This window comes from Klebsiella sp. C360, from assembly GCF_048822415.1.
Classification (GTDB): Bacteria; Pseudomonadota; Gammaproteobacteria; order Enterobacterales; family Enterobacteriaceae; genus Klebsiella; species Klebsiella quasipneumoniae.
In genome coordinates this window covers 281,877-615,909 of the sequence record NZ_JBMEZZ010000003.1, presented here as the reverse complement: position 1 = coordinate 615,909, position 334,033 = coordinate 281,877, and the positions used below count along the sequence as shown (strand labels likewise).

General features: G+C 58.6%; 322 protein-coding genes, 3 tRNA genes, 6 pseudogenes and 3 riboswitches (1 of these 334 running past the window's edge). Of the genes and pseudogenes, 162 read left to right on the top strand and 169 right to left on the bottom strand.

Features of this window, described 5'->3' with window-relative positions; translation table 11 throughout:
- Window positions 1-164: 164 nt before the first annotated feature.
- The 4 genes from ACOI7D_RS11895 to pgtC form a co-directional block, all read right to left on the bottom strand.
- Window positions 165-503: a hypothetical protein gene (locus ACOI7D_RS11895; protein ID WP_060590640.1), complete on the bottom strand. Its 339-nt coding sequence runs from the start codon at window positions 501-503 to the stop codon at window positions 165-167.
- 218 nt (window positions 504-721) lie between these two features.
- The gene (pgtA, locus tag ACOI7D_RS11890; protein ID WP_109547603.1) at window positions 722-1,972 is read right to left on the bottom strand and encodes a two-component system response regulator PgtA; all 1,251 of its coding nucleotides are present in this window, start codon (window positions 1,970-1,972) and stop codon (window positions 722-724) included.
- A complete protein-coding gene (gene pgtB, locus ACOI7D_RS11885; protein ID WP_109547341.1) occupies window positions 1,962-3,971 on the bottom strand; it encodes a two-component system sensor histidine kinase PgtB in 2,010 nt (669 codons plus the stop codon). Before pgtB ends, pgtA begins: the two co-directional genes overlap by 11 nt.
- Window positions 3,968-5,188 (bottom strand): phosphoglycerate transport regulator PgtC, encoded by a 1,221-nt coding sequence (gene pgtC / locus ACOI7D_RS11880; protein ID WP_087824279.1) that lies wholly within the window; start codon window positions 5,186-5,188, stop codon window positions 3,968-3,970. The genes pgtB and pgtC overlap by 4 nt, the downstream gene beginning before the upstream one ends.
- 406 nt (window positions 5,189-5,594) lie before the next feature.
- Between pgtC and pgtP the strand changes: the two genes are divergently transcribed.
- Complete coding sequence (pgtP, locus tag ACOI7D_RS11875) at window positions 5,595-6,986, top strand: phosphoglycerate transporter PgtP (protein WP_023289702.1); 1,392 nt, start codon at window positions 5,595-5,597, stop codon at window positions 6,984-6,986.
- A 143-nt stretch (window positions 6,987-7,129) separates the two neighbouring features.
- Here pgtP and lysM read toward each other — a convergent pair whose 3' ends face one another.
- The 3 genes from lysM to ACOI7D_RS11860 all read right to left on the bottom strand — a co-directional run bounded on the left by lysM (window position 7,130) and on the right by ACOI7D_RS11860 (window position 9,426).
- Complete coding sequence (gene lysM, locus ACOI7D_RS11870) at window positions 7,130-7,579, bottom strand: peptidoglycan-binding protein LysM (protein WP_023289703.1); 450 nt, start codon at window positions 7,577-7,579, stop codon at window positions 7,130-7,132.
- A 357-nt stretch (window positions 7,580-7,936) separates the two neighbouring features.
- Window positions 7,937-8,581, bottom strand: coding sequence for a TenA family protein (locus tag ACOI7D_RS11865; protein WP_064154604.1), 645 nt, complete (start codon window positions 8,579-8,581; stop codon window positions 7,937-7,939).
- Window positions 8,581-9,426: a BtpA/SgcQ family protein gene (locus ACOI7D_RS11860; protein WP_023289705.1), complete on the bottom strand. Its 846-nt coding sequence runs from the start codon at window positions 9,424-9,426 to the stop codon at window positions 8,581-8,583. The genes ACOI7D_RS11865 and ACOI7D_RS11860 overlap by 1 nt, the downstream gene beginning before the upstream one ends.
- Before the next feature lie 26 nt (window positions 9,427-9,452).
- On the opposite strand from ACOI7D_RS11860, the gene ACOI7D_RS11855 reads away from it, so the two are divergent.
- Window positions 9,453-10,325, top strand: coding sequence for a PfkB family carbohydrate kinase (locus ACOI7D_RS11855; protein WP_109547339.1), 873 nt, complete (start codon window positions 9,453-9,455; stop codon window positions 10,323-10,325).
- Between the two features lies 1 nt (window position 10,326).
- Here the strand turns inward: ACOI7D_RS11855 and ACOI7D_RS11850 are convergent, their stop codons facing one another.
- Window positions 10,327-11,280 carry a substrate-binding domain-containing protein gene (locus ACOI7D_RS11850; protein ID WP_023289707.1) on the bottom strand — a complete coding sequence of 318 codons (954 nt, stop codon included), beginning with the start codon at window positions 11,278-11,280 and terminating at the stop codon, window positions 10,327-10,329.
- A 345-nt stretch (window positions 11,281-11,625) separates the two neighbouring features.
- On the opposite strand from ACOI7D_RS11850, the gene ACOI7D_RS11845 reads away from it, so the two are divergent.
- The 7 genes from ACOI7D_RS11845 to ACOI7D_RS11815 all read left to right on the top strand — a co-directional run bounded on the left by ACOI7D_RS11845 (window position 11,626) and on the right by ACOI7D_RS11815 (window position 18,331).
- Window positions 11,626-12,648, top strand: a complete 1,023-nt coding sequence (locus ACOI7D_RS11845; protein ID WP_032428845.1) for a LacI family DNA-binding transcriptional regulator — start codon at window positions 11,626-11,628, stop codon at window positions 12,646-12,648.
- 380 nt (window positions 12,649-13,028) lie between these two features.
- A complete protein-coding gene (locus tag ACOI7D_RS11840) occupies window positions 13,029-13,775 on the top strand; it encodes an ATP-binding cassette domain-containing protein (RefSeq protein WP_072199055.1) in 747 nt (248 codons plus the stop codon).
- A gap of 18 nt (window positions 13,776-13,793) precedes the next feature.
- Window positions 13,794-14,795, top strand: coding sequence for an ABC transporter permease (locus ACOI7D_RS11835; RefSeq protein WP_162543122.1), 1,002 nt, complete (start codon window positions 13,794-13,796; stop codon window positions 14,793-14,795).
- A 3-nt stretch (window positions 14,796-14,798) separates the two neighbouring features.
- Entirely contained in the window at window positions 14,799-15,878 is a 1,080-nt protein-coding gene (locus tag ACOI7D_RS11830; RefSeq protein ID WP_109547337.1) for a phosphotriesterase family protein, read from the top strand.
- Window positions 15,879-15,892: 14 nt separating this feature from the next.
- The gene (locus ACOI7D_RS11825; protein WP_109547336.1) at window positions 15,893-16,648 is read left to right on the top strand and encodes a glutamine amidotransferase; all 756 of its coding nucleotides are present in this window, start codon (window positions 15,893-15,895) and stop codon (window positions 16,646-16,648) included.
- Complete coding sequence (locus tag ACOI7D_RS11820; protein ID WP_105490604.1) at window positions 16,648-17,760, top strand: M20 family metallopeptidase; 1,113 nt, start codon at window positions 16,648-16,650, stop codon at window positions 17,758-17,760. Before ACOI7D_RS11825 ends, ACOI7D_RS11820 begins: the two co-directional genes overlap by 1 nt.
- 142 nt (window positions 17,761-17,902) lie before the next feature.
- Window positions 17,903-18,331, top strand: coding sequence for a cell envelope integrity TolA C-terminal domain-containing protein (locus ACOI7D_RS11815; RefSeq protein ID WP_109547335.1), 429 nt, complete (start codon window positions 17,903-17,905; stop codon window positions 18,329-18,331).
- 187 nt (window positions 18,332-18,518) lie between these two features.
- On the opposite strand, the gene ACOI7D_RS11810 is transcribed toward ACOI7D_RS11815, so the two are convergent.
- On the bottom strand, window positions 18,519-19,424 hold the full coding sequence (locus ACOI7D_RS11810) for a LysR family transcriptional regulator (protein WP_109547334.1): 906 nt from the start codon (window positions 19,422-19,424) through the stop codon (window positions 18,519-18,521).
- A gap of 103 nt (window positions 19,425-19,527) precedes the next feature.
- On the opposite strand from ACOI7D_RS11810, the gene ACOI7D_RS11805 reads away from it, so the two are divergent.
- Window positions 19,528-20,736, top strand: a complete 1,209-nt coding sequence (locus ACOI7D_RS11805) for an MFS transporter (RefSeq protein WP_109547333.1) — start codon at window positions 19,528-19,530, stop codon at window positions 20,734-20,736.
- 101 nt (window positions 20,737-20,837) lie between these two features.
- Here ACOI7D_RS11805 and ACOI7D_RS11800 read toward each other — a convergent pair whose 3' ends face one another.
- Window positions 20,838-21,467 carry a helix-turn-helix domain-containing protein gene (locus ACOI7D_RS11800; protein ID WP_109547332.1) on the bottom strand — a complete coding sequence of 210 codons (630 nt, stop codon included), beginning with the start codon at window positions 21,465-21,467 and terminating at the stop codon, window positions 20,838-20,840.
- 66 nt (window positions 21,468-21,533) lie between these two features.
- Window positions 21,534-22,193 (bottom strand): winged helix-turn-helix transcriptional regulator, encoded by a 660-nt coding sequence (locus tag ACOI7D_RS11795; protein ID WP_109547331.1) that lies wholly within the window; start codon window positions 22,191-22,193, stop codon window positions 21,534-21,536.
- A gap of 439 nt (window positions 22,194-22,632) precedes the next feature.
- Between ACOI7D_RS11795 and ACOI7D_RS11790 the strand changes: the two genes are divergently transcribed.
- The 6 genes from ACOI7D_RS11790 (at window position 22,633) to ACOI7D_RS11765 (ending at window position 28,781) form a co-directional block, all read left to right on the top strand.
- On the top strand, window positions 22,633-23,163 hold the full coding sequence (locus ACOI7D_RS11790) for a fimbrial protein (RefSeq protein ID WP_023289719.1): 531 nt from the start codon (window positions 22,633-22,635) through the stop codon (window positions 23,161-23,163).
- A 57-nt stretch (window positions 23,164-23,220) separates the two neighbouring features.
- On the top strand, window positions 23,221-23,898 hold the full coding sequence (locus tag ACOI7D_RS11785; RefSeq protein ID WP_050534134.1) for a molecular chaperone: 678 nt from the start codon (window positions 23,221-23,223) through the stop codon (window positions 23,896-23,898).
- A gap of 28 nt (window positions 23,899-23,926) precedes the next feature.
- Window positions 23,927-26,461 carry a fimbria/pilus outer membrane usher protein gene (locus tag ACOI7D_RS11780; protein WP_109547330.1) on the top strand — a complete coding sequence of 845 codons (2,535 nt, stop codon included), beginning with the start codon at window positions 23,927-23,929 and terminating at the stop codon, window positions 26,459-26,461.
- 34 nt (window positions 26,462-26,495) lie between these two features.
- On the top strand, window positions 26,496-27,503 hold the full coding sequence (locus ACOI7D_RS11775; protein ID WP_060590615.1) for a fimbrial protein: 1,008 nt from the start codon (window positions 26,496-26,498) through the stop codon (window positions 27,501-27,503).
- 10 nt (window positions 27,504-27,513) lie between these two features.
- On the top strand, window positions 27,514-28,026 hold the full coding sequence (locus tag ACOI7D_RS11770) for a fimbrial protein (RefSeq protein ID WP_049014090.1): 513 nt from the start codon (window positions 27,514-27,516) through the stop codon (window positions 28,024-28,026).
- A gap of 131 nt (window positions 28,027-28,157) precedes the next feature.
- The gene (locus tag ACOI7D_RS11765) at window positions 28,158-28,781 is read left to right on the top strand and encodes a helix-turn-helix transcriptional regulator (RefSeq protein ID WP_072420177.1); all 624 of its coding nucleotides are present in this window, start codon (window positions 28,158-28,160) and stop codon (window positions 28,779-28,781) included.
- Window positions 28,782-29,033: 252 nt separating this feature from the next.
- On the opposite strand, the gene ACOI7D_RS11760 is transcribed toward ACOI7D_RS11765, so the two are convergent.
- Together ACOI7D_RS11760 and ACOI7D_RS11755 are read right to left on the bottom strand one after the other, a co-directional pair.
- Window positions 29,034-30,224: an OmpP1/FadL family transporter gene (locus ACOI7D_RS11760; protein WP_109547329.1), complete on the bottom strand. Its 1,191-nt coding sequence runs from the start codon at window positions 30,222-30,224 to the stop codon at window positions 29,034-29,036.
- Between the two features lie 60 nt (window positions 30,225-30,284).
- Complete coding sequence (locus ACOI7D_RS11755) at window positions 30,285-31,910, bottom strand: mechanosensitive ion channel family protein (protein ID WP_109547602.1); 1,626 nt, start codon at window positions 31,908-31,910, stop codon at window positions 30,285-30,287.
- A gap of 580 nt (window positions 31,911-32,490) precedes the next feature.
- On the opposite strand from ACOI7D_RS11755, the pseudogene ACOI7D_RS11750 reads away from it, so the two are divergent.
- Window positions 32,491-32,661: pseudogene (locus ACOI7D_RS11750) on the top strand (haloacid dehalogenase-like hydrolase); the annotation flags it as partial.
- 60 nt (window positions 32,662-32,721) lie between these two features.
- Here ACOI7D_RS11750 and ACOI7D_RS11745 read toward each other — a convergent pair.
- From ACOI7D_RS11745 to ACOI7D_RS11710, 8 genes are all read right to left on the bottom strand, one after another.
- Complete coding sequence (locus ACOI7D_RS11745) at window positions 32,722-33,342, bottom strand: LysE family translocator (RefSeq protein ID WP_060590609.1); 621 nt, start codon at window positions 33,340-33,342, stop codon at window positions 32,722-32,724.
- 187 nt (window positions 33,343-33,529) lie between these two features.
- Complete coding sequence (locus ACOI7D_RS11740; protein ID WP_044523279.1) at window positions 33,530-34,636, bottom strand: PTS fructose transporter subunit IIC; 1,107 nt, start codon at window positions 34,634-34,636, stop codon at window positions 33,530-33,532.
- A gap of 42 nt (window positions 34,637-34,678) precedes the next feature.
- Entirely contained in the window at window positions 34,679-34,990 is a 312-nt protein-coding gene (locus ACOI7D_RS11735) for a PTS fructose transporter subunit IIB (RefSeq protein ID WP_004179922.1), read from the bottom strand.
- 55 nt (window positions 34,991-35,045) lie between these two features.
- Window positions 35,046-35,516 (bottom strand): PTS sugar transporter subunit IIA, encoded by a 471-nt coding sequence (locus tag ACOI7D_RS11730; protein ID WP_109547328.1) that lies wholly within the window; start codon window positions 35,514-35,516, stop codon window positions 35,046-35,048.
- Window positions 35,517-35,642: 126 nt separating this feature from the next.
- Window positions 35,643-36,323 (bottom strand): D-allulose 6-phosphate 3-epimerase, encoded by a 681-nt coding sequence (gene alsE / locus ACOI7D_RS11725; protein ID WP_050534116.1) that lies wholly within the window; start codon window positions 36,321-36,323, stop codon window positions 35,643-35,645.
- Between the two features lie 23 nt (window positions 36,324-36,346).
- Complete coding sequence (locus ACOI7D_RS11720) at window positions 36,347-37,609, bottom strand: PTS ascorbate transporter subunit IIC (RefSeq protein WP_044523287.1); 1,263 nt, start codon at window positions 37,607-37,609, stop codon at window positions 36,347-36,349.
- A gap of 30 nt (window positions 37,610-37,639) precedes the next feature.
- Entirely contained in the window at window positions 37,640-37,906 is a 267-nt protein-coding gene (locus ACOI7D_RS11715) for a PTS sugar transporter subunit IIB (protein WP_044523289.1), read from the bottom strand.
- Between the two features lie 11 nt (window positions 37,907-37,917).
- The gene (locus ACOI7D_RS11710) at window positions 37,918-38,355 is read right to left on the bottom strand and encodes a PTS sugar transporter subunit IIA (protein WP_044523291.1); all 438 of its coding nucleotides are present in this window, start codon (window positions 38,353-38,355) and stop codon (window positions 37,918-37,920) included.
- Between the two features lie 217 nt (window positions 38,356-38,572).
- Here ACOI7D_RS11710 and ACOI7D_RS11705 point away from each other — a divergent pair, with 217 nt between their 5' ends.
- A complete protein-coding gene (locus tag ACOI7D_RS11705) occupies window positions 38,573-39,625 on the top strand; it encodes a LacI family DNA-binding transcriptional regulator (protein ID WP_109547601.1) in 1,053 nt (350 codons plus the stop codon).
- 36 nt (window positions 39,626-39,661) lie between these two features.
- Here ACOI7D_RS11705 and ACOI7D_RS11700 read toward each other — a convergent pair whose 3' ends face one another.
- Complete coding sequence (locus ACOI7D_RS11700) at window positions 39,662-39,874, bottom strand: LysR substrate-binding domain-containing protein (protein ID WP_244341778.1); 213 nt, start codon at window positions 39,872-39,874, stop codon at window positions 39,662-39,664.
- Between ACOI7D_RS11700 and ACOI7D_RS11695 the strand changes: the two genes are divergently transcribed.
- Both ACOI7D_RS11695 and ACOI7D_RS11690 read left to right on the top strand, forming a co-directional pair.
- Window positions 39,773-40,522 (top strand): SDR family NAD(P)-dependent oxidoreductase, encoded by a 750-nt coding sequence (locus ACOI7D_RS11695; RefSeq protein WP_244341777.1) that lies wholly within the window; start codon window positions 39,773-39,775, stop codon window positions 40,520-40,522. The genes ACOI7D_RS11700 and ACOI7D_RS11695 overlap by 102 nt on opposite strands.
- A 124-nt stretch (window positions 40,523-40,646) precedes the next feature.
- Window positions 40,647-41,285, top strand: coding sequence for a hypothetical protein (locus ACOI7D_RS11690; RefSeq protein WP_023289730.1), 639 nt, complete (start codon window positions 40,647-40,649; stop codon window positions 41,283-41,285).
- Between the two features lie 42 nt (window positions 41,286-41,327).
- On the opposite strand, the gene atzF is transcribed toward ACOI7D_RS11690, so the two are convergent.
- The 7 genes from atzF to ACOI7D_RS11655 all read right to left on the bottom strand — a co-directional run bounded on the left by atzF (window position 41,328) and on the right by ACOI7D_RS11655 (window position 50,943).
- Window positions 41,328-43,124, bottom strand: a complete 1,797-nt coding sequence (gene atzF / locus ACOI7D_RS11685; RefSeq protein ID WP_109547327.1) for an allophanate hydrolase — start codon at window positions 43,122-43,124, stop codon at window positions 41,328-41,330.
- Window positions 43,121-46,726, bottom strand: coding sequence for an urea carboxylase (gene uca / locus ACOI7D_RS11680; RefSeq protein ID WP_109547326.1), 3,606 nt, complete (start codon window positions 46,724-46,726; stop codon window positions 43,121-43,123). The genes atzF and uca overlap by 4 nt, the downstream gene beginning before the upstream one ends.
- A gap of 166 nt (window positions 46,727-46,892) precedes the next feature.
- A complete protein-coding gene (locus ACOI7D_RS11675) occupies window positions 46,893-47,528 on the bottom strand; it encodes an urea amidolyase associated protein UAAP2 (RefSeq protein WP_023289733.1) in 636 nt (211 codons plus the stop codon).
- Window positions 47,529-47,538: 10 nt separating this feature from the next.
- On the bottom strand, window positions 47,539-48,267 hold the full coding sequence (locus ACOI7D_RS11670) for an urea amidolyase associated protein UAAP1 (protein ID WP_032454968.1): 729 nt from the start codon (window positions 48,265-48,267) through the stop codon (window positions 47,539-47,541).
- Window positions 48,268-48,271: 4 nt separating this feature from the next.
- On the bottom strand, window positions 48,272-49,048 hold the full coding sequence (locus tag ACOI7D_RS11665) for an ABC transporter ATP-binding protein (protein ID WP_044523302.1): 777 nt from the start codon (window positions 49,046-49,048) through the stop codon (window positions 48,272-48,274).
- Entirely contained in the window at window positions 49,045-49,860 is an 816-nt protein-coding gene (locus ACOI7D_RS11660; protein ID WP_023289736.1) for an ABC transporter permease, read from the bottom strand. The genes ACOI7D_RS11665 and ACOI7D_RS11660 overlap by 4 nt, the downstream gene beginning before the upstream one ends.
- A gap of 24 nt (window positions 49,861-49,884) precedes the next feature.
- Window positions 49,885-50,943 carry a putative urea ABC transporter substrate-binding protein gene (locus tag ACOI7D_RS11655; protein WP_032452903.1) on the bottom strand — a complete coding sequence of 353 codons (1,059 nt, stop codon included), beginning with the start codon at window positions 50,941-50,943 and terminating at the stop codon, window positions 49,885-49,887.
- A 56-nt stretch (window positions 50,944-50,999) separates the two neighbouring features.
- A riboswitch (guanidine-I (ykkC/yxkD leader) is annotated at window positions 51,000-51,098 on the bottom strand.
- 541 nt (window positions 51,099-51,639) lie between these two features.
- Between ACOI7D_RS11655 and ACOI7D_RS11650 the strand changes: the two genes are divergently transcribed.
- Together ACOI7D_RS11650 and ACOI7D_RS11645 are read left to right on the top strand one after the other, a co-directional pair.
- Window positions 51,640-51,990: a hypothetical protein gene (locus ACOI7D_RS11650; RefSeq protein ID WP_109547325.1), complete on the top strand. Its 351-nt coding sequence runs from the start codon at window positions 51,640-51,642 to the stop codon at window positions 51,988-51,990.
- A gap of 45 nt (window positions 51,991-52,035) precedes the next feature.
- On the top strand, window positions 52,036-52,260 hold the full coding sequence (locus tag ACOI7D_RS11645) for a hypothetical protein (RefSeq protein WP_032428852.1): 225 nt from the start codon (window positions 52,036-52,038) through the stop codon (window positions 52,258-52,260).
- A gap of 228 nt (window positions 52,261-52,488) precedes the next feature.
- On the opposite strand, the gene ACOI7D_RS11640 is transcribed toward ACOI7D_RS11645, so the two are convergent.
- Window positions 52,489-52,920: a DUF4354 family protein gene (locus ACOI7D_RS11640; RefSeq protein WP_044523310.1), complete on the bottom strand. Its 432-nt coding sequence runs from the start codon at window positions 52,918-52,920 to the stop codon at window positions 52,489-52,491.
- A 710-nt stretch (window positions 52,921-53,630) separates the two neighbouring features.
- Between ACOI7D_RS11640 and oxlT the strand changes: the two genes are divergently transcribed.
- A complete protein-coding gene (gene oxlT, locus ACOI7D_RS11635) occupies window positions 53,631-54,887 on the top strand; it encodes an oxalate/formate MFS antiporter (RefSeq protein ID WP_023289740.1) in 1,257 nt (418 codons plus the stop codon).
- Window positions 54,888-54,924: 37 nt separating this feature from the next.
- Here oxlT and ACOI7D_RS11630 read toward each other — a convergent pair whose 3' ends face one another.
- On the bottom strand, window positions 54,925-55,497 hold the full coding sequence (locus tag ACOI7D_RS11630) for a GNAT family N-acetyltransferase (protein WP_162543120.1): 573 nt from the start codon (window positions 55,495-55,497) through the stop codon (window positions 54,925-54,927).
- Between the two features lie 24 nt (window positions 55,498-55,521).
- Window positions 55,522-56,130, bottom strand: coding sequence for an HAD-IB family hydrolase (locus ACOI7D_RS11625; protein WP_109547323.1), 609 nt, complete (start codon window positions 56,128-56,130; stop codon window positions 55,522-55,524).
- A gap of 154 nt (window positions 56,131-56,284) precedes the next feature.
- On the opposite strand from ACOI7D_RS11625, the gene ACOI7D_RS11620 reads away from it, so the two are divergent.
- Window positions 56,285-56,863 (top strand): TetR/AcrR family transcriptional regulator, encoded by a 579-nt coding sequence (locus ACOI7D_RS11620; protein ID WP_023289743.1) that lies wholly within the window; start codon window positions 56,285-56,287, stop codon window positions 56,861-56,863.
- On the opposite strand, the pseudogene ACOI7D_RS11615 reads toward ACOI7D_RS11620, so the two are convergent.
- Window positions 56,839-57,937: pseudogene (locus tag ACOI7D_RS11615) on the bottom strand (iron-containing redox enzyme family protein). The gene ACOI7D_RS11620 and the pseudogene ACOI7D_RS11615 overlap by 25 nt on opposite strands.
- Window positions 57,938-58,139: 202 nt before the next feature.
- On the opposite strand from ACOI7D_RS11615, the gene ACOI7D_RS11610 reads away from it, so the two are divergent.
- Window positions 58,140-59,054, top strand: a complete 915-nt coding sequence (locus ACOI7D_RS11610) for a DMT family transporter (protein ID WP_023289745.1) — start codon at window positions 58,140-58,142, stop codon at window positions 59,052-59,054.
- Between the two features lie 39 nt (window positions 59,055-59,093).
- Here ACOI7D_RS11610 and ACOI7D_RS11605 read toward each other — a convergent pair whose 3' ends face one another.
- Window positions 59,094-60,326 carry an MFS transporter gene (locus ACOI7D_RS11605; protein ID WP_050534105.1) on the bottom strand — a complete coding sequence of 411 codons (1,233 nt, stop codon included), beginning with the start codon at window positions 60,324-60,326 and terminating at the stop codon, window positions 59,094-59,096.
- 275 nt (window positions 60,327-60,601) lie between these two features.
- On the opposite strand from ACOI7D_RS11605, the gene ACOI7D_RS11600 reads away from it, so the two are divergent.
- Both ACOI7D_RS11600 and ACOI7D_RS11595 read left to right on the top strand, forming a co-directional pair.
- A complete protein-coding gene (locus tag ACOI7D_RS11600) occupies window positions 60,602-62,209 on the top strand; it encodes an FAD-NAD(P)-binding protein (RefSeq protein WP_109547321.1) in 1,608 nt (535 codons plus the stop codon).
- A 107-nt stretch (window positions 62,210-62,316) separates the two neighbouring features.
- On the top strand, window positions 62,317-63,417 hold the full coding sequence (locus ACOI7D_RS11595; protein WP_087824261.1) for an NADH:flavin oxidoreductase/NADH oxidase: 1,101 nt from the start codon (window positions 62,317-62,319) through the stop codon (window positions 63,415-63,417).
- Between the two features lie 228 nt (window positions 63,418-63,645).
- On the opposite strand, the gene ACOI7D_RS11590 is transcribed toward ACOI7D_RS11595, so the two are convergent.
- Window positions 63,646-64,134: a hypothetical protein gene (locus ACOI7D_RS11590; RefSeq protein ID WP_032452914.1), complete on the bottom strand. Its 489-nt coding sequence runs from the start codon at window positions 64,132-64,134 to the stop codon at window positions 63,646-63,648.
- Window positions 64,135-64,222: 88 nt separating this feature from the next.
- Window positions 64,223-65,128 carry a LysR family transcriptional regulator gene (locus tag ACOI7D_RS11585; protein ID WP_162543119.1) on the bottom strand — a complete coding sequence of 302 codons (906 nt, stop codon included), beginning with the start codon at window positions 65,126-65,128 and terminating at the stop codon, window positions 64,223-64,225.
- A 173-nt stretch (window positions 65,129-65,301) separates the two neighbouring features.
- Here ACOI7D_RS11585 and ACOI7D_RS11580 point away from each other — a divergent pair, with 173 nt between their 5' ends.
- Window positions 65,302-66,279, top strand: coding sequence for an NAD(P)H-dependent flavin oxidoreductase (locus ACOI7D_RS11580; protein WP_109547319.1), 978 nt, complete (start codon window positions 65,302-65,304; stop codon window positions 66,277-66,279).
- 32 nt (window positions 66,280-66,311) lie between these two features.
- On the opposite strand, the gene hpxK is transcribed toward ACOI7D_RS11580, so the two are convergent.
- The 7 genes from hpxK to hpxU form a co-directional block, all read right to left on the bottom strand.
- Window positions 66,312-67,571 carry an allantoate amidohydrolase gene (hpxK, locus tag ACOI7D_RS11575; RefSeq protein WP_060590578.1) on the bottom strand — a complete coding sequence of 420 codons (1,260 nt, stop codon included), beginning with the start codon at window positions 67,569-67,571 and terminating at the stop codon, window positions 66,312-66,314.
- Entirely contained in the window at window positions 67,568-68,809 is a 1,242-nt protein-coding gene (locus tag ACOI7D_RS11570; protein ID WP_023289753.1) for a pyridoxal-phosphate-dependent aminotransferase family protein, read from the bottom strand. Before ACOI7D_RS11570 ends, hpxK begins: the two co-directional genes overlap by 4 nt.
- 15 nt (window positions 68,810-68,824) lie before the next feature.
- A complete protein-coding gene (locus tag ACOI7D_RS11565) occupies window positions 68,825-69,562 on the bottom strand; it encodes an amino acid ABC transporter ATP-binding protein (RefSeq protein WP_002905293.1) in 738 nt (245 codons plus the stop codon).
- On the bottom strand, window positions 69,543-70,199 hold the full coding sequence (locus ACOI7D_RS11560; protein ID WP_002905295.1) for an amino acid ABC transporter permease: 657 nt from the start codon (window positions 70,197-70,199) through the stop codon (window positions 69,543-69,545). Before ACOI7D_RS11560 ends, ACOI7D_RS11565 begins: the two co-directional genes overlap by 20 nt.
- Window positions 70,199-70,864: an amino acid ABC transporter permease gene (locus tag ACOI7D_RS11555; protein WP_023289754.1), complete on the bottom strand. Its 666-nt coding sequence runs from the start codon at window positions 70,862-70,864 to the stop codon at window positions 70,199-70,201. Before ACOI7D_RS11555 ends, ACOI7D_RS11560 begins: the two co-directional genes overlap by 1 nt.
- Before the next feature lie 9 nt (window positions 70,865-70,873).
- The gene (locus ACOI7D_RS11550) at window positions 70,874-71,659 is read right to left on the bottom strand and encodes a transporter substrate-binding domain-containing protein (RefSeq protein ID WP_023289755.1); all 786 of its coding nucleotides are present in this window, start codon (window positions 71,657-71,659) and stop codon (window positions 70,874-70,876) included.
- Window positions 71,660-71,873: 214 nt separating this feature from the next.
- Window positions 71,874-72,713, bottom strand: coding sequence for a MurR/RpiR family transcriptional regulator HpxU (gene hpxU, locus ACOI7D_RS11545; protein WP_023289756.1), 840 nt, complete (start codon window positions 72,711-72,713; stop codon window positions 71,874-71,876).
- Window positions 72,714-72,892: 179 nt separating this feature from the next.
- Here hpxU and hpxW point away from each other — a divergent pair, with 179 nt between their 5' ends.
- The 4 genes from hpxW to hpxZ are packed head-to-tail and all read left to right on the top strand — an operon-like array spanning window position 72,893 to window position 76,452.
- Window positions 72,893-74,479 carry an oxamate amidohydrolase gene (gene hpxW, locus ACOI7D_RS11540; protein WP_109547318.1) on the top strand — a complete coding sequence of 529 codons (1,587 nt, stop codon included), beginning with the start codon at window positions 72,893-72,895 and terminating at the stop codon, window positions 74,477-74,479.
- A gap of 10 nt (window positions 74,480-74,489) precedes the next feature.
- Window positions 74,490-74,675 carry an oxalurate catabolism protein HpxX gene (gene hpxX, locus ACOI7D_RS11535; protein ID WP_023289758.1) on the top strand — a complete coding sequence of 62 codons (186 nt, stop codon included), beginning with the start codon at window positions 74,490-74,492 and terminating at the stop codon, window positions 74,673-74,675.
- Window positions 74,672-76,069, top strand: coding sequence for an AtzE family amidohydrolase (locus tag ACOI7D_RS11530; protein ID WP_109547317.1), 1,398 nt, complete (start codon window positions 74,672-74,674; stop codon window positions 76,067-76,069). The genes hpxX and ACOI7D_RS11530 overlap by 4 nt, the downstream gene beginning before the upstream one ends.
- Window positions 76,066-76,452 carry an oxalurate catabolism protein HpxZ gene (hpxZ, locus tag ACOI7D_RS11525; RefSeq protein WP_032452923.1) on the top strand — a complete coding sequence of 129 codons (387 nt, stop codon included), beginning with the start codon at window positions 76,066-76,068 and terminating at the stop codon, window positions 76,450-76,452. The genes ACOI7D_RS11530 and hpxZ overlap by 4 nt, the downstream gene beginning before the upstream one ends.
- Before the next feature lie 172 nt (window positions 76,453-76,624).
- Here hpxZ and asd read toward each other — a convergent pair whose 3' ends face one another.
- On the bottom strand, window positions 76,625-77,743 hold the full coding sequence (gene asd / locus ACOI7D_RS11520) for an aspartate-semialdehyde dehydrogenase (protein ID WP_087824257.1): 1,119 nt from the start codon (window positions 77,741-77,743) through the stop codon (window positions 76,625-76,627).
- A gap of 321 nt (window positions 77,744-78,064) precedes the next feature.
- Here asd and ACOI7D_RS11515 point away from each other — a divergent pair, with 321 nt between their 5' ends.
- The 3 genes and pseudogenes from ACOI7D_RS11515 to fabF all read left to right on the top strand — a co-directional run bounded on the left by ACOI7D_RS11515 (window position 78,065) and on the right by fabF (window position 80,164).
- Window positions 78,065-78,622, top strand: a complete 558-nt coding sequence (locus ACOI7D_RS11515; protein WP_014907566.1) for a winged helix-turn-helix transcriptional regulator — start codon at window positions 78,065-78,067, stop codon at window positions 78,620-78,622.
- Between the two features lie 41 nt (window positions 78,623-78,663).
- A pseudogene (locus tag ACOI7D_RS11510) lies at window positions 78,664-78,870 on the top strand (EmrB/QacA family drug resistance transporter); the annotation flags it as partial.
- Between the two features lie 19 nt (window positions 78,871-78,889).
- Window positions 78,890-80,164, top strand: coding sequence for a beta-ketoacyl-ACP synthase II (fabF, locus tag ACOI7D_RS11505; protein WP_101861618.1), 1,275 nt, complete (start codon window positions 78,890-78,892; stop codon window positions 80,162-80,164).
- A 261-nt stretch (window positions 80,165-80,425) separates the two neighbouring features.
- Here fabF and ACOI7D_RS11500 read toward each other — a convergent pair whose 3' ends face one another.
- A complete protein-coding gene (locus tag ACOI7D_RS11500) occupies window positions 80,426-80,917 on the bottom strand; it encodes a DMT family transporter (protein WP_072413231.1) in 492 nt (163 codons plus the stop codon).
- Between the two features lie 9 nt (window positions 80,918-80,926).
- Window positions 80,927-81,361 (bottom strand): DMT family transporter, encoded by a 435-nt coding sequence (locus tag ACOI7D_RS11495; protein WP_023289765.1) that lies wholly within the window; start codon window positions 81,359-81,361, stop codon window positions 80,927-80,929.
- Window positions 81,362-81,460: 99 nt separating this feature from the next.
- Here ACOI7D_RS11495 and ACOI7D_RS11490 point away from each other — a divergent pair, with 99 nt between their 5' ends.
- Window positions 81,461-82,396, top strand: a complete 936-nt coding sequence (locus ACOI7D_RS11490; RefSeq protein WP_032456087.1) for a LysR family transcriptional regulator — start codon at window positions 81,461-81,463, stop codon at window positions 82,394-82,396.
- A gap of 239 nt (window positions 82,397-82,635) precedes the next feature.
- Window positions 82,636-82,992, top strand: coding sequence for an ASCH domain-containing protein (locus ACOI7D_RS11485; protein ID WP_072199053.1), 357 nt, complete (start codon window positions 82,636-82,638; stop codon window positions 82,990-82,992).
- 168 nt (window positions 82,993-83,160) lie between these two features.
- On the opposite strand, the gene ACOI7D_RS11480 is transcribed toward ACOI7D_RS11485, so the two are convergent.
- Both ACOI7D_RS11480 and ACOI7D_RS11475 read right to left on the bottom strand, forming a co-directional pair.
- Window positions 83,161-84,624, bottom strand: coding sequence for a DUF1254 domain-containing protein (locus ACOI7D_RS11480; protein ID WP_050534127.1), 1,464 nt, complete (start codon window positions 84,622-84,624; stop codon window positions 83,161-83,163).
- Window positions 84,625-84,644: 20 nt separating this feature from the next.
- Window positions 84,645-86,123: a DUF1254 domain-containing protein gene (locus tag ACOI7D_RS11475; RefSeq protein ID WP_109547316.1), complete on the bottom strand. Its 1,479-nt coding sequence runs from the start codon at window positions 86,121-86,123 to the stop codon at window positions 84,645-84,647.
- Window positions 86,124-86,494: 371 nt separating this feature from the next.
- Between ACOI7D_RS11475 and ACOI7D_RS11470 the strand changes: the two genes are divergently transcribed.
- Window positions 86,495-88,114, top strand: a complete 1,620-nt coding sequence (locus ACOI7D_RS11470; RefSeq protein WP_050534126.1) for a mechanosensitive ion channel family protein — start codon at window positions 86,495-86,497, stop codon at window positions 88,112-88,114.
- Window positions 88,115-88,403: 289 nt separating this feature from the next.
- Here the strand turns inward: ACOI7D_RS11470 and ACOI7D_RS11465 are convergent, their stop codons facing one another.
- A complete protein-coding gene (locus ACOI7D_RS11465) occupies window positions 88,404-89,204 on the bottom strand; it encodes an AraC family transcriptional regulator (RefSeq protein WP_181945463.1) in 801 nt (266 codons plus the stop codon).
- A gap of 92 nt (window positions 89,205-89,296) precedes the next feature.
- On the opposite strand from ACOI7D_RS11465, the gene ACOI7D_RS11460 reads away from it, so the two are divergent.
- Entirely contained in the window at window positions 89,297-90,022 is a 726-nt protein-coding gene (locus tag ACOI7D_RS11460) for a type 1 glutamine amidotransferase (protein WP_109547315.1), read from the top strand.
- Window positions 90,023-90,319: 297 nt separating this feature from the next.
- Window positions 90,320-91,252, top strand: coding sequence for a hypothetical protein (locus ACOI7D_RS11455; RefSeq protein ID WP_109547314.1), 933 nt, complete (start codon window positions 90,320-90,322; stop codon window positions 91,250-91,252).
- 220 nt (window positions 91,253-91,472) lie between these two features.
- Here the strand turns inward: ACOI7D_RS11455 and ACOI7D_RS11450 are convergent, their stop codons facing one another.
- The 5 genes from ACOI7D_RS11450 to ACOI7D_RS11430 form a co-directional block, all read right to left on the bottom strand.
- A complete protein-coding gene (locus tag ACOI7D_RS11450; protein WP_109547312.1) occupies window positions 91,473-92,750 on the bottom strand; it encodes a DUF2254 domain-containing protein in 1,278 nt (425 codons plus the stop codon).
- Window positions 92,751-92,812: 62 nt separating this feature from the next.
- Window positions 92,813-94,810: a BCCT family transporter gene (locus ACOI7D_RS11445; protein WP_143117281.1), complete on the bottom strand. Its 1,998-nt coding sequence runs from the start codon at window positions 94,808-94,810 to the stop codon at window positions 92,813-92,815.
- 234 nt (window positions 94,811-95,044) lie between these two features.
- Complete coding sequence (locus tag ACOI7D_RS11440; protein ID WP_109547310.1) at window positions 95,045-95,674, bottom strand: histidine phosphatase family protein; 630 nt, start codon at window positions 95,672-95,674, stop codon at window positions 95,045-95,047.
- Window positions 95,675-95,817: 143 nt separating this feature from the next.
- Window positions 95,818-96,042 carry a hypothetical protein gene (locus tag ACOI7D_RS11435; RefSeq protein WP_109547599.1) on the bottom strand — a complete coding sequence of 75 codons (225 nt, stop codon included), beginning with the start codon at window positions 96,040-96,042 and terminating at the stop codon, window positions 95,818-95,820.
- A gap of 203 nt (window positions 96,043-96,245) precedes the next feature.
- Window positions 96,246-97,013, bottom strand: coding sequence for an AraC family transcriptional regulator (locus ACOI7D_RS11430; RefSeq protein ID WP_060589545.1), 768 nt, complete (start codon window positions 97,011-97,013; stop codon window positions 96,246-96,248).
- A gap of 109 nt (window positions 97,014-97,122) precedes the next feature.
- Between ACOI7D_RS11430 and ACOI7D_RS11425 the strand changes: the two genes are divergently transcribed.
- Complete coding sequence (locus ACOI7D_RS11425; protein ID WP_032452938.1) at window positions 97,123-97,914, top strand: sulfite exporter TauE/SafE family protein; 792 nt, start codon at window positions 97,123-97,125, stop codon at window positions 97,912-97,914.
- An 87-nt stretch (window positions 97,915-98,001) separates the two neighbouring features.
- On the opposite strand, the gene puuE is transcribed toward ACOI7D_RS11425, so the two are convergent.
- From puuE to ACOI7D_RS11410, 3 genes and pseudogenes are all read right to left on the bottom strand, one after another.
- Window positions 98,002-98,901: an allantoinase PuuE gene (gene puuE, locus ACOI7D_RS11420; protein WP_223171644.1), complete on the bottom strand. Its 900-nt coding sequence runs from the start codon at window positions 98,899-98,901 to the stop codon at window positions 98,002-98,004.
- Window positions 98,825-99,690 (bottom strand): annotated as a pseudogene (gene hpxA / locus ACOI7D_RS11415) (allantoin racemase). Before hpxA ends, puuE begins: the two are co-directional and overlap by 77 nt.
- The gene (locus tag ACOI7D_RS11410; RefSeq protein WP_002905523.1) at window positions 99,690-100,406 is read right to left on the bottom strand and encodes a GntR family transcriptional regulator; all 717 of its coding nucleotides are present in this window, start codon (window positions 100,404-100,406) and stop codon (window positions 99,690-99,692) included. Before ACOI7D_RS11410 ends, hpxA begins: the two are co-directional and overlap by 1 nt.
- Window positions 100,407-100,550: 144 nt before the next feature.
- Between ACOI7D_RS11410 and ACOI7D_RS11405 the strand changes: the two genes are divergently transcribed.
- Together ACOI7D_RS11405 and guaD are read left to right on the top strand one after the other, a co-directional pair.
- On the top strand, window positions 100,551-102,047 hold the full coding sequence (locus ACOI7D_RS11405; RefSeq protein WP_050534083.1) for an NCS1 family nucleobase:cation symporter-1: 1,497 nt from the start codon (window positions 100,551-100,553) through the stop codon (window positions 102,045-102,047).
- Between the two features lie 101 nt (window positions 102,048-102,148).
- The gene (gene guaD / locus ACOI7D_RS11400) at window positions 102,149-103,459 is read left to right on the top strand and encodes a guanine deaminase (RefSeq protein ID WP_050534082.1); all 1,311 of its coding nucleotides are present in this window, start codon (window positions 102,149-102,151) and stop codon (window positions 103,457-103,459) included.
- Between the two features lie 64 nt (window positions 103,460-103,523).
- Here guaD and ACOI7D_RS11395 read toward each other — a convergent pair whose 3' ends face one another.
- Entirely contained in the window at window positions 103,524-104,465 is a 942-nt protein-coding gene (locus tag ACOI7D_RS11395) for a hypothetical protein (protein WP_109547309.1), read from the bottom strand.
- An 89-nt stretch (window positions 104,466-104,554) separates the two neighbouring features.
- Window positions 104,555-105,811 carry a sensor domain-containing diguanylate cyclase gene (locus ACOI7D_RS11390; protein ID WP_032428856.1) on the bottom strand — a complete coding sequence of 419 codons (1,257 nt, stop codon included), beginning with the start codon at window positions 105,809-105,811 and terminating at the stop codon, window positions 104,555-104,557.
- A gap of 396 nt (window positions 105,812-106,207) precedes the next feature.
- Here ACOI7D_RS11390 and ACOI7D_RS11385 point away from each other — a divergent pair, with 396 nt between their 5' ends.
- The 3 genes from ACOI7D_RS11385 (at window position 106,208) to ACOI7D_RS11375 (ending at window position 109,548) form a co-directional block, all read left to right on the top strand.
- Window positions 106,208-107,248 carry a LacI family DNA-binding transcriptional regulator gene (locus tag ACOI7D_RS11385; RefSeq protein WP_032429163.1) on the top strand — a complete coding sequence of 347 codons (1,041 nt, stop codon included), beginning with the start codon at window positions 106,208-106,210 and terminating at the stop codon, window positions 107,246-107,248.
- Window positions 107,249-107,438: 190 nt separating this feature from the next.
- Window positions 107,439-108,362: a TIM barrel protein gene (locus ACOI7D_RS11380; RefSeq protein ID WP_109547308.1), complete on the top strand. Its 924-nt coding sequence runs from the start codon at window positions 107,439-107,441 to the stop codon at window positions 108,360-108,362.
- Between the two features lie 13 nt (window positions 108,363-108,375).
- Window positions 108,376-109,548, top strand: a complete 1,173-nt coding sequence (locus ACOI7D_RS11375; RefSeq protein ID WP_109547307.1) for a Gfo/Idh/MocA family protein — start codon at window positions 108,376-108,378, stop codon at window positions 109,546-109,548.
- 36 nt (window positions 109,549-109,584) lie between these two features.
- Here the strand turns inward: ACOI7D_RS11375 and ACOI7D_RS11370 are convergent, their stop codons facing one another.
- From ACOI7D_RS11370 to ACOI7D_RS11360, 3 genes are all read right to left on the bottom strand, one after another.
- Window positions 109,585-110,691, bottom strand: a complete 1,107-nt coding sequence (locus ACOI7D_RS11370; protein ID WP_023289781.1) for a DUF4056 domain-containing protein — start codon at window positions 110,689-110,691, stop codon at window positions 109,585-109,587.
- A 65-nt stretch (window positions 110,692-110,756) separates the two neighbouring features.
- Window positions 110,757-111,701, bottom strand: coding sequence for a hypothetical protein (locus ACOI7D_RS11365; RefSeq protein ID WP_109547306.1), 945 nt, complete (start codon window positions 111,699-111,701; stop codon window positions 110,757-110,759).
- Window positions 111,702-111,719: 18 nt separating this feature from the next.
- Window positions 111,720-112,841 carry a BamA/TamA family outer membrane protein gene (locus tag ACOI7D_RS11360; protein WP_109547305.1) on the bottom strand — a complete coding sequence of 374 codons (1,122 nt, stop codon included), beginning with the start codon at window positions 112,839-112,841 and terminating at the stop codon, window positions 111,720-111,722.
- Between the two features lie 220 nt (window positions 112,842-113,061).
- Window positions 113,062-113,163, top strand: a riboswitch (TPP riboswitch).
- Between the two features lie 68 nt (window positions 113,164-113,231).
- Between ACOI7D_RS11360 and tenA the strand changes: the two genes are divergently transcribed.
- The 7 genes from tenA to ACOI7D_RS11325 all read left to right on the top strand — a co-directional run bounded on the left by tenA (window position 113,232) and on the right by ACOI7D_RS11325 (window position 120,629).
- Window positions 113,232-113,927, top strand: a complete 696-nt coding sequence (tenA, locus tag ACOI7D_RS11355; protein WP_109547304.1) for a thiaminase II — start codon at window positions 113,232-113,234, stop codon at window positions 113,925-113,927.
- Entirely contained in the window at window positions 113,924-114,652 is a 729-nt protein-coding gene (locus ACOI7D_RS11350) for an ABC transporter ATP-binding protein (protein WP_048335802.1), read from the top strand. Before tenA ends, ACOI7D_RS11350 begins: the two co-directional genes overlap by 4 nt.
- Window positions 114,649-115,389 carry an ABC transporter permease gene (locus ACOI7D_RS11345; RefSeq protein WP_032452953.1) on the top strand — a complete coding sequence of 247 codons (741 nt, stop codon included), beginning with the start codon at window positions 114,649-114,651 and terminating at the stop codon, window positions 115,387-115,389. Before ACOI7D_RS11350 ends, ACOI7D_RS11345 begins: the two co-directional genes overlap by 4 nt.
- 24 nt (window positions 115,390-115,413) lie before the next feature.
- The gene (locus ACOI7D_RS11340) at window positions 115,414-116,349 is read left to right on the top strand and encodes an ABC transporter substrate-binding protein (RefSeq protein WP_109547303.1); all 936 of its coding nucleotides are present in this window, start codon (window positions 115,414-115,416) and stop codon (window positions 116,347-116,349) included.
- A 306-nt stretch (window positions 116,350-116,655) separates the two neighbouring features.
- Complete coding sequence (locus tag ACOI7D_RS11335; RefSeq protein ID WP_072096675.1) at window positions 116,656-118,041, top strand: diaminobutyrate--2-oxoglutarate transaminase; 1,386 nt, start codon at window positions 116,656-116,658, stop codon at window positions 118,039-118,041.
- 9 nt (window positions 118,042-118,050) lie between these two features.
- The gene (locus ACOI7D_RS11330; RefSeq protein WP_072198974.1) at window positions 118,051-119,532 is read left to right on the top strand and encodes a pyridoxal phosphate-dependent decarboxylase family protein; all 1,482 of its coding nucleotides are present in this window, start codon (window positions 118,051-118,053) and stop codon (window positions 119,530-119,532) included.
- 203 nt (window positions 119,533-119,735) lie between these two features.
- Window positions 119,736-120,629 carry a LysR substrate-binding domain-containing protein gene (locus tag ACOI7D_RS11325; RefSeq protein WP_060589531.1) on the top strand — a complete coding sequence of 298 codons (894 nt, stop codon included), beginning with the start codon at window positions 119,736-119,738 and terminating at the stop codon, window positions 120,627-120,629.
- 594 nt (window positions 120,630-121,223) lie between these two features.
- Here the strand turns inward: ACOI7D_RS11325 and ACOI7D_RS11320 are convergent.
- The 4 genes from ACOI7D_RS11320 to ACOI7D_RS11305 form a co-directional block, all read right to left on the bottom strand.
- Window positions 121,224-122,414 carry a cytochrome c biogenesis protein/redoxin gene (locus ACOI7D_RS11320; protein ID WP_109547302.1) on the bottom strand — a complete coding sequence of 397 codons (1,191 nt, stop codon included), beginning with the start codon at window positions 122,412-122,414 and terminating at the stop codon, window positions 121,224-121,226.
- 102 nt (window positions 122,415-122,516) lie between these two features.
- Window positions 122,517-123,860, bottom strand: a complete 1,344-nt coding sequence (locus tag ACOI7D_RS11315; RefSeq protein WP_109547301.1) for a sensor histidine kinase — start codon at window positions 123,858-123,860, stop codon at window positions 122,517-122,519.
- Window positions 123,857-124,597, bottom strand: coding sequence for a response regulator (locus ACOI7D_RS11310; protein ID WP_017900551.1), 741 nt, complete (start codon window positions 124,595-124,597; stop codon window positions 123,857-123,859). The genes ACOI7D_RS11315 and ACOI7D_RS11310 overlap by 4 nt, the downstream gene beginning before the upstream one ends.
- Before the next feature lie 86 nt (window positions 124,598-124,683).
- Window positions 124,684-125,676 carry an alpha/beta fold hydrolase gene (locus ACOI7D_RS11305; RefSeq protein WP_023289793.1) on the bottom strand — a complete coding sequence of 331 codons (993 nt, stop codon included), beginning with the start codon at window positions 125,674-125,676 and terminating at the stop codon, window positions 124,684-124,686.
- Between the two features lie 242 nt (window positions 125,677-125,918).
- On the opposite strand from ACOI7D_RS11305, the gene ACOI7D_RS11300 reads away from it, so the two are divergent.
- The 7 genes from ACOI7D_RS11300 (at window position 125,919) to pqqF (ending at window position 132,571) form a co-directional block, all read left to right on the top strand.
- Entirely contained in the window at window positions 125,919-126,938 is a 1,020-nt protein-coding gene (locus ACOI7D_RS11300) for a dipeptidase (protein WP_109547300.1), read from the top strand.
- A 136-nt stretch (window positions 126,939-127,074) separates the two neighbouring features.
- Complete coding sequence (pqqA, locus tag ACOI7D_RS11295; protein WP_002905689.1) at window positions 127,075-127,146, top strand: pyrroloquinoline quinone precursor peptide PqqA; 72 nt, start codon at window positions 127,075-127,077, stop codon at window positions 127,144-127,146.
- 54 nt (window positions 127,147-127,200) lie between these two features.
- Entirely contained in the window at window positions 127,201-128,127 is a 927-nt protein-coding gene (pqqB, locus tag ACOI7D_RS11290; protein ID WP_032452960.1) for a pyrroloquinoline quinone biosynthesis protein PqqB, read from the top strand.
- The gene (gene pqqC, locus ACOI7D_RS11285; RefSeq protein WP_048297570.1) at window positions 128,121-128,876 is read left to right on the top strand and encodes a pyrroloquinoline-quinone synthase PqqC; all 756 of its coding nucleotides are present in this window, start codon (window positions 128,121-128,123) and stop codon (window positions 128,874-128,876) included. Before pqqB ends, pqqC begins: the two co-directional genes overlap by 7 nt.
- A 2-nt stretch (window positions 128,877-128,878) precedes the next feature.
- Window positions 128,879-129,157, top strand: coding sequence for a pyrroloquinoline quinone biosynthesis peptide chaperone PqqD (gene pqqD, locus ACOI7D_RS11280; RefSeq protein WP_109547299.1), 279 nt, complete (start codon window positions 128,879-128,881; stop codon window positions 129,155-129,157).
- Window positions 129,144-130,286 (top strand): pyrroloquinoline quinone biosynthesis protein PqqE, encoded by a 1,143-nt coding sequence (gene pqqE, locus ACOI7D_RS11275; protein WP_032452962.1) that lies wholly within the window; start codon window positions 129,144-129,146, stop codon window positions 130,284-130,286. The genes pqqD and pqqE overlap by 14 nt, the downstream gene beginning before the upstream one ends.
- Window positions 130,286-132,571: a pyrroloquinoline quinone biosynthesis protein PqqF gene (gene pqqF / locus ACOI7D_RS11270; RefSeq protein ID WP_109547298.1), complete on the top strand. Its 2,286-nt coding sequence runs from the start codon at window positions 130,286-130,288 to the stop codon at window positions 132,569-132,571. Before pqqE ends, pqqF begins: the two co-directional genes overlap by 1 nt.
- Here the strand turns inward: pqqF and ACOI7D_RS11265 are convergent.
- The 3 genes from ACOI7D_RS11265 to ACOI7D_RS11255 all read right to left on the bottom strand — a co-directional run bounded on the left by ACOI7D_RS11265 (window position 132,568) and on the right by ACOI7D_RS11255 (window position 136,179).
- Complete coding sequence (locus ACOI7D_RS11265) at window positions 132,568-133,305, bottom strand: glutamine amidotransferase (RefSeq protein ID WP_109547297.1); 738 nt, start codon at window positions 133,303-133,305, stop codon at window positions 132,568-132,570. The genes pqqF and ACOI7D_RS11265 overlap by 4 nt on opposite strands.
- 109 nt (window positions 133,306-133,414) lie before the next feature.
- The gene (gene mrdA, locus ACOI7D_RS11260) at window positions 133,415-135,325 is read right to left on the bottom strand and encodes a penicillin-binding protein 2 (protein WP_032452966.1); all 1,911 of its coding nucleotides are present in this window, start codon (window positions 135,323-135,325) and stop codon (window positions 133,415-133,417) included.
- A gap of 221 nt (window positions 135,326-135,546) precedes the next feature.
- On the bottom strand, window positions 135,547-136,179 hold the full coding sequence (locus ACOI7D_RS11255) for a LysE family translocator (RefSeq protein WP_109547296.1): 633 nt from the start codon (window positions 136,177-136,179) through the stop codon (window positions 135,547-135,549).
- A 17-nt stretch (window positions 136,180-136,196) separates the two neighbouring features.
- Window positions 136,197-136,276: riboswitch (ZMP/ZTP riboswitch) on the bottom strand.
- 344 nt (window positions 136,277-136,620) lie between these two features.
- On the opposite strand from ACOI7D_RS11255, the gene katG reads away from it, so the two are divergent.
- A complete protein-coding gene (gene katG / locus ACOI7D_RS11250; RefSeq protein ID WP_044523422.1) occupies window positions 136,621-138,798 on the top strand; it encodes a catalase/peroxidase HPI in 2,178 nt (725 codons plus the stop codon).
- A gap of 33 nt (window positions 138,799-138,831) precedes the next feature.
- On the opposite strand, the gene zapE is transcribed toward katG, so the two are convergent.
- Together zapE and ACOI7D_RS11240 are read right to left on the bottom strand one after the other, a co-directional pair.
- Window positions 138,832-139,878 carry a cell division protein ZapE gene (zapE, locus tag ACOI7D_RS11245; RefSeq protein ID WP_109547295.1) on the bottom strand — a complete coding sequence of 349 codons (1,047 nt, stop codon included), beginning with the start codon at window positions 139,876-139,878 and terminating at the stop codon, window positions 138,832-138,834.
- A 96-nt stretch (window positions 139,879-139,974) separates the two neighbouring features.
- Complete coding sequence (locus ACOI7D_RS11240; protein ID WP_109547294.1) at window positions 139,975-140,655, bottom strand: MgtC family protein; 681 nt, start codon at window positions 140,653-140,655, stop codon at window positions 139,975-139,977.
- Between the two features lie 590 nt (window positions 140,656-141,245).
- Between ACOI7D_RS11240 and ACOI7D_RS11235 the strand changes: the two genes are divergently transcribed.
- A complete protein-coding gene (locus ACOI7D_RS11235; RefSeq protein ID WP_023289806.1) occupies window positions 141,246-142,652 on the top strand; it encodes an MFS transporter in 1,407 nt (468 codons plus the stop codon).
- Window positions 142,653-142,660: 8 nt separating this feature from the next.
- Here the strand turns inward: ACOI7D_RS11235 and ACOI7D_RS11230 are convergent, their stop codons facing one another.
- The 4 genes from ACOI7D_RS11230 to ACOI7D_RS11215 all read right to left on the bottom strand — a co-directional run bounded on the left by ACOI7D_RS11230 (window position 142,661) and on the right by ACOI7D_RS11215 (window position 148,410).
- A complete protein-coding gene (locus ACOI7D_RS11230; RefSeq protein WP_109547293.1) occupies window positions 142,661-143,542 on the bottom strand; it encodes a LysR family transcriptional regulator in 882 nt (293 codons plus the stop codon).
- A 146-nt stretch (window positions 143,543-143,688) separates the two neighbouring features.
- Window positions 143,689-145,989, bottom strand: a complete 2,301-nt coding sequence (locus ACOI7D_RS11225; protein ID WP_109547292.1) for an FdhF/YdeP family oxidoreductase — start codon at window positions 145,987-145,989, stop codon at window positions 143,689-143,691.
- Between the two features lie 319 nt (window positions 145,990-146,308).
- Complete coding sequence (locus ACOI7D_RS11220; protein ID WP_060589518.1) at window positions 146,309-147,226, bottom strand: bestrophin family protein; 918 nt, start codon at window positions 147,224-147,226, stop codon at window positions 146,309-146,311.
- Between the two features lie 242 nt (window positions 147,227-147,468).
- Entirely contained in the window at window positions 147,469-148,410 is a 942-nt protein-coding gene (locus ACOI7D_RS11215) for a cation diffusion facilitator family transporter (protein ID WP_109547291.1), read from the bottom strand.
- Between the two features lie 221 nt (window positions 148,411-148,631).
- Here ACOI7D_RS11215 and ACOI7D_RS11210 point away from each other — a divergent pair, with 221 nt between their 5' ends.
- Window positions 148,632-149,318 (top strand): ABC transporter substrate-binding protein, encoded by a 687-nt coding sequence (locus ACOI7D_RS11210; protein ID WP_109547290.1) that lies wholly within the window; start codon window positions 148,632-148,634, stop codon window positions 149,316-149,318.
- Between the two features lies 1 nt (window position 149,319).
- Here the strand turns inward: ACOI7D_RS11210 and ACOI7D_RS11205 are convergent, their stop codons facing one another.
- The 4 genes from ACOI7D_RS11205 to ACOI7D_RS11190 all read right to left on the bottom strand — a co-directional run bounded on the left by ACOI7D_RS11205 (window position 149,320) and on the right by ACOI7D_RS11190 (window position 151,415).
- Window positions 149,320-150,189 (bottom strand): oxygenase MpaB family protein, encoded by an 870-nt coding sequence (locus tag ACOI7D_RS11205; protein ID WP_023289819.1) that lies wholly within the window; start codon window positions 150,187-150,189, stop codon window positions 149,320-149,322.
- A 113-nt stretch (window positions 150,190-150,302) separates the two neighbouring features.
- Complete coding sequence (locus tag ACOI7D_RS11200) at window positions 150,303-150,734, bottom strand: OsmC family protein (protein ID WP_004202630.1); 432 nt, start codon at window positions 150,732-150,734, stop codon at window positions 150,303-150,305.
- A gap of 114 nt (window positions 150,735-150,848) precedes the next feature.
- A complete protein-coding gene (locus tag ACOI7D_RS11195; RefSeq protein WP_032452980.1) occupies window positions 150,849-150,995 on the bottom strand; it encodes a hypothetical protein in 147 nt (48 codons plus the stop codon).
- A 15-nt stretch (window positions 150,996-151,010) separates the two neighbouring features.
- Window positions 151,011-151,415, bottom strand: a complete 405-nt coding sequence (locus ACOI7D_RS11190; protein ID WP_032452981.1) for a YdeI family stress tolerance OB fold protein — start codon at window positions 151,413-151,415, stop codon at window positions 151,011-151,013.
- Between the two features lie 145 nt (window positions 151,416-151,560).
- Here ACOI7D_RS11190 and ACOI7D_RS11185 point away from each other — a divergent pair, with 145 nt between their 5' ends.
- The 3 genes from ACOI7D_RS11185 (at window position 151,561) to ACOI7D_RS11175 (ending at window position 153,835) form a co-directional block, all read left to right on the top strand.
- Window positions 151,561-152,064 carry a hypothetical protein gene (locus ACOI7D_RS11185; RefSeq protein ID WP_109547289.1) on the top strand — a complete coding sequence of 168 codons (504 nt, stop codon included), beginning with the start codon at window positions 151,561-151,563 and terminating at the stop codon, window positions 152,062-152,064.
- A gap of 8 nt (window positions 152,065-152,072) precedes the next feature.
- Complete coding sequence (locus tag ACOI7D_RS11180; protein ID WP_109547288.1) at window positions 152,073-152,519, top strand: DUF421 domain-containing protein; 447 nt, start codon at window positions 152,073-152,075, stop codon at window positions 152,517-152,519.
- Window positions 152,520-152,839: 320 nt separating this feature from the next.
- A complete protein-coding gene (locus ACOI7D_RS11175; protein ID WP_085551086.1) occupies window positions 152,840-153,835 on the top strand; it encodes an SDR family oxidoreductase in 996 nt (331 codons plus the stop codon).
- Here the strand turns inward: ACOI7D_RS11175 and ACOI7D_RS11170 are convergent.
- The 5 genes from ACOI7D_RS11170 to ACOI7D_RS11150 form a co-directional block, all read right to left on the bottom strand.
- Complete coding sequence (locus tag ACOI7D_RS11170; RefSeq protein WP_109547287.1) at window positions 153,832-155,457, bottom strand: alpha-amylase family protein; 1,626 nt, start codon at window positions 155,455-155,457, stop codon at window positions 153,832-153,834. The genes ACOI7D_RS11175 and ACOI7D_RS11170 overlap by 4 nt on opposite strands.
- Before the next feature lie 39 nt (window positions 155,458-155,496).
- On the bottom strand, window positions 155,497-155,670 hold the full coding sequence (locus ACOI7D_RS11165) for a hypothetical protein (protein WP_048297585.1): 174 nt from the start codon (window positions 155,668-155,670) through the stop codon (window positions 155,497-155,499).
- 16 nt (window positions 155,671-155,686) lie between these two features.
- On the bottom strand, window positions 155,687-156,193 hold the full coding sequence (locus tag ACOI7D_RS11160; RefSeq protein ID WP_023289827.1) for a ferritin-like domain-containing protein: 507 nt from the start codon (window positions 156,191-156,193) through the stop codon (window positions 155,687-155,689).
- Between the two features lie 23 nt (window positions 156,194-156,216).
- Window positions 156,217-156,432 (bottom strand): hypothetical protein, encoded by a 216-nt coding sequence (locus tag ACOI7D_RS11155; protein ID WP_004202641.1) that lies wholly within the window; start codon window positions 156,430-156,432, stop codon window positions 156,217-156,219.
- A 346-nt stretch (window positions 156,433-156,778) separates the two neighbouring features.
- The gene (locus ACOI7D_RS11150) at window positions 156,779-156,964 is read right to left on the bottom strand and encodes a general stress protein (protein ID WP_008804757.1); all 186 of its coding nucleotides are present in this window, start codon (window positions 156,962-156,964) and stop codon (window positions 156,779-156,781) included.
- A gap of 655 nt (window positions 156,965-157,619) precedes the next feature.
- On the opposite strand from ACOI7D_RS11150, the gene ACOI7D_RS11145 reads away from it, so the two are divergent.
- Window positions 157,620-158,534 (top strand): SDR family oxidoreductase, encoded by a 915-nt coding sequence (locus ACOI7D_RS11145; protein WP_023289828.1) that lies wholly within the window; start codon window positions 157,620-157,622, stop codon window positions 158,532-158,534.
- A 189-nt stretch (window positions 158,535-158,723) separates the two neighbouring features.
- Complete coding sequence (locus tag ACOI7D_RS11140) at window positions 158,724-158,969, top strand: YmjA family protein (RefSeq protein ID WP_004202643.1); 246 nt, start codon at window positions 158,724-158,726, stop codon at window positions 158,967-158,969.
- Window positions 158,970-159,036: 67 nt separating this feature from the next.
- Here the strand turns inward: ACOI7D_RS11140 and ACOI7D_RS11135 are convergent, their stop codons facing one another.
- Window positions 159,037-159,930, bottom strand: coding sequence for a LysR family transcriptional regulator (locus ACOI7D_RS11135; protein WP_023289829.1), 894 nt, complete (start codon window positions 159,928-159,930; stop codon window positions 159,037-159,039).
- A 115-nt stretch (window positions 159,931-160,045) separates the two neighbouring features.
- Between ACOI7D_RS11135 and ACOI7D_RS11130 the strand changes: the two genes are divergently transcribed.
- Window positions 160,046-160,897 carry a Vmh family MBL fold metallo-hydrolase gene (locus tag ACOI7D_RS11130; protein ID WP_044523543.1) on the top strand — a complete coding sequence of 284 codons (852 nt, stop codon included), beginning with the start codon at window positions 160,046-160,048 and terminating at the stop codon, window positions 160,895-160,897.
- A 177-nt stretch (window positions 160,898-161,074) separates the two neighbouring features.
- Complete coding sequence (gene sra / locus ACOI7D_RS11125; RefSeq protein ID WP_012541615.1) at window positions 161,075-161,215, top strand: stationary-phase-induced ribosome-associated protein; 141 nt, start codon at window positions 161,075-161,077, stop codon at window positions 161,213-161,215.
- Here the strand turns inward: sra and ACOI7D_RS11120 are convergent.
- Entirely contained in the window at window positions 161,212-161,319 is a 108-nt protein-coding gene (locus ACOI7D_RS11120) for a hypothetical protein (RefSeq protein ID WP_032425875.1), read from the bottom strand. The genes sra and ACOI7D_RS11120 overlap by 4 nt on opposite strands.
- 78 nt (window positions 161,320-161,397) lie before the next feature.
- Here ACOI7D_RS11120 and ACOI7D_RS11115 point away from each other — a divergent pair, with 78 nt between their 5' ends.
- On the top strand, window positions 161,398-163,095 hold the full coding sequence (locus tag ACOI7D_RS11115; protein WP_004202648.1) for an NAD-dependent malic enzyme: 1,698 nt from the start codon (window positions 161,398-161,400) through the stop codon (window positions 163,093-163,095).
- 522 nt (window positions 163,096-163,617) lie between these two features.
- Window positions 163,618-165,330 carry an ABC-F family ATP-binding cassette domain-containing protein gene (locus ACOI7D_RS11110; protein WP_109547286.1) on the top strand — a complete coding sequence of 571 codons (1,713 nt, stop codon included), beginning with the start codon at window positions 163,618-163,620 and terminating at the stop codon, window positions 165,328-165,330.
- A 35-nt stretch (window positions 165,331-165,365) separates the two neighbouring features.
- Here the strand turns inward: ACOI7D_RS11110 and ACOI7D_RS11105 are convergent, their stop codons facing one another.
- Window positions 165,366-166,319, bottom strand: a complete 954-nt coding sequence (locus ACOI7D_RS11105; RefSeq protein ID WP_109547285.1) for a bifunctional helix-turn-helix transcriptional regulator/GNAT family N-acetyltransferase — start codon at window positions 166,317-166,319, stop codon at window positions 165,366-165,368.
- Between the two features lie 556 nt (window positions 166,320-166,875).
- Between ACOI7D_RS11105 and ACOI7D_RS11100 the strand changes: the two genes are divergently transcribed.
- Window positions 166,876-167,706: a hypothetical protein gene (locus ACOI7D_RS11100; protein WP_044523450.1), complete on the top strand. Its 831-nt coding sequence runs from the start codon at window positions 166,876-166,878 to the stop codon at window positions 167,704-167,706.
- A 402-nt stretch (window positions 167,707-168,108) separates the two neighbouring features.
- Here the strand turns inward: ACOI7D_RS11100 and ACOI7D_RS11095 are convergent, their stop codons facing one another.
- Window positions 168,109-168,708 carry an inorganic diphosphatase gene (locus ACOI7D_RS11095; RefSeq protein ID WP_023289834.1) on the bottom strand — a complete coding sequence of 200 codons (600 nt, stop codon included), beginning with the start codon at window positions 168,706-168,708 and terminating at the stop codon, window positions 168,109-168,111.
- A 253-nt stretch (window positions 168,709-168,961) separates the two neighbouring features.
- Here ACOI7D_RS11095 and adhP point away from each other — a divergent pair, with 253 nt between their 5' ends.
- The 7 genes from adhP to ACOI7D_RS11060 all read left to right on the top strand — a co-directional run bounded on the left by adhP (window position 168,962) and on the right by ACOI7D_RS11060 (window position 177,266).
- Window positions 168,962-169,972: an alcohol dehydrogenase AdhP gene (gene adhP / locus ACOI7D_RS11090; RefSeq protein ID WP_002906221.1), complete on the top strand. Its 1,011-nt coding sequence runs from the start codon at window positions 168,962-168,964 to the stop codon at window positions 169,970-169,972.
- A 171-nt stretch (window positions 169,973-170,143) separates the two neighbouring features.
- Window positions 170,144-171,766, top strand: a complete 1,623-nt coding sequence (locus ACOI7D_RS11085; protein WP_109547284.1) for a TIGR04028 family ABC transporter substrate-binding protein — start codon at window positions 170,144-170,146, stop codon at window positions 171,764-171,766.
- A gap of 10 nt (window positions 171,767-171,776) precedes the next feature.
- Complete coding sequence (locus tag ACOI7D_RS11080; RefSeq protein ID WP_109547283.1) at window positions 171,777-172,721, top strand: ABC transporter permease; 945 nt, start codon at window positions 171,777-171,779, stop codon at window positions 172,719-172,721.
- Window positions 172,718-173,566 (top strand): ABC transporter permease, encoded by an 849-nt coding sequence (locus ACOI7D_RS11075; protein WP_023289837.1) that lies wholly within the window; start codon window positions 172,718-172,720, stop codon window positions 173,564-173,566. Before ACOI7D_RS11080 ends, ACOI7D_RS11075 begins: the two co-directional genes overlap by 4 nt.
- The gene (locus tag ACOI7D_RS11070; RefSeq protein ID WP_044523453.1) at window positions 173,563-175,179 is read left to right on the top strand and encodes a dipeptide ABC transporter ATP-binding protein; all 1,617 of its coding nucleotides are present in this window, start codon (window positions 173,563-173,565) and stop codon (window positions 175,177-175,179) included. Before ACOI7D_RS11075 ends, ACOI7D_RS11070 begins: the two co-directional genes overlap by 4 nt.
- The gene (locus ACOI7D_RS11065; RefSeq protein WP_162543117.1) at window positions 175,179-176,165 is read left to right on the top strand and encodes a putative FMN-dependent luciferase-like monooxygenase; all 987 of its coding nucleotides are present in this window, start codon (window positions 175,179-175,181) and stop codon (window positions 176,163-176,165) included. Before ACOI7D_RS11070 ends, ACOI7D_RS11065 begins: the two co-directional genes overlap by 1 nt.
- Window positions 176,166-176,174: 9 nt before the next feature.
- A complete protein-coding gene (locus ACOI7D_RS11060) occupies window positions 176,175-177,266 on the top strand; it encodes an alkylhydroperoxidase domain protein (RefSeq protein ID WP_109547281.1) in 1,092 nt (363 codons plus the stop codon).
- Window positions 177,267-177,272: 6 nt separating this feature from the next.
- On the opposite strand, the gene araJ is transcribed toward ACOI7D_RS11060, so the two are convergent.
- Entirely contained in the window at window positions 177,273-178,427 is a 1,155-nt protein-coding gene (gene araJ, locus ACOI7D_RS11055) for an MFS transporter AraJ (RefSeq protein WP_023289841.1), read from the bottom strand.
- Window positions 178,428-178,702: 275 nt separating this feature from the next.
- On the opposite strand from araJ, the gene ACOI7D_RS11050 reads away from it, so the two are divergent.
- The 4 genes from ACOI7D_RS11050 (at window position 178,703) to ACOI7D_RS11035 (ending at window position 180,735) form a co-directional block, all read left to right on the top strand.
- The gene (locus tag ACOI7D_RS11050) at window positions 178,703-179,140 is read left to right on the top strand and encodes a VOC family protein (protein WP_023289842.1); all 438 of its coding nucleotides are present in this window, start codon (window positions 178,703-178,705) and stop codon (window positions 179,138-179,140) included.
- Window positions 179,141-179,226: 86 nt separating this feature from the next.
- Window positions 179,227-180,045 carry a polyphosphate kinase 2 gene (gene ppk2, locus ACOI7D_RS11045; protein WP_023289843.1) on the top strand — a complete coding sequence of 273 codons (819 nt, stop codon included), beginning with the start codon at window positions 179,227-179,229 and terminating at the stop codon, window positions 180,043-180,045.
- A gap of 178 nt (window positions 180,046-180,223) precedes the next feature.
- The gene (locus ACOI7D_RS11040; RefSeq protein ID WP_060589505.1) at window positions 180,224-180,412 is read left to right on the top strand and encodes a hypothetical protein; all 189 of its coding nucleotides are present in this window, start codon (window positions 180,224-180,226) and stop codon (window positions 180,410-180,412) included.
- Window positions 180,412-180,735 (top strand): CcdB family protein, encoded by a 324-nt coding sequence (locus ACOI7D_RS11035; protein ID WP_023289845.1) that lies wholly within the window; start codon window positions 180,412-180,414, stop codon window positions 180,733-180,735. The genes ACOI7D_RS11040 and ACOI7D_RS11035 overlap by 1 nt, the downstream gene beginning before the upstream one ends.
- Before the next feature lie 43 nt (window positions 180,736-180,778).
- Here the strand turns inward: ACOI7D_RS11035 and fdnI are convergent, their stop codons facing one another.
- From fdnI to fdnG, 3 genes are read right to left on the bottom strand one after another with little or no spacing between them, the layout of a single operon-like run.
- Entirely contained in the window at window positions 180,779-181,435 is a 657-nt protein-coding gene (gene fdnI / locus ACOI7D_RS11030) for a formate dehydrogenase-N subunit gamma (RefSeq protein ID WP_023289846.1), read from the bottom strand.
- The gene (fdxH, locus tag ACOI7D_RS11025) at window positions 181,428-182,312 is read right to left on the bottom strand and encodes a formate dehydrogenase subunit beta (RefSeq protein ID WP_032453008.1); all 885 of its coding nucleotides are present in this window, start codon (window positions 182,310-182,312) and stop codon (window positions 181,428-181,430) included. Before fdxH ends, fdnI begins: the two co-directional genes overlap by 8 nt.
- 11 nt (window positions 182,313-182,323) lie before the next feature.
- Window positions 182,324-185,371: a formate dehydrogenase-N subunit alpha gene (gene fdnG / locus ACOI7D_RS11020; protein WP_109548389.1), complete on the bottom strand. Its 3,048-nt coding sequence runs from the start codon at window positions 185,369-185,371 to the stop codon at window positions 182,324-182,326.
- 225 nt (window positions 185,372-185,596) lie between these two features.
- On the opposite strand from fdnG, the gene yddG reads away from it, so the two are divergent.
- A complete protein-coding gene (gene yddG / locus ACOI7D_RS11015; protein WP_032453011.1) occupies window positions 185,597-186,475 on the top strand; it encodes an aromatic amino acid DMT transporter YddG in 879 nt (292 codons plus the stop codon).
- Here the strand turns inward: yddG and benD are convergent.
- The 7 genes from benD to ACOI7D_RS10980 form a co-directional block, all read right to left on the bottom strand.
- Window positions 186,472-187,245, bottom strand: coding sequence for a benzoate diol dehydrogenase BenD (gene benD, locus ACOI7D_RS11010; protein WP_023289850.1), 774 nt, complete (start codon window positions 187,243-187,245; stop codon window positions 186,472-186,474). The two genes, yddG and benD, sit on opposite strands and share 4 nt — an antisense overlap.
- A 9-nt stretch (window positions 187,246-187,254) precedes the next feature.
- On the bottom strand, window positions 187,255-188,271 hold the full coding sequence (benC, locus tag ACOI7D_RS11005) for a benzoate 1,2-dioxygenase electron transfer component BenC (RefSeq protein ID WP_032453013.1): 1,017 nt from the start codon (window positions 188,269-188,271) through the stop codon (window positions 187,255-187,257).
- Window positions 188,272-188,280: 9 nt separating this feature from the next.
- Window positions 188,281-188,766 (bottom strand): benzoate 1,2-dioxygenase small subunit, encoded by a 486-nt coding sequence (gene benB, locus ACOI7D_RS11000; RefSeq protein WP_060589503.1) that lies wholly within the window; start codon window positions 188,764-188,766, stop codon window positions 188,281-188,283.
- On the bottom strand, window positions 188,766-190,148 hold the full coding sequence (locus ACOI7D_RS10995; RefSeq protein WP_044523467.1) for a Rieske 2Fe-2S domain-containing protein: 1,383 nt from the start codon (window positions 190,146-190,148) through the stop codon (window positions 188,766-188,768). Before ACOI7D_RS10995 ends, benB begins: the two co-directional genes overlap by 1 nt.
- Window positions 190,149-190,257: 109 nt before the next feature.
- Window positions 190,258-191,184: a catechol 1,2-dioxygenase gene (catA, locus tag ACOI7D_RS10990; protein ID WP_060589552.1), complete on the bottom strand. Its 927-nt coding sequence runs from the start codon at window positions 191,182-191,184 to the stop codon at window positions 190,258-190,260.
- 69 nt (window positions 191,185-191,253) lie between these two features.
- On the bottom strand, window positions 191,254-191,544 hold the full coding sequence (catC, locus tag ACOI7D_RS10985; RefSeq protein ID WP_023289855.1) for a muconolactone Delta-isomerase: 291 nt from the start codon (window positions 191,542-191,544) through the stop codon (window positions 191,254-191,256).
- Window positions 191,545-191,563: 19 nt separating this feature from the next.
- Complete coding sequence (locus tag ACOI7D_RS10980; protein WP_072198971.1) at window positions 191,564-192,727, bottom strand: muconate cycloisomerase family protein; 1,164 nt, start codon at window positions 192,725-192,727, stop codon at window positions 191,564-191,566.
- Window positions 192,728-192,898: 171 nt separating this feature from the next.
- Between ACOI7D_RS10980 and ACOI7D_RS10975 the strand changes: the two genes are divergently transcribed.
- The gene (locus ACOI7D_RS10975) at window positions 192,899-193,735 is read left to right on the top strand and encodes an IclR family transcriptional regulator domain-containing protein (protein ID WP_072198970.1); all 837 of its coding nucleotides are present in this window, start codon (window positions 192,899-192,901) and stop codon (window positions 193,733-193,735) included.
- Here the strand turns inward: ACOI7D_RS10975 and kmrA are convergent.
- Window positions 193,730-195,229: an efflux MFS transporter KmrA gene (kmrA, locus tag ACOI7D_RS10970; protein ID WP_060589501.1), complete on the bottom strand. Its 1,500-nt coding sequence runs from the start codon at window positions 195,227-195,229 to the stop codon at window positions 193,730-193,732. The two genes, ACOI7D_RS10975 and kmrA, sit on opposite strands and share 6 nt — an antisense overlap.
- Window positions 195,230-195,348: 119 nt before the next feature.
- On the opposite strand from kmrA, the gene ACOI7D_RS10965 reads away from it, so the two are divergent.
- The 6 genes from ACOI7D_RS10965 to narI all read left to right on the top strand — a co-directional run bounded on the left by ACOI7D_RS10965 (window position 195,349) and on the right by narI (window position 204,249).
- The gene (locus tag ACOI7D_RS10965) at window positions 195,349-195,924 is read left to right on the top strand and encodes a TetR family transcriptional regulator (RefSeq protein WP_048336097.1); all 576 of its coding nucleotides are present in this window, start codon (window positions 195,349-195,351) and stop codon (window positions 195,922-195,924) included.
- 175 nt (window positions 195,925-196,099) lie between these two features.
- Window positions 196,100-197,482 carry a NarK family nitrate/nitrite MFS transporter gene (locus tag ACOI7D_RS10960; RefSeq protein ID WP_023289860.1) on the top strand — a complete coding sequence of 461 codons (1,383 nt, stop codon included), beginning with the start codon at window positions 196,100-196,102 and terminating at the stop codon, window positions 197,480-197,482.
- Between the two features lie 113 nt (window positions 197,483-197,595).
- Window positions 197,596-201,336: a nitrate reductase subunit alpha gene (locus ACOI7D_RS10955; protein WP_060589500.1), complete on the top strand. Its 3,741-nt coding sequence runs from the start codon at window positions 197,596-197,598 to the stop codon at window positions 201,334-201,336.
- Window positions 201,333-202,877, top strand: coding sequence for a nitrate reductase subunit beta (gene narH, locus ACOI7D_RS10950; RefSeq protein WP_004202708.1), 1,545 nt, complete (start codon window positions 201,333-201,335; stop codon window positions 202,875-202,877). Before ACOI7D_RS10955 ends, narH begins: the two co-directional genes overlap by 4 nt.
- A complete protein-coding gene (gene narW / locus ACOI7D_RS10945; protein ID WP_060589499.1) occupies window positions 202,877-203,572 on the top strand; it encodes a nitrate reductase molybdenum cofactor assembly chaperone in 696 nt (231 codons plus the stop codon). The genes narH and narW overlap by 1 nt, the downstream gene beginning before the upstream one ends.
- Window positions 203,569-204,249 carry a respiratory nitrate reductase subunit gamma gene (narI, locus tag ACOI7D_RS10940; protein WP_023289864.1) on the top strand — a complete coding sequence of 227 codons (681 nt, stop codon included), beginning with the start codon at window positions 203,569-203,571 and terminating at the stop codon, window positions 204,247-204,249. Before narW ends, narI begins: the two co-directional genes overlap by 4 nt.
- Before the next feature lie 1,144 nt (window positions 204,250-205,393).
- On the opposite strand, the gene nhoA is transcribed toward narI, so the two are convergent.
- From nhoA to ACOI7D_RS10920, 4 genes are all read right to left on the bottom strand, one after another.
- Entirely contained in the window at window positions 205,394-206,239 is an 846-nt protein-coding gene (gene nhoA, locus ACOI7D_RS10935; protein ID WP_050533425.1) for an N-hydroxyarylamine O-acetyltransferase, read from the bottom strand.
- Between the two features lie 76 nt (window positions 206,240-206,315).
- On the bottom strand, window positions 206,316-207,971 hold the full coding sequence (locus tag ACOI7D_RS10930; RefSeq protein WP_109547280.1) for an ABC transporter permease: 1,656 nt from the start codon (window positions 207,969-207,971) through the stop codon (window positions 206,316-206,318).
- Window positions 207,972-208,026: 55 nt separating this feature from the next.
- On the bottom strand, window positions 208,027-208,995 hold the full coding sequence (locus ACOI7D_RS10925; RefSeq protein WP_109547279.1) for an ABC transporter substrate-binding protein: 969 nt from the start codon (window positions 208,993-208,995) through the stop codon (window positions 208,027-208,029).
- Window positions 208,992-209,693 (bottom strand): ABC transporter ATP-binding protein, encoded by a 702-nt coding sequence (locus tag ACOI7D_RS10920; protein ID WP_109547278.1) that lies wholly within the window; start codon window positions 209,691-209,693, stop codon window positions 208,992-208,994. The genes ACOI7D_RS10925 and ACOI7D_RS10920 overlap by 4 nt, the downstream gene beginning before the upstream one ends.
- 214 nt (window positions 209,694-209,907) lie before the next feature.
- Between ACOI7D_RS10920 and ACOI7D_RS10915 the strand changes: the two genes are divergently transcribed.
- Window positions 209,908-210,489: a flavin reductase family protein gene (locus ACOI7D_RS10915; protein ID WP_072413267.1), complete on the top strand. Its 582-nt coding sequence runs from the start codon at window positions 209,908-209,910 to the stop codon at window positions 210,487-210,489.
- 145 nt (window positions 210,490-210,634) lie between these two features.
- On the opposite strand, the gene ACOI7D_RS10910 is transcribed toward ACOI7D_RS10915, so the two are convergent.
- Window positions 210,635-211,459 carry a helix-turn-helix domain-containing protein gene (locus tag ACOI7D_RS10910; protein ID WP_044523479.1) on the bottom strand — a complete coding sequence of 275 codons (825 nt, stop codon included), beginning with the start codon at window positions 211,457-211,459 and terminating at the stop codon, window positions 210,635-210,637.
- Window positions 211,460-211,662: 203 nt separating this feature from the next.
- Here ACOI7D_RS10910 and ACOI7D_RS10905 point away from each other — a divergent pair, with 203 nt between their 5' ends.
- Genes ACOI7D_RS10905 through ACOI7D_RS10895 form a run of 3 tightly spaced genes read left to right on the top strand, consistent with a single transcriptional unit; the run spans window position 211,663 to window position 216,292 of the window.
- The gene (locus ACOI7D_RS10905) at window positions 211,663-213,234 is read left to right on the top strand and encodes a family 78 glycoside hydrolase catalytic domain (protein ID WP_109547277.1); all 1,572 of its coding nucleotides are present in this window, start codon (window positions 211,663-211,665) and stop codon (window positions 213,232-213,234) included.
- A gap of 26 nt (window positions 213,235-213,260) precedes the next feature.
- Window positions 213,261-214,643, top strand: coding sequence for a glycoside-pentoside-hexuronide (GPH):cation symporter (locus ACOI7D_RS10900; RefSeq protein WP_109547276.1), 1,383 nt, complete (start codon window positions 213,261-213,263; stop codon window positions 214,641-214,643).
- Between the two features lie 44 nt (window positions 214,644-214,687).
- Window positions 214,688-216,292, top strand: a complete 1,605-nt coding sequence (locus tag ACOI7D_RS10895) for a carbohydrate porin (protein WP_109547275.1) — start codon at window positions 214,688-214,690, stop codon at window positions 216,290-216,292.
- A gap of 60 nt (window positions 216,293-216,352) precedes the next feature.
- Here the strand turns inward: ACOI7D_RS10895 and ACOI7D_RS10890 are convergent.
- The 12 genes and pseudogenes from ACOI7D_RS10890 to dapF form a co-directional block, all read right to left on the bottom strand.
- Window positions 216,353-216,529: pseudogene (locus ACOI7D_RS10890) on the bottom strand (transcriptional regulator); the annotation flags it as partial.
- Between the two features lie 179 nt (window positions 216,530-216,708).
- Window positions 216,709-216,936, bottom strand: a complete 228-nt coding sequence (gene pptA / locus ACOI7D_RS10885; protein ID WP_004891592.1) for a tautomerase PptA — start codon at window positions 216,934-216,936, stop codon at window positions 216,709-216,711.
- A gap of 70 nt (window positions 216,937-217,006) precedes the next feature.
- On the bottom strand, window positions 217,007-217,624 hold the full coding sequence (locus ACOI7D_RS10880) for a glutathione S-transferase family protein (protein WP_109547274.1): 618 nt from the start codon (window positions 217,622-217,624) through the stop codon (window positions 217,007-217,009).
- A 77-nt stretch (window positions 217,625-217,701) separates the two neighbouring features.
- Window positions 217,702-218,553, bottom strand: a complete 852-nt coding sequence (locus ACOI7D_RS10875; protein ID WP_162543154.1) for a transporter substrate-binding domain-containing protein — start codon at window positions 218,551-218,553, stop codon at window positions 217,702-217,704.
- Between the two features lie 38 nt (window positions 218,554-218,591).
- Window positions 218,592-219,371 carry an amino acid ABC transporter ATP-binding protein gene (locus ACOI7D_RS10870; RefSeq protein WP_109547272.1) on the bottom strand — a complete coding sequence of 260 codons (780 nt, stop codon included), beginning with the start codon at window positions 219,369-219,371 and terminating at the stop codon, window positions 218,592-218,594.
- A complete protein-coding gene (locus tag ACOI7D_RS10865) occupies window positions 219,355-220,281 on the bottom strand; it encodes an amino acid ABC transporter permease (protein WP_050533419.1) in 927 nt (308 codons plus the stop codon). The genes ACOI7D_RS10870 and ACOI7D_RS10865 overlap by 17 nt, the downstream gene beginning before the upstream one ends.
- Before the next feature lie 9 nt (window positions 220,282-220,290).
- A complete protein-coding gene (locus ACOI7D_RS10860) occupies window positions 220,291-220,800 on the bottom strand; it encodes a GNAT family N-acetyltransferase (RefSeq protein WP_004202731.1) in 510 nt (169 codons plus the stop codon).
- An 11-nt stretch (window positions 220,801-220,811) separates the two neighbouring features.
- Window positions 220,812-223,075, bottom strand: a pseudogene (locus tag ACOI7D_RS10855) (NtaA/DmoA family FMN-dependent monooxygenase).
- Window positions 223,076-223,099: 24 nt separating this feature from the next.
- Complete coding sequence (locus ACOI7D_RS10850; protein ID WP_087827039.1) at window positions 223,100-224,221, bottom strand: M20 peptidase aminoacylase family protein; 1,122 nt, start codon at window positions 224,219-224,221, stop codon at window positions 223,100-223,102.
- Window positions 224,211-225,218, bottom strand: a complete 1,008-nt coding sequence (locus tag ACOI7D_RS10845; RefSeq protein ID WP_023289878.1) for an MsnO8 family LLM class oxidoreductase — start codon at window positions 225,216-225,218, stop codon at window positions 224,211-224,213. The genes ACOI7D_RS10850 and ACOI7D_RS10845 overlap by 11 nt, the downstream gene beginning before the upstream one ends.
- Window positions 225,219-225,309: 91 nt before the next feature.
- The gene (locus ACOI7D_RS10840) at window positions 225,310-225,861 is read right to left on the bottom strand and encodes a (d)CMP kinase (protein ID WP_044523492.1); all 552 of its coding nucleotides are present in this window, start codon (window positions 225,859-225,861) and stop codon (window positions 225,310-225,312) included.
- 126 nt (window positions 225,862-225,987) lie between these two features.
- Complete coding sequence (gene dapF / locus ACOI7D_RS10835) at window positions 225,988-226,854, bottom strand: diaminopimelate epimerase (RefSeq protein WP_044523493.1); 867 nt, start codon at window positions 226,852-226,854, stop codon at window positions 225,988-225,990.
- A 592-nt stretch (window positions 226,855-227,446) separates the two neighbouring features.
- Here dapF and ansP point away from each other — a divergent pair.
- Complete coding sequence (gene ansP, locus ACOI7D_RS10830; protein ID WP_023289881.1) at window positions 227,447-228,901, top strand: L-asparagine permease; 1,455 nt, start codon at window positions 227,447-227,449, stop codon at window positions 228,899-228,901.
- Window positions 228,902-228,951: 50 nt separating this feature from the next.
- On the opposite strand, the gene ACOI7D_RS10825 is transcribed toward ansP, so the two are convergent.
- Window positions 228,952-229,173: a YgdI/YgdR family lipoprotein gene (locus tag ACOI7D_RS10825; RefSeq protein WP_002906779.1), complete on the bottom strand. Its 222-nt coding sequence runs from the start codon at window positions 229,171-229,173 to the stop codon at window positions 228,952-228,954.
- Between the two features lie 147 nt (window positions 229,174-229,320).
- Complete coding sequence (locus tag ACOI7D_RS10820; protein WP_032453078.1) at window positions 229,321-230,382, bottom strand: YncE family protein; 1,062 nt, start codon at window positions 230,380-230,382, stop codon at window positions 229,321-229,323.
- Between the two features lie 257 nt (window positions 230,383-230,639).
- Between ACOI7D_RS10820 and pqqU the strand changes: the two genes are divergently transcribed.
- Window positions 230,640-232,745: a TonB-dependent receptor PqqU gene (pqqU, locus tag ACOI7D_RS10815; RefSeq protein ID WP_162543116.1), complete on the top strand. Its 2,106-nt coding sequence runs from the start codon at window positions 230,640-230,642 to the stop codon at window positions 232,743-232,745.
- Window positions 232,746-232,813: 68 nt separating this feature from the next.
- On the opposite strand, the gene ACOI7D_RS10810 is transcribed toward pqqU, so the two are convergent.
- Window positions 232,814-233,113, bottom strand: a complete 300-nt coding sequence (locus tag ACOI7D_RS10810) for a DUF406 domain-containing protein (protein WP_020481014.1) — start codon at window positions 233,111-233,113, stop codon at window positions 232,814-232,816.
- 277 nt (window positions 233,114-233,390) lie between these two features.
- Between ACOI7D_RS10810 and rihA the strand changes: the two genes are divergently transcribed.
- Window positions 233,391-234,326 (top strand): pyrimidine-specific ribonucleoside hydrolase RihA, encoded by a 936-nt coding sequence (rihA, locus tag ACOI7D_RS10805; protein WP_023289884.1) that lies wholly within the window; start codon window positions 233,391-233,393, stop codon window positions 234,324-234,326.
- Between the two features lie 62 nt (window positions 234,327-234,388).
- Here the strand turns inward: rihA and ACOI7D_RS10800 are convergent, their stop codons facing one another.
- Together ACOI7D_RS10800 and ACOI7D_RS10795 are read right to left on the bottom strand one after the other, a co-directional pair.
- Window positions 234,389-235,426 (bottom strand): NADP-dependent oxidoreductase, encoded by a 1,038-nt coding sequence (locus tag ACOI7D_RS10800; protein WP_109547270.1) that lies wholly within the window; start codon window positions 235,424-235,426, stop codon window positions 234,389-234,391.
- 65 nt (window positions 235,427-235,491) lie between these two features.
- On the bottom strand, window positions 235,492-236,073 hold the full coding sequence (locus ACOI7D_RS10795; protein WP_109547269.1) for a helix-turn-helix domain-containing protein: 582 nt from the start codon (window positions 236,071-236,073) through the stop codon (window positions 235,492-235,494).
- 162 nt (window positions 236,074-236,235) lie between these two features.
- On the opposite strand from ACOI7D_RS10795, the gene ACOI7D_RS10790 reads away from it, so the two are divergent.
- Together ACOI7D_RS10790 and ACOI7D_RS10785 are read left to right on the top strand one after the other, a co-directional pair.
- The gene (locus ACOI7D_RS10790; protein ID WP_023289887.1) at window positions 236,236-236,754 is read left to right on the top strand and encodes a GNAT family N-acetyltransferase; all 519 of its coding nucleotides are present in this window, start codon (window positions 236,236-236,238) and stop codon (window positions 236,752-236,754) included.
- Window positions 236,751-237,200 carry a DMT family transporter gene (locus ACOI7D_RS10785; RefSeq protein WP_023289888.1) on the top strand — a complete coding sequence of 150 codons (450 nt, stop codon included), beginning with the start codon at window positions 236,751-236,753 and terminating at the stop codon, window positions 237,198-237,200. The genes ACOI7D_RS10790 and ACOI7D_RS10785 overlap by 4 nt, the downstream gene beginning before the upstream one ends.
- A gap of 8 nt (window positions 237,201-237,208) precedes the next feature.
- Here the strand turns inward: ACOI7D_RS10785 and ACOI7D_RS10780 are convergent, their stop codons facing one another.
- Both ACOI7D_RS10780 and ACOI7D_RS10775 read right to left on the bottom strand, forming a co-directional pair.
- Window positions 237,209-237,442 carry a YdcY family protein gene (locus tag ACOI7D_RS10780; RefSeq protein WP_023289889.1) on the bottom strand — a complete coding sequence of 78 codons (234 nt, stop codon included), beginning with the start codon at window positions 237,440-237,442 and terminating at the stop codon, window positions 237,209-237,211.
- Between the two features lie 16 nt (window positions 237,443-237,458).
- Window positions 237,459-239,057 carry an ABC transporter substrate-binding protein gene (locus tag ACOI7D_RS10775; RefSeq protein ID WP_023289890.1) on the bottom strand — a complete coding sequence of 533 codons (1,599 nt, stop codon included), beginning with the start codon at window positions 239,055-239,057 and terminating at the stop codon, window positions 237,459-237,461.
- A gap of 269 nt (window positions 239,058-239,326) precedes the next feature.
- On the opposite strand from ACOI7D_RS10775, the gene ACOI7D_RS10770 reads away from it, so the two are divergent.
- Complete coding sequence (locus ACOI7D_RS10770; protein WP_109547268.1) at window positions 239,327-240,760, top strand: aldehyde dehydrogenase; 1,434 nt, start codon at window positions 239,327-239,329, stop codon at window positions 240,758-240,760.
- Window positions 240,761-240,773: 13 nt separating this feature from the next.
- Here the strand turns inward: ACOI7D_RS10770 and ACOI7D_RS10765 are convergent, their stop codons facing one another.
- Window positions 240,774-241,523, bottom strand: coding sequence for an alpha/beta fold hydrolase (locus ACOI7D_RS10765; protein WP_109547267.1), 750 nt, complete (start codon window positions 241,521-241,523; stop codon window positions 240,774-240,776).
- 88 nt (window positions 241,524-241,611) lie between these two features.
- Window positions 241,612-241,785: a GhoT/OrtT family toxin gene (locus tag ACOI7D_RS10760; RefSeq protein WP_008804686.1), complete on the bottom strand. Its 174-nt coding sequence runs from the start codon at window positions 241,783-241,785 to the stop codon at window positions 241,612-241,614.
- Window positions 241,786-241,980: 195 nt separating this feature from the next.
- Here ACOI7D_RS10760 and yncL point away from each other — a divergent pair, with 195 nt between their 5' ends.
- Complete coding sequence (gene yncL, locus ACOI7D_RS10755) at window positions 241,981-242,073, top strand: stress response membrane protein YncL (RefSeq protein WP_002906891.1); 93 nt, start codon at window positions 241,981-241,983, stop codon at window positions 242,071-242,073.
- A gap of 51 nt (window positions 242,074-242,124) precedes the next feature.
- On the opposite strand, the gene ACOI7D_RS10750 is transcribed toward yncL, so the two are convergent.
- Window positions 242,125-242,376, bottom strand: a complete 252-nt coding sequence (locus tag ACOI7D_RS10750) for a hypothetical protein (RefSeq protein WP_060589487.1) — start codon at window positions 242,374-242,376, stop codon at window positions 242,125-242,127.
- A 486-nt stretch (window positions 242,377-242,862) separates the two neighbouring features.
- Between ACOI7D_RS10750 and ACOI7D_RS10745 the strand changes: the two genes are divergently transcribed.
- Window positions 242,863-242,985, top strand: a complete 123-nt coding sequence (locus ACOI7D_RS10745; protein WP_004175940.1) for a small membrane protein — start codon at window positions 242,863-242,865, stop codon at window positions 242,983-242,985.
- Between the two features lie 341 nt (window positions 242,986-243,326).
- Here the strand turns inward: ACOI7D_RS10745 and patD are convergent, their stop codons facing one another.
- From patD to ACOI7D_RS10715, 6 genes are all read right to left on the bottom strand, one after another.
- On the bottom strand, window positions 243,327-244,754 hold the full coding sequence (gene patD, locus ACOI7D_RS10740; RefSeq protein WP_109547266.1) for an aminobutyraldehyde dehydrogenase: 1,428 nt from the start codon (window positions 244,752-244,754) through the stop codon (window positions 243,327-243,329).
- Window positions 244,755-244,776: 22 nt separating this feature from the next.
- Window positions 244,777-245,583 carry an ABC transporter permease gene (locus tag ACOI7D_RS10735; RefSeq protein WP_050533408.1) on the bottom strand — a complete coding sequence of 269 codons (807 nt, stop codon included), beginning with the start codon at window positions 245,581-245,583 and terminating at the stop codon, window positions 244,777-244,779.
- Complete coding sequence (locus ACOI7D_RS10730) at window positions 245,573-246,502, bottom strand: ABC transporter permease (RefSeq protein ID WP_004202776.1); 930 nt, start codon at window positions 246,500-246,502, stop codon at window positions 245,573-245,575. The genes ACOI7D_RS10735 and ACOI7D_RS10730 overlap by 11 nt, the downstream gene beginning before the upstream one ends.
- A 1-nt stretch (window position 246,503) precedes the next feature.
- Window positions 246,504-247,517 carry an ABC transporter ATP-binding protein gene (locus ACOI7D_RS10725; RefSeq protein ID WP_004202778.1) on the bottom strand — a complete coding sequence of 338 codons (1,014 nt, stop codon included), beginning with the start codon at window positions 247,515-247,517 and terminating at the stop codon, window positions 246,504-246,506.
- A gap of 16 nt (window positions 247,518-247,533) precedes the next feature.
- Entirely contained in the window at window positions 247,534-248,679 is a 1,146-nt protein-coding gene (ydcS, locus tag ACOI7D_RS10720; RefSeq protein ID WP_050533406.1) for a putative ABC transporter substrate-binding protein YdcS, read from the bottom strand.
- Between the two features lie 305 nt (window positions 248,680-248,984).
- A complete protein-coding gene (locus ACOI7D_RS10715) occupies window positions 248,985-250,397 on the bottom strand; it encodes a PLP-dependent aminotransferase family protein (protein ID WP_087824041.1) in 1,413 nt (470 codons plus the stop codon).
- A 721-nt stretch (window positions 250,398-251,118) separates the two neighbouring features.
- Between ACOI7D_RS10715 and ACOI7D_RS10710 the strand changes: the two genes are divergently transcribed.
- The 5 genes from ACOI7D_RS10710 (at window position 251,119) to ACOI7D_RS10690 (ending at window position 254,415) form a co-directional block, all read left to right on the top strand.
- Complete coding sequence (locus ACOI7D_RS10710; RefSeq protein ID WP_004202782.1) at window positions 251,119-252,516, top strand: cytochrome ubiquinol oxidase subunit I; 1,398 nt, start codon at window positions 251,119-251,121, stop codon at window positions 252,514-252,516.
- On the top strand, window positions 252,516-253,526 hold the full coding sequence (gene cydB, locus ACOI7D_RS10705) for a cytochrome d ubiquinol oxidase subunit II (RefSeq protein WP_044523513.1): 1,011 nt from the start codon (window positions 252,516-252,518) through the stop codon (window positions 253,524-253,526). The genes ACOI7D_RS10710 and cydB overlap by 1 nt, the downstream gene beginning before the upstream one ends.
- Window positions 253,526-253,651: a DUF2474 domain-containing protein gene (locus tag ACOI7D_RS10700; protein WP_048297630.1), complete on the top strand. Its 126-nt coding sequence runs from the start codon at window positions 253,526-253,528 to the stop codon at window positions 253,649-253,651. The genes cydB and ACOI7D_RS10700 overlap by 1 nt, the downstream gene beginning before the upstream one ends.
- A 96-nt stretch (window positions 253,652-253,747) precedes the next feature.
- The gene (locus ACOI7D_RS10695) at window positions 253,748-254,032 is read left to right on the top strand and encodes a hypothetical protein (RefSeq protein ID WP_109547265.1); all 285 of its coding nucleotides are present in this window, start codon (window positions 253,748-253,750) and stop codon (window positions 254,030-254,032) included.
- Window positions 254,033-254,181: 149 nt separating this feature from the next.
- Window positions 254,182-254,415: a DUF2554 family protein gene (locus ACOI7D_RS10690; RefSeq protein ID WP_032428865.1), complete on the top strand. Its 234-nt coding sequence runs from the start codon at window positions 254,182-254,184 to the stop codon at window positions 254,413-254,415.
- A gap of 12 nt (window positions 254,416-254,427) precedes the next feature.
- On the opposite strand, the gene ACOI7D_RS10685 is transcribed toward ACOI7D_RS10690, so the two are convergent.
- Entirely contained in the window at window positions 254,428-256,389 is a 1,962-nt protein-coding gene (locus ACOI7D_RS10685; protein WP_109547264.1) for a peptidase U32 family protein, read from the bottom strand.
- A gap of 33 nt (window positions 256,390-256,422) precedes the next feature.
- On the opposite strand from ACOI7D_RS10685, the gene ACOI7D_RS10680 reads away from it, so the two are divergent.
- A complete protein-coding gene (locus ACOI7D_RS10680; protein ID WP_032429169.1) occupies window positions 256,423-256,590 on the top strand; it encodes a hypothetical protein in 168 nt (55 codons plus the stop codon).
- Window positions 256,591-256,600: 10 nt separating this feature from the next.
- On the opposite strand, the gene ACOI7D_RS10675 is transcribed toward ACOI7D_RS10680, so the two are convergent.
- Window positions 256,601-257,170: a helix-turn-helix domain-containing protein gene (locus ACOI7D_RS10675; RefSeq protein WP_023289901.1), complete on the bottom strand. Its 570-nt coding sequence runs from the start codon at window positions 257,168-257,170 to the stop codon at window positions 256,601-256,603.
- A 183-nt stretch (window positions 257,171-257,353) separates the two neighbouring features.
- Here ACOI7D_RS10675 and ACOI7D_RS10670 point away from each other — a divergent pair, with 183 nt between their 5' ends.
- Window positions 257,354-258,520, top strand: a complete 1,167-nt coding sequence (locus ACOI7D_RS10670; RefSeq protein ID WP_109547263.1) for a benzoate/H(+) symporter BenE family transporter — start codon at window positions 257,354-257,356, stop codon at window positions 258,518-258,520.
- On the opposite strand, the gene ACOI7D_RS10665 is transcribed toward ACOI7D_RS10670, so the two are convergent.
- Window positions 258,497-259,366, bottom strand: coding sequence for an AraC family transcriptional regulator (locus ACOI7D_RS10665; RefSeq protein WP_109547597.1), 870 nt, complete (start codon window positions 259,364-259,366; stop codon window positions 258,497-258,499). The two genes, ACOI7D_RS10670 and ACOI7D_RS10665, sit on opposite strands and share 24 nt — an antisense overlap.
- A 186-nt stretch (window positions 259,367-259,552) precedes the next feature.
- Between ACOI7D_RS10665 and ACOI7D_RS10660 the strand changes: the two genes are divergently transcribed.
- Window positions 259,553-260,449: a DMT family transporter gene (locus tag ACOI7D_RS10660; RefSeq protein WP_023289904.1), complete on the top strand. Its 897-nt coding sequence runs from the start codon at window positions 259,553-259,555 to the stop codon at window positions 260,447-260,449.
- A gap of 47 nt (window positions 260,450-260,496) precedes the next feature.
- Here the strand turns inward: ACOI7D_RS10660 and ACOI7D_RS10655 are convergent, their stop codons facing one another.
- From ACOI7D_RS10655 to tehA, 3 genes are all read right to left on the bottom strand, one after another.
- Entirely contained in the window at window positions 260,497-261,165 is a 669-nt protein-coding gene (locus tag ACOI7D_RS10655; protein ID WP_004202796.1) for a DUF3313 domain-containing protein, read from the bottom strand.
- Between the two features lie 262 nt (window positions 261,166-261,427).
- Entirely contained in the window at window positions 261,428-262,024 is a 597-nt protein-coding gene (tehB, locus tag ACOI7D_RS10650) for a tellurite resistance methyltransferase TehB (RefSeq protein WP_044523527.1), read from the bottom strand.
- A complete protein-coding gene (tehA, locus tag ACOI7D_RS10645) occupies window positions 262,021-263,025 on the bottom strand; it encodes a dicarboxylate transporter/tellurite-resistance protein TehA (RefSeq protein WP_109547262.1) in 1,005 nt (334 codons plus the stop codon). The genes tehB and tehA overlap by 4 nt, the downstream gene beginning before the upstream one ends.
- Window positions 263,026-263,136: 111 nt before the next feature.
- Between tehA and ydcK the strand changes: the two genes are divergently transcribed.
- Window positions 263,137-264,117, top strand: coding sequence for a YdcK family protein (gene ydcK / locus ACOI7D_RS10640; protein ID WP_023289907.1), 981 nt, complete (start codon window positions 263,137-263,139; stop codon window positions 264,115-264,117).
- On the opposite strand, the gene rimL is transcribed toward ydcK, so the two are convergent.
- The 4 genes from rimL to ACOI7D_RS10620 all read right to left on the bottom strand — a co-directional run bounded on the left by rimL (window position 264,103) and on the right by ACOI7D_RS10620 (window position 269,592).
- The gene (gene rimL, locus ACOI7D_RS10635) at window positions 264,103-264,681 is read right to left on the bottom strand and encodes a 50S ribosomal protein L7/L12-serine acetyltransferase (RefSeq protein ID WP_032453097.1); all 579 of its coding nucleotides are present in this window, start codon (window positions 264,679-264,681) and stop codon (window positions 264,103-264,105) included. The two genes, ydcK and rimL, sit on opposite strands and share 15 nt — an antisense overlap.
- A 53-nt stretch (window positions 264,682-264,734) precedes the next feature.
- Entirely contained in the window at window positions 264,735-266,390 is a 1,656-nt protein-coding gene (locus ACOI7D_RS10630; protein ID WP_101881122.1) for a glucan biosynthesis protein D, read from the bottom strand.
- A 311-nt stretch (window positions 266,391-266,701) separates the two neighbouring features.
- A complete protein-coding gene (locus ACOI7D_RS10625; protein WP_072421592.1) occupies window positions 266,702-268,207 on the bottom strand; it encodes a carboxylesterase/lipase family protein in 1,506 nt (501 codons plus the stop codon).
- 41 nt (window positions 268,208-268,248) lie between these two features.
- Window positions 268,249-269,592 (bottom strand): VOC family protein, encoded by a 1,344-nt coding sequence (locus ACOI7D_RS10620; RefSeq protein ID WP_032453101.1) that lies wholly within the window; start codon window positions 269,590-269,592, stop codon window positions 268,249-268,251.
- Window positions 269,593-269,831: 239 nt separating this feature from the next.
- Between ACOI7D_RS10620 and pcaH the strand changes: the two genes are divergently transcribed.
- The 4 genes from pcaH to ACOI7D_RS10600 all read left to right on the top strand — a co-directional run bounded on the left by pcaH (window position 269,832) and on the right by ACOI7D_RS10600 (window position 274,940).
- On the top strand, window positions 269,832-270,572 hold the full coding sequence (pcaH, locus tag ACOI7D_RS10615) for a protocatechuate 3,4-dioxygenase subunit beta (RefSeq protein ID WP_004202816.1): 741 nt from the start codon (window positions 269,832-269,834) through the stop codon (window positions 270,570-270,572).
- Window positions 270,569-271,189: a protocatechuate 3,4-dioxygenase subunit alpha gene (gene pcaG, locus ACOI7D_RS10610; RefSeq protein WP_023289913.1), complete on the top strand. Its 621-nt coding sequence runs from the start codon at window positions 270,569-270,571 to the stop codon at window positions 271,187-271,189. Before pcaH ends, pcaG begins: the two co-directional genes overlap by 4 nt.
- A 177-nt stretch (window positions 271,190-271,366) precedes the next feature.
- Window positions 271,367-272,290 carry a LysR substrate-binding domain-containing protein gene (locus ACOI7D_RS10605; RefSeq protein WP_023289914.1) on the top strand — a complete coding sequence of 308 codons (924 nt, stop codon included), beginning with the start codon at window positions 271,367-271,369 and terminating at the stop codon, window positions 272,288-272,290.
- Window positions 272,291-272,567: 277 nt separating this feature from the next.
- Window positions 272,568-274,940, top strand: a complete 2,373-nt coding sequence (locus ACOI7D_RS10600) for a membrane-bound PQQ-dependent dehydrogenase, glucose/quinate/shikimate family (RefSeq protein WP_023289915.1) — start codon at window positions 272,568-272,570, stop codon at window positions 274,938-274,940.
- A gap of 68 nt (window positions 274,941-275,008) precedes the next feature.
- Here the strand turns inward: ACOI7D_RS10600 and ACOI7D_RS10595 are convergent, their stop codons facing one another.
- The 3 genes from ACOI7D_RS10595 to cybB all read right to left on the bottom strand — a co-directional run bounded on the left by ACOI7D_RS10595 (window position 275,009) and on the right by cybB (window position 277,059).
- Window positions 275,009-276,127 carry an S-(hydroxymethyl)glutathione dehydrogenase/class III alcohol dehydrogenase gene (locus tag ACOI7D_RS10595; protein WP_023289916.1) on the bottom strand — a complete coding sequence of 373 codons (1,119 nt, stop codon included), beginning with the start codon at window positions 276,125-276,127 and terminating at the stop codon, window positions 275,009-275,011.
- A gap of 24 nt (window positions 276,128-276,151) precedes the next feature.
- A complete protein-coding gene (locus ACOI7D_RS10590) occupies window positions 276,152-276,427 on the bottom strand; it encodes a metal/formaldehyde-sensitive transcriptional repressor (protein ID WP_004202822.1) in 276 nt (91 codons plus the stop codon).
- A 104-nt stretch (window positions 276,428-276,531) separates the two neighbouring features.
- Window positions 276,532-277,059 carry a cytochrome b561 gene (gene cybB, locus ACOI7D_RS10585; RefSeq protein ID WP_023289917.1) on the bottom strand — a complete coding sequence of 176 codons (528 nt, stop codon included), beginning with the start codon at window positions 277,057-277,059 and terminating at the stop codon, window positions 276,532-276,534.
- A gap of 244 nt (window positions 277,060-277,303) precedes the next feature.
- Between cybB and ACOI7D_RS10580 the strand changes: the two genes are divergently transcribed.
- The gene (locus ACOI7D_RS10580; protein WP_004202826.1) at window positions 277,304-277,672 is read left to right on the top strand and encodes a hypothetical protein; all 369 of its coding nucleotides are present in this window, start codon (window positions 277,304-277,306) and stop codon (window positions 277,670-277,672) included.
- Between the two features lie 9 nt (window positions 277,673-277,681).
- On the opposite strand, the gene ACOI7D_RS10575 is transcribed toward ACOI7D_RS10580, so the two are convergent.
- Window positions 277,682-277,867, bottom strand: coding sequence for a hypothetical protein (locus tag ACOI7D_RS10575; protein ID WP_004202827.1), 186 nt, complete (start codon window positions 277,865-277,867; stop codon window positions 277,682-277,684).
- Between the two features lie 221 nt (window positions 277,868-278,088).
- Here ACOI7D_RS10575 and add point away from each other — a divergent pair, with 221 nt between their 5' ends.
- Entirely contained in the window at window positions 278,089-279,090 is a 1,002-nt protein-coding gene (add, locus tag ACOI7D_RS10570) for an adenosine deaminase (RefSeq protein WP_004202835.1), read from the top strand.
- Between the two features lie 35 nt (window positions 279,091-279,125).
- Here add and ACOI7D_RS10565 read toward each other — a convergent pair whose 3' ends face one another.
- Entirely contained in the window at window positions 279,126-280,166 is a 1,041-nt protein-coding gene (locus ACOI7D_RS10565) for an oxidoreductase (protein ID WP_060589475.1), read from the bottom strand.
- Window positions 280,167-280,356: 190 nt separating this feature from the next.
- On the opposite strand from ACOI7D_RS10565, the gene blr reads away from it, so the two are divergent.
- The 13 genes from blr to gstA all read left to right on the top strand — a co-directional run bounded on the left by blr (window position 280,357) and on the right by gstA (window position 292,469).
- Window positions 280,357-280,494, top strand: coding sequence for a division septum protein Blr (blr, locus tag ACOI7D_RS10560; protein ID WP_012541534.1), 138 nt, complete (start codon window positions 280,357-280,359; stop codon window positions 280,492-280,494).
- Between the two features lie 115 nt (window positions 280,495-280,609).
- Window positions 280,610-281,980 (top strand): GH1 family beta-glucosidase, encoded by a 1,371-nt coding sequence (locus ACOI7D_RS10555; RefSeq protein WP_109547261.1) that lies wholly within the window; start codon window positions 280,610-280,612, stop codon window positions 281,978-281,980.
- 215 nt (window positions 281,981-282,195) lie between these two features.
- The gene (gene ydgT / locus ACOI7D_RS10550; protein WP_004202843.1) at window positions 282,196-282,411 is read left to right on the top strand and encodes a transcription modulator YdgT; all 216 of its coding nucleotides are present in this window, start codon (window positions 282,196-282,198) and stop codon (window positions 282,409-282,411) included.
- Between the two features lie 75 nt (window positions 282,412-282,486).
- Window positions 282,487-282,927 carry a DUF2569 domain-containing protein gene (locus ACOI7D_RS10545; protein ID WP_109547260.1) on the top strand — a complete coding sequence of 147 codons (441 nt, stop codon included), beginning with the start codon at window positions 282,487-282,489 and terminating at the stop codon, window positions 282,925-282,927.
- Window positions 282,928-283,005: 78 nt separating this feature from the next.
- Window positions 283,006-283,587 carry an electron transport complex subunit RsxA gene (gene rsxA, locus ACOI7D_RS10540; protein WP_002907658.1) on the top strand — a complete coding sequence of 194 codons (582 nt, stop codon included), beginning with the start codon at window positions 283,006-283,008 and terminating at the stop codon, window positions 283,585-283,587.
- The gene (rsxB, locus tag ACOI7D_RS10535; RefSeq protein ID WP_004202846.1) at window positions 283,587-284,165 is read left to right on the top strand and encodes an electron transport complex subunit RsxB; all 579 of its coding nucleotides are present in this window, start codon (window positions 283,587-283,589) and stop codon (window positions 284,163-284,165) included. Before rsxA ends, rsxB begins: the two co-directional genes overlap by 1 nt.
- Window positions 284,158-286,623: an electron transport complex subunit RsxC gene (gene rsxC / locus ACOI7D_RS10530; protein ID WP_109547259.1), complete on the top strand. Its 2,466-nt coding sequence runs from the start codon at window positions 284,158-284,160 to the stop codon at window positions 286,621-286,623. The genes rsxB and rsxC overlap by 8 nt, the downstream gene beginning before the upstream one ends.
- Window positions 286,624-287,676 (top strand): electron transport complex subunit RsxD, encoded by a 1,053-nt coding sequence (rsxD, locus tag ACOI7D_RS10525; RefSeq protein WP_032453109.1) that lies wholly within the window; start codon window positions 286,624-286,626, stop codon window positions 287,674-287,676. It abuts the gene before it with no gap.
- A 10-nt stretch (window positions 287,677-287,686) separates the two neighbouring features.
- Window positions 287,687-288,307 (top strand): electron transport complex subunit RsxG, encoded by a 621-nt coding sequence (rsxG, locus tag ACOI7D_RS10520; RefSeq protein ID WP_032453110.1) that lies wholly within the window; start codon window positions 287,687-287,689, stop codon window positions 288,305-288,307.
- A gap of 2 nt (window positions 288,308-288,309) precedes the next feature.
- A complete protein-coding gene (locus ACOI7D_RS10515) occupies window positions 288,310-289,008 on the top strand; it encodes an electron transport complex subunit E (protein WP_023289925.1) in 699 nt (232 codons plus the stop codon).
- A 1-nt stretch (window position 289,009) separates the two neighbouring features.
- Window positions 289,010-289,645, top strand: a complete 636-nt coding sequence (nth, locus tag ACOI7D_RS10510; protein ID WP_023289926.1) for an endonuclease III — start codon at window positions 289,010-289,012, stop codon at window positions 289,643-289,645.
- Between the two features lie 602 nt (window positions 289,646-290,247).
- Window positions 290,248-291,753 (top strand): dipeptide/tripeptide permease DtpA, encoded by a 1,506-nt coding sequence (gene dtpA / locus ACOI7D_RS10505; protein ID WP_023289927.1) that lies wholly within the window; start codon window positions 290,248-290,250, stop codon window positions 291,751-291,753.
- Between the two features lie 110 nt (window positions 291,754-291,863).
- The gene (gene gstA / locus ACOI7D_RS10500) at window positions 291,864-292,469 is read left to right on the top strand and encodes a glutathione transferase GstA (RefSeq protein WP_109547258.1); all 606 of its coding nucleotides are present in this window, start codon (window positions 291,864-291,866) and stop codon (window positions 292,467-292,469) included.
- Between the two features lie 42 nt (window positions 292,470-292,511).
- Here gstA and pdxY read toward each other — a convergent pair whose 3' ends face one another.
- The 5 genes from pdxY to anmK all read right to left on the bottom strand — a co-directional run bounded on the left by pdxY (window position 292,512) and on the right by anmK (window position 297,087).
- The gene (gene pdxY, locus ACOI7D_RS10495; RefSeq protein WP_023289928.1) at window positions 292,512-293,372 is read right to left on the bottom strand and encodes a pyridoxal kinase PdxY; all 861 of its coding nucleotides are present in this window, start codon (window positions 293,370-293,372) and stop codon (window positions 292,512-292,514) included.
- A gap of 61 nt (window positions 293,373-293,433) precedes the next feature.
- On the bottom strand, window positions 293,434-294,708 hold the full coding sequence (gene tyrS / locus ACOI7D_RS10490) for a tyrosine--tRNA ligase (RefSeq protein ID WP_004175868.1): 1,275 nt from the start codon (window positions 294,706-294,708) through the stop codon (window positions 293,434-293,436).
- A 124-nt stretch (window positions 294,709-294,832) separates the two neighbouring features.
- Window positions 294,833-295,489, bottom strand: a complete 657-nt coding sequence (pdxH, locus tag ACOI7D_RS10485) for a pyridoxamine 5'-phosphate oxidase (protein ID WP_032428866.1) — start codon at window positions 295,487-295,489, stop codon at window positions 294,833-294,835.
- A gap of 57 nt (window positions 295,490-295,546) precedes the next feature.
- On the bottom strand, window positions 295,547-295,870 hold the full coding sequence (mliC, locus tag ACOI7D_RS10480) for a C-type lysozyme inhibitor (protein WP_032428867.1): 324 nt from the start codon (window positions 295,868-295,870) through the stop codon (window positions 295,547-295,549).
- Between the two features lie 92 nt (window positions 295,871-295,962).
- The gene (gene anmK / locus ACOI7D_RS10475; RefSeq protein ID WP_101995875.1) at window positions 295,963-297,087 is read right to left on the bottom strand and encodes an anhydro-N-acetylmuramic acid kinase; all 1,125 of its coding nucleotides are present in this window, start codon (window positions 297,085-297,087) and stop codon (window positions 295,963-295,965) included.
- 268 nt (window positions 297,088-297,355) lie between these two features.
- Here anmK and slyB point away from each other — a divergent pair, with 268 nt between their 5' ends.
- Both slyB and ACOI7D_RS10465 read left to right on the top strand, forming a co-directional pair.
- Window positions 297,356-297,823 carry an outer membrane lipoprotein SlyB gene (gene slyB, locus ACOI7D_RS10470; RefSeq protein WP_002907749.1) on the top strand — a complete coding sequence of 156 codons (468 nt, stop codon included), beginning with the start codon at window positions 297,356-297,358 and terminating at the stop codon, window positions 297,821-297,823.
- 224 nt (window positions 297,824-298,047) lie between these two features.
- Window positions 298,048-299,409 carry a GGDEF domain-containing protein gene (locus ACOI7D_RS10465; protein ID WP_072413287.1) on the top strand — a complete coding sequence of 454 codons (1,362 nt, stop codon included), beginning with the start codon at window positions 298,048-298,050 and terminating at the stop codon, window positions 299,407-299,409.
- A gap of 34 nt (window positions 299,410-299,443) precedes the next feature.
- On the opposite strand, the gene slyA is transcribed toward ACOI7D_RS10465, so the two are convergent.
- Window positions 299,444-299,884 (bottom strand): transcriptional regulator SlyA, encoded by a 441-nt coding sequence (slyA, locus tag ACOI7D_RS10460; protein ID WP_004143833.1) that lies wholly within the window; start codon window positions 299,882-299,884, stop codon window positions 299,444-299,446.
- Between the two features lie 172 nt (window positions 299,885-300,056).
- Between slyA and ACOI7D_RS10455 the strand changes: the two genes are divergently transcribed.
- Genes ACOI7D_RS10455 through ACOI7D_RS10445 form a run of 3 tightly spaced genes read left to right on the top strand, consistent with a single transcriptional unit; the run spans window position 300,057 to window position 303,224 of the window.
- The gene (locus ACOI7D_RS10455; protein WP_032453115.1) at window positions 300,057-300,293 is read left to right on the top strand and encodes a DUF1656 domain-containing protein; all 237 of its coding nucleotides are present in this window, start codon (window positions 300,057-300,059) and stop codon (window positions 300,291-300,293) included.
- 10 nt (window positions 300,294-300,303) lie between these two features.
- Entirely contained in the window at window positions 300,304-301,200 is an 897-nt protein-coding gene (locus ACOI7D_RS10450; protein ID WP_023289935.1) for an HlyD family secretion protein, read from the top strand.
- On the top strand, window positions 301,200-303,224 hold the full coding sequence (locus tag ACOI7D_RS10445; RefSeq protein ID WP_101989248.1) for an FUSC family protein: 2,025 nt from the start codon (window positions 301,200-301,202) through the stop codon (window positions 303,222-303,224). Before ACOI7D_RS10450 ends, ACOI7D_RS10445 begins: the two co-directional genes overlap by 1 nt.
- Here ACOI7D_RS10445 and sodC read toward each other — a convergent pair.
- From sodC to ACOI7D_RS10430, 3 genes are all read right to left on the bottom strand, one after another.
- Complete coding sequence (gene sodC / locus ACOI7D_RS10440; RefSeq protein ID WP_023289937.1) at window positions 303,217-303,738, bottom strand: superoxide dismutase [Cu-Zn] SodC; 522 nt, start codon at window positions 303,736-303,738, stop codon at window positions 303,217-303,219. The genes ACOI7D_RS10445 and sodC overlap by 8 nt on opposite strands.
- A gap of 69 nt (window positions 303,739-303,807) precedes the next feature.
- Complete coding sequence (locus ACOI7D_RS10435) at window positions 303,808-304,704, bottom strand: aldo/keto reductase (protein ID WP_109547257.1); 897 nt, start codon at window positions 304,702-304,704, stop codon at window positions 303,808-303,810.
- Between the two features lie 48 nt (window positions 304,705-304,752).
- On the bottom strand, window positions 304,753-304,995 hold the full coding sequence (locus tag ACOI7D_RS10430; RefSeq protein ID WP_017901094.1) for a DUF1289 domain-containing protein: 243 nt from the start codon (window positions 304,993-304,995) through the stop codon (window positions 304,753-304,755).
- A 139-nt stretch (window positions 304,996-305,134) separates the two neighbouring features.
- Between ACOI7D_RS10430 and ACOI7D_RS10425 the strand changes: the two genes are divergently transcribed.
- From ACOI7D_RS10425 to rnt, 4 genes are all read left to right on the top strand, one after another.
- Window positions 305,135-305,734 carry a TetR/AcrR family transcriptional regulator gene (locus tag ACOI7D_RS10425; RefSeq protein WP_032428869.1) on the top strand — a complete coding sequence of 200 codons (600 nt, stop codon included), beginning with the start codon at window positions 305,135-305,137 and terminating at the stop codon, window positions 305,732-305,734.
- Between the two features lie 53 nt (window positions 305,735-305,787).
- Complete coding sequence (locus ACOI7D_RS10420; RefSeq protein ID WP_109547256.1) at window positions 305,788-306,885, top strand: alkene reductase; 1,098 nt, start codon at window positions 305,788-305,790, stop codon at window positions 306,883-306,885.
- Between the two features lie 78 nt (window positions 306,886-306,963).
- The gene (gloA, locus tag ACOI7D_RS10415) at window positions 306,964-307,371 is read left to right on the top strand and encodes a lactoylglutathione lyase (protein WP_032453119.1); all 408 of its coding nucleotides are present in this window, start codon (window positions 306,964-306,966) and stop codon (window positions 307,369-307,371) included.
- 136 nt (window positions 307,372-307,507) lie between these two features.
- Window positions 307,508-308,155, top strand: coding sequence for a ribonuclease T (gene rnt, locus ACOI7D_RS10410; RefSeq protein WP_004202881.1), 648 nt, complete (start codon window positions 307,508-307,510; stop codon window positions 308,153-308,155).
- 47 nt (window positions 308,156-308,202) lie between these two features.
- Here rnt and ACOI7D_RS10405 read toward each other — a convergent pair whose 3' ends face one another.
- Complete coding sequence (locus tag ACOI7D_RS10405; protein ID WP_002907768.1) at window positions 308,203-308,550, bottom strand: Grx4 family monothiol glutaredoxin; 348 nt, start codon at window positions 308,548-308,550, stop codon at window positions 308,203-308,205.
- Between the two features lie 340 nt (window positions 308,551-308,890).
- Between ACOI7D_RS10405 and ACOI7D_RS10400 the strand changes: the two genes are divergently transcribed.
- A complete protein-coding gene (locus ACOI7D_RS10400) occupies window positions 308,891-309,763 on the top strand; it encodes a C40 family peptidase (protein WP_109547254.1) in 873 nt (290 codons plus the stop codon).
- Here the strand turns inward: ACOI7D_RS10400 and ACOI7D_RS10395 are convergent.
- Window positions 309,718-310,203, bottom strand: a complete 486-nt coding sequence (locus ACOI7D_RS10395; RefSeq protein ID WP_050533385.1) for a helix-turn-helix domain-containing protein — start codon at window positions 310,201-310,203, stop codon at window positions 309,718-309,720. The two genes, ACOI7D_RS10400 and ACOI7D_RS10395, sit on opposite strands and share 46 nt — an antisense overlap.
- Before the next feature lie 481 nt (window positions 310,204-310,684).
- Here ACOI7D_RS10395 and sodB point away from each other — a divergent pair, with 481 nt between their 5' ends.
- Window positions 310,685-311,266 (top strand): superoxide dismutase [Fe], encoded by a 582-nt coding sequence (gene sodB, locus ACOI7D_RS10390; protein WP_023289943.1) that lies wholly within the window; start codon window positions 310,685-310,687, stop codon window positions 311,264-311,266.
- Window positions 311,267-311,325: 59 nt separating this feature from the next.
- On the opposite strand, the gene ACOI7D_RS10385 is transcribed toward sodB, so the two are convergent.
- Window positions 311,326-312,495 carry an MFS transporter gene (locus tag ACOI7D_RS10385; protein ID WP_023289944.1) on the bottom strand — a complete coding sequence of 390 codons (1,170 nt, stop codon included), beginning with the start codon at window positions 312,493-312,495 and terminating at the stop codon, window positions 311,326-311,328.
- 167 nt (window positions 312,496-312,662) lie between these two features.
- On the bottom strand, window positions 312,663-312,752 hold the full coding sequence (locus tag ACOI7D_RS10380) for a YnhF family membrane protein (RefSeq protein ID WP_004152976.1): 90 nt from the start codon (window positions 312,750-312,752) through the stop codon (window positions 312,663-312,665).
- Between the two features lie 295 nt (window positions 312,753-313,047).
- Between ACOI7D_RS10380 and purR the strand changes: the two genes are divergently transcribed.
- Entirely contained in the window at window positions 313,048-314,073 is a 1,026-nt protein-coding gene (gene purR, locus ACOI7D_RS10375; RefSeq protein WP_004202888.1) for an HTH-type transcriptional repressor PurR, read from the top strand.
- 18 nt (window positions 314,074-314,091) lie between these two features.
- Here purR and punR read toward each other — a convergent pair whose 3' ends face one another.
- Window positions 314,092-315,003: a DNA-binding transcriptional activator PunR gene (gene punR, locus ACOI7D_RS10370; RefSeq protein WP_050533384.1), complete on the bottom strand. Its 912-nt coding sequence runs from the start codon at window positions 315,001-315,003 to the stop codon at window positions 314,092-314,094.
- Between the two features lie 112 nt (window positions 315,004-315,115).
- Here punR and punC point away from each other — a divergent pair, with 112 nt between their 5' ends.
- Together punC and cfa are read left to right on the top strand one after the other, a co-directional pair.
- Window positions 315,116-316,297, top strand: coding sequence for a purine nucleoside transporter PunC (gene punC, locus ACOI7D_RS10365; protein ID WP_087824050.1), 1,182 nt, complete (start codon window positions 315,116-315,118; stop codon window positions 316,295-316,297).
- Window positions 316,298-316,591: 294 nt separating this feature from the next.
- Complete coding sequence (gene cfa / locus ACOI7D_RS10360; RefSeq protein WP_023289946.1) at window positions 316,592-317,740, top strand: cyclopropane fatty acyl phospholipid synthase; 1,149 nt, start codon at window positions 316,592-316,594, stop codon at window positions 317,738-317,740.
- 36 nt (window positions 317,741-317,776) lie between these two features.
- On the opposite strand, the gene ACOI7D_RS10355 is transcribed toward cfa, so the two are convergent.
- Window positions 317,777-318,412, bottom strand: a complete 636-nt coding sequence (locus ACOI7D_RS10355) for a riboflavin synthase (RefSeq protein ID WP_023289947.1) — start codon at window positions 318,410-318,412, stop codon at window positions 317,777-317,779.
- A 229-nt stretch (window positions 318,413-318,641) separates the two neighbouring features.
- Here ACOI7D_RS10355 and mdtK point away from each other — a divergent pair, with 229 nt between their 5' ends.
- Complete coding sequence (gene mdtK, locus ACOI7D_RS10350) at window positions 318,642-320,015, top strand: MdtK family multidrug efflux MATE transporter (protein ID WP_023289948.1); 1,374 nt, start codon at window positions 318,642-318,644, stop codon at window positions 320,013-320,015.
- A gap of 177 nt (window positions 320,016-320,192) precedes the next feature.
- Complete coding sequence (gene asr / locus ACOI7D_RS10345) at window positions 320,193-320,600, top strand: acid resistance repetitive basic protein Asr (protein ID WP_087824051.1); 408 nt, start codon at window positions 320,193-320,195, stop codon at window positions 320,598-320,600.
- A gap of 140 nt (window positions 320,601-320,740) precedes the next feature.
- Here asr and ACOI7D_RS10340 read toward each other — a convergent pair whose 3' ends face one another.
- On the bottom strand, window positions 320,741-321,319 hold the full coding sequence (locus ACOI7D_RS10340; RefSeq protein ID WP_049013570.1) for a TIGR00730 family Rossman fold protein: 579 nt from the start codon (window positions 321,317-321,319) through the stop codon (window positions 320,741-320,743).
- Between the two features lie 253 nt (window positions 321,320-321,572).
- Between ACOI7D_RS10340 and ACOI7D_RS10335 the strand changes: the two genes are divergently transcribed.
- The 3 genes from ACOI7D_RS10335 (at window position 321,573) to ACOI7D_RS10325 (ending at window position 321,811) form a co-directional block, all read left to right on the top strand.
- Window positions 321,573-321,649, top strand: a tRNA-Val gene (locus ACOI7D_RS10335).
- 4 nt (window positions 321,650-321,653) lie between these two features.
- Window positions 321,654-321,730: transfer RNA gene (locus ACOI7D_RS10330), tRNA-Val, on the top strand.
- A gap of 4 nt (window positions 321,731-321,734) precedes the next feature.
- Window positions 321,735-321,811, top strand: a tRNA-Val gene (locus ACOI7D_RS10325).
- A gap of 121 nt (window positions 321,812-321,932) precedes the next feature.
- Here the strand turns inward: ACOI7D_RS10325 and ACOI7D_RS10320 are convergent.
- Window positions 321,933-322,685, bottom strand: coding sequence for an SDR family oxidoreductase (locus ACOI7D_RS10320; RefSeq protein WP_048297651.1), 753 nt, complete (start codon window positions 322,683-322,685; stop codon window positions 321,933-321,935).
- A gap of 98 nt (window positions 322,686-322,783) precedes the next feature.
- Between ACOI7D_RS10320 and ACOI7D_RS10315 the strand changes: the two genes are divergently transcribed.
- Window positions 322,784-323,710 carry an AraC family transcriptional regulator gene (locus tag ACOI7D_RS10315; protein ID WP_109547253.1) on the top strand — a complete coding sequence of 309 codons (927 nt, stop codon included), beginning with the start codon at window positions 322,784-322,786 and terminating at the stop codon, window positions 323,708-323,710.
- Here the strand turns inward: ACOI7D_RS10315 and ACOI7D_RS10310 are convergent.
- A complete protein-coding gene (locus ACOI7D_RS10310) occupies window positions 323,707-324,591 on the bottom strand; it encodes a LysR substrate-binding domain-containing protein (protein WP_023289958.1) in 885 nt (294 codons plus the stop codon). The two genes, ACOI7D_RS10315 and ACOI7D_RS10310, sit on opposite strands and share 4 nt — an antisense overlap.
- Before the next feature lie 156 nt (window positions 324,592-324,747).
- Between ACOI7D_RS10310 and ACOI7D_RS10305 the strand changes: the two genes are divergently transcribed.
- Window positions 324,748-325,263 carry a hypothetical protein gene (locus ACOI7D_RS10305; RefSeq protein WP_060589463.1) on the top strand — a complete coding sequence of 172 codons (516 nt, stop codon included), beginning with the start codon at window positions 324,748-324,750 and terminating at the stop codon, window positions 325,261-325,263.
- Window positions 325,264-325,270: 7 nt separating this feature from the next.
- Entirely contained in the window at window positions 325,271-326,107 is an 837-nt protein-coding gene (locus ACOI7D_RS10300; protein WP_060589462.1) for an MBL fold metallo-hydrolase, read from the top strand.
- Between the two features lie 87 nt (window positions 326,108-326,194).
- Here the strand turns inward: ACOI7D_RS10300 and ACOI7D_RS10295 are convergent, their stop codons facing one another.
- Complete coding sequence (locus ACOI7D_RS10295) at window positions 326,195-326,344, bottom strand: hypothetical protein (protein WP_023289961.1); 150 nt, start codon at window positions 326,342-326,344, stop codon at window positions 326,195-326,197.
- Window positions 326,345-326,745: 401 nt separating this feature from the next.
- Between ACOI7D_RS10295 and ACOI7D_RS10290 the strand changes: the two genes are divergently transcribed.
- The 4 genes from ACOI7D_RS10290 to ACOI7D_RS10275 all read left to right on the top strand — a co-directional run bounded on the left by ACOI7D_RS10290 (window position 326,746) and on the right by ACOI7D_RS10275 (window position 329,405).
- Window positions 326,746-327,180 (top strand): winged helix-turn-helix domain-containing protein, encoded by a 435-nt coding sequence (locus ACOI7D_RS10290; protein WP_023289962.1) that lies wholly within the window; start codon window positions 326,746-326,748, stop codon window positions 327,178-327,180.
- A gap of 45 nt (window positions 327,181-327,225) precedes the next feature.
- Window positions 327,226-327,942 (top strand): hypothetical protein, encoded by a 717-nt coding sequence (locus ACOI7D_RS10285; RefSeq protein WP_087824059.1) that lies wholly within the window; start codon window positions 327,226-327,228, stop codon window positions 327,940-327,942.
- A gap of 84 nt (window positions 327,943-328,026) precedes the next feature.
- Window positions 328,027-328,236, top strand: coding sequence for a YdgH/BhsA/McbA-like domain containing protein (locus ACOI7D_RS10280; RefSeq protein WP_004202908.1), 210 nt, complete (start codon window positions 328,027-328,029; stop codon window positions 328,234-328,236).
- Between the two features lie 152 nt (window positions 328,237-328,388).
- A complete protein-coding gene (locus ACOI7D_RS10275; RefSeq protein WP_203283518.1) occupies window positions 328,389-329,405 on the top strand; it encodes a zinc-dependent alcohol dehydrogenase family protein in 1,017 nt (338 codons plus the stop codon).
- Between the two features lie 47 nt (window positions 329,406-329,452).
- Here ACOI7D_RS10275 and ACOI7D_RS10270 read toward each other — a convergent pair whose 3' ends face one another.
- Window positions 329,453-330,088: a carbonic anhydrase gene (locus ACOI7D_RS10270; RefSeq protein WP_023289965.1), complete on the bottom strand. Its 636-nt coding sequence runs from the start codon at window positions 330,086-330,088 to the stop codon at window positions 329,453-329,455.
- 249 nt (window positions 330,089-330,337) lie between these two features.
- Here ACOI7D_RS10270 and ACOI7D_RS10265 point away from each other — a divergent pair, with 249 nt between their 5' ends.
- Window positions 330,338-330,967, top strand: a complete 630-nt coding sequence (locus tag ACOI7D_RS10265) for a LysE family translocator (protein WP_032453132.1) — start codon at window positions 330,338-330,340, stop codon at window positions 330,965-330,967.
- A 3-nt stretch (window positions 330,968-330,970) separates the two neighbouring features.
- On the opposite strand, the gene ACOI7D_RS10260 is transcribed toward ACOI7D_RS10265, so the two are convergent.
- Window positions 330,971-331,741, bottom strand: a complete 771-nt coding sequence (locus ACOI7D_RS10260) for a DeoR/GlpR family DNA-binding transcription regulator (RefSeq protein WP_032453133.1) — start codon at window positions 331,739-331,741, stop codon at window positions 330,971-330,973.
- 90 nt (window positions 331,742-331,831) lie between these two features.
- Between ACOI7D_RS10260 and ACOI7D_RS10255 the strand changes: the two genes are divergently transcribed.
- From ACOI7D_RS10255 to ACOI7D_RS10245, 3 genes are all read left to right on the top strand, one after another.
- Window positions 331,832-332,215 (top strand): VOC family protein, encoded by a 384-nt coding sequence (locus tag ACOI7D_RS10255; RefSeq protein ID WP_032453134.1) that lies wholly within the window; start codon window positions 331,832-331,834, stop codon window positions 332,213-332,215.
- Window positions 332,216-332,246: 31 nt separating this feature from the next.
- Window positions 332,247-332,930, top strand: coding sequence for a CatA-like O-acetyltransferase, family 1 (locus ACOI7D_RS10250; RefSeq protein ID WP_044523595.1), 684 nt, complete (start codon window positions 332,247-332,249; stop codon window positions 332,928-332,930).
- Window positions 332,931-333,274: 344 nt separating this feature from the next.
- A protein-coding gene (locus ACOI7D_RS10245; protein ID WP_109547252.1) for an ABC transporter substrate-binding protein crosses the window boundary here: on the top strand, window positions 333,275-334,033 show its beginning. It continues 945 nt past the right edge of the window; the window shows 759 of its 1,704 coding nt (coding positions 1-759); it begins with the start codon at window positions 333,275-333,277; the stop codon falls past the right edge of the window.

The following is a 334,033-nucleotide window of genomic DNA, read 5'->3' as shown; positions in this document are numbered from 1 at the left end:
GGAGAACCGTGCACCCGCCTGTACCTCACTGGTCTATGTCGACGATGCGACGAGCCCCCTGATGCAGCTTCGTTTCGTTAAATCGGAATCCACCTTCACCTATTCATGCCACTTTCAAATGATGGCGTGGAGATCGCTCTGTGGTCCTTACGCCTGATGTCACCTTATATTGATTGAAGCGTCGCAAGCGCCGAAAGCAGGATACCGATAACGACCGGATAAAAAGCGCAGGAAATCAGGAATTCAGCTACCTTATGACCTTCACTTTGTATATGAATAGTTCTTCCTATACTTATCAGAGAGGCAAAAAAACCGATCGTCGCCACAACGGCGATGAAAGTCAGAATGCAATACAGCGTTAACCCGCCAGCCTCTCTTTTCTCAAGGCAACCAAACATCGCCAGCGCCTGCAACAGGCTTAATGCGATCGCCCCGGAGCAGTTTTCACAAACCCTTCCATAGATACCAAACACTTCCCAGGCACGTTCGTTAATGCGCTTCACTCAGAACTCCTTCTATAAAATAAAAAAATAACAGGCGCTTAAGTTTTTACCTCTTCACCTTTGCAAATCTATATAAAAAATCCATTTAAAAAATGGTGTCCTCTTTTTTCAGGTATTCATAAGGGTTCACCCTTCCCTGCCCCTTTAGCGTAAAAACATCGTTATTTTCCTGCGCAGGAACCATTCAGGATATTATTAACCATCGTCTGGCGCCATGCCTAAACCCCTTTGTAGTGCTCTTTACTCAGGCCATACTTCTTCATTCTGAGATAGAGTTTTTTACGCGGTATCAGCAGATACTCCGCCACCTCATTAATACGTCCCTGGTGGATATTCAGCGCTTCGGTGATGATCTGCCGCTCGACCTCCTCAACCCGCCGATCCAGCGGCGTCGGTTCGCCGACGAGCATCTGCGGATTCACCGTTTCCGCGAGCGGTAATACCCCCACCGCAAACAGCTCGGCGGCGTTCGCCAGTTCGCGAACGTTATTTGGCCACACCCGCCGCATCATCCCCTTCAACAGACAGGCATCCACCTCGGGGACGGGATGATTCAGCCGTTGACAGGTTTTTTGCAAATAGTGATGAAACAGCGGCTCGATATCATCAGGTCGCTTTGACAGAGGCTGGCAGCCAATTTGCGTCATCGCGAAGCAGTAATAGAGTTCCGCCACTATCTGGCTGCTGGCTGCCAGCTCCACCAGCGAAGCATTACCGATACCAATCAGGCGAAAAGGCCGTTTCTCATGACTCTGCAGCTGTACCAGATGATGCTGTTGCCCGTGAGACAGATGCTCCAGGTGGCTTAAGACCAGCGTCCCGCCCTGGGCTTGCGCGATCAGTTCATTCAGCGTGTGGGCGTTAGCCGTGTTGAGTTCGCAGGAGATAAACGGACCTTCGGCGTGACGCCCTAACTGGTGCAGGTAACGCGCGCCGGTCATCCGGCCGGTTCCCGGCTCGCCGTAAAGCCATACCGCAATATCCGTCTCTGCCAGCTGCTGAAGGCGCTGGCGATACCGATCCGTCCACTGGCTGCGGCCAATAAGCTCAACCTGTAATTTTTGCTGACAATACTGGCGACGGGCGATCACCGATTGCCTCTGACGCAGCGCGGCATCCACCAGCGTGAGCAGCTTGCCTGGATCGATCGGCTTTTGCAGGAAATCCCAGGCCCCTTTTTTCACCGCCTCCACCGCCATCGGCACATCGCCGTGACCGGTGATAAGCAGAATCGGCAGCAGATCGTCATCCTGATGAAACAACGTCATTAAATCGATTCCGGAGCAGCCGGGCATGCAGACATCGCTTAAAACAATGCCGGGCCAGTCCTTTGGCACCTGTTCCCGCGCATCAAAAGGATTATTACAGGCACTGACCTGATACCCCGCTTGCTCAAGCAGCTGCGTATAGGCATCCAGCACATCGGCATCATCATCAATCAGCAGAATCGAACAGTGATTACTCAACATCTTTTACATCCGTCGAATTGAATTCCAGCACCACGCAGGCACTGCGCGTAAACGTCGACGCCAGGCGCAACGCCCCTTCCATTTGCGTCATCAGCGAAACACATATCGAAAGCCCTATTCCCAGTCCCACGGCTTTGCTGGTAGTGAACGGCTTTAACAGCGAAGGGAGTAAGGCCGCAGGCCAGCCGGGGCCGTTATCGGCAATCAACACGCACAGCCTTTCGCCCTGGATGTGCCAGCTCACGGTGATTTGCGCTGCGTGCGGGCAAGCATCAAGGGCATTTGACAGCACGTTCACCAGCACCTGATGAACACGCACTTCGTCTCCCAGGATCCAGACGGCGTCATCCGGTATCAGCAGCGTCCCCTGCTGAGGTTTATGGCGCATCGCCAGCAGTTCCCACGCCACGGTAAAGGTCTGGCGCAAATCGACCGGGTGCAGCGGCGTTTCCAGTTCTGCGCGGCGGGTAAACTGGCGCAGGGAACGGATAATCGCGTCAATGCGGTTGATCAGCCCTTCCGCTTTGCTTAACGTCGTCCGCGCCTGCTCCGCCTGCCCCTGCTCGATTGCCCTTTCTGCGGTAAAAAGATACATCGACAGCGCATTCAACGGCTGATTGATCTCATGCGCCAGGGTGGTCATCGTCTGCCCCACCACCGCCAGTTTAGCGGTCTGGATCAGCTCGTCCTGAGTGGCACGCAGATCGGCCTCAATCGCTTTCCGCTCGCCTATCTCCTGTTCAAGCTGCTGTTTTTGCGCATTAAGCTGACCCAGGGTATGGCGAAGCAAACCGGCAATACGTCCCAGCTCGTCGCGCCCGTAAACCGGAATGGTCGCTTCGGTCTGGCCCAGACCAATCTGCACCACCGCCTGATTCAGCGCGGTAAAGCGTTTCACCAGCCGCGAGCGAATAAAATAATGGTTCAGCCCCCACGCCAGCAGCAGCGCCAGCAGCGTCGCCACCAGGATTAACCCGCCGCTGACCCGGACAATCTGCCCCATACGCTGATTAAACATCTGCATCTGCTGGTGACTGCTGCCAAGCTGGGCTTCCAGCAGCGTTCTGAAGCGTCCCAGCGTCGCTTCTCTGGCCCGGCTGGCTTCCACGAGCGCTTTTTGCGCGGTAACGTAGTCGCGCATGGTGTCCGGCATCTTATTTTTCACCATGCCAATTTCCAGCAGCTCATCGATCGTTTGTCGCAGGGTAATGGTGCTCGGCCAGTCATCCAGCGCACGAATATTTTCATCCGACGTTTTCTTCAGGTTTTCCAGATAGCGGATATGCGTCTCCACCAGCATGCCGTCATCATTCCCGGATTTCAGTTCATTAAGCCTGTCGCGCAGGTCGTCAACGATCTGATTTTCAATACGCGCCAGCGTATAGACCTGCTGTTGTTCATTCTGCACTTCCCGGGAGCGTTTCAGGTACTGCGCCGCATCCCCCTGTCGGGCTTCAATCTGATCGAGCAGCGTTCCCTGTTGCCAGGTAAAATCCTGCACCAGTGAATTCAGCTCGGTGGTGAAATCATCGTGCAGCCAGTCGATCCGCGCCGAAAGCTCTCCCACCTTTTCGCGAACCAGAAACATGTTGTAGAGCACGCGATCCAGTTCCGCCAGCAGCGCGCGGCTGTCCTGCAAGATCACCGCCAGCTGCTGCCGTTCTGCCGGCGACAACCCCTGGCTCAGCCGCTCTATTTTATCCAGATGCTGGATAATCTGGTTGCGCAGCTGCAGGCGTACCGTGGTATTCGGCGCCAGCAGAAATTCATTGAGTTGATCGACCACCAGGTTGAGATTCCCTTCAATCAGAAAAGCCGAATGGATGCGCGGAAAATACTCATCCAGCGAATAGCGGATCTGCGAACTTTGCTCATGCCATGAATAGAGGCTGACGCTGCTGACAATCAGCGTCAGCAGCGCCCCCATCAGAAAAGCCCCGCGCAGGCTGCTACTGATACTGATTTGTCGCAGACGTTGCAGTATGGACCTGCCCATCATTTCAGTTCTTCCAGTTTATTAATCGCCTGCCGCTGATTGTTGAGAAACCAGAGCTGCCACTCCATCATCTGCTGTTCCGCGAAGCTCTTATTGTCGAACTGAGCCAGCCAGGCTTCATCCTCGCTGCTCGCCGGATCGACCGGCACACGGGTCAGCAACGCGCGAATCTCGGGCAGCGGACGCTTGAGACGGGCCTCCGCGCTATGCAGCGCTCGCCAGGCATCTTTTAGCTGAGCAAGACGAAAGCTGATCGCCGTATCGAACATCCGTTGCACCAGGCGCTGGCGTTTGAGGATCAGCCGATAGTTCAATGGCGGTTGATTCATCAGCACCGCCTGCTGCGCCGCCCGCGGATTGCCCGTCGCCAGGGGCGTTACAGGGTATTTCCCGGTATTGGCATCGGCGAGGATCGTCTGGCCCTCCGGGCTTAACAGATAGCGAATAAACCGCCGCGCCTCGCTGGCGTGCTGGCTGTTTTTAAGCACCGCGACATAGGTCGGCGAAACCGCCGACTGCGGGAAATAGGTAAAAGCCAGGTGCGGATCGTTCATCAGCAGATTGGCGTAGTTATCAATCACCGGACCGGCCACGCCCAGGCCGCTTTTAATCTTATCCGCCACCCCAAAACTGCGGGATGAAATGGTCACGAGATTTCCCGCACTCATCAACAGCGTTGCCCATCCCTTAATCCAGCCTTTTTGTTGCAGCAGCGACTCCACCATCAGATGGTTGGTATCCGAACGCGACGGACTGCTCATCAGCAGCGCCCCCTGATAGCGGGGATCGGTCAGATCATCCCAGTCCGCTGGCGCAGGCAGGTGCCGTGTCATCAGCGCCGGGCGATTAATCAGCAAACCGAACCCGGAAATCGCTACGGCCACGGAGGTGGAGCGAATGGATTCCGGCACCAGTTGTTGGCTGACTGCCGGCGCACCGCTGAACGGTGCCAGCTTTTTATGCTCCTGAAGATGCTGCAGCAGCATCGGCGACGAGGTCAGGATCAGATCGACATTTTCGGCATTTGCCGTGTCTAGCAGCTGTTCCAGCGAGGCGCTGGTGCGGTTGAGCGTCCTGATCGTCACTGACCCCGGCTCTTTCTGCCAGCGATCGATAATCCACACGGTGGCGCTGGGAGAAAATGTCGTCGCCATCACCAGCTCATTGCTTTGCGCCGCACAGGGTCTCAGCCAGGCGGTCAGCAGCAGCATCGCGAGCATTTTGCTCACTATCCCGCCCCGACGAAGAGACATGTTTGTGATCCCGTTCATAAATATTGAAATACCAAAAAAATTACGTTGAGACAAAACTTACCCGTTTATGACAGCTGGCGAATTAATCACCGCGAGCGGAAAAATAGCCAAACGGGCGCCCGGGAATATCGCTAAAGATTACCAGATAATGATTGGGTAATTTGTTAGAGTCCGCACAAGCCGGACATAAAATCAGCGCAACATTAATTCCGCAGGTTCTCGCTCATTCAATATGAGTCAAAATCAACCCATCAATTCATTAGTTTGAGTCAGTTTTGACTCATTTCGACGATTTGTTTTTTACGGCCGCTTATTTCACCCTTCAGGCCGAATGCTCCTGATGTTCACATCAATATAAAATACAGGTGACGACATGTTATCATTATTAAAAAAAGGGCCGTCGGCGAATACAGTTCCTGCTGAGAAAATTCAGGCAACGTATGGTCGATACCGTATGCAGGCGCTGCTAAGCGTATTTCTGGGATATCTGGCGTACTATATCGTGCGCAATAACTTCACCTTATCCACGCCCTATCTGAAAGAACAGTTAGATCTTAGCGCCACGCAGATCGGTTTGCTCAGCAGCTGTATGCTCATCGCGTACGGGATCAGTAAAGGCGTGATGAGCAGCCTCGCGGATAAAGCCAGCCCGAAAGTGTTTATGGCCTGCGGTCTCGTACTGTGCGCCATCGTCAACGTCGGGTTAGGATTCAGCACCGCATTCTGGGTTTTTGCTGCGCTGGTTGTCCTGAACGGCCTGTTTCAGGGGATGGGGGTCGGCCCCTCTTTCATTACCATCGCGAACTGGTTTCCGCGCCGGGAGCGTGGCCGCGTAGGAGCTTTCTGGAATATTTCCCATAACGTCGGCGGCGGCATTGTCGCCCCGATCGTCGGCGCCGCGTTTGCGATTCTCGGTACCGAGCACTGGCAGAGCGCCAGCTACATTGTGCCGGCCTGCGTGGCGGTGGTATTCGCCATCAGCGTACTGGTGCTGGGTAAAGGTTCGCCGCGCGAGGAGGGCCTGCCTTCGCTGGAAGAGATGATGCCGGAAGAGAAAGTGGTGCTGAAGACCAAACACGCCCGGAAAGCGCCGGAGAACATGAGCGCATTCCAGATCTTCTGCACCTACGTCCTGCGTAACAAAAACGCCTGGTATGTCTCCCTTGTGGATGTGTTTGTCTATATGGTGCGTTTCGGCATGATCAGCTGGCTGCCAATCTACCTGCTGACGGTGAAACATTTTTCTAAAGAGCAGATGAGCGTCGCCTTCCTGTTTTTTGAATGGGCGGCGATTCCGTCAACCCTGCTGGCCGGCTGGCTTTCCGATAAGCTGTTCAAAGGCCGCCGGATGCCGTTAGCCATGATCTGCATGGCGCTGATCTTCATCTGTCTGATCGGCTACTGGAAAAGCGAATCACTGCTGATGGTCACGGTATTTGCGGCGATTGTGGGCTGCCTGATTTACGTCCCGCAGTTTCTGGCCTCGGTCCAGACCATGGAGATCGTCCCCAGCTTTGCCGTTGGCTCCGCCGTGGGCCTGCGCGGATTTATGAGCTATATCTTTGGCGCCTCGTTAGGCACCAGCCTGTTCGGCGTGATGGTCGATAAAATGGGCTGGCACGGCGGGTTCTATCTGCTGATGGGCGGGATCGTCTGCTGCATCCTGTTCTGCTATCTTTCTCATCGCGGCGCGCTGGAGCTTGAGCAACAGCGTAAAAACAGCGAGCAGGAAGAGGCCCGGCTGGCGCTGGCTGACGCACAGTAAGCACCTGAACCGGGAAAACAAGAGCCAGCTTGCTGGCTCTTTTGCCGTTGAGAGAGGAATTGATGTCCGCAGCTGCTCCCGACGACGGTATAAAGCAAGTACCCCTGCCATCACTGATGCTACTGCTGAGTGGAATGAACGGCCTACTTCGCCGGGATAATCAGCACTTGACCCGGATAGATTTTATCGGGATGCGTCAGCATCGGTTTATTGGCTTCAAAAATACGTTGATAATCATTGGCAGAGCCATACATCGCTTTGGAGATAGCGCTCAGGGTGTCACCGGATTTGACCGTGTAAAAACGACTTTCCGCCCCGCTTTGCGTCACCTTAACGCCGTCACTGACCTGACCTACGCCAGTGACATTCCCGACCGCTACCAGAATTTTTTCCTTATCCTCCTGCGAAGCAACATCGCCAGTGACCGTGGCGGTGCCATCGTCCGCAACATCAATATTGACCTTTTCGGCGCCAGGCAGATTAAGACCATCGATATGTTTTTTCAGTTTATCGGCCCGCTCTTCTTTACTGTCGCCGGAGACGGCGTCCCATATTTTCTCGCCCGCTTCTTTCACAAAACTTAATAATCCCATCTTTCCATACCTCCTCGACTGTTACATGATCACATCATCATCGGACCTGTTGACCCAATGTCAGGGGGCTGGTTTGCTACCCGCCCTCGCGTCAACTGCCTGAAGCAGCACAAGCCACCATCAAAGTATAATCAATAAGCGTCAAAGTGCAGGATATTTGCCCCACTACGGCAGGAAAGTCTGTCTTCCGGCAAGGTGACACGAAATGGAAGCGGACATAGCCCCCCTGCCATGCAGAGAAATGATGGCCCCTCGTCGTACAATGGCTGGAGAGGCAATGCCCGGATAAGACGCGGACTACCTGAGCAAGATTTCAGGAGACGCCGCTTCCAGCGCCTCCTGTGAGTCACCTCGCGGCTATTCCTCGTATGCAGCGTGATGGAAATCAATTTCCCACTGCAGTACTTCACCGTAAAGCGCCGACAGCGCCTGCTTTTCCTTTTCACTCAGCGCCATGGCGCAACGGTCGAGTTCGTTCTTTAGCCAGAGCGCCTGCTGGTAGAATTCGTCCTCCGCGTGCATTTCCACCCAGCGTCGTAAATCAGCATCGCTCTGTCGATGTTCGCTCGCCCGTCGGCACCAGCGATAGTACATCCATTCCGCACCGAACATCAGGGTCACGATCTGCTCATAGCTGCCCTCGCGGGCGGTCCGCAGCATACCGTCGCGAAAACGCCGTACCCCGGGCAAATCATCCGGGTACTCAGCGGGATCGATCTGCCGCGCTGACAACACCTGCTCAAACCACGCGATCTGCGTATCAACCAGGGCATTCAGAACGCCAATCAGCCAGCGCTGCTGATGAATACCCGGCGCTTTGCTGACCCCGAGGGCAACAATCGCGATGGCCGTCGCGACAAAATTGCCCTCAAACACCAGATAGCGGTTGAAGACCGCTGTCGGCAGTCGATCCTGTTCAATATCAGTGACAAACGGGTGCTGCTGCATCGCCTGCCACGCCGGTTGATGTTCGCGCAGCAGGCGTTCGCTAAACGCTTCCATTAGGCTTCCTCCAGCGCGGCCTGAGCGACCGACATAAAATGCTTCACCCGGGCCAGCTCAACATCGTTCCACCAGACGCCATCGACCTTCATCGTACTGGCCACAATGACCCCCTGGGTCCGCCCGAGGATCTGCCTCACGTTAGCCGGCGTTACCCCGGAGCCCACCAGGAGCGGTAGCGCCGTCGCCGCGCGGATCTCGTCAATTTCCGCCATTGTGGCGCTATCGCCCGTGCGCTGGCCGGTGGCGATCACCGCGTCGGCCTCGAAGAAATCGACATCGCGCGTCAGCTCCTGAATCGAACGATCGGCGACGATGGCATGGCTACCGTGCTTGACATGGCTATCGGCAAAAACGCGAATATGCTCAGCGCGCAGCATACTGCGGTAGCGCAGCGCCTTTGCGGCCGCCCCTTCGATAAATCCTTCGTTGGCGATATAGGCGTTGGCCCACTGGTTGACGCGGACGAAATCGGCGCCGCCCGCCAGCGCGATGGCCATCGCCGGGATCGCCGCGTTAGCCAGGACGTTAATACCCAGCGGGACCGCAAACCGCTCACGAACTTTCTCGGTAATGACCGCCATCAGCGCGGAGGTTTCATGGCCGATGTCCTCAGGTTTGGAAAACGGAATATCGCCGTGGTTTTCAATAATCAGACCATGAACACCGCCTGAAATATAATTTTCAGCATCGCGAAGCGCACGCTCAACAATATCGGAGACTGATTTTCCTCGATATTTAGGCGCGCCAGGAAAAGGATCGCAATGAATAACGCCAATAACGGCTTTGTTTCGTGAAAAAATAGCTTGTATTGCATTGGTTTTTTCTGCTGAGATAGCAACCATCTTATCCATCCTGTTAAGGGAACACTATGCGTGTTTACGTTACCGGTAATATTGCCGTCGATGAAACCTGGTCCATTCCGGATATACCAAAAAAAGGCACTTCCATTCACGGCGTTAAAGTTTCGCAAGATATCGGCGGTAAAGGCGCGAATCAGGCGATTATATTATCCCGCTGTGGAATAGAGACGCGTTTAATTGCCGCCACGGGAAATGACAGCAACGGCGTCTGGATCCGCCAGCAGATAAAAAATGAACCACTGACCTTACTTCCCGACGACCCTTTCAATCAACATAGCGACACCTCGATTATTTTAAATAGCGCTGATGGCGACAATGCCATCATTACCACGACGGCGGCTGCCGACGCCTTCAGCCTTGAGGATATTATTCCGCATATGGCGGATGCCGCCGCCGGCGATATTCTGCTGCAGCAGGGCAATTTCTCCCTCGATAAAACGCGGGCGCTGTTCCGGTACGCCAAAACTCTCGGCATGACAACGGTGTTCAACCCCTCGCCCGTCAATCCTGACTTTTGCCATCTGTGGCCGCTCATCGACATCGCGGTAGTCAATGAATCCGAGGCCGAGCTGCTTCAGCCCTATGGGGTGAAAACCTTAGTGATAACCCAGGGCGCCGCTGGCGCCTGGCTGGTTCAGGCGGGACAGCGCCAGTTTTGTCCCGCCGTGCCCGCCGAGGCGCTCGATACGACCGGCGCAGGCGATACGTTCCTCGCCGTCATGCTGGCCTCCGCCCTGCTGCGCGGCGTCGCGCCGGATGACCTGGCGCTGGCGCACGCCAGCCGCGCTGCCGCCATAACCGTTAGCCGCCGGGGAACGCTCAGCGCGTTTCCCGGTAGCCATGAGCTCGCCGCCCTGTTAACCCAGGACGGCGCGCGTTGACCTACTTAAACAGCGGACGGTAAGCATCGACGTTCGCTTTGGTCACCACCGTCGCCGGAACCAGAATGGTTTTCGGCACGGTTTTTCCCGACGTGATGCTGTTCAGCGCATTCAGGGCTTCGGCGCCCATCTTTTCCGGATCCTGCTGCAGGACGGCGGTTACGTAGCCGCCGTCAATACCGGAAATCGCCTTCGCCGTCAGATCCCAGCCAAACACTTTAATATCCTTCTGCCGCCCCTGGTTTTCTACGGCGGCGATAGCGCCGAGCAGCGCGGGTTCGCCGGTGGCATAGATTGCTGTCAGATCCGGGTTGCCGGTGATCAGGTTTTCCGCCGCGGTCATCGCTTTATCCTGCACGTTCTGCCCGTCGACCACGTTAGCGATGGTAATGTTCGGATTGCTTTTTAGCGTCTCTTCGAACCCTTTCTGCCGCTGGTTCTGGATGGCCGAATTCAGCGCGCCGACAATCCCCACCCTCGCCTTGCCACCCATCTCTTTCTGCACGTAGTCCACAAAATATTTACCAATAATTCTGCCGCCTTCAATATTGTCCACGCCGACCTGGGCCGCCTGTGGTCCGGCCGGTAATACGGCATCAATCGCAATCACCGGAATGTTAGCGGCGGCGGCTTCTTTTACCGCTGGCATAATTCCGTTAACGTCGATAGCGGCGACCAGAATGCCTTTAACGCCTTGCTGAATATAGTTTTCTATCGCGTCGTTTTGCGCCACGGGATTATCGTTAGAATTGAAAATAACTAAATCCTTGCCGCTGGCCTTAGCCGCATCCTGCGCGCCTTTATTCATCAAATTAAAGAACAGCGCCTGCTGATTGATTTGCACCAGCGCATAAGTCGGACCGGCAGCGCTGGCGGCAGAAATAAAACTCATCGATGCCAGCATGGTCGTGGCGACAGCAAGTAAACGCAGTTTTCCGGTGTGAAATAACATCATCAGTATCCTCGTCGGGAATAGTTGATAGCCAGCAGAGTTCCGCGCCGCATGCGAACGCAGAAGGATTATTTTTTTGGCGGGCAAATATCGTCTATATGGCCAGAACAATCATCGATCGTTCGGCGGATACCTGCTTAATGTCATCCCGGCAACCGGTCCGTGTCGGTGCGCGACTGGAATGACTTAAACGGGTTTGGGAATGACTTCCCGGATGATGCGGTAAACTGCCTATACAATTCTCTGCTGATTAAAATTTGTCAAGCATTTATTTTCGGTTATTACGCACAGAGAAATTGCTGTATCCACCGCGCTTAACTATGTTACAGATAGCCGATTCTGGCAGAGATGGCGCAGGAAATGAGTATAAAACGCGTATTGTTATCTGATGTGGCAAAGCTGGCGGGGCTGTCGAAAGCGACCCTGTCGCGCTATATGAACAACAGTATTGTGCTGCCGCAGGACACCATCGACCGTATCGAAACCGCCATTCGCGAACTGGACTATCGCGGCAATAGCCTGGCGCGCCGTCTGAGTAAAGGCGGCAGCGAGACGCTCGGCCTGGTGCTCCCCGACATTACCAACCCCTTCTTTGCCGAGCTGGCCGACGCTGCCGAAGAGGCCGCTTCTGCCAGCGGCTACAGCCTGGTGTTGTGTATCACCCGCAACAACCCGGAAAAAGAGTGCCAGTTCATCCGCTGGCTGGATACCTGCCAGGTAGACGGTCTGCTGTTCACCACCAACCGCCCCGATAACGGCCTGCTGCGCAAGGAGATCCAGCGTCACGAACGCATTGTCCTGCTGGATGAAGATATTCCCGGGAGTCAGGTTCCAAAAGTATTTGCCGATAACGTCCAGGGCGGGCGCATCGCCACCGAAAAACTGATCGCCGCCGGGCATCGTCATATCGCTTTCGTCGGCGGCCCGGACAAACTGATGAGCGTCCGTGAGCGCTATCAGGGTTTTTGCACCGCGATGGAGCAAGCCGGCCTGAGCTGGCCGCCCGAATGGGTGATGTACGGCGACTATCAGCGCGAGTTTGGCCAGCAGGCGCTGCGGCACCTCTTCAGCCAACCGGTTCGCCCTACCGCCGTCTTCGCGGCCAGCGACTATCTGGTGCTCGGTCTGCTTGACGGTCTACGCGCCAGCGGGCTCCAGGCGCCGGAGGCGCTTTCGCTAGTCGGCTTCGATGACGCCAATTATGCCGATTTTACCCAGCCGCGGATCTCCACTATCCGCCAGCCCGCCCGGGAACTGGGGCGCACCGCGGTGCACATCATGATGCGCCTGCTAAACGACGATCCGGATATCCCTGCGGAAACCCGCCTGCCGGTTGAATGGATTGGTCGCGACTCGATCAAGATCTGTTAAGCATGTCCCATAATGACGCAAAAGCGCCCGGTTTTGGCGCAAAAAACGATCAATTAACAATTTATTCACTATAATCAGTAAACCGGTTTACCGGATCGTAATCAATAAAACCTATTGAATACATAAGGTTAAGTTACAGGGCTGCTGTGTTGTTCCTGCCCTGGCACGGATGCTGCAATGTTCTTACTGGCGAACAAATATCTTACATAGCGTTTGTCCTGACTGTACTGGCGAGGGCTCTGTTCCGCAGGTAAACCGGTTTACTAGATTGTAAACCGTGTCGGATAGAGTCTCTCCCGCAGGATGGCGAACATTTTCCCGGCAATAGCGATGGGAGTTATCAGATGCAGCAGCCACAAACTACCCCGCCAAGGGTGGAGATGATCAATATCACCAAGACCTACGGGTCGATACGTTCATTGCGCGGCGTTAACCTCGAATTGGCCCCGGGCGAAGTGCTGGGTTTAGTGGGCGATAACGGCGCGGGGAAATCCACCCTCACCAAAGTGCTCTCTGGCGCGGTGATCCCCTCCAGCGGCACGATTCGTATCGACGGTGAACAGCAGCAGTTTACCAATCCGGCCGATTCGCGCCGCTGCCATATCGAGATGGTCTATCAGGATCTGTCGCTCTGCGACACGGTCGACGTCGCGGGCAATCTGTTTATGGGCCGTGAGCCGATGAAATCGGTCCTCGGTATTCCCTTTCTCGACGAGGCCAAAATGCACGCCGATGCCAGAGAGATGCTTAAAGGGCTGGGGATCTCTATTCCGGATACCCGCCTGCTGGTGCGAAATCTCTCCGGCGGCCAGCGCCAGGCTATTGCCATCGCCCGCGCGGCGGCCTTTGACCCGAAAGTGCTGATTATGGATGAACCCACCGCCGCGCTGGCCGTCGCGGAGGTCGAAGCGGTGCTGGAACTCATTCGCCGCGTTTCCGCTCGCGGGGTGAGCGTGATTCTGATTACCCACCGCCTGCAGGACCTGTTCCTGGTGTGTGACCGGATCATGGTGATGTATGAAGGTACCAATGTCGCTGACAGGCGGGTGTCCGACACCAGCCTGAACGATATCGTTAACCTGATTGTGGGCGAAAAATTCACCGCCCGCTCTGCGGCTGCACATTGAGGTAACAGGATGAGTATCATGAACTTAAGCAGCTCCCGCATGATCCAGCATTCGCTGCCGCGCCGCCTGCTGCATAACCACTCGGGCGTGGTCAGCATCGCGCTCTTTTTCGTCTTCTGCTGCGTGGTGTTTTCGCTGATCACCAGCAACTTTCTCACCGGCACCAACTGGCTGAATATCATCCGTCAGAGCGCCCCGCTGCTGATCGTCGCGACGGCGATGACCCTGGTGATTACCACCGGCGGTATCGATCTGTCGGTGGGCTCTACCCTGGCGCTGGTCGGCGCACTCTCCGCTATCGCCCTGAATAGCTGGGGGCTGCCGTGGCCGGTGGTACTGCTCGGCGGCCTGCTGCTCGGCGGCGTCGTTGGCGCCATCAACGGCTTCTTTATTGCCTATGAAGGGATTCCGGCGTTTATCGTCACCCTCGCCACTCTGGCAGTGGTTCGCGGCATCGCGCTGCTGATCACTCAGGGTTATTCGATTCCGGTTCCGGCTGACAGCCTGTTTACCTTTATCGGACGCGCGTGGGTAATCGGTATCCCCATGCCCGCGCTGCTCGGCATTCTGATTCTGGTGATCGGGCATATCGTTCTTAATCACATGCGTTTTGGTCGCTACGTGACCGCTATCGGCGCCAACGCCGAAGGCGCGCGACGCAGCGGGATTAACACCAAAGCCGTCACGATGAAGGTCTATATCCTCAGCGGCATGGCCGCCGCGCTGGCGGGAATGATCATTACCGCTCGCCTCGGCAGCGGCTCCTCCAACCAGGGTGAAGGCTTTGAACTGCAGGTTATTGCCGCCGTGGTGCTCGGCAGTACCAGCCTGTTTGGCGGCTTCGGTACCATTATCGGCACGCTGCTGGGCGCGCTGTCGATTGCGGTCATTCAGAACGGGCTGATCTTGTCGCATATTTCGCCGTTTTACACCCAGATAGCTACCGGCACCATTATCCTGCTGGCTATCTGGCTGAACACCCGCATTCTCAACCCCACGCGCTCCGCGGCAAAAGGATAGCTGATGAACGGATCAATTTTTCGTCATCCCTCACCGCTGCCGGTTGGCGTCAGCAGCGGTTACGTGATGACAGTGCTTGGCCCGCTGCCGATTAACGAAATGGGCGTCACCCTGATGCATGAGCATATTCTGCTGGATGCCTCCGGCAAATGGGTGCCGCCCTGCTGCTGTAGCGATCGCCATCTTGCCGAAATGCCGGTGAAAATGGAAAACCTTGGCGAACTGTCGCTGAATCCGTTGATGAGCCGCGATAACTGTCAGCTGTTTGATGTCGACGTTGCGATTGAGGAACTCACTAAATATCGCGCCCTTGGCGGCGAAACCGTGGTCGACCCGACCAATATCGGTATTGGCCGCGATCCGAAAGCGCTGGCGCGCATCGCGCGTCTGACCGGTCTGAACATTATTATGGGCACCGGGCTCTATCTGGAGCCTTCGCACCCCGAGTGGGTAAGGACCAGCAGCGTTGAACAGCTGACCGAACGGCTGATTTACGATCTTGGCGGCGCGGAGGAGAAACCGGAGATACTCGCCGGGCTTATCGGCGAAATCGGTATCTCCAGCCGTTTTACGCCGGATGAGGAGAAATCCCTGCGCGCTGCGGGTCGGGCCAGCGCCGCGACCGGCGTACCGATCGAGGTCCATCTGCCGGGCTGGGAGCGGCTGGGTCATCGGGTGCTGGATATTCTCGAGCAGGAAGGCGCCGATTTACGCCATACCGTGCTGTGCCATATGAACCCCAGCTTTGCCGATAAGCGCTACCAGCGCGAACTGGCGCAGCGCGGAGCATTTCTCGAATACGACATGATTGGCATGAGCTATTACTACGCCGACGAGTCAGCGCAGTCGCCCTCCGACGAGGAAAACGCCCGCGCGATCCGCGAGTTAATTGACGACGGCTATATCCAGCACATTCTGTTGTCGCAGGATGTCTTCCTGAAAACCATGCTCACCCGCTACGGCGGCCACGGTTACGGCTACATACTCAAGCATTTTGTTCCGCGTCTGCGGCGCCACGGCGTCAGCGGCGAACAGCTTGAAACCTTAATGATTGGAAACCCCCAGCGGGTCTTTGGCGGATAAAAGGAAACGTCATCATGCAGAAAAAAATCTTACTGGTCGGTGAGTCCTGGACCAGCACCTCAACGCACGTTAAAGGCTTCGACCAGTTTGCCACCGCCACCTGGCACACCGGCGCAACGGATTTTCTGGCCGCGCTCGCCGACAGTCCCTATGCCATTACCTATATGCCCGCCCACGCGGCGGCGACAGACTTTCCGCTGACGCTGGAAGCGCTGGAACACTGGGATGCGATCATCCTTTCGGATATCGGCGCCAATACGCTGCTGCTGCATCCGGACACCTGGCTGAAGAGCCGCCGCACCGCCAACCGTCTAACGCTCCTGCATGATTACGTGGCCGGCGGGGGGGCGCTGATGATGATCGGCGGCTATTACAGCTTCCAGGGGATCAACGGCGGCGCACGCTACCGTAATACCGCGGTGGAGAAAGTGCTGCCGGTTTGCTGCCTGGCCTGGGACGATCGCATTGAAACCCCGGAAGGCTGCTTTGCTGAAGTGGCGGGATCTCACCCCCTGTTTAACGATATTCCGGGCGAATGGCCGTGGTTGCTGGGCTATAACGAGGTTGAAATGCATCCGGAAGGTAAACTGCTGGCGACCGTGGCCGGTACCGATCATCCTCTGCTGGCCATTCGCGAATATCAGCGGGGGCGCTCGCTGGTGTGGACCAGCGACATGTCGGCGCACTGGCTGCCGGAAGAGTTTGCCAAATGGCCCGGCTATCGCCAGCTGTGGATTAACTGCCTCGACTGGCTGACGGAACGCCGCTGATGACCGCTACCCTTGAGCTCGCCCGGCAGCTGCTGGGCTTTAACACCATCAACCCGCCCGGCAGCGAAGCCGACTGCATGCGGTTCTTCGCCGACTGGCTTGCCGATAGCGGTTTTGAGGTGTCGCTGTCGTCATTCGGCGAGGGACGCTGCAATCTTATCGCCAGGCTGCCCGGGTCGAAGAGCGGTAAACCGCTGGCTTTTACCGGACATCTGGATACCGTCCCGCTGGGAAATGCCCGCTGGCAGTACGATCCTTTCGGTGCGCAGATGGAAGACGGGCGTCTTTATGGACGCGGGTCGAGCGACATGAAAGCGGCGATAGCGGCATTTGCCGTCGCCTGCGTTCATCAGCAGCAAACGATTCGCGCCGGGCGCGGCGCACTATTGCTGATCACCGGCGGAGAAGAGACCGGCTGCGACGGCGCGCGGGCGCTGATCGCCTCCGAGACGTTGCCAGAGGTGGGCGCGCTGATCGTCGGTGAGCCCACCGCCAACTACCCGGTTATCGGCCATAAAGGCGCCCTCTGGCTACGCTGCGAAACGCGGGGAAAAACCGCCCACGGCGCGATGCCGGAGCTGGGGATCAATGCTATCTATCTTGCGGCGGATGCGCTGGGTAAGATCCAGCATTTTTCGCCGGGCGCGCCGCATCCGCTGATGAAGCAACCCACCCTCAACGTCGGACGCATAGAGGGCGGACTCAATATTAATTCCGTACCGGACCGCACGCGTTTTGATGTCGATATCCGCAGCGCGCCCAATTTACAGCACGCCGCTATCCGGGAGCGCTTGACGACGCTGCTGGGCGAAAGCGTTACGGTCACCACGCTGGTCGACCTGCCTGCGGTCCTGAGCCGGGAGGATCATGCATGGATTAAGCAGGTTTACCAACGCTGTCAGCCGCTGCACGCTGAGCCGGTTACGCCGCGCGTGGTGCCCTACTTTACCGACGCCTCGCTGCTGCTGCCTGCCCTGGGCGACCCGCCCTGTATTATTCTCGGCCCCGGGGAGCCGTCGATGGCTCATCAAACCGACGAGTACTGCCTGCTCAGCCGGCTGGCGGAGGCAGAACGGCTATACGGTGACCTGATTCGCGACTGGATGGCCTAACCGTCCGCGACGAAAGCCCAAAATGTGTGACAGTGTCACTTAAAGCGAACACCATGCATTCAGCGTTTGAATAATCTCGCGGAATAACAGAGGATAACCGCCTCGTACACGAAATGTTTCATCACCAGCAAGGAGGCTTACTATGTCCGTGAAAATTAACGCCGTGCTCGTTTGCACCCTCTCTTTCCTCCTTTCCGCCTGTTCGGGTCATGCTTCTGCGCCGGACAGCGCCGAAGACGCTCAAATATCGGCAGAAGTGGATAAGATACTTCGCGATTATCAAACGGGTGCAGACACGTCACCGCAGGCCAATGCCTCACGCTATCTGGCGCGGATCCAGGCGGCTATCTTCGCTAACATAGACCAGCCGGACTCCTGGAAAGGGCAAAAATGCTCGGTGCGCTTTACCCTGCAGCGTGACGGGACGGTGCAGGATCCGGCGGTCGAGAACGGCGATCGGCCATTCTGCGCGCAGGTGATGTCCGCGCTGAAAGTCGCCAAAATTCCGCCTGCGCCAGATGAAAAAACCTATCAAACATTCAGCCATGTCGTTCTGGACTTGAAGGCCTGAGCTTGTTCGTAGAAAGCGCCCCGGCCATCGCCAAGGCAATGGCTAAAAAGATAAGCTGACAGCATGCCTAACAGACGCTTTTTGGCGATCAGCGAGGAATGATTCAATGGTGCTTGAGTCGAGGTGATGAGCGGCAAGAGCGCCGGCTGAACGGGACAGCGCATCCAGGTGCGCTGATGATGGCCTCTTATTCATGACTCAATCTCTGATGCATGAAATCAATAAGCGCTCTTGTTTTTGCCGGCAAATAACGCCGATCGGAATACAGGGCGAACAATTGCAAGGGGGCCGCCGATTGTTCAAATTCAATTTCGATTAACCGGCCATCGTCAATATAGGGCTGGCAGGCTTGTTTCGACAGGATGGCATAACCGACGCCTGAGAGGGCCGCTCGCCCTGCCATCTCCCCGCTGTTGACCCGATAACGACCGTTCACTTTAATCGTCTCGAATCCGCCCTTTTTATTCACAAACTGCCAGGGAGCGCCTTTAAGCGCATTTACCGTTGTAATACAGGGCAATTCTTCAAATTGCTGTATACGAGAAGGCGTGCCATAACGCTGGATAACGGAGGGGGCCGCAACGATGGTGCAAGGGATGGTCACCAGATGACGGGCTATGTAGTCACTGTCATCCATCTGACCACGACTCACAATGACAGCGAGATCCAGATCATCGCGCAGGGATTCATAACCAGACAAATTGGTGACGCAACTTATCTCCAGGTCCGGATGCTGACAGGCGAAATCGGCAACAATAGCGCCCAGCAGTGCAGGACCGATTTCATTGGGAATACAGATACGTAATGGCCCTTTGAATTGCATTTGCCGCAACGTTAATTCGGTTTCAGTTTGCTCAAGCGCTTCCAGTAATGGCTTCGCCCGGGTATAGAGTAGATGCCCCGCCTGAGTGAGTTTCATATGTCGGGTACTGCGTTCAATAAGCTGAAGATTCAGTTTGTCTTCTAGCTGAGCAATGCAACGGCTCACATTTGATGCCGGCATTTCAAGGGCTTTCGAAGCCCCCACAAAACTGTCTCTTTCAACTACAGCGATGAAGACTTTCAGCGCATTAAAATCAAGAACTGGCCGCATCAACTATCCCACATATGATAATAATGAGTGCCATTTTTACCATCTAATCGATAAGTTTGATAGCAGTTAAGCTAGGTTATCTTTCATCAACAGGTCGCTTGCTATGCCACGGGTCACCACAACATTTAATCAAAAGGCGCTGATACGGATAGCGCTGGTCATCGCTTTTGTGCAGTTTACTAATGCGCTGGAATATATGATGTTCAGTCCTGTTTTTACATTTATGGCTGCGGATTTCGCTGTTCCCGTCTCCTTCTCAGGCTATGTATCCGGTATGTACACCTCTGGAGCCGTCCTGTCGGGAATTATCGCCTTTTACTGGGTTGACCATTGCAATAAGAAGCGTTTTCTTATCGCTAATATGGTGCTGCTAGCCATGGCGACACTGTTGACAACATTCATAACCAGTTTTCCTCTTCTTCTTACCTTGCGATTCTTCGCAGGGCTGGTTGGAGGGACGACAATGGGTGTGGGGATCGGTATGTTGATAAACCACACGCCGGCTGACTTGCGCGGAAAAATGTTGGCGACGGTGATTGCGTCATTTTCGCTGGTAAGCGTTGTGGGGATGCCCGCTATATTATTTTTGTGTACTCATTACGGTTGGCATGTCGCGTTGTGGTTAATCAGCACGCTCTGTTTGTTGGCATTGCCATTGATCGTCACTGTCATCCCTCAGGACCCCGTCACTTTCGACACGTCTTACGCGCTGCCCCTCGATGTTGATACTTTACTGTTTGCTTCCGGTAATGCGCTGGTACAGTTTAGTCCAATGCTGATCATTCCTGTTCTGGCGCCGTTAATGACGCAGCTGTTGGGGGCTTCTGAAGGCCTGCTGCCCTGGCTGTTCTTCGGCGGGGGACTGGCGGGGTATCTGTCTACAAGAATGACAGGGGCATTAACCTCTCGTTTTTCTGCATTGAGTTTGGCGACCGGGTCAACCCTCGTTTTTATTCTGAGCTTGCTGATACCCTTCCTGGGCTATCCGCATCCGGCGCTGTTTATGACGTTATTTCTCGGGGCAGCTTACAGTCGTCTGGTTTCATCTTCGGCGGTTACGATTCAGTTTCCTGATAACAACCAACGAGCGGGATTCTCTTCATTACAGACGTCCATGATGTATCTGATGACGACTGCCGCATTTTTCCTGTCCGCTTTTCTGTTACCTGACCATCGCATGGCGCTCCAGAATATGGACAGGTTGCTGGCGCTATGTGCAATTTCCGCATCAGGATCCCCAATCATTATCATCATTTTGCAAAAGAAACTGGCTAAGCGGACGATCCCGCCCGATCGGTGCACCACTTGGTAGAACATGGCGCGCCCTGCCCTGGGCATTAAAAATTATCATTGACCCTGGTGTGGTCGCTAAATGGAGATAAGGGGCGTTTTTTTGTCTGACGGTGTCTGAATTTAGTACCTGGCGGGAAGCTTATGGATTTTAATGAGTCTTCCCTCTTCCATTTCGATAAAACCACCCGTTTTTAAATCTGCAAGTATGCGCATGACGCCGCTGCGAGAAAGATGGGTTTTCTCGCGGATGTAGAGTTCCGCTGTGACTGCGGCGCGATAACTCTCATCTTCTTCGATTAAATTGAGCAACTGCTGGCGGATCATCTCGTACGCCGTCGGTGCGCCCTGCGGCATCACATTGTTGTAAAGTCGGCCATACACAAACATCAGTTGCTTTGAGAGCAGCCCCCATAACGACTTTTCTTTAATAATGTCATGAACACGAGCGGTGGAGATCTCGCCAATCACGCAGCAGTTGATAGTTTTAATGTAATCATCGAAGTAAATATCCGTCAGATTGGCAAGACCAAACACGGCGGGACTGCGCGCAGTGGACAGCATCATATTATCGTTTCGGCGATAAACCGCTACGGTTCCCTCAAGGATGAGGTAACACATCCCCTGGCCATTTACCTTGAAATCCAGTTGCTCCCCCCTTTCAGTTTTACGTGGCGTGCAATACGGCTGTAAATGCGTTATCAACTCTTGCGCGTAGGGTGAACCTCTGTGAGGTTTTGCTGAAGAGGACATAACCGATAACCTTTAGATTGACCTGTCTGATTATAGCCTGGCTTCCTGATGCGGGTATCCTTATCGTCAGTATTTTCGAGGTAAATGGTTGATATCAAGAAGTATACCCCGTTCCATGGTGATGTAGTTCCCGGTTCGCAGCTCTGCCAGAATTCGCATAATCCCGCTCCGTGAAAGATAGGTTCGGCTCTTAATATAGGTTGCAGCCGTAATTTGTTGCCGTATCGCATCCGGCTCTTGCATCAGTTCAACAAGCTGAAAGCGGATGATGTCATAAGCCGACATCTGCGAGATTTGTGCGCAATGCTCATACACCCGGGAGGCCGTGTAAATCAGGAGTTTCGAAAAATGCTCCCATAGATCCAGTTGCGCCACGATGTGATTAAAACAATCCAGTGACACCCGGGCGATCTCTGACGTCTCCAGCGCTCTCACATAGAGATGCTCTGAGGAAAACTGACTACTGACGCCCAGAATAAAGGGTGATGATTCAGAATTTAAAACAATGCCATCGCCGCGACGGTGCAGCGCGACGCTACCTTGCAATAGTAAAAAACATTGCCGGATATCATCTTTATAATAATGCACGACCTCACCTCTGCCGATCACTACTCTTTCTGCTGCTGGCAACACATGATTTATCAGAGTCTCGATGTGCCGAAATGGTTTTAATTCCAGGGCAATTGATTTGACCTGGTTTTCCGGGGTGGTTAAGCGCGTGTTCATATGCTGCCTCAATTCCTCTACGGTGATCGCTTTATTGATCGACCCGACGAATTATCTTAAAAATGAAGAAACCGCGAAATATTGGTTTAGGGTCCAAAAGTAGACCGTGCTAAAGATGTACTCTAAGTAATTGATTTTGTGCCTCATGACCTTTGAGTCTAAAAATAGACCGGACCTTAATAAATACAATAAAAAAAGGAATGTTACTTATTCGTTAAGTGAGAGTCTACTTATAGACCCACAAATCATTTGAGTTTAAGAAAGTGATTAGATAAATTTTAGCCAGCCAGCAGAACAGTTCATGATCTTACCGTAATTAATTATGGCTGCCATGCTGCACAGTAAAAAATAAGGCGCTGGTACAAAAAGAGTGTAACGCTCATCGGCACCCTATTGCCTGAATATAAGTGGCAAACCAAGTTAATAAGGAAACAACGTAATGAAAAAAAGTCTTGTTTTAGTTGCCTTGACCGCAACTGCAGCGCTGTCTATGTCTCACGCTTTTGCTGCCGCTGGCACCGTGAATTTCGTCGGCAATATTCTTGATACTGCCTGTGAAGTCGATGTGGCATCGCAAAACCAGCAGGTCAATCTCGGTAACTTTTATAAAACTGAATTTCCGAACAGTGGCGCAAAAGCGGCTGCAAAGGATTTTAATATCGTGCTTAAAAACTGCCCAACCACAGTGACTTCGACAAAAGTACGCTTTGATGGCACCCCCGATCTGACCAACCCTAACCTGCTGGCTATTGATACCTCAACCTCCAGTGCGGCGTCAGGGGTGGCGATTAACCTGATGACCGCCGATAAAGTCGACCTGCCTTTACACGGTGAGAACAGCTATAACTACACCCTTAGCAGCACCCAGGACAATACGCTGAAATTCTACGCGCAATATATCTCCACCACGGCATCAGTAACGCCGGGTACGGCCAACTCTGTTGCTAACTTCTCCATTGTATATAACTGATTTTCTGTCCAGAAAAGCTGATGGGGTCGATACGGCCCCATGTTTCAGAGGTCTAAAATGAATGTTCTTCGCAGTATCTTGCTTACCACCACGATATTGAGTATTGGCTTATCCGCTGCTCAGGCCGGTGTCGTTATTGGTGGTACGCGGGTCATTTTTGATGGTAATAAAAAAGAAGCCTCAATTGGCATAAATAATCCTGATAAAACCCCCTACCTGATCCAGTCCTGGATCGAAACGCCGGATGGCGGTGCCGAAAAGACGCCTTTCATCATTACGCCGCCGTTATATCGACTGAATAATGGCCAACAAAACGTCGAGCGCATTGTTGCCACCGGAGCATTACCTCAGGATAAAGAGAGCTTATTTTGGCTTAATATAAAAGCCATACCCTCTGCAGCTAAAGTTGACAATACGTTGCAAATTGCCATTAAAACCAGAATCAAGCTCATCTATCGTCCGGCGGCGATGAAAGGCACATCCCCTGAAGAGCAGGTCGATAAATTACGCTGGCAACGCGTCGGTAATAAGATACAGGTAAACAATCCGACTCGGCATGTCATGAATTTTAACGAAATTTCACTATCAGGTAAAAAATTACCCGATGTCAGTTATGTATTACCCGGTAGTACAGCGACGTTCGATTTACCCTCCGGCGTAACGGGCGGGGCAGTGACATTCAAAATTATCAATGATTATGGCAGTCCCGGGGCAGAACACAAAGCCAGTCTGTAGACCGGCGAAAAGACACTGAGTGGGATTTATGATGATGGCAATGGATTATATAAAAGCACGTTCTCCACGGTTGGCATTATTGATAACCATCGCGCTCTTCGGTAATACGCAAAATAGCTATAGTCGCGATTTTTTTAATCCAGAACTGGTTGAACTGGATAATCCGGGGACAGAAAAAGTCGATCTTTCTGGTTTTGAATCGGGCGCGCAAGCTCCCGGGGATTATCATGTTGATATCGTCCTGGACGATCGGTTAGTTGATACCCGCGATATCAGGTTTGTGTTGCTGAAAGAGCCTGGCGGTGATGACAAATTAGTCCCCTGTTTATCCATTGAGCAATTAGAAAGCTGGGGAGTGAAGACTGGACTTTTTCCCGCGTTAAAAGGCGAAACATCCTGTGCGAACCTGTCCGCGATCCCTCAGGCCAGTACGGATTTCCAGTTTGCCATGCAGCGTCTGGTATTGAGCATTCCGCAAGCGGCACTATCAGCGCAAGCGCGCGGAGCGGTGTCGCCGGATCGCTGGGATCAAGGGATTAACGCCGCCCTGCTCAACTACAGTCTGAGTGGGGCCAATAACTGGGCCAAAAATAGCAACAGCAGCACCAGCGATAATCAGTATGCCAACCTGCGTCCTGGCGTGAATATTGGCCCCTGGCGGTTAAGAAATTACACCACCTGGTCGCGCGATTCACAAGGTCACGATGCCTGGAAGACGGTTTATACCTATGCTCAGCGTACGATAATCCCGTTACAGTCGCAGCTCACGCTGGGTGATAGCTCTGCCCCGGCAGATGTCTTCGACAGCATGCCTTTTCGGGGAGGACAACTTGCCTCCGATGATGACATGCTGCCCGACTCCCTCAAGGGCTATGCCCCAGTGGTGCGTGGTATCGCCCGGACCAATGCCCAGGTGATAATTCGCCAGAATGGCTATCAGATATACCAGAGCTTTGTGGCGCCGGGGGCTTTTGAAATCACGGATATGTATCCTACCGGCGGCGCCGGCGATCTTGATGTCACTATTAAAGAGGCTGATGGCAGTGAGCAGCACTTTAGCGTGCCATTTGCCTCCCTTCCCGTATTACAGCGTGAAGGCCGAATTAAATATGCGTTAACGGGCGGGCAATATCGTTCTTACAACGGCAGCGTGGACAAAACGCCCTTTGCTCAGATGAGCGTTATTCTCGGCTTGCCCTATGGCTTTACGTTTTACGGCGGATTACAGGAGTCGAGTAAGTACCAGTCCCTCGCCGCGGGCGTCGGTAAAAACATGGGTAACTTTGGCGCAATCTCCAGCGATATCACCCAGGGCTGGTCCACGCCGCAAAATATGCCGAAATCCAGGGGGCAATCATGGCGGGCTCGATACAGTAAAAATTTTGCCGCAACGGGCACCAACTTCGCGATTGCCGGCTACCGCTATTCGACCAGCGGCTACTATGGCATGCAAGAGGTCCTGGATTCTTACGGTGACAGTCAGGCGCTTCAGGACCGACGCCGCAACCGTGCTGAGCTGACGTTGAGCCAGGGGTTGGGAGACCATCTGGGATCGTTGATGCTGAACGCCGCGCGTGAAGATTACTGGAATTCGGGTAAGGCGATGGAATCATGGAGCGTTGGGTATAACAACTACTGGCACAGTATCAGTTATGGCCTGACCTGGACGCTGAGTAAGAATGGGAGCGCGGGATCGTACAGCTCACCCCAGAGCGACGATAAAAACCAGATGCTGGCGCTGAATATCAGCATTCCCCTGGAAAAACTGTTGCCGCAGACATGGGCAAACTATGGCATGAATACCAGCAAGAATAACGGTACGACACACAGCGCTGGGTTAAATGGCGTTGCTTTACCGAATAATGCGCTCAACTGGAATATTCAACAGGGTTTCGGCACTCACGATGCGGCCTACACCGGCAATATGAATGGTGATTATCGCGGCACCTATGGCGAAATCACAGCCGGGTACAGCTATGACAAAAATACCGATCGTCTGAATTATGGGATTCAGGGAGGTGTGGTTGCGCATGCCAATGGCCTGACGTTTTCTCAGCCCTTGGGTGAAACCAACGTGCTGATTGCCGCCCCCGGGGCTGCCGGCGTAGGCATCCAGAATATGACCGGAGCGACAACCGATTATCGCGGATATACGGTTGCCTCTAACTTAATGCCTTATCGCAAAAATGATGTGTCATTAATCACCGATACATTACCGGCTAACGTTGAGTTAGAGCAAACGGTTAAAACCGTGGTTCCTACGCGTGGCGCGATTGTCAGGGCGAACTATCGAGCAAGCGTAGGCGTTCGCATGTTGATGACCTTGAGCCAGCGAAACGGCCAGGTAGTGCCGTTTGGCGCAATGGCCAGCGTTGAAGGAACAGATCATAACAGTTTTATCGTGGGTGATAGCGGACAGGTCTATTTGACGGGTCTCGATCCCGAGGTAAACCTGACCGTGAAATGGGGAAATCAATCCGCAAACACCTGCAGGGTTCATTACTCGATAAACATGACGAAGCTGAATAACGATGTGATTATCGATAATGCTGTTTGCCGATAACGTTGAAATGAATTTTTATATCAGGTGCATAGGTATGCGACTTTTCCGATCTGCATTATTAATGCTGGCTGTGTTGTTTCCATTGAGTGGCTTCTGTTGTGATTATACTTACATCGGCTCTCCCTATACCGTGGATTATGGCAATATTATCGTTCAGCGCGATGTTCCCGTTGGCCAGGCGATAAGCAATGAGATATATGGCTCTTTAGCACATGCTTATACCTGCGTCACAACCGGCAATGAAGGGTCTAGCTCAGGAATGAAAAGCGCTATTTTACCCTATGTCGCGACGTACGGCGCGCGGCGCGTTTATCAAACCAATGTGCCTGGGGTGGGTATTTCTTTTGGCTTTTACATGAACTCCAAAGCAGGCGCGTCGACGTATAGCGGCACCGATTATATTGACCGCGGTAACGCTTCAATGTCCAGTTGGTCTTCAAACCCAGGCGAGCTGGTTATTCATGATTATCAGCCGGTTATACAATTCTGGAAGATTGGTGATATTACATCTGGCTCAGTAACGGGGCAACTGGCATCGTTTGTCGCCTTTACGATGCAATATCTCGGCGGAGAACAAGCTCCTGAGATCCCCGTCAATGCGGGGGCCGGATCTATTACCCAGGTGGCATGCGCGGTGACAACGTCGAATATGGTATTTGAACTGGGGGACGTTTTGGTCAGCGAGTTTGGTACTGCGGTGGGATCAACCCCCGCTAATGCGCAGAAAACGCAGAATCTCATTCTGGACTGTGATGCCGGAGCCAATATTAACGTCATGCTCTCCGGGGCACAAAATCCAGACGTCAGCGATAATACCGTGCTGGCGTTAACCGGTCAGGGAAGCGCAGGCGTCGCACAGGGGGTTGGCGTGCAGCTGGTTTATAACAATACCCCTCTCATCCTTGGCAATAATCTTGTTCTGAAGAGAACCAATGGCGGCCAGGAGATGTTTCCGTTAACCGCACGCTACTATCAGACCAATACAACGGTAACCACCGGCATCGCCAATGCGTCCGCAACGCTGAGTCTTACCTATCAATAAGGGCTGTTAAATGAAAATCAATAAACTCGTGTTGCTGATGGCATGCGCAATAGTATTGCCTGCGTTGTCGGCAGACAATGTCGATATCAAAGTCACAGGTCGGATTATCGCAGCACCCTGCGTCTTTAACGGGGGGAGTGAAAATATGACTGTTGATCTTGGTAATATCCAGGCCACAAACATGTTCACCCCCGGGTCATCTTCCGATCCGGTTACCTTTAATCTCCTGTTTACCCGCTGTCCGCCGGGTACGCTAAGCGTGACAACCCGTTTTAGCGGAACGCCTGACCCGGAAGCGGGCATGAATTATTACCAAAACAGTGGCACGGCAACCCGTGTAGCCATTGCGATGTCTGATGCTACTACAGGTTTGTTGATGGGCAGCGGATCCAGCATCACGCAAAATATTGCCGCAGACAGAACGGCGACGATTCCGATGAGCGCCATGGTGACCTCAGTGGCGGGAAGGCCGACACCAGGTTCCATTCATGCCGTTGTCGTTTTGACAATGCAATACAACTGACGGGTCGCTGGCTATAGCGGGTCATAGGCACGTGAGTCGTCATCCCCTTCTGGAAGCTAACAGGGTAAAAAAGCTGCGTCTATTACTTCCCCAATGCAGCTGCGCTTAATAATTATGTTTCGGTATAGTAAATGGTTAACATTGTAATAAAAGAGTGGGATACCCTCTTCAGGCGTGGGCTGACCTTTTTTTTTAATGATTTCTTTTCTCAGCACAACACTAAAGTTAATTTCAGCTTTAACTTTACCTCAGAAAGCGTGAAGGTAGCGGACGTTATTGTGCTGGCATTATGCCCAGGAGAATGTTTTATTTGCCGCCCTGAGCTGCGGAGTCGAAAAAAAAGCATTGTGATTGGTATTGTTGATGATGACATGCGTGTCTCAGCGCTACCCTCTTGCTTTCAGGATATTATCTTTCTCTCTCGCCGACATTCCGTGACGCAGTTACGTACAGCAATGCATACCGCCTGGCACCGGCTGCATCAGACAAATTATCGGCACTCAACCGGGTCATGTTGTGATTGCCAGCTTACCAAACTGTCGCCACAGCAAATCCGCATCATGAGCTATTTAAATGAGGGGATGTCAGTCATGCAAATTGCCGAAGAACTGATGGTGAGTGAGAAAACGGTCTATACGCATAAATATATGGTGATGAGGAAATTTAACTTACATAGCGATTATGAGTTAATGCTCCTGCTCAATAAACTGACAATAAATAGCGACTGGCCCAAGGGCTTTATAAATGTAAATTAGTGATAGCTGGCAAGTCACAGAAACAGACCGCCGGGCGTCTTCCCAGCGCCACATACCATCGCCCCCGGGTCTCAAAAAAAGACCCGAGGGATCGTGGATAACCAGCGCTCAGGATATACAGGCGAATTAATCAAAGTGATTCAGGATAAACGCCACACCCACAGTACAAAGGCGGTGATGCCCCTTTACGAGGGCACAAAAAATCATTTGTGCATCCCTCCCCGCGCATTGCACGGCAAAGACATCAGCCCATTAGAATTGATAACTATAGTTTACATTAGCAAACCATAAATATGGGTGGTTGTAGCTACCGCTATAGATAGCAGGCGACTGAACGTGAGACGATTGCATATGCAAGTAGGAGACGGCGACGCCAATATTACTCTGCGGTGTAATCTGGTACTGGGCGCCTGTGGCAAAACGCCATTCATCACCCGTCGGTAAGGTGAGCGCTACGTCACTCTGCGAATTGTATACCGTGCTGTCAAAGGCAACACCAGCGTTGAAACGCCATTGTTCGGTAGGACGGTACTGCACGCCTAATGCCGTATGCCAGGAATCCTTCAGACGGCTATTTTTATCCAGTTCCTGCCCCACCACGGCAATTTGTGGGGCGCCAAACTGGCTCCAGTCCTGCCAACCGAGATCGCCCATCACCGACCATCGTTTATTGATATCATGCACCAGGCTCAGCATAATTTGCTGAGGCGCGCGTACCTGCGCAGAGACAGGAAGCTCGTACTCAACGTTGGCTAAATTCGGCAAGCGCGCCTTACCATCAATATCAAAATCGTATTCTGTCTTACTCGTCCATGCTATACCAAGCCGGGTCTGTTCCGTCAGCTGCATCAGCAAGCCAAGACGATACCCTAACGCCCAGTCGTGATCCTTCTGCGTTTCATCAGTATTATCGACGTTACGTGTTAATGACAGGAAGCCATAGTTGATGTTTACAGAGCCGCCCACAGACACTCTATCGCTTAATTTGTAAGCTATGGAAGGGCTGAGTGTCATCGCCACCATGGTGCTTTTCTTGATTAATCTGTCCCCAGCCCACTGACCAAAGTCAATCCCCAGGCCGTAGTTGCCGTAAATGCCGAGGCCAGCATAGAGATCATCATTGATTTTTTGCGCATAGAATGCGCTGGCATTAGGGAAGAAGCGCATAATATCCCCAGGGCTCTTACGTCCGGCGTCATCGTTAAGTGAATAAGATACATCACCGTCCATCGCCTGAACTCCCCCGGTAAACATATGGTCAGGCAAACGAGTCATCCCGGCCGGGTTGGTGACAATCGTTGATGCATCCTGAGCGCGAGCAGCCTGCCCTGCGCCTGCCAGTGCCGTATCTTCTGTGCCAATTTCGTAGAAGTAGAGTGCGCTCGCCTGCGTGGTCTGCGAAATAAGGAGCCCAAAACATACCAGTATCAATTTTTTTTTCATGCGCTATCTGCCAATTTATATTACAAAATGTCCCTCTCTGTCAGGAAGGACGGAAATAAGTTACGCACTCACATTTTTATTGCCATCAGGAGGAACCGCCGGGGCTGAATACCAGTTTTCTTTGGCAACAGTGACTGAACCCTCGGGTTGCATAACATAATTCGGGGACATAATCTGTACGTTGAATTCGTTAAATACATCCTGAATATGGCCATAAAGTTCATTGCGTGCTGCGGCTAATGATTGCCCTGCTTTCAGTTGTACCTGTAATTCATAGGCGATATACCAGTCCATCAAACTGAGCTGGCGTACCAGCGGTGGTTGAGCCGGATCGACTGAGCTTGCCCGCTTGGCGGCGAGCTCTAGCATGGCGTGAACCTGTCGCCAGGGTGTGTCATAACCAATCGTCACGCTGATTGTCAGGTTGATGCCGCCACCGTGAGCATGTGCGCTCAAATTGGTGATTTTTCCACTCACAACCACCGCATTAGGCACCGTGACCACGTAATTTTCTCGGGTAATGATCTTGGTGGCCAACATACCAATTTCACTCACCAGCCCTTCGTTATCGGCCACGCGTATCACATCGCCTTTGCGCAGCGCACGGGAATAAATCAGTACAAGACCGCTCATGGCGTGGTTCATCACCCCGGCGGAACCTAACGTCAACATCAGACCAAAGAAGACGCTGATCCCTTTAAACGCGAGCGAGTTAGCGCCAGGCAAAAAGGGGTACGCTGCTGACAGCGCAAACAGCCATACCACCACAGCGATCAGTTTACGAGTCGCCCCGACCGTTTCCGGATGAATGCCAGGAAGTTGCAAACGCCCTGCTGCCACCTGATTGAGAACCACTTTAAGCAGTTTCAAAATCACAGCGGTTAGCATAAAAATAATCAGCACAATCATCAGGCCCGGCAAGGCAGATACCACAGCAAGCGCTATGCCCTGAAAAGCGCGCACAGACCAATCGCCCAGTGAGGCGCCCCATACGCGTGTCCATGGGAACAGGCTTAATACCCAGCTCAGCCAGACATACAGTGCTATGACGCCCAGCAAGATCATGAATGTGGCATAAAGTCGCGCTTCGATAGCACCGATAAAGCGTCGCCAGCTTTGGGGGATCCAGCTACGATTCTCGATGATACGTCGCCGAAATAGCTGTTTTACCCTGCGCCATGAGCGGTATGCACCGTACCAAAGCGCGACTAGCCCAAGCAGACCTCCAACGGCTTTTATGGCGGAAAGCACCAGCCAGCTGCGGTTATACTGGTCGCGCAGAGCGGTTCTCTGTGCCTCCATACGCGCCATAACCCGCTGCGCAGCCTGATCGAGCGTGAGATCATCCCCTTCGTCAAGATCACCTTCGGTAAGCAGCATAACTGGCTTACCGTTCATCACGATGAGTTTTCCAGGCTGGTTATAACGGGTAACAGATACCAGTTTGAGAGGTTGGCGAACATCCTCCTCAGTGAAATTCCGCAGCGTATTTCTAATTCGCAATACCCGCTCTTCCGGCGTGGTAAGTCCAAATTTAGCCTGCAGCATGACTATCGGCTGATGAAAGATATATACCGTACGGGCACGCTCTTGCGGCGTCGCCTCCTGTCGTGGCTCTGCGGCATGCGAAATGAAACTTGTTATCGTGAACAAGCTCGCCAGCCAAATGAACAGAATTTGCTTCATTTCCACCCTCAACCCACGAAACATTGTTGTTATTGTTCTGAAAAGTTTTGAACTATTTCTCTTTAATAATTGAGCATAGACTAGTCGTTCGCTTCTGCAATACGCACCAGAAGATATTGTTCGCCTGTCTTATATCTCTCCCCCCGCCGACTAACGGATACAACCGACTATTTCGAAGTTAAAAGTGAGTTCACATCAATATTGCCCAAAGGATAACATTTTTCACCAGTAATGCATAATACGTAGCCTATAAAATAATACGATTATTTAATCGATTCAGCATGAATACACTAAACTTTTACATGAGAATAAGTTAAAGGGATATTCGGATTTTCCTTCCATTTATTTGACGCAACGATGGAAGTGATGCTTCGTAACTGACACGGGATGCCGTAGCGCCGCTAATTTATTAATAAACAACATTTCCTTTTATATAGTCTCGTTTTTGAATTAATCTGGTATTCCGATGTGTGACAGAGAATTCACTATAACCGCTAGTAATATTTCATTGACGATACGTGATTTTTCGTCAAGCCTATTAATTTTATTACTAAAGTTAATATAAGCTTTTTTACCCGTCTCCTTTCGCCTTCTGGTTCATCATACGGCTCCCGTGTGTGAATATGCCTATGACAAGCTGGTTGATGGATTAACGCAGGCAAAAGCGCATGGCTGGATCGTCGTTGATATGAAGCGAGACTGGAAAACGGTGTTTGATCCGGCACAGTGTGTGACCTGGCCGGGATCGTAGAGCCTGTACCTCAAGATAGCTGAGCAAAGCGCAAAAACAGGGGCAAAGGCCCCTGTTTTATTACCGGCGGCTCATCGCCAGCTTCGCCGCAAAAAGCAGAAACAGGCAGCCGGTCGTTCGATCCATCCATTTCACTACCGCCGTTTTTTTCAGAATACCGGCGGCATAACGAGTGGCGGTAATCAGCGTTAACGACCACAGCGTACCAATCAGTACATGGATAGTAACCAGGAGAAAGGTCCATGTGATGGGGGAATGCCCCGCCGGGATAAACTGAGGTAAAAACGAAACGTAGAAGACGCCCATTTTGGGATTAAGCACATTTCCCAGCATCCCACGCAGAAACCAGTTGCTCGTGGCGGTTGCCGCTGCCGGATTGCTGTCAAATTGCTGGCGCGGACGCAGAAGCAGCTGGATGCCCAGCCAACAAAGGTAGCCCGCGCCGCACCATTTCAACAAGGTATATGCCAGCTCAGAAACCGCCAGCAGCGCGCCCAAACCAAAGGCCACCAGCGCGCCCCAGATAAAGCACCCGAGATCGATACCTAACGCGGCATGCAAGGCTTTGCGCCCGCCTTCAGCGGTCGCCGTGCGCAGTATAAGCGCGGTATCCAGACCTGGCGTCAGGGTAAGTAGAGTGGCAGCGAGGGTGTAAGCCAAAAGTGAATCAGTGACGAGCATTTCCTGTCTCCGAAAGAGACAAGGCTACTGAAGCGTTCACATTTTTGCAACAAGAATGATCACCCTGCTCCACCTTCACCTGGGCTTCTGCCAGACGCAAAACACAGCCCATAACCAGGAAACAGTCGGCTATGGGCGGGTGTGCAGGAATAGCACAATGCGATTGATAAAATAATATAGAGGTAAGTTAGCTCACTTTAATATCATCGAGGTCGATATCCTCTTCTTCGTGATCGTTATTAACAATGACATCGCGCGGTATATCTTTTTTGATGACAGCGTAGACTGTAGCGGTGACCACGATATTCACCAGCAGCGCCATAATGCCGGCCATGGGGTGTGACATGGTGGGGATCATCAATACCCCACCAAAAGGCACCGTGGCGTCCGCACCATATACCATGGTCACTGCCCCGCCGCACGCGCCGCCGATGGCCGCGGCGGCGATACCGCGGACGATATCGTTCATGACGATCGGGATAGAGCCTTCAACGATATTAACAATCCCCATCGGAACCGCCGATTTTAAGGTTTCCACTTCTTCACTGTTATAGATGTTCTTACGCAGAAGCTTGGCAATGAAAAAAGCCAGGCCGAAACCAATAGGCGTTGCGGTGTTAACTAACTGAAGCGCGGTAATCGGCTCATTTATTCCCTGCGCCTGCAGCGTCAGAACGAAGGCAAAGCATGTCTTATTGAGCGGGCCGCCAAAATCAACGATACACAGCGCGCCTATCACTGCGCCCAACACTAAATTCGATGACGTACCCATACTTCTCAGGAAAGACGTAAGCGCTTCCGTAAAGATACCAATAGGCGTACCGATGATATAGACCATAATCAGGCAGCTGATTATGGAAGCAAAAAAGGGCACGATCAACGTCGGCATCAACCCGCGGGCCCAGTCCGGGACCTTCACCTTTTTAATGATCGCCAGCGCGATATAGCCGGCAATGTAGCCTCCGATCATCCCGCCGATAAAGCCAGCGCTGATGGTGTTTGCCGCCAGCCCGACGACAAATCCCGGTGCGATGCCCGGCTTGCCAGCAATCGAGCCGGAAATCCCCACTGCAATGACCACCGGCAACAGCCCAAGCGCCTTAGCGCCCAGAGTGGCCATCGCCTGCCATAAATCAAATTGCCCCGGAGTTAACGTGTCCTGCACTGTTCCACCAAGCCCCATGCCGATAGCAATAATAAACCCTGCGCCACAGACAATGGGGATCAGAAACGAGATAGCGGTCAGCAGATGTCCTTTAGGATTTGCTGCTTGCCATATTTGTTTTAGAGACATAAGTTACGCCCTTAAGTATAGAGTCAGCAGGCCGAAATAAAATTATGAATTGACTATTTCGCTGAGTTTTTCAATCAGCTTATTGGGAGATTTCACTGCCGTTTCTGTGGCGACTTTGACCACTTTCTTACCCGCAAATCGCTCTTCTCCCGTCACTTTAACATCAGCGGCAAGCAGCACAATATCTGCCATGGCAATCTCATCAGCGGTTAATTGATTCTCAATGCCTATGGTCCCTTGTGTTTCTATTTTAACGTTATGACCGGCTTTTTTGGCGGCTGTTTCAATTTTCTTTTGAGCAATATAGGTGTGTGCAATTCCCACCGTACAGGCGGTAACTCCGACGATATTCATCTCGATTCTCCGTGATTTATTTAATAAGGTACAAAAGGATGTTAACAACTATGTATTAAGCATCGGCGCTTTCAGTTTCAGAATTGAAAAGCGCAATGATTTTATGTGGTTCAGATTCAACCAGTAACTTAGCAATAATGTCTTCGTCTGCCAGCGATCCGGATACTTGCGCTAACAGGCGAATATGAGTGGCATTTTGATCCACCAGGCAGACCGCAAATAAAATAATACAGCGGACATCGCTACCATCCATTGTCTCCCAGGGGATTTCATGTTGGGTACGACCGATAGCTAATGCGGTTCGGGCCACACCGGAAGATTTGCCATGCGGGATCGCAATATGATTTTCAAAACCGGTTGAGCCTTGCTCTTCACGTAACCAAACATCGCGAATAAAGTCCTCCTTATTGGTCACCGCACCATCCTGTACCAGTAACTCGGTGAGTTCTTCTATCACCTCTTCTTTCGTTCTGGCAGTCATTTTTAGCTTGATGTTCTTTACATTAAGTACTGTTGCAATATCCATAATTCACCCGCATTCATATAGAGTGGTCGTTGAATAACAGAACAGGCATCGCTGGCGTGATGCAGTTTTTTTTAAATTCACTTGAATATACACTGTGGTTCGAAATAAATAATACGCAAAAATGAATCAGGCAGCGACGGTTTCACGCTGGAAAATATCGATCATTCTGTCCCACGCCAGGCTGACATCTTCATGAAGAGAAAACAGACCAGATGTACCAACGATAAATACATCCACCCCAGATTCAGCAATCAGACCAAAGGTTTTTTCATTGCAAGAACCATCAATTTCCGTGAGATAATGATAGCCATTATTTTTGCGCATACTGATGAGCTTTCTTATTTTGTTCAGCGACTCAGGAATAAATTTTTGCCCGGCATAGCCAGGGTCAACTGACATGACCGTCACTTTATCCAGCAGGTGCGCATATTCAGCAATGCTTTCAGCCGGTGTCGCCGGGTTAAGCACCACACCGCATTGTTTTCCCGCATCCTTGATCTGATTCAGCAGGCGGAATATTTTGTTATTCGCAGTCTCGGGATGGAAGCTAATGATATCGGCTCCTGCGTCGAGACACATTGGGATAATATCTTCCGGGTGGTTCACCATCAGATGGACATCGATGGGGACGGTAGTGATTTTTTTCAGATTCTCAATAAAAAAGGGAGACAGAGTGATATTGCGGACGTAATTACCATCCATTATATCTACGTGATAAAAATCCGCTTTGTTATTCATGGCTGTGATCTGTTCTTTGAACTGTGTCAAATCCATACACATCAGTGAGGGTGAAAATTTTGCGCCCATAAACCAGCTCCGATAATAAATAGTTAGTTAAACATTGCGATGATATGACCTAAAACGATGCCGACAACGCCAAAGTCTGCATCGCCAAAGGTTGTAGAACCCAGGCCCATATCTCCCATCATTGGCAAAAGGATTGCCGGCAGGAACGAAATGAGCAGACCATGGGCAAATGCCCCCACCACTGCCCCACGACGTCCGCCGGTGATGTTGCCGTAAACGCCAGCCGTTGCACCGCAGAAGAAATGAGGCACCAGTCCCGGGACGATGACGCTCAAACCGAACAGCGGGCAGAGGAACATGCTGAGCAGGCCTGCAACAAAGCTTGCGAGAAACCCGACGATAACGGCATTGGGAGCAAAGGGAAACACCGTCGGGCAGTCCAGCGCGGGTTTCGCGTCTTTCACGAGTTTGTCTGCAATACCTTTAAACGCTGGCACAATCTCAGCAATCACCATCCGCACACCGGCGAGGATGATATAAACCCCCGCAGCAAAAGTGAGGGACTGAATAATGGCGAAGATAATAAAATTTTGACCGGCACTCAGGGTCTCCTCGACAAAGGTTTTGCCCGCGACGACCACCAGCACCAGGAACAGAATCATCATGGTGAGAGAGATGGCCACCGACGAGTCACGAAGGAAATTGAGTGACTTAGGCACTTTAATTTCTTCAATCGAGGGGCTACCTTTCCCTACGACTTTTCCCACCAGCGCGGAGAGAAGATAACCAATAGAGCCAAAATGGCCGAGAGCCAGATCGTCGGTATTGGTAATTTTTCGGGTAAACGGCTGCAAGATCGCCGGAGAGATCACCATCATCGCGCCGAGAATCACCGCCCCGATGGCCACCACCCAACCACCCGACAAGCCACCTACTGACAAGATCACCGCCAGCATCGCGGCCATATAGAGCGTATGGTGGCCCGTTAAAAAGATGTACTTTAATGGCGTCAGACGCGCCAGGGCGATATTGATCAACATGCCCAGCACCATGATTGTGGCGGTTTCCGTGCCATAATTCTTCTGCGCCAGCGCGGCCATCGCGTCGGTGTTAGGCACCACCCCCTGAATATGAAATGAATGTTCAAATAGTTGGCTAAAAATGGTTAATGTATAGGCAATGATACCGGCGCCAGCCGTTAAAATAACAAAACCCATGATGGTTTTCAGAGTGCCTGAGATAACGTCTGAAATTCCTTTTTTTTGCAACAGCAGACCGATTAGAGAAAACAATCCAACCAGAATCGCCGGTGTCCCTAACACATCGTAAATAAGGAAATGAAGCATATTAAACTCCACGGTTCAGAAAGCCGTTGCTTAAATGTGTTCTGCTAAAATCTCTTTGATTTTATTGTTGTCGAGTAAATTACTTAATCCAACAACCTTCGCGGAATGACCAGTTAAATGTTCGGCAATATCGTTGGCGCTCAGAATAAGGTCCGCAGTTTCGCTTTTCGCTGACGTCAGGTCGGTATGTGCGACTTCAGCCTCTTTATTCATTTCAGCAAGGATTTTTTTGACATTCATTTCAACGATAAAGCTGCTGCCTAAACCATTGCCACAGACGATGAGTACTTTTTTCATTCTCTTTTCCTTCAGTCAATAACGGCCTGAATTGCCTTAATATCATCGGCTTTTAACAATCGTTCTAGCTTTTGCCGATCGCTAAAAAGTTCTGCCAGTTCACCGATCATCGTGATATGTTCATTCCCGGAACAAGCGCATAGCATAATAACCACGTATACCGGGTCGTTCTCAGTCGAGCCAAATGAGATGCCCTCTTTAATATGAAGGAGTGATAATCCATTCCTCAATGCACCTTGCTCGGGGCGGGCATGAGGCATCGCTAATCCTGGGGCTAATAGATAATAAGGCCCAAATTCTTCATGGCTTTTAAAAATCGCCTCAATATAGTGCTCTGCCATATACCCCTGCGCCAGCAAAGGTTCTGCTGAGAGTCGAATGGCATTTTTCCAGTTATCTATTGCGTTAATGACATTAATTTTATCCGGGGTTAACCAGTCTCTAATCATATGCACTCCCGAGGGATTCCATGTGCTGAACTATAAACAGCTAAATAAAATGCAACTGTGATACATCTCTCAAAGTTAGCGCTAACAAGCAAAAATGTTAACAACAGAGTTACCGCTAACATGTGTTATAATGTGCTTTCCCCTACGCTGTGGTAAGTTATAATGCGTATCAACGATTTACTTTTGTTACTTATTATTTTTCAAACGGTTGGTGATCCTGGTGAAGAGTCTAGACGCAGACAATAGCCCGAAAGAAAAACGTCGTAAGGGAACTGGGAAGATAACCCTGACCGAAGTGGCTGAGTTTGTCGGCGTGAGCGCCATGACCGTCTCCCGTGCGCTGAGAATGCCTGAAAAAGTCAACCCTGACCTTCGCGATCGTATTGATGCGGCAGTCAGTCAACTCGGCTATGTCCCCAATCTCCAGGCGCGTAATCTGGCGTCGGTCCATTCCGATCTCATTTTGGCCGTCGTCCCCACCTTCTCTTCGCCAGGTTTTTTGCCGGTGTCGGAAGCATTACAAAAAATCCTGACTGAACGCGGCTATACCATGATGTTTATGGAATCTGGTCATGACGGTCAAAACGAACAAAAAACGTTTGAAAAAATGCTCGCCTATAACCCGGCAGCGATTATTCAGTTCAATATCGACACCATTGAGAGCTGCACCCAGCTGCTGGCCAATGTAGATGTGCCTATCCTGGAGATTGGCGCGTTAAATACCCAGCCTGTTGGCATGTGCATCGGCGTGGATTACGGTAAGGCAGTGAAACAGATCGTAACCCACCTCGCGGATGCCTCATTAAAAAACATCGCGTTGTTGTGTACCCCAGCCAACAATACGATGTTTCGCCAGCTTCTGAGCGGCTGGAATACGGCGATGTTGGCCCTGAACCGTTCACCACATCGGGTGGTGACCACGCATTTGCCTTCAACCATCGCCACAGGCGTGAATATTTTCAAGGATATGATGATTACCTGGGGCGATCTGGATGCGCTAATTTGCACATCGGATGAAATGGCGTGCGGATGCATGATGGCCTGCCACAGCGCCGGGATCAAAGTGCCCAATACCGTAGCCATTGCGAGTTTAGGCGGCGGGGTATTATCGACAGTCTGTTCCCCTGCCCTGACAACCGTTGAATTTCCCTGGCATGGCATTGGGGTGAAGGCGGGTAAAGCGCTTCTCGAGTTGCTTAACGATAAGCCTTGTGAAAAGTTCATAGAAATTCCTTCAGTACTCAAAGTCCGGGCCAGTACCGCGGTATAACAGCCATCCATGGCTTACTCTAGCGGTCCCCCCTGCTTATCGCTTCAATTCGTCCTGCCACAGCGGGGATGACGCCAGCTGATGGCATACCGTGTCGATAAATACCCGGGTCTTGGCGGGAACCAGCTTGCCGGGCGGCATCAGGGCATAAACGCTAACCTTCGCCGCGCTACGCCAGTCGGGCAGCACGCGGACCAGTTCCCCGCGCTGCACCGCCTGGCAAACCATCCACCCCGGCAGCAGTGCGATCCCGGTTGCCCGAATGACCGCCGTCAGCAGCGCTTCACTGATATTGGTGGTGAGGGATTCCGGATTGTCCTGTCCTCACGCAATAAAAACTATGTGGCGGCGCAGGCCGACCAACTGAGAGCGGCTGGATTAGCCGCGGAAGGTCGCGTGGCGGACGCCAGCGATATCACCAGTATCGTGGAACTCATTCGCGAGGTAGAGGTGGAGACCGGCGGCGTGGATGTGCTGCACTTCAACGCCGCGGCCATGCATGACGGTAATCTGGAGACCCAGTCGGTGGCAGGCTTCATCCAGGATCTCACCACCAATGTTGGCGCGGTATATGCCGCCATCAAAGCGGTCACTCCGCTGATGGCCGCGCGTGGAGAAGGCGCGATCCTGCTGACTGGCGGGATGTTTGCCACTCAGCCTCATCCGGAGTATCTGACGCTGAGCGTCGGCAAAGCCGGGCTGCTTAACCTGACGCATGCCCTTTTTCCGGTATTAAAAGCGCAGAATATTCATCTTTCCATCGTGACGGTGGGGGCGTACGTCACGCCGGGTTCCGCCGAAGCCCGGGAGATTGCCGAACTGTTCTGGCAGCAATACCGCCAGCCATCAGCGCAATGGACAGCGGAAGCGTTTTATCCCGCCCCACACCATCAGTAACCTTCCCCGGCCGTCGCTCGGCGTCCGGGAGGCATCGCCCGGACATGTGGAAAAGACATCATCCATCGCTTGCTTTCCCTGTCACCTCGGATCAGGATACGTCGATATTCATGGAGGCTATGTGATGAAATATTTTATCGGTATGGCTGTGACGTTATTGTTGAGCACGCCGGTGCTGGCGGCGGGCGAGCTTGAGATAAACCAGTCTCCTCTGACGCTGGTGCTGAGTGACCAGAATCAGGCACGGGTCTCTTCCTGTGCCGATTTCATTGCGCTGCGTAAAGCGGGAGAGACCGTCGATGCGCTGCCCGGACTTTCCGACCCGGATGGCCGTGCGGCGGAAGCGGCGTTATTCTCCTGCTGGCTACAGGCCTACACTATCGATCACACGTTATTCCCCTCTGCCGCGCCGAAACCGACCCTGGCTGACGTGGTTCAGCACTTTCCTGCCAGCGCGGCGTTTATCGTCAGCGTTGACGAAAAGCAGGACGTCGCCAAAAACTTTGTGGGGAAAACCATCGCGGACTATACCCCGGACCTGAAAGCCAGGGACGATCGTCTGGAATCAGCGGCTAGCGCCAGCGGCTATGTGCTGGATGAATATTATGCGTTTACCGATAAGCAGGGGCATCAGCTCAACATTGTGGCTCTGGTGGGCTACGCCATCGGCGGTACGGCAAGCGTGAAAAGCTACTATCGCATTGATGACACGCACGCCCGCGTCTGGAGCGTCACCCGGCTCGATGAGAACAGCCCGCTATAAGCGAGGGTTCCCTCTGCGGCGCTACCGCAGAGAGTGTTCCGTTTACCTGGCCAGCCACTGGCGCCAGCCGCCCCAGGCGGTGATCTCGGTGGCCGCGCCCAGCCCACCGGCTTCGCAGATAAAGCCCGTCACCCAGCGGCCGTCCGCCAGCTCAATCTGTCCCAGCCCCAGCGGCGCGGGGATGGCGGCCAGCAGCGACCCCACCTCAGCGCTGGGGATCGCCCAGACTTCCACCGCTATCGCAGCCCCCTCTGGCTCGTCACGCACCATCGCCGGGCGCTTGCCATCCGGGAGGGCATACAACCGATAGCGCGGCGCGCTGTGGGTCGCCTGCAGCAGCCGGCCGCCCCGCGCCAGCAATTGGCCGTTCAGCGGCTGGCCGGTCAGGTGGGCGCCGCATACCGCCAGGGCCATCCGATCATGGCCCGCGGGGTGCGCAGGCGGCGGGCTCTCCAGCCGTGCGCCGCCTGCCAGCGGCAGCCGCTCCGCGCGCTGGAAGGCGTCGGCCAGGCTCAGCAAATACTGATCGGTAAAGGCCCGGCCGAACAGCGTGACGCCGGAGGGCAGTCCGTCGGGCATAAACCCGCACGGCACGCTCACCGCCGCATAGTCCAGCAGGTTCATAAAGTTGGTGTAGTAGCCCAGGTCGGCGTTGCGGGCGATGGGCTCCGCCGCCAGCTCGTCCAGCGTTACCGGCCGCGGAAAGGTTGGCGTGAGCGCGCAGTCCAGCGTCTCGAGGATAGCATCGCACTGCGCTTTATACTCCTGCAGCTGATACATCGCCTTAAAGGTCGCCGTCGCGTCGATATCAGGCGCTTTCGCCAGCACGTCGCGAATGACCGGCAGCACGGCGTCCGGCTGCTGCTCAATCAACGGGCCAGCCACCGCATAGCGTTCAGCGACCCACGGCCCGTTATACAGCAGGCGGGCGGCGGCGAGAAAAGGCGCGAAATCGATCGCCACGGCTTCCCCGCCGAGCGCCGTCAGCCGCTGCACGGCCTGGGCGAACAGCGCTTCGCTGGCGCGGCAGCCGAGGAAGTTAAGCTCCCGCGGGACGCCAAAGCGAAACCCGGCGGGCGGCCTGCCGAAGGCCTGACGAGTGTTCCACTGGGGATTGCGGCGGCTGAAGCTATCCTGCGGGTCGGCCCGGGCAACCAGCGCCAGCAGCTGGCTGGCCTCGTCGGCGGTGGCGCTGAAAAAGGTCACGCAGTCCAGCGTGCGGCAGGCCGGCACCACCCCGGCGGTGGAGAACACCCCTTTCGTCGCTTTCAGGCCCACCAGGTTATTCAGCCCGGCCGGGACGCGACCGCTACCGGCGGTGTCGGTCCCCAGCGCGAAGCTGGCGACGCCCAGGGCTACCGCCAGCGCCGAGCCGGCGCTGGAGCCGCCGGAGGGATAAGCGGGATGGTACGCGTTGCGGCAGCGACCATACGGCGAACGGGTCCCGTTCAGGCCGGTGGCAAACTGATCGAGATTGGTTTTACCCACCGGCACCGCCCCCAGGGCAATCAGCTGTGCGACAATGGTCGCGCTTTGCGTCGGCCGGTAAGCAAACGCCGGACAGGCGGCAGTGGTGACGATCTCCGCGAGATCGATATTATCTTTGATGGCGAACGGCACCCCGTACAGCGGGAGCGTGTCTGGCGAATGGCCTTCCAGCGCCGCCAGAAACGGCGCCTGCTCCGCTTCGCTCAGGAGATGGATAAACAGATTAAACTCGGGATCCAGCGTTTGCGCCCGCTGACGGATCCCCGCCAGCAGCGCGCGCGGGGTGGTGTGGCCGTTACGATAGTTCGCCGCCAGAGTCGCCAGGCGTAAATCAAACGTCTGCTGCATCATGCCTTCTCCTCAATAATCACTGCCACCCGCTGCCCGGCACGCACCGCGCTGCCTGGCTGCACATTGACCTGCTGAACCCTGCCATCGCACGGCGCCAGCAGCGGGATCTCCATTTTCATCGACTCAAGCACCACCAGCACATCGCCGGCGCGTACCTGGCTGCCGGCCGCGGTCTGTACCTGCCACAGATTACCGGATACCGGGCTTTCCACGCCCTGCTCCCCCGGCTGCAGCGGCGCATCGCCCGCCTCTTCTGTCGCGCTCTCCTGACTGTCGAAATGGGCCTGGCCGCTGGCGATCCAGCGCTCGCGCTCGTCGTTAAACGCCCGCTGCTGATGGTCGCGAAATGCGCTAATGCTCTGCGCCTCGCGAGAGAGAAACTGCTGGTACTCCGCCAGCCGCAGCGTGCTGTGCTCGATGCGCAGCGGGTAGCGTCCGAGCGGGAAATCGCGGCGAATAGCCAGCAGTTCTTCCGCCGAGACCGGATAGAAACGCAGCTGGTCGAAAAAGCGCAGCAGCCAGGGCTTGCCGGCAAAATCGGCCACCTCGTGATAGCGATTCCACATCTGCAGGGTGCGGCCGACAAACTGATAGCCGCCCGGGCCTTCCATGCCGTAAACGCACAGATACGCTCCGCCGATGCCCACCGAGTTTTCCGCCGTCCAGGTTCGCGCCGGGTTGTATTTGGTGGTGACCAGCCGATGGCGCGGATCAAGGGGCGTGGCCACCGGCGCGCCGAGATAGACATCGCCGAGACCCATCACCAGATAGCTGGCGTCAAACACCGTTTGCCACACCGCCTGCTCATCCGGGAGATCGTTTATCCGGCGAATAAACTCGAGGTTGCTTGGGCACCAGGGGGCGTCCGGGCGGACGGTGGTCATATATTTGTCGATCGCCTTGCGGCAGGCCGGATCGTCCCAGGAGAGCGGGAGATGCACCACCCGTGTCGGAACCTGCAGATCGTCGCTCATGCAGACCGTGGCCCACTCCTCGCGGACCCACGCCAGCAGTGTCTCCAGCGCCAGCGTTTCCGGCTGGAAATGGAGCTGCAGAGAGCGGATCCCCGGCGTGATATCGATGATCCCGTCCCGGGATTGCCCCTCAAGGGCCTGCATCAGGGCATGGATGCGAAAGCGCAGCACCAGATCCAGCTCCGCCTCACCGGCCTCCAGCAGCAGATGGGTATCGCCGGAGAGGCGCGCCACCAGGCGTTTGTCAGCGTCGCCGCAGGTCATCACCACCGGCGAGGTGAGCGGCACAGGCTGCCAGGCAACGTCCTGCGCCTGCAGGGTCGCCAGCTCTGCGCGACGGCCTGCCGCCAGCCGCCGGGCGGTGGGGACGTCAACCGCCACAAAGCGCACCTTATCCCCCGCCTTAAGCTGGCCCAGCTGCCAGAGATCGGCTTCGATCACCGTGACCGGGCAGACAAAGCCCCCGAGGCTTGGGCCGTCCGGCCCGAGGATCACCGGCATATCGCCGGTAAAATCCACCGCCCCCACCGCGTAGGGGTTGTCGTGAATATTCGACGGATGGAGCCCGGCTTCGCCGCCGCTGTCGCGGGCCCAGACCGGCTTGGGCCCGATCAGGCGCACGCCGGTGCGGCTGGAGTTAAAATGCACTTCCCAGTCGGTGGCAAAAAAGGTCGCCATATACGCCGGGGTAAAGAACTCCGGCGCGCCGTGGGGGCCATAAATCACCCGCAGCGTTCGTACTTCCAAAAGCTCAGGGCGCAACCCTGCGGGAAGCGCCGCGCCTTCCATGGTCTCAGCCGGAGGCGCAAGATGCAGCACGTCGCCGGCGCGCAGCGCCCGTCCGCCGTGGCCGCCAAACTGACCGAGGGTAAAGGTGCTTTTACTGCCCAGGTAGTCCGGCACCTGAATGCCGCCGCGCAGGCAGAGATAGCTTCTGACGCCTGGCCCGCTTATCGCCCCCAGCCTGAGGGTCGCCCCCGCCGGAACAGAGAAGACGCCGTCCATCTCCTGGTCAATGCCGTCGAGCGTTACGGGCAGCGGCGCGCCGCAGACCACCGCCTGCACCGCGGTATTAAATTTCAGCGTGGGTCCGCTAAGGGTGATCTCCAGCGCGGCGTCGCCCTCGGCATTGCCCAGCAGACGATTGCCCAGGCGCAGCGCCCGGTCATCCATCGGGCCTGAGGGCGGTACGCCCACCGCCCAGAACCCCAGACGTCCCGGGTAGTCCTGGACGCTGGTCTGGGTGCCGGCGCTGAGTACCTCCACGGTATCGGCCCGGTAGCGCAGTTGCTCCAGACAGCGGGTCCAGGGTTCCCCGGCGGTGAACGGCGCAAAGCCAAGGATCTGCTGCAGGTACTGGCGGTTGGTTTCGACGCCGTACAGGCGGGTCTCCGCCAGTACCTGCGCCAGGCCGTCGATCGCCTCATCGCGGCTGGGGCGCCAGACGATAGCTTTCGCCAGCAGCGGGTCAAAAAACGGCGGTACTTCACAGCCGGCCTCCACCCAGCGGTCGATGCGCAGGGTAGCGCCGTCCGCCGGCGGAAACCAGACGTCGGTTAACAGTCCTGGCGAAGGCTGAAACTGGCGGCCAGGATCTTCGGCGTAAATTCGCGCCTGAATGGCATGCCCCCGGGGCTGTAGCCCGGCGGACAGCTCGCTCAGCGGCGGTAAATCCCCTGCCGCCAGGGCGATCATCCAGCGCACCAGGTCTACGCCCCACACCTGCTCCGTGACGCCGTGCTCCACCTGCAGCCGGGTATTGACCTCGAGGAAATAGAAGCGCTGCGCCGCGCTGTCGTAGACAAACTCCACCGTCCCGGCGCTGCGGTAGTTCACCGCTTTCCCGAGGGCAATGGCCGCGCTACACAGCGCCTGCGCCATCCCGTCCGGCAGATTTGGCGCCGGCGTCTCCTCAATCACTTTCTGGTTACGCCGCTGCAGCGAGCAGTCGCGCACGCCGAGGGCGATAACCGCCCCCTTCCCGTCGCCGAAGATCTGCACCTCGAGATGGCGGGCGCGTTCAATATATTTTTCGAGAAACACCCCGGCGTCGCTGAAGTTGTTTTGCCCCAGCCGCTGCACCGTGGCAAACGCCTCGCTCAGTTCGCGGGCGTCGCGGCAGACGCGCATGCCAATCCCCCCGCCGCCCGCCGTGCTCTTGAGCATCACCGGGTAGCCCACCGCCTCTGCCGCCCGGCAGGCTTCTTCGCTGTCGGCCAGCAGGTCACTGCCTTCCAGCAGCGGAACGCCCTCCGCTTTGGCCAGCGCGCGGGCGGTATGCTTCAGGCCGAAGGTTCGCAGCTGTTGCGGGGTCGGGCCAACAAACGCCAGTCCCGCCGCCTCACAGGCCTCGGCGAAGGCGGCGTTTTCCGACAGAAAGCCGTAGCCGGGGTGGATGGCGCGGGCGCCGCTCTGCCGCGCGGCGGCAATGATCTTCTCTACGACTAAATAGGTTTGCGCTGCCGGCCCCTCGCCAAGGCTCAGCGCCTCATCCGCTTCGCGGACGTGCAGACTGCTCAGGTCGGCTTCGGCGTAAACGGTGACGCCCTTCACCTGCATGGCGCGCAGAGTGCGCAGAATGCGGCAGGCAATCGCCCCGCGGTTGGCAATCAGTAAGGTATCAAACATAAGCGGAACTCACAGCGAAGCGGGTCGTCCCGCAACAATTCGTCTTCCCCTGAGGTCGTCCCCGGGAGAACCGGCGCTTAAAGGTGGCGCGTCGGCGTGTGGTTCAGGCGGTCGGCGCGAACGGCGAACAGCCGAAAGGCCAGCAAACGCCAGCGCTGCCAGCGGGTCAGTTCCATACCAGCACCTCGGCGGGGGTCGGGTTCCAGCCATTGCAGGGATTGTTGAGCTGCGGGCAGTTGGAGATCAACACCATGGCGTTACACTCCGCGCGCAGTTCCACGTATTTTCCCGCCGCCGAGATGCCATCCGCAAACGTCAGACCGCCCTCCGGCGTCACCGGCACGTTCATAAAGAAGTTAATGTTGGCGCCAATATCGCGCTTATGCAGACGACCATCATGCAGACAGGCGCAGAGGAAATTATCCCGGCAGCTGTGCATGTAGCGCTTGTCGAGGGCGTAGCGGACGGTGTTACTCTCCTGGGCGCAGGCGCCGCCGAGGGTATCGTGCCGCCCGCAGGTATCGGCCACGATGGTCATCAGCGGACGGCCAAGGTTGGAATAGAGCACGCTGCCGGCGGTGAGGTAGGCGTTACCCTGGCGGCGCAGCGTGCGCTGCGCATCGTAGCGCTCGCGCGGGTTGTCGGCGTTGTAAAACAGGGTATCAATCGCCTGGTTGCCTTCGAGATCGAGCAGACGCAGGGTTTGCCCTTGTTTAACCTCGAACAGCCACGGCTCCCCGGCGGGGATCACATGGCGATAGACGGCCTCTTCCGGACGTCGGTGACTGGTGATAAGGGTCATAAACGCCTCCTTACAGGGCAAAAAGTTGGGTATTGCGGAACGCGCGCAGGTTCTCATCGCGGGTCAGGAGCGCCTGAGTGGCCGCGTCTTCATCGTCGGCCTGATACCAGCTCAGCTGTACCGGACGGGGGGCATACTCTGTGGCCGGATCCTGAGGATGCGGTAGCGCGGTGAGGACCAGCAGGACGTCCATCGGGGCATACAGTTCCACATAGTCCCCGGCGCGGCTGTTGCCGGAGACAAAGTGAAAGCGCCCCTCGTCATCGACGGTCACTTTGCTGAAGAAGTTGACCACCATCAGCAGATCTTCCAGACCGAGATCCCATTTCCCCATCTCCACCAGCAGGTTATCGACGCCGTTGCGGTAGAAGCCATTGCGTAATTCCTGGTAGCGTCCGGCGCCATATTTGTCGTGCGTCTCTCCGGCGTTGAGGACCCCGCCGAACGGATCGTGCCAGCCGCAGCTGTCGGCGACGATCCCGGCCAGCACCCGGCCCATATCGGAGTAGAAACAGTGCCCGGCGGTCAGGCGCGCGGTATGCTGTCCTTTGAGGGTATCCGGCAGGTTGAGCCGCTCACTTTTCTCATGGGGATTGAGCATCATCATGCTGACGTTTGCCCCGCCGTCGAGATCGGTCAGGCGCAGGATCTGCCCTTTGCGCAAAATCAGCGAGGTGTGCGCCCCGCCGGGAAGCCGCTCTTCGCGCAGGCTGGGGGTGGAGTGAAACAGTTCAGTCATCAATTTATCTCCTTAATGCGTAAACGTTGGTGTCGCTACCGGCGGCCAGTTGCGCCATCCGCGCTTCATTGAGCGGGATGTCGTAGGTAATACGCGCGCCCCAGGCGTTGGGCGCCTGCGGGTCGATGCGCACTTTGTCGAACACCAGCAGCCTCGTGCCCAGGTTGAAGCCTTCGGCCAGGTCGTGGGTGACCATAAACACCGTCATGCGCGTTTCGCTCCACAGCTGGAGCAGCAGCGCATGCATATCCTTGCGAATGCCGGGATCCAGCGCGCCGAAGGGCTCGTCCAGCAGCAGCACCCGCGGCTGCATCACGAACGCCTGGGCAATGGCCAGCCGCTGCTGCATCCCGCCCGAGAGCTGCGCCGGGTATTTATCCAGGGCGTGTCCCAGGCCCACTTTCTCCAGCATTCGCTGGGCCTGTTGCCGGGCCTCGCGCTTTCTGCCGCCAAACAGGCGCCCCAGCAGCGGGGACGCCGGCAGCTCCAGGCCGATGGCGACGTTATCCAGCACGTTGAGATGCGGAAACACCGAATAGCGCTGGAAAACCACGCCGCGACTGCGGTCCGGCTCCGCCGCCAGCGGCTGGCCGTCGAGCAGGATGGCGCCGCGGGTCGGTTGCTCCTGACCGAGCAGCAGACGCAGAAAGGTCGATTTACCGCAGCCGGACGCGCCGACCATTGAGCAAAACTCGCCCTCTTTCACCTGCAGATTAATGCGCTCCAGCACCACGTGGTCGCCGTACTCCTGCCAGATGTTTTTGATGTCGATAAAACTCATCCCCGGCCTCCTTCCGCCCACGGGAAACAGGCTTTGTGCAGCTGACGCAGCGCCAGATCCATCAGCCATGCCAGCAGCGTGATCCAGATGACATACGGAATAATCACGTCCATCGCCATATAGCGCCGCACCAGGAAGATGCGATACCCCAGCCCGGCGGTGGCGGAGATGGCCTCGGCGGAGATCAGGAACAGCCATGCCGATCCCAACAGCAGGCGCAGAGAAGCGATCAGCCGCGACAGCAGCTGAGGAAGCACCACCCGCAGCACCACCGTCCAGCTATTGGCCCCCAGGGTCTGCGCCTTTATAAACAGCTCCGCCGGGATCTCCCGCGCCCGCTGCTCCAGGTCGCGCGCCAGCATCGGCGTAATGCCGATGACGATCAGCATCACTTTCGACAGCTCATCCAGGCCAAAGACGATAAACAGCACCGGCAGGATTGCCAGCGGCGGGATCATTGACACCACCGTCATCAGCGGCGACAGCGCCGCGCGGTACATCGGGAAGACGCCGGCGGCGATACCGATGCCGAGGCCGATCAGCGACGAGACGGCCAGGCCCGTCAGCAGACGGCTCAGGCTGATCAGCGTGTCGGCCCACAGCAGATACTCGCCGCTGCGTTTGTCCGGGGTGAACGCCATCCGGTCAATGGCCGCCGCCATCTGCGACAGGCCTGGCAGCAACTTGTCCTGCGGATTGGCTTCCAGCCGCACCGCCGATCCCATAAACCAGGCGGCGATCAGCAGCACAAACGGCAGCAGCATCAGCGTCAGGCGCATCCCCTTTTGGGGATATCGGTTAATGTGGCGCATGGCGTGGTCTCCCGGCGGCAATCATTACAGCTGGCCCGCGGCGGCCAGCTTCAGGTAGCTGTCGTCAAAGCGCAGTTTGCGGTTGGCGGCATCGCCGAGCGTGACATTGCCCGGGAAGGTCATTCCGATAAAGTCCGCGCTCTGCGCCCCCTCGCCCAGCAGACCTTTATCGAAGGAGAACTGCGCCACACGCTGCATGGTTTTCGCCAGATCCGGCGAGGCGATAAACGCCAGGGTGTCGGCAGGCGTCCAGAAAAGATGAGTGGTTTTGAGCTGCGCCTGGTAGCCGGCGAGATCGGTACCGGAGTCGGCGGCCATAGCGCTCAGCGCCTGGGTATCGCCGGCCTTCATTTTGGCCATCATTTCAAACCACGCGCCGGTCAGCGCTTTGCCCAGCGCCGGGTTATCTTTCAGGGTCTGGGTATTGACCACCATCATGTCGATAAGCTCGCCCGGCACCTGCGAGGAGCTAAACACTTCGCTGGTTTGCGGGGTCTTTTTGATAACCGACAGCTGTGGATTCCAGGCCACCGCCGCCCGCACGCCGCTGGTGCCAAAGGCCGAGACGATATCGGCATCGGAGGTATTCACCACCTTGACGTCTTTTTCCTGCAGCCCGGCTTTTTCCAGGCCGCGCACCAGCAGATAGTGGGAGACCGACAGCTCCGGGAGATACACCGACATCCCTTTCAGGTCGCTGAGCTTTTTATCCGCCCCTTTCAGAACCACCCCGTCGTTACCATCGGAGTAGCTGCCGGTGATCAGCGCCGTGCTGTCGACACCGCCGGCCGCCGGAATGGTCAGGGCGTCCATATTCGTCATCGTGCAGCCGTCAAACTGCCCGGCGGTGTACTGATTGATGGATTCGATGTAATCGTTGAGCTGAACAATATTGATTTTGATGCCGTACTTGCTGGCCCATTTATCGATGATCTTTTCATTGCTGATGGCGCCCCAGGGCATCCAGCCGGCGTAGATGGTCCAGCAGACGTTGAACTCTTTCTTGACGGCGGCAAAGGACGGGACGCTGGTCAATAGCGTCAGTGACAGGACAAGTGAGCGGAGGAGCGGCGATGTTTTCATGGTGGACCTCTGGTTAGCACGAGAAACGGAGCAGCGCGACACCCAACGGTGCTGCTGTCTCCCGGGCTTTTATCCCGCCGTGTAACCTCGCCGAGGTCGCCAGCTCTCGGACCAGACGTTCACCGCGGTGAACCGGAACCCTAGCCAGCTATTGTGTGATCTAAATTGTCTGTTGCGCTGCTTTCTGCTGATGGTCTTGCAAGCGCCATGCCAGGAGCCAGACAGCCGTGCTTTCAGTGATTTACCGCCAACCGGCGCATCGCCTCCCAAAAATGGGGAGTAAAAGTGGGGCATTGCATGGCTTTGGTGCAAAGGGAAAGCACACCGCGTTCTGGCCAACAACCGGCCGGGGGTCATGGGGGATGAATCCTGTAGCTGATTATCATGGCGCGGGGTAAATGTTTGCCATTACGCCGCTTCGACATGAGGGGATGACGCAGGCGCTTCTCCCCTGTCCCGTCGCCAGGGGGGGATCATATTTTTACCGCCTGTTTTACCCGCCTGACGGTAAAGCATTTAAATGTTGAATACATACTAACGCTAAATCGCAAGCTTGTGCGTTTTAACGCACAGTGATAATATTGCGCCACGTTAAGTAGAGGGGTGGAATAAATTCACCATTCGTTAACTCAGAATGCTTGGCCTGTTAAATACAAGTTAAAATCACGCCGATGTTATTTAACACAGAGAGGTTCCATGAAAATATTGCTGATGTTGCCCACCCTTTTTCTGTTAAGTGGTTGTGTGGATCTGGGGGATGTGGGCATACACCCGGAAGAAGAAACCTATTACGTTAATCAGGAAAAACATCAGGTGATCGATTGCCTTCATTATGCCGCTTCTAAAGCGAATTTATCGCTGGAATATGATGACACTCTTCCTGAAAACATCGATAAATACAACCTGATGAATACTGAAAACACGACTGTCGCGTGGGTGGAAATCAGTAACTTCAACGGCAGGCAGACTTCGGTAGAATTTTATTATGCGCCGCATGCCCAGGATATACATCGGTCGGTCACTACCATTGCTGAACGGTGTTCATAATGCCCGGATAACCAGAGACAGCGTTAAGCTGACAAGAAACGAATGATGAAAACCTCTCTCCTTTTGCTAATAGCAGTGCTGGTGATTTCTGGCGAGTTACACGCTGATACTGTTTTTTATCAGGATAGCCATTTTGTCGGGCACTCTCTTTTTACAGGCACCGTAAGCAAAGCGAAGCACCATAATAAATTAGCGATGAGTTTTGGCATTTGCCAACTGAGAAAAATCATCAGGAGCGTCACGGATAGCGACGCAAAAAAAGACGCGTAAAGATTGTCCAATAGCTGGCCAGTGTATCCCCCTCCAGGCAGACGCACCTCCCCCGAAAAATGAAATACGAGTGACCTACTTCAGATGAGCGTAGTGCTTGACACGGTTGATGTCTGCCGCGCACGCCTCCTCATCATCCAGATGTTATGTTCCTCTCGTAACACCTGACGAACGCCTGGTGTTACGCTAACGTCATATAAGGCAGATCATCCACGCTCGGGATGGTAGTTATTTTGTTAAGCAGTCTTTACCGAAAGCGAGACGGACAAAAGGTATATTCAGTATTTCAGGATCGGCGCTGCTGAAGAACACGTTACCTGTTCGGCTTTCAATGGGTTTGTATTTTTTCAGCATCTCCATTTCAATACCCGTGCTCATAAATGACTTGCCATTTTTATCATACAAAAAGAAGCACATTTTGTTATCTTTGCCAGGTTCAATGCTTTTATCAGAGAAGTTATCAAGCGTAACTTTATAGGTCACCAGATACTTCGCCTCGCCGGTCACGCTATCCCATTCACTTCCGGCGGCCTCCTTTAGGGCAAAAATCTTGACCCCTGAAAAATAAGGATCTGGATTCTTTTTTTCAATAGCCTGCACCGTTCCTGAGGCAGCGATGGCTACAGCCAGCGCAATACCTTTGGCAATATAATTATGCATTTCCTACCTCATTCAATTTACTATTAAGTGAACGCTACCATAGATCATGATATTGGTATTATCAATGATATTCGCCGTCATCACTATTTGATGAAAATCCAGTCTGTCATTATATTTAAACTTATAAATCAGTGCGTTGTAAAAATAACCATTAAAATAATTCTAATGTGAATTTAATAAATTGTTAACTGTAACTTATTTTTCACTTATTTCTGCGTCATGTTTAAGCAGGGTTTATCTTCAACTTCATCAGCATGCGATTTAAAGCCGTTCGCACCGACCAGGTTAGCGCCTCCTGTATCCATAGCGTGAATATAATCAGCGATCAGGAAGAGAATAAACAGGAGGGTGCCTGTCCCCCGCCTGAATGCCATGCCTTTTTTTCCATTAGACCTACCATCGGCCTTGAGCCAGTCAATAAGTGAAGCGCACAGCGATGACCCATTTGCACCGACTCAGTGCCGCCTGTTCACCATACTGAATCCCATCCCCTCCCACACTTCCATGTTAACTGTTTGTATATAAAGAACTATTTTAACTGGCACGTTTAATGCTCTGCGGTTGTATACAGCGATGTTGACAAGATCTCAGGCCAGGAGGCGACAACCCATAGCCACCTGCGGTCGCGACGCCAACGCCTTCTTCTCTCCGTGAAGCCTCCAGGGCGGATGCGTTTCACGGAAACCTGTTAACTGAAAACGGAGAACAACATGACGACACTCAGCGAACCGTTGGTTACCCCGAAATATGGCAAATGGCGCCAGCTGGTGCTGGGCCTGATCTGTATGGCCGCCATCTCCAGTCCGCAATATGTCTGGACGCTGCTGACGAAACCCCTGGCCGCAAAGCTGGGCGTCGGTCTGCCCGAGCTGCAGGTCACCTTCTCGCTGCTGATCATCCTCCAGACCTTCTTTTCGCCCTTTCAGGGGCGGTTAGTGGAGAAATTTGGCCCACGGCGGTTAATCGCTATCGGCACGGTGATGGCGGGAATGAGCTGGGTGCTTTCCGCACAGGTGAATGGCCTGGCGACGCTGTGGCTGGTTTATGGCTGCATGGGCGGCCTTGGAACCGGGATCGTCTACATCGGCGTTGTCGGCCTGATGGTCAAATGGTTTCCGCGGCAGCGGGGGTTCGCCGCCGGCGCGGTGGCGGCGGGCTACGGGATGGGGGCCATCCTAACCACCTTCCCCATCTCCCTGTCGCTGACCACCAACGGCCTTGAACACACGATGACGACCTTCGGGGTTCTCTTCGCGCTCGTCGGCTTCCTCGCCAGTCAGGGACTGAAGCTGCCGCCGCCTGCTGTCTCTTTGCCCGTCAGCCAGACGGTGGCGCAGAGCAGCAGATCGTTTACCTCCCGGGAAATGCTGCGTCAACCGCTGTTCTGGCTGATGTTTGCCATGATGGCGATGATGTCGACTTCCGGGCTGATGGTCACTTCGCAGATGGCGGTGTTCGCCGAGGACTTCGGCATTAGCCAGGCGGTGGTGTTTGGCATGGCGGCCCTGCCGCTGGCGTTAACGATAGACCGCTTCACCAACGGTTTAACCCGGCCGCTGTTTGGTTTTATTTCCGACCGCTTCGGCCGCGAGCAAACCATGTTTATCGCCTTTGCGCTGGAGGGGGTGGCGATGACGCTCTGGCTGGCGTGCCGGGAAGATCCGCTGCTGTTTGTCCTGCTTTCCGGGGTGGTGTTCTTTGGCTGGGGGGAAATCTTCTCCCTCTTCCCGTCGACGCTCACCGATACCTTCGGCAGCGAACATGCCGCCAGCAACTATGGCTGGCTGTATATTTCTCAGGGCATCGGATCAATCTTCGGCGGCCCGCTGGCGGCGTTGCTCTATCAGTACACCCACGGCTGGCATGTGGTTTTCAGCTGCGCCATTGGCCTGGATTTTGTCACCGCCGCCCTCGCGCTGTGGGTGCTAAAACCGTGGCGCGCGCGCTTTATCCGCCAGCATAGCTAACGACAACCCTGGCAGAAGTGACGGCCAGGCCGTCACTTCACTGATATTCGCTGCGCAGCAGCGCGTACAGATACTCATCGCCCCACTGGCCTTTAAAAAAGATATTCTGCCGGTAATGCGCCTCGCGACGAAAGCCCAGTCCTTCCAGGAGTTTGATCGCGGCGGTATTGCGGGTGTCTACCACCGCGATCAGCCGGTGATGGACCAACGGTTCAAAGAGTAAGGCTATCACCGCCTGTATGGCTTCCCGGGCATACCCCTGATGCTGATACGCCGGGGAAAAGGTCATCCCCAGCTCGGCCTGTCTGCCATGATCGAAAAAGTGGATCCCCACATCTCCCGCCAGTGCACCGTTGGCCTGGATCTCTACGGCAAGCTGGAACCAACTCTCATCCTCAGCAAAGGCCAGGGAACGCTGTTGTTCATAGAAGGCAGTCGCCTCTGCCATACCGTAATGGCTCCAGCTCTGAAAGCGGGCCACTTCCGGCAGGTTGCGATAGCGGCTGAAAGACGGCAGATCTTCCGTTCTGAACCGGCGCAGCAGCAGCCGGGGCGTGGTCAGGGGTAGCAACATCTCTTCTTCCTGGTGAGGGGGGCAATAGCGCGCCATCTTAACCTGCGCAGCCTGACGCCGCTAGCCGCATGGCGGTGCCTCCTCCCAGCGATAGATTTGAGTGGTGGCCAGCGCCAGCATGGCGAAATCTTCCGGCGTATCGCCGTAAGCGAAGATCGCTTCGTAATCGGTCAGGGCGTAGTTCGCCAGGATACGCGCCTTTTTGGCCAGGCCGCTGCAGTCTCCACCCTGATACTTTCCGGTCGCTGCCCCGTTTTGAAATTCCACTTCGCTGCACAGCAGCTCAAGATTATGCTGCTGGCACCACGGTCGAAGGTAGACATCCAGCGAGGCTGAGACCACCACCACGGTGTCCCCTCGCGCCTGATGCCAGGCTATACGCTGCATCGCGTTCTCCCGCAGCGTGCGGGGAATAAACGCCTGGCTATGATCGTTCCCACGCTGCAGGATCTCAGGTTGCGATTTCCCGGCAAAAGCATAATGAAACACTTTTTGCCGGATGGCAGAGGCTGAAAGCCAGCCCATTTTCCAGGCGAGAATATAGGGCAACAGCCGCAGTTTGCCCCGACGAATGGCTTTCACATCGAGGGACTGATAAATGAAAGGGGTAAACGTATCTTCGTGGGTTATCGTGCCATCGAAGTCAAAAAAGGCAATGTTCTTCTTCATCCTTGTCACCTTATACACCAATACCGGCGCCGCGCGTGGCGCGGCTGATTTACTTTTTGCCCGCCTGGCGGCAAGATCCGGCATAATGCACCGCTGTCGCAGGACGACCGGGTCACCGGCAGTCATGACAGCGAACCGTTCGACAGGAAAACGCATGAAGCCAAAACAAGCGGACATTCTCCGCCACGCCAGCGCGCTGTTTAATCGCGAAGGATATCAGTCGCCCAGCATCGAGCGGATTGCTGAGCATGCCGGCATCTCCAAAATGACCTTCTACCGCTACTATGCCGATAAAGAGGCGCTCATTCTGGCTATCCTCCGGCAGAAAGAGAGCGAGTTTATGCAGGATCTGACGCAGATCACCGCGGATAAAGCCACCGCGCGGGAGAAGCTGTTCGCCGTGTTCGACTACTATCAGTGCTGGTTGACCTGCGAAACCTTCCACGGCTGCATGTTTACCCGCGCGCTGTTTGAATATGGCGCGTCATCGCCGGCGATCCGGGAGCAGTGCTCCCGGTTCAAATCGCGCCTGTGGCAGTTCTTCCGCGATATTCTGACTCGGGTATTAAAACCAGAGCCTGCCGAACGGGTCGCCATGATGATGGTGATGCTCATCGATGGCGCCATCGCCGCCCAGCAGGCCGAGTCCGCCGAATGCCGGGAGATCCCGCCGGGGACGACCGCCTGGAGCGCGGCCAAAGCGCTGATCTACTCAGAAGGCGGTACGCTGTGAGCTCATGCTGCCGTCCAGCGACTGCAGCGCCGCCAGCAGACCATCATAGTAATCGTTGCAGGTTTGCAGGCGCAGCGCGGCGCCAAAGTAGACCTCCTCCATCGCCGCCGGATGTTTTTTGCCAATCGGCACAATCACATTGTTCAGCCAACCGTCCGCATGGCCGATATCGACCGTGATGTGTTCGGCATAGTAATGCACGTCGCGATCGCTAAGCCCAATCCGCCGACAGCCCGCCACCAGTTTTTCATACTGCGGCGGGTCGAGCAGTTCGGTCATCGCCATCACCCCCAGCGATTTGTAGTAATGCTGACGATTTACGCCGCCGAGCATAAAGGCGTTATACCCGGCCAGCCCCTGCCACTCATAAAGATGGGCAAAATGATTGTCCGGTAAGGCGATATTCCGCCGCTTCAGTAAATCCTTATACAGATTGACGTGGGTGATCTCAGTGCTGCCCTGGCCTATCTCATCCCACAGATTTTGCGCAATCTCGGCGCGGGTTTCCGGCAACGAGCCCACCAGCCCCATCGCCACCAGATCGAAGAAAAGCAGATTCAGCGCGCTGTCGCTTTTGAAGAAATAGTCGATTTGCGCCGCGGAGGCCTCGCTGGCAAGGAAATCGAACAGCGGATGATGAGACGCCGGGTGCTGCTGGCATAAGGCGCGCAGTTCGTCGACGATATTGCCGGCATTGAGCACCGGCCGCTGGCGGTGGAAACGTTTGCTTTCCGCCCGCAGCCACTCAGACTCAATGTAATTTCGGATCCCGGAGAGCAGCGGATGAAACTGATTGACAGACGCCGGCGAGAGCGGGTCGGCAAGCCAGGACTGATAAAGGATGAACAGCGCATGGTGCGCGCGCTTTTTGGCCTGCGGATCGTCAGCGGAGAAGGCGCGGATGCAGGTATTCTCCGTCAGATGCCAGGCTCTGTCGGCGACCAGCGGATTGGCCGTCAGCTTCAGCGTCAGCGCGTTGCTGTGCAGAAGCTGGTCAATTAACTCATCCAGCGCCAGCCTGGCTATCACCGCGGTTTGGTCACTACCAATGACCCCATTGTCGGTATTACGCATGAATTTATCCCTGTGAAATGCATGGCGACTATACGGTATAGTACCGCTCACAATGCGGCAACGTAAATTTCAACTACATTGTTAATACGCTGTTTATTAACGACTTTAAATAAACAGAACAAAAGCCACTAAAATAGTGTTGATATTATAAAAATAATAACGTTACCATTCAGTACAGTGACAAACGACACAAGGAATCACGATGCCCTATCTGTTACTGACGCTGGCCGCCCTCTTCTGGGGTGGGAATTACGTTGTCGGTCACGTGCTGGTTCAGGGCGTGGATCCGATCCTGATGACCGAAGCGCGGTGGGCGTTAACGGCGCTGCTGCTGGGCCTGCTCTACCGCCGACAGATTGCCGGCAGTCGTCATCTGCTGCGGGAAAACGCCCCGGCGGTGCTGGTGCTCACACTCTGCGGTCAGGTCAGTTTCCCGCTCACGCTCTATATCGGTCTGCAAACCACCTCCGCCCTCAACGCCGCCATCTATATGTCCGCCACGCCGAGCATGGTGCTGCTGATTAACCGGCTGATTTTTCGCGACCCGGTATCGGCCCGCAACTGGCTGGGGGTGGTCTTCAGCACCCTCGGCGTGATGATCCTCTTATTCCAGGGCAACCCGCTGCATGCCGCCTCGCTGCATACCTTTTCCGTCGGCGATCTGTGGGCGATGGGGTCGGCGCTGAGCTGGGCGCTCTATTGTTCGCTGTTACGTCTAAAGGACCGCCGGATCCCGGCGAATGGCTTTGTCGCCGTCAGCTCGCTGCTCGGCGCCCTGCTCCTGCTGCCGATCGTCGCCTTCTGGCTGATGCGCCACCCGGCGCAGGACTGGGATGCCTGGCGCGAGCCGTTTTTCCTCAGCGGGCTGGCTTATCTGGTGATTTTTCCGTCATGGCTGGCCTATCTGTTCTGGAATAAAGGGATCGCCACCATCGGCGCCACGCGGGGGGAGATTTACACCCACATCATCCCCCTCTCGGGTGGCGTGTTAAGCATCCTCTTCCTGCATACCCAGCCCCATGCCTGGCACCTGTTCAGCGCGCTGTTCATTATGCTGGGGATTGGCATCTGCTCGCTGGAAAAACGCCAGGCGGCGACGGTTCGCCTGCGCGGTTAGCGTGTCTGCCGGGCGCCTGATTACGCCCGGCGTCAGCCCTTAACGGCTGGTGGAGAGCGGCTGCTGACGCGCCGCTCCGGCAGGTTGCGCCACCCGGCCCTCGCGGCCAAAGAAGGTGAGAATGGTAATGACGATCGCCACCGTCCCGGCCACCAGGGCCATCGCCAGGCCGTAGTTATGCCCGTGGTGCTGGGCAATGGAGGCCTGCAGGGTGGCATTCACCGAGGCCAGCAGATTCCCCAGCTGATAGACGAAACCGGGCAGCACCGCCCGGGTATTGGCCGGGACCAGTTCGTTGAGCCAGGTCGGGATCACCCCCCAGGCGCCCTGCACCATAAACTGCATCAGAAACGCCCCGGCCCCCAGCGCCAGCGAGCCGCTGGCGAAAGCCCACAGTGGGATCACCGGCAGCGCCAGCAGAGCGGCGATCATAATCGCTTTGCGCCGGCCAATCTTCTCCGACAGCGAGCCGAAGAACACCCCGCCGATGATTGAGGCGATGTTGTAGCACACCGCGATAATGCTGACCGTTTCCGGCGCAAACCCGTGCTGGACTTTCAAAAATACCGGGTAGAGATCCTGCGTCCCATGGGAGAAGAAGTTAAAGGCCGCCATCAGCACCACCAGGTACAGGCACAGCTTCCAGTGGCTACGCAGCACCGGCAGCAGAGCCGTGCTCGCTTTACTCTGCCGGGCCGCCAGCCAGACCGGGGACTCCTCGACGCAGAAATAGATAAACGGCAACAGCAGCACCGGGGCGGCGCCAATGACAAACATCCCGCGCCAGCCGAGCTGTGCAAACAGCAGCCCGTAGGCCACGGCCGCCAGCAGATAGCCGAAGGGATACCCCGCCTGGAACAGACCGGACATCAGGCCGCGCGAGCGGTCGGGGATCGTCTCCATCGCCAGCGACGAAGCCACGCCCCAGATCCCGCCCATCGCCACGCCGTACAGCACCCGCAGCAGAAAAAACAGCATCAACGACGGCGCCGCGGCGGAGAGCAGCTCAAAGGCGGAGAAGAAAACGATATTGAGCATCAGAATCGGTTTGCGGCCAAACTTTTCCGCCGCCCTGCCGAAGATCAATGCGCCGACGGGCCGCACGGCCAGGGTCAGCAGAATCGCCAGGGTGACCTCTTCGAGGTCGACGTGAAAGGAGTGGGCGATATCGCTCAGTAAAAAAACCAACAGGAAAAAGTCGAAAGCATCGAGCGTCCAGCTTAAAAAACTGGCGATCGCCGCATTGCGCTGTCGTGAAGTCCAGCCGTGCATCTTGTCATCCCTATCCCGACGGCGTTGCCGGGAGCTTGCGCGGCGTCCGGCAGAGCAGGCTGGTGTCACCGCTTGTGTAAATTGTTTGTATAGAAAGTTGCTCTTTTGTTAATTACACCCCTTTTCCGGCCGTCGGCAAGTTTATTAGCACGCTAATTTGTTTCAAATTGCGTGCGACGACCCACCGGTTCGCTAATTTTCGACCAGAATTAAGGGCAGGCTGGCTTCAGTGCACTGCCCCGATGCCGTATCCACCCACAGGAAGGGAGAGAATCATGAAGAGAATCGCCATCGTCGGCGCCGGGCCGACGGGGATTTACACCTTGTATGAACTGGTGAAGCGCGGTGAGCCGCTATCGATCGCGCTGTTTGAAAAAGAGGCGCAGGCCGGAGTCGGTATGCCCTACAGCGACGATAATACCGCGGCGCAGATGCTGGCCAATATCGCCAGCATTGAGATCCCCCCTATCGACCTGACCTATCTGCAATGGCTGCAGCAGCAGAGCGATGACTGGCTGGCGGCGCGCGGTCTTGAACGGCACGCGCTGCATGAGCGCCAGTTTCTGCCGCGGGTGATCCTCGGCGAGTACTACCGCGACCGCTTTCTGTATCTTGTCCAACGGGCCAGAGACGCCGGCTTCGTGGTGAACGTTTGCGAGTCCTGTGAGGTCACGGATATTGCGGTGCAGCCCGTCGGGATCGCCATCCACACCGACAGCGCGGCGCAGCCGGATATCGTCGATCTGGTGGTGGTAGCCACCGGCCATTTGTGGCCTGAAGAAGAACGCGCCAGCCGGCAATACTTCCCCAGCCCGTGGACCGGCCTGATGGAGGCCCGCATCGCCCCCTGTCGGGTCGGGATCCTCGGGACCTCCTTAAGCGCGATTGATGCCGCCGTGGCGGTTGTAGCCCGCCACGGCGTTTTCCATACTGAACACGACAAAACGACCCATTTTTCCCTGCATCCCGGCAGCGAAGCGCTGGAGATCACGCTGATGTCACGCAACGGCGTGCTGCCGGAGGCCGATTTCTACTGCCCGATCCCGTGGGAGCCGCTGGAGTTCGCCACCCCTGCCGCCCTTGAGGCGGCCGTCGCTCAGGGTAGCGACGGCCTGCTGGAGCGGGTGTTCCAGCTGATCGTCCAGGAGCTGGAATATGCCGCCCCGGCCTGGTGCCAGGCGATGGGGCTGCGCCAGCTGACGCCTGACAGCATCGCCGACGCCTGGTTTGCCGACCGTCTTACCCATGACCCCTTCCAGTGGGCGCAGCGCAATCTGCAGGAGGTGGAGCGCAATAAGCGCGAGCGCCACACGGTGCCCTGGCGCTATGCCATTCTCCGCCTGCACGAGGCGATTGAAACCGTGGTGCCGCAGCTCAACGACGAGGACAGCCGTCGCTTCCGCCAGGGGCTCGCCCGCGTGTTTATCGATAACTACGCCGCGATCCCGCCGGAGTCCATTCGCCGCCTGCTGGCCCTGCACCGGGCGGGCATTCTGCGAATTGTGGCGCTGGGTGAGGATTACGATCTGCAGCGCGAGTCTGACCGGACGCTGATTGTCCATCATCAGCAGCGCTGTGAATTCGATGTCTTTATCGATGCCCGCGGACAGAAAGCGCTGAAAACCCGGGATCTGCCCTTTCCTTCACTGCGCCAGCAGCTGCTGGCCTGCGGCGATGCTATTCCGGACGTTGGTGATGACTACACGCTGCAGGCGCCGGAGGCAGTGCGCGGCCGGGTCGCCTTTGGCGCCCTTCCCTGGCTGATGCACGATCGCCCCTTTGTCCAGGGGCTGACGGCCAGCGCCGAGATTGGCAGCGCAATGGCCCGCGCGGTGTCACAGCAGGCAACCGGCCGGCGGCGCCGTCTCTGGTTTATCGACTAGCGGGACGTTTAAACGCAATATCCGAATAAAGGGGGGCTGGCAGGCGTGCTATAAACAGTGGCTGTTCGCCTCCGAGCAAGACCACGTCTAACATTTACGAGGTACTCATGAGTCATCTTTTTAGCGCGACGCGTATTGGTCAGTTGACGCTGGATAACCGTATCGTTATCGCCCCCATGTGTCAGTACTCTGCCGACGAGGGGAAGGCGACGTCCTGGCACCGGATCCATCTCGGGCAGCTGGCGTTCTCCGGCGCCGGCCTGTTAATTCTGGAAGCCACGGCGGTAGAGCCGGCGGGACGTATCTCGCCGGGGGATCTGGGGCTGTGGGATGATGAAACCGAAAACGCCCTGCGCGCCGTGGTGGAGGATATCCGGGCCTGGTCACCGATCCCTCTGGGGATCCAGCTGGGGCATGCCGGGCGCAAGGCCTCCTGCGCGGCCCCCTGGCAGGGTGGCCATCAGCTGGCGCTCAACCACGGCGGCTGGCAGACCGTCGCCCCCTCCGCGGTGGCGTTTCACGACGGCGATCGCGCCCCGGCCGAGCTGAGCCATGCCGATCTAGGGCGCATCAAAGCGGCCTTTGTCGCCAGCGCATTGCGCGCCCAACGTCTGGGCTTTGAGCTGATTGAGCTGCACGCCGCTCACGGCTATCTGCTGCACCAGTTTCTCTCGCCGCTCAGCAATCAGCGCCGTGACGAGTATGGCGGTTCGCTGGAAAACCGCATGCGCTATCCGCTGGAAGTGTTTAAGGCAATCCGCGAGGCGGTGGGCAACGCCATGGCGGTGGGCGTCAGGTTGTCGGCTACCGACTGGGTCGAAGGCGGCTGGGACGGCGAGCAGTCCATTCAGTTCAGTCAGCAGCTGGAAGCGCTGGGCAGCGACTATATCCATGTTTCCAGCGGCGGATTGTCGCCGCAGCAGGCAATCACCGTCGGGCCGGGGTATCAGTTGCCTTTCGCCCGCGACATTCGCGAGCAGGTAGCCATCCCGGTGATTGGCGTGGGACTGATCACCGACCCGCAGCAGGCGGAAGCGGCGCTGGAGAATGGCGATGCCGACCTTATCGCCCTCGCCCGCGCGGTGCTCTACGATCCGCACTGGCCATGGCACGCCGCAGCCAGCCTTGGCGCCCAGGTTCGCGTACCTTCGCAATATCTGCGCTCCGAGCCGCACGGCCTGAAAGGCACCCTGCTTCCAAACCGCTGAATCCGGAACGGGCATAAAAAAGGGGTATCGTAAGATACCCCTGAGCAGGATGTTATTGCCGTTCTATGTGCCGGGCGGCGGCAACGCCTTGCCCGGCCTACAATACCCGATCATTGCGCAGCCAACTCGCCCCCTTGCAGGCCCGCGCAAGCGCAGCGCAGCCGGGCGCTGTATCAGGCTCCACGCTCTGTTTTTACGGACGGCGGCTGGCCAGGCAAACACCGCGAGTTACTGCTGGGCGGCCGGTGGCGTAGCGTTCTGTTTATCCTTCGCGATACTGTCCTGAATGGCTTTGGTTTTGCTCGCCGCTTCCGCCGAAAGCTGATTGGCGTCGCCGATGGCGTTGTCTTTGATCTGACCCGCCTCTTTGACGATGCGGTCGCTTTCCTGCTTTGCGTTCTGCTTCACCGCATCGGCCTGGGCTTTCGCCTGCTCGGCGATGGCATCCGCTTTCTTGTCCGCCTCCGCCTTGATGGCGCTGGCCTGATCCTTCAGGCGATCGGCCTCGGCGTCGGCCTGGCTTTTCAGCGTATCAATTTGCTTATCCGCATCCTGCTTAATCGCCTGGGCTTTGTCCGCCGCGGCATCCTTCATCTGCTCCGCATTATCTTTGGCCTTATCCAGTTTGTTATCTACTTTCGACGCATCGTCGCAGCCAAACAGGGTCAGGCACAGTGCGGAAGCGAGCAGTGTTTTATTCCAGAGTTTCATCAGCATTCCCTTACAGGTTGAGTCATTATCCAGCCTTGTGATTTATTGCCTTAATAGCATTCACATTTTATATATAAACGCTCAGCCAGCAGAGTCAAGCCGGCGGCGTCCGCGCCAGGGTCGCCACCAGCCCCTGCAGCCAGTCGGCAAAGACCCGCACCTTGTGCGAAAGATGCCGGTGCGGATAGAGCAGCGACAGCGGGCTACGCGGCGCCGGAAAGTCCGGTAAAATTTCCACCAGCTGGCCGCTGTCGATATAGGGCTGTAAAAAGAAGCGCATCCCCTGCAGCATCCCCAGCCCCGCCAGCCCGGCGGCGGTAAAGACTTCCGAGTTGTCCAGCACCAGCTTGCCGGGAATGGCGACCTGCCGGACGCCCGCCGGGGTCTGGAATCGCCAGGGCATAATCTGCCGGCTGCTGCTGTTCACCCAGTTCACCGCCAGGTGCGACTGCAGGTCCTCCAGCGTGGCGGGCGCCCCATAGCGCGCCAGATATTCCGGACTGGCGCAGGTGGTTAACGCCACCTCCCCCAGCGAGCGCGCCACATAGTCGCCATTCTCCAGTTCACCCACCCGCAGCAGGCAATCCAGGCCATCGCGCAGCATATCCCGGCGCACATCGGAGCTGCTGAGGACAATTTCCACCTCCGGATGGGCCTGATAAAAATCCGCCAGATGCGGGATCACCAGCAGCCGTGCAAAAGCGATCGGCATATCGACGCGTAGCTGGCCGCGTATCGGCCGGTCCGGCGCGAACGACTCCAGCAGATCGTCGGCCTGGGAGAGCAGCGGTTTACTGCGGCGATAAAACTCTTCTCCCTCCGGCGTGAGATACAGGCGCCGGGTGGTACGCTGCAGCAGCCTGACCCCGCTCTCCCGCTCCAGCTGCTGCAGCGCTTTGGTCACCGCCGGCCGGTGGAGCTGCAAATTTTCCGCCGCCTGGGAAAAGCTGCCGGCGTCGACGATTTCAATAAAGATTTTAATATTTTCAAACAGATTCATCTGCATTACGTCCCGTCCCCTATCTCATCGTCTGCCGTAATTATTACTAAATTAATAATAGTGATGAAAGTTTTCGCTGATTTTTTAAAACAATAAAGGCGCCTACACTGCCCTCATTGCCGCATCGTTGGGGCGAAAAAAAGATAACTTGTTAACATAAAAGGAAAAATATCATGCAATCTAACCGCGTTGCCCACATTCTGGGTATTGAAAAACCGGTGGTCCAGGGGCCGCTTTCCTGGCTGACCGATGCGCGTCTGGTGGCGGCCGTCGGCAACGCCGGTGGTCTCGGGGTACTGGGCCCGAACGCCGGGCTGACGGCGGCAACCGCCGTCTCCACGCCGGAAGCGACGGCTGAGAAAATGCGCGAAGAGATCCGCAAAACCAAACAGCTGACCGAGAAACCCTTTGGCGTCAATCTGATCCCGACGGCGGAAAACGACATCTGGACGCCGGCGATCCTGCCGGTGATCAAAGCGGAAGGCGTTAAGGTGGTGGTCTACACCGGCTACGGCGACGGTTCGTTAAAACCGGCGCTCTTTGACGAACTGAAAGCCGCCGGGATCACCATTATCTATCGCGATATTAACCCGACGCCTGAGAACAGCCGCCGCGCGGAGCAGGCCGGAGCGGACATTATCGTCGCCACCGGCTTTGACGAAGGCGGCACGCTGCCGGGCACCGCGCTGGGGACCTTCACCATCGTCCCGCTGATTGTTGACGCGGTACAGCGGGTTCCGGTAATGGCCGCGGGGGGGATAACCGATGCCCGAGGGGCGCGTGCCGCTCACGCCCTCGGCGCGGAAGGCGTCTTCGCCGGTTCGGTATTCATCAGCACCGTCGAAAGCCGGGTTCCCGACTCGGTGAAAGCGAAAATTGTCGCCGCCAACGGCCTGGATCTGCGGCTGTTCCGCACCCTGCCGGACTATTACCGCGCTCTGCCCGGCAAACTGAGCGACAAACTGGTGGCCATGGACCGGGCCGGCGCCTCAAAGGCCGAGCTGGCTCAGGCGATGGGCGGTCTGCGCGGAATGCGGCTGGGCATGCTGGAGGGGAATACTGATGAGGGGTATATCTCGGTGGGGGCGGGGATCGGCAATATCCATGCCATCACCTCCGTCGCCGAGGTGGTCAACCGGCTGGCGGTGTAACACCGCCAGCCGGGGTACGGCAACCGGCGCGATCAGGCGTCGGCCACCTGCTCTACCGCCCGGGAGAACGCGTCGATGGCCAGCCCGACGTCAGCGGTGGTGACCGATTCCGCCGGGTGATGGCTGACGCCCCCCAGGCAGCGCACAAACAGCATGGCCGATGGCCAGCGCTCGGCGATGGCGATGGCGTCATGCCCTGCGCCGCTCGGCAGCGTCAGCGAACGCCCCTGCACCGCCACCACCGCCTCGCTCAGCACCGCCTGCAGCTGGCTGTCGCAGGCGGTGGCGGCGATGCGATAATACTCCTCGGCGCTGAAGCTCAGCTGGCGGCGCCCGGCAATGGCCTGCGCCTCCGCCAGCAACTCCTCCAGCAGCGCCGCCAGCGGTGCATCCTGCGGGCCGCGAATATCCAGCGTCAGCTGCACCTCGCCCGGTATCACGTTCACCGCGCCCGGCGCACAGCGCAGGGTGCCGACCGTCGCCACCAGATTGCCGCCACGCTGCCGGGTCAGGCTTTCCACCTGCACCATCCATTCCGCCGCCGCGGCGAGCGCGTCCTTACGATGGAGCATCGGCACCGTGCCGGCATGGCCGGCTTCGCCGGTAAAGCGGCAGTTCAGGCGGCGGGCGCCGTTAATCGCCTCCACTACGCCGAGCGCCAGACCCGCCTGCTCCAGGCACGGCCCCTGCTCGATATGCAGTTCCAGATAGGCGGCGATATCCTGCGGGCGGCGGGCGGCATGGGCGATCCGCGCCGGATCGAGTCCGGCATTCACCAGCGCCTGGGCGACGCTCACCCCGCCGGCATCGCACTGCGACAGCCAGCTTTCAGGCCAGGTGCCGGTGACGCCGCGGCTGCCAAGCAGGGTGATGCCGAAGCGGGTGCCCTCTTCATCGCCAAAACCGACGATCTCGATAGCCTTTGCCAGCCGTCGCCCCTGCTGGTGCAGACGCTGCACCACCTCAATCGCCGTCAGCACGCCGAGCATGCCGTCGTAGCGCCCGGCGTTGCGCACGGTGTCAAGATGAGAGCCCAGCAGCACCGCCGGCGCGCCCTCCTGCACGCCTTCATAGCGACCGCAGATATTGCCGACGCTGTCCTGCCACACCATCATACCGGCGGCCTGCATCCACTGACCCACCAGCTGGTTGGCCTGCAGATGCTCCGGCGACAGATAGACCCGGGTCAGGGCGTCGGCGGTTTCGCTGAGGGCGGCCAGCTGGTCGGCGCGCGCCATTACCCGACTGGCGGCCGCCTCTCTCTCCGCCTGCTGGCGGATGGTATCACTCATAGGTTGCCCTCGGTGCGGTAGTGATCCCAGGCCGCCTGCATCGCCGCGCCCTGGGTGGTGGTGAACTTGAGGTAGTTCAGCACCGCCTCCAGCGCACTGAGGGTCTGCATCACGCAGTCTTTACGCGCGTTATAGCCCATGGTGCCAATGCGCCAGACTTTACCGTGCAGCGGGCCGAACGAGGTGCCAATCTCAATGCCGAAATCTTCCAGCATCAGCTTACGCACCTGGTCGCCGTTGACCCCGTTGGGGATCACCACCCCCAGCACGTTATTCATTTTGTGCCGCAGGTCGCCAAAGGTCTCAAGACCCATCGCCTGGATCCCTTTCAGCAGCGCATCACCGTGCAGCTTGTGGCGGGCGATGCCGTTGTCGAGTCCCTCCTGAAGGATCAGGCGCGCGCACTCCCGGGCGGCGAACAGCGCCGAGGTCGCTTCGGTGTGGTGGTTAAGGCGCTCCGGCCCCCAGTAATCCATCACCATGCCGAGATCGAAATAGTTGGAGTAGATCATCTCGTCGACGCCATCATGGTGGGCGTCGGTGCGGATCCCTTGCTCAATGCAGCGGCGGCGGCGGATCGCCTCTTCCATCCGCGGGCTGAGGGTAATGGGCGAGGTGCCGGAGGGGCCGCCCAGGCACTTCTGCATCCCGGCGGACACTGCGTCCAGCTGCCAGGCGTCGGTTTCCAGCGGGTTGCCGCCGAGCGACGCGGTGGCGTCAGTATAGAAAAGCACGTCGTGGCGACGACAAATCTCCCCCAGCTCAGCCAGCGGCTGCAGCATGGTGGTCGAGGTATCGCCCTGCACGGTAAGCAGCAGGCGCGGGCGCACGCGCTTGATGGCGTCCTCAACCTGGTCCGGGGTAAAGACTTCCCCCCACGGCACCTCGATGGTGTGTACCTCTGCCCGGCAACGGCGCGCAATCTCGCACAGCAGGTGGCCAAACCGGCCGAACACTGGCACCAGCACCTTGTCGCCCGGACGGATCGCCGACACCAGGATCGCTTCGATACCGGCGCGGGAGGTACCGTCCACCAGCATCGTCCAGCGGTTTTCGGTGCGAAACACGCCGCGGTAGAGCGCCATCACTTCATTCATATAGTGGGTCATCGCCGGATCGTACTGCCCCACCAGCTGGCTCGCCATGGCGCGCAGCACGCGCGGGTCGGCGTTGATCGGCCCCGGGCCCATCAGCAGGCGCTGCGGCGGGTTAATTTGCGAAAACTGAGTGATATCCATCTGCCATTCCTTACGTTAGTTAAGACCGCGCACCGAGGAGATAAACTGTTTCAGTTCGGTTGTCTGTGGACTGGCGAACAGCGTTTTGCTGTCACCCTGCTCCCAGACGCGCCCCTGATGCATAAACACCACGCGGTCGCCCACTTCGCGGGCAAAATTCATTTCATGGGTGACGAGGATCAGCGTCATGCCTTCCGCCGCCAGCTGCTCCAGCACCTTCAGTACTTCGCCCACCAGTTCAGGGTCGAGCGCCGAGGTGATTTCGTCACAAAGTAAAACCTTTGGCGACATGGCCAGCGCCCGGGCGATGGCCACGCGCTGCTGCTGGCCGCCGGAGAGGTTGGCCGGGTAATAATCCAGACGGTCGCCGAGCCCGACCTTCTCCAGCATCCGCTGCGCCAGCTCGCGACATTCGGCCTGGGACTTCTTCAGCACCCGCCGCGGGGCCAGCATGACGTTCTCCAGCGCCGTCATGTGCGGAAAGAGATTGAAGTTCTGGAACACCATGCCGATGGAGCGGCTGATCTCCCGGGCCTGGGAATCGCGGTCGGTGATGGTCATGCCCCCGAGCTTGATGCTCCCCTCCTGGTACCCCTCCAGGCCATTGATGCAGCGCAGCAGAGTGCTTTTGCCCGAGCCGCTGCGGCCGATAATCGAGATCACTTCCCCCATGTCGATATCCAGATCGACGCCCTTCAGCACATGGTTGTCGCCGTAGTACTTCTGCATCTGATTAATGGTGATGAGAGGCATTGAATTTGTTCTCCAGATAACGGCTGTAGCGGGACAGCGGATAGCACAGAATGAAATAGCCCAGCGCCACCAGGGCAAACACTTTAAACGGCTGGTAAGTGACGTTGGTCAGCATGGTTCCCGCCTTGGTCAGCTCCACAAAGCCAATAATCGAGGCCAGCGCCGTACCTTTGATCACCTGCACGGCGAACCCCACCGTCGGCGCGATGGCGATGCGCAGCGCCTGCGGCGCCACCACCCGGTACAGGGTCTGGCCGAAGCTCAGCCCGAGACAGCGCGAGGCTTCCCACTGGCCTTTCGGCAGCGCGCGAATGCTGCCGAACCAGATATCCAGCAGAAAGGCGCTGGTGTAGAGCGTCAGGGCCACCGACGCCGCGGTCCATGCCGAGACGTCGATGCCGAACAGCGCCACGCCGAAAAATGCCAGAAACAGCTGCATCAGCAGCGGCGTCCCCTGAAACAGTTCGACGTAGCCGCGGATCAGTCGTTTTACCTGCCGTCCGCCGGTCAGGCGCAGCAGCAGCAACGGTAAGGTCACCAGCGCCCCGCCGGTAAACGCGACCAGAGACAGCAGCACCGTCCAGCGACCGGCCAGCAGCAGGTTGCGGATAATGTCCCAGTCGGTAAAGGTGGTCATCATGCCTGCACTCCCAGCCATTTACGCCCCGCCGCCATCAGCAGCTGACGCATCGCTATCGATAACGCTAAGTAGATCCCGGTGGTCACCAGATAGACCTCAAAGCTCAAAAATGTCCGCGACTGGATCAGGTTGGCGGCGAAGGTCAACTCCTCATAGGAGACCTGCGACACCACCGACGAGCCGAGCATCACGATGATGCACTGGCTGACCAGCGCCGGATAAATCCGCTGCAGCGCCGGGGGCAGCACGACGCGAACGAAGGTTTGCGTCCGGCTGAGTCCGAGCACGCGTCCGGCCTCCCACTGGCCTTTCGGCGTCACCTGAATGCCGGCGCGCACGATCTCGGTGCTGTAGGCCCCAAGGTTAACCACCATCGCCAGCAGCGCCGCTTCGCCGGCGGTCATCTTCAGTCCCAGGTTCGGTAAACCAAAGACGATAAAAAAGAGCTGCACCACGAACGGCGTGTTACGAATGATTTCCACATATCCGCCCCATACCCGGCTGAGGATGCCCGGGCGGCCGCTGCGGATCGCCGCCCCGAGGATGCCGATCGCCAGTCCGCCGATCGTCGCCAGCACCGTCAGCTGCACCGTCACCCACAGGCCGGCCAGCAGCTCCGGCCAGTGCGGCCAGAGCTCAGAAAAATGAAGTTGCTCCGTCATCCACAGACCTTACGCGCCGAGGCTGGCAGGCAGCGGCGCTTTCAGCCACTTCTCAGACAGACCGTTGAGGGTGCCGTCCTTAATGCCCTGCTCGATGAGGGTATCCACTTTCGCCTTCAGCGCCGGTTCGTTCTTTTTCAGCCCGATAAAGCACGGCGAGTCCTTCAGCATAAAGCTCGGCACCGGCGCTTTGTCGGCGTTCTGCCGGGCGATGGCCGCCACCACCAGGTTCCCGGTGGCGACATACTGCACCTGGCCTGACAGATAGGCCGACAGGGTGGTGTTATTGTCCTCGTAGCGCTTAATCTGCGCCGCCTGCGGCGCCACGCTGGTCAGCACCATGTCTTCCACCGCCCCGCGGGTCACGCCGACGCTTTTACCGCTCAGCGCGGCCGCGTCCTTCAGCTCCGCCCCTTTCGGGCCAAACACCCCGAGGAAGAACGGCGCGTAGGCGCGGCTGAAGTCGATCACTTTCTCACGCTCAGCGTTTTTGCCGAGGCTGGAGATCACCAGGTCCACCTTATCCGTCTGCAGATACGGCACGCGGTTGGCGCTGGTTACCGGGACCAGCTGCAGCTTGAGCTTCATCGACTTCGCCAGATAGCGCGCCATGTCGATGTCATACCCCTGCGGCTGCAGGTCGGTCCCCACCGAGCCGAATGGCGGAAAATCCTGGGGTACGGCAATGCGGATGACGCCGCGTTTTTCAATATCCTGGAGCTGGTCAGCCTGAGCGGCGGAAACAGATGAAAGGAGACAAGCGGCCCCGGCCAGTGCGATCAACAGTTTCTTCATGATGTTTACCCGTTACGTTAGCATGAAACAAAAGATTCTTTGAATCTGTTTTTGCAACTAATGTGCCAGATGCGGCCGATGCGAGGGTTGGCGAGGAATTAACGCAAAAAGTGAGAACGGACAGGGAGTAAGGAGCAGAAGAGTAAAAATCGACGGCGCCAGAACGCGGAACCAAATGCACCATATTGATGCACAGCACCACGCTGGCGCCCCATCAGCGTTGTTCCAGCTCGTCCAGCTGCTGATAAAGCGTAGCGATATCGTGGATCCGCGGACGACCGCTGTCGAGCGTTTCATGCAGAAAGGCATTGGCCAGCAGATTGATCAGACTGTTGACCGAGGCATAGCTGTCGTAAGCCGAGACGCTGTCCAGCGGCGCGCAGAGCTGCCAGCGGGAGAGCGGGAACAGGCTGTGGGCCTGCGGCTCGCACATTAACAGAACCGGCACCCCGTCGCGCTGCAGCTGCTGCAGCAGCGGGCGCACGATCCGCGGCCGCCGGCGAAACGCCATCATCACCACCAGGTCATCGGCGGTCAGGTCGACCAACTCTTCGCTGAGGCTCTGCCCCGGCTGGGGCAGCACCAGCACCTGACCGCGAGCCTGCAGCAGCTGCTGGCGCAGGTGTAGCGCCGCCGGATAGGCATTGCGCATGCCAATCACCACAATGCGGCGCGCGGCCACCATCGCCGTCAGCGCCTCGGCGAACTGGTGAGCGTCAAGAGCATTGACCCATTGGGTGAGGTTCGCCATCTCCTGCTTATAATGACGCGCCAGCAGCGTGTTACCCTGCACCGCGTCGCGCTGGTCGGTCAGCGGCATTCCGCTCTGGCGCAGGGTGCGCAGTTCATCGCGCATGTCCTTATATTTGTCATAGCCCAGGCGCTTGAACAGCCGGCTGACGGTGGCTTTCGACACGCCGCTCAGCTGCGCCAGCTCGGCGCTGTTGTAGCTTATCAGGTCATCAAAGTGGTCAAAGATGAAATCCGCCACCCGCTGCTCCTGCGGCGACAGCGAGGCGTATTGCCCTTTCAGTCGTTCATCGAGTTGTTGCATAGCGCCCCTGTAACTTTCGTTTCATCATCCATCCCTCATCATACTGTATCTGCTATGCCTTACACATAGCGTGCCAGCGGGAAAATTCCGGTCATTGTTTTTATCAATGAAACGAAACGTTCAGAGATGGAACAGCTTTTGCAGTGTTCTGCGGGTGATTCGTTCAGAAAGGATAATTTATGCACAGTAGCAACGTTTCGACCCACGGCATGGCGGTCGCTCCTCACCACCTCGCCAGCCAGAGCGCGCTGGCCATCCTGCGCGAGGGCGGCAGCGCCATTGAAGCGATGGTGGCTGCCGCCGCAGCCATCGCCGTCGTCTATCCGCACATGAACGGCCTGGGCGGGGATGGTTTCTGGCTGATCGTGCCTCCCGGGGGGGATCCCATCGCCATTGACGCCAGCGGTGCGGCCGGCTCGCTGGCCACCCTCGAGGCCTATGCCGGTCAGCGGCATATCCCCCACCGGGGGCCGCAGGCTGCGCTGACCGTCGCCGGTACCGTCAGCGGCTGGGACGAGGCGCTGCGAATTTCACGGGACTTAACCGGCCGCGCGCTGCCGGTGGCGAGCCTGCTGGCCGATGCTATCGGTTATGCCGAAGACGGCATTCCGGTCACCGCCTCCCAGGCCCATGCCACCGCCAGCAAACTGGAAGAGCTGCGCCACCAGCCGGGCTTCAGCGAAACCTGGCTGGCGGCGGGCGAGCCCCCCCGGGCCGGCAGCCGCTTTCGCCAGCCCGCCCTCGCCGGAACCCTGCGCATGCTGGCCAGCGACGGTCTCGACAGTTTCTATCGCGGCCCGCTGGCCGAACGTCTCGCCCAGGGGATGGCCGCGCTGGGGATGCCCGTCACCCTCGGCGACCTGCAGGCCCACCGCGCCCGGCGCCCGGCGCCGCTGACGCTCCAGCACCGACAGGGCACGCTGTGGAACCTCGCCCCGCCGACGCAGGGGCTGGTGTCGCTGGCGATCCTCGGCATCACTGACCGTCTGAACATGGCCGACGCCGACGAGGCGCAAACGGTGCATCGCATCGTCGAAGCCACCAAGCGGGCGTTTGCCCTGCGCGATGCGCATATCACCGATCCGCGCCATCTGGATGTCGACGTTCAGCAACTGCTGACTCCGGAGGCGCTGCAGCCGCTGGCCGACAGCATCGACGACGCCAGCGCTTCGCCCTGGGGCGGCGGCAAAGGCCCGGGCGATACCGTCTGGATGGGCGTCGTGGATAACAGCGGCCTGGCGGTGTCATTCATTCAGAGCATCTATCACGAGTTTGGCAGCGGCGTGGTGATCCCGGACACCGGGATCGTCTGGCAAAACCGCGGGGCGGCCTTCAGCCTCGATCCGCAGCATCTTCTGGCGCTGGCGCCAGGCAAACAGCCGTTCCATACCCTCAACCCCGCCGCGGCGCGCCTGAACGATGGCCGGGTGATGGTCTATGGCTCGATGGGCGGCGACGGTCAGCCGCAGACCCAGGCGGCGCTGTTTACCCGCTATATCCTGCAGGGGGCGCCGCTGCAGGAGAGCATCTCCCGGCCGCGCTGGCTGCTGGGCCGCACCTGGGGCCAGTCCTCGGATTCACTGAAGCTGGAGGGACGCTTTGCCCCCGCCTGCATCGCTCGCCTGCGCGAGCTGGGGCACGAGGTGGAAGTGCTGGCCGATTTCAGCGAGGCGATGGGCCACGCCGGGGCCATTGTCCGCCATCCCAACGGCCTGCTTGAAGGGGCTACCGATCCACGCAGCAACGGCGCCGCCGCCGGATACTAAGGAGCAGACCATGACCACACAGCCAGACTGGAGCGAGTATCTGACGCAGATGACCCACCTGTTGCGCCTGGAGCTGGATGCGCCGCGCCGTGAGGAGCTGGAGCGCCAGTTTGCCCGCATCGCCGCCATGGCGCAGCCGCTGATGGACTATCCCCTCGGGCCGCGCGACGACATTGCGGGGGTGTATAAAGCATGACACTTCACCATTTCACCATCGCCGAGATCCAGCGTGCGCTGCACGAGGGCGAACTGAGCGCCCGGGAGATCGCCTGTCAGACGCTGGACGATATCGCCCGCGTGAATCCGCAGATCAACGCCTGGACCGAGGTCACCGCCCAGCGCATGCTGGCGGAGGCCGACAGCATCGACGCCCTGCGCCGGGAAAAGCGCCCCCTGCCGCCGCTGGCGGGCATTCCCTACGCGGTGAAAAATCTGTTTGATGTCGCCGGGCACACCACCCTCGCCGGCGCGGAACTGCTGAGCGACCGGCCGCCGGCAGCCAGCGACAGCTGGGCGGTGCGCCAGCTGCATAGCGCCGGCGCCCTGCTCAGCGGGATGCTCAATATGGATGCCTACGCCTACGGCTTCACCACCGAAAACAGCCACTATGGCGCGACGCATAACCCGCACGATCTGTCGCGGATCGCCGGCGGATCTTCCGGCGGTTCGGCCGCGGCGGTGGCGGCCGGGCTGGTCCATTTCAGCCTCGGCAGCGATACCAACGGCTCGATCCGCGTCCCCGCGTCGCTGTGCGGGATCTTTGGCCTGAAACCCACTTTCGGCCGCCTCTCCCGCTCCGGCAGCCATCCGTTTGTCGCCAGTCTGGATCATATTGGTCCCTTTGCCCGCCGGGTGGCCGACCTCGCCGCGGTGTATGACGCCCTGCAGGGGCGCGACCCGGCCGATGACTTTCAGGCCGATAAAGCCAGCGAGCGCACCGGCAACCTGCTGGAGCGCGGGCTGGAGGGTCTGCGCTGCGCGCGGCTGGGGGGCTATTTCACCACCTGGTGCGATGACGACGCCCGGGCGGCCGTGGATCGGGTCGCCCACGCGCTGGGCGCCGACAGCGAGCTGCAGTTCGCGGATGCCGCCCTGGCCCGCTCGGCGGCCTTTATCATCAGCGCCAGCGAAGGCGGCAATCAGTATCTGCCGGATCTTCGCCACTCGCCCGAGCGCTTTGAGCCTCACTCCCGCGAGCGGCTGCTGGCCGGGGCGATGATCCCCTCCGCATGGTATCTGCAGGCCCAGCGCTTCCGCCGCCATGCCCGCCAGGCGATGAAATCCCTGTTCAGTCAGGCCGATGTGCTGATCGCCCCGGCCACCCCATGCAGCGCCACGCTGATTGGCGCCGAGGAGATGGTGATTAACGGCCAGCCGCTGCCGGTGCGCGCCAGCATGGGAATGCTGACGCAGCCGATCTCCTTCCTCGGGCTGCCGGTGGCGACCGTGCCCCTGCGTACCGCCAGCGGCAAGCCGATTGGCCTGCAGCTGATTGCCGCGCCGTTTAACGAACAAGCCTGTCTTCGCGCCGCGCGGGCGCTGGAAGCGATGGGCATTACCGATGCCCGAGTGGCGGAGAGTGCAGCATGATCAATCTGGATAATATAGACCGCCCGGCGATCCTCGCCGAGGTGACGGCGGCGTTTTATCAGTATGAAGAGGCGCTGGTAAGCAATAACATCGAGGCGCTGGATGCGCTGTTCTGGCACGACCCGCGCACCGTACGGCTGGGAGCCGGCGAAAACCTGTATGGCATCGAGGCGATCCGCGCCTTTCGCGCCGCCCGCCCCGCCGCCGGTCTGGCCCGCGATCTGCGCCATACCATCATCACCACCTTTGGCGCGGACATGGCGGTGTGCAGCACCGAGTTCACCCGCGAAGGCAGCGCCCGCCCTGGACGCCAGCAGCAGACGTGGGTGCGTTTTCCCTATGGCTGGCGGATTGTCGCCGCCCAGGTCAGTCTGATGGACTGAGGGGAACAATACCGATTATGGCCAGGTGGATACCGTCTCCCCTGGCCATTCCCGGACCGGTAAAAATGGAGTTATTGACGATGGTCAGGATGATTGAGGGCTGCTGAATCAGCAGATAGTCTTGCGCTGAAAAGGTCATTTCTGCCGCAGGCCTGTCAGGCAGCACCAGTCATTACACTTTGCCAAGCAGGATATTTAACATACGGCGCAAGGGTTCCGCCGCGCCCCATAACAGCTGATCGCCCACCGTCAACACCGAGTAGATCGGCTCATTATTTAGCGACATTTTCTTGTAGCGGCCAATACCCACCTGCAGCGAACCGCTAATAGCAGCCGGGGTCAGTTTACTGACACTCTCTGGCTTATTATTGGGGATATAGTTTACCCACGGATGGGAATGGGTCACTAACTCTGCGAATTCCGTTTCGCTGACCTCACGTTTAAGTTTAAGGGTAATGGCAGCGCTGTGGCAGCGGATCACGCCGACCCGAATACATAAACCATTAACCGGGATGGCGCCGGGCGCAAGGCCAAGTATTTTATTGGTTTCCGCCTCACCCTTCCATTCTTCGCGGCTATTTCCATCGCCTAAATCGCTGTCGATCCATGGAATAATGCTGCCCATCAGTGGGACGCCAAAATTCTCCACCGGCATGCCGGCGCTATTAATCAGCTCACTCACTTTATTGACTAAAGGCAGCACGGAACCTGATGCCGCCAGTTCATCAGCGGACAAATGCTGGCTGATATACGCGCTTTGCGCGATCAATTCCCGTACCTGTTTAGCGCCCGCCCCGGAGGCAGACTGATAGGTCATGACGCTCATCCATTCGATCAGATCAGCCTTGATCAGCCCGGCCAGCCCCATCAGGCTCAGCGTAATGGAGCAGTTGCCGCCGACAAACAGTTTCACTCCCGCTTTCACCGCACGATCGATATTATCGCGATTGACCGGGTCGAGAATAATGCAGGCGTTCTCATCCATTCGCAGCGCCGAAGCGGCGTCGATCCAGTACCCTTGCCAGCCCGAGTGAATTAACGCCGGATAGATGGCTTTGGTATAATCCCCGCCCTGACAGGTGATGATAATATCCATTTCGGCGAGGGCGCTCAGGGAATTCGCATCTTTCAGTCTGTCGCTTTTACCATTAATAACCGGGCCCGCGGCACCCGCACTTGAGGTACTAAAAAAATGCGCTGAAATATCGTCGAAATCATTCTCTTCGATCATTCGCTGCAACAATACTGAGCCAACCATGCCCCGCCAGCCAACAATACCCACCTGCTTCATTTATTTAACCTTAAAAAGTTGAGAATATTAATTTGCCTTCGCCATACCTTATATCGTATCCCCCAATAAAGGTCATTACCCATCACATCGATTTCTATGATTATTAAAATGTTTCATCTGCCATCAGCGGTTTTTATCTCTTATTACGGTAAATCAGAAATAAGCAGGCGGCGGAGACTGTCCCGCTTTCAGCATTCAAAGGAAGAAATGACGTAGCGGAACGCCAGCGGCTGCTCCCCTCACAGTTATCAAGAGTAACTTGCATTTTGATAGTGACTATGTCAATTTGCTGGCAACAGCCACCTGCTCCCTGGACCGCCCATGAAAAATGAACCGCTTTGCCACGCTCCCTGCCCCATCGCCCGTAGCCTGGGCCGCATCGGCGACAGCTGGAGCATCATGATCCTGCGCGACGCCTTTGCGGGCTTTACCCGCTTCGACGAATTTCAGAAAAGCAGCAACGTCGCGCCCAATATTCTGTCGCGCCGCCTGAAGGCGCTGGTCGACGACGGGCTGCTGGAGAAGGTCTGCTACAGCAGCACGCCGCCCCGCTACGAATACCACCTCACCCCGCGCGGCCGCGATTTCCGCATGGTGCTGCTGGCGCTGGCGGAATGGGGTAATCGCCACTTCGCCCCCGAAGGCCGTCAGATGCAGCTGGTGGAAACCGCCACCCAGCGACGGGTGGAGCCAGTCATGGTGGATAAAGCGACCGGGGAAGAGATTATTCCGGGTAAATACGCCATGGTGCCGGGCCCCGCCGCCTCGCCGCTGATGAAATATCGTCATGAATATCTGCTGCGCAAACGCGAAGGCGATAGCGGGCAAAAATTCCAGCCTGAACCTTACAGAGATGCCAGCAATGAATCCGGCCAGTAAGAAAAGCGTCCTCGTTCTGGCGGCCATCTGAATAACGCCAGGATTTTGTTCAGCGCAGCGCGGCAAACTTCACCGTCCAGGGGATCTCGCCGGATGCCGCGCAGACGGCGGCGCTGAAAAATCTTTCCGCGCTGGCGCTGCGGGAGGCGCGAACCCAGGCATTTTCCGATGCTTTCTACCTCATCATGATGGGTTTTTTACTTGCCGCGCTGCTGGTTCCCTTGATGAAAAAGCCGCCGGCACACTGATACTACAGGAGAGTTAACTATGGGCGTTTCCGTTAAACGCATTGTCGTCACCGGGATGGGGATTGTCAGCCCGCTGGGCTGCGGCGTACAGCACGTCTGGCAGTCGCTGCTGGCAGGAAAATCAGGGATTACCCGGCTCAGCGAGCAGCTGGTCGCGGATATTCCCTGCAAAGTGGCCGGCCAGGTGCCGTCCATTGACAGCGATCCGCTGCACGGCTTCGACCCGCTGGCGACCATCCCGGCGAAAGAGCGCAAAAAGATGGATCGTTTTATCGAGTTTGCGCTGGTCGCCGCGCGTGAAGCGCTGACTCAGGCCGGTTGGTCGCCGGCATCTGCGGCCGAACAGGAACGCACCGCCACGGTGATCGCCACCGGGATCGGCGGGTTCAGCGAGATCGCCAATGCGGTACATACCACCGATGAGCGCGGGCCGCGTCGCCTCTCCCCGTTCACCATTCCCTCTTTTCTGGCCAACCTGGCCGCCGGGCATGTGTCTATCGCTCACGGTTTCCGGGGCCCCATCGGCGCGCCGGTCACCGCCTGCGCGGCGGGCGCCCAGGCCATTGGCGATGCGGCGCGGATGATCCGCAGCGGCGAGGCGGATATCGCCCTCTGCGGCGGCGCGGAAGCGGCAATACATCGCGTTAGCCTTGCCGGGTTCGCCGCGGCAAGGGCGCTCTCCAGCGCCTCCAGCGACCAGCCGGAAGCCGCTTCCCGCCCCTTTGACCGCGACCGCGATGGATTTGTGATGGGAGAAGGCGCCGGGCTTATCGTGATCGAGTCGCTGGAGCACGCGCTGGCGCGCGGCGCCACGCCGCTGGCCGAGCTGGTGGGCTACGGCACCAGCGCAGATGCTTATCACCTGACCGCGGGCCCGGAAGACGGTAACGGCGCGCGTCGGGCCATGGAAACCGCCCTTCGCCAGGCCGGAGTGACCGCTGAAGAGATTGACCATATCAACGCCCACGCCACCTCGACCCAGGTCGGCGATAAAGGCGAGCTGGCGGCGATTAAAACGCTGTTTGGCGCACATCCCGTCGCCATTACCTCGACGAAATCCGCCACCGGCCATCTGTTAGGCGCGGCAGGCGGGATTGAGGCCATCTTCACCATTCAGGCGCTGCGTGACCAGGTGGTGCCGCCGACGCTGAACCTGCATCACCCCGATGAAGAGGCGGCAGGTCTTAACCTGGTGGCGCTGGAGGCCCGCCCGCAGAAGATGCGCTATGCGCTGTCGAACGGTTTTGGCTTTGGCGGGGTTAACGCCAGCCTGCTGCTGAAACGCTGGGAATAATCGTCAACTCCCCCGCCGGCGCGGGCTGGCGGGGGAGCTCCACCCGGACACCCTACGCTGTCGCGGGTATCACTTGTCCACCTTGCTCCTGTGTTCTCTGCTGACGCTGAAAAATTCGCTACCAACGCTGAAGCCGGGTGAGCGGCCCCTTTCTCTTAAGGTCAAAAAATGGGAGCCACTGACGCGTTGCTGCGAAAACGGGTGCGTTAGGGTTTTGGCGTCCTGCAGACCAAAACCGATGTTAATGACGAAGACCTGAGCTTATGTGTTAGCGTTTTCCTGCTGCCTGGGGGGTATCGCCGTTGCGGCTTTTGACCTGCTGCTGGCGTAAATAAAGAACAGCGCAATACCCAGGCAGACAATGGCGCCGATTCGGCTCAGCGAGAATGGAATCGCCGCATTGCCCAGCCAGCCGAAGTTATCGATCAGCATGCTCATGGTTAACTGGCCAAAAATGACGGCGACCGTAGCCACTGCTGCGCCAATACGCTGGACGGCCAGCACCATAATGACGATATACGGCACGCCAAACATTGCGCCCAGCAGTTGCCATTTAGGCACATCCATCAGCGTCAGGGTGTGTTTGGGTTCGAAGAAGAAGATCAGCAATCCCGTCACCAGCGCGCCGACAGAAAATGTCAGGAACGCGCTTTTGAATACGCCGACCTTGCTGCCCAGCTGGCCATTGATAGCCGCCTGGATACTCAGCATGGCACCACCGGCGACGGCGAGCAGAATCATGATAATAGTCATAATGTTACTTTACCCCTGTGCAACCATAACCAGCGCTGCAATGATGAAAATCAGCGCAATGATACGTTTACTGTCAATTTTCCTGCGCGACGTACCGAGCAGGCCGAAGTGATCAATCATCAGGCTCTTGAACACCTGACCTGCCAGAATGCCGATCATCGTCATGGCGATGCCGATTGCCGGCGTTACCACGGTCAGAATGATGACGTAGATCGGCCCAAGCACGCCGCCGAGCAGCTGCCACGCAGGTTGCGCAAAGAATGACGGGCTGTTGCGCGGGCTGAAAAAAAGCATCAGCAGAAAGGTCAGCGCCGCACCCACGCCGAATATGCTAAAGGTAGCCCAGAGGTCACCGACCTCCCCACCCAGTGGCCCGAGTAATCCTGCCTCTATGGACAGTCCCATGCCTCCGGCAATGACGATAAAAATCAATATGAGTTGCATAGCAATCAGTCTCCCGTAGTTCAGGCGGAGAAGATTACGACTTAATATGGATGAGAAAAATGCCATAATGAGATAAACACCTGTGCAGGATATGCATTAATGAATGAGCTCGGGAACATCAGTATTCGCGCCCTGCTGATTTTTATAGACGTTTATGAGACGCAGAATTTCTCTGTGGTGGCCCGGCGGGAAGGGATATCTGCCTCTCAGGTTTCGCGCGTCATCCATCAGATGGAGGATGTGCTCGGGCAGCAGCTTTTTTACCGCAATACCCGGGCGATAATTCCGACGGAAAGCGGCCATCTTTTTATCCGCTATGCGCGAGCCATGACTGGCAGCATGGAGGAGGCGCGGCGGGAACTCAACGAGAGAACCCTTGAGCCTTCCGGAATGGTGCGCATAAACGCACCGGTGTTCTTCGGACAGCGCCATGTCGCCCCCGCGTTACCCGGCCTGACGGCGCGATATCCGAAGCTCAGCATTGAGCTTACCCTGACTGATGATTACATCGATCCGCACCGCGAGCCGGCTGACGTAATTTTCCGCATTGGCGTGCTGACGGATTCCGCATTTCATGCGCGCGTGTTTGGCCAGCAGTTCTATCATCTTGCCGCGTCACCGGATTACATCCGCCGGCACGGCATGTTGGGATCACCCGAAGAGCTGGCGCGGCATAAATGCCTGGTCTATCGCGGTTCGTCAGGACCAAACCAATGGCTGCTGCGCAGGCACGGAGAAGAATGGGTGCACTACCCCGTCTCGCCCCTGATGTCATCGAATAATGCTGAAACTCTGCTGATTGCCGCGCTCGGGGGAATGGGGATTGTGCTGTTTCCTGACTGGCTGATTGGAGACCGGCTGAAGCGCGGCGAGCTTGTCGAACTGCTGCCGGAGCTGGATACGTCTATAAAAACGGAGCCACAGCATATCGCGGCAATCTATCCGAATGCCCGCCACCCTCCTCTGAACGTTCGGGCGATTATCGATTACTACCTGGACGCGTTTGGTTCACCGCTTTACTGGCAGTCTGAATAAGACAGGCGATGTTATTGCCCGTCCTGAAGTTAATTTCCGTTTCTGGCACAGAGCCAACGAGTTAAATGCCCTTGAGGTCCGTTTTGAGCACACTATCTAAAGAAAGATATCGCTGATAATGTCAGGACCGCTCAGGTTAAAAAAGGTATAACTTTCTTTTCATTGACGATAACGAAGGAATTTTCATGGTTGAGGTTGAGGAAATAAAAAGAAAATATCCAGGCGCAGGGGCCTGGCAAATGGGTGACAGCCCGGAACTGGCAAGCGAGCTTGCGGAGCTGATTAAAAAAGGGATCAAAACGGCTTCTTGCGGATCTTTTGCCTCTTATCAGCAGGAAGAGTCTGCTCCGAGGATTGGGGATTATAACATTATTCTTGATGGCCAGAATGTTCCAGTTTGCGTCATCAGGCTGGTTTCGATGCAGCTGGTGCGTTTTTGTGATGTGACTGAAGCGTTCGCCCGCAAAGAGGGTGAAGGCGATTTAAGCCTTGAATACTGGCAGAAAGAGCATCAGCGTTTTTTCATTCGTGAAGGTCATTTTTCTGAGGATATGGAGTTGATCGCAGAAGAGTTTGAAGTGGTTGAGGTGCTGTGAGACAAGGTGAGCAGGCTGACGTTTTATCAATCGCCTTTGATAACAACATTCGATGCTGGCGCGGAGCGGAAAAGCTATCGAGCAAAAGGTCTGCAGTACGCGAGGCGCAAACGGTCAAAAGGAGTTAGAAAAAGCCCCCTTTCATAAACAGAGGGCCACTTGGTTCGCTTATTTCACGGTTTCAATTTTCGGCGGCTGCCAGGTCCCGTCCAGAATCGACTGCTCACCCCAATAAGCGCGAATATACAGTGATAACTTACCGTCCGGTGCCGGCAGCCAGTTATTCACCTTATCTTCTGCTGGGCGCTTTTTGCTCACGTAGAGGGTTAGAGAACCGTCTTCGTTATACTTCAGGTTTTTATTTTTGGTCCCAAGAGAATAACGGTTCAGCTCATTTGGGCTAAACAGATGTTTGCTGTTATACAGCGTGAGTGACCAGAAACCTTTCACCGGCGGCAGCTCGCCTTTCGGGAAGGTTACCGTGTAATCATGGTCGCCTGAAAGCTGGTTACCGGCGGCATCATTGTCGGTATAGAAATACTGCGTTTCGTCAGGCTTGTTGTCGAACATATTGGATTTCGACGTGCCGGTACGGTTGTAGTAATCCACACCAAACTCGGCGTTATTTTTGGAACGGTTCCAGCCATTGCCGGCAGGCACGCCGTTGTTCTTCCATTTAAAGAAATCCGCAATGACGGTTTTGTCCGTCGCGACGGCGGTTTCGTCCATCCATTTACGGATTTCCGGGTTTTTCTTGCCCGCTTCTACCAGATGACGGAACTGGGCATACATGGCCTCTTCCCCCGGCAGCGGCGGCACTTTTTCCAGCACGTTAGCGAACTGGTCAAAGAATTTTTCCGGAACGACCCAGCGTGTCTCACCGGCGCTTGGATCTGGCTTATCGCCGATTGCCGGGATTTTGGAATATTCATAGGATTTCATCTTGCCATCAAATTGACTTAACGGGTAAGTCATCACTTCTTTGATAGGCGCCTGAATGGCCTTGCGATCTTCCGGGGTATCATCCATCTGGATACGAGGTATGACGTTCGCCATTTCGGTTGAAGATTGAATCACGCCGTTAAAGCCTTTGGGCGTTTCGCCTTTCCAGTTAGGGCCAACGAGCAAATAGAAACCGGGTTTGGTTCCATAGGGCTTACCCACATTGCCAATTTGATCGGTACGGGCATCATAGATGGCATAGACCCAGAATCGATCGCCAAAATCCGGCACCTGAATAACGATCGGCTCTTTGTCCAGCTCAAAGAAACCAAGGCCGTAGGCCACGTCCTGGTTCGGGCAGGTGACGAAGGTCTCTTCCGGTTTGATGTAGTCGGTGAGCATGCTCAGCTGGCCCATCGGCGCGACCGGTACCATCCCTCCGTTCAGCGCCGGGTATGGCGCTTTGGTAATAGTTTCACGGCGGTTGAACTGGTTAACCATCGGCCAGCCCCAGATGTAGGCCTGCTGCGCAATGGCCTTTACATAGCTCTCCGGCATGGTGACGTCCGGCGACGGTTGCGTCAGCTCAGCAAATTTAGTCGGATGCGGGATCGTCAGCGGCGCGCTCTGGGCAAAGGCACCGGCGCTTAACGTCAGAGCAGTCAACATCGCCAGGTGTTTCATTTTCAATTTCATTCTATATCTCGCTGTTATTTATTGGTCTGAACCAGATCGTCCGGAACCCAGGACTGGTCATAAAAACCATCTTCGGTACCGTAAAGTCGTAATGCCACGAGGAAGTTGCGGCCGGAAACGGTTTTAATAAACGCGCTGTCGGCTACACCATCCGGTTTATTCGGCCCAAACCACAGGTCGATAGAGCCGTCCTGGTTTTTGGGAATGTTGTAATAGCCGTTGGTCGACGGTAGCAATTGGTCGGTTTCCGGCATGGTCCCGTCAGTAATGTTATAGGCGGTGACCGCCCAGAACAGCGCCGCCGGCGGGTTCGGCGGCAGGTGCAGCTTGTAGGTATTGCCGCCGTCGAGGAACTTACCGGTATTGTCTTTGGTGGCGAACGGATATTTAGAACCGGCGCCGGTGGTATGCATCACCATCGCCGCCGCGCTGGAGTAAGCAATCTGGAAGAATGCCGCACGCTGGTTGGCATCGAGCGTGCCGTACTGCATCCACTCAGCGGTCGCGCCAGCCCAGGAGGTTTCCCACTGGCGGTCTTTGTAGTACAGCTGGCGCTGATCGTCACGGCCCACCTGGCGACGCGCAAGGATCATCCGTGGCGCGGTCTCGACGGCCTTTTTCAGCATCTCCTGCTGCTTCGCGGTCGGGTTAAACGGTTTGCCTTTCACCATCCCAATGCTCAGTAACGCGCTGCGCGTTTCCTCAGGGATGGCCGTCAACGGCTCATAGTCCACGAAGGCTTTCAGCTTCTGCCAGTAGCTGGCGTCGGTCGGGTACATCATATTCACGCGCTTGCCGCTGGCGTCCGGGAACTGCATCGGTTTGACTTCTTTTTCGACATCCCACAGCGGATACACGCGGGTGGTTTCCGCGTTTTTCACCGCAGGGACCGGGTCGGGCTTACCGTCGCCTTTGCCCATAATGGTTCTGAAGAACAGGAATACGTTGTAGGTCGAAGATTTAAACGCATAGTACCCCTGAGGCACCGGCCCTTCGTAATCCGGCGGTAACAGCAGATACAGCCCGCCGCGGGCGCGATCCGGGCCAATAGCGCCCACGTCAGTGATCGTTTTCTGGAAAAAGTCGGTAAACATGCCGATCACGTTCGGCGGCGCTTTGATGACCAACGGGCCGGTCTCTTTCAGATCCAGATAGCTCATCGAATAGATAACGTCGCCGTTCGGCGTTGGCACCACAGCGCGACTGTCCATGCGCTCTTTCCAGATAGGCAGGACGTTATAGCCTTTGCCGAATGCCGCTTCCGAACCGTCGCGCAGGCCAATGGTGTTGAGCAATGGCAATGTCTGAATATAGGCCTGGATTGCATCCTGATAGTAAAGTTCGTCGCTCAGCGACTGCGCCTCCTCCTGAGGAAGCCAGTTACCGTTATTCAGTTGTTTCATCAGGGGTGACAGAGGCGCGTCGGCGGATGATGCGGGCTGGGTTAACATGAGCGCCAGCAAAACCGCCGTGGTAATGACCTTAACTTTCATAAACCTTTCCTGAGTGAGTAGGACGGATAATCAGAGGTAAAAATGGCTTCCAGAGCAAATGATAGTGGATGCGCTCTGACATCAAAAAGGGAACCCATTTAAGAATAGCCAAATCTACAAAAATGTAATCTTTATAATTATTTATTTGTAAATTTCTGAAATTATTGCGTATGCATTAGTGGGCGTTATCGTGCGTTTTTTTTGGCGAGAACACCGGATAGCGCCAGACGGGGCTTTGCGCGATGGCGACCACACTCACCGGAAGACATTGCAGATGTGGATCGCTGGTCTATGCTCAGAAAATCAGGGGAACTGCCGCTCGGCGGGTTGCTTGAATAATAATGATAATTTCACATTACTCGGTGGTGGGTATGAATAAGCTTGTGCTCGCAATTGTCTCGACGATGTTATCGATTATCTCTTTTTCTTCTCTTGCTGCAGAACCCCGTCAGGAACCCACCGACGCAGAGCGAGCCCGTACGGTTTATATCTTCCATCAACCCATTGTGATGCTGCAGGCGAAATTTGGTCTCACCACGCCGGAAGAGCGGGTTTTGCGTATTCGAAATACCTTACGTGGCTTCACAAAGGCGGATGTCAGTGAACCGCTAAAAATCATTCCTGTGACGCGCTATAACCAGCAGGGCCGTCTTATCGTGATGAATGGCAAACCGATTATGTTGCTGACTCAGGCCGATCTGGACGAGGGGGACGATCTCACCCTGGATCAGGCCGCACAGCGCGTGCTGGCCCGCATGGAAACGCAGCGCACAGCGCTTCGCGATCAGTATGACACCGGCTGGCTGGTGCTTTCCGGTATTAAAACGCTGGCGGGATTGCTGGTTTTAGCGGGCTTTTTCTACGGTGCATGGCGCGCGTACCGCTGGGTTAGCCGCTATTTCCGTCGCCGCGTGGTGGAAAACCGAAGCAAAATTCCGCAAAGCTGGCGGCGATATATCGGCGTTGTGGAGGCTCGATTATTCGCTCTGCTGATGATTATTCTCGCTATTTTTGCCTTTTACGCATGGCTGAGCTGGGCTTTTGGCATGTTCCCCTGGACTCGCGTCTGGGCAACGTCGTTGGGTGACTGGTCGCTGCGCGTCATTCGTCAGATTGCCTTATCCATCGTTTCATCGTTACCCGGCTTGCTGATTGTGTTGATTATTTTCCTGATCACCGCCTTCATTCTTAAGCTGCTTAAGATGGTACTTAATCAGGTTGAAGCGGGGCGCATGCAGTTTCCGGGCCTGCACCCCGAAACAGTTGGCGCGACCCGCAAATTGATTTCAGTGATGGTGTGGTTATTTGCGTTGTCTGCCGCCTACCCGTTTTTACCGGGGGCAAATTCACTGGCTTTTAAGGGCATCAGCGTCTTCTTTGGCCTGATGTTAACGCTGGGGTCGGCGGGGGTGATGAACCATGCCATGAGTGGCCTGGTGCTTATCTATTCCCGCGCGCTGCGCAAAGGGGATGTCATTCGCGTGGCGGATAATGAAGGCAAAGTCAGCGAAATAGGCATGCTCGCCACCAAAATTATCACCCGCGAAAACTACGTGGTCACCGTGCCTAACGCGGTGGTGGTCAGCGGCAAGATCACCAATCTCAGCGCGCAAAATAACGATGGCAGCATCAATTTAACCGTCAGCGTTACTATCGGCTACGACACCCCCTGGCGGCAGGTGCATGCCATGCTTGAGCTGGCAGCCAAACGGGCAACATGTGTTGACCTGACGCGCCCGCCGGTGGTGCGTCAACTGGAGCTGATGGACTGGTATATCGCCTATGAACTTCAGGTCCGGCTATTACCGGAGCAGTCACTGGCCGTCGCGCGCAACGAACTGCACAGCAATATTCAGGATGTTTTCAATGAGTTTAACGTTCAGATAATGTCGCCGAACTTTGTTATGCAGCCTGAAGGCAGCGTAATGGTTGCAAAAGAGAACTGGTATGCCGCCCCCGCCGCTCCGTCAGACGGGAAAAATTCGCTTTAATGGCCGGGAACCGGCAGAGGACACATGAAACAATCGACATGGCTTTGTCTGGCGATGTGCCTTACCACAAAAACTCAGACAAGCGCCCTGTATTTCTACGAAATGGCGACCGAAGACACCGCGCTGGCAGGCCGCCCGTGCACAGGATTACAGGGGTAAATATCATTCTCTTCCCCAGGGATTTTACGGTGATTCTGTTTTTCGCTGATGGCTCCCCTGCCATCCCCTCTTTGTCGTGCAAAATATCCGAACGGCTGCGATGAGCAAAAAGCGGATATGGTTTCCCGGTTTAAGGCACAAAATCGCGCGGCGTTGAATCAAGAATGGAACGAAAAGCAGCGGTAAATGCCGCCGGGCATGAGAAACCAAGCTGGTAAGCGACCTGTTTGATTGGAACGCCGTTCGCGAGAAGATCCAACGAAGCGCAAATTCTGGCTCTCTGCTTCCATGTTCGAAAACTAAAGCCTGTATCCTTCATAAACAATCGGGAAAAGGTCCGTTCCGACATGGCCGACATAAAAGCCAGTTCGCTCAGCGATGCTTCCCAGCGCTGATTGACCAGTAGCGATCTGACCGCGCTAAATAATCGCTCATCATTCGGCATGGGTAGCGCCATCGTTAAAGGTGGCGCCTCGCTGAGAATTTCCAGAAGCAACAACGCTATCTTCCGTTGAATCGGTCTGGCGTAGTCCTCACTGAACAGCCCTGCGATAAGTTCTTTGACTAACGGCGTAGCCGTGATCACATGCACCTGTTGACTCTTTGTAAAGCTCGTACATTCTGCGATAAGGCTACTGCTGAAATAGATCGCCCTGAGATCGGTTTGTGAAAGCAGATGGTAACTATGGATATGCAGAGGCGGTAGCCATAATGCCCGCTGAGGAGGGATCACCCAACGGTCACTCTCGGTTTGCACCAGCATAACCCCTCTGGTGGCGAAGAGTAGCTGCCCCTCAACATGATGATGGGGAGGATCTACCTCACCACGTTGATAGCTTATCGCAGTACTGGACCAGCCTGTGGCTTCATCATGTCTTGGCGCTTTATCTATACTACCTGGCATTTCAGATTTAGCCCCTGCATTTATCATATCGAAACTGGAACCACCCGGAGCAGAGCCTTAGGCAATGGGTGCGTGACTTATCATTCTGATCATCAAAGATATTACAGGAGCTTAACCTCATGCGTGTACACTTTATCGTACATGAAAGTTTTGAAGCCCCGGGCGCATATGAAACCTGGGCAATAAACCAAGGTCATGATGTAACTTACTCACGAGTCTATGCAGGCGATCGGCTACCTGCTGACGCCGAAGGCATCGATTTTCTTATCGTGATGGGCGGTCCGCAAGATCCGGACACAACGCTTGAAGCGTGCCCGCACTTTAATGCTAAAGCGGAACAGGCGCTGATTGCTTCCGCGGTTAAAACCGGTAAGGCGGTGATCGGTATCTGCCTGGGTTCACAGCTCATTGGTGAAGCGCTGGGCGCGCCGTTCTCTCATAGCCCGGAAAAAGAGATTGGTAAATTCCCGATCACATTGACCGAAGACGGCAGAAAGGATGAGATGTTCTCTCACTTTGGGAAAACACTGGAAGTGGGTCACTGGCATAACGACATGCCAGGCTTGACGCCGGAGGCCAAAATTATCGCTTACAGCGAAGGCTGTCCCCGGCAGATCGTTGCCTATTCAGACCGCGTCTTTGGTTTCCAGTGCCATATGGAGCTCACATTGGATGTTGTAGAACGGCTGATTGCCCATTCTGAGCAAGACCTGAGCCGTGCAGCAGACTACCGTTTCGTTGACACGCCTGAAGCGCTCCGGGCCCACGATTTCAGTGAAATGAATCAAGTGCTTTTTGGCTTTCTGGACAAGCTGGAAGCGCGTTACAACGCCGCTCAAGCCTAATGTCATGCTCGGTGAGCTTGCCATCAGGTTGAGATTGTCATGTCCGCTCCTGGTACAGAGCGGACGAACTAACTGATTTGAAGGTCCGCTATGAGCGATAAGCGGACTTTGGAAGTGATCTTAATCACAGTAGTCAAAGAATGACTAGTTAAGTACTGCGGGGATTCCTTCTTTTATTCTACCGTTTGGTATAAATTGGTAGAGTCAACTATATAGAGTATTTAATCGAGACGCTAATAGGTTCACAATCTTTACAGAACAAGCTCCCGCTTGATGATTTTAAGGGGCACAGCCCACATGAATTTGACAAGCGCTAATACGAATCTGAATTTATTTAAAGAGAAAAGTATGGAAGGCAAGGAAATATACGAGCATGAGTTTTCAGATTTGTTAACTAAATTTGAAGAGGTTTGTACTTGGTTCGATAGTTTGGGCTTTAGGTTTGCAGTAACAAGATATGGGGTATACCACAAAAACCTTCAAAAATTGAAAGCACTATCAAATGGAGAAAAAATTTTCAAAGATACACCCGATGAAAATTTAGTTGCCTTTATGAAGGAGATGATGAATTCTCACGTGGAAGCTAATGAAATCATAAGGGTTTACAATGATCTTAAAGGGCTTGATATCCAGGAATATCTCGATCAAATAAAGAAGGTTATCACTGGTCAAGAATTTCGTGCTACTTCTGAGAATGATCCTGCAAGAGACTTTCTGTTTGAGTTGTCAATGGCTGCAAGATTCCTGCGTGGAGGGTATAAAATTTCTCTTAAAAGCATTTGTGATATCGAAGTGAAACTCTCTGACGGCAGAATTCTTTTTGTAGAATGCAAACGAGTTAAGTCGTTAAAAAAACTATCTAAAAACATAAAAGTTGCAAACCAGCAGATCGTGCGCAGGATAAAGGATAGCTCATCACTTAAAAATCTAGGCATGGTGGCCGTTAATGTTACTGATTTGCTTCCTAAAGTGTCTCTCATTAATTCTGAAGATGCGAGAATGGCAATAAATGAACATCGTGAGTTGTCACGAAATTTTATCTTGAGAAATTTAGATGATTTTATGGCAGGGGAAAACAAAAAATGTATAGGTGTTTTATGTGAAAGTTCTTTGTCCAAGCTTATTCCAGGAGGTTTTATTTATTCACGGCATATTAATAACATCCCCTATGAAAGTGATGATTTATTTGAGAGATTAATGCCTCAACTCAGCAATCAGGATATTGCTTAGGGGGGGCAGAGGCTTAGCGATATTCCTGTGAGTCAGAGTTGTCTCCGGAACTGTTTAACGGTAAAAATGATAATCGAGTTATTAGGAAGAGCATGTGCGTATTTAAAGCTACTTTCAGAACTTAACTCAGTAATGTCCGCTCTTGGCACAAAGCAGACGCCCATTCTCACGCGAATGCTTTGCCCTTTACTTGCCAACAACCGAATCGATTGCTCCACAACTATGGTTTTTTATTAGAATCTTCGCCACCAAATAAATTATAATAAATTGATTTTATTAGACATCTGTCAGAATCTATATGGTCAGCACGTGTTGCATGCTCTAATGTTTCAAATGCTAAATTATGCGCGGCCTCAGAAAATATTCCAGGCCAACCCTTACTCAGCATAGACAGTCCTTTAAGGACTCTTATCTGAATCTCCCTCATACTGGCACCATCGCGCGCGACAGGTGAGAAAAAGTCTTCCAGTAGATCGTTATTCTGAAGTGGTGCAACATGAACGGAAGGATATTTCACTTCTATTTCATGAGATTTATTCTGCGCGTAAGTGGAAAGTATACGAACACCTCTGCCAATGACATCAATGGCGGTTCCAGGATCGTTCACTGCGGGGGAAAGGGCCCGGCAGGCTATTTCGGCCATGACGCTAAGACAAAATCGGGGATCCTGAGCAAATGAACGTACATCCGAGACAATAATCGCCTCAAGTAAATCGGCGCTGATTGATGACTCCTGGCCTTGACTCAGGTACAAAACGGGCATGGATGGATGTATGAAACTGCCTGGCTGCGCCACGAGGTATACATGACGGGGATCATTGGTCAGCAGCTTGCTAAGTTGCACCATATCAATATATTCAACATAGCCAATCTTCTTCGGATAAACTGCAACCGTTCCTTTCGGCTGTTCATTGTTCTCAAGCCATGGATATCCGCCGAGAAAGGGATTTCTTGCTCTCGCAATAAATGATTCGATGGCCGCCTGTTCTACTTTTGCCGTTGTCTCACCTACCCTCCCCAGAGAGGTCAAATGCTGTATCCAGCGAAGCAATGTGATGAGGATTAAGGCAATGACAACCAGTGTGACAATGAATAAAATGACTCTCCCCCTTTCTCCATAAGCTCCCATATTGAGGGCAATAATCCCTACCAGACTGAAGAGAAAAGAACCGATGAAGGTGGCCAGTACATTTTGTGTGGTTACGTCTTCAACAACTAAACGCGTAGCTCTGGGAGTCACATTAGTAGTGGCTGAACCGTAGGCTGTGACCATGATACTCAACGAAAAAGTGGTCACTGCCAGCATACTCGATGCCAGTATGTTCAGAATGTTATCGACTGCTTCCGCACCAACCTTCACGGAAACCGACTCAGGTATCATTGATTTAAAAAGAATTGATAAAAGGGCCGTTATTATCGCGACAATGGCGAATAACGTTGCCCTGAACCATAGCTTTTTAAATGTCTGCTTCAGAATCCATTTCCAGCGTGAAATCATTCTGCATTCCTCATATTGCGGCCGGGATAAATAATTGCCGCCCCCAGGACGGCATGTTGCTATTAACGAACCAGGTGCAGGAAGTGCAGATGTTTTTCGTACTGGTCCAGTATGTCATTAATCAGCTGCTCCTGGTTCCAGCCCATCACATCATAATTTTGACCGCCTTCTTTGAGATAAACCTCAGCGCGATAATATCTATGTTGTTCAGTCTGCTGCTCATTATTATCCATCGCGGCGAGCGCGAAGGTCGGTGAGCTATACCCGCGAAGCCTCACTTCATATATAAAATTCAGCTCGTTACCCAAATCGACTTCAAGACGAATACGATCCTCGACTGCGTCACTGATGTGGCTTATCGTCCCCTGCTTGTTCAGCTCTTCCTGAACCAGCGTCATGGCGGGCTGGATGACGTCGTCCATAAAACGTTTCACAAGAGATCGCTTCGGCAGATACGCGATATTGCGCAACCTTCTCTGCCAGGGAATTGGGTTACGTGCAGCTGTAGGAGCAATTGTCGCCATACTCAGGCTTTCACGCTTGGTCAAATCCCGGCGCAAAGCTTTTAAAAGTCCGTATATAGATATCAGTAAGATCACTGAGAAAGGCAATGCACTCGCTATTGTCACTGTTTGCAGCGCACTGAGCCCTCCGGCAAGGAGAAGCGCAATTGCGACAATGCCCATGAGCGAGGCCCAAAATATTCGCTGCCAGACGGGTGTGTTTGCCACTCCACCTGATGCCAGAGTATCAACTACCATTGCCCCCGAATCAGCAGACGTGACAAAGAAGACGATGACCATCGCCATTGCGATGAATGACAGCACGGAAGAGAACGGGAAATGCTCGAGGAAATTAAACAGGGCCAGCGCCACATCCTGCTGAACAGTATTGGCGAGGTCTGTGGCCCCCTGGTTCATAATGAGATAGATCGCGCTGTTACCAAACACCGTCATCCACATTAGCGTAAAACCCGCGGGAACAAACAGCACGCCGGTGACAAACTCGCGAATGGTTCGCCCGCGGGAGACCCGGGCGATGAACATCCCCACAAACGGCGACCATGAAAGCCACCATCCCCAGTACAGTAATGTCCAGCCCCCCAGCCAGTTGCTCGACTTAGGCTCATACGCGTAAAGGTTGAACGTTTTACTCACCAGTTCCGAAAGATAACCGCCCGTATTTTCCACAAATGACTTCAGCAGAAGCACGGTTGGTCCCAGACACAGGACCAGCGCCAGGAGCAACAACGCCAGACCCAGATTGAGCTCAGACAGGATACGTATTCCCTTATCCAGGCCGGACACCACTGAAATCGTCGCTAACCCCGTGATGACTACGATCAGAATGACCTGCACCGTTTCATTGATGGGCACCCCGAAAAGATGGTTCAAACCGGCATTCACCTGCAAAACACCGTACCCCAGCGATGTCGCGACGCCAAAGACCGTGCCTATAACAGCGAAAATATCAACCGCATGGCCTACAGGCCCGTATATGCGATCGCCAATAATGGGATAGAGTGCGGAGCGCAGAGTCAAAGGCAGACCGTGACGGTAACTGAAGAACGCCAGAATCAGCGCCACAATGGCATAAATTGCCCATGCGTGCAGTCCCCAGTGGAAGAAGGTCAGACGCATTGCTTCCTTGGCTGCCGCAACGGTTTCTGGCGTGCCAACGGGAGGCGAAAGATAATGCATTACAGGTTCGGCAACGCCAAAGAACATCAGGCCGATCCCCATCCCTGCCGAAAAAAGCATCGCAAACCAGGAGTGGTAGCTGAAATCAGGCTGCGCATGGTCCGGGCCCAGCTTGATATCACCGTAGCGTGAGAGTCCAAGGAACGTGACACTTAGTAAAATCAGGGCCACAGCAAGGATGTAGAACCAGCTGGCATTCGTGAAGATTTGTTGCTGTAGTAGTTTAAAATTTTTGTCGGCGACATCCGGGAATACGGCGGCAAAGGCGACAAGAAGGAAAATTAGCAAAGCAGATGTAAAGAATACCGCTTTGTTAATCTGGCTTGTAGACTTCTTTGGGATTGTATCATTATTACTCATAATCATTTATTCCATTAATTAAATCCGCACTGGATAGACGGCACTACCTTTCACAGAGTAGCAAAGTTCAACTGGCTATGCGGCGTTAATCGGAACGCATGGTGTAATGAGTGCCGATACAAATCATCCGATATTCTAAGGGGTTCCTGGTTACTCAGCCTGCCGCTTCCTGGGGCATTTATCTGTATCAAAGCTGGGATATACGTTAAGTGAAGTATATTAATTTGGGGTAAGTCAGACTGTTCCATCCAGGTGGCGTAAATGTGTCGCGATCCCCCATCTAAGGGCGGTACACCTTCCATTAACCAACTCGAAAACGGAGTAACTCGCGTTGGGTTGCGCATACCTGTGAAAATCATCCACAGATCCGCTTTTTAGCATCGCAAGCACGCCCTGAATGACCATCCCGTGAGACACAAGACATATTGTTCGATGATGATGTTTTTTTTCCAGATTGGATAAAAAATGCATAATTCGCTGCGAAGCATGTGAGAGAGACTCCCCCCCTGGCGGACAATACTCTGCATCAAGGTTGAATAATGCTTCTGCGGCGTCTGGATTATTCTGCAGGAGCTCTACGCTTGTCATGCCCTCAAACTGACCAAAAGCCTGTTCTTTCAGAGCTGGTTCAGCTATCAGTGAACAATAAAAACTCTCCGCCAGGCGCTGTCCCATTTGCCAGGCCCGGCCAAGCGGAGAAGCGTAAACACATTCTGCCCGGTAATCACTCGCTGCAAACGCCGCCAGTAAGGCTGATGTTTGACGCTCCCCCCGAAGCGTCAATGCGCTATCATTGTGCCCCTGAATACGACCTTTTACATTCCATTCTGTTTCTGCGTGTCGAACCAGTATCACTTGCATCATTGAAAGGTCACCTATGCTGTTGTTTGAAATGTTACAAACTAAAAACACCCCGTTTATATGCAGGCAAGTTCTCAGCTCTCGGCGAAAAACAGGAACACGTGTCGCTGACAAGGGTTATATTCAGTCGCCCCTGCCCGGGACCGCTATCTCAGTAAAACCTTAATCAGCTGCACGACGATATACACTCCCGCTACCACCTGTATGATCCGAAACCCCCATCTCAGATAGCGCCATTGATGGCGTTCGCTGGCATCAGCGGCTTCAATCGCGGGATCATAACGTTTTCTTTTCCTGGTTCTGAATGTATCGAATCCCCACAGGATGAGAAGAAAGATGATGATGACTTTTTCAACGATAAGATGGTTCACAAAGAGAGACTCCGGTCTTCTCACGGTTACAGGCAGAATAGAGAAACCGCCTGGAGGCAGCCACCACTAAATGTAGGGGTATCTGAAGACGCAAGCCAGGCATACCAGGATTGTCTGTCTTATGACTGCGTTAACGCATAGCAACGCCATATAAAGTGACATTCATTTCCGACCCATGCTGCCGGAGTCCCCTTCCCGACGCATCAAGCTGGGTGATAAAACGATGGCGGCTGCCCGGTCACGCGGCGGAACATGGTGGCGAAAGAGGACGCATTGTCGTATCCAAGAGATAATGCCACTTCGTTCACCGGTTTCCCTGCTATCAACCATGCCATAGCGCTCACCACACAGGCTCGCTGTCGCCAGGCGGAAAATGACAGGCCCAGCTGCTTCAGGAAATGGCGGCGAAAGGTACTGGGACTCATAAACAGCGCCCTGGCCCAGCGCTCCGCAGGATCATGGATAGAGGGGTTAAGCAAAAAAGCCTGACAAAGCGCCAGCAGCGCCGGATGCTGCGGCAACGGAATGTCAAATTCGCGGACCGGCATGGCGGCCAGTTCCAGCAACATCAACTGTATCAGCATGCGATCGCGTGGGCTGTCGTACAACGGTGGCAAATCCACAGCCTCAAGCAGTAGCTGGCGCAACAGCGGCGAGACGCTGATCACTTCGCAACGACGGTGTTTAATGAAAGCGGTCACATAATCTGGCTCAATATATAAGCTACGCGTGGTCACCCCCACAAATCTGACGGCGTGCACAGTTTCAGGAGGGATCCAGACAGCATGTTGCGGAGGAACCACCCATTCTCCGTCCTGAGTGGTGACATACATCAGTCCGGTCGCGCCATACAGCAGCTGTGCGCGACGATGCTGGTGCGGTGGCAGGATAAACCCTTGCGCATAGTCATTACCTAACGCCACCACTTCGCGATCGAGCTGATCGACTTCGTCAACTTTTACGTTGCGCACACCTGCCTCCCTTTGACCGATTTACAAAGGTAATTGAGCGCTACGCAAATGGGAAGCCGTACGCGACCGGTATAAGCTGCTCGCTCATTTTCAGGTCGGGGATACTCTCTTGAATGAGATCGTTATTATTGCGCTGGCTGGCTTTACGACCGGCATTACCACAGTCCTGTTCGGCTTCGGGGGCGGCTTTGTGGTGGTGCCATTTGTCTATCAACTGATGCTTCGGCAGCCGGAACTCACGGGAAACGCCATGCATGTCGCGGTGGCTACCTCAACGGCGGTGATGATATTTAACGCCGGCTGGGTCAGCTATCGAAACTGGCGGGCTGGCAAGCTTGCCGCGCAGACGCTGTTCCCGTTGTTATGGTTTATTGCCATTGGGGCGGTGGTCGGCTCATGTCTGGCAGGGATATTGAGCGAGAAGATCGTTCGCGCGCTGTTTATTCTCTATATGCTGGCAACCATCAGCGATTGTTTGTTGCGCAAAGGTTTTTTCACGGGCAGCGCTCGGCGTCGCCTGTCCCTGCCAGTGGTCACTGGCGGCGGTATGGTTATCGGCATGATTGCCGCATTGCTGGGCGTGGGTGGCAGCGTCATGACGGTGCCCCTGCTACGGCGACACGGGTATGCGATGCAGGAGTGCGTTAGCGCATCCAACCCGCTTTCTTTGCCCGTGGCGCTATGCGGGGCTGTGACCTATGCCGTCATTGGCTGGCACAGCATTCCGCTGAACGGATTTCTTGGGTTTATCAGCCTGAAAATTTTGGTCCTGCTCGTCCTGACCGGCTGGGCCGGGATAATGTTTAGCCGCCGGGCTATCCCTGCAGTACCAGATGTATGGTATGCACGCATCTATGTGCTGCTGTTGTGCCTGGTACTCCTCGCCATGCTTATTCAATAATCAAAATACATCCTGGTGAACCGGTTCAACAGACGCGTTCGGGCGATGCCCTCTCCCCGGGGAGAGGGCCTGATGAGTGGCAGCAAGCTACCCGCGATACGGATGGACCTCGCGCCAGTGGTCGGCGATCTGCTGCCGGGTGCAGACCCATACCTTGTCGTGCTGCTGGATATAGTCAAGGAAACGCTGCAGCGCGCGGAAACGGCCCGGACGCCCCAGCAGCCGGCAGTGCATCCCCACGGACATCATCTTCGGCGCGGTTTCCCCCTCGGCGTACAGCACGTCAAAGCTGTCTTTCAGGTAGGTATAAAACTGCTCCGCGGTGTTGAACCCCTGGGCGGTGGCAAAGCGCATGTCGTTTGCGTCGAGGGTGTAAGGCACGATCAGGTGCGGTCGGCGGCTGCCGTCGCTGCAGGCCACTTCGCTCCAGAAAGGTAAATCATCGCCGTAATAATCGCTGTCGTAGTCAAAGCCGCCGTGCTCCACCACCAGCTGGCGGGTGTTGGGGCTATCGCGGCCGGTATACCAGCCGGTGGGCGGCTTGCCGAACAGATCGGTCAGCACCTGCACCGCTTTGTGCAGATGCTCGCGCTCCTCGGCGATATCCATGTGCTGATAGTGGATCCAGCGCCAGCCGTGGCTGACCACATCGTAATCCGCGGCCTTGATTGCCGCCACAATCTCCGGATGCCGCGCCAGCGCCATCGCCACGCCGAAGACCGTCAGCGGCAGCCCGCGCTGGCTAAATTCGCGATGGATGCGCCAGAACCCGGCCCGACTGCCGTATTCATAGAGCGAGTCCATCGACATATGGCGCGCCGGGTAGCTGGCGGCGCCGATAATATCGGACAGGAACTGTTCCGAACCCGCATCGCCATGCAGGACGTGGTTCTCAGCGCCTTCCTCATAGTTAAGGACGAACTGCACCGCGATCCGCGCCCCGCCCGGCCAGCGCGCGTGCGGCGGCTGCCCTGCATAACCTCGCAGATCGCGAGGATAGTGTTCCTGGTTCTCAACCATCACCTGCCCCTTTTAAAATGGATTTAACGACTGAAACTGTCCGCTTAACGCTTTTTTCTCCGGGAACGCTAAGTCCCCGTGCTTGCTGGTCGCCAGCCCCAGCGCGACCAGCGACTCGACCATCTTCACCGCCGCGCTGACGCCATCGATCACCGGCACCCGCAGCTCGCGGGTCAGCTCCTGCGCCAGCGTCGCCATCCCGCCGCAGCCAAGGACAATCGCCCCGCTGCCGTCCTCTTTCAGCGCGCGGATGCAGCGCTCACGCACTTTCTCCTGCGCCAGGCCGCTGCCGTCTTCCAGCGCCAGCACCGGTAAATCAATGGCGTGCAGCGCCGCGCAGTGTTGATGAAAGCCGTACTGGTGCAGCAAATGGCGGGCGATGATCAGCGTTCGCGGCAGCGTGGTCACAATGGAGAACCGGGTGGCGACCATCGTCGCCATATGCATCGCCGCTTCCGCAATGCCGATCACCGGCCCCTGAGCCAGCTCGCGCGCCGCCAGCAGCCCCGGGTCGCCGAAGCAGGCGATCACATGCCCATCCACTCCCTGCTCGCGTCCGGCCCTGATCTGCTCCAGCACGCCGACCGCCGCGATGGCTTCGTCAAAGTGGCCCTCTATTGACGGCACGCCGGCGCGGGGACAGACCGCAAGGATCTCGGTGCCCGGCGCGGCGACCGCACGCGCGGCGGCGCCTATCGTTTCGGTCATCGCCAGGCTGGTGTTGGGGTTGATCACTTGTATACAAACGGAAGACATCACGACTCCTTGTGGCCGGCGAACAGCCGGGAAAAATCGGGCAGACTGACGCCATCGCGCTCGAAGCACAGGCTGGCGACAATATGATCAAAATGGTGCATCAGCGCCTCGCTAAGCGGCTGCAGGGCTTTATCCCGCAGCAAACCGACCAGCTGCTGGTGATCGTCGCAGCGGCAGCCCTGGCGCCAGGGTGCGCCCCAGGCGGCAATCACTAACGAGGAGCGCTGGCTGAGGCGGGTCACCATCTCGGTGAGCACCGGGTTGCCGGAGATAGCCTGCAGCTGAATATGAAAGTCAGCGGAGTGGCGGATCGCCGCCGGGCCGTCGTGCGCCTCATGGGCCTGCTGTTCACGCTGGATAATGTTCTCCAGCGCCGCCAGATGCGGCGGCTGACAGCGCGCGATCACATCGGGCAGATTAGCGACCTCAAGCAGCGCCCGGGTACGAAAGATCGCCTGGGACTCTTCCACGCTCGGGCTGGTGACGTGTGCACCACGTTTGGGCGTTAACGTGACCAGTTGCACAGCGGCGAGTCGTTGCAGCACCTTTCTGATGCCGGTGCGGCTCACGGCAAACACTTCCGCCAGCGCCTCTTCCGGCAGTTTGCTGCCCGGCGGCAGCTGATGTTCGACGATAGCCGTCATCAGCGCCTGGTAAATGCTTTCGTCCTTATCCTGCAGCGCTGGCGCGGCCTGGAGACGATGTTCATTATTCATTAACCCACTCCGGTTTCACTTATCGATAGGAGATCGTATACATAAAACTTATTTTTTGTATACAAGATTCATCATTCTGGCCTGGATCCTGCAATAGCCTCAGCAATCCATATCAAAGGGTTTTCATTCAGAGGAGCAGGTTTCATGCCACATTCATCCCACACGCAGCAGACGAAGACTCACGAGGCGGCCGCCGGCTACAGTCCGCGGCTATGTAATGACGATCTGGCGCCCACCCGCGACCAGAACTGGAGCTGGTACAATATCTTTTCATTCTGGATGTCGGACGTGCACAGCATGGGCGGCTACGTGGTGGCGGCAAGCTTCTTTACGCTTGGGCTGGCCAGCTGGCAGGTTCTGCTCTGCCTGCTGGTGGGCATCTGTATTGTGCAGCTGTGCGCTAACCTGGTGGCGAAGCCCAGCCAGATGGCCGGGGTGCCTTACGCGGTGATCTGTCGCCAGGCGTTCGGTGTCTTCGGCGCCAATATCCCGGCGGTGATCCGCGGGCTGATCGCCTTCGCCTGGTACGGCATTCAGACCTATCTGGCGGCAAACGCCCTGATGCTGGTCCTGCTCAAGTTCTGGCCCTCCCTTGCCTCGCTGACCGGCAGCAGTTTCCTCGGGCTGTCGACGCTCGGCTGGCTGTGCTTCGCCACCATGTGGCTGCTGCAGGCGATGGTTTTCTGGCACGGCATGAACGCCATCAAGCGTTTTATCGACATCGCCGGTCCGGCGGTCTATGTGGTGATGCTGGCCCTGGCAGGCTGGATTGTATACAAGACCGGTCTCGACGGGATCTCCTTTACCCTCGCCAGTAAATCCCTGAGCGCCGGAGAGCAGACCTGGCAGATGATCACCGCCACAGCCCTGGTCGTCTCCTACTTCTCCGGGCCGCTGCTTAACTTCGGCGACTTTTCCCGCTACGGCAAAAGCATGGGCGAGATCCGCCGCGGCAACCGCTGGGGACTGCCGTTTAACTTCCTGCTGTTCTCGGTGGTCACCGTGGTGATTGTCTCCGGCACCCAGTCGTTGTTCGGCAAAATGATCACCGACCCGATTGAAACCGTCAGCCGCGTGGGCAACGATCTGGCGGTGGCCATCGGCCTGCTGACCATGATCACCGCCACCATCGGCATCAATATCGTGGCTAACTTCGTCTCGCCGGCCTTCGATTTTTCCAACTGCGCGCCGCAGAAAATCAGCTTCCGCGCCGGCGGGATGATCGCCGCGGTGGGGTCGATACTTCTGACGCCGTGGAACCTGTTTAACTCACCGGAACTGATCCACTATACCCTCGACGTGCTGGGCGCCTTTATTGGCCCGCTGTTTGGCATCCTGATCGCCGACTTCTATTTGATCAAACGCGGCCGGGTGTCGGTGGACGACCTGTTTGACGATACGCCGAAGGGTAAATACTGGTACCGCAACGGCTTTAACCCGAAAGCCATTGCCGCCCTGCTGCCGTCGGTGGGCCTGGGGCTGATTATCAGCTTTATTCCGGCCCTGCACGAAGTGGCGAACTTCAGCTGGTTTATCGGCGTCTTCCTCGGCGCGACCACCTACCGCTGGCTGGCTCGCGACGAGCGTGAAGTGGAGGCGAAAGCCGCCTTCCGCTCCGGCGCGGTGGCGCAAAAAGAGTAACCTTCCCCTTCTGCCGCGGCGACTGGCCGCGGCAGGCTGCAAACTGGCACCAATCTTGCTGTTTATCACTATTCCCTAAGCGTTAAGAGAAGGCAGGTTCGATGATGGATTACCAGACCGCGGTGCGCGGTGCATTTTTTGATATCGCCGGCGTGGCGGAGACGCCGGATGAGGTGGCCGCCCAGGCCCGCTATCTCAATGATGGCCTGTTGTTCTTGCAGGACGGGAAAATTGTTACGCTGCTGCCATGGCAGGAGGGTGAAGCCTTTCTGCATCCGCTGAAGGGCTATGTTGACCTGCGGGGTAAGCTGCTGTTGCCGGGGTTCGTCGATGCCCATGTCCACTATCCGCAGACTGAGATGATCGGCGCCTTTGGCGAACAGCTGCTGGAGTGGCTTACCACTTACACCTTCCCGGTGGAGAGCCAGTTTGCCGATGCGGAGTATGCCCAGGAGATAGCGCAGTTTTTTGTCAATCAGCTGATTAGCCATGGCACCACCACCGCGCTGGTGTTTTGTACCCTTCATCCGGCCTCGGTGGAGGCGTTGTTCAGCGAAGCGCTGCGCCTCAATATGCGCCTGATCGCCGGAAAGGTGATGATGGATCGCCATGTGCCCGACTATCTGTGCGAAACCGCCGGGGAAAGCTACGAGCAGACCCGGACGCTGATCCGCCGCTGGCATCAGCGCGGTAGGTTGGGGTATGCCATCACCCCGCGCTTTGCCCCCACCTCGACGCCGGCATTGCTGGAGGCGGTGCAGCGTCTGCGGGCCGAGTTTCCCGATACCTGGCTGCAGACGCATCTCAGTGAAAACCGGGAGGAGATCGCCTGGGTTAAACAGCTGTGGCCGGAGCATGCACGCTATCTGGATGTCTATCATCATTACCAGCTCACCGGCGAACGCAGCGTATTTGCTCACGGGATCCATCTTGATGATGCCGAGTGGCAGTGCCTGCATGACACCGGGTCCGCCGTTGCCTTCTGTCCGACCTCGAATCTGTTCCTCGGCAGCGGGCTGTTCCGCCTGCCCGCCTGCTGGCAGCACCGGGTGCGGATGGGCATCGGCAGCGACGTCGGGGCCGGGACCACCTTCAGCATGCTGCGAACGCTGGGTGAGGCCTACAAGGTAGGACAACTACAGAGCTATCGCCTGCGCGCCAGCGAGGCCTTCTATCACGCCACTCTCGGCGGGGCGCGCGCCCTGCGGCTGGAAGAGAAGATTGGCAATTTTCAGCCGGGCAAAGAGGCCGACTTTGTGGTCATTGACCCGGCGGTCACTCCGCTGCAGCGTCTGCGGATGGGCCGCTGCCATGATATTTATGAGCAGCTGTTCGTACTGATGACCCTGGGCGATGAGCGCAATATCAGCGAGACGTGGGTGAACGGCGAGCGGGTGTGGTGTCAGGATTGATCCTCGCCCTGGCCCTCTTCAAAAGGGAGAAGGCGCTGGCCGGCGGCGGCTGGGTTAATGGCATTCAAAAACTCATCGCCAGGCCGACGCCATAGCCCGTGGTGTTATTGCCGAACATATAGCGCGCCACCAGCCGGGTGCGGGTGATAAAGACCGGGTATTTACTGCTGTCCAGTTCGAGACCAATCCCCAGGGAGGTCAAACCGGTAAAACCCAGCGCCCCTCGCTGGTCGCCGATAAATTCAGTATGCGCGCCCTCCAGCACGTAGCGCAGCGGGTTGCCCAGCAGCGTCCAGTCAGCGATCGGCGCGCGGCGGCGCAGATACAGACCGAGATTCTCCGCGCTGGCTTCGCCCTGCACCACCTCGGCGCTGTTGCCGAAACTTTGCAGATGCATATAGGAGTAACGCAGTTCGGCATCAATATCCTGGGTGGCGGAGAAGCGTTCATAATCCAGCATCAGCGCCCCGCCCAGCCCCCAGGCGTTGAAGCGTCCGCCGTCAAGAAACTGCAGATCGGCGTTGGTTTTTCGCTCTATGACCCAGCGGCCAAGGCGTACATCGCTGGCCAGGGTGCCGAGCATCACATTGACGATCGGCCGCAACACCAGGTTACCTCCGAGGCTGTCCCGATGCAGCGAAAAATCCCAGCCGACGCCGCCGGTGGTGGTCAGACTGTTCCATTTGGTCGGCACATTCCGCGTCTGTTGGCCATTGCTGACGACGAATCGCGGGTCGTAACGGCTGTAGCCCATTGTGCCTTCGAGGTAAAGAGGAAACGACTCGCTCAGGGTCGCTCCGCCGCCAAACTGGGTGATGGTCAGGTTGTGTTTATCGTTGCTCCCGGAACCGATGTTGAGATCGCTGGCGGTCACGTCGGGAACCACGGTATAGCTCATCAAGGTCAATACCGCATCGGCACGTTGTTTAATCGCGTGCCCGTCCGCCGCCAGCGTCGTCGGCGCAGAAAGAGAGACTACCGACAGCAGAACGAGAAGACGCACCATACGTTGTTTGCCACCTCAAACACAGGCTAATCTTATTACCACCCGTTACAGCAGGCTGGCTCATCCTCAGTATAGTCGGCGAGCGCGAATCAGGCTGCGCCACCGCTATTGCGCAACAGTTCCGCACTGTCAAAAGGCATGCGCGTTACCCGGTTGCGCCCGTCATTTTTCGCCGCATACAGCGCTTTATCGACGCGGTAAAACAGCTGATCAATCGCTTCGCCATCATGATGCTCGGCGACGCCGATGCTGACGGTGACCGACAGCGTCTGATATTCGCTGACCGCCTGGCGGATCGCCTCCGCCACCATCAGCGCGCGGGCGATCGGCGAATGGGGCAAAAAGAGCAGAAACTCCTCGCCTCCCCAGCGATATATCTTATCTTCACGGTCCACCGAGGTTTCCAGAATGCGGGAGATCACCAGCAGAACTTCATCGCCTTTTTGATGACCGTGAATATCATTAATACTCTTGAAATGATCGATATCGATTAACAACAGACAAAAACCATGGGCGATAAACGACGGCGCGTCGACGAGCCGGTAAAATTCGCGGCGATTTAACAGTCCGGTTAAGGGATCGTGGGCGGCGGAAAATTCCAGCTCTTTTTTCAGATGCACTTCTTCGGTGATATCGTGAATGATGCATAACATCAGCCGGATATTATACAGCACCACCGGCCCGGCATAGGTTTGAACATGGCGCAGCGAACCGTCAGCCAGAATATGAGTAAAATTAAGCGGCTTATGCCCGCCGGGCATATTGGCAATGTTATTCATAATGGGGATCACATCCCGGCCCAGGGTATTAATTTGCCAGGTATGTTTATTGCGCATTTCCTCATCGGAATAATGATAAAAGCGCAGCGCGGCAATATTGGCATCGACAATCCGGCCCTCTTTTTGAGGATCGATCAACAGCATCGGCGCGGTATTGGTCATAAAAAAGCGGGCAAAAAAGCCATTGTTCCGCCGCTGGTAGCGGCGAGAGCCGGTATGAATCGACTGATTTTGCGCGAGCAGCTTCACCGCTTCGAATAACAGTAAGGTGCCGCTGTCCTCGGTCTCCACCAGGGTGGTTTTACAATATACCGACTGCAACCCTTTGGCGGTCTGCAGCGTCCAGACTTCAAATATCTCAGTCATGGCGTCGAGATAGCGCAAATAATGCTGCAGCTGCGTTTCCGGGCAGGTGGAATAGATACCGTTGCGCATCTCATTCAGCGACATATCGCCGCTCAGCGTCCGGGAAGCCTGATTGGCATAGACCACACACTCTGTAAAAGGATGGACTACCCAGATAGGGGTGCTTAATACATCAAAAACAGCCAGTTCTTTTAATAACATACAGGCCCCAAACCGACCCACTCCCGGCGCGGAACGGCACATCATTCAGTGCAGCCCTGACGCTGGCATAAAGTGATAGCAAAAATAATCGAGTAACCGTCATTACGCGCGTGCGCGGCAAGTATAGTCGGTTCCTGGCCCAGCGACGCCCACCCGGAGCGACTTTGCGCACGGTTTAACCGACAGAGGAGACACTGCCTTTATTATTAATTTTATTTCAATAGCATAGCAGCAATGCCAGAACGGGTAGTCGCTTTTGATCACAGACTGTGTATACCCGTCACACTTTACCATGCAGGGGCGCAGGCTTATGCCGTGGCACGCAGATGGCCGTTGTTCTGCTCAGCGTTACCATGATAGTTTCTATCATAACGCTCATTTTCAATGGTCATCACAGTGAAAAAATCCGCCAGCAAAATCACGCTTACCGACATTGCGCGCGAAGCCAACGTCGGCGTGGCCACCGTCGACCGGGTACTCAACAAACGCGCGGCGGTGAAAGAATCTACCGCGTACCGCGTGCTGGAGGCCGCCCGGCGGCTGGGGTTTACGCTCGAACAGCCGCACTATCGCCTGGCCGCCGGCAAAGCGCCGGTTACCGTCAGGATGGGCTTTATTCTGCTGCAGGAGACCCACTCCTTCTACCTGCCGCTGGCGAGGGCGCTCGCAAGAGAGGCCGCGCCGTGGCTGCCGGCGGGCGAGACGCCGACGATCCTGCATTTTGCCATTGATGCGGTGGAAGCGATGGCCCAGGCCATTCACCGGCTCAGCGATGAGGTGGAGGTGCTCGGCCTGGTGGCGCTGGATCACCCGCTGATTCGCCATGCGGTGGGCCGGGCCGCCGCCCGCGGCGTTCGCGTATTCACCCTGCTTTCGGATCTGTCGGTTCCCCAGCGCAGCGGCTATATCGGCCTTGATAACCAAAAAGCCGGGCGCACCGCCGCCTGGTTTATCGACCGTTTATGCCGTGGCGAAGGCGAAATAGCCATTATCATTGGCGATAATCGTTTTACCTGTCAGGAAAGCTGTGAGATCAGCTTCCGCTCCTGTCTGCGCGAGCAGGGTAAAGGGCAGCAGATCCTTGAGCCGGTTCGCAGCCATGAACGGGCGGATGTCGCCAGAAGCGTAACGGAACAGCTGCTCAGCCAGTACCCGGCCCTGCAGGCGATCTATGCTCCCTGCGGCGGCATTGAAGGGATTGTCGGGGCGCTGCGCGACAGCGGCCGCCAGCAGGCCGTCACCCTGGTCTGCCATGGCCCGCTAAGCGACAGTGAACTGGCGCTGATCGATGGCACCATCGATGTCATTCTCAACCACCGGCTGGATGACTTTGCCGCCGCCACCCTGCGCGCCATGACGGAAGCCGTTTCGCGGCCGCCCAGCGAAGTGATTTCGCACCCTCAGCCTTTCGATATCATCACCAAAGAAAATATGTAAACGCCCGCCCCGTCGCCGACGGGGCGGCCTCACGCCTGGACCACGTCTGGACTCATTTTGATAAATAACTATCAAAAACAACCTCAATACAAATCATGACGGCCATCATAAAATTATCATTCCAACATTGTTGGCTATGAAATTTTCATTCAATACTCAGCGGCATCCCCTGTGATAAAAGGAAGCCGACATGACCTATCCTATCGCCAACGCCCCCTGCAGCTGGGGCGTGGATGACCTGAAAAACCCTGACCTTCCCGCCTGGACTACCGTGCTGAAGGAGGCGGCGCAGGCCGGCTATCGCAGCATCGAGCTCGGCCCGTGGGGCTACCTGCCCACCGACCCGAGCAGCCTGCGCGCGGCGCTGGAAAAGCATCAGCTGTCGCTGGTCGCCGGGACGATCTTTGACGATCTGGTGAGCGAAGACCATTATCCCACTCTGGAGGCGCTGACCCATCAAATCTGCCGCAATCTGTCGCAGGTTCCGGCCGCCGCCCCCATCCCGGGGCACCCTTTCCAGCCGCCCTATCTGGTGATTATCGACTTCGGCAACCCCGAGCGGGCGCGCTTTGCCGGACGCAGCGCGCTGGCTCCGCGCCTCAATGACGCAGACTGGCAGCGGATGATGGCGCATATTACCGCCCTCAGCACCCTCGCCTGGCGGGAGTACGGCGTGCGGGCGGTTATCCATCCCCACGCCGGGGGCTGCATCGAATTTGCCGATGAAATCGAGCGGCTGGCCAACGCTATCCCGCACGACGTGGCAGGGTTGTGTCTGGATACCGGGCATCTCTACTACGCCGGAATGGATCCGCTCACCTGGCTGGATCGCTATTACGCGCGGCTCGACTACCTGCACTTCAAGGATGTGGATCCGCAGGTTTACCAGCGCGCCATCGCCGAAGGCATCGACTTTTTCACCGCCTGCGCCGAAGGGGTGATGTGCCCGCTCGGCAGCGGCGCCATTGACTACCCGGCCATTAACGATTTTCTTGCCCGCCGCGGCTATCAGGGCTGGATAACCATTGAACAAGAGCGTGATCCGCGCCATGCCGCAGGCAGCCTGCAGGCGGTCACGGAGAGCCTGCGCTATCTGCGCGGCGTTGGATTCTGACAGGAGACACCCCATGATTAACGGTTTAAAACCTCTCGACCGCACCCTGCGCTGGGGCATGGTCGGCGGCGGTGGCAGCAGCCAGATCGGCTATATTCACCGCTCTGCCGCCCTGCGCGATAACACCTTTGCGCTGCTGGCCGGCGCCTTTGATATTGATGCCGATCGCGGGCGCCAGTTCGGCCAACAGCTGGGGGTGGATCCCGCACGCTGTTACGCCGATTACCAGAGTCTGTTTCGCGGCGAGGCTGCCCGCCCGGACGGTATTCAGGCCGTATCGATTGCCACGCCGAATAACACCCACTATGCCATCTGTCGGGCGGCGCTGGAGGCCGGGCTGCACGTGGTGTGTGAAAAGCCGCTGTGCTTCAGCAGCGAAGAGGCGGACGAACTGGTGGCCCTCAGCCAGCGGCAGCATAAGATCATCGGCGTGACCTACGGCTATGCCGGCCATCAGATGATCCTGCAGGCCCGGCAGATGATCGCCGACGGACTGCTGGGCGACATCCGTATCGTCAATATGCAGTTTGCTCATGGCTTCCACGCCCAGCCGGTGGAGCAGGAAAACGCCAGTACCCGCTGGCGGGTCGATCCCCGCTTCGTCGGCCCCAGCTATGTGCTGGGGGATCTTGCCACTCACCCGCTGTTTCTGGTCGAAACCATGGCCCCGCAGTTGAAGATCGCCCGGCTGATGTGCGCCAGACAAAGCTTCGTCAAAAGCCGCGCCCCGCTGGAAGATAACGCGCATGTGCTGATGGAGTATGACAACGGCGCCGTCGGCTCGCTGTGGAGCTCCGCCGTTAACTGCGGCTCCATGCACGGGCAAAAGGTGCGCATCGTGGGGGAAAAAGCCAGTCTTGAATGGTGGGATGAACAGCCAAACCAGCTGCGCTACGAGGTGCAGGGCGAACCGGCGCGCGTTCTGGAGCGCGGCATGGGCTATCTTGATCCGCTGGCGCGCCAGGACGATCGCATCGGCGGTGGCCACCCGGAGGGGCTGTTCGACGCCTGGTCGAATCTCTATCGCCGCTTCGCCATCGCCATGGACGCCGCTGACCGGCGTGACGAGGCGCTGTTGGCGGACTTCTGGTATCCGGACGCTCGCGCCGGGGCGTTCGGCGTCCGCTGGGTGGAAAACTGCGTACGCTCTGCCGACAACGGCGCCTGTTGGGTCAACTTCCGCTAATTCGCCGGCTCAGAGCCACGCCCTGAGCCTTTCACGCTACTTCTCAATGCGCGCCAGCTGGGTTTTATCGGCCTCGCGGGCGCGATCGGCCAGCCCCTGAAACGCGGCAGCGCCATAGTATTGCTCAGGAACCGGCAGCGCCTGCATATCGTGCCCCGGGTAGATCTGCAGCTCGCCGAGGTCGCGCAAGCGGAATCCCCCCACCTGCGCCGGCATGGTCAGGCGATATGGCGGCATGGTTTCGAAAGGGACCGGCGTCGGCAGCCGGTTTTCCTGTAGATCGTAATTACGCTTCAGCACCAGAAACTTATCCGGCACCCGGCGGCGACTGTTCCACCAGTCGCCATCGATCCGCTGGAACATCGCTTCCGTCTCCCCTCGCGTGGCCACCATCAGCCGGGTCAGCGCCTTTTTCAGCGCCGCCTCCATGGCCCGGTTATACGCTTCCACTGACCCGCCGTGGCCGCTAAGGATGACGTTAATCGCCAGCCTGGCGCCCAGTAAGTTGGAGTAGAGATCCTCCGGCGAAAACGCGGAGATCTCCTCTGAAAACCCGGGCACTGACTGGAAGCCATACCACTGGGCGATCTCATGCCACTGGGCGATTTCGAAGGCCAGATGCCCGGCGAGCCAGGCCGCCAGCTGATAGCGCTGCCTGACCCCCGCCGGCGGCGTAAAGGCATTGAGCTGAACGCGGCGCACGCCAAGTTCTTCGCTGTAGAATATGCGCCCCGCCTGGCCCAGCGTCGGCGAAATGCGATTGAACAGATAAAAGGTGTAATCCGCCGTGTCGCGCACATGGGCAATATCGATAAACCCGCCGCGACGGGTATAGATAAGCCCGTTCTGCTCCTCGCTCAGCCCCAGCAGATTTTTCACCGCGCCGAGCGCGCTGTCGTTGTAATGGTGCTTGCCCAGGGTATCCAGGGTCAGCACGTTACCAATCTGATACACCGGGATCGGAATGCCCACCGCCCGCACGTGCAGGTCGTAGCCAAAGGCGCAGCATGGCCGCAGCGATTCCGGCGGCGACAGCTCGCCCAGGGTGGGCGCAGGATGGATCGCCGTCACGGCGGGCAACACCGGGTCCTGCGCCAGCGCCGGCAGCGCCAGCGCGAATAACAGCCATAAGGCTTTACGCATCAACAGCCTCTCCACAGCAACAAAAGAGCGCGCATCTTACCGGCAGACGGCGCCTGCAGTTTTAGTTAAAAACGGTATTCACCGGAGACAAAGAAGCTGTTGCGGTCGTTAAAACCGAATTCAGTCAGCACGTTAAAGTTTTTGGTGACCTCATACTGGGCGCCAATCAGCATATTCCACGGCGAGGTCAGCTTCTGCTTAACGTCGAATTTGCCCTCGCCGTCTTTATTGACCGCGGCAATAAGGGGCTGCAGCTCTGGCGGCATGTGCAGGTCGGCGAGATCGCCCTTAAACTCCTGCTGCACGTCCTGATACATGCTGCCGACCCACAGGCTGAGATGGGACGGCCCGTCGATCCCCTGAAAACTGAACCGATAGCCGACGCGCGGCGAAACGGTGACCGCCGAAATGCTGCCGTCGAGGATATCGAAGTCGGTGCGGGTATAGTTAGTATCCACTAACCCAAACCAGTTGCCGTAGCCGCCGGCGAGCGTAAAGCCGGCCCCCCAGGTGGTCCCTTTAAAATCAAGGGTAAAATCAATATCCTGCAACTTCCCGCTCTGATAAAGCTGGTGAACCGCGCCGGCGATGGCCCGATCCAGGCCGCGAAACTGCGACGGGTCTGAATCCACTGATACCTGGGAGACGGACGACCCGCGGGTATGCCCCACCAGTCCGTATACGTTGAGGAACGGAAAGACCCACATATCCAGGCGCAGGTTTTCGGTTTTGCTTTTCTCGCGGGTGTGTCCGGCATCGATGGCGAACATATCGCTGGGAATGGGATGATTGCCGAGCTTAAGCCCGGAAAAGGTAATACTTTCGACCATGATATCCTGGCGGATATTCATATAGCTCAGGTTGACGCCGTAGGGTAACGGAATGGAATATCCTCTGGCGCGAGCCTCATCGCCCCAGATCGGAAAATAGCTGTCGCTCTCGTCCGGCTCCGCAGCCGACGTGCCCCAGGCTGCTAACAGTAGCGTTAACACCGCGCCGGATGTTCTCATTTTTGTTCTCATGTGTAGTTATAAACCCGAACCGACATTGAAATAGACCGCCTGCTCATGCTCGCTGAACGCCACGTCAATCCCGGTACGCAAACCGTACTGTCGCGCGATCAGGTAACGAAAACCGGCCCCCCATGCTACCTCTGACTGTTCCCATAGCGTCTCCGCCGCGTCAGCGGCGCTCCCGGCGCCAACGAATCCCTGCAGGATCCAGCGCGGAGTGACGGCCCAGGCCAGCTGGGTTTGCGCCGTGGCCACGTAGTCGCCCTGATAGCGGTAGCGCGAAATCCCACGCAGCGCGATGTAAGGACGCGCCATCGGCATCAGGTGCTTATCATGGTGGGTTAAGGACTGATAATTGCCCGCGATCGCCAGGGTCAGCGTCTGGCTGAGCGGAATAAACACCTTCCCGTCCAGCGAAAACGTGTTGTAGTGATAATCGCCCCCGAGCAGCGAACGGAAAAACCGATATTCGCCCTTCAGCGCTAACCCACTCTGAGGATAGAAAATATTATCGGTAGTGTCATATTCCGCCACCACCCCCAGCGCCGAAGAGGTGCTGTTTTGCCCGAGCACCTGCTGCCAGACCCGGTTGACCCGCGGATTATCGAAAGCGACATCCGCCCGGGCATACACCTGGGAGGCCCCGAGGAACACCGGCGTATCGCCCACGCGAAACAGCAGCTTTTGCAGCGCGGCGACCCCTTTGGTCTGCGTCTGCACCGGTTTAGCATGGCTGAAACCGCCGGTATCGCCGGAATAGATATCCAGATTGACGTTAGCGTAGCCGGCTCCCGCCAGGTAACGAATGCGATCATGCCGCCAGGTGTGACGATGGCCGCCGCCAATAAACCAGGTGCCATTCTGCGTGACGGCCCCGCCGAAAGCGGTGAGCGGCGGAGGAATAAACTGCCCGCCCTCCCGGCTGCCTTTACCGTGTAAAAACAGGCCAAACAGTCCGCCGCCATAGCCGATCGCCGGCTCGGTTATCGCCAGCGGCACCGGCAGAAAACCGTAACGGTTTTCCGCCAGATATTGACTCATGTCGAGCATGCTATCTTCCGCATCGAAGAGATCGGCGGCATCGCCAGGCGGGCACAACAAGAACAGAAGCGCCAGCGCGGACAGCGGGAATTTCATGCTCACTCCAGGGCGTTGGGGCGCGCACGACACGCGTGGCGAACAGGATTATTACAACGGAATAATGAAAATATAACGTAACCGGAGAACCCTCACCAACGCGCAGCGGCCTGTTTTTCGGGTATTTTTGTACAAAAAAGAGCTGGCCGTCACAGAAAAACGCCTTCGCGCCGTCGGACGGCGCGATGATTGTATTCATAAGGTGAATGTCGTATAACATAGCGCTACCGAGGGGTGTCCCGTGAGGGCTGAGATGGCGCAAGCCGAACCCTTTGAACCTGATCTGGGTCATGCCAGCGAAGGGACGGGTCGGCAATTTTGCCAGCATTACCGCCATTGCCTGTTCACACCCCTGCACGCCCGGATCTCCCCTGCATAAATGGAGGTCCTGTGATTGTTCCCGCGTTTAGCCAAGGTCTTTATGGCCGTTTACGCCAGCTGGCCGCCGCTGACTGGCAGCACTATGTGGCGCACCCTTTCGTCCAGCAGCTTGCCGAAGGCACCCTGGCGAAAAGCGCGTTCCGTCGCTATCTGACCCAGGATTATCTGTTTCTGATCCATTTCGCCCGCAGCTACGCGCTGCTGGTGAGTAAACTGCGCACGCTGCCGGAGATGCGCGCCGCGGCCGCCTCCATGAACGCCATCCTTAACGAAGTGCCGCTGCATGTCGGCTACTGCGCCCAATGGGGCATTAGCGAATCGGAGATGGCCGACCAGCCCGAAGCGCCAGAAACCATCAATTATACCCGCTACGTGCTGGATATCGGTCATTCAGGCGACGCGCTGGATCTGCTGGTCGCCCTGATGCCCTGCGTGGCGGGTTACGCCGAAATCGGTCTGGGCCTGCTGCATCACCCCGCCACCCGCCTGGAGGATAATCCTTACGCCTCGTGGATCCGTAACTATGGCGATGAAGGCTATCTGCAGGGCGTCAGCGCCGCGCTGGCGCTGCTGGAGACCGTGTGGCAACAGCGCGGAAGCGAGGCCCGCCTCGCCGGGCTGAGCGACATCTTCACCACCGCCACCCGCCTGGAGGCGCAGTTCTGGCAGATGGGGCTCAACGCCGCGGCGGAGTCCCCGGCGTGACGGCGCCAGGTATCGAGGTCCGTAAGCTGAGCCTCCATTTCGGCGACCGCCGCCTGTTCGATAACCTGTCGCTGACGGTCCCCGGCGGCCAGTGGGTGTCGCTGCTCGGCGCCAGCGGGGCCGGTAAAACCAGCCTGCTGCGGGTCATGGCCGGCCTGGCCCCCGCCACCCGCGGGGAAGTGGTCGCCAGCGACGGAAAGCCGATACCCGGCCGCCTGGCGTGGATGGGGCAGAAAGACCTGCTTTACCCCTGGCTGAGCGTTCGGGAGAACGTCGCCCTCGGCGCGCGGCTGCGCGGTGAGAAAGTGGATCACGCCCGGGTCGCCACCCTGCTTGAACAGGTGGGGCTCGCCTCCAGCGCCGACGCCCGGCCGGCGACGCTCTCCGGCGGGATGCGTCAGCGCGCCGCGCTGGCCCGCACCCTGTATGAGGACCGGCCCATCGTGCTGATGGATGAGCCCTTCTCGGCGCTGGACACCCTCACCCGCACGCGCATTCAGACGCTCGCGGCCACTCTGCTGGCGGGGCGCACGGTGGTGCTGATCACCCACGATCCGCTGGAAGCCTGCCGGCTGAGCCACCGTCTGCTGGTCCTCTCGGCCGCCGACGGGGAGATCGACGACAGCCATCACCTCACCGGCGCGCCTCCGCGCGCGCCGGATGCGCCCGAGCTGTTGAACGCCCAGGCGGCGCTGCTGCAGCAGCTGATGAGGGCCCACTCATGACTGGACGTCTCTGGCGCGGCGGCATGGTGTTCTGCGGACTGATGCTTCTCTGGGGGCTGGCCAGCCGCAGCGGCATTCCGCACTTTCTTTTACCCTCCCCGGCGGCGGTCGCCGAGGCGCTGTGGGTCAATCGCGCCTATCTCGGCTGGCACACGCTGATTACCCTGAGCGAGATCCTCAGCGGCCTGGCGCTAGGGGTGGCGCTCGGCGTCACGCTGGCGCTGGGCATGATCCTCTCCCCGCGCCTGCAGCGCTGGCTGATGCCGCTGGTGCTCACCAGCCAGGCGATCCCGGTCTTTGCCCTCGCCCCGCTGCTGGTGCTGTGGCTGGGGTTTGGCATGAGCGCCAAAGTGGCGATGGCGGTGCTGGTGATTTTCTTTCCCGTCACGTCCGCCTTCTTTGACGGCTTGCGACGGGTCAACCACGAGTATCTCGATCTGGCGCGCAGCATGAACGCCTCCTTCGGCGCTCAGTTGCGGCATGTCCGCCTGATGGCCGCCCTGCCGGCGCTGGGCTCGGGCCTGCGCATGGCGGCGGCGGTGGCTCCCATCGGCGCCATTATCGGCGAATGGGTCGGCTCCGCCGAGGGGCTGGGCTACGTCATGCTCAATGCCAACGCGCGGCTGCAAACCGATATCTGCTTCGCCGCGCTGTTTATTTTAGTGCTGCTGACCCTCTTCCTGTGGCTGGCGGTAGACACCCTGCTGCACCGGCTGATCGACTGGTCGCCGGAATAATCATGAAGTAATAAAGGAAAACAGATGAAAACGTCGCTTTTCGCCGGAGCAACCCTGACGGCGCTGCTCAGCGGTCACGCGCTGGCCAATGAACCGCTCACCCTGGTGCTGGACTGGTATATTAACCCCGACCATGCGCCGATTATGGTGGCCGAGCAGATCGGCGCCTTTAAGGCCCAGGGTCTGGACGTCAAGATTGTCCCCCCGTCGGATCCGGCGCTGCCGCCCCGCATGGTGGCCGCCCGTCAGGCGGACCTGGGCATCACCTACCAGCCGCAGGTGCACTTCTTCGCTGACGAAGGGTTACCGCTGGTGCGCGTGGGCACCCTGATCGGCTCGCCGCTGAACACGGTGATCGCCCTGGATAAGCAGATCAAAACCCCGGCGGATCTGCAAGGCAAGAAGGTGGGGTACTCGCTCAGCGGCATTGAGCAGGCCACCCTGTCGACCATGGCGCAGCATGCGGGGATCGATCCGGCCAGTATCAAGCTGGTCAACGTCAATTTCCAGCTGACCAGCGCTCTGCTGGCGGGCCAGGTGGACGCGGTCATCGGCGGTTATCGTAATATAGAAGCGCAGGAGCTGAAGCTGCAGGGCAAAGCCCCGGTGGTGATGAACGTTGAGGATTATGGCGTACCGGCCTATGACGAGCTGGTGATTGTCGCCCACCGCGACGCGATTCATGAGGCGAAAATCCGTAAATTCCTCACCGCCCTGCAGGCCGGGGTCAGCTACCTGCGCGCGCATCCGCAGGAGAGCTGGGAGGCGTTCGCCGCCGCGCATCCGGAGCTGAAGACCGAGCTTAACCATCAGGCGTGGCTGCAAACCGTGCCCCTGTTCGCCGCCGATCCGGCGGCGCTGGATAAAGTGCGCTACGACACTTACGAACAGTTTTTATATAACAATAAGTTGGTGAAAAAAGTTACACCTTTAACAAATTATGCGGTTGAGCTGCATTGACTCTTGCTATCGCTGACGGAAGGCTTTCCGTCAGCGCTTTAACGCAGCGGCAATAAAAATATAGAGACTTTCTCACTAATAATTACACTTTAAAGGGTTATCGTTACCCTAGGTTGTTTTATTATAATTCAGCAGGTTACGTTAATTTTTACCCCAGTAAGAATAACGTCAAAATAACGCAATCAATAAAACGTTGAATGCGGATTTAAAAAGCCATATATTGTGCGCGCTTTATGAATGCCAATTCAATTCCTTACACCAATTATTCAACCAGCGTTCAACCGCAATGCTGGTTGTGGGAGTGATATGATGACGGATAAAGTCCGTATTGATACTTTACGTGCCGATTTATTAGACGCAAACAACGAAACCTTTTTGGCCCGTCAGGCCGAATTCGAATCGAATGTCAGGAGTTACCCGCGTAAGTTACCGCTGGCTATCACTAAAGCTGAAGGCGTGTGGCTGACGGATGCGGATAACAAACAGTACCTGGACTGCCTCGCCGGCGCCGGTACTCTCGCTCTGGGCCACAACCACCCTGATGTATTGCAGAGCATCCAAAGTGTCATTACCAGCGGCTTGCCGTTACATACTCTCGATCTGACTACCCCGTTAAAAGATCGTTTCTCCGAATACCTGCTCTCTTGCCTGCCGGGCGAAGGGAAAGAGTATTGCCTGCAGTTCACCGGTCCTTCCGGCGCTGACGCCGTGGAAGCGGCGCTGAAGCTGGCGAAAAAATACACCGGTCGTACGTCGGTGATCAGCTTCTCCGGCGGCTATCACGGGATGACCCACGGCGCGCTGTCGGTCACCGGCAACCTGTCGCCGAAAGCGGCGGTCAACGGCATGATGCCGGAAGTGCAGTTTATGCCTTACCCGCACCTGTACCGCTGCCCGCTGGGCATCGGCGGCGAAGCCGGCGTCAAAGCGCTGACCTACTACTTCGAAAACCTGATCAACGACGTGGAGAGCGGCGTCCGTAAACCGGCGGCCGTGATCCTCGAAGCCGTTCAGGGCGAAGGCGGCGTGAACCCGGCGCCGGTCGAGTGGCTGCAGCGCATCCGCAAAGTGACCGAAGAGCACGGCATTCTGCTGATCGTCGATGAAGTGCAGGCCGGCTTTGCCCGTACCGGTAAATTCTTCGCCTTCGAACACGCCGGTATTCAGCCGGACATCATCGTGATGTCGAAAGCGGTTGGCGGCGGTCTGCCGCTGGCGGTGCTGGGCATTAAAAAGCAGTTCGACGCCTGGGAACCGGGTCACCACACCGGCACCTTCCGCGGCAACCAGCTGGCGATGGCTACCGGCCTGACCACCCTGCGTCACCTGCGCGACAACAACATTGCCGACAAAGTCGCCGCCCAGGGCGAGTGGCTGAAAGGCAAACTGGCGGAGCTGCAGAAGCGCTACCCGGTCATTGGCCACGTTCGCGGTCTCGGTCTGATGATCGGTATCGAAATCGTCAAGCCGAACGACGCGCAGGATCACATGGGCTGCTACCCGGCTGACGGCGAACTCTCTGCCCTGCTGCAGAAGAAATGCTTCGAAGCGGGCCTGATTCTGGAGCGCGGTGGCCGTCACGGCTGCGTGCTGCGCCTGCTGCCGTCCCTGCTGATCAGCGACGCGGAACTGAATGTGTTCCTCGACAAATTTGAACAGGCCCTGCTGGCCGCCGGTGTGAAACCGGTCTGAGTGGAGTCAGTGACCACCATGTCCACATTGAATCCGATTCTTGCTGGTTCGCCGCAGAGCGTTGAGGCCTATCAGCAGGTTATCGAGCAGACCAGTCAGGCCGTTGTGCAGTGGCTGAAACAGCCTGAGATGTATCAGGGGAAAAGCGTTGACGAACTGCGTGAGCGTATCTCCCTTGAATTTAACGAACAGGGGTTGGGTAACCAGGCGGCGATTGATCGTGCGATCGAGTACTTCCTGAAAGACAGCCTGTCGGTGCATCACCCACAGTGCGTGGCGCACCTGCACTGCCCGAGCCTGGTGATTAGCCAGGCGGCGGAAGTGCTGATCAACGCCACCAACCAGAGCATGGACTCCTGGGATCAGAGCCCGTCGGCGACCATCATTGAGATGAAGCTGATCGAGTGGCTGCGCGCCCGGGTCGGCTATCCGGCAGGCGACGCCGGCGTCTTCACCAGCGGCGGCACCCAGAGCAACCTGATGGGCCTGATGTTGGCGCGCGACGCCTTCTTCGCCCGTCAGGGACACTCCATCCAGCAGGATGGGCTGCCGGGGGATATCCGCCAGTACAAAGTGCTGTGCTCGGAAAACGCCCATTTCTCGGTGCAGAAGAACATGGCGCTGATGGGCCTCGGCTACCGCTCGGTTACGCTGGTGAAAACCGACGAATTCGCGCGGATGGACGTGGCCGACCTGAAGGCGAAGATTGCGCAGGCGCAGGCTAACGGCGAACAGATCATGGCGATCGTCGCCACCGCCGGGACCACCGACGCGGGGGCTATCGACCCGCTGCGCGACATCGCCGGTATCGCCGCGGAGCATCAGATCTGGCTGCACGTTGACGCGGCCTGGGGCGGCGCGCTGCTGCTGTCTGAGCAGTATCGCGACTACCTTGACGGTCTGGAGCTGGTGGATTCCGTTACCCTGGACTTCCACAAGCAGTTCTTCCAGACCATCAGCTGCGGTGCCTTCCTGCTGAAGGATGCCCGCCATTACGAGCTGATGCGTTATCAGGCGGCCTATCTGAACTCCGAGTTCGATGAAGAACACGGCGTGCCGAACCTGGTCTCCAAATCGCTGCAGACCACCCGCCGCTTCGATGCCCTGAAGCTGTGGATGGGCCTCGAAGCGCTGGGGCAGAAACAGTATGCGGCGATCATCGATCACGGCGTCACCATGGCGAAAAACGTCGCGGAGTACGTGAAGTCGCAGCCGACGCTGGAGCTGGTGATGCAGCCGCAGCTGGCGAGCGTGCTGTTCCGTTCCCGTCCGGCGCAGATGGCGCAGAGCGACGCGGCGGCTATCGCCCTGCTCAACCAGCGCGTCGGCGACGCCCTGCTGGCTTCCGGCCGCGCCAACGTTGGCGTGACCGAGCACAACGGCGTTACCTGCCTGAAGCTGACCCTGCTGAATCCGGTGGTGACGCTGGATGATGTGAAGGTCCTGCTGAGCCTGGTGGAGCGCACCGCTCAGGAGCTGCTGGCGCAATAATCTGCCTGAGCGAGGCGGCGCCTGTCGCCCCGCTCAGCGGCCAGCCCTGCCTGCACTAAGCCGATAAGTTCCCTTATCGGCTTTTTTTATGCCTGCCTGCGCGACTTCTACGCTTCTCGCCGCAGGGTCCGTTGACGCCTGCCCGCCGCGATGCCACAGTAAGGTCCCGATAATGGCAATCGCCAGAATCCAACGTCCCGGTAATAAGGATGATAATGGAGAAACGCTTACCCGGCCTCGATCTCGACGCCCTGCGAAGCTTTGTGACCGGCATGGAGTGCGGCAGCTTCGCCCTGGCGGCGCAGCGTCTGGCGCGCTCCACCTCCGCCGTCAGCGCCCAGCTCAAAAAGCTGGAGAGTCAGTGCGGCGCCGCGCTGGTGGTTAAACAGGGGCGTCACCTGGCGCTGACCGCGGAGGGCGAAAAGCTAATGAGCTACGCCAGACGGCTGCTGGCGCTCAATGATGAAACCCTGCGCGCGCTGCAGGGCGAACGACTCACAGGCGAAATTCACCTTGGCATGCAGGAAGATTTTGGCGAATCTCTGATGCCGGGGATCCTTGGGCAGTTTACCCGCCACCATCCGCAGGTGCGGATCGTCGCCAGGGTGGATCGTAATGGCCCGCTGCGCCAGGCGCTGGCGGAGCAGACGCTGGATCTGGCGCTGCTGTGGCAAACCGAAGATCAGGGCCCTGGGCTGGGCCGCTGCCCGCTGGCGTGGATTGCGCATCCTGACTTTGACGTTCGCGCGCGGCTGGCGTCCGGCGAGCCGCTGCCGCTGGTGATGTTCGACAGCCCGTGCCTGATGCGTTCCCGCGCTATTGCCTGTCTCGATGCCGCAGGGATCCCCTGGCAGGTGGTGTTCGTCAGCCACAGCCTGAGCGGCATCTGGGCGGCGGTGCAGGCCGGCCTTGGGCTGACGGTACGCAGCCGCATCGGCATGCCAGGCCATCTGCGCCCCGCCGGCGGATCACTGCCATCCCCCGGCAACCTGGCCGTCAGTCTGCAACAAACCCCGCGTCAGGAACCCCATTCCGCCGCGGTCACGCTGCTCGGCGAACTGATGTCCGAGGCCCTGCAGGAGTGGGTTGTTCGGTGACAGTGTCACGCCAGTTTCCCTCACCCTAACCCTCTCCCGGAGGGAGAGGGAACCGTTCGGCAACGTCTGTTACCCCGGCCAAGATTCTGTCTCCACCCGCTACGTAACCCGCCTTACCGGGCCTACATTCTCCCTGCGCTCTCTTGTAGGCCGGGCAAGCGCAGCGCCGCCCGGCAATGGGCATCCAGCACCGTTCCCGCTTCAATGCCCGGTGGCGGCTGCGCCTTACCGGGCCTACACGCGGCTCCGTAACCCGCCTGGCCGGGCCTACACGCGGCTCCGTAACCCCGTAGGCCGGGCAAGCGCAGCGCCGCCCGGCAATGGGCATCCAGCACCCTTCCCGTTTCAACGCCCGGTGGCGGCTGCGCCTTACCGGGCCTACATTCTCCCTGCGCGCTCCTGTAGGCCGGGCAAGCGCAGCGCCGCCCGGCAACAGGCATTCAGCACCCTTCCCGTTTCAATGCCCGGTGGCGGCTGCGCCTTACCGGGCCTACACGCGGCTCCGTAACCCCGTAGGCCGGGCAAGCGCAGCGCCGCCCGGCAATGGGCATAAGGGATCAAGGGAACCGTCCGGCAGTCACCGACGTCCGCGGGTCAGGCTTTGCTCTCCTGCAGCAGCTGCTGGATCACCTGCTCCTGGCCGGCATAATCCCCTTCGCCGAAGGCGGTATAGCGCAGTTGCCCACGTGCGTCGAAAATGTAATGCGCCGGCCAGTACTGATTGCCGAAGGCGTTCCAGATGGCGTACTCATTATCCGCCACCACCGGGTAGGTTATCCGCCACGCCTTCACCGCCTGGCGCAGCAGCGGTAGCGAACGCTCCCAGGGATATTCCGGGGTATGAACGCCAATCACCACCAGCCCGGCGGCGCGGTATTTGTTCGCCCAGTCGCGCACGTAAGGCAGGGTATGCTGACAGTTGATGCACTCCCGGGTCCAGAAGTCCACCAGCACCACTTTGCCTTTCAGACGCTCCGGGGTTAACGCCGGGCTATTGAGCCATGCGCTGCCCCCCGCCAGCGAAGGCATCGCGCTGCTGGGCTCGGGCGTCGCGATCGGTTGCAGAACCGTTTTCTGCGTTGGCTGTGGCAGACGGGCGGCCAGCCGCTGCTCCAGCGCCTGACTCCATCCTCCCGCGCTTTGCAAATAGCGGTCGCCGCCGCTGGCGATCAGCGCCACCGAGGCCAGCATCGCCACCCCCGCCAGCCGGCGCAGCCGTTCGCCGAACGCCAGCCCGCGACGCAGACGGGCAATCAACGCCGCGCCGCACCACCCGAGCAGGAATAACATCAGCGCCCCGCCGCCGCCGTAGGCTAACAGCAACCCGCCGGTGGTCGCCTGGCCCGGATGCACAAAACCCAGGCTCAGTATCGTCCCCAGTACCGGCCCGGCGCATGGCGCCCACAGCAGACCCACCGCCAGCCCGGCCAGCAGCGAACCGATCCAGCCGCGCTGGCGTGAGCTGGCGTCGTTAAGCTGATTCCCCAGCGCCACCAGGGGTGACGTCAGCCGCTGCGCGACGCGCGGCGAAAGCAGGCTCAGCCCGACAAGGGCGAAGAACGCCAGCGCCAGGCCGCGCCCAGCCAGCGTCAGATTCACGACCCAACCGCTGGCGACCGTCACCAGCCACGACACAGCGCCGAACATCAGCGCCATGCCCGCCAGCATGATCGCCAGTTGCCCCCGTCGGCCCCGGACGCTGGCGAACAGCAGCGGGATCACCGGCAGCGTACAGGGGCTTAGCAGGGTTAACATCCCGCCCAAAAATGCAATGAATATCGACATCGCCTTCTCCTCATTATGCCATCGCTGCCGAAGGTGGCAGCCACGACATTACAGCAAGGGGATGTAGGGCGGATGTGTCGGGAAAGCGGGAGAATTGTCGGCTTAGTTTTCTATCTGCGCCGGTGATACAGCAGGATACAATCCCTGCGCGGCGAGACGCACGCTGGCATCCAGACCGCCCTGCGGGCGATTGGCCAGGCGCAGCGTGCCGTTCATCTGGCTGACCAGCTGCGCGGCGATCGCCAGCCCCAGGCCAGTGCCGCCGGTATCGCGATTGCGCGAGTCCTCCAGGCGATAAAACGGCTGCAGCACCGCCTGCAGCGACGCCTCAGGGATCCCCGCCCCCTCATCCAGCACATGAATGATGATATCCCCGGCGGCGTCGCGGTTGAGGGCGACCGTTACCGTGGCGCCGAATTTCAGCCCGTTATCGATAAGGTTGGTCATCACCCGGCGCAGGGCCTGCGGTGGGATCCACACCACTCCGGCGCGCGCCTCGGGGCAAAACCGCACCGGCCGGCCGACATCGGCATAATCGCAGGCGATGCTGTCGAGAAAGGCGTCAAGGTTCAGCCGCTGGCGCGCCTCCTCCAGCGGCTGCGAAGTGCGAGCGAAGGCGATACCTTCGCGCACCAGGCGGGTCATATTGTCGAGATCCTGCAGCAGTTTGTCGCGCAGTTCAGGCTGGTCGGCCATCTCCACCCGCAGCTTCATCCGGGTGATCGGGGTTTGCAGATCGTGGGAGATGGCGGCGAGGATCCGCGCCCGCTCCTGCAGATGATCGTGGATGCGGGTCTGCATCGCGTTAAACGCGCGGGCGGCACGGCGCACCTCCTCCGGCCCCTGCTCGGCCATGGTTCCCGCCGTGTCGCTGGCCGGCTCAAGCGCATTCACCGCATGGGTAAAGCGAGTAATGGGCTGCAGTACCTGGCGAACCGCGTACCAGGCGCAGGCCAGCAGGAGGACAAACTGAGCGATCAGCACCACCGGCAGCCAGCGGGCGATGGGCGGTAGTTTCGGCCACAGGTCGAGGGTTAAGGGGGCGCCATCGTGGAGGGTAATATGGGCCTGGATATGCTGCCGCGGACCGGGGATCGCCACAATACTCACCGGATACTGCGCGCTCAACGCCTCCTGCAGGGAGCGCGCCGCGTCCCGGGCGCGCCAGCTGTCCGGGTAGTCGCCGCGCTCGCCGGCGTCCAGCTGATAGCGGTAGTTGCCGCGCGCCAGCTTCGGCAGCCACTGCGGGCGTTCAGCGGGCGGCAGACGGTCGAGGATCGCCACGCTGGTGGCAACATCCGACGCCAGATTGCCCAGCATCACGCTGCGGGCGCTGCTCATACGCTCATAAAACAGCAGCGACAGGGTTAAGGTATTCGCCAGCAGCAGCGCCAGAAACAGCAGCGCCATCAGCCTCGACTGCAGCGAGGCGGGCCAGAACCTCATTCATGCCTCTCGCGGATGGAGACCGGGACCGACAGCACATAGCCTTCGCTGCGCACCGTCTTAATGTAGGCCGGCTCGCGGGCATCCTCCCGCAGGCGCTGACGCAGCCGGCTCACCAGCAGGTCGATTGACCGTTCAAACAGTTCGGCGTCGCGTCCCTGGGTCAGATTGAGCAGCTGATCGCGGTTCAGCACCCGCTGGGGGTGGTCGAGAAACACCCGCAGCAGTCGATACTCCGCCCCGCTGAGGGCGACAATCGCCCCGCTGTCGTCCAGCAGATGGCGGGCGGCGGTATCGAGCAGCCAGTCGCCAAATGCGATCAGCCTGCCCGCCTCGGTGATCTGCAGGTTGGGCGGCAGCGCCCGGGTGCGGCGTAAAATGGCTTTGATGCGCGCCAGCAGTTCGCGGGCCACAAAGGGCTTCACCAGATAGTCGTCAGCCCCCATCTCAAGGCCGAGGATCCGGTCGCTGTCGTCGGTGCGGGCGGTGAGCATCAGCACCGGGATATCCTGTTGCGGGTTTGCGCGCAGCTGGCGACAGAGCGTTAAGCCATCCTCCCCCGGCATCATGATATCCAGCACAATCAGGTCGATTTGATGGTTTTTGAGCACCGACCACATGGCTTTGCCGTTCGCCGCGCCGCTGGCGCGGTATCCCGATTTTTCCAGATAGTCGACAATCAGTTCCCGGATGTCGCGGTCGTCATCGACGACCAGGATGTGGTCAATACGCTCCAAAGGCTGCTCCTGCGGCAAAATAGACTCTTCACAAGCATAAGCTGTGTTGCCGGAAGCGCAACGTCGCGCCGCCGGCAAGGCGCGGGTTACAAACGATCGGCGTCCACCACCGCCTGCACAAACGCCGTCGGGTCCTCCTGCGGCGGGTTATGGCCCACCGGCCCCTGCAGATCCCGGTGCTCATATTTACCGGTAAATTTGGCCCGGTAGCTGGCGGGAGCCGGATGCGGCGCGCCGTTATTCGCCCCTTCCAGAGTGATGGTGGGCACCGTAATCGGCGGCAGCGCCGCCAGCCGTTGTTCATAGCTGGCATACTTCGCTTCTCCCTTCTCCAGCCCCAGGCGCCAGCGGTAGTTGCTGATGGTGATCGCCACGTGGTCCGGGTTATCCAGCGCCCGGGCGGTTTTGGCAAAGGTTGCGTCGCTGAATGGCCACTGCGGCGACGCCTGATGCCAGATAAATTTCGCAAAGTCATGGGTGTTCTGCCGGTAACCTGCTTCCCCGCGCGGAGTGGCAAAATAGAACTGATACCACCACGACAGCTCCGCCTGCGGCGGCAGCGGTTTTTCGCCAATCTGCTGACTGCTGATCAGATACCCGCTCACCGAGACCAGGGATTTCACCCGCTGCGGCCACAGCGCGGCGACGATATCCGCCGTGCGCGCCCCCCAGTCAAAGCCGGCCAGATCCGCCTGCCTGATGTTCAGGGCATCCATCAGATGGACAATATCGGCCGCCATCGCCGACGGCTGACCGTTACGCGGCGTGCTGGCGGAGAGGAAACGGGTGGTGCCGTAGCCGCGCAGATACGGCACAATCACCCGGTAGCCCTTCTGCGCTAAAGCTGGCGCCACCTGGGCATAGCTCTGAATATCGTAGGGCCAGCCGTGCAGCAGAATCACCGGCTGGCCGTCGCGCGGGCCGATATCCACGTAGCCAATATTCAGATCGCCGGCGTGGATCTGGTGGATCTTGTCGAACGCCCCCGCGTCTTCAGCGGCGCAAACGGCGGCGGACCACAGGGTGGATAACCCCAGCGCCGCGGCGCTGGTATACCGGATCAGGGATAATCTGTTCATCGCTATGTCACCTTTCATCGTCATCAAGAGAGTACGTAACCAGTTAAGCGGAAATTTGTATCCGCCGTGTGCCCGACCGGGGCCGTTTTTATCTCTTCATGTCAGCGATCCGCCGCGGGATACAGTGTGATACATAATCAATGTTGGCAATTGTTGCTGGCTTGTGAATTTCTGCTTGCCCCCGGGCATAAATCCGCTACCGTGACAGCCATTTTTACCACCTGATAACCCAGGAGCCCGCTGTGGCGATTTTTGATGGTCACAATGACCTGCTGCTGAATCTCTGGCTTCACCATCGCGAGGATCCGGTGAACGCTTTCTTTGCCGGGATAGAGAACGGCCACCTCGATTATCCGCGTATTCGCCAGGGCGGTCTGGCCGGCGGCCTGTTCGCCCTCTTTGTACCGCCGCAGGAGTATATCGCCCGCGTGGCGCCCCAGTACGCCAGTCAGGCGTGGGACCCATTAACGATCCTCTGGCAGCAGCTGGCTATCCTCAAAGCGATTTGCGCCCATGACGCCAGCCGCGCGCGGCTGTGCCTGAGCGCGGCGGATATCGAACGCTGCCGTCAGGATAAGGCGCTGGCGATGGTGGCGCACATCGAAGGCGCCGGCGGGTTTGACGCCCAGGGCGAAGATCTGCAGGACTTTTATCGCGCCGGGGTGCGCAGCATTGGTCCGTTCTGGAACATCGCCAATCGCTTTGGCTGCGGGGTCACCGGCGCCTTTCCCGGCAGTCCGGACAGCGGGCCGGGTCTTACCGGCGAGGGCATCGCGCTCATTGCCCAGGCCAACGCCCTGAAGATGCAGATCGATGTTTCGCACATGAATGAACAGGCCTTTTGGGATACCGCCCGTCACTCCACCGCCCCGCTGGTGGCCACCCACTCCAATGCCCACGCCCTGTGCCCGCAGCCGCGCAACCTGACCGATCGGCAACTGCGGGCGATCCGCGACAGCGGCGGCGTGGTGGGCGTTAATTTCGGCAACGCCTTCCTGCGCGCCGACGGACGGCGCGATAGCGACACGCCCTTCGCCACCATCATCCGGCATATCGACTATCTTATTAACATCATGGGTGAGGATCATGTGGCCCTTGGTTCGGATTTTGACGGCGTCACCCTGCCGGACGCGCTGGGGGATGTGGCCGGCTTACCGCGGCTTATCAATGCCTTGCGTGACAGCGACTATGATCAATTGGTGCTGGATAAGCTGCTGTGGCGTAACTGGCTGCTGGTATTAAAAAATGTTTGGCAACAATAGGTTATATTGTAAACATAAAGTTAAACCCTTACAGATTCCGGGTTGATCTCTCTCCCGGTGAAGCGCAATATGCGGCGGCCGTCACAGATCCTGCATTATCCGTGAGGCCTGTCGTCATTTTTAAGAGGAACAAAACATGTGGAAGAAACCTGCTTTTATCGATTTACGTCTCGGTCTGGAAGTGACGCTGTACATTTCTAACCGCTAATCGCCCCGCCCGCCGTTCGCGCGGGCCTCTTTTTTCAATACCCGGTCCGTCTTCATGTTCATTAAAGTCCTCGGTTCCGCCGCCGGCGGCGGTTTCCCGCAATGGAACTGCAACTGCGCCAACTGTCAGGGTCTGCGCGACGGCACGATCCAGGCCAGCGCCCGCACCCAGTCGTCGATCATCGTCAGCGATAACGGTCAAGAGTGGGTGCTGTGCAACGCCTCGCCGGATATCAGCCAGCAGATTGCCCACACGCCCGAGTTGAATAAAGCCGGCGTGCTGCGCGGAACGCATATCGGCGGCATTATTCTCACCGACAGCCAGATCGACCACACTACCGGGTTACTCAGCCTGCGCGAAGGCTGCCCGCACCAGGTGTGGTGCACCCCGGAGGTCCATGAGGATCTCTCCACCGGCTTCCCGGTGTTTACCATGCTGCGCCACTGGAACGGCGGCCTGGTGCATCACCCCATCGCGCCGCAGCAGCCTTTTACCGTTGACGCCTGTCCTGATTTGCGGTTTACCGCGGTGCCTATCGCCAGCAACGCGCCGCCCTATTCGCCGTATCGCGACCGGCCGCTGCCGGGCCATAACGTGGCGCTGTTTATCGAAAACCGCCGCAACGGGCAGACGCTGTTCTACGCTCCGGGGCTCGGTGAGCCGGATGAGACCATTCTGCCCTGGCTGCAAAAAGCGGACTGTCTGCTGATCGATGGCACCGTCTGGCAGGATGACGAACTGCAGGCCGCCGGCGTCGGGCGCAATACCGGCCGCGATATGGGCCACCTGGCGCTCGGCGATGAGCACGGGATGATGGCCCTGCTGGCCTCCCTGCCGGCAAAACGCAAAATTCTTATTCATATCAATAACACCAACCCGATCCTTAACGAGCGCTCTCCCCAGCGTCAGGCGCTGACGCAGCAGGGGATTGAAGTGAGCTGGGACGGGATGGCTATCACCCTTCAGGATATCGCATGCTGATCACCGACACGCTGTCGCCGCAGGCCTTTGAAGCGGCCCTGCGGGCCAAAGGCGCCTTCTACCATATTCACCACCCTTACCACATCGCCATGCATAACGGCGACGCGACCCGCGAGCAAATTCAGGGCTGGGTGGCGAACCGGTTTTATTACCAGACCACTATCCCGCTGAAAGACGCGGCGATCATGGCCAACTGCCCGGACGCGCAGACCCGGCGCAAATGGGTGCAGCGGATCCTCGACCACGATGGCAGCCACGGCGAGGACGGCGGGATTGAAGCCTGGCTGCGGCTGGGGGAAGCGGTCGGTCTGAGCCGCGACGATCTGCTCAGCGAGCGCCACGTGCTGCCCGGCGTGCGCTTCGCGGTGGATGCCTATCTTAACTTCGCCCGTCGCGCCTGCTGGCAGGAGGCGGCCTGCAGCTCCCTGACCGAGCTGTTCGCCCCGCAGATCCATCAGTCGCGCCTCGACAGCTGGCCGCAGCACTATCCGTGGATCAAAGAGGAAGGCTATTTTTACTTCCGCAGCCGTCTGAGCCAGGCCAACCGCGACGTGGAGCATGGCCTGGCGCTGGCGAAGGCCTACTGCGACAGCGCTGAAAAACAGAACCGGATGCTGGAGATCCTGCAGTTTAAGCTCGACATTTTATGGTCGATGCTCGACGCCATGACCATGGCCTATGCCCTGCAGCGCCCGCCCTATCATACGGTCACCGACAAGGCGGCCTGGCACTCGACCCGACTGGTGTAACCATGCAAAAAACCGCCATCGTTGCCTTTCGTCGCGGCTACCGCCTGCAGTGGGAAGCCGCCCAGGAGAGCCATGTGATCCTCTATCCGGAGGGAATGGCCAAACTCAATGAGACCGCCGCGGCGATCCTCGAGCTGGTGGATGGCCGGCGCGACGTCGCGGCGATTATCGCCATGCTCAACGACCGCTACCCGGAAGCCGGGGGGGTTGATGACGACGTCATCGAGTTCCTGCAGATAGCCTGTCAACAGAAGTGGATCACCTGCCGTGAGCCAGCGTAAACCCGCCGTCAATCCGCCGCTGTGGCTGCTGGCGGAGCTAACCTATCGCTGCCCGTTGCAGTGCCCCTACTGTTCGAATCCGCTGGACTTCGCCCAACAGGAAAAAGAGCTGACGACCGAACAATGGATCGAGGTCTTTCGCCAGGCGCGGGCGATGGGCAGCGTACAGCTGGGCTTTTCCGGCGGCGAGCCGCTGACCCGTAAAGATCTGCCGGAGCTGATCCGCGCCGCGCGCGACCTAGGGTTTTATACCAACCTGATCACCTCCGGGATAGGGCTGACGGAGAGCAAACTCGACGCCTTCAGCGAGGCCGGGCTGGACCATATCCAGATTAGCTTCCAGGCCAGCGATGAAGTGCTCAACGCCGCGCTGGCCGGCAACAAAAAAGCCTTCCAGCAGAAGCTGGCGATGGCCAGAGCGGTGAAAGCGCGCGACTATCCGATGGTGCTCAACTTCGTTCTGCACCGGCACAACATCGATCAGCTGGATAAAATTATCGCGCTGTGCATTGAGCTGGAAGCGGATGACGTTGAGCTGGCCACCTGCCAGTTTTACGGTTGGGCGTTCCTCAATCGCGAGGGGCTGCTGCCGACCCGGGAGCAGATCGCCCGCGCCGAACAGGTGGTCGCCGACTACCGGCAGAAAATGGCCGCCAGCGGCAACCTCACCAACCTGCTGTTTGTCACCCCGGACTATTACGAAGAGCGGCCGAAAGGCTGCATGGGCGGCTGGGGATCGATTTTCCTCAGCGTCACCCCGGAAGGCACCGCCCTGCCGTGCCACAGCGCGCGCCAGCTGCCGGTGGCGTTTCCGTCGGTGCTGGAGCAGAGTCTAGAGTCGATCTGGTATGACTCGTTCGGCTTCAATCGTTACCGCGGGTATGACTGGATGCCGGAACCGTGCCGCTCCTGTGATGAAAAAGAGAAAGACTTCGGCGGCTGCCGCTGCCAGGCCTTTATGCTGACCGGCAGCGCCGATAACGCCGACCCGGTGTGCAGCAAATCCCCGCATCATCACAAAATCCTCGACGCCCGGCGCGAAGCGGCCTGCAGCGAGATAAAAGTCAGCCAGCTGCAGTTCCGCAACCGGGCCAGCTCGCAGCTGATCTACAAAACCCGGGACCTGTAATGACGCTGGCGACCCGCACCGTCACGCTGCCGGGCGGCCTGCAGGCCACCCTGGTCCATCAGCCGCAGGCCGAACGCGCGGCGGCCCTGGCGCGGGTCGCCGCCGGCAGCCACCACGAACCCTCGCGCTTCCCCGGGCTGGCGCACCTGCTGGAACACCTGTTGTTTTACGGCGGTGAGCGCTACCGGGATGATGACCGGCTGATGGGCTGGGTGCAGCGCCAGGGCGGAAGCGTGAATGCCACCACCCTGGCCCGCCATAGCGCGTTCTTTTTCGAGGTCGCCGCCGATGGTCTGGCTGACGGTGTCGCGCGTCTACAGGAGATGCTGCAGGCGCCGCGGCTGCTCAGAGAAGATATTCAGCGCGAAGTGGCGGTGATTGACGCCGAGTACCGCCTTATCCAGCAGCATGAGCCGTCGCGCCGGGAAGCCGCCGTGCGTCACGCCGCCAGCGCGCCCGCGGCGTTTCGTCGCTTTCAGGTAGGCAGCGCCGACGCGCTGGCGGGCGATCTCCCTGCACTGCAGGCGGCCTTACGCGATTTTCACCACACCCATTACGTCGCCCGGCGGATGCAGCTCTGGCTGCAGGGGCCGCAGTCGCTGGAGGCGCTCGGCGAGCTGGCGGTCCGTTTCGCCGCCGGGCTTGCCGCAGGCGAGGCTCCGCCGCCGGCGCCGCCGCTGCGCCTGGGCGAGACCACTGAACTGCAGCTGGCGGTTGACGCCCGGCCCGCCCTGTGGCGCTGTCCGCTGATCGCCTTAAGTGACAACGTCACCTTATTGCGCGAGTTTTTGCTCGATGAAGCCCCCGGCAGCCTGATGGCCGGGCTGCGCCAGCATGGCCAGGCGCACGAGGTAGCGCTGAACTGGCTGTATCAGGATCGGCACCTCGGCTGGCTGGCGCTGGTCTTCGCCAGCGACCAGCCGGAACAGGTCGACCGGCAGATAACCCACTGGCTGCAGGCGCTACAGCGGACGACGCCAGACCAGCAGCAACACTACTATCAGCTCTCCCGGCGCCGTTTTCAGGCGCTGCCGCCCCTCGATCAGCTGCGCCAGCGGGCATTCGGCTTTGCCCCCGGCGCGCCGCCCGCCGGGTTCGCCGATTTTTGCGCCGCCCTGCAGGCCGCCCCTACGGTCAGCCTGGCCTGCCAGACCCTTTCCCCAGGGGAGCCTGTTGCCACCCAGGGCTTTAGCCTGCCGCTCAGCCGCTGGCGCCGCCGCCCGGTCACTGCCCCGGCGCTGAAATTCGCTTTTTATCCGCAAGCCGCTGGCGGCCTCGTGGCCGAAAGCCCGGCGCAAGCCACGCCGCTGCTCCACCTCCCGTTACCGGGAGAGCCGCCGAGGCTCCTGCTCCGACCGCCCTTCTCCTGCTCGCCCACTCAGGCCGAGGGGCTGGCGCGCGGGGAACAGCTGCGCCCGCTGCTCGCCGCGCTGCGCCACGCCGGGGGCAACGGCGAGTGGCATCGCTTCGACGGCAGCTGGCAGCTGCTCCTGCAGTTGCCAGCTGCCGGCCGGCGGCCGGAGGCTATTCTGCAGGCCATCGTGCGGCAGCTCGCGCTCCCGGCCGACCCGCTGACCCCGCCGCCGGAGAGTATTGCTATCCGTCATCTCATGGCCCAGCTCCCCGAACGGTTGGCCACATCAGAGCATCAGGCTGGTTGGCTGGCGGCCCTGGCCGGCGGCAGCGCGGAAGATGCGCGGTGGGTCGCGCGCCAGCTGAGCCTGCTTACCGTCCCGGTCAACCCGCCGGGCAGCCTCCCCGGCCCCTGCCGCCGCCGCGTCGAACGGCTGGCTTTCCCCGGGGGCGATACGGCGCTGCTGGTCTTTATTCCGCTGCCGGATGGCGCCTCGCTGGCGGCTCTTCGGGTGCTGGCGCAGCGCTGCGAACCGCTCTTCTTCCAGCGCCTGCGGGTAGAGCAGCAGATTGGCTATGTGGTGAGCTGCCGCTATCAGCGCGTCGCCGATCGCGACGGGCTGCTGATGGCGCTCCAGTCCCCGGATCGCCGCGCCGTGGAACTGCTGCGCTGTTGCAAAACCTTTCTGCGCCAGCTGCCGCCGCTGGATGAGGCGGCCTTCAGGCCGCTACAGCAGCGCCTGGCCGCACAGGTCCGCGCCCGGACGCCGCCCGAGGCGCAGGCGCTGGCCGCCCTGCGTCAGAAGTATGCTTTACCGGAGCTGACGGCGCAGGCGGCTGACGCGCTGCGCGTCGAAGCGGTCGTCGACCTGGCCCACGAGATGTCCCGCCGGCGTCGCCGCTGGCGGGTGCTGTTCACTGCAGGGGATTAATGGCCGGGTGCATCAGGGGGCAGAAAGGCGCTGACGAAGCGCGTGAGGATTGCCGCGGCCTGCGGGCTCTCCTGAACCTCATCGTATAACCGCTGCGGGTCGATGCCCTCTGCCTGCAGCACCGCCTCCCGGTAGCAGATCAGCGCGCGGGCAATCGGCGCGGTGAACTCCGGGTGAAACTGCGTGGAGACCGCGTGCGGCCCGTAGCGCACGATCTGGTGGGGGTCGTGAGCGGACGCGGCCAGCACCGTGGCCCCCTCCGGCAGGCGGGTAATGGTTTGCATATGGCTCAGATGCGCGGGAAAGGCGGCAGGCAGGTCCCGGAGCAGCGGGTCGTCGACACCCCACGGCGATAGCGAAACGGTTTGGCTGCCGCTTTCCCGTCCGGCTGGATGATACGCCACCTCGCCACCCAGGGCATGAGCCATCAGCTGATGGCCATAGCAAACGCCGAACAGCGGCATGCCGATAGCCACCGCCTGACGGATCCAGTCGGCGGTCCGTTCGCTCCATGCCAGGCGGTCGGAAACCATCGCCCAGGAGCCGGTCAGCACCGCCACCGTCTGGCGATCCGGCGCCGGCAGCGGCTCGTCCTCAAACACCCGTACCGCGGTGAGCTGCGCCTGCCATGGCGCCAGCAGCGTGCGGAACCAGCGCGGCAGATCGCCATGCTCCTCGCGGATGGCTGCCGGGGGCGTCCCGGTCTGAACCAGCAATAATCGCTTACGTGTCACCCTTCCTCCTCACTCGTCATGTTCCTTAAAAATACTATGCCGCCGGGAAGTTAAGGGGACAAATAACCAATTTCTATGAACGATGCGCCTGCGGAATAAGTCCTGCCGCTTACTGGGCGTCCGCGCTCTCCCGCTGCGGCACGTCGGCGGCCGCCGCCGGCGCCTGCTGCGGGACAAAAATATGGTCCAGGATGGCGCGCGCCGTCGGTCCGGCCACCACCCCGTCCCCGCCGCCGTTCTCCAGGATCAGCGCCATCGCCACCTTCGGATGCTGATAAGGGGCAAAGAGGGTATAGAAAATGTGGTCGCGCAGACGCACCGGGATCATTTTGGCGTTATAGGTCTGGTTTTGCTTCAGACTGAACACCTGCGAGGTCCCGGACTTTGCCGCAATCTGATACGGCGCGGTATGGAACAGTTTATAGCCGGTGCCGTTGGGCAGATTCGCCATCCCATACATGCCGTTGCGCACAATGCCCCAGTACGGGGATTTCGGATCGCCGACCTGCGGCAGGTTCGCCGGCTGCTGATAACGTTCCACATGATTACCCTGCTTCATCGAATAGAGCAGATGCGGATCCTGCACCTTGCCGTTGTTCAGCAGCGTGGTGAGCGCTTTCACCATCTGGATGGGGGTGGCGATCCAGTATCCCTGGCCGATGCCGACGGAGATGGTATCCCCCTGATACCAGGGCTTTTTATGCACCCGCTGCTTCCACGCCCGACTCGGCAGTACCCCGGCATACTCCTCATTGAGATCGATGCCGGTAGACTGGCCGTAGCCGAACTTGCTCAGCCACTCATGGATCCGGTCGATACCCATCTCGAAGGCCACCTGGTAGAAAAAGGTGTCTGCGGACTCTTCAATGGCTTTGGTGACGTTGAGCATGCCGTGGCCGGTTTTCAGCCAGTCGCGATAGCGGCGTTGCGTGCCCGGCAGCGTCCACGTCGGCGCCCCGAAGAAGGTGGTATTCGGCGTGATCACGCCCGCGGAGAGCGCCGAGAGCGCCATATAGGGCTTCACCGTCGAGGCCGGGGGATACAGCCCCTGGGTGACACGGTTGATTAACGGTCGGTCGGGGTTATCCAGCAGCGATTTATAGGCCTGATAGCCGATGCCTTTGACGAACGGGTTAGGATCGTAGCTGGGGCTGGAGACCATCGCCAGTACCCCGCCATCACGAGGATCGACCACCACCACCGCCGCGCGCTGCCCCTTCAGCACCGACTCAATATACTGCTGCAGGTGCAGGTCAAGGGTCAGGTAGAGGTTTTTCCCGGCCACCGGCGGTACCTCTTTCAGCAGACGTACCACCCGACCGTGGTTATCCACCTCCACCTCCTGGTAGCCGGTGGTGCCGTGGAGCGCTTTTTCGTAATAGCCTTCGATCCCCTGCTTGCCGATATTGTGGTCGGCAGCATAGTTCTCCTCTTCGCCGTCTTTCGCCAGCCGCTGCAGGTCGCTGTCGTTGATTTTCGACACATAGCCCACCACGTGCGCCAGCTCTGCGCCGTAGGGGTATTCACGCTGCTGGTAGCTCTCCACCGTCACCCCGGGGAAACGGAATTCGTTGACCGCGAAGCGGGCCACCTCCACGTCGCTGAGGTCGGACTTGAGGGTAACCGCTTTATAGCGGCTGCTGTGGTGCATATCGTCGCGGAAACTGGCGATGTCGTCCGGCGTCAGGTCGACAATCGGCGTCAGGCTTTGCAGCAGCGCGGCCATATCGGGAATTTTGCTCGGGATCACCTGCAGGCGATACAGGGTAATATTCTGTACCAGCGGAATGCCGTTGCGATCGAATATCAGCCCGCGGCTGGGGGCGATGGGCAGCATTTTGATATCGTTTTGGTTGGAGCGGGTCTGGTAGAAATCGTGCTGCTCCACCTGCAGATGGTAGAGGTTGAAAATCAGCACGCCAAAGCAGACCACCACCAGCAGAAAGGCGATTGCGGCCCGGCGGATAAACAGCATCTCTTCCGCGGAGTGGTCGCGAATTTCATCTCTCAAAAGGGGCATTAGCGGTACATCACCTGGATCACGGGAAAAACCAACGGCGTAACGGCCGGGAAGCATAGCCTTATCGCGGCGTTAGCCCTACTGAAAGGTTGCTAATGATCTGGCAGAAATGTTTCAGCATGTTAGAGCGTGGAGAGCCTTTCCCTGTGGGAGAAAGGCATCAGGGCGCGAGGTTGGCCAGCGACAGGTCTCGCTGGCTCCCCTTTCCCCGGTAAACCCGGTTATTTTCTGGCCTCAAAAGCGATCTTAACCGCCATCCCGGCCAGTACCGTCGCCATCAGCCAGCGTTGAAATTGTTGCCAGCCCGGTCGCCGACCAAGAAAAAGCGCCACCTGCCCGGCCAGCAAGATAATCAGGCCGTTCACCGCCACGCTGATTAATACCTGGGTACAGCCTAATATTAACGACTGGCTGAGCACGCTGCCGAGTCCGGGGGTGATAAATTGCGGCAGCAGGGACAAATACAGGATGGCAACTTTGGGGTTCGCCAGGCTGGTGATAAATCCCATCAGAAACAGCTTACGCCCACTGTCCGCGGGTAAGTCGCGCACCGCGAATATCGGCCGCCCTCCCGGTTTAATCGCCTGCCACGCCAGATAGAGCAAATAAGCGACCCCGCACAAACGCAATGCATTGTAGGCATAAGGGACCGCGAAAACCAACGCGGTAATGCCGAAAGCGGCACACAACATATAGAAGAAAAAACCCACGGCCACCCCGGCAAGGGAGATAAAGCCAGCGCGTTTTCCCTGGCAAATCGAACGCGAAGTGAGATACATCATATTGGGGCCAGGGGTTAACACTAACCCCAGCGCCACCGCGGCAAAGGCCATTAAAGAAGCTAATTCAGGCATAACTTATCTCCAGATAGCGGTAATGCCCAGGCGCGCGGCGACGTTGACCATGCTCCCTAACAGTATTCTGTCTTTAGCGCCAGTCACATGGTGTCTAAGTATTAGCTTATTCTGTGTCTGCCAACAACCCCTGCGTCGGGCATTCGTTACGCTCGCGCAGCGGAAAACCCTCATCCTTTTCTCATAGTAAAATTGTCATATCTCAAACAATTAGCATTCCTTCTGCCCGTTTGACACAGATCGTTTCCTTTGCCGTCTCGTTACGACTATGGTTAATGATGAGGTTTATTTTTTTACCCCTGGATCCGCCAGGGCATATAAGAGGGTGTTTCGCCCTTCGTTGAACGGAATTAGCTATTAAATCCGTAGACTCATTCAAATATCGCTTATTGGTAGCAGTGTATATCGTAACGGCATTCACAAAAGCAAACGGAGCCTGATATGAGCACGTCTAACGACCCATCCAACAACGCATCCGCCGGAAAGTGCCCTTTCCACGCCGAGACGCCCAAGCAGAGCGCCGGCAGCGGCACCGGCAACCGCGACTGGTGGCCTAACCAGCTGCGTGTCGATCTGTTGAACCAGCACTCCAGTCGTTCCAACCCGTTGGGTGAGGATTTTAACTACAGGGAAGAGTTTAAAAAGCTCGATTACTCCGCGCTGAAGGCTGACCTCAGAGCGCTGCTGACCGATTCGCAAGAGTGGTGGCCGGCAGACTGGGGCAGCTATATCGGTCTGTTTATTCGTATGGCCTGGCACGGCGCTGGCACCTACCGCACCGTTGACGGTCGCGGCGGCGCGGGTCGTGGGCAGCAGCGCTTTGCGCCGCTGAACTCCTGGCCTGATAACGTCAGCCTCGATAAGGCCCGCCGTCTGCTGTGGCCGGTGAAACAGAAATATGGCCAGAAAATCTCCTGGGCCGACCTTTACATGCTGGCGGGTAACGTGGCGCTGGAAAACGCCGGCTTCCGCACCTTTGGCTTCGGCGCCGGCCGTGAAGATGTCTGGGAACCAGATCTGGACGTCGACTGGGGCGATGAGAAAGAGTGGCTGGCCCACCGTCACCCGGAAAGCCTGGCGAAACAGGCCATCGGCGCCACTGAAATGGGGCTGATCTACGTTAACCCGGAAGGCCCTAACGCCAGCGGCGAGCCGCTGTCCGCCGCGGCGGCCATTCGCGCCACCTTCGGCAATATGGCGATGGACGATGAAGAGATTGTCGCGCTGATCGCCGGCGGCCACACCCTGGGTAAAACCCACGGCGCAGCCGAGACCAGCCACGTCGGCGCCGAGCCGGAAGCCGCCCCGCTGGAAGCTCAGGGTCTGGGCTGGCACTCCAGCTACGGCAGCGGCGCAGGCGCGGATGCCATCACCTCCGGTCTGGAAGTGGTCTGGACGCAGACGCCCACCCAGTGGAGCAACTACTTTTTCGAGAACCTGTTTAAATACGAATGGGTGCAGACCCGCAGCCCGGCGGGCGCTATCCAGTTCGAAGCCAAAGACGCGCCGGAAATTATCCCGGATCCGTTTAACCCGGGTAAAAAGCGCAAACCGACCATGCTGGTCACCGACCTGACCCTGCGCTTCGACCCGGAGTTTGAGAAGATCTCCCGTCGCTTCCTCAACGATCCGCAGGCCTTTAACGAGGCGTTCGCCCGGGCGTGGTTCAAGCTGACCCACCGCGATATGGGGCCGAAATCCCGTTACCTCGGGCCGGAAGTGCCGAAAGAAGATCTCATTTGGCAGGATCCGCTGCCGGCGGCGACCCATCAGCCGAGCGCGGACGACATCGCCAGCCTGAAAACCGCCATCGCCGGCGCCGGCCTGTCGGTGAGTGAGCTGGTGTCGGTCGCCTGGGCCTCCGCCTCCACCTTCCGCGGCGGTGATAAGCGCGGCGGCGCCAACGGCGCGCGTCTGGCGCTGGCCCCGCAGAAAGACTGGCCGGTCAATGCTATCGCCAGTCGGGTGCTGCCGACCCTGCAGGCGATCCAGCGCGCTTCCGGCAAAGCGTCGCTGGCCGATATCATCGTGCTGGCTGGCGTGGTCGGCGTGGAGCAGGCTGCGGCGGCGGCCGGCGTCAGCGTCAACGTGCCGTTTACTCCAGGCCGCGTCGACGCCCTGCCTGAGCAGACCGACGTCGAGTCGTTTGACCTGCTGCAGCCGCTGGCGGATGGCTTCCGCAACTACCGTCGCATTGAGGGCGGTGTGTCGACGGAAACGCTGCTGATCGATAAAGCGCAGCAGCTGACCTTAACCGCTCCGGAGATGACGGTTCTGGTGGGTGGACTGCGCGTGCTGGGCGCCAACTACGACGGCAGCAAACACGGGGTGTTTACCGACCGCGTCGGCGTACTCAGCAATGACTTCTTCGTCAACCTGCTGGATATGGCCACCGTCTGGAAAGCGGCCGATGATCGGGCGGAGCTGTTTACCGGCAGCGACCGTAAAACCGGCGAAGCGAAGTATAGCGCCACCCGCGTGGATCTGGTGTTTGGCTCCAACTCGGTCCTGCGCGCGCTGGCGGAAGTCTACGCCTGCGCCGACGGGCAGCAGAAGCTGGTGCATGACTTTGTCGCCGCCTGGACCAAGGTCATGAACCTCGACCGTTTCGACCTGTGATCCCCTCGCCCCGGCACCCGCCGGGGCGTTTTTTTATACCGCCCGCGGCAGCTGTTGCAGGCGGCTCCGCGTTCGCTGAATATCCTCCAGTTCCACCCCGGCCACCAGCGTCTCCAGGTCGCAGCGGGTCACCAGCAGCAGGCGGATCTGCTTTTCATACAGCACATCAATCACGTTGATAAAGCGCTGCTGGGCCGCCGGCCCTACCGTGGCCAGCGGCGGCACCTCGTCCAGCAACCAGACGGCATAACGTTCGCTGAGCGACAGATAGTCCATCACCGCCGTGGCGGCCTGGCAGAGCTGGGCAAAAGAGAAATGGAGCAAGTCGGGTGACGCCGCGGCCGCCTGCAGCGTGCGATAGCCTACCGCCAGCGGAACCGGTTCGGCAGGCAGCGAGGGCAGATCGTACAGCTGACGCTGTTGTTCGCTCGGGTTAACCCATAAGGCGTTATCCTGGCTCAGGTGCCGTTCGCGATAATCCTCCTCGCCGTTAAGCGCGACGACCGCCAGATGGGCGCGGATCAGCGCGATCGACGGTAAAAAGCGATCGTGATACAGCGGATTAGGCAGCAGCATCTCCGGCGGGTAGTTAGAGGTTGCCAGCAGCACGATGCCCCGTTGAAAAAGGTGTTCCAGCAGCGCCTTTATCAGCATGGCGTCGCCGGGGTCGTGAAGATGAAATTCGTCAAAGGACAGCAGGCGGCAGCCGGAGGTCATCTGCATCATCACCGCCTGCAGGCCGGGCGCGCCGGGGGCATTCAGCCGCTGATGCAGTTCGCGGAAGAAGTGATGAAAATGGACCCGACGCCTGGCGGCGAGCGGCAGGCTGGCAAAAAAGTGGTCGAGAATAAAGCTTTTCCCTCGCCCGGTGCGTCCCCAAACGTACAGTCCCTGCGGCGTGCCGGGCGCGGACAACAGCTGCTGGCCCAGGGCGTCGAGGCGGGCGATGAGCGACAGCTGATCGTCGTCCAGCGTCAGACGGGCACGCGCCGCCTGCTCGGCCATCACGCGGGTAAAGCGAAAATCAGCCGTCGTCATAGTCTGGCCAGATTCCGACGACACACATCCATTATTTAACATTCTTATAACCTCCGGCAGGAGGCCATTCTAGCCGCTTTCCCGCGGGTTGGCGAATCGCGCGGCGAGCGGCCATGTCTGCTGCCCCGCCGCCTGTCTCTACGCTTCTCCGACGCGCCAGTGTACCGAGGTGACGTTCTGCTGGCCGGCCACCTGCGCCATAATCTGCGCCAGCGTTTTGTGATGCTGCTTATGGCTAATCAGCTCCGCGCAAATCTCCAGCTGATCCGCCGTATCTGCCGCCGCCGACTGCAGCCCCTGCAGGGTGAACCTCTGCTGCTGAGCAATATTCAGCAGCAGCTGACGCACGGCTTTTTCATGCTCGCGTAAACAGGTGACGCGCAAGATATAGCGTTTCTCTTCGTCTCCGGCGCCGGGCAAGGCATGAATGCGCTGCGCCGCTTCGCGGAGCAGGATATTAGCGCACAGAATAATCAGCGTCGCCGCCGTCGCGTTCCAGAACTGTCCCAGGCCGCAGAGGACACCGATACCGGCCGAGCACCACAGGGTGGCGGCGGTATTGAGGCCGCGAACGTTCATGCCATCGCGCATGATCACTCCCGCCCCAAGGAAGCCGATACCGGAGACGATCTGCGCCGCAATGCGCCCGGGGCTGTCCGGCGACGCCGACATCGCGCTAAGAATAAACACCGCCGCGCCGGTGGCCACCAGCGCATTGGTCCGCAAGCCGGCCATACGTTGCCGCCACTGTCTTTCCGCGCCGATCAGCGCTCCCAGCAGCATCGCCGCGAGTAAATGTGTCATATAGGGAAATATCATCGCGCCTTCCTCCAGATAACAGAAAGCCAAAAATTATTGATGTCGCGCTCAGCCGCGCCGGGCAATTAGCGGGCGGGTGATGGTGGAGGAAATAAGCTGGTGGGAAACAGAAACATAACGGTGCCTCTCGCGTACGGTCGCGAATCACTACATTAAGGGAGGCAATCCGATAATCAAAGATTGCTGCCCGCCGGTTCGGCAAGCAGCGAAAACAGTCGCGTTAGCTTGCCGGAGAAAAACAATAAGGATGACTGTCCAACGCATGACTCCTGTATGAAAGTGGGCACATTATAGCCTGGCGTAATAGCGGGTAAAGCGGGAAAACGCCGCCGGTGAGGATTCGTTTACTCTGTCTGGCCCGGACCCTGGGCAGCGCGATAACGCCAGGCGGGGAACATTGCCGCCCACGGTGATTTACTTCAATTCTTCCCCTGGCGTGCGGCGAAAAGCAGCATGAATCTCAACTTTCCTCCTGTACGGCGCGATCTTGCGCTAAAGATTGCCGTTAACGCTGAAGATTAAAAATTTAAAACTATTAACAATCACTTAACATTAGCAGGCAAACCATTCTTCCTGAGGAACACAACACCATGTCTACCACCCAGGTTCTCGGCGAAACGCCCTATGCTTCGCCAGGACAACCGCACGCCAGCTTAACCGGACGCATTGACGCGCTGCCCGCCTCCTTCGGGTTATGGTCGTTTATCACCCTGCTCTCTCTCGGCGGCTTCTTCGAGCTCTATGACTTGTTCCAGACCGGGTACATTAGCGCGGGCCTGCTGGCGGAGGGTATTTTCCACACCGGCGCGGCGGGGATCTTTGGCATCGCCGATCAGGCGGCCTTTGCCTCCGCCACCTTTATGGGGCTGTTTATCGGCGCGAGCCTGCTGGCGCCGCTGGCGGACAAGCTGGGACGCCGCCTGACCTTTATGGTGGCGCTCGCCTGGTACGGCTTTTTCTCGCTGCTGATGGCGACCCAGAGCAGCGCGGAAGGGGTGATCTTCTTCCGCTTTATGGTGGGAATCGGCCTCGGCATTGAGCTGGTGACCATTGATACTTACCTCAGCGAATGGGTCCCTACCCACCTGCGCAATAAAGCCTTCGCCTTTGCCTTCTTTATCCAGTTTCTGTCGGTTCCGGCGGTGGCGCTGATGTCCTGGATATTGGTGCCAACCACCCTCTTCGGCCTCAGCGGCTGGCGCTGGGTGATCATCTTCGGCGCGCTGTTCTCGCTGGCGATCTGGTTTATCCGCAAAAAACTGCCGGAGTCAGCCCGCTGGCTGGAAACCAAAGGGCGGCATGATGAGGCGCATGCGGTGATGTGCGCGATGGAAGCCCGCTGCGGCCTGACGCCGTCGCCGAAGCATGCGCAGGCGGCGGAGAGCGTCGTCAAACGCGGCACCTTCCGCGAAATCTGGGCGCCGCAGTATCGGCAGCGCACCCTGATGCTGATGGTGATGAATTTCTTCCAGGCGATCGGTTTCTTCGGCTTTGGCAACTGGCTGCCGGCATTGCTCTCCGGTCAGGGCGCCAGCATTACCCACAGTCTGCTGTACGCCTTCTTTATCACCCTCGCCTATCCGCTGGGCTGCCTGTTCTGCACCCGCTTCGTGCATCGCTTTGAGAACAAGTGGCAGATCGTCCTCTCCGCGCTGATGACCGTCATCTTCGGCACCCTGTTTGCCCTGCAGAACAGTCCGGTTCTGCTGGTGATCTGCGGGTTTATGATCACCTGGTCCAACGCCTGGCTGACCATCAGCTACCACGCCTACCAGGCCGAGGTCTTCCCGACCCATATTCGCGCCCGCGCCGTCGGCTTCTGCTACTCGTTCAGCCGGCTCTCGACCGCGGTGACCAGCATCCTGATCGGCATTATTCTGCAATATGCCGGCACTCCGGGGGTGATTAGCTTTATCGTCGTCAGTATGCTGATGGTGATGCTGTCGGTGGGGATCTTCGGCCCGAGAACCCGGGGCATTCGACTGGAGAATATCTGAGGCTGGCCTTAGCCAAAAATCCCCTGCGCCTCGGCGAAGCATTTATCCGCCAGCGTCGAGACCGGCTCCTGCTGGCGCATAATCAGCGCCAGCTGCGAATCGACCTGGCTTTCGGCGATGGGCAGGATGTCAAGATTGTCGCTGAGGGCTTCCAGGCCGTTGTTGAGCGGCATGATGGCGCAGCAGATCCCCGCCTGCACCGCCTGGATTATCTGAAACGTCGAATCGCTTTCAAAGACAGACTTCGGCGTTAGCCCTTTGGCCTTAAAGCTGATTTCAATGGATTCCCGGTAGTACATTCCCTTGGTCAGAAAGCCAAGGGGCAGCGTCGCCAGCCTATCCCACCCCGGCGTCCCGTCGCTGAAGTCGAAATGGCGTTTATCGTGCAACAGTCCCATCCGGGTTTGCGGCAGCCGGGCGATCTTAAACAGACGTTCATCCAGATGCTGCAGGTAACAGATCCCCAGGTCCAGCTGGTTGCGGCTGACGCCATCGATAATCTGCTCCGAGGTCATTGACAGCAGGCTGAACTGCAGCGCCGGGTATTTCTCCGCGAGAGGTTTAATCAGCTGCATCGGATTGAGGCTCGCCAGCGGCACCATGCCAACCCGCAGCTGACCGACCATCTGTCCGCGACAAATGGCCGCCTCCGCCGCCAGACCGTCATGGGCGGCCAGCACCGCCCGCGCCCAGGCCAGGATCCGCTCCCCCTCCGGGGTAAAACCCTCGAAGCGCTGGCCGCGCTGGATAAGGGTCAGGTTCAGCTCCTCTTCCAGATTACGAATGCGCATGGAGAGGGTCGGCTGGGTAATATGGCAGGCTGCCGCCGCCTGGCCAAAATGGCGCGTCTGATCGAGCGCGATCAAATACTTGAGTTGCTTAATATCCATTCTCTTTCCCGTTTGAACCCCGCCGTTCACCCCCGGGGCCGCGCACAGGTTACCAGAATGTTAGTTTCATCACCGATAAATTCAAGCGAGGACAGGAGGGGCGACGGGGCGCAGGACGACGCAACGCCGCCCAACGCCCTCCTTCTTTAGCGCACGCCGGACAGCGGGCGGATCTCTTTCGAGCGCAGCGTCAGGCGGACGGGGACCGACTTATAGGAGGGCGTCCCGCTCTCTTCATCCAGATAGTTCAGCGGCACCAGCACGTTGGCTTCCGGATAATAGGCGCCGACGGTGCCGGGCGCGATGCCGTAGGCCACCACCGTGATATCTCTGAGCGTCAGCGAGCTGCCCGGCAGCGCAGTGTGGATATCGACCCGATCGCCATGCTCCAGACCCTGGGCGGCCATATCCTGCTCGTTCATAAACAGCACGTCGCGACGGCCGAAGACGCCGCGGTAGCGGTCATCCATGGCGTAGATGGTGGTGTTGTACTGGTCGTGGCTGCGCAGGGTCACTAAGCGCATCACCTCCTCGCCCTCCACCACCACGTTCTCATGCACGCCTTTGAAAACCGAGAACATGGCTTTGCCGGTGGCGGTAGGCCAGATGCGCTCGGTCGGCGGCAGCGGCATGCGAAAGCCCCCGGGGTGGCGAATGCGCTGGTTATAATTTTCGAACCCCGGAATGGTCTGTTCGATCAGCTCCCGAATACGGTCGTAATCTTCCACCAGATACAGCCAGTCCACTTTGCTGGCCGGCAGAGTGGCCTTCGCCAGACCGGCGACAATCGCCGGCTCCGAGCGCAGCGTCGGCGAGGCGGGCTTTAGCTTGCCTGACGAGGCATGCACCATCGACATCGAATCCTCGACGGTGATCGACTGTCGGCCGCTGGCCTGCAGGTCAAGCTCGGTGCGGCCAAGGCACGGCAGAATAAAGGTCTCTTTCGCCGTCAGCAGGTGCGAGCGGTTGAGCTTGGTGCCGACGTGCACGCTGAGCTCAAGGCCGCGCATCGCCGGGAAGGCGCTTTCGTGATCCGGCATCGCCACGGCGAAGTTGCCCCCGAGGCAGATCAGGGCTTTGGCGTCGCCGGCGATCATGGCCTCCAGCGCCTTCACCGCATCGTGACCATGATGCCGCGGCGGCGTGATCCCCATCACCCGCTGCAGGCTGTCGAGGAAGGCCGCGGAGGGTTTTTCGCTGATCCCAACGGTGCGGTTTCCCTGCACGTTAGAGTGGCCGCGCAGCGGACAGATGCCGGCCCCCGGCTTGCCGATATTGCCGCGCATCAGCAGCAGGTCGGCAATCAGCCGGACGTTGGAAGTGCCTTTATTATGCTGAGTGATCCCCATGCCGTAGGTGACGATGGTGGCCCTGGATTTGGCGTAGGCCACGGCGACCTGGGTCAGCGACTCGCGCGTCAGGCCGGACTCCTGCTCAATGTCCTGCCAGCGGGTGGCGTGCAGATCCTCGGCGAAGGCGGCGAACCCCTGGGTATGTTGCGCAATAAACGCGTGGTCGAGCACCTGGCCCTGCTCCTCCTCCAGCTGCAGCAGCGCTTTGGCGATCCCTTTCAGCGCCGCCGCGTCGCCGCCGGCCCGCACCTGGTAGTAGGTCGAGGCGATCGGTGTCGAGCGATATGTCGCCATCTCCATCACGTTCTGCGGGTCGGCAAAACGCTCCAGCGCCCGCTCACGCAGCGGATTAAAAACGATAATCGGCACGCCGCGGCGGGAAAGCTCATGCAGGGTGCCCATCATCCGCGGGTGGTTGGTGCCCGGATTATGGCCGATAGAGATCACCAGCTCGGTCTGGTCAAAGTCGTCGAGGGAAACGGTGCCTTTGCCAATGCCGATCGACTGCGGCAGGCCCACGCTGGTGGATTCATGGCACATGTTAGAGCAGTCGGGAAAGTTATTGGTGCCATACTCGCGGGCAAACAGCTGAAACAGCCACGCCGCTTCATTGGAGGCCCGTCCGGAGGTGTAGAATTCAACCTCATCCGGCTGCAGGCCGCGAAGGATCGCGCCGATACGGGCGAAAGCCTCTTCCCACGCCACCGGGCGCAGCGTGTCGCTGGCGCGGTCGTAAACCAAAGGATGGGTTAAGCGGCCATAGCCCTCCAGTTCAAAATCGCTTTTCGCCAGCAGGGAGGTCACGGTGTTAGCCGCGAGGAACGCTGGCGTCACCCGTTTGGTGGTTGCCTCCCAGGTCACCGCTTTGGCGCCGTTTTCGCAAAACTGAAAAGTGGATTTATGCTCTTTATCCGGCCAGGCGCAGCCCGGGCAATCGAAGCCGTCAGGCTGGTTGGTTCGCAGCAGCGTGGCGGGCGCTTCAAAGGCATCCATCTGGGTACGCACGGCGATGGCCGTCGCCTTCAACGCGCCCCACCCGCCTGCCGGACCGTCATAAGGGTGAACACCGGGAACCGCGCGTCTTTTATTGGTCATCTTTTTACTCCTGCTGCTCTGTTCTGGCCGCCGCCGGCGGAAAAAAGCGTGCGACGACCCCGGCGACGAGGCGTGGTGTGCGCGGCGTCACCTGATAAGAATGCTGTTTCTCAAGGATAGTACGATGGGAAAGCGTAGGTACTGCGTTTGTTAACCGAATAATAACATACACCACAAATCTGTATAATTGATGTTATCTATCGGGTGTTAAATTTAACTTATTTGCAAATTTTGCTTTTATCGCCCCCTCCGCGCGGCGGGTCGCATGGGCGCGGGAAAGTGATGACCGGGCAGCGGAAACTGCCCGGTGCGCAGGGGCTCAGGTCAGGTTGAAGTACCGGTCCGGACGCAGCGTCTCCGGCAGCGGATGTTGACCGGTCATGTCGAGCAGATTGCGCTCAATGGTATTGCACATCGCGTTCAGCGGCAGGTCGTTGGCGGCGGTGCCGAAGGGATCTTCCAGCTCTTCCGCCAGTGAATCCCACGACAAAAAGGTGTAGGAGATAAAGACCGAGACAAACGGCGTCATGTAGTGCAGATCCCCGACCAGGGCGAACGGCAGCAGCGTGCAGAACAGATACACGGTGCGCTGGAGGATCAGGGTATAGGCGAACGGCACCGGGGTGGTGGCCAGCCTTTCGCAGCCGCCCAGCACGTGCGCCAGCTCATCGAGTTTGTTGTCCATCAGCCCATAGGTGATGTCGCTAAGCTTGCCCGCCTCGCGCAGCTGGCCGATTTCGTTGCCGACCAGCAGCAGGATCCGGTTGGTGGGCATTGAGCTGGCGAGGATCTCCGCCACCTGGTCCGCCGGCAGCAACCGCCGCAGGTCAGCCGTCGGATCGGTTTTGCGCAGCTGGTGCTTCAGGCTCCAGCTAAAAGCCACCAGGTAGCTGACAATGCGGCGATGGGCATCGTGTTCGGCCGGCAGGATATTGCGCAACTGGCGCACCAGCGTACGTTCGGCGATAAGCACCGTCCCCCACAGATTGCGCGCCTCGACGAAGCGGCTGTAGCTGGCGCTGTTGCGAAAGCCGAGGAAAATCGCTATCGCGATCCCCAGCAGGCTGAACGGCGCCACCGTTAAGTGGATCCCCAGCTGCGCGTACCATTGATAGCTGATAATGGCGATGATGGACATCAGCACATTAAGCAGCAGACGAAAGATGATTTTCGACAGCACGGAGCCGTGCCAGTCAAATAGGCGAAGAAACCAGTGTTGTTCTGGCCGAATGATCATTGTCTGACTTCCTGAATTACCGCTCTGGTTATTATCTCTAAATAAAAAATAGAGAGTATCGATGAACCGATTGGTTTATTTTATCGTTAACTGCAACGGGCAGATCTGCGCCATTATTTAGCGATGGTCATGGCCGGCTCAGTATGAGCCTTATTTATCGTTCAGGCAATCAAAGTGCGAGCGGGTGGCCGAGGAATAATGGCTCAGGGATAAAATAGCCGCTGAGCCAGTCTGTTTTCCGCTTATGACGTCAGGCAGTTTGCCTCCTCCGGCGAACCGGCAACCGCCGCGCTGGGATCGAGATGCACCATCACATTGAGCACCGGATGGTGCGCTATGACCCGCGCCCGCGCCTGCCGGGCAATCTGATGCCCTTCGGCTACCGACAGCTCTCCGGCCACCTCGAGATGGACATCCACCAGCACCAGATCCCCCGCCTTACGGGTTTTCAAATCGTGCAGACCCGCTACGCCCGGCGTGGCCCGCAGCGTGCCGGCGATCGCCCGCTGCGTCTCTTCATCGACGGCGCGGTCCATTAAATCGTGCAGCGCGGTGGCGGCGAAACGATAGCCCATCCGCGTAATCACCAGCCCCACCGCCAGCGCGGCGAGCGGATCGAACCAGGCAAACCCGGCCAGATTACCGATGATCCCCAGCGCCACCACCAGGGATGACGCGGCGTCCGAGCGGGCATGCCAGGCGTTGGCGATGAGCAGCGAGGAGTTCAGCCGCCTGGCGGCCGCCAGCATATAGCGAAACAGTCCCTCTTTGACCACCAGCGCCGTCAGCGCCATCCACAGCGCCACGCTGTGCACCGGCGCAATCGTCTGCGGTTGCGCGAGATGACCCGCTGCAGACCACAGCATACCGACTCCGACCAGCGCCAGGATCGCGCCGAGGACCAGAGAGGCGCCGTTCTCATAGCGCCAGTGGCCATAATGGTGATCGTGGTCAGAGGGCCGGCGACTCTTTTTATTCGCCACCAGCACAACGCCATCGGCGAGCAGATCGGAAAAAGAGTGCATTCCATCGGCAATTAACCCCTGGGAACCCGAGAATATTCCCACCGCAATCTGCAACGTGGAGAGAAAAATATTGACCACCACGCTAACCAGGGTACTCTTTCGCGCCTGCTCCGAACGCTGATGATATTTATTATCATTGTCAAAATTATGTTGTGTCATTATTTCTCTCCCTCAGTGAGCGGGAAGAATAAACTGACAAGCTGAGTTTATGCTTAACAATATAAAAGCCATTGCCTTGCGGTTTAACGAATTCGCTGCGGTCGTTAATGAATAGATTCTGAAAGTGTGGCCGGAGAGGTACAACCGCGCGCGGATGGACTATCTTATCACTGGCGCCGACAGGTCGGGCCGCCTTCTCTTAGCCACCACAGGAGTCAGCGATGTCAGATATCACACCCTCCCGGCTGCGTTTTGCCATTAATCTGGGCAATGCGGTACTGGCCCATCCTGGCGAAAGGGGCGTGCCGACAGGCATTACCCCCGAGCTCAGCCATCGACTGGCGAAGCGCTGGGGCGTCGCCGCCGAGTTCGTCACCTATCCTGCCGCCGGTAAAGTGGTGGCCGACGCCGGCGGCGAACGCTGGGATATTGCCTTTCTGGCCATCGATCCGGCACGGGAGGCGACCCTGCGCTTTACCTCTCCCTATATCACCATCCAGGGAACCGCGCTGGTGAGAGCCGGTTCGCCCTGCCAGAGCGTGGCCGATATGGATCGCCCGGCAACCACGATTAACGTCGGGCAAAACGCCGCCTACGACCTGTGGCTAACCCGCCATCTGCATCACGCCAGCCTGAATCGTCTCCCCTCCTCTCAGGAGGCCATCGACGCCTTCCTCGCCGGTGAAGGGGATATGGTCGCCGGCATCCGTCAGCCGCTGGAGGCGACAGCGCGCCGCCATCCGGAGGTGCGGGTCCTGGCGGATAATTTTACCGAGATCCACCAGGCCATCTGCGTCGCCCGGGAAGACGTGGTCCGCTTTAGCGCGGTGAACGACGCGTTGAACGAATGGCGAGCGGACGGTAGCCTGGAGGCGCTGATTGCCCGGCACCTGGGCGAGGCGGGCTGAATCACGCCTCCGCCATCCGGCGCATGGCGCAATGCCAGGCGCCGTTGCGTACCGAGGCGCGCAGCACGCGGGCGATAGCCTGCACCATCAGACGCGTCGTGCGCCGCTGCAGCGGCGTCAGCGACAGTCCCAGCATCTCCTGCGCCCATGGCGGCAGAAGATCGATCCCGGCCCGCATCATCACCTGGCCAACCGGCTGACTCAGGCGACCCGGCAGACGGGTGGTGAGCAGCACCTCGGCCACCTCCCGGGTACGTTCGTCACAGCGCAGCTGCGGGCGCATCGCCTCAAGATAGTCCGCGACCTCATTCGGCGTCCGGGGAATATCCTCGGCCCCCAGCCGGCGAGCGATCTCCGCCGACTCGCGAAAATAGTCCTCCTGGCGCTGGACGCTAACCACCGTGCGCTTATAGCGCAGGTGGGAGGCCATAAAGCGGCTGCACTCGGCGACATGCACCCAGGTCAACAGCGCCGGGTCGCTTGCCTGATACGGCGTGCCGTCCTTATCCACCCCGGCGATCCGCTGATGGATCCCCTGCACTTTGGCGATCAGCCGCTCCGCGTCAGGGGTGGCGGCAAAGGTGGTGGCGGAGATAAACTGACTGGTGCGGCGCAGGCGGCCAAAGATATCCTCGCGAAAACGGGAGTGGTCCCAGACGCCGGCCAGCGCCAGGGGATGCAGCATCTGCAGCAGCAGCGCGCTAATGCCGCCGCACAACATAGAGGTAAAATCGCCATGCACCTGCCAGATAGCTGATTGCGGACCAAACAGCCCCGGCTCCCCTTTGGGCTGTTCAAAATCAATCTCTTTTAGCGCCATGCCGGTCAGGCCGAGCACCTGCGCCTCGATCATCCCGCGAATGCCGATCATGATGGAGTCCTTTACGTTTGCGAAAGGACCCAAGATACCACTATTGCGCAGCGGAGGCAGTGGCGGGGAGAGAGATCGCGGGAACGGTGCCCGCAGAGTGCGGGCACGACAGCTCACGGATTCAGCTGGTAGTCGAGGGTGATATTGGCTTTCAGCACCTGCGATACCGGGCAGCCGGCCTTCGCTTTCTGGATAATCTCATCGAACGCCGCCGGCGCGACGCCCGGCAGGACAATCTGGCTTTGCAGCGCGATGTCGGTTATCGCAAACCCGCCGTCGGTTTTATTGAGGGTGACCACCGCGGTGGTGTCGATGGACGTCGCGGTATAGCCCTCTTCGCTGAGCATCAGCGACAGGGCCATCGAGAAGCAGGCGGCATGCGCGGCGCCGATCAGCTCCTCGGGGTTGGTGCCTTTCACCCCTTCAAAACGGGTGTTAAAGCCGTAGGGCTGCTGGCTCAGCGCCCCGCTCTCCGTCGACACGGTGCCTTTGCCATGCTTGAGATCGCCTTCCCAGTGCGCCAGCCCTTTCTTATGAATCGCCATATGACTCCTCCTGTGATGATGTCGAACAAAAAGTATAGTGCCTGATGCCGAACCTGCGTCTATTCTGCGGCCCGCCACCCCGGCGTTCCCGAAAAGTACCCGTTGCGGGTGACGCTAACGGCCATCGTGAGGATGATAAGGATCGGTTTTGTCATCCTCGCTGTCGTCCCGTTTACGCGGCACTTCGCCCTGTTCGCCCGGCGCCTCGCGCGCAGGGTGCTTCCCGCGCTCCTCGCCGTGCGGGTGAGATGTTGTGCTCATACCGGCAAGCTCCCCTTATTTAGGCGACTGTTTGAGCAGGCGATCGATACGCACTACCGGCGGCGTCATTTTGCGATCAAGGCTACCGTTAATACTGACCAGATCGTCAGGCTCTACATGCTGTTCATTAAACGCGGCAACCGGAATAATGGCGGTGATGGTGCCGCTTTTATCGCGAAACTGATAACGGTCATCTCCCTGCCGGGTCAGCAGATTGCCGCGCAGCGAAATCGTGGCGCCGTCGTGCATGGTTTTCGCCTGCTCAACGGTCATGATCCGCCCCTCCTCGACGCCGCGATAGCCGTCATCCAGTTTGTGCGGCGGCGGCGGCGCGGCATCCTGGCTAAAACCGCCCTTATCGTCCGCTTGCGCGACAGCGGCGGCAAACAAACAGGCCATGGCCAAGGCTAATTTTTTCATCATGCCTCCTTGTTTTTGCTGATGAACAGAATAAAGCCTGGCTGAGGCTGGCCATTTTTACAAAGTCAATTGTTCTGATATCGTCTAATATAAGAATGTCCTTATCGTTGCGCTGATGCCGAAACGAAACGCGGGGAAAATAATAATGATTGAGAATCAACAGCCTTGTCCCATCGTCGACGAAAATGAACGAGCCCTCCGCTTTGAATATCGCTTCAGGCGCTATGGGATAATTGCACTCAGCCTCATTATCCTTACCGCGTTAAGCGGCCTGTGGTCCTCTGGTTATTTCAGTGAGGCGCACCGGGAAAGCGCCGGAGGTGAATTAATTGTCGATTACCAGCGTTATGCCAGACTGATGAGTGAAACCGAACTGAATATTCAGATCAAACCCACCCGGGAAAATGACACCACGATCAGCTTCGCCGCCACGTTATTAACTCGCTACCAGCTTGGCGATATCCGCCCGCAGCCGGATAAAATGTACAGTGCCGACGGGAAATTATATCTGGTGTATCAGCGGACGACCAGCCGCTCGCCGCTCTCGGTGTGGTTAGCGATTACCCCCAAAACCATAGGCACGCTCTCCCTGCAGGCGGCCGTCAACGATCGCCCTGCCGTCAGCTGGCAGCAGTTTGTCTATCCGTAGGAGTCGCGATGGAAATGGTCCTTAGAGCCGCAGCAATCTATCTGATATTGCTGATTATTTTCAAGATTGCCGGCAGACGAACCCTGATGCAGTTAACGAATTTTGACCTGATATTGCTGCTGATTATCAGCGAAGCCACCCAGCAGGCGATGCTCAGCACAGACTATTCCGTCACCGGTTCGATGCTGACTATCGTCACCCTGGTCAGTATTGATATTTTATTTGGTTATATTAAGAAAAAATTTGCCCAGGCGGAAAATTTCCTTGATGGCGCGCCGGTTATCGTGGTGGAAAATGGTGCTGTCATCGATGAGAAAATCAAGCTCGTCAATATTTCTGTCGATGATACCCTGCTGGCGGCCAGGCAGCACCATGGGATTTATGAACTGAAAGCGATCAAATTCGCTATTCTCGAACGTAACGGCCAGATATCCATTATTCCGCAACAGGAATAACAGCGGAATAGCTATTTATCGCGCTCCGGTTGTTTATCCCCCGATTCCGGGGCGCGGGTGGCGTCATCCTCTTCTTTTTCAACGCTACGCGTGTTTAATGTCAACATTTTTCCTCCTCGCGGGTTGTCAGGGACCTTACAGATTATAGAACCTCAACGCCTGCTTATGCAGAAACAGGCCAGAGTCATCAGGATATGTCGCCTGATTCACACTGCGCTTATTCCAGGATATTTCCCACCTCACCGTTGTTATTTGTGCTTAATAATTATTCGATCCGTGCAGCTTAAATTTACGATAGCGAAAAAATGAATGAGGTCACTATGTCCGTGATGGTTATTACCGGCGGAACCGCCGGGGCAGGAAAAGCCACCGCGCTGCGTTTCGCCCGCGCAGGGTATCACGTGGCGCTGATCGCCCGCGATGAAACGGGTCTGCAGGAGACGCAGCAGGCCTGCGAACGGTTTGGCGTCAAAACGCTGGCGATTAGCGCCGATGTTGCCGATGCCGGGGCTGTGCAGCGCGCCGCCGCCGAGGTGGAAGCCACCCTCGGTGCCATAGACGTCTGGATCAACAACGCCATGACCACCGTGCTGGCGCCCTTTCGTCAGATGAGCGACGACGAATTTCGCCGGGTAACGGAGGTGACCTATCTCGGCTATGTCAACGGCACCCGCGCGGCGCTGGAGGTGATGACGCCCCGGGATCGGGGGGTGATTATTCAGGCTGGATCGGCGCTGGCCTGGCGCTCGATCCCCCTGCAGTCGGCCTATTGCGGAGCCAAAGCGGCCATTCGCGGCTTCACCGATGCCGTGCGCACCGAGCTGATGCATGAGAAAAGCCACATCCAGTTGACCATGGTCCAGCTGCCGGGGATGAACACCGCTCAGTTTGGCTGGGCACGCAACAAAATGGATCAGGCCATGCAGCCGGTACCGCCGGTCTATCAGCCGGAGGTCGCCGCCGAGGCTATCTACAGCGTGATCCAGCGGCCGGTGAACGAGCTGTGGGTGGGGAAAAGCACCATCCAGTCGATCCTCGGCCAGGTCTTCTTCCCTCGTCTGCTCGATCGGCTGATGGTGAAGAAAGCGTGGGAGGGACAGTTTACCGGCCAGCCGAAGCCGGCAGAGCACCAGGACGACCTGTTCACGCCGGTGCGCGGCAATCATCCCGGACACGGCCCTTTTAACGAGGGCGCGCGGCGTAAAGCAGTGACCATCAGCGCCGATCTCCCGGGAAAAGTGGCTGCCGGCGTCGGCGTGGCGGTGGCGACGATGGCCCTGCGGGCGTTGTTCCGTCGACCGGGGAGACGGCGCTAAGGCAGGCTGCGGCTGAACCAGCGGTAGCCATACCCTGAGAGCGCCAGCCGCGCCTCTTCCCCGCCGCGCAGCCCGTCCTGGTAGAACTTATCTTCCAGAATCGGGCTCCAGTAGCCCTCGGCCAGCAGCGGGAGCTGGACCTCTACCGCCTGCTGGCCGCAGTTCGCCAGCATCAGCACCTCCCGCGATTCGCTGCGATAGCACAAGCCCAGCACCGCGGCAGGCTTCACCGTAAGGAGGGTAAAAGGGATGGATCCCGGTTCAGTATATTCCGTGCGCGCCAGCACCATATTGCGCACCCGATGCAGTAGCGAGCGGGGGTGGCGCAGCGCCGCTTCGACATTGATCCGCTGGTAGCGAAACCGTCCGCTGGCCACCGGTTTTACCGGCAAATCCTCACGCGCCGCCCGGGAGAAGCCGCCGTTGGGCGCCGCCGACCACTGCATCGGCGTTCGGACCGCGTAGCGCTCCGGTAAGCGCAGATCGTCGCCCATACCAATCTCGTCGCCATAGCGCATCACCGGCACGCCAGGCAGCGCCAGCAGGATAGCATGGGCCAGCGCGATGCGTCGGGTATCGCCACCCAGCATCGGCGCCAGCCGCCGGCGCACGCCGCGCTGGTAAACCGACATCGATTTATCCGGGGCAAAGGTACGGATAACCTGGCGCTTGTTGCGTTCGCCAATCCCCTCCAGGTCCAGTTCATCATGGTTACGCAGCCAGTTGACGAAGCAGCATCCGTCCGGCGGGGCCACCATCGCCTGCAGCGCCTTCACCACCGGGGCGGCGCGCTGCTGCGCCAGGCTGACATAGAGGTATTTATTAAGCCAGAAATTGAGCACCATCTGCAGCCGATCGCCGCGGCCGAAATAATGGCGATACGCTTCCACCTCCACGTCCACTTCACCCAGCAGTATCGCGTCGGGGTTGAGGCGCTGCACGACCTGGCGAAGATGCGTCAGCAGCGGGTAGCCCCGCGCCTCTTCACCCTTCCCGGCCTGCTTCACCAGATGTGACGCCGCATCGAGGCGAAATCCTGACACCCCGGCCTGCAGCCAGAAGGTGATGATGTTTTCTATTTCGGCGATCACCGGCGGATGAGCGAGATTCAGGTCGGGCTCATGCCGATAAAACATGTGACGATAGTATTGTCCGGCCTGGTCGTCCCAGCTCCAGACGCTCTCCTCGACGCCGGGAAACATGGGGGGATCGTCGTTCTCCGGCGGCCGATCGGCCCAAAGATAGTATGGCCGCCACGGCGAGCGGGGATCGCGTCGCGCCGCCTGAAACCACGGGTGCCGGGCGGAGGTGTGCTGGATAACCAGCTCAACGATCACCCGCAGTCCCAGCTCCCGGGCGCGGGCAATCAGCTCAATCACATCGGCGATGGTCCCGAAGCGGGGATCGGGCTGCAGATGGTCGCTGATATCATAGCCATCATCCTGCAGTGGGGTGAGATAGAAAGGGGTCAGCCAGAGCACCGTCGCCCCCAGACTACGAATGTAGTGCAGCTTTTGGCGGATACCGGCAAGATCGCCAAACCCATCGCCGTTGGCATCGTAAAACAGAGAACTGTCCACCTGATAGATGACCGCTCTGTGAAACCACTCTTCCTGTTGCATCACTATCACCTTGCGTTCTGCCCGCCACTGTCAGCTTCCTCAGCGCGCCCTCCTGTTCCTGACGTCTGCTTTGCCGACAGGCGATACGGGATCGGGCTCTGCAGGAGGGGCCCTGTTCGCCACCGCGTCCACCAGCGCCTGCTGCCTGGCGGTTAATTTCAGCGGAACCGCTTTCTCAGTGGCGAGGAGCGCGATGGTGTGGCGCTTAACCATAATTGACTCCGGCGGCTTATTGTCCGGCCTCAACGCCGGGCAGATTGTTATGCATCAGATATTGCCCGGTCAGCGCCGGCAGATGATGCAGCAGCCAGTCAGCCATCCCTCTCTCTTCGGCAAGGATCCCTTCCAGAGTAGGCATCGCGCTATGGTCCCCCACTCGCTTCGCCGCCGTTAATAAAGCGGTATAGCAGGCGACCTCAAAATGGGCAAAAACGTAGGCGGTGATAATCAGTTTAATGAGCTCATCGCCGGGCAGCATGATGCCAATAGTCTGGCCCAGGGCTGCGACCCGGCTCATCGCATCCTTCAGCGCCGAGCGGGAAATGTGGTTGCGGGCGATAAGGTCCTGCAGGGCCGACAGTTGCCGACGGGTTTCATAGAGATGTTGTTCAAGGCGGGTCCGTAATTGCGGTTCATTATCGAGGCGTCTGATGGTGGCCATAAGCAGTGACTCGGCCTGTTTTTCCATGGCATGGGCATCGCGAAGCCAGTTATGGTAATTTTCACTATCCGTCATATCCACCTCTGATCATTAATTTTTTATTTTGACGGGGAATCTTCATTCTCTTCCGCCGCCTGGTCAGCTCGCGCTGCGCTATATCCGGATAAATGCCCAACAATATTAGCATAAATACTGATGAGAATGACCCACAGGACGCTGTCTTTCCACCAGATTAACGAGGGTATCGCCAGACCTACCCACATAACGGCGGCCACAAGATGACAACGCTTAATAAATACCGGCGTCAGTTTCATTTTATTACCTTAGATCTGAACAATATTTAGCAAGCGGATGTGTTGCTGCCCACCCCTGGCATCCGGCGGTTAATGCCCGGCTAACAATATCTTCCCTTTCCACAGCCATAAAAACAGTGCCGTCATTTCCTCGCCTTTACCGCTTCGCCGGCACATTGCCGCTGCGGTAAACAGCGCTTAATAATTAAGGTTGCTATAATTTAATTATCCTGCTCCTTTTCTTCCATCGCGGACAATAGACGATGGGTGAAGGAAAGCGTTCGCAAATAAACAGAAACCTGCGGACCGCCAGGCCCACAGGTTTCTGTCCCGACGCCGTCGAAACGGCGTCACGGGTCATCAGTCGCTAGCTGTCGCCGGCTTTACGGCCGCCGCCATGACTGTTCTTACCACCCTTTTTACCGGCTTCGGATGCACGCTCAGGATCATTTTTAAAGTTCCCGCCGCTGTGCTGTCCACCTTTACGCCCGGCTTCGGATGCTTTTTCACGATCTTCTGCAAAATTACCTGAACCGCCTCTATGCTCTGCCATAATGTTCACCTTTGGTTTGATCAATATCGGTTGGTAAATGGAAAATGACCCTGTTACAAATCATCGCCCTCGATATCTAACACTAGAGGAATACCCGCAGGAGTCAAATTAATTCCGGCCATTAATCAGCGTTACCAATAAATAAATTAACCACAGCGAAGCGGCACTAAAAATTAATCTTTCCGCAACCCCTTATTCGCTTTGGATTATATGCCCATTATGGTCTGTTCTGCGGACAGCGATCCTCGTTTGTAAACAAATGAAAATAAAGTGATGAATAAATATTTCTTCCACTCCCGGACAGCCACCCTTACAAAAAATACCACCTAAGAGGCATGGCGTTATTAGCCATGCGTAGCGGGTTAACTTAATATTGCCTTTTTCACGACGCGTCTTCCTCTCCGTCTTTAAAAAATTTTCCCCGGGGAGAAAAATAGCCCAGCCACGTTAAATATTGATGGAATAATCCTAATTTCACCCCAGCGATATTAACGCAGCGCTATTCACTTAAATACGCCGGGGATCAGTCGGTTAAGGAATAACAGTATCTCTTTTCCCGGGCATTCACTGGCCCTGGGCGAATCACACGGGGTCTGGCGATGGGGGAACCTGACCTATCCTTACAGCTGGCCCGTTCTGTCTGAAGGAGATGACTATGCAAGATGAAAAACCGCCAATGAAGAAATTACCCACCTCCATGTTGCCAGAAGAGACGGCTCCACGTCCGGAGTTCCCGGAGCAAGAACAAAACCCGCCGGGTCTGGATGCGGAAATGGAGCCGTCACCGGACCATGGGGAAACCAGCTACACCGGCACCGGGCGGCTGGCCGGTAAGAAAGCGCTCATTACCGGCGGTGACTCCGGCATTGGCCGCGCGGTGGCGATCGCCTTTGCCCGCGAAGGGGCCGATGTCGCCATAAGCTATCTGCCGGAAGAGCAAGAGGATGCCGATGAAGTCATCGCCCTGATTAAAGCCGAAGGCCGCACCGCGGTGGCCCTGCCGGGGGATATTCGCTCCGAGTCCTTCTGTCAGTCGCTGGTGGCCGATGCGGTGGAACAGCTGGGTGGCCTGAGCATCCTGGTCAATAACGCCGGGCGTCAGCAATATTGTGAGACTCTCGAGGAGCTCACCACCGAAGACTTTGACGCCACCTTTAAAACCAATGTCTACGCGCCGTTCTGGATCACCCGCGCCGCGCTGCCCCATCTCCAGGCCGGGAGCGCGATCATCAACACCACCTCGGTGCAGGCCTATAAACCCAGTCCGATCCTGCTCGATTACGCCCAGACCAAAGCCTGCCTGGCGATCTTCACTAAATCGCTGGCCAAACAGGTGGCAAAACGCGGCATTCGCGTTAACGCCGTGGCGCCAGGCCCTTACTGGACGGTACTGCAGTCCAGCGGCGGTCAGCCGGACGAGAAAGTGAAACAGTTCGGGAAAGACACGCCGATGGGGCGTCCGGGACAGCCGGTCGAGATCGCCCCGCTGTACGTCACCCTGGCATCCGATGCCTGCTCTTATACCTCCGGCCAGGTTTGGTGCTCTGACGGTGGGGACGGGGTAGTCTAAGCCTCCCGGCAGACCGGCGTGCGACATCGCGCGCCGGTTTTACCCTCCACTCCCCGGGGATCGGTATCTGCCCTCTCGCCTCGCCGGCGCAGCGATTTTCCTCTCCTGCAGCCTACCGGCCGCATGCTATGATACTCGCCCGCCGCTGTGCGCTAACCCCGGCCCTGACGCCAATCCTGAGGACGACAGATGAGTAATGACATCCCCCTGAAATTTTATGACATCGTGGACGAATACGAGACCGAAGCGGCTGCCCCGGTTAAGGATGAGGAACGCGATGCGCTGGCGCGCTATTTTCAGCTGCTGATTGCGCGGTTAACCAATAACGAGGAGATCGACGAAGAAGCGCAGCAGGAGATGGCCCGCGAGGCGGCCATTGACGAGCGCCGTATTGACGATATCGCTAACTTCCTCAATCAGTGGGGCAACGAGTAAGTCTTATCGTCAGCTCACCGGCAGGGCCGCCGCCTGCCGGTATTGCCGCTGAAGGCGACGCCGCTGCTCAGGCATCGGCGAGCGTTTCCCCCAGACGTCGCTGCAGCGCATCCAGAAACAGCGGCAGCCCATCGGGCTGATAGTCGCGGGAAAGATAGATGCCGTAAACGCTCAGCGCCTTCGGCGTCCAGTCAGGCAGCACCACCTCCAGCGCGCCGCTGGCAATCGCGCCCCGCGCCTCCAGTTCGGGGAGCATCGCGATGCCGCACCCGGCGACCGCCGCCTCCAGCAGCAAGGAAGAGATCCCCGCGCTCAGATTACCGTTCACCGCCACCGACGCCTCCTGCCCCTGCGCATCGCTGAACTGCCAGCGCTGGCCGGCAAAATGGCTGTATAACAGGCAGTTATGCTGTTGCAGATCGTCAAGCGTCGTCAGCGGACCATGCTGGCGGAGCCAGCGCGGCGCAGCGCAGAGTAGCGACCGGCACACGCCGAGACGGCGAGCGATAGCCCCCGCCTCCGGATTATCGGTAATGCGAATGGCCACGTCGATGCGCTCGCCGATCAGGCTGACCGGATGGTTATTGATATCCAGCTCCAGGCGCAACAGCGGATAGCGAGCGAGAAAGTCCGGCAGCAGCGGAGAGATCAGCTGCATCGCGGTAAAATGCGCGCACGCCACCCGCAGCGTGCCGCTGGGGTCGGCCCGCTGGCGCTCGCCGGCGATTTCATCGGCGATCCGCGTCAACCCGCGGGTCTTGAGCAACACCGTCTCCCCCGCCGGGGTCAGCGTCAGCCGCCGGGTTGAGCGATGGATCAGCCGGGCGCCGGCCCAGCTCTCCATCTGTTCCAGATAGCGGCTGACCATCGGGCGCGACATCCCCAGCGCGCGCGCCGCGGCGCTGAGGCTTCCCAGTTCGCAAATGCGCAGATATACCTGCGCCGCAATCACCCTGTCCATCACGCCCCCCTTCATCTGCACGATTTATGAAACTCAGCATCTCTTATTTCAGGAATTCTATCAAATAGCGAAATCCGTACAATGCTACGCATTCCCCTGTGACTGAGAATGAATGATGAAATTATCTGCCCTTGCTATTGCCACCGCCCTGTTCAGCGGCGCGGTCTTCGCGGCGCCGCTGACGCTGCAGACTTACAACCCTCAGGAGAAAGGTATTTTTGCCGTCAACTCCACCCTCGTTTCCGGCCCGCATGAAGCGGTGCTGTTTGACGCCCAGTTCAGCGTCAAAGACGGCGAAAAGCTGGTGGACATGATCAAGAAAAACGGCAAACCGCTGTCGCGGATTGTGATCACCTCCGGCGATCCTGACTTCTACTTTGGCCTTGAGCCGCTGGTGAAAGCCTTCCCGCAGGCGGAAGTGGTCGCCACGCCGGAAGTGGTTAAACATATTGAAGCCACCAAAGCGGCAAAGCTGGCGTACTGGGGCCCGCAGATGAAAGACGGCGCGCCGACGCAGGTATACGTCCCGCAGGCGCTGAAAGCCAACAGCTTTACCATCGATGGCGAAACAGTGACGATTATGCAGCCGCATGACTACGCGGCGTTCGTTTGGATCCGGGCGAACAAAACGATCCTCGGCGGCACCGGCGTGGCGTGGGGCATGCATCTCTGGACCGCCGACACCCAGACGCCGGCCAGCCGCCAGCAGTGGCGCACTACGCTGGACCAGATGATTGCCCTGCACCCGCAGCAGGTAATCCCGGGGCATTACCTCGGCACGCCGCCGGAGGGTGACCGCGCGGTGCGCTTTACAAAAACCTACCTCCAGCAGTTTGAGCAGGCGCTGAAGACACATAAGGATTCCGCCGGGGTGATCAAGGCCATGGAGACGCAGTGGCCGGGGCTGGCGGAAACCAGCTCGCTGGAGCTTAGCGCCAAAGTTAACACCGGCGAGATGAAGTGGTAATGCCGGCGCTGCGCGAGGGAGACTGTTCTTAATCTGGCGCGCTAAGGTTGCTATTGCCCTGAAAATGGACCACCCTACCTGAGGCCGCATAAAAAACGTGCGGCCAACTTTGGGTTACATTTCATCCGGTCACCACCGGGTTTGCCCTTGAAACCAGAACAGGATAAAGGAGTCAGAATGAAATCGAACCATCAGGCACGTCATCTTCTCGGTCTGAACTACAAGCTTTCCCAGCAGAAAAAAGTGGTGCTGGAAGGCGATGAAGAAACCACCCTCAACCATATCCATGCTACCGGCCGCAAACGCCGCGGTGGTTAATTTTCAGCCTGAGTGATGATAAACAACACCGTCCTGTTGCCAGGATGGTGTTTTTTTATGGCAATTGACGGCTTGTTTACCCGCTTGAAGACCTTCTGCTCTATACTCTGCCCGCTGCTTTTCCACCCGCCCTTCGCTTATCGCCGCGCCGGGACTGTGGACACGATCAAGGAGTTAGTGCGATGCAATTTACCCATAAGAAAAACCGTTCCCTGTACATCCCCTACGCGGGCCCCGTTCTGCTTGAATTCCCTCTGCTCAACAAGGGCAGCGCCTTCAGTATGGAAGAGCGCAGCAGTTTCAACCTGCTTGGCCTGCTGCCGGAAGTGGTTGAAACCATCGAAGAGCAAGCGGAACGCGCCTGGATCCAGTATCAGGGATTCAAAACAGAAATCGACAAACACATTTACCTGCGTAATATCCAGGACACCAACGAGACCCTTTTCTATCGCCTGATTGGCAACCATCTCGAAGAGATGATGCCGGTTATCTATACCCCGACGGTGGGCGCCGCCTGCGAACGTTTCTCCGAGATTTACCGTCGCGCCCGCGGCGTCTTTATCTCCTACCAGAATCGCCATAACCTTGACGACATTCTGCAAAACGTCCCGAACCATAATGTCAAAGTGATTGTGGTGACCGATGGCGAGCGTATCCTCGGCCTCGGCGACCAGGGGATCGGCGGGATGGGGATCCCGATCGGTAAACTGTCGCTGTACACCACCTGCGGCGGCATCAGCCCGGCTTACACCCTGCCCATCGTGCTGGACGTCGGGACAAACAACCAGCAGCTGCTGGACGATCCGCTGTATATGGGCTGGCGCCATCCGCGTATTACCGACGACGAGTACTACCAGTTCGTTGACGATGTGATCCAGGCGATTAAAGCCCGCTGGCCGGACGTGCTGCTGCAGTTTGAAGACTTTGCGCAGAAGAACGCCATGCCGCTGCTCAACCGCTACCGCAATGAGATCTGCTCCTTTAACGACGATATTCAGGGCACCGCGGCGGTCACCGTCGGGACGCTGATCGCCGCCAGCCGCGGCGCCGGTAGCCAGCTGAGCGAACAGAAAATCGTCTTCCTCGGGGCGGGCTCCGCCGGCTGCGGCATCGCCGAGCAAATTATCGCCCAGATCGTCCGCGAAGGACTCAGTGAAGAAGAGGCCCGCCAGCGCGTATTTATGGTTGACCGCTTCGGCCTGTTAACCGACGGCATGCCTAATCTGCTGCCGTTCCAGAACAAGCTGGTGCAGAAGCGTGAACATCTGCAGGGCTGGGATACCACTAACGATGTCCTGTCCCTGCTGGACGTGGTGCGCAACGTGAAACCGAACATCCTGATCGGCGTTTCGGGTCAGCCGGGGCTGTTCACGGAAGAGATTATCCGCGAGATGCATAAGCATTGCCCGCGGCCGATCGTGATGCCGCTCTCCAACCCAACGTCACGGGTGGAAGCCACGCCGCAGAATATCCTGAGCTGGACCGACGGCGAGGCGCTGGTCGCCACCGGCAGCCCGTTTGCCCCGGTCACCGTGAAAGGCAAACAGTATCCCATCGCCCAGTGCAACAACTCCTATATCTTCCCGGGCATTGGTCTGGGGGTGATCGCCTCAGGCGCGTCGCGGGTCACCGACGAGATGCTGATGGCCGCCAGCGAAACCCTGGCGAAACACTCGCCGCTGGTGAACAACGGCGAAGGTCCGGTTCTGCCGGAGTTGAAGGATATCCAGACCGTCTCGCGGGCGATTGCCTTCGCGGTCGGTAAGGTGGCTCAGGAGCAGGGCGTGGCGGTGAAAACGTCCGCGGAAGCGCTGCTGCAGTCCATCAGCGATAATTTCTGGTTGCCGGAATATCGTAATTACCGCCGCACCTCAATTTAATCGCGCTCACCGGGCCGCACGATCGGCCCGGTTATTAATAGCGTCCGGATAATATTCCCCGCCACTGAAACGCCTTTTTCGCCCATATTCATTTATCGTAAAAATAGAAACCAGATAGCATTTGCCGCGCGCCTTGTGCCACGCAAAATCATGGCCTCTGCCCCCTCGCAGACAATCCGCAGGCAGAAACTGCAGCCGCGCGTGGCGGGACAATCGATATCCGACGCTTCTCCACACCCTGCCAGTTTTGTCACTGGCGCGCTTTTCCTTTCCCCACTACACTGCCATCACCCATTCACTTACTGAATATAAAAGGAGGCCCCCCATGCTGTATTGTGAAATGTTTATTGTTTCACATGCCTTAGGCAATGGCGCCAGCTCAAGCGTTATCGGTATCGTGCTGCGATAACTTTGGCTTGAGCGAAGACCCTTCACAGAATCCCTTCTCTCCGGCTTACCGGGTTATCGTCAGCGAGTTTTGACGAGGCATTCCCATGCCTGTAACTCTTGAGTAAGTTGACTATGAGTACATTACTAACTGCCCATGCGCTCCACGTGGAGACTGCCTTCGGGCCGCTGTTTAATACCCTCTCCTTCACCCTGAAGAAAGGCGACCGCATCGGTCTCATCGGCCATAACGGTTGCGGCAAAAGCACCCTGCTGCAGGTGCTGGACGGCACCCTCGCGCCCACCTCGGGCAGCGTCTCACTCGCCGGTCAGTGTCTGATGGCCCGCGTTGAACAGCATCTGCCGGAGGCGCTGCGTTCACAGTCGCTGCTGCAGGCGGTGCTGGCCCTGTTACCCGCCGACGCGCGGGAAGCACAGCGCTGGCTGGCCGAACGCCTGCTGGCGCAGATGGGCTTCACGCCGGCGGTGATGGAGCAGCAAACCAGCACCCTGAGCGGCGGACAGCATACGCGCCTGCTGCTGGCCCGGGCGCTGATCCGCCAGCCTGACCTGCTGCTGCTGGATGAGCCCGGCAACCATCTCGATCTGCCCACCCTGCTGTGGCTGGAAAGCTTCTTGCAAACCTGGCAGGGGGGCTTCGTGCTGGTGTCACACGACAACGCTTTACTGGATGCTGTAACTAATGCCAGCTGGATCCTCCGCGACCAGACGCTGCACAGCTTCGCCTTGCCCTGCAGCGCTGCCCGTCAGGCACTGCAGGAGCAGGATGAGAGCGCCGCGTTACGTCATAAGGCGGAGCAAAAAGAGATCGACCGGGTCAGCGCCAGCGCCCGGCGGCTGGCCACCTGGGGGCGGGTGTATGACAACGAAGATCTCGCCCGCAAAGCCAAACAGATGGAGAAGCAGGTCGCCCGCCTGAAAGACGAGCAGACCGAGCTCAGCATCGGCCCGCCGTGGCGCCTGGTGTTGCAGGGGGACGCCCTGCCGGCGGACCGCCTGCTGGAGATGGACAGGCTGCCGGTGGCTCCCGCGCCGGGACTGCCGGCCCTGTTCACCACCGGCGTGGCGCGACTGCGCAGCGGCGATCGCGTGGCCATCATGGGCCGCAACGGCGGCGGTAAATCGTCCTTGCTGCGCCTGCTGTGGCAGCAGATGAACGACGCATCGCCGCTTCCGGGGCTGCGTCTGCACCCCCGGCTTCACCCTGGGTACTACGACCAGACCCTGGCGCAGTTGCCGGACGAGGCCAGCCTGCTCGACGCCCTGATGCCGTTCGCCCCGTCGGCGGACACCCGTAAACGGGCGCTGATCGCCGCCGGGTTTGGCTGGGCGAGGCATGGACAGAAGGTCTGCACCCTCAGCGGCGGCGAGCGGTCGCGGCTGCTGTTCGTCGGCCTGTCGCTGGCGCGCTACAGCCTGCTGCTGCTGGATGAACCCACCAACCATCTGGATATGGAGGGCAAAGCGTCGCTGGCGCAGACGCTCCGCGACTATCCCGGCGGCGTGCTGCTGGTCAGTCATGACCGCCAGCTTATTAGCGAAAGCTGTAACCGCTTCTGGCTGATCGACAGCGCCGGGTTAACGGAGTGGCACAGTCTGGAGGAGGTCTATGCCCGTCTGCAGGCGCAGTCCCCCACCCTGACGGCGGCCTCCTCATCCCAGGAGCCGTCACTCGCGGCTGATGATGAAGAGACGCTGCTGACGCGCCTGATAGCCCTGGAGCAATGGCTGGCGGACGATATGGCCCGTAAGCCGAAACATCAAAAGCCCTCGCTGCAGACCCAGTGGCGAGAGGAGATCGCCCGGCTGCTTAACCAGCTGGCGTAATCTTCGCACTCCCCGCCGGCTAAGGCACCACGCCCTTAGCCGGCGTTTCCTGGCCGGGTAAACTGCTGCTCGGTCATCATCTTTCCCCACTGGTCCCCCTGCCATTCGCGGGTTAACGTGAAGCCAAAGGACTCATACAGTTTGCGGGCCGCGTCCAGACCTTTAAACGTCCACAGCTGAACGGCGCTGAACTGACGACTGTAGCAGAAAGCCATCGCCTCACTGAGCAGCCGCCTGCCAATGCCGGTTCCCCGGCAGCTGTCATCGAGAATGAACCAGCGCAGATGCGCCTGCTGCTGGCCGAGATCCTCGCCATCGATCGCCACCGAACCGACAATCTTCCCCTCGCGCATCGCCAGCCAGATCTGGTTGACCGGCGAGGAAAGCCGGGTGGCGAATTCCGCGACGCCGCTGGCAACCTTGCCTTCAAAAAAAGCGCCGAAATCATGGTGCCGGGCGTAATACTCCCCGTGCATCTGGGCTATCCGGCCGATCGCCCCCGGCTGATAGCCGGTTACCAGCGAAATTTGCGGCGTCGTTTCCGCAAGCGCAGCATCCCGACACTGCGCCAGCGCCTGAGCATAGGCCGCCAGTCCGCTGGCGACGGTCCGCTGCTGCGTCTCATCGAGATGCGCTAACGCCTCCACCACCCGGCGGGTACCGTAGGCGTTAATCGTTGCCACCGTGTCGTGCCCTTTCGCGGTCAGCGCCAGCGATTTAGACCGCGCGTCCTCCGCGCAGGGGCGCTCCTCCAGCTCTCCGGCGGCCAGCAGACGGGCGACCATCCGGCTGACGCTCGATTTTTCCAGCCCGAGCAATGTGACCAGCTGCGCGGCGGTTATCGTCCCCCTGACCGACACCTCCAGCAGGGTATGCACCGCCGAGGGTGAATAGTGGGTGGCGGCCAGCGTGGTGTTCATAAAACCCAGCTCGCGCACCATTAACCGCGAGGCCGTTCGAATTTGTTGGATTAAAGGCGTGTCAGACATAGTGAGGCGTCCAGTGAAGTAGATAGTTGTATAATACAACCATCATCTGCATCGTTCGTCAAGGCTCACTGACCCGGGGAAATCTTTGCAGCTACCGTGTTAAGTTCCCTGGTGTCGCTGGAATAACTGAAAAACATTCCTCCTGATTGTCAGCGGCAAGCTGCCGGCGCTAAGGCCCCTGAAACCTCTGGCGTCTGAACCCTCTTTGACAGTTACCGATATGTCACCGCGTGTTTACTCTGATTTTTAAATAATGCAAATTTACGGATGCTCACCCGTGCAGATTATGGCGGGAACTCATAACAAGGTCTGCAGGCATCTCATCGTTTTTTTACATTGCCCGGCCCTGCTTTATTGGCAATGTTTCCATATAGAAGGCAACGTGAAGCATTATATATTAATTCAGTGAATGCGCAGCCACTCATGATTTATATGACACATTATTTTCCCTATGAAATTAATGCAAAGTATTTATGAAGTGATCTAATTCACATTCTTCACAGTTAACTATATATATTGTGATTTACAGCATTCAATTACCAAAAGGAGATTTAATATGGAAAGCAATGAAATTATGTGTAATGTAGAACGCTGGTTGGATAATCAGGCTGTTAATTCAATTGGTATATGCTTAGATGGTCTAAATACCACCGGCAACACGCATATTTCGGGTGGTTCTTCCGTGCTTACTGGTTCTGCCGCAACGCAGGAGCGTGAAATTGGTAAGGAATTAAGCCTTATTACTGATATTGATGAACTTGCGGAAAAACTGGTTTCCAGCCCTGCAAATTTTGTCACCACAGTCATGGGGATAGCGCAAAGTCGCTCCGGGTGGAAACCGCTTGAACCTGAAAGTGCAGACAATGCTGAGAATTTCAAAAAATATATTGATCAGATAATGAAATTCCCTTTAATGATTGTAACCAAAACTGACACGACCACAGTGACCTATTCCGAAGGAAATTATGATTCTTTAATTGATAATATAGCCGACATTTACTCCGGCATGAGCGATGGAGATAAAAACTCCGTTAAGGCAGGGCTTACATCACTGGCGAAAAGTTGTATGAGTCGGGTAAATGAAAAGCAAAAGAAAGTGTTATTTACTCAAAGCACAATGTGTGTAAATGATGAAGTGACTACATCCTTTTATTCATCTAATGTTGCAATGGAGAAGAAACACAGTAGCGGCAAGAATGCTCCGGCAGATGAATTTAGTTCAGAAGTACAGGTCAGCAGAGTAGAGGTTAAATTTAACCGTATGGCGCTGAATAAGAATATTGCTAAAAAACTATGTTCACTTCTGTTCAAGTCAATTGATGACTGGCTCGAAGAGACAAATACTAAGCAAACCGATAAGAAAATCGAATTTTGTTTTGGTGACTAACATTGGTGTCTGGTAGCACCTCATCTTCCCCGGTACTCACCGGGGATGTTTATATAATGAAATGATATTAGCGCAACTCTTTGGTACCTTGACATTGACATCCTCCCTGCAGACTAACCTCCCCCAATTTTAGTCATTTTGCGATCGGTGGTGTGAACCGTTCCAGTTTCGGCTTTTCGCTCATCGTGGACTGCGCTCATTTACTGCTATGAGCGCTTTATTGAGTTCAGTGCCCGCCTGGTACAATCAGGTTGATAGTTCTTGTTACAGGCCTTCGTCATTAAAAACGGTTCCTCTCATCAGGACGCCATAATACCCGTGCGCCCGTTTCCGCAGGACTTCGCCAGACAGGGGATGATAAGCAGGATCGCCGCGGGCGCCGGACTGCGCCCGCGATAAGTATTATTGCGGGTTCTTCGCCTTCCAGGCCTCCCAGGCCGATTTGATCTCCTGCTTCGCGGCGGCGGCATCATTAAAACCGGCCAGCTCGACCTTTTTCCGCCCCTCTGGTAGTTCTTTATAGACCCGGAAGAAGGCCTCCAGCCGCTGCTGCTCGATTTTCGGCAGATCGGTGATGGTCTGAATGTCGTCATAGGTCGGATCAATTTTACTGGCCGGGACGGCGATGATTTTGTCGTCTTTCTCACCGCCGTCTATCATCTTAAGGACGCCGATCGGCCTCAGCTTAATCAGCGTGCCCGGGGCCATCGGCGCGCGGGTGTAAAACACCACGTCCAGCGGGTCGCCATCCCCGGCCAGCGACTGGGTTAATGAACCGTAGTTCGCCGGGTAAGCCACCGGCATCGACTGAAAGCGGTCGGCGACGATAAACCCCGTTTTAGCGTCGGTTTCATACTTAATGATCCCGCCTGCCGGGATCTCGGTGACCGCGTAAAACTCTTCCGGATTGTTTTCCGGCTGCGGGAATTCCAGCACATTGTGAGCCTGCGCGGCGGCGGAAAAAAGCAGACCGGCGGTGAGGAGCGTTTTGACCAGATGCATTGTTGTATCACTCTGTTGTTATAAGAAATTGATGCGCAAAACAATAGAGTTGGGTGATGAAGAAAACATGACCATTCCGTGACACTATTATTACCTACCAAAATTAGAGGTATTGTCTGAATTTTGTGCTACGGCTGTAGCAAAAAACCACATCCTGTACTAAAGCGCCTTGTTTTTTTCTCCATAGCGTCTAATCCTTATTGGGTAATATTGCATTAATAAAATTAATCAATCCGCTCTCAAGGAGACAGGCATGAAGGCAGCTGTTGTTACTCACGACCATCAGGTTAACGTTACGGAAAAAACGCTGCGCCCGCTGGAATACGGCGAAGCGCTGTTGAAAATGGAATGCTGCGGCGTGTGTCATACTGACCTGCACGTGAAAAACGGCGATTTTGGCGATAAAACCGGCGTTATTCTCGGTCATGAAGGGATCGGGGTAGTACAAAAAGTCGGCCCTGGCGTCACCTCCCTGAAGCCGGGCGATCGCGCCAGCGTGGCGTGGTTCTTCGAAGGCTGCGGCCACTGCGATTACTGTAACAGCGGCAACGAGACGCTGTGCCGCTCGGTGAAAAACGCTGGCTATACCGTCGACGGCGGCATGGCGGAAGAGTGCATCGTCACCGCCAACTACGCAGTTAAAGTCCCGGACGGCCTCGACTCCGCCGCCGCCAGCAGCATTACCTGCGCTGGGGTCACCACCTACAAAGCCGTTAAGGTCTCCCACATCAAGCCGGGCCAGTGGATCGCTATCTACGGCCTCGGCGGGCTGGGCAACCTGGCGCTGCAGTATGCCAAGAATGTCTTTAACGCCAAAGTGATCGCTATCGACGTCAACGACGGCCAGCTGGAGCTGGCGGCGTCGATGGGCGCTGACCTGACCATCAACTCGCGCAATGAAGATGCGGCGAAAGTGATTCAGGAAAAAACCGGCGGCGCCCACGCTGCGGTGGTGACCGCGGTGGCCAAAGCGGCCTTTAACTCGGCGGTGGATGCCGTTCGCGCCGGCGGCCGCGTGGTGGCGGTAGGCCTGCCGCCAGAGGCGATGAGCCTCGATATTCCACGTCTGGTACTCGACGGTATCGAGGTGGTCGGCTCGCTGGTCGGCACTCGTCAGGATCTGGTGGAAGCGTTCCAGTTCGCCGCCGAAGGCAAAGTGGTGCCGAAAGTCACCCTGCGTCCGCTGGAAGATATCAATGCCATCTTCAAAGAGATGGAACAAGGTCAGATCCGCGGCCGTATGGTTATCGATCTGCGTAGCTAATCGCCAGCGCCTCTCCCGCCCGGGCGAGGCGCTTCTCCTTTCGCGCTTCCCCTCGCTTCCCGCCGCGTAAAGTAAATGCAATTTCCGCAAATGCTTAGCGCAATTCCTTGGTTCCTTTGTTTTTAGCCGCGCCCGATGATGGCAACACAATAGATAACAAAGGAATTCACCATGCATCGTCATTTTCGCCTGCCCGCGCTGGCCGCGCTGTTTCTCTCCGGCGCCTTTTCCGTCTGGGCCGCCGACACGCCGGTTAAAGGCGGTACCTTGATTTATCTGGAGCAGCAACCGCACACCAATCTCTATCCACCCGCCGGCGGCTTTTATCCCAATGGCGGCATACTCAATCAGATCACCGACAAGCTGACCTGGCAGAACCCGAAAACGCTGGAGATTGAGCCGTGGATCGCCGAAAGCTGGACCAGCAATGCCGATAAAACCGAGTACACTTTTCACCTGCGAAAAGGGGTCACCTTCTCGGATGGCACGCCGCTGGACGCCGCCGCGGTCGCCAAAAACTTCGACACCTATGGGCTGGGGGATAAAGCCCATCGCCTGCCCGTCTCGGAGGTGATCAATAACTACCAGCGCAGCGAAGTGATCGACCCGCTGACGGTGAAATTCTACTTCAACAAGCCGTCGCCGGGCTTCCTGCAGGGGACCGCCACCATCGGCTCCGGCCTGGTCTCCCTCAGCACCCTGCAGCGCAATTTCGAGGAGCTGGGCGATGCCCGGCACATCATCGGCTCCGGTCCCTTCGTGGTGCAGGATGAAAAACCGGGCCGCGAGCTGACGCTGGTGGCGCGCAAGGATTATCAGTGGGGGCCGAAAAACATCGCCCAGCAGGGCCCCGCTAACCTCGACGGCATCACCTATATTGTCACCCCGGAAGACAGCGTGCGCATCGGCGCGCTGTTGGCGGGCCAGGCGGGCTTTATTCGCCAGGTGCAGGCCTACGATGAAAAGCAGGCGAGCGATCAGGGATTTACGGTCTACGCCGCGCCTACCCGCGGGGTCAACGACAGCCTGAGCTTCCGCCCGGATAACCCACTGGTCGCCGACCTGCGGGTGCGCCAGGCCCTGCTCCATGCCACCAACGCCCGGCAGGTGGTGGAGACGCTGTTCTCCGCTAACTACCCGCAAGCCACCTCCGTGCTGGCCAGCTCCGCCGCCGGCTATGTCAATCTGAGCGATAAGCTCACCTTCGACCAGGCCAAAGCCCGGCAGTTGCTGGATGAGGCCGGCTGGAAACCCGCCGCCGACGGCATTCGCAGCAAAGACGGGCAGCGGCTGGCGCTGACGGTCTATGAGTCGCTCCCGCAGCCGCAGAATAAAGAAGTGCTGCAGCTGATCGCCCAGCAATGGCGCCAGGTGGGGGTAGCGTTAACGGTCAAAGCCGGGGACGCCGGTAGCCGGACGCTCGACAACCTCGACCCGCAGAAAACCCCGCTCACCGTCTCGGAAGTGGGCCGCGCCGACCCGGATGTAGTAAAAAGCATGTTCTTTCCCAACAACCGTGACGCGCTGCTGCAGAAAGGCGGCTCCAGCGATAGAGTGCAGCACTTCCGCGATGATAAGCTGAACGACCTGCTGACCGGCATCTCCGCGGCGGTGGAGTCGCAGCAGCGCCTGCAGTTAACCGGCGATGCCCAGCGCTATCTGATCGATAACGCCTATGTGATCCCCATTTTCGAAGAGCCGCAGGTGTTCGCCGGCGCGCCGTGGGTGAAAGGCGTCAGCTTCGAAGCCGTCGGGCGTCCGTCGTTCTACGGCGCCTGGCTGGATAAACACTAAGAGGCCGGATATGAGCGCTTATCTTCTGCGACGGTTCGGCCAGGGGCTGCTGGTCCTGTGGGCGGCGTTTACCCTCACCTTTTTCCTGCTGCAGGTGCTGCCGGGGGATGCGGTGCTGATCAAGTTTCAGAACCCGGACCTCGGTCTGAGCCCGGCGCAAATCGCCGACATGCGGCTGGCCTACGGCGCCGACAGCCCGCTGTGGCGCCAGTACCTGCACACGCTGCTGGCGATGCTGCACGGCGACTTTGGCTATTCCCTGCAGGCGGGTCTGGCGGTCAGTAGCCTGATTGCCAGCAACCTGCCGGATACCTTAAGCCTCGCCCTGCCGGCGTTCCTGCTGGCCGTGATCCTGGCGTTTGCCCTCGCTTTCGCCTCACGTCTGCCGGGGTTGCGCTGGCTCAGCAACCTCCTGCAGTCGCTGCCGGTGCTGTTTATCTCGTTGCCCGCCTTCTGGCTGGGTATCGCCCTGATCCAGCTCTTTTCGTTTCAGCTGCGCTGGATCCCGGTGATCAACCCCGGTCCGCTGGAGGGGCTGATTTTACCGGTTATCGCCGTCGCGCTGCCCATCTCCGCCCCGCTGGCGCAGATCCTGATGCGCAGCATGGATCAGGTGGCGGTTCAGCCCTTCGTCGCGGTCGCCCGCGCCAAGGGAATGAGCGAGACCGGCGTCCTCTGGCGCCATGTGATGGGTAACGCCCTGCTGCCGGCGCTGAATATAGCCGGGCTGCTGCTGGGCGAGCTGATTGCCGGGGCGCTGATCACCGAGACCGTCTTCGGCCGCAGCGGCCTCGGCCAGCTGACCCAGCAGGCGGTGAATAACCAGGATATCGCCGTGCTGCAGGCGGTGGTGATGATCTCAGCTCTCGGTTTCGTCCTGATCAACCTGCTGGTCGACCTGGTCATGCCGCGGCTGGATCCCCGACTCCAATTACAGACCGGAGGTGCGAAATGAGCCTGGTCGACTATGCCATCGCGGTTCGCCGCCGCCCGGAGTGGCGCAAAGTGCGTCTGCAGCCAGGCCTGTGGCTGGCGTGGGCGGTGATGATCACCGCCCTGTTAATGGCCCTTGCCCCACAGTGGTTTACCTCCGCTAACCCGCTGGAAGGGATCCCCGGCGCTCAGCGCCTGGCGCCGCAGGCGCACTACTGGCTGGGCACCGACCAGCTGGGCCGCGACCTGTGGACGCGGGTGGTTTACGGCGCGGTACATTCTCTGTCGGCGGCGCTGATCGCCGTCGCCATCGGTCTGGTGGTAGGCACCGCCCTTGGCACCCTCGCCGGGGCGCTGGCCGGCCGCGTGGAATCAACCATCATGCGCCTGGTGGATGTCCTGCTGGCTATCCCATCCCTGCTGCTGCAGCTGACGGTGATCATTCTGCTGGGTTTTGGCACGGTGAATGCGGCGGTGGCGGTCGGCGTGGCGGCCATCGCCAGCTTCGCGCGCCTGGCGCGGGCGGAGGTGGTGCGCGTGCGCCACAGTGATTACGTCGAGGCGGCCCGGGGCAGCGGCGGCACCTTTCTCGCCATCTTCTGGCGTCATATCCTGCCCAACTCGCTCACCGCGGTACTCGCCTTCGCCACGCTGCAGTTTGGTCAGGCGATGCTGGCGCTGGCCACCCTCAGCTTCCTTGGCTACGGCACCCCGCCACCGGTCCCGGAGTGGGGATTACTGATCGCCGAAGGTCGTAATTACCTGTCGACCGCCTGGTGGCTGACCACCTTCCCCGGCCTCGCCGTGGTCGCGGTGGTCCTGGCCGCCAATCGTCTTAGCCGCCAGTGGAGTGGAGTACGCCCATGAACGTTCTCTCTGTTGAAGATCTGCGCATCAGCTACCGGTCGCGGGGCGAATGGCGCGAAGTGGTGCATAACGTCAGCTTTTCCATTCAGCGCGGCGAAATGCTGGCCTTCGTCGGTGAATCCGGCTCGGGGAAAACCACGACCGCGCAGGCCATTATCGGCCTGCTGGCGGATAACGCCCGCCGCGACGCCGGGCGGATTATCCTCAATGGCGAAGTGATCAGCGACTGGTCGGCAAAACGCCTGAACCGCCTGCGCGGGGTGAGCATCAGCCTGGTGCCGCAGGACCCCGGCAATTCGCTTAATCCGGTAAAAACCATTGGTCAGCAAGTGGAAGAGATCCTGCGGCTGCATCAGTCCCTTTCCGCCGCCGAACGCCGGCAGCAGGTTCTCAACCTGCTCGCTAAAGTCGGGCTCAGCCACCCGGAACAGCGTTTTGACCAGTACCCGCATCAGCTGTCGGGCGGGATGAAACAGCGGGTGCTGATCGCCATCGCCATCGCCCTGCAGCCGGATCTGATTATTGCCGACGAGCCCACCAGCGCCCTCGACGTTACGGTGCAAAAGCGCATTCTCGATCTGCTCGACATCCTGCGGCGCGAGTCGGGAACTGCCGTGCTGTTTGTCACTCACGATCTGGCGCTGGCCGCCGAACGCGCCGACCGGATCATGGTGTTTCGCCAGGGCGAGATTCAGGAACAGGGCGCCACCGAGGCGATTGTCCGGCGTCCCCAGCACCCTTACACCCGCCAGTTGCTCCACGATCTGCAGGACGCGCCGCTGAGGCTGACGGCGGATCGTCACCGTCCGCTGGCCACGCCGGCCATTCGCGTCGAAGAGATCAGCAAACGCTTCTCGCTGGGCAAACAGGCCCTGCAGGCGCTCGACAGCGTCAGCTTTGAGGTCAGACGCGGCAGCACCCATGCGCTGGTGGGCGAATCCGGCTCCGGGAAAACCACCCTGGCGCGGATCCTGCTGGGCTTCGAGCGCGCCGACGCCGGACAGGTGACCATCGACGGTATTGACGCCGGGCATCTCAGCCGCGAGGCGCAGCGTCAGCTGCGGCGCAAAATCCAGTTCGTCTACCAGAACCCCTTCGCTTCGCTCGACCCGCGCCAGACGCTGTTTGCGATTATCGAAGAGCCGTTAAAAAACTTTGAACGCCTCAGCGCGGCGACGCGTCGCCAGCGTGTGGAGAGCGTCGCCGCCCGGGTAGCCCTGGCCCCGGAGCTACTGTCGCGGACGCCGCGGGAGCTTTCCGGCGGCCAGCGGCAGCGGGTGGCGATTGCCCGGGCGCTGATCCTCGAGCCGGCGATACTGGTTCTTGACGAAGCGACTTCGGCGCTCGATGTCACCGTTCAGGCGCAGATCCTCGCCCTGCTGCAGCAGCTACAGCAGCAGCTTGGTCTGAGCTACCTGTTCATTACCCACGATCTGGCGACGGTGAGGCGGATTGCCGACAGCGTCACGGTGCTGCGCGCCGGCCAGGTGGTGGAGCATGGCGACGTTGGGCGCCTGTTCGCCGCCCCGCAGCAGGCCTACACCCGCGAACTGATCGCCGCCATTCCCCAGGTTTCCCCACGCCTGGCTCAGGCCCACATGGAGAACGCATAATGCCTAAACGCCTCGGCTTTTTTACCCGTCTGCTCGATCAGGGCTCCGCACAAACGCGCTACCGGCTGGCGGCCGAACAGATCCGCCACGCGGAGCGCGTCGGCTTTGACAGCGCATGGATTGCCCAGCACCATTTTCATGAACAGGAAGGCGGCCTGCCTTCCCCGCTGGTGTTTCTCGCCCACGTGGCGGCGCAGACTGACCGCATTCGCCTCGGCACAGCGATTATCACGTTGCCCATGGAAAATCCGCTGCGCGTCGCCGAAGACGCGGCGGTGCTGGATTTACTCACCGACGGGCGTCTGGAGGTGGGATTTGGTTCCGGCGGCACGCCAACGTCGTTTCTGCCCTTCGGCCTGACCAGCGAGCAGCGCGGGGCGGTGTTTGCCGACCATCTGCACCTGATCCACAGCGCCTGGCGCGGCGACACCCTCAGCCACCCGGACAACCGTCTCTATCCGCCCGCGCCGCAGCTGGCGGCGCGCATCTGGATCGCCACCTTCTCGGTGGAAGGCGCCATCCGCGCCGGTCAGGCGGGGCACGGGCTGATGCTTTCGCGCACGCAGCCCCGGCCGCCCGGTGAGCCACGCCTGCCGCTGGACGCCATTCAGAACCCGATCGTCGACGCCTATCTGGCGGCGCTGCCGGACGGCGTTGCGCCGCGGATCCTCGCTTCGCGCACCGCCTTCGTCGCCGACAGTCACGCCCACGCCCTGCAGGTCGCCGAACCCGGCCTGCGCAAGCAGGCGGCACAGCACCGGGCTGCGGGTCATCTGATAGAAGGTGACAGTGTCACTGACTATCTGCCACAGCTGGATGCCCACGTGGGCGATCCTGAGCATGTTGTTGCCTCCCTGGCGCAGGACAGCGTGCTGGCCCGCGCCACCGATGTTTCGTTCCAGGTGCACTCGGTGGAGCCTTCGCACCGGGATACGCTGCGTTCCATTGAGCTGATCGCTCAGCATATTGCCCCCCACATCAGATAAGGAGTCACCATGACGCTGAGTCAGGATATTCTGGCCGAACTGGCGGAGATCGCCGCCGGTTCCCCGCTCGACCAGGCGCGCGCAGTCCGCGATGCCGCTACCCGACATGCGCAGGGAAGTTATGAAGTGCTGTTCAGCCAGCAGGACGCCGATTTTCCCCTCGATGAACGCTTCGCGGTGGCGGCAAAGGTGGCGAAGCTCCATCAGGCGGACGCGCTGGCGGCGCACTATGCCGGCTTCGGCCTGGCCGATCCGACCACGGATCGTCTGGTTCCGGCGCTGGCCTTTGCCCGCCTGCTGACCTTCACCCCCGTCGAAGCGACACCCGGCGCGCTGCAGGTTCTGACAAACGCAGGCTGGAGCCTGCGGGGCATCGTCACCCTGGCGCAGCTGGTGGCCTTTGTCAGCTTCCAGAGCCGCCTGCTGCTGGGTCTGCGGGCGCTCAACCACCAGCCCATCGTCAGCGCCGATACGCCGGTGGTGGCCGGGTACTGGCACACCACCCCGCACGCGCAGAGCGGTAAAGCGGCCCCGGTGCGCTTCACCCGCGAGGAGCTGCACTGGGAACCCTGGCTGGCGGATAAACCGCCGGCGGAATTTAGCGCTGAAGAACAGGCGATTCTGGCCAAATATGGCCATAGCGATTCACCCTACTTCCGCCTGCTGGCGCGCAACCAGCCGGTGCTGGAGCAGCGGACGCTGACCGATAAAGGCATTTTCTATACCCCGGGGGGATTGCCGCGCGCCGAACGTGAACTGGCCGCCACGGTGGCCAGTAAAATCAACGGCTGTATTTACTGCGCCTCGGTGCATGCCCGCAAAGCGGCGCAGCTGGCGAAGGACGAGACCGCCATCGACACGCTGCTGGCGGTGACGCCGGGAGAGGATCTGCGCGGCGGGCAGTCGCCGCGCTGGCAGGCGGAAATCGACGCCGCCGCCGCGCTATCGGTGACGCCGCCCGCGCTGAATGCCAGCCATCTGGCAGCGCTTGATGAACAGGGCTTAGATACTCTGGCCCAGCTGGATCTGCTGCAGTCAGCGGCCTTTTTCGCCTGGGCCAACCGGCTGATGCTGACGCTCGGCGAGCCCTGGCGTGAGTAAGCGTCGTTAGCAAGCCTGTCGGCGCTGATGGCGGCCGTAGATGAGCAAGGCGCTCATCGCCAGAAACGACAGCGTGGCGGCGGGGAGCGCCACGCTGTTCCAGCCGAAGCCCTGGGCAATCATCATTCCGCCGCAGAAGGCGCCGATGGCGCTCCCGAGGTTAAAGGCGATCTGCCCCCCTGCCGCCCCCAGCATCTCGCCGCCTTTGGCGTTCTGCAGCAACAGGATCTGCAGCGGCGCCGACAGGGCGAACAGCCCGGCACAGCAGAAAAACGCCAGCGTCAGCGAAGCGATTTTATGCTCCCCGAAGGCAAAGATCAGCAGCAGCGTCACAGCGATCGCCCCGTCGGTGATGGCTGCGATGCGCAGCGGACTGTAGCGCCCGGAAATTTTGCCGCTGAACAGGTTGCCGACCACCATCCCCAGCCCCGCCAGCATCATAATCAGCATCATCCGGCTTTCGGCAAAGCCGGAAACGTTGAGCATAAAGGGCTTAATGTAGCTGAACCACGCGAACACCCCGGCGTTGCCGAACATGGTGGCGGCAAAAATCAGCCACGGCGCCGGGGAAGCGAGGAAACGGAACTGCTCGCGCAGCCGGGTGGTGGCCCGATCATACAGCGTAGGGACCCAGCAGAAGATGGCCATAAACACCGCGACGTTAAACACCGCGATAAGCGCGAAGGTATAGCGCCAGCTAAAATGATGCCCAAGCCAGGTGCCCCCGGGAACGCCCACCAGGTTAGCCACCGTCATGCCGCCGATCATCCCCGCCACCGCGGCGGTCACCCTCCCCGGCGGCGCGATTTTCGACAGGATGATCGCCCCCACGCCGAAGAAAGCCCCGTGGGGAAACCCGGAAACCAGCCGGCCAAGCGCCAGCATGGCGTAACTGCTGGAGAAGGTAAACAGGGTATTGCCGAGAATGCACAGGGCGGCGAGAAACAGCATCACCGATTTCAACGAAAACCGACTGGAGAGCAAAGCCATGATCGGCGCGCCGATAACCACGCCGAAGGCATACCAGGCAATCATATTGCCGGCGGCGGGGATTGAAATCCCGACATCGCGCGCCATGTCCGGCAGCACGCCCATAATGCCAAATTCCGCCATGCCGAGTCCGAAAGTGCCCAGCGCCAGTGAAAAAATCGTTTTTTTCATACATCTTATAGGGGTATTGAGAGACGGCCGGCATTATTGACCATCCCGCCTCGCCACACCAGCTAAAAACGCCCGACGGCAGTATCCTCCATACAACGGCCTGATTCGTTCATGCGCTCGCCAGCGCCGCCGTTGGCGGTCCTGCTGGCGGCAGAGCCGGGCGGTGGATAATCCCCTGTAAAAATTGGTGGGCACGCAGGGACACATCGTGGATTGATCTCAAGTTAACTTGAGGTTGTAAAGTCGAGACATCGTTCACCTCGGGAGAATCATCCATGCAAAATGTTGATGTTGGCTTTACCCATGTCGCCTTTACCGTCCGCTGTCTGGCCAGCAGCATCGATTTTTATACCCGCTACACGGCGATGACCGTTATTCACCAGCGCGAACCCAACCTCCCCTCGGCGCGTAAAGTGGCGTGGCTCAGCGATCGCACCCGACCTTTCGCCCTGGTGCTGGTGCAAAGTGATGACCCTGCCGACACGCCGCTGGGTCCGTTCGGCCATCTCGGCGTCGCCTGCGCCACCCAGGCGGAGATCGATGAGAAGGTCGCCCAGGCGCGGCGGGAAGGCGTTCTGCGCCGGGAACCGGAGCAGCTGGGCGATCCTGTGGGCTATTTCGCTTTCTTTGCCGACCCGGACGGTAACACCCTGGAACTGTCATGGGGGCAGCGAGTGGGGCTGGAAGTCATTGCCGCGGGGAACGTCAGCTAGCCCGTCCCGGGCGCGAATATTTTCCACCGCCACGCCAGTGAAGGATTACACTTCAAAGGGATACCTCGGCAACACGGAGCATGGCGATGGGTAATAAGAAAAGCGGTCATCCTGTCGACGCGGCGGTGAAGATCGCCCCGCTCGACAATAAAGCGTACGAGAAGGCGCTGCGCAAGCTCCACGTTGAGCTGGTAAAACTGCAGCGCTGGGTGGTGCATAAAGGGCTGAAGGTGTGCATCGTCTTTGAAGGCCGGGACGGCGCCGGCAAAGGCGGCACGATTAAGGCGATCACCGAGCGCGTCAGTCCGCGGATCTTCCGGGTCGTCGCCTTACCCTCGCCCACCGAACGCGAGAAAAGTCAGCTCTATTTTCAGCGCTATATCAAGCACCTCCCGGCGGCTGGCGAAATCGTGATTTTCGATCGCAGCTGGTATAACCGCGCCGGCGTCGAACGGGTGATGGGCTTTTGTACCCCGGAGGAGGTGCAGAAGTTCCTCGACGGCGCGCCGATGGTGGAGCGCGGCATGGTCGAGTCGGGCATTATCCTGCTCAAGTACTGGCTGGAGGTCTCTCCGCAGGAGCAGGAGCGGCGCCTGCGGGATCGCATCGACGACGGGCGCAAGATCTGGAAGCTCTCGCCGATGGACATCAAGTCTTTCAACCGCTGGGATGAATATACCGCTGCCCGCGACGCCATGTTCGCCGCCACCGACACCGCCTGGGCGCCGTGGTTCGTCGCCCGCTCCGAAGATAAAAAGCGGGTGCGTCTGAATATCATCACCCACCTGCTGTCGCAGATCCCCTACGAAGCCTTGCCAGTGGAGCATGTCACGCTGCCGAAGCGCAAAATGGGCAAAATGAAACAGACCAATTTCCCCTTCCGCTTTATTCCGGAGAAGTTCTGATTATTTCCCGCCGCGCTGGTTAACGCCAGCGCCGGGTTTATTACCATAACCATGAATATTTCATGCGGTTGCTTTCCTCTGGAAGTTGCTTCGCAAAATAAAAAACAAATCCGAACCAGGTATTTCTTTTCATCGCACACCGCGTGATAATCAGCTCGCCAACAACAAGGAGCAGATAATGAAACAGAATGCCGTTAACAAGTCACAGACTCGCGATCGTACAACAACGGTTAACCCGCAAAACCAGGCACTTACCATCGTCGATGCGGACAAACGCCGAAAAGACCAGGAATTCATTAAGGCACTGAATGAGTTCACTGCCCGTGCAGGGTTGTTGTCAGATGATCCTTTTTTCGGAGGGATTTAATGGCGGCACAATTTGATATCTTTCGTAACCCTTCATCGAGAACCAATGCGTTTCAACCTTATTTAATGGTAATCCAACATGATTATTTTAATGACCTTGGTACACGTTTAATTGTGCCGCTGAGCTATCATTCTCATTTGACCGGCCATTATCATGCTGCCGCCCCGGTTATTAATATGGAGTTTGAGAAACTGTTCATCAACACGCCGGCAATCACCAGCGTGGCAAAGCAAAGGCTGGATAAAAAATATTTTATCTGCAATTTGGCTAAAGAAAGAACGACCGTGATATCAGCGATGGACGCATTAATCACTAACACATAAACCCGCTCCAGCAAAACTGGAGCGGGCCTCCTGGCCAGACGGCTTACTTCATCCCTTCGCGACTCTCTTTGATCGCCTCCAGACGTTCGACATCGCGATACCAGCGCGGGTGATGTTTCTTCGCCCAACGGCGGCTGACCTTGCCTTCAATCATCCCCTTAATCGACCCCTTCACCCAGAACGCCATATACATATGGATAAGGATCGCGTGGATCAGAATAATGGCCGACGTCGCGTGAATTAACAGGCTGTAGCGAATCACCTGAATCGGGAAATAGTGGGCAAACCAGGGACGCCAGATAATCACGCCGGTCACCAGCAGCACAAAAATCATGCTCATGATGGTCCAGAACATCATCTTTTGCCCGGCGTTATATTTACCGACCCGCGCCACTTTATGCTCGTTGCCTTTCAGCACCTCCACAATGCCTTTCAGCCAGGGGATATCCTGTTTATCAGGGATGTTGTGATGGACAAAACGCACGAACATAAACATCAGGGCGATAAAAATCAGCACTCCGAAGAAGGGGTGCAGAATACGCCCCATCTGCGGGGTACCGAAGGTTTCCGTCAGCCACTGCAGGGTCGGGAAGAAAAACGAAATACCCGATAGCGCCACGAGGAAGAAAGCGATCACCACCGTCCAGTGACAGGCGCGATCGATAAAGGTCGTGCGCACTATCATCTTCGATTTACTCATCATGCTCCTCCTCGTCGTCGTCAACTTCCTTATTTGGCCCGATACCGATGTAGTGATAGATAAGCCCGGCAAAGGTAGCGATAAAGCCCGCCGCCGACAGCGGCTTCAGGATCCCTTTCCACAGCTCCACCGAGGTATCAATCTTCGGCGCAGCAGGCAGCTTGTGATAAAGCTCGGGCTGGTCGGCATGATGCAGGACGTACATCACATGGGTGCCGCCGACGCCCTGCGGGTTGTAAATCCCGGCCCTGGCATAGCCGCGTTTTTTCAGCTTAGCCACCCGCTCCTCGGCCACCTCCAGCATCTCTTTCTTCGTACCGAAGTGGATCGCGCCGGTCGGACAGGTTTTCACGCACGCCGGTTCCTGACCGACGCTGACCCGGTCCACGCACAGGGTGCATTTATAGACCCGGTTATCCTCTTTATTGAGACGCGGGACATTAAACGGACACCCGGCAATGCAGTAGCCGCAGCCGATGCAGTTTTCCTGCTGGAAATCGACGATGCCGTTGGCGTACTGAATAATCGCCCCGGCGGACGGGCAGGCCTTCAGGCAGCCCGGCTCTTCGCAGTGCATACAGCCATCCTTACGGATAAGCCACTCCAGTTTGCCGTTCTGTTCGGTCTCGCTAAAGCGCATCACCGTCCAGGATTTAGCGCTGAGATCCGCCGGGTTGTCGTACACCCCGACGCAGTGCCCCACCTCATCGCGGATGTCGTTCCACTCGGAGCAGGCCACCTGGCAGGCTTTACAGCCCACGCAGGAGGAGACATCGATAAGCTTGGCGACTTCCGCCTTATGATCCCGCGCGCGCGGCGCGGGCGTGATCGGGTTGGTCGCGGAGCGTTTAATAATGTCTTGTGTTTCCATCGCCATTGAATCGCTCCTTACGCTTTCTCGATGTTGACCAGAAACGCCTTGTACTCCGGCGTTTGCGAGTTGGAATCGCCGACGTTCGGCGTCAGGGTGTTGGCGATATAGCCTTTGCGAGCCACGCCTTCAAAACCCCAGTGCAGCGGGATCCCGACGGTCTCCACCTGCTGGCCGTTGACGTTGAGGGTTTGCAAACGGCGCGTCACCACCGCCACCGCGCGAATAAAGCCGCGCTGGCTGCTGACTTTTACCCGGTCGCCGTTGGCGATGCCTTTCGCTTTTGCCAGCCCTTCGCTGATTTCGACAAACTGTTCCGGCTGCGCGATGGAATTGAGCAGCGCATGCTTGGTCCAGGTATGGAAGTGTTCGGTCAGACGATAGGTGGTCCCGACGTACGGGAACTTATCCTTCTTACCTAAGCGAATGGCGTCCTCTTCATACACACGCACCACCGGGCTGGAGACCACCTTCGGGTGCAGCGGGTTAGTGCCAAGCGGGGTTTCCATCGGCTCGTAGTGTTCCGGGAACGGCCCTTCCGCCAGCTTATCCAGCGCGAACAGACGACCCAGCCCCTCCTGCTGCATGATAAACGGCCCGGTGTTGCTCCCCGGCGGCGCGGTATTGAAGTCCGGAATATCATTCCCGACCCACTTGCTGCCGTTCCACTGGATCAGCATCCGCTTCGCATCCCACGGCTTGCCGTTGATGTCGGCTGACGCGCGGTTATAGAGCACCCGGCGATTGAGCGGCCACGCCCAGGCCCAGCCCAGCGTATTGCCCAGACCCGACGGGTCGGCGTTATCGCGGTTCGCCATCTGGTTGCCCTGCTCCGTCCAGCTGCCGCTGTAGATCCAGCAAGACGACGCGGTGGTGCCGTCATCGCGCAACAGCGCAAAGCTATTGAGCAGTTGCCCTTTTTTCGCCAGCAAAGCGCCATGTTGATCGTAAAGATCCGCCAGCGCGTAGCCGTTGTTCTCTTTCGCGACCTCTTCAGACTCGGGGCGATCCGGCTGTTTATAGCGCCAGCTCATCTTCAGCAGCGGCTCAGCGCCTTTACCGCCTTCGGTGCGGTACAGTTCGCGCAGGCGATGGTAAATCCCGGCCAGGATTTCGCCATCGTTGCGCGCCTCGCCCGGCGCGTCCTGCCCTTTCCAGTGCCACTGCAGCCAGCGGCCAGAGTTAGCGATCGAACCGTCCTCTTCGGCAAAGCAGGTCGATGGCAGGCGGAAGACTTCCGTCTGAATCGTCGACGGGTCGACATCGTTCGACTCGCCGTGGTTTTGCCAGAAGGTGGAGGTTTCAGTCACCAGCGGGTCGATAACCACCATGTACTTCAGCTTGCTCAGGCTGCGAACCACCTTGTTTTTATCCGGGAACGACGCCACCGGGTTAAAGCCCTGGCAGATATAGCCGGTGACGTTGCCGTTATCCATCATGTTGAAGTACTTGATCACGTCGTAAGCCTGGTCCCACTTCGGTAACCACTCAAAGCCCCAGTCGTTCTCTTTTTGCGCCGCCTCGCCGTAGAAGGACTTCATCAGGCTGACAAAGAATTTCGGGTAGTTGCTCCAGTAGTTCACCTGGTCCGGCAGGGTCGCTTTTGGCGTGTTGGCCGTCAGATACGTCTGCAGATCCGGCTGCTTATCAGAAGGCAGCGTCAGGTAGCCCGGCAGGCTGGTGGACAGCAGGCCAAGGTCGGTCAGTCCCTGAATATTAGAGTGACCGCGCAGGGCATTCACGCCGCCGCCGGCCATACCCATATTGCCGAGCAGCAGCTGGATCATCGCCATGGTGCGAATGTTTTGCGCGCCGACGGTGTGCTGCGTCCAGCCCAGGGCATACAGGAAAGTGGTGGTGCGATCGGCGGCGCTGGTTGAGGCCAGCACGTCGCACACCTTGAGGAAGTCCGCTTTCGGCGTACCGCAGATGTTTTCGACCACCTCCGGCGTGTAACGGGAAACGTGCTGCTTCAGCAGGTTCCACACGCAGCGCGGATGGCTGAGCGTCTCATCGCGTGTGGCGTAGCCGTTTTCATCGAACTGGTAGTTCCAGGACGATTTATCATACTGGCGTTTGTCCGCATCATAGCCGCTGAACAGCCCCTCTTCGAAGGCAAAATCATCCCGCACCAGCAGGCTGGCGTTGGTGTAGTGCTTCACGTACTCGGCATTGATTTTGTTATGTTCGATCAGGTACAGCAGGACCCCCGACAGGAAGGTAATGTCGGTACCGGAGCGAATCGGCGCATAGATATCCGCCACCGACGCCGTACGCGTAAAGCGCGGGTCGACAACGATAAGCGTGGCGTCGTTGTTATTTTTCGCTTCCATCGCCCAGCGGAATCCCACCGGGTGGGCTTCCGCGGCGTTGCCGCCCATCACCACCACGACGTTCGCGTTTTTGATATCCACCCAGTGGTTGGTCATCGCACCGCGACCAAATGTTGGAGCAAGACTTGCTACCGTTGGTCCGTGTCAGACGCGTGCCTGGTTGTCTACCGCCAGCATGCCGAGCGAACGCACAAATTTTTGCGTCAGCATGCCGGTTTCATTACTTGCTGCCGAAGCGCACAGCATGCCGGTGGAAAGCCAGCGGTTAACCGTCACGCCCTGTTCGTTCTTTTCCATAAAGTTGGCGTCGCGGTCGGCTTTCATCAGCCGCGCGATGCGGCTGAAGGCTTCATCCCAGGAGAGTCGCTGCCATTTATCAGATCCCGGCGCGCGGTATTCCGGGTAGCGCAGGCGGTTGTCGCTGTGGACATAGTCCAGCAGGCCGGCGCCTTTCGGGCATAACGCGCCGCGGCTCACCGGATGGTCCGGATCCCCTTCAATATGGTAAATCGCTTCTTTGGCGTTTTTCGCGCCGTCGCCGAGGCTATACATTAATAGCCCGCAGCCAACGGAGCAGTAAGTGCAGGTGTTGCGGATCTCTTTCGCACGCAGCAATTTGTAGTTGCGTGCCTGAGCCAGCGCCATTTTGGGGGCAAAGCCCAGGGCGGCAGCTGTGGTTCCGGCCATACCGCCTGCGCAGATCTTAAAGAACTTTCTGCGGCTGACGTCCATTGCATTCCTCCATGCAGGATGTTGATTCATCGCGCGGAGGAAACTAACAGCAAAATCCCGGGAAAATTTGCGTCAAATCAAGGAGCAAAACCAACGCCCCCTTAATCGCCAGCCGCGGCCGTTTTCACTAATCCCTAGGGGTTACCCATGGCGGAAAATTTCGCCCCGCGGCGGTAAAAAGATGATATATATGCCGGCTGCATTTGCGTAACCCTCAGGATAAGCATGGAGAAAAAGAGAGCCACGACCATCGGCTTCGCCGCCATTATTTTATGGAGCACCATGGTCGGATTGATTCGCGGCGTCAGCGAAGGACTGGGACCGGTCGGCGGCGCGGCGATGATTTACAGCCTCAGCGGCCTGCTGCTGATTTTTACCGTCGGTTTCCCTAACCTGCGCCAGATCCCGCGCCGCTATCTGCTGGCCGGCAGCGCGCTGTTCGTCAGCTATGAAATCTGCCTCGCGCTATCCCTGGGCTATGCCGCCAGTCGTCAGCAGGCCATTGAAGTGGGGATGGTCAATTACCTGTGGCCCAGCCTGACCATCCTGTTCGCCATCCTGTTTAATGGTCAGAAAAGCAGCTGGCTGGTGATCCCCGGTTTGCTTCTCGCCCTGCTTGGCGTCGGCTGGGTGTTGGGGGGTGAGCACGGCCTGCAGCTGGACGAGATTATCAGCAACGTCATCTCCAGTCCGCTCAGCTATCTGTTGGCCTTTATCGGCGCCTTTATCTGGGCGGCCTACTGCACGGTGACGGCCAAATATGCCCGCGGCAAAAATGCCATTACCCTGTTCGTCCTGTTAACCGCGCTGACGCTGTGGCTGAAGTTTCTCGCCACGCCGCAGCCGCCGATGGTCTTCAGCTGGCCGGTCAGCATCAAGCTGCTGACGGTAGCGGTGGCGCTCGGTCTGGCCTACGCCGCGTGGAACGTGGGGATCCTCCACGGCAACGTCAGCCTGCTGGCGGCGGCCTCCTACTTCACGCCGGTGCTCTCCTCCGCGCTGGCGGCGATCCTGCTTAGCGCCGCGCTATCGTGGCCCTTCTGGCAGGGGGCCGGGATGGTGTGTCTCGGCTCCCTGCTCTGCTGGTACGCGACCCGCCGTTAGCCGAGATCCCCGCCCGCCACCGGGAGGGTCACGCCGGTGATATAGCTGGCCTCATCGCTGGCGAGGAACAGGATCGCATTCGCCTGTTCCGCCAGCGTGCCGTAGCGGTGCATCAGGCTGCTGGCCACCGTCTGATCGACCACCTGCTGATACCATACCTTCTCCTGCTCACCGGGCTGCTCGTCGTTACGCGGCGTCAGGCGCGGCGGCGCCTCCGTCCCGCCCGGCGCGACGGCATTGATGCGGATGCCGCTGCCGCTGTACTCCATGGCGATCGACCGGGTCAGCGCATTGACGCCGCCTTTCGCCGCCGAGTAAGGCACCCGGTTGACCCCCGCCGTCGCCACCGACGAGACGTTGACGATGCTGCCTTTGCCCTGCTTGAGCATCCAGGGCAGCGCCGCGCGGCAGCCCCACAGGGTGGGAAAAAGCGAGCGGCGGATCTCTTTCTCAATCTGGTCCGGCTGGTATTCGGCAAACGGCCGCGCCCAGATGGTCCCCCCGACGTTATTGATTAGCACATCGATGCGGCCAAAATGCGCGACCCCGTCGGCAAACGCCTGCTCGGCGCTCGGCCACTGTTCCAGGTCCGCCTCCAGCGCCAGCACCTGACTGCCGGACTGCGCCAGGGTCGCCGCCAGCTCGCGCACCCAGGGCGCGCGATCGATGAGCAGCAGAGCCGCGCCTTCCGCAGCCGCCTGCTCCGCGGTCTGGCGGCCAATGCCCTGGGCCGCGCCGGTGATGGCGACCACTTTATCGCGAAAACGCATACTACCTCCTTAGGCCGCCGCGCTCTGGCTGGCGATAAATTTCTCGTACCAGAAGCCCGCCGGGGCGATCCCTCGCTCGCGCAGCGCCGTGGCGACCGCGTTGACCATCGGCGGCGGGCCGCAAAGGTAGATATCGACCTCGCCATTATTCAGCATGGCGTCGTCAAGATGATCGGTGACAAAGCCGCGCTGCGGGCAGGCGCTGTTTTCCTCCGCCACCACCGGCAGCCAGCGAAAGTGGGTTAACTGCTGACGGAATGCCTCCAGCGCCTCGGTCTTCACCAGGTCGCCGTCGCGCGTGACGCCATACAGCAGGGTCACCGGGCGCGAGCTGTTCTGCGCCTGCAGGGTCTCGAGCATGGAGAGCAGCGGCGCCAGCCCGGTACCGCCGGCCAGCATCAGCAGCGGACGTTCGCCATGGCGCAGATAGAAGCTGCCCATCGGGCCGCTGAGGATCAGGCGATCGCCGGGCCGCGCCTGCCGGGTTAACCACTGGCTCATCATGCCGCCGGGCACGTTACGGATCAGGAAACGTCCTTCTGCCGAGCCTGGGCGGGAGCTGAAGGAATAGGCGCGAACGTGCGGCGTGCCTGGCACCTGGATGTTGACGTACTGCCCCGCCAGGAAGTCCAGCGGCTCATCGAGGGCGACCACCAGCTCGACGGCGGTATCGGACAGACAATTCACCTGCCGCACCTGCGCCCCGGTGTTCGTCAGGGCGGTTTTACACTGGGCGGCAGCCACTGGCACATCGATAACGCAGTCGCTGGTGGGCACCATCTGACAGGTCAGCACCTGGCGGGCCTGCGCTTCCTCGTCGCTTAGCGCTTCGTCGAGATACTCGTCGCCGAGAGCGTATTCCCCGCTGGCGCAGTGGCATTTGCAGGTGCCGCACACGCCGTCCGAGCAGTCCATCGGCAAATTCACCTTCTGCCGATAGGCGGCATCCAGGACTTTCTCTCCGGCATGGCATTGAATAAAGCGGGTAATACCGTCCTCAAAATTAAGAGCAATAGTGAAGGTCATAAGCGCCTCTTAAATGTGGTAAACGTCGATCACCTGACGGATATAATCGTTATTCAGGCGCACGGTTTTGCGCACGATCTGCGGTCTGCCGTCCTGCTCGGTCAGCGTGCAGCAGGTGGCGCCGAAAAAGGCGTCGGTGTGTTGATAGCGGTGGCTCCAGGTCACCCAGCTGTAACGCACCTCCAGCCCTTCATCGTTCTCCCCCAGCAGCTCGACGTTGCTGATGATATGGGTGGTTCGCGGCTCCGGCGTGCTGGCCCCGGACCGCTCGGTTTTAATCCGGTAGACGCGATCCTCCAGCCCTTCGCGGTTGGGATAGTAGATCAGCGAAATCTCTTTTTGCGGATCGCGCGTCAGCTGGTCATCGTCGCCCCACGCCGGCATCCAGTAGACGACCTGCGGGCTGTAGCAGCTGAGCCATTCATCCCACTGACGATCATCCAGCAGACGGGCTTCGTAGTAGAAAAACTGGCGTACCTGTTCGAGGTTCAGCATCAGGCCACCTCCACGCGCTGGGTGATCGACTGGTCATAGCGTTGCTGCTCTTGTTCAATCGCCGCCAGCATCAGCGTCTGCCAGTGATGGTGATGGGCGATATACAGCGCCTCGTCCTCTGATTTCACGCCGCTTAAGCGCGGATGAAATCCGGCGTGCTGCGCATGCTCATCCGGACCGTCGACCCAGCGCAGCGCGCCGCGGCTGAGATCGCTCCACGCCAGGTTTTCGCCGAGATAGCCGCGCTGACAGGCGCTGAACTCTTCGAGGTCGTCCGGGGTCCCCATCCCGCTGACGTTAAAGAAATCCTCGTACTGGCGGATGCGCAGGGCCCGCGCCTGGTCGGATTCCCCCTTCGGCGCAAAGCACCAGATAGTGACTTCGGTTTTGTCCACCGCCAGCGGACGAATGACGCGGATCTGGGTGGAGAATTGATCCATCAGATAGACGTTGGGGTACAGGCACAGGTTGCGGGTTTCGTTGACCATCTGGTCGGCGCGGAGTTCGCCGAATTCCGCCTGCAGGCGCTCGCGGTGGGCATACACCGGGCGCACCTCCGGGTTCAGCGCCCGGGTCCACAGCAGCATATGGCCGTTATCAAATCCGTAGCCGCCGCCGAGGCTTTTTGACCAGCCGTTGGCGTCCACCGCATGGGTGCCTTCCGCTTCATAATTGCGCCGCGACATGGTGGAGGCATAGTTCCAGTGCACCACGCTCACGTGGTAGCCATCAGCGCCGTTCTCTGCGCCCAGCTTCCAGTTGCCCTCGTACACATAGCTCGACGATCCCTTGAGCACCTCCAGCCCCTCCGGCGCCTGGTCGACGATCAGATCGATGATTTTGCAGGTTTCCCCGAGATAGGCTTCCAGCGGCTGCACGTCGGCATTGAGGCTACCGAATAAGAAACCGCGATAGGACTGAAAACGCGGCAGCTTTTGCAGGTCGTGCGATCCTTCCTGTTTAAAAGTGTCAGGATAGCCGCCGGTACTTTCATCTTTGGCTTTTAATAGTTTGCCATTATTGCTGAAGGTCCAGCCGTGAAACGGACAGGTAAATGAGTTTTTATTCCCGGTTTTCCGTCGACATAACATCGCGCCGCGATGGGCGCAGCTGTTAATTAACGCATGCAGCTCGTTCTTTTTATCGCGGGTAATAATGACCGGCTGACGCCCCAGCGTCAGGGTATAATAATCCCCCGGTTCGGCTATTTGGCTTTCATGGGCGAGAAACGCCCAATTACCTTCAAAGATATGCTTCATTTCAAATTCAAACAGCTGCGGGTCGGTAAATATCGAACGGTGGCAGCGGTAAATATGGTTTTCACGATCGACAATTAAGGCGTTGTTAATTTTGTCTTTAAGCGCTGATAGCGTCTTTTGCATGTGTCAGTCCCTCCTGCAGTATTCAGGATGAAAGAAACCGGGTGAATTGTTTGCTTTCAGGTGCAATGTCTGGCCCGGGCAACCGCGTGCCCGGGGCCGTTACAGCAGATTACGCTTTGGCGCGCAGGCGGGCGCCGCGCTGCTCTTCGTCGGCGCTGAGCGCTTTACACAGGGTGAAATCAAAACAGACCTCAGTGTGCTCTCCCTCAAGGTCGCGCTGCGCGATAGTCTCGCGGTCCGTCACTTTGATCGGGTCGGCAATCAGGCCGTCGCGGGTGGCAAAGGCAAAATCATCCCACAGGTATTTATCGCCGCTGAGGTTGATCTGGCTGGTGAGATGTTTATGCCCCGGCGCGGAGACGAAGAAGTGAATGTGCGCCGGACGGTTGCCATGGCGGCCTAACCGATCCAGCAGCTTCTGCGTCGGGCCATCCGGCGGACAGCCGTAGCCGGATGGCAGGATGCTGCGCACGCTGTAGCGGCCATCGGCACCGGTGCGGATCCGCCGGCGCAGGTTGTATTCGCTCTGGCTCGGGTCGAAGAAGGAGTAATTGCCGAGGGTATTGGCGTGCCAGATATCGACAATGGCGTTGGCCACCGGCCGGCCCTCGGTATCGTTGACCTGGCCATGCAGCCACATCACTTCCCCGGCGTCGGCGCCATCATCCATCCGGGCGTGGCCGTCCGCCAGCGGCGCATTAGCCACATACAGCGGCCCTTCGATGGTGCGCGGGGTGCCGGTTTCCCGGCGCGCCGCCGCGTCAATGGCGTCCTGACGCAGGTCGAGGAAATGCTCCAGACCCAGTCCCGCCACCAGCAGCGCCGCCTCCTGACGGCCGCCCAGCGCATGCAGATAGTTCACCGCATGCCAGAACTCTTCTTCGGTGACGTTATAGTCGTCGATCAGCGTACAGATATTCTCCAGCAGACGGTGAATAATGGCTTTAAAACGTTCGTTACCGCCAGGGACATGTAAACCCGCGCCTTCACGTAATAATTTCTGCACGGCTTCTTGTTGTACGAAAGCATTACTCATCATTATTCTCTCTTATCGTTGTAGGGTATTTCCCGGGTCACCCCGGCATAAGGTCAGGTGTTATTATTATTAGCTATCGTCGTCACGAACAGACGAGGGATGACGGCACAGCGCCTCGACGCGAATATCCATAAAAGGATACAGCGGCAATCCCATTAATATTTGATGTAACTCTTCGGCATCGTTGACATCGAAAATACTGACATTGGCGTAAAGACCGGCGACGCGCCAGATATGTCGCCATTTGCCTTCCCGCTGTAATTGTTGTGAATAGGCTTTTTCGCGTTGCTTTATTTCCTCCGCTTCGGCGACGGGAAAACCAAGCGGAATATTCACGGTCATCTCCACTTTAAATAGCATGTGTTTCTCCTGTTACCCGCTACGCCTGGCGGGTGTAAAAACGCAGTTTGTCTTCATCCAGCTCGACGCCAAGACCCGGGGTTTGCGGGAGCACCACCTCGCCGTCGGCAAAGGAGAGCGGTACGCTGACGATATCGTCTTTCAGCAACAGCGGGCCGAACATCTCGCTGCCCCACTGCAGCGGCAGTGTCGACCAGGCGTGCAGCGAGGCGACAGTCCCCACGGTCCCCTCCAGCATGGTGCCGCCATACAGGCCAATCCCCGCCGCCTGGGCGACGCGAGCCAGCGCCAGTACGCTATTCGGTCCGCCGGCCTTGGCTATTTTCAGCGCGTAAGCGCCGGTAAAGCCCTGCTGCGCCAGTTGATAGCCATCGTAAGCGGTGGCTACCGCTTCGTCGGCGAGGATCGCGGTTTCAATATGCTGGCTCAACCGCACCAGCGCCGCGTTGTCGTGGGCGCTGACCGGCTGTTCGATGAGGTCGACGCCCATCGCCGCCAGCTCGCGGCAGCCTTTCGCGCCGGTCGCGGCGTCCCAGGCCTGGTTGACGTCGACGCGGATGCTGGCGCGATCCCCTAACGCTTCCACAATGGCGCGGGTATGGCGCAGGTCGGTAGCTAATTCGCGGGCGCCAATTTTCAGCTTGAATGCCCGATGGCGGCCCTCTGCTAACAATTTTTCCCCTTCGGCAATATCTTTTGCGGTATCGCCGCTGGCTAACGTCCACAGCACCGGCAAGGACGTTTGCAGCGCGCCGCCGAGCAGCGCCGACACCGGCAGGCCCAGCGCTTTGCCCTGGGCATCCAACAGCGCGGTTTCAATGGCGGACTTCGCAAAGGTGTTGCCTTTAATGGCGCTGTTCATGCGGGCGGTCAGCGCATTCAGGTTATCGGCCGGTTGCCCCAGCAGCAGCGGCGTCAGGTAATGCGTTATCGCCGACGAGATAGCCTCCGGGCTCTCGACGCCATAGCTCAAGCCGCCGATGGTGGTGGCCTCGCCAATGCCGCAGATGCCGTCGGAGCGAGTAAGGCGCACGATCACCAGCGTCTGACATCCCATGGTGGTCATCGACAATTTATGTGGCCGGATGGTTGGGACATCCACAATCCAGCTCTCAATACCTTCTACGGTGGCAGTCATTTTCGCTTCCTGATGAGATGTATAACTTTTTGTACCCACATCCATAACGGGGAGGGCTGTGCCATTGACAATAGGGTTCGGTCTGGCGGGTGGTCAACGGCGATAATCGAAATGTTGTGCGATTATCGGCACGTTTGTTAAAAGGCGGTTAATAATGTGATCGCGGTGGTAAAACCGGCACAATTCAGGACGGTGCGGTTTGCGCACGGTATAGTGATGCCCCGTGAGCTTTGCAATGCAACGGAGAGGGAATCCATGCGTGACCATACCCCCACCACCCTAAGCGCCAGGCAGGCCGAGCACGATCCCAACTTTATGCTGTCTCTGGCTCGCGGGCTGGAGGTGCTTAACGCCTTTACCCCGCAGCGTCAGCGGCTGACCATTTCCCAGTTAAGCCAGAAAACGCAAATTTCCCGCGCGGCGGTACGCCGCTGCCTGTATACCCTCGCCGCGCTGGGCATGGTCCATAGCCCGGATGGCCGCCATTATGAGCTGTTGCCCCGGGTGCTGGCGGTGGGCCATGCCTATCTCGCCGGCACCCCGCTGGCGAAAGTGGCGCAGACGGCGCTGGATAGCCTCGGCAAAGCCCTCGGCGAATCCTGTTCGGCGGCGACGCTCGATGGGGATAACGTGCTCTATATCGCCCGCGCCGCGGTGAATAATTTACTGAGCGTCGATCTCGGACGCGGCAGCCGTCTGCCGGCGTGGGCGACATCGATGGGTCGGGTATTGCTCAGCGCGCTGCCGGAGGAGCAGCTGGAGGTGACACTGTCACGCGCCGTGCTCATTCGCTACACCCCACACACCCTGTGCGATATGGCCGGGCTACGCGCGGAGATTGATCGGGTGCGCATGCAGGGCTATGCCCTCGCCGACCGCCAGATAGAGGTGGGCCTGTGCTCGCTGGCGGTGCCGGTGCTGTCGCGTCATGGCCAGGTGGTGGCCGCGCTGAATGTCGGAGTGCCGGCCGCGACGGTCAGCGCCGCGGCGTTAAAAGAGAAGGCCCTCGCCCCGCTACGTCGCGCGGCGATGGACCTGTCGCTACAGCTATAGCGCCGACGGCGGCTTCGTCGCCGTGGCGAGGCTGCGCCAGATCCCGGCGGCCAGCAGCAGCAGCATGACCCCCGCTGTCGCCAGCACCAGGCTGTGCGACTGGGTAAAGGCCGCCTTCGCCGCCGCCATTAGCGCCTCCGCCACCCCGGCGGGCAGCGCCTGGGTCAGGCTGACCGCCTCGCCGATCGATGACGACGCCTGCTGCGCCATCGTCTCATTCAGCCCGGACGGTAGCACAATGGTGGCGCTGTAGCTGCGGGTGAGGATCAGGCCGAACAGCGCAATGCCGAGGCCGGCGCCCAGCTCATAAGCCATGGTTTCGATCGCCCCGGCCGCCGCCGCTTTCTCCTTCGGCGCCGCCGCCATAATGGCGGAGCTGGAGGCCAGCAGCGCGCTGGCGACGCTAAAGCCCAGCAGCGTCATCAGCCCCCAGGCCAGCCAGTGTTGAGTGCTGAAATCGGTCAGCGCCAGGCCCAGAAAGCTGAAGGCGCTCAGCAACATCCCGCCGGTAGCCACCTCGCGCAGTCCGAGCTTCGACACCAGCATCCCGGCAATCGGCCCGCTAAAGCCGCTGGCCACCATCACCGGCAGCATAAACATCCCCGCCTCGAACGGCGTTTTCTGATGCACAAACTGCAGCTCCTGCGCCATCAGCAGCTCAAAACCCACCAGGGTAATCAGGGCCGTCATCGCCATCATCACCCCGCTTAAAATAATGCGATGGGTGAACAGGCGCATATCCACCATCGGCCGGGCCGCCGACAGCTGTTTGCGGATAAACCAGGTCAGCATCGCCGCCCCGCCGATCGCCACCAGCGCGGTGAGCCACAGCGCCAGCTGGCCCTTGAGGGCCGATTTGGCGCTAAACACCAGCATCAGGATCGCCGCAATCAAAATGAGCGCCTGCAGCAGGTTCAGCGGCTGGTCGCGGCGCGCGGGCTGGCGCGGCACCACTTTCGCGTTAATGGCGATAACCACCAGCACAATCGGCACGTTGATCAGGAACACCGATCCCCAGTAGAAATGCTCCAGCAGCATGCCGCCCACCAGCGGGCCAAAGGCCGCGCCGCCGGAGCCCACCGCCGCCCACAGCCCCAGCGCCATATTGCGCTGGCTGGCCTCGGCGAAGGTGCTGCGGATCCCGGCAAGCGTCGCCGGAACGATCATCGCCGCCCCCACCGCCAGCAGGGCGCGGGAGGCAATCAGCGTCAGGGCGGTCGGCGACAGCGCGGCGCACAGCGAGGCGATGCCAAAAATAGCGCTGCCGAGCAGCAGCAGACGTTTAAAGCCGATTTTATCGCCAAGGGCGCCCATCGGCAGCACCATCCCGGCCATCACCAATGAATAGATATCAATGATCCACAACAGCTCATTGCCGCTGCTGCCCAGCGCGACGCTGAGGGTCGGCGCGGCCACATGCAACACCGTGGCGTCAATCGCCACCGGAATATAAACCAGCAAAATCGCCATCAGCGTCATCCATTGCCGTGACATAGCGTGTACCTCAATGTTAGAACTTGGACACATGTCCAGGATGGCGATCCTGCCGGATTGTTGAACACATGTCCAACTTTTTGTTACACTCGGCCAAAGCCAGATATCAGCGGGGTTCTATGCACTATTTACAGCGGGATGAGCGACGGGAAGGAATTATGCAGGCCGCCATGCGTCTGGCGCTGCGCGGCGGCTTCAGCGCCATGACCGTCCGGCAGATCGCCCGCGAAGCGCAGGTGGCCGCCGGACAACTGCACCACCACTTCGCCTCCATTGGCGAGCTGAAGTCCCAGGTGTTCATCCGTCTTATCCGCGAGATGCTTGACATGCCGCTGGTGGCGGAGGATGCCAGCTGGCGCGAGCGGTTATTCTCGATGATCGGCAGCGAGGATGGCCGGCTGGAACCCTATATCCGCCTGTGGCGGGAAGGCCAGGTTCTGGCCGACAGCGACCCGGACATCAAAGCGGCCTACCTGCTGACCATGACCATGTGGCATGCCGAGACCGTGGCGATCGTGGAACAGGGCCTCGCCTGCGGTGAGTTTCACTCGACCGAGCCGCCGGTGGATATCGCCTGGCGTTTTATCGCCCTGGTGTGCGGCCTCGACGGGATTTACGCCCTCGGCACCCAAACCCTGGACGAGACGGCGTTTAGCCGTTACGTCAATAAGATGATTACGCTGGAGTTATTTTAGTTAAATTTTACATTTAGTAACAATTAATCCCGCTACGCTCTCCACGTGCACTCCGACAGCACGTTTTTTTTATCTACGCTTTTTAGATAACGCCAATTAAGGGTTATTCACCGTCACCTTGTATTCAGCTGTTGACCTTATTTATTTACTCCATTCCGGGCAATTAGAGGGCAATATGTCGGTACAAAATGAGAAAGATAATCATTACCTTTTGAAAAACTGGCGGCCAGAAAATAAGGCCTTCTGGGAAAACAAGGGTCAGGCCATTGCGAGAAGAAACCTATGGATATCAGTCACCTGCTTACTACTTGCCTTCTGCGTATGGATGTTATTCAGCGCCGTGGCGGTCAACCTTAATAAGGTCGGTTTTCATTTCACTACCGACCAGCTTTTTTTATTAACCGCACTTCCTTCACTTTCCGGCGCGATATTACGGGTCCCCTACTCCTTTATGGTACCCCTCTTCGGCGGGCGCTACTGGACCGTATTAAGTACAGTGATCCTAATTGTGCCTTGTATTTGGTTAGGCGTGGCGATCCAGAATAGCGCTACTCCATTCTGGGTATTTATTGTTATTGCGCTGCTGTGCGGTTTTGCCGGGGCTAATTTTGCTTCCAGTATGGGAAATATCAGTTTCTTTTTTCCCAAAGCCAAACAGGGCAGCGCGCTGGGGGTCAACGGCGGCCTGGGCAATCTCGGGGTCAGCGTGATGCAGATGGTCGCCCCGGCGGTGATCTTCCTGCCGATCTTCACCTTCCTCGGCGTCCATGGCGTCACCCAGCCCGATGGCTCGACCATGGCCCTGAGTAATGCGGCGCTCGTCTGGGTACCCCTCCTGCTGCTTGCCACCGCTGCCGCCTGGTTCGGTATGAATGATATCGCCAGTTCGAAGGCCTCGATTCGCGATCAGCTTCCCGTACTCAAGCGCCCGCATATGTGGCTGTTGAGCCTGCTCTATCTGGCGACTTTCGGCTCATTTATCGGCTTCTCCGCCGGCTTCGCCATGCTGGCGAAAACCCAGTTTCCTGCGGTCGACATTCTCAAGCTGGCTTTCTTTGGACCGTTTATTGGCGCGCTGGCGCGCTCGTTCGGCGGGATCATCTCCGACCGTCTGGGCGGTGTGCGGGTGACGCTGGTCAATTTCGTGCTGATGGCGCTCTTTACCGGTCTGCTGTTCCTCACCCTGCCGGGCAGCGGATCCGGTAGCTTCCTCGCCTTCTACGTGGTGTTTATGGGTCTGTTCTTAACCGCCGGGCTCGGCAGCGGCTCCACCTTCCAGATGATCGCCGTCATCTTCCGTCAGCTCACCATCGAGAGCGTGAGGCAGCGCGGCGGCAGCGAAGAAGAAGCGCAGCATGAAGCCGTGACCGATACCGCTGCCGCGCTGGGCTTTATCTCGGCAATTGGCGCCATCGGCGGCTTCTTTATCCCGAAAGCCTTCGGCACCTCGCTGGCGATGACCGGTTCGCCGGTCGGGGCGATGAAGGTCTTCTTCGTTTTTTACGTGGTTTGCGTATTGGTGACCTGGCTGGTCTACGGCCGTCGTAAACCCGCTTAACTATAACGATTTATCTGCCGGATGGCGGCTTCCGCCTTATCCGGCGTACGCGTTCGTTCGCTCATCCGGCCGGGTGGCACGATGCCGGACTTTATCGGAGCAGGAGAAATGTCATGAGTAAACTACTGGATCGCTTTCGCTACTTTAAGCAGAAAGGCGAAACCTTTGCCAACGGCCACGGTCAGGTCTACAACAACAACCGTGACTGGGAAGACAGCTACCGTCAACGCTGGCAGTTCGACAAAATTGTCCGCTCCACCCACGGCGTGAATTGCACCGGCTCCTGCAGCTGGAAAATTTATGTCAAAAACGGTCTGGTGACCTGGGAAACCCAGCAGACCGATTATCCGCGTACCCGCCCGGATCTGCCGAACCATGAACCACGCGGCTGCCCGCGAGGCGCCAGCTACTCCTGGTATCTCTATAGCGCCAACCGCCTGAAGTACCCGCTGGCGCGTAAACGGCTGATTGCGTTGTGGCGCGAAGCACTGGCGCAGTTTCCCGACCCGGTGCAGGCCTGGGATAGCATCATGCAGGATCCGGCCAAAACCTCCAGCTATAAAGCGGCGCGCGGCAAAGGCGGCTTTGTCCGCTCCAGCTGGAAAGAGCTGAATCAGCTCATCGCCGCCGCCAACGTCTGGACCATCAAACACTACGGCCCGGACCGTGTCGCCGGGTTCTCGCCGATCCCGGCGATGTCGATGGTCTCCTACGCGGCGGGTACCCGCTATTTATCCCTTATCGGCGGCACCTGCCTCAGCTTCTACGACTGGTACTGCGATCTGCCCCCGGCCTCGCCAATGACCTGGGGCGAGCAGACCGACGTGCCGGAATCCGCCGACTGGTACAACGCCAGCTACATTATCGCCTGGGGCTCCAACGTGCCGCAGACCCGGACCCCGGATGCCCACTTCTTCACCGAAGTACGCTACAAAGGCACCAAAACCATCGCCATCACCCCGGACTATTCGGAAGTGGCCAAACTGTGCGACCACTGGCTGGCGCCGAAGCAAGGTACCGACAGCGCGCTGGCGATGGCCATGGGCCACGTCATCCTCAAAGCCTTCCACCTTGATAACCCGAGCGATTACTTTCTTAACTACTGCCGCACCTATACCGACATGCCGATGCTGGTGATGCTTGAGCCGCGCGACGATGGCAGCTATGTGCCAGGCCGCATGCTGCGCGCCTCCGACCTGCTGGATGGACTGGGCGAAACGAATAACCCGGAATGGAAAACCGTCGCCTGCACCGCCGACGGCGAACTGGTGGCGCCAAACGGTTCCATCGGCTTTCGCTGGGGCGAAAAAGGGAAATGGAACCTCGAACCGCTGGCTGACGGCAAAACGGTGGAGCTCACGCTGTCTCTGCTGGATATTCGCGACAGCGTGGCGTCAGTCGCCTTCCCCTACTTCGGCGGCAATGAAAACCCGCATTTCCGCAGCGTGCCGCAGGCACCGGTAACCCTTCATCCGCTCCCGGTGAAACAGCTGACGCTGGCCAGTGGCGATAGCGGCCTGGTGGTCAGCGTATATGACCTGATTCTGGCTAACTACGGCCTGGACCGAGGGCTTGATGATGTCAATGCGGCGAAAGATTTCGCCGAGGTTAAAGCCTATACCCCGGCGTGGGCGGAGCAGATCACCGGCGTGCCGCGCCAGCATATCGAACAAATCGCCAGCGAGTTCGCCGATACGGCGCATAAAACCCATGGCCGTTCGATGATTATCCTCGGCGCCGGGGTAAACCACTGGTACCACATGGATATGAACTACCGGGGGATGATTAACCTGCTGGTGTTCTGCGGTTGCGTCGGCCAGAGCGGCGGCGGTTGGTCGCACTATGTTGGTCAGGAGAAGCTGCGCCCGCAGACCGGCTGGCTGCCGCTGGCGTTCGCGCTGGACTGGAACCGTCCGCCGCGGCAAATGAACAGCACCTCCTATTTCTACAATCACGCCAGCCAGTGGCGCTATGAAAAACTGACCGCGCAGGAGCTGTTGTCGCCGCTGGCCGACGCCAGCAAATTTGGCGGCAGCCTTATCGACTTCAACGTCCGCGCGGAACGGATGGGCTGGTTGCCTTCTGCGCCACAGCTCAACGTCAACCCGCTGACCATCAAGCAGCAGGCCGAGGCCGCCGGGCTATCGCCTTCGGAGTTCACGGTGCGGTCGCTAAAATCCGGCGAGATCCGCTTTGCCGCCGAGCAGCCGGACAGCGGTAAAAACCATCCGCGGAACCTGTTTATCTGGCGCTCTAACCTGCTGGGATCGTCCGGTAAGGGGCATGAGTACATGTTGAAGTACCTGCTCGGGACCGACAGCGGTATTCAGGGGGATGAACTGGGCGCCAGCGATGAGGTGAAACCTGAGGAAGTCGAGTGGCAGACGGCGGCTATCGAGGGCAAACTCGACCTGCTGGTGACGCTGGATTTCCGCATGTCCAGTACCTGTCTCTTTTCCGATATTGTTCTACCGACCGCCACCTGGTACGAAAAAGACGATATGAACACCTCGGATATGCATCCGTTTATCCACCCGCTTTCCGCCGCCGTCGACCCGGCGTGGGAGGCAAAGAGCGACTGGGAGATTTACAAAGATATCGCCAAATCCTTCTCGCAGGTCTGCGTCGGCCATCTCGGGAAAGAGACCGACGTGGTGCTGGTCCCGCTGCAGCATGACTCTCCGGCTGAGCTGGCGCAGCCGTTCGAGGTGCTTGACTGGCGTAAGGGCGAATGCGATCTGATCCCCGGGAAAACCGCTCCGTCGATTGCCCTGGTGGAGCGCGACTATCCCGCCACCTGGGAACGCTTCACCTCTCTCGGGCCGCTGCTCGATAAGCTTGGCAACGGCGGGAAAGGCATCTCGTGGAATACGCAAAGCGAAGTCGATTTCCTCGGCAAGCTTAACTACCTCAAGCAGGACGGTCCGGCCAAAGGCCGGCCGCGGATCGACAGCGCCATTGACGCCTCCGAAGTTATTCTCAGCCTCGCGCCGGAAACCAACGGCCAGGTGGCGGTGAAAGCCTGGCAGGCGCTGGGAGAATTTACCGGTCGCGACCACACTCATCTGGCGCTGAATAAAGAGGATGAGAAGATCCGCTTCCGCGATATTCAGGCGCAGCCGCGCAAGATCATCTCCAGCCCAACGTGGTCCGGACTGGAAAGCGAGCACGTCTCCTACAACGCCGGTTATACCAACGTGCACGAACTGATCCCGTGGCGCACCCTCTCCGGGCGGCAACAGCTGTATCAGGACCATCCGTGGATGCGGGCTTTCGGCGAAAGCCTGGTGGCTTATCGCCCGCCCATTGATACCCGCAGCGTCAGCCAGATGAAGGCCGTGCCGCCGAACGGTTTTCCGGAGAAAGCGCTGAACTTCCTGACCCCGCACCAGAAATGGGGGATCCACTCCACATACAGCGAAAACCTGCTGATGCTGACGCTGTCGCGCGGCGGGCCGATCGTCTGGCTCAGTGAAACTGACGCCAGAGAGCTGGGCATTGAAGATAACGACTGGATCGAAGCGTTCAACGCCAACGGCGCCCTCACCGCCCGGGCGGTGGTGAGCCAGCGCGTGCCGCCGGGGATGACCATGATGTATCACGCTCAGGAGCGGATTATGAATATCCCGGGTTCGGAAGTGACCGGCCGCCGCGGCGGCATTCATAACTCCGTCACCCGCGTCTGTCCGAAGCCGACGCACATGATCGGCGGCTACGCCCAGCTGGCCTATGGCTTTAACTACTACGGCACCGTCGGCTCCAACCGCGACGAGTTCATCATGATCCGCAAAATGAAAAATATTGCCTGGCTGGATGACGAAGGTCGCGATCAGGTACAGGAGGCGAAAAAATGAAAATCCGTTCTCAGGTTGGAATGGTGCTGAATCTGGACAAATGCATCGGCTGTCACACCTGCTCGGTCACCTGTAAAAACGTCTGGAGCAGCCGGGAGGGCATGGAGTACGCGTGGTTCAATAATGTGGAAACCAAACCGGGCATTGGCTACCCAAAAAACTGGGAAGACCAGGAGCAGTGGCAAGGCGGCTGGATCCGCGGCATCAGCGGTAAACTGACGCCCCGCCTCGGCAATCGGGTTAGCGTGCTGTCGAAGATATTCGCCAACCCGGTGCTGCCGGCGATTGACGATTACTACGAACCTTTCACCTACGATTACCAGCATCTGCACAACGCGCCGGAGGGAAAATATCTGCCTACCGCCCGCCCACGCTCGCTGATCAGCGGCGAGCGGATGGATAAAATTGACTGGGGCCCGAACTGGGAGGAACTGCTCGGCGGTGAGTTCGAGAAACGCGCCCGCGACCGTAACTTCGAAGCCATGCAGAAAGAGATGTACGGCCAGTTCGAAAACACCTTTATGATGTACCTCCCGCGCCTGTGCGAGCACTGCCTCAACCCGAGCTGCGTGGCCACCTGCCCGAGCGGCGCCATCTACAAGCGTGAGGAAGATGGCATCGTGCTGATAGACCAGGACAAATGCCGCGGCTGGCGGATGTGCATCAGCGGCTGTCCATATAAAAAAATCTACTTTAACTGGAAGAGCGGTAAGTCGGAAAAATGCATCTTCTGCTATCCGCGCATTGAGTCCGGGCAGCCAACGGTGTGCTCCGAAACCTGCGTCGGGCGCATCCGCTATCTCGGCGTCTTGCTGTATGACGCCGACCGTATCGAAGAAGCTGCCAGCACCGAGCATGAAACCGACCTCTATGAGCGCCAGTGCGAGGTATTCCTTAATCCAAACGATCCGGCGGTCATCGAGGAAGCGTTAAAACAAGGCATCCCCCACAATGTCATTGAGGCGGCGCAGAAATCGCCGGTCTATAAGCTGGCGATGGACTGGAAGCTGGCCCTGCCGCTGCATCCGGAGTATCGCACCCTGCCGATGGTCTGGTATGTGCCGCCCCTGTCGCCGATCCAGTCGGTTGCCGACGCCGGCGGCCTGCCCAACAACGGCGCCATCCTGCCGGCGGTTGAGAGCCTGCGCATTCCGGTCCAGTACCTGGCGAACCTGTTGAGCGCCGGGGATACCGGACCGGTATTGCGCGCGCTGAAACGGATGATGGCGATGCGCCACTACAAGCGCTCGCAAACCGTCGAGGGCGTGACCGATACCCGGGCAATTGAAGAGGTGGGACTCAGCGTTGAGCAGGTCGAAGAGATGTATCGCTATCTGGCGATCGCCAACTACGAAGACCGCTTCGTGATCCCCACCAGCCATCGCGAACTGGCGGAGGACGCCTTCCCGGAACGCAACGGCTGCGGCTTTACCTTCGGCGACGGCTGTCACGGGTCAGATACGAAATTCAACCTGTTTAACAGCCGGCGGATTGACGCCATCGACGTCAGCGGCGTGCGTAAGCATGGGGAGGGAGAGTGATGCGGATCCTGAAAGTGCTCGGTCTGCTGCTGGAGTATCCCGACGAGGTGCTGTGGGAGAACCGCGACGAAGCCCTGGCGCTGGTCAGCGCCGATATCCCTTCCCTGACGCCCTTTGTCGGGGAGCTGCTGGCGGCGCCGCTGTTGGATCGCCAGGCCGACTGGTGCGAGGTATTCGAGCGAGGGCGCGCCACCTCGCTGCTGCTGTTTGAACATGTGCATGCTGAGTCCCGCGACCGTGGCCAGGCGATGGTGGACCTGATGAATCAGTATCAGCAGGCAGGTCTGATGATCGATTGCCGTGAACTGCCCGACTATCTGCCGCTGTATCTGGAGTATCTCAGTATTTTACCCCTCGCCGACGCCCGCGAAGGGCTGCAGAATATCGCGCCGATTCTGGCGCTGATCGGCGGCCGCCTGAAGCAACGAGAATGTTCGTATTATCAACTGTTTGACGCTCTGCTGGAACTGGCAAAAAGCCCGCTCAACAGTGACAGTGTCACCAAACAGGTGGCGGGAGAAAAGCGCGACGATACCTGTCAGGCGCTGGACGAAGTGTGGGAAGAAGAGCAGGTGAAGTTTATTGAAGATAATGCGACCGCTTGCGACAGCTCGCCTATGCAAGCTTATCAACGACGCTTTAGCCAGGATGTGGCGCCGCTGTACGTCGACATCCGCGCCGGAGGCCCGAAATGATCCAGTATCTGAACGTCTTCTTTTACGATATCTACCCTTACCTTTGCGGCGCCGTGTTTCTGCTCGGCAGCTGGCTACGCTACGACTATGGGCAGTATACCTGGCGCGCGTCATCCAGCCAGATGCTGGATAAACGCGGGATGGTGCTATGGTCGAACTTGTTTCATATCGGCATTCTCGGCATTTTTTTCGGCCATCTCTTTGGCATGCTGACCCCGCACTGGGTCTACTCGTGGTTCCTGCCAATGTCGCAGAAGCAGCTGATGGCGATGATCCTCGGCGGCGTGTGCGGGGTGCTCACCCTGGTGGGCGGCATCGGTCTGCTGGCGCGCCGCCTGACCAACCCGCGCATTCGCGCCACCTCCACCACGGCAGATATTCTGATCCTGTGCATTTTGCTGATTCAGTGCGCGCTGGGGCTGACGACGATCCCCTTCTCCGCCCAGCATCCGGACGGCAGCGAAATGCTCAAGCTGGTGGACTGGGCGCAGGCGGTGGTCACCTTCCACGGCGGTGCCTCGGCGCATCTGGACGGCGTGGCCTGGATTTACCGCGTCCACCTGGTGCTGGGGATGACCATCTTCCTGATCTTCCCGTTCACCCGTCTGGTTCACGTCTGGAGCGCGCCGGTGGAGTATTTCACCCGCCGCTACCAGGTGGTGCGCTCCCGACGCTGAGCGCTGGCGGCTGTTATCATTCATCCTAACCGGTAGCCCGGACGCGGCTTTCGCGCGAGTCCGGGTAGTTATCGACCCGGCTCCAGCCGTTATGCCGGGTGGCGGCTGTCGCCTTACCCGGCCTACAGGGCCCTCTCACAGGCTCATATCCCGTAGGCCCGCGCAAGCGCAGCGCCGCCGGGCAAGATATCAGGCACGGTACCTGTAATTTCGCCGGGTGGCGGCTGTCGTCTTACCCGGCCTACAGGGCCCTCTCACAGGCTCATCCCCCGTAGGCCCGCGCAAGCGCAGCGCCGCCGGGCAAGATATCAGGCGCGGTACCTGTAATTTCGCCGGGTGGCGGCTGTCGCCTTACCCGGCCTACAGGGCCCTCTACAGGCTCATACCCTGTAGGCCCGCGCAAGCGCAGCGCCGCCGGGCAAGATATCAGGCACGGTACCTGTAATTTCGCCGGGTGGCGGCTGTCGCCTTGCCCGGCCTGCAGGGCCCTCTCACAGGCTCATACCCCGTAGGTCCGCGAAGCGCAGCGCCGCCGGGCAAGATATCAGGCACGGTACCTGTAATTTCGCCGGGTGGCGGCTTTCGCCTTGCCCGACCTGCAGGGCCCTCTCACAGAGCTCAGACCCCGTAGGCCCGCGCAGGCGCAGCGCCGCCGGGCAAGATATCAGGCACGGTACCTGTAATTTCGCCGGGTGGCGGCTGTCGCCTTACCCGGCCTACAGGGCCCTCTCACAGGCTCATCCCCCGTAGGCCCGCGCAAGCGCAGCGCCGCCGGGCAAGATATCAGGCACGGTACCTGTAATTTCGCCGGGTGGCGGCTGTCGCCTTGCCCGGCCTGCAGGGCCCTCTCACAGGCTCATCCCCCGTAGGCCCGCGCAAGCGCAGCGCCGCCGGGCAAGATATCAGGCACGGTACCTGTAATTTCGCCGGGCGGCGGCTGTCGCCTTACCCGGCCTGCAGGGCCCTCTCACAGGCTCATCCCCCGTAGGCCCGCGCAGGCGCAGCGCCGCCGGGCAAGATATCAGGCGCGGTACCTGTAATTTCGCCGGGTGGCGGCTGTCGTCTTACCCGGCCTGCAGGGCCCTCTCACAGGCTCATCCCCCGTAGGCCCGGGCAAGCGCAGCGCCGCCGGGCATGAGAAAATTTACTTCCCGGCTTCCGGATGGGTATCGAACGCCGCCATCACCGCCGCCAGCGCCGCTTCGCTGAAGCCATGCTTAGGATCGTCCACGCCGAGGCCGAAGCGGGTCTGCAGCCCTTCGTACAGCGCGGAGACATCGGCAAAATCGACCTTCTCCACCACGTGGTTATTGTCCCAGTGGGTAAAGTGGAAATTGGTGAGGGTCATTTTGCCGCCGTCAGGCAGATGACGGCACATCAGCAGGTGGTGACGGAAGTGGGACTGCGGCCAGTGCGCCGACCAGAAGTTACCCATCACATAATCAGACGCATACTGGCGGCCTAAATCGAAATGGTACATCGACTGCCAGTGTTCGTGATGGTTGAACTGCAGCGTCCACTCATCCCCTTCATGCACCAGACGATAGCTGCCGTGCGGCGTCTGCTGCGGGATATCGGCCAGCAGCTTGATCGGCGCGGTCAGCGTCTGGCCGCCGAAGCCAACGTCGGCTACCCAGCGCTCGCCCGCCACTTCCACCAGCAATAAACGGTGAGTGCGCGGCGGCATCTGCGGCGGATTGGCCAGCACCACCCGGCCAAGCAGGCTGCGAACGTTAAAGCCTATTTCGCGCAGCGCGCGCTCCAGCAGGCCATTTTGTTCAAAACAATACCCTCCGCGGCGGCCGGCGATCAGCTTCTCTTCCAGCGCCAGGTCGTCAAGATGGATCTCGCGCGGCAGCAGGACGTCGAGGTTTTCAAAGGGGATGGCGCTGTTATGCTGCAGATGCAGTTGGCGCAAGGTATCAATAGAAACATCAGGCTCGCCCGTCCAGCCCAGACGGGAAAAATAGGCGCGTAAAAAGGGACTCATCAGGGTCTCCAGCTGTAGGTGTCCGACATTTATAGCCTATTTTTCCGCGCCGACCCTCTTTTTTGTGCGCTTGCCGTTAACCGCGCGTGCTGCGCTGCATCAGCGCCAGCGCCGTCAGCATCAGGACCAGACCGGTCAACAGCGTCAGGCTGGCCATCGCCATGCCCTGACCAACGGATCCCTGTTCAAACTGGCGCCAGATAAACACCGCCACGGTCTGCGTGCCGGCGGGCGACAGCAGCAGCGAGGTCACCAGCTCCCGGGACGCCACCGCGAACACCATCAGCATCGCCGCCAGCAGCGCCGGAAAGACCAGCGGCAGGACAATCAACCGCAGCGCCCGCAGCGGCGACGCGCCGTGCACCCGGGCGGCGGGCTCAAGGTTCGGGCCCAGCTGGCGCAGCGCGCTGCCGACATAGCGCACCGGCCAGGGCAGCAGCAGGCAGCAATAGGAGAGCAGCAGCATCCACAGCGTGTTGTAGGGCGAGCGCGGCCAGAAGGGCTGATTCCACAGCAGGATCAATCCCACCCCCACCACCACGCCGGGCAGCGCCGCCGGCATCAGCGACAGCGCATCCACCACCCCGCGCCCTTTGATCTTCTGCACCATTACCAGCCAGGCGGCCAGCAGCCCCAGCACGCCGACGATCAGCGCCGAACCTAACGCCAGCGACAGGCTGACGCCGAGGGCCGACAGGGCATCGCCCTGCTGGTCGAACAGCGCCGCGAAGTGACGCAGCGTGACATTCTCCAGGCTCACCCCGCCCGAGAGGGTCCCCATCAGGCTGGTGAGCATCATCGAGACGGCGGGGACCCCGACCGCCATGCCGCCGACGGTCGCCATCACCAGCAGCGCGGGCAGCGTCATCCAGCCCAGCGACGCTCCGCGGTTTTCTCCCGGTTTACCGGTGACGCTGGTGACCTCCTTCTCACCCACCAGCCGCGTTTGCAGCCACCAGGCGAACAACGCCACCGCCATCAGCAGCAGCGACAGCAGCGCAGCGCCGGTGAGATCCACCGGCCAGTCGGCCAGCTTTTTCTCAATGCCCACCGTCAGCATCACTACTCCCGCCCGACTGCCCAGCGCCGCCGGGACGCCAAACTCCTCGATGGCGAGAGTAAACGCCAGCAGCATCCCCGACGCCAGCGCCGGGGAGAGCATCGGCAGCGTCACGTGCCAGAAGGCGCGCCAGGCGCTGGCGCCATGGACACGGGCGACCATCGCCAGCCGTTGCCCGCTCGCCAGCAGGCTGCGGGAGACGGCAAAGTAAACCACCGGAAAAATGTTAAAGGTCATCACCAGCACGATCCCGCTGCGGCTGAACAGCAGATCGTTTAGCTGCCAGCCGGTCAGCTGCTGCAGATAGCCCTGGCTTTGCAGAGCCAGCATCCACGAGAGCGCCGAGATATAGGGCGGCGTCAGAAAGGGGATCAAAAACAGCAGGTCCCACAGCCGGGGCAGCGGCAACGAAAACATACCGCGCAGAATACCGAGCGGCAGGCCGATCATCACGCTGGCCAGCGCCACGCCGCCGGCAATCCACAGCGTACCGCCGAGCATCGACGGCAGCTGGGGGTCGGCCAGCAGCGGCGCGACGCCGCCAAAGGCGTCATGGAGCGAACCGGCGCTAAAATGGGGAAAAATCGCCTGCAGCAGAATAAACAACAGCGGTAACGCGACCAGCAGCGTCAGGGCGGCAAGCGTCACGCCGGAAAGGAATTTTTGTTTCACAGCGGTTCCTGAAACGAAGCGTTCTCCGGCGGCCAGCGCCGGAGAACCGTGTCAATTAGTGGGCATACAGCTGACTGAAGCGGCTGAGGACGGCGCTACGCTCGCTACTCCCCTCGCCGCTGGTGGGCAAGACCTTCAGCGCGTCCAGCAGCGGGCGTTTGGCGGCCACATCGCGGCGAGCGGGCATCAGCCAGGCGTCGGCGACCCGCGCCTGACCTTCCGGCGACAGCACGTAATCGATAAAGGCTTTGGCCTCATCGGCATGCTGGCTGGTTTTGAGGATCATCATCGGGCGCGGGGCGATCACCGTCCCGCTGGCCGGGAAAATCACCTTCAGCGACTCGCCCTGCTGAATATTGCCGTAGGAGACATAATCCACCGCGCCGAACACCGCCGCTTTCGCCCCCTGCATCACCGGCGTCACTGCCTGGGCGTTGGGGCCGCTGACCACCATGCCGTTCTTTTTCAGATCGTCAAACAGCTGCCAGGCCTGGTCGCCCATGCTGTTTTGCAGGCCAATCAACAGATCCAGCGACGCGCCGGAGAGCGACGGGTCGGGCGTGGTCACCTTGTCTTTAAACGCCGGCTGGGTGAGGTCGCGCCACTCTTTCGGCTCCGGAGTGCCGCTTTTGCTGTTCCAGACGATGCCAAGCGCCGAGACCCCCTGGGCGATATAGTCCGCCGATTTCAGATTAGCCGGTACCTTGTCGGCGTTGGCGCTGTGAAAAGGCAGCAACCAGCCCCGGTTGTGCAGATCCTCCGCGGTATCCCATGAAGCGGAGATCAGCACATCCGCCTGCGGGTTGGCCTGCTCGGCCTCCAGACGGGCCATCACTTTGCCGGTGGTGGCCTGGAAAACGGTCACCTTCACCCCGGTCTGTTGTTCAAAACCACTGGCCAGGCTTTTCGCCAGCGAGCCGGGGCCGGCGGTGTAAACGGTCAGCGCATGGGCGCTGGAGAGCATCATGGCGGAGAGAGCCATCGCGAGTACCACTCCTTTCTTAACGGTCATAACGGTGATCATGCAACTTCCCCTGAGGTTGGCGTAACGGCGCGGACAGCGGCCACGCGGCCCGCGGATAAGTGGACGATCCGGTCGGCTAACAGGTCGGCTTCACGGCGGTCGTGGGTGACATACACGGCGGTGGTGCCGAGCTGTCGCAGCAGGCGGCTCATTTCGCCACACAGCGATTCGCGCAGTTCGCTGTCCAGGTTGGAGAGCGGCTCATCAAACAGCAGCACCCGCGGCGCGGCGACGATCGCCCGCGCCAGCGCCACCCGCTGCTGCTGGCCGCCGGAAAGGCCTGAAGGTTTACGTTCCGCAAAGCCGTCGAGGCCCACCCGCGCCAGCGCCTCGCTCACCCGGCGCTCGCGTTCGGCGCGGGCAACGCCGCGCATGCGCAGCGGAAAGGCGACGTTCTGCGCCACGCTCATATGCGGCCAGAGGGCGTAATCCTGGAAAACCATGCCGATATCGCGCTGTTCCGGGGGCAATCCCCATCCTGCGCGGGCGACCAGCCGATCGCCAAAGCGGATTTCACCGCTGGCCGGCACGCTCAGCCCGGCCAGCAGGCGCAGCAAGGTGCTTTTGCCGCAGCCGGACGGGCCCAGCAGCGCCACAATGCTGCCGGGTTCGATATGCAGCGAGAAGTCATCGAGAATGGGGGTCTCTGCGAAGGCGAATGAGACCGCCTGCAGAGTGATAGGGGTCAGCGCGCGCATTGTCGCCCTCCCTTGCGGGAAAGCAACCCCTGCCCGGCGGTCGACATCCGACGGGGCGCGCTGACCTGGGATAACATCAGGGGAGCCAACATATTGTGATCCTCTTTGGGACTTTGTGCTGGCGACTATAGTCAGACGAGATGACGTATTGATTACATTTTCATTGCGGCTTAACGTGTTACCTGCCAACCGACCCATTACTCAAGGAACGCCTATGAGCCGCTTTCGCCACGTGGAACTGCAGTATGCCAGCCGCCTGCTCAACCACGGCCCGACCATTTTGATCACCAGCTACGACGCGGCGTCCGACCGGCGCAACGTCATGGCCGCCGCCTGGTCGATGCCGGTGGAATTCGCCCCGCCGCGGGTGGCTATCGTGGTGGATAAAAGCACCTGGACGCGGGAAATCATCGAGCGCAACGGCACCTTCGGCATCGTGGTTCCCGGCGTGGCCGCCGCCAGCTGGACCTACGCGGTCGGCAGCGTCAGCGGCCGCGATGAAGACAAATTCAATGCTTACGGAATTCCGGTGGTGAGCGGCCCGGAACTGGGACTGCCGCTGATCGAGGAGAAGTGTCTGGCATGGATGGAGTGCCGTCTGCTGCCGGCGACGGCGGCCCAGGAGCAGTACGATACGCTGTTTGGCGAAGTGGTTTCCGCCGCCGCCGATGAGCGCGCGTTTATTACCGGACGCTGGCAGTTCGATGACGATAAGATCAATACCCTGCATCATCTGGGAACCGGCAATTTTGTCGCCAGCGGCCGCCACGTGCGGGCCAATACTCCGGAAGAGTAGCTCTCCTCGCCTCCGGGGCAATCCTTCACCACCCTGCGCGTCTCTCCCGGGGGCGGCGCGCAGCGCCTTGCCCGGGCTACCGGATCGCAGACCGCTGAGGACGCGTAGCCCGGACAGATGCGCAGCATCTCCTCCGGGGAGAGAACTAGCGCTGCAAACGCCGCCGGTCTTCGCTGGGCGTCAGGCCAAAAACCTTTTTATATAAAGTGGTAAAGTGATTACTGTTGGCAAAGCCGCATAGATAGGCCACTTCGGTAATCGTCATATCGGTCTCGCGTAATTTTACGCGCGCCGAAACTAATCGCAGACGCTTTAAATAATTATCCGGCGTCAATCCCGTCGCCTCTTTAATATGGCGAAATGCGGTCCGCGTAGTGAGATGGAATTTCTCCGCCAGCTGCTGCCAGTTATGCTCTTCAAAACAGTGCTCCTGTAACCAGGTCAGCAATTTATGCAGCTTATATTTGGTGGTGCTATATTCGGCTTCGGTTTCGGCATGAAGAATCGTCGTCACCAGCTGGAAAAACGCGGCTTCGCGCAGAGCAATATTTTGCTCCTGCCGCAGCTCGGCAGAAAATATCTTATCCACCAGTTCCTTGCAGATATGGCGGGTGTCCGGCGCCAGCCAACCGTAGCAGGACGCATTCTGCGCAGAGAAAGTCTGTAATAAGGTATCGAGAGGCTGTAAATAATGAAAGCCTACCAACGGATTAATCAGCACATTAATTAACTTAAGCGTCCCCAGCTCATCATAATAATGAACGTCGCCAGGCTGAACGTAAAAAACGTCGCCCTGTTGAATATATAGTGGCCTGCCATTAATAACGTGTAAACCGTGCCCTTCCTCAACGATCACCAGCTCAGCAAATTCATGACTATGTTCATGGCTATTATCTTCCGGATCGCTGGCATACATGCCCAGCTTATCCTGCGGATGGGTGAAATAATACTCAACGGTCAACATCATCATCTGTAAAGTCCAAAACGGCTTACGGCGCAGAGGCAAGATAATGCATTTTCCCGACCGCCACGAGCAAGATGTTTGGAATTGTGATCGGCAACTCGCCCATCTCATTATCAGTGCCAATCTGGCAAATGCATTGGCATTGCCAGAGTGGTTGCCCCCGTGGCCGGCATCTTATGCTGCGGACAAATAAATACAGAGGACGCAGTATGTCACAGGCAATTCAGCATAATTCTCAGGTCTCGATGACCCGCCACCCGGATTTTCTACGCACCGCCGAGACGCTCCGGCCCACGCTAAGTCGGCAGGCGTACCCGCCGATCGCCGTGGTGGAAGCCCACGCCGACGCCACGGCGCTGTTTGGCTGGCGCGCTGAGCCGGTAAGTTCCCTGGCCGCGTTTTATCAGCGCGAGCTGAGCAGCGGCGATAGCGTCATTATTGATTTTGGCAGCCACTTTGTTGGCTACCTGCATTTTCTCTGTCAGAGCGTCGGGAGCCCGCCGGACGCTCCGGCCCATCTGCAGTTCACCTTCGGCGAAACGCTGAGCGAAGTGTGTGAGCCGTTCAGCGATTACCAGGGCTGGCTAAGCAGCAGCTGGCTGCAGCAGCAGGATCTGTGGCTTGATGTTCTGCCGGCCGACGTTGATCTGCCGCGCCGCTACTGCTTCCGCTATCTGAAGGTGGAGGTCAAAGCCGTGTCGCGCAAGTTTCGTCTGCAGTTCAACCAGATTGAGGTGAATGCCGTTACCTCCGCCAGCGGCGCATGCCCGGCAGCGACAACCGCCGACCCGCAGCTCAAGGCCATCGACAGCGTTGCCGTTCTGACCCTGCAAAACTGCATGCAGGAGGTGTTTGAGGATGGCCCCAAACGCGACCGCCGCCTGTGGCTCGGCGATTTACGTTTGCAGGCGCTGGTGAACGATGTGACCTTCACCCGTCACGATTTAGTACGCCGCTGCCTGTACCTTTTCGCCGGGCATACTCGTGAGGACGGTATGGTATCGGCCAACGTGTTCGTGCAGCCGGATATCATTGCTGACGATACCTTTCTTTTTGATTATTCTCTGTTTTTTGTTGACGTTCTCTACAACTATCTGCAAAGCGCGGAGGATATTGCTACGGCCCGCGAGCTGTGGCCCACGGCCCGTCGTCAGATTGAACTGGCGCTGAAACGCTGCGACGCCTCCGGGGTTGTGCGCGATAGCGACGACTGGTGGGTGTTTATCGACTGGCAGGCTTCGCTGAATAAACAGGCTGCAGCGCAGGGCGTGCTGATTTACTGCCTGCAGCGCGCCGTCTGGCTGGCGGAGCGTTTCGAACCTGAGCTGGCCGTCCGCTATCGCCAGCGTTTACAGCAGCTTAAAGCTGCGGCCCTCGATGTCTTATGGGACGAGCAGCAAGGCTTCTACATCAGCGGCGAGCAGCGGCAGGTCTCATGGGCATCGCAAATCTGGCTGGTACTGGCGGAAGTCGGTACTCCCCAGCAGCGCCGGGAGATCATGCATAATCTGGAGCAAAATCCCCCCGCGATCGCCATGAACACGCCATACCTGCGTCACCACTATATTGCCGCTCTTCTGCAGTGCGGGCTGCGCGACGACGCTATTGCGCAGATCAAAGCCTACTGGGGAGCAATGGTCGACTACGGCGCCGATACCTTCTGGGAAATCTTCGACCCGGCGCATCCTGATTTTTCCCCTTATGGCAGCAAGCTGATAAACAGTTATTGCCATGCGTGGAGCTGCACCCCGGCCTGGTTTATTCGCCAGTACGGACTTTAACAACAACGATAAGCGAGTTTACTTTTATGGCAGAAACAACCTTTACCCTTTGGCGGCAGCGCCTTGGCTATGGCATCGCCGACCTCTCCTGCAACCTTGTGTGGCAGATGATCTCTCTTTATCTGATGTTCTTTTACACCGACGTGATGGGCCTGCCCGCTTATTACGTAGGCCTGATGTTCCTCGTGACGCGCCTGGTGGACGGCGTTGCCGACGTGCTAATGGGGCTGGTTATCGACAATACCGCCACCCGCTGGGGGCGCTGCCGTCCGTATCTGCTGACTGGCGCGATCCCCTTCGGACTGCTGTGTATTCTGGCCTTCTACGTGCCTGATTTTGGCACCACCGGTAAGCTGATCTACGCTTTTGTCACCTATCTGTGCCTGTCGTTTCTCTATACCCTCGTTAATATTCCATTCTGCGCCATGCTGCCGTTTCTGACGAACGACTCGCGGGAGCGCACGACGCTGTCGGCGGTACGTATTCTGCTCGGCTCGCTCGGCGCGACTATTGTCGCGGTCGCCACGCTGCCGCTGGTTGGCGCGCTGGGGAAAGGCAATCAGGAGCACGGCTTCTTCTATACGGCGGTGGTTTTCGGCGTTATTGCCACCTTTTTTCTGCTGGTGAGCTTCCGGAACGTTAAGGAAAATATCAGCATTACTCAGGAGCGCATGACCTTAAAACGCGCCTGGGTCAGCCTGCGCGCCAACCAACCATGGTTCGTCTTCGCCATCAATATTTTCCTGATGTGGGGCGCGTTTTTCTTCCAGACCGGGGCGCTGGTCTACTTCTTCCATTATTACGTCGGTAATAACGATCTCACGGCGATCGTCGCCGGGATCTCCACCTTCGTTCCTCTGCTGGGTACCCTCACCGTTCCGCTGCTCGCCAGCCGGATGAAAAAGCGCCACGTCTATCTGGTCGCCAGCGCGATCAACCTGGTCGGCATGGGCATGATGATGGCGGCAGGCGTTAACAGCTGGGGTCTGGTTGCCGGAGCGGTCGTACTCTCGCTTGGCGCCGGACAGCGCACGGCAATTTACTTCTCTATGCAAGCCGATCCGGTGGATTACGGAGTATGGAAAACCGGCATCAATACCGCCGGCATTTTAACCTCCATCAACGGCTTTCTTGGCAAGGTGGCGATGGCGGGCGCGGGAGCCATTACCGGGGTCCTGCTCTCATCCGGCGGTTATATCGCTAATCAGACGCAAAGCGACGGCGCGATGCTGGCGATAAAAGCCTGCTACCTCTATATCCCGGCGCTGCTGATTGTCGCCTCAATGCTGTGGATGGGTCGCTTCTACCGACTCGACGACCAGTACGAGCAGATCCGCGCCGACCTTGACGCTGGACGCCGTGCGCCGTCGAACCCATCGCCCGTTGCTGGAGAAAACCACGCCCTGTAAGGCGCAGCACCCCCTACATACCTCTGAAAAAAATAAGGATTGATATGCGTATCTCTTTGATTAGCGCAGCGGTTTGCTGCGCCCTTTTTTCGGCTTACGACGCGAGTGCGGCCCCGCTCACCGTCGAACAACGGCTGGCGCAGCTGGAGGCCCGGCTTAATCATGCGGAGCAGGAGGCCGGAGAGGCCAAACGTCGGGCGCAGCAGGCGGAGCTGCGCACCAGCGCCGCGGAACAACGCGCGGCGGCAGCGGAAAAGCAGGTGCAGACCCTCAGTCAGCGCACCGCAGCGACCGAGCAAAAGCAGCAGGCTGCCGACAAACAGCTGGCGAAAAGCAGCCTCAGCGATGGCTTCGAGTTCAACGCCTACGCGCGCTCCGGGATGCTGGTTGACAGTCATGGTAAAGGCGCGCGCGGCGGGCCGGGAATCTCCCCGGCCAGTTCGCTCAACGGCGATGCCCACGTTGGCCGTCTCGGCAACGAGAAAGATAACTACGTGGAGCTCAGCTTCGGCAAAAAAATGACCTTCAGCGACGGGTCATGGGCGCACTTTAAAACCATGCTTGCCGACGGGGCAACCAACCCGGATCCATGGGTACAGGATAACGACAGCCACCACCTGAACGTGCGTCAGCTGTACGTCGAGATGGGCAATTTCGCCGATTTTTCCGGGCCGTTCAGGAGCGCGTCCATCTGGGCGGGCAAGCGTTTCGACCGCGATAATTTCGATATCCACTTTACCGATAGCGATATTATGTTCCTCGGCGGTACCGGCGGCGGGATCAATGACGTGAAGTGGGGGGATACGCTGCGCGGCGATTACTCGGTCTATGCGCGTAACTTCGGCGATCTGGGTAGCGATAATTACCAGGATAACGATATACAGAACCTGATGTTCACCGCCAACCACTTCTGGAACAACTGGCAGCTGATGACCACGGCGATGACCGCCCAGGGCAATGATGATCTGAAAGATAATACCTCGACCACCGGCAGTTACGCTCTGCGCAGCGATAATACGGCGAAAAACGGCTACTACGCGATGCTGGCATATCACGACAAACAGCAATTCTATGGCCTCGCGCCGGGCATATCGGAGAGCGCCCTGCAGTACGGCGGCGGGCTGGGCGCCGAGGCGCGCCAGCCCGGTAGCGATGGCGATCTTACCGAGAACGCAAAGTCCCTGCGTTTTGCGTCCTACGGCATTTTGCCGTTGGGAAAAAACTGGCAGCTTGCACCATCGGTTATCGCCCAGCATAGCGAAGATCGCTACCGCGATGGCGACCGCTACGATTGGGCAACCTTTAACCTGCGAGTTTCCCAGAGCATCACCCGCAACTTCGCCCTGCTATACGAAGCGTCCTGGCAATATATGGACCTGAATCCCAACGGCCGAACCTATCGCTATAATGACAACGTGTATCAATACCAGGCGGTGAGCGGCGATTTTTACAAGCTGACCTTCGCCCCGACGTTCAAAGTGGGCGATGTGTTGGATATCAAAGCGAGGCCGGAGCTCCGCTTCTTTGTCACGTGGATGAACTGGGATAAAGACCTGGATCGCTATGCGATCAACGATGATTTCGGCAGTAAAGGCTTTACCGCCGGAGGAAACTGGAACTTTGGCGTGCAGACGGAGATTTGGTTTTAATAAAGTAGCCCGTCCGGGGCAAACGCCTGGACGGGTTGATTTAAATACACGCTGTTACTTAACGCCAACGGCCGCGGCAAAGTCCTGCTGTTTTAAACCTGTGGCTTCACGTATCGCTTTCACGTCAATTTCGCTGAAGGTATGAACGTGCTGCTCCTTCGGCATTTGTTGACCTTTCTCGATCCTGACCATTTCTTCTGCACTCGCCAGCAGATCGGCAAACAATTCGTCTTTCATACCCACCTCGGTTGGCTCTCTGGCGCTTAGGATAGATGAACATGCTGTTTCTCTCAGTGCGTCGCCGGAGAAGCCCCTCCCCGGGGGCGGCGCAAAGCGCCTTGCCCGGGCTACGGAACTGCAGACCGCTGAGAACGCGTAGCCCGGACAGATGCGCAGCATCGCCTCCGGGTGTCGGGTTACATGCTATAACCCGGCTTCTTAATCAACTGCGCCATCTGCGGGGCGATCTCACTGTCCCACACCGCCTGCCATGCGTCCGGCTCAACCTGAGTGAGCGCGACGCTGACCGCGCCCTCTTTACTGTTCAGATGGCGGATCAGCACCTCGGTAATGTCGGCGGCCAGCGCGGTTTTTTGTTCGTCAGTCAGTTCACGGGGAAAGCATTTAATATCAACATGCGGCATAGCAAAGACTCCTTGTGGTGAAGGCCATAACGCTACCACAGAATGGCGGTTGCGGTTGGCATCGCGTGCGTTAAATCAGCTTGTTACGTCGCAGCGCCGCGGCCAGCTCCGGTCGCTGATAGACCGCCAGGGCGACGGCGGCAAATTTGGGCGAATGGGCGTTAAACCACGCCTGCCTGGGCCCCCAGCTATACATCGCCGCGATATAGCAGTCCAGGAGGGTAACCGACGCGCCCAGCGCCCAGGGCCCGGCGACCAGCTGCTGTTCGAACCAGAGATAGAGGTTATTCCGGTACTGGCGACAATTTTCCACCAGCTGCTCCGCCGCGGCGGGCGCCCAGCGTTCCGGGTAGTCGGCATAGGTAAAGGTGGGATAGACATTCGCCACCAGCCAGATCAGCAGACGCTGAAACTGCTGACGCTGCGGCGTCCCCGGCGCGGGGGCCAGATCGGGGCGCTGGTCGAGGATCATCAGCGCGATGGCGGCGGTTTCGGTCATGATGCTGCCGTCGGCCAGCCTGAGGGTGGGCACCTGGCACAGAGGGTTAATCTGCCGCAGGCGCTCGCGCGCCGGGCCGGGCTGGTCAAAGCCCTCGACGTCAACCACCTCGTAGGGAATATCGGCCAGGGAGAGCATCAGCTCGCTAATCGTCGAGCCCCATCCCGGCACGCCATATACGGTAATCATGGTCTGCCTCCAGGGTAAAGCCTAAGTGTAGGCAGAAAATTGCCGCTCACCCACCCGGCATACCCTGGCCCTGGCGGTTAGTAGGTGATCCCCGGCGGGTTGACTACCGACTGCGCCACCGCTTCGCCCTGCTCTCCCCAGCGCGCCAGCACCTGTTGATATTCACCGCGGGCGATCGCCCCGTCGAGGGCGGCCTGCAGGGCAAAGACCAGACCGTTGCCTTTTTTAGTGGTCGTCGCCACCCACGCTTTTTTCGGCCCCAGGCCTACCACCCGGGTCTGGCCGTTAAGGGCCGCTTTATAGGCGGCCACCGACTGCGGGCCGAAAAAAATATCCGCCCGCCCGGACTGGATATAGAGGTTGCCGGAGGCATCATCGGTCAGGTAGACCGGCTGGGCCGGCGGCCGCCCGGCGGCCCGGTTGTCCTCATTCCAGCCCAGCAGGATCCGCTCCTGATTGGTGCCGGACCCAACGATCACTTTGCGCCCGGCAAGGTCCGCGGGTCCATGCACCGCGGCGATGTCGCTGGTGGATTTCACCGAGAAGGCCAGAGAGTCCACCCGATAGGTGGCGAAATCGAACTTCTCTTTGCGCTTCTCGGTTACCGCGATATTAATCAGCGCCACGTCATAGCGACCGGCGGCGATGCCCAGCGGCCAGTCCTCCCACACGGTGGGCACCAGCCTGAGCTTCAGGCCAAGGCTCCCGGCCAGCAGGCGGGCTATATCCGGGTCGCTGCCGATCCGCGTGCGGTTGTCGCTGGCCAGCAGCGCCAGCGGTGGCGAATTGAGCGCTGAGATTGCCACCGTCAGCGTCCCCGGCTCAACGAAACGGTAGCCCGGCGGAATTTTCGCTATCGCCTGCGGGTCGCGGGTGACCGGCAATGGCTGCTCATTGGCGCGCAGATCCAGCGCCGCGTGAGCGTCCAGCGCCAGGGCGCTGAATACAAGGGTCGCTATCGCTCTGTTCATGACGGCAGCACCCTGGATAAAAACTGCCGGGTACGCGGATGCTGCGGATGGTTGAGCACCTCGTCGCTGCCGCCCTGCTCGACGATCCTGCCGTCGACCATAAACACCACCTGGTCGGCCACCTCGCGGGCAAAGCCAACCTCGTGGGTGACCACCACCAGCGTGGTGCCAGAGCGCGCCAGCTTCTTGATCACATCCAGCACCTCGCCCACCAGCTCCGGATCCAGCGCCGAGGTGGGCTCATCAAACAGGATAACCCGCGGGTCCAGCGCCAGCGCCCGGGCTATGGCGATACGCTGCTGCTGGCCGCCGGAGAGATGCCGCGACCAGGCGTCGGCTTTATTGCGCAGTCCGACGACGTCCAGCAGCTCCCAGGCACGGGCAATGGCTTCTTTGCGCGTGACCTGCCTGTGGGCGATCGGCGCCTCTATCAGGTTTTCCAGCACCGTCAGGTGTGGAAACAGGTTAAAGTTCTGGAACACGTAGCCGACGTTGATCCGCTGGCGGAGGATCTCCTTCTCTTTCATCTCATACAGCTTGTCGCCTTTGCGGCGATAGCCAATGTAGTCGCCATCAATCTGAATAAACCCCTCATCGACGCGCTCAAGGTGATTAATGGTGCGCAGCAGCGTGGACTTGCCCGAACCGGAAGGGCCGAGGATCACCGTCACCGTGCCCGGAGGGATCTCCAGCGACACATCGTCCAGCGCCTTGTGGCGGCCATAGTATTTGCTGACCCCGGTGATAGAGATATGGCCATTACGAGAGCTGGGCATGGACGGCCTCCTGGGGCTGTGGTTGACGTGCGGGTTGATTCAGACGGCTGCTGCGGGCGCTGTTCACCGCCGAGCGGCGCTCACTGCGCGCCAGGCCACGTTCCACCAGGTACTGAATGGCGGAGAGGACGCTGGTGATCACCAGATACCAGGCGGCGCCGACCATCAACAGCGGGATCACCTCCTGGGTACGGTTGTAGATCATCTGGATGGTGTAGAACAGCTCCGGCATCGCCAGGACGTACACCATCGCCGTTCCTTTCGCCAGACTGATGATCTCATTGAAGCCGGATGGCAGGATGGTGCGCAGCGCCTGCGGCAGAATAATGCGCAGCGTGCGTCGCCAGGCGGGTAGCCCCAGCGCGGCGGCGGCTTCATACTGCCCGTGGTCAACGCCGAGGAAGCCGCCGCGAATAATCTCCGCGGTATAGGCGCTCTGCACCAGGGTCAGGCCCACCACCGCCGTGGAGAATTGCCCCAGCACGTTTATCGTCTGGTAGCTGGCCCAGGTGACGCCGGTAAACGGGATCCCCAGCGACAGGGTGTCGTAGAGATAGGAGAAGTTGTAGAGAATGATCAGCACGACAATCAGCGGCAGCGAGCGAAACAGCCAGATATAGCCCCAGGCGAGGCTGCTGAGCAGCCACGATGAGGACAAGCGGGCCAGCGCCAGCAGGCCGCCGAAGATCACGCTCAGCACCGTGCCAAGCAGGGTCAGAAGCAGGGTTTGCCCCAGCCCTTCGAGGATCACCGGGTCGAAGAACCAGCGGGCGAAGACGCCCCACTCCCAGCGCGGGTTAAAGGCCACCGACTGGATCACTACCGCCAGCACCAGCAGGGCAACCAGGGCCCCGACTACCCGCAGCGGATAGCGCGCCGGCACCACTTTGATCGTTTCAGATGAATGCATCATGCCTCCTCAGGCGCTGTGGCTGAAGGCGCTCACCGCCAGCGCTTTAGTGAACCGCAGTCGGCCATCGTAGGGCGGCTGACTGTACTCTTCGGGGTCTCGCGCGAGGTCGAACTGCGCCTCATACCCCTGGCTTAGATAGAGCTTGACCGCCTCCGGCTGACGAAAGCCAGTGGTCAGGTAGATATGGCTGTACCCGGCCAGCACCGCCCGCCGCTCCAGCTCCTGAACCACTTTCGCCGCCAGCCCCTGCTGGCGCAGACGGCGGTGCGTCCAGATACGTTTGATCTCTGCGGTGTGGCGATCCTTCGGCTTATAAGCGCCGGTGGCGATAATTTCGCCCTCACGCTCAAGGACGATAAACAGCCCCTGCGGCGGCAAATACCACTCGCTCAACTCCACTTCCGCATCGCGGGAAAAATAGTCACCGTAGCGGGCGGCGTATTCGGCAAACAGCCCGCTAATAATCGGCTGCAGCTCCGGTGCGTCCGGAGAAATATCGCGGAATGCTTCGCTCATCGCGCCTCCTGTCAGTCGCCCAGTCCGGGCGGGTTGATCTCCGATTGCGGAATGCTTTCCACTCCCTCTCCCCAGCGGTTAAGCACGTTGGCATAGTCCCCGCTGGCGATAGCGCCGTTCAGCGCCGCCTGGACGGCATTCACCAGCCCGCTGTCTTTTTTCAGCGTCACCGCGATATGCGCCGCTTTCGGCCAGCCGCCGTCAACGCTGCCCACCAGTTTGGTTTTGCCGGTCAGCGCCGCCTTCCACGCGCCAATCACATTGGGGCCGAAAAAGGCATCGGCTCGTCCGGTCTGCAGCGCCAGAGTCTGGGCGGCATCATCCTTGGTGTAGACCGGGGTAAACGGCTTCAGCCCTTTTTTGACGTTCTCCGCGTTCCACGCCAGCAGGATCGCCTCCTGGTTGGTACCGGAGCCGACGATAATCTTCAGCCCGGCGATGTCTTCCGCCTTGTCAATCTTGCTCAGCGGACTGCTGCTTTTGACGTAGAAGCCCAGCGAGTCTTTGCGGTAGGTGGCGAAATCGAACTTCTCTTTCCGCGCTTTGGTGACGGTAATATTGCTGATCGCGGCATCATATTTGCCGGAGGTGACCCCTAGCGGCCAGTCTTCCCAGGAGGTGGGAACCACGTTCACCTCCAGCCCGAGACTCTCTGCCACCAGCCGGGCGATATCCGCCTCGCTGCCGAGCAGGGTTTTGTTGTCATCGGCGAAGACCGTCAGCGGCGGTGAGTTCAGGGCCGCCACCGCGACGGTAAATTTCCCCGGCACCGCCAGATGCAGATCTTTCGGCAACAGGGCAATGGCCTGCGGGTTTTTCGCTGTGTGAATGGGCGTTTTGTTGGCCTCAAGGCTTACCCCGGTGCCATTGATCTTGACGTCCTGTGCCCACGACGAGGCGCTAAATGCCAACGCGACGGCCAGCAAGAGTGTTGTTTTCTGCATAGCGTGATTCTCTTTTCTTATTTTTGGAATTGATTAGCGGGTAGCGCCAGGCCCAGACTTTCCCGCAGGGTGGCGCCCGGATAGTCGCGACGGAACAGGCCGCGCGCCTGTAACAGAGGCACCACCTCATCCACAAAGCGCGGAAAGGTTTCCGGCGTGCCGCCCTGAATAATGAAGCCGTCCGCCGCGCGCTGTTCGAACCACAGTTGCAGCCCGTCGGCGACATCGCTGGCGGTGCCGGTAAAGCGCGGACGCGGGCTCGCTGTCTCCAGGGCCACCTGGCGCAGGGTTAATCCGCGCTCGCGGGCGTGACGTTTAATCTCGTCGGTGGTACTGCGAAAGCTGTTTTGCCCGAGGTCGCCAATATCCGGGAACGGTTCATCGAGCGGATACTGCGAAAAATCATGGTGTTCGAAATACCGCCCCAGATAGTTCAGCGCATCCTCGATGGAGACCAGCGCCGCGGTGGTCTGGTACTGACGCTCCGCGTCTTCGGCGTCATCGCCGACAATGACGCTGACGCCCTGGAAAATATGCAGGTGATCCGGGGTGCGCTGCCAGGCCGCCAGCTGGCTTTTCACGTCCTGATAAAATGCCTGCGCCTCGGCCAGCGATTCCTGATGGGTAAAAATGGCATCGGCGTGGCGTGCGGCTAATTTTTTGCCGTCGTCCGACGCGCCAGCCTGGAAAATAATCGGTCGTCCCTGCGGCGTGCGGGCAATATTCAGCGGTCCGGCCACTTTAAAGAAATCGCCGTGATGATCGAGCGTATGCAGCTTATTTTTGTCAAAGAACTGACCGGTCGCTTTATTGCGCACAAAGGCATCCTCTTCCCACGAATCCCACAAGCCTTTCACCACCTGCAGATATTCATCGGCAATGCGATAGCGCAGCGCATGATCCGGATGCTGGGCCCGGGAGAAGTTTTTCGCTGATCCTTCCAGCGGCGAAGTGACCACGTTCCAGCCCGCCCGCCCCTGGCTTAAATGGTCGAGGCTGGCGAACTGGCGGGCGGTGGTAAACGGCTCGCTGTACGAAGTGGATAAGGTCCCCACCAGCCCCAGCCGCCGGGTGACCGCGGCCAGCGCGGAAAGCACCGTTAAAGGTTCGAAGCGATTTAAAAAATGAGGAATCGATTTTTCATTAATATATAAACCGTCGGCGACAAAAATAAAATCCAGTTTTCCCGCTTCCGCTTTTAACGCCGTCTCTGTAACAAAATCAAAATTAATACTGGCGTCCGCTTGCGCCGCCGGATGACGCCAGGCGGACATATTTCCCGATGCGCCATGTAATATCGTCCCCAGACGCAATTGTCGATTTTCAGACATAGCTACCCCTTCCCCTGTCATCCATTAAATGTGTTGTAATGCCTGCTCCGCCAGACGGGCGAAATAGTGCGCTGCGGGTGCAATAAGCCGTTCGTCCGGATTAAATGCCGGATGGTGCAGACCATATTCGCTGGCGCTGCCGATACTGACGAACGCCCCGGGAATATGCTGAAGATAGACCGCAAAATCTTCACCACCGAGATGCAGATCGGCGTGGTGGGTGCGGTACCCGGCCTGGGCCGCTACCTCGCTGGCGAAGTCGGCCCAGCGGGCGTCATTGACCAGCGCCGTCGGGCCGGCATACCAGAAGACGTCAATCTGCGCGCCAAAGGCGCTGGCGAAACCGGCCGCAATCTCGCTGACCCGGGCCTTGACCCGCTGCTGCACTTCACTGCTGTGGGTGCGCAACGTCCCCTCCAGCTCGACGCTCTCCGGCAGCACGTTCCAGGTATTGCCTCCCTGGATCCGCGTCACGCTGAGCACCACCGAGTCGAGGGTGTTCACTTCCCGGCTGGCCACGCTCTGCAGCACCGTCACCAGCTGGCTGGCCAGCAGGATCGCATCCTTGCCTTCATGGGGGCGGGCGGCATGCGCCCCCTTCCCGGTCACTTTGAAGACGAAGCGGTCGACGTTGGCGTAGAACGCGCCGCCACGGGTGGCAAATTCACCCACCGCCAGGCCGGGCTCATTGTGCATGCCAAAGATCGCCGACACCTCCTCCAGCGCCCCGGCGCGGATCAGGGTTTTCGCCCCGCCGAAATTTTCTTCCGCCGGCTGGAACAGGATCCGCACCCGCCCCGGGAGTTCCGCTTCCCGATCCTTCAGCAGCAGCGCCGCTCCCAGCATTACGCTGGTGTGAATATCGTGCCCGCAGGCATGCATCACCCCTTGATTCTGCGAGCGGTAAGGCAGACCGGTCGCCTCCTCGATGGGCAACGCGTCGATATCCGCCCGCAGGGCTATCACCTTGTCGCCGCTGCCGACTTCGGCCACCAGCCCGGTTTTCAGATCGTAGGGCAGCAGGGTCAACCCGCCGCTTTGCAGCCAGTCGCGGATCCGCGCAGTGGTGGCCACCTCCTGCAGGGAGAGCTCCGGGTTCTGGTGCAGCTCGCGTCGCCAGCTAATCAGTTGTTGTTCAAAGGACATTCAGCACCGCCTTGCCGTAGTGAGCCTGCGCCAGCAGGCGCAGGGAGCGCAGGCGCGCAGGCCCGTCGCTAATGGGGGTATCAATGATGAGTTCATCCAGCTGATCTTCCGCCTGCAGCGCGTCCAGCCGGGCTTTCACCTCTTCGGGGGTACCCGATATCAGCGAAGATTCGCGGCGGGCGATACGGGTGGGACGGCTACCGGCCTGGCGGGCAAAGGCAACGGCCTGCGCCTCACTGCCGACGGTCACCCGCTGGCCGTTCTCCAGCTCAACGCCCCACGCCTCCACCTGCTGCGCCAGCGCGGCGGCGGTAGCGGGATCGTCGGCGACCACCACCTGCACGGCGACAATCGCCTCGCGCGGGCTCAGCTCGCGCCAGCGGTTGAGCACCGTGCGGCGCAGCGCGCTGTCGCCATTGAGATGGGCGGCAAAGACAAAGTTCCAGTCAAGGCGGGCCGCCAGTTCAGCACTCTCCAGGCTGGCGCCGAGCAGAAAACCGTCTGCCCGGCGCGGCGGGATCGGCGTGGCGCGCAGGCTCTCTTCCCCTCCGGGCTCAGTCAGCGACAGCCAGTTATCCAGCTGCGCCAGCTGGTCGGCAAAGGCGCCTTTCTCCTCCTGATGCAGGCCCTGCTGCAGGGCGCGGGTGGAGAGCGGCAGGCCGCCAGGCGCCTTGCCGACCCCGAGATCGATGCGGCCCGGCGCGAGGGCGGCCAGCAGGTTGAAGTTTTCCGCGACCTTATAGGGGCTATAGTGCTGGAGCATGACGCCGCCGGACCCGAGGCGGATCCGCCGGGTGTGGCCCAGCAGCCAGGCGATAACCAGCTCCGGCGAGGGGCTCGCCAGCTGATCGGTATTATGGTGTTCGGCGACCCAGAAGCGGTGATAGCCCCAGGCTTCGGCGTGTTGCGCCAGCGTTAATGTACGCGCCAGCGCCTGCGCGGCGGTTTCCCCGGCGGCAAGCGGACTTTTATCCAGGATACTGATTCGATAAGACATTTCGCAGGCTCATATGAAAGTACGTGCCTGCATTATTAAAATCTCTGCTAACTATTGAGAAACAATTAATTCACATGTGTACTGCTGAAAATTAGATATGCCCGCCTGACCGCTGCGCTTCCAGCTCGCGGAGCAGCGCCTCGGCCTGCCGCGGACTGCGCAGCCGGACGAAGCGAATATGACGATATTGCGGATCCTGCATATCGGCCAGATAGCGTCGGCGATTCTGCCGCCAGGTTTTCAGCGTCCAGAGGATGATGGATTCCCGGCTGCAGAACGAACGGCGGAAACTCTCGCGGTTGCCGGTGCCCGGCCACAGCTCCTGACGGCGCCACGCCCGGCTCGCGGCCCGCCACACCGCCTGGCGCAGCGTGCGCCAGAGGCCATAATCCAGCCAGATCACCAGATCCACCTCGCGCCATTTGACCCCGCGGCTGCGATTGTAGTTGCCATCCAATACCCAGCCCGGGGTGGCCGTCGCGGCGGCAATGGCGGCGAAAAACGCCTCATCCGGCGCGCCCTGCCAGTTCGGCCGCCAGTACAGGCGATCCAGTTCGATGCACGGCAGCCCCAGCCTGTGCGCCAGGCGACGAGCCAGGGTGGATTTGCCTGAGCCGCTGGTGCCGACCACGTTGATGTTCATCTCTGTTTCTCTCTGGTAGCCATTCCCGTTGTTCGCCGCCTTTGCCCGGATGGGAAAAGGCAGTATGTACAGCCGCTTACGAAAGCAAGCGAAAGGCAAAAAATTTCCGGCTGATCGCCCCACCTGTCATCCCGCGCCAGTGGAGATAGCGCCGCCGCCGACAAAGCAGTCTTTATCCAGCGTCAGGCTGGCGATCTTATGCACCGGGCCTCGCATACAGACCTGAAAATCCGCGCCGAAGGTGATGCGCAGCTGGCCGCCTGGCATGTTGACCTCCACCCGATCGTCCACCTTCCCTAACCGGCGCATGGCGCTGGCCGCCGCGCAGCTGCTGCTCCCGGAGGCCATCGTAAACCCGGCGCCCCGCTCCCAGATACCAATCTTCAGCGTATGGCGATCGACAACTTCCACGAACTGCACATTGCAGCGTTTGGGGAACAAGGGATGATGTTCAATTTGCGGCCCTAAGCGATGAACCTGTTCCAGGTCGAGCTTATCCACGAGAACAACGCAGTGGGGATTGCCCATAGATACCAGTACGACGGACAGGGTTTCATCCGCCAGCGGCAAGGGATAATTCACCGCCTCGGGCAAATTCACCAGGGCGGGTAACGCCGCCGGATTGAAATTCGCCCGCCCCATGTCGACGCTAATCTGATGAAAATCACGCTCCACGGTGCAATAGACGTCTCCGCCCGCCGTGTGCACTAAAAAGGGCTCATGCCCGACACGACCGATATCAAACAGATAGCGCGCATAGATCCGTAGCCCATTCCCGCTTTTCTCCGCCTCGGAGCCGTCCGGATTGATAATACGCAGCGTGGGGTGGGTTCGATCGCCGCTGTCGATCAGGAGACCATCAGAACCGACGCCATAGTGGCGATGGCACAGAATTCGAATATGCTCGTTGCTCAGCTGGTCGGCAACGGCGCGATGGCATACCAGGTAATCATTACCCAGTCCGTGATATTTATGAAAGTGCAAGGGGGTCATTGTGTAGGTCGCCTGGCGCTACGGGTATGTTTTTCCATCTTACAATACCTGCCCCGGCAGAATGAATTAAACAATAAGGGGTAACCGCTCTGTTCATTCTGCTCCCCTGCAGGCATCACGCTTCCTCCGCCTGCGCGGCGCCGTGACCGACGCGGAAGCCATTTATGCTGGAATAACCGGATATTAACATCAAAACCACTGATGATAATGGCTAAAAAATGGTCGTGGATGACCGGTTAAACGCCGGGCTGCGACCCGGCGAGCAGGTGGCCATCGCCCGTGGATAACGGATGCAAAAGCAGCGAACTGCGCCTCCGCCGTCCCCTGACAACCTCGCGCTTACCCCAGTCGACGCCAGCATACCAGCGCTTTCATTCTGTTGCGGGAAACTCTGCGACGCTGATCTCATTGATAAATCTGTCAAATGCTATCGGTAAATGTTTTAGGTGCGTAACTATTAGGTTACGTGTAGGATTCAGCGCCATGTCTGAGCTTATCTCCTACGTCAGAATGATGAGAAAGCCAGCATAATGTGCCAGCCGTCCTCCACGCCGGCTGCAAACATGGGCATTGACAGGAAACTGATACATCAATGAATACGAAACACGACACTGCAGCGGAGCACCATGCTGCAAAACGCCACTGGCTCAACTCACATGAAGCGGGTTATCACAAAGCGATGGGCAACCGTCAGGTACAGATGATCGCCATCGGCGGCGCCATCGGTACCGGTTTGTTCCTCGGCGCCGGGGCACGTTTACAAATGGCAGGGCCAGCGCTCGCACTGGTCTATCTGGTCTGCGGCATCTTCTCTTTCTTTATTCTTCGCGCCCTCGGCGAACTGGTTCTCCACCGCCCCTCAAGCGGCAGCTTCGTCTCCTATGCCAGGGAATTCCTCGGCGAAAAGGCCGCCTACGTGGCCGGCTGGATGTACTTCGTTAACTGGGCAATGACCGGGATCGTCGATATCACCGCCGTGGCGCTGTATATGCACTACTGGGGCGCGTTTGGCGATGTGCCGCAGTGGGTCTTCGCCCTCGGCGCGCTGGCCATCGTCGGCACCATGAACATGATCGGCGTGAAGTGGTTCGCCGAGATGGAGTTCTGGTTCGCGTTGGTCAAAGTGCTGGCGATCGTCGCGTTTCTCGTGGTCGGCACCATTTTCCTCGGCTCCGGTAAGCCGCTGGACGGTAATGCCACCGGCTTCCACCTGATCACCGATAACGGCGGCTTCTTCCCGCACGGCCTTCTGCCGGCGCTGGTGCTGGTGCAGGGCGTGGTCTTCGCCTTCGCCTCCATTGAACTGGTGGGCACCGCAGCCGGTGAGTGTAAGGATCCGGAGACGATGGTGCCGAAGGCCATCAACAGCGTGATCTGGCGTATCGGCCTGTTCTACGTCGGGTCGGTGGTGCTGCTGGTGCTGCTGCTGCCGTGGAACGCCTACCAGGCGGGACAGAGCCCGTTCGTTACCTTCTTCTCAAAACTGGGCGTACCGTATATCGGCAGCGTGATGAACATCGTGGTGTTAACCGCCGCCCTCTCCAGCCTCAACTCCGGCCTCTACAGCACCGGGCGTATTCTGCGCTCTATGTCGATGGGGGGCTCCGCGCCGAAGTTCATGTCGAAGATGAGCCGTCACCACGTCCCTTACGCCGGGATCCTGGCGACGCTGGCGGTGTACGTGGTCGGGGTGTTCCTCAACTATCTGGTGCCGTCGCAGGTGTTTGAGATCGTCCTCAACATCGCTTCGCTGGGGATCATTGCGTCCTGGGGCTTCATCGTGGTGTGTCAGATGCGTCTGCGCAAAGCGATTAAGGAAGGGAAAGCGGCTCAGGTGAGCTTCAGAATGCCTGGGGCGCCGTTCACCTCCTGGCTGACGCTGCTGTTCCTGTTTAGCGTGCTGGTGCTGATGGCCTTCGATTATCCGAACGGCACCTATACCATTGGCTCCATCCCGTTGCTGGCGGTGCTGCTGGTGGCGGGCTGGTTTGGCGTGCGTAAGCGCGTGCATGCGATTCACAGCACAGCGCCGACGCTCAAGCAGTAAATGGCAGGACTCCCGGTTTGTCCATCGCGGGCAAACCGGGAGGTCAGGACTTAGTTATCCTCAACCAGCTGCGACACGTCGCTGCTGTTAATTTCCCGCTTATTACCAGACTCATCGATATAGCTGGTCATCCCCGTTTCTTTATCCAGCTGCGGCTTGCCGTGGGTGACGATCGTCTGACCGCTTTTGGTGGTCATAACGTAGTTGGACGAACAGCCTGCCAGCAGCGCCAGCATCGCGCCGGCGCAAATCACCATGAATGGTTTTTTCATTTTATCTCCACTGATTACCACTGCCCGCGCGAGGCGGGAAAGCGATAAGTGTATAACCTTCAGGTTTATCAGGCCAATACGCGTTTGTAACAGAGGGTGAGATGCCGGGCGCAACCACCGGTAGCAATGGTCGTCGCGCCCGGGACCTTACAGGGCGATGCGGATCACATCGTCCGGCGCCGTGGCCTCTTTCTCACGGCTGGATGCTTGTTTCACGCTGACGTACAGCGTTTTGCCGTCATCAGAGAGCGCCAGGCTGTTGGGATGGGTCGGCGTTTTAAAGGTCTTCACCACCTTATAGCTCTTGCCGTCGATAACGCTCACTTCCCCCGCCTTACGGTGCGTCACATAGGCTTCATTGCGGGTGGGGTTAAACAGCACCGCCAGCGATTCCGGCGCGGTGATTTTCTCCAGCACTTTGCCGTCGCGGGTATCGACCACCAGCACTTCCGGCTGCTTGCTGTCGGTAATAAAGGCGCGGTGGCCGGCGGTATCGAGGCTCAGGTTAAGGTAGAAATGCGCCTTGCCGTCATCCAGCAATTTTTTGCGCGACACAATGGTGTTGCTCTCGCTGTCGATGGTCAGCAGTTCGCCGTCGGCATTGGTGGTATAAAGGCGTTTCGCCTGCGGATCGATCGCCAGGCCGGTGGCCATCGCCCCGGTGCCGGTAATCGTCGTTTTCAGCTTCAGGGTAGCGCCATCCACCACCCAAATCACGCTCTCTTTGCCCAGACCGGTAATGTAGATAGTGTTGGTCTGCTCATTGACCGCCAGCTCGCGCGGCTGCAGCGGGCGCACGGTTTCACTGCGCTGACGCTCGTCCAGCACCAGTCGCCCCTTCACAGCGCCGGTTTTGGCGTCAATGGCGGTGACGGTGCTGTCGACGGTATTACCAAACCACAGCGTACCGGTGGCATGGTTGATAGCGGCGCCAAACGGCTTCAGATCGTTGTGAATAATCTGCGTCACGTCGAGGGTGGTGGGGTCAAGACGATAAACAATCCCCCCTTTGTCCAGCGAACGACTTTGCGAAGTGGCGACCCACAGCGCGTTCTCCTGCTGGCTGTAGGCCATTTCGTAGGCCCCTTTCCCGACGGCCTTGCGCAGCATCTCTTCCGCGGCGTGGGCGCTAAAGCTGCCTGCCAGCAGCAGAGAAGTGAATAACAGTGAATGGCGCAGACGCGGCGCGGCAAACTGACGTAATGACATGACGACTCCCTTTGATGAACCTGTATGTGCTGACCCGACATCGCTTCCGGCGGCAAAGTCATGGCTCTGCCTTATTTTGAATGAGAATAGTAATCATTAATCATCTCAAAGTGGAGCGCTAATTGTTGTTGCCCGGTAAATTCGTCAGCCTGGAGCACTATCCGTTAACCAACGGCAGTTAATAATTTTCAAATATTTTACAAACGGGGTAACATATATACATATGTTCCATTTGGTTCGTCTCCCGAGTACTATCGATGAAAATCCTATCCGTGCGACACGCGGCCCTGCCGGCCCTGCTGCTGCCGCTCATCGCCGCCGCCCAGGCCGCCGATGAACAAACCATGGTGGTGACCGCTGCGCCAACCACTGTTTCTGAACTGGATACCCCCGCCGCCGTCAGCGTGGTCAATGGCGATGAGATGCGCCAGGCCGCGCCGCGCGTCAACCTCTCTGAATCGCTGGGCGCCGTGCCGGGCCTGCAGGTGCAGAACCGACAAAACTATGCCCAGGATCTGCAGCTGTCGATTCGCGGCTTTGGCTCCCGCTCTACCTACGGCGTGCGCGGGCTGCGCATCTATGTGGACGGCATCCCGGCGACCATGCCCGACGGCCAGGGGCAGACCTCCAATATCGATATCGGTAGCGTCGACACCCTCGAGGTGCTGCGCGGCCCCTTCTCTGCCCTCTACGGTAACTCGTCCGGCGGGGTGATCAATGTCACCAGCCAGACCGGCACCCAGCCGCCCACCGTGGAAGCCAGCAGTTACTATGGCAGCTTCGGCACCTGGCACTACGGGATGAAAGCCACCGGCGCCGTTGGCGACGGCAGCCACGCAGGCGATGTGGATTACACGGTGTCGACTAACCGCTTCACCACCCATGGCTATCGCGATCACAGCGGCGCGCGCAAAAATCTGGCCAACGCCCGGCTGGGGGTGCGCATCAACGACGTCAGTAAGCTGACGCTGCTGCTGAACAGCGTTGATATCAAAGCCAATGACGCCGGCGGCTTAACCGCCGATGAATGGCGCGATAACCCGCGCCAGTCGCCGCGCGGCGACCAGTATAATACCCGCAAGGATACCCGGCAGAACCAGGCTGGCCTGCGCTACGAGCGCCAGCTGAGCGACCAGGACGATCTCAGCGTCATGATGTACGCCGGGGAACGCGAAACCACCCAGTACCAGTCGATCCCGCGCGCGCCGCAGCTGAAGCCGAGCCATGCCGGCGGGGTGATCGACCTCACCCGCCACTACCAGGGGATCGATACCCGGCTGACCCATCGCGGCGAGCTGCTGGTGCCGGTCACCCTGACCGCCGGTCTTGACTACGAGAACATGAGCGAGCGCCGCAAGGGCTATGAAAACTTTGTGATGGTCAACGGCGCGCCGCAGTATGGCGAACAGGGCGCGCTACGCCGTAACGAACGTAACCTGATGTGGAACGTCGACCCTTACCTGCAAACCCAGTGGCAGCTCACCGACAAACTTTCGCTCGATGCCGGGGTGCGCTACAGCTCGGTATGGTTCGACTCGAATGATTACTACATCACCCCAGGCAATGGCGACGACAGCGGCGATGCCAGCTATCACAAATGGCTGCCCGCAGGCTCGCTGAAGTATGCCCTGACCGACGCCTGGAACGTTTACCTCTCCGCTGGCCGCGGCTTCGAGACGCCGACCATTAACGAGCTGTCATATCGCGCCGATAACCAGAGCGGTCTCAATTTCGGCCTGAAGCCCTCCACCAACGACACGGTGGAGATCGGCAGCAAGACGCGGATCGGCAATGGGTTGCTCACCGCCTCCCTGTTCCAGACCGATACCGATAATGAGATCGTTGTCGACAGCAGCAGCGGCGGACGCACCAGCTATAAAAACGCCGGCAAGACCCGTCGTCAGGGGATGGAGCTGGGACTGGATCAGCAGTTTGGCGAGAGCTGGCGCCTGAAGGCGGCCTGGACCTGGCTTGACGCGACCTATCGCACCAACGTCTGCGGCGACGCCAGCTGCAACGGCAACCGTATTCCGGGGATCGCGCGCAATATGGGTTACGCCTCCTTCGGCTATCAGCCGGAGCAGGGCTGGTACGCCGGGAGCGATATTCGCTACATGAGCGACATCATGGCGAACGACGAAAACACCGCCAAAGCCCCTTCCTGGACGGTGGTCGGCCTGACGACCGGCTATAAGTGGAGCTATGGCAGGATGGATATGGATCTGTTCGGCCGGGTCGACAACCTGTTCGACCGCGAATACGTCGGGTCCGTCATCGTTAACGAGTCCAACGGACGCTACTACGAGCCCGCGCCGGGACGCAACTACGGTATCGGGCTGAACCTCGCCTGGCGCTTCGAGTAACGCCCGGCTTCGCCCGCGGACCAGCGGGCGAAGGCGTTACCCTCAGGCGCTGGCGCCCGGGGCGCTGATTAAAGCAGGTTTCTCAGGGACAATTCGAAAATGATCTTTTCCGCCTGGCAGGAGAAGGCGATGGACAGATCGAGTTTCACCTCGTCGCCGGCGGCGGCGAGCGTGTAGTCAACCTGCGGTGGTTCACTGGCCGGTGCCGCCGCAGCGGCACGCTCGCGAACGGCGGCTACGGTTGACTCCGCTTCCTCGCGGCTCGGGAATAATTTCTCAGCCCGGTAGACGCAGTCCTCGTTATCAATAATTGTCCCGACATCAATGGCGCAGCCTTTGGTGCTGCATTTATCTACTACATCTTTCATCGTCATAACCTCTTGAGTTTTCTTAAGGATAAGAATCCGCTCGCCGAAAAGCAAACCATTAATATCCGTAAGGATTAGCGATTTTTATTCTATCGCGCCGCGCCGGACGCTAGCTTGCGCCATCGCAAGGCGAGGCATGATGATGCAGGACCGCCGCGACTCACCGCGCGATTGCCCCTGCAACCGTGCTAGCCATCACACTATTCTGCACACTTTCTCGTCTGCCTCGCGCCTCAGCGTTAGTCTGGTCACAGAACAACGCCAACAAGGAGCTGCTATGGCACTGCCGATAATGATTGATTGCGATCCGGGACATGATGACGCGATCGCCCTGGTCCTCGCCCTCGCCTCGCCGGAGCTGGAGGTGAAAGCCGTCACCGCCTCCGCAGGCAACCAGACCCCGGAGAAGACCCTGCGCAACGTGCTGCGTATGCTGACCCTGCTGAACCGCGCGGATATTCCGGTCGCCGGCGGCGCGTGGAAGCCGTTAATGCGCGATCTGATCATTGCCGATAACGTGCACGGGGAAAGCGGACTGGATGGCCCGAACCTGCCGGAGCCGGCCTTTGCGCCGCAAAACTGCACCGCCGTCGAGCTGATGGCCAGGGTGCTGCGCGAAAGTCAGGAGCCGGTGACGCTGGTGGCCACCGGGCCGCAGACGAACGTGGCGTTGCTGCTCGCCAGCCATCCGGAGCTGCACGCGAAGATCGCCCGCATCGTGATCATGGGGGGCGCTATGGGGCTGGGCAACTGGCAGCCGGCGGCGGAGTTTAATATCTACGTCGATCCCCAGGCGGCGGAGATGGTCTTTCAGTCGGGGATCCCGGTGGTGATGGCGGGCCTGGATGTCACCCACCGGGCGCAGATCCTTCCTGCGGATATTGAGCGATTCCGCCAGATTGGCAATCCGGTATCGACCATCGTCGCCGAACTGCTCGACTTCTTTATGGCCTACCACAAGGACGAAAAGTGGGGCTTCGACGGCGCGCCGCTCCACGACCCCTGCACCATCGCCTGGCTCCTCAAGCCGGAGCTCTTTACCACTATCGAGCGCTGGGTCGGCGTGGAAACGGAAGGCAAATATACCCAGGGGATGACGGTGGTCGATTACTACCATCTGACCGGCAATCCGCCCAATACCACCCTGATGCTGGATGTGGACCGCGAAGCCTTTGTCGATCTGCTCGCCCAGCGGTTAGCCTTTTACGCCTGATATTGATGCAGCGCCTCTCTTCCCGGCCGGGAGAGAGGCGCGTTCAGGCTATACCCGGCGTATTAGTCATCCGCCGACACGCGGATCACCACCTTACCAAAGTTTTCACCTTTCAACAGGCCGATCAGCGCCTGCGGCGCCTGCTCCAGACCGTCGATCAGCTGTTCGCGATATTTAATTTTACCCTCCTGCACCCAGCGCCCCATCTGCTGCTGGAATTCCGCGATCCGATGCCCATAATCCTGGCCGATAATAAAGCCCTGCATCCGAATGCGTTTCTTGAGGATGGTCGCCATCAGCAGCGGCAGACGGTCCGGCCCGTCCGGCAGACCGGTGGCGTTATAGCCGCTCACCAGCCCGCAGACCGGAACCCGCGCCGCGGTGTTGAGCAGCGGCAGCACCGCGTCAAAAACCTTGCCGCCGACGTTTTCGTAGTAAACGTCAATGCCCTGCGGGCAGGCCTGGGCCAGCTGTTCGGCAAAGTCCGCCGCGCGATGGTCAAGGCAGACGTCAAAGCCTAAGGTGTCAACCGCATAGCGACATTTCTCCGCGCCGCCGGCGACGCCGACGGTACGGCAGCCCTTAATTTTGCCGATCTGTCCGACCGTAGCGCCCACCGGCCCGGTGGCCGCAGCGACCACCAGCGTGTCACCCGGCTTCGGCTGGCCAATGTCCAGTAATCCCATGTAGGCAGTGAAGCCCGGCATCCCCAGCACCCCCAGCGACCAGGACGGATGCTGCGGGTTGTCCCCCAGCTTCACCAGCCCGCTGCCGTCGGAAAGCTCATAATCCTGCCAGCCGCTGTAGCCCAGCACCCAGTCGCCGGGTTGAAAATCATCATGCTGCGAGGTCACGACGCGACTCACGGTCCCGCCCACCATCACCGCGCCGATGGCCACCGGCGGTGAATAGGACGGCGCGTCGCTCATCCGCCCGCGCATATAGGGATCCAGCGATAAGTAAACGGTACGCAGCAGAACCTGACCCGGCCCCGGCGTCGGCACCTCGCACTCTTCCAGGCGGAAATGCTCTGCCGTCGGTTCACCATGGGGACGGGAAGCCAGTACCCAGCGGCGATGGCGTTGCGGTTGTTCTGACATAGCAAACTCCTCTTGTTAGCAGACAGTACTGAGGCTAGCTGCTTTATGCGCAATGCGCTTTATCATTAAGAGCCGGATGGCGATTGATTAAGGCGCACCACCAGATAGACGCAGGTCTCTGCGGATTCATTGATAAAGCGGCAGTCGTTCGGTGGGCCGAGCTCCAGACAGTCCCCGGTCTGCATCTCGTGGCGGGTATTCCCTTCCAGGAGCACCAGCTCGCCCCGCTGCAGCCAGATCAGCTGGCGGGCCAGCGCATAGGACGAAGCCGGCATCGGCACATCGCTGCCGGGCGGCAGCTCGATCTGCACCAGGTCAATGGGCAGATCGCTGCGCGGCGAAACGTGGCGGCGGAGATAGTGGCTTTGCGGGTCGTGCCATACCGGCTGGCTGGCAAAACGCAGCAGCTTGCCTTCCTGCATTTCCGCCCTGGCGATCAGGGTCGACATACTGATGCCGAAGGCGCCGGAAAGGCGGCCCAGCATCGACGCCGTCGGGCTGCTTTCGCCGCGCTCGATTTTATGGATCATCGCCCGCGAGGCGCCCGCCCGTTCGGCCAGGTCGTTCAGCGACCAGCCACGGGATTCGCGCTCGATGCGGATGCGCGCGCTGATACGCTGATTGAGGTTGTCTTCTATAGTATTCATAACGTAACACTATAGTGTGCGCGCAGGCATTACACAACCGCCCGTCGAGCCGCGTAACCCCTGGCCCATCAGGAAAAAATTTGCTGAAAACGGATGACAGCGTAGCGTTCATTATTGTAATAATATCGTACTACTATAGTGTACAAAAAACTGAGGTTTGCTATGTCCATCCGCCCTGCCATTAAAGACGACTGCGCGGCGATCGCCGAGATCTATAACCACGCCGTCGTGCATACCGCCGCTATCTGGAATGACAAAACCGTGGATACCGACAACCGCATCGCATGGTTTGAAGCCCGCCAGCTGGCAGGCTTTCCGGTGCTGGTGAGTGAGGAAAACGGCGTCATCACCGGTTATTCCTCCTTTGGCGACTGGCGCGCGTTTGACGGCTTTCGCCACACCGTGGAGCATTCGGTGTACGTTCACCCCGAGCACCAGGGGAAAGGCCTGGGCCGCAAACTTCTGGTCGCCTTGATCGCCGAAGCGCGTCGGCTGAATAAACATGTGATGGTCGCCGGGATCGAGTCGCAGAACCACGCCTCGCTGCACCTGCATGAAACGCTGGGCTTTATCACCACCGGGCAGATGCCGCAGGTGGGAACCAAATTTGGTCGCTGGCTGGATCTGACCTTTATGCAGCTGCAGCTTGATGCGCGCCAGGACCCGGACGGCCAGGCATGAATGGGTCGCTTACCCTCGCCTTTCTGGTGGCCGCCGGCGTAGGCCTGGTGGTGCAGAACACCCTGATGGTGCGCATCACCCAGTCGGTGTCGACGATCCTCATCGCCATGCTGCTCAATTCGCTGGTAGGTATTGTTATTTTCGTGACCTTGTTGCTGCTGCGCCAGGGCGTCGCCGGCTTTCATGAGCTGGCCCTGAACGTGAAGTGGTGGACGCTGATCCCCGGCATGCTGGGATCCTTTTTCGTCTTCGCCAGCATCAGCGGCTATCAGACCGTGGGCGCAGCCACCACCATCGCGGTACTGGTGGCCAGCCAGCTGGTCGGCGGGTTGATCATGGATTTAATTCGCGCCCACGGCGTACCGCTGCGGGCGCTGATCGGGCCATTATGCGGCGCGGTGATGCTGGTGGTGGGCGCCTGGCTGGTGGCCAGACGCCAGTTCTGAGCGACTGTTCAGAGGATAGCGCCGCCTTTGGTCAACTGCTCGCGGCGCGCGTCCTGCTCTTCCTGATGCTGTCGCCCATGGTGAGCGATGGCGGTGCGCAGGCGCTGCTGCTGAGTATAGCGTTCCTCACGACTGAGCTGCGCGTCATCGCTCAGGGCGATCAGCAGCTCATTCATATGCGCGATAACGCCCTCGGCAAGGATGTCATCGACTTTAACGATGACCTCATCCAGATGTGCCATTCTGTTCTCCTTTCACTTAATTCAGCTTCGCTTTGGAAAAATCGCTCCCCATCATGCTCACAGTGTAGCCGCTGACGTTGCTGCGGGTGGCATAGAAGGTCTTGCCGGTCGCCAGGGTGATCCACGGCGCCTGCTGGTAAAAGATCTCTTGCGCCTGTTCGTAGAGTTTGGCGCGCGCCTGCGGATCGCTCACCAGCAGAGCTTTCTTCACCAGCGCGTCATACGACTTATCGCACCAGCGGGCGGCATTAGAGCCGGTCTGGATATTATCACAGCTGAGCAGCGTGCCGGCAAAGTTGTCCGGGTCGCCATTGTCTGACATCCAGCCGTACAGCGCGCTGTCGTGTTCGCCTTTACGCATGCCGGCCAGGTATTCGCCCCACTCATAGCTGACGATCTTCGCTTTCACCCCGACTTTCGCCCAGTCGTTTTGGATCATTTCAGCAATGCGTTTTGAGTTCGGGTTGTAGGGCCGCTGAACCGGCATCGACCACAGGGTCACTTCCGCCCCTTGCTCCAGACCCGCCTGTTTGAGCAGCGCCTTCGCTTTCTGCGGATCGTAGTCGTAGTCCGGGAGGTCTTTTTTATACCCGAGCATGGTGGACGGGATCGGCGACTTCGCCACCGTACCGGAATCGAGGAACACCGCCCTGACGATGGCCTGTTTGTCGGTGGCGTAGTTTAACGCCTGGCGCACCAGCACATTATCAAACGGTTTTTTCTCGGTGTTGAATGCCAGATAGCCGACGTTCAGCGCCTCGACGGCGTGCAGCGTCAGATCGTTATTGCCCTTGATCACCGGGAACTGTACCGGCGAAGGCGCCGGAATAATCTGGCACTCGTTAGTCTGCAGTTTAGCCAGTCGGGTCTCGACGTTCGGCGTGATGGAGAAGATCAGGTGCTTCGTCGGCACCTCGCCTTCCCAGTAGTGGGGATTGGCGATATAGCGGATTTGCGAATCCACTTTATACTGCTGCAGAGCATAGGGTCCGGTGCCGACAGGCCAGTTATCGACGTTTTCTGGCGTTCCTTTCTTCAGCATCGCCTCGCCATATTCCGCCGACAGAATAGAGGCGAAGTCCATTCCCCAGTCGGCAAGAAACGCCGCGTTCGGCTGATTGAGCACAAACTGGACGTGATAGTCATCGACCTTTTTCACCGACTTAATCAGCTTATCGAGGCCCACGTCGTGGAAGTACTCATAGTTCCCCTGCGACACCTTGTGATAAGGATGCTGAGGATCCATCTGGCGCAGTACCGAAAACAGGACGTCGTCGGCGTTAAAATCGCGGGTCGGTTTGAAGAATTTATTGCTGTTGAACTTCACTCCCTGACGCAGCGTGAAGGTCCAGGTTTTGCCATCTTCAGAGACGTGCCACTCGGTGGCCAGCGACGGGATCGGCGTGTTCTTCACCGGGTCAAAGGTGACCAGGCGGTTATACAGCACCTGCGAGCTGGCGACGAACGACGGGCCGGAGCTGGCGATCTGCGGGTTGAAGGACTCCGGGGAGGCCTCTGAGCAATAGACCAGCGTGTCATTGCCCGCGGCCCATGCGGCGCTGGCCGGCAGCAGCGCGCTCAGCAGCAGCGCCAGCGTGGTTTTCCCTGTAGACATGGTTATAAGTCCTGATTATTGATTATAAGAACCGTAATAACAGCACAGCCCCTGGCCCCCGGCAAATAATCAATGGCTATCACCTTATGCCAATCGCGCTGAATTTGCTGGTTTAAACGGCGTCGCGCTGCTTTTTGCGCCAGGTACGGTTGGGATGTTGTGAGCTACGCACAATTCCGGCAAAAAAATGTGCGATAACCGCCCCGCTCACGCTCGCCGCCAGCCGCGACCGGTACACTGGAGGAACCGCAGAATAAGAGGTTACCTCCATGACAATCACCTGCAATCTGTACATTGCCGGCCAGTGGCACGATGCCGAAGACCGTCGGACCTTTACCCGGCGCCACCCTGCCCACGACGACATCGCCTCGGTTGCCGCTGCCGCCAGCCTCGCCGACGGTAAACGCTGCGTCGAGGCCGCGGCCAGCGCCTTCCCGCAGTGGCGCGATACATCCCCGGCGGAACGGCGACGCTTACTGCTCGACGCGGCGGAACATATGCTGCTGCGGGAAGCTAAATTTATCGCCGCCATGGCGGCGGAGACCGGCGCCACCGCCCACTGGGCGGGATTTAACGTCCATCTGGCGGCCGATATCCTGCGCGAAGCAGCGGCGCTGACCACCCAGATCGAAGGGCAGATCATTCCATCCAACGTGCCGGGCAATCTGGCGATGGGGGTCCGCCAGGGTGCCGGCGTGGTGCTGGGCATGGCGCCGTGGAACGCGCCGCTGATCCTTGCCACCCGGGCGCTGGCGACGCCGCTGGCCTGCGGCAACACGGTGATCCTCAAGGGCGCTGAGCTCTCCCCGGCTACACAAGGATTGATTATCGACGCCCTCGACGCGGCGGGCTTCCCGCCGGGCGTGGTGAACTATCTCACCTGCGCGCCTCAAGACGCACCGGCGCTGGTGGAGTCGCTGATCGCCCATCCGGCGGTGCGGCGCGTTAACTTTACCGGCTCCACGCCGGTGGGGCGGATTATCGCCCGCACCTGCGGGCAGTATCTGAAACCGGCGGTGCTGGAGCTCGGTGGCAAAGCGCCGCTGCTGGTCCTCGACGATGCCGACATTGAGCAGGCGGCGGCGGGCGCCATTTTTGGCGCCTTCGCCAACGCCGGACAGATCTGCATGTCCACCGAGCGCATTATTGTCGACAACGCCGTGGCGGAGCGCTTTATCCCTCTGCTGACCAGGCGCGCCGCTTCTCTCCCCGCCAGCCTGACCGGCCCGGTGGTCGACATGAACACCGTCACCCGCTGCAACGCGTTAATCGACGATGCCTTAGCCAAAGGCGCCCGCCTGCTGACCGGCGGCAAAGCCAGCGATACCCACATGGCGCCTACCTTGCTGGACGGCGTCACCCGCGAGATGCGGCTGTGGAAGGAAGAGTCCTTCGGCCCGGTAAAAGCGATTATTCGCGTTAATAACGACGAAGAGGCGCTGGCGGTAGCCAACGACAGCGACTATGGCCTTTCCGCTGCGGTCTACAGCCGCGACAGCGCCAGAGCGTGGAACCTGGCGCAACGTCTGCAAACCGGCATTTGCCATATCAATGGCCCAACCGTTCATGATGAAGCGCAAATGCCGTTTGGCGGCTGCAAAGCCTCCGGCTATGGCCGGTTCGGCGGCCGGGCCGGGATTGCGGAATTTACCGAACTGCGCTGGATAACGCTCCAGACCCAGCCTCGCGAACTGCCATTCTGACGCCGTCCCCCCCTTAGCCGTGGCTGGCGATAAGCTGCGCCAGCCCTTCCGGGTTTTCCCACGCCATCGAGTGCCCCGCGTGGGGCACAATCCCGACCGGGATCCCTTGCGCCTCTACCTGTTCGATATCCGCATAAGGGAGCGACTGCTCGCCGACGATCAGCATCTTCTGACAGCGCAGCTGGCAGAGCTGAGTAAACCAGGGGGTGTCGCTGCCGTGTATCAGGCTGCTGGCGGCTCGCCAGACGGCCCAGGGGGCGCTGTTTTGCAAACAGCCGGCCCACGGCGAGCGCTCTTCCGCCAGCATCCTGGCGTAACCTTCGGCGATAAAGGCCGCCTCTGACTGCGCCGCTATGCGCCGGCTGTACTCGCCGCCTCCGGCGACCAGGTTGGGTTCAGAAACCAGCAGCGTGGTCACCCGCTCCGCCAGCAACCCTGCCGCTTCGATGGCGATGCTTCCCCCCATGCTATGCCCGTACAGCGCGAAGCGCTGCAGGCGCAGGTGGTCGAGGACTTGCTCCACCGCTTGTGCCTGGCTATGTATGTTGTAACTAAAGTCGTGCGGTTTATCGCTGTAGCCGAAGCCCGGTAGATCGATAAGTATTTTGCGCCGCCCGTTGAGCGCGGGGGCGCTGGCGACGCGGGGGTAGTCGTAAGATGACGCGCAGCCGAGGCCGTGGATAAACACCAGCGGAAGCCCCTCTCCCGGAAGATCGAGCCAGCGCAATGTGGCGCCTGCGACGGACGAAAAGAAACCGTTCACCTGTTTGCCTCCATGATAAGGTTACTGTGTTTTTATACAGTAACCTTATCCTTGCCGCCACCCTTTTCTGTCGTCCGCCGCCGGAGCGTTAAAACAGCGAGACGAGGAGCGCCATCGGGAAGCTGAACGGCCAGGTGGCGCCGATCAACAGGGCCGCCAGCAGGCGGATCACCCGGCTCTCTTTGGTTAAAAACCAGCTAATTACGGCGCAGATCACGCCCATAATGGCGTAAAACACCAACATTTTTTGATATAACGTCATTCTTCGTTTTCCTTCCCTGAGGAGCGTTCCATGGTGGGATAATTATCTGCCATGACGTCGTGATTCAGAGATACCTGTATAACAAATTCAGAATTGGGCTGAATATTCAGAACAAAGCCCGATTCGTCTTAATCCGATAGCGCAACCGCGCCCGCCGTACTATACCTTTAGGGACTTACTCATTAAGGTGGCGTTATGGATGTCTCCAGCAAGACCGTCGTTATGATTAATGTCTGCGCCGCGTTCGCGCTTATCAGCCTGCTGTCGGTGAGATTTGGCTGGTTTTAATCATTTTACTCAGCAACGAAACCTAAAAAAGCAGCCCTCTGGGCTGCTTTTTTACGTGCGGAGGCTCGCGCCTATATTAGGGTCATAAACAATACGGGCTGAGTGGCCTGCGAAAATAACCTTGTTTAGCTCAGGGTTATAATGAGGCAAAACATTCACTTTCTCACTATCCCATTCGGCGGCGGCGCAAACGGCCTGCCCCACTCCCGCGCTCTCACAGCCCTGAATACGTTTTGCTGGCGCGTTACCATAGCTCAGCGCCACGGTGCCGACAGCCAGCAGAATAAAAGCAAAAATTTTCACAGCGACATCAACGTTAAAACCGAATATGCGTGAAATGATCGCATGAGCGGCGGCGGAAAGTCAAACCCGGAAGCGTGCGCCACCGCGCTGGCGCGTATGGCGGATTGACGCGCCGGTTATTAAATATTGCGAATAAATATTACCCGTTAACCGTAAATATAAAAGCCTTATTATCGTCGTGAAATAGTTTCTGTTCAGCGCAATCTGATTCGTCTGATAAAGATAATATTTCGCCAATCGCAAACCAAAAGATTATCGCGCGTTGGCCGAAAATGCGATATACCGCGCAGGCGCTGGATCTTAATAAGATAAAAGGCGGCTACAAGCCGTTGTAACTTAACCTTTTCATGTCAGGCCTCGCTGGCGAGGGCCCCCAATAGCGCTAAATGACAACAAATATCATTTGCCTTCTCTTCAGAGAATACTTACATTCATAACTATTGGTAATGTTTTTAGCGCTGTGCGCTTTTATATTTCGAGGTGGATATGTCCGGAATCATCACCCTGGTCATCGCGCTGATCCTGCTGGTCGCGGCGGTGTATAATCTTATTTCCTATATACGGGACCGTCGCAGCGCCAGCTTGCCGAGCAAAAAAACCAAGCGCTGAACACGGTTAACGCGATTTCCTTCCTGCGCCAGCATCGCTGGCATACTGCTCTTCCTGGCTTAGTGCGGACATAAAAAAAGCCCCTGCCATCAGGCAGGGGCCGGTATTGGGTCGCAAACCGCGACGTTGCCGCCTCACCCGCCGGGCGCGACGCGCCCAGGGTGACTGGCGAACCCCATCCGGCGCTTATCTCCGGCACTCACGATGGCTTAGCTCTTGAAGGGGTATCAGAATAATCTCACATTCCCCGCCGCGAGTTTTAACCATTTTTGCCATCGTGACTATTAGCGAACTAACACACCCATTGCGTAATCATTCGTTGCCGCTTATGGGTCCATCCGTTAGCCATGTTTAACCATCACATGGCGGACCACGGTGTAATCCTCAAGGCCGTACATCGACATGTCTTTCCCATAGCCCGACAGCTTCTGGCCGCCATGCGGCATTTCACTCACCAGCATAAAGTGGGTATTGACCCAGGTGCAGCCGTACTGCAGCCTGGCGCTGAGCAGGTGGGCGCGGCCAACATCTTTCGTCCACACCGAAGAGGCCAGACCATACTGGGAGTCATTTGCCCAGCTCAGGACCTGCGCTTCATCGCTGAAAGGCGTCACGCTGACCACCGGGCCAAACACTTCGCGCTGCACGATGGCGTCTTCCTGCCGGGCACCGGCGAGCAGCGTCGGCTGGAAATAATAGCCCGCGCCGTCCGCCCGATTGCCGCCGGTCACCACTTTAATATGCGGTAGCGCCTTGGCGGCTTCCACCGCGGCGCTAACGCGCTCAAGATGGGCCAGCGAGCTCAGCGGTCCCAGCTCGGTGGCGGCATCCTCCGGCGCCCCCATTTTCAGGCTGGCCACCGCCGCCCCGAGCTTCTCCACCAGCTGCTCATAAATACCCTGTTGGGCGTAGATCCGGCAGGCGGCCGTACAGTCCTGGCCGGCGTTGTAAAACCCGAAGGTCCGAACGCCATCCACCACCGCATCGATATCCGCGTCGTCAAAGACGATGACCGGCGCCTTACCGCCCAGCTCCATATGGGTACGTTTAATCGACGAGGCGGTATGGCCGATGATATGCGCGCCGGTGGCAATCGACCCGGTCAGGGAAACCATTCGCACCTTCGCGTGGGCGGTCAGCGGATCGCCCACCGTTTTGCCGCGGCCGAACAGTACGTTGACCACCCCTTCCGGGAAAATATCTTTTGCCAGCTCTGCCAGCTTCAGCGCCGTCAGCGGGGTGATCTCGGAGGGTTTTATCACCACGCAGTTGCCGGCCGCCAGCGCCGGGCCCAGCTTCCAGGCCGCCATCATCAGGGGATAGTTCCACGGCGCGATGGAGGCCACCACGCCCACAGGGTCGCGACGGATCATCGAGGTATGCCCTTCCAGATACTCTCCGGCCGCCATTCCCGGCAGGCAGCGGGCGGCGCCGGCGAAGAAGCGGAAAACGTCCGCAATGGCCGGCATCTCATCGTTAAGCACGCAGTGCAGCGGCTTGCCGCAGTTCAGCGACTCCAGCTGCGCCAGGGTCTCCGCCTGCGCCGCGATGGCATCCGCCAGCTTCAGCAGACATTCCGCGCGCGTTTTCGGCGTCGTCTGGCTCCAGGCGTCGAACGCCCGATCCGCCGCCTCAACGGCGGCATCCACCTGGGCCGCTGTCGCTTCGGCAATCTCCAGGATCACATCGCCGGTCGCAGGGTTGTATACCGGCACCTTCTCGCCTTCACCTGCCACTAACTTACCGTTTATCAAGAGGTTGTGTTGCATAGCATTATCCTGTTTCATGGTTTTATTTCCCGTTTCCGGCGACGTTATCGCCGTCGCGGGTGAGCCACCAGGCCCCTAAGATTGGTATCGTTGTTACCAGCATCACCAACAGCGCGACAACGTTGGTAACGGGCACATCTCGCGGCCGCCCCAGCTGATTCAGTAACCACAGCGGCAAAGTTCGCTCATGCCCCGCGGTAAAAGTCGTGACGATGATTTCATCAAATGACAGGGCGAATGCCAGCATCCCGCCCGCCAGCAGCGCCGATCCCAGATTGGGCAGCACCACGTAGCGAAAGGTCTGCCAGCCGGTCGCCCCCAAATCCATCGAGGCCTCCACCAGGCTCCAGGAGGTCCGGCGGAAGCGGGCGATGACGTTGTTAAACACCACCACCACGCAGAAGGTCGCGTGCCCCACCACGATGGTCAGCAGACCAGGCTCAAGGCCGACCGCTTTAAAGGCGGTCAGGAGCGCCAGGCCGGTAATAATCCCCGGCAGGGCGATGGGCAGCAGCAGCAGTAGCGACACCGCGTTCTTACCAAAAAAGGTGCTCCGCCACAGGGCTCCTGCAGCAAGCGTGCCAAGCACTAAGGCGATGGCCGTCGACAGGGCGGCAATTTTAAGTGACAACGTCACTGCCTCCAGAATATCGCTGCGCCTTGCCGCCTCGCTGAACCAGCGCAGCGTCAGCCCCTGCGGCGGAAAACTGAAGGCGGCATCTTCCGTATTAAAAGCATAGATGGCGATGATCAGCAGCGGAAAGTGGAGAAAGACCACCCCGCCCCATGTCGCCAGTTTCAGATACCAGGGTGCGCGTTCAGAGTGCATCGAAGGCTCCCAGACGTTTCACAAACGCCAGATAAAGGGCAATCAGCACGATCGGCACGAGGGTAAACGCCGCCGCCATCGGCATATTGCCGATCGCCCCCTGCTGCGAGTAAACCATATTGCCGATAAAGTACCCCGGCGGGCCGACCAGCTGCGGCACGATAAAATCGCCCAGCGTCAGCGAAAAGGTGAAGATAGACCCGGCGGCAATCCCGGGAATAGCCAGCGGCAGGACCACGTAGCGGAAGGTCTGCCGCGGGGCGGCGCCAAGATCGGCCGAGGCCTGCAGCAAAGAGCCCGGGATACGCTCCAGCGCCGCCTGCACCGGCAGGATCATAAAAGGCAGCCAGATGTAGACGAAGACCAGGAAGCGTCCGAGTCCGGAGGTGGATAAGGTGTTGCCGCCCACAGCCGGGACGGTCAGCAGAGCGTTCAGCGCCCCTTCCAGCCCGAGATGGCCGAGAAACCACTGCGCCACGCCATCTTTGGCTAAGAGCAGCACCCACGCGTAGGCTTTGACGATATAGCTGGCCCACATCGGCAACATGACCGCGATATAAAAGAAGGCCTTCATTTTGCCGCTGGTGTAGCGCGCCATATACCAGGCCATCGGCAGCGCCAGCAGGGCACTGGCCAGCGTCACGCACAGCGCCATGACCAGGGTGCGAACGATAATGTCGTAGTTGGCAGGGTTGAACAGCGCCTGCAGATTGGCCAGCGTGAAGTCGCTGGTCACCGACATGGTGAAGTCGTCAAAAGTATAGATACTCTGCCACAGCAGGGTCAGCAGCGATCCCAGATAGACGATGCCAAACCACATCAACGGCCCAAGCAGCAGCAAAAACAGGCCCAGCGCCGGCCGGCGCCAGAAGATCCCCGATACGCGTCCGGCCTGAGCAGGAACAATCGCCATGGTCATCTCAGCCTCCGCTTTCCAGCGGGGTCATCGCCGCGCGCGACCATGACGCCTGCACCGTTTGCCCGGTTCGCGGAACGCTCGCCGCCGCCGCGCCGTCGATATTGGCCTGGCTGACCAGCAGCTTGTCGCCATCCGCCAGCCGGAGCTCGATCCGCGTTGCCGCCCCCTGATACTGTACCGCCTGCACCACACCCTGCACCTGCACTTCGCCGCCGCCCTGCAGGCGAACATGTTCCGGGCGCAGCGACCAGCAGCCCGCCAGGCCGCATAGCCGCCGGGCCGCCTCGGCCTCAAAAACGTTGGCGGTGCCGACAAAACCGGCGACAAAGGCGGTCTTCGGATGCAGATAAAGATCCTGCGGGGCATCCACCTGCTCAATGCGCCCGTTGTTAAACACCGCCACGCGATCGGACATCGACAGCGCTTCGCTCTGGTCGTGGGTGACGAAGATGAAGGTGATCCCCAGCGACTGCTGCAGCTTTTTCAGCTCCACCTGCATCTGCTCGCGCAGCTTTAAATCCAGGGCGCCCAGCGGCTCGTCGAGCAGCAGCACCCGCGGCTGGTTCACCAGCGCCCGGGCGATGGCGACCCGCTGCCGCTGACCGCCTGAGAGCTGGGAGGGCTTGCGATGGTGCGCAAAACCGAGGGCCACCTTCTCCAGCGCCTCCTGGGCGCGGGCATGGCGCGCTTTCTTCGCCACGCCTTTGACCATCAGGCCGTAAGCGACATTGTCGAGGATCGACATATGGGGAAACAGCGCATAGTCCTGGAACACGGTATTGACGTCCCGCTGCCAGGGCGGCAGCTCGCTGGCCGGCTGACCGAAGATCCGGATGGTGCCGCCGGAGAGCTGCTCAAAACCGGCAATCAGCCGCAGGCAGGTAGTTTTCCCCGAGCCCGAAGGTCCCAGCATGGAGAAAAACTCGCCGTCGCGGATACCAATGCTGACCCCGTCCACCGCCCGCACATCGCCATACAGGCGCGATACATTCTGAAACTCGACCGCGTACGTCATTGTTTGCCTCCGATCCTTAGCGGCCGCCCATTATCGCAATGTAGTCCTGCGTCCAGCGGCTGTAGGGAACGTATTTCCCCCCCTCGGCAACCGGCGTTTTCCAGAAGTGGATGCGGGCAAACTGGTCATAGCCGTTGGTCTCACAGCCCTTCTCTCCGAGCAGCGCGCTGGCTTTACAGCCCTCAGGCACCACCGGCAGCGAGCCGAACCAGGCCGCTACATCGCCCTGCACCTTCGGCGTGAGCGACCAGTTCATCCATTTATAAGCGCAGACCGGGTGCTTCGCCTCGCTGTGCAGCATGGTGGTATCCGCCCAGCCGGTCACCCCCTCCTTCGGAAATACGGTAGCGACAGGCTGGCCTTCCGCCTTCAGGCCGTTGGCCTGATAGGGCCACGAGCTGGAGGCGGCCACCCCTTCGTTTTTGAAGTCGTTCATCTGCACGGTGGCGTCATGCCAGTAGCGGTGGATCAGCGGTTGCTGGTCACGCAGCATCTTCAGCACCGCGTTGTACTGGGTTTCGGTCAGTTGATAGGGATCTTCGATCCCCAGCTGCGGTTGGGTGGCTTTGACAAACAGCGCAGCGTCGGCGATATAGATCGGGCCATCATAGGCCTGCACCCGCCCCTGATTGGTTTTGCCATCCGGAAGATCCTGCTTCACGAAGACCACGCTCCAGCTGTCCGGCGGCGTCGGGAATACGCGGGTGTTGTACATCAGCAGATTCGGTCCCCACTGATACGGCGTGCCGTAAACTTTGCCCCCGACGTTAAACCATGCCCCTTGCGCAATGCGCGGGTCGAGAGTGTGCCACCCGGCAATCAGCGCTGTGTTAATCGGTTGAACGCGTTTGCCCATGATCAGACGCAGCGAAGCATCGCCCGAGGCAGTCACCAGATCGTAGCCGCCCTTGGCCATCAGGCTAACCATTTCGTCAGAGGTGGCGGCAGTTTTCACATTAACCTGACAGCCGGTCTCCTTTTCAAACTGGCTGACCCAGTCGTACTGCTTGTCGGTCTGACCGCGTTCGATATACCCCGGCCAGGCAATAATATCCAGCCGCCCTTCCGGTTTATCCAGCGAGGTGAGTGGCTCAGCCGCCTGGACGGTCAGGCAGGCCATCCCCAGCACATAAAGGCTGCAACGGGCCAATTTTTTGCTCATCAGGTGTTACTCCTGTCACAAGGGAATTAGCGGCAGCCGTGCCGTAAAAATATCTCCTGAAATAAGGGTAGTCAGCGGATTAACGCCCTCGGGGGAATTTATTCAGGTTGTGACCCGGGACGCATTACGCAAAAATCGCCAACACAAGACTGACTTTATGGATTATAGACAACGAGTTAGAGAAAAAGGAGGGGTATGCGTATTTCCTATGGTGAGCGCCGGTAAAATAATGACCGGCCTCGATAAAAATCCATCTTCGTTTATTTTTAGCGATTGTTTATCGCGGCGAAAAATAGCCAAAGCGATCAGGAAAGCTGCTCACGAATTAGCTCGCCCAGGCGCTTCACCCCCTGCTCTTCGCGTTCTCCCCAGCCCCAGGCGGTATTAAAGCGGAAAAACGAGGTCCAGCTGGCGGTGGTGGAGAACATTTTTCCCGGGGCGATGCTGATGTGCGACGCCAGCGCCCTGGCGCTCAGCACGCTGGCGTCGGCCCCTTCCGGTAGTTCGATCCACAGAAAATAGCCGCTGTCGCTGTGATGGATAGTGACCTCCGGCGGCAGATGGCGCAGCAGCGCCTGCCAGGCCTGCTGTTTACGTTCCGCCAGCTGGCGACGGAGACGGCGCAGATGGGCGTCATAGCGTTTGGTCGACAGGTAATCCACCAGGGCTAACTGCATCGGCGAGCTGGTGGAGAGCGTACTCATCAGCTGCAGCTGCTGGATCCGCCGCGCCTGTTTCCCGGCCGCCACCCAGCCGATGCGAAAGCCGGGCACCAGACATTTTGAAAACGAACTGCAGTGCAGCGTCATATCCTGTTGATCCCAGAACTTCGCCGGCAACGGCTTCTCGCGGCCAAAGTAGAGCTCGCTGTAAACATCATCTTCAATCAGCATCACGTCATAGCGCGCCAGCAGCGCCACCAGCGCTGCTTTTTTTTCGGCGCTGAGGGTGAAGCCGAGCGGGTTCTGGCCGTTGGTCATCAGCCAGCAGGCCTTGACCGGATAGTTTTGCAGGGCCGCCTCCAGCGCCGTCAGGTCAATGCCCTCTTTGACGTCGGTGGCCACCGACAGCGCCTTCAGACGCAGCCTCTCCAGCGCCTGCAGGGCTCCGTAGAAACAGGGATTCTCCACTACCACCCAGTCACCGGGCTCGGTCACCGCCTGCAGGCTGAGGTTTAGCGCCTCCAGCGCTCCGGCGGTAATGACGATCTCGTCGGGCGAGACGTTCATCCCCTGCAGGGCATAGCGCCGGGCAATGGCGTGCCGTAGCTCCGCGTTGCCCGGCGGCAGGTTCTCAATCACGCTCATGGCGGTGGCGGTTTTACTCACCTGCGCCAGCGAGCGGTTAAGCTGCTGGAGTGGGAAGAGACGCGGGTCCGGGAAGGCCGAGGCAAAGGGCAGCATTGACGCCTGGCGGCTGGCCTGGAGCACCTCAAAGATGTAAGTATTGATATCGACCGCTTCATCGCGGGTCACCTGAGCAGGCGGCGCCGGCTGACGAAGCTTCACCGGCTGCGGAGCGACGTAATATCCCGACTGCGGTCGGGCGACGATGCGCCCCTGGCTTTCCAGTAGCTGATAGGCATGGCTGACGGTCATAAAGCTCATGCCGCTGCTGACCACCTGCTCGCGCAGCGAGGGGAGCCGATCGCCCGGCAACCAGACGCCAAGCGCGATCTGGTCGGTCAGCTGCTGCGCCAGCTGTTGATACTTTTTCATTGTCACCCTTTCCTTGCTGCAACCTCCCTTTATCATATATCAGTTGTTATAAATTAACACTTTTAAGTAACTGTTATGTAAAACAGCGCAACCCGGTCACACAGAACGCCCGCAGGAAAGGTTCACGAGAAAATTGTCCAAAAAAACGATATGATGCATAACCAAAAAATGAACATGATACCGATGGTAATACATAAGCTATGTAATCCTTTTTCTGACATGACCATTCCCTTTTATTGATATCCTGAGAATAAAATACAAAGCACGGCTAAATACGACAATTTAAAATTATTTAATTCATAATTAACTGACTCATCCTTTTTACTGATTCTCATACTAACAAACGTGTGCAGCCGTTAAATTCATTAATAAAGAACAGATAATAAAATGCTATATCTGTCGTAATCAGAGGATATTGCTCACAAAAATTAAACGACCGCGCTTTCCCGGGCAGCTACAGGTCTAAGCTGATCCGTAAGACTACGATAATACAATGAAATAGATTATTAATATTTTCCTGGCCAACAATCTGGCTTTGCTTTCAGCGTTAAAAATGACGCTGTTCCCCTGGGGGATTTCCATGTTGGCGGTCCCCGGAGACCGGCAAAAAGATCATAACAGCCGCCAACTGTTATGATAAAAAATGAACCGACTGCCTCTGCCCCCCTTGCCGCCACCCTGCCTAAAATTGCGCTGAATCAATTTTGTTGTGGAGTCCTGCATGTTCGGTCTTGATGCATTCCATCTGGCGCGAATTCAATTCGCCTTTACGGTCTCGTTTCATATTATCTTTCCCGCCATCACCATTGGCCTGGCAAGCTACCTGGCGGTTCTCGAAGGCCTGTGGCTGAAAAGCAAAAATCCCACCTGGCGCTCGCTGTACCATTTCTGGTCGAAGATCTTCGCCGTCAACTTCGGTATGGGAGTGGTGTCCGGGCTGGTGATGGCCTATCAGTTCGGCACTAACTGGAGCGGTTTTTCGCAGTTCGCGGGCAGCATCACCGGCCCCCTGCTGACCTATGAAGTCCTGACGGCGTTCTTTCTGGAAGCCGGTTTTCTCGGGGTCATGCTCTTCGGCTGGAACCGCGTGGGGCCGGGGCTGCACTTTTTCGCCACCTGCATGGTGGCGCTGGGGACTATCATCTCGACCTTCTGGATCCTCGCTTCCAACAGCTGGATGCAGACCCCGCAGGGGTTTGAGATCGTCGATGGTCAGGTGGTGCCCGTCGACTGGCTGGCGGTGATCTTTAACCCGTCGTTCCCCTACCGCTTGCTGCACATGACGGTGGCGGCATTTCTCAGCAGCGCGCTGTTCGTCGGCGCCTCGGCGGCCTGGCATCTGCTGCGCGGCAATCAGTCGCCAGCGATCCGCAAGATGTTCTCCATGGCGCTATGGATGACGCTGCTGGTCGCGCCGGTCCAGGCGCTGATCGGCGATATGCATGGCCTGAACACCCTGAAACACCAGCCGGCAAAAATCGCCGCCATTGAGGGCCACTGGGAAAACCCGCCCGGCGAGCCGACGCCGTTACTATTGTTTGGCTGGCCAGATATGGAACAGGAGCGCACCCGCTACGGGCTTGAGATCCCGGCGCTGGGCAGTCTGATCCTCACCCACAGCCTGGATAAACAGGTGCCGGCGCTGAAGGAGTTCGCCCCTGAGGATCGGCCAAACTCCACCGTGGTGTTCTGGTCATTTCGCCTGATGGCTGGTCTCGGCATGCTGATGCTGCTGCTCGGGGCGCTGGCCCTGTGGCTGCGCCGCGGCGACCGGCTGTACCACTCGCGGCCGTTTCTGCGCTTTGCCCTGTGGATGGGCCCCTCAGGACTGATTGCGATTCTCGCCGGCTGGGTGACCACCGAAGTGGGCCGCCAGCCATGGGTGGTGTATGGCGTTCAGCGCACCGCCGAGGCGGTTTCCGCCCACGGCGATCTGCATATGTCGGTCAGTTTGTTGACCTTTATTGTGGTTTACAGCGCCGTCTTCGGGGTCGGCTACAGCTACATGCTGCGCCTGATCCGCAAGGGGCCGCAGGAGGTGCAACCCGCGACAACCGGTACGCCAGCCCGCCCGCTGTCCGCCGCTACTGAAGGTTATCTGCAGAAGGAGTCCCGCTAATGGGTATCGAATTATCGGTGATCTGGTTCGTGATTATCGTCTTTGCCACGCTGATGTACATCGTCATGGACGGCTTTGATCTGGGCATTGGCATGCTGTTCGGCACGGTCCGGGGAAGCACAGAGCGCGACGTGATGGTGAACAGCGTCGCCCCGGTATGGGATGGCAATGAGACCTGGCTGGTGCTGGGCGGCGCCGGTCTGTTTGGCGCCTTTCCCCTCGCCTACGCGGTGATAATCGACGCCCTGTCGATCCCCCTGACCCTGATGCTGATCGGCCTGATCTTTCGCGGTGTAGCCTTTGAATTTCGTTTCCAGGCCACGCCGTCGCACCGGCCATTCTGGGACCGCGCCTTCTTTGGCGGTTCCCTGCTGGCGACCTTCAGCCAGGGCGTGGTGGTCGGAGCGGTGATCGACGGTTTTACCGTCAGCGGTCGCGCCTTCAGCGGCGGCATGTTTGACTGGCTGACCCCGTTCAGCCTGTTTTGCGGACTCGGGCTGTGCGTGGCCTATGCGCTGCTCGGCGCTACCTGGCTGGTGATGAAGAGCGAAGGCGCGCTGCAGCAGCGGATGCGCAGCGCGTCGCGACAGTTGCTGGTTGCCCTGCTGGCGGTGTTTGCCGTCATCAGCCTGTGGACGCCGCTGGCGCACCCGGCGATCGCCGCCCGCTGGTTCAGCCTGCCGAATCTCTATTTCCTGCTGCCGGTGCCGCTGCTGGTGCTCCTGATTAGCGCCTGGCTGTGGCGCACACTGCCTCTGCACGAACGCCATGTCTCGCCTTTCACCCTAACGCTGGGCCTGGTGTTTCTCGGCTTTAGCGGCCTGGGGATCAGCATCTGGCCGCATATTATTCCGCCATCGATTACCTTGTGGCAGGCCGCCGCCCCGCCGCAAAGCCAGGGCTTTATGCTGGTGGGCGCGCTGCTGATTATTCCGGTTATTCTTGGCTATACCTGCTGGAGCTATTACGTGTTCCGCGGCAAAGTCCAGCCAGGGGAGGGTTATCATTGATGAAAACCGTCTGGTCGAAACGTCTGCTGTGGCTGATCGCGCTGTGGGGAGGCAGCGTGCTGACGCTGACCGCCATCAGCCTGCTGTTTCGCCTGCTGATGACCGCCGCAGGTCTTAAAGTTTGAACCAGGATGCAGAGTCATCCGGATCCGGAGCTCTCCATCTTGTCTTCACTTTTACCTGCTGAAATACGCGGACACATCAGAAGAAAGGATATTGCTATGAAGAAGTTAGCTTTACTGTCTGCCGCGATGACGCTGGGAATATCGTCATGGGCTTTCGCTGCCGACAACCCGCCGCCGCCGCCAGAAAAAAGCGCGCAGCATCAGGGTAAATCGGCGGCGAAAAACGGCCAGCACGACGGTAAGCAAGCGCAACACAACGGCAAGCAGCCGCGGCATGATGGCAAGCAGCCGCAACGAGACGGCAAACAACCGCAGCATGGTGGTAAGCAGCCGCCAAAAGGCGGTGAGCACAGCGGGAAACCACTGCCGCAAAAAGCGTAATCCCTCACGCCTGGCCTTCTACGCCAGGCTTTTTTCACCCTCTTTCAGCAGACATTGACAAACCCTTGCCCTTCTTTGATAAACCGGGAAAAAAACCTGCACAGCGCCTGGCATAGTAAGCCCACGCCATGGATTCACAGAGAAAAGGTATGTTGAGGAGAAGCATGAGCGCCCTGCTGTTGCTGTGCGCGCTTTTTTCCGGGCATCTGCTGGCCCACCGTCAGGGGCACGATTACTTTCCGGTACAGAGCCTCGAGCAGCAGCTGCTGCACGAGGCGGATAGCGATGAGCTTCGCAGCCGGTGCGAAGAGAACGCCGCCGACCTGCGCGAGCATCACCGCTGGCAGGACGCCCGCAAACCGCGGGCATCACACAGCCAGTAGCGTCGCCGCGGATCAGGCCCCTTTGCGCTTCGGCAGGGTCTTCATCAGCTCGTCCGGGCTGACGGAGGCCACGATGCTACCCGGGTGCGGCATTTTGAGGATATGGTTTTTGATCTTGCCGACCACGTGCATTTCGCACGGACGGCAGTCAAACTTCAGGGTCAGCACTTCATCGCCATGGATCAGCTGCATCGGCGTGGCTTTCCAGCTCTTGATGGAGCCTTTCGCCTGTTTCGGACAGAGATTGAAGGCAAAGCGCAGGCAATGTTTAGTGATCATCACCGGCACATCGCCCTTCTCTTCGTGCGCTTCATAGGCAGCGTCAATTAGCTGCACGCCATAGCGCTGGTAGAACGCCCGCGCCTTGTGGTTATAGACGTTGGCGAGGAAGGAGAGATGGGTCTCCGGGTAGACCGGCGGCGGCACAGAGACCGGCTTACGGGTGCCGCGCTGCCAGGCATTGAGCCGCGCGTCATCCAGCATTTCGGCCGTTTCACGCCGCAGCTGGTTGAGCAGGCTGTTGGGCACAAACAGCGGCGGCAGATTGACCTGCACCTCGCGCGCATAGTAAATGGTTTGCCCCAGTTTTGTGACACCGTCACGCAGGTTAGCCAGCGCTTTCTCCGCCTGGTTAGCTTCGGCGAACTCCCCGTCAAGGGTGTGGGTCACGCTGAAGCCATCTTCACAGGTCATGGTGAGAACCAGCTGCTTCTGCCAGCCGCTTAGGGTGACGTCTACGGCGATGCGGCGTTCGCTGGAGGTCTTCAGCAGCGCCTGCTGCCAGTTGTGATCAAGGTTGCGGTTGAGCGCCTGATGCGGGCGCACTTTGTGCAGATCCGCAGGCATCTCGTTCGGCCACACCCGATAGCGATTTTCGCCGGTTTTTTCCACGGTATTGGCGCGGAAGCCCACCACTTCACGCTTAATCATCACGTTAAGGCCATCGCCGTTGGTTAACGGTTCGCTGACCTCGACGTCGAGATGGTCTTTACCCACCTTCAGCACTTCGCCCACCGGCAGTCCGATAAATTTTGGCGAATCAAAGGCGCCGATATCGCCTTTACGGGCATTAACGAAGTAATCGGTGCTGCCGCGGTGGAAGGTTTTATCAGTGGACGGGATAAAGAAATGCTCGGTGCGCCCTGCCGAGGCGCGCGCGAGATCGCCGCGGTCTTCAATAATGGCGTCCAGCATCTGGCGGTAGTGAGCGGTGATGTTTTTCACGTAGCTCATGTCTTTGTAACGGCCTTCGATTTTGAAGGAGCGCACCCCGGCATCGATCAGCGCCGCCAGGTTGGCGGTCTGGTCGTTGTCTTTCATCGACAGGAGATGTTTTTCATAGGCCACCACTCGCCCCTGATCGTCCTTCAGGGTATACGGCAGGCGGCAGGCCTGCGAGCAGTCGCCGCGGTTGGCGCTGCGTCCGGTCTGGGCGTGGGAAATGTAGCACTGGCCGGAATAGGCCACGCACAGCGCGCCATGGATAAAGAATTCGATGGTGGCGTCAGTATTATCGTAGATGGCCTTGATTTGACTGAGGTTCAGCTCGCGCGCCAGCACGATCTGGCTGAAACCGGCGTCTGAGAGAAACTTTGCTTTCTCCACGCTGCGGATGTCGCACTGGGTGCTGGCGTGCAGCTCGATCGGCGGCAGGTCCAGCTCCATGATCCCCATATCCTGGACAATCAGCGCATCGACGCCCGCGTCGTAAAGGTCGGTGATCAGCCGCTGCGCCGGCTCCAGCTCATCGTCATGCAGAATGGTGTTCAGCGTCACAAAGACCTTGGCGCCAAAGCGATGGGCGAAAGGCACCAGACCGGCGATGTCGCTCAGGCTGTTGCTGGCGTTGTGGCGGGCGCCAAAGCCAGGTCCACCGATATAAACGGCATCGGCGCCGTGAAGGATCGCTTCGCGAGCGATACCGGCGTCGCGGGCAGGACTAAGAAGTTCAAGACGATGATTGTGCAGGCGCATACGCGTGTTGTTATCCAGTATAAGGGGGTCGAAATGGCGGCTATTGTAGTCAGAACCGGGCGCAGACGAAAACCTTTTCCGCCGTCGCGGGACGACGAATTTTCAGTTTTCAGCAAAGTATTGAAGGAAAAGATATTTCCCTCAAATCACCGTACAGAGTACTGTCATCACGTATTCCGGATTTTCCTCGTCACGTTGTGAGTGGTTATCATCAGTCATCTTGTCTGGCCGCGGGTTCGCCCGCGGTTTTTTCTTTTGGATAGTGGATAAGCGAATGGAAATGAGCCGCCTGGGCGCCGCTGTTCCGGTAGGCATGCGCCGCATCGCCGGCGAAGCGCCGACCCTCACCCGCCTGCAGCGAGTGCCACTCCCCCTGTAAGCAGAGATCCAGGGTACCGCTAATCACGACAACATGCTCAATCACCCCTTGCTCATGCGGCGTCGATTCGCTCAGCGCCCCGGGAGCAAGGGTTATCGAGAAATGATCAAAGCGCAACTCCGGGTCCCACGGGAAGACCGGGGTCACCACCATCGCCTGCTGCTGCGGGTCAAACGCGGAGGGCGCCGCGCCGTCATCCGGAACGATAAACGCCGAAAACGGCACGTTCAGCCCGGTGGCAATCTTCCACAGCGTCGCGACCGTCGGACTCGATTCATTCCGCTCAATCTGCCCGAGCATGGCTTTCGACACCCCGGTCTCTTCCGCCAGACGCGACAGGCTCCAGCCGCGCTGCTGACGCAGATTTTTGAGGGTGGCCGCCAGATGTTGCGCAATATTCATCCTACCTCCTGATTTTTCAGCCCAGAGTATACCTCCATTTGCCTGATTCAACAGGGCGATTAGCGGCATCGCGGGCCGTTTGCGACAAGAGGCTCGGTGCGCAGCCCTCACCACGCAGGAACCTTGTGCGCTAAAACGCACAATGATAGAGTAATCGGACGTTATAACGCACAAGAGAAAACTATGCGCTCGTTTACCGTTCCGCTTCCCACCCTGTTCGCCGGCTTCGTCGCCGTGCTGGTGGGCTACGCCAGCTCTGCCGCCATCATCTGGCAGGCTGCCGCTGCCGCCGGCGCCACGCCCGGGCAGATCGCCGGCTGGATGACGGCCCTGGGCCTCGCCATGGGCGTCAGCACCCTCGCGCTGAGCGGCTGGCGAAAAGTGCCGGTGCTCACCGCCTGGTCAACGCCGGGCGCCGCCCTGCTGGTCAGCGGTCTGCAGGGGGTGACCCTCCCTGAGGCGGTGGGGGTATTTATCTTCGCCAATGCGCTGATCGTCCTCTGCGGCGTTACCGGCCTGTTTGCCCGGCTGATGAAAATCATTCCCCATTCGCTGGCCGCCGCGATGCTGGCCGGCATTCTGCTGCGTTTCGGTTTGCAGGCCTTCGCCGGCTTCCAGGATCATCTGCTGCTGTGCGGCGGCATGCTCGCCGCCTGGCTTCTGTGTAAGGCGCTGTGGCCCCGCTTCGCCGTGGTCGCCGCGCTGGTTGCCGGGGCGCTGATTGCCGCGGCCTCCGGGGAGGTGGCCAGCGCCGCTGTGCCGCTGACGTTTGTAGCGCCGGAATGGGTCGCCCCGCAGTTTACCCCGGCGCTGCTGCTCAGCGTCGGCCTGCCCTTCTTCCTCGTGACCATGGCCTCACAGAACGCGCCCGGATTCGCTACCCTGCAGGCATCAGGCTATGCCGTACCAGTCTCCGCGCTGATCGTTGTCTGCGGGGGGCTGGCGCTGCTGCTGGCGCCGTTTGGGGTCTACTCGATCTGTATTGCGGCGATCACCGCCGCCATCTGCCAGAGCCCGGAGGCGCACCCGGATCCGCAGAAGCGTTGGCTGGCGGCCATGGCCGCAGGCGGTTTTTATCTGCTGGCCGGTCTGTTCGGGGGATCGATCACCGCGCTGATGTCGGCCCTGCCGACAGCGTGGATCCAGATGCTGGCCGGCCTGGCGTTGCTCGGCACCATCGGCGGTAGTCTGTTTCAGGCGGTACATCAGGCCAGTGAGCGCGACGCGGCGGTGCTGACCTTTCTGATCACCGCCAGCGGCGTGACGCTGGCGGGAATTGGCTCGGCATTCTGGGGCGTGGTGCTCGGCGGAGTGAGCTACGGCGTGCTATCCGCGCTGCGCCGCCCGTAGCTGGGACGGCGTCAGGCCGGTGGCGGCTTTGACCCGATGGCTGAAATGGCTGGCGGAGCTGAAACCGCAGGCCAGAGCGATCTCGGTGAGCGGCAGCGCGCTGTGGCAGATCAGGTTTTGCGCCTTCGCCATTCGCTGCTGCATCACATATTGATGCGGAGCCATATTCAGCGACTGGCGGAACATACGGGCAAAATGAAATTCACTCAGTCCCGCCTGCTGCGCCAGGTCGGCCAGGGTCAATGGCTGATCGAGGTGAGCGTCGATCCAGGCCAGCACGTGACGCTTCCCCCCCGGCGCCAGTCCCCCGGTGACCGAGGGCAAACGCCACTGCACGGTGGAATAGTGCTGGATCAGATGGGTGAGCAATAAACTGCTGGCGGCGCTAAGGGTCAGCTGGTTCGCCGGCTGTCGCCAGTCATTAGCCAGCAAAAACTGACGATACACGGTGGTGATTTTGTCATCGCTGGCGAAGGTTTTCTCCTGCAGGGTGAAGTTCGCCGGGCTGCGATCCCACACCTCCTCCCCGACGCGGCGCAGATGCGCATCGGTACAATAGAGATGGACAAACGACAGATCGCCGCGGATATCCCAGACGCTTTCATCGCCTTTCGGCATCAGGCAAAAGCGATCCGGGCCGCCGCCATTCTTCCAGCCGTGCGGCGTCTTTTGATAGCTTTCATAACCATCGGCGACGTACAGGCTTAAGGTATGATGATCGCTGCGTACCGTTACGGTATCGCAGTTGTTATACCAGGCGGCCAGTTGAATACCGGAATTCAGCTCCACGGTGCCCTTCAGCACCGCGTTCTGTCGCCGTAATGTTTCAAACGTCCCGTAACCCATCGCCTTCACGCATCTGTCCTGTCTGGAAAAACTCTAGTCTAGGGAGACTGCGACGCGGTTTCCAGTTCTCACCGCCGGCGAAAGACAAATAAGCGCAAGAATTTGCAAGCCGACAACAAGCGGGTGAAAGCCGCAGGTTGCGGCAGGCGGCATACTCCTCCCTTCAACAGGCAGAGGAGAATCAGGGTGAACGCATTACTTTATGCACTCGTTGTCGTTATCTGGGGAACGACATGGATTGCGATTTTTTTACAGCAGGGGCCGGTGGCGGCGCCGGTATCGATTTTCTGGCGGTTCGCCGTGGCCAGCGTCACGATGCTGGCGATTCTGCTCGTCACGCGACGTCTGCGGCCGCTGGGCGCGAAGGACCATCTCTGCTGCCTGCTGCAGGGCTGCTGCGTCTTCTGCTTCAATTTCTGGTGCTTTTATACCGCCGCCGCCTGGATCAACACCGGTCTGGAATCGGTGATCTTTTCCATGGCGGTGCTGTTTAACGCCATCAACAGCTTTCTTTTCTTCCGTCAGCAGCCGCCGGGACGCTTCTGGGCTGCCGCCGCGCTCGGTCTGGCCGGTATCGTCACCCTGTTCTGGGATGACCTGCTCGCCAACGGGCTGAACGCTTCGCTACTGTGGGGGATCGGTCTGAGCGCGCTGGGCACTTACGGCTTTTCGCTGGGCAATATGTTCAGTATTCGTCACCAGCGGCGGGGGCTGGAGACGCTGACCACCAACAGCTGGGCGATGCTGTACGGCACGCTGGTGATGGGCGCCATCGCACTCCTCCGCGGGGATAATTTTATGCCGGAGTGGACCGTCAGCTATCTTGGCGCCCTGCTTTACCTGGCGCTGTTCGGCTCAGTTGTCGCCTTCGGCGCCTATTTCACCCTTGTGGGACGCATCGGCGCCAGCAAAGCCGCCTACAGTACGCTGCTGTTTCCGCTGGTCGCCCTGTCCATCTCCACCGTCTATGAAGGCTATGTATGGCACAGCAACGCCGTTATCGGACTGGCGCTGATCCTGTTGGGTAATCTGGTGATGTTTGCCAAACCGGAACAGCTGCTGCTGCGCCGAAAGCTGGCCTGAAACGGCGGAAGATAAAACAGCGCCGTCGGCAGACGGCGCTGGCGAGATTACCGCTGGGAAGGGTCGAATTTGACGGCATCGACCGCCATATCATCGATCACCTGCTTCATGGTTTCGATGGTCAGCGGCGTGTTTTCATTGGCCAGGGTTTTTCCTTCCCCTTTACGAACCACTTTGATCACCGGCTTGTTGGTGCTGGCGTCAATCAGTTCGGCTTCAAAATAGAGGTCGGTGTCCATCGTACGATGGCCGGTGGCGGCCTGAGTACCGGCAACAATCATCGCGACCGGAACCACTTCATAGAACTGCAGCCCTTCTTTGCTGGAGTCCACCCCGGTGATCGCCCCGCGGAAAATAAGGCTACGCTTGCCGGCGGTGGTAGCCAGCGGTTTACGCTCGGAAATGGCCTGTTTGAGCTGTTTGTTGGTGTAATTAAGAATATCCTGCAACGCCTTTTCACCGACCTGGGTCGTCGGCTTCGGTACCGGATAGTACGTTACCGGATGGTAGACGACATTATCGTAATTAGCCGGATTGTAGTTTGGGTCGATCCAGCGCAGCTCCGACTTGCCGGAGGCCGTGGTGGCTTCTTTCAGGTTGGAATAATCTTTTAAAAAGCCCGAATACTGATTCGGCTGCGCCAGTTTGGACGCACAGCCCGTCAACGCTAACATCCCCGCCAGAGCGGCGACTTTAAATAACACGCGAGTACGCATAAAGAGATCCCTGTAAATGCAGTTTTTTTCGGCAGACGTTATAGCAGATAAGACCCAGTAGTTTTGTGACAAAATGAGGGCTTCGTCAAGGAAGATATACAAATATTGATGGGATCAACATTACGTTATTAAATAATTACTTAATAGGTGAACAGGTCGCCTTTAACCCTCTGTTCAGCGAGGCTTTTCGCGCGTATTTATCCGATGGGTATTAGCGCAAGGCGGCGCGGTCAATCTCAGCCATTTCACGCGCCGCTGAGGATTATGCGGGCTTGCGCGCCAGCAGCGTGGCGAAGCGCAGTTTGATCCGGTTGCCGCTGGCGTCGGTCCGATGCAGCTCACCGACGTCCTCATTGTATTTCAGTAATTCCCAGCCCCGGTAGTATTCCCGAAGTTCATCGGGTTTAAAAGCAAACGGGAAGCCGACGGTGCAGGGATAGTCCTCGGTGTCCATCGCCGCGACAATCAGGTTATAGCCCCCGGCGGCGGTGCAACGCTGCATATTGGCGATGAGTCCCGGGATAGCGCCGGCCTCAAGAAACATCATCACCACGGTGGAGAGGATCAGATCATACTCGCCGTCAAAGGTCAGGCTGTTGAGGTCTTTCACCGCGGTCTGCAAATTATCCAGCCCTTCGGCGGCGCGAATAGTCTCCAGATTATTGATGCTCATCGCATTTTTATCCCACGCCGTCACCGTGAAGCCGTTCGCCGCCAGATAAAGGCTGTTACGTCCGTTGCCGCAGCCCAGATCCAGCGCCCGCCCCGGCGGCACCATCGTCGCGGCATGCAGCACCTCGGAGTGGGTGCGGGTCAGGCCATATTTTTCACTAAAATAGTCCGCGTCACGCGTTGTCATGATCCTTCCTTCTTATTCGGGAGTGTTTCCCGGTCAACCTGTAGCAACAGTTTCCCGCTGACCAGCAGCAGCCCTGTGCGCAGCAGCAGCAGGCCGATGACCAGATTGCTAAAAATAAAGAGCGGCAGCGCCAGATGATGAAAAAAGCCGTCCGCTTTAGCCTGGCCCAGATGCAGGCCGGTAGTGGCCAGTGCGGAAATACCGAACGAGAAGCTCCAGAAAGAAGCATTGAACGGCTGGCGAAGATACCAGGGCATCAGACGCAGCATAAACAACAGCTGTAGCAGACCGTAGCCAAACAGCAGCTTAGCAAAGGTATCAGCCTCCCCGCCGTTGACGCTGAGCCAGGCGCTGCAGGCCACCAGCGCAGGCGCCAGCTGGATCCCCAACGACGTGCGCAGCGCGGTCGGCAGTTCGCCTGCGCTGCGCAGACGATGGAGGATAGCCGGCTCAAGGCTCAGCCAGGAGAAGACTCCGGCGCCAAGGAACACCAGTCCGGCGTCGGTAAACCCCAGCGCGCCGCAGGCCATCGCGCTGATAAAATTATTCGCCACCGTGGGCAGATACAGCCCCGGCGTAGTGGCCTCGCGAGGATGGTTTCCCCGCCACAGGCCGCCGCTTTGCCAGGCGGCATAGGCGAGCTGCAGCGCCACGCCCGGCACAAACAGCCCGATGGCCAGCGGCCGGCACCAGGGTACCAGACCAATCGATACCAGCAAGGTGGTGGCGGGAAACAGGCTGACGAAGCTGCTGCTGACCGGATGTCGCATCTCCTGCAGCACACTCGCCGGAAAGCGGATCGCCCGGCTGATAAACGCCATGCTGAGCAGGACCCACATCGCCATCGCCAGCGTCACCAGCCCATCACCAATGCTGCGGCTGACCGGCCAGAGGGTGCTGGCGTAACGCCAGGCAAAGCCCATCCCGATGGTGCCGAGCACCATGCCAAAGTAACCCGCCGGCAGATTCAGCACCTGCCGCGACGTATGCGTTTTGTTCATTTTATTGATGATATCAATTTAATTTGAAGTTGCATTCTAAAGGAACCTTATCCCACGCGCTACGGCGATCTTTGCTATGTTTATGTTAACCATAAGTAATGAGGATCGGGAATGCGTAAATACCGTCTCAGCGAACAGACCCGGCAGTATTGTTACCAGGCAGAGGATGGCAAACAGTGCGTCACCCTGCGCCAGATCGTGGCGCTTATCGATTTCGCTGACGTCAAAGCGGGCAGCGAAGGCGGCTGGGTGGAGGAGGAAAGCGCTCTCAGCCAGCAGGGAGAGTGCTGGATCTACGATGCCAACAGCGTGGTCTTCGCCGGGGCGCGCATCCTCGACGATGCCCGACTCCATGGCCCCTGCGAGGTCAGCCATGGGGCTATCATCAGCGGACGGGCATCCATTCACGCCTCGCAGATCAGCCATCACGCGCAGATTGGTGACAACGTCACGATTAGCCTGAGTACGGTGCGCGGTGACTGTCGCCTCGCCGACGAGGCGCGTCTTCTGCCCCACTGTCAGGTGATTGCCGCCCGCGGGCTGACCGCCGACCGCGACAAAGTGCTGCAGATTTATCAGCGAGCCACCGTCAGCGCGTCGCGCATTCTCCATCAGGCGCAGATCTATGGCGAGGCCTACGTCGAGCACGCTTTTGTCGAACATCGGGCGGAAGTCTTTGACCACGCCAGGCTTGAGGGAAACGAGGAGAATGACGTTTGGGTGTGCGATAACGCGCGGATTTACGGGCATGCCCGTCTGATCGCGGGTCGCGGCGAGGATGCCATTCCCACTGTGCGCTACAGTTCCCAGGTTGCGGAGAATGCGGTGATTGAAGGTAACTGTCTGCTAAAGCACCGGGCGATGGTGGGCGGCGAGGCGCAGCTGCGCGGTGGACCGATTCTGCTTGACGACGACGTGCTGATCCAGGGTCGGGCTGTTATCGTCGGCGATGTGATCGTTGAGCACCAGGTCACGCTTGGGGACGAGGTGCAGATCGCCGCGCGGGAAGGAGAAGCCATTCACCTGCGCGGCCCCAAGACCCTCGACGGCCAGCAGCAGATCACCCGAACGCCGCTGTTAGGCGCCCTGTAGCGCCTCGTCGCGGTCAATAATGCGGGCGTAGATATTCTGATCGTCATAGCTGCCGTTCAGATACTCGGCCTGGCGGAGACAGCCTTCCAGAACAAACCCGTTACGCAACGCCACCTGGTTGCTGCGGGTATTCGCCACCCGACATTTGATCACAAACCGGCGCACCAGCCCGCTGCGGGCATAATAGTGGATAAAGGCCTGCAGGGAACGGGACAGATACCCCTGCCCCTGGCAATCTTCATCGATCCAATAGCCAATATAGGCCGTCTTATTCTGCGGCTCGATCTGGTTGAACGACAGAACGCCAATCGGCCGCTTATCGAGAAACAGCAAAAACATTTTGGCGTAATCCCGCTGGTGCAGCATCACGTTACCCTGCACATGGCGGCGGGTCTCCTCTTCGCTGCGCACCTCTCCGGCCCAGCTAAGCGACTGCTGTAGCCAGCGCTGGTTTTTCACCACCAGCTGGTGCAGGTCGCTGACGTAACGCTCATCAATGGCGGTAAGCGTCAGTCCCTCGGTCACCGGGATCGACTCAGGTACTGCTGGAATGTCTGTGGTCATGGGGCTCTTTACGGGCCCGCAGGGGGTGCCTGGGGGCCACGGCTGTCACGGGGTTATTTCATGATCCGGTCGTCGACGTAGTTACGTTTATCCGGCGCCGGCGGGAAGTACTGATAGAGCCAGGTTTCGCTGATGGCTTCTCCCTGACAGCGCAGGAACAGACGCATCTCCACCGGGTCGGTCGAGCCGGAGGTCGGATACCAGTCGAAGAGGATCCGGTAGCCATCGAACGGCTCGACGTAGAGGATCTCAATCTGCTTCGCTTCGCCGCTGGAGAGGGTGATCACCGGTTCAATACCGCGCGGCGCGGCCGCTTTCAGATCGCCGCCGACAAAGTCGATGGCAAAACGACGCGCCCACTTGTCCGGGTAGTGTTCCCCCGGCGCCCATCCCTCCGGGAAGCCCCCCATCCCGGTGCGGGTGGCGAGCACACGCGCCAGCGGGGTGCTCACCGGCGGCTGCGCGCTCCAGTAGAGACGGTAGCGGAAGTCCAGTTCGTCGCCCGCCTTCACCGCCTTTTCCGGCTGCCAGAAGCAGACGATGTTATCCAGCGTTTCACCGGTGGTCGGGATCTCCATCAGGCTGACCGCCCCTTTGCCCCACTGGTTACGCGGCTCCACCCACAGGCTGGGACGCTTGTTATACCAGCCCATCACGTCCTGGTAGTGGGAGAAATCGCGGTCCAGCTGCAGCAGACCAAAGCCGCGCGGGTTCTTGTCCTGGAAGGCGTTGAACTGCAGCTTCTGCGGGTTGTTCAACGGCCGGCAGACCCATTCGCCGTTGCCCAGCCACATCGACAGCCGATCGGAGTCGTGGATCTGCGGGTGGATGGTATCGCACATCCGACGCTCGTTGTTGCCACAGCTGAACATGCTGGTCATCGGCGCGATACCCAGCTGTTTGATATCCTTGCGGGCGTAGAGATGGTTCTCCACATCCATAATGACCTGGGTATCCTGGCAGTGGATGGTGAACTTGTAGGCGCCAGTGATGCTCGGGCTGTCCAGCAGAGCGTAAACGGTGAATACCGTGGCGTCTCCTTTGACCGTTTCGAACCAGAAAGAGGTGAAATCGGGGAACTCTTCCGGGGTATCGGTAAAGGTATCCACCGCCAGCCCACGGGCCGAGAGGCCGTACTGGTAGGTGCTGTCTACCGCGCGGAAATAGCTGGCGCCGAGAAACGCCACGATATCCCGGCGCGCCAGCTCAGGCGCTTTAAATACCCGGAACCCGGCGAAGCCGAGGTCGGACTGCCCTTCCAGCTGGCGGGTATCCACCCCGGCGTCATTGTACTTGAACAGCTCCGGACGGAAGTGGATCTCGCGCGCCTGCTGGGTGGCGGCGTCTAAAGAGAACATGCGCACGCGGCGACGGAACCCCATCCCGACGTGGAAAAACTGGATATCCAGTTTGCGTTCTTCAATATTGTTCCACAGCGAGTGGTTGGCGTCATACTGGATGCTGTTATAAGCCTGCGGGGTGAGATTGGCCAGCGTCGGCGGCAGATCGCGCGGGGCGCCGCCCCACGGCTGGCGCGCCAGATCGTGGGCCATCGCCTGCAGCACGGCATAATCAAAACGACGTGTCTGCCCGTCGGCAATGCCCGCGTCTTCAGCAAACGCGGCCTGACTGAATAAGGAAGCGACTCCTGACGTTCCGCATACGGCGGCAACAGCCATGGAAGATTTAAGAAAACGTCTGCGGTTCATGCCTGAGAAAGCGTCCTTCTGCACGGGTGAATTGATTCGCAACGCGTCATCACGCTGCGTGATAATTTCCGCCCACTCTAGACAAAAACGATTAATAATCCAATTGTTGCCCGCAGAAAAACGGTAAAAAAGCCCTGTCTACCAGAACAGGCTGTTTTTTCATCACCGGCGGAGGGAGAGCGCAATATCCAGCCCAGGGCCCGCCTGCAAACAAAGCGGACAGCACTCATCCTGTCTCATCGCCGGGGCGTTTCTTAGCCGCCCGCGGCCTGCAGCAGGGCCGCGCCCCGCTGAGCCGCGACCCATCCCCTTTATTCGAGGGTCACGTGATGCTTCATCACCCGGCGAAACAGCGCCAGCCGGGCGCGCATAAAGCGATTCTCCACTTTAAAGCCGGCACGCTTATGCAGGCCAATGCGCAGCAGACGATCCCGTCCGCGCACGCACGCCGGCCAACGCACCGCGCCGGCAAGCACCTGCTCGCCGCTGGCGACGCGGGCAAACTGGGCCCAGTAGTCAGCGACCTGAGCGGCGAAGGCCAGATCCGCTTCACTGGCATATTGCCGCACCGGGTCGGTGAGCCGCAGGTTATCAAACACGTAGGGTACCTCGTTGCCGTGCCAGGCGCCGTGCGGATAGACATCATGCTCCGCTTCCGCCACATAATCGAACCAGTACCGCCAGCATGGCTGGCCCACGCGCTGCTGGGCCTGCATCACCACATAGCCGAGGGTGGTAAACGCCATATCCCGACAGACTTCCCGCCCCAGCGCTTCATCCCCCTTGACGCCGGGATAGAGGAGTTTGATCAGTCCCAGCCCCAGACGGCGCTCGCGGCGCAGCTTCTGGATCTGCCCGGCGATATCGACGCCAAACACGGCCATCACGCTGGCTTCATCGCTATTGGAGCCGATCATCACCGGCATCGGATGCTGGCGCCCGGCAAAAAAGGTCTCCAGCATCGGCTGCGGAAGCACCACATCGCCGGCGATGGGCGCTGGCCCGATATTCAGCGGGGCGGTTAGCGACCAGAAGGCCTCCGCCGGGATCGCCCGCAGTTGTTCGGCGCTGGCCTGCGGCAAGGCGAAGCGTTCCGCCAGCAAGCGTCCTTTCTCCAGCGCCTTTTCTCGCGGCAGGTCGGGTAAGGTATACCCGCTCTGAATAATCGCTTTATGGAACAACCCTTTCGCTTTCGGCGAGACCATCAGCGACAGCACGCTGCGCGCCCCGGCGGATTCGCCAAACAGCGTAACGTTTGCGGCGTCGCCGCCGAAGGCGTGAATATTCTCCTGGACCCACTGCAGGGCGGCGATCTGGTCGAGCAGCGCGAAGTTATACAGACGCTCGCCCGCCTCTTCCTCCAGTGCCGGATGGGCGAAAAAGCCAAGATGGCCCAGTCGGTAGTTGACCGTCACCACCACCACGTCGCGGCTGGCCAGCGCCAGGCCATCGTAAGGCGGCAGGCTGCCGGCGCCGATGGTAAACCCGCCGCCGTGCAGCCAGACCATCACCGGCAGCGGCTGCGCTGCGCTGGCGGGGGCCCAGACGTTGAGATAGAGACAGTCTTCGCTGAAGCGGCCGGGATCCCCGCCGCCAAGTTCGCGGCAGTAGTCAATGTCCTGCCAGCTGGCGGCGGAAAAGGCGTCGGCCTGACGCACGCCATGCCAGCGGGCGGGAGGCTGCGGCGCGCGCCAGCGCAGCGGCCCCACGGGCGGCGCGGCGTACGGAATGCCGCGCCAGATATGGATCCCCTGCTCTGCGCTCCCGGCCAGCGTGCCCTGCCGGGTTTTCGCCAACGGTTTCGACGGATGTTGCATAACCTGCTCCCTGTAAGGCTGATGCCAGCAGGGTACTGATTTTACAGCAGACCGCAACGTCGTTTGCTGCGCTCCTCCGCCTGCCGGTACAGTTCAAACTCATCCTGCACCGGGCAGCCCAGCGCCGCCTCAAAGGCTTCGCGGCTGGCATTCCCGTGGCTGCGCGCCTGGGTTTCATTACCCAGATTGGACTGAAAAATGCCCGCCGCGCTGACCGGTAAAAAATCCTCATAGACGATGGGCTGGGCCACCACCCATCCGCGCTCGATCAGCGGCTGGGGATCGTCGCCCGGGCGAAACGCCTGGCGATGGGCCTCGCCAGCCGGCGTCAGGCGGTAGCGAAACCAGGCCAGCCCCTGCTGACGCAGCAGAAATTCGCTGTCGGGAAATTCGCGGAACACCTCCTGCAGATGCAGCTGGTGGCTGAGATTGTCTTTGCCGGTCCCTGCCGCCTGCAGCAGCCGGTCGTACAGCGCGCGCCCTTTTGGCGTCAGCGCCACGCCGCGCTGCTCAATTTCGCCAAAGCGGGCGCTGTGGGTGCCGCGGTGTTCGCCGGCGAACATCACCGGCTCCTCAAGCGCCTTGAAGCTGGTCTGCCGCAGGAGGATCGGTACCTCCCGGCGCGGCGGACCTTCGATCAGGGCCTTTGGCTCAATACCGCACTCCGGCATCAGGGCCTGCGCGCGGTCAATATCCAGCGTCCGCGGCGTGAGGTGGTTGATATGGCATCCCGGGAAGCAGACCACATCGGCAATCAGGCGATGCTCGCGATGCAGCGCGTGGTAGGTCTCCTCATCGACGGTGGCATGCCGGTGCCAGCGGAAGGTCTCCAGCGCCTCCTGCACAAACTCGCGGGCTTCCGCTGGGGTGAAGGCCCCTTCGGCCTCGTGCCGGGCGATCAGCGCCAGGCAGCGGGGAGTGAATATGTTGCGCCGGGCGAGGATCGCCTCGGCCCGCTCGCGCAGAGCGCGGTTTTCGATCAGCTCCAGACGCAGCAGCGAGGTAAATACCCGAAACGGATTGCGCGCCAGCGCGGCATCGTCGACAGGACGAAACGCCGTGGAGTGAACCGGCACGCCGGCCTGCGAGAGATCGTAATAGCTGACGGGAAACATCCCCATAATGGCAAACATGCGACGCAGCGTCGCCAGTTCCTCCGCTGTGCCCACGCGGATCGCCCCGTGGCGCTCAACGTTCAGACGCGCCAGCTCGTCGGCGTTGGCCAGTTGTTCATGCAGCTTCGGATTATTTTCCAGTACCGCCAGGTTGACGTCAGCCACCAGCTCCAGCAGCGTCCCGTACTGCGGAACTTCCTGCTGGTACATGGCCGACATGGCCTGCGAAAAGTGCTCCCGAATCTCATCAGCCGTGATGGTGTTCGCCATGATGTGTTACCTCCAGTGAATACTTCCTGGAGTGTAGGAAAGCTGCCTCCCGGCGGGGGGAAGAATTTACAAACTGTGATGGCGATAACCTGCTTCCGGTCACGGGCATAGCGCAGAACATAACCGATGGTTATGAAAAACACCCGGTAATTTCACTTTAAATTAACAATGCATTTACACACACTGTTTCTGGCGACATTACAACAACATGCCCCTCTACCCTCTATACGGAGTACCCGATGAACGATAAATGGTCCCCGCGCGAGGTTATCCATCGCGATTACAGTAGTCACCCGCCCGCTTACGCCCCGGGCTATAAAACCAGCGTCCTGCGCTCCCCGAAAAACGCCCTGATCTCCCTGCAGAACTCGCTGTCGGAGATCACCGGCCCGGTGTTTAGCCGCGACGACCTGGGTCCGCTGGATAATGACCTTATCCTTAACTATGCCAAAGAAGGCCTGCCGATTGGCGAGCGGATCATTGTGCACGGCTATGTGCGGGATGGCTTCGGCCGACCGATGAAAAACACCCTGGTGGAAGTTTGGCAGGCCAATGCCGGCGGCCGCTATCGACATAAAAAAGATCAGTATCTGGCGCCGATTGACCCGAACTTCGGCGGCTGCGGCCGGGTGCTGACCGACGAGAACGGCTATTACTGTTTTCGCACCATCAAGCCCGGCCCCTACCCCTGGCGCAACCAGGCCAGCGACTGGCGTCCGGCGCATATTCATTTCTCGCTCTCGGGCGACGCCTGGGCCCAGCGCCTGATCACCCAGATGTATTTCGAAGGCGACCCGCTAATCAAGCAGTGCCCGATCGTCAGAACCATTAATAATGACGACGCCGTGCGCACCCTGATCGCCGAGCTGGACATGCACGCCGCCGTGCCGCTGGATTGTCTGGCCTACCGCTTCGACCTTGTTCTGCGCGGCCATCGCGCCACGCTGTTTGAAAATCGCACTCAGGGGGCCGCCCGATGAAAGAGTATCTGCCTGAAACCGCCTCGCAGACCGCGGGACCCTATGTTCATATCGGTCTGGCGCCGGACGCCGCGGGTTTCCATATTTTTGAGAAAAATTTTGGTCCGGTTCTCACCACCGCCGATACCGTCGGAGAACGGATCACCATTGAAGGCCGGGTTATCGACGGCTCCGGAACCCCGGTCCGCGATGTGCTGCTGGAGATCTGGCAGGCCAACGCCGCGGGACGCTATAACCATCCCGACGATCGTCAGCAGCAGAAAGCGGTCGACCCGGGCTTTCGCGGCTGGGGGCGCACCTGCTCTGACTTCACCTCCGGCGTCTGGCGCTTTGAAACCATCAAGCCCGGCGCGGTGGTTGGCCGCGATGGCCGTCTGATGGCGCCGCACGTCAATCTGTGGGTGGTGGCCCGGGGGATAAATATTGGCCTCAATACGCGGATGTATTTCGCCGATGAGCACGAGGCCAACGCCAGCGACCCGGTGCTGAATCTCATCGAGTGGGAGGTGAGACGCAAAACCTTAATCGCTGAGCGCGAAGTTCGCGGTGCGGAAGTGGTCTATCGTTTCGACATTTATCTGCAGGGTGAGAACGAAACCGTCTTTTTCGATATCTAGCGGCCATGCTGACCACCGCCGTCGCCCCGCACAGTCGGGGCGGCGGCGTGTTAAACCATCGGGAAAGATCTTGTAATATAATCGACTCAAATGTTAAAAATATTTTGCTATCTGGTTATCAAATTTAAACAAGGCCGCTTGTCTCTTTCACCGCTGTGTTTTTAACATCATCTTACTATGGAAAAAAATGGTCTCTTCAGTCAGCGCATTCGCTTGCGCCATCTACACACCTTCGTGGCCGTCGCTCAACAGGGAACGCTGGGGCGCGCGGCTGAAACTTTAAATCTGAGCCAGCCAGCACTTTCAAAAACGCTTAACGAGCTTGAACAGCTGACCGGTACCCGTCTGTTTGAGCGGGGACGGCTGGGGGCGCAGCTGACCCTGGTCGGGGAACAGTTTCTGACTCATGCCGTGAAGGTGCTTGATGCCCTTAACTCGGCGGGCCAGGCGCTGAACCGTAAAGAGGGCCTGAATAACGATATTGTACGCATCGGCGCGCTGCCTACCGCCGCGCTGGGGATCCTGCCGACGGTGATCGGCCAGTTCCATAAGCAGCAAAAAGATATCACGCTGCAGGTCGCCACCATGAACAACACCATGCTGCTCGCCGGGTTAAAGTCCGGGGAGATCGACATCGGCATCGGACGGATGTCCGATCCGGAGCTGATGAGCGGCCTGCATTACGAACTGCTGTTCCTGGAATCCCTTAAGCTGGTGGTTCGTCCGGGACATCCCCTGCTGCAGGAGACGGTGACCCTCAGTCGGGTGATGGAATGGCCGGTGGTGGTCTCGCCAAAGGGCACCGTGCCGCGGCAAAACGCCGAAGCGCTGCTCCAGAGCCAGGGGTGTAAAATGCCCGCCGGCTGCATAGAGACTCTGTCCGCTTCCCTGTCGCGCCAGCTAACGGTTGATTTTGACTATGTCTGGTTCGTCCCTTCCGGGGCGGTGAAAGACGATCTTCGCCGTGGCGTACTGACCGCCCTGCCGATTGCCACCCAGGGCGCCGGGGAGCCCATCGGCATTTTAACCCGCGTCGATGCGACGCTGACCCCCGGGACGCACACCCTGCTCAGCGCTATTCGTAAATCAATGCCTGCCTGATCCGCCGCTCCCCCGGCCCGTCGCGGCCGGGGAGCCGACGCCGACTGAGACACATTCAGCAAAATAATCATTTAGTGCGAAATTATTTATTAACATTTGCGCAAATTTCTTTAACAGATCTATCATATCGCGATTTCACCAAATGGTTCATATGAAATCAAAGCAGGCAATAAATTTGGCTTTATGAAGATACAAACCACTTCATTCAAAAATAAAACAAAATAACTTTGTTTCATTTGGTTCGTAATGAGGTGGCTGGTGTGGTTAAGGAGATTTCATGACAACTGGCAACGCGCCGCGCGGATTCCCCCGGATCCTGCAGTGGCTTCTCGCCGGACTGATGCTGATCATCGGTCTGGCTATCGGTATTCTGGGGGCAAAACTGGCTCTCGTCGGCGGCACGCTGTACTTTGCGCTGATGGGCGTGGTGATGGTTATCGCGGCAGTGCTAATTTTCCGTCGCCGCCGCGGCGGGATTTTGCTGTACGCCGTGGCGTTTATCGCCTCAGTGATCTGGGCGATTGGCGACGCTGGCTGGAACTTCTGGCCGCTCTTCTCGCGCCTGTTCGCCCTTGGCGTGCTGGCCTTTCTCGCCGCCCTGGTCTGGCCTTTCCTCGCCAGCCCGCCGGCGAAAAAAGGCCCGGCTTTTGCCATCGCCGCCGTGCTCGCCGTGGCGCTGGCGGGAAGCTTTGGCTGGATGTTTAAATCCGAACCGCTGGTCAGCGCCACGGAAGCGGTACCGGTGAAACCCGTCGCGCCGGGCGAAGAGCAGAAAAACTGGGCGCACTGGGGCAACACCACCCACGGCGACCGCTTCGCCGCTCTCGATCAAATCAACAAGCACAACGTCAACCAGCTGCAGGTAGCCTGGGTGGCGCATACTGGGGATATTCCGCAGAGCAATGGCTCCGGCGCGGAAGATCAGAATACCCCGCTGCAGATTGGCGATACCCTCTACGTCTGTACCCCATACAGCAAAGTGCTGGCGCTGGATGTCGACAGCGGCAAAGAGAAATGGCGCTATGACTCCAAGTCCTCTTCGCCTAACTGGCAGCGCTGCCGCGGCTTAGGCTATTACGAAGATAGCCAGGCGCAGACGACGCCAGCGTCAGGCGCCCAGCCTGCCGCCTGCTCCCGTCGTCTTTTCCTGCCGACGATCGATGCCCGCCTGATCGCCATTGATGCCGACACCGGCAAACTGTGCGAGAGCTTCGGCGATCGCGGTATTGTCGACCTCAGCGTCGGAATGGGCGAAGTCAAAGCGGGCTACTATCAACAGACCTCCACCCCGCTGGTCGCGGGCAATGTGGTGGTGGTGGGCGGCCGCGTCGCGGATAACTACTCTACCGGCGAACCGCCGGGGGTGGTCCGTGCGTTTGACGTCCATACCGGTAAACTGGCCTGGGCGTGGGATCCGGGTAATCCGGCGCTGACCGGCGTACCGCCGGAGGGCCAGACCTATACGCGCGGCACGCCGAACGTCTGGTCGGCGATGTCTTACGACGCGAAGCTGAACCTGATCTATCTGCCGACCGGCAACGCTACGCCAGACTTCTTCGGCGGCGAACGAACCGCGCTGGACGACAAATACAGCTCCTCCATCGTCGCTGTGGATGCCGCGACCGGCCAGGTACGTTGGCACTTCCAGACCACCCACCACGACCTGTGGGACTTTGACCTGCCGTCTCAGCCGCTGCTGTACGATCTGCCTGACGGCAAGGGCGGCACCACCCCGGTGCTGGTGCAGACCAGCAAGCAGGGCATGATCTTTATGCTCAATCGCGAAACCGGCGAGCCGGTGGCGAAAGTGGAAGAGCGACCGGTGCCGGTGGGCAACGTCAAAGGCGAGCGCTACTCGCCGACGCAGCCTTACTCGGTGGGAATGCCGATGATCGGCAACCAGACGCTGACCGAGTCCGATATGTGGGGCGCGACGCCGATCGACCTGCTGCTGTGCCGTATCCAGTTCAAAGAGATGCGCCACCAGGGAGTCTTTACCCCGCCGGGGGAAGACCGCTCCCTGCAATTCCCGGGCTCGCTCGGCGGCATGAACTGGGGCAGCGTCTCGGTGGATCCCAATAACAGCCTGATGTTCGTTAACGATATGCGTCTCGGTCTCGCCAACTATATGGTGCCGCGCGAGAAGGTAGCGAAAGACGCCAGCGGCATTGAGATGGGCATCGTGCCGATGGAAGGCACGCCGTTTGGCGCCATGCGCGAACGTTTCCTGTCGCCGCTGGGCATTCCGTGCCAGAAACCGCCTTTCGGCACCATGTCCGCTGTGGATCTGAAAACCGGGAAACTGGTGTGGCAGGTGCCGGTAGGCACCGTAGAGGATACCGGGCCGCTGGGGATCCGCATGCATATGCCGATTCCGATCGGTATGCCGACCCTTGGCGCGTCGCTGGCGACGCAGTCCGGGCTGCTGTTCTTCGCCGGCACCCAGGATTTCTACCTGCGCGCCTTTGATACCGCTAACGGCAAGGAGATCTGGAAATCCCGTCTGCCGGTTGGCAGTCAGTCCGGCCCGATGACCTACGTGTCGCCGAAAACCGGTAAGCAGTACATCATTATCAATGCGGGCGGCGCCCGTCAGTCTCCGGATCGCGGGGATTACATTATCGCCTACGCGCTTCCTGACCATCATTGATTGACCTAAGCAAAAGGGCCCATTCGGGCCCTTTTTTGCGGCTGACGAAACGCCTTGCGCGTTAGCGATTACTGGTCGCCAAAGTGGATCACGGTGCGAATCGATTTGCCTTCATGCATCAGGTCAAAGGCCTCGTTAATTTGCGCCAGCGGCAGGCGATGAGTAATAAACGGGTCGAGGCGAATTTTACCCGCCATCGCGTCTTCCACCATTCCCGGCAGCTGGCTACGGCCTTTCACGCCGCCAAAGGCGGAGCCGCGCCACACCCGGCCAGTCACCAGCTGGAACGGACGGGTCTTGATCTCCTGCCCGGCGCCGGCCACGCCGATAATGACGCTCTCGCCCCAGCCTTTATGGCAACATTCCAGCGCCGCGCGCATCACATTGACATTACCGATGCACTCGAAGCTGAAATCCACCCCGCCGTCGGTCAGCTCAACGATCACATCCTGAATGGGCTTATCGTAGTCGTTGGGGTTGATAAAGTCGGTAGCCCCCATCTCTTTCGCGAGAGTGAACTTATCCGGGTTAGTATCGACCGCCAGAATCCGCCCGGCTTGCGCCTGCACGGCGCCCTGGATCACCGCCAGGCCGATGCCGCCCAGGCCAAAGACCGCGACGGTATCCCCGGGCTTAACCTTCGCCGTGTTATGCACCGCGCCGATGCCGGTGGTCACGCCGCAGCCCAGCAGACACACTTTATCCAGCGGCGCCTGCGGATTGACTTTCGCCAGCGAGATCTCAGCGCAGACCGTGTATTCGCTGAAGGTGCTGGTGCCCATGTAGTGATAAATCGGTTCGCCGTTATACGAGAAACGGGTGGTGCCGTCCGGCATCAGCCCTTTGCCCTGGGTGGCGCGCACCGCCTGACAGAGATTGGTTTTACCCGACTTACAGAACTTGCACTCGCCGCATTCGGCGGTATACAGCGGGATGACATGATCGCCCGGCTTAAGACTGGTGACGCCCTCGCCCACTTCCACGACCACGCCGCCGCCTTCATGGCCCAGCACCGCCGGGAAGACGCCTTCCGGATCGTCGCCGGAAAGGGTGAAGGCATCGGTATGGCACACGCCGGTATGGGTGATTTTCACCAGAACTTCGCCTTTTTTCGGCGGCGCGACGTCAATCTCTACGATTTTTAACGGCTGACCGGGGCCAAAGGCCACTGCTGCGCGTGATTTCATAACTGTCTCTTCCTCGTCGTGATGTTATTTTAAATAAGATCGTAGCAGATGACCGACCTCTGCCATTCTCGCGGCCCGCTGGTCCGGGGTGGTGTCGCCGCTGACCAGCTCATCCTGCAGGTGGATCTCCACCATTTCGCCCATCAGACCGTTTGCCGCCCCGCGAATCGAGGCGATCTGCTGCAGGATAGTCATACAGGGTTCGCCGGACTCCAGCGCGCGTTCAAGGGCTTCAACCTGGCCACGGATGCGGCGTACGCGGCTGAGGGCCCGTTTTTTATCTTCAGGTGAATGTGGCACGATAACGCCTCCGTATCATATAGGGGGGTATACTATATTTTATTAGCCGCAAAGGCAAAAAAAACCCCGTCGCGGGACGGGGTCTGAATGTTGAAGCGAGTGATTCAGCGCTTACGGGGCATCATTCGCAGCAGGGTATTATCTTTCCACCAGTAATGATGGAGCAGCGCGGCAAAGGCATGCAGGCCAATCACGAAGTAACCGGCATTCGCTAACCATTCATGGATCGCTTTCAGGGTGTCCACCCGCTCAAAATCGCTCTGCGGGGCATACGGCATCGTCAGGCCAAAGGCGTACCAGGGATTCCCGCGCCAGTACATCATCACCATACCGATCAGCGGCAGGGCAATAAACAGCAGATAGATAACCAGATGGCCGAGATGGGCGAAACCGGTCATCATTGGCGACGGCTTCGGCACGATCGGCGGCGTCGGCGTTTTCAGCCGCACCAGCAGACGCGCCGCCATCAGCACGCAAATGGCGATCCCGCAGGAAACATGAATCATATTAATCAGCGGCCGATCGCTGCGGGGGAAAAATCCGCGCAGCTCCATCGCCGCATAGGCCACCACCACCAGCAAAAAGACCAGCCAGTGGATGCCAATCTGCAGGCCGGAATATTTATCGCGCATGGAATATCCTTAATGGAAAGTGTGATGCTGCCAACATAGCGGCCTTCCCTTAAATTTTCATTAACCTTTACGTTGAATTAACAACTGATTACCGCATTCTGCCGAGCCGCTGCGCCCGGGCCACGCGAACGGGCGCCGGATACCATGAGCTATTACAAAATTAAACAGTTTTGTTACCTGCCGCCGCGCTCTCCCCTCTATAGTTGAGAACATCTGTCGGCCACGCTGCGTATGGAGATAAAAAATGAAGAAAATCAGCTTACCGCTATTGCTGCTGACCGCGTTGGCCAGCCCGACTTTCGCCGCGGACTGTCAGCCTAACGGCATCGGCGGCTCATTTTGCATTAACGATGACGGGACCACCACCGACACGGTGCCGAATGAAGTCAACGGTATGGATACGTATTCGAACAATGGCGGATACAGCAGTTCTCTGCCCGACCAGTCGGGGGCAGAGGAAGCGCTTGAAGGGTCAACGCTGTCGACGCAGCAGGACAGCGTCGCCAGCAGCGGTCAGGGAGACAGCGCCCTGGCGGGCCGCGACTGGCATTCGCCGTCCAATCTGAATGATGGCGCCGCCACCTCCAGTATGAGCCTGCTGGATAAACCCTGAGGCCTGGCGTCAGGCAAAGCTCCAGCCTGCGGCGCCGATGGCGACGGCGAACAGCAGGCAGGCCAGCGCCGTTTTGCGTAACAGCATGGTATAGAAGGAGATGGCGACGCCAACGAATACCACCAACAGAATGGGCCACATGCTTAATAACAACAGCAGAAAACCCTCAATATTATTATGGATTACGCTTTCCACATCCGCATCCCTGCCTCATCGTCGATAAAGTAAGCAGAATTTAATATGTAACATGAATACATTCAAATAAAATATAAATGTAAATGATTATGCGCCGCATTCTGCTGCGCCGGCCGGGCCTGGCGCAGGCGTTTGTTTCTTTTGCCTTTTTTCAATCGTTTTAAAGCGTTAGGTATCTGTTGTATAATGACGTGCACTTTAACTAAAAAAAGAGTGCGACCATGATTGATTCCTCATTGCCATTAACCGACATTCACCGCCACCTTGACGGTAACATCCGGGCCCAAACCATCCTCGATCTTGGCCGCGAGTTTAACATCACCCTTCCCGCTACCACCCTTGACACGCTGCGTCCCCACGTCCAGGTCACCAGCCTGGAGCCCGATCTGGTCAGTTTTCTCGCCAAGCTCGACTGGGGGGTGAAAGTCCTGGCCTCGCTGGAAGCCTGCCGTCGCGTGGCGTATGAGAACGTCGAAGACGCGGCGCGCAATGGCCTGCACTACGTGGAGCTGCGCTTCTCCCCCCGCTATATGGCGATGACCCACCAGCTGCCGGTCGACGGCGTGGTAGAGGCAGTGATCGCCGGGGTACGTGAGGGGTGCCGCGATTTCCAGGTCGATGCCCGCCTGATCGGCATTTTGAGCCGCACCTTTGGCGAAGCGGCCTGCCAGGAAGAGCTGGCGGCCCTGCTCGCCCACCGCGATGGCATCACCGCCCTCGACCTCGCTGGCGATGAGCTGGGATTCCCGGGGGCGCTGTTCCTCAGTCATTTTAACCAGGCCCGCGATGCCGGGTGGCATATCACCGTCCACGCTGGCGAAGCGGCCGGCCCGGAAAGTATCTGGCAGGCCATCCGTGAACTGGGCGCCGAGCGCATCGGCCATGGGGTAAAAGCGGTACAGGATCCCGCCCTGATGGACTATCTGGCCGAGCACCGCATCGGGATTGAGTCCTGCCTCACCTCGAACGTGCAAACCAGCACCGTGCCCTCTCTGGCCCAGCATCCGCTGAAGCAGTTCCTTGAGCACGGCGTGCTGGCGAGCCTCAACACTGACGATCCGGCGGTCCAGGGGGTCGACATTATCCACGAATACACCGTGGCGGCACCGGCGGCGGGCCTGAGCCGGGAGCAGATCCGCCAGGCGCAGATCAACGGTTTGACTCAGGCGTTTCTCAGCGAACAGGAAAAAGCCGCGCTCATTCAGCGGGTGGCCAAAGGCTGATTACCGGCCCGGCAGCCGCGCTGCCGGGCTATTTTTCACACCAGGCTGAGCGTGGCGCGGTGCCGGGCCGACTCGATACCGAGCTCAATCAGGGTCATGATCTGAATCGCCTCGCTGGCCGGGACCGGGTTTTCTCCCACCCCGTTGAGCGCATCGCGGATAGCGGCATAGTAAGCGGGATAATTGCCCGGCAGCGTCAGCCACGTCTCCTCGCTGCGTTCGTCGCCTTCGACGCGAGTGAGAGTACCGTCACGCATATCATACCCCCAGTCCTCCTGCGGCAAACGTTCGCCATTTTTCAACCGCTCCTCCTGCGGGTCGAGACCGTACTTGATATAGCTGGCCCGCGAGCCGTGGACGATAAAGCGCGCGCTCTCCGCGGCGGCGAGCAATGTGCCGTGCAGCACCACCCGCCGCTGGGGATAGGCCAGCACCGCGTGAAAATAGTCAGTGGATTGCGCGCCGGGCCGAAGCTGAGCGAGATCGACCGTGATGCTCACCGGCAGACCAAACAGCGCCACCGCCTGGTCGAGCAGATGCGGTCCAAGATCATACCAAATTCCGCTCCCGGGGCCCGCCTGCTCCCGCCAGCGCTGGCGCACCTGCGGCCGGAAACGGTCGAAATGTGATTCGAAGTAACCCACCTCTCCCAGCTGGCCTTCGTTGATCAATGTTCTGACCGTTAAGAAATCACTGTCCCAGCGCCGGTTGTGAAATACCGACAGCACCCGACCACAGTGCTTCGCCAGGCTCTCCAGCTCGCGAGCCTGTGACAGTGTCACGGTAAAGGGTTTATCCACCACCACGTGCTTCCCGGCCTCCAGCGCCGCTTTCGCCAGTGGGAAGTGCGTGTCGTTCGGCGTGGCGATGACCACCAGATCGATCTCCGGGTCGTTCAGCAATTCACTCGCCGCACTGACCACCTTCACGCCAGGCCAGTCGGCATGAACTTTGGCCGCGTCGCTGCTGGAGACCGTCGTCAGCGCCAGGCCCGACGTGCCGCTGATTAACGGCGCATGAAACGTTTTGCTGGCGTAGCCATAGCCCACCAGCCCCACCCGGATCGCATCACTCATGTTACCGCCTCGCTTATTCAGCTGATGTCAATATCTGGTTAATGAGAATATTCTTACAAACCGCGAATCAAACTTATCATTTTTCCACGTAAGGTTTTACCGCATGCGTGCAAAATCAGACAGATACCCCTTGTGATCTGCTGACCATGGAGTAACATTTCCCACTGTGTTCCAAGGATATTGAAGTGTTATGACGACTGTTTTTACCCGTATTGTAGAACTTATTGGCTGGATTGTTTTTGGGATTTCCGCACTGCTTTTGGTTATCGCGCACCATATTGATAATTACCAGTCGCCACCGCCAGCGGATGTGGTGCAGACAAAGTAGCGCCGCCGTGAAACAGTGACCTGCTTCGCAACTGTGCAACCGGTTTCAGAAACCGGTTGCACGCTTGTCCTTGCTTTGATTACACTCCCTCTATCATCAGACTGGGAGCTTTTTCATGGCCGCTTTTCCGCAACATTTTTTATGGGGTGCCGCTACCGCAGCGTATCAGGTCGAAGGTGGGCACGACGCTGACGGTAAAGGACCGTCAATCTGGGATATTTACTCTCACCTGCCGGGAACCACCTTTGAAGGGACCACCGGCGATATCGCTGTCGATCACTATCACCGTTTTCGCGAAGACGTGGCGTTAATGGCCGAGATGGGTCTGCAGAGCTATCGCTTTTCCATCTCCTGGCCCCGCCTGCTGCCCACCGGGCGCGGCGAGGTTAATGAAGCAGGCGTGCAGTTTTATAGCGATCTGATCGATGAACTGCTGGCGCGTAATATTGAGCCGATGATCACCCTCTATCACTGGGACCTGCCGCAGGCCCTGCAGGATGAGGGCGGCTGGGAAGCACGCAGCACCGCCGAGGCCTTCGCCGAGTACGCCCGCCTGTGCTACGCGCGCTTTGGTTCGCGGGTGAAGCTGTGGGCAACCTTTAACGAGACCATTGTCTTCATCGGCCACGGCTACATTAACGGCCTGCATCCCCCGGCCGTTCGCGATCCGGCGCGCGCCATCCAGGCCTGTCATCACGTGTTTATCGCCCATGCGCTGGCGGTGAAGGCTTTTCGCGAGATGGCCGTGGCGGGCGAGATTGGTTTCGTCAATGTGCTGCAGCCGCATACCCCACTCACCGACAGCGAGGCAGACCGGCAGGCTACCGACCTGGCTGACGCCATCCATACCCACTGGCTGTACGATCCGGTGCTAAAAGGCGCCTATCCTGCTGCCCTGCTGGCGCAGACTCAAGCGCTGTGGGGCGTACCGCGCTTTGCTCCAGGGGACGACGCGCTGCTGCGAGACAACCGCTGTGACTTTATCGGTCTGAATTACTATCGTCGGGAAACGGTATCCGCCCAGCCGCCCGAAATCCCCACCGGCGGCGAGCCTGGCGTGGAGGGGTTATTCTATTTCGTGCGTAATCCGCAAAGCACCTATACCGAATGGGGCTGGGAGATCTGGCCGCAGGGGCTGACCGACGGCATTATGATGATCAAGGCGCGCTATGGCGATATCCCGATCTATATCACCGAGAATGGCCTTGGGGCGAAAGACCCGATTATTGCCGGTGAGGTGGTAGACGATCCGCGAATCGACTATCTGAGCAGCCATATTGGCGCCCTGGAAAAGGCGCTGGCGCAGGGAGCGGACGTCCGCGGCTATTATCCCTGGTCGTTTATCGATTTGCTGAGCTGGCTCAACGGTTATCAAAAGCAATATGGCTTTGTCTATGTGGACCACCAGCAAAATCTGGCACGCAAACGAAAGAAGAGTTTTTATTGGTACAAATCTGTTATTGCCAGCCGCGGCGAACAGCGTTAATCTTCTCCTGCGGGCGCCATTCGGCGCCCGGTCTGATTTAGAATATTCTTAAACATCTCCCTGCTCTTCAAGGCTGGCTTTGCTCCTTGTCATGGGTTTATATAACCTGAATCATGCCACGCGGCCCCGGCAGAAGGCGCCGTTGGTTGAGAGTAGGTTTAGTGAATGCTGATAATATTCAACGTAATTATTCCGATTATAAAATGGATACGAAAATGACCGTTCTGGACTATTTATTAAAATTCCGCAAAATCAGTTCGCTGGAAAGTCTTGAAAAACTATTTGATCACCTTAACTACTCCCTGACTGACACCGAAGAGATCGTTAATATGTATCGCGCCGCCGACCATCGCCGGGCAGAGCTGGTTTCCGGTGGTAAATTGTTCGATGTGGGCCAGGTGCCTAAATCCGTTTGGCGATTCGTGCAGTAAGACTGTCATCCTTCACGCCAGTTGCTTATACTTCCCGGCCTGCTTTTATATACTGGCGTTGAATAGGGGAGAAACATGACGTCTCAATCTGCGGAGCGCATCGGCGGATGGCTGTTGGCACCGCTGGCCTGGTTGCTGTTGGCGCTGTTGAGCGCCTCGTTATCGCTGCTATTTTTTGCCAATGCCCTCATGTCGCCGCAGACCTGGGCCTTGCTGCGCGCCATGAGCACCGCACACATGGCGCTGTGGGTCGCCTCGCTGCTGTTTGCCCTCGCCATGTGGTTTTATACGCTCTGGCTGACCATCGCCTTTTTCAAGCGGCGCTCGCTGGTGCCGAAACACTATATTATCTGGCTGCTCATTACGCTGTTGCTGGCGATAAAGGCGTTTGCCTTCTCCCCCGTTTCGGATGCCCTTGCTCTGCGTCAGCTACTGTTTCCACTGCTGGCCGCCGCGCTGCTGGCGCCCTATTTTCGCCGTTCACAGCGGGTCAAACGGACCTTTGTTAATCCGTAAAAACCCCACACTTAACCTGTTGTCGCCGGTATCGTTTTATTCGATAATAAGCGGCTTTTTTTCGTTTCAGGTCGCATGATGGCTGATTATTTACTGCTCTTTATCGGTACTGTCCTTGTCAATAACTTCGTTTTAGTGAAGTTCCTTGGCCTGTGCCCGTTTATGGGTGTTTCCAAAAAGCTGGAAACCGCAATGGGAATGGGGCTCGCGACCACCTTCGTGATGACCCTGGCCTCTATTTGCGCCTGGCTGATTGATACCTGGATCCTTATCCCGCTAAATCTGGTTTATTTACGTACCCTGGCCTTTATTCTGGTTATCGCCGTGGTGGTTCAGTTCACTGAGATGGTGGTGCGTAAAACCAGCCCGGCGCTTTATCGCCTGCTGGGGATCTTTTTGCCACTGATCACCACCAACTGCGCGGTGCTTGGGGTGGCGCTGCTGAACATCAATCTGGGCCACAATTTCCTGCAGTCGGCGCTGTACGGTTTTGCCGCCGCCGTCGGCTTCTCGCTGGTGATGGTGCTGTTCGCGGCGATCCGCGAGCGTCTGGTGGTGGCCGATGTCCCCGCGCCGTTCCGCGGTAATGCCATCGCGCTGATTACCGCCGGTTTAATGTCTCTGGCCTTTATGGGCTTTAGTGGTTTGGTGAAGTTGTAATGAGCGCAGTCTGGATAGCCGTGATCGCCATCAGCCTGTTAGGGCTGATTTTCGGCTTAATACTGGGGTACGCGTCGCGCCGTTTCGCGGTGCAGGACGACCCGGTGGTGGAAAAAATTGATGAACTGTTGCCGCAGAGCCAGTGTGGGCAGTGCGGCTACCCTGGCTGCCGCCCCTATGCGGAAGCGGTGGGCGTGCAGGGTGAGAAAATTAACCGCTGCGCGCCGGGTGGCGAAGCGGTGATGTTAAAAATCGCCGCCCTGCTCAACGTCGACCCGCAGCCCGTCGACGGCGACGAGCAGGCAGCCGAGCCGGCCCGCATGCTCGCCGTGATTGACGAGCCGAACTGCATCGGCTGCACCAAATGTATTCAGGCGTGTCCGGTGGATGCCATTGTCGGGGCGACCCGCGCCATGCATACCGTGATGAGCGACCTGTGCACCGGCTGCAACCTGTGTGTTGCCCCCTGCCCGACCCAGTGCATTTCACTCGTTCCGGTGGCGACGACCCCGGAAACCTGGAAATGGGATCTGCATACGATCCCGGTGCGAAATATTCCTGTGGAACAACATGTTTAAGCTATTTTCCGCTTTCCGAAAAGACAAAGTCTGGGATTTTAACGGCGGTATTCACCCGCCGGAGATGAAAACCCAGTCAAACGGCACCCCGCTGCGCCAGGTTTCCCTGCCGCAGCGCTTTGTGATCCCGCTGAAGCAGCATATCGGCGCCGAAGGCGAACTGTGCGTCAAGGTCGGCGACCGGGTGCTGCGCGGCCAGCCGCTGACCCGCGGTTGGGGAAGAATGCTGCCGGTTCACGCTCCCACCTCCGGCACCGTTGCCGCTATCGCCCCGCACACCACTGCCCATCCGTCCGCGCTGGCGGAGATGAGCGTGATCATTGACGCCGACGGCGAAGACCGCTGGATCGAACGCGACGGCTGGAGCGACTATCAGACCCGTACCCGTGAAGCGCTGATTGAGCGCATCCACCAGTTTGGCGTTGCCGGCCTCGGCGGCGCGGGCTTCCCCACCGGCAGTAAACTGCGCGGCGGCGGCGATAAAATTAAAACGCTGATCATTAACGCCGCCGAGTGCGAACCCTATATCACGGCGGACGACCGTCTGATGCAGGACTGCGCGGCGCAGATTGTCGAAGGGATCCGCATCCTTGCCCATATTCTGCAGCCTGACGAGGTGCTGATCGGCATTGAAGACAATAAGCCGCAGGCCATCTCGATGCTGCGGGCGGTGCTTTGCGACGCCCATGGCATTTCGCTGCGCGTGATCCCCACCAAATACCCCTCCGGCGGCGCCAAGCAGCTCACCCAAATTCTCACCGGCAAACAGGTACCCCACGGTGGTCGCTCTTCGGACATTGGCGTGCTGATGCAGAACGTCGGTACAGCCTATGCGGTGAAACGCGCAGTGATTGACGGCGAGCCGTTAACCGAGCGCGTGGTCACCCTCACCGGCGAGGCGGTAACCCGGCCGGGCAACGTCTGGGCGCGCCTTGGCACGCCGGTGCGCCATCTGCTGAACGACGCCGGCTTCTGCGCCAGCGCCGAGCCAATGGTGATCATGGGCGGGCCGCTGATGGGCTTTACCCTGCCGGGGCTCGACGTCCCGGTGGTGAAGATCACCAACTGTCTGTTAGCCCCCTCCGCCAGCGAGATGGGCGAGCCGCAGGAAGAGAAAGGCTGCATTCGCTGCAGCGCCTGCGCCGACGCCTGCCCGGCCGATCTGCTGCCGCAGCAGCTTTACTGGTTCAGCAAAGGCCAGCAGCACGATAAAGCCACCGCCCACAATCTGGCGGACTGCATCGAATGCGGCGCGTGCGCGTGGGTATGCCCAAGCAATATTCCGCTGGTGCAGTACTTCCGTCAGGAGAAAGCCGAGATCGCGGCGATTCGTCAGGAAGAGCAGCGCGCTGCGGAAGCCAAAGCGCGATTCGAGGCCCGACAGGCGCGCCTGGAGCGTGAGAAAGCGGCCCGCGCCGAGCGGCATAAAAAAGCCGCCGTCCAGCCTGCCGCCAAAGATCAGGATGCGATTAACGCCGCCCTGACCCGGGTACGTGATAAACAGCGCGACGCCGCGCAGCCTATCGTGATTCAGGCCGGCGCCAGACCGGACAACAGCGAGGCGATCGCCGCCCGCGAAGCGCGGAAGGCCGAAGCCCGGGCGCGTAAAGCGCAGCAGCAGGCCGCGCCGGCGGAAACTCCGTCGACCGACGCAGCCGATCCACGCAAAGCGGCCGTGGAAGCCGCTATCGCCCGCGCCAAAGCGCGCAAAGCCGAACAGCAGGCCGCGCCGGCAGAAGCCCCGGCGGCCGAGCCGGTCGACCCGCGCAAGGCCGCGGTGGAAGCCGCCATCGCCCGCGCCAAAGCGCGCAAAGCCGAACAGCAGGCCGCGCCGGCGGAAACTCCGTCGACCGACGCTGCCGATCCACGCAAAGCGGCCGTGGAAGCCGCTATCGCCCGCGCCAAAGCGCGCAAAGCCGAACAGCAGGCCGCGCCGGCGGAAGCTCCGGCGGCCGAGCCGGCCGACCCGCGTAAAGCCGCGGAGGAAGCCGCCATCGCCCGCGCCAAAGCGCGCAAAGCTGAACAGCAGGCCGCGGCGGCGGAAGCCCCGGCGGCCGAGCCGGTCGACCCGCGCAAGGCCGCGGTGGAAGCCGCTATCGCCCGCGCCAAAGCGCGCAAAGCCGAACAGCAGGCCGCGCCGGCGGAAGCCCCGGCGGCCGAGCCGGTCGACCCGCGCAAGGCCGCGGTGGAAGCCGCCATCGCCCGCGCCAAAGCGCGCAAAGCCGAACAGCAGGCGGCGCCGGCGGAAGCCCCGGTGGCCGAGCCGGTCGACCCGCGTAAAGCCGCGGTGGAAGCCGCCATCGCCCGCGCCAAAGCGCGCAAAGCCGAACAGCAGGCCGCCCAGGCGGAAATCGCGTCAACCGCAGCCAATGACGACCCACGCAAAGCGGCCGTCGCCGCGGCGATCGCCCGCGTTCAGGCGCGCAAAGCAACACAGCAGGCAGTTAACGAGGAATAAATGGTTTTCAGAATCGCAAGCTCCCCCTATACCCATAACCAGCGGCAGACTTCGCGCATTATGCTGCTGGTGCTGCTCGCCGCCGTGCCTGGCATTGTGGTCCAGACATGGTTTTTCGGCTGGGGCACCGTCCTGCAGATTGTCCTCGCCGCTCTGACGGCCTGGGCAATGGAAGCCGCTATTCTCAAACTGCGCAAACAGCCTGTTGCGTCCACCCTGAGGGATAACTCCGCCCTGCTCACTGGCCTGCTGCTGGCGGTGAGTATTCCGCCGCTGGCCCCCTGGTGGATGGTGGTGCTCGGCACCGCCTTTGCCATAGTGATCGCCAAGCAGTTGTACGGTGGACTCGGCCATAACCCCTTCAACCCGGCGATGATCGGCTACGTCGTGCTGCTGATTTCCTTCCCGGTGCAGATGACCTCCTGGCTGCCTTCATACGAGATTGCCGCCCATATCCCGGCGTTCAGCGATACGCTGCAGATGATCTTTACCGGTCATACCGCCGCCGGAGGCGACATGGCCAGCCTGCGGCTGGGTATCGACGGCATCAGCCAGGCAACCCCGCTGGATACCTTCAAAACCTCCCTGCATGCCGGACATAGCGTCCAGCAGGTACTGCAGTTGCCGGTTTACGGCGGCGTTCTGGCGGGCCTGGGCTGGCAGTGGGTGAATATCGCCTGGCTGGCGGGCGGACTTTTTCTGCTGTGGCAGAAAGCGATCCGCTGGCATATCCCGGTCAGCTTCCTCGTCAGCCTTGGCCTGTGCGCGACCCTCGGCTGGATCTTCTCGCCGCAGAGTCTGGCCTCACCGCAGATGCATTTGCTCTCCGGAGCCACCATGCTTGGCGCCTTCTTTATTCTGACCGACCCGGTGACGGCTTCGACAACCAACCGCGGCCGTCTGATCTTTGGCGCCCTCGCCGGCCTGTTGGTGTGGCTTATTCGTAGCTTCGGCGGTTACCCGGACGGCGTGGCGTTTGCCGTTCTGCTGGCGAATATTACCGTGCCGCTGATCGATTACTACACCCGTCCGCGCGCGTATGGCCACCGTTGAGAGAGCGAAGATGTTAAAAACCATGCGAAAACACGGCGTCACGCTGGCGCTGTTTGCCGCCGGCTCCACCGGGCTAACGGCGGCGATCAATGAGTTGACTAAAAGCACCATCGACCAGCAGGCGGCCCAGCAGCAGAAAGCGTTATTCGACCAGGTTTTACCTGCCGACCGCTATAATAACGATCTGCTCAAGAGCTGCTATCTGGTCAGCGCCCCGGCGCTGGGCAAAGGCCAGCATAAAGTGTGGATTGCCAAAAATAACGACCAGCCGATCGGCGCGGTCATGGAAGCCACCGCGCCGGATGGCTATTCCGGAGCGATCCAGCTGCTGGTGGCCGCCGATTTTAGCGGCACGGTCCTCGGCACCCGCGTGACCGAGCATCATGAAACCCCGGGTCTGGGGGATAAAATCGAGCTGCGCCTGTCGGACTGGATCACCCATTTTACCGGGAAAGTTATCCACGGCCAGGGCGACAGCCACTGGGCGGTCAAAAAAGACGGCGGCGATTTTGACCAGTTCACCGGCGCCACCATCACCCCCCGGGCGGTGGTCAATGCCGTTAAGCGCGCAGGCCTGTATGCACAAACGCTGCCTGCGCAACTTCCTGAATTCAGCGCCTGTGGAGAGTAACCATGAGCGAAGTTAAAGACGTCATCGTCCAGGGTCTGTGGAAAAACAACTCCGCTCTGGTTCAGCTGTTAGGGATGTGTCCCCTGCTGGCGGTCACCTCGACCGCCACCAACGCCCTTGGGCTGGGTCTGGCGACGACCCTGGTGTTGACCCTGACCAACCTGACCATCTCCAGCCTGCGCCGCTGGACCCCGGCGGAGATTCGGATCCCGATCTACGTGATGATTATCGCCTCGGTGGTGAGCGTGGTGCAGATGCTGATCAACGCCTATGCGTTCGGTCTGTATCAGTCGCTGGGGATTTTCATCCCGCTTATCGTCACCAACTGCATCGTGGTGGGCCGCGCCGAAGCCTTTGCCGCCAAAAAAGGACCGGCGCTGTCGGCGCTGGACGGCTTCTCTATCGGTATGGGCGCCACCTGCGCGATGTTCGTGCTGGGCTCCCTGCGCGAAATCCTAGGCAATGGCACGCTGTTTGACGGTGCCGACAGCCTGCTTGGCAGTTGGGCAAAGGTCCTGCGCATCGAGGTTTTCCATACAGACACTCCTTTCCTGCTGGCTATGCTGCCGCCAGGCGCCTTTATTGGCCTCGGCATGATGCTGGCGGTAAAATACCTTATCGATGAACGTAGCAAGCAGCGGAAGGCGCAGGCGGCCCGGGCCGACTCTGTCGCACCGTCTGACGCGACAGGGAAAGCGTAATATGAACAAAGCCAAACGCCTGGCGATCCTTACCAGGCTACGGGACAACGATCCCCACCCCACCACCGAGCTGCACTTCAGCTCGCCGTTTGAGCTGCTGATTGCCGTCCTGCTCTCGGCGCAGGCGACCGACGTGAGCGTCAATAAAGCAACAGCCAAACTCTACCCGGTGGCCAATACGCCTGCGGCGATGCTGGCGCTGGGGGTGGAGGGCGTGAAATCCTATATCAAAACCATCGGCCTGTTTAACAGCAAAGCGGAAAACGTCATCAAAACCTGCCGGATCCTGCTGGAGCAGCACAACGGCGAGGTACCGGAGGACAGAGCGGCCCTGGAGGCATTGCCCGGCGTGGGCCGCAAAACCGCCAACGTGGTGCTAAATACCGCCTTTGGCTGGCCGACGATCGCCGTGGACACCCATATCTTCCGCGTTTGCAACCGGACGCAATTCGCCCCAGGGAAAAACGTCGAACAGGTGGAAGAGAAGCTGCTGAAGGTGGTTCCCGCCGAGTTTAAGGTCGACTGCCATCACTGGCTTATTCTGCACGGCCGTTACACCTGTATCGCTCGCAAGCCGCGCTGTGGCTCCTGCCTGATTGAAGACCTTTGCGAATTCAAAGACAAAGTTTACGCCTGATCGTCTTACTCACGACCATAGCCTAACTTTAGGTTATGGTCCGCATTTAGCTATTTAACCCGCCGTTAACACCACATAAACCGCATTTTCATGGGCTATTATCCGGTTATATAACAAACAACCAGCTCATTCATTTTTTAGCGGCGCAAAATTTCTATGCATTTGTGATCCAGATCATGCTCGCAACTCGATGTTGAAAGAATGTTATTAAAATGGAAATAAAAGTCAGGCAATACAACGGCTGATCAACGATCACCAGGATAATAAGCCATGAATTTTTAGGATAATGGACCATATCACTACTTTATTGCGCAATCAGTAGAATATATCGCCTTTACGGGAAAAATGGGCGAATCAAAAAGATAAAAATAGCAGCGATAACGTAACGGTGAAATTTAACTCTGGATAACATTCATATGACCGGAGCATTATACCGCCCTGATTATGTGTAACAGATTATTACAAAGGCCTTGCCTGATGCGCCAGGATAGTGAACATTACCTGCCGTTTTCCCTCCAAGAATAACTATAAAGGCGGCGGTCCAACGAGATTGCGCCCCGAACACCCCCCAGTAAATATGGGATGTAAAAAAAGAGGTATATGTGTCTACTGCAAACAATAAACCAGCAGAAAGCGTGAGTCTGAACGCTTTCAAACAACCACGCGCGTTCTATCTCATTTTCTCGATCGAGTTGTGGGAGCGTTTTGGTTACTACGGCCTGCAAGGGATCATGGCCGTTTACCTGGTAAAACAGCTGGGTATGTCGGAAGCGGATTCCATTACTCTGTTCTCCTCCTTTAGCGCGCTGGTTTATGGCCTGGTCGCCATTGGCGGCTGGCTGGGCGATAAAGTGCTGGGTACCAAACGCGTCATTATGCTGGGCGCTATCGTGCTGGCCATCGGCTATGCGCTGGTCGCCTGGTCCGGTCATGACGCCGCTATCGTCTATATGGGTATGGCGACTATCGCCGTCGGTAACGGCCTGTTTAAAGCCAACCCGTCTTCCCTGCTTTCTACCTGCTATGACAAAAACGATCCGCGTCTGGACGGTGCATTTACCATGTACTACATGTCCATCAACATCGGTTCGTTCTTCTCGATGCTGGCAACTCCGTGGCTGGCCGCGCGTTTCGGCTGGAGCGTCGCCTTCGCCCTGAGCGTGGTGGGGATGGTGATCACCATCATTAACTTCGCCTTCTGCCAGAAATGGGTGAAACAGTACGGTTCGAAACCGGACTTTGCCCCGGTGCATATGGGTAAACTGCTGGCGACCATCGCTGGCGTGGTGGTGCTGGTCGCTATCGCTACCTGGCTGCTGCACAACCAGGGTATCGCACGCATGGCGCTGGGCGTCATCGCGCTGGGTATCGTGGTGATTTTCGCCAAAGAGGCGATGGGCCTGAAAGGCGCCGCGCGTCGCAAAATGATCGTCGCCTTCCTGCTGATGGTAGAAGCGATCGTCTTCTTCGTACTGTACAGCCAGATGCCGACCTCTCTGAACTTCTTTGCTATCCGCAACGTGGAGCACTCGATCCTCGGCCTCGCCTTCGAGCCGGAACAGTATCAGGCGCTGAACCCGTTCTGGATCATGATTGGTAGCCCTATTCTGGCCGCCATCTATAACAAGATGGGCGACCGCCTGCCGATGCCGCACAAGTTCGCTATCGGTATGGTGCTGTGCTCCGGCGCGTTCCTCGTCCTGCCTTTAGGGGCGAAGTTCGCCAGCGACGCCGGTATCGTCTCGGTTAACTGGCTGATTCTGAGCTACGCGCTGCAGTCTATCGGTGAGCTGATGATTTCCGGCCTCGGCCTGGCGATGGTCGCTCAGCTGGTTCCCCAGCGTCTGATGGGCTTCATTATGGGCAGCTGGTTCCTCACCACCGCCGGTGCGGCAATCATCGCCGGGAAAATCGCCAACCTGATGGCGGTACCGGAAAACGTCACCGATCCGCTGGTGTCGCTGGAAGTGTATGGCCACGTGTTCCTGCAGATCGGTATCGTCACCGCGGTCATCGCCGCCCTGATGCTGCTGACCGCGCCGAAGCTGAACCGAATGACTCAGGACGACAGCGCGGACGTAAAAGCACGCGAAACCGCGGCAGCCTGACGCCGCAGGGAAAACCAATTATTTTTAAGCCGCTAACGTTAGGTTAGCGGCTTTTTTTTTACCCCTGGCGGGACTAACATACAGAAAACTGCAGCCACGAGGAGTAACGCATGAAACTGTTCTACAAACCCGGCGCCTGTTCCCTCGCCTCACACATCGCCCTGCGCGAAAGCGGCCTGGATTTCACTTTGCAGAACGTGGATCTGGCAAGGAAACAGCTGGAAAACGGGGAAGATTATCTGCTGATCAACCCGAAAGGTCAGGTGCCGGCGCTGCTGCTGGATGATGACATCCTGCTTACTGAGGGCGTGGCTATTATGCAGTACATCGCCGATCAGGTGCCGGACCGCCATCTTCTGGCGCCCGTGGGCTCCGTTGCCCGTTACCAGACCCTGGAATGGCTGAACTACGTCGCTACCGAACTGCATAAAGGCTTTACGCCGCTGTTCCGCCCGGACACCCCGGAGGACTATAAGCCCGTTGCGCGCGCGTTGCTCGAGAAAAAACTGCAGTACGTGGATGCCTCGCTGGCGGATAAACAGTGGCTCACCGGCCATCGCTTCACTATCGCCGATGGTTATCTGTTCACGGTGCTGCGCTGGGGCTATGCGATTAAACTGGATATGGCCGCCTGTAGTCATATCGGCAGCTGGATGGCGCAGGTGGCGGCGCGTCCGGCAGTGGCTGACGCACTGGCAGCGGAAGGCTTAAAGTAAGACCAGAGACTGCCCGGCGCTCTGCCGGGCAGAGTCGGAAAGTTACAGTCGGGTGGCGCTGAAGCAGTGCTCCGGCACAGCAATACGATCCTGCGCCGCCACCACCTGCAGTTCATACTCCTGCATGTTTTTGGTGGTCAACATGATCTCGTACACTGCGGCGGTGACGTGCTCAAGCGCGTCGCGCAGGCTGGCGCCCTGCAGCAGTTTCACCAGCAGCAGACCGCTGGTCACATCGCCAACGCCCACCGGCTGACGCAGGCCAAAATCCACCAGCGGCCGGCTGATATGCCAGGCTTCATCTGCGGTCACCAGCAGCATCTCAAAACGGTCCATGCTCATGCCGGCGCGGGAAAGATGCTTAACCAGCACCACCTCCGGCCCCTGGGCAATCAGCTCCCGCGCGGCGGCCACCGCCTCGCTCACGCTGGCGACCGGATGACCGCAGAGGATCTCCAGCTCCACCAGATTAGGCGCAATGATATCGCTGGCCGGCAGCGCATAACGCACGTGGAACTCCGCCACGCCCGGGGCGACGATGCAGCCCTTCTCCGGATGGCCCATCACCGGGTCACAAAAATACTTCGCCGCCGGATTGGCCGCTTTTACCTGACGCACGATGCCCAGGATATGCTCGCCCTGTTCAGCAGAGCCGAGATAGCCGCTCAGTACCGCATCACAGGTCTGCAGCTTATCGATAGCGGCGATGCCCTGGACGATCTCCGTCAGGTGCGAAGGCGGCATCACACAGCCGGTCCATTTGCCGTACTGCGTGTGGTTAGAGAACTGTACGGTATTGAGGGGCCAGACATTGGCGCCCAGGCGGCGCATCGGGAACTCGGCGGCACTGTTGCCGGCGTGGCCAAACACAACGTGAGACTGAATGGCGAGGATGTTCTTCATTTTCTTACCACAACCCTAAAAAGAAAAAGGGCGTGGTTTCCCACGCCCTGGTAGTATTTTTTTATTTCCAGCAGACCAGGCAGTAATTCTTCTTACCGCGGCGCAGCAAGGTGTAGCGGCCGAACAGGCGATCGCTGTCGGCAAAAACATATTCCGGATCGGCCTGTTTTTCACCGTTGATGGTCACTGCGTTAGAGGCGACGGTTTTACGCGCCTGACCGCGGGACGGCTGCAGCTCGGAATCCACCAGCGCCTGCAGCAGATCGGCACCCTTTTCCATCTCAATCATCGGCACGCCGTCCTGAGCCAGCTGTTCGAAGTCAGCTTCGCTCAGGTCGCTCAGGTTGCCGTTGAACAGGCTCTCGGTAATGCGTTTCGCCGCTTCCAGACCCTCTTCGCCGTGCACCAGACGCGTCACCTGCTCTGCCAGCACGTACTGGGCGCGCGGCGCTTTACCGCTGTTTTTATCTTCTTCTTCCAGGGCATTGATCTCTGCGATGTCCATAAAGGTGAAGAACTTGAGGAAGCGATAGACATCAGCATCCGCGGTGTTGATCCAGAACTGGTAGAATTTATACGGACTGGTCTTTTTCGGATCCAGCCACACGGCGCCGCCCTCGGTTTTGCCGAACTTGGTACCGTCCGCTTTGGTAATCAGCGGCACGGTGAGGCCAAACACCTGGTTCTGGTGCAGACGACGCGTCAGATCGATACCGGAGGTAATGTTGCCCCACTGGTCGGAGCCGCCAATCTGCAGCGCCACGCCGTGCAGCTTGTTCAGGCAGGCGAAGTCGTAACCCTGCAGCAGATTGTAAGAAAACTCGGTAAAGGAGATGCCCTGATCGTCACGATTCAGGCGCTGCTTCACCGCTTCTTTGTTGATCATCTGGTTAACAGAGAAGTGTTTACCAATATCGCGCAGGAAGGTCAGCACGTTCATGCTGCCAAACCAGTCATAGTTGTTCGCCGCGATCGCCGAGTTGTCGCCGCAGTCAAAATCAAGGAACGGGGCTACCTGTTTGCGGATTTTATCCACCCACTCCTGCACGGTATCCTCGGTATTAAGCTTACGCTCAGCAGCTTTAAAGCTTGGGTCGCCAATCAGACCGGTAGCGCCGCCCACCAGCGCCACAGGTTTATGACCTGCCTGCTGGAAGCGTTTCAGGCATAACAATGGAACAAGATGCCCCAAATGCAAGCTGTCAGCGGTAGGATCGAAGCCGCAATAGAGCGCGATCGGGCCTTGCGCCAGTCGCTCTGCTAACGCTTCCTCGTCCGTCACCTGGGCTACCAGCCCCCGCTCTTGCAATTGTTTAATCAAGTTACTGCTTGCCATCAAATTCTCCATGTATAAACGACTGCACCTCTGCCGGTACACGACTTTTCGCCAGATGCGAAAAGTACATAGAATAAAGCGCCGGCCCTTTCAGCGCCAGCGCTTCGATAACTAATTTCGGCAATTACGGTGCCAGGCGGTCGATTTTCCAGGCGCCGTTATCGCGCTGGTATAAAAAGCGATCGTGCAGGCGATGTTCACCCCCCTGCCAGAACTCCATCTGCTCGATGCTGACGCGGAATCCGCCCCAGAAACTCGGCAGGGGCACTTCACCCTGCTGGAATTTCTGCTTCAGCTCGAGGAATTTGCTCTCCAGGATACCGCGGGCAGAGATCCGGCTCGACTGTTGCGAGACCCAGGCGCCGATCTGGCTGTCACGCGGGCGGCTGTGGAAATATTTGACCACCTCCAGCGTCGACAGGCGTTCCGCTTTGCCGATCACCATCACCTGGCGCTCCAGCATATGCCACGGAAACAGCAGGCTGACCTGCGGGTTATTTTCAATCTGATGGGCTTTGCGGCTGCCGAGGTTGGTATAAAACACCAGCCCTTTTTCGTCGTAATGCTTAAGCAGCACAATGCGCTGATAGGGTTGGCCGCGCTCATCGACGGTGGCAACCACCATGGCCGTTGGGTCGGCGAGTTTCGCGTCGCAGGCCTGACGCAGCCAGCGCTCAAACAGCGGCAGAGGTTCAGCAGGAAGATCGTGGCGACGCAAACCGCCACGGGTGTATTCACGGCGCAAGTGCGCGATTTGCTGGAGTTCGTCGTTATCAGACATGGCCATTGAGGATATAGTCAAAAGGTGGCGTTATTGTGCGCCCCCCGGACAGAAATCTCAACGTTTGGCGGTCTGCAGCTGGCAGTTATCGAGGACGATGCGGTCGCGCTTATAGACGGTGGCGGTATCGCCTTTCGACCAGAAGACATAGACGCCGTCGGTGTAGCGCGCGCCGGAAGCCGACAGCCCCTCTGACAGATTCAGCTGCTGATTGTCATAGATAAAACTAACCTGCTGGCGTTGGTTATTGCGATGGACCGTCAACGGTTTCTGGTCGCATTGATACTCCAGCGTGTCCGTCTGCATCCGCTCGACAAACTGGTTGTAGTAGCTACAGCCCGCCAGCATAAAAGGTACAACTGCGATAAGAATTTTTTTCATTCGTTTGCCTTCGACTTTCCCGGTCACGGAGGGCACTCCGCCCTCCGCTTAACTTGTCCAGTTTACCGGTCGCGTCGTCTTTAAGATTTCAGTTAACTCCGATTCTGCGGCGGGTTAGCAGGGAAAATGGCGCCCAGCACCGTGGCTTCGCTGGCGCCGGTCACGGAGGGCAGATTACCCGGCAGGCCGGCGATCGTGCGCCAGGCCAGCCAGGCAAAGGCCAGCGCTTCCATATCATCGCCGCTGATCCCCGCCTCATCGGTGGTGGAGACTTCAGTTCCCGGCAGCAGGGCCGCCAGGCGCGCCATTAACAATGGGTTACGCGCGCCGCCGCCGCACACTAACAAACGCTCGCAGCCGCCGCTTAACAATACCTGCTCACTGATGGTCACGGCGGTTAATTCCGCGAGCGTTGCCTGCACATCCTGCCCGCGCAGCCCAGGATAACGAGCCAGATGCTGCTCCAGCCAGCCGTAATTGAAATATTCCCGACCGGTGCTTTTCGGCGCCGGCAGGGCAAACCATGGATCGCTCAGCATATCCTGCAGCAGCGGCAGGAGCACTTTGCCTTCGCTGGCCCATTGGGCGTCCTTATCGTACGGTTTGCCCTGCTGGCGCCAGATCCAGGCGTCCAGCAACATATTTCCCGGTCCGGTATCATAGCCCCGCACCGGCTGGCCCGGCACCAGCAGCGATACATTAGCGATCCCGCCGATATTGAGCACCATCCGCCGCTCAACGGGGTGCGCCAGCAGCGCATGATGGAATGCCGGCACCAGCGGCGCCCCCTGCCCGCCAAGCGCCATATCCCGGCGACGAAAATCCCCCACCACGGTGACGCCGGTATGGGCGGCGATCTGGTTGTTATCGCCAATTTGCATCGTATGCGGCGCGTCGCCCAGGGGTTCATGCCATACGGTCTGTCCATGGCAGCCGATGGCAATAACGTCGGTGGGTTTGAGCTTTTCCTGTCGCATCAGCGCCAGCACGGCATCGGCAAACAGCCGCCCCAGTCGGGTGTCCAGACGACCTAGCTGTGAAAGGGTCAATGACTGGCCCTGGCAAATCGCCAGAATCTCTTCTTTTATCGCGTGTGGGATGGGCCAGGTGAGACTGGCCTGCTGCGCCACCATGTTTTCATTGATGGCAGCCAAAACGACATCGATACCATCAAGGCTGGTACCAGACATAACGCCAATAAAGCGACCCGATCTCATACGTTGTTCCTTCATTCCATGACCCTTGTATATCCTTCACTCCACCATAAAGTGTCCGCTAATGCTATGTTGTAATAATACTTTTTAACAATAGAGCGACAATTCAGAGAACATCGTAAAGAACCGGCGTTTAGTTAAGGTTGAAGCACCATTAATTATTATTTTTTGTATAGTCCGGAGAGAAGCTATGCCCGCCGACGACTAAATGCCATATAATTAACCGCATGGACGTTCAATTGAACACCTTCGGTGAACAGGAGATTCATAAATGATTTTACGTGTTTTGGCTGTATCGATGATTGGTTTCACGCTCGCAGGCTGCGTGAGCAGCAGCGGCCTGTCCGGCGATGTTTATTCCGCATCTGAAGCCAAACAGGTGCAGAGCGTGACATACGGTACCATCGTGCATACCCGCGCCGTACAGATCCAGAGCGGCGACGACAGCAATGCCATCGGGGCGATTGGCGGTGCGGTGCTGGGTGGGTTCCTCGGGAACACCATCGGCGGCGGTACCGGACGCTCTCTGGCCACAGCGGCAGGTGCGGTCGCGGGCGGCGTAGCCGGTCAGGGCGTGCAGGGCGCGATGAATAAAACCCAGGGCGTGGAACTGGAAATCCGTAAGGATGACGGCAATACCATTATGGTGGTGCAGAAACAGGGCAGCACCCCGTTCTCCGTGGGTCAGCGCGTGGCGATTGCCGGCAGCGGCAGCCAGGTCACCGTCTCTCCTCGATAATCCCTCTGACGATGCGGCCAGTTATGCCGCATCGTATTTTTCCTCTGGATTTATTACACCCTAATAGCTTCGCATTAGCATTCAGACATCTTAATTTTTGAATTGCATTAATCATTGCGCCTGCGCAATATTTTATCAGTCATCCCCGACTACTCTTCTGCACATTACTCTTTTTATGTCGACGCAATATCGTTGCCCTTGCTTTTCCCTGTGGAATATTGTCTATGCCCAAACACATGAATCATGTCGTTAAACGTCTTATCGTTTATATTTGTATTTGTTTACTGGCCGGGGTCGGCATGACCGGGTTGATGGACTTTTTTCACACCAGATTCAACAGCACTTCATCTACACTATTTCCTCTGCTGACCAGTTTTCTGATGGTGTTTCATATCACTATTGCCTGTTTTATGGGCATGAAATACTGGAGCAGCAAGCGTCGCTTGTATCTGACCCCTGTCGCTTTCGCCTTTGCCTGTTCGGCGTTGCTGATGCTGGGCACGCTCAGCAGCTATCCGGACTGGCTCAGCTGCAATCCCTCTCCGGTGGTGAAACAAAACGACGCCGTCATATATTATTTCTTTCGCAATATAATGATGGCTGTCTTATTCATGTCATCAATTATTTTGTATTACTTCCGCCGGCGCATCATGCATTCCTGGAAAGCTCATGTAATGACTTTCGCGGCATGCATTGTTCTTACATTAACCATTATTTTTTTATCATGGCTGTACTCCAGCCACTCGCCGAAGCTGAGCATCAATTTTATCGACGACCTGAATCATACTTTCACCCCGCTGTGGCAAAGTATTATCAGCTGGCTGCTGATGGCAGTCTGGTTTATCACGCTAATATTAATAATTTGCTTGAGCAAACTGCGCAATATTTTCTGGTATAGCGGCGCTTTTTTTTGCAGCGCATATTTGTTCACCCTCTTCCGGCTGCTCTCTACCGTTGGGGAACTCGATCAGGCCTGGTATCAGGCGCGTTTTTTTGAAACGCTGTGCACCCTGTTCCTGATCCTGGTGCTGCTGGTCGACGTCTTTATCCTCTATCGGGAGTCTAACCACAAGTATGTCAACTCCTACCAGAATTCGATCCGCGACCCGCTGACCCGCCTCTATAACCGCAGCTTCTTCTATGACACCCTAAACCAGCAGCTGGCGAAGGTGAAGGCCCAGCATCCGCTGTCGGTGATTATCAGCGACCTCGACCATTTCAAACGCATCAACGATAACTACGGCCACATCGCCGGCGACAAGGTGATCCAATTTGCCGCATCGGTGCTGGACAGCCATTCGCGCAAGGATGATGTCGCCGCCCGCATCGGCGGTGAGGAGTTTGCCCTGCTGCTGGTCAACACCTCAGAGAACGAGGCGCAGGCGATCGCCGAGCGCATCCGTCTGGCGGTCAGCGCCGAGCAGACCGCTCTGCCAGAGCGGATGACCATCAGCATGGGGGTGTATACCTCCCATGACAGAAGTGTGACGGCGGAGGAGTGCGTCCAGCGTGCGGACGAAGCCATGTATGAAGCAAAAAACAGCGGACGTAATCGGGTGGTGATCTGGCGACGCCAGGGTGGGTAAAAAAAGGCCCGGGATAACCCGGGCCGCAAAAGGATTAATCTTTTGCCTGGAGATCGAGGATATTTTGTTCAAGTTTACGAATTAAGTGGAGCAACGTCTCCACTTCCTGCTTCGAGACCCCCGAGAGGATTTCATCGCGGGTCTTGCCTATCACCTCTTCCATCTCATTGATCAGCGGTTCGGCTTTTTCAGTCAACTTGATGCGTTTGGCCCGCCGATCGCTTGCGCAGGTCTGGCGAGAAATAAGCCCTTTCTCCTCCAGCTGATCGAGCGTACGTACCAGCGACGGTTGTTCAATACCGATGGCTTTCGCCAGCTGGATCTGCGACTGCTCAGGCGGCAGCTGGTGGATGTTATGCAGCGTGACCCAGTGAGTCTGCGTTAACTCCAGAGGTTTCAGGCGATGGTCGATTAGCGCGCGCCAGACGCGAACTAAACGTGCCAGATCAGAACCAAGTGGCGATTCCAATTTCATCTCCTTATAATTAGCTTGCTAAGTTATTATACTGATTTTAGAATAGTGTGCAGCATTTGAATAATCAAAACAAATGAATTACTTGATTCAACAAAAACCAAAACAATGATTTACACTGTTAAAGAGTAGCACGTCCTGAGGTTATCCCTGTTATGGCAAAGGATTTTTGCTTGTGAAACTGAGTCTTAATTCATCCGGATTGCCGCTGCAGGACCTGATGTTCGGCGCATCCGTCTATTTCCCTCCGTTGTTCAAAGCCGTCTTGCTGGGCTTCTTTATCTGGCTGTTTTTACATCGCCAGCTGCGTGACTGGATGTATGCGGGCGACATCTGGCATCCCCTGCTAATGGATCTCTCCCTGTTCGCGCTCGCGGTCTGTCTGGCCCTGCTGTTATTGATTGCCTGGTGATCTACCTGCTATGAAAAAATTAAAATATCTGTCAACGCTGTTGGTGGCGGCCATCGCACTGGTTGCCGCGTGGTTGTTATGGAATTTCTACACTCAGTCCCCCTGGACCCGCGACGGGAAAGTGCGCGCCGAGCAGGTCGGGATCACCCCTCAGGTCTCCGGCAGTATTCTGCAGCTTAACGTGGCCGATAACCAGCGGGTCAAGGCCGGTGAAGTCTTGTTTACCATCGACGACACCCCCTACCGCATTGCGGTGCTGAACGCCCAGGCGCAGCTGGCGAAAGCGCAAGCTGAGGTGGCGAAAGCGCAGGCGGAGCAAAGCAAAGCCGCCAGCGAAGCCCGCCGTCGCAGAAACCTGTCGCAGAATGCCATCTCGGCTGAAGACCTTGAAAACGCCAATACCGCCCTGAATACCGCCACCACCACCCTGGCGGCCGCCAGAGCGGGAGTCGGTGTCACCGAGGCGGCGCTGAAGCATGCGCAGTGGCAGCTCAGCCAGACGGTAGTCAAAGCGCCGGTGGACGGCTGGGTGACTAACCTCTCCACCCGGGTCGGCGATTACGCCACCACCGGCCATCCGGTCTTTGCCCTGGTGGACAGCCATTCGTTCTATGTGCTGGGCTACTTTGAAGAGACCAAACTGCGCCATATTCGCATCGGCGATCCGGCGCAAATCATTCTCTACAGCAATCAGCAGACGCTGCAGGGGCATGTCGCCAGCATCGGTCGCGCGATTGTTGACCAGAGCGTGGAACAGGGAACCGGGCTGGTGGCCAATATCAAACCGAATATCCCCTGGGTCCGCCTCGCCCAGCGCGTCCCGGTGCGGATTGCCTTTGATAGCTTGCCGGCCGATGTCACTCTGGTCTCCGGCACCACCTGCACCGTCTCGATCGGCGGACAGTGATGAATCTGCAGACCCTGTCATGGCGCACGCTGCCCTGGGTTAAAGCCACCCGACCGCAGTGGCGATACGCGCTGCGTAACGGCATCGCGATGTGTCTTGCGCTGAGCATCGCCTACGCGCTGGATCTGGATGAGCCCTACTGGGCGATGACCTCCGCGGCGGTGGTCAGCTTTCCCACCGTCGGCGGGGTGATCAGTAAAAGTTTCGGCCGCATTGCCGGCAGCCTGCTTGGCGCCTGCGCCGCCCTGCTGCTGGCGGGCCATACGCTCAACGATCCCTGGCTGTTCCTGTTCAGTATCTCCGGCTGGCTGGCGCTCTGTACCTGGGCCTGCGCCCTGTTCACCAACAACGTGGCCTACGCCTTTCAGCTGGCGGGCTATACCTGCGCCATCATCGCCTTTCCGGTGATTAATATCAGCGACAGCTACGAGCTATGGGTGATTGCCCAGTCGCGCGTCTGCGAAGTCATCGTCGGGATCCTGTGCGGCGGGTTGATGATGATGATCCTGCCCAGCACCTCCGATGGCAGCAACCTGCTGACGGCTTTGAAAACCATGCACGCCCGCCTGCTGGAGCACGCCAGTCTGCTGTGGGTACCGGAAACGACGGATGCTATCCGCACCGCCCATGAAAGCGTAATTGGCCAGATCCTGACCATGAACCTGCTGCGCATCCAGGCCTTCTGGAGCCACTACCGCTTCCGTCGGCAGAATCCCCTGCTGAACTACCTGCTGCACCAACAGCTCCGAATGACCAGCGTCATTTCCAGCCTGCGGCGTATGCTGCTGAACTGGCCTGACGCCCCGGCCAATACCCGCCAGGTGCTGGAGTCGTTGCTTGCGGAGCTCGCCACCGCCCATGCTGACAGCTATCACGTCGCCCGCATTCTGGCGCCGCTGGCGCCGCCGCCGGGCGCGGATTACCGCCACCTCGCCTTCTGGGCGCGGTTACGCTATTTCTGTCGCATTTATCTGGAAAGCAGCCGCTGGATCCGCCGGGTTGAAAATGCCTCAGCGATCGCCGAGTTCAATGTTCCTTCCGCACCCGCGCTGACCCGCCACACGGACCAGGCGGAAGCCCTGCTCAACGGCATTCGTACCTTTTGCGCCCTGGTGGCGATAGGCGCGTGGGGGATCAGTACCCAGTGGACCAGCTGCGCGGCGGCCCTGACCCTGGCCTCCATCTGCTGCGTACTCTACTCGGTGTCGGCCTCGCCGTTTCGCTCGCTAACCCTGCTGATGCAGACCCTGGTCCTGCTGTCGGTGTTCAGTTTTGTGGTGAAATTTGGCCTGATGGTGCAGATCACCGACCTGTGGCAGTTCCTGCTGTTTCTGTTCCCGTTGCTGACCACCATGCAGTTACTCAAGCTGCAGTGGCCAAAATTTGCCGGCCTGTGGGGGCAGCTTATCGTCTTTATGGGCTCGTTTATCTCCGTCACCAACCCACCGGTGTACGACTATGCGGCCTTTTTCAATGACAATTTAAGCAAGATTGTCGGCGTGGGCTTTGCGTGGCTGGCTTTTGCGGTGCTCAGTCCCGGCTCGGACGCCCGCAAAGGGCGACGGCACATCAGAGCGTTACGGCGTCACTTTGTCGATCAGCTCAGCCGCCGCCCCCAGCACAGCGAGCACGAATTTGAATCGCTGGTATATCACCACGTCAGCCAGCTCAGTCAGAGCCAGGATGCGCTGGCCCGCCGCTGGCTACTGCGCTGGGGGGTGGTCTTACTGAACTGCTCCCACGTGGTCTGGCAGCTTCGCGAGTGGGAAACCCGCTCCGATCCGCTCGCCCAGGTGCGCGATCTGTGTATCAACCTGCTGCGCGATGTCATGAGCGAGCGCGGCGTGCAGCAGCGGCCGCTGGCCACCACGCTGCAGGAGCTGCTGCGGATCTGCGAGGTTCTGAACCACCATCATCAGCCGGCGGCCCGGGAGCTGGCCGCCGCGATCTGGCGACTGTATTGCGCGCTATCGCAGCTGGAACAGGCTCCGGTCGCCGGAACGATTGGCGAAAAGCTTACTTAATCACCCCGCAGGCAAACCGTTCGCCGCCGCCGCCCAGCGGCTGCGGACTGTCGGCCATATTATCGCCGCCGACATGAACCATCAGCGCTTTGCCTTTCACTTCCGCCAGCGTTTTCAGACGCGGAGCGATAATCGGCTGGTCAGCCACGCCCGCGTCGTTGACCACCAGCAGGGGCAAATCGCCAAGATGTCCGGTGCCCAGCGGCCCTTCATGTTTACCGGTATGTTGCGGATCGTAATGTCCGCCCGCCGCTCCGGCGGCTACGGCTTTGCCCTCTTTCATCGCCGGCTGGCAGCTGCCTTCAGCATGGATATGAAAGCCGTGCTTGCCCGGCGGCAACGCTCGCAGATCGGGAGCAAATTCGAGTCCGCGGTCGGTTTCAGTGATTTTTACACTGCCGATGGATTGACCAACGCCCTGGCTGGTCACGAGATTAAGTTGCACATCTTCACTAACGGCCTGCGCGCCAGCGCAAAATGCGAGGGAAAGGATAGCGAGAATACATCGTTGCATAACACCTCCGGATGGCTGTCTCCCTGTTAAGTGTAAACCAGGAACAGGTTTCCGGAGGCGAAATGCCGGTTATGGCACGTCGTAACCGAGCGCGGCTTTGCGGATACGGAACCACTGCTGGCGGGTCATACTCAGCTTTTCAGCCACAATCGCCGAGCGCACGCGCTCAATTTTGCCCGAGCCGATAATCGGCAGCGGTTGCGATGGCAGGCGCAGCACCCAGGCATAAACCACCTGCTCGATGCTGTCGGCGTTAAGCTCGTGGGCCACCTGGGCCAGCTCGTCGCGCAGCGGCTGAAAGCCCTCTTCATTAAACAGGCGGCCGCCGCCGAGGCAGGACCAGGCCATCGGGCGAATACGCAGCTGCTGCAGCTGATCGAGGGTACCGTCGAGCAGCAACGGCTGATGCACCGGCGAGATCTCCACCTGGTTGGTAGCAAGCGTAAACGGCAGGCGCGACTGCAGAAGGGTGAACTGGGAAGGGGTAAAGTTCGAGACGCCGAAATGACGTACTTTGCCGCTGTGATGCAGCGCGAGGAAGGCTTCAGCCACCTCGTCGGCGTCCATCAGCGGATCCGGCCGGTGGATCAGCAGCAGATCGAGATGGTCCGTCGCCAGATTACGCAGCGATTGCTCAGCGCTGAGCACGATGTGGTCCCGGTCGGTAATGTAGTGACCGATGGTGTTTTCAGCGCGCGCCCGGGTGGCAATGCCGCATTTGCTGACAATTTCCATTCGGCTACGCAGATGCGGCGCCAGCTTCAGGGCTTCACCAAAGGCGGATTCGCACTGGTAATCACCATAGATATCGGCGTGATCGACGGTGGTAATGCCTAAATCGAGATGCTGTTCGATAAAGCCGACCAGCTCGCCTGGCGACATTTTCCAGTCCATCAGACGCCAGTAGCCCATCACAAAACGCGAAAATTCCGGCCCCTGGGGAGCCATAGCAATACGCTGAACCATAACCGCTTCCTCAATAAAAAAGTGCTCTGAGTATACGTAATTTTTGGCTTAAAACAGTGAGGGTTGCTGCGGTTCTTCCGCCGCCTCTGGCCTGTTTGCGCGGATTTTGCGCAGCAGGCGTTGACGACACAGACGCAAAACCTCCTGTTTCTGCGCATCGCTCATCGTTTGCCAGTTAAAACGTTCCTCACGGCTACGGAAACAGCCGCGACAGTAGCCGCGCTCATCGGTCTGACAAATTCCCCGGCACGGGCTCTGCACCGGGAAAAACTCTAACTGCTCTGCCACCACACGCCTCCTGTCCCCTCATCTCCTTTCATTGAAGACGTTTCCCCGCGCTGACGCAAATTTTGTTCACTACGTGCTGCGCCAGCTAACATTTTTGCGCCGGGTCTTGCATTAGACCAATCGGTCTACTACAGTGTGCTCCATGAACAGACACAGCGATTGCGATACCCGAGAACATATTCTGGCCACCGGCGAGCGGCTTTGCATGCATCGCGGCTTTACCGGCATGGGCTTGAGCGAACTCCTGAAGACGGCGGAAGTGCCCAAGGGCTCTTTCTATCATTACTTTCGCTCTAAAGAAGCCTTCGGCGTCGCCTTGCTGGAAAACCATTTCGCCGGATATCTGCAGCGCCTGGTCGAGCACTTCGCCCATGGCGACGGCAACTATCGCGATCGGCTGCTGGCCTACTATCAGCACACGCTGAATCAGTTTTACCAGCAGGGAATTATTAGCGGGTGTCTTACCGTCAAGCTGTCGGCAGAGGTCTGCGATCTGTCGGAAGACATGCGCACCGCCATGAACCACGGCGCCAGCCAGATCATCGCCCTGCTGGGCGACGCACTGGAGAAAGGACGTCAGGAAGGCAGTCTGACATTTGACGGCGAGGCCATGACCCTGTCGCAGGTGCTCTATTCCCTGTGGCTCGGCGCCAACCTGCAGGCCAAAATAACGCGTAGCGCAACGCCGCTGGAGAGCGCCCTTGCCCACGCGAAACAGATTATTGCGGCGCCTGCTGTTTAACAGGCGTTTTTATTTCATCAGTTCCTAGACGACCGGTCTACTCAGGAGTCATTATGTCGGAATCAAAATTATTCACCCCGTTGAAAGTCGGTACCGTCACCGTCCCTAATCGCGTATTTATGGCTCCACTGACGCGTCTGCGCAGCATCGAGCCGGGCGATATCCCTACCCCGCTGATGGGCGAATATTACCGTCAGCGCGCCAGCTCCGGGCTGATCATCACCGAAGCGACGCAGATTTCCGCCCAGGCCAAAGGCTATGCCGGCGCGCCAGGGCTGCACAGCCCGGAGCAGATTGCCGCCTGGCAGAAAATCACCGCCGGCGTTCACGCGGAAAACGGCCATATCGCCGTGCAGCTGTGGCATACCGGGCGAATTTCCCATAGCAGCCTGCAGCCCGGCGGCGCCGCCCCGGTAGCGCCGTCTGCGCTGAGCGCCGGCACCCGCACCTCGCTGCGCGACGAAAACGGCCACGCCATCCGCGCCGACACCTCGATGCCTCGCGCTCTGGAAACCGAAGAGATCCCGGGGATCGTCGATGATTTCCGTCAGGCGGTGGGCAATGCCCGTGACGCCGGTTTCGATCTGGTTGAACTGCACTCGGCTCACGGCTATCTGCTGCACCAGTTCCTCTCGCCGTCGGCGAACCAGCGTACCGACCAGTATGGTGGCAGCGTGGAAAACCGCGCCCGTCTGGTGCTGGAGGTGGTTGACGCCGTGAGCAAAGAGTGGAGCGCCGACCGGATTGGCATCCGCGTGTCGCCGATTGGCAGCTTCCAGAATGTAGATAATGGCCCGAACGAAGAAGAAGACGCGCTGTATCTGATTAGCGAGCTGGCGAAACGCGGTATCGCCTATCTGCACATGTCCGAGCCGGACTGGGCGGGCGGCAAGCCGTACAGCGAAGCCTTCCGTCAGAAAGTTCGCGACCGCTTCCCGGGCGTGATCATTGGCGCTGGCGCCTACACCGTTGAAAAAGCCAACGACCTGATCAGCAAAGGGCTGATTGATGCCGTGGCCTTTGGCCGCGATTACATCGCCAACCCGGATCTGGTGGCCCGCCTGCAGAAAAAAGCGGCGCTCAACCCGCAGCGCCCGGAGTCCTTCTACGGCGGCGGCGCGGAAGGCTACACCGATTATCCTACGCTGTAATCCCTCCATTGATAGCGGCGACGTATCGCCGCTATACTCAAGGCTCTGATCTATCAAATAAACTGCATAGGGGACATTATGCGCTTACTCCACACCATGCTGCGCGTTGGCGACCTGCAACGTTCTATCGACTTCTATACCAATGTGTTGGGCATGAAGCTGCTGCGCACCAGCGAAAACCCGGAGTACAAATACTCCCTCGCCTTCGTCGGCTACGGCGAAGAGAGCGATACCGCGGTGATCGAACTGACCTACAACTGGGGCGTGGACAGCTATGAGCTGGGCACCGCCTACGGTCACATCGCGCTGAGCGTCGACAACGCCGCCGAAGCCTGCGAGCGGATCCGCCAGAACGGGGGCAACGTTACCCGCGAAGCCGGGCCGGTAAAAGGCGGCAGCACCGTTATCGCCTTCGTGGAAGATCCTGACGGTTACAAAATCGAGCTGATTGAAGAGAAAGACGCCGGCAAAGGGCTGGGCAACTAACCCCCCCGACCATAGCGACTTTATTATCCTCGTTCGCCCGGGCGCTGCGGCGCCCGTTGTTTTCACCCCTGCCTGCTGCAAGCCGTGGCAAAATTTGCCATAATGCGCGCTACTTTTTTCCAGCTAAGAGAATCTGATGTCCGAGAACGCTCAACTGAATGGTCTGTGCGACCGTTTCCGCGGTTTTTATCCAGTGGTGATTGATGTTGAAACCGCAGGATTTAATGCCAAAACCGACGCCCTGCTGGAGATCGCCGCCATTACGTTGAAGATGGATGAGCAAGGCTGGCTGATGCCCGATGAAACGCTGCATTTCCATGTTGAACCTTTCGAGGGCGCCAATCTTCAGCCCGAAGCGCTGGCCTTTAACGGGATTAACCCGCACGATCCAGAGCGCGGCGCCGTTAGCGAATACGACGCTCTGCATGCCATCTTCAAAATGGTACGCAAAGGGATGAAAGAGAGCGACTGCAGTCGGGCTATCATGGTGGCGCACAACGCCACATTTGACCACAGCTTCACCATGACCGCCGCCGAACGGGCGGGGCTAAAACGCAACCCGTTCCATCCGTTTGTCACCTTCGACACCGCCGCGCTGAGCGGGCTGGCGCTGGGCCAGACGGTATTGTCGAAAGCTTGTATTGCCGCGGGTATGCCGTTCGACGGCGCGCAGGCCCACTCCGCCCTCTACGATACCGAGCAGACGGCACAGCTGTTTTGCGAGATAGTGAACCGCTGGAAGCGTCTGGGCGGCTGGCCGCTGCCGGTGGCGACGCCGGAGTGATAAAAAAAGCGACTTCCAGGAAGTCGCTTTTTTACTGACCGCGGGAATTATTCCGCTTTCGGCTCGTCAGTGTGGTATTTCGCCGCTGTCTCTTTGATCAGCTGCTGCAGTTCACCGCGCTGGTACATCTCGATGACGATATCGCAGCCGCCCACCAGTTCACCGTCCACCCACAGCTGCGGGAAGGTCGGCCAATTGGCATATTTTGGCAGCTCGGCGCGGATATCCGGGTTCTGCAGGATATCAACGTAAGCAAAACGTTCGCCACAGGCGGACAGCGCCTGAACGGCCTGAGCGGAGAAACCGCAGCTTGGCAGCTTCGGCGAACCTTTCATGTACAGCAGGATCGGGTTTTCAGCGATTTGGCGTTGGATCTTTTCTAAAGTCGAGCTCATTGTCGTGCTTCCTTAAACTTCTTTCTACGGCAGTAACTTGTCATTGTAGCGTCCCGAGGGCAGGACCGATAATAACATTTTTTTCACTATTCATATTTTATCTTCTGTTGCGCGAAGTTGCCTTAAAAATATCATTTTGCCGTCGCGGGCAGGCGCGCGTTGCGCATTTTCTGTGCGAGGCGGTCAATGTCTGACGCGTTTTCTTGCAATCGTTAACCAATCGACATTTTTGATACAAAAGAATATTAACTTTCCGGGTTTTTATGCTTTAGAATCGTTCCGGTTTGTCATTCATCGTCAGGCATTTGTACATGTCTGTAATTAATCAGGGGATTGCTCAGTGGCGCGGCTAAACAAAATCGCGATATCGCTCTGTGCATTACTGTTCACATCTATCTCATTCACGCCACTGGCTCAGGCTTCAGGGCATACGCACGCCTCCGCCTCGCCGAAGGCGTTGCCCGCGAAAAGCGGCTCAGAGCGCAAGAAAAAAGCAACCAGTCAAAAAAGTAAAACCACCGCTAAAACCACCAGTAAAAAATCCTCGAGCACCCGGCTCCCTACCCGCTCTACCGCAGCAAGCCAAACCGCGCTTCATCGTCAGGCCGCCGGCGCCACGAAGAAATGCGTGCTGCGTAAAGGGTATAAAAAGCAGTGCGCAAAAACGGTGGCCGCCAGCGCCGAGCCGGCCCTGGCGCTGAACAGCGTCAAAAGCAAATGCGTGGTGCGTAAGGGCTATAAAAAACGCTGTAAACCTGAGGCCAGCGAAGCGAATCTGACGATCGCCGACGCGCATAGGGTCCGGGTGCAAAAAGCGCAGAGTACCGCCATGAACAAACTGATGGGCCAGCTGGGTAAACCGTATCGCTGGGGCGGCACCTCGCCGCGCACCGGGTTCGACTGCAGCGGGCTGGTCTATTACGCCTACAAAGATCTGGTCAAGATTCATATCCCGCGTACCGCCAATGAAATGTACCACCTGCGCGATGCGCGTCCGGTCGATCGTGACGAACTGCAGAGCGGCGACCTGGTCTTCTTCCGCACCCGCGGACGCGGCACTGCCGACCACGTTGGCGTTTACGTCGGCAACGGGAAATTCATTCAGTCCCCGCGCACGGGGCGCGATATTCAAATCACCTCCCTGAGCGAAGATTACTGGGTACGTCATTACGTCGGCGCCCGTCGCGTCATGACCCCGAAAACCATTCGTTGATCCCGGTCTGCCGCTACGGCGGCAGCCCTCTTCACCTGCGCGTTCTCCGCCCCCACCGTCAGGGGAAACTGCATATTCGCCTCTGTGACCGGCGCTTCCCGACGATAGCGGGTGGGCGACATGCCAAAGTGACGGTGAAAGGTGCGGCAGAACGCCGCCTGCCCGTCGTACCCCAGACGTTGGGAAATACTCTGCATGGAGGCCTCGGTCTGCGTTAAGTAGATTGTCGCGATGGTCATCTTCCGGCGGCTGACGTAGCTCGCCAGCGTGCAGCCGGTCACCATGGCGAATTGCCGCTGGAAATACCAGTGCGAGTAGCCGGACTTTTTCGCTATCGCGCTCACCGGCAGGGTGTCAAAAATATGTTCTTCGATCCAGTCAACGATCCCCTGCACGACCGGGATCATTTTCGGGCTTACCACTTCATCTGTTTTTGCCATCGTAGCCATCCTGTGGAAATTGCTGCCGGCGGCTATATTTGTCATACAAATATCAAAATAGACAATGAATTATTGGCATAGCGGCGATTACCTGAAAGCATATCGTCATTAATCATTTGATTTAAAATGATTATTTTCACTCAGTCGTTTGCGCTGCGGGGGTCTTCAGATGGCCTGCTAAGAAATTAACCATCGCGGCGAGAGGCTGGAGACCCAGCCTCCTTTTACTTATACATTTTTGCAACATCTGCGGGCGTCTTAACGCGCCGCTCCGCAGAAAACGGTTAAGCCTTCGGCAGTTGCGCCGGCGATAATAGCCTTTATCGTTGTAAGGCTTTTCACTGCCTGCGGCAAATGTTAACATTCTCAATACAATAACAGGCCCGGGACGCGACAGCGTCGGGCGGTCAGAACGCGATTCAGGTGAAAACCTCATCTTGTCAATGTGAGATAAAACAAAAAAGTTATAAGGAGAGTAGCAATGTCGTTTGAATTACCTGCATTACCATATGCAAAAGACGCCCTGGCGCCGCACATTTCCGCAGAAACCCTGGAATACCACTACGGTAAACACCACCAGGCGTATGTCACTAACCTCAACAACCTGATCAAAGGCACCGCGTTCGAAGGTCAATCGCTCGAAGAGATCGTGCGCACCTCTGAAGGCGGCGTTTTCAACAACGCGGCGCAGGTCTGGAACCACACCTTCTACTGGAACTGCCTGGCGCCGAACGCCGGCGGCGAACCGGAAGGCGAGCTGGCGGCCGCAATTGCCAAATCCTTCGGCAGCTTCGCAGAGTTTAAGGCCAAATTTACCGACGCCGCGGCGAAAAACTTTGGCGCTGGCTGGACCTGGCTGGTTAAAAATGCCGACGGCAGCCTGGCTATCGTCTCCACCAGCAACGCGGGTACCCCGCTGACCACCGACGCGAAGCCGCTGCTGACCGTTGACGTCTGGGAACATGCTTACTACATCGACTACCGCAACGCCCGTCCAAGCTATCTGGACCACTTCTGGGCGCTGGTTAACTGGAAGTTTGTTGCCGCTAACCTGGCCGCATAAACGACAAACCGCAGCAGAGTGACCCCTGCTGCGGTTTTTTTTACACCCTTCCCCACCGTTTATGACTGGCTGGCAAAGGCCTCCTCCGGCTGCGCTCGTCCGCTAAACCAGACCAGCAGCAGCGCCAGACCGGCAATAATCGCGCCCATCACCGGCACAAACGCATATCCCAGTCCGCCGGAGATCACCGCCCCGCCGGCGGCGGCGCCCAGCGCGTTGCCCAGGTTGAACGCCCCGATATTCACCGAAGAAGAGAGACCCGGCGCCTCATGCGCCACGCGCATCACTCGCATCTGCAGCGGCGGCACTACCGCAAAGGTGGCTGCGCCCCAGACGATCATACTGATGGCCGCACCCGCCTGGGATTGCGCCAGCAGCGGTATCGCCAGCATGATCGCCATCAGCAGCAGCAGAAAGCCTTTCAGCGTGCGGGAGACCGACCGGTCGGCGAATTTGCCGCCCAGATAGTTGCCCAGCGAAAAACCAACTCCAATCAGCACCAGCATCGCGGTGATAAACAGCGATGAAGCATGGGTCAGCGAATTCAGTACCGGCGAAATGTAGGTATACAGCGTAAACATCGCCCCGGCGCCCAGCACGGTGGTCAGTAAGGCAGAAAGCACCTGCGGCCGTAACAGGACCGAAAGCTCTTGTTTGACATCCGGCCGTTCGCCCGCGCTGCCCTTCGGCAGGGAGAACCACAGGCTCACCATCGCCAGCAGGCCTAACCCCGCGGTGGCGAGGAAGGACATCCGCCAGCCGATGGTTTCTCCAAGCCAGGTCGCGGCAGGCACGCCGCCGATATTAGCGATGGTGAGGCCCATAAACATGGTGGCCACCGCGCTGGCCTGCTTGTGCTTGGGCACCACGCTGGCCGCCACCACCGACCCCAGGCCAAAAAAGGCGCCGTGGTTGAGGCTGGTAATAATGCGCGACAGCAGCAGCGTGGTGTAATCCGGCGCAATGGATGACAGCAGGTTGCCGACGGTGAAGATCCCCATCAGAAAAATCAGCGCATTGCGTCGGGCGCGATGGGACAGCAGCAGGGTCATCAGCGGCGCGCCGACCATGACGCCGATGGCATACGCACTGATCAGCATTCCCGCTACCGGTATCGAGACGTCCACGCCCTTGGCAATCACCGGCAGCAATCCCATCGGGGAGAACTCGGTAGTCCCAATGCCAAAGGCGCCGATCGCCAGCGCGAGTAAAGGAAAGTTGATTTTCATTCAATGACTCCATCAGACCGTCAGGGAGGACGGCGTAACATCAGAAGCCAAAAGCATGACATCAATCACAAAAAAACAAAAGTGAACGAAATGACAAAAGATTTTTGCAGAATTGATAATAATGGCGGGATACGGGGAGGAAGCCGCGTTCCTCCCTCATCGGAACATTAGTGCAGTATGGCGGTCAGGCTGAATGCGACGATCACGCCGAGGGCAATAATCGTGGTGATCAGCGAAAACTTTAAATTGGTATCCATCATTTTTCCCTCTTGTTATCCCCACACCAAAAGTGAGCTTGCTCATTTTTGCACAAAAAATCGCAAAAATCTTCCGGGATTTAGGGCGATGCACATTTTTGCTCTTCCACTTTGCCCCAAGATCGGACAAAATCCCACGCTAATTTAAAAGCGTATCGGCCATTGACCCCTTCCTGTCGTTCTGTGTCGTTTTCCCGACGTGATGCAATGTTGAAAATTGTATTCAGGGTGTGTGTAGGCAAACGTTTACGTATCGATGATCAGGCGATCAGGTCAAGGCATGGAGTGAGATGTAATGGCAACTATTAAAGATGTAGCGAAGCGCGCAAACGTTTCCACTACAACTGTATCACATGTAATTAACAAAACCCGTTTCGTTGCCGAAGAGACGCGCAATGCGGTATGGGCGGCGATTAAAGAGTTGCACTACTCGCCGAGCGCCGTGGCCCGCAGCCTGAAAGTCAATCATACAAAATCGATTGGCCTGCTGGCGACCAGTAGCGAAGCCGCCTATTTCGCTGAAATCATTGAGTCCGTTGAAAAGAGCTGCTTCCAGAAGGGCTATACCCTGATCCTCGGCAACGCCTGGAACGACCCGGAAAAACAGCGGGCCTATCTGTCGATGATGGCGCAAAAACGTGTCGACGGTCTGCTGGTGATGTGTTCCGAATACCCGGACTCCGTCCTGAGCATGCTGGAAGAGTATCGCCATATTCCGATGGTGGTGATGGACTGGGGCGAAGCAAAAGCCGACTTTACCGATGCGGTAATCGATAACGCCTTCCAGGGCGGGTATATCGCCGGACGTTACCTGATTGAACGCGGTCACCGCGAAATCGGCGTGATCCCGGGCCCGCTGGAGCGCAACACCGGCGCGGGGCGACTGGCCGGCTTCATGCAGGCGATGAAAGAGGCGCATATCAGCGTGCCGGAAAACTGGATTGTACAGGGCGACTTCGAGCCGGAGTCCGGCTACCGCGCCATGCAGCAGATCCTGAGCCAACAACACCGTCCAACGGCGGTCTTCTGCGGCGGCGACATTATGGCGATGGGCGCTATCTGCGCCGCGGATGAAATGGGGCTGCGCGTGCCGCAGGACATTTCGCTGATCGGTTATGATAATGTGCGCAACGCCCGCTATTTCAGCCCGGCGTTAACCACCATTCATCAGCCGAAAGATTCGCTGGGCGAAGCCGCGTTCAATATGCTGTTGGATCGTATCGTCAACAAGCGCGAAGAGTCGCAGTCTATTGAAGTGCACCCTCGGCTGGTCGAACGCCGCTCGGTGGCGGATGGCCCGTTTGTCGACTATCGTCGCTAAAGCACTGGCGGGCGCGGATCACTCCGGCGCCCGCAGCCACTCCCGATTCAGCGTGTCGCTGTCCCCCAGGTAGTCCAGCATCCAGTTTAACGCCGGTGAAGCATCATTCTGCTGCCAGGTCAGACAGCAGGCCGCATCCGGAAACGGATTTTCCAGCGCCAGCGCGGTCCACTCGCCGCGATCCACCCATGGCCGGGCGAAATGGCTTGGCACCATGCCGACGCAGAGCCCTGCCGACAGACAGGTTGCCGACGATTCCCAGTCGGGGACCACCACCCTCTTCTGGTTATCCAGCAGCCACGTTGTCCGTTTGGGCAACGAACGCGAGGTATCTTCCCGCACCAGCGACGGCCAGTTGCGCAGGACATCGTCGCTCAGCGGCCCCGCCATCTTCGCCAGCGGGTGCTCGCTCGCCACCACGCAGTCCCAGCTCAGCATCCCCATATCGCGGAACGCATAGCGGCCCCCGACCGGAATAGAGCGCGTTGCGCCAATCGCCAGCTCCACGCGGCCGTCGGCCAGCGCATCCCATACCCCATTGAACACTTCCTGAAAAACGATCAGCTCGACGTCGGGAAAATGGCGATAGAAATCCACGATCATCTGGCGCATCCGCGCGGGTTTCACGATATCGTCCACCGCGATCGACAACTGCCCGCGCCAGCCGTTGGCAATTTGCTGGCACTGCTGGCGGGTGATCTGCATTTTTTTGATAACAGAGCGCCCTTCCTGTAAAAACCAGACCCCAGCAGGGGTCAGCTCCACATCACGATGACGGCGCTCAAACAACGGGACGGCCAGCCACTCTTCGAGCTGACGCACGGTATAGCTGACGGCGGAAGGCACCCGATGGAGCTCCTGCGCCGCCGCGCTAAAGCTGCCGTTACGGGCGACGGCATCAACCACTTCCAGAGAGTATTCAGACCACATTTTTTGCCTGCAAAATTTTTGAATGCATGTGACAAATATTAGCGTTTCACAAGCCACAATGCACTCCCTACACTCTGCGGCATCGTACCTGTACTCCAAAAATGAGAACGTTATGTCACAACCTGGGAAAGGATTTTTAGTCTGGCTGGCCGGCCTGAGCGTGCTGGGCTTTCTGGCCACCGATATGTACCTGCCGGCATTTGCCGCCATGCAGCAGGATCTCGACACCTCCGCCGCATCCATTAGCGCCAGCCTGAGCCTGTTCCTCGCCGGCTTCGCGCTGGGCCAGCTCTTCTGGGGGCCGCTGTCAGACCGCTACGGGCGCAAACCGGTGCTGCTGAGCGGCCTGGCGATTTTCGCGGTCGGCTGCCTGGGGATGCTGTGGGTGCAGAACGCCACGCTGATGCTGGCGCTGCGTTTTCTGCAGGCGATTGGCGTCTGCGCCGCGGCGGTTACCTGGCAGGCGATGGTGACCGATTTCTATCCCGCCCAGCGCACCAACCGCATCTTCGCCACTATTATGCCGCTGGTAGGACTGTCCCCTGCGCTGGCCCCGCTGCTGGGCAGCTGGCTGCTGGTGCACTTCGAGTGGCAAGCCATCTTCGCCACCTTGTTTGCCATCACTCTGCTGCTGATGCTGCCTGCCCTGCGCCTGAAGGCCGCCGCTAAGTCGGCCACAGTGGCTGAAAAGAAAATCACTTTTCTGGCGCTGCTGCGCTCCCGGGAATACAGCGGCAACGTCCTGATCTACGCCGCCTGCTCCGCCAGCTTCTTCGCCTGGCTTACCGGTTCGCCGTTTATCCTTCATGAGATGGGCTACGGCCCGACCGCCATCGGCCTGAGCTATATCCCGCAGACCATCGCTTTTCTGGTGGGCGGCTATGGCTGTCGCGCGCTGCTGCAAAAATGGTCCGGGCAACAAATGCTCCCGTGGCTGCTGGTGGTCTTCGCCGTCAGCGTCGCCGCCACCTGGCTGGTGGGTCTGCAAACGCATGCCTCGCTGATGGCGTTAATGATCCCGTTCTGCCTGATGGCGGTGGTCAACGGCGGGATCTACCCCATCGTGGTCGCTCAGGCGCTGAAGCCTTTCCCGCAGGCAACCGGCCGCGCGGCGGCGCTGCAGAACACCCTCCAGCTTGGCCTGTGCTTCCTGACCAGCCTGCTAGTCTCCGCGCTGATCGCCACGCCGCTGCTGACCACCACCAGCGTGATGCTGGTCTCTATTTTGTTAGCCGGAGTGGGTTATCGCCTGCAGCAGACGCCAGCGCTGGCGGCCCACTCTTCCCACGCCTGACGCCCGTCGCCAGAGCCCGGACCAGTGGTTAGCACGCTAAGATATTTTTATTGAAAGCCAGTACTTAGCGTCCTATACTGGATCCGGGTTCACATAAATAAAAAATATTTAACAGATTAACGGATGCAGGATGCCTCCGTTTCACCATGGAAGGCCTTTCGGCAAGGGTTATCTCCCTTCCTCTGTTCTACGTCGGATAGCGACTTCACGGATTATCCGTGAGATTTCTCACAAAGCCAAAAAAGCGTCTACGCTGTTTTAAGGTTCTGATCACTTGGGCGTGATGGAGAAGCTATGAGTTCATCGTGTATAGAAGAAGTAAGTGTACCAAATGATGACTGGTACCGGATTGCAGCTGAATTGTTGGGCCGTGCGGGAATTGAAATCAATGGCTCCGCGCCGTCAGACCTGCGGATTAAAAACCCTCTTTTTTTTAAACGCGTATTGCAGGAGGGGTCGCTGGGTTTAGGCGAAAGCTATATGGACGGCTGGTGGGACTGCGAGCGTCTGGATATATTCTTCCATAAAGTGCTCCGCGCCGGGCTGGAAAAACAACTCCCTCACCATTTCAAAGACACACTCCGCATCGCAGGCGCTCGCCTGTTTAACCTGCAAAGTAAAAAACGCGCCTGGATCGTCGGCAAAGAGCACTATGACCTCGGCAACGATCTTTTCAGCCGGATGCTGGATCCCTACATGCAATATTCCTGCGGGTACTGGAAAGAGGCGCAGACCCTCGAAGCCGCGCAGCAGGATAAGCTGGATCTCATCTGCCGTAAGCTGGAGCTCGAGCCAGGCATGCGAGTGCTGGATATCGGCTGCGGCTGGGGCGGTCTTGCCGAATATATGGCGCGGAATTATCAGGTGAGCGTTGTCGGCGTGACCATCTCCGCCGAACAGCAAAAGATGGCCCAGGCGCGCTGCGACGGCCTTGACGTGGATATTCGTCTTCAGGATTATCGCGATCTGCACGACAGCTTCGACCGCATCGTCTCCGTCGGCATGTTCGAGCACGTGGGTCCCAAAAATTACGCCACTTACTTTGAGGTCGCCGATCGTAATTTGAAACCCAACGGCCGCTTCTTACTGCACACCATCGGTTCCAAAGTCACCGACCATAACGTTGACCCGTGGATCAATAAATATATCTTCCCTAACGGTTGCCTGCCGTCGGTACGGCAGATCGCCGATGCCAGCGAGAAGCACTTTGTGATGGAAGACTGGCACAACTTCGGCGCCGATTATGACACCACCCTGATGGCCTGGTATGAGCGTTTCCTCGCCAGCTGGCCGGAAATTGCCGATAACTATTCTGAGCGTTTCAAACGCATGTTCAGTTATTACCTGAACGCCTGCGCCGGCGCCTTCCGCGCCCGCGACATTCAGCTCTGGCAGGTGGTGTTCTCGCGCGGGATTGAACACGGACTGCGCGTCGCCCGTTAAAAAACACTCCCCCGCTCACCGGCGGGGGATTTTTTGTCAGGCTTCACTGACCTTAGCCGCGACCTCTTTCGCCGCCAGCACGCGTTCAACCGTATCGACAACCGCCTGGGTTTGCGGGTCGATCTCGATATTGACGCGGTCGCCCAGCTTCTTCGCCCCCAGCGTGGTCCGCTGCAGCGTCTCCGGAATAAGATGCACGCAGAATCGGGTTGCCGTCACCTCGCCTACCGTCAGGCTGATGCCATCGATACCGATGAATCCTTTATAAAGGATATATTTCATCAGCGTCGGATCCTGTACTTTAAACCAGATCTGACGGTTATTTTCGGAAGTGAGGATCTTCACGATTTCCGCCGTGGTCATAATATGGCCGGACATCAAATGCCCGCCGATTTCATCACTGAATTTCGCCGCCCGCTCGACATTGACTTCATCCCCGACCTGAATATCGCCGAGGTTGGTAATCCGCAGCGTCTCTTTCATCAGATCGAAGCTGATGCGCGCGCCGTTGATGTCGGTCACCGTCAGGCAGCAGCCGTTGTTGGCTACCGATGCCCCGGTTTCGAGCCCCTCCAGCATATGCGCCGGCAGCTCCACCACGTGGGTGCGAAAATTGGGTTTATCATCAATGGAGACCACTTTCGCGGTTCCCTGAACAATACCAGTAAACATGTTTGGCTCCTGTTGAAAATCATGACGGTATCATTACCGTTTTCGCTATCGGGAACAATAACAGGAGGGCTGAGCGGTTGCCAGCGCGCTTCGTGCCTCGACTCTTTTTTCACTGGCTTAATGGCTAATCCTCGCTACAATAGACTGGAATTTCCTCATTTTTATCCCCTTGCTGCCAGTTACGGCGGCTTTTTTAGTCTCAAAAAAACAACAATACAAAGGTGTTCACGTGCAGAAGTATTTCATTGAAGCGCGTCAGTTATTAGCTCTGGCTATACCCGTCATTCTTGCGCAAGTGGCGCAGACGGCGATGGGTTTTGTCGATACCGTGATGGCGGGCGGCTACAGCGCCACCGATATGGCCGCGGTGGCCATCGGGACCTCCATCTGGCTACCGGCCATTCTCTTCGGCCACGGGCTGCTGCTGGCGCTGACCCCGGTGGTGGCGCAGCTCAATGGCTCCGGGCGGCGGGAGCGTATCGCGCCTCAGGTGCGTCAGGGCTTCTGGCTGGCGGGGCTGGTCTCGGTGCTGATCATGATCGTGCTGTGGAATGCCGGCTATATCATCAGCTCCATGCACAACATCGATCCGCTGCTGGCGGAGAAAGCGGTTGGCTATCTGCGCGCGCTGCTGTGGGGAGCGCCGGGCTACCTGTTCTTCCAGGTCGCCCGTAACCAGTGTGAAGGGCTGGCGAAAACCAAGCCCGGGATGGTCATGGGCTTTATCGGTTTACTGGTCAACATTCCGGTGAACTACATCTTTATCTATGGCCATTTTGGCATGCCGGAGCTGGGCGGCGTCGGCTGCGGCGTGGCGACGGCCTCCGTTTATTGGGTGATGTTCGCCAGCATGCTGTGGTGGGTGCGCCGGGCGCGTTCGATGCGCGATATCCGCTGCGCCGAGGGCTTCAGCGGCCCCGATTTCGCCGTTCTGCTGCGGTTGGTGCAGCTGGGGCTGCCCATCGCCCTGGCGCTGTTCTTCGAAGTGACCCTGTTTGCCGTCGTCGCGCTGCTGGTCTCTCCGCTCGGGATCATTGACGTCGCCGGCCACCAGATTGCGCTGAACTTCAGCTCGCTGATGTTCGTTCTGCCGCTGTCGCTGGCGGCCGCGGTCACCATTCGCGTCGGCTTCCGCCTCGGCCAGGGCTCAACGATCGATGCCCAGGTTTCCGCCCGCACGGGCGTGGGCGTGGGCGTCTGTCTGGCGGTGTTTACCGCTATCTTTACCGTGCTGATGCGTAAGCAGATTGCCCTGCTGTATAACGATAACCCTGAGGTGGTGATGCTGGCCTCGCATCTGATGCTGCTGGCGGCGGTCTACCAGATCTCCGACTCCATTCAGGTGATCGGCAGCGGTATCCTGCGTGGCTATAAAGATACGCGGTCTATCTTTTTTATCACCTTTACCGCGTACTGGGTGCTGGGTTTGCCCAGCGGCTACCTGCTGGCGCTGACCGACGTGATTGTCCCCCGCATGGGGCCCGCCGGCTTCTGGTGCGGATTTATCATCGGCCTGACCTCCGCCGCCATTATGATGATGCTGCGGATGCGTTTTCTGCAGCGCCAGCCCTCCAGCACTATCTTACAGCGCGCCGCGCGCTAACCCTGCCAAAGCCCGCCACCCCGGCGGGCTTTTTCTTTCTTCAGTTTTGTTCCGGCGTTGTACATTCCGTTACTCCCCGACACCAAAGACTCACTGATGAGCGCCCCGGAGATGCATATAGTGTGGCCAACAGCCCCGCAGTGGGGTTACTCAGGAAACCAATTCGAGGATTTCAGCATGAAAAAAGTATTAGCTCTGGTTGTTGCCGCTGCTATGGGTCTGTCATCTGTTGCTTTCGCCGCCGATGCCGCGACCACCACCCCGGCTGCCGCAGCCAGCCACACCACCGTTCATCACAAGAAACATCATAAAGCGGCGGCGAAACCAGCAGCCGAACAGAAAGCCCAGGCGGCGAAGAAGCACCATAAAGCCGCAGCGAAACCGGCAGTAGCGCAGAAAGCCCAGGCGGCGAAGAAGCACCATAAAGCCGCAGCGAAACCGGCGGCCGCGCAGAAAGCCCAGGCGGCGAAGAAGCATCATAAAGCCGCAGCGAAACCGGCTGTAGCGCAGAAAGCCCAGGCGGCGAAGAAGCACCACAAAGCGGCGCACCACGCAGCCAAACCGGCGGTACAACCGGCGGCATAACGGTCAGAGCGTTAAGGTGATAAACCGGCGCTGAATAGCGCCGGTTTTTTTTCAGGAGGACATCATGCTGCAACGTTATCGCTTCGAATTGCTGTTGGTTCTGCTCATCGTCTGCGCGCTGTTTACCCTTCGCTTGATGTTTAAATAGCGGGCTGCTGAACCCATTTACGCGCCGGCGGCGTATAGTCGCGAAAACCGGCGATAATCTCCTCTGCCGAGGCAGCAAACGGCAGCATCTCCGCGTAGCGCGGGTGCATAAACCCTTCCCGCACCATGTTATTGACCATCGCCTGCAGCGGATCGTAATACCCTTTAATATTCAGAAATGCGCACGGCTTTTCATGGATGCCCAGCTGCGCCCAGGTCCACTGTTCGAAAATTTCTTCCAGCGTCCCCGCTCCGCCCGGCAGAGCAATAAAGCCGTCGGCCAGCGCCGCCATTTTGGTTTTCCGTTCGTGCATATCCTCAACCACATGCAGCTCCGTCAACCCGCGATGGGCAATTTCCCGCTCCACCAGGCCGCGCGGCATCACGCCAATCACCACGCCCCCGGCCTCAAGCGCCGCATCGGCAACCGCCCCCATCAAGCCAACTTTGCCGCCGCCATAGACAACAGCCAGGCCCTGCTGCGCCAGCGTGTGGCCAACCCGTCGGGCAGTGTCGAGATACAGCGGATGTTCGCCAGCTGAAGAACCGCAGAAAATACCTATCGATTTCATCTTCGTTATTACTCCTCTCTTCTGGTGGGCGATAATTTAACACAACGGCAACCTTTGTGCGCAGGTTGAGACCCGCGGAGAAAAGAGAGGCGAGGCGCCTGCTGGCGAAGAAATATCCTTGTGGTTCAGTAAAATATCGCCGGAATGGGTAAAAGATCCGCAATCGCAAGCAATGTACAAGAAAAGTGACGTTTACCTCTTGCCACATCCCCTGCCTGCCGCTAATATGCGTCCCCGTTGTCACCACAACATTGCGTTCGTAGCTCAGTTGGTTAGAGCACCACCTTGACATGGTGGGGGTCGTTGGTTCGAGTCCAATCGAACGCACCATTATGCGTTTATAGCTCAGTTGGTTAGAGCACCACCTTGACATGGTGGGGGTCGTTGGTTCGAGTCCAATTAAACGCACCATAATGCGTCTGTAGCTCAGTTGGTTAGAGCACCACCTTGACATGGTGGGGGTCGATGGTTCGAGTCCATTCAGACGCACCAATCTTGTTTCTTATCATTCCCTCTCAACATTACCCTGCAGCATCTTGACCGGAAAACGCACGCCTTCTGCGCTTCCCGCCTGAACGTTATCGAACCCTGCCAACGACAAAGCTAAAGCCGATTATTCGCGACTCCGACTGGCCTGCGCCATCGCCAGGGCATCTTCCCCTGCCGGCAGCCGCGAAGGGGCATCAGGATCGTTCACCATTCGCCAGACGGCCTGAGCCACATCGACAGCCCGCGTCACGCTGGCGTTTTCCTGGATGCTGTCGAGGATCTGCTGGCCGAGCGCCGCATAGCTCTCCGGGAGCTGGCCCATCGTTCGACGCGCGTTTTCCCCGAAGCGGGTCTGGGGATCGCGTCCCGGCAGGATCACCCCGACGCGAATATTGAAGGGCCGCAGCTCCAGCGCCAGGGATGCCGTGAAGGCGTTCACCGCCGCCTTACTCGCGGTATAGACCGCCAGCAGGGGCATCGGCTGTAGGGTGACCGCAGAGGTGATATTCACGATCGTCCCGCTACGGCGCGCTCTGAACCGGGGAAGTACCGCCTGGGTCATGGCGATAGTCCCAAGAGTATTGGTGGCAAACAGGTTCGCTATCGCCTCGTGCGACGCCCCCTCCAGGGCGTTGAGCATCCCCACTCCGGCGTTATTGACCAGAACGTCAATCTCTCCGGCCTCGGCAATCGCCTCGGCGATACTCTGCGCTGAGGTGACGTCAAGGCGCACCAGCCGCAGACGGTCGCTGGCTGGCAATAGATCCTCTCGCAGAACCCGCATCGTGGCGATAACCTTCCAGCCCTGTTCAAGAAAATAACGCGCCGTCTCCAGGCCAAAACCCGATGAACAGCCGGTGATCATAATCGTTTGCATCTCTCTGTCTCCGATTGGCTTCTTCCTTTTCATCATAGACAGCCCGCTCCGGACGATATAGGGTCAATAATCCATCATTCTTTAGCAGGAGTCTGGAAATGAGCGACCCGCTGGCGGAAATCATTGCGATGCTAAATCTCAGAGCGGTGCTGACCAAAACCATTGAGGGGGCGGGAGAATGGCGCGTCATTCGCTCGGACCAGGGCATGGCGTTCTATGGCGTGGTGCTGGAAGGAGGCTGTCGGCTGGAAATAGACCAGCATCCGCCGCAGACCCTGCGCGCCGGGGATTTTATGCTGATCCCGGCGGCGTACCGCTTCGCGCTTACCAGCCTGACCCCGCCGCCTTCACCGGCGCTGGAGACCACCCCGGTGAAACTGGCGGAGGAACACTTTCGCCTGGGAGCCCTCGACCAGCCGGCGGAGATGCTGGCGCTGATCGGCCACTGCGCTGCCGATTCGGATAACGCCAGCCTGCTGACCTCGCTGCTGCCCGCCCTGGTGGTGGTTCGCGACCAGCCGCGGCTGGCGACCTTTGTCGGACTGCTGAAAGAGGAAGCCCAGGCGGATCGCGCAGGTAAATCTTTCTTTCTGGCGCGGATGGTTGAGCTGCTGTTTATCGAGGCCATCCGCTCCTGCGAAACACTCGCCACCCCAGGCCTGGTGCGCGGCCTGAGCGACCCGCGGATCGCCCAGGCAATCCGTCTGCTGCATGAGGCCCCCGCCAGACGCTGGACCGTCAACGCCCTGGCCGCCGACTGCGCGCTGTCTCGCTCGACGTTGTTTGAACGCTTTACCGGCCTGACCGGAATGACCCCGATGGGCTATCTGTTGAGCTGGCGCATGACCCTGGCGATGCGGTGGCTGGGAGAGCCGGGCATCAGCATGGCGGATATCGCCGAGCGCCTCGGCTATGGCTCGGCCAGCGCGTTCAGCGTGGCTTTTACCCGCTATGCCGGGACATCGCCGGGCAAATATGCCCGCCAGCGGGCGGCGCAGCGTACGCCCGGGCCCGCCTTAAGCTAACCTGCCGCAATCGTCGTCTGCAGCCAGCGCTCAAACGCCTGCAGCGCAGGCTCCCCCTCGCCGCCGCCGGGTTTGATCAGGCAGAAGCGCTTGGCCAGCGTCGGGGAGCCCGGCCACGGGGCGACCAGCGTCCCGTTACGCAGCTCGCTCTCCACATACATCTTCGGCACCAGGGCCACGCCCTGCTGGCTGAGTACCGCAGCGATCGCCATCTCATGCAGATCATAGCGCGGCCCCTGCGCCGGGTTATCCAGCGCCAGACCACACTCCCGGGCATAGTGCAGCCAGGCATCCGGATTTTGCCGCCGATGAATGCGCGGCAGCCGGTTCAGCAACCCCGGGAGATCGTTATCCGTCAGCAGCGCAGCATGACAGACCGGCAGCAGATACTCCGCAAACAAAAACGTCACATCCATTCCGGTCCACGCCGGGTGATCAAAATGGATAGCCGCATCAAATCCGCTGCCCGGCAGAATGAAGGGGTCGCTGCGAGCGGCGATATTGACCACGATATGCGGATGCTGCGCCGTGAACTGCCCGAGGCGGGGGATGAGCCAGCGGCTGGCGAAGGTGGGGAGCACGGCGATCTCCAGACTGCGGCCATCGGCCGGCATCCCGCTGACGTCGAGGGTTTCCCGCTCCAGCCTGCTGAGGATCTCGCGGACCTGTCTGGCATAGCGGGCGCCGGCCGGATTGAGCCGTACCCGGCTCCCGATTCTGTCGAATAGTTTGCTGTCGAGGAGCGCTTCCAGACGGGCGATCTGCCGGCTGATGGCCCCTTCCGTTAACGCGAGCTCCGCCGCCGCGCGGGCAAAGTTGCCGTGGCGGGCGGCGGCCTCAAAGGCCAGTAGCGCAGCGCTGCTGGGAATTTTACGACGCATAGCCAATGCTCCTTGTGCGGGCTGACTGAAAGTCAGTGACAGAATATCACTGAGTCTTGAATAAACATCGTTTTTCAGCGCCATTTTCGCCAGATAGGATGAAGTAAATTCACTGAAGCGCCTTATGCGCTCAATCATCTGTCTCTCGAGGTCACTATGCTCTATGTCGTCGAATGCGCCTACACCGACCCGCAAAGCGAAGCGGCGTGGAATACCTTTTACAATCTGGAAAAATTACCGGCGCTGGTCTCGGTGCCCGGTTTTCATGCCTCGCAGCGCTTCTGCGCGCTCAGCGAGGGCTGCCCTCGCTACCTGGCGCTACACGATATCCGCGATGCCGCCGTCATCGACAGCGACGCCTATCGCCGCAACGGCGGCGGTCATTTTGCCCGCTGGCAATCGGCGATCGCCGACTGGCATCGCCACCTCTATCTCACAACTAACGCGCTGCGGGAGGTTGCTCCGGACGAGGTGCTGCTGCTGAGCGATACCGTGGAAGCCCTGCCCGTCGCTGCGCCGGTCGTCCTGCAGCCCGGCGGTCTGGCCACCCGGCATACCCGCTATGCCGCCATCGTCCCGCGTGACGACCTGCATCCCCACGCCGCCACGGCCGCCGTCTTTGTCTATCAGCCCATTACCGCCCGGTTGCGTCACCCGGCGGAGCAAGCGTGAGGTCAACATGACACCAGCTCCCTTTTATTCCCTGACAGCAGGCGACCTGACGATAAGCGCCATCAGTGATGGCCAGATGACGGCGCCGCTGACGTTACTGGCGGGGATTGCCCCTGAAGAGGCGGCGCGTCTGCAGCGCCAGGCCGGGGTAATCTCGCCGGAAACCATCGAGATCGGCGCTTACCTGATCCGCGGACGCGGGCACACGGTGCTGGTGGATACCGGCACCGGCGGGGCCAACGGCGTCGGCGGCGCGCTTATCGCCAATCTGGCGCTGCTCGGCGTCCGCCCTGAGGACATTGACACCATCCTCCTCACCCACGCGCACCCGGACCATATCGGCGGCCTGCTGACCGCCGCCGGTACACCGGCTTATCCCAACGCCACGGTGTTCCTGCCCTCGCGGGAAAGCGCTTACTGGCTGGCGCCGTCGACACTGGACAACGCCAGCGAGCGTGGACAACGCAACGTGCTGCTCGTCCGGCGCGTAATGGCGATCTGCGCGACGCAAATTCGTGCTATCGATGAAAATGAGCGGATCGCCGGGATCCGACCATGTCCCCTGCCCGGCCATACGCCGGGGCATACCGGATATCGCCTCGAGGCGGGCGGAACGTCGCTGCTGATCTGGGGGGATATCGTCCACTTTCCCTCGATCCAGAGCGCCCGGCCAGAGGCATCGGTGGCCTTTGACGTCGATCCTGACCAGGCGCGGCGTACACGGGAAAGTCTCCTGCGCCAGGCCGCCAGCGAGCGGTGGCTCGTCGCCGGTATGCATCTTGGCCTGCCGGGATTCGCCAGCGTGGAGAATACCGCCTCAGGCTACTGCCTGCGCCCGGTGTGACCTTCACGCAGAACACCGATCACAGCAAAACCCCGGTCGTGGCATTAACGCGACCGGGGCGTGGTGTCTGGGGAAGTGGATTAGCCGTTAACCGCGGCGCTTCCAGCCTTTTTTACTTTTGCAGCTGGCGGTGGTGGCGACCCAGGGGTGACGCAGCTGGGTCAACTGAAGATCCTGAGAGGCCGGGCTGGCGGCCCAGCGTTTGTTGCACAGAGGCTTACGAGTTGCAATGACCATAAAAACGCTCCTGAAAAGTAATGAACAGTTCCCTGGGTAATTCCATAAGTTCAGAATCAGCTTATCATCACTTAAACGTTGTTATTTCAATCTTTGTTTTGCTATGTAAATGGTGATTGCCACCTGAAAGGCATAAAATTGATCTAGATCAAGGTAAATGCAATTTTTTGTTTCCACCACCTATATTTTCAACCGTTTAACTTCGCACACCTCTTGATTAAGACTTTTCCTATACCACATAATCCAACAGAAGCGAGCGATTTTATCAGATTTTTATTCTAGTTATGTATGCGAATGTGGTTAATTGTTTTGATTATTCTAGCTCATAAAATTCACTTGGTCAGACCGCCGCAGGCGGGTACTCTGCACCGGCAATACGGGGATTTGTCAGGGAGTGGTGGATGACTACAGGCTATAAACTACTTGGCTATAAGTTAGCGGATAATATTTTCTACTGCCTGCATCATCGGGAAATTATCGCGTTACGTGGGACGCGAACGCAAGTTCAGCTGCGCAGCACCATGGCGTGTTTACTGGAATATTTGCTGGCGCATGGCAGAGAACGTCTGGTCAGTGATGAAGAGTTAATGATTAACGTCTGGGAGAAAAATAATCTCCGTCCGTCCGCGCAGCGATTATGGCAGGTCATTCAGACCTTAAAATCTCGCTTAAACCAGGCGGGGGTCGAAAGCGTGTTAATTATCCGCGTTAAGTGCGCAGGGTATTATATTAATCCTGCTTGTGTAGCCGAAATTTATTCCTTCAAACCGCCGGGCATGATGAATTATATAAACACCTCGCCTGCTGATATGAATAAACTTCTGGTTCGCAGCTAATCTCCTTCCCGCGCCGTTTAGATCGCTTGTAACAGGGTTTATTCTTTGAATATTTTAATTCACAGCAATAATATTTATTTTAATATCGGCCTCGCCCAGTGTTTCAGAGATATTCAGGAAACCTTGCCCGGTCTGAACATTATTCATTCACTGCCGCTCAGCCATCTGCCCGATCCGGCCGGGCTGGATGTGATTATTTTAGCGCTGGAAAACTATCACGATTATCAGGCCGCTGCTGAATTAGCCCAGCGCTATCCCGGCCTGGTGGTCGGATTTACCTCCGCCAACAACGTCAAACGCGGACGCGCCTTTTACGCGGATACCCTCCTGTGGGTCAGCCAGCGGGAAAGCGTTCAGGAGATCCGCCGCCTTCTGCTCCGTCTGGCAGATCGCAGCCGCCCTTTCGCGCCGCGCCTTCAGCGTCAGAGTCGCTCCTCCCGGCTGCGAGCCCCACTCAATGACCTGGAGATGCAGATGATCCGTGGCGTGGTAGGCGGCCAGTCGACTAATCAGATGGCAGACACGCTGGGCGTCAATCGCAAGCGGGTTTACAACGGACTGGAGCGGATCAAAAGTAATTTTCGCCTCGTCAGCCATACCCATTTTCATCATTTTATGACCGCAGAGGCCACGTTTAGCCGCCTCTGCGCCGATCTGAGTTGCTATAGACCAGGGCTACGGCCAGCCCGGCAACGACGTGCTGCATCGCGACCGGCCGAAAATCATTCATATTATTTGAATGAGTTTCGCAAATTGTTTTGATTTTAACCGCCAGGCTTTGCGCGTATTCTTTATCACATCAGGGCGACAAGCCCTATATCAGACACCAGATTAAGGAATATGACCATGAAATCCATCAAAACTTTCGTTGCTGTTGCTGCACTGTCGCTGTTCTCTTCCGTCAGCTTCGCCCAGAGCGTCAGCGCCACCGCTTCCACCCTGGACCGTGCAGAAGCCAAAATCGCCGCCCAGGCCGCTGAGCAGGGTGCGTCCTATAAAATCACCAGCGCCCAGTTTAATAATCGCGTTCATATGACGGCTGAGCTGAGCAAATAATCTCTTCCCTCTTTCGCGATTAAAAAAGCGCCGTCAAAAACGGCGCTTTTTTTTCGCCTCTTTCTCCGGGCAGTGATTTCCTGACCGACGCGCTGTGGCGTTCAGCCGATGACGGGCCAATACTTAGCGCATCCCCTGGAAAAGAGAGCCCCATGATGAAAGCCTGGATCGTCAACAAACCCGGTTCGCTGGACAATCTGCAGCTTGTCGATCTTGCCGACCCCGGCGCGCCGGCGGCAGGCGAGATCCGCGTAGCGCTACACGCCACCTCCCTGAACTATCACGATTTGCTGGTAGCGACGGGGGTGATTCCCACTGCCGATCGGCGGATCCTGATGGCTGACGGCGCGGGGGTGGTCGAAGCGGTTGGCGCCGGGGTCAGCGAGTTTCAGTCAGGCGACCGGGTGGTCGCTGGCTTTTTCCCGCAGTGGCTGGATGGCCGTCCGGGCCCGCAGGTGAAGGACTTCAGCCAGACGCCGGGCGACGGCGCCGAGGGGTTCGCCTGCCAGTATGTAGTCAGACCGGCCAGTCATTTTACCCATGCGCCTGACGGATGGCGCTTCAGGGAGGCGGCGACGATCACCACCTCCGGCCTCACCGCCTGGCGCGCGCTGGTGGTGGAGGGGCGGCTAAAAGCGGGCGATACGGTGCTGACGCTCGGCACCGGCGGCGTGTCGATAACCGCCCTGCAGCTGGCGAAAAGCATGGGCGCGCAGGTCATCGTCACCTCCTCATCCGATGAAAAGCTCGCCCGCGCGCGCGCCCTGGGGGCTGACCATCTCATCAATTACCGCACCACCCCGGCCTGGGGCGCTACGGTGCAGGACATCACCGGTCATCGCGGGGCCGATATTATCCTGGAGCTCGGCGGACCGGGCACCCTGGGCCAGTCGTTCGAGGCCGTCAGTGTTGGCGGACACATCGCGCTGATCGGCGTCCTGACTGGCTTCGAAGGTCATGTGCCCACCCATCTGCTGATGAGTAAACAGGCCCGACTGCAGGGGCTGGTGGTGGGTCATCGCCGGCAACAACAGGACTACGTCAACGCGCTGAACCTGCAGGCGTCGCGGCCGGTCATCGATAAAGTGTTTGATTTTGCGGCCTTACCAGACGCCTTCCGCTATCTGCAAAGCGGCGCCCATTTCGGCAAAATTTGCGTGGAGTGGTAGTGGTGAGGAGATGAGATGAACAGGGCCTCCATGCCCTGGGAACGGCTTTATTCGAAAAAGACGTCCGGATTTTCCGACAGCGAAACAAAGGATTTGGTGTTTTTATCCAGCGCCTGAATCTCGCCGCTTTCAATGTCATAGAACCAGCCGTGCAGGCGCAGGGTCTGGTCGCGAAGACCGACCGCCACCGACGGATGGGTTTTGATGTTGTTCAGCTGAGCGATGACGTTTTCCTGCACCATGCCGTTGACCTTATCGGTTTCGCTGGCCCAGGTTTTCTTTTCCACCACCGCTTTCGCAGCATCAGCGTAGCGCAGCCAGTGAGACACTGCCGGCATCGGCTCCAGGCACTGGCAGGTGGCGATCGCTTTCATCGCCCCGCAGTTAGAGTGACCGCAGATCACGATATCCGTCACGCCCAGCGCAACCACGGCATACTCAATGGTCGCGGATACACCGCCCGGCTCCGGCCCGAAAGACGGCACGATATTCCCGGCATTACGAATAACAAAGAGCTGTCCCGGCTCCTGCTGGGTAACCAGTTCCGGCACCAGACGGCTGTCAGAGCAGGAGATGAAAAGCGCTTTGGGATTCTGGCTGGAGGCCAGGCTGCGGAAGAGCTCTTTACGCTGGGGGAAGATCTCTTTCTGGAAGTTGAGGAAGCCCTCAATGATATGTTGCATAGCAGTGTCTCTTCTCTGTAGTTATTACGGTATGACAAAGATCACAGTTATTCAGTTTACCATCGCTGACAGGAATGGGAATCGTTATTCAAACAGTTGCGCAGAAATCGCGCGCCGCGGATGCCCGTTCAGCCTCGCCTTTTCCACAGGGTTTTCACGTGCTTTCCTGAGCCAGTTTGTTACTCTGTTTGCTCGTACCGTCCCCACGTTGCCGACCGCCTGCCGGCGGCGGACATACCAGGAGTTGCTATGTTCTTATCCAGCCTGATGGCCCTTGCCGCGGTGCTGATCATGGGGGTGATCAGTCCCGGCCCGAGCTTTATTTTTGTCGCGCGCAATGCGGTCGCCCGCTCGCGCCTGCACGGTCTGGTGACCGCCCTGGGCACCGGCGCCGGCGCCGCCATTTTTTCTATTATGGCGATGCTGGGCCTGCAGAAGGTGCTCACCGCGGTGCCGGAGCTGTTTATTGGCTTGAAAGTAGCGGGCGGGCTCTACCTGTTATGGTTGGGCTATAAGATTTTCCGCGGTTCGGCGCAGCCGATGGATTTTTCCGCCAGCGGCATGGACGGCAACCGTTCGTTGCTGAAGACTTTCCGCGACGGGCTGTATACTCAGTTGAGCAATCCCAAAACCGCGCTGGTGTTTGCCTCGATTTTTACCGCCGTGCTGCCGGCGCAGATCCCCACCGCCTTCTATTACATCGTGCCGCTGATGAGTTTCCTGATTGACGTCAGCTGGTATTCGCTGGTGGCGCTGGTGCTCTCCGCTGATCGTCCGCGTCGGGTCTACCTGCGGCTGAAGCGGCGAATCGATATCGCCACCGCGACGGTGCTGGGGGCGCTGGGACTGCGGCTTATCGCCACCTCCCTCACCCGCTAGCGGCTACACGGTATGGATGCGAATATCGTGTTGCTGAAAGGCAACGCGATATTCGCGACTGATGTTCTCCTCCACCACCAGCACATCGATATCGCTGCTCGCGGCCACCACGAATCGCGCCACCGCCGGAATTTTATCCGAGGTCAGGCCGATGATAATTTCGCTGCACTGCTTAATCACCGCTTTCTTAAACTCGCAGTCGGCATAGTCAAAGCCGGTCAGGCCCGACTCTGGCGCCATGGCGCAGCCGCCGATAAACCCCTGGTCGAATAACATCCCCTGCACCTGAGCCACCGCCGCGGCCCCAACGCAGCCCCCGCTCGCCCGCTGCACCTGGCCGCCGAGCATCACCACCTCGTAGAGCGGCTTTTTCACCAGTACCGCGGCGATCTCCGGAGAGTTCGTTACCACCGTCAGCGCCAGCTCGGCGGGCAGCGCCTCGGCCATCGCCAGATTGGTGGTGCCGGTATCAATGAAAAGGATGCCGCCGGGTTTCACCAGCCGGGCGCACTGCTGCGCGATCCTGAGTTTTGTTGCTCGGTTTTTATCTTTCCGTTCACTGTAATCTCCCGCTTCCGGCAGGCTCAACACCGCCCCGCCGTAGACTTTTTTACAGACGCCTTCGCGGCTAAGCTCATGCAGATCGCGGCGGATGGTGTGCTCAGACACCTGAAGACGCGCCGCCAGCTCCGCACACACCACCCTGCCGTTTTCCTGCAGGATCTGGCAAATCAGCGCTTGTCGCTGTTGAGGAAAAGCAGCATAATCGAGCAAAGAAACTCCTTAAATCATCATAAACGAGCAACAGCAAGCATGATCGTCTGCCCTGCCGTGATTGTCAATGTTCCTGCCCGGAGGTTTACCATGAAAATTGCCCATTTCGCCCTGTGGACCCAACGGCTTGAGGCTCAGGCCCGCTTCTGGGTCGAGTTCTTTGCCGCCAGCATCAATGAAAAATACCTCAGCCAGACCAATCCCGGCTTTGCCTCCTATTTTGTCACCATCGACGACGAGGTGGTGATCGAGCTGATGACCAAGCCTGGCCTGCAGCAGGCCAGCGCCGATAATAACCATACCGGCTGGGCGCACCTGGCCCTCTCGGTGGGCGGCGCAGAACAGGTCGATGCCCTTGCCCAGCGCGCCGGCGCGGCGGGAATACTGGTTTCACCGCCGCGCACCACCGGCGACGGCTATTATGAGGCGGTGATCGCCGATCCCGATGGCAACCTGATTGAAATCGTCGCATAGTCAGCAGACCGCCAGCCATAAGGAGGCATCCATGGCACATTACCGGATCATCGACACCGCGGCCTGGCCCCGCCGGGACCATTTCACCTTTTACCGACAATTTGCCAACCCCAGCTTTAATCTCTGCGTTCCGATAGAGGCGCAGCGCCTGTACGAATGTGCGAAGGACCGTCGGGTCTCGTTTTTTCAGCTCGCGCTCTATGCCCTGCTGCGCGCGGCTAACGGGGTACCGCAGCTCCGACAGCGCATGCGCAATGGCGAGGTGATTGAATATGACAGTCTGGCGGTCATGACGCCGGTGATGACCGTCGAGGAGGGCTTCCGCCAGGTATGGTGCGACAACGCTCCCGAGTTCACCACCTTCAGCGCCGCGGCAACGCCAAAGATCGTCGCGGCAAGAGAGACATCGCCTGCGCCGCTCATCGTCGATGGCGAACATTTTATCTGCGCCAGCTGTCTGCCGTGGCTCCACTTCACCTCGATGACCCATGCGGAATACGCGGTGGGCGCCGCGGTTCCGGCGCTCACCTGGGGGAAACTGCAGAACGGCATGATCCCGGTGGCCGGGCGATTTAACCATGCCTTCGTCGACGGTCTCCACGCCAGCCGCTTTTATGCCCTCATCGAAGAGGGGTTTCGCGACCCCGAGCGGCTCTGGCAGCCGCTAGCCGCAACCGCCCCCTCACTGCTTCCCCCTGCGGCGAAGGAGCGTTAACGTCTGCCCGGAACCGACCGTCACGGTGCCTTACGCCGTACACGGCGGTCGGTACGGGTCCACTCTCATCGTTCTCGCCCATCCGGCGAATACCGCGCAGGTGTGACGCCTGTTCAGAACCTCGCGATGGAAAGGCTGGGTCGCGGATAGCATGCTGGCCCACTCTCATCGGGCAGCGGAAACCACTGCTTCATAGCCAAAGAATGGGATTATATTGCCGAACCTTTGCTAAGGATAATTGGTTATAAATCATAGCGTTTCAGTGTTAGACAGGGCGGAGTGCGCCTCTTATCTTTCGTCATGAATTGTAAATCACCACGCAATCACTTGATGAGGTAGCACTTTTGTCCAGATTACAACAAGGATTAAAAACCAGAAAAACCCGCTTTGCCCTGGCGCTAAAAGTGGCCCTGCTCGGCGGCGTGGTAGCATTTTCTTCTGCCGTCTTTGCTGAGGGTCTCCTGAAAGAAGGCATCACCCCGGCCGCCGACGCCAGTCAGATCCCGGCCAGCGCTAAGCTGCGCAAGGACACGGTAGTGGCCGGGATCGCCGAGCCGCAGGGGATCTTCAACCCCTACTTTTTCGTCAACGGCTGGGATGAAAACGTCACTAACGTCATTTTTTCACGCCTGATCGACTGGGACAGCCAGGGCAAGCTGGTCCCGGGGCTGGCGGAGAGCTGGACGGTCAGCCCGGACAATAAAGTCTATACCATCAAATTGCGCCCTGGCCTGACCTTCAGCGACGGTTCACCGCTGACGGCGGAAGATGTTGCCTTTACCCTGACGGTCCTGCTCGACCCCAAATATGATGGCGATACCGACATCACTCTGGCCAATATCGCCGGCGGCGCAGAATACAAAGCCGGCAAGGCTGACCGTGTCAGCGGTCTGAAGGTCATCGACCCGCTCACCCTGCAGGTGACCACCACCCAGCCAGGCGCCACCACGCTGGCCAAAATTGGCGGGCCGGTGTTGTCGAAAGCCTGGTACGGCAAAGGATATCAGCGGGGAAATCTCGACTATCTGCGCTCACTGCACGGCAAGCCGCTGGGCAACGGCCCTTACGTGTACGATACCTATATTCCCGGTCAGGAAATTCGC

Coding starts and splice junctions, on each gene's coding strand:
- pgtA (WP_109547603.1), bottom strand. CDS start 1,972: ATGTTGAGTAATCACTGTTCGATTCTGCTGATTGATGATGATGCCGAT.
- pgtB (WP_109547341.1), bottom strand. CDS start 3,971: ATGATGGGCAGGTCCATACTGCAACGTCTGCGACAAATCAGTATCAGT.
- pgtC (WP_087824279.1), bottom strand. CDS start 5,188: ATGCTCGCGATGCTGCTGCTGACCGCCTGGCTGAGACCCTGTGCGGCG.
- pgtP (WP_023289702.1), top strand. CDS start 5,595: ATGTTATCATTATTAAAAAAAGGGCCGTCGGCGAATACAGTTCCTGCT.
- lysM (WP_023289703.1), bottom strand. CDS start 7,579: ATGGGATTATTAAGTTTTGTGAAAGAAGCGGGCGAGAAAATATGGGAC.
- ACOI7D_RS11865 (WP_064154604.1), bottom strand. CDS start 8,581: ATGGAAGCGTTTAGCGAACGCCTGCTGCGCGAACATCAACCGGCGTGG.
- ACOI7D_RS11860 (WP_023289705.1), bottom strand. CDS start 9,426: ATGGTTGCTATCTCAGCAGAAAAAACCAATGCAATACAAGCTATTTTT.
- ACOI7D_RS11855 (WP_109547339.1), top strand. CDS start 9,453: ATGCGTGTTTACGTTACCGGTAATATTGCCGTCGATGAAACCTGGTCC.
- ACOI7D_RS11850 (WP_023289707.1), bottom strand. CDS start 11,280: ATGATGTTATTTCACACCGGAAAACTGCGTTTACTTGCTGTCGCCACG.
- ACOI7D_RS11845 (WP_032428845.1), top strand. CDS start 11,626: ATGGCGCAGGAAATGAGTATAAAACGCGTATTGTTATCTGATGTGGCA.
- ACOI7D_RS11840 (WP_072199055.1), top strand. CDS start 13,029: ATGATCAATATCACCAAGACCTACGGGTCGATACGTTCATTGCGCGGC.
- ACOI7D_RS11835 (WP_162543122.1), top strand. CDS start 13,794: ATGAACTTAAGCAGCTCCCGCATGATCCAGCATTCGCTGCCGCGCCGC.
- ACOI7D_RS11830 (WP_109547337.1), top strand. CDS start 14,799: ATGAACGGATCAATTTTTCGTCATCCCTCACCGCTGCCGGTTGGCGTC.
- ACOI7D_RS11825 (WP_109547336.1), top strand. CDS start 15,893: ATGCAGAAAAAAATCTTACTGGTCGGTGAGTCCTGGACCAGCACCTCA.
- ACOI7D_RS11820 (WP_105490604.1), top strand. CDS start 16,648: ATGACCGCTACCCTTGAGCTCGCCCGGCAGCTGCTGGGCTTTAACACC.
- ACOI7D_RS11815 (WP_109547335.1), top strand. CDS start 17,903: ATGTCCGTGAAAATTAACGCCGTGCTCGTTTGCACCCTCTCTTTCCTC.
- ACOI7D_RS11810 (WP_109547334.1), bottom strand. CDS start 19,424: ATGCGGCCAGTTCTTGATTTTAATGCGCTGAAAGTCTTCATCGCTGTA.
- ACOI7D_RS11805 (WP_109547333.1), top strand. CDS start 19,528: ATGCCACGGGTCACCACAACATTTAATCAAAAGGCGCTGATACGGATA.
- ACOI7D_RS11800 (WP_109547332.1), bottom strand. CDS start 21,467: ATGTCCTCTTCAGCAAAACCTCACAGAGGTTCACCCTACGCGCAAGAG.
- ACOI7D_RS11795 (WP_109547331.1), bottom strand. CDS start 22,193: ATGAACACGCGCTTAACCACCCCGGAAAACCAGGTCAAATCAATTGCC.
- ACOI7D_RS11790 (WP_023289719.1), top strand. CDS start 22,633: ATGAAAAAAAGTCTTGTTTTAGTTGCCTTGACCGCAACTGCAGCGCTG.
- ACOI7D_RS11785 (WP_050534134.1), top strand. CDS start 23,221: ATGAATGTTCTTCGCAGTATCTTGCTTACCACCACGATATTGAGTATT.
- ACOI7D_RS11780 (WP_109547330.1), top strand. CDS start 23,927: ATGATGATGGCAATGGATTATATAAAAGCACGTTCTCCACGGTTGGCA.
- ACOI7D_RS11775 (WP_060590615.1), top strand. CDS start 26,496: ATGCGACTTTTCCGATCTGCATTATTAATGCTGGCTGTGTTGTTTCCA.
- ACOI7D_RS11770 (WP_049014090.1), top strand. CDS start 27,514: ATGAAAATCAATAAACTCGTGTTGCTGATGGCATGCGCAATAGTATTG.
- ACOI7D_RS11765 (WP_072420177.1), top strand. CDS start 28,158: ATGGTTAACATTGTAATAAAAGAGTGGGATACCCTCTTCAGGCGTGGG.
- ACOI7D_RS11760 (WP_109547329.1), bottom strand. CDS start 30,224: ATGAAAAAAAAATTGATACTGGTATGTTTTGGGCTCCTTATTTCGCAG.
- ACOI7D_RS11755 (WP_109547602.1), bottom strand. CDS start 31,910: ATGAAGCAAATTCTGTTCATTTGGCTGGCGAGCTTGTTCACGATAACA.
- ACOI7D_RS11745 (WP_060590609.1), bottom strand. CDS start 33,342: ATGCTCGTCACTGATTCACTTTTGGCTTACACCCTCGCTGCCACTCTA.
- ACOI7D_RS11740 (WP_044523279.1), bottom strand. CDS start 34,636: ATGTCTCTAAAACAAATATGGCAAGCAGCAAATCCTAAAGGACATCTG.
- ACOI7D_RS11735 (WP_004179922.1), bottom strand. CDS start 34,990: ATGAATATCGTCGGAGTTACCGCCTGTACGGTGGGAATTGCACACACC.
- ACOI7D_RS11730 (WP_109547328.1), bottom strand. CDS start 35,516: ATGGATATTGCAACAGTACTTAATGTAAAGAACATCAAGCTAAAAATG.
- alsE (WP_050534116.1), bottom strand. CDS start 36,323: ATGGGCGCAAAATTTTCACCCTCACTGATGTGTATGGATTTGACACAG.
- ACOI7D_RS11720 (WP_044523287.1), bottom strand. CDS start 37,609: ATGCTTCATTTCCTTATTTACGATGTGTTAGGGACACCGGCGATTCTG.
- ACOI7D_RS11715 (WP_044523289.1), bottom strand. CDS start 37,906: ATGAAAAAAGTACTCATCGTCTGTGGCAATGGTTTAGGCAGCAGCTTT.
- ACOI7D_RS11710 (WP_044523291.1), bottom strand. CDS start 38,355: ATGATTAGAGACTGGTTAACCCCGGATAAAATTAATGTCATTAACGCA.
- ACOI7D_RS11690 (WP_023289730.1), top strand. CDS start 40,647: ATGAAATATTTTATCGGTATGGCTGTGACGTTATTGTTGAGCACGCCG.
- atzF (WP_109547327.1), bottom strand. CDS start 43,124: ATGATGCAGCAGACGTTTGATTTACGCCTGGCGACTCTGGCGGCGAAC.
- uca (WP_109547326.1), bottom strand. CDS start 46,726: ATGTTTGATACCTTACTGATTGCCAACCGCGGGGCGATTGCCTGCCGC.
- ACOI7D_RS11675 (WP_023289733.1), bottom strand. CDS start 47,528: ATGACCCTTATCACCAGTCACCGACGTCCGGAAGAGGCCGTCTATCGC.
- ACOI7D_RS11670 (WP_032454968.1), bottom strand. CDS start 48,267: ATGACTGAACTGTTTCACTCCACCCCCAGCCTGCGCGAAGAGCGGCTT.
- ACOI7D_RS11665 (WP_044523302.1), bottom strand. CDS start 49,048: ATGAGTTTTATCGACATCAAAAACATCTGGCAGGAGTACGGCGACCAC.
- ACOI7D_RS11660 (WP_023289736.1), bottom strand. CDS start 49,860: ATGCGCCACATTAACCGATATCCCCAAAAGGGGATGCGCCTGACGCTG.
- ACOI7D_RS11655 (WP_032452903.1), bottom strand. CDS start 50,943: ATGAAAACATCGCCGCTCCTCCGCTCACTTGTCCTGTCACTGACGCTA.
- ACOI7D_RS11650 (WP_109547325.1), top strand. CDS start 51,640: ATGAAAATATTGCTGATGTTGCCCACCCTTTTTCTGTTAAGTGGTTGT.
- ACOI7D_RS11645 (WP_032428852.1), top strand. CDS start 52,036: ATGAAAACCTCTCTCCTTTTGCTAATAGCAGTGCTGGTGATTTCTGGC.
- ACOI7D_RS11640 (WP_044523310.1), bottom strand. CDS start 52,920: ATGCATAATTATATTGCCAAAGGTATTGCGCTGGCTGTAGCCATCGCT.
- oxlT (WP_023289740.1), top strand. CDS start 53,631: ATGACGACACTCAGCGAACCGTTGGTTACCCCGAAATATGGCAAATGG.
- ACOI7D_RS11630 (WP_162543120.1), bottom strand. CDS start 55,497: ATGGCGCGCTATTGCCCCCCTCACCAGGAAGAAGAGATGTTGCTACCC.
- ACOI7D_RS11625 (WP_109547323.1), bottom strand. CDS start 56,130: ATGAAGAAGAACATTGCCTTTTTTGACTTCGATGGCACGATAACCCAC.
- ACOI7D_RS11620 (WP_023289743.1), top strand. CDS start 56,285: ATGAAGCCAAAACAAGCGGACATTCTCCGCCACGCCAGCGCGCTGTTT.
- ACOI7D_RS11610 (WP_023289745.1), top strand. CDS start 58,140: ATGCCCTATCTGTTACTGACGCTGGCCGCCCTCTTCTGGGGTGGGAAT.
- ACOI7D_RS11605 (WP_050534105.1), bottom strand. CDS start 60,326: ATGCACGGCTGGACTTCACGACAGCGCAATGCGGCGATCGCCAGTTTT.
- ACOI7D_RS11600 (WP_109547321.1), top strand. CDS start 60,602: ATGAAGAGAATCGCCATCGTCGGCGCCGGGCCGACGGGGATTTACACC.
- ACOI7D_RS11595 (WP_087824261.1), top strand. CDS start 62,317: ATGAGTCATCTTTTTAGCGCGACGCGTATTGGTCAGTTGACGCTGGAT.
- ACOI7D_RS11590 (WP_032452914.1), bottom strand. CDS start 64,134: ATGCTGATGAAACTCTGGAATAAAACACTGCTCGCTTCCGCACTGTGC.
- ACOI7D_RS11585 (WP_162543119.1), bottom strand. CDS start 65,128: ATGAATCTGTTTGAAAATATTAAAATCTTTATTGAAATCGTCGACGCC.
- ACOI7D_RS11580 (WP_109547319.1), top strand. CDS start 65,302: ATGCAATCTAACCGCGTTGCCCACATTCTGGGTATTGAAAAACCGGTG.
- hpxK (WP_060590578.1), bottom strand. CDS start 67,571: ATGAGTGATACCATCCGCCAGCAGGCGGAGAGAGAGGCGGCCGCCAGT.
- ACOI7D_RS11570 (WP_023289753.1), bottom strand. CDS start 68,809: ATGGATATCACTCAGTTTTCGCAAATTAACCCGCCGCAGCGCCTGCTG.
- ACOI7D_RS11565 (WP_002905293.1), bottom strand. CDS start 69,562: ATGCCTCTCATCACCATTAATCAGATGCAGAAGTACTACGGCGACAAC.
- ACOI7D_RS11560 (WP_002905295.1), bottom strand. CDS start 70,199: ATGACCACCTTTACCGACTGGGACATTATCCGCAACCTGCTGCTGGCC.
- ACOI7D_RS11555 (WP_023289754.1), bottom strand. CDS start 70,864: ATGACGGAGCAACTTCATTTTTCTGAGCTCTGGCCGCACTGGCCGGAG.
- ACOI7D_RS11550 (WP_023289755.1), bottom strand. CDS start 71,659: ATGAAGAAACTGTTGATCGCACTGGCCGGGGCCGCTTGTCTCCTTTCA.
- hpxU (WP_023289756.1), bottom strand. CDS start 72,713: ATGCAACAACTCGATGAACGACTGAAAGGGCAATACGCCTCGCTGTCG.
- hpxW (WP_109547318.1), top strand. CDS start 72,893: ATGCACAGTAGCAACGTTTCGACCCACGGCATGGCGGTCGCTCCTCAC.
- hpxX (WP_023289758.1), top strand. CDS start 74,490: ATGACCACACAGCCAGACTGGAGCGAGTATCTGACGCAGATGACCCAC.
- ACOI7D_RS11530 (WP_109547317.1), top strand. CDS start 74,672: ATGACACTTCACCATTTCACCATCGCCGAGATCCAGCGTGCGCTGCAC.
- hpxZ (WP_032452923.1), top strand. CDS start 76,066: ATGATCAATCTGGATAATATAGACCGCCCGGCGATCCTCGCCGAGGTG.
- asd (WP_087824257.1), bottom strand. CDS start 77,743: ATGAAGCAGGTGGGTATTGTTGGCTGGCGGGGCATGGTTGGCTCAGTA.
- ACOI7D_RS11515 (WP_014907566.1), top strand. CDS start 78,065: ATGAAAAATGAACCGCTTTGCCACGCTCCCTGCCCCATCGCCCGTAGC.
- fabF (WP_101861618.1), top strand. CDS start 78,890: ATGGGCGTTTCCGTTAAACGCATTGTCGTCACCGGGATGGGGATTGTC.
- ACOI7D_RS11500 (WP_072413231.1), bottom strand. CDS start 80,917: ATGACTATTATCATGATTCTGCTCGCCGTCGCCGGTGGTGCCATGCTG.
- ACOI7D_RS11495 (WP_023289765.1), bottom strand. CDS start 81,361: ATGCAACTCATATTGATTTTTATCGTCATTGCCGGAGGCATGGGACTG.
- ACOI7D_RS11490 (WP_032456087.1), top strand. CDS start 81,461: ATGAATGAGCTCGGGAACATCAGTATTCGCGCCCTGCTGATTTTTATA.
- ACOI7D_RS11485 (WP_072199053.1), top strand. CDS start 82,636: ATGGGTGACAGCCCGGAACTGGCAAGCGAGCTTGCGGAGCTGATTAAA.
- ACOI7D_RS11475 (WP_109547316.1), bottom strand. CDS start 86,123: ATGAAAGTTAAGGTCATTACCACGGCGGTTTTGCTGGCGCTCATGTTA.
- ACOI7D_RS11470 (WP_050534126.1), top strand. CDS start 86,495: ATGAATAAGCTTGTGCTCGCAATTGTCTCGACGATGTTATCGATTATC.
- ACOI7D_RS11465 (WP_181945463.1), bottom strand. CDS start 89,204: ATGATAAATGCAGGGGCTAAATCTGAAATGCCAGGTAGTATAGATAAA.
- ACOI7D_RS11460 (WP_109547315.1), top strand. CDS start 89,297: ATGCGTGTACACTTTATCGTACATGAAAGTTTTGAAGCCCCGGGCGCA.
- ACOI7D_RS11455 (WP_109547314.1), top strand. CDS start 90,320: ATGAATTTGACAAGCGCTAATACGAATCTGAATTTATTTAAAGAGAAA.
- ACOI7D_RS11450 (WP_109547312.1), bottom strand. CDS start 92,750: ATGATTTCACGCTGGAAATGGATTCTGAAGCAGACATTTAAAAAGCTA.
- ACOI7D_RS11445 (WP_143117281.1), bottom strand. CDS start 94,810: ATGAGTAATAATGATACAATCCCAAAGAAGTCTACAAGCCAGATTAAC.
- ACOI7D_RS11440 (WP_109547310.1), bottom strand. CDS start 95,674: ATGATGCAAGTGATACTGGTTCGACACGCAGAAACAGAATGGAATGTA.
- ACOI7D_RS11410 (WP_002905523.1), bottom strand. CDS start 100,406: ATGAATAATGAACATCGTCTCCAGGCCGCGCCAGCGCTGCAGGATAAG.
- ACOI7D_RS11405 (WP_050534083.1), top strand. CDS start 100,551: ATGCCACATTCATCCCACACGCAGCAGACGAAGACTCACGAGGCGGCC.
- guaD (WP_050534082.1), top strand. CDS start 102,149: ATGATGGATTACCAGACCGCGGTGCGCGGTGCATTTTTTGATATCGCC.
- ACOI7D_RS11395 (WP_109547309.1), bottom strand. CDS start 104,465: ATGGTGCGTCTTCTCGTTCTGCTGTCGGTAGTCTCTCTTTCTGCGCCG.
- ACOI7D_RS11390 (WP_032428856.1), bottom strand. CDS start 105,811: ATGTTATTAAAAGAACTGGCTGTTTTTGATGTATTAAGCACCCCTATC.
- ACOI7D_RS11380 (WP_109547308.1), top strand. CDS start 107,439: ATGACCTATCCTATCGCCAACGCCCCCTGCAGCTGGGGCGTGGATGAC.
- ACOI7D_RS11375 (WP_109547307.1), top strand. CDS start 108,376: ATGATTAACGGTTTAAAACCTCTCGACCGCACCCTGCGCTGGGGCATG.
- ACOI7D_RS11370 (WP_023289781.1), bottom strand. CDS start 110,691: ATGCGTAAAGCCTTATGGCTGTTATTCGCGCTGGCGCTGCCGGCGCTG.
- ACOI7D_RS11365 (WP_109547306.1), bottom strand. CDS start 111,701: ATGAGAACATCCGGCGCGGTGTTAACGCTACTGTTAGCAGCCTGGGGC.
- ACOI7D_RS11360 (WP_109547305.1), bottom strand. CDS start 112,841: ATGAAATTCCCGCTGTCCGCGCTGGCGCTTCTGTTCTTGTTGTGCCCG.
- ACOI7D_RS11345 (WP_032452953.1), top strand. CDS start 114,649: ATGACTGGACGTCTCTGGCGCGGCGGCATGGTGTTCTGCGGACTGATG.
- ACOI7D_RS11340 (WP_109547303.1), top strand. CDS start 115,414: ATGAAAACGTCGCTTTTCGCCGGAGCAACCCTGACGGCGCTGCTCAGC.
- ACOI7D_RS11335 (WP_072096675.1), top strand. CDS start 116,656: ATGATGACGGATAAAGTCCGTATTGATACTTTACGTGCCGATTTATTA.
- ACOI7D_RS11320 (WP_109547302.1), bottom strand. CDS start 122,414: ATGTCGATATTCATTGCATTTTTGGGCGGGATGTTAACCCTGCTAAGC.
- ACOI7D_RS11315 (WP_109547301.1), bottom strand. CDS start 123,860: ATGAGGTTCTGGCCCGCCTCGCTGCAGTCGAGGCTGATGGCGCTGCTG.
- ACOI7D_RS11305 (WP_023289793.1), bottom strand. CDS start 125,676: ATGAACAGATTATCCCTGATCCGGTATACCAGCGCCGCGGCGCTGGGG.
- pqqB (WP_032452960.1), top strand. CDS start 127,201: ATGTTCATTAAAGTCCTCGGTTCCGCCGCCGGCGGCGGTTTCCCGCAA.
- pqqC (WP_048297570.1), top strand. CDS start 128,121: ATGCTGATCACCGACACGCTGTCGCCGCAGGCCTTTGAAGCGGCCCTG.
- pqqD (WP_109547299.1), top strand. CDS start 128,879: ATGCAAAAAACCGCCATCGTTGCCTTTCGTCGCGGCTACCGCCTGCAG.
- pqqF (WP_109547298.1), top strand. CDS start 130,286: ATGACGCTGGCGACCCGCACCGTCACGCTGCCGGGCGGCCTGCAGGCC.
- mrdA (WP_032452966.1), bottom strand. CDS start 135,325: ATGCCCCTTTTGAGAGATGAAATTCGCGACCACTCCGCGGAAGAGATG.
- ACOI7D_RS11255 (WP_109547296.1), bottom strand. CDS start 136,179: ATGCCTGAATTAGCTTCTTTAATGGCCTTTGCCGCGGTGGCGCTGGGG.
- katG (WP_044523422.1), top strand. CDS start 136,621: ATGAGCACGTCTAACGACCCATCCAACAACGCATCCGCCGGAAAGTGC.
- zapE (WP_109547295.1), bottom strand. CDS start 139,878: ATGTTAAATAATGGATGTGTGTCGTCGGAATCTGGCCAGACTATGACG.
- ACOI7D_RS11240 (WP_109547294.1), bottom strand. CDS start 140,655: ATGATATTTCCCTATATGACACATTTACTCGCGGCGATGCTGCTGGGA.
- ACOI7D_RS11235 (WP_023289806.1), top strand. CDS start 141,246: ATGTCTACCACCCAGGTTCTCGGCGAAACGCCCTATGCTTCGCCAGGA.
- ACOI7D_RS11230 (WP_109547293.1), bottom strand. CDS start 143,542: ATGGATATTAAGCAACTCAAGTATTTGATCGCGCTCGATCAGACGCGC.
- ACOI7D_RS11225 (WP_109547292.1), bottom strand. CDS start 145,989: ATGACCAATAAAAGACGCGCGGTTCCCGGTGTTCACCCTTATGACGGT.
- ACOI7D_RS11220 (WP_060589518.1), bottom strand. CDS start 147,226: ATGATCATTCGGCCAGAACAACACTGGTTTCTTCGCCTATTTGACTGG.
- ACOI7D_RS11215 (WP_109547291.1), bottom strand. CDS start 148,410: ATGACACAACATAATTTTGACAATGATAATAAATATCATCAGCGTTCG.
- ACOI7D_RS11210 (WP_109547290.1), top strand. CDS start 148,632: ATGTCAGATATCACACCCTCCCGGCTGCGTTTTGCCATTAATCTGGGC.
- ACOI7D_RS11205 (WP_023289819.1), bottom strand. CDS start 150,189: ATGATCGGCATTCGCGGGATGATCGAGGCGCAGGTGCTCGGCCTGACC.
- ACOI7D_RS11200 (WP_004202630.1), bottom strand. CDS start 150,734: ATGGCGATTCATAAGAAAGGGCTGGCGCACTGGGAAGGCGATCTCAAG.
- ACOI7D_RS11195 (WP_032452980.1), bottom strand. CDS start 150,995: ATGAGCACAACATCTCACCCGCACGGCGAGGAGCGCGGGAAGCACCCT.
- ACOI7D_RS11190 (WP_032452981.1), bottom strand. CDS start 151,415: ATGAAAAAATTAGCCTTGGCCATGGCCTGTTTGTTTGCCGCCGCTGTC.
- ACOI7D_RS11185 (WP_109547289.1), top strand. CDS start 151,561: ATGATTGAGAATCAACAGCCTTGTCCCATCGTCGACGAAAATGAACGA.
- ACOI7D_RS11180 (WP_109547288.1), top strand. CDS start 152,073: ATGGAAATGGTCCTTAGAGCCGCAGCAATCTATCTGATATTGCTGATT.
- ACOI7D_RS11175 (WP_085551086.1), top strand. CDS start 152,840: ATGTCCGTGATGGTTATTACCGGCGGAACCGCCGGGGCAGGAAAAGCC.
- ACOI7D_RS11170 (WP_109547287.1), bottom strand. CDS start 155,457: ATGCAACAGGAAGAGTGGTTTCACAGAGCGGTCATCTATCAGGTGGAC.
- ACOI7D_RS11165 (WP_048297585.1), bottom strand. CDS start 155,670: ATGGTTAAGCGCCACACCATCGCGCTCCTCGCCACTGAGAAAGCGGTT.
- ACOI7D_RS11160 (WP_023289827.1), bottom strand. CDS start 156,193: ATGACGGATAGTGAAAATTACCATAACTGGCTTCGCGATGCCCATGCC.
- ACOI7D_RS11155 (WP_004202641.1), bottom strand. CDS start 156,432: ATGAAACTGACGCCGGTATTTATTAAGCGTTGTCATCTTGTGGCCGCC.
- ACOI7D_RS11150 (WP_008804757.1), bottom strand. CDS start 156,964: ATGGCAGAGCATAGAGGCGGTTCAGGTAATTTTGCAGAAGATCGTGAA.
- ACOI7D_RS11145 (WP_023289828.1), top strand. CDS start 157,620: ATGCAAGATGAAAAACCGCCAATGAAGAAATTACCCACCTCCATGTTG.
- ACOI7D_RS11140 (WP_004202643.1), top strand. CDS start 158,724: ATGAGTAATGACATCCCCCTGAAATTTTATGACATCGTGGACGAATAC.
- ACOI7D_RS11135 (WP_023289829.1), bottom strand. CDS start 159,930: ATGGACAGGGTGATTGCGGCGCAGGTATATCTGCGCATTTGCGAACTG.
- ACOI7D_RS11130 (WP_044523543.1), top strand. CDS start 160,046: ATGAAATTATCTGCCCTTGCTATTGCCACCGCCCTGTTCAGCGGCGCG.
- sra (WP_012541615.1), top strand. CDS start 161,075: ATGAAATCGAACCATCAGGCACGTCATCTTCTCGGTCTGAACTACAAG.
- ACOI7D_RS11115 (WP_004202648.1), top strand. CDS start 161,398: ATGCAATTTACCCATAAGAAAAACCGTTCCCTGTACATCCCCTACGCG.
- ACOI7D_RS11110 (WP_109547286.1), top strand. CDS start 163,618: ATGAGTACATTACTAACTGCCCATGCGCTCCACGTGGAGACTGCCTTC.
- ACOI7D_RS11105 (WP_109547285.1), bottom strand. CDS start 166,319: ATGTCTGACACGCCTTTAATCCAACAAATTCGAACGGCCTCGCGGTTA.
- ACOI7D_RS11100 (WP_044523450.1), top strand. CDS start 166,876: ATGGAAAGCAATGAAATTATGTGTAATGTAGAACGCTGGTTGGATAAT.
- ACOI7D_RS11095 (WP_023289834.1), bottom strand. CDS start 168,708: ATGCATCTGGTCAAAACGCTCCTCACCGCCGGTCTGCTTTTTTCCGCC.
- adhP (WP_002906221.1), top strand. CDS start 168,962: ATGAAGGCAGCTGTTGTTACTCACGACCATCAGGTTAACGTTACGGAA.
- ACOI7D_RS11085 (WP_109547284.1), top strand. CDS start 170,144: ATGCATCGTCATTTTCGCCTGCCCGCGCTGGCCGCGCTGTTTCTCTCC.
- ACOI7D_RS11080 (WP_109547283.1), top strand. CDS start 171,777: ATGAGCGCTTATCTTCTGCGACGGTTCGGCCAGGGGCTGCTGGTCCTG.
- ACOI7D_RS11075 (WP_023289837.1), top strand. CDS start 172,718: ATGAGCCTGGTCGACTATGCCATCGCGGTTCGCCGCCGCCCGGAGTGG.
- ACOI7D_RS11070 (WP_044523453.1), top strand. CDS start 173,563: ATGAACGTTCTCTCTGTTGAAGATCTGCGCATCAGCTACCGGTCGCGG.
- ACOI7D_RS11065 (WP_162543117.1), top strand. CDS start 175,179: ATGCCTAAACGCCTCGGCTTTTTTACCCGTCTGCTCGATCAGGGCTCC.
- ACOI7D_RS11060 (WP_109547281.1), top strand. CDS start 176,175: ATGACGCTGAGTCAGGATATTCTGGCCGAACTGGCGGAGATCGCCGCC.
- araJ (WP_023289841.1), bottom strand. CDS start 178,427: ATGAAAAAAACGATTTTTTCACTGGCGCTGGGCACTTTCGGACTCGGC.
- ACOI7D_RS11050 (WP_023289842.1), top strand. CDS start 178,703: ATGCAAAATGTTGATGTTGGCTTTACCCATGTCGCCTTTACCGTCCGC.
- ppk2 (WP_023289843.1), top strand. CDS start 179,227: ATGGGTAATAAGAAAAGCGGTCATCCTGTCGACGCGGCGGTGAAGATC.
- ACOI7D_RS11040 (WP_060589505.1), top strand. CDS start 180,224: ATGAAACAGAATGCCGTTAACAAGTCACAGACTCGCGATCGTACAACA.
- ACOI7D_RS11035 (WP_023289845.1), top strand. CDS start 180,412: ATGGCGGCACAATTTGATATCTTTCGTAACCCTTCATCGAGAACCAAT.
- fdnI (WP_023289846.1), bottom strand. CDS start 181,435: ATGAGTAAATCGAAGATGATAGTGCGCACGACCTTTATCGATCGCGCC.
- fdxH (WP_032453008.1), bottom strand. CDS start 182,312: ATGGCGATGGAAACACAAGACATTATTAAACGCTCCGCGACCAACCCG.
- yddG (WP_032453011.1), top strand. CDS start 185,597: ATGGAGAAAAAGAGAGCCACGACCATCGGCTTCGCCGCCATTATTTTA.
- benD (WP_023289850.1), bottom strand. CDS start 187,245: ATGCGTTTTCGCGATAAAGTGGTCGCCATCACCGGCGCGGCCCAGGGC.
- benC (WP_032453013.1), bottom strand. CDS start 188,271: ATGACCTTCACTATTGCTCTTAATTTTGAGGACGGTATTACCCGCTTT.
- benB (WP_060589503.1), bottom strand. CDS start 188,766: ATGCTGAACCTCGAACAGGTACGCCAGTTTTTCTACTACGAAGCCCGT.
- ACOI7D_RS10995 (WP_044523467.1), bottom strand. CDS start 190,148: ATGCAAAAGACGCTATCAGCGCTTAAAGACAAAATTAACAACGCCTTA.
- catA (WP_060589552.1), bottom strand. CDS start 191,184: ATGAGTAATGCTTTCGTACAACAAGAAGCCGTGCAGAAATTATTACGT.
- catC (WP_023289855.1), bottom strand. CDS start 191,544: ATGCTATTTAAAGTGGAGATGACCGTGAATATTCCGCTTGGTTTTCCC.
- ACOI7D_RS10980 (WP_072198971.1), bottom strand. CDS start 192,727: ATGGATGTGGGTACAAAAAGTTATACATCTCATCAGGAAGCGAAAATG.
- ACOI7D_RS10975 (WP_072198970.1), top strand. CDS start 192,899: ATGCCCCGTGAGCTTTGCAATGCAACGGAGAGGGAATCCATGCGTGAC.
- kmrA (WP_060589501.1), bottom strand. CDS start 195,229: ATGTCACGGCAATGGATGACGCTGATGGCGATTTTGCTGGTTTATATT.
- ACOI7D_RS10965 (WP_048336097.1), top strand. CDS start 195,349: ATGCACTATTTACAGCGGGATGAGCGACGGGAAGGAATTATGCAGGCC.
- ACOI7D_RS10960 (WP_023289860.1), top strand. CDS start 196,100: ATGTCGGTACAAAATGAGAAAGATAATCATTACCTTTTGAAAAACTGG.
- ACOI7D_RS10955 (WP_060589500.1), top strand. CDS start 197,596: ATGAGTAAACTACTGGATCGCTTTCGCTACTTTAAGCAGAAAGGCGAA.
- narH (WP_004202708.1), top strand. CDS start 201,333: ATGAAAATCCGTTCTCAGGTTGGAATGGTGCTGAATCTGGACAAATGC.
- narW (WP_060589499.1), top strand. CDS start 202,877: ATGCGGATCCTGAAAGTGCTCGGTCTGCTGCTGGAGTATCCCGACGAG.
- narI (WP_023289864.1), top strand. CDS start 203,569: ATGATCCAGTATCTGAACGTCTTCTTTTACGATATCTACCCTTACCTT.
- nhoA (WP_050533425.1), bottom strand. CDS start 206,239: ATGAGTCCCTTTTTACGCGCCTATTTTTCCCGTCTGGGCTGGACGGGC.
- ACOI7D_RS10925 (WP_109547279.1), bottom strand. CDS start 208,995: ATGATCACCGTTATGACCGTTAAGAAAGGAGTGGTACTCGCGATGGCT.
- ACOI7D_RS10920 (WP_109547278.1), bottom strand. CDS start 209,693: ATGCGCGCGCTGACCCCTATCACTCTGCAGGCGGTCTCATTCGCCTTC.
- ACOI7D_RS10915 (WP_072413267.1), top strand. CDS start 209,908: ATGAGCCGCTTTCGCCACGTGGAACTGCAGTATGCCAGCCGCCTGCTC.
- ACOI7D_RS10910 (WP_044523479.1), bottom strand. CDS start 211,459: ATGATGATGTTGACCGTTGAGTATTATTTCACCCATCCGCAGGATAAG.
- ACOI7D_RS10905 (WP_109547277.1), top strand. CDS start 211,663: ATGTCACAGGCAATTCAGCATAATTCTCAGGTCTCGATGACCCGCCAC.
- ACOI7D_RS10900 (WP_109547276.1), top strand. CDS start 213,261: ATGGCAGAAACAACCTTTACCCTTTGGCGGCAGCGCCTTGGCTATGGC.
- ACOI7D_RS10895 (WP_109547275.1), top strand. CDS start 214,688: ATGCGTATCTCTTTGATTAGCGCAGCGGTTTGCTGCGCCCTTTTTTCG.
- pptA (WP_004891592.1), bottom strand. CDS start 216,936: ATGCCGCATGTTGATATTAAATGCTTTCCCCGTGAACTGACTGACGAA.
- ACOI7D_RS10880 (WP_109547274.1), bottom strand. CDS start 217,624: ATGATTACCGTATATGGCGTGCCGGGATGGGGCTCGACGATTAGCGAG.
- ACOI7D_RS10870 (WP_109547272.1), bottom strand. CDS start 219,371: ATGCCCAGCTCTCGTAATGGCCATATCTCTATCACCGGGGTCAGCAAA.
- ACOI7D_RS10865 (WP_050533419.1), bottom strand. CDS start 220,281: ATGCATTCATCTGAAACGATCAAAGTGGTGCCGGCGCGCTATCCGCTG.
- ACOI7D_RS10860 (WP_004202731.1), bottom strand. CDS start 220,800: ATGAGCGAAGCATTCCGCGATATTTCTCCGGACGCACCGGAGCTGCAG.
- ACOI7D_RS10850 (WP_087827039.1), bottom strand. CDS start 224,221: ATGTCCTTTGAACAACAACTGATTAGCTGGCGACGCGAGCTGCACCAG.
- ACOI7D_RS10845 (WP_023289878.1), bottom strand. CDS start 225,218: ATGTCTTATCGAATCAGTATCCTGGATAAAAGTCCGCTTGCCGCCGGG.
- ACOI7D_RS10840 (WP_044523492.1), bottom strand. CDS start 225,861: ATGAACATCAACGTGGTCGGCACCAGCGGCTCAGGCAAATCCACCCTG.
- dapF (WP_044523493.1), bottom strand. CDS start 226,854: ATGACCCCCTTGCACTTTCATAAATATCACGGACTGGGTAATGATTAC.
- ansP (WP_023289881.1), top strand. CDS start 227,447: ATGAATACGAAACACGACACTGCAGCGGAGCACCATGCTGCAAAACGC.
- ACOI7D_RS10825 (WP_002906779.1), bottom strand. CDS start 229,173: ATGAAAAAACCATTCATGGTGATTTGCGCCGGCGCGATGCTGGCGCTG.
- ACOI7D_RS10820 (WP_032453078.1), bottom strand. CDS start 230,382: ATGTCATTACGTCAGTTTGCCGCGCCGCGTCTGCGCCATTCACTGTTA.
- pqqU (WP_162543116.1), top strand. CDS start 230,640: ATGAAAATCCTATCCGTGCGACACGCGGCCCTGCCGGCCCTGCTGCTG.
- ACOI7D_RS10810 (WP_020481014.1), bottom strand. CDS start 233,113: ATGAAAGATGTAGTAGATAAATGCAGCACCAAAGGCTGCGCCATTGAT.
- rihA (WP_023289884.1), top strand. CDS start 233,391: ATGGCACTGCCGATAATGATTGATTGCGATCCGGGACATGATGACGCG.
- ACOI7D_RS10800 (WP_109547270.1), bottom strand. CDS start 235,426: ATGTCAGAACAACCGCAACGCCATCGCCGCTGGGTACTGGCTTCCCGT.
- ACOI7D_RS10795 (WP_109547269.1), bottom strand. CDS start 236,073: ATGAATACTATAGAAGACAACCTCAATCAGCGTATCAGCGCGCGCATC.
- ACOI7D_RS10790 (WP_023289887.1), top strand. CDS start 236,236: ATGTCCATCCGCCCTGCCATTAAAGACGACTGCGCGGCGATCGCCGAG.
- ACOI7D_RS10785 (WP_023289888.1), top strand. CDS start 236,751: ATGAATGGGTCGCTTACCCTCGCCTTTCTGGTGGCCGCCGGCGTAGGC.
- ACOI7D_RS10780 (WP_023289889.1), bottom strand. CDS start 237,442: ATGGCACATCTGGATGAGGTCATCGTTAAAGTCGATGACATCCTTGCC.
- ACOI7D_RS10775 (WP_023289890.1), bottom strand. CDS start 239,057: ATGTCTACAGGGAAAACCACGCTGGCGCTGCTGCTGAGCGCGCTGCTG.
- ACOI7D_RS10770 (WP_109547268.1), top strand. CDS start 239,327: ATGACAATCACCTGCAATCTGTACATTGCCGGCCAGTGGCACGATGCC.
- ACOI7D_RS10760 (WP_008804686.1), bottom strand. CDS start 241,785: ATGACGTTATATCAAAAAATGTTGGTGTTTTACGCCATTATGGGCGTG.
- yncL (WP_002906891.1), top strand. CDS start 241,981: ATGGATGTCTCCAGCAAGACCGTCGTTATGATTAATGTCTGCGCCGCG.
- ACOI7D_RS10745 (WP_004175940.1), top strand. CDS start 242,863: ATGTCCGGAATCATCACCCTGGTCATCGCGCTGATCCTGCTGGTCGCG.
- patD (WP_109547266.1), bottom strand. CDS start 244,754: ATGCAACACAACCTCTTGATAAACGGTAAGTTAGTGGCAGGTGAAGGC.
- ACOI7D_RS10735 (WP_050533408.1), bottom strand. CDS start 245,583: ATGCACTCTGAACGCGCACCCTGGTATCTGAAACTGGCGACATGGGGC.
- ACOI7D_RS10730 (WP_004202776.1), bottom strand. CDS start 246,502: ATGACCATGGCGATTGTTCCTGCTCAGGCCGGACGCGTATCGGGGATC.
- ACOI7D_RS10725 (WP_004202778.1), bottom strand. CDS start 247,517: ATGACGTACGCGGTCGAGTTTCAGAATGTATCGCGCCTGTATGGCGAT.
- ydcS (WP_050533406.1), bottom strand. CDS start 248,679: ATGAGCAAAAAATTGGCCCGTTGCAGCCTTTATGTGCTGGGGATGGCC.
- ACOI7D_RS10715 (WP_087824041.1), bottom strand. CDS start 250,397: ATGAAAAAGTATCAACAGCTGGCGCAGCAGCTGACCGACCAGATCGCG.
- ACOI7D_RS10710 (WP_004202782.1), top strand. CDS start 251,119: ATGTTCGGTCTTGATGCATTCCATCTGGCGCGAATTCAATTCGCCTTT.
- cydB (WP_044523513.1), top strand. CDS start 252,516: ATGGGTATCGAATTATCGGTGATCTGGTTCGTGATTATCGTCTTTGCC.
- ACOI7D_RS10700 (WP_048297630.1), top strand. CDS start 253,526: ATGAAAACCGTCTGGTCGAAACGTCTGCTGTGGCTGATCGCGCTGTGG.
- ACOI7D_RS10695 (WP_109547265.1), top strand. CDS start 253,748: ATGAAGAAGTTAGCTTTACTGTCTGCCGCGATGACGCTGGGAATATCG.
- ACOI7D_RS10690 (WP_032428865.1), top strand. CDS start 254,182: ATGTTGAGGAGAAGCATGAGCGCCCTGCTGTTGCTGTGCGCGCTTTTT.
- ACOI7D_RS10685 (WP_109547264.1), bottom strand. CDS start 256,389: ATGCGCCTGCACAATCATCGTCTTGAACTTCTTAGTCCTGCCCGCGAC.
- ACOI7D_RS10680 (WP_032429169.1), top strand. CDS start 256,423: ATGGCGGCTATTGTAGTCAGAACCGGGCGCAGACGAAAACCTTTTCCG.
- ACOI7D_RS10675 (WP_023289901.1), bottom strand. CDS start 257,170: ATGAATATTGCGCAACATCTGGCGGCCACCCTCAAAAATCTGCGTCAG.
- ACOI7D_RS10670 (WP_109547263.1), top strand. CDS start 257,354: ATGCGCTCGTTTACCGTTCCGCTTCCCACCCTGTTCGCCGGCTTCGTC.
- ACOI7D_RS10665 (WP_109547597.1), bottom strand. CDS start 259,366: ATGGGTTACGGGACGTTTGAAACATTACGGCGACAGAACGCGGTGCTG.
- ACOI7D_RS10655 (WP_004202796.1), bottom strand. CDS start 261,165: ATGCGTACTCGCGTGTTATTTAAAGTCGCCGCTCTGGCGGGGATGTTA.
- tehB (WP_044523527.1), bottom strand. CDS start 262,024: ATGACAACGCGTGACGCGGACTATTTTAGTGAAAAATATGGCCTGACC.
- tehA (WP_109547262.1), bottom strand. CDS start 263,025: ATGAACAAAACGCATACGTCGCGGCAGGTGCTGAATCTGCCGGCGGGT.
- ydcK (WP_023289907.1), top strand. CDS start 263,137: ATGCGTAAATACCGTCTCAGCGAACAGACCCGGCAGTATTGTTACCAG.
- rimL (WP_032453097.1), bottom strand. CDS start 264,681: ATGACCACAGACATTCCAGCAGTACCTGAGTCGATCCCGGTGACCGAG.
- ACOI7D_RS10630 (WP_101881122.1), bottom strand. CDS start 266,390: ATGAACCGCAGACGTTTTCTTAAATCTTCCATGGCTGTTGCCGCCGTA.
- ACOI7D_RS10625 (WP_072421592.1), bottom strand. CDS start 268,207: ATGCAACATCCGTCGAAACCGTTGGCGAAAACCCGGCAGGGCACGCTG.
- ACOI7D_RS10620 (WP_032453101.1), bottom strand. CDS start 269,592: ATGGCGAACACCATCACGGCTGATGAGATTCGGGAGCACTTTTCGCAG.
- pcaH (WP_004202816.1), top strand. CDS start 269,832: ATGAACGATAAATGGTCCCCGCGCGAGGTTATCCATCGCGATTACAGT.
- pcaG (WP_023289913.1), top strand. CDS start 270,569: ATGAAAGAGTATCTGCCTGAAACCGCCTCGCAGACCGCGGGACCCTAT.
- ACOI7D_RS10605 (WP_023289914.1), top strand. CDS start 271,367: ATGGAAAAAAATGGTCTCTTCAGTCAGCGCATTCGCTTGCGCCATCTA.
- ACOI7D_RS10600 (WP_023289915.1), top strand. CDS start 272,568: ATGACAACTGGCAACGCGCCGCGCGGATTCCCCCGGATCCTGCAGTGG.
- ACOI7D_RS10595 (WP_023289916.1), bottom strand. CDS start 276,127: ATGAAATCACGCGCAGCAGTGGCCTTTGGCCCCGGTCAGCCGTTAAAA.
- cybB (WP_023289917.1), bottom strand. CDS start 277,059: ATGCGCGATAAATATTCCGGCCTGCAGATTGGCATCCACTGGCTGGTC.
- ACOI7D_RS10580 (WP_004202826.1), top strand. CDS start 277,304: ATGAAGAAAATCAGCTTACCGCTATTGCTGCTGACCGCGTTGGCCAGC.
- add (WP_004202835.1), top strand. CDS start 278,089: ATGATTGATTCCTCATTGCCATTAACCGACATTCACCGCCACCTTGAC.
- ACOI7D_RS10565 (WP_060589475.1), bottom strand. CDS start 280,166: ATGAGTGATGCGATCCGGGTGGGGCTGGTGGGCTATGGCTACGCCAGC.
- blr (WP_012541534.1), top strand. CDS start 280,357: ATGACGACTGTTTTTACCCGTATTGTAGAACTTATTGGCTGGATTGTT.
- ACOI7D_RS10555 (WP_109547261.1), top strand. CDS start 280,610: ATGGCCGCTTTTCCGCAACATTTTTTATGGGGTGCCGCTACCGCAGCG.
- ydgT (WP_004202843.1), top strand. CDS start 282,196: ATGACCGTTCTGGACTATTTATTAAAATTCCGCAAAATCAGTTCGCTG.
- ACOI7D_RS10545 (WP_109547260.1), top strand. CDS start 282,487: ATGACGTCTCAATCTGCGGAGCGCATCGGCGGATGGCTGTTGGCACCG.
- rsxA (WP_002907658.1), top strand. CDS start 283,006: ATGGCTGATTATTTACTGCTCTTTATCGGTACTGTCCTTGTCAATAAC.
- rsxB (WP_004202846.1), top strand. CDS start 283,587: ATGAGCGCAGTCTGGATAGCCGTGATCGCCATCAGCCTGTTAGGGCTG.
- rsxC (WP_109547259.1), top strand. CDS start 284,158: ATGTTTAAGCTATTTTCCGCTTTCCGAAAAGACAAAGTCTGGGATTTT.
- rsxD (WP_032453109.1), top strand. CDS start 286,624: ATGGTTTTCAGAATCGCAAGCTCCCCCTATACCCATAACCAGCGGCAG.
- rsxG (WP_032453110.1), top strand. CDS start 287,687: ATGTTAAAAACCATGCGAAAACACGGCGTCACGCTGGCGCTGTTTGCC.
- ACOI7D_RS10515 (WP_023289925.1), top strand. CDS start 288,310: ATGAGCGAAGTTAAAGACGTCATCGTCCAGGGTCTGTGGAAAAACAAC.
- nth (WP_023289926.1), top strand. CDS start 289,010: ATGAACAAAGCCAAACGCCTGGCGATCCTTACCAGGCTACGGGACAAC.
- gstA (WP_109547258.1), top strand. CDS start 291,864: ATGAAACTGTTCTACAAACCCGGCGCCTGTTCCCTCGCCTCACACATC.
- pdxY (WP_023289928.1), bottom strand. CDS start 293,372: ATGAAGAACATCCTCGCCATTCAGTCTCACGTTGTGTTTGGCCACGCC.
- tyrS (WP_004175868.1), bottom strand. CDS start 294,708: ATGGCAAGCAGTAACTTGATTAAACAATTGCAAGAGCGGGGGCTGGTA.
- pdxH (WP_032428866.1), bottom strand. CDS start 295,489: ATGTCTGATAACGACGAACTCCAGCAAATCGCGCACTTGCGCCGTGAA.
- mliC (WP_032428867.1), bottom strand. CDS start 295,870: ATGAAAAAAATTCTTATCGCAGTTGTACCTTTTATGCTGGCGGGCTGT.
- anmK (WP_101995875.1), bottom strand. CDS start 297,087: ATGAGATCGGGTCGCTTTATTGGCGTTATGTCTGGTACCAGCCTTGAT.
- slyB (WP_002907749.1), top strand. CDS start 297,356: ATGATTTTACGTGTTTTGGCTGTATCGATGATTGGTTTCACGCTCGCA.
- ACOI7D_RS10465 (WP_072413287.1), top strand. CDS start 298,048: ATGCCCAAACACATGAATCATGTCGTTAAACGTCTTATCGTTTATATT.
- slyA (WP_004143833.1), bottom strand. CDS start 299,884: ATGAAATTGGAATCGCCACTTGGTTCTGATCTGGCACGTTTAGTTCGC.
- ACOI7D_RS10450 (WP_023289935.1), top strand. CDS start 300,304: ATGAAAAAATTAAAATATCTGTCAACGCTGTTGGTGGCGGCCATCGCA.
- ACOI7D_RS10445 (WP_101989248.1), top strand. CDS start 301,200: ATGAATCTGCAGACCCTGTCATGGCGCACGCTGCCCTGGGTTAAAGCC.
- sodC (WP_023289937.1), bottom strand. CDS start 303,738: ATGCAACGATGTATTCTCGCTATCCTTTCCCTCGCATTTTGCGCTGGC.
- ACOI7D_RS10435 (WP_109547257.1), bottom strand. CDS start 304,704: ATGGTTCAGCGTATTGCTATGGCTCCCCAGGGGCCGGAATTTTCGCGT.
- ACOI7D_RS10425 (WP_032428869.1), top strand. CDS start 305,135: ATGAACAGACACAGCGATTGCGATACCCGAGAACATATTCTGGCCACC.
- ACOI7D_RS10420 (WP_109547256.1), top strand. CDS start 305,788: ATGTCGGAATCAAAATTATTCACCCCGTTGAAAGTCGGTACCGTCACC.
- gloA (WP_032453119.1), top strand. CDS start 306,964: ATGCGCTTACTCCACACCATGCTGCGCGTTGGCGACCTGCAACGTTCT.
- rnt (WP_004202881.1), top strand. CDS start 307,508: ATGTCCGAGAACGCTCAACTGAATGGTCTGTGCGACCGTTTCCGCGGT.
- ACOI7D_RS10405 (WP_002907768.1), bottom strand. CDS start 308,550: ATGAGCTCGACTTTAGAAAAGATCCAACGCCAAATCGCTGAAAACCCG.
- ACOI7D_RS10395 (WP_050533385.1), bottom strand. CDS start 310,203: ATGGCAAAAACAGATGAAGTGGTAAGCCCGAAAATGATCCCGGTCGTG.
- sodB (WP_023289943.1), top strand. CDS start 310,685: ATGTCGTTTGAATTACCTGCATTACCATATGCAAAAGACGCCCTGGCG.
- ACOI7D_RS10385 (WP_023289944.1), bottom strand. CDS start 312,495: ATGAAAATCAACTTTCCTTTACTCGCGCTGGCGATCGGCGCCTTTGGC.
- ACOI7D_RS10380 (WP_004152976.1), bottom strand. CDS start 312,752: ATGGATACCAATTTAAAGTTTTCGCTGATCACCACGATTATTGCCCTC.
- purR (WP_004202888.1), top strand. CDS start 313,048: ATGGCAACTATTAAAGATGTAGCGAAGCGCGCAAACGTTTCCACTACA.
- punR (WP_050533384.1), bottom strand. CDS start 315,003: ATGTGGTCTGAATACTCTCTGGAAGTGGTTGATGCCGTCGCCCGTAAC.
- punC (WP_087824050.1), top strand. CDS start 315,116: ATGTCACAACCTGGGAAAGGATTTTTAGTCTGGCTGGCCGGCCTGAGC.
- cfa (WP_023289946.1), top strand. CDS start 316,592: ATGAGTTCATCGTGTATAGAAGAAGTAAGTGTACCAAATGATGACTGG.
- ACOI7D_RS10355 (WP_023289947.1), bottom strand. CDS start 318,412: ATGTTTACTGGTATTGTTCAGGGAACCGCGAAAGTGGTCTCCATTGAT.
- asr (WP_087824051.1), top strand. CDS start 320,193: ATGAAAAAAGTATTAGCTCTGGTTGTTGCCGCTGCTATGGGTCTGTCA.
- ACOI7D_RS10340 (WP_049013570.1), bottom strand. CDS start 321,319: ATGAAATCGATAGGTATTTTCTGCGGTTCTTCAGCTGGCGAACATCCG.
- ACOI7D_RS10320 (WP_048297651.1), bottom strand. CDS start 322,685: ATGCAAACGATTATGATCACCGGCTGTTCATCGGGTTTTGGCCTGGAG.
- ACOI7D_RS10315 (WP_109547253.1), top strand. CDS start 322,784: ATGAGCGACCCGCTGGCGGAAATCATTGCGATGCTAAATCTCAGAGCG.
- ACOI7D_RS10310 (WP_023289958.1), bottom strand. CDS start 324,591: ATGCGTCGTAAAATTCCCAGCAGCGCTGCGCTACTGGCCTTTGAGGCC.
- ACOI7D_RS10305 (WP_060589463.1), top strand. CDS start 324,748: ATGCTCTATGTCGTCGAATGCGCCTACACCGACCCGCAAAGCGAAGCG.
- ACOI7D_RS10300 (WP_060589462.1), top strand. CDS start 325,271: ATGACACCAGCTCCCTTTTATTCCCTGACAGCAGGCGACCTGACGATA.
- ACOI7D_RS10295 (WP_023289961.1), bottom strand. CDS start 326,344: ATGGTCATTGCAACTCGTAAGCCTCTGTGCAACAAACGCTGGGCCGCC.
- ACOI7D_RS10290 (WP_023289962.1), top strand. CDS start 326,746: ATGACTACAGGCTATAAACTACTTGGCTATAAGTTAGCGGATAATATT.
- ACOI7D_RS10280 (WP_004202908.1), top strand. CDS start 328,027: ATGAAATCCATCAAAACTTTCGTTGCTGTTGCTGCACTGTCGCTGTTC.
- ACOI7D_RS10275 (WP_203283518.1), top strand. CDS start 328,389: ATGATGAAAGCCTGGATCGTCAACAAACCCGGTTCGCTGGACAATCTG.
- ACOI7D_RS10270 (WP_023289965.1), bottom strand. CDS start 330,088: ATGCAACATATCATTGAGGGCTTCCTCAACTTCCAGAAAGAGATCTTC.
- ACOI7D_RS10265 (WP_032453132.1), top strand. CDS start 330,338: ATGTTCTTATCCAGCCTGATGGCCCTTGCCGCGGTGCTGATCATGGGG.
- ACOI7D_RS10255 (WP_032453134.1), top strand. CDS start 331,832: ATGAAAATTGCCCATTTCGCCCTGTGGACCCAACGGCTTGAGGCTCAG.
- ACOI7D_RS10250 (WP_044523595.1), top strand. CDS start 332,247: ATGGCACATTACCGGATCATCGACACCGCGGCCTGGCCCCGCCGGGAC.